Source organism: Rodentibacter haemolyticus, assembly GCF_015356115.1.
GTDB classification, from domain to species: Bacteria; Pseudomonadota; Gammaproteobacteria; order Enterobacterales; family Pasteurellaceae; genus Rodentibacter; species Rodentibacter haemolyticus.
Genome location: NZ_CP063056.1, coordinates 519043 through 980415, shown reverse-complemented (window position 1 = coordinate 980415; position 461373 = coordinate 519043). Strand labels below are relative to the sequence as shown.

Annotated in this window: 409 protein-coding genes, 18 tRNA genes, 6 rRNA genes and 11 pseudogenes (2 of these 444 cut by a window edge); 257 read left to right on the top strand and 187 right to left on the bottom strand. The window is 40.9% G+C overall.

Annotated elements, in window-relative coordinates; genetic code table 11:
• The 3 genes in view from metH to IHV77_RS11845 are tightly spaced (at most 54 nt apart) and all read left to right on the top strand, a layout consistent with a single transcriptional unit that may run on beyond the window.
• Nucleotides 1-1222 carry the end of a methionine synthase gene (metH, locus tag IHV77_RS04705; protein WP_194812954.1) on the top strand. Its footprint begins 2483 nt before the window's first position, so 1222 of the gene's 3705 nt are visible here — the last part of the coding sequence; its start codon lies beyond the left edge, outside the window; it ends in the stop codon at nucleotides 1220-1222.
• Between the two features lie 54 nt (nucleotides 1223-1276).
• The gene (locus IHV77_RS11850) at nucleotides 1277-2233 is read left to right on the top strand and encodes an NERD domain-containing protein (RefSeq protein WP_228550037.1); all 957 of its coding nucleotides are present in this window, start codon (nucleotides 1277-1279) and stop codon (nucleotides 2231-2233) included.
• Nucleotides 2158-3054 carry an ATP-binding domain-containing protein gene (locus tag IHV77_RS11845; protein WP_228550036.1) on the top strand — a complete coding sequence of 299 codons (897 nt, stop codon included), beginning with the start codon at nucleotides 2158-2160 and terminating at the stop codon, nucleotides 3052-3054. The genes IHV77_RS11850 and IHV77_RS11845 overlap by 76 nt, the downstream gene beginning before the upstream one ends.
• 80 nt (nucleotides 3055-3134) lie before the next feature.
• On the opposite strand, the gene IHV77_RS12040 is transcribed toward IHV77_RS11845, so the two are convergent.
• Nucleotides 3135-3329, bottom strand: coding sequence for a restriction endonuclease (locus tag IHV77_RS12040; protein WP_408635292.1), 195 nt, complete (start codon nucleotides 3327-3329; stop codon nucleotides 3135-3137).
• A gap of 219 nt (nucleotides 3330-3548) precedes the next feature.
• Here IHV77_RS12040 and IHV77_RS12035 point away from each other — a divergent pair.
• The 4 genes and pseudogenes from IHV77_RS12035 to IHV77_RS04675 all read left to right on the top strand — a co-directional run bounded on the left by IHV77_RS12035 (nucleotide 3549) and on the right by IHV77_RS04675 (nucleotide 8686).
• Nucleotides 3549-4852 (top strand): annotated as a pseudogene (locus IHV77_RS12035) (type I restriction-modification enzyme R subunit C-terminal domain-containing protein).
• 75 nt (nucleotides 4853-4927) lie between these two features.
• Nucleotides 4928-6397, top strand: coding sequence for a class I SAM-dependent DNA methyltransferase (locus tag IHV77_RS04685; protein ID WP_194812952.1), 1470 nt, complete (start codon nucleotides 4928-4930; stop codon nucleotides 6395-6397).
• A 7-nt stretch (nucleotides 6398-6404) separates the two neighbouring features.
• Nucleotides 6405-6975: pseudogene (gene rhuM / locus IHV77_RS11975) on the top strand (RhuM family protein); the annotation flags it as partial.
• Nucleotides 6976-7168: 193 nt separating this feature from the next.
• Entirely contained in the window at nucleotides 7169-8686 is a 1518-nt protein-coding gene (locus tag IHV77_RS04675; protein ID WP_194812951.1) for a restriction endonuclease subunit S, read from the top strand.
• Between the two features lie 37 nt (nucleotides 8687-8723).
• Here the strand turns inward: IHV77_RS04675 and IHV77_RS04670 are convergent, their stop codons facing one another.
• Nucleotides 8724-9527: a tyrosine-type recombinase/integrase gene (locus IHV77_RS04670; protein WP_194812950.1), complete on the bottom strand. Its 804-nt coding sequence runs from the start codon at nucleotides 9525-9527 to the stop codon at nucleotides 8724-8726.
• A gap of 551 nt (nucleotides 9528-10078) precedes the next feature.
• Between IHV77_RS04670 and IHV77_RS04665 the strand changes: the two genes are divergently transcribed.
• Both IHV77_RS04665 and IHV77_RS04660 read left to right on the top strand, forming a co-directional pair.
• Complete coding sequence (locus IHV77_RS04665) at nucleotides 10079-10921, top strand: DUF72 domain-containing protein (protein ID WP_194812949.1); 843 nt, start codon at nucleotides 10079-10081, stop codon at nucleotides 10919-10921.
• Between the two features lie 21 nt (nucleotides 10922-10942).
• The gene (locus IHV77_RS04660) at nucleotides 10943-11410 is read left to right on the top strand and encodes a hypothetical protein (RefSeq protein WP_194812948.1); all 468 of its coding nucleotides are present in this window, start codon (nucleotides 10943-10945) and stop codon (nucleotides 11408-11410) included.
• Between the two features lie 302 nt (nucleotides 11411-11712).
• Here IHV77_RS04660 and IHV77_RS04655 read toward each other — a convergent pair whose 3' ends face one another.
• From IHV77_RS04655 to IHV77_RS04640, 4 genes are all read right to left on the bottom strand, one after another.
• On the bottom strand, nucleotides 11713-16425 hold the full coding sequence (locus tag IHV77_RS04655) for an Ig-like domain-containing protein (protein WP_194812947.1): 4713 nt from the start codon (nucleotides 16423-16425) through the stop codon (nucleotides 11713-11715).
• Nucleotides 16426-16508: 83 nt separating this feature from the next.
• Nucleotides 16509-17246 carry an ABC transporter ATP-binding protein gene (locus tag IHV77_RS04650; RefSeq protein ID WP_194812946.1) on the bottom strand — a complete coding sequence of 246 codons (738 nt, stop codon included), beginning with the start codon at nucleotides 17244-17246 and terminating at the stop codon, nucleotides 16509-16511.
• Nucleotides 17243-18211: a FecCD family ABC transporter permease gene (locus tag IHV77_RS04645; protein ID WP_194812945.1), complete on the bottom strand. Its 969-nt coding sequence runs from the start codon at nucleotides 18209-18211 to the stop codon at nucleotides 17243-17245. Before IHV77_RS04645 ends, IHV77_RS04650 begins: the two co-directional genes overlap by 4 nt.
• Complete coding sequence (locus tag IHV77_RS04640; protein ID WP_194812944.1) at nucleotides 18208-19005, bottom strand: TroA family protein; 798 nt, start codon at nucleotides 19003-19005, stop codon at nucleotides 18208-18210. Before IHV77_RS04640 ends, IHV77_RS04645 begins: the two co-directional genes overlap by 4 nt.
• Before the next feature lie 161 nt (nucleotides 19006-19166).
• Here IHV77_RS04640 and IHV77_RS04635 point away from each other — a divergent pair, with 161 nt between their 5' ends.
• Nucleotides 19167-19502: a helix-hairpin-helix domain-containing protein gene (locus IHV77_RS04635; protein ID WP_194812943.1), complete on the top strand. Its 336-nt coding sequence runs from the start codon at nucleotides 19167-19169 to the stop codon at nucleotides 19500-19502.
• A gap of 50 nt (nucleotides 19503-19552) precedes the next feature.
• On the opposite strand, the gene IHV77_RS04630 is transcribed toward IHV77_RS04635, so the two are convergent.
• From IHV77_RS04630 to rpsP, 8 genes are all read right to left on the bottom strand, one after another.
• Nucleotides 19553-20020 carry a surface-adhesin E family protein gene (locus IHV77_RS04630; RefSeq protein WP_194812942.1) on the bottom strand — a complete coding sequence of 156 codons (468 nt, stop codon included), beginning with the start codon at nucleotides 20018-20020 and terminating at the stop codon, nucleotides 19553-19555.
• Between the two features lie 33 nt (nucleotides 20021-20053).
• Nucleotides 20054-20794 carry a pyruvate formate lyase 1-activating protein gene (pflA, locus tag IHV77_RS04625; RefSeq protein WP_194812941.1) on the bottom strand — a complete coding sequence of 247 codons (741 nt, stop codon included), beginning with the start codon at nucleotides 20792-20794 and terminating at the stop codon, nucleotides 20054-20056.
• A gap of 125 nt (nucleotides 20795-20919) precedes the next feature.
• A complete protein-coding gene (gene pflB, locus IHV77_RS04620) occupies nucleotides 20920-23232 on the bottom strand; it encodes a formate C-acetyltransferase (RefSeq protein WP_194812940.1) in 2313 nt (770 codons plus the stop codon).
• Nucleotides 23233-23281: 49 nt separating this feature from the next.
• Nucleotides 23282-24133, bottom strand: coding sequence for a formate transporter FocA (gene focA / locus IHV77_RS04615; protein ID WP_194812939.1), 852 nt, complete (start codon nucleotides 24131-24133; stop codon nucleotides 23282-23284).
• 182 nt (nucleotides 24134-24315) lie between these two features.
• The gene (gene rplS, locus IHV77_RS04610) at nucleotides 24316-24666 is read right to left on the bottom strand and encodes a 50S ribosomal protein L19 (protein ID WP_194812938.1); all 351 of its coding nucleotides are present in this window, start codon (nucleotides 24664-24666) and stop codon (nucleotides 24316-24318) included.
• A 23-nt stretch (nucleotides 24667-24689) separates the two neighbouring features.
• A complete protein-coding gene (trmD, locus tag IHV77_RS04605; RefSeq protein WP_194812937.1) occupies nucleotides 24690-25439 on the bottom strand; it encodes a tRNA (guanosine(37)-N1)-methyltransferase TrmD in 750 nt (249 codons plus the stop codon).
• A gap of 55 nt (nucleotides 25440-25494) precedes the next feature.
• Nucleotides 25495-26022, bottom strand: coding sequence for a ribosome maturation factor RimM (gene rimM / locus IHV77_RS04600; RefSeq protein ID WP_194812936.1), 528 nt, complete (start codon nucleotides 26020-26022; stop codon nucleotides 25495-25497).
• A gap of 36 nt (nucleotides 26023-26058) precedes the next feature.
• Nucleotides 26059-26307: a 30S ribosomal protein S16 gene (gene rpsP, locus IHV77_RS04595; protein WP_194812935.1), complete on the bottom strand. Its 249-nt coding sequence runs from the start codon at nucleotides 26305-26307 to the stop codon at nucleotides 26059-26061.
• Between the two features lie 246 nt (nucleotides 26308-26553).
• On the opposite strand from rpsP, the gene IHV77_RS04590 reads away from it, so the two are divergent.
• Genes IHV77_RS04590 through IHV77_RS04580 form a run of 3 tightly spaced genes read left to right on the top strand, consistent with a single transcriptional unit; the run spans nucleotide 26554 to nucleotide 27729 of the window.
• Complete coding sequence (locus IHV77_RS04590; protein ID WP_194812934.1) at nucleotides 26554-26901, top strand: helix-turn-helix domain-containing protein; 348 nt, start codon at nucleotides 26554-26556, stop codon at nucleotides 26899-26901.
• Complete coding sequence (locus tag IHV77_RS04585) at nucleotides 26901-27485, top strand: DDE-type integrase/transposase/recombinase (RefSeq protein WP_194812933.1); 585 nt, start codon at nucleotides 26901-26903, stop codon at nucleotides 27483-27485. The genes IHV77_RS04590 and IHV77_RS04585 overlap by 1 nt, the downstream gene beginning before the upstream one ends.
• Entirely contained in the window at nucleotides 27475-27729 is a 255-nt protein-coding gene (locus tag IHV77_RS04580; RefSeq protein ID WP_194811622.1) for an IS3 family transposase, read from the top strand. The genes IHV77_RS04585 and IHV77_RS04580 overlap by 11 nt, the downstream gene beginning before the upstream one ends.
• 47 nt (nucleotides 27730-27776) lie before the next feature.
• Here IHV77_RS04580 and IHV77_RS04575 read toward each other — a convergent pair whose 3' ends face one another.
• Genes IHV77_RS04575 through rbsK form a run of 3 tightly spaced genes read right to left on the bottom strand, consistent with a single transcriptional unit; the run spans nucleotide 27777 to nucleotide 31025 of the window.
• Nucleotides 27777-28793 (bottom strand): aldose 1-epimerase family protein, encoded by a 1017-nt coding sequence (locus tag IHV77_RS04575; RefSeq protein WP_194812932.1) that lies wholly within the window; start codon nucleotides 28791-28793, stop codon nucleotides 27777-27779.
• 10 nt (nucleotides 28794-28803) lie between these two features.
• On the bottom strand, nucleotides 28804-30093 hold the full coding sequence (gene fucP, locus IHV77_RS04570) for an L-fucose:H+ symporter permease (RefSeq protein ID WP_194812931.1): 1290 nt from the start codon (nucleotides 30091-30093) through the stop codon (nucleotides 28804-28806).
• Between the two features lie 11 nt (nucleotides 30094-30104).
• Nucleotides 30105-31025, bottom strand: coding sequence for a ribokinase (gene rbsK / locus IHV77_RS04565; RefSeq protein ID WP_194812930.1), 921 nt, complete (start codon nucleotides 31023-31025; stop codon nucleotides 30105-30107).
• A gap of 156 nt (nucleotides 31026-31181) precedes the next feature.
• Between rbsK and deoC the strand changes: the two genes are divergently transcribed.
• Nucleotides 31182-31856, top strand: coding sequence for a deoxyribose-phosphate aldolase (gene deoC, locus IHV77_RS04560; protein WP_194812929.1), 675 nt, complete (start codon nucleotides 31182-31184; stop codon nucleotides 31854-31856).
• A 16-nt stretch (nucleotides 31857-31872) separates the two neighbouring features.
• Nucleotides 31873-32610 (top strand): DNA-binding transcriptional repressor DeoR, encoded by a 738-nt coding sequence (deoR, locus tag IHV77_RS04555; protein WP_194812928.1) that lies wholly within the window; start codon nucleotides 31873-31875, stop codon nucleotides 32608-32610.
• 66 nt (nucleotides 32611-32676) lie between these two features.
• Here deoR and IHV77_RS04550 read toward each other — a convergent pair whose 3' ends face one another.
• The 4 genes from IHV77_RS04550 to xylF form a co-directional block, all read right to left on the bottom strand.
• Nucleotides 32677-33840 (bottom strand): XylR family transcriptional regulator, encoded by a 1164-nt coding sequence (locus IHV77_RS04550; protein ID WP_194812927.1) that lies wholly within the window; start codon nucleotides 33838-33840, stop codon nucleotides 32677-32679.
• A gap of 211 nt (nucleotides 33841-34051) precedes the next feature.
• Nucleotides 34052-35179, bottom strand: a complete 1128-nt coding sequence (locus IHV77_RS04545) for a sugar ABC transporter permease (RefSeq protein WP_194812926.1) — start codon at nucleotides 35177-35179, stop codon at nucleotides 34052-34054.
• Between the two features lie 3 nt (nucleotides 35180-35182).
• Nucleotides 35183-36694, bottom strand: coding sequence for a D-xylose ABC transporter ATP-binding protein (xylG, locus tag IHV77_RS04540; RefSeq protein ID WP_194812925.1), 1512 nt, complete (start codon nucleotides 36692-36694; stop codon nucleotides 35183-35185).
• 45 nt (nucleotides 36695-36739) lie between these two features.
• Nucleotides 36740-37738: a D-xylose ABC transporter substrate-binding protein gene (gene xylF, locus IHV77_RS04535; protein WP_194812924.1), complete on the bottom strand. Its 999-nt coding sequence runs from the start codon at nucleotides 37736-37738 to the stop codon at nucleotides 36740-36742.
• Nucleotides 37739-37984: 246 nt separating this feature from the next.
• Here xylF and xylA point away from each other — a divergent pair, with 246 nt between their 5' ends.
• Complete coding sequence (xylA, locus tag IHV77_RS04530) at nucleotides 37985-39304, top strand: xylose isomerase (protein ID WP_194812923.1); 1320 nt, start codon at nucleotides 37985-37987, stop codon at nucleotides 39302-39304.
• Between the two features lie 55 nt (nucleotides 39305-39359).
• Nucleotides 39360-40829, top strand: a complete 1470-nt coding sequence (gene xylB / locus IHV77_RS04525) for a xylulokinase (protein ID WP_194812922.1) — start codon at nucleotides 39360-39362, stop codon at nucleotides 40827-40829.
• A 145-nt stretch (nucleotides 40830-40974) separates the two neighbouring features.
• On the opposite strand, the gene trmL is transcribed toward xylB, so the two are convergent.
• Both trmL and rsmD read right to left on the bottom strand, forming a co-directional pair.
• Nucleotides 40975-41448 (bottom strand): tRNA (uridine(34)/cytosine(34)/5-carboxymethylaminomethyluridine(34)-2'-O)-methyltransferase TrmL, encoded by a 474-nt coding sequence (gene trmL / locus IHV77_RS04520; protein ID WP_194812921.1) that lies wholly within the window; start codon nucleotides 41446-41448, stop codon nucleotides 40975-40977.
• Between the two features lie 8 nt (nucleotides 41449-41456).
• A complete protein-coding gene (rsmD, locus tag IHV77_RS04515) occupies nucleotides 41457-42038 on the bottom strand; it encodes a 16S rRNA (guanine(966)-N(2))-methyltransferase RsmD (protein ID WP_194812920.1) in 582 nt (193 codons plus the stop codon).
• 467 nt (nucleotides 42039-42505) lie between these two features.
• Here rsmD and ftsY point away from each other — a divergent pair.
• The 16 genes and pseudogenes from ftsY to IHV77_RS04435 all read left to right on the top strand — a co-directional run.
• Nucleotides 42506-43474: pseudogene (gene ftsY, locus IHV77_RS04510) on the top strand (signal recognition particle-docking protein FtsY); the annotation flags it as partial.
• Nucleotides 43475-43483: 9 nt separating this feature from the next.
• Complete coding sequence (gene ftsE, locus IHV77_RS04505; protein WP_194812918.1) at nucleotides 43484-44140, top strand: cell division ATP-binding protein FtsE; 657 nt, start codon at nucleotides 43484-43486, stop codon at nucleotides 44138-44140.
• A gap of 9 nt (nucleotides 44141-44149) precedes the next feature.
• Complete coding sequence (gene ftsX / locus IHV77_RS04500) at nucleotides 44150-45076, top strand: permease-like cell division protein FtsX (RefSeq protein ID WP_194812917.1); 927 nt, start codon at nucleotides 44150-44152, stop codon at nucleotides 45074-45076.
• A gap of 325 nt (nucleotides 45077-45401) precedes the next feature.
• Nucleotides 45402-45713 (top strand): 30S ribosomal protein S10, encoded by a 312-nt coding sequence (gene rpsJ, locus IHV77_RS04495; protein WP_001181005.1) that lies wholly within the window; start codon nucleotides 45402-45404, stop codon nucleotides 45711-45713.
• A 16-nt stretch (nucleotides 45714-45729) separates the two neighbouring features.
• Nucleotides 45730-46356 carry a 50S ribosomal protein L3 gene (rplC, locus tag IHV77_RS04490; RefSeq protein ID WP_077421871.1) on the top strand — a complete coding sequence of 209 codons (627 nt, stop codon included), beginning with the start codon at nucleotides 45730-45732 and terminating at the stop codon, nucleotides 46354-46356.
• 15 nt (nucleotides 46357-46371) lie between these two features.
• The gene (gene rplD, locus IHV77_RS04485; protein ID WP_194812916.1) at nucleotides 46372-46974 is read left to right on the top strand and encodes a 50S ribosomal protein L4; all 603 of its coding nucleotides are present in this window, start codon (nucleotides 46372-46374) and stop codon (nucleotides 46972-46974) included.
• Nucleotides 46971-47270: a 50S ribosomal protein L23 gene (gene rplW / locus IHV77_RS04480; RefSeq protein ID WP_077424641.1), complete on the top strand. Its 300-nt coding sequence runs from the start codon at nucleotides 46971-46973 to the stop codon at nucleotides 47268-47270. The genes rplD and rplW overlap by 4 nt, the downstream gene beginning before the upstream one ends.
• Before the next feature lie 17 nt (nucleotides 47271-47287).
• A complete protein-coding gene (gene rplB, locus IHV77_RS04475; RefSeq protein ID WP_194812915.1) occupies nucleotides 47288-48109 on the top strand; it encodes a 50S ribosomal protein L2 in 822 nt (273 codons plus the stop codon).
• A gap of 25 nt (nucleotides 48110-48134) precedes the next feature.
• Complete coding sequence (rpsS, locus tag IHV77_RS04470) at nucleotides 48135-48410, top strand: 30S ribosomal protein S19 (RefSeq protein ID WP_005539416.1); 276 nt, start codon at nucleotides 48135-48137, stop codon at nucleotides 48408-48410.
• Between the two features lie 11 nt (nucleotides 48411-48421).
• On the top strand, nucleotides 48422-48754 hold the full coding sequence (rplV, locus tag IHV77_RS04465) for a 50S ribosomal protein L22 (RefSeq protein WP_050692961.1): 333 nt from the start codon (nucleotides 48422-48424) through the stop codon (nucleotides 48752-48754).
• A 17-nt stretch (nucleotides 48755-48771) separates the two neighbouring features.
• Nucleotides 48772-49479 carry a 30S ribosomal protein S3 gene (rpsC, locus tag IHV77_RS04460; RefSeq protein ID WP_005625894.1) on the top strand — a complete coding sequence of 236 codons (708 nt, stop codon included), beginning with the start codon at nucleotides 48772-48774 and terminating at the stop codon, nucleotides 49477-49479.
• 13 nt (nucleotides 49480-49492) lie between these two features.
• Entirely contained in the window at nucleotides 49493-49903 is a 411-nt protein-coding gene (gene rplP, locus IHV77_RS04455) for a 50S ribosomal protein L16 (RefSeq protein ID WP_005625890.1), read from the top strand.
• The gene (gene rpmC / locus IHV77_RS04450) at nucleotides 49903-50094 is read left to right on the top strand and encodes a 50S ribosomal protein L29 (RefSeq protein WP_005625888.1); all 192 of its coding nucleotides are present in this window, start codon (nucleotides 49903-49905) and stop codon (nucleotides 50092-50094) included. Before rplP ends, rpmC begins: the two co-directional genes overlap by 1 nt.
• Nucleotides 50094-50351, top strand: a complete 258-nt coding sequence (gene rpsQ, locus IHV77_RS04445; RefSeq protein WP_005625886.1) for a 30S ribosomal protein S17 — start codon at nucleotides 50094-50096, stop codon at nucleotides 50349-50351. The genes rpmC and rpsQ overlap by 1 nt, the downstream gene beginning before the upstream one ends.
• Before the next feature lie 285 nt (nucleotides 50352-50636).
• Nucleotides 50637-50897 (top strand): hypothetical protein, encoded by a 261-nt coding sequence (locus tag IHV77_RS04440; protein ID WP_194812914.1) that lies wholly within the window; start codon nucleotides 50637-50639, stop codon nucleotides 50895-50897.
• Nucleotides 50898-50914: 17 nt separating this feature from the next.
• The gene (locus IHV77_RS04435) at nucleotides 50915-51544 is read left to right on the top strand and encodes a hypothetical protein (protein ID WP_194812913.1); all 630 of its coding nucleotides are present in this window, start codon (nucleotides 50915-50917) and stop codon (nucleotides 51542-51544) included.
• Nucleotides 51545-51742: 198 nt separating this feature from the next.
• Here IHV77_RS04435 and pckA read toward each other — a convergent pair whose 3' ends face one another.
• Both pckA and IHV77_RS04425 read right to left on the bottom strand, forming a co-directional pair.
• Nucleotides 51743-53359, bottom strand: a complete 1617-nt coding sequence (pckA, locus tag IHV77_RS04430) for a phosphoenolpyruvate carboxykinase (ATP) (protein ID WP_194812912.1) — start codon at nucleotides 53357-53359, stop codon at nucleotides 51743-51745.
• 240 nt (nucleotides 53360-53599) lie between these two features.
• Nucleotides 53600-55909: a Tex family protein gene (locus tag IHV77_RS04425; protein ID WP_194812911.1), complete on the bottom strand. Its 2310-nt coding sequence runs from the start codon at nucleotides 55907-55909 to the stop codon at nucleotides 53600-53602.
• 179 nt (nucleotides 55910-56088) lie between these two features.
• Here IHV77_RS04425 and greB point away from each other — a divergent pair, with 179 nt between their 5' ends.
• The gene (gene greB / locus IHV77_RS04420; RefSeq protein WP_194812910.1) at nucleotides 56089-56568 is read left to right on the top strand and encodes a transcription elongation factor GreB; all 480 of its coding nucleotides are present in this window, start codon (nucleotides 56089-56091) and stop codon (nucleotides 56566-56568) included.
• A gap of 61 nt (nucleotides 56569-56629) precedes the next feature.
• Here greB and IHV77_RS04415 read toward each other — a convergent pair whose 3' ends face one another.
• Nucleotides 56630-56944 (bottom strand): DUF5389 family protein, encoded by a 315-nt coding sequence (locus tag IHV77_RS04415; RefSeq protein ID WP_194813223.1) that lies wholly within the window; start codon nucleotides 56942-56944, stop codon nucleotides 56630-56632.
• A gap of 135 nt (nucleotides 56945-57079) precedes the next feature.
• On the opposite strand from IHV77_RS04415, the gene IHV77_RS04410 reads away from it, so the two are divergent.
• Nucleotides 57080-59581 (top strand): class I adenylate cyclase, encoded by a 2502-nt coding sequence (locus IHV77_RS04410; RefSeq protein ID WP_194812909.1) that lies wholly within the window; start codon nucleotides 57080-57082, stop codon nucleotides 59579-59581.
• 133 nt (nucleotides 59582-59714) lie between these two features.
• Entirely contained in the window at nucleotides 59715-60344 is a 630-nt protein-coding gene (locus IHV77_RS04405; protein ID WP_194812908.1) for a response regulator, read from the top strand.
• 115 nt (nucleotides 60345-60459) lie between these two features.
• On the opposite strand, the gene IHV77_RS04400 is transcribed toward IHV77_RS04405, so the two are convergent.
• Nucleotides 60460-61302, bottom strand: coding sequence for a divergent polysaccharide deacetylase family protein (locus tag IHV77_RS04400; protein ID WP_194812907.1), 843 nt, complete (start codon nucleotides 61300-61302; stop codon nucleotides 60460-60462).
• Nucleotides 61302-62534 (bottom strand): murein hydrolase activator EnvC, encoded by a 1233-nt coding sequence (envC, locus tag IHV77_RS04395; RefSeq protein ID WP_194812906.1) that lies wholly within the window; start codon nucleotides 62532-62534, stop codon nucleotides 61302-61304. Before envC ends, IHV77_RS04400 begins: the two co-directional genes overlap by 1 nt.
• A 209-nt stretch (nucleotides 62535-62743) precedes the next feature.
• Between envC and IHV77_RS04390 the strand changes: the two genes are divergently transcribed.
• Together IHV77_RS04390 and IHV77_RS04385 are read left to right on the top strand one after the other, a co-directional pair.
• A complete protein-coding gene (locus tag IHV77_RS04390) occupies nucleotides 62744-63427 on the top strand; it encodes a 2,3-diphosphoglycerate-dependent phosphoglycerate mutase (protein ID WP_005625827.1) in 684 nt (227 codons plus the stop codon).
• Between the two features lie 291 nt (nucleotides 63428-63718).
• The gene (locus IHV77_RS04385; protein ID WP_194812905.1) at nucleotides 63719-64420 is read left to right on the top strand and encodes a hypothetical protein; all 702 of its coding nucleotides are present in this window, start codon (nucleotides 63719-63721) and stop codon (nucleotides 64418-64420) included.
• Nucleotides 64421-64560: 140 nt separating this feature from the next.
• On the opposite strand, the gene IHV77_RS04380 is transcribed toward IHV77_RS04385, so the two are convergent.
• The 3 genes from IHV77_RS04380 to rmuC form a co-directional block, all read right to left on the bottom strand.
• Nucleotides 64561-65229 (bottom strand): pseudouridine synthase, encoded by a 669-nt coding sequence (locus tag IHV77_RS04380; RefSeq protein WP_194812904.1) that lies wholly within the window; start codon nucleotides 65227-65229, stop codon nucleotides 64561-64563.
• A complete protein-coding gene (locus IHV77_RS04375; RefSeq protein ID WP_194812903.1) occupies nucleotides 65229-65780 on the bottom strand; it encodes a TIGR00645 family protein in 552 nt (183 codons plus the stop codon). Before IHV77_RS04375 ends, IHV77_RS04380 begins: the two co-directional genes overlap by 1 nt.
• 87 nt (nucleotides 65781-65867) lie before the next feature.
• Nucleotides 65868-67472: a DNA recombination protein RmuC gene (rmuC, locus tag IHV77_RS04370; RefSeq protein ID WP_194812902.1), complete on the bottom strand. Its 1605-nt coding sequence runs from the start codon at nucleotides 67470-67472 to the stop codon at nucleotides 65868-65870.
• Between the two features lie 359 nt (nucleotides 67473-67831).
• Here rmuC and IHV77_RS04365 point away from each other — a divergent pair, with 359 nt between their 5' ends.
• The 3 genes from IHV77_RS04365 (at nucleotide 67832) to IHV77_RS04355 (ending at nucleotide 71438) form a co-directional block, all read left to right on the top strand.
• The gene (locus IHV77_RS04365; RefSeq protein ID WP_194812901.1) at nucleotides 67832-69451 is read left to right on the top strand and encodes a hypothetical protein; all 1620 of its coding nucleotides are present in this window, start codon (nucleotides 67832-67834) and stop codon (nucleotides 69449-69451) included.
• 72 nt (nucleotides 69452-69523) lie between these two features.
• The gene (locus IHV77_RS04360; protein WP_194812900.1) at nucleotides 69524-70006 is read left to right on the top strand and encodes a hypothetical protein; all 483 of its coding nucleotides are present in this window, start codon (nucleotides 69524-69526) and stop codon (nucleotides 70004-70006) included.
• 4 nt (nucleotides 70007-70010) lie between these two features.
• Nucleotides 70011-71438, top strand: coding sequence for a surface lipoprotein assembly modifier (locus IHV77_RS04355; RefSeq protein ID WP_194812899.1), 1428 nt, complete (start codon nucleotides 70011-70013; stop codon nucleotides 71436-71438).
• 358 nt (nucleotides 71439-71796) lie between these two features.
• Here IHV77_RS04355 and fis read toward each other — a convergent pair whose 3' ends face one another.
• From fis to IHV77_RS04300, 13 genes and pseudogenes are all read right to left on the bottom strand, one after another.
• On the bottom strand, nucleotides 71797-72096 hold the full coding sequence (fis, locus tag IHV77_RS04350) for a DNA-binding transcriptional regulator Fis (RefSeq protein ID WP_194812898.1): 300 nt from the start codon (nucleotides 72094-72096) through the stop codon (nucleotides 71797-71799).
• Nucleotides 72090-73070: a tRNA dihydrouridine synthase DusB gene (dusB, locus tag IHV77_RS04345; protein WP_194812897.1), complete on the bottom strand. Its 981-nt coding sequence runs from the start codon at nucleotides 73068-73070 to the stop codon at nucleotides 72090-72092. Before dusB ends, fis begins: the two co-directional genes overlap by 7 nt.
• A 149-nt stretch (nucleotides 73071-73219) precedes the next feature.
• Nucleotides 73220-74107, bottom strand: coding sequence for a 50S ribosomal protein L11 methyltransferase (prmA, locus tag IHV77_RS04340; protein WP_194812896.1), 888 nt, complete (start codon nucleotides 74105-74107; stop codon nucleotides 73220-73222).
• 31 nt (nucleotides 74108-74138) lie between these two features.
• Nucleotides 74139-75011: a DMT family transporter gene (locus IHV77_RS04335; protein WP_194812895.1), complete on the bottom strand. Its 873-nt coding sequence runs from the start codon at nucleotides 75009-75011 to the stop codon at nucleotides 74139-74141.
• 210 nt (nucleotides 75012-75221) lie between these two features.
• On the bottom strand, nucleotides 75222-76688 hold the full coding sequence (panF, locus tag IHV77_RS04330) for a sodium/pantothenate symporter (RefSeq protein ID WP_194812894.1): 1467 nt from the start codon (nucleotides 76686-76688) through the stop codon (nucleotides 75222-75224).
• Nucleotides 76685-76942, bottom strand: coding sequence for a YhdT family protein (locus tag IHV77_RS04325; protein ID WP_194812893.1), 258 nt, complete (start codon nucleotides 76940-76942; stop codon nucleotides 76685-76687). The genes panF and IHV77_RS04325 overlap by 4 nt, the downstream gene beginning before the upstream one ends.
• Nucleotides 76943-76950: 8 nt before the next feature.
• Complete coding sequence (locus tag IHV77_RS04320; protein WP_194813222.1) at nucleotides 76951-78381, bottom strand: surface lipoprotein assembly modifier; 1431 nt, start codon at nucleotides 78379-78381, stop codon at nucleotides 76951-76953.
• A gap of 79 nt (nucleotides 78382-78460) precedes the next feature.
• On the bottom strand, nucleotides 78461-79549 hold the full coding sequence (locus IHV77_RS04315; RefSeq protein ID WP_194812892.1) for a Slam-dependent surface lipoprotein: 1089 nt from the start codon (nucleotides 79547-79549) through the stop codon (nucleotides 78461-78463).
• A 271-nt stretch (nucleotides 79550-79820) separates the two neighbouring features.
• Complete coding sequence (locus tag IHV77_RS04310; protein WP_194812891.1) at nucleotides 79821-80627, bottom strand: Slam-dependent surface lipoprotein; 807 nt, start codon at nucleotides 80625-80627, stop codon at nucleotides 79821-79823.
• A gap of 208 nt (nucleotides 80628-80835) precedes the next feature.
• On the bottom strand, nucleotides 80836-80991 hold the full coding sequence (locus IHV77_RS12030; RefSeq protein ID WP_408635279.1) for a DUF1848 family protein: 156 nt from the start codon (nucleotides 80989-80991) through the stop codon (nucleotides 80836-80838).
• Nucleotides 80992-81028: 37 nt separating this feature from the next.
• Nucleotides 81029-81091 (bottom strand): annotated as a pseudogene (locus IHV77_RS12025) (hypothetical protein); the annotation flags it as partial.
• 100 nt (nucleotides 81092-81191) lie between these two features.
• Nucleotides 81192-81242: pseudogene (locus tag IHV77_RS12020) on the bottom strand (hypothetical protein); the annotation flags it as partial.
• 84 nt (nucleotides 81243-81326) lie between these two features.
• Nucleotides 81327-81734 carry an OsmC family protein gene (locus IHV77_RS04300; RefSeq protein WP_194812890.1) on the bottom strand — a complete coding sequence of 136 codons (408 nt, stop codon included), beginning with the start codon at nucleotides 81732-81734 and terminating at the stop codon, nucleotides 81327-81329.
• A gap of 117 nt (nucleotides 81735-81851) precedes the next feature.
• On the opposite strand from IHV77_RS04300, the gene IHV77_RS04295 reads away from it, so the two are divergent.
• Nucleotides 81852-82721 carry a LysR family transcriptional regulator gene (locus tag IHV77_RS04295; RefSeq protein WP_194812889.1) on the top strand — a complete coding sequence of 290 codons (870 nt, stop codon included), beginning with the start codon at nucleotides 81852-81854 and terminating at the stop codon, nucleotides 82719-82721.
• A gap of 154 nt (nucleotides 82722-82875) precedes the next feature.
• Here IHV77_RS04295 and xerD read toward each other — a convergent pair whose 3' ends face one another.
• The 3 genes from xerD to proC are packed head-to-tail and all read right to left on the bottom strand — an operon-like array spanning nucleotide 82876 to nucleotide 85743.
• Nucleotides 82876-83769 carry a site-specific tyrosine recombinase XerD gene (xerD, locus tag IHV77_RS04290; protein ID WP_194812888.1) on the bottom strand — a complete coding sequence of 298 codons (894 nt, stop codon included), beginning with the start codon at nucleotides 83767-83769 and terminating at the stop codon, nucleotides 82876-82878.
• Nucleotides 83762-84928 (bottom strand): 3-phenylpropionate MFS transporter, encoded by a 1167-nt coding sequence (locus IHV77_RS04285; protein ID WP_194812887.1) that lies wholly within the window; start codon nucleotides 84926-84928, stop codon nucleotides 83762-83764. The genes xerD and IHV77_RS04285 overlap by 8 nt, the downstream gene beginning before the upstream one ends.
• A complete protein-coding gene (proC, locus tag IHV77_RS04280) occupies nucleotides 84928-85743 on the bottom strand; it encodes a pyrroline-5-carboxylate reductase (RefSeq protein WP_194813221.1) in 816 nt (271 codons plus the stop codon). The genes IHV77_RS04285 and proC overlap by 1 nt, the downstream gene beginning before the upstream one ends.
• A gap of 68 nt (nucleotides 85744-85811) precedes the next feature.
• Here proC and rdgC point away from each other — a divergent pair, with 68 nt between their 5' ends.
• On the top strand, nucleotides 85812-86720 hold the full coding sequence (rdgC, locus tag IHV77_RS04275; protein ID WP_194812886.1) for a recombination-associated protein RdgC: 909 nt from the start codon (nucleotides 85812-85814) through the stop codon (nucleotides 86718-86720).
• 21 nt (nucleotides 86721-86741) lie between these two features.
• Here the strand turns inward: rdgC and napF are convergent, their stop codons facing one another.
• From napF to IHV77_RS04235, 8 genes are all read right to left on the bottom strand, one after another.
• Nucleotides 86742-87257, bottom strand: a complete 516-nt coding sequence (gene napF, locus IHV77_RS04270; protein ID WP_194812885.1) for a ferredoxin-type protein NapF — start codon at nucleotides 87255-87257, stop codon at nucleotides 86742-86744.
• Complete coding sequence (dmsD, locus tag IHV77_RS04265) at nucleotides 87257-87868, bottom strand: Tat proofreading chaperone DmsD (protein WP_194812884.1); 612 nt, start codon at nucleotides 87866-87868, stop codon at nucleotides 87257-87259. Before dmsD ends, napF begins: the two co-directional genes overlap by 1 nt.
• 38 nt (nucleotides 87869-87906) lie before the next feature.
• Nucleotides 87907-88746, bottom strand: coding sequence for a dimethyl sulfoxide reductase anchor subunit family protein (locus tag IHV77_RS04260; RefSeq protein WP_194812883.1), 840 nt, complete (start codon nucleotides 88744-88746; stop codon nucleotides 87907-87909).
• 2 nt (nucleotides 88747-88748) lie between these two features.
• Nucleotides 88749-89366, bottom strand: coding sequence for a DMSO/selenate family reductase complex B subunit (locus IHV77_RS04255; RefSeq protein WP_194813220.1), 618 nt, complete (start codon nucleotides 89364-89366; stop codon nucleotides 88749-88751).
• A gap of 10 nt (nucleotides 89367-89376) precedes the next feature.
• Nucleotides 89377-91797 (bottom strand): DMSO/selenate family reductase complex A subunit, encoded by a 2421-nt coding sequence (locus IHV77_RS04250; RefSeq protein WP_194812882.1) that lies wholly within the window; start codon nucleotides 91795-91797, stop codon nucleotides 89377-89379.
• 295 nt (nucleotides 91798-92092) lie between these two features.
• Nucleotides 92093-92920 carry a class II glutamine amidotransferase gene (locus IHV77_RS04245; protein WP_194812881.1) on the bottom strand — a complete coding sequence of 276 codons (828 nt, stop codon included), beginning with the start codon at nucleotides 92918-92920 and terminating at the stop codon, nucleotides 92093-92095.
• Between the two features lie 130 nt (nucleotides 92921-93050).
• Entirely contained in the window at nucleotides 93051-93428 is a 378-nt protein-coding gene (locus tag IHV77_RS04240) for a cytochrome b562 (protein WP_194812880.1), read from the bottom strand.
• Between the two features lie 80 nt (nucleotides 93429-93508).
• Nucleotides 93509-93584, bottom strand: a tRNA-Asn gene (locus tag IHV77_RS04235).
• Nucleotides 93585-94093: 509 nt separating this feature from the next.
• On the opposite strand from IHV77_RS04235, the gene dld reads away from it, so the two are divergent.
• Nucleotides 94094-95791, top strand: a complete 1698-nt coding sequence (gene dld, locus IHV77_RS04230) for a D-lactate dehydrogenase (RefSeq protein WP_194812879.1) — start codon at nucleotides 94094-94096, stop codon at nucleotides 95789-95791.
• A gap of 298 nt (nucleotides 95792-96089) precedes the next feature.
• Here dld and IHV77_RS04225 read toward each other — a convergent pair.
• From IHV77_RS04225 to nrfA, 11 genes and pseudogenes are all read right to left on the bottom strand, one after another.
• Nucleotides 96090-96165, bottom strand: a tRNA-Asn gene (locus IHV77_RS04225).
• Nucleotides 96166-96177: 12 nt separating this feature from the next.
• Nucleotides 96178-96253 (bottom strand) — tRNA-Phe (locus tag IHV77_RS04220).
• Between the two features lie 202 nt (nucleotides 96254-96455).
• Nucleotides 96456-96698 (bottom strand): annotated as a pseudogene (locus IHV77_RS04215) (transposase); the annotation flags it as partial.
• Nucleotides 96699-96946: 248 nt separating this feature from the next.
• Nucleotides 96947-98149 (bottom strand): BaiN/RdsA family NAD(P)/FAD-dependent oxidoreductase, encoded by a 1203-nt coding sequence (locus IHV77_RS04210; protein WP_194812878.1) that lies wholly within the window; start codon nucleotides 98147-98149, stop codon nucleotides 96947-96949.
• Entirely contained in the window at nucleotides 98146-99204 is a 1059-nt protein-coding gene (nrfF, locus tag IHV77_RS04205; RefSeq protein ID WP_194812877.1) for a heme lyase NrfEFG subunit NrfF, read from the bottom strand. Before nrfF ends, IHV77_RS04210 begins: the two co-directional genes overlap by 4 nt.
• A complete protein-coding gene (locus IHV77_RS04200; RefSeq protein WP_194812876.1) occupies nucleotides 99201-99668 on the bottom strand; it encodes a DsbE family thiol:disulfide interchange protein in 468 nt (155 codons plus the stop codon). The genes nrfF and IHV77_RS04200 overlap by 4 nt, the downstream gene beginning before the upstream one ends.
• 58 nt (nucleotides 99669-99726) lie before the next feature.
• Nucleotides 99727-101637 carry a heme lyase NrfEFG subunit NrfE gene (gene nrfE / locus IHV77_RS04195; RefSeq protein ID WP_194812875.1) on the bottom strand — a complete coding sequence of 637 codons (1911 nt, stop codon included), beginning with the start codon at nucleotides 101635-101637 and terminating at the stop codon, nucleotides 99727-99729.
• 285 nt (nucleotides 101638-101922) lie between these two features.
• Nucleotides 101923-102885 (bottom strand): cytochrome c nitrite reductase subunit NrfD, encoded by a 963-nt coding sequence (gene nrfD / locus IHV77_RS04190; RefSeq protein ID WP_194812874.1) that lies wholly within the window; start codon nucleotides 102883-102885, stop codon nucleotides 101923-101925.
• Nucleotides 102882-103559 (bottom strand): cytochrome c nitrite reductase Fe-S protein, encoded by a 678-nt coding sequence (gene nrfC, locus IHV77_RS04185; protein ID WP_194812873.1) that lies wholly within the window; start codon nucleotides 103557-103559, stop codon nucleotides 102882-102884. Before nrfC ends, nrfD begins: the two co-directional genes overlap by 4 nt.
• Nucleotides 103556-104194 (bottom strand): cytochrome c nitrite reductase pentaheme subunit, encoded by a 639-nt coding sequence (nrfB, locus tag IHV77_RS04180; RefSeq protein WP_194812872.1) that lies wholly within the window; start codon nucleotides 104192-104194, stop codon nucleotides 103556-103558. Before nrfB ends, nrfC begins: the two co-directional genes overlap by 4 nt.
• 77 nt (nucleotides 104195-104271) lie before the next feature.
• The gene (nrfA, locus tag IHV77_RS04175) at nucleotides 104272-105795 is read right to left on the bottom strand and encodes an ammonia-forming nitrite reductase cytochrome c552 subunit (RefSeq protein ID WP_194812871.1); all 1524 of its coding nucleotides are present in this window, start codon (nucleotides 105793-105795) and stop codon (nucleotides 104272-104274) included.
• Between the two features lie 573 nt (nucleotides 105796-106368).
• Between nrfA and IHV77_RS04170 the strand changes: the two genes are divergently transcribed.
• From IHV77_RS04170 to IHV77_RS04160, 3 genes are all read left to right on the top strand, one after another.
• Nucleotides 106369-108243: a PTS mannitol transporter subunit IICBA gene (locus tag IHV77_RS04170; RefSeq protein ID WP_194812870.1), complete on the top strand. Its 1875-nt coding sequence runs from the start codon at nucleotides 106369-106371 to the stop codon at nucleotides 108241-108243.
• 64 nt (nucleotides 108244-108307) lie between these two features.
• A complete protein-coding gene (locus IHV77_RS04165; protein ID WP_194812869.1) occupies nucleotides 108308-109462 on the top strand; it encodes a mannitol-1-phosphate 5-dehydrogenase in 1155 nt (384 codons plus the stop codon).
• A gap of 71 nt (nucleotides 109463-109533) precedes the next feature.
• Nucleotides 109534-110046 carry an MltR family transcriptional regulator gene (locus IHV77_RS04160; RefSeq protein WP_194812868.1) on the top strand — a complete coding sequence of 171 codons (513 nt, stop codon included), beginning with the start codon at nucleotides 109534-109536 and terminating at the stop codon, nucleotides 110044-110046.
• Nucleotides 110047-110166: 120 nt separating this feature from the next.
• Here IHV77_RS04160 and mutM read toward each other — a convergent pair whose 3' ends face one another.
• The 4 genes from mutM to radC all read right to left on the bottom strand — a co-directional run bounded on the left by mutM (nucleotide 110167) and on the right by radC (nucleotide 112415).
• Nucleotides 110167-110982 (bottom strand): DNA-formamidopyrimidine glycosylase, encoded by an 816-nt coding sequence (gene mutM, locus IHV77_RS04155; protein WP_194812867.1) that lies wholly within the window; start codon nucleotides 110980-110982, stop codon nucleotides 110167-110169.
• 125 nt (nucleotides 110983-111107) lie between these two features.
• Nucleotides 111108-111278: a 50S ribosomal protein L33 gene (gene rpmG / locus IHV77_RS04150; protein WP_005613503.1), complete on the bottom strand. Its 171-nt coding sequence runs from the start codon at nucleotides 111276-111278 to the stop codon at nucleotides 111108-111110.
• Nucleotides 111279-111289: 11 nt separating this feature from the next.
• On the bottom strand, nucleotides 111290-111526 hold the full coding sequence (gene rpmB, locus IHV77_RS04145; RefSeq protein WP_011608297.1) for a 50S ribosomal protein L28: 237 nt from the start codon (nucleotides 111524-111526) through the stop codon (nucleotides 111290-111292).
• A 226-nt stretch (nucleotides 111527-111752) separates the two neighbouring features.
• Complete coding sequence (gene radC, locus IHV77_RS04140) at nucleotides 111753-112415, bottom strand: RadC family protein (protein WP_194812866.1); 663 nt, start codon at nucleotides 112413-112415, stop codon at nucleotides 111753-111755.
• Between the two features lie 187 nt (nucleotides 112416-112602).
• Here radC and coaBC point away from each other — a divergent pair, with 187 nt between their 5' ends.
• Genes coaBC through crp form a run of 5 tightly spaced genes read left to right on the top strand, consistent with a single transcriptional unit; the run spans nucleotide 112603 to nucleotide 115897 of the window.
• Nucleotides 112603-113805: a bifunctional phosphopantothenoylcysteine decarboxylase/phosphopantothenate--cysteine ligase CoaBC gene (coaBC, locus tag IHV77_RS04135; protein ID WP_194812865.1), complete on the top strand. Its 1203-nt coding sequence runs from the start codon at nucleotides 112603-112605 to the stop codon at nucleotides 113803-113805.
• 48 nt (nucleotides 113806-113853) lie between these two features.
• The gene (gene dut, locus IHV77_RS04130; protein ID WP_194812864.1) at nucleotides 113854-114309 is read left to right on the top strand and encodes a dUTP diphosphatase; all 456 of its coding nucleotides are present in this window, start codon (nucleotides 113854-113856) and stop codon (nucleotides 114307-114309) included.
• A gap of 3 nt (nucleotides 114310-114312) precedes the next feature.
• Nucleotides 114313-114969, top strand: a complete 657-nt coding sequence (gene slmA / locus IHV77_RS04125; RefSeq protein WP_194812863.1) for a nucleoid occlusion factor SlmA — start codon at nucleotides 114313-114315, stop codon at nucleotides 114967-114969.
• 21 nt (nucleotides 114970-114990) lie between these two features.
• Nucleotides 114991-115209 (top strand): YheU family protein, encoded by a 219-nt coding sequence (locus IHV77_RS04120; RefSeq protein WP_194812862.1) that lies wholly within the window; start codon nucleotides 114991-114993, stop codon nucleotides 115207-115209.
• A 19-nt stretch (nucleotides 115210-115228) separates the two neighbouring features.
• Nucleotides 115229-115897: a cAMP-activated global transcriptional regulator CRP gene (gene crp / locus IHV77_RS04115; RefSeq protein WP_194812861.1), complete on the top strand. Its 669-nt coding sequence runs from the start codon at nucleotides 115229-115231 to the stop codon at nucleotides 115895-115897.
• A gap of 259 nt (nucleotides 115898-116156) precedes the next feature.
• Here crp and efp read toward each other — a convergent pair whose 3' ends face one another.
• A complete protein-coding gene (gene efp, locus IHV77_RS04110; RefSeq protein WP_005544066.1) occupies nucleotides 116157-116723 on the bottom strand; it encodes an elongation factor P in 567 nt (188 codons plus the stop codon).
• Nucleotides 116724-116760: 37 nt separating this feature from the next.
• Here efp and epmB point away from each other — a divergent pair, with 37 nt between their 5' ends.
• The 7 genes from epmB (at nucleotide 116761) to IHV77_RS04075 (ending at nucleotide 124383) form a co-directional block, all read left to right on the top strand.
• Nucleotides 116761-117777: an EF-P beta-lysylation protein EpmB gene (gene epmB, locus IHV77_RS04105; protein WP_194812860.1), complete on the top strand. Its 1017-nt coding sequence runs from the start codon at nucleotides 116761-116763 to the stop codon at nucleotides 117775-117777.
• A gap of 102 nt (nucleotides 117778-117879) precedes the next feature.
• Nucleotides 117880-119226: an opacity-associated protein OapA gene (oapA, locus tag IHV77_RS04100; RefSeq protein WP_194812859.1), complete on the top strand. Its 1347-nt coding sequence runs from the start codon at nucleotides 117880-117882 to the stop codon at nucleotides 119224-119226.
• 48 nt (nucleotides 119227-119274) lie between these two features.
• Nucleotides 119275-119673 (top strand): MliC family protein, encoded by a 399-nt coding sequence (locus IHV77_RS04095; RefSeq protein WP_194812858.1) that lies wholly within the window; start codon nucleotides 119275-119277, stop codon nucleotides 119671-119673.
• Between the two features lie 3 nt (nucleotides 119674-119676).
• Complete coding sequence (recO, locus tag IHV77_RS04090) at nucleotides 119677-120387, top strand: DNA repair protein RecO (protein ID WP_194812857.1); 711 nt, start codon at nucleotides 119677-119679, stop codon at nucleotides 120385-120387.
• The gene (gene rlmD / locus IHV77_RS04085; RefSeq protein ID WP_194812856.1) at nucleotides 120387-121703 is read left to right on the top strand and encodes a 23S rRNA (uracil(1939)-C(5))-methyltransferase RlmD; all 1317 of its coding nucleotides are present in this window, start codon (nucleotides 120387-120389) and stop codon (nucleotides 121701-121703) included. Before recO ends, rlmD begins: the two co-directional genes overlap by 1 nt.
• 78 nt (nucleotides 121704-121781) lie before the next feature.
• Complete coding sequence (gene relA / locus IHV77_RS04080; RefSeq protein WP_194812855.1) at nucleotides 121782-124013, top strand: GTP diphosphokinase; 2232 nt, start codon at nucleotides 121782-121784, stop codon at nucleotides 124011-124013.
• Between the two features lie 13 nt (nucleotides 124014-124026).
• Nucleotides 124027-124383: a diacylglycerol kinase gene (locus IHV77_RS04075; RefSeq protein ID WP_194812854.1), complete on the top strand. Its 357-nt coding sequence runs from the start codon at nucleotides 124027-124029 to the stop codon at nucleotides 124381-124383.
• 71 nt (nucleotides 124384-124454) lie between these two features.
• Here the strand turns inward: IHV77_RS04075 and IHV77_RS04070 are convergent, their stop codons facing one another.
• A complete protein-coding gene (locus IHV77_RS04070) occupies nucleotides 124455-125213 on the bottom strand; it encodes a DeoR/GlpR family DNA-binding transcription regulator (protein ID WP_194812853.1) in 759 nt (252 codons plus the stop codon).
• Nucleotides 125214-125393: 180 nt separating this feature from the next.
• On the opposite strand from IHV77_RS04070, the gene ltnD reads away from it, so the two are divergent.
• The 11 genes from ltnD (at nucleotide 125394) to IHV77_RS04015 (ending at nucleotide 137809) form a co-directional block, all read left to right on the top strand.
• On the top strand, nucleotides 125394-126299 hold the full coding sequence (gene ltnD / locus IHV77_RS04065; protein WP_194812852.1) for an L-threonate dehydrogenase: 906 nt from the start codon (nucleotides 125394-125396) through the stop codon (nucleotides 126297-126299).
• Nucleotides 126300-126301: 2 nt separating this feature from the next.
• Entirely contained in the window at nucleotides 126302-127546 is a 1245-nt protein-coding gene (gene otnK / locus IHV77_RS04060; protein ID WP_194813218.1) for a 3-oxo-tetronate kinase, read from the top strand.
• Nucleotides 127543-128175 carry a 3-oxo-tetronate 4-phosphate decarboxylase gene (otnC, locus tag IHV77_RS04055; RefSeq protein ID WP_194812851.1) on the top strand — a complete coding sequence of 211 codons (633 nt, stop codon included), beginning with the start codon at nucleotides 127543-127545 and terminating at the stop codon, nucleotides 128173-128175. The genes otnK and otnC overlap by 4 nt, the downstream gene beginning before the upstream one ends.
• A 2-nt stretch (nucleotides 128176-128177) precedes the next feature.
• Nucleotides 128178-128954 carry a 2-oxo-tetronate isomerase gene (gene otnI / locus IHV77_RS04050; RefSeq protein ID WP_194812850.1) on the top strand — a complete coding sequence of 259 codons (777 nt, stop codon included), beginning with the start codon at nucleotides 128178-128180 and terminating at the stop codon, nucleotides 128952-128954.
• A 105-nt stretch (nucleotides 128955-129059) separates the two neighbouring features.
• On the top strand, nucleotides 129060-130007 hold the full coding sequence (denD, locus tag IHV77_RS04045) for a D-erythronate dehydrogenase (protein WP_194812849.1): 948 nt from the start codon (nucleotides 129060-129062) through the stop codon (nucleotides 130005-130007).
• Nucleotides 130008-130040: 33 nt separating this feature from the next.
• Nucleotides 130041-131507 carry a GntT/GntP/DsdX family permease gene (locus IHV77_RS04040; protein ID WP_194812848.1) on the top strand — a complete coding sequence of 489 codons (1467 nt, stop codon included), beginning with the start codon at nucleotides 130041-130043 and terminating at the stop codon, nucleotides 131505-131507.
• A gap of 55 nt (nucleotides 131508-131562) precedes the next feature.
• Nucleotides 131563-132255, top strand: a complete 693-nt coding sequence (locus IHV77_RS04035) for a cyclase family protein (RefSeq protein WP_194812847.1) — start codon at nucleotides 131563-131565, stop codon at nucleotides 132253-132255.
• A gap of 45 nt (nucleotides 132256-132300) precedes the next feature.
• On the top strand, nucleotides 132301-134097 hold the full coding sequence (locus tag IHV77_RS04030; RefSeq protein WP_194812846.1) for an alpha/beta hydrolase: 1797 nt from the start codon (nucleotides 132301-132303) through the stop codon (nucleotides 134095-134097).
• 61 nt (nucleotides 134098-134158) lie between these two features.
• Nucleotides 134159-135262: a PucR family transcriptional regulator gene (locus tag IHV77_RS04025; RefSeq protein WP_194812845.1), complete on the top strand. Its 1104-nt coding sequence runs from the start codon at nucleotides 134159-134161 to the stop codon at nucleotides 135260-135262.
• Between the two features lie 138 nt (nucleotides 135263-135400).
• Nucleotides 135401-136663: a GntP family permease gene (locus tag IHV77_RS04020; RefSeq protein WP_194812844.1), complete on the top strand. Its 1263-nt coding sequence runs from the start codon at nucleotides 135401-135403 to the stop codon at nucleotides 136661-136663.
• Between the two features lie 15 nt (nucleotides 136664-136678).
• Entirely contained in the window at nucleotides 136679-137809 is a 1131-nt protein-coding gene (locus IHV77_RS04015; protein ID WP_194812843.1) for a glycerate kinase, read from the top strand.
• A gap of 255 nt (nucleotides 137810-138064) precedes the next feature.
• On the opposite strand, the gene IHV77_RS04010 is transcribed toward IHV77_RS04015, so the two are convergent.
• Nucleotides 138065-139915, bottom strand: a complete 1851-nt coding sequence (locus tag IHV77_RS04010; protein ID WP_194812842.1) for a TRAP transporter large permease subunit — start codon at nucleotides 139913-139915, stop codon at nucleotides 138065-138067.
• Nucleotides 139916-139992: 77 nt separating this feature from the next.
• Nucleotides 139993-140982, bottom strand: a complete 990-nt coding sequence (locus tag IHV77_RS04005; RefSeq protein ID WP_194813217.1) for a sialic acid TRAP transporter substrate-binding protein SiaP — start codon at nucleotides 140980-140982, stop codon at nucleotides 139993-139995.
• A 291-nt stretch (nucleotides 140983-141273) separates the two neighbouring features.
• Between IHV77_RS04005 and IHV77_RS04000 the strand changes: the two genes are divergently transcribed.
• The 7 genes from IHV77_RS04000 to IHV77_RS03970 all read left to right on the top strand — a co-directional run bounded on the left by IHV77_RS04000 (nucleotide 141274) and on the right by IHV77_RS03970 (nucleotide 148018).
• On the top strand, nucleotides 141274-141960 hold the full coding sequence (locus IHV77_RS04000) for an N-acetylmannosamine-6-phosphate 2-epimerase (RefSeq protein WP_194812841.1): 687 nt from the start codon (nucleotides 141274-141276) through the stop codon (nucleotides 141958-141960).
• 83 nt (nucleotides 141961-142043) lie between these two features.
• On the top strand, nucleotides 142044-142922 hold the full coding sequence (locus IHV77_RS03995; protein ID WP_194812840.1) for an N-acetylmannosamine kinase: 879 nt from the start codon (nucleotides 142044-142046) through the stop codon (nucleotides 142920-142922).
• Between the two features lie 23 nt (nucleotides 142923-142945).
• Complete coding sequence (locus IHV77_RS03990; RefSeq protein WP_194812839.1) at nucleotides 142946-143812, top strand: MurR/RpiR family transcriptional regulator; 867 nt, start codon at nucleotides 142946-142948, stop codon at nucleotides 143810-143812.
• A 9-nt stretch (nucleotides 143813-143821) separates the two neighbouring features.
• Nucleotides 143822-144700 carry an N-acetylneuraminate lyase gene (gene nanA / locus IHV77_RS03985; protein ID WP_194812838.1) on the top strand — a complete coding sequence of 293 codons (879 nt, stop codon included), beginning with the start codon at nucleotides 143822-143824 and terminating at the stop codon, nucleotides 144698-144700.
• A gap of 201 nt (nucleotides 144701-144901) precedes the next feature.
• A complete protein-coding gene (gene nagB / locus IHV77_RS03980; RefSeq protein WP_194812837.1) occupies nucleotides 144902-145708 on the top strand; it encodes a glucosamine-6-phosphate deaminase in 807 nt (268 codons plus the stop codon).
• Between the two features lie 237 nt (nucleotides 145709-145945).
• A complete protein-coding gene (nagA, locus tag IHV77_RS03975) occupies nucleotides 145946-147091 on the top strand; it encodes an N-acetylglucosamine-6-phosphate deacetylase (RefSeq protein ID WP_194812836.1) in 1146 nt (381 codons plus the stop codon).
• 171 nt (nucleotides 147092-147262) lie between these two features.
• A complete protein-coding gene (locus IHV77_RS03970; protein ID WP_194812835.1) occupies nucleotides 147263-148018 on the top strand; it encodes a class I SAM-dependent methyltransferase in 756 nt (251 codons plus the stop codon).
• Between the two features lie 94 nt (nucleotides 148019-148112).
• On the opposite strand, the gene IHV77_RS03965 is transcribed toward IHV77_RS03970, so the two are convergent.
• Both IHV77_RS03965 and rnhA read right to left on the bottom strand, forming a co-directional pair.
• Entirely contained in the window at nucleotides 148113-149183 is a 1071-nt protein-coding gene (locus tag IHV77_RS03965; protein WP_194812834.1) for a porin, read from the bottom strand.
• 228 nt (nucleotides 149184-149411) lie between these two features.
• Nucleotides 149412-149876: a ribonuclease HI gene (gene rnhA / locus IHV77_RS03960; RefSeq protein WP_194812833.1), complete on the bottom strand. Its 465-nt coding sequence runs from the start codon at nucleotides 149874-149876 to the stop codon at nucleotides 149412-149414.
• A 60-nt stretch (nucleotides 149877-149936) separates the two neighbouring features.
• On the opposite strand from rnhA, the gene dnaQ reads away from it, so the two are divergent.
• From dnaQ to der, 4 genes are all read left to right on the top strand, one after another.
• Nucleotides 149937-150707 (top strand): DNA polymerase III subunit epsilon, encoded by a 771-nt coding sequence (gene dnaQ, locus IHV77_RS03955; protein ID WP_194812832.1) that lies wholly within the window; start codon nucleotides 149937-149939, stop codon nucleotides 150705-150707.
• Nucleotides 150708-150783: 76 nt separating this feature from the next.
• Nucleotides 150784-150860: transfer RNA gene (locus IHV77_RS03950), tRNA-Asp, on the top strand.
• A 62-nt stretch (nucleotides 150861-150922) separates the two neighbouring features.
• Nucleotides 150923-150999 (top strand) — tRNA-Asp (locus IHV77_RS03945).
• Nucleotides 151000-151146: 147 nt separating this feature from the next.
• Nucleotides 151147-152667, top strand: a complete 1521-nt coding sequence (der, locus tag IHV77_RS03940) for a ribosome biogenesis GTPase Der (RefSeq protein ID WP_194812831.1) — start codon at nucleotides 151147-151149, stop codon at nucleotides 152665-152667.
• Between the two features lie 110 nt (nucleotides 152668-152777).
• Here the strand turns inward: der and IHV77_RS11945 are convergent, their stop codons facing one another.
• The 4 genes and pseudogenes from IHV77_RS11945 to upp form a co-directional block, all read right to left on the bottom strand.
• Complete coding sequence (locus IHV77_RS11945; RefSeq protein WP_269902545.1) at nucleotides 152778-152903, bottom strand: hypothetical protein; 126 nt, start codon at nucleotides 152901-152903, stop codon at nucleotides 152778-152780.
• Nucleotides 152900-153595 carry a DnaA inactivator Hda gene (gene hda, locus IHV77_RS03935; protein WP_194812830.1) on the bottom strand — a complete coding sequence of 232 codons (696 nt, stop codon included), beginning with the start codon at nucleotides 153593-153595 and terminating at the stop codon, nucleotides 152900-152902. The genes IHV77_RS11945 and hda overlap by 4 nt, the downstream gene beginning before the upstream one ends.
• 249 nt (nucleotides 153596-153844) lie before the next feature.
• Nucleotides 153845-155052: pseudogene (locus tag IHV77_RS03930) on the bottom strand (nucleobase:cation symporter-2 family protein).
• A 130-nt stretch (nucleotides 155053-155182) separates the two neighbouring features.
• A complete protein-coding gene (upp, locus tag IHV77_RS03925; RefSeq protein ID WP_194812829.1) occupies nucleotides 155183-155809 on the bottom strand; it encodes a uracil phosphoribosyltransferase in 627 nt (208 codons plus the stop codon).
• Between the two features lie 413 nt (nucleotides 155810-156222).
• Between upp and glgB the strand changes: the two genes are divergently transcribed.
• The 5 genes from glgB (at nucleotide 156223) to IHV77_RS03900 (ending at nucleotide 166114) form a co-directional block, all read left to right on the top strand.
• A complete protein-coding gene (gene glgB / locus IHV77_RS03920; RefSeq protein ID WP_194812828.1) occupies nucleotides 156223-158442 on the top strand; it encodes a 1,4-alpha-glucan branching protein GlgB in 2220 nt (739 codons plus the stop codon).
• 42 nt (nucleotides 158443-158484) lie between these two features.
• Nucleotides 158485-160473 (top strand): glycogen debranching protein GlgX, encoded by a 1989-nt coding sequence (glgX, locus tag IHV77_RS03915; RefSeq protein ID WP_194812827.1) that lies wholly within the window; start codon nucleotides 158485-158487, stop codon nucleotides 160471-160473.
• Between the two features lie 22 nt (nucleotides 160474-160495).
• On the top strand, nucleotides 160496-161791 hold the full coding sequence (gene glgC, locus IHV77_RS03910; RefSeq protein WP_194813216.1) for a glucose-1-phosphate adenylyltransferase: 1296 nt from the start codon (nucleotides 160496-160498) through the stop codon (nucleotides 161789-161791).
• A 158-nt stretch (nucleotides 161792-161949) separates the two neighbouring features.
• A complete protein-coding gene (gene glgA, locus IHV77_RS03905) occupies nucleotides 161950-163383 on the top strand; it encodes a glycogen synthase GlgA (RefSeq protein ID WP_194812826.1) in 1434 nt (477 codons plus the stop codon).
• 268 nt (nucleotides 163384-163651) lie between these two features.
• A complete protein-coding gene (locus IHV77_RS03900; RefSeq protein ID WP_194812825.1) occupies nucleotides 163652-166114 on the top strand; it encodes a glycogen/starch/alpha-glucan phosphorylase in 2463 nt (820 codons plus the stop codon).
• Nucleotides 166115-166260: 146 nt separating this feature from the next.
• Here IHV77_RS03900 and IHV77_RS03895 read toward each other — a convergent pair whose 3' ends face one another.
• Both IHV77_RS03895 and gap read right to left on the bottom strand, forming a co-directional pair.
• Nucleotides 166261-168063: an AMP-dependent synthetase/ligase gene (locus IHV77_RS03895; RefSeq protein WP_194812824.1), complete on the bottom strand. Its 1803-nt coding sequence runs from the start codon at nucleotides 168061-168063 to the stop codon at nucleotides 166261-166263.
• Nucleotides 168064-168266: 203 nt separating this feature from the next.
• Nucleotides 168267-169286 carry a type I glyceraldehyde-3-phosphate dehydrogenase gene (gene gap / locus IHV77_RS03890; RefSeq protein WP_194812823.1) on the bottom strand — a complete coding sequence of 340 codons (1020 nt, stop codon included), beginning with the start codon at nucleotides 169284-169286 and terminating at the stop codon, nucleotides 168267-168269.
• A 248-nt stretch (nucleotides 169287-169534) separates the two neighbouring features.
• Between gap and gmk the strand changes: the two genes are divergently transcribed.
• From gmk to IHV77_RS03830, 12 genes are all read left to right on the top strand, one after another.
• A complete protein-coding gene (gene gmk / locus IHV77_RS03885; RefSeq protein WP_194813215.1) occupies nucleotides 169535-170161 on the top strand; it encodes a guanylate kinase in 627 nt (208 codons plus the stop codon).
• 62 nt (nucleotides 170162-170223) lie between these two features.
• Nucleotides 170224-170490 carry a DNA-directed RNA polymerase subunit omega gene (rpoZ, locus tag IHV77_RS03880; RefSeq protein WP_194812822.1) on the top strand — a complete coding sequence of 89 codons (267 nt, stop codon included), beginning with the start codon at nucleotides 170224-170226 and terminating at the stop codon, nucleotides 170488-170490.
• A 79-nt stretch (nucleotides 170491-170569) separates the two neighbouring features.
• Nucleotides 170570-172675, top strand: a complete 2106-nt coding sequence (spoT, locus tag IHV77_RS03875; RefSeq protein WP_194812821.1) for a bifunctional GTP diphosphokinase/guanosine-3',5'-bis pyrophosphate 3'-pyrophosphohydrolase — start codon at nucleotides 170570-170572, stop codon at nucleotides 172673-172675.
• Between the two features lie 10 nt (nucleotides 172676-172685).
• Nucleotides 172686-174767 carry an ATP-dependent DNA helicase RecG gene (gene recG, locus IHV77_RS03870; RefSeq protein ID WP_194813214.1) on the top strand — a complete coding sequence of 694 codons (2082 nt, stop codon included), beginning with the start codon at nucleotides 172686-172688 and terminating at the stop codon, nucleotides 174765-174767.
• Nucleotides 174768-174824: 57 nt separating this feature from the next.
• Nucleotides 174825-175628 (top strand): glutamate racemase, encoded by an 804-nt coding sequence (gene murI, locus IHV77_RS03865; protein WP_194812820.1) that lies wholly within the window; start codon nucleotides 174825-174827, stop codon nucleotides 175626-175628.
• Nucleotides 175629-175680: 52 nt separating this feature from the next.
• A complete protein-coding gene (locus IHV77_RS03860) occupies nucleotides 175681-175830 on the top strand; it encodes a hypothetical protein (protein ID WP_194812819.1) in 150 nt (49 codons plus the stop codon).
• Between the two features lie 268 nt (nucleotides 175831-176098).
• Nucleotides 176099-177632: ribosomal RNA gene (locus IHV77_RS03855) — 16S ribosomal RNA — on the top strand.
• A gap of 83 nt (nucleotides 177633-177715) precedes the next feature.
• Nucleotides 177716-177792 (top strand) — tRNA-Ile (locus IHV77_RS03850).
• An 89-nt stretch (nucleotides 177793-177881) separates the two neighbouring features.
• Nucleotides 177882-177957, top strand: a tRNA-Ala gene (locus tag IHV77_RS03845).
• A gap of 359 nt (nucleotides 177958-178316) precedes the next feature.
• Nucleotides 178317-181325, top strand: a 23S ribosomal RNA gene (locus tag IHV77_RS03840).
• A gap of 186 nt (nucleotides 181326-181511) precedes the next feature.
• Nucleotides 181512-181627 (top strand): 5S ribosomal RNA (gene rrf, locus IHV77_RS03835).
• Together the 16S, 23S and 5S rRNA genes with 2 tRNA genes alongside form the textbook arrangement of a ribosomal RNA operon.
• Before the next feature lie 434 nt (nucleotides 181628-182061).
• Nucleotides 182062-183900, top strand: a complete 1839-nt coding sequence (locus IHV77_RS03830; RefSeq protein WP_194812818.1) for an ATP-binding protein — start codon at nucleotides 182062-182064, stop codon at nucleotides 183898-183900.
• 189 nt (nucleotides 183901-184089) lie between these two features.
• Here IHV77_RS03830 and IHV77_RS03825 read toward each other — a convergent pair whose 3' ends face one another.
• The 4 genes and pseudogenes from IHV77_RS03825 to IHV77_RS03810 form a co-directional block, all read right to left on the bottom strand.
• Nucleotides 184090-184479 carry a hypothetical protein gene (locus IHV77_RS03825; protein WP_194813213.1) on the bottom strand — a complete coding sequence of 130 codons (390 nt, stop codon included), beginning with the start codon at nucleotides 184477-184479 and terminating at the stop codon, nucleotides 184090-184092.
• A 62-nt stretch (nucleotides 184480-184541) separates the two neighbouring features.
• Nucleotides 184542-185375 carry a PTS system mannose/fructose/sorbose family transporter subunit IID gene (locus tag IHV77_RS03820; RefSeq protein WP_194812817.1) on the bottom strand — a complete coding sequence of 278 codons (834 nt, stop codon included), beginning with the start codon at nucleotides 185373-185375 and terminating at the stop codon, nucleotides 184542-184544.
• 10 nt (nucleotides 185376-185385) lie between these two features.
• A complete protein-coding gene (locus IHV77_RS03815) occupies nucleotides 185386-186180 on the bottom strand; it encodes a PTS mannose/fructose/sorbose transporter subunit IIC (protein WP_194812816.1) in 795 nt (264 codons plus the stop codon).
• Between the two features lie 11 nt (nucleotides 186181-186191).
• Nucleotides 186192-187186: pseudogene (locus IHV77_RS03810) on the bottom strand (mannose/fructose/sorbose PTS transporter subunit IIA).
• Nucleotides 187187-187415: 229 nt separating this feature from the next.
• Between IHV77_RS03810 and IHV77_RS03805 the strand changes: the two are divergent.
• The 5 genes from IHV77_RS03805 (at nucleotide 187416) to IHV77_RS03790 (ending at nucleotide 205881) form a co-directional block, all read left to right on the top strand.
• Nucleotides 187416-189269 carry a tRNA(Met) cytidine acetyltransferase TmcA gene (locus tag IHV77_RS03805; RefSeq protein ID WP_194812815.1) on the top strand — a complete coding sequence of 618 codons (1854 nt, stop codon included), beginning with the start codon at nucleotides 187416-187418 and terminating at the stop codon, nucleotides 189267-189269.
• On the top strand, nucleotides 189266-189442 hold the full coding sequence (locus IHV77_RS03800) for a DUF5363 family protein (protein ID WP_194812814.1): 177 nt from the start codon (nucleotides 189266-189268) through the stop codon (nucleotides 189440-189442). The genes IHV77_RS03805 and IHV77_RS03800 overlap by 4 nt, the downstream gene beginning before the upstream one ends.
• Before the next feature lie 228 nt (nucleotides 189443-189670).
• On the top strand, nucleotides 189671-193120 hold the full coding sequence (gene mfd, locus IHV77_RS03795) for a transcription-repair coupling factor (protein ID WP_194812813.1): 3450 nt from the start codon (nucleotides 189671-189673) through the stop codon (nucleotides 193118-193120).
• Nucleotides 193121-193339: 219 nt separating this feature from the next.
• Nucleotides 193340-193465 (top strand): hypothetical protein, encoded by a 126-nt coding sequence (locus tag IHV77_RS11940; RefSeq protein ID WP_269902544.1) that lies wholly within the window; start codon nucleotides 193340-193342, stop codon nucleotides 193463-193465.
• A 218-nt stretch (nucleotides 193466-193683) separates the two neighbouring features.
• Complete coding sequence (locus IHV77_RS03790; protein ID WP_194812812.1) at nucleotides 193684-205881, top strand: YadA-like family protein; 12198 nt, start codon at nucleotides 193684-193686, stop codon at nucleotides 205879-205881.
• Between the two features lie 235 nt (nucleotides 205882-206116).
• On the opposite strand, the gene mnmC is transcribed toward IHV77_RS03790, so the two are convergent.
• Entirely contained in the window at nucleotides 206117-208126 is a 2010-nt protein-coding gene (gene mnmC, locus IHV77_RS03785; protein ID WP_194812811.1) for a bifunctional tRNA (5-methylaminomethyl-2-thiouridine)(34)-methyltransferase MnmD/FAD-dependent 5-carboxymethylaminomethyl-2-thiouridine(34) oxidoreductase MnmC, read from the bottom strand.
• A 291-nt stretch (nucleotides 208127-208417) separates the two neighbouring features.
• Between mnmC and fabB the strand changes: the two genes are divergently transcribed.
• The 14 genes and pseudogenes from fabB (at nucleotide 208418) to IHV77_RS03715 (ending at nucleotide 232081) form a co-directional block, all read left to right on the top strand.
• Nucleotides 208418-209638, top strand: coding sequence for a beta-ketoacyl-ACP synthase I (fabB, locus tag IHV77_RS03780; RefSeq protein WP_194812810.1), 1221 nt, complete (start codon nucleotides 208418-208420; stop codon nucleotides 209636-209638).
• A gap of 132 nt (nucleotides 209639-209770) precedes the next feature.
• Nucleotides 209771-211522, top strand: coding sequence for a ShlB/FhaC/HecB family hemolysin secretion/activation protein (locus IHV77_RS03775; protein WP_194812809.1), 1752 nt, complete (start codon nucleotides 209771-209773; stop codon nucleotides 211520-211522).
• 41 nt (nucleotides 211523-211563) lie between these two features.
• The gene (locus IHV77_RS03770) at nucleotides 211564-220833 is read left to right on the top strand and encodes a two-partner secretion domain-containing protein (protein WP_194812808.1); all 9270 of its coding nucleotides are present in this window, start codon (nucleotides 211564-211566) and stop codon (nucleotides 220831-220833) included.
• Entirely contained in the window at nucleotides 220817-221083 is a 267-nt protein-coding gene (locus IHV77_RS03765; RefSeq protein ID WP_194812807.1) for a hypothetical protein, read from the top strand. Before IHV77_RS03770 ends, IHV77_RS03765 begins: the two co-directional genes overlap by 17 nt.
• A gap of 258 nt (nucleotides 221084-221341) precedes the next feature.
• Nucleotides 221342-225190, top strand: coding sequence for a hemagglutinin repeat-containing protein (locus tag IHV77_RS03760; protein WP_194812806.1), 3849 nt, complete (start codon nucleotides 221342-221344; stop codon nucleotides 225188-225190).
• A gap of 199 nt (nucleotides 225191-225389) precedes the next feature.
• Nucleotides 225390-225563, top strand: a complete 174-nt coding sequence (locus IHV77_RS03755; RefSeq protein WP_228550031.1) for a hypothetical protein — start codon at nucleotides 225390-225392, stop codon at nucleotides 225561-225563.
• Nucleotides 225564-225631: 68 nt separating this feature from the next.
• Nucleotides 225632-227779, top strand: coding sequence for a hemagglutinin repeat-containing protein (locus IHV77_RS03750; protein ID WP_194812804.1), 2148 nt, complete (start codon nucleotides 225632-225634; stop codon nucleotides 227777-227779).
• Between the two features lies 1 nt (nucleotide 227780).
• On the top strand, nucleotides 227781-228167 hold the full coding sequence (locus tag IHV77_RS03745; RefSeq protein WP_194812803.1) for a hypothetical protein: 387 nt from the start codon (nucleotides 227781-227783) through the stop codon (nucleotides 228165-228167).
• A 41-nt stretch (nucleotides 228168-228208) separates the two neighbouring features.
• Complete coding sequence (locus IHV77_RS03740; RefSeq protein WP_194812802.1) at nucleotides 228209-228460, top strand: hypothetical protein; 252 nt, start codon at nucleotides 228209-228211, stop codon at nucleotides 228458-228460.
• The gene (locus IHV77_RS03735; protein WP_194812801.1) at nucleotides 228461-228823 is read left to right on the top strand and encodes a hypothetical protein; all 363 of its coding nucleotides are present in this window, start codon (nucleotides 228461-228463) and stop codon (nucleotides 228821-228823) included. It abuts the gene before it with no gap.
• Nucleotides 228824-228968: 145 nt separating this feature from the next.
• Nucleotides 228969-229286: a hypothetical protein gene (locus tag IHV77_RS03730; protein ID WP_194812800.1), complete on the top strand. Its 318-nt coding sequence runs from the start codon at nucleotides 228969-228971 to the stop codon at nucleotides 229284-229286.
• Complete coding sequence (locus IHV77_RS03725; protein ID WP_194812799.1) at nucleotides 229270-229515, top strand: hypothetical protein; 246 nt, start codon at nucleotides 229270-229272, stop codon at nucleotides 229513-229515. The genes IHV77_RS03730 and IHV77_RS03725 overlap by 17 nt, the downstream gene beginning before the upstream one ends.
• A 54-nt stretch (nucleotides 229516-229569) precedes the next feature.
• Nucleotides 229570-231915: pseudogene (locus tag IHV77_RS03720) on the top strand (hemagglutinin repeat-containing protein); the annotation flags it as partial.
• The gene (locus IHV77_RS03715; RefSeq protein WP_194812798.1) at nucleotides 231905-232081 is read left to right on the top strand and encodes a hypothetical protein; all 177 of its coding nucleotides are present in this window, start codon (nucleotides 231905-231907) and stop codon (nucleotides 232079-232081) included. The pseudogene IHV77_RS03720 and the gene IHV77_RS03715, both read left to right, overlap by 11 nt.
• A gap of 381 nt (nucleotides 232082-232462) precedes the next feature.
• Here the strand turns inward: IHV77_RS03715 and prlC are convergent, their stop codons facing one another.
• Entirely contained in the window at nucleotides 232463-234502 is a 2040-nt protein-coding gene (gene prlC, locus IHV77_RS03710) for an oligopeptidase A (RefSeq protein WP_194812797.1), read from the bottom strand.
• A gap of 115 nt (nucleotides 234503-234617) precedes the next feature.
• Between prlC and IHV77_RS03705 the strand changes: the two genes are divergently transcribed.
• Nucleotides 234618-235019 (top strand): YbaN family protein, encoded by a 402-nt coding sequence (locus tag IHV77_RS03705; RefSeq protein ID WP_194812796.1) that lies wholly within the window; start codon nucleotides 234618-234620, stop codon nucleotides 235017-235019.
• Nucleotides 235012-236571 (top strand): peptide ABC transporter substrate-binding protein, encoded by a 1560-nt coding sequence (locus tag IHV77_RS03700; RefSeq protein ID WP_194812795.1) that lies wholly within the window; start codon nucleotides 235012-235014, stop codon nucleotides 236569-236571. The genes IHV77_RS03705 and IHV77_RS03700 overlap by 8 nt, the downstream gene beginning before the upstream one ends.
• Nucleotides 236572-236618: 47 nt before the next feature.
• Here IHV77_RS03700 and fur read toward each other — a convergent pair whose 3' ends face one another.
• The 3 genes from fur to IHV77_RS03685 form a co-directional block, all read right to left on the bottom strand.
• A complete protein-coding gene (fur, locus tag IHV77_RS03695) occupies nucleotides 236619-237068 on the bottom strand; it encodes a ferric iron uptake transcriptional regulator (protein WP_194812794.1) in 450 nt (149 codons plus the stop codon).
• A 22-nt stretch (nucleotides 237069-237090) separates the two neighbouring features.
• The gene (gene fldA, locus IHV77_RS03690) at nucleotides 237091-237615 is read right to left on the bottom strand and encodes a flavodoxin FldA (RefSeq protein WP_194812793.1); all 525 of its coding nucleotides are present in this window, start codon (nucleotides 237613-237615) and stop codon (nucleotides 237091-237093) included.
• 103 nt (nucleotides 237616-237718) lie between these two features.
• The gene (locus tag IHV77_RS03685) at nucleotides 237719-238504 is read right to left on the bottom strand and encodes an alpha/beta fold hydrolase (protein ID WP_194812792.1); all 786 of its coding nucleotides are present in this window, start codon (nucleotides 238502-238504) and stop codon (nucleotides 237719-237721) included.
• Between the two features lie 8 nt (nucleotides 238505-238512).
• Between IHV77_RS03685 and seqA the strand changes: the two are divergent.
• The 7 genes and pseudogenes from seqA to lpxM all read left to right on the top strand — a co-directional run bounded on the left by seqA (nucleotide 238513) and on the right by lpxM (nucleotide 247744).
• A pseudogene (seqA, locus tag IHV77_RS03680) lies at nucleotides 238513-239224 on the top strand (replication initiation negative regulator SeqA).
• Complete coding sequence (gene menE, locus IHV77_RS03675; RefSeq protein ID WP_194812790.1) at nucleotides 239211-240605, top strand: o-succinylbenzoate--CoA ligase; 1395 nt, start codon at nucleotides 239211-239213, stop codon at nucleotides 240603-240605. Before seqA ends, menE begins: the two are co-directional and overlap by 14 nt.
• Nucleotides 240606-240629: 24 nt before the next feature.
• Nucleotides 240630-243968 carry a mechanosensitive channel MscK gene (gene mscK / locus IHV77_RS03670; RefSeq protein ID WP_194812789.1) on the top strand — a complete coding sequence of 1113 codons (3339 nt, stop codon included), beginning with the start codon at nucleotides 240630-240632 and terminating at the stop codon, nucleotides 243966-243968.
• A 20-nt stretch (nucleotides 243969-243988) separates the two neighbouring features.
• Entirely contained in the window at nucleotides 243989-245062 is a 1074-nt protein-coding gene (aroC, locus tag IHV77_RS03665) for a chorismate synthase (RefSeq protein WP_194812788.1), read from the top strand.
• Nucleotides 245063-245105: 43 nt separating this feature from the next.
• Nucleotides 245106-245966, top strand: a complete 861-nt coding sequence (mepA, locus tag IHV77_RS03660; RefSeq protein WP_194812787.1) for a penicillin-insensitive murein endopeptidase — start codon at nucleotides 245106-245108, stop codon at nucleotides 245964-245966.
• A 24-nt stretch (nucleotides 245967-245990) separates the two neighbouring features.
• The gene (locus IHV77_RS03655) at nucleotides 245991-246758 is read left to right on the top strand and encodes a TSUP family transporter (RefSeq protein ID WP_194812786.1); all 768 of its coding nucleotides are present in this window, start codon (nucleotides 245991-245993) and stop codon (nucleotides 246756-246758) included.
• Nucleotides 246759-246787: 29 nt separating this feature from the next.
• Complete coding sequence (gene lpxM, locus IHV77_RS03650) at nucleotides 246788-247744, top strand: lauroyl-Kdo(2)-lipid IV(A) myristoyltransferase (protein WP_194812785.1); 957 nt, start codon at nucleotides 246788-246790, stop codon at nucleotides 247742-247744.
• An 86-nt stretch (nucleotides 247745-247830) separates the two neighbouring features.
• On the opposite strand, the gene IHV77_RS03645 is transcribed toward lpxM, so the two are convergent.
• Complete coding sequence (locus IHV77_RS03645) at nucleotides 247831-248274, bottom strand: LexA family protein (protein WP_408635291.1); 444 nt, start codon at nucleotides 248272-248274, stop codon at nucleotides 247831-247833.
• A gap of 269 nt (nucleotides 248275-248543) precedes the next feature.
• Between IHV77_RS03645 and sstT the strand changes: the two genes are divergently transcribed.
• The 5 genes from sstT to IHV77_RS03620 all read left to right on the top strand — a co-directional run bounded on the left by sstT (nucleotide 248544) and on the right by IHV77_RS03620 (nucleotide 252701).
• The gene (gene sstT / locus IHV77_RS03640) at nucleotides 248544-249788 is read left to right on the top strand and encodes a serine/threonine transporter SstT (protein WP_194813211.1); all 1245 of its coding nucleotides are present in this window, start codon (nucleotides 248544-248546) and stop codon (nucleotides 249786-249788) included.
• A 127-nt stretch (nucleotides 249789-249915) separates the two neighbouring features.
• The gene (locus IHV77_RS03635) at nucleotides 249916-250830 is read left to right on the top strand and encodes an SPFH domain-containing protein (RefSeq protein WP_194812783.1); all 915 of its coding nucleotides are present in this window, start codon (nucleotides 249916-249918) and stop codon (nucleotides 250828-250830) included.
• A gap of 248 nt (nucleotides 250831-251078) precedes the next feature.
• Nucleotides 251079-251534, top strand: a complete 456-nt coding sequence (locus IHV77_RS03630; protein ID WP_194812782.1) for an NfeD family protein — start codon at nucleotides 251079-251081, stop codon at nucleotides 251532-251534.
• 1 nt (nucleotide 251535) lies between these two features.
• Nucleotides 251536-252147, top strand: a complete 612-nt coding sequence (locus IHV77_RS03625) for an NAD(P)H-dependent oxidoreductase (protein WP_194812781.1) — start codon at nucleotides 251536-251538, stop codon at nucleotides 252145-252147.
• The gene (locus IHV77_RS03620; protein ID WP_194812780.1) at nucleotides 252144-252701 is read left to right on the top strand and encodes a TorD/DmsD family molecular chaperone; all 558 of its coding nucleotides are present in this window, start codon (nucleotides 252144-252146) and stop codon (nucleotides 252699-252701) included. The genes IHV77_RS03625 and IHV77_RS03620 overlap by 4 nt, the downstream gene beginning before the upstream one ends.
• A 39-nt stretch (nucleotides 252702-252740) precedes the next feature.
• Here the strand turns inward: IHV77_RS03620 and IHV77_RS03615 are convergent, their stop codons facing one another.
• Nucleotides 252741-253508, bottom strand: coding sequence for a TOBE domain-containing protein (locus IHV77_RS03615; protein WP_194812779.1), 768 nt, complete (start codon nucleotides 253506-253508; stop codon nucleotides 252741-252743).
• A 112-nt stretch (nucleotides 253509-253620) separates the two neighbouring features.
• Between IHV77_RS03615 and modA the strand changes: the two genes are divergently transcribed.
• From modA to IHV77_RS03590, 5 genes are all read left to right on the top strand, one after another.
• Entirely contained in the window at nucleotides 253621-254397 is a 777-nt protein-coding gene (gene modA / locus IHV77_RS03610; RefSeq protein ID WP_194812778.1) for a molybdate ABC transporter substrate-binding protein, read from the top strand.
• A gap of 82 nt (nucleotides 254398-254479) precedes the next feature.
• Nucleotides 254480-255208 carry a molybdate ABC transporter permease subunit gene (gene modB / locus IHV77_RS03605; protein ID WP_194812777.1) on the top strand — a complete coding sequence of 243 codons (729 nt, stop codon included), beginning with the start codon at nucleotides 254480-254482 and terminating at the stop codon, nucleotides 255206-255208.
• The gene (gene modC / locus IHV77_RS03600) at nucleotides 255195-256250 is read left to right on the top strand and encodes a molybdenum ABC transporter ATP-binding protein ModC (RefSeq protein ID WP_194812776.1); all 1056 of its coding nucleotides are present in this window, start codon (nucleotides 255195-255197) and stop codon (nucleotides 256248-256250) included. The genes modB and modC overlap by 14 nt, the downstream gene beginning before the upstream one ends.
• A 105-nt stretch (nucleotides 256251-256355) precedes the next feature.
• On the top strand, nucleotides 256356-257684 hold the full coding sequence (locus tag IHV77_RS03595) for an L-cystine transporter (RefSeq protein ID WP_194812775.1): 1329 nt from the start codon (nucleotides 256356-256358) through the stop codon (nucleotides 257682-257684).
• Nucleotides 257685-258166: 482 nt separating this feature from the next.
• Nucleotides 258167-259585 carry a sucrose-specific PTS transporter subunit IIBC gene (locus IHV77_RS03590; protein ID WP_194812774.1) on the top strand — a complete coding sequence of 473 codons (1419 nt, stop codon included), beginning with the start codon at nucleotides 258167-258169 and terminating at the stop codon, nucleotides 259583-259585.
• Nucleotides 259586-259634: 49 nt separating this feature from the next.
• Here the strand turns inward: IHV77_RS03590 and mtgA are convergent, their stop codons facing one another.
• From mtgA to IHV77_RS03555, 7 genes are all read right to left on the bottom strand, one after another.
• Nucleotides 259635-260378 carry a monofunctional biosynthetic peptidoglycan transglycosylase gene (mtgA, locus tag IHV77_RS03585; protein WP_194812773.1) on the bottom strand — a complete coding sequence of 248 codons (744 nt, stop codon included), beginning with the start codon at nucleotides 260376-260378 and terminating at the stop codon, nucleotides 259635-259637.
• Nucleotides 260365-260670, bottom strand: a complete 306-nt coding sequence (gene trpR, locus IHV77_RS03580) for a trp operon repressor (protein WP_194812772.1) — start codon at nucleotides 260668-260670, stop codon at nucleotides 260365-260367. The genes mtgA and trpR overlap by 14 nt, the downstream gene beginning before the upstream one ends.
• 32 nt (nucleotides 260671-260702) lie before the next feature.
• Nucleotides 260703-262865: a transglycosylase SLT domain-containing protein gene (locus IHV77_RS03575; RefSeq protein ID WP_194812771.1), complete on the bottom strand. Its 2163-nt coding sequence runs from the start codon at nucleotides 262863-262865 to the stop codon at nucleotides 260703-260705.
• 102 nt (nucleotides 262866-262967) lie between these two features.
• On the bottom strand, nucleotides 262968-263264 hold the full coding sequence (locus IHV77_RS03570; RefSeq protein WP_194812770.1) for a YciI family protein: 297 nt from the start codon (nucleotides 263262-263264) through the stop codon (nucleotides 262968-262970).
• Between the two features lie 109 nt (nucleotides 263265-263373).
• Nucleotides 263374-263865, bottom strand: a complete 492-nt coding sequence (yciA, locus tag IHV77_RS03565) for an acyl-CoA thioester hydrolase YciA (protein ID WP_194813210.1) — start codon at nucleotides 263863-263865, stop codon at nucleotides 263374-263376.
• Nucleotides 263865-264425 (bottom strand): septation protein A, encoded by a 561-nt coding sequence (locus tag IHV77_RS03560; protein WP_194812769.1) that lies wholly within the window; start codon nucleotides 264423-264425, stop codon nucleotides 263865-263867. Before IHV77_RS03560 ends, yciA begins: the two co-directional genes overlap by 1 nt.
• Entirely contained in the window at nucleotides 264426-265175 is a 750-nt protein-coding gene (locus IHV77_RS03555) for a hypothetical protein (protein WP_194812768.1), read from the bottom strand.
• A gap of 277 nt (nucleotides 265176-265452) precedes the next feature.
• Between IHV77_RS03555 and IHV77_RS03550 the strand changes: the two genes are divergently transcribed.
• A complete protein-coding gene (locus IHV77_RS03550; protein ID WP_194812767.1) occupies nucleotides 265453-266136 on the top strand; it encodes an OmpW/AlkL family protein in 684 nt (227 codons plus the stop codon).
• Between the two features lie 67 nt (nucleotides 266137-266203).
• On the opposite strand, the gene purN is transcribed toward IHV77_RS03550, so the two are convergent.
• From purN to IHV77_RS03525, 5 genes are all read right to left on the bottom strand, one after another.
• Nucleotides 266204-266842: a phosphoribosylglycinamide formyltransferase gene (purN, locus tag IHV77_RS03545; protein ID WP_194812766.1), complete on the bottom strand. Its 639-nt coding sequence runs from the start codon at nucleotides 266840-266842 to the stop codon at nucleotides 266204-266206.
• Between the two features lie 59 nt (nucleotides 266843-266901).
• Complete coding sequence (purM, locus tag IHV77_RS03540) at nucleotides 266902-267939, bottom strand: phosphoribosylformylglycinamidine cyclo-ligase (protein ID WP_194812765.1); 1038 nt, start codon at nucleotides 267937-267939, stop codon at nucleotides 266902-266904.
• 121 nt (nucleotides 267940-268060) lie between these two features.
• Entirely contained in the window at nucleotides 268061-269446 is a 1386-nt protein-coding gene (locus IHV77_RS03535) for a DASS family sodium-coupled anion symporter (RefSeq protein WP_194812764.1), read from the bottom strand.
• A 151-nt stretch (nucleotides 269447-269597) separates the two neighbouring features.
• Nucleotides 269598-270098 (bottom strand): ribonuclease E activity regulator RraA, encoded by a 501-nt coding sequence (gene rraA / locus IHV77_RS03530; protein ID WP_194812763.1) that lies wholly within the window; start codon nucleotides 270096-270098, stop codon nucleotides 269598-269600.
• Between the two features lie 45 nt (nucleotides 270099-270143).
• Nucleotides 270144-271055: a 1,4-dihydroxy-2-naphthoate polyprenyltransferase gene (locus IHV77_RS03525; protein WP_194812762.1), complete on the bottom strand. Its 912-nt coding sequence runs from the start codon at nucleotides 271053-271055 to the stop codon at nucleotides 270144-270146.
• A 61-nt stretch (nucleotides 271056-271116) separates the two neighbouring features.
• Between IHV77_RS03525 and tsaA the strand changes: the two genes are divergently transcribed.
• Nucleotides 271117-271842, top strand: coding sequence for a tRNA (N6-threonylcarbamoyladenosine(37)-N6)-methyltransferase TrmO (gene tsaA, locus IHV77_RS03520; RefSeq protein ID WP_194812761.1), 726 nt, complete (start codon nucleotides 271117-271119; stop codon nucleotides 271840-271842).
• A gap of 13 nt (nucleotides 271843-271855) precedes the next feature.
• On the opposite strand, the gene IHV77_RS03515 is transcribed toward tsaA, so the two are convergent.
• A complete protein-coding gene (locus IHV77_RS03515; RefSeq protein WP_194812760.1) occupies nucleotides 271856-272905 on the bottom strand; it encodes an AI-2E family transporter in 1050 nt (349 codons plus the stop codon).
• Nucleotides 272906-272983: 78 nt separating this feature from the next.
• On the opposite strand from IHV77_RS03515, the gene arsC reads away from it, so the two are divergent.
• The 3 genes from arsC (at nucleotide 272984) to IHV77_RS03500 (ending at nucleotide 273974) form a co-directional block, all read left to right on the top strand.
• The gene (gene arsC, locus IHV77_RS03510) at nucleotides 272984-273334 is read left to right on the top strand and encodes an arsenate reductase (glutaredoxin) (protein ID WP_194812759.1); all 351 of its coding nucleotides are present in this window, start codon (nucleotides 272984-272986) and stop codon (nucleotides 273332-273334) included.
• A 74-nt stretch (nucleotides 273335-273408) separates the two neighbouring features.
• On the top strand, nucleotides 273409-273654 hold the full coding sequence (locus IHV77_RS03505) for an alternative ribosome-rescue factor A (protein ID WP_194812758.1): 246 nt from the start codon (nucleotides 273409-273411) through the stop codon (nucleotides 273652-273654).
• 23 nt (nucleotides 273655-273677) lie between these two features.
• Nucleotides 273678-273974 carry a DUF5377 family protein gene (locus IHV77_RS03500; protein WP_194812757.1) on the top strand — a complete coding sequence of 99 codons (297 nt, stop codon included), beginning with the start codon at nucleotides 273678-273680 and terminating at the stop codon, nucleotides 273972-273974.
• Between the two features lie 67 nt (nucleotides 273975-274041).
• Here the strand turns inward: IHV77_RS03500 and bamC are convergent, their stop codons facing one another.
• Entirely contained in the window at nucleotides 274042-275046 is a 1005-nt protein-coding gene (bamC, locus tag IHV77_RS03495; RefSeq protein WP_194812756.1) for an outer membrane protein assembly factor BamC, read from the bottom strand.
• Nucleotides 275047-275142: 96 nt separating this feature from the next.
• Entirely contained in the window at nucleotides 275143-276039 is an 897-nt protein-coding gene (gene dapA / locus IHV77_RS03490) for a 4-hydroxy-tetrahydrodipicolinate synthase (protein WP_194812755.1), read from the bottom strand.
• 105 nt (nucleotides 276040-276144) lie between these two features.
• On the opposite strand from dapA, the gene bcp reads away from it, so the two are divergent.
• From bcp to IHV77_RS03470, 4 genes are all read left to right on the top strand, one after another.
• Entirely contained in the window at nucleotides 276145-276609 is a 465-nt protein-coding gene (gene bcp, locus IHV77_RS03485) for a thioredoxin-dependent thiol peroxidase (RefSeq protein ID WP_194812754.1), read from the top strand.
• A 163-nt stretch (nucleotides 276610-276772) separates the two neighbouring features.
• Complete coding sequence (exbB, locus tag IHV77_RS03480; protein ID WP_194812753.1) at nucleotides 276773-277225, top strand: TonB-system energizer ExbB; 453 nt, start codon at nucleotides 276773-276775, stop codon at nucleotides 277223-277225.
• Nucleotides 277226-277227: 2 nt separating this feature from the next.
• Nucleotides 277228-277650, top strand: a complete 423-nt coding sequence (exbD, locus tag IHV77_RS03475; protein ID WP_194812752.1) for a TonB system transport protein ExbD — start codon at nucleotides 277228-277230, stop codon at nucleotides 277648-277650.
• Nucleotides 277651-277658: 8 nt separating this feature from the next.
• Nucleotides 277659-278423, top strand: coding sequence for a TonB family protein (locus tag IHV77_RS03470; protein WP_194812751.1), 765 nt, complete (start codon nucleotides 277659-277661; stop codon nucleotides 278421-278423).
• 110 nt (nucleotides 278424-278533) lie between these two features.
• Here IHV77_RS03470 and IHV77_RS03465 read toward each other — a convergent pair whose 3' ends face one another.
• The 4 genes from IHV77_RS03465 to IHV77_RS03450 all read right to left on the bottom strand — a co-directional run bounded on the left by IHV77_RS03465 (nucleotide 278534) and on the right by IHV77_RS03450 (nucleotide 283698).
• Nucleotides 278534-279850: an MFS transporter gene (locus IHV77_RS03465; RefSeq protein WP_194812750.1), complete on the bottom strand. Its 1317-nt coding sequence runs from the start codon at nucleotides 279848-279850 to the stop codon at nucleotides 278534-278536.
• A gap of 67 nt (nucleotides 279851-279917) precedes the next feature.
• Nucleotides 279918-280673 carry a 2-succinyl-6-hydroxy-2,4-cyclohexadiene-1-carboxylate synthase gene (gene menH / locus IHV77_RS03460; RefSeq protein ID WP_194812749.1) on the bottom strand — a complete coding sequence of 252 codons (756 nt, stop codon included), beginning with the start codon at nucleotides 280671-280673 and terminating at the stop codon, nucleotides 279918-279920.
• A 35-nt stretch (nucleotides 280674-280708) separates the two neighbouring features.
• Entirely contained in the window at nucleotides 280709-282415 is a 1707-nt protein-coding gene (gene menD / locus IHV77_RS03455; protein WP_194812748.1) for a 2-succinyl-5-enolpyruvyl-6-hydroxy-3-cyclohexene-1-carboxylic-acid synthase, read from the bottom strand.
• Nucleotides 282406-283698 (bottom strand): isochorismate synthase, encoded by a 1293-nt coding sequence (locus IHV77_RS03450; RefSeq protein WP_194812747.1) that lies wholly within the window; start codon nucleotides 283696-283698, stop codon nucleotides 282406-282408. The genes menD and IHV77_RS03450 overlap by 10 nt, the downstream gene beginning before the upstream one ends.
• A gap of 148 nt (nucleotides 283699-283846) precedes the next feature.
• Between IHV77_RS03450 and IHV77_RS03445 the strand changes: the two genes are divergently transcribed.
• The gene (locus IHV77_RS03445; protein ID WP_194812746.1) at nucleotides 283847-285061 is read left to right on the top strand and encodes a pyridoxal phosphate-dependent aminotransferase; all 1215 of its coding nucleotides are present in this window, start codon (nucleotides 283847-283849) and stop codon (nucleotides 285059-285061) included.
• Nucleotides 285062-285213: 152 nt separating this feature from the next.
• Here IHV77_RS03445 and typA read toward each other — a convergent pair whose 3' ends face one another.
• Nucleotides 285214-287064, bottom strand: coding sequence for a translational GTPase TypA (gene typA, locus IHV77_RS03440; protein ID WP_194812745.1), 1851 nt, complete (start codon nucleotides 287062-287064; stop codon nucleotides 285214-285216).
• Between the two features lie 261 nt (nucleotides 287065-287325).
• Between typA and glnA the strand changes: the two genes are divergently transcribed.
• The 19 genes from glnA (at nucleotide 287326) to ndk (ending at nucleotide 304458) form a co-directional block, all read left to right on the top strand.
• Nucleotides 287326-288744: a glutamate--ammonia ligase gene (gene glnA, locus IHV77_RS03435; RefSeq protein WP_269902548.1), complete on the top strand. Its 1419-nt coding sequence runs from the start codon at nucleotides 287326-287328 to the stop codon at nucleotides 288742-288744.
• Nucleotides 288745-288908: 164 nt separating this feature from the next.
• Nucleotides 288909-289976 (top strand): dTDP-glucose 4,6-dehydratase, encoded by a 1068-nt coding sequence (gene rfbB, locus IHV77_RS03430; RefSeq protein ID WP_194812743.1) that lies wholly within the window; start codon nucleotides 288909-288911, stop codon nucleotides 289974-289976.
• A gap of 6 nt (nucleotides 289977-289982) precedes the next feature.
• Nucleotides 289983-290861: a glucose-1-phosphate thymidylyltransferase RfbA gene (gene rfbA / locus IHV77_RS03425; protein ID WP_194812742.1), complete on the top strand. Its 879-nt coding sequence runs from the start codon at nucleotides 289983-289985 to the stop codon at nucleotides 290859-290861.
• Nucleotides 290854-291738, top strand: coding sequence for a dTDP-4-dehydrorhamnose reductase (gene rfbD / locus IHV77_RS03420; protein WP_194812741.1), 885 nt, complete (start codon nucleotides 290854-290856; stop codon nucleotides 291736-291738). Before rfbA ends, rfbD begins: the two co-directional genes overlap by 8 nt.
• 5 nt (nucleotides 291739-291743) lie before the next feature.
• On the top strand, nucleotides 291744-292286 hold the full coding sequence (gene rfbC / locus IHV77_RS03415; RefSeq protein WP_194812740.1) for a dTDP-4-dehydrorhamnose 3,5-epimerase: 543 nt from the start codon (nucleotides 291744-291746) through the stop codon (nucleotides 292284-292286).
• An 11-nt stretch (nucleotides 292287-292297) separates the two neighbouring features.
• On the top strand, nucleotides 292298-293086 hold the full coding sequence (locus IHV77_RS03410; protein ID WP_194812739.1) for an ABC transporter permease: 789 nt from the start codon (nucleotides 292298-292300) through the stop codon (nucleotides 293084-293086).
• A gap of 5 nt (nucleotides 293087-293091) precedes the next feature.
• Nucleotides 293092-293826: an ABC transporter ATP-binding protein gene (locus tag IHV77_RS03405; RefSeq protein WP_194812738.1), complete on the top strand. Its 735-nt coding sequence runs from the start codon at nucleotides 293092-293094 to the stop codon at nucleotides 293824-293826.
• 1 nt (nucleotide 293827) lies between these two features.
• A complete protein-coding gene (locus IHV77_RS03400; protein ID WP_194812737.1) occupies nucleotides 293828-295024 on the top strand; it encodes a rhamnan synthesis F family protein in 1197 nt (398 codons plus the stop codon).
• A gap of 22 nt (nucleotides 295025-295046) precedes the next feature.
• Nucleotides 295047-296369, top strand: coding sequence for a DUF2142 domain-containing protein (locus IHV77_RS03395; RefSeq protein ID WP_194812736.1), 1323 nt, complete (start codon nucleotides 295047-295049; stop codon nucleotides 296367-296369).
• Nucleotides 296362-296754, top strand: a complete 393-nt coding sequence (locus IHV77_RS12015) for a GtrA family protein (protein ID WP_194812735.1) — start codon at nucleotides 296362-296364, stop codon at nucleotides 296752-296754. The genes IHV77_RS03395 and IHV77_RS12015 overlap by 8 nt, the downstream gene beginning before the upstream one ends.
• A gap of 14 nt (nucleotides 296755-296768) precedes the next feature.
• Complete coding sequence (locus IHV77_RS03385; RefSeq protein ID WP_194812734.1) at nucleotides 296769-297473, top strand: glycosyltransferase family 2 protein; 705 nt, start codon at nucleotides 296769-296771, stop codon at nucleotides 297471-297473.
• Between the two features lie 9 nt (nucleotides 297474-297482).
• Entirely contained in the window at nucleotides 297483-297827 is a 345-nt protein-coding gene (locus IHV77_RS03380; RefSeq protein WP_194812733.1) for a DUF2304 family protein, read from the top strand.
• 24 nt (nucleotides 297828-297851) lie between these two features.
• A complete protein-coding gene (locus tag IHV77_RS03375) occupies nucleotides 297852-298721 on the top strand; it encodes a glycosyltransferase (RefSeq protein WP_194812732.1) in 870 nt (289 codons plus the stop codon).
• A gap of 9 nt (nucleotides 298722-298730) precedes the next feature.
• Nucleotides 298731-299645, top strand: coding sequence for a glycosyltransferase family 2 protein (locus IHV77_RS03370; protein ID WP_194812731.1), 915 nt, complete (start codon nucleotides 298731-298733; stop codon nucleotides 299643-299645).
• A 45-nt stretch (nucleotides 299646-299690) separates the two neighbouring features.
• Nucleotides 299691-301106: an undecaprenyl-phosphate galactose phosphotransferase WbaP gene (gene wbaP, locus IHV77_RS03365; RefSeq protein ID WP_194812730.1), complete on the top strand. Its 1416-nt coding sequence runs from the start codon at nucleotides 299691-299693 to the stop codon at nucleotides 301104-301106.
• Nucleotides 301106-302134 (top strand): dTDP-glucose 4,6-dehydratase, encoded by a 1029-nt coding sequence (gene rfbB / locus IHV77_RS03360; protein WP_194812729.1) that lies wholly within the window; start codon nucleotides 301106-301108, stop codon nucleotides 302132-302134. The genes wbaP and rfbB (IHV77_RS03360) overlap by 1 nt, the downstream gene beginning before the upstream one ends.
• The gene (locus tag IHV77_RS03355; protein ID WP_194812728.1) at nucleotides 302124-302684 is read left to right on the top strand and encodes a nucleotidyltransferase family protein; all 561 of its coding nucleotides are present in this window, start codon (nucleotides 302124-302126) and stop codon (nucleotides 302682-302684) included. The genes rfbB (IHV77_RS03360) and IHV77_RS03355 overlap by 11 nt, the downstream gene beginning before the upstream one ends.
• 37 nt (nucleotides 302685-302721) lie before the next feature.
• A complete protein-coding gene (pepB, locus tag IHV77_RS03350) occupies nucleotides 302722-304026 on the top strand; it encodes an aminopeptidase PepB (RefSeq protein WP_194812727.1) in 1305 nt (434 codons plus the stop codon).
• Nucleotides 304027-304035: 9 nt separating this feature from the next.
• Nucleotides 304036-304458, top strand: coding sequence for a nucleoside-diphosphate kinase (gene ndk, locus IHV77_RS03345; RefSeq protein WP_194812726.1), 423 nt, complete (start codon nucleotides 304036-304038; stop codon nucleotides 304456-304458).
• A 115-nt stretch (nucleotides 304459-304573) separates the two neighbouring features.
• Here ndk and frdD read toward each other — a convergent pair whose 3' ends face one another.
• From frdD to frdA, 4 genes are read right to left on the bottom strand one after another with little or no spacing between them, the layout of a single operon-like run.
• A complete protein-coding gene (frdD, locus tag IHV77_RS03340; protein WP_194812725.1) occupies nucleotides 304574-304918 on the bottom strand; it encodes a fumarate reductase subunit FrdD in 345 nt (114 codons plus the stop codon).
• Between the two features lie 11 nt (nucleotides 304919-304929).
• Nucleotides 304930-305340: a fumarate reductase subunit FrdC gene (frdC, locus tag IHV77_RS03335; protein WP_194812724.1), complete on the bottom strand. Its 411-nt coding sequence runs from the start codon at nucleotides 305338-305340 to the stop codon at nucleotides 304930-304932.
• A 10-nt stretch (nucleotides 305341-305350) separates the two neighbouring features.
• Nucleotides 305351-306121 carry a succinate dehydrogenase/fumarate reductase iron-sulfur subunit gene (locus IHV77_RS03330; protein WP_194812723.1) on the bottom strand — a complete coding sequence of 257 codons (771 nt, stop codon included), beginning with the start codon at nucleotides 306119-306121 and terminating at the stop codon, nucleotides 305351-305353.
• On the bottom strand, nucleotides 306114-307913 hold the full coding sequence (gene frdA, locus IHV77_RS03325) for a fumarate reductase (quinol) flavoprotein subunit (protein WP_194812722.1): 1800 nt from the start codon (nucleotides 307911-307913) through the stop codon (nucleotides 306114-306116). Before frdA ends, IHV77_RS03330 begins: the two co-directional genes overlap by 8 nt.
• Before the next feature lie 289 nt (nucleotides 307914-308202).
• On the opposite strand from frdA, the gene epmA reads away from it, so the two are divergent.
• From epmA to arcC, 5 genes are all read left to right on the top strand, one after another.
• A complete protein-coding gene (gene epmA, locus IHV77_RS03320; RefSeq protein ID WP_194812721.1) occupies nucleotides 308203-309186 on the top strand; it encodes an elongation factor P--(R)-beta-lysine ligase in 984 nt (327 codons plus the stop codon).
• A 224-nt stretch (nucleotides 309187-309410) separates the two neighbouring features.
• Nucleotides 309411-310640 (top strand): HAAAP family serine/threonine permease, encoded by a 1230-nt coding sequence (locus IHV77_RS03315; protein WP_194812720.1) that lies wholly within the window; start codon nucleotides 309411-309413, stop codon nucleotides 310638-310640.
• Between the two features lie 38 nt (nucleotides 310641-310678).
• Nucleotides 310679-312046: an L-serine ammonia-lyase gene (locus IHV77_RS03310; RefSeq protein ID WP_194812719.1), complete on the top strand. Its 1368-nt coding sequence runs from the start codon at nucleotides 310679-310681 to the stop codon at nucleotides 312044-312046.
• A gap of 350 nt (nucleotides 312047-312396) precedes the next feature.
• Nucleotides 312397-313401: an ornithine carbamoyltransferase gene (locus IHV77_RS03305; RefSeq protein ID WP_194812718.1), complete on the top strand. Its 1005-nt coding sequence runs from the start codon at nucleotides 312397-312399 to the stop codon at nucleotides 313399-313401.
• Between the two features lie 67 nt (nucleotides 313402-313468).
• Nucleotides 313469-314413, top strand: a complete 945-nt coding sequence (gene arcC / locus IHV77_RS03300; protein ID WP_194812717.1) for a carbamate kinase — start codon at nucleotides 313469-313471, stop codon at nucleotides 314411-314413.
• 55 nt (nucleotides 314414-314468) lie between these two features.
• Here arcC and IHV77_RS11915 read toward each other — a convergent pair whose 3' ends face one another.
• The 3 genes and pseudogenes from IHV77_RS11915 to IHV77_RS03290 all read right to left on the bottom strand — a co-directional run bounded on the left by IHV77_RS11915 (nucleotide 314469) and on the right by IHV77_RS03290 (nucleotide 317098).
• Nucleotides 314469-315236, bottom strand: coding sequence for a phosphoethanolamine transferase (locus tag IHV77_RS11915; RefSeq protein ID WP_232842171.1), 768 nt, complete (start codon nucleotides 315234-315236; stop codon nucleotides 314469-314471).
• A pseudogene (locus tag IHV77_RS11910) lies at nucleotides 315223-315644 on the bottom strand (phosphoethanolamine transferase domain-containing protein). Before IHV77_RS11910 ends, IHV77_RS11915 begins: the two are co-directional and overlap by 14 nt.
• 359 nt (nucleotides 315645-316003) lie before the next feature.
• Nucleotides 316004-317098 (bottom strand): metallophosphoesterase, encoded by a 1095-nt coding sequence (locus IHV77_RS03290; RefSeq protein ID WP_194813209.1) that lies wholly within the window; start codon nucleotides 317096-317098, stop codon nucleotides 316004-316006.
• A gap of 118 nt (nucleotides 317099-317216) precedes the next feature.
• Between IHV77_RS03290 and IHV77_RS03285 the strand changes: the two genes are divergently transcribed.
• The 5 genes from IHV77_RS03285 (at nucleotide 317217) to IHV77_RS03265 (ending at nucleotide 320758) form a co-directional block, all read left to right on the top strand.
• Nucleotides 317217-317546, top strand: coding sequence for a YbaB/EbfC family nucleoid-associated protein (locus IHV77_RS03285; protein ID WP_005629464.1), 330 nt, complete (start codon nucleotides 317217-317219; stop codon nucleotides 317544-317546).
• A gap of 69 nt (nucleotides 317547-317615) precedes the next feature.
• A complete protein-coding gene (gene recR, locus IHV77_RS03280; protein WP_194812716.1) occupies nucleotides 317616-318218 on the top strand; it encodes a recombination mediator RecR in 603 nt (200 codons plus the stop codon).
• Nucleotides 318219-318234: 16 nt separating this feature from the next.
• Nucleotides 318235-320199, top strand: a complete 1965-nt coding sequence (locus tag IHV77_RS03275; RefSeq protein ID WP_194812715.1) for a DNA topoisomerase III — start codon at nucleotides 318235-318237, stop codon at nucleotides 320197-320199.
• Nucleotides 320200-320309: 110 nt separating this feature from the next.
• The gene (gene secG, locus IHV77_RS03270; RefSeq protein WP_194812714.1) at nucleotides 320310-320651 is read left to right on the top strand and encodes a preprotein translocase subunit SecG; all 342 of its coding nucleotides are present in this window, start codon (nucleotides 320310-320312) and stop codon (nucleotides 320649-320651) included.
• 21 nt (nucleotides 320652-320672) lie between these two features.
• Nucleotides 320673-320758 (top strand) — tRNA-Leu (locus IHV77_RS03265).
• 367 nt (nucleotides 320759-321125) lie between these two features.
• Here the strand turns inward: IHV77_RS03265 and dnaJ are convergent.
• From dnaJ to dnaK, 3 genes are all read right to left on the bottom strand, one after another.
• Nucleotides 321126-322277, bottom strand: a complete 1152-nt coding sequence (gene dnaJ / locus IHV77_RS03260) for a molecular chaperone DnaJ (RefSeq protein ID WP_194812713.1) — start codon at nucleotides 322275-322277, stop codon at nucleotides 321126-321128.
• Between the two features lie 2 nt (nucleotides 322278-322279).
• Nucleotides 322280-322531, bottom strand: a complete 252-nt coding sequence (locus IHV77_RS03255) for a DUF2798 domain-containing protein (RefSeq protein ID WP_228550029.1) — start codon at nucleotides 322529-322531, stop codon at nucleotides 322280-322282.
• Between the two features lie 83 nt (nucleotides 322532-322614).
• The gene (gene dnaK, locus IHV77_RS03250; protein WP_194812712.1) at nucleotides 322615-324507 is read right to left on the bottom strand and encodes a molecular chaperone DnaK; all 1893 of its coding nucleotides are present in this window, start codon (nucleotides 324505-324507) and stop codon (nucleotides 322615-322617) included.
• 265 nt (nucleotides 324508-324772) lie between these two features.
• Here dnaK and IHV77_RS03245 point away from each other — a divergent pair, with 265 nt between their 5' ends.
• Nucleotides 324773-326254, top strand: a complete 1482-nt coding sequence (locus tag IHV77_RS03245) for a YdgA family protein (protein ID WP_194812711.1) — start codon at nucleotides 324773-324775, stop codon at nucleotides 326252-326254.
• 87 nt (nucleotides 326255-326341) lie between these two features.
• Here the strand turns inward: IHV77_RS03245 and mgsA are convergent, their stop codons facing one another.
• Entirely contained in the window at nucleotides 326342-326800 is a 459-nt protein-coding gene (mgsA, locus tag IHV77_RS03240) for a methylglyoxal synthase (protein WP_194812710.1), read from the bottom strand.
• Between the two features lie 312 nt (nucleotides 326801-327112).
• On the opposite strand from mgsA, the gene aceE reads away from it, so the two are divergent.
• From aceE to IHV77_RS03155, 17 genes are all read left to right on the top strand, one after another.
• The gene (gene aceE / locus IHV77_RS03235) at nucleotides 327113-329770 is read left to right on the top strand and encodes a pyruvate dehydrogenase (acetyl-transferring), homodimeric type (RefSeq protein WP_194812709.1); all 2658 of its coding nucleotides are present in this window, start codon (nucleotides 327113-327115) and stop codon (nucleotides 329768-329770) included.
• 62 nt (nucleotides 329771-329832) lie between these two features.
• Entirely contained in the window at nucleotides 329833-331725 is a 1893-nt protein-coding gene (aceF, locus tag IHV77_RS03230) for a pyruvate dehydrogenase complex dihydrolipoyllysine-residue acetyltransferase (RefSeq protein WP_194812708.1), read from the top strand.
• A 91-nt stretch (nucleotides 331726-331816) separates the two neighbouring features.
• Complete coding sequence (lpdA, locus tag IHV77_RS03225; protein ID WP_194812707.1) at nucleotides 331817-333241, top strand: dihydrolipoyl dehydrogenase; 1425 nt, start codon at nucleotides 331817-331819, stop codon at nucleotides 333239-333241.
• A 164-nt stretch (nucleotides 333242-333405) separates the two neighbouring features.
• A complete protein-coding gene (locus tag IHV77_RS03220; RefSeq protein WP_194812706.1) occupies nucleotides 333406-333948 on the top strand; it encodes an NlpC/P60 family protein in 543 nt (180 codons plus the stop codon).
• A gap of 120 nt (nucleotides 333949-334068) precedes the next feature.
• Nucleotides 334069-334221 (top strand): hypothetical protein, encoded by a 153-nt coding sequence (locus tag IHV77_RS03215; RefSeq protein ID WP_194812705.1) that lies wholly within the window; start codon nucleotides 334069-334071, stop codon nucleotides 334219-334221.
• 205 nt (nucleotides 334222-334426) lie between these two features.
• Nucleotides 334427-335302, top strand: coding sequence for an OmpA family protein (locus tag IHV77_RS03210; RefSeq protein ID WP_194812572.1), 876 nt, complete (start codon nucleotides 334427-334429; stop codon nucleotides 335300-335302).
• Between the two features lie 18 nt (nucleotides 335303-335320).
• Nucleotides 335321-342841 carry a hypothetical protein gene (locus IHV77_RS03205; RefSeq protein ID WP_194812704.1) on the top strand — a complete coding sequence of 2507 codons (7521 nt, stop codon included), beginning with the start codon at nucleotides 335321-335323 and terminating at the stop codon, nucleotides 342839-342841.
• Between the two features lie 333 nt (nucleotides 342842-343174).
• Nucleotides 343175-343717, top strand: coding sequence for an adenine phosphoribosyltransferase (gene apt, locus IHV77_RS03200; RefSeq protein WP_194812703.1), 543 nt, complete (start codon nucleotides 343175-343177; stop codon nucleotides 343715-343717).
• A gap of 9 nt (nucleotides 343718-343726) precedes the next feature.
• Entirely contained in the window at nucleotides 343727-345799 is a 2073-nt protein-coding gene (gene dnaX / locus IHV77_RS03195; RefSeq protein ID WP_194812702.1) for a DNA polymerase III subunit gamma/tau, read from the top strand.
• Between the two features lie 574 nt (nucleotides 345800-346373).
• Nucleotides 346374-347627 (top strand): glutamate-5-semialdehyde dehydrogenase, encoded by a 1254-nt coding sequence (gene proA, locus IHV77_RS03190; protein ID WP_194812701.1) that lies wholly within the window; start codon nucleotides 346374-346376, stop codon nucleotides 347625-347627.
• A 378-nt stretch (nucleotides 347628-348005) separates the two neighbouring features.
• On the top strand, nucleotides 348006-348659 hold the full coding sequence (locus IHV77_RS03185) for a hypothetical protein (protein ID WP_194812700.1): 654 nt from the start codon (nucleotides 348006-348008) through the stop codon (nucleotides 348657-348659).
• 39 nt (nucleotides 348660-348698) lie between these two features.
• A complete protein-coding gene (araC, locus tag IHV77_RS03180) occupies nucleotides 348699-349544 on the top strand; it encodes an arabinose operon transcriptional regulator AraC (RefSeq protein ID WP_194812699.1) in 846 nt (281 codons plus the stop codon).
• A gap of 166 nt (nucleotides 349545-349710) precedes the next feature.
• Nucleotides 349711-350685, top strand: a complete 975-nt coding sequence (locus IHV77_RS03175) for a substrate-binding domain-containing protein (protein WP_194812698.1) — start codon at nucleotides 349711-349713, stop codon at nucleotides 350683-350685.
• 60 nt (nucleotides 350686-350745) lie between these two features.
• Complete coding sequence (locus tag IHV77_RS03170; protein WP_194812697.1) at nucleotides 350746-352236, top strand: sugar ABC transporter ATP-binding protein; 1491 nt, start codon at nucleotides 350746-350748, stop codon at nucleotides 352234-352236.
• On the top strand, nucleotides 352220-353173 hold the full coding sequence (locus IHV77_RS03165; RefSeq protein ID WP_194812696.1) for an ABC transporter permease: 954 nt from the start codon (nucleotides 352220-352222) through the stop codon (nucleotides 353171-353173). Before IHV77_RS03170 ends, IHV77_RS03165 begins: the two co-directional genes overlap by 17 nt.
• Nucleotides 353174-353182: 9 nt before the next feature.
• On the top strand, nucleotides 353183-354121 hold the full coding sequence (locus tag IHV77_RS03160; protein ID WP_194812695.1) for an ABC transporter permease: 939 nt from the start codon (nucleotides 353183-353185) through the stop codon (nucleotides 354119-354121).
• 11 nt (nucleotides 354122-354132) lie between these two features.
• Nucleotides 354133-355725: a xylulokinase gene (locus IHV77_RS03155; protein WP_194812694.1), complete on the top strand. Its 1593-nt coding sequence runs from the start codon at nucleotides 354133-354135 to the stop codon at nucleotides 355723-355725.
• A 77-nt stretch (nucleotides 355726-355802) separates the two neighbouring features.
• Here the strand turns inward: IHV77_RS03155 and IHV77_RS03150 are convergent, their stop codons facing one another.
• Nucleotides 355803-356465, bottom strand: a complete 663-nt coding sequence (locus tag IHV77_RS03150) for a trimeric intracellular cation channel family protein (RefSeq protein ID WP_194812693.1) — start codon at nucleotides 356463-356465, stop codon at nucleotides 355803-355805.
• 202 nt (nucleotides 356466-356667) lie between these two features.
• Here IHV77_RS03150 and IHV77_RS03145 point away from each other — a divergent pair, with 202 nt between their 5' ends.
• Together IHV77_RS03145 and IHV77_RS03140 are read left to right on the top strand one after the other, a co-directional pair.
• A complete protein-coding gene (locus IHV77_RS03145; RefSeq protein WP_194812692.1) occupies nucleotides 356668-357471 on the top strand; it encodes a hypothetical protein in 804 nt (267 codons plus the stop codon).
• The gene (locus tag IHV77_RS03140) at nucleotides 357453-358337 is read left to right on the top strand and encodes a DMT family transporter (protein ID WP_408635276.1); all 885 of its coding nucleotides are present in this window, start codon (nucleotides 357453-357455) and stop codon (nucleotides 358335-358337) included. Before IHV77_RS03145 ends, IHV77_RS03140 begins: the two co-directional genes overlap by 19 nt.
• A gap of 135 nt (nucleotides 358338-358472) precedes the next feature.
• Here the strand turns inward: IHV77_RS03140 and hemL are convergent, their stop codons facing one another.
• Complete coding sequence (gene hemL / locus IHV77_RS03135; RefSeq protein ID WP_194812691.1) at nucleotides 358473-359756, bottom strand: glutamate-1-semialdehyde 2,1-aminomutase; 1284 nt, start codon at nucleotides 359754-359756, stop codon at nucleotides 358473-358475.
• A 123-nt stretch (nucleotides 359757-359879) separates the two neighbouring features.
• Here hemL and wecA point away from each other — a divergent pair, with 123 nt between their 5' ends.
• The 8 genes from wecA to rrf (IHV77_RS03095) all read left to right on the top strand — a co-directional run bounded on the left by wecA (nucleotide 359880) and on the right by rrf (IHV77_RS03095) (nucleotide 366799).
• Nucleotides 359880-360944 (top strand): UDP-N-acetylglucosamine--undecaprenyl-phosphate N-acetylglucosaminephosphotransferase, encoded by a 1065-nt coding sequence (wecA, locus tag IHV77_RS03130; protein WP_194812690.1) that lies wholly within the window; start codon nucleotides 359880-359882, stop codon nucleotides 360942-360944.
• A 173-nt stretch (nucleotides 360945-361117) separates the two neighbouring features.
• Nucleotides 361118-361194 (top strand) — tRNA-Arg (locus tag IHV77_RS03125).
• A 30-nt stretch (nucleotides 361195-361224) separates the two neighbouring features.
• A tRNA-His gene (locus IHV77_RS03120) sits at nucleotides 361225-361300 on the top strand.
• Between the two features lie 19 nt (nucleotides 361301-361319).
• Nucleotides 361320-361396: transfer RNA gene (locus IHV77_RS03115), tRNA-Pro, on the top strand.
• A gap of 174 nt (nucleotides 361397-361570) precedes the next feature.
• Nucleotides 361571-363104 (top strand): 16S ribosomal RNA (locus tag IHV77_RS03110).
• Between the two features lie 96 nt (nucleotides 363105-363200).
• Nucleotides 363201-363276: transfer RNA gene (locus IHV77_RS03105), tRNA-Glu, on the top strand.
• A 212-nt stretch (nucleotides 363277-363488) separates the two neighbouring features.
• Nucleotides 363489-366497, top strand: a 23S ribosomal RNA gene (locus IHV77_RS03100).
• 186 nt (nucleotides 366498-366683) lie between these two features.
• Nucleotides 366684-366799: ribosomal RNA gene (gene rrf / locus IHV77_RS03095) — 5S ribosomal RNA — on the top strand.
• Nucleotides 366800-366948: 149 nt separating this feature from the next.
• Here rrf (IHV77_RS03095) and glnE read toward each other — a convergent pair.
• From glnE to orn, 8 genes are all read right to left on the bottom strand, one after another.
• Entirely contained in the window at nucleotides 366949-369891 is a 2943-nt protein-coding gene (gene glnE / locus IHV77_RS03090) for a bifunctional [glutamate--ammonia ligase]-adenylyl-L-tyrosine phosphorylase/[glutamate--ammonia-ligase] adenylyltransferase (protein ID WP_194812689.1), read from the bottom strand.
• A 1-nt stretch (nucleotide 369892) separates the two neighbouring features.
• Nucleotides 369893-370831, bottom strand: coding sequence for a tRNA (adenosine(37)-N6)-dimethylallyltransferase MiaA (miaA, locus tag IHV77_RS03085; protein ID WP_194812688.1), 939 nt, complete (start codon nucleotides 370829-370831; stop codon nucleotides 369893-369895).
• Nucleotides 370832-372718: a DNA mismatch repair endonuclease MutL gene (mutL, locus tag IHV77_RS03080; RefSeq protein ID WP_194812687.1), complete on the bottom strand. Its 1887-nt coding sequence runs from the start codon at nucleotides 372716-372718 to the stop codon at nucleotides 370832-370834.
• Nucleotides 372718-373962: an N-acetylmuramoyl-L-alanine amidase gene (locus IHV77_RS03075; protein WP_194812686.1), complete on the bottom strand. Its 1245-nt coding sequence runs from the start codon at nucleotides 373960-373962 to the stop codon at nucleotides 372718-372720. Before IHV77_RS03075 ends, mutL begins: the two co-directional genes overlap by 1 nt.
• 7 nt (nucleotides 373963-373969) lie before the next feature.
• Nucleotides 373970-374446 (bottom strand): tRNA (adenosine(37)-N6)-threonylcarbamoyltransferase complex ATPase subunit type 1 TsaE, encoded by a 477-nt coding sequence (gene tsaE / locus IHV77_RS03070; protein ID WP_194812685.1) that lies wholly within the window; start codon nucleotides 374444-374446, stop codon nucleotides 373970-373972.
• A gap of 143 nt (nucleotides 374447-374589) precedes the next feature.
• Nucleotides 374590-374665 (bottom strand) — tRNA-Gly (locus tag IHV77_RS03065).
• Nucleotides 374666-374680: 15 nt separating this feature from the next.
• Nucleotides 374681-374756, bottom strand: a tRNA-Gly gene (locus tag IHV77_RS03060).
• Between the two features lie 93 nt (nucleotides 374757-374849).
• Nucleotides 374850-375398, bottom strand: a complete 549-nt coding sequence (orn, locus tag IHV77_RS03055) for an oligoribonuclease (RefSeq protein ID WP_194812684.1) — start codon at nucleotides 375396-375398, stop codon at nucleotides 374850-374852.
• A gap of 68 nt (nucleotides 375399-375466) precedes the next feature.
• On the opposite strand from orn, the gene rsgA reads away from it, so the two are divergent.
• The 5 genes from rsgA (at nucleotide 375467) to manA (ending at nucleotide 380594) form a co-directional block, all read left to right on the top strand.
• Nucleotides 375467-376507, top strand: coding sequence for a small ribosomal subunit biogenesis GTPase RsgA (gene rsgA / locus IHV77_RS03050; RefSeq protein WP_194813206.1), 1041 nt, complete (start codon nucleotides 375467-375469; stop codon nucleotides 376505-376507).
• Nucleotides 376508-376687: 180 nt separating this feature from the next.
• Nucleotides 376688-376945 carry a phosphocarrier protein Hpr gene (ptsH, locus tag IHV77_RS03045; protein WP_077414172.1) on the top strand — a complete coding sequence of 86 codons (258 nt, stop codon included), beginning with the start codon at nucleotides 376688-376690 and terminating at the stop codon, nucleotides 376943-376945.
• A gap of 100 nt (nucleotides 376946-377045) precedes the next feature.
• Nucleotides 377046-378773 (top strand): phosphoenolpyruvate-protein phosphotransferase PtsI, encoded by a 1728-nt coding sequence (gene ptsI / locus IHV77_RS03040; RefSeq protein WP_194812683.1) that lies wholly within the window; start codon nucleotides 377046-377048, stop codon nucleotides 378771-378773.
• Nucleotides 378774-378832: 59 nt separating this feature from the next.
• The gene (gene crr, locus IHV77_RS03035) at nucleotides 378833-379333 is read left to right on the top strand and encodes a PTS glucose transporter subunit IIA (RefSeq protein WP_194812682.1); all 501 of its coding nucleotides are present in this window, start codon (nucleotides 378833-378835) and stop codon (nucleotides 379331-379333) included.
• 64 nt (nucleotides 379334-379397) lie between these two features.
• The gene (manA, locus tag IHV77_RS03030) at nucleotides 379398-380594 is read left to right on the top strand and encodes a mannose-6-phosphate isomerase, class I (protein WP_194812681.1); all 1197 of its coding nucleotides are present in this window, start codon (nucleotides 379398-379400) and stop codon (nucleotides 380592-380594) included.
• 336 nt (nucleotides 380595-380930) lie between these two features.
• Here manA and IHV77_RS03025 read toward each other — a convergent pair whose 3' ends face one another.
• From IHV77_RS03025 to IHV77_RS03000, 6 genes are all read right to left on the bottom strand, one after another.
• Complete coding sequence (locus IHV77_RS03025) at nucleotides 380931-382370, bottom strand: anion permease (protein ID WP_194812680.1); 1440 nt, start codon at nucleotides 382368-382370, stop codon at nucleotides 380931-380933.
• The gene (citG, locus tag IHV77_RS03020) at nucleotides 382343-383767 is read right to left on the bottom strand and encodes a triphosphoribosyl-dephospho-CoA synthase CitG (protein WP_194812679.1); all 1425 of its coding nucleotides are present in this window, start codon (nucleotides 383765-383767) and stop codon (nucleotides 382343-382345) included. Before citG ends, IHV77_RS03025 begins: the two co-directional genes overlap by 28 nt.
• A gap of 24 nt (nucleotides 383768-383791) precedes the next feature.
• Nucleotides 383792-385294: a citrate lyase subunit alpha gene (gene citF / locus IHV77_RS03015; RefSeq protein ID WP_194812678.1), complete on the bottom strand. Its 1503-nt coding sequence runs from the start codon at nucleotides 385292-385294 to the stop codon at nucleotides 383792-383794.
• 12 nt (nucleotides 385295-385306) lie between these two features.
• Nucleotides 385307-386182, bottom strand: coding sequence for a citrate (pro-3S)-lyase subunit beta (gene citE / locus IHV77_RS03010; RefSeq protein ID WP_194812677.1), 876 nt, complete (start codon nucleotides 386180-386182; stop codon nucleotides 385307-385309).
• Nucleotides 386179-386466, bottom strand: coding sequence for a citrate lyase acyl carrier protein (gene citD / locus IHV77_RS03005; RefSeq protein ID WP_194812676.1), 288 nt, complete (start codon nucleotides 386464-386466; stop codon nucleotides 386179-386181). The genes citE and citD overlap by 4 nt, the downstream gene beginning before the upstream one ends.
• A gap of 201 nt (nucleotides 386467-386667) precedes the next feature.
• Nucleotides 386668-386931 carry a GrxA family glutaredoxin gene (locus IHV77_RS03000; RefSeq protein ID WP_194812675.1) on the bottom strand — a complete coding sequence of 88 codons (264 nt, stop codon included), beginning with the start codon at nucleotides 386929-386931 and terminating at the stop codon, nucleotides 386668-386670.
• A gap of 236 nt (nucleotides 386932-387167) precedes the next feature.
• Between IHV77_RS03000 and IHV77_RS02995 the strand changes: the two genes are divergently transcribed.
• Nucleotides 387168-388058, top strand: coding sequence for a RimK family alpha-L-glutamate ligase (locus IHV77_RS02995; RefSeq protein ID WP_194812674.1), 891 nt, complete (start codon nucleotides 387168-387170; stop codon nucleotides 388056-388058).
• Nucleotides 388059-388108: 50 nt separating this feature from the next.
• On the opposite strand, the gene IHV77_RS02990 is transcribed toward IHV77_RS02995, so the two are convergent.
• On the bottom strand, nucleotides 388109-388711 hold the full coding sequence (locus IHV77_RS02990) for a hypothetical protein (protein WP_194812673.1): 603 nt from the start codon (nucleotides 388709-388711) through the stop codon (nucleotides 388109-388111).
• 207 nt (nucleotides 388712-388918) lie between these two features.
• Nucleotides 388919-390313, bottom strand: a complete 1395-nt coding sequence (gene fumC / locus IHV77_RS02985) for a class II fumarate hydratase (protein ID WP_194812672.1) — start codon at nucleotides 390311-390313, stop codon at nucleotides 388919-388921.
• 230 nt (nucleotides 390314-390543) lie between these two features.
• Here fumC and IHV77_RS02980 point away from each other — a divergent pair, with 230 nt between their 5' ends.
• The 7 genes from IHV77_RS02980 to IHV77_RS02950 all read left to right on the top strand — a co-directional run bounded on the left by IHV77_RS02980 (nucleotide 390544) and on the right by IHV77_RS02950 (nucleotide 396144).
• Entirely contained in the window at nucleotides 390544-390972 is a 429-nt protein-coding gene (locus IHV77_RS02980; protein WP_194812671.1) for a DNA polymerase III subunit chi, read from the top strand.
• 24 nt (nucleotides 390973-390996) lie between these two features.
• Complete coding sequence (locus IHV77_RS02975; protein ID WP_194812670.1) at nucleotides 390997-391524, top strand: hypothetical protein; 528 nt, start codon at nucleotides 390997-390999, stop codon at nucleotides 391522-391524.
• 24 nt (nucleotides 391525-391548) lie between these two features.
• Complete coding sequence (locus tag IHV77_RS02970; RefSeq protein WP_194812669.1) at nucleotides 391549-391716, top strand: hypothetical protein; 168 nt, start codon at nucleotides 391549-391551, stop codon at nucleotides 391714-391716.
• A complete protein-coding gene (locus tag IHV77_RS02965; RefSeq protein WP_194812668.1) occupies nucleotides 391706-392302 on the top strand; it encodes a zeta toxin family protein in 597 nt (198 codons plus the stop codon). The genes IHV77_RS02970 and IHV77_RS02965 overlap by 11 nt, the downstream gene beginning before the upstream one ends.
• Nucleotides 392303-392370: 68 nt before the next feature.
• Nucleotides 392371-392592 (top strand): hypothetical protein, encoded by a 222-nt coding sequence (locus tag IHV77_RS02960; protein ID WP_194812667.1) that lies wholly within the window; start codon nucleotides 392371-392373, stop codon nucleotides 392590-392592.
• A gap of 3 nt (nucleotides 392593-392595) precedes the next feature.
• Nucleotides 392596-393234: a phospholipase D-like domain-containing protein gene (locus IHV77_RS02955; RefSeq protein ID WP_194812666.1), complete on the top strand. Its 639-nt coding sequence runs from the start codon at nucleotides 392596-392598 to the stop codon at nucleotides 393232-393234.
• Between the two features lie 45 nt (nucleotides 393235-393279).
• Nucleotides 393280-396144 carry a valine--tRNA ligase gene (locus IHV77_RS02950; RefSeq protein WP_194812665.1) on the top strand — a complete coding sequence of 955 codons (2865 nt, stop codon included), beginning with the start codon at nucleotides 393280-393282 and terminating at the stop codon, nucleotides 396142-396144.
• A 55-nt stretch (nucleotides 396145-396199) separates the two neighbouring features.
• Here the strand turns inward: IHV77_RS02950 and IHV77_RS02945 are convergent, their stop codons facing one another.
• Nucleotides 396200-396904, bottom strand: a complete 705-nt coding sequence (locus IHV77_RS02945; protein WP_194812664.1) for a YggS family pyridoxal phosphate-dependent enzyme — start codon at nucleotides 396902-396904, stop codon at nucleotides 396200-396202.
• A gap of 310 nt (nucleotides 396905-397214) precedes the next feature.
• Here IHV77_RS02945 and thrA point away from each other — a divergent pair, with 310 nt between their 5' ends.
• The 9 genes from thrA (at nucleotide 397215) to IHV77_RS02900 (ending at nucleotide 405559) form a co-directional block, all read left to right on the top strand.
• Nucleotides 397215-399662: a bifunctional aspartate kinase/homoserine dehydrogenase I gene (gene thrA, locus IHV77_RS02940; protein ID WP_194812663.1), complete on the top strand. Its 2448-nt coding sequence runs from the start codon at nucleotides 397215-397217 to the stop codon at nucleotides 399660-399662.
• Between the two features lie 13 nt (nucleotides 399663-399675).
• Complete coding sequence (gene thrB / locus IHV77_RS02935) at nucleotides 399676-400626, top strand: homoserine kinase (RefSeq protein ID WP_194812662.1); 951 nt, start codon at nucleotides 399676-399678, stop codon at nucleotides 400624-400626.
• A gap of 159 nt (nucleotides 400627-400785) precedes the next feature.
• On the top strand, nucleotides 400786-402060 hold the full coding sequence (gene thrC / locus IHV77_RS02930; protein WP_194812661.1) for a threonine synthase: 1275 nt from the start codon (nucleotides 400786-400788) through the stop codon (nucleotides 402058-402060).
• Between the two features lie 151 nt (nucleotides 402061-402211).
• The gene (locus tag IHV77_RS02925; protein ID WP_194812660.1) at nucleotides 402212-402919 is read left to right on the top strand and encodes a 4'-phosphopantetheinyl transferase family protein; all 708 of its coding nucleotides are present in this window, start codon (nucleotides 402212-402214) and stop codon (nucleotides 402917-402919) included.
• A gap of 95 nt (nucleotides 402920-403014) precedes the next feature.
• Nucleotides 403015-404229, top strand: a complete 1215-nt coding sequence (hflK, locus tag IHV77_RS02920) for an FtsH protease activity modulator HflK (protein WP_194812659.1) — start codon at nucleotides 403015-403017, stop codon at nucleotides 404227-404229.
• On the top strand, nucleotides 404229-405116 hold the full coding sequence (hflC, locus tag IHV77_RS02915; protein WP_194812658.1) for a protease modulator HflC: 888 nt from the start codon (nucleotides 404229-404231) through the stop codon (nucleotides 405114-405116). Before hflK ends, hflC begins: the two co-directional genes overlap by 1 nt.
• 151 nt (nucleotides 405117-405267) lie before the next feature.
• Nucleotides 405268-405343 (top strand) — tRNA-Gly (locus tag IHV77_RS02910).
• Nucleotides 405344-405347: 4 nt separating this feature from the next.
• Nucleotides 405348-405434: transfer RNA gene (locus IHV77_RS02905), tRNA-Leu, on the top strand.
• A 49-nt stretch (nucleotides 405435-405483) separates the two neighbouring features.
• Nucleotides 405484-405559: transfer RNA gene (locus IHV77_RS02900), tRNA-Lys, on the top strand.
• 890 nt (nucleotides 405560-406449) lie between these two features.
• On the opposite strand, the gene IHV77_RS02895 is transcribed toward IHV77_RS02900, so the two are convergent.
• The 25 genes from IHV77_RS02895 to IHV77_RS02780 form a co-directional block, all read right to left on the bottom strand.
• Complete coding sequence (locus IHV77_RS02895) at nucleotides 406450-406710, bottom strand: DinI-like family protein (protein ID WP_194812657.1); 261 nt, start codon at nucleotides 406708-406710, stop codon at nucleotides 406450-406452.
• 89 nt (nucleotides 406711-406799) lie between these two features.
• Complete coding sequence (locus IHV77_RS02890; RefSeq protein ID WP_194812656.1) at nucleotides 406800-408401, bottom strand: hypothetical protein; 1602 nt, start codon at nucleotides 408399-408401, stop codon at nucleotides 406800-406802.
• Entirely contained in the window at nucleotides 408398-409033 is a 636-nt protein-coding gene (locus IHV77_RS02885) for a baseplate complex protein (RefSeq protein ID WP_194812655.1), read from the bottom strand. Before IHV77_RS02885 ends, IHV77_RS02890 begins: the two co-directional genes overlap by 4 nt.
• Nucleotides 409026-409787 carry a hypothetical protein gene (locus IHV77_RS02880; RefSeq protein WP_194812654.1) on the bottom strand — a complete coding sequence of 254 codons (762 nt, stop codon included), beginning with the start codon at nucleotides 409785-409787 and terminating at the stop codon, nucleotides 409026-409028. Before IHV77_RS02880 ends, IHV77_RS02885 begins: the two co-directional genes overlap by 8 nt.
• A 15-nt stretch (nucleotides 409788-409802) precedes the next feature.
• A complete protein-coding gene (locus tag IHV77_RS02875) occupies nucleotides 409803-410078 on the bottom strand; it encodes a hypothetical protein (RefSeq protein WP_194812653.1) in 276 nt (91 codons plus the stop codon).
• Nucleotides 410063-410656, bottom strand: a complete 594-nt coding sequence (locus IHV77_RS02870) for a phage tail protein (protein WP_194812652.1) — start codon at nucleotides 410654-410656, stop codon at nucleotides 410063-410065. Before IHV77_RS02870 ends, IHV77_RS02875 begins: the two co-directional genes overlap by 16 nt.
• 15 nt (nucleotides 410657-410671) lie before the next feature.
• The gene (locus IHV77_RS11825; protein ID WP_228550028.1) at nucleotides 410672-412921 is read right to left on the bottom strand and encodes a phage tail-collar fiber domain-containing protein; all 2250 of its coding nucleotides are present in this window, start codon (nucleotides 412919-412921) and stop codon (nucleotides 410672-410674) included.
• Between the two features lie 28 nt (nucleotides 412922-412949).
• The gene (locus IHV77_RS02860; RefSeq protein WP_194812651.1) at nucleotides 412950-413474 is read right to left on the bottom strand and encodes a phage tail protein; all 525 of its coding nucleotides are present in this window, start codon (nucleotides 413472-413474) and stop codon (nucleotides 412950-412952) included.
• Between the two features lie 9 nt (nucleotides 413475-413483).
• On the bottom strand, nucleotides 413484-414653 hold the full coding sequence (locus tag IHV77_RS02855) for a baseplate J/gp47 family protein (protein WP_194812650.1): 1170 nt from the start codon (nucleotides 414651-414653) through the stop codon (nucleotides 413484-413486).
• Entirely contained in the window at nucleotides 414646-414981 is a 336-nt protein-coding gene (locus IHV77_RS02850) for a DUF2590 family protein (RefSeq protein WP_194812649.1), read from the bottom strand. The genes IHV77_RS02855 and IHV77_RS02850 overlap by 8 nt, the downstream gene beginning before the upstream one ends.
• A gap of 3 nt (nucleotides 414982-414984) precedes the next feature.
• Nucleotides 414985-417099, bottom strand: a complete 2115-nt coding sequence (locus IHV77_RS02845; RefSeq protein ID WP_194812648.1) for a phage tail tape measure protein — start codon at nucleotides 417097-417099, stop codon at nucleotides 414985-414987.
• Nucleotides 417100-417108: 9 nt separating this feature from the next.
• Entirely contained in the window at nucleotides 417109-417279 is a 171-nt protein-coding gene (locus IHV77_RS02840) for a DUF6890 family protein (protein WP_194813304.1), read from the bottom strand.
• Nucleotides 417280-417287: 8 nt separating this feature from the next.
• The gene (locus IHV77_RS02835; RefSeq protein WP_194812647.1) at nucleotides 417288-417596 is read right to left on the bottom strand and encodes a putative phage tail assembly chaperone; all 309 of its coding nucleotides are present in this window, start codon (nucleotides 417594-417596) and stop codon (nucleotides 417288-417290) included.
• Between the two features lie 2 nt (nucleotides 417597-417598).
• Nucleotides 417599-417826 carry an Rz1-like lysis system protein LysC gene (gene lysC, locus IHV77_RS11820; protein ID WP_228550053.1) on the bottom strand — a complete coding sequence of 76 codons (228 nt, stop codon included), beginning with the start codon at nucleotides 417824-417826 and terminating at the stop codon, nucleotides 417599-417601.
• Nucleotides 417717-418118 carry a hypothetical protein gene (locus IHV77_RS02830; RefSeq protein ID WP_228550062.1) on the bottom strand — a complete coding sequence of 134 codons (402 nt, stop codon included), beginning with the start codon at nucleotides 418116-418118 and terminating at the stop codon, nucleotides 417717-417719. Before IHV77_RS02830 ends, lysC begins: the two co-directional genes overlap by 110 nt.
• Nucleotides 418119-418679, bottom strand: a complete 561-nt coding sequence (locus IHV77_RS02825) for a lysozyme (protein ID WP_194812646.1) — start codon at nucleotides 418677-418679, stop codon at nucleotides 418119-418121. It lies immediately after the preceding gene.
• Complete coding sequence (locus IHV77_RS02820; RefSeq protein WP_194812645.1) at nucleotides 418672-418905, bottom strand: HP1 family phage holin; 234 nt, start codon at nucleotides 418903-418905, stop codon at nucleotides 418672-418674. The genes IHV77_RS02825 and IHV77_RS02820 overlap by 8 nt, the downstream gene beginning before the upstream one ends.
• A gap of 90 nt (nucleotides 418906-418995) precedes the next feature.
• A complete protein-coding gene (locus IHV77_RS02815) occupies nucleotides 418996-419448 on the bottom strand; it encodes a phage protein (RefSeq protein ID WP_194812644.1) in 453 nt (150 codons plus the stop codon).
• A 3-nt stretch (nucleotides 419449-419451) separates the two neighbouring features.
• Complete coding sequence (locus tag IHV77_RS02810; RefSeq protein WP_194812643.1) at nucleotides 419452-420582, bottom strand: DUF2586 domain-containing protein; 1131 nt, start codon at nucleotides 420580-420582, stop codon at nucleotides 419452-419454.
• 251 nt (nucleotides 420583-420833) lie between these two features.
• Nucleotides 420834-421559 (bottom strand): phage virion morphogenesis protein, encoded by a 726-nt coding sequence (locus IHV77_RS02805; protein ID WP_194812642.1) that lies wholly within the window; start codon nucleotides 421557-421559, stop codon nucleotides 420834-420836.
• Nucleotides 421556-422038 carry a phage tail protein gene (locus IHV77_RS02800; RefSeq protein ID WP_194812641.1) on the bottom strand — a complete coding sequence of 161 codons (483 nt, stop codon included), beginning with the start codon at nucleotides 422036-422038 and terminating at the stop codon, nucleotides 421556-421558. The genes IHV77_RS02805 and IHV77_RS02800 overlap by 4 nt, the downstream gene beginning before the upstream one ends.
• Nucleotides 422026-422478, bottom strand: a complete 453-nt coding sequence (locus IHV77_RS02795) for a head completion/stabilization protein (protein ID WP_194812640.1) — start codon at nucleotides 422476-422478, stop codon at nucleotides 422026-422028. The genes IHV77_RS02800 and IHV77_RS02795 overlap by 13 nt, the downstream gene beginning before the upstream one ends.
• Nucleotides 422471-423319, bottom strand: a complete 849-nt coding sequence (locus IHV77_RS02790) for a phage terminase small subunit (RefSeq protein WP_194812639.1) — start codon at nucleotides 423317-423319, stop codon at nucleotides 422471-422473. Before IHV77_RS02790 ends, IHV77_RS02795 begins: the two co-directional genes overlap by 8 nt.
• Nucleotides 423320-423331: 12 nt before the next feature.
• Nucleotides 423332-424348, bottom strand: coding sequence for a phage major capsid protein, P2 family (locus IHV77_RS02785; protein WP_194812638.1), 1017 nt, complete (start codon nucleotides 424346-424348; stop codon nucleotides 423332-423334).
• A 3-nt stretch (nucleotides 424349-424351) separates the two neighbouring features.
• Complete coding sequence (locus tag IHV77_RS02780) at nucleotides 424352-425209, bottom strand: GPO family capsid scaffolding protein (RefSeq protein WP_194812637.1); 858 nt, start codon at nucleotides 425207-425209, stop codon at nucleotides 424352-424354.
• Nucleotides 425210-425411: 202 nt separating this feature from the next.
• Here IHV77_RS02780 and IHV77_RS02775 point away from each other — a divergent pair, with 202 nt between their 5' ends.
• From IHV77_RS02775 to IHV77_RS02765, 3 genes are all read left to right on the top strand, one after another.
• Entirely contained in the window at nucleotides 425412-427232 is a 1821-nt protein-coding gene (locus tag IHV77_RS02775; protein ID WP_194812636.1) for a terminase ATPase subunit family protein, read from the top strand.
• The gene (locus IHV77_RS02770; RefSeq protein WP_194812635.1) at nucleotides 427222-428259 is read left to right on the top strand and encodes a phage portal protein; all 1038 of its coding nucleotides are present in this window, start codon (nucleotides 427222-427224) and stop codon (nucleotides 428257-428259) included. The genes IHV77_RS02775 and IHV77_RS02770 overlap by 11 nt, the downstream gene beginning before the upstream one ends.
• A 79-nt stretch (nucleotides 428260-428338) precedes the next feature.
• Nucleotides 428339-428614, top strand: coding sequence for an ogr/Delta-like zinc finger family protein (locus IHV77_RS02765; protein WP_194812634.1), 276 nt, complete (start codon nucleotides 428339-428341; stop codon nucleotides 428612-428614).
• An 11-nt stretch (nucleotides 428615-428625) separates the two neighbouring features.
• Here the strand turns inward: IHV77_RS02765 and IHV77_RS02760 are convergent, their stop codons facing one another.
• The 10 genes from IHV77_RS02760 to IHV77_RS02715 form a co-directional block, all read right to left on the bottom strand.
• Entirely contained in the window at nucleotides 428626-429027 is a 402-nt protein-coding gene (locus IHV77_RS02760) for a type II toxin-antitoxin system HicB family antitoxin (protein WP_194812633.1), read from the bottom strand.
• Nucleotides 429028-429059: 32 nt separating this feature from the next.
• Nucleotides 429060-429278, bottom strand: a complete 219-nt coding sequence (locus tag IHV77_RS02755; protein WP_194812632.1) for a type II toxin-antitoxin system HicA family toxin — start codon at nucleotides 429276-429278, stop codon at nucleotides 429060-429062.
• Between the two features lie 66 nt (nucleotides 429279-429344).
• Nucleotides 429345-429860 (bottom strand): phage N-6-adenine-methyltransferase, encoded by a 516-nt coding sequence (locus IHV77_RS02750; RefSeq protein WP_194812631.1) that lies wholly within the window; start codon nucleotides 429858-429860, stop codon nucleotides 429345-429347.
• A gap of 9 nt (nucleotides 429861-429869) precedes the next feature.
• Nucleotides 429870-430193, bottom strand: coding sequence for a hypothetical protein (locus IHV77_RS02745; RefSeq protein WP_194812630.1), 324 nt, complete (start codon nucleotides 430191-430193; stop codon nucleotides 429870-429872).
• A gap of 12 nt (nucleotides 430194-430205) precedes the next feature.
• Nucleotides 430206-432530: a replication endonuclease gene (locus IHV77_RS02740; RefSeq protein ID WP_194812629.1), complete on the bottom strand. Its 2325-nt coding sequence runs from the start codon at nucleotides 432528-432530 to the stop codon at nucleotides 430206-430208.
• A 3-nt stretch (nucleotides 432531-432533) separates the two neighbouring features.
• The gene (locus tag IHV77_RS02735) at nucleotides 432534-432797 is read right to left on the bottom strand and encodes a hypothetical protein (RefSeq protein WP_194812628.1); all 264 of its coding nucleotides are present in this window, start codon (nucleotides 432795-432797) and stop codon (nucleotides 432534-432536) included.
• Nucleotides 432798-432848: 51 nt separating this feature from the next.
• A complete protein-coding gene (locus tag IHV77_RS02730; protein WP_194812627.1) occupies nucleotides 432849-433121 on the bottom strand; it encodes a hypothetical protein in 273 nt (90 codons plus the stop codon).
• An 11-nt stretch (nucleotides 433122-433132) separates the two neighbouring features.
• The gene (locus IHV77_RS02725) at nucleotides 433133-433330 is read right to left on the bottom strand and encodes a hypothetical protein (RefSeq protein ID WP_194812626.1); all 198 of its coding nucleotides are present in this window, start codon (nucleotides 433328-433330) and stop codon (nucleotides 433133-433135) included.
• A gap of 10 nt (nucleotides 433331-433340) precedes the next feature.
• Nucleotides 433341-433538: a hypothetical protein gene (locus IHV77_RS02720; RefSeq protein WP_194812625.1), complete on the bottom strand. Its 198-nt coding sequence runs from the start codon at nucleotides 433536-433538 to the stop codon at nucleotides 433341-433343.
• Entirely contained in the window at nucleotides 433535-433906 is a 372-nt protein-coding gene (locus IHV77_RS02715) for a hypothetical protein (RefSeq protein ID WP_194812624.1), read from the bottom strand. The genes IHV77_RS02720 and IHV77_RS02715 overlap by 4 nt, the downstream gene beginning before the upstream one ends.
• An 89-nt stretch (nucleotides 433907-433995) precedes the next feature.
• Here IHV77_RS02715 and IHV77_RS02710 point away from each other — a divergent pair, with 89 nt between their 5' ends.
• Nucleotides 433996-434244, top strand: a complete 249-nt coding sequence (locus IHV77_RS02710) for a hypothetical protein (RefSeq protein ID WP_194812623.1) — start codon at nucleotides 433996-433998, stop codon at nucleotides 434242-434244.
• A gap of 169 nt (nucleotides 434245-434413) precedes the next feature.
• Complete coding sequence (locus tag IHV77_RS02705) at nucleotides 434414-434872, top strand: hypothetical protein (RefSeq protein ID WP_194812622.1); 459 nt, start codon at nucleotides 434414-434416, stop codon at nucleotides 434870-434872.
• A gap of 30 nt (nucleotides 434873-434902) precedes the next feature.
• Here the strand turns inward: IHV77_RS02705 and IHV77_RS02700 are convergent, their stop codons facing one another.
• Together IHV77_RS02700 and IHV77_RS02695 are read right to left on the bottom strand one after the other, a co-directional pair.
• Nucleotides 434903-435196 carry a DNA-binding protein gene (locus IHV77_RS02700; protein WP_194812621.1) on the bottom strand — a complete coding sequence of 98 codons (294 nt, stop codon included), beginning with the start codon at nucleotides 435194-435196 and terminating at the stop codon, nucleotides 434903-434905.
• Nucleotides 435193-435360, bottom strand: coding sequence for a hypothetical protein (locus tag IHV77_RS02695; RefSeq protein WP_194812620.1), 168 nt, complete (start codon nucleotides 435358-435360; stop codon nucleotides 435193-435195). Before IHV77_RS02695 ends, IHV77_RS02700 begins: the two co-directional genes overlap by 4 nt.
• 120 nt (nucleotides 435361-435480) lie before the next feature.
• On the opposite strand from IHV77_RS02695, the gene IHV77_RS02690 reads away from it, so the two are divergent.
• From IHV77_RS02690 to iscX, 19 genes are all read left to right on the top strand, one after another.
• Nucleotides 435481-435882, top strand: coding sequence for a helix-turn-helix domain-containing protein (locus IHV77_RS02690; RefSeq protein WP_194812619.1), 402 nt, complete (start codon nucleotides 435481-435483; stop codon nucleotides 435880-435882).
• A gap of 12 nt (nucleotides 435883-435894) precedes the next feature.
• Nucleotides 435895-436491, top strand: coding sequence for a phage repressor protein CI (locus IHV77_RS02685; protein ID WP_194812618.1), 597 nt, complete (start codon nucleotides 435895-435897; stop codon nucleotides 436489-436491).
• Nucleotides 436491-436673 (top strand): YdcA family protein, encoded by a 183-nt coding sequence (locus IHV77_RS02680; protein WP_194812617.1) that lies wholly within the window; start codon nucleotides 436491-436493, stop codon nucleotides 436671-436673. The genes IHV77_RS02685 and IHV77_RS02680 overlap by 1 nt, the downstream gene beginning before the upstream one ends.
• 6 nt (nucleotides 436674-436679) lie before the next feature.
• Entirely contained in the window at nucleotides 436680-437240 is a 561-nt protein-coding gene (locus IHV77_RS02675) for a hypothetical protein (RefSeq protein WP_194812616.1), read from the top strand.
• A gap of 11 nt (nucleotides 437241-437251) precedes the next feature.
• Nucleotides 437252-437494, top strand: coding sequence for a DUF4177 domain-containing protein (locus IHV77_RS02670; RefSeq protein ID WP_194812615.1), 243 nt, complete (start codon nucleotides 437252-437254; stop codon nucleotides 437492-437494).
• A complete protein-coding gene (gene yidD, locus IHV77_RS02665; RefSeq protein WP_194812614.1) occupies nucleotides 437494-437697 on the top strand; it encodes a membrane protein insertion efficiency factor YidD in 204 nt (67 codons plus the stop codon). Before IHV77_RS02670 ends, yidD (IHV77_RS02665) begins: the two co-directional genes overlap by 1 nt.
• Entirely contained in the window at nucleotides 437698-438393 is a 696-nt protein-coding gene (locus IHV77_RS02660; protein ID WP_194812613.1) for a hypothetical protein, read from the top strand.
• Nucleotides 438380-439393, top strand: a complete 1014-nt coding sequence (locus IHV77_RS02655; protein ID WP_194812612.1) for a site-specific integrase — start codon at nucleotides 438380-438382, stop codon at nucleotides 439391-439393. The genes IHV77_RS02660 and IHV77_RS02655 overlap by 14 nt, the downstream gene beginning before the upstream one ends.
• A 108-nt stretch (nucleotides 439394-439501) precedes the next feature.
• Nucleotides 439502-439577: transfer RNA gene (locus IHV77_RS02650), tRNA-Lys, on the top strand.
• A 351-nt stretch (nucleotides 439578-439928) separates the two neighbouring features.
• On the top strand, nucleotides 439929-440672 hold the full coding sequence (trmJ, locus tag IHV77_RS02645; protein ID WP_194813205.1) for a tRNA (cytosine(32)/uridine(32)-2'-O)-methyltransferase TrmJ: 744 nt from the start codon (nucleotides 439929-439931) through the stop codon (nucleotides 440670-440672).
• A gap of 51 nt (nucleotides 440673-440723) precedes the next feature.
• A complete protein-coding gene (gene iscR / locus IHV77_RS02640; protein WP_194812611.1) occupies nucleotides 440724-441173 on the top strand; it encodes a Fe-S cluster assembly transcriptional regulator IscR in 450 nt (149 codons plus the stop codon).
• Nucleotides 441174-441237: 64 nt separating this feature from the next.
• A complete protein-coding gene (locus IHV77_RS02635; protein ID WP_194812610.1) occupies nucleotides 441238-442452 on the top strand; it encodes an IscS subfamily cysteine desulfurase in 1215 nt (404 codons plus the stop codon).
• Between the two features lie 72 nt (nucleotides 442453-442524).
• The gene (gene iscU / locus IHV77_RS02630; RefSeq protein ID WP_194812609.1) at nucleotides 442525-442908 is read left to right on the top strand and encodes a Fe-S cluster assembly scaffold IscU; all 384 of its coding nucleotides are present in this window, start codon (nucleotides 442525-442527) and stop codon (nucleotides 442906-442908) included.
• Nucleotides 442909-442962: 54 nt separating this feature from the next.
• Entirely contained in the window at nucleotides 442963-443286 is a 324-nt protein-coding gene (gene iscA, locus IHV77_RS02625) for an iron-sulfur cluster assembly protein IscA (RefSeq protein ID WP_194812608.1), read from the top strand.
• An 11-nt stretch (nucleotides 443287-443297) separates the two neighbouring features.
• Complete coding sequence (gene hscB, locus IHV77_RS02620; RefSeq protein ID WP_194812607.1) at nucleotides 443298-443819, top strand: Fe-S protein assembly co-chaperone HscB; 522 nt, start codon at nucleotides 443298-443300, stop codon at nucleotides 443817-443819.
• Between the two features lie 48 nt (nucleotides 443820-443867).
• Nucleotides 443868-444554 carry a DUF2625 domain-containing protein gene (locus tag IHV77_RS02615; protein ID WP_194812606.1) on the top strand — a complete coding sequence of 229 codons (687 nt, stop codon included), beginning with the start codon at nucleotides 443868-443870 and terminating at the stop codon, nucleotides 444552-444554.
• A gap of 27 nt (nucleotides 444555-444581) precedes the next feature.
• The gene (hscA, locus tag IHV77_RS02610; RefSeq protein ID WP_194812605.1) at nucleotides 444582-446456 is read left to right on the top strand and encodes a Fe-S protein assembly chaperone HscA; all 1875 of its coding nucleotides are present in this window, start codon (nucleotides 444582-444584) and stop codon (nucleotides 446454-446456) included.
• 116 nt (nucleotides 446457-446572) lie between these two features.
• Nucleotides 446573-446914, top strand: coding sequence for an ISC system 2Fe-2S type ferredoxin (fdx, locus tag IHV77_RS02605; RefSeq protein ID WP_194812604.1), 342 nt, complete (start codon nucleotides 446573-446575; stop codon nucleotides 446912-446914).
• Nucleotides 446914-447111 (top strand): Fe-S cluster assembly protein IscX, encoded by a 198-nt coding sequence (gene iscX, locus IHV77_RS02600; protein ID WP_194812603.1) that lies wholly within the window; start codon nucleotides 446914-446916, stop codon nucleotides 447109-447111. Before fdx ends, iscX begins: the two co-directional genes overlap by 1 nt.
• Nucleotides 447112-447188: 77 nt before the next feature.
• Here the strand turns inward: iscX and recF are convergent, their stop codons facing one another.
• The 4 genes from recF to IHV77_RS02580 all read right to left on the bottom strand — a co-directional run bounded on the left by recF (nucleotide 447189) and on the right by IHV77_RS02580 (nucleotide 451242).
• Nucleotides 447189-448277 (bottom strand): DNA replication/repair protein RecF, encoded by a 1089-nt coding sequence (gene recF / locus IHV77_RS02595; protein ID WP_194812602.1) that lies wholly within the window; start codon nucleotides 448275-448277, stop codon nucleotides 447189-447191.
• A 1-nt stretch (nucleotide 448278) separates the two neighbouring features.
• Nucleotides 448279-449379 (bottom strand): DNA polymerase III subunit beta, encoded by a 1101-nt coding sequence (gene dnaN, locus IHV77_RS02590; RefSeq protein ID WP_194812601.1) that lies wholly within the window; start codon nucleotides 449377-449379, stop codon nucleotides 448279-448281.
• A 9-nt stretch (nucleotides 449380-449388) separates the two neighbouring features.
• Nucleotides 449389-450753, bottom strand: coding sequence for a chromosomal replication initiator protein DnaA (gene dnaA / locus IHV77_RS02585; protein ID WP_194812600.1), 1365 nt, complete (start codon nucleotides 450751-450753; stop codon nucleotides 449389-449391).
• Between the two features lie 138 nt (nucleotides 450754-450891).
• Nucleotides 450892-451242: a helix-turn-helix domain-containing protein gene (locus IHV77_RS02580; protein ID WP_194812599.1), complete on the bottom strand. Its 351-nt coding sequence runs from the start codon at nucleotides 451240-451242 to the stop codon at nucleotides 450892-450894.
• A 123-nt stretch (nucleotides 451243-451365) separates the two neighbouring features.
• Here IHV77_RS02580 and IHV77_RS02575 point away from each other — a divergent pair, with 123 nt between their 5' ends.
• The 5 genes from IHV77_RS02575 to yidC all read left to right on the top strand — a co-directional run bounded on the left by IHV77_RS02575 (nucleotide 451366) and on the right by yidC (nucleotide 454193).
• Nucleotides 451366-451557 carry a hypothetical protein gene (locus IHV77_RS02575; protein ID WP_194812598.1) on the top strand — a complete coding sequence of 64 codons (192 nt, stop codon included), beginning with the start codon at nucleotides 451366-451368 and terminating at the stop codon, nucleotides 451555-451557.
• Nucleotides 451558-451840: 283 nt separating this feature from the next.
• Nucleotides 451841-451975: a 50S ribosomal protein L34 gene (rpmH, locus tag IHV77_RS02570; RefSeq protein WP_194812597.1), complete on the top strand. Its 135-nt coding sequence runs from the start codon at nucleotides 451841-451843 to the stop codon at nucleotides 451973-451975.
• A 12-nt stretch (nucleotides 451976-451987) separates the two neighbouring features.
• A complete protein-coding gene (gene rnpA / locus IHV77_RS02565; protein WP_194812596.1) occupies nucleotides 451988-452347 on the top strand; it encodes a ribonuclease P protein component in 360 nt (119 codons plus the stop codon).
• Nucleotides 452311-452571: a membrane protein insertion efficiency factor YidD gene (yidD, locus tag IHV77_RS02560; RefSeq protein WP_194812595.1), complete on the top strand. Its 261-nt coding sequence runs from the start codon at nucleotides 452311-452313 to the stop codon at nucleotides 452569-452571. The genes rnpA and yidD (IHV77_RS02560) overlap by 37 nt, the downstream gene beginning before the upstream one ends.
• The gene (gene yidC / locus IHV77_RS02555; RefSeq protein WP_194812594.1) at nucleotides 452571-454193 is read left to right on the top strand and encodes a membrane protein insertase YidC; all 1623 of its coding nucleotides are present in this window, start codon (nucleotides 452571-452573) and stop codon (nucleotides 454191-454193) included. Before yidD (IHV77_RS02560) ends, yidC begins: the two co-directional genes overlap by 1 nt.
• A gap of 312 nt (nucleotides 454194-454505) precedes the next feature.
• Here the strand turns inward: yidC and ffh are convergent, their stop codons facing one another.
• Nucleotides 454506-455894 (bottom strand): signal recognition particle protein, encoded by a 1389-nt coding sequence (ffh, locus tag IHV77_RS02550; protein ID WP_194812593.1) that lies wholly within the window; start codon nucleotides 455892-455894, stop codon nucleotides 454506-454508.
• A gap of 140 nt (nucleotides 455895-456034) precedes the next feature.
• Here ffh and IHV77_RS02545 point away from each other — a divergent pair, with 140 nt between their 5' ends.
• Together IHV77_RS02545 and IHV77_RS02540 are read left to right on the top strand one after the other, a co-directional pair.
• Complete coding sequence (locus IHV77_RS02545) at nucleotides 456035-456820, top strand: cytochrome C assembly family protein (RefSeq protein ID WP_194812592.1); 786 nt, start codon at nucleotides 456035-456037, stop codon at nucleotides 456818-456820.
• A 174-nt stretch (nucleotides 456821-456994) separates the two neighbouring features.
• A complete protein-coding gene (locus IHV77_RS02540) occupies nucleotides 456995-458257 on the top strand; it encodes an HlyC/CorC family transporter (RefSeq protein WP_194813204.1) in 1263 nt (420 codons plus the stop codon).
• A 209-nt stretch (nucleotides 458258-458466) separates the two neighbouring features.
• Here IHV77_RS02540 and cmoB read toward each other — a convergent pair whose 3' ends face one another.
• Both cmoB and putP read right to left on the bottom strand, forming a co-directional pair.
• Nucleotides 458467-459432 carry a tRNA 5-methoxyuridine(34)/uridine 5-oxyacetic acid(34) synthase CmoB gene (cmoB, locus tag IHV77_RS02535; protein ID WP_194812591.1) on the bottom strand — a complete coding sequence of 322 codons (966 nt, stop codon included), beginning with the start codon at nucleotides 459430-459432 and terminating at the stop codon, nucleotides 458467-458469.
• Complete coding sequence (gene putP, locus IHV77_RS02530; protein ID WP_194812590.1) at nucleotides 459429-460943, bottom strand: sodium/proline symporter PutP; 1515 nt, start codon at nucleotides 460941-460943, stop codon at nucleotides 459429-459431. Before putP ends, cmoB begins: the two co-directional genes overlap by 4 nt.
• 105 nt (nucleotides 460944-461048) lie before the next feature.
• On the opposite strand from putP, the gene rng reads away from it, so the two are divergent.
• A protein-coding gene (gene rng, locus IHV77_RS02525) for a ribonuclease G (protein ID WP_194812589.1) crosses the window boundary here: on the top strand, nucleotides 461049-461373 show its beginning. The gene runs 1151 nt beyond the window's last position; 325 of the gene's 1476 nt are visible here — the first part of the coding sequence; its start codon is at nucleotides 461049-461051; its stop codon lies beyond the right edge, outside the window.

Genomic DNA, 461373 nt, shown 5'->3' with positions numbered 1-461373 from the left:
GAAACTCAGTATTCCGGTGATTATCGGCGGGGCGACTACGTCCAAAGAACACACGGCGATCAAACTCTATCCGAAATATAACTATGAGGTGATTTATACCACCAACGCCTCCCGTGCCGTTACCGTCTGTGCAGCGTTAATGAACCCCGATAGCAAGGCGGAATTGTGGGCAAGAATGAAGAAAGAATACGAGCAAATTCAACAGGCTTTCGCCAACAAAAAAGCTCCCCGCAAGCAGTTGCCGATTGAGGAAGCCCGAGCTAACCGCTTTGACGCTTTCAGCGGCGAATGGGCGGATTATCAAGTGCCAGTGCCAAAACAAACAGGGATCGTGGAATATAAAAACGTCCCGATTGCCACTTTACGTCAATTTATTGACTGGTCGCCGTTCTTCAGACTTTGGGGCTTAATGGGCGGCTACCCTGATGCTTTTGATTATCCGGAAGGCGGCGAAGAAGCCCGCAAAGTCTATAATGACGCCCAGCGAGTGTTAGACGAATTGGAACAAAATCACAAACTCAACCCAAGCGGGATTTTAGGCATTTTTCCGGCAAACAGCGTGGGCGATGATATTGAAATCTACGCCAATTCCGACCGCACTTTAGTGGCGGGCAAAGCCTACCATCTCCGTCAACAAGCTGAACGGGGCAAAAACAGCAAAAGCCCGTATAACCTATGTTTAAGCGACTTTATCGCAACGAAAGAAAGCGGTCGCCAAGACTGGTTTGGAATGTTTGCCGTCTGTGCCGGCATTGAAGAACACGATTTAGTGGACGGCTACAAAGCCGCAGGCGACGACTACAACGCCATTCTACTCCAAGCCGTCGGCGACCGCCTCGCTGAAGCAATGGCGGAATACCTACATTTTGAATTACGAACAAAAGTTTGGGGCTATTCGCAAGAAAATTTAGAAAACGACCGCTTGATCCGAGAAGACTACATAGGTATCCGCCCCGCCCCCGGATACCCAAGCTGCCCCGAACATACCGAAAAACAACTGATTTGGGACTTGCTCGAAGTAGAACAACGCATCGGTATGAAACTCACTGAAAGCTACGCAATGTGGCCGGCAGCTTCGGTTTGTGGTTGGTATTTCACCCACCCTGAGAGTAACTATTTCACACTGGGGAGAATTGATGAAGATCAGGCGAGGGATTATGCGGAACGTAAGGGATGGAGTGAAGCGACTATGTTAAAGTGGTTGAGTGTGGCGATGAAATAAAATTCAAATTTTGAAAAGAATATTAGTTAGAATGTAGTTATATAGGAGCCGTATATGGCAATTCTCATTCCTGAACAATCAATTATTGATAAGCAAAAAGTATCCCCTACGCCAGGTGAACAGTATCTAATTAATTTTTTAGTTACTAATTTAAATGATGAGTATGAAATATACTATCAACCATATTTAAATGGTAAAAATCCTGATGTTATTTTAATGAGAAGAGGAGGGGGGATTTTAATAATTGAAGTAAAAGATTGGAGCCTTTCAAATTATTATATTGATGGTGAGGGTGATTGGCGATTATTAAAGAATGATGCGTACATTCAATCTCCATTGGCACAAGTTGAAGGCTATAAAGATAAAATTTATAATTTAAGTTATAGGTTTTTATATGAAAATATGATAAATAGGGATGTATATGGTGTAATTAGAACAGCTGTATATTTTCATAATGAAAACAGAGAGTATATTTCAAAGTTTATAAGCAATGAGAATTATATTAAGTTAATAGGACGCAATAATATGAATGTCCCGTTTTGGCATTCATTACTAAATGAACTCTATCTTAGTAAAAGAAGTAGGCTTTTTAATGATGAGCTATATTTTAGCATAAAAAGGTATTTAAAACCTTCTTTTCATCAATCTGAAATAGGAAAAGAAATACATTATAGCAATGAACAAAAAGTACTTACTATTAGCGAAGTGAAAAAAAGACAGAAAATAAAAGGATGTGCTGGAAGTGGGAAAACTCTAGTTTTAGCCAGAAGAGCTGTTAATGCTCATTTAAGAACAAATGATAAAGTGCTTATACTGACATTTAACTTATCTTTGGTTAATTATATACATGACCAAATAAGCAATGTTAGAGAGAATTTTGCATGGAAAAATTTTTATATTACTAATTACCATACTTTTTTAAAGAACACGCCAGTATGTATGACTTGGAAATTGAAGGATATGAAGATTATGATAATGAGGATTTTTTTAAATCTAAAAGTAATTCTATAAAAAGATATAATGTAATTCTAATTGATGAGATTCAGGATTATAAACAATCTTGGCTTAATTTAGTGGTCAATTATTTTTCACATTCAAATACTGAGATAGTTGTTTTTGGTGATGAAAAGCAAAACATCTATGACAGAGAATTAGATGAGAACAAGGAAATAAAAATAACAGGGATATCAGGAAAATGGAATAAGTCATTAAATAAATCATTTAGATTTAACAATAAAATAGCTGATTTAGCTGTTGGATTTCAAAAGAAGTTCTTAAGTAATAAATATGTTTTAGATAATGTTGTCATACAGCAAGAATTGGATTTTGGTTCTCCAATAATGGATTATTACAAAATAAACTTTGAATCCGAGAAAATAATTGGCTTTATTTTTGATATGTTAAATGGTTATAATATTCATTCTAATGATATTGCAATTCTATCCGATAAAATCTCTCTTTTAAGAGATGTTGAGTATAGCATTAGAGAATTATACAAAGAAGATACAATGATAACTTTTGAAACAATAGAAGAGTATAAAGGGTTAGAAAAAATAAATAAATTAAACAAAGAAAATATAGATAAAATAAGACGAGCTAAAAAAGTTGCCTTTTGGCTGAATTCTGGAACGATGAAATTATCTACAGTTCATAGTTTTAAAGGATGGGAAGCTCACACTGTATTTCTTTTCATTGATGATAAGTCGAATGATGAGTTGATATATACTGGTATAACCCGAGCTAGACAAAATATAGTCATAATTAATTTTGGAAATATGAAATATCATGATTTTTTTATTAAGCATATGAAAGTAATAAGAGATGAATTTTAAGTTTAATATAATTAAAAATAGGGCTGTATTAGATGACCCCTAAATTTTACACCAGAGCCTATACAATAATTTGCGTAGGCTCAAGTCAAGGGAGAATAAATTTTATCCTTATCTCTCTTTTCTACTTCACCAAATTCACTCACTACGCCATAACGCACTTTTGGGTCGGTGGTTTCTTGGTTAAGGGCTTTGAAAAAGCGTTTGGCACTGTCGATTTTATGCCGTTCGGTGGTGCGGAGCTGGTTTTCTTCGCTTGAGCCTTTGGGCTCGGCGATAAAATAGTTATGTCACACTTCATTTGTAAATTTAGATGGAGGTTACCGTTTGACAAAGTACCATTTCAAGGCATTGTTATTTGGCATCCTGTGTAGGTTTTTTATCTCTCTATATTCTTTTTTAGGAAAGTTTGTCAAAAACAATCTTTGAAATATTGCAGGAAATTAAAGCATTACACTATAATCTTCCGATAACAAACACTTATCGGAAGGAAGTTTATGTTTAGCCTAGCAGAAAAACGTGCGATGTCGGAAACGGATATTCGTTCCAAATTTATTACTTCTGCGATTAGAAATGCAGGTTGGAATGATAGGCAGATTCGAGAGGAATACTCGTTTAAAGCGGACAAACAGTTTACCGATGGGCGGATGTTGATTGATCCAAAAGCAAAAAAGCCAGCCGTAAAGAGGGCAAACGGGCGGATTATCTGTTGTATGAATCCGCTAATTGCAAAATTGCCGTGGTGGAGGCAAGGGATAATAAGCATACGGTGAGAGACGGTTTGCAACAGGCGATGGACTATGCACAGTTGCCGGATATTCCGTTTGCGTATAGTTCAAACGGCGATGAATTTGTCAAACACGATTTTCTCACGGGTAAACAACGCACCTTGCCAATGGCGCAATTCCCCACTCCACAAGAATTAGAACATCGCAGGAAACAGCAATACACCGCCTTTCGGATCATTCATCGGCTACGCACAAGCGGGGTAAAACATAAGGCGCTGAACGCAGATATTCTGGCACAAAATCCCAAATATATTCGCCAAATTACAGGCAATCAAACAGGTAAAAATACCGATTTAGAAGAATTTTGCGATGTCCATAATGAGGGAAACAACTACCCTGTGATAGCAGCAACCTCCAAACTAATGACAACAGGTGTAGATAGTAAAACCTGCAAATTGGTTGTGCTGGATGCGAATATTCAATCCATGACAGAATTTAAGCAAACTATCGGACGAGGCACACGACTACGCCCTGATGCCGGCAAATCTTTTTTACAATTATGGATTTTAGGAGGGAACAGATCTATTCGCTGATCCCAATTTTGATGGCGATCCTATCATCATTTTAGATCCTGATGATGACACAACTAAAACCGGAAAAGAAAAAGACACCGCAGGATCGCACAATAATGATGATGAGGTAAGAGAGCCTGAAGCGACTTATAAACCGACGATCGTGATCGAAGCCGGAAAATTATTATTACGCATTCTCGATAAAAAAGTACAATATCTTAATGAACAGGGGGAATTGGTTTCAGAAGATATTGCTCTCTAGCCAAAGTGAAACAAAGCGGTTACGTGGAACAATACAACGCAGAAAATCAGCAAATGCTGGGGTTGATTTTAGAGGAATACACCAAGTCAGGTATAAAAGCCCTCAGCAAACCTGAAATCCTTAAAAATAGCCAATTTAAACCTTTTGGCGGATTGATTTCCATTGTGAAAAAATTTGGCGGTAAAGATCTTTATCAAAAAGCAGTGAAAGGACTAGAAAACCTACTTTATAGCGATTAACCGACCGAAATAACATCGCAATTTCTCCAATTTATTTTAATAACAATAATTAACTCATCATAGGATAAAACAACAATGAGCCTAAACAACCTCGTAAAGCGTCTGCAAGATGTAATGCGAAACGATGCCGGGATCAACGGTGATGCCCAACGTATTGAGCAAATCGTCTGGATTTTATTTCTCAAAATTTACGATGCAAAAGAACAAGAATGGGAACTGATTGACGGCAATTATCGCTCCATTTTGCCTGATTTTTTACGTTGGTCAAACTGGGCAAAAGACAATAAAGACGGCAAGGCTATGACGGGCGATGAATTATTGAATTTCGTCAATAACGAGTTATTCCCTACCTTAAAAAACCTGCTGATTTCAGCAAATACACCAGTGAATCAGCGAATTCTTCAGGCTGCATTTGAAAATAATAATAACTATATGAAAAATGGCGTATTGTTACGCCAAGTCATTAACATTATTGATGAAATTAATTTCGATGAATATCAAGAACGCCACGCTTTCGGTGATATTTATGAAAATATCCTGAAAAGTTTACAGAGTGCAGGCAATGCAGGGGAATTTTATACGCCACGAGCCGTGACCGATTTTATGGTGCAGATGCTCGCCCCAAAACTAGGGGAAAAAATTGCCGATTTTGCCTGTGGCACAGGGGGATTTTTAATATCGGCATTAAAGATACTAGAAAAACAAATCCAGTCCGTTTCTGACCGCACTTTGTTTAATCATTCCGTCTATGGCATTGAGAAAAAAGCCTTACCGCACTTGCTTTGTGTAACAAATTTATTGCTCCACGATATTGATAACCCAAATGTCCATCACGACAATGCGTTAGAAAAAAACATCAAAGATTACACCGAAGAGGAAAAATTTGATGTGATTTTGATGAATCCCCCCTATGGAGGGAGCGAGATTGACCAGATCAAAATGAATTTCCCTACCGCATTACGCAGCAGTGAAACAGCAGATCTGTTTATGTCTGTGATTATGTATCGCTTAAAGAAAAACGGGCGGGGGGCGATTGTACTCCCTGATGGCTTTCTATTCGGTACGGATAACGCCAAAGTGGCGATTAAGCAAAAACTGATGAGCGAAATGAATTTGCACACGGTTATTCGCCTCCCCCATAGCGTTTTTGCCCCTTATACCTCAATCACGACCAATATTCTCTTTTTTGATAACAGCCAACCAACGACAGAAACGTGGTTTTATCGCCTTGATATGCCTGAAGGGTATAAAAATTTCTCGAAAACCAAGCCGATGAAATTAGAACATTTCAACGAAGTCATAAAGTGGTGGCACAACCGACAGCCGATTGAAATTGACGGTTTCGATAAAGCGAAAAGCTACTCTTACCAAGAGATTGCCGACCGCCAATTTAATATCGACTTATGCGGTTTCCCTCATAAAGAAGAGAAAATTTTACCCCCTAATGAGCTAATTGCAAATTATCAACAAAAACGCACCGCTTTAAATGCCGATATTGACCAAATTCTAGCCGAAATTACAGGGATCTTGGGAATTAAATTATAGAGGGAAAATGTCATATTTGATTATTTACAATACCGAAGACGGAAAAAGTAAAGTATCTCTTTTTGTACAGGGCAACGAAGTATGGCTTAACCAAAATCAGCTAGCAGAACTTTTTGACACCTCTGTTCAAAATATCGGCCTGCATATTAAAAACATTATAAAAGACAAGGGCTTAAATGAAATTTCAGCTATAAAAGGATTTCTTTATAACTGTCCCTGATGGCAAAAATTATCAAGTAAAACACTATGCTCTTGAAATGGTTTTAGCGGTGGGTTTTCGTGTGAGTAGCCCTCGTGGCATACAGTTTCGCCGTTGGACAAATACCCATTTAAAAATCTATCTCGAAAAGGGCTTTTTGCTCAATGATGAACGTTTGAAAAATCCTCAAGGACGAGCCGATCACCTTGATGAATTACTAGAACGGATTCGTGATATTCGTGCCAGCGAAATTCGGTTTTATCAAAAAGTACGGGAGCTTTTTAAACTATCCAGCGATTATGATAAAAGCGACAAAGCCACCGAAATGTTCTTCGCTGAAGTACAAAATAAATTGATTTATGCGGTAACAAAACAAACCGGATAGCATTATTGAGGATAACGGCTTTGAGGTTCTTACTACAAAAGGAAATAGAAGCCGTACACAAATGAAAAAGTTTACTTCAGAACAATTGCAATCTTCAGCCAAAAACCCCGAGCACCCTCAAATTAAATACAGAACAAGAAGACTTAGCAATGCTTGAAGCATTAGTAAAACAGGTTAAAAACAAGAAATGAAAGCTCAACAATTAAAAAACGCTATTTTACAACTGGCTATTCAAGGAAAACTGGTATCGCAAGATCCAAATGATGAGCCAGCCTCGGTGCTTTTAGAAAAAATTCACCAAGAGAAAGAAAAACTTATCGCTGAAGGTAAAATAAAAAAAAGCAAAAAATCTACCGATAAACTTCCTTTTCAGAAGGATGAGCAATTCCCCTTTGATCTTCCTGAAAGTTGGATGTGGGTGAGGTTGGAAGATATTTCTTCAAAAATTACAGATGGTTCTCATAATCCACCACCAAATAGTTTATCAGGTATTCCTATTTTAAGTGCTGCAAATATATTTAATGGAAAAATTCAATTTTCATCTGCATCTCGTTGGGTATCTGAAACACAATGGGAAATGGAAAATAAAAGAACAGAAATTCAAATAAATGATATTTTATTAACGATTGTTGGAACGATAGGCAGAACCGCCGTAGTTAAATCAAATAATAAATTTGCTTTACAAAGAAGTGTTGCTGTCATTAAGCCAATACAAATTGTTCCTGAATATATTAGTTATGCTTTACAATCCTCATTTTTATTAGATTTAATGGTGTCTAATAGTAAAGGAACTGCCCAAAAAGGGGTTTATTTAAATGCAATCAAAGAATTAACTATTCCACTCCCTCCACTGACCGAACAGCATCGTATTGTCGATAAAATCGAACAACTGTTTCCCTTTATCGACCAATATGCCAGGAAAGAGCAAGAATTGACCGCTTTAGATCAAGCCTTTCCTGAAAAACTCAAAAAATCCATTTTACAAGCAGCAATTCAAGGCAAATTAACCGAACAAGACCCAAATGATGAACCAGCGATTGCGTTGGTTAAACGTATTCAGCAAGAAAAAGTGCGGTTGGTTTCTGAGAAGAAATTGAAGAAAGCAAAACGGCAATCAGAGATTATTATGCGGGATAACATTCCTTATGAGATTATCGATGGGGTAGAGCGTTGTATTGCCGATGAAGTGCCATTTGAAATCCCTGAAAATTGGTGCTGGGTGAGGTTGGGGGATATTGGTAAAACAAATATCGGATTGACTTATTCTCCTTCAAATATATCTAATTTTGGTACTATTGTTCTTCGATCCGGAAACATAAAAAATGGATTATTAGATCTAAATGAGATTGTAAAAGTAAATTTAGATATACCCGAAACAAAAAAATGCAATAAGGGAGACATTTTAATTTGTGCCAGAAATGGCAGTAAAAAATTAGTTGGAAAATGTGCTATTATCGATCAAGAAGGATTTTCTTTTGGTGCATTTATGGCTATATTTAGAAGTGAATTTAATCAATATATATATCATTTTTTATGTTCTCCTTTATTTAGAAATGATTTTGATGGGATTAATACAACAACTATAAATCAAATCAAACAAGATAATCTAAATAATAGGCTTATTCCGTTACCTCCATTAAATGAACAAAAACGTATTGTAGATAAAATTGAAAAACTATTTTTAGAAATAGATAAATTAAAATAATAATATGGGCGTATTATAACGCCCATATCATAATAAATTACCAATCAATCACTTTATTGACAATCGCTTGTTGTTCTGTACTTGTTCGGCGTAAATAAATTCTAGTGGTTTCGATAGTCTCGTGTCCCATTAAATCAGCTAAAAAAGCCAGATCATTAAATCGTTCTAAAAAACTTTTTGCAAAACGATGTCTAAAAGAATGAGGATAAACTAATTTAGGATCTAGTTGATAACGTTTAGCAAGAATTTTTAATTGACCAGCAATACCACGAGTTGTAATTCTTTTATTATAACGATTTATAAAGATAAATCCGTGTTGTCGGTTAATGTTTTCTAACCATTTTAAACATTCTTTCTGCAATAATTCAGGAATATAAATTCTGCGTAATTTTCCACCTTTTGAATAAAGATCAATATAGCCCAACTTAATATGTTCACATTTGAACTGTATAAGCTCACTCACCCTTGCTCCAGTCGCAGCCATAAAGCGAATGACAAAATACCAATATAGATTATTATCAGCTTTCAAACGTTCTTTAAAATAACGATAATCTGCTTCACTAATTACATTTTCTAAAAATGTTTTTTGTTGTACCTTTACAAAAGTTAATTTCAATCTTTCTTTTTTTATAAACTCTAAATAATAGTTAATAGACCTTATTCTTAAATTAGCAGTTTGCGGTTTATAATGTTCAATTAAGAATGTTTTATATTGTTTAAGATTTGATTTTGTTATTTCCGGGAAGAGGTTTTGGAACTGTTTAATGGCAAATAAATAAACTGAAATTGTATTATTTGCCAGATTTTGATTTGAAAGATAACGTTGAAATGATTTAATCATACTAATTTTCCTTATTTTTAGTTGAAAAGAGGTATGATAATAGATTTAGAGATATAGGTTTTGTGACAAAATATGTTATTCAATAGACATCGTAAGGCGTGATGCTCCACGCCTATCTTTTATTCAATTCAATCTATCTAATGATGAAAAAAGTATCTCTACTTTTCTTCCAATATGTTTTTACTCGGAAAGAGGGGGAATAAGTAACTTACAATTTTCTCCTTAGAAATATTTTGTTGACCACTTCCCTCAGTTCTTTTCTGAAATCCAGACTTTTGAGACATTAAATAATAAAATAAGGGGCTGTATTAGACTAGCATAACTGCTAACCTAATACAGCCTCTAATATTTTTAGGCTCGTGCCTATTTGGAATCACTCCAGCTCCCCATTCACCAATATCCCCCAACCTCACCCACATCCAACTTTCAGAAAGATCAAAGGGGAATTGCTCATCCTTCTGAAAAGGAAGTTTATGCCTTGTTAATAAGTCTTGCCTTTTCCCCAATTCCCCTTAAACTACTCAACCTTTAGCCCCAAAACACACAACCCAATGCAAACTCCCCATATCCACATCGGTACAGGTGGTTATAGTGACACAGACCTACTTGGCACACTTTATCCATACGGTACGAAGAAAGAGGATTTTCTAGCAGTGTATAGCCAACATTATGATAGCGTTGAAATAAACAGCACGTTTCACGCTCCCATTGGGGTGAAAGCGTTGCAAGGGATGGTGGAAAAAGCTCAAGGACGGTTGCAGTTTTCGGTAAAGTTACATCAAGATTTTAGCCATAAACGCACGGCTACCAGAGAACAAGCGGTCGTTTTTTTGCGGGCTTTGCAGCCGTTGGTTGAACAACATTGCCTAGCGAATTTGTTTGTTCAATTTCCTGGCAGCTTTGAGCGAAATCACGCTAATCGCTACTATCTCGCTGAATTGGTTCGCTGGTTTGAAAATTATCCGCTTGCGATCGAATTTCGGCACGGCAGTTGGCATACGCAATCGGTGTTGGATTACTTTCAAGGTAAGCAAAATCTAATTTGGTGTAACGTGGATTATCCACAAAATATCGGACTGCCTGCTTTTCGTTTTTATGCTAATCAACGCACCGCTTATTTACGCCTACACGGTCGCAACCCAAATTGGAGGAAAGCTCAATCTGCCCAAGAACGCCACGATTATCGTTATAATGAGGCGGAATTGCAAAACTTAGCACGATTACTGCACCAAAGAAAAGCCGAATTTGACAGGCTTTATCTCTATTTTCAAAATACGACTAATAGCCATTCATTTTATAATATCACTACATTAAAAAAGTTCTTGAGTGAATATGGCTTTAATATCAAACCTACACCTGAATTTTTACTTGGGCAACAACCTTTATTTGAATAAAAAACAATTTAGGAATGTTTTATGAATAAATTTAAACTCACTCTTTTAATGGCTATATTAAGCACTTTATTAGCTTGTACGCCGACACAAAAAATAACCAAACCCACCACCAAAATAGGTTATTTAAAAGAGAATATTAGCCAAGCGGATTTATCCAACCCTGCCTTGTATAAACGCTACTACTATACTTGCTATAATGCGGAAACGGGGTCGGAAACCTATTTATCGAGCTATTTTCCACTCTCAAAAGAAAGCCGTTTACCCCATAATTTTGGTATTTATGTGCTGGCATACGGCGGCAAAGCAGAACCTTTTGACCATATTGAAAATAGACAACTCAATGCCCGAGGCACTCGTTTTGAAGTAATTTATCGCTCCTACCAGCCTATTCAAGGGACGTATATTGATTTAGTCGCCTCGCAACATAAATCCGTTTACTACAAAAATCGACAGGACGTACGCACTAAGTGGCTAGAGTGTCGTGAATAATAGCTTCAAATAGAGATTTCAATACTGAATAGAAATTTTGACAAAGACAATATAACGGTATTATGTATCAGTTGCACAAAGCGCTTTGATATTTCTTGGGGTAGGGTGGGCAACTAGTTGCCCACCATTGAAATATCGTAATTAGAAAGGTGGGCAAAAATTTGCCCACCTTACAGGAACGATGGTATTTACGATGTTTTGTGCAATTGCTACATAATACTGCAATATAAAACCGAATTTATTTGTATTAGTGTGGAAAAATTAAAGGGCAGATTAACTGCCCTTTTCTTTATTTAACTTGATTACACAATCTCATACTGATTTTGGTTGAGCGTTAAGCCTGTATTGAGGTTGGCAAAATGCACGGCATCTCGTCCACCTTGACCGTCCGCATCGTAGGAAAGTTTGCCACTTGCACTATCGTATTGAATATAGTCGTCAAAGTTTGCCATTGCTGGTTTTAAAGCGGTGAAAATTACGCTGGAAAGGGCAATTTTATCCCCGCCGTCAAAATCGGTAATGGTGTCAATATTGCCGTTCAATTCCGTTTGGAACACAAAGGTATCGTTACCGGCTCCACCTGTGAGGGTGTCATCTCCTAAACCACCGATCAAGCGGTCATTTCCTTCGCCACCATTTAAGGTATTACCGATATTATTCGCCGTTAAGACATTATCCAATGTATTACCCGTCGCCTGTTTCGCAGTAGTGCCGATTAAGGTGAGATTTTCTATATTCTCTGACAAGGTATAATCAACAGAACTGATCACAGTATCTGTGCCTTCATTAGCGTTTTCAATCACGCTATCGCCAACGTTATCCACCACAAAGGTATCATCGCCTGCACCACCGTACATTTGATCATTCCCTTCGCCACCGTTTAGATAATCATTGCCGGCTCCGCCTCGGATAATGTCATTACCTGCTCCCCCTTGAATATTGTTATCTGCATTGTTACCCGTTAGCACATCATCGTATGCCGATCCAATTAGGTTCTCAATTTGCGTTCCAAAACCAATAAATGCTTGATCCTTCACATATTTATGGAAAGTGATACTATCACTTGGTACACCAAACGGACCAAAACTCAACTCAGGGGCAAATTTGCCGTGAATAACGGCTTGAGCATCAAGCCCAAAATATTCGTGTGCAGAGAGAGTCTCACTCCCTTCTGCAAGAAAATATTGTTTCCGCTCTGTGCCACGATAAATCCAAGAACCCGGTGTTAAATCCACATTAACCCCGATATTTTCATTGGACGCATCAAAGGTATCGACACCACCGCCATCCCAAATATATAAAGCACCATCCGTTTCCAAGCCATTGTAATCACGGAAACCGTAAGTATCATTCCCTGCACGGCTATTTGGATTAACGCCATAGCGATAATGTAATGTTGCTAAGTCAAACGGACGCATTGGGCTATAGTCAGACATTCTTAACCCAACTATCGGATTGGCGTTTAGGAATCCATTGTAAGACATTACGCTAAATTCAACGTTGGCTTCATTCTCAAATCCTGCAATAGGGGTAGGCAGTCCCGTTTGAGGATCACTATATTCGGTATGCCCCAAATGGTAGTTATGCCCAATTTCGTGAATATTTGTAAAATCAATCTGATTGTTTAACTTCAACTGTTGGGTATTTACGTCATAGTTTGTTTTATTCCAAAGTAAGCCGACATTTTGGGTATGACCTACCGAACCTGACGCAACCAAGTCCACAGGGGCTTGACCAAGATAATGGCGAGCTTGAGCTTCAGCGGCATTATTCGTTTCAACAAATTGTATATTCAAATATTCTTCATAAACTTTATAAGCCTGTCGAATACGCGCTTTAAGTGCATCATCATAATCAAAATACACACCTGCTTCAAACTTAGGCCCCTCTTGATTAGAATCTTGTTGGATTGGGCTGTTCTTTGCTTCTTCTGCTGTCATAAAGTGATATTTAATCACCAATGGCGTTTTATTTCCTCCCACAGGCAGGCTTGTATTGATCCCCATATCCGGATCAATCAACAACCCATTGATAAAGTAAGGGAAATTATAATCTTCTTTGGTGTGATCGGTTTTTCGATCTGCTTTCGCCACTTCACGTTGGGATACAAATTCAGCAGAAACCACATTCGGCGTAGTATAGTTTTCCACAGCTTGTACCGTGATCATTTTGCCTGCAATATCTTGCGTTTTTAAGACCGCTTGTACACTCTCTTGCTTTGCCAACTGTGCTGGATCAACTTCAACCAAGAAAGTGCGGTCAGTTTTTACCTGCGTTTCAAAAGTTTGATCGCCAATTTTCACTACGACTTGATCACCGGCTTTCGCACTACCGTCCACACGACCTGTAATCTGTGCCTTGTTTGGTTGGATCTCAACTTGGTTATTCGCATTTAATCCGCTGCTTTCTAGGTTGAATGATTTAACCTGAACCTCTACACGCTGCCAAGTGATTCCTTGATTTATTTGATAAGTTCCCCCTAAATTTTTCAGCTGATAACTCCCATCATCTTGTTTTTCAAGGGTATGCACATTTTCAAATAAATTGACCGGATCAGTATCAGAAACAGCCGTGTGCGAAATCTCTTTGCGATTTAAGAAATTGATACTCACCGTCTGACCGTTTAATTGAGCAAGCTCCTCATTTGGAATATCGAGATAAAAGGACTTCGTTTTGCCATCAAAACCTGTGGTATAGGTTTTCTCGCCAATCACGACATTCACCGCACGCAACATTCTTGGGTTTTGCCCTTGGGCATAAACGCCATCAAATTCAACTGTACCACTGATGCGGGTGGTGCCTGATAACTCGGTGGAAAATGCTTCCCCAATTTTAGTAAGCTGAATACCGGCGACTAAATTAGGATCAACCTCATAGGCTTGTGTCTCGGTTTTTTCTGCACGATTGCCCGCATTATCCGTATTTACCGCAGTGGCAGAAATTGCACGATTTGCCAACATTACCTCTTTTGAAATGGTTGTGCTAAATTGCCCATTTTGTACATCCACCTCTTGAGAAAACTCGCCGAGTTTTAACTGCACTTTTGCTCCGTCAGCAATATTTTTCACCGAACCACTCACCACGACATCAGTTTTGCCTTCGTTTACATTGATAAAGTTATCATTCGCCACAGTCAGCGTGATTTCAGGTGTATCAATCTCTAAATCTACCTCATACGCTTTTGTTTGGCTTATCGTGGCTTCGTTGCCTGCATTGTCTGAAATCACTAAGCTCGCCGTTACCGCTGTGCCGTGAGTTAATTTGCTCGCCTCGACTTCAAGGCTAAAATCGCCACTGGTAGATAATGCCACTTTTTCGACCGCTTGATCTCCAACCGTGAGGGTTACCACATCGCCAGCTTTAACTTCCCCGCTGACTTTACCCGAAATCGTGATATTCCCTTTTGATTCGGCAAGATTGATAATGTTATCTGCAGTAATATCATTCAGCGTTAATGCCGCTGACGGTGGGGTAATATCTACTTCATAGTCTTGCTGTTTAGTCTTCTCTGCAATATTTCCTACCGCATTTTGCACGATGGCTTTTACACTAATAGCAGGTTTGATCGCAGAGGTTAAGTCTTGCCCTAAAACAGAGATAGACCATTCATTCCCATTTACTTGAGCAACTCTTGAGTCTTGCCCAATAGTTACCTGCACTTCAAGAATTTGAACTCCGTTTTCTAATTCAATGTTTCCGCTGATCAATATTTCTTTTGCTTGATCAGCTTGATTAAGGATTTTACCTTGGTTAATCGGATCAATCGTGATATTTACCGCTGGGAGTTCGGTATTCACTTCATAGGTTTTTTCCTCAGAAACAGAAATCGGATTCCCTGCATTATCCGTTAGCTGAACAGTTGCTTTAATCTGATTCGTTTTCGCAAGAATGATGCCCGGAATGAAAGCAGAGAAGCGATTATTCTCTACAGAGGTTGCGATCTCGGTATCGCCCACGGTAAGGATGACCGAACTTCCATCAATAATATTGCTCGTTACGCCTGAAATTAAAATATCTGACTGACTTTCGTTAATATTGAGAATATTATCTTCCGCCACCTCATTGAGTTTAATCGTTGGTTGAATCGGTGGGGTTGTTGGTTCTACTGGTGGTGTAATTTCTTCCTGCTTCGGTTGCTCTGCCGGTGGTGTGATTTCCTCCTGCTTCGGTTGTTCTGCCGGTGGAGCGATTTCTTCCTGTTTCGGTTGCTCTGCTGGTGGAGCGATTTCTTCCTGTTTCGGCTGTTCTGCCGGTGGAACGATTTCTTCCTGCTTCGGCTGTTCTGCCGGTGGAGCGATTTCTTCCTGTTTAGGCTGTTCTGCCGGTGGAGCGATTTCTTCCTGCTTCGGTTGTTCTGCCGGTGGCGTGATATCTTCCTGCTTCGGTTGCTCTGCCGGTGGAGCGATTTCTTCCTGCTTCGGTTGTTCTGCCGGTGGAGCAATTTCTTCCTGTTTCGGCTGTTCTGCCGGTGGAACGATTTCTTCCTGCTTCGGTTGTTCTTCCGTTGGAGGAACGATTTCTTCCTGCTTCGGTTGCTCTGCCGATGAAGAACCTCCATTTCCTCTATTTTTTGCGATTAAAAAAGCACCTCCTATCGCTAAAGCACTTAAACCAAAAATAGCAAGATGCTTGAGACTTATTACTTCAGTCGCCTGAACAACCTGAGAGGCTTCAGCCATTTTTTCCACAGCAGCATTTTGCTCTGTTAAATAAATCTGACTTTCTACCGGATAAGCGGTTTTGTAATTTTCTAAAACTAATGTCGTTTGTTCATTTTCTAAAACAATGGTGAGATCATCACCCACAAGCTCTGCCTTAATATTGTCGATTACTTGTCCATTTTCATCAACGAGTTGATACTGTGTATCTGTTTCTGCGTTAAGACGAATCTGTTGCTGTTTAGGAAGGGAAATCTTTTCAAGATGATTTTGTTTAATGATATGAAGCACCGCCATAGCGTAATTCCTTAAATGAAGATATAAAATACGTTGATTACTCAACGAAAAGTTCGCCATTCTACTCCTCTGTTATTTAAAATCCAAACTATCATTCCGGTTTGCTTATTCGATTGAACAACAAACAACAGGCTCAAGCGGATTTATTTAAAAGATTTCGTTACGCGATAAATCTCTTTTCTTTCCATATCAATTTCCGCTTGAATATCAAAGGCTTTTGCCAAATTTTCGTGATTAATGACCACTTGTGTTGCTCCACTTGCGATCACTTTTCCATCAGCAAGCAAAATAATCTCATCACAAAAACGATAAGCGAGCGACAAATGGTGAATCGCCATCACACAGGTTATTTCAGGGCTGAGGGCTTTGAGTTGCTCCATCATATCGATTTGGTAATAGGGATCTAGGGAGGCGATGGGTTCGTCAGCCAATAGTAGAGGGGCATTTTTAATGCAACAACGGGCTAATTGAACACGTGCTTTTTCTCCACCGGAAAGCTGTTGAAAAGGTTTATTAAGCAAGTGAGTAATAGAAAACTGCTCTGAAATCGACCGCACTTTTTCTTGTTCTTTGGTTTCCGATAAAGGCGAAAGTAACCCGAGAGCAATCACGTCTCGCACAGCTAAATCCCAATGAATATCAGTTTGTTGAGCAAAGTAGGCAAGTTGATGACTTTTTTCTTTTGCCGAGATCTGGGCTAAATCGCCATTTTTTAGCAAAATCCGACCGCTTGCAGGCGAAATGATCCCCGCAATGGCTTTAAGCAAGGTGGATTTCCCCGACCCATTCGCCCCCATAATACCAACTAATTTCCCTTGCGGGATATGGCAAGAAATATTGCGAAGTGCATAGGGCAGGGTGAGATTGTCGAGTTTGATCATTGAGCGATTCTCCGCTGTTGGGTAAACAAAATCCAAATCAAGCACGGGGCCCCGATAATCGAAATGAGCGTGCCAATATAGATACGGTTAAAAAACGGTACATAGAGGATCGTCAGATCCGCCGTTAACACCAATAACGCCCCGATGAGACCACTGGTCAAATAGAGTTGTGATGGGCGTTTTTTCAGCAAAATACGAGCAAAATGAGGGGCGATTAAGCCGATAAAACCGATTGTACCGGTTTGTGGAATGACTACGCCAACCAGCAATGCCGCACCAAAAGTCGTGATAAAAAAGCTTCGCTTCGGGTTTACTCCCATTGTACTCGCCGTCTCAGTGCCGAAGGTAAGTACATCGACGTATCGCCGTTGGCGATATAGACAAACGCCACCAAGCAACACGAAGGGTAAAGAAAAAAGCAAGGTGTCAAGCTTTGCCCACATCAGTGAGCCTTGCAGCCAGCGATAAAGCTCTGCCAATGCCCACGGGCTTTGAGCGTTGGAAAGCAGCAAGGCGATACTTGAGCCAAGCAATAAATTGACCGCTAGCCCTGCCAAAATCATCATCGTTGTGCCGTGATTTCTCGCGATAAAATAGACCACCAAAAAACTTGCCAACGCCCCACTAACGCCGCCTAGCAACAGCAGGCTTAGCGGTGCGGAAAAATAGTAGAGCAAAAACACTGTGGTGGCGGCCGCCCCCGAACTGCTGCCGAGCAACCCAGGACTGGCGAGGGGATTTTGAAAAATCCCCTGCATCGCATTGCCTGCCACCGCCAAGCTTGCTCCGGTAAGTAACGCCAAGCCAATGCGTGGCAAGCGAATATCCCACAGCACGAGGGATCGCAAATCGGCCGGCATACCTTCAGCATTTCGCAACAACGCAAAATCCCCCAACTGATAAAATATCGCCAAGCCTGTGGTAAACACTAAAAGTGCGGTAAAAAAAAGATTGAGTTTTTTCATTGTTTCACCTGCCGATAAATCTTTTCCGCACCTTGCCAAATGCCATGATCGAAGCAGTAAGTGTATTTCAAAGGGATAGTTACAAGCGGTCGATTTCGGAAGAAATGTTGCAAAACGGGGTGTGAAAGCCATTCGGCTTGTAAATTGTAGCCCCGGTTATCGGTTTGACGGATTAAAAAATGGGGTTGGGCGAGTAACACTTTTTCGAGTGAGAAATTTTGTAAAGTAAGCGGTGTTTTTAACGGTTGTAACCCAAGTAAATTCAGCAATACCGGATATTGGGGTAAATAGCTTTCTGCAACGCCTGTATCGGATACCATGAGCGTATCTGTAAGCGTTTGATTTAAATTAAAATTTTTCGATTTAAGTTTTAAAACCAATTTTTTGGCGTGTTCTTGGTTTCGGGTGATTTCGCCTAATTGTAGGATAAACTTAAACAATTCATCAGGTGTTTGAGGGCTATCGTTAACCGGAATAATTTTCACTCCTAGCCTTTTTAGACTTTCAACCAGTTGCGGATAAAAATTTTCGTTGAGCAGAATAGTTTTGTCCAAATAGGGTAAAAGTTCGGTTAAATTCGGCTCTACGATAGGTTTGTCCACATTGAGTTTATCCAACATCATCAATGGCTTTTTGGAATAAGGCGACATTGCTGCAATTTGCTCGGGACGGGCGATTTCGATCAGTAATCGGTCGCTACAGAGGGTGAGCGAAACAAATTGTTCGGCGTAAGCTGAAAAAGAAAGAAAAAGTGCGGTGAGAAAAACAGAAATATTGAATTTTGGATATAACATCAACTATCCCTTGCTCATAAACCTAAGTTTTTTATTTTATTTAACATTAATTTCTCGATCAGGATCGCAAAAGTGCGGTCGATTTCTTGTTTGTTTTTGTAAAAAAAGAAAAATGATGCCGTTGATTTTATCAACATTTTAATCACTAACAAGGAAATACTATGAAATTAATTAAAACCTTAATCAGCTCACTTGTTCTGGGAAGCGCATTAGTCAGTTCATCTGTTTTGGCAGAGGAAAAAGCGGTAGAGCCCTTAACAGCACAAACAACAACCGAAAAAGCCCCTTCCGCCGATGTGGGTGATAAGTTAAATATTAACACTGCAACAGCAAGTGAAATCCAAAAATCCTTAACCGGTATTGGTGCCAAAAAAGCAGAGGCGATTGTACAATATCGTGAAAAGCATGGTAATTTTACCTCAGCGGAGCAACTGCTTGAGGTTCAAGGTATCGGTAAAGCGACACTTGAAAAAAATCGTGATCGTTTGGCATTTTAAATAAACAGACACTAAAAAGGTCGCGTATTGCGACCTTTTGTTTTCAAAAGTTATTTACTGTAATTGACACAAATAATCTGTGCCGCATTATAAAGTGTCGTATTTGGTGTTAAACGAATACTATGTTTCCTTTGTTTTTTCGGGGCAGCTCGTAAACCCTCTCCCCAAAATTCGTCATAGAAGTCAGTTCGAACCTGCGTTAAGCGATAATTCTTACAATTCAAAATCTTATATTGTCGAACAGAACGGGCATAACGTTTAGACTCTTTCGGATAAACGTACAATCCTTTATCTAAATTCACCACGGCATCAAAATGTACCTCTTCAGGCTCTTCGTTATCAACCCAGATTGAGTCCGTATCAATGTAATAATTAACATCTTTAACTAATCTGACGAACCCTTTACGATCTTGAGCGGGAGGCATCAACTTAACCTCTTGCGGTTCTCTATTTTGTTGTGTCTGAACAGAACAAGCGGCAAGTAGCATGATGGGGAAAGTTAAAAGTATTTTTTTCATATTTACTCCTTAGCCAGTGCTGCTGACGGTGAATTAAAATTTAACGGTGTGCCCGTAGCCTTCCAAAATAGATTTGATATGTTCTAAAGATTCACGTGTTGGCGGCATAACATCTTCAAGTTCATAATCAAATCCTAGGGTTTTCCATTTATGTGCGCCTAGACGGTGATATGGCAACAGTTCGACTTTTTCGATATTTTCCATCCCCTCGATAAACTGCCCAAGCAAATGCACATCATGATCATTATCCGTATAACCCGGTACGACAACATAGCGAATCCAAGTTCGTTGATGACGTTTTTGCAGATATTTTGCAAATTCAAGCGTACGCTTATTCGGTACGCCAATCAAGTTTTGATGAACCTTATCATTGAGCTCTTTTAGATCAAGTAAAACCAAATCCGTCACATCTAATAATTCATCAATAATGTGATCATAATGACGAACAAAACCGTTTGTATCCAAGCAGGTGTTAATCCCTTCTTTTCTACATGCACGGAACCAATCACGCACAAATTCGGCTTGAAGAACAGCCTCTCCGCCTGATGCAGTAACACCGCCCCCTGTGGCATTCATAAAATGGCGATAACTCACCACTTCTTTCATCAATTCTTCTACACTGATTTCTCTCCCACCATCTAAATCCCAAGTATCCCGGTTATGGCAATATTTACAACGCATTAAACAGCCTTGCATAAATAAAATAAAACGAATACCCGGCCCATCAACGGTACCGCAGGACTCAAATGAATGGATTCTTCCTAAAACAGACATAATAAACTCACAATCAAAAGATATAGCTAAATTTTATCAGAATACACAATAATAAAAAATGAGCCCGACTAAATCAGGCTCATAATGTATGTTCCCGCTAAAGTGCGGTTAGATTTCACAATATTTTACATTGTTTGTGTGAAAGTACGTGTGATAACGTCTTGTTGTTGCTCTTTCGTTAAAGAGTTAAAACGTACGGCATAGCCTGAAACACGAATCGTTAACTGAGGATATTTCTCAGGATGTTCCATTGCGTCCAACAACATTTCACGGTTTAACACGTTCACATTTAAGTGTTGGCCACCTTCAACGGTCGCTTCGTGGTGGAAGTAACCGTCCATTAACCCTGCAAGATTGCGACGTTGTGCTTCAGCATCTTTACCCAAAGCATTCGGTACGATGGAGAAGGTGTAAGAAATACCGTCTTTCGCATAAGCAAACGGAAGTTTAGCCACAGAAGTTAATGACGCTACCGCACCTTTTTGGTCACGACCGTGCATTGGGTTTGCACCCGGTCCGAATGGCGCACCTGCGCGACGACCATCAGGGGTATTACCTGTTTTCTTACCATATACCACGTTAGAAGTGATAGTAAGTACAGATTGGGTAGGCACTGCATTACGATAAGTTTTGAGTTTTTGAATTTTCTTCATAAAGCGTTCAACAAGATCGCAGGCAATATCATCTACACGGTTGTCGTTATTACCGTATTGCGGATATTCCCCTTCAATTTCAAAATCAATCGCTACATTAGATGCAACTACATTGCCTTCTTTATCTTTGATGTCGCCACGAACAGGTTTAACTTTCGCATATTTAATTGCAGAAAGTGAGTCGGCCGCCACAGAAAGACCTGCAATACCACAAGCCATTGTGCGATAAACATCACGATCGTGTAACGCCATTAACGCAGCTTCGTATGAATATTTATCGTGCATATAGTGGATGATGTTTAGTGCGGTCACATACTGTTTCGCTAACCAATCCATAAAGCTATCCATACGTGTCATCACAGTATCAAAGTCTAACACTTCATCTGTAATCGGAGCTGTTTTTGGCCCGACTTGCATACCTAATTTTTCATCGATACCGCCATTGATTGCATACAACAAGGTTTTTGCCAAGTTCGCACGTGCACCGAAGAATTGCATTTGTTTACCAACCACCATTGGTGATACGCAACACGCGATTGCATAATCGTCATTATTGAAATCCGGACGCATTAAGTCATCGTTTTCATACTGAACGGATGAAGTATCAATAGAAACTTTCGCACAGAAACGTTTGAAGTTTTCCGGTAATTGCTCAGACCAAAGAATCGTTAAGTTCGGCTCCGGTGAAGTACCCATATTATAAAGGGTATGTAAAATACGGAAGGTATTTTTGGTAACTAACGTACGACCGTCTAACCCCATACCTGCAATGGTTTCAGTCGCCCACATCGGGTCACCGGAGAATAATTGATCGTATTCAGGTGTACGTAAGAAACGAACCATACGTAATTTCATTACTAAGTGATCCACTAACTCTTGCGCTTCGGTTTCTGTGATTTTACCTGCTTTTAAATCACGTTCGATATAGATATCGATAAAAGTTGCCGTACGACCAAATGACATCGCAGCACCATTTTGTGATTTGATTGCCGCTAAATACGCAAAGTACATCCACTGAATAGCTTCTTGAGCATTCGTTGCCGGATTAGAAATATCAAAACCATAGCTTGCCGCCATTTGTTTCATTTGACTTAATGCGCGGTGTTGCTCTGCAATTTCTTCACGTAAACGAATCGTACCTTCAAGATCAACCCCGTTCTCAAGATTTTCTTGTAATGAAGTAAATTGAGCGTATTTATCTTTCATTAAGAAATCGACACCATAAAGTGCAACACGGCGATAGTCACCGATAATACGGCCACGACCGTATGCATCAGGCAAACCGGTTAACACGCCTGATTTACGGCAGCGTAAAATATCCGGAGTGTAAACGTCAAATACACCCTGGTTATGGGTTTTACGGTATTCAGTAAAGATTTTTTTCACTTCAGGATCGAGTTCCCGACCATAAACTTTACATGATCCTTCCACCATTTTAATACCGCCAAATGGCATAATGGCACGTTTTAAAGGTTCATCTGTTTGAAGACCAACGATTTTTTCTAAATCTTTATTGATATAACCCGGTGCGTGAGAAGTGATCGTTGATGGCGTATGTTCATCAAAATCTAATGGCGCGTGTGTACGGTTTTCAATTTTGATGCCTTCCATTACGGATTCCCAAAGCTTCGTTGTAGCCTCGGTCGGTCCTGCTAAGAAAGAGTCATCACCTTCATACGGGGTATAGTTTTTTTGAATAAAGTCACGTACATTGACATTTTCCTGCCAATCGCCACCGCTAAAACCGGCCCAAGCAACTTTTTGCGCTTCATTAAGTTCTGACATAGTCATTTCCTTTGTTAATTAATAAAAATAAATTGTTTCAATTCGTCAATTAGTGGGATTTTGTTAGGTAACGTTGGAATAAGCCGACACAAACTGCGCCACCCACAATATTTCCCAACGTCACCGGGATTAAATTCTTAATAATAAAATGATAAACGTCTAAATCTGCGTATTTACCCGCTTCAATACCCAATTGTTGCCAAAATTCAGGGGTACTATAATGTGCAGTAATAATTCCCATTGGAATCATAAACATATTTGCCACACAGTGCTCGAAACCGGATGCGACAAATAAACCGATCGGCATAATCATAATGAATGCTTTGTCAATAACGGTTCTCCCCGAATAGGATAACCAAACTGCCAAACACACCATAATGTTACACAAAATACCTAAGTTAAAGGCTTCAACCCAAGTATGGTGAATCTTATGCTGGGCTGTAGTTAAAATAGTCAATCCCCACTGCCCGTTTGCGGTCATCGTTTGCCCACCAAACCAAACAAATGCGACAATAATTAAGCTACCGGCAAAATTGCCGAAATAGACTGCGATCCAATTACGAATCATTTGCCACGTTGTGATTTTTCCTCCAATACGGGCGATAAGTGTAAGAGTTGATGAAGTAAAAAGTTCTGACCCTAACAAAACAACCATAATCACCCCGATAGAGAAAACTAAACCACCGACTAATTTGGTTAAGCCCCAAGGTGCACCTGCTGATGCGGTTTGTGTTGTGGTATAAAAAATGAATGCCAACGCAATGCACGCACCCGCACTAATGCCTGACATAAAAGAAAGAAATGGACGTTTTTTTGCTTTATAGACCGCTGCCTCTTCCGCAAAGTTTGTCGCTTCAAGCGGAGTTAGCGCGACTATAGAAGAAGTTTTTATATCTGACATAAACCTCAATGATGACTCTTTTTTTATTAATTATAATTGGTGCTATTTTACTCTCTTATCTATACATTGCAATAAACGACAAATTTTATTTCAAAAAAATTTGATATTTTGCAAGTTTTGTTAAATTTTAACGATTTCTATAACAAAAAAGGCTTGGAAAACCAAGCCTTTTTATCACGAAACTATTCGCCCAAACGCTCTTTAATACGAGCTGATTTACCTGAACGCTCACGTAAGTAGTAAAGTTTAGCTTTACGTACCGCACCTTTACGTTTCACAGCAATTGACTCAACGACCGGAGAGTGAGTTTGGAATACACGTTCAACACCAACACCGTTTGAAACTTTACGTAAAGTAAATGCAGAGTGCAAGCCGCGGTTACGAATTGCAATAACCACGCCTTCGAACGCTTGCAAACGACGTTTACTACCTTCCACTACCCATACTTTAACTTCTAAAGTATCACCCGGACGAAAGCTCGGTAGGTTTTGTTTTAGTTGTTCTTGTTCAAGTTGTTTAATAATGTTAGACATTTTTTGATCCTTTGATCCTAGATTTAACTGATTATGCCGTTATTTTCCGCTTTCACTTCCTTTAACAGCTTTGATTGTTCGTCAGTCAGAGCTAGGCCTTCTAAGAGCTCAGGGCGGCGGAGCCACGTTCTTTCCAGCGATTTTTTTAATCGCCATTTACGAATTTCTTCGTGATGCCCCGACATCAGCACCGGCGGCACAGTTAAGCCTTCCAATACAACCGGTCTTGTGTAATGCGGGCAATCTAACAGACCATCTGCGAAAGAATCCTCTTCTGCGGAAGCTTGTTTTCCCAATACACCGGGAATAAATCTGGCAACAGCATCAATTAATGTCATTGCCGGTAATTCCCCACCGGTTAGAACGTAATCCCCGATTGACCATTCTTCATCAATTTCAGTTTGAATCAATCTCTCGTCAATTCCCTCGTAACGTCCACAAACTAAAATCAATTTTTGATTTTGAGCCAGTTCCGTCACACCGGATTGTTCAAGTTTACGTCCTTGTGGCGAAAGATAAATTACCTTTACACCTTCTCCTGCTACTGTCTTCGCTGCCTGAATCGCATCCCGCAAAGGTTGTACCATCATCAGCATTCCCGGACCACCGCCATAAGGGCGATCATCCACAGTTTTATGCTTATCAAGCGTGAAATCGCGCGGATTCCAACATTGCACTTGCAGAAGTTTCTGTTTTACTGCTCTGCCTGTTACCCCAAATTCCGTAATTGCTTTAAACATTTCGGGGAATAACGTAATTATTCCAATCCACATGATTTATTCCTACTTTGTTTAAAACGTATTGCATTACGTTCGTGCATACTTGAGATTAGAAACCAGCGTCCCAATCCACTTCAATCGTTTTAGTGGCGAGATCGACTCTTTTAACTACTTGTTCGTACAAAAACGGGATTAACCGTTCTTGTTTTCCGAAAGCATCTTTGGCATTGGACTTAACCACCAGTACGTCATTTGAACCGGTTTCCATCATTTCCGTTACCGTCCCCATCGTATAGCCTTGAAGATTTACTACCGAACAACCTATTAAATCGTGCCAGTAATAATCGCCTTCTTCTAACTCTGGAAATACGGATAAATCCACACCGATTTCAACGTTTGCCAAAACCTGTGCAGCCTCACGATCATCGATGCCTTTTAGCTTCACGATAAGCTCGTGATTATGATGACGCCAATTTTCAATTTCCGTCAGTTGCCATTGCCCCTTGATTTTTAAAAACCAAGGTTGATAGTCAAAAATGCTTTCAGCATATTCGGTTGATGAATAAATACGTAACCACCCACGGATACCGTAAGTTGAGCCTAATTTGCCCACAACTTCAATACGTTGCTGTTCCATATTCTTCACCTATCATCTCTGTTCAAAAAGCAGGAATTAAGCAGCTTTTTGAACTTCTTTTACCAAACTCGCAACACGATCAGATAATGATGCACCTTGACCGACCCAGTGATTTACACGGTCTAAATCAATACGTACACGTTCTGCTTTACCCTGTGCGATCGGATTGAAGAAACCGATACGCTCAATGAAACGACCATCACGTGGTGAACGGCTGTCTGCGACTACGATTTGATAAAATGGGCGTTTTTTAGCTCCGCCACGAGATAAACGAATGGTTACCATAACCTTCCTCTAACTATTTGATTACTAAAAGAATATTTTAAAATTCGAAAGTCATTTAAAATATAGCTTACTTTTTTCTCTGTATATATAGACAAAAAGCCTCGGAATTTTACACTTTTTGAACAAAAAAGCAAGACTCGCATAAAACGAAAACATCATAAAAAATGACCGCACTTTAGGTATCAAAGTGATCTGCTCCCCAAAAGTTGGACATTCAAACCAACAAATTAAGGAGCAGATTCTTTTATGGGCAAACATTATTCAACAGACTTTAAATTAAACATCGTTAAAATGATAGGAAACGACCAATTAGGTATCCGAGAAGCGGCAGAACGCTACCATATCTCAAGCCATGCCTCTATCGTAAATTGGTTGCAACGTTTCCAAAAACAAGGTATGAACGGGCTTATTCGCCAACCTAATAAGGGATATTCACAAAAAATGAAAAAATATGATGGTTCGGAGACGGTCAAAGACCTGACGGATAGAAATGCGCTTTTAAAACGAATAGAATACCTTGAAGCGGAAAATGATGTGCTAAAAAAGTTAAAAGCCTTGCGGGAGCAGAAAGTCAAAAGGAAAAAAGGGTCATAGTGAATGCCTTAAGACATAGGCATCGCTTGCCCCTGTTATTGCAAATTCTGTCCTTATCCCGTTCAACTTATTACTATAAAACGACTGCGCAGGATAATACCCGGATTCGACAGCGAATTTTACAGCTTCATCAAGATAATGAAGGGAGGGACGGCTATCGGATGTTACGGGTGAAGTTACGTAAGGAAGGGCTTTTTCTAAGCGGTAAAACCGTGCTTTCACATATGCAAGCCCTGAATATTCGCTCTTGTGTCAAAGTGAAACGTTGTAGGAAAGGCGGGAAAACAAGCTACGTTGCCCCGAATCTTCTGGCCGGCAATTTTAGTGCGAAGAAACTGAAGCAGAAATTCGTGACGGATGTCACCGAGTTTCGGGTGGGGAAAGAAAAGTTGTATTTATCACCGATGATGGATTTGGCGAATAGAGAAATTATCGCCTATCAAATAGGGAGACGACCTTCCTTTGCCTTGGTGAGCGGTATGCTCAAGAAAACCTTGGCACAATTAAGCCGGGAAGATTTACCGATAATCCATAGTGAAAGGCACGCTTTATGGGCTGAAACGTTGGCGGGAATTGCTTCTTAGAGAAGATGGCACGCCTTATGCGATTCAGAGTATGAGTCGTCGGGGTAATTGCTATGATAATGCGGTAATGGAAAGTTTCTTTAGTTTATTGAAATCAGAAGCTTTTTACCCTAAACAATTTAGTCATATTGATGAGTTGGAGCAGGCGCTTCACCGTTATATTCGTTATTACAATGAGAAACGGATTAAATTAGGTTTAAAAAATTTGAGCCCTGTGGATTACAGGACTCAATATTTAAGTTAAATTATCTGTCCAAATTTTGGGGTGCAGATCACCTCTAGTCATAGAGATTATGACTCAACGCCGGTAACTACTTTGAAGGTTTTTACTTCTTTCGGTTTCATCATAATTAAGCTGCCGGTATTTTTAGCTGCGAGATAGCCTTCCGGGCGACAAGTAGCAGGTAGAACGAAAGCGCCTACCTGTTGATCTTCATTATACAAAATCCAACGTGTTGCATAATTAAAGTCTTTTGAGGAAAATTTTGTTAGATAAGTATGTCCGTCCGGCGAAATCATTCTATATTCTAAATTTTCCTGATATTGCTGTAAATTATCCATAAAGAACACGATTTCAGGATTATACATTTGATCATTGCTTAATGAATCTAACGTGTATTGACCTTGTTTGATTTGTTCGTTAAAAGCAAGCCATTCAGGGGTCGGTTTAACATGTGCCGGAATCGTTTCCCGCAAATGAATGGCTTGCGTAGGAATATTTTGAGTGAAGGTTGCACCGTGTTCATAGCAGTAATTCATATGACACATATATTGCAATGGCATGTCTACATTAGCTAAATTAGTTACTTTCATTTGAATTTCAAATAATGAACTTTGTGCTTTCAAAGTTAATTCCGGTTCTGCAAGATAATGATCGCCAAATCCTTTGATATATTCGACACAACCGCCTATGCCTAATAAGCCTTCACTAACGACTAACCAGACGTTGTCCATTATTGCACAAGGCATTTCACCGTGTAATGGGTGATCATCTTCAGGGCTTGGGCAACCGTTACGGATTAAACCCGAATGGAAAGCAAAGCAACCATAGGTATCAACGATGGTTGTTCCCCATTTAGGTTCGCTAAACATATTTTTCATTTTTAGGTTTTTACCGCAGAATTCGGCATCCCAAATGATTTGCCCGTAAAATGGCAGTACTGTGACAAAACCTTTACTGTTTTCTAATTTAATTGCTTCAATACCTGACGGGTATTTAAACGCAGTCGCTTTGAATTCTGAATTTTCAAATAAAATATATTCTTTTTCAGTAAATAATGCTTTTTTTAAATGAATATAGCTTTTCATTTTTAGCTCCTTATTTATGTGCTTTGTATTTGTCAAAGAAATAATATCCTACATAAGCAAAGCAGAATAGCGGTACAATGAATGCAGTCTGTAATGAACCGATTGTGTCGGACACATAACCGTGGATTGCGGGTACAACTGCAGCCCCGATAATAGACATAACCACAACCGCACCTGCAACTTCACGGTGTTCTTGTTCAACGGTATCTAATACTGATGCGTAAATCGTCGCCCAGCAAGGACCAAATAATACACTGGCGAAAATAGCTGCATAAACGGCAGAGAAATCATGCACGAAAGCAGTATAAGCCAGCGTAAATACACCTAAGATAGCATAAACAAATAATACAAGATCGGATTTAAATTTTGTCATTAAGAAATTAGCAACAAATTTTCCGATAAAAAAACCGATAAAGCTGTACACCATGAAATTAGAGGCATCGCGTTCATTCATTTCACTTAAATTTAATGCTAGACGGATGGTAAATGACCATACGGCAACCTGCATACCTACATATAAGAATTGAGCTACAATTCCTTTTTTGAATGCCGTATTTTTAGCGAGATATTTCAGTGTATCAACAAAATGCACATCTTTATGTTCGGTCGAATCATTAACCGATTTACATTTCGGGAACGGTGTGATTAAGAACAGAAGCGTTACGGCTATTAATACAAAAATCAGATATTTGTAAGGCTGTAATGTATGTTCTAAGGTCGCCAATTTAAAAGCGTGTAGTTGATCCGGCGTCATGGTGGCGATTTGTTCGTGTAAACTCGCACCCTCTTGGAAAATTAAATATTTACCAAGCAATATACCGGCAATAGCCCCCACTGGATAGAATGTTTGACTGATATTTAAACGCAATGTCGCGTAATCTTTATGACCAATCATTGAACTGTAAGTATTTGCCGAGGTTTCAAGAAAACTTAACCCGATCGCAATAGAGAAAATCGCGGCAAGGAACATGGTATAAGTTGCCATATGAGAGGCCGGATAGAACATTGAACATCCGATAATATATAACGTCAAACCAACTAAAATTGCAATTTTATAACTGGTTTTTTTGATGACTAATGAAGCCGGAATTGCGATAAGGAAATACCCGCCATAGAACGCACTTTGTACTAATGCGCTGGCAAAATCACTGAGTGTGAAGACGCTTTTAAATTGTGTAATCAAAATATCATTTAAACTTGCTGCGGCCCCCCATAAAGGAAATAGACAAGATAATAGAATAAATTGAAATATCGGTGTTTTGTTTAAATAGCCGTCCGGCATTTGTTGAATATTTTTCATGCTATTTCTCCTTACATATATTGTTTTTTGAATTCATCAAATTGTGCTTTTGTCGGATAGGATGATTGAGTGCCCTGCCCCGTCACGCTGTAAGCAGAAAATAATGAAGCCATTTTCATTGATTCAACAATATCTTGTGATTTTACGTAGTAATAGGCAAAGCAACCGATAAAGGCATCACCAGCTCCGCTGGTATCAACCGCATTAACTTTATAAGGATCAATATAAGTTACTTCCGAACCGCGTAACCAAACAGAACCTTTTTCACCTAAAGTGACGATAAGATTTTTTAGTCCTTTGGAAAGCAAGGTATTTGCCGCTGTGCGAATTTGTTCCATGTTTTCCACAGGCAAACCGGTTAAAATTTCTAACTCGGTTTCATTCGGCATAAAGAAATCGCATTTACATGCATAATCAATATCCAGATCTTTACTGGCCGGTGCCGGATTGAGGATTACAGGAATGTTATTTTTATTAGCAAAATCAATTGCATAATAGACGGTTTCTAATGGAATCTCTAATTGCAAAATAAATAATTTGCAATTTTTTAACCGCTCTTTTGCATTATCAATATCACTTGGTTTCAGATGAGAGTTGGCCCCCTTAATAATCAGAATACGATTTTGTGATGATTTATCTACAAAAATAGGGGCGACGCCACTAGATACTCCGGGGACTTTTTCTACATACTCCGTATTAACACCATATTGTTGAAAATTACGGATTGTATTATCTGCAAATGCATCATCGCCCACTTTAGTCATCATCATTACATTCGCACCTAATTTTGCTGCTGCAATAGCCTGATTCGCACCTTTACCGCCACAGCCCATTTGGAAGTTAGGTGCTTCGAGTGTTTCTCCCATTTTAGGCATATCATCAATATAAGTGATCAAATCCACCATATTTGATCCAATAACTGCAATTTCCATAACGCCTCCTTATTTCTTGAATGTTAAAATAATAACAATTATTGTGTTATTTATGATATTATAAATAAAATGTTAAAAAAGTGACATTGATCACAAATTTCAATATTTTTTTATGTATAATATAAAAAAGACAAAAACCAATAGGAGAAAATTCAAATGAAAGCAAATGAAATCGCTAAATATATCGATCACACCGCACTAACCCCTGAAAAAACAGAGCAGGATATTCTCACTTTATGTAATGAGGCTATGGAAAATCACTTTTATTCGGTGTGTATTAATCCTTGTCATATTCCTTTTGCGAAAAAAGTCTTGCAGGATTTAAATGTTAATATTTGCACAGTGATAGGTTTTCCTTTAGGTGCTAATACAACGGCTGTTAAAGTGTTTGAAACGGAAAATGCGATTGCTAATGGCGCAACGGAAGTGGATATGGTACTTAATGTCGGATGGGTTAAATCAGGAAAATGGGATGCGGTGCAAGATGACATTAAACAGGTTCTTAATGCCTGTAACGGTACACCGCTGAAAGTGATTTTAGAAAGTTGTCTTTTAACAAAAGCAGAAATCATCAAAGCTTGTGAAATTTGTCGGGATTTAAATGTGGCGTTTGTGAAAACATCTACTGGTTTTAGTAAGGGCGGAGCAACGGTGGAAGATGTGAAATTGATGCGTCAAACCGTGGGAGATAAGATTGGTGTTAAAGCCTCAGGCGGTGTGCGGGATACACAAACTGCCGTAGCCATGATTGAAGCGGGCGCAACGCGTATCGGTGCCAGTGCGGGGATTGCAATTATTAAAGGATTAACGGATACTAACAGCCAATATTGATCCTGGAGATAATGTTGTGGATAGTAAAATTAATACCCGTATTCAAAAATTAGAGTTTCTATTGAAACAAATGGATAAATTGCATCTGCGAGATGCGGCAGAAATCCTGAATGTTTCCGAAATGACGATTAGGAGGGACTTAAACTCTACAACATCTTCGATTGTTTTACTGGGGGGATACATTGTACGAGATCCCCAGCTGCAAACATCAAATCAATATTTAATTACAGAGCAGCGAAATAAGAATATTGCAGAAAAAATGCAGGTGGGAAGGATTGCTTCTGCATTAGTAGAAGATAATGATGTGATCTTTTTTGATTGCGGTTCAACCATTCCTTTTATTGCTTCTCAAATCCCAAATTCTATAAAATTCACCGCACTCTGTTGTTCTATCAACACTTTTATGGTTTTACAAGATAAACCAAACTGCCGTTTAATCCTGTGCGGAGGTGATTATTCAAGAGAAAATTCGTTTCTCACTCCGGTTCAAAATAACACCGAAATAGATATGATTTGCACCACAAAAGCCTTTATTTCTGCGGCTGGTGTTGATGTTAAGCAAGGTGTCACTTGTTTCAAATTGAATGAAACGAAAATTAAACTAAAAGCAATGGCGAAAACACAACGTAGTATTTTAGTTTTTGATGATAGCAAAATTGGAAAAATACGGCAGTCGTATGTCGGTGAGTTGAATCAATTTGATCAAGTTATCTGTAATGTGCCTTTACCGGCAAAGTTTACTATGACAAGTTAATGTTATTTGAAATAATCAACAAAAAAGTGCGGTTAAAATTCAACGTGATTTTTAACCGCACTTTATTTAAGCTTTTTTTCTAAATTCCCGTGGCGTCATTCCAAATTCTTTCTTAAATACAGAGTAAAAATATTGAATGGACGGATAGCCGCAGATTTCGGAAATTTCCTGAATTGAGATGTCTGTTTGTTGTAATAATTGCTTTGCCCGAAAAATTTTCTCTTCGTGAATCACTTGGTGAATGGTTTTATTCAATTCATTTTTGAAACGTTGTTCTAAATTGGAACGTGAAATTCTTAAATGATCGAGAACTTGTTCGGTTTTAATTCCTTTGCAAGCGTTATGACGAATATAATGCATCGCTTGCATAACGAGCGGATCATTGAGTGAACGATAGTCTGTGGAGTTGCGGGCATGGACGGTAACCGGTGAAACTAAAATCGGTGTGTGGGAGACATTTTGACCATTCAATAAACGATGTAATAATTTTGCCGCTTGATAACCGATCTCTCTTGTGCCTTGTTCGACGGAAGATAAAGAAACGCGTGAGAGGTACTGAATCAATTCTTCATTATCAATACCCACTACGCAGAGTTCTTCAGGAACCGCAATTTTACTGTATTCACAAGCTTGTAATAGATGGCGGGCTCTGGCATCGGTGACGGCAACAATGCCTGTGTGAGAGGGTAAGGTTTTTAACCAATTGATTAATTTTTCCTGTTCTGACAGCCAATTTTGAGCGCAAACTTGCTTACCTTCGTAGAGATAAAGTGGATGATGATATTTTTCCATTAAAGCGATAAAGGCATTTTTTCGTTCTTTTGACCAATGTTTCTCACCATCTACTTGCATACCATAAAAGGCGAAATGAGAAAGCCCTTTTTGTTGGAGGTGTGAGAATGCTAATTCAATCAATGCGGTATTATCTGTTGCAACATAAGGGAAGCGCGGGTAAAAATCCTCTTGTTTGTAAGAACTCCCGACAGCGATGGTAGGAATTGAGGTTTGTTTCAGTAGCTCTGCGGTTGTAGGATCATCAAAATCGGCAATAATGCCATCAATGGATAGATGATTTATGGTATCGGTATGGTAAATAAATTCATCTTCTACAAAAATATCCCATGTGCATTGCGATGCCTGAATGTACTGCCCAATACCTTCCACGACTTGTCGATCATAGACTTTATTGGCATTAAATAAGAGTGCGATTTTGTAGTATGCTTCCGCCATCGTTAATTCCTTTAGTTTGAGTATAAGAAATATAGCGGAAAAGGTGTTTTTATAAAAGTGCGGGTAAAAAATCGCCATTTTTTATAGTGAATTAAATAAGGATGGATACAAAGCCGCAAGCCGAAGACTGTGCAAATAACACGGCGAGGCGTAGTAATACAGTAAACATTTTTAAATTTAATTCACTATAATGGTGACTTTTTATCGGAAATTACATTCTTTTCTTACTACTGGTATCAACCCATACGGCAAGCAATAAGATTGCACCTTTTACAATGTATTGCCAGAAAGTGGGGACATCAAGCATGCTCATTCCGTTGTCTAATGAGGCGATAATAAGTGCGCCTATAACAACGCCGAATACACTTCCCACACCACCTGCCAGACTAGCTCCGCCGATCACGCAGGCCGCTATTGCATCAAGTTCGGCATTTTGCCCTGCGGAAGGTGAACCGGCACCCAAACGTGCACTCAAGATTAAGCCGGCTATTGCGACTAATACGCCGTTCATTGCGAAGATAATGAGTTTCGTTTTTTCTACATTGATTCCGGATAATTTTGCCGCCTCAATATTGCCACCAATGGCATAAATGTGGCGACCAAAGGATGTTTTATTCGAAAGGAATAAACCGAATATTGCAAGAATGGCGAGTATTAATACCGGAAATGGAATACCGCGGTAATCATTTAATAAATAAATGGAACCCAGTACGAGGAGTACAAATAAGGCGTATTTTGAGAAATCTTTAGATAGTGCGGGAACTTCCAGTTGAAGTTGTTGGCGATTTTTACGTTGATAGTTACTCCAAAGCACAAAACCAATTACGGCAATTCCTCCTAATATAAACCCCGTTATATCGGAAAGATAACCTTGTCCGATGATTGTCATTGAATTGCTAATCGGAGAGACGGTAGTGCCGTTTGTTAATCCGATTAATATGCCTCGGAATGCGAGATAGCCGGCAAGTGTAACAATAAATGACGGCACTTTACGATAAGCAACCCACCAGCCATTCCAAATACCGAACAGTAAACCTAAAGCAATAGTTGCGATGATAGTAAGCGGTAATGGAAATCCCCACCAAACATCGGCAATGGCTGCAAATCCACCAAGTAATCCCATTAATGAGCCCACCGATAAATCAATTTCGGCAGAAATGATGACAAACACCATGCCAATCGCAAGAATACCGGTGATAGAGGTTTGGCGTAATAAGTTGGAAATATTGCGCGCACTTAAATAAGCCCCGTCGGTTGCAATCGTAAAAAATACCATAATTACCGCAATGGCTATGAGCATAATGTAAACTTGTAGATTCACGGATTTAAACTTAAACATAAATTACTCCTTAAGTGCGGTTTCCATCACTTGTTCCTGAGTGAGATTATTATTAATGAGACTGGCTTTGAGTTTGCCTTGGTGCATAACGAGAACCCGATCACTGATGCCAAGCACTTCCGGCAATTCTGATGAAATGACAATAATGCCGATGCCTTCTTGAGCTAATTGATTGATTAATTTATAAATTTCATATTTTGCGCCGACGTCAATACCACGAGTAGGTTCATCAAGAATCAGTATTTTAGGGTTAAGCAGTAAACATTTTGCCAAAATCGCTTTCTGTTGATTGCCGCCGCTTAATCGCCCTATTGGTAAATCAGGGGAAGCGGTTTTTACTTTTAGTTGTTTAATTGCGGATTCAATGGCTTGTTCTTCTTTCGCTTCATTGATGATCATTTTGCCGAAACAATATTCTTTTAAGGAAGAAAGCGTAATGTTTTTGCCTACCCCCATAATCGAAACAATACCGTGCTTTTTACGATCTTCCGGCACCATAACAATTTTATGAGCGATGGCTTGTTGGCAATTTTTTATGTGAACCTGTTTTTGATTGATAAAAATCTTGCCTTCATATTTGCCTTGATAAGAACCGAATAAACATTGCACCATCTCCGTTCTACCGGAACCCACCAACCCTGCAATACCAAGGATTTCACCTTTATGAAGACTGAAACTGATCTCATTTACCCGTTTAATATGTGTATTGATCGGATGCCAAGCAGAAAGATTTTCTACACGTAAGATTTCGTTTTGAATCTCGTGTGGTTCATGTGGATAAAGTGAGGTGATCTCCCTTCCTACCATCATGGTAATGATGTCATCTTCACTCATTGTATTTGCGTCTTGCGTGCCGATATGTTCACCATCACGAATCACACAAATTTTGTCGGAAATTTCCTTTACCTCGTTTAATTTGTGGGAGATATAGATACAGGCGATATTATGTGCTTTTAAATCTTTAACGAGATTCAATAATATTTCGGTTTCTTTTTCTGTCAGTGAAGCGGTGGGTTCATCAAGAATAAGTAAACGCACCTGTTTATTTAAGGCTTTTGCGATTTCAACTAATTGTTGTTGCCCTAATCCCAGTTCCCCCACACGTGTATTTGGATCAATATTTAATTGAACCTGTTGTAATAATGTTTGGCAGCGCAAATACATTTCATTGTCGGCGGTTAAGCCTTTATGGGTCATTTCATTTCCCAAAAAGATATTTTCCAGCACTGACATATTTTTGACGAGAGTGAGTTCTTGATGAATGATTGAAATGCCTTTTTCCTCAGTATCTTTAATATTTTTCGCTTTTATTTCACTGTCTGAAAAATAAATATTTCCACTGTAATCGCCATAAGAATAAATACCACAAAGCACTTTCATTAGTGTTGATTTTCCTGAGCCGTTTTCACCACATAGCGACAAAATTTCACCTGCTTCAAGCTCAATAGAAATATTATGAAGTGCGGTCACATCACCAAATTTTTTTGTGATGTTTTTCATTTCTAACAATGCCATATTTATACTCTCTATAAAATAGGGGAATAAACTTCCCCTTTGAACTTATTGATAAACACTTGCTTTGGTATGGAAACCATCCTCAATCACGGTTTCATCAATATTTGTTTTATCAATTGCAATAGGATCGAGTAAATAAGCTGGGATATTTTTGAGACCATTGTTTAGTTCGGCATTTGATTTAACTTTTTCATTTTTTGCTAATTCTACGGCAATTTGTGCCGCTTTATCCGCTAATTTGGTAATCGGTTTATAAACCGTCATTGTTTGCGAACCGGCAATAATTCGTTTGATCGCAGCTAAATCGGCATCTTGTCCGGAAATCGCGACTTTGCCGTTTAGCCCTTGTGCGCTTAATGCTTGAATTGCACCACCTGCTGTTGCATCATTTGAAGCGACGACGGCATCAATATTATTTTTATTGGCGGTTAATGCATTTTCCATAATTTGTAGTGCTTTTTCAGCCAGCCAAGAATCGACCCATTGATCACCGATCACTTTAATTTTGCCGGTTTTAATTAAAGGGTCTAAAACTTTCATTTGCCCTTTTCTAAACAGTTTGGCATTGTTATCCACCGGTGAACCGCCCATTAAGAAATAATTACCTTCGGGTTTTACTGCAACAATACTTTTTGCCTGTAACTCCCCGACTTTTTCATTATCAAATGAGACATAAAAATCTAAATCGGCATTATTAATTAAGCGGTCATAAGCCAATACTTTAATGCCTTCTTTTTTTGCTTCGGAAATTACATTGCTTAGTACTTCGCCGTTATGCGGAATAATCACTAAAACATCAATACTTTTATTGATCATATTTTCAATTTGAGAAATTTGTGCGGAATCATCACCATTAGCGGATTGCACAAATACTTTCGCTCCCATAGATTCGGCTTTTTTGACAAAAATATCACGATCTTTTTGCCATCTTTCCAAGCGTAAATCATCAATAGATAACCCGATTTTGAGATCTTTAGAATAAGCAGAACCGCTAAATACCGTTAATACTGCGGCAAGTGTGAGTAAAGCTGATTTGATTTTCATACTGATACCTCAATGGTTAAGTAAATAGAATATAGAGCGATAGCTCTGATGGTTAGTTTTCCCGCTTTAACCACTGCTTTCAATTATAAAATCTTTCACTGCCATTATGTTTTTTCACTTTTGTGATCGTTGCCACAATAACTAATTATCAAAATAGAAAAAACAAATAACGTAATTGAAGCTGTTTTCAATTTTTATCATTATGTTTCCAACTTAAAAATCTATTCAGCCATAGGAGAATTAATTATGTCTAACTATTTCGATAAAATTGAAAAAGTGAAATATGAAGGAGTCGATTCAAACAATCCTTTTGCTTTTAAACATTACAACCCGAATGAAATGATTTTAGGCAAAACGATGGCGGAGCATTTACGTTTGGCGGTGTGTTATTGGCATACTTTTTGTTGGAACGGGAATGATATGTTCGGTGCGGGTTCGTTAAATCGCAGTTGGCAAAAAACAGGTGATTTATTAGAGGGTGCAAAGCAAAAAGCGGAAATCGCCTTTGAATTTTTCCGAAAATTAGGCATTCCTTATTATTGTTTCCATGATGTAGATATTGCACCGGAAGGTCATTCATATCAAGAATATGTACATAACTTCCGTACAATGGTTGATATTCTTGAGAAAAAACAAGCGGAAACCGGCGTTAAACTGTTATGGGGAACGGCGAACTGCTTTACTCATCCGCGTTATATGTCCGGAGCTTCCACCAATCCGAATCCGGAAGTCTTTGCGTGGGCGGCATCACAAGTATTTAATGTGATGAATGCAACCAAACGTTTAGGTGGTGAGAATTATGTGCTATGGGGCGGTCGTGAAGGTTATGAAACCTTGTTAAACACCGATTTAAAGCGTGAACGTGAGCAAATCGGTCGTTTTATGCAAATGGTGGTGGAACATAAACATAAAATCGGCTTTAAAGGTACATTGTTAATCGAACCGAAACCGCAAGAACCGACCAAACACCAATATGACTATGACGTGGCAACCGTTTATGGTTTCTTAAAACAATTCGGTTTAGAAACAGAGATCAAAGTAAATATTGAAGCAAACCACGCAACGCTTGCCGGTCATACATTTCAACACGAAATTGCGACTGCAGTGGCATTAGATATCTTCGGTTCTATTGATGCCAACCGTGGCGATCCGCAATTAGGTTGGGATACCGACCAATTCCCGAACAGTGTGGAAGAAAATACGCTCGTGATGTATGAAATCTTAAAAGCGGGCGGCTTTACTACCGGCGGTTTTAATTTTGATGCGAAAATCCGCCGTCAAAGTACCGATCCGTATGATTTATTCCATGGTCATATTGGTGCGATTGATGTGCTTGCGCTTTCACTGAAGCGGGCGGCAAAAATGATTGAAGACCAAACCTTACAGAGAGTTGTGGATCAACGTTATGCCGGTTGGGACGGGGATTTAGGTCAACAGATCCTTGCAAGTAAAGTCTCACTGGAAGATCTTGCTCGTGTTGTTGAAACGAAAAAACTTGATCCGAAACCGGTTTCAGGGCAGCAGGAATATTTGGAAAATATTGTGAATCAAGTGATTTACAGTTAAATTTCAGCTCAAAAGTGCGGTCGTTTTTACCGCTCTTTTTGTCTTTGGAGGCATTATGTATATCGGTATTGATTGTGGTACGCAGGGTACAAAAGCGATAGTTGTTGATCGCAGGCAAAAGAAAGTGATTGGTATGGGATATGCTTCCCATAAATTGATTGCGCAATCAAATGGCCGGCGCGAACAACATCCCAATTGGTGGATTGATGCCTTTCAATGTGCCTTGAATGAGGCGTTAAAACAGGCAAAAATTTTACCGCACTTAGTGAAAGGTATGGGTATTTCAGGTCAGCAACACGGCTTGGTGGTATTGGATCAAAATGATCAACCTTTGTACAATGCGAAACTCTGGTGTGATACGGAAACAGTCTCTGAAAATATGGAATTGATAGAACGTTTGGGCGGACAAGATTCGGCATTTGCGAAGTTAGGCATGATGTGTCAAACGGGCTATACCGCCTCAAAGCTTTTCTGGTTTCGTCAATATTATCCGGCGCAATTTGCACAAATTCACAAAATTATGCTGCCCCACGATTACCTTAACTATTGGCTGACAGGCCATTTTTGCACGGAATTTGGTGATGCTTCCGGCACAGGATATTTTGATATTGTGAATCGATGTTGGAGTCGCGAAGTCTTTGGCGAAATTGCACCCGAACTTAATATGGATAACGTGCTACCGACTTTACTTTCAGCCGAACAAAAGGTAGGGGTTATCAAGCCCGAAATCGCCAAACTATTTGGCTTTAACCAAGATGTGATAGTTTCCACCGGAAGTGGGGACAATATGATGGGGGCGATTGGTACGGGCAATATAAGAGAGGGAATCGTAACAATGAGTCTTGGCACATCCGGCACGCTGTATGCTTATACAAAACAGCCTTTGTCAAATTTGCCTTCAATGATTGCCAACTTTTGCTCTGCTAATAATGGCTGGTTACCTCTCATTTGTGTGATGAATATGACTTCATCGAACAAGCAATTGATGAATTTATTTAATATTGATATCCCAACCTTTAATCATCTCGCACAACAATCCTCAATTGGTGCAAACGGAATCACTGTTTTACCGTTTTTTAATGGGGAACGCGTGCCACCTCTGCCAAATGAGAAAGCGCGTATCTTAGGGTTGGATTCAAGTAATTTTACCCGTGAAAATCTTTGTCGGGCGATGATGGAAAGTGCCACTTTTACTTTGCGTTATGGATTGGATCTTTTTCGCCGTGCCGGGCTTGCTACTTCGCAAATTCGTTTAATTGGCGGTGGGGCAAAGAGTACGCTTTGGCGGCAGATTATCGCGAATGTTATGAACGCCGAAGTGGTTTGCTTATTGGAAGAGGAAGCGGCTGCTTTAGGGGGGGCAATTCAAGCGATGTGGGCAAACGGAGAAGGGGAGCTGGAATCGCTCTGCGATGAATTTGTTCACTTGGATGAGAGTTTAAACTGCTCTCCTAATAAGGAGGCGGTTGAAGCTTACGAGGCGGTTTATCAGCGTTATCTGGCTCATCTAAATTCAATCATTTAAACAAAAAGGTGGAGTTTCCACCTTTTTAACCGTTTTATAGTTAATTAAATTAATGCCTATAGCATTGTTGCCCTTGCCGTACTCTTGTGTTGTTTGCGGCTTACCGCTTCGTATCCATTTTAATTTAATTCACCATATTTTTCCTTCAAGGTAAATTCACAGCACCTTCATATCCTAATTGTCGCCAGGCCTCGTAAACTGTGACTGCCACGGCATTGGATAAATTCATACTGCGACTGTTGGCGGTCATTGGAAGACGGATTTTTTGTTCCATTGGCATTTTGTCTAAAATCGCCATTGGGATACCGCGGGTTTCGGGGCCGAACATTAAGTAATCACCGGGTTCAAATTTCACTTGACTGTGCGTCGGACTGCCTTTGGTGGTAAGTGCGAAAAGGCGTTTGGGATTTTCACCGGCTAAAAAATCCTCAAAGGTTTTATGGCGTTTTATTTCGGCAAACTCGTGATAATCCAAACCTGAACGGCGCAGGCGTTTGTCGTCCCAAGTGAAGCCGAGCGGTTCGATTAAATGCAAGCGAAATCCGGTGTTGGCGCAAAGACGGATAATATTACCGGTATTTTGTGGAATTTCCGGTTCATATAAAACGATATCTAACATAATTTCTCTCAACATTGATATAAACGATAACTCACCTGACCGGTTATCTTTTCTTTTAGTAATACCCAATTTCCAGGGGGGGCAAGCTGCTTGTCTTTTTCTGTTTCTACGTAAATTAAGGCGTTTGGGCATAACCAGTTGTTTTCCGCAAGTAATGAAATCGCCTGTTCCGCTAACCCAAGATGGAAAGGGGGATCGAGAAACACCACATCAAAGTGCGGTTGATTTTGCGCTTGTTTTAAAAAATCCAAACAGCTTTGGTTAAACACTTGCGCCTGCTCGGCACTGCATTTTAAGGTTTGCAGATTTTTTTTCAGTTGATTGGCAACGGCTTTATCCCGTTCTAAGAAGGTAACTTTCTTTGCCTGACGGGAAAGAGCTTCAAAGCCCAGCGAACCGCTACCGGCAAAGCCGTCTAAACATTCGGCGTCGTGAATGTAAGGCATTAGCCAGTTAAACAGTGTTTCTTTCACGCGGTCCCCGGTGGGACGCAGTCCTTCAGCATTGAGCACCGGGAGTTTTCGCCCACGCCAACGCCCTGCAATAATTCTTACTTCGCCTTTGGCGTTTTGTGTTAGTGGTTTTTTCATAAAAATCGTGGATTTAATTGAAAATAGTGCTTAGTTTAGACGATTTTTTGCTAGAATAAACAGCATTTTTTATCGGGATAACGTGAAGAGAACAATTTATGGCAGAAGAAAAGAAAAAAGGCGGATTTTGGGCATCTTTGTTTGGGCGAAATAAAAACCAAGAAACGCCGACAGTTGAGCCTATTATTGACGAACAAGCCGCAGAAACTTCGCTTGAGCAGGCGAGAGAAGAAACGTCTGCTCAAGCGGTTAGGGAAGAATCTCCGGAAAGTGCGGTTGATTCCGAAGGTGTTTTAGTCGAAGAGGGGTCAGAAGAATCATTTGGTGTCGGAGAAGAAAAAACGGAGGAAATTTTAACCGCACTTAAACCTGATGAAACGGAAGAAATCATTGCACCTGAAAATGTAACGGAAATTGATGTGGTTGAACCAACAGAAATTCCTCCTGAAACCGTGCAAGACGTTAAAGAAGAACTACAACCGACATCAGAAACTCGTGAAAAACCCGGTGAGGGGGGCTTTTTCAGCCGTTTGGTAAAAGGGCTGCTTAAAACAAAACAAAACATTGGTGCGGGTTTTCGTCATTTCTTTTTAGGTAAGAAAATTGATGATGAGTTATTTGAAGAATTGGAGGAACAGCTTTTAATTGCGGATATCGGCGTTCCTACTACCACGAAGATTATCAAAAATCTGACCGAACACGCCAGTCGGAAGCAGTTGCAAGATGCGGAGCTTTTGTATCAACAATTAAAAGTAGAAATGGCAAATATTCTTGAACCGGTGGCGCAGCCGTTGGTGATTGATGGCAGCAAAAAGCCTTATGTGATTTTAATGGTGGGCGTGAACGGTGTAGGTAAAACCACCACGATTGGTAAATTGGCTCGTAAGTTCCAAGCGGAAGGGAAATCCGTGATGTTGGCTGCCGGTGATACTTTCCGCGCGGCGGCAGTCGAGCAGCTGCAGGTGTGGGGGGAACGTAACCATATTCCGGTGGTGGCTCAAAATACGGGAGCGGATTCCGCTTCGGTGATTTTTGATGCGATGCAATCGGCGGCTGCGCGTAATATTGATATTTTGATTGCGGATACCGCCGGTCGTTTACAAAATAAAAATAATTTGATGGACGAGTTGAAAAAAATCGTTCGCGTGATGAAAAAATACGATGAAACCGCACCGCACGAAATTATGCTGACACTGGATGCCGGCACCGGTCAAAACGCGATTAGCCAAGCAAAATTATTTAATGAAGCCGTGGGACTAACCGGTATTTCGTTAACGAAATTAGATGGCACGGCAAAAGGCGGTGTGATTTTCGCTATTGCAGATCAGTTCCGGTTGCCGATTCGTTATATCGGTGTGGGCGAGAAAATCGAAGATTTGCGTGAGTTTAACGCCAAAGAATTTATTGAGGCGTTATTTGTACACCAAGAAGAATAAGGATAGAGCGTGATTAAATTCTCTAACGTATCCAAAGCCTATCACGGCGCAACGCAACCGGCGTTGCAAGGGCTTAACTTCCATTTGCCGGTGGGCAGTATGACTTATCTTGTGGGACATTCCGGGGCGGGTAAAAGCACGTTACTCAAATTAATTATGGGAATGGAAAAAGCCAATGCGGGGCAAATTTGGTTTAACGGACACGATATTACGCGTCTCTCAAAATATGAAATTCCATTTTTGCGCCGTCAAATCGGAATGGTACATCAAGATTATCGTTTGTTGACGGATCGAACCGTAGTGGAAAATGTCGCTTTGCCGCTGATTATTGCGGGAATGCGCCCGAAAGATGCACATTCGCGAGCGATGGCATCGCTTGATCGCGTAGGGCTCCGCAGTAAAGCTCATTACTTGCCGCCGCAAATTTCCGGTGGAGAGCAGCAACGGGTGGATATTGCCCGTGCCATTGTTCACAAACCGCAACTCTTATTGGCTGATGAGCCGACCGGTAATTTAGATAATGAACTTTCGTTAGGTATTTTCAGTTTATTTGAAGAGTTTAATCGTTTGGGAATGACGGTGTTAATCGCTACTCACGATATTAATTTGATTCAACAGAAACCAAAACCTTGTCTTGTACTTGAGCAAGGCTACTTACGTTATTAAGGAAAAACCATGAGCCGACCGACTGATGCTTCTGTCTTCGTGCAAACGGCTTACACGTTGCGCGCAGTGTGGAGGGATTTGTGGCAACGCAAATTCGGCACGTTATTAACGATTTTAGTGATTGCCGTTTCTCTCACCATTCCGACCGTCAGCTATTTAATGTGGAAAAATCTTCATTTAGCCACGACACAATTTTATCCTGAAAGTGAGCTTACGATTTATCTTCACAAAAATTTAAGTGAGGATGATGCCAACCTTGTGGTAGAAAAAATTCGCCAGCAAGAAGGTGTGGAATCCTTGAATTATGTATCCCGCCAAGAAAGTTTGAAAGAGTTTAAAAGTTGGTCAGGCTTCGGAGAAGAGCTTGATATTTTAGATGATAATCCATTGCCTGCGGTGGTGATGGTAAAACCGAATAAAGACTTTAACGCTTCGGAAAAACGTGAGGAGCTGCGCACGAATCTCGATAAAATCAAAGGCGTGCAAGAAGTGCGTTTGGATAATGATTGGCTGGAAAAACTGACCGCACTTTCGTGGTTGGTGGCTCACGTGGCAATTTTCTGCACAATCTTAATGGCGATAGCGGTCTTTTTAGTCATAGGTAACAGCATTCGTTCTGATGTTTATAGCAGCCGTGCCGATATTGAAGTGATGAAATTGCTTGGTGCAACGGATCAGTTTATTCTACGTCCTTATCTTTATACCGGTATGATTTATGCTTTTTTAGGCGGATTTGTCGCCGCGATTTTCAGTAGTTTTATTGTGGGTTATTTCACTTCCGCAGTGAAATATGTGACGGATATTTTTGCCGTACAGTTCGCTTTAAACGGTTTAGGCATCGGTGAATTGATTTTCTTATTGGTCAGTTGCTTGATAATGGGGTACATCGGCGCGTGGATTGCCGCTAAAAGACATATCGCGTTACTTGATAATTGATATTAAACCTTAATTTTATAGAGTGCGGTCGTTTTCCGTTTTGTTTTATTTGAAAATAGGATGGAAAACAACCGCACTTTTCTATGATTTGAATAAATTTCTTGCAATCAGCTTTACTTTTGTGTAGTATTCGCAGGCTTTCAGATATTGAAGGTCGTTTAATGTAATCATTTATTAAACGAGTGTAACGATATGTTACGCTAACAATGTTTCCGATTGGGAGACTATATAACAGGTAACTTGCACCTCCTTTTCTATTTTGATGTTAGAACTGCGATTGGTGTTAGTTTTTTTATTAGCTAAATTTTATTGGAGCTCTGGTCTAATGCAGAACCAAAGAATCCGTATCCGCTTAAAAGCATTTGATCACCGTTTGATCGATCAATCTACTGCGGAGATCGTAGAGACAGCTAAACGTACCGGTGCACAAGTTCGTGGTCCGATTCCTTTACCAACCCGTAAAGAGCGTTTCACCGTGTTGATTTCTCCACACGTGAACAAAGACGCGCGTGACCAATACGAAATTCGTACTCACAAACGTTTAGTAGATATCGTAGAGCCAACAGAAAAAACTGTTGATGCATTAATGCGTTTAGATTTGGCTGCCGGCGTTGACGTGCAGATCAGCCTAGGTTAATTAAGAGGTTATTACAATGATTGGTTTAATCGGTCGTAAAGTCGGTATGACCCGTATCTTCAATGAAGACGGTGTTTCAGTACCGGTTACCGTTATCGAAATCGAAGCCAACCGCGTAACTCAAGTTAAAACTCTTGAAAACGATGGCTATACTGCAGTTCAAGTTACTACTGGTTCTAAAAAAGCAAACCGTGTAACTAAACCGGAAGCAGGTCATTTCGTGAAAGCAGGTGTTGAAGCTGGTCGCGGTTTATGGGAATTTCGTACTGAAGGTGAAGAATTCACTTTAGGTCAAGAAATCAATGTTGACATCTTCGCAGATGTTAAAAAAGTCGATGTTACCGGTACTTCTAAAGGTAAAGGTTTCCAAGGTGGTGTTAAACGTTGGAACTTCCGTACCCAAGATGCTACCCATGGTAATTCTTTATCACATCGTGTTCTCGGTTCTATTGGTCAAAACCAAACTCCGGGTCGTGTGTTTAAAGGTAAAAAAATGGCAGGACATTTAGGTGCTGAACGTGTAACCGTTCAATCACTTGAAGTCGTTCGTGTAGATGCTGAGCGTAAATTGCTATTAGTGAAAGGTTCTGTGCCTGGCGCTATCAATGGCGATGTTATCGTTAAGCCGGCAGTTAAAGCATAGGTCTAGGAGATAGAGATGGAATTACAAGTTGTAGGTGCAAACGCACTCACTGTTTCTGAAACTACCTTCGGACGTGAGTTTAATGAAGCATTGATCCACCAAGTTGTTGTTGCTTATGCAGCCGGTGCGCGTCAAGGTACTCGTGCTCAAAAAACTCGTGCTGAAGTGTCTGGTTCAGGTAAAAAACCTTGGCGTCAAAAAGGTACAGGTCGCGCTCGCGCCGGTGATATTAAATCACCGATTTGGCGTTCAGGCGGTACAACCTTCGCGGCTAAACCACAAGATCACAGCCAAAAAGTGAACAAAAAAATGTACCGTGGTGCTATCAAAAGCATTCTTTCCGAATTAGTTCGTCAAGATCGCTTAGTGGTTGTTGAAAAATTTGAAATCGAAGCACCAAAAACTAAAGTTTTAGTACAAAAATTAAAAGATTTGGCAGTTGAAGATGCGTTAATTATCACAGCAAGTTTAGATGAAAATCTATTCTTGGCGGCACGTAACTTATATAAAGTTGACGTACGTGATGTACAAGGTATCGATCCGGTAAGTTTAATCGCTTTCGATAAAGTGATTGTTACCGTTGATGCTGTGAAACAAATTGAGGAGATCTTAGCATGAGTCAAGAACGTTTGCTGAGCGTGCTTCGTGCACCGCATATCTCTGAAAAAGCAACTAACAATGCTGAAAAATCTAACACTGTTGTACTTAAAGTTGCTTTAGATGCGAACAAAGCTGAAATTGCTGCTGCTGTTGCTCAATTATTTGAAGTAAAAGTAGATTCAGTACGTACTGTGGTTGTTAAAGGTAAAACTAAACGCCGTGGTGCTAAAATGGGTCGTCGCAGCGACTGGAAAAAAGCTTATGTAACTTTAGCCGAAGGCCAAAACTTGGACTTCGTGGACAGTGCAGAGTAATCGGAGGAAAATAGAGAATGGCTATCGTTAAATGTAAGCCGACCTCCGCTGGTCGTCGTCACGTTGTTAAAATCGTGAACCCTGAATTATACAAGGGTAAACCTTACGCTCCGCTTTTAGATAGCAAATCTAAAACCGGTGGTCGTAACAATTATGGTCGTATTACTACTCGTCATATTGGTGGCGGTCACAAACAACACTATCGTTTAATTGATTTCAAACGTAACAAGTTAGATATCCCGGCGGTTGTTGAGCGTTTAGAATATGATCCGAATCGTTCTGCTAATATCGCTTTAGTGCTTTATAAAGATGGTGAACGTCGTTACATCTTAGCACCTAAAGGTTTATCGGTAGGCGATCAAATCCAAGCCGGTGCAAACTCACCTATTAAAGTGGGTAATGCGTTACCGATGCGTAATATTCCGGTCGGTTCAACTGTGCATAATGTTGAATTAAAACCGGGCAAAGGCGGTCAAATCGCCCGTTCTGCAGGTAGCTACGTACAAATCATCGCTCGTGAAGGTAACTATGTTACTTTACGTTTACGTTCCGGTGAAATGCGTAAAGTATTAGCGGAATGTATTGCGACAATCGGTGAAGTCGGAAACTCAGAACATATGCTTCGCGTATTGGGTAAAGCCGGTGCTAACCGCTGGAGAGGTATCCGCCCTACAGTTCGTGGTACTGCAATGAACCCGGTAGATCACCCGCACGGTGGTGGTGAAGGTCGTAACTTTGGTAAACATCCGGTCACTCCTTGGGGTGTCCAAACCAAAGGTAAGAAAACTCGTCACAACAAACGTACTGATAAATATATCGTACGTCGTCGTGGCAAATAATAAATTAAATTAAAGAGGATTAGCCATGCCACGTTCTCTCAAGAAAGGTCCTTTCCTTGACCTACACTTGTTGAAGAAGGTAGAGAAGGCGGTGGAAAGCGGGGATAAAAAACCAATCAAAACTTGGTCCCGTCGTTCAATGATCATTCCATCAATGATCGGGTTGACCATCGCAGTCCATAATGGTCGTCAGCACGTTCCGGTTTATGTTTCCGACGAAATGATCGGTCATAAATTAGGTGAATTTGCACCGACTCGTACATACCGCGGTCACGCGGCAGATAAGAAAGCTAAGAAATAAGAGGTAAAGAGATGGAAACTATCGCAAAACATCGTTACGCTCGCACTTCTGCCCAAAAAGCTCGCTTAGTTGCCGATTTAATTCGTGGTAAAAAAGTTGCGCAAGCATTAGAAATCTTAACTTACACTAACAAAAAAGCTGCGGCTTTAGTGAAAAAAGTTTTAGAGTCTGCTATTGCAAACGCAGAGCACAATGACGGTGCAGATATCGATGATCTTAAAGTTGCTAAAATCTTCGTAGATGAAGGTCCTAGCATGAAACGTGTTATGCCACGTGCTAAAGGTCGTGCAGATCGTATTTTAAAACGTACTAGCCACATTACTGTGGTTGTGTCGGATCGTTAATCAGTAGGAGAATAGCAATGGGTCAAAAAGTACATCCACATGGTATTCGCCTAGGTATTGTAAAACCTTGGAGCTCTACTTGGTTCGCGAATACACAAGACTTCGCCGATAATCTTGAAGGCGATTTCAAAGTACGCAAATTCTTAAATAAAGAATTAGCAAATGCTTCGGTTTCACGTATTACTATTGAGCGTCCGGCTAAAAGTATTCGTGTAACTATTCACACAGCTCGTCCGGGTATCGTAATCGGTAAAAAAGGCGAAGATGTTGAAAAATTGCGTAACGCAGTATCTAAAATTGCTGGCGTTCCGGCTCAAATCAACATCGCTGAAGTGAAAAAACCTGAATTAGATGCGAAATTAGTTGCAGACAGCATCGCTTCTCAATTAGAACGCCGTGTAATGTTCCGCCGTGCAATGAAACGTGCGGTACAAAGCGCAATGCGTTTAGGCGCTAAAGGTATCAAAGTTGAGGTTAGCGGTCGTTTAGGTGGTGCAGAAATCGCACGTTCAGAATGGTATCGTGAAGGTCGCGTACCTCTACATACTCTTCGTGCGGACATCGATTATAACACTGCAGAAGCCCATACAACTTACGGCGTAATCGGCGTGAAAGTATGGATCTTCAAAGGTGAGATTCTCGGTGGAATGGCTGCCGTTGCGCAATCAGAACAACAACCTGCCGACAAGCCTAAAAAGGCTCCGCGCGGTAAAGGTCGTAAGTAAGGAGAAACGCTAAATGTTGCAACCAAAACGTACAAAATTCCGTAAAGTTCACAAAGGCCGCAACCGTGGTATCGCTGGCGGTACTGAAGTAAGTTTCGGTACTTACGGTTTAAAAGCAGTTGGTCGTTGTCGTTTAACCGCTCGTCAAATCGAAGCGGCACGTCGTGCAATGTCACGTGCAGTGAAACGTCAAGGTAAAATCTGGATTCGTGTATTCCCGGATAAACCGATCACTGAAAAACCATTAGAAGTCCGTATGGGTAAAGGTAAAGGTAACGTTGAGTACTGGGTAGCCTTAATCCAACCGGGTAAAGTGCTTTATGAAATGGATGGTGTGTCCGAAGAAGTGGCAAGAAACGCATTTGCGTTAGCAGCTGCTAAATTGCCTGTTAAGACCACTTTCGTAACTAAGACGGTGATGTAATGAAAGCTCAAGATTTACGTACAAAAAGTGTTGAAGAGCTGAATGCTGAATTAGTGAACCTTTTAGGTGAACAATTCAAGTTGCGTATGCAGACAGCCACCGGTCAGCTTCAACAAACCCATCAGGCTAAACAAGTGCGTCGTGATATTGCACGTGTAAAAACTGTATTAACCGAAAAGGCGGGTGAGTAATGACTGATAAAATTCGTAGCGTACAAGGTAAAGTTGTTAGCGACAAAATGGAAAAATCTTTCGTTGTTGCTATTGAACGTAAGGTAAAACACCCGTTATACGGTAAATTTATCCGTCGTACAACGAAATTACACGTACACGATGAGAACAACGAAGCCAAAGTTGGTGATACCGTAGAGATCCGCGAATGTCGCCCTCTATCAAAAACCAAATCTTGGACGTTAGTTCGTGTTGTTGAAAAAGCGGTTATCGCTTAATTCACAAAATTAAATCTGAAATGCCCTCCTTGTGAGGGCTTTTTTCTTTTTCCAATTCATAAATTCTTCCCTAAATTTATACGCAATCGTTTTAAAGGATTGCTATATCTAACGACACCGTTGACAAAGCCAAGGTTCAAAATTTAACGATTTTGTAACCGCACTTTTGATACTTATTCTCAAAAAGGTAACTGAGTATACTCAGTTTTTATTTGTTATTGCATAACAAATAAAACAACCCTGAAAACTTTTCTGAAATTTATTTAATTTGAAAAGGACATTTATATGAAAGTTCATGTACTTGTTGATATTTACATTAACTATTTCCCTAGGGGGGATAATAAGTATATTTATAATAATGTAAGAGCGGTAGATCAAAAAAATAATGAAATTGTTGCTGATTGCATTGAAGATATGCTCAGAAATAAATCAGTGTTTCTTTTTGATCCTGAACTGATAATTGTTAATGATATTAGTCCTATTGAGAAGGATAGAAGTTGTATCCTTGATACGGAATTACAGTTATTTGAATTTTTTACTAAATAATATTTGAGGAGGATTAGATGAGTTTAAAGAAAATAGTATTTTTTATTTTATTCATATTATTTATAGGATTCTTTGCTTTGACAAGCTGGAAGGAAAAACCAATAAATAGGGAACCAATAGAGTATTATAGAACTAAACTTATTGAAGCTGAAAAGAGAGGGGATTTTTTTAAAGCTTCGGAAATTGCTCAAGAAGTTATAAAAAAATATTCGAATGAACCAGAAGGGATCAAGGCAAAAGGCTATTTATATAATTTATATCAGGGGCGTTGTGCTCTCTTTCGAATTGCTAACGGCTTTATGGGGGCTAAAGTAACTAAGGAAAATCAAGATCAATGTTTAGCAATTCTAAATCCTAAGAAATCTTTGGTACTATTAGAAGAACTTGTGGAAGATCTTGAAAATCTTGTTGATAGTGGAAGTATCACAGAATCTTTAAAAATTTGGGGATATAAGCAGTTACTTTATGCAACCAGCATACTTGAGTGGATATATACAGAAGGTGTTGATAAGGATGGAATCAAAATAGATAGGGATTCTTCTAAAGCAAAAAAATATAAAAAAATTAAAGAAAAATATGAGAAAATTTATGAGAAGATTGCAGAAAAATATCGGGAATCAGAGATCAATAGAGAGAGATTCTTTTAAGAAATAAAAAGTAACTAACTAATGATATTGGTCAAATAACTACCGCATTTTATTGATTAAAGTGCGGTTTATTTTTTCAGAATTTGTATCCTTGTGAAATATCTGAGCATAACAACATTAATGACACATAAAAAGGACACCAAATTTGGTGTCCTTACTCATCATATTATTTGGGCTCTATATAGTGCCTAATTTGTATTAGACTTTAGGGCCTGCTACGATAAGTGATTTACCTTCTTCATTTATCGCATATTTCTCGAAGTTTTTCACGAAACGACCGGCTAAGTCTTCTGCTTTGGTTTGCCATTGTGCTTTATCAGCGTAAGTATCACGCGGATCTAAAATCGCAGGATCAACGCCCGGTAAGGCTTTCGGAATTGCCAGATTGAAGATTGGTAATTCGCCCATTTCCGCTTTTTCGATTGAGCCGTCTAAAATCGCATCAATAATACCACGGGTATCTTTGATGGAAATACGCTTACCTGTGCCGTTCCAACCGGTATTCACTAAGTAAGCTTCCGCACCGGCCGCTTGCATACGTTTTACCAACACTTCCGCATATTTTGTCGGGTGAAGTGTTAAGAATGCCGCACCGAAACAAGCGGAGAAAGTTGGGGTCGGCTCGGTAATACCACGTTCCGTACCGGCTAATTTTGCAGTGAAACCGGAGAGGAAGTAGTATTTGGTTTGTTCCGGTGTTAATTTAGAAACCGGTGGTAATACACCAAAGGCATCTGCGGTTAAGAAAATCACTTTGGTTGCGTGGCCTGCGCGGGATACCGGTTTAACGATATTATCGATATGGTAAATCGGGTAAGACACACGGGTATTTTCGGTTTTTGAGCCGTCATCAAAATCAACGGAGCCGTCAGCACGCACAACTACGTTTTCTAATAAGGCATCACGGCGGATTGCACGATAAATATCCGGTTCGTTTTCTTCTGAAAGATGAATAGTTTTCGCATAGCAACCGCCTTCAAAGTTGAAGACACCCACATCGTCCCAGCCGTGTTCATCATCACCGATTAATTGACGTTTCGGATCGGTCGAAAGGGTAGTTTTGCCGGTGCCTGATAAACCGAAGAAGACGGCGACATCGCCAGCAGCCCCCACGTTTGCGGAACAGTGCATTGCACCTACGCCTTTAAGCGGAAGGAAGTAGTTCATCATTGAGAACATACCTTTTTTCATTTCGCCGCCGTACCAAGTTCCGCCGATTAATTGAATGCGTTCGGTTAAGTTGAAAGCAACAAAGTTTTCAGAATTTAAGCCTTGTTCTTTCCAGTTCGGGTTGGTCACTTTAGAACCGTTCATCACTACAAAATCAGGCTCGAACGTTTTGAGTTGCTCTTCCGTTGGGCGAATAAACATATTTTTCACAAAATGCGCTTGCCAAGCCACTTCCGTTACAATACGCACGGCAATGCGGTCATGTTCGCTTGCGCCGCAAAATCCATCAATCACAAATAAGCGTTTACGGGAAAGTTGGTTTGTGACTAAATCCTTCAAACTTTGCCAAGTGGCTTGGTTCATCGGTTTGTTGTCATTTTTCGCCGCTTCGGATGTCCACCATACGGTATCTTTGGTGGTTTCATCCAGCACGATATATTTGTCTTTTGGCGAACGTCCGGTGAATATACCGGTATCGACTGCGACTGCGCCGGTTGTTGTCAGTTTGCCTTTCTCAAAGCCTTCTAAACCAGGTTTGGTTTCTTCTTCGAATAATTGTTCATAACTTGGATTATAGACAACTTCTTTTACGTCATAGATACCAAGAGCTTCAAGTTCTTTAATTACTTTGTTTAAGTCCGTCATAAGTCACCTCTATATAAAGATTAAAATTCAATTGTGGTCATTCTAAATAAAACCTAGTAAGAAAAATGTTAACTAGATCTCATTTTTGAAAATTGCCTTAATTCCTACCTCTTTTTAGGTGAATTTTATGACAGAGATCACAAAAGTGCGGTGATATTTAGGCGTGTTTTTTGGGGAAAAATTAAAGTGGCAGAAAAAATCCGCAATTAAGGGGGAATTTTCATCCCCCTAATCTTAATACTATTTTTTCCAATTTTTCAATGCATCGGCAAAAGCATTGCCCATTACATTATTTCCTTTGGGATTACGATTTTGTGGTGATGCATTGCCACGGGGTTTGGCGGATAAAGTGCGGTCGGATTTCGCCTCATTTTTTACCGCACTTTCATCTAAACGCATTGTGAGCGCAATTCGTTTGCGTGGCACATCCACTTCCAATACTTTTACTTTCACGATATCGCCCGTTTTCACGACTTGGTGCGGATCTTCCACGAATTTATCACTCAAAGATGAAATATGCACCAAGCCGTCTTGATGTACGCCAATATCCACGAATGCACCGAAGTTGGTCACATTCGTGATCGTCCCTTCCAAAATCATACCGGATTTTAAATCGGTAATCTCTTCCACGCCGTCGGCAAAGGTCGCTGTTTTAAATTCGCCACGTGGGTCGCGTCCCGGTTTTTCCAATTCTTTGAAAATATCTTGTACGGTAGGCAAGCCGAAACGGTCATCGGTGAATTGTTTGGCATCCAGTTGACGAGTGGTATTGCTCTCCATTAATTCTTGAATGGATTTTTGGGTCGCTTGCAGAATTTTTTCCACCAATGCGTAGGCTTCAGGGTGAACGCCGGAAGCATCCAGTGGATTTTTTCCTTCTGCAATACGCATAAATCCGGCACATTGTTCAAAGGCTTTTGGTCCTAGACGAGGCACTTTTTTCAATTGTTCACGGCTGTCAAAGCGACCGTTTTCATTTCGGTAATCCACAATATTTTGCGCTAAGGTTTTACTCATTCCCGCCACCCGAGCAAGCAATGGCACGGAAGCCGTATTTAAATCTACGCCAACGGCATTTACACAATCCTCCACCACGGCATCTAATTTACGCGCCAGTTGGGACTGATTGACATCGTGCTGATATTGCCCTACACCAATTGCTTTCGGTTCAATTTTAACCAGTTCGGCAAGGGGATCTTGTAAGCGGCGGGCAATAGATACCGCACCACGTAAGGAGACGTCTAAATTCGGGAACTCATTGGCGGCAAATTCGGAAGCGGAATAAACCGATGCGCCCGCTTCCGAAACTACCACGATTTGCGGTTTATTCTCTTTGATTTCTTTCATCACCTCTTTGGCGAAACGTTCGGTTTCACGAGAGGCTGTGCCGTTACCGATGGCGATTAATTCCACATTATGTTTGAGCACTAAACCGAATAACACCATTTGCGCTTCCGATTCGCGACCGGTGTGAGGGTAAATCGTGGCGGTATCTAATAATTTGCCCGTGTTATCCACTACGGCAACTTTCACCCCTGTGCGTAAACCGGGGTCTAGCCCTATTGTGGTTTTTGAGCCTGCCGGTGCAGCCATTAAAAGTGCGGTCAAATTTCGGGCAAAAACATCAATGGCTTCTTCTTCCGCTTTTTCACGTAATGTGCCCATCAGCTCGGTTTCGAGGTGAAGGGATACTTTGATTTTCCATGTCCAAGCGATAACCTGTTCACGCCATTTATCCGCCGGTTGTCCGCTGAAATGAACGCCCAAATGATCACGAATGATTTCTTCACAATAGCTTTGACGCACGACTTCATCGACATCAGGATCAGCATTTAAAGTCAATTGCAAAATGCCTTCATTACGTCCGCGAAACATTGCTAAGGCTCGATGAGATGGCACATTTTTCAGCAATTCTTTGTGATCAAAATAATCTTGGAATTTTGCGCCTTCTTGTTCTTTACCTTCGATCAACCTTGCTTCAATTTGCGCATTTTGTTGCAAATATTGACGCACTTTTGCCAATAATTGCGCATCTTCGGCGAAACGTTCCATTAAAATATAACGAGCGCCGTCTAATGCGGTTTTGGTATCCGCCACGCCTTTTTCGGTATCAATAAAAGAAAGTGCGGTCGTTTCCGGATCGTTTTTTGGGTCAGTCCATAATGTATCGGCTAATGGTGCTAAACCGGCTTCAATAGCAATCTGCCCTTTAGTACGGCGTTTAGGTTTGAAGGGCAAATATAAATCTTCTAATTCCGTTTTACTTTGTACGGCTTCGATTTGTGAACGCAATTCCTCCGTGAGTTTGCCTTGTTCATCAATGGATTTCAAAATGCTCTGACGGCGATCTTCAAGCTCACGCAAATAACCTAGACGGGTTTCAAAATGGCGTAGTTGGGTGTCGTCTAATCCGCCGGTCACTTCTTTACGATAACGTGCGATAAAAGGAATGGTATTACCGTCATCTACAAGCTGAATGGCGGCGAGAATTTGATGAGAGGCAACGCTAAGCTCTGAGGCGATAATTTGACTGATTTGTTGATTTAACATATTAAAACGTCTTTGTTAAAAATAAAGATTAATGAAAATTGGGCATAGCATACTGGTTTTAATACCTTGACTCAAATATATCGTGCATTAAATTTAAAAATGTCTTCGGCTTGCGGCTTTGTATACATTTTAATTTAATTCACTATAATTCAATAAATTTTCTGACTTCGGTAAAACAAATGGCAAAATCAAATTACATTACACGCCAGGGCTGGAATGCTTTAGATCAAGAACTGAAATTTTTATGGAGAGAGGAACGTCCAAAAGTCACGCAAGCGGTTTCGGATGCCGCCGCTTTGGGGGATCGCAGTGAAAATGCCGAATATATTTACGGCAAACGTCGTTTACGTGAAATTGATCGCCGCGTGCGTTTTCTTACCAAACGTTTAGACGTTTTACAAATTGTGGACTACAGCCCGAAGCAAGAAGGGAAGGTATTTTTTGGTGCGTGGGTAGAACTGGAAGATGAAGACGGTGAATTGAAACAATACCGTTTGGTCGGCTGCGATGAATTTGACCCTGCCAAAAATTGGATTTCCATTGATTCTCCGGTCGCCCGTGCTTTGATAGGGAAAGGCATTGATGACGAGGTTCGTGTTGAAACCCCATCAGGACGGGTTACGCTTTATGTGAATCGGATTTGGTATGAAAAAGACTAAATTCATCACTGTATTTAGGAAGTAATACTTCAATTCATTCTTTTAGTTATATAGCCGCTTTTTATGCGGCACTTGCCACGCAGATATAAATTAAAACACCATAAAAAATGACCGCACTTATACCGAGTAATGTTGCCGCAAGAGTAGGCGCGCGGTGGTGCAGTTTATAAAGTATTCGGGCGATGATGGCGAGGATAAAAGGATAAATCCAACATAATGTGGAAAAGAGATTAATTTGCCCTTCGTTCAATACGGTGCTTTTGGAAAAGCCGGTAGAAATGAGCAATGCTAAAGGCCAAAGCAAAACAGGAACGCAAAAAGCGGCAATCGCCCAAGTAAATTGCTGAATTTTGTCGGCATAGAGGTTGGTTTGGATAAATGGGACATAATTGAAATCGAATGAGGAATCATAGGGTTGCGAATATAGCAAATGTCAGGTTAGGTCGCAATTTTTTGCCTTAATAGATTTGAAATGGTACATTACGCACAGTGATTTTTAGTAGGGTGATACGTGAAATACGATCTTAATCAAGCAAAGAAATATGTTGAAATTTTAGACCAACGTCGCTTGGAACGCGCACAGTTAGGTTTGAATAGCGGATTTCAGCACGTGTTATCTTTACTCCCTCTTTTGTTTCACTTTAACTATCCCGGTTTACCCGGCTATGTTTCGCCTTCTCCATATGCTGTTTTCGGTATCGCAAATTTCACTTTATCGGAATATCAACAGAATTTTCTTTCCGATGAATTTCCTCTTCACAATGCTGAGTTAAAGCGTCAGGTTTATATGGAAAACCCGCCGATTTTAGGGATGTATGTGATGGGGAGCTTCGGTTCTATTAGCCAGACTTCAAGTTCCGATGTGGATACATGGATTTGCCATCGGGAAGATTTAACGGAAGAAGAACGTGATTTACTCACACAAAAAGCACGTAAGATTGAAGAGTGGGCGTTGCAGTTTGATGTTGAAATTCATTTTTACTTAGTCGATCAACAACGTTTCCGCAGCGAGCGTTACGCAGATCCCGTTACCAATGAAAATAGCGGCTCGGCACAATATATGTTGTTATTGGAGGAGTTTTATCGTTCGGCGGTTCGCCTTGCCGGCAAACCGCTGCTATGGTGGCATTTATGGGTTGAGAAGGAAGCCGATTACGAAAAAGAAGTACAAAAACGAATAGAGGACGGTTCGCTTAATCCGCAGGATTGGGTGGATTTCGGCGGATTAGGACGCTTTTCCGCTAAAGAATATTTCGGTGCAAGTTTGTGGTTACTTTATAAGGGCGTAGATTCCCCTTATAAATCCGTATTAAAAATTTCACTGTTGGAGGCATATTCTGAGGAATACCCCAATGCGCGCCTTATTGCCAGACAATTTAAAGAAGATCTCTTTTCCGGCAATACAACGCCGGAACATCACTTTGATCCTTATATTGCGATTTTGACAAAAGTAACAAATTATTTGACCGCACTTTCCGAATTTAAACGCCTTTATTTTGTGCGCCGCTGTTTCTATATCAAGGTGATGGAGGACTTGTCGCTATATCAACGTAATAACTGGCGAACCAACTATATGCGCATTCTTGCCCAAGAGTGGGGCTGGAATACCGAGATAATTGGCGAGTTGAACCGGCGTCCGTTTTGGAAGATTAAACAGGTGAAAAAAAGCCATCAAAACTTGGTGAAATTTCTCATGTTAAGCTACCGTAATTTAGTCAATTTTGCGCGAAAACATAAAATTCATTCCAGTGTGATTCCACAGGATATTAATATTCTGACACGTAAGCTTTATACGGCATTTGAAGAGTTACCGGGAAAAGTGAATTTGCTAAATACGCAAAATTTCCGTGATTTATCTGAACCGCATATTTCTTTTTTAGAAGTGCGTGGCAATAAGCACTTTAAAGACGGTTGGTATCTGATTAATAGACCGCCAAATGCTATGATGTTTTCCGACGGTCGGGTGACTGAATACAGTGAGAGTTTAAATAAACTGGTTGCATGGGCATATTTTAATCGCTTACTCACGGCGGAAACGGAGCTTTATCTCTTTAGTAAAAGCGTTAATATTGAAACCTTGCGAAATTTTGTTGCAGATCTTCGTCTTTCTTTTTCACGCAACGCAACGACTGTCGGTAGTGATGCCTTTGCAAATTCCTGTGAGATTCGTCAGATTTTAATTGCCGTTAATTTAACCGTGGATCCGTCGGCACCTTTAAGCGAATTTAGAGACAATCTTTCTGCCAGTGATTTGTTTAGCGTTGGACCTTTTGAACAGAATTTCGTCGGCAGTATTGATTTTACTTATCGTAATATATGGAATGAAATCCGCACTTTTCATTTTGAAGGCGCTAATGCGATTTTGTTGGCATTAAAAGTGCTGTCCAACAAAATCTATCGCGGCGTGAATAGCCCTCGTTCGGTGCAGGTATGTTGCTATAGCAAACATTATCGCCGCACGTTACGCCACTTAGTGAATGCATTAGTGAATCGTTGTATCAGCATTCAACTTGGCGATAGCCCACCGCCCCACACGCCGAGATTGCGTGTCGCCGGGAAAAACTGGCAATTCTTTTTTGAAGAACGTGGCATTAGTTTGCAAGAAGTGGAAAATGATGCGCAAAGTGCGGTCGATTTTGATGGTATTTTAAGAACCTCGGTAGAAGAAAAAGAAGATGTTTCACTCGGTAACCGTCAATATCCGGCGGGCATTGATCTTTTCGCCAGAGAAGGTTTTTTACAATTTTTCTTTGAGGATAATAAAGATGAAACATTCAATGTGTATTTATTGGACGAATTGAATCATTTAGAAATCTATCGCCATTGCGATGGATTGAAAGATGATAAAGTCCGTGAAATTAATCGACTTTATCAAGCTTCAAGCCTTGGCGGTGAAAATCCTTATCATATTGAATCCCGTGATTTTAATTATCCTCAATTTTATCAATTACAGCGTTGCCCACAGGGAAGCGTACAAATTTTACCTTTCAAATATCAACGAAACCTTCATTAGCTCTACCTCAAAAGAGGGATTGTAATGAGATAGATCAACTTCTCTTATTTTTACAATTGGAAGGTATTTTAAATCCCGCTAAAATGACAGAATTTTGGTGTAGGATTCTATCAATTATTACCAAGGGGGAAATGTGCAAGAAAAATTAAAAGTATTATTAATCGATGATCACCCATTAATGCGCCGTGGTATTAAGCAACTTATTGAATTAAATGATAACTTTGAAGTGATTGCGGATGTTGGTAGCGGGGCGGAAGGGATTTCCGTTGCCTTACAAAGGTTACCGGATCTGATTATTTTGGATCTGAATATGAAAGGGCTTTCAGGGTTGGATACGCTTAAAGGATTACGGGCAGAGGGCGTGGATGCGCGTATTGTGATCTTAACCGTATCTGATGCGAAAAATGATATTTTTGCGTTGGTTGATGCCGGTGCCGATGGCTATTTATTAAAAGATACTGAGCCGGATACCTTGCTTGACCAGATTACACGTATTGCGCAAGGTGAAGTGATTTTAAGCGATTCAATTAAAAATTTGCTTATTGAACGGGAGCACCGCCAAGATCCGATGGAGTCCTTGACGGAACGCGAGATGGACGTGCTGAGTTTAATTGCCACCGGTTTATCTAACAAACAAATTGCAGGTCAATTATTTATCTCGGAAGAAACCGTGAAAGTACATATCCGAAATTTATTACGCAAATTAAACGTCCATTCACGTGTTGCGGCAACCGTATTGTATTTTGAATATCACAGGCGTTAATTGATTGGCGATTTTACCGTTTTTCGCCCCGTTAAGTTTTCTTCCTAAAGCAGGCTTTATTCGCTATTTCGCTATAATTAGATGATATCAGTGGAATAAACACCTGCTACACTTTTTATCTTGGTACACCACGCAGTAACGGTATCGGCTCATAAGGTGCTTCGGACGTCGGTGCCGGTGTGTCATTAAATAACAAAATAAACGGTTTTGGCGGAATGACGCGCTCGTTACGCCATAAACTACCCATTCCGACAAGTTGAATATCCGAAGGTAAATTGCGTAAGCCTTGCTGTAACACCGCCACTGTATTTTTTCGAGGGTGTCCAATAGCAATTGCCGTGCCGTGTTTTCGGGCATATTGGAGTGCGGCTTGAAATTGGCGTTGAACATCGGCAAATTCATTACTGTCATCTAGGAAAATATGGCGATCTAACGAGCGTACGCCTTGCTCTTTTGCAATTTTACCTGCAACGGATTTTCCAATGGTTCGGCTATCTAAAAAGAACAAATGCTGTGAATGTAGCGCTTGCATTAAATGTTTCATTAAGAGGCTATCCGCTGTCGCCGCACTCCCCATATGATTATTCATTCCAATGGCATAACTTACCGTCTCTTTTGCTCTTTGAACACGCTTGGCAACTTGTTCTGCCGACATTCCTAAAGATAAACCGCCTTCTTCTATTTTAATTTGGCTTACCGGTTGCATCGGCATATGAATAAGCACATCACGTCCCTGAGTTTTCGCCTCTTGATTACGTGCTTTGGCATAAGGTGCTGAGGGAATAATCGCTACGGAAATTTCCCTCGGCATCGCGAAAATCGCCGCATCTTCTTTCGGGTGATAGCCGATATCATCAATCACAATGGCAAGTTTGCTTTGTGCGCTAACAAAAGAGGAGAAAAGTGCGGTCGAAAAAAGGATGAAATTTTTAACCGCACTTTTTAATATGTTGTGCATTATTTTATCCATCCCGCAGGGTTTACCGGTACGCCTTTTCGGCTAATACCAAAATACAAGGCCGATCGGGAAAGTTCTCCGGTATTCCCCACTTGAGCGATAGTTTGACCGGCTGAAACCAGTTGGTTTGCTTTCACAAATACCGCTTGGTTAAAACCGTACAAACTCAAATCACTATCGCCGTGCTTAATAATAACCATATAGCCGTAACCATTTAGCTGTCCGGCAAGGATCACTCGACCGCTTGCAATGGCACGCACCGCAGTACCGTTAGGGGCGGCAATCACCATTCCTTTCCAGCGGGCTTCTCCGGCTTGTGTCGAACCGAACGCGTATAATGTCGAACCGTTTACCGGCTTATTGTATTGACGTTTAGCCGCTCCTAGACCACTGGTGCTGTTAATCAATTGACGCTCTTGTGCCGTTGGTTTATAAGGTTTGGCTGTGCGTTTTTCTTCCGATTGTTTCCGCTGTGCCAAGGCTTCCCGCTCGCGCTGCTCTTGTTGGCGTGCGACTTGTTCCGCTCGTTGAATTTCTTGGCGCAAGGCGGTTTCATTTGCACGTAAACTTTCTAATTTATTCTGATCTTTATTAATATTTTTATTGATTTCGTTCAAAGTGGATTGACGTTCACGTTGAATTTTTTCTAATTCTTGTTGTTGCTTTTTCTGTATGGAAAGCTGATCCCTATGGCTTTGCTGCTGCCCTAAAATCGCCTCTTTTTGTTTAACAATTTGTATTTGTGTGGTTTGAAGATGATTAATCATTTCAATACGGGCTTGGTTTAGATGCTCGTAATACACTTTCATCCGTGCCGCTTTTTTCGCATCTTCAGAGAGCATTCTCTCCAACACGGAAGGGTTTAACCCCGAGCGATAAATAGCATCCATCTGCTTTGCCAGTTTGTTTTTTTGTTCACGTTCTTTTTTCTCTAATTGTTTGATTTGCTTGTCCGATTCTGCGATTTGTTTACGGATTTCTTTCAAACTGAGTTCCGTTTCACGTAGTTCGCCGGCAACGGAATTGATTTTGCTTTCTTGATTTTTTAAGGTGGATTGAAGCTGAGCCTGCTTACGTTTTTGCTCGGCAAGTTTTGATTCTTGTTGTTTGATTTGTTGTTGAATTTGATTGAGATTATTGCCATAGCCAAATGGTGAAAAGGCAATGAGCCCACAGGCTAAAAGTGCGGTCATTTTTGAAAATGTTTTTGCGCTCGGTTTCCAATACTGCATACATCAAATTCTAGAGATAAAAATAAAGGTGAGTAAAGATTATTCGCTTATAGGGCGTAAATAGTAGCATTATTTTAAGATTGCTAAAACGCCCCCCTCCGATTTTTTGCGAAAGATCAGGAAAACGAGCCTTTTCGCTTTTAAACCGAATGATTTTTTGCTATAAAAGTGCTCGTTTATTTTTACTAACAGACCTTTAGGAGATCCTTATGGAATTAGTCTTTATTCGTCACGGTTTCAGTGAATGGAATGCGAAAAACTTATTCACCGGCTGGCGCGATGTAAACCTCACCGAACGTGGTGTGGAAGAAGCCAAAGCGGCAGGTAAGAAATTATTGGATGCCGGTTATGAATTTGATATTGCCTTTACTTCCGTATTAACGCGAGCAATTAAAACTTGTAACATCGTGCTGGAAGAATCTCACCAATTATGGATTCCTCAAGTGAAAAACTGGCGTTTAAATGAACGTCATTACGGTGCATTGCAAGGCTTAGACAAAAAAGCGACGGCAGAACAATACGGTGATGAACAAGTTCATATTTGGCGTCGTTCTTATGATATTTCTCCGCCGGATTTAGATCCGCAGGATCCAAATTCAGCACACAACGACCGCCGTTATGCGAACATTCCGTCAGATGTCGTGCCGAATGCGGAAAACTTAAAGATTACTTTAGAACGTGCATTGCCGTTCTGGGAAGATCAAATTGCACCGGCAATGCTTTCCGGCAAACGTGTTTTAGTGGTGGCTCACGGTAACTCGCTTCGTGCATTGGCAAAACACATCATCGGTATTTCCGATGCGGAGATTATGGATTTTGAAATTCCGACCGGTCAGCCGTTAGTGTTAAAACTTGATGATAAATTAAATTACGTAGAACATTATTATCTTTAATTTTAAATTTTATCGTGAATTAGATTTAAAAATGTCTACGGTTTGCAGCTTTGTATCCGTTTTTATTTAATTCACGAGAGAATGAAGTGCGGTTAGTTTAGCCGCACTTTTTGTTTAAGACGGTATTATGTATCAGTCGCACAATGTACAAAGTAGGGGGGGGGAATTTTTGCCCACCGTTGAAATTCTCTCTTTGAACCGGTGGGCAAAAATTTGCCCACCGGTTCTACACAATCGTTGTTTAACAATATTTGTGCAACTGCTACATCATACCTGTTTAAGGAGAACATTATGAAAAAATTCGTTAAGGTGTTATTGGCATTGTTGCCTTTTATCACGGTTACGGCAATTGCCGCAACGCCACAAAAAAATACAGAAAAACAAAGTATTAAGCAGACGAAAAAAACACAAGTCAAAAAGCCAACTGAGAAAAAACTTACAACGAAAAAAGCGGATGTAAAAAAGTCGGTAGAGAAAAAAACAAAAATCAAAGCAGGGAATAAAAAAACAGCACAGAAGAAATCGGTGAAGTCTGATAAAAAAATGACTAAAAAACAAGTGAGTAAGGATAAGAAATCAGCTAAATCGCAGGTAAAAACCACTTCTCACAAATCGTCAAAAAAAGCACATAAAGCAAAATCGGTTCGACAAAAACAGATTGATAAAAAAGTGGAAAAAGTCGAAAGCAATGCAGCGGAAGCCCAACCGCTTAGTCAGGCAAAAAAAGCCGTGCTTGTGCCGAAATGTCAAGATAGCGAAGTGATTAAAGTGCTATCCGATGCATTCAAACAACAAGGTAAAGCAACGGGTGTACCTATGACGGTAAGAAAACTTAGCCAAACCCGTGAAACGCAACATTATCCACAGCAGGGCATTCGCAGTTGCCATACATTAGTGGAGACAAACGGTAAAAAATATCAAACGGATTACAGTGTGATTTTGAATGGAAATGGCTTTTTCGTTCAGGTAGAAAATGCGCAAGTGATGTTTTAAATAATGCAGGATTAGTCGCACACTCAAATCACCAATCACCGTAGGGTGGGCAAATTTTTTGCCCACCGTTTAACCATAATATTTTCGGTGGGCAACTAGTTGCCCACCCTACGACCGGATTATCGAGTGTAAATTGCACCTTATTTTCCTTTTAAGGAAAGGAATAATCTCTCAATTTCTTTTTCAGACAATTCTCGATATTCACCATTTGCCAATCCTTCAATGGATAATACTCCCATTTGATAGCGCACTAAACGCAATGTCGGAAAGCCGATATGGGCTGTCATACGGCGTACTTGACGGTTGCGCCCCTCCGTGATTTTAATTTCCAACCAAGATGTCGGAATGGATTTCCGCTCACGGATAGGCGGATGACGTTGCCATAAATCCGGTGTTGAAATCAACCGCACTTTTGCCGGTTTTGTCATTCCGTCTTTGAGTTCCACGCCTTGGCGTAAAGGCATCAAATCCTGCTCGCTCGGCTCACCTTCCACTTGCACCCAGTAGGTTTTCTCCGTTTTGAATTCGGGAGCGGCAAGGTGGTGTTGTAATTCCCCGTTATTGGTAAGAATAAGTAACCCCTCACTGTCGCGATCAAGCCGCCCTGCGGCATAAATATGAGGGATAGGAATAAAATCTTTAAGCGTAGCCCGTCCGTTTTCATCGGTGAATTGAGTTAAGACATCAAAAGGCTTATTAAAAATAATGACCCGTGTTTTTACGGGGGGCTTTGCTTTTTGTTTGCTCGTTTTAAAAGAAACGCCGACGGGCTTTTGGTTGGCGTTTGAACGAGAAAAAATCTTTCGCATTAGTGGCTTTTGTGGCTGGTGCTGTAAAGAATCTTATCGGTATAAGCCAATGCAATCGCAGAGACTAAGAAACCGAGATGCAAGAAAAGCTGCCACATCATGGTTTTTTCCGGAAGATTACTTACATTAACAAAAGTTTGTAACATATGAATCGATGAAATCGTGATAATCGACATCGAGAGTTTCACTTTTAACACCGTTGCATTAACGTGGCTCATCCATTCCGGTTGATCCGGGTGGTTTCGGGTTTTTAGTTTAGAGACGAAAATCTCATAACCGCCAATCGTCACCATCACAAGTAAATTGGCAATCATTACCACATCAATAAGATTCAGCACGGCAAGCATAATGGTATTGGAATCCATTTCATTGATATTTGTAATCAGATGCCAAAGGGATTTCATAAATTTATAGGCGTAAATGCCCTGTACGACAACAAGACCGAGATAAATCGGTAATTGTAACCAACGGCTGGCAAAAACAATTTTGCTTATGGCATTAGATTGTCGATTATATTTTGCATAGGGATCGGGTGATTTTTGCTGTTCCATTCATTCTTCCTAAATTAGAGTGAGTTAAATAAAAAAACCGCCAAAAAATAGCAGTTTTTTTGAAAATAGCAATAGTTAATGCGGGGATTATTTTTCTTCTTGTGTTATTAATGATAAACGGCTTAAATCCACCTCGTTATGTAACAGTTCTATATTCGGCATCACTTTATTCGCTTTGGCGGATAAATCTTTGAAACGTTCTACTTTACCCACTAAGCCTTGCTGACCGACTAAGGCGGTAACCGTGCTGTTATATTGATTGCTGACGGTAGAAAGCGTATTGCCCAGTTTATTTAATCGCTCGGCAACCAAGCAAATTTGATTATAAATTTCACCGGCTTTTTCGGCGATTTCTTTCGCCTCCGCATTGCCACGTTCAATACGCCATAAATTGGCGACTGTGCGTAGAATCGGCATTAATGTGGTGTGCGACACCATAATGACGTTTTTCTCATAACCATAATTGAAAAGGCTCGGATCTAATTTTAAGGCTTCAATATAGGCGGGTTCGACAGCGATAAACATCAACACAAAATTCGGGCTACGCATACCGATTAGGTTGCTGTAATCTTTTTTGTGAAGATCATCAATGTGATTTTTCAGGGCTTTTATATGCTCTTTCATCAAGCGTTCCTGCTCAAAATCTTCCTCGGAATTGACCGCACTTTCATAAGCGACTAAGGACATTTTACTATCGATGATGATGTTTTTATTATCCGGTAAATTCAAGACGAAATCGGGATAATTGCGCCCGCCTTGTTCATCTTTAAAATGAGATTGTACACTGTAATGAACATCTTCAATTAACCCCGCAAGTTGAAGCGCACGTTCCAGCTGTACTTCTCCCCAATTGCCAAGGGTTTTCTTTTCACCCTTGAGGGCAGAAGTCAGATTATTGGCTTCTTGCGACATATTTAATCCGATTTCCAATACTTTTTTAATTTCCGCTTCCAAGCCCGCATTGCCTTTCACCGATTCCGAGTGAATTTCATTCACACGTTTTTGAAAACCCTCAATTTGTTCACGGAAAGGTTTTAACAAGTTTTCCAAGGCGGAGACATTAGTTTGATTAAAAGAACGGGCTTTTTCTTCCAAAATACGATTGGCAAGATTTTGAAATTCAACGCTGAGTTGCTGCTTGGACTGCTCAATATTTTGCTGTTGCTCGGTAAAGTGTTTTTCTTTTGCGGCAAGGGTGGTTTTTAAGCCGGTGAGTTCTTGCGAAAGTGCGGTCAGTTTTTCCGTTAAATTTTGCACTTCCTGTTCTTTGCGGGATAAATGAGTTTGGCTTTGTTGTAATTGGTTCTCTAAGCTTTCCGCTTGTGCCGAAGCAATGCCGAAACGCTCTTTTAATGCAGTGATTTGTGAACCGATTTGCTCGTTCCGATTTTGTTCTTCATCCAGTTCTTTGCTGAGATAGCTGATTTTTTCGTCCCGTTCGTTCAAACGAATTTGTAACCCCTCACTTTCCGTTTGAGCTTTGACGGTTTGTTGCTCCAATCGACTTTTTTGTTGGCTTAGCACATCGAAACGTTCGGCAAGTTGGTTGAAATCCAAATTGGCTTTACTTAAATCCTGCTGCAATTCCTGCACATCACGTGTTCGGCGTGCCAATAGAAAACCAAAAATAATCAAAATAAAAAGTGAAATACTAAGTAAGGTGAGAAAGGGCGGGGTAATCCAAGTTGTCATAATTTTCCTCAAATTTTTGGCAAATTTTAACACAATCAGTAGGGGGGGCAACTTGTTGTCCACCGATTCAGAGAGGGTATTTCAATGGTGGGCAACAAGTTGCCACCCTACGCTCGAAAATATTGTGGTTGAAACGGTGGGCAAAAAATTTGCCCACCCTACGAGCTGAGAGCACTTTCCCTCAATTTCCAAAATCCCACATAAAAATGCGACGTATATCAAAAAAATGCAAAATTGTTTAAATTTTGATTTACTTTTGTTTTTTTTTTGTACGATATTCGGGTTTTTATTCGCCTTTTAAGGCAAAAAATAAAGACAGTTATTAATCGTTTAATCATTCTTTACTTAAGGATTTTATTATGAATTCAACCTTGAAAAAAACCGCACTCGCCACCCTTGTGGCATTAAGCATTACCGCTTGTAGCTCCGGTTCGCACAATAATCATCGTAATGAATCGAATGCCATTGAGCGTGTATCGGCGATTGATTACAGCAAACAAAATCTACAACAATTGGAAAAAAGCGTGACCGCAGCGAAAAACACGGTAGCTAACAGCAAAACCAAAGTCACCAACATTGAAAAAGAAATCACTAATATCAATGTACGCATCAAAAAAATCAATGAAGAAATTGCCGCATTAGAGAAAAGCGAAAAGAAAGATGCCAAAGCCTTGCAAGACAAACGCAATGAGCTAAACAACGCTACTAAAGCCTTACAACAACAAAACCAATTATTGGTGATTGCCAATCAAAACCTCACCCAAGCCAATATCAATTTAACCAATGTGGAAAAATTGGTGGTGGAGAAAAAAGCAGCACAGGCAAAACAACCGGAACAATCCAATAACCAAAGCAAACCGGAGCAACCAAAACAACCGGAACAATCCAATAACCAAAGCAAACCGGAGCAACCAAAACAGGAACAGTCTAATAACCAAACAAAACCGACTGAGCCAAGTAAGTCAGAAAATTCAACATCCCCAGAACTTGTGCCAACAGGATGGAGAAAACTGGGGCATGAATTTACTGGAAGTACTCGGAACCTTGATTTTTTTGAAAATATAGAGCTGCGTTCTTCTGCTGAATTTCCTGATAATTATCCAATTGGATTACCTAAAGGAGATGTTCTTTTACGTAATGGGGTAAATAAGGGAATTTTAAACGATTTAGATTTTGAGAAACTGGCTAAGGAAGATAAACAAAATCCAAATTTATTAGGGTGGCATCAGGGTACTATTGAGAATGAAAATCTTGATGGTGTATTAATCAAAAAAACAGATGGATGGGATAAGATATTAGAAGCAGAATATATAGATAAATTTAATTATCTTTTTAAAAATACACCTTACACAACTTATGGAGCTTTTTTTACTAATCAGTATGATCAAAGATTATTCTTAATAAAAAATGGAGATGAAATATCAACACTCACAGAATATAGTGATGAACTTGGCAATAAGATTGGTCAATTTCGTTTAAATGAAAAAGGGGAACTTACATCACGTATTGATTTTATTGATGAAGTAAAAGGCTCTGCAACTTATAAAGGTGAGATATTGGCTAGCCATAGTGATAGAGTTCTTAATCAACCAGGTGATGGTTATTCTACTTATGGTGGAGAACATATGGAATACTCACTTCCTTATAAAGATGGAGAAATTACGATTAATGCTCATTTTGGAGATAGAGATGTAAACTCATTCACATCTGTATATTTAAATAGCAAGACTATAGGGGAACATTATTTAGATAAATCGCCGATGATTTTTTATAAAGGAGCAGAGGATATTCGATTTGAAAATCGTATATCTGATGATGGATTTATTAGTACTAAGCCTACAGTCTCTGTATCTGGGGTATTTTTAGGACCGAAAGCTAATGAAGCTGCTGGAACTATTAGGGCATATGTACCTGATGGACTTTCTACTGGTAGATCATATGATGGCGTATTTAGTGCCGAAAAACAACCTAAAAAATAATTTAACCCTTTAATATTAATCAACCAACGCCACTTCAATTGTGGAGTGGCTTTTTTTTGTGGAGAAAATGTAATGATAGAACAAAACAAATCTAGCCCTGAACAACAAAAAACTACGGGGGAAAATAAAAATGAAGCTATAAAAAGAAATAAAAAAGGAGGTGGAATCCTTATCGCTATTGGCTTTATATTTTTAATAATTGCATTTATGTTTCTTAAATTTAGTGCATATAAAGTGAATGATCTTGCTTTGTTTATACTATCTGTCTGTACTATTATTGTTGGGATTTTACTTTGTTTTATAAATGATGTTGCTATTCTTGACAAGCGAGTTCGCTGTATTATTGACTGTTTAATTATACCGGTTTTATTTATACCTACCAATTATATTCATCAATGTATATTAAATTTCTTTAGTGCTACTCCCTCCAAGATAGAGCAAAACTTTTTGTCTGATGTTTTGACTTATATTTTACTCGTTATATCGGCACTAATTACTTCATTATTATATACATACATTTTTAAAGATAAAAACAAACCACAAAAGAGTAATTAAAATAATGAAAAATTTAAATTATCTATTTCCCCTACTTTTAATATCCCCCCTCACCACCCACTCCGCCCCCCTTACCGAAGTACAACAACAAATAAAAGTTGCCGAGCCGGAAAAGCGTGAGGCGGTGGTGAGCCTGTTAGGGCAGAATGAACAGCCCATTCATTTTTCCGAAGCGGATTTACGCAGCAACCCGAAATTAACCCAACAATTATTAGGGCAAGCCATTTATAGCCGTGAGCCGGCAATGATTGAGAAATTATTGGCGATTTACAAAACCTTCCCCGAAAACGACCGCACTTTGGTGCAATTTGCCGAAGGGAAATTTGCGGCGTTAACCGGGGATTACGGCACGGCGGTTTCCGTTTATCGTGAAATTCTTGCGGAACGGACAGAACTCAACCCAGTGCGAATTGAACTGGCGATTGCCCTATTCCACGATAAGCAAAATACCGCCGCCGAAGCCCAATTCCAAAAAGCCCTTAGTGAACCGAACGTCCCTGCACAGGTTCGCCAACTGATTAACGCCTATTTAGAGGCATTACAAAGCCGTGATGAATGGAATATTTCCCTTTTCGCCCATTATGTGCGAGACACCAATGTGAATAACACCTCAAGCAACCGCAATATTGAAGACACCGGCTATGTAAAAAATAACGATATGATGCCGGAAACCGCTCACGGTATTGCTTACCGCTTTAACCTCAGCAAAGATTTCAATTTATGGGGACGTTATTATTTAGCCTTAGAAAACGACCTTTATGGAAAAAGTTATTGGGATAATCACGAATATGACGACTTTTTAAACCGCACTTCTTTGGGGTTACGCTATAAAACCGCCAAATCCACCTTTAGCCTGCTTCCTTTTTATGAAAAACGCTTATATGGCAACGAAAGCTATCAATGGTCGAACGGGGCAAGATTGGAATATAGCCGTTGGTTAAACCCGAACTGGCAACTTTCCACTGCAGCCGAATATGCCAAAAACCGCTATTTCGACAGTCGCAGCCAAAACGGCAACACAAGATTACTTTCCGCCACTTTAGTGTGGGCAAGAACACCACAACAGTTTTTCTATTTGGGTGGTGATTTCAACCGTGAAAAAACATGGGTTAAACAATACAGCTCCGACACCAAATCCCTCCGCCTCGGTTGGGGGCAAGAATGGGGCAAGGGCATTTCCAGCCGTCTCGGTTTTGGCATTTCCCAACGCCAATATAAAGATTACGCTGTGCTAGGTGGACTTATTCCCCTCGGTAAAATCCGTAAAGACAAGATTTACAGTGCTCATTTAACCTTATGGAAACGGGATTGGCATTTATTCGGCATCACCCCGAAATTGCAATTATCCTACCGCAAACAAGACAGTAATTTGCCGTCAATGTATTCCTACGACCGCAAAAACGTCAATTTAGTGTTTGAAAAGGATTTTTAGCATATTAAACCTTGGGAAAACGAAAAATAATAGGGACACCAAATGCGGTGTCCCTCTTTTTTGCTTCATTATGACATTATATTCAACATTTATTGGGTAGGGTGGGCAACTTGTTGCCTACCGGTTCAGAGAGGGTATTTCAATGGTGGGCAACAAGTTGCCCACCCTACGCTCGAAAATATTGTGGTTGAAACGGTGGGCAAAAAATTTGCCTTCTACGCTGATTTGTGTCACAGATACATAGATTTGTGTCACAGATACATAGATTTGTGTCACAGATACATAATACCGTTATTTTTCGGGCGATCTGAAAACAAAAAAGACGAACATTTGTTCGTCTTTTTGATGGTGTTGAGTATTAACCCATACCGTATTTTTTTAATTTTTTGCGTAATGTGCCGCGGTTGATGCCGAGCATATTTGCCGCACGAGTTTGGTTACCGCGAGTATATTGCATAACCATATCTAACATCGGGTGTTCAACTTCCGCTAGTACTAATTCGTAAAGATCGTTCACATCTTGACCATCTAATTGTGATAAGTAATTGCGTAATGCTTGTTTTACTGAATCGCGTAATGGTTTATTTGTTACTTGTGATTGAGCATTTAAAACTGAAACGGTTAACGCTTCGGACGGATTACGTTGTTGTTCTAACATTTTTCTTTATCCAAAATTAAATTTAAAAAATCTTCCAACACAATGAGTTGTTCTTTCGGATCACTGATTGCGTTAAAAGTCTGTCTAAAAACGGAATCGGGTTGAATCCCCTGTAAATACCAAGCCACGTGTTTACGTGCTATTCGGTAGCCTTTTTGTTCACCATAGAATTGATGTAATTCTTGAATATGGCGTAAAATTTGACCGCACTTTTCACTCAAACTTGGCGTTTGAATTATCGAATCTTGCTCAATTAAGCTTTCCACCGATTGAAATAACCAAGGATTACCTAATGCCGCACGACCGATCATTATTGCATCGGCACCTGTGTAATCAAGCACCGCTTTTGCTTTCGCGGCAGAATCAATATCACCATTTGCAATTACCGGAATTGCAATCGCTTGTTTGACTGCGCGAATGTTATCGTATTCCGCTTCTCCTTCAAAAAGACATTCTCTCGTTCGTCCATGAATGGTTAAAGCTTGAATACCGGATTGTTCGGCAATTTTACCGATTTGTACACAATTTCGATTGGATTTATCCCAGCCGGTGCGAATTTTTAAGGTTACCGGCACATCAACGGCATTCACCACTTCTTGTAGAATTTTTTCTACCAGTTCGGGGAATTGTAGTAAGGCAGAACCTGCCAATTTACGATTCACCTTTTTAGCGGGACAACCCATGTTGATGTCGATGATCTCTGCACCGTATTCTACATTTACCGCCGCAGCTTGCGCCATTTCCAATGGATCAGAACCGGCAATTTGCACTGCATTAATGCCGAGATCTTCACTATGCGCTAAGCGCAGTTTGGATTTCTCCGTGTGCCAAACTTGAGGATTGGTTGACATCATTTCAGAAAACGTCAAACCTGCACCGTAATGCGCACAAAGACGGCGAAAGGGCTTATCGGTAATGCCTGCCATCGGTGCAAGTAAAATACGATTTTTTAATTGGTATGAACCGATCCGCATTTTACTTTAACCACCTTCAAACAAGCCTAAATCCAATTATTGTCGAATAGGGCGACAATCGACAAGGCGTGCTATGATACGCACTTCGGCTTAGTTTGAAAAGTGAAATTTGTTCAAAAAATACACTTTTTTTGATTGACAAAAAGAAATTAAGTTGTTCTTCGTTTGCCGGTAATGCGGCACCATTCTTCACGCACTGCAACCGGTGCGAGGTCAAAAGTTTGCGCATAGGTTTCACATACGGAGTTTGACTGCGTTTCTAAAATTCCGGATAGTCCTAAATCTCCCCCCTCTGCGACAAGTCGGCTGATTATCGGATAAAGTTCCTTCAATGGGCCGGCAAGAATATTGGCAACGACCACATCTGCTTTGAGTTCGGCAGGTTTTTCATCGGAGAGGAATAATTGTAAGCGATCGGCAACGCCGTTTTGTTCGGCATTGTTACGGCTTGCAAGAATAGCCTGCGGATCAATATCAATACCGATAGCTTTTTTTGCACCTAATTTTAGGGCGGCGATGGCTAAGATGCCAGAACCGCAGCCGAAATCAATGACTGTTTTATCGCTCAAATCTAAGCTATCCAACCACTCTAAGCAAAGTGCCGTTGTAGGGTGCGTACCTGTGCCAAAAGCCAGACCGGGATCAAGCATTACATTTACGGCGTTCTCATCGGGTACTTCACGCCAGCTCGGACAAATCCATAAACGTTTACCGAATTGCATCGGATGGAAGTTATCCATCCATTCACGCTCCCAATCTTTGTCTTCAATCTGTTCGATTTTGTACGCCGTATTTTCATCTAAATGTCCGGTTTGTTTGAGTAAATTGACGATTTCCACCATATCTGTTTCCGCATCAAACAAAGCGATAACATCCGTATTCCCCCATAGACGGGTTTCCCCCGGTAGCGGTTCGAAAATCGGAGTATCTTGGCTATCCATAAAGGTAACGGAGACCGAACCGATTTCTTCTAAAAAATCACTGATTTTTTCTGCTTTTTCATTGGTGCTGTTTAGGCGAATTTGAATCCAAGCCATAATTTTTCCTTAATTTAAAAAATGTCGTGCATTATACCGATTTTTTCAGAAATTTAGGCAGTAATGTGGAGCCTAGTGTCGCAAGCATAATGAGCGTGATGCCAAATATTGTGGAAAATGAAAGGCTTTCGCCAAGTAATACCACGGCAAATAAAATACCAAATAAAGGTTCAAGGGAAACCAAAATGCCGGAAAGATTCGCATTAACGCTATTTAAACCTTTATTCCACAACCAATAAGCCAGCCAACTACACCCAATGGCAAGATAAAAGAGACCTGCAATGCCGTAACCGGTCAGATTGATTTCCCAGCTTTCGGTAAGAAGTAATGTGAAGGGAAGTGTGGTGATAGTACCCAATACAATGGTTACGGAGGTGTAGGCTTGGGCTGATACTTTGGCTATCACGGATTGTGTCCAACGCAGCACACAGGCAAAAACAACACCGGCACTCAGTATCAACAAGCAACCAAGCAGGCTGATTTCATTAATGCCTTCGTTATGTTGACCGCCATTAATCATCACGGCGACCCCGATAAATGCCAATGCACCGAATAGCCAGTGAAACCATTCGGCGCTATCTTTAAAAAAGAAATGGCCGACAAACACCACAAGTAAGGGTTCAAGCCCAATCATCGTTACGGCACTAGAGGCCGAGGTATATTTCAAACCGATAAATTGCAATAAAAATACCGCCGTGTAGTTAAAGAAAGCAAGCCACCAAAGTTGTTTACGCAGAGGCTTATCAATTTTTTTCCAACGGCGTAAAAATAGCGGTATGACGAGAAACATTGCAATGATTAACCGCGTTTGCACAACCAAGACGGGATCCATCATCGAATAGGTAAATTTTGCAGCGATTAATGAACTGCTCCAAAGGAGGAGGGCGATAATTTGGTAGATCATAGTGAGAATCTCCGATGAATCCTAGGGTAATCAATTATTCTAGGCTACTAAAGTGCGGTCATTTTTTCGTCATTATATAGCGATGTAGGGTGGGCAACTTGTTGCCCAGCTAAAATATCCTGATTAAAACGGTGGGCAAAAAAATTTGCCCACCCTACGTTCTATAAATTTCATTAAGGTGCGTTACGCAAAGCTAACGCACCCTACGCCCTACAATGAACTTTGTAATTTACCGATTTTTTTCTCTGCTTTTAGCATTCGCTTTTCACCCCATTTATTGCCTATCAAGAAAGCGATTAAACCTAAGGTTAATGCCGGTACGATCTGGTGGAAACCGAGTAATTTTACACCAAGCTGAGTGAGCAAAATATAACTGCTTAAGCCCGCAATCATAGAACTTAATGCGCCGTAAGCATTGGCTTTATCCCAGTAAATACCAAGCACAATCACCCAAAGGAACGTGGCTTCTAATCCGCCGAAGGCAAATAAGTTTAACCAAATAATCATATCCGGCGGATTAAGGGCGGCGATGATTAAAAGTGCGGTTAAAATCAAGGTAATAACGGAAGAAATATAACTGATTTTTTTCTCATTTTTTGCCGCTTCAGGTTTAGCGGAAAGGTACAAATCTTTTACAAAAATAGAGGAAGATTGAATCAGTTGTGCATCAATGGTGGACATAATCGCGGACATTGGGGCCGCTAAGAAAATCCCTGCAACAATCGGTGGAAGCACTTGTAACATTAAGGTTGGAATAACCTGATCGGCAATGGTTAAATCAGGAATAATCGCACGTCCTAACGCACCGGATAGGTGCATCCCAAACATAATCAGGGAAAGTACGATTGTACCGATTAACATACCGCGGTGGAGTGCTTTACTGTCTTTAAATGCCATACAACGCACCGCTGTATGCGGTAAGCCTACCACCCCGAAACACACTAATACCCAAAATGATGCCATAAATTGAAAACCGAGCATATCGTTCGGACCATAAGGGCTCACTAATGCCGGATTAATTTCAGTTAATTTATTGACCGCACTTTCCACGCCCCCAAGCGCGTAAATTGTGCCGCCAAGTAAAATTAATGTACCGACAATCATCACCGTCCCTTGAATGGTATCCGTCAGAACCACTGCGCGGAAGCCGCCGATAAAGGTATAAATACCTACGGTTAAAGCAAAAAGCAGCAGGGCTTGGGTATAAGAGATGCCAATTGTGGTTTCCAATAAACGTGCTCCGCCGATAAATTGTACGGTCATTGCGGCAAAAAAAGCGAGCAACAAAGCAAGGCTGGCAAGCCAAACCAAGTATTTGTTTTTGTATCGATAAAGGAAGAGATCGTTGATGGTAAGCGCGTTGGTTTCACGGGACAATAAGGCAAATTTTTTACCGAGCGCACCTAAGGCAAGCCATACCGCCGGTACTTGAATCATTGCTAACAACACCCAGCCCAGTCCATATTTATAAGCCGCCCCCGGCCCCCCTACAAAAGAACTGGCACTGGCATAAGTTGAGGCGGTTGTCATCGCCAGCACAAACCCTGTCATTGAGCGATTGCCCACATAGTATTCGGTTAAAAAATCGCCCTTATTACGTTTAACATAAGCATAAATCGCAGCGCCAAAGATAAAGGTGAGGTAGATGATTAAAGGAAGAATAATGCCAAGGTTCATTGTTTATTCTCCTTGTTTTCCACTTCAAGGGAAATATCTTGATAAACGATTTTAATTATCCAGTAACCGATGACGATAAATAAAATCGGAAGATAAATGCAGGAAAGTTCAAACCAAAGGGGGAAACCGAGAGGGCCGAGCGAGCCTTTGGGTAAGTAAGCGCATAAACACCAGCCGATGACATACAAAACAGTCAAACCCAATGCCCAGCGCGCTTCTTTAGCAGCTTGTTTGTAGCGTTGTGTTAAAGTCATAATAGTTCCTAAAATGCTTTGCTCATTTCTAGATAAATACGGTTTTTATCATAGCGATAAAAAGGGTGATTGCTTTTTATTTTTTGATAAGACCAGGTTAGTTTCGGCGTAATTCCCCAAAAATAAACATCACGATGCCATAATGTTAGTGCGGTAAAATATTCATTATTTTTCTGACGAATACTAAACAAATCAATATCTTTGTAAGTTCGTCTGGCATAGGCGAGGTTTAAACGGGTTGAAATTCCGAACGCCCATTCTTGCCCCCAGCCCAAACGGATATTTTTACGTTGATAAGCGTTATCGCGATCACGTGTATTTTCTCGATGATAATCTACACCGACAAACCAGTATTGTCCGCTCTTTGGCACATAAAGCAAGGTATTTGATAAAAGATAGTTATTTCCATTGAGATGTTTGCGCCAATTATAGCGTTGTTCGGTATATTCAAGTGCGTTCGAAATTTGCCATTTTTCGTTTAGCCAGTAATTCAGTTCAGCCCGAAGTCCGGCATTTTTAGAGTATTGTTTTAATGAATCGCTGCCTGATGAACCGCCGCCATACCAACGTTTTTCCGTAAAAGGCGTAATCGAACTTTCAAAGCGGGCGGTTTGATAACCTAAGCCGACACCAACACGGAGGTTAAATTCATTATATTTTTTGTTATTCCAAAAATATTTACCTTGTCCTTCAAGCTGTAATTTGGTGAACAAATTATTCGCCCAAGACCATTTTTTCTCTGAATTTAAATAATAAGAAAAGCCTTGCGCACTTTCTTTTTCCCAAGCTTTCCAATTCCCAATTTGAGTTCCGGCTTTCGGGGCATTGTTAATATTTGATTCGTTTAAATAGCTTAATCCGCCATTGATTTTCCATTGTTCACGTTGATTTAAAGCTGAAAGGTATTGATCTATTAGCTGCGTTGTTTGTGGTAAACGATTTTCTGCGCGCAACTTTTGAAATTGATCCTTTGCCGCCTCATTATCATTATTTAGGAATAACGCCTGTGCCAATTGATAACGCAAAGCGATGATGTCGGAATGTTCGCTAAATAACGCACGATAACGTTTTACCGCTTCGGAAAAATGCCCCTGTTGACGAGTCATTATCGCTTCAGCCCAAGAGACTAAGGTGGGATCTTGATTAGGTAAATTTTTATAAAGCGGCAGTAAAATTTCTACGGCTTGAGCATTATTTTGTAAAACCGCAGGAACTAATCCGCGAATAATTAAATCGGGATGTTGTTGCAGTTCGGCACGACTCATAGAAATACTTTCTTGCTTTGGTGTAGAAATCGTGGCTTCCGGTTGAGGAAGTATCGGTTTGGCGACATTAATGCGTTCATCTCGTTCATCATTTTTAGGTTGAGCCATTTCCGCCGTGGCATTTAGTGCAAGCAGCGAACAAAAGATTGATAGGAAAATATTGCTGAATTTCATTGATTTGAGTTCTCTTAGATATGAATAAAGCAAGCGCAAGGCTTGCTTCATAATACTAAACCATAAATCCGGTTTTATGTTATTGTTTTTGTGCACCGAAAGCAGCGCTCCAAGACTTATTGTCGCCTTGTGCTAACCCTGCCATCTCTTTGGCATTATCGCCATAGAATTTACCTTCTACTTTGCCGGATGATGGAAGAGATGCTGAATTTGCCGTTCCTGTAAATGAATTACCTGAAATACTAGCATCAATCACCACCGGTTGAAGCTTGTAAGCATCAATACCAAGTGAACCTTTCAATGTTTTGTTTCCAAAATCTGCAGTAAATTTCGATGAACCGGTGGAAAAATCTCTATCTTTATGCCATAACTCCTGTACATTCGGCGCATAAACAATAAATTGCCCTGAATAAGCTGCCGTACCGGCTGCCGGCATCTCTTTCGTTGGGTTTCCGTTATAGAACATATAGGTATCGTTATTTGAAGAAGTCGCTACGCCAAAACGGGTGTCTGAATAGTTACGACAACATACCTGTAGACCTGCTTCATCAAGTGTTAACCAATCTTCGAGATGGTGAGGGGGGAAACCAATAGGTATATCGATTCCGTCTATTCTTATGTTAGTATTGGATGGCTCGTAATAATTCAGTGTTACGATCGATTCACCAACAGATGGAAATATTTTAATTGCAGCACCTGTTCCGCTTTGTTCTTGTTTTGGTTGATTGTCCTGTTTTGGTTGATTGTCCTGTTTTGGTTGATTGTCCTGTTTTGGTTGATTGTCCTGTTTTGGTTGATTGTCCTGTTTTGGTTGATTGTCCTGTTTTGGTTGATTGTCCTGTTTTGGTTGATTGTCCTGTTTTGGTTGATTGTCCTGTTTTGGTTGATTGTCCTGTTTTGGTTGATTGTCCTGTTTTGGTTGATTGTCCTGTTTTGGTTGATTGTCCTGTTTTGGTTGACTGTCCTGTTTTGGTTGACTGTCCTGTTTTGGTTGACTGTCCTGTTTTGGTTGACTGTCCTGTTTTGGTTGACTGTCTTGTTTTGGTTGACTGTCTTGTTTTGGTTGATTATCACTATTACCGCCTCCGCTACTTCCGCAAGCGGAAATAATTAATGCCGTTAGTGCAGTAAAACCAAATTTTATTAATGAGTTTTTTGTTAGTTCCATAGGGACTCCGCGTAACTAAAATAAATTAGTGTTAAAATGGGGGAAGAGTTTACCAAAAGAAAAACTCTTTGTTAAGTGGATTGCAGAATGATTTTTATAGGATTAAAAAGCAAAAGAGTGGTCAAAAATCTCACAAATTTTTGACCGCTCTTAATGTGCCAAGGGTTGAAAGGAGAATATTACTGAATTTCATTAGTTTGGGTTCCTTAGATATAAATAAAGCAAGCTAGCGGCTTGCTTTATAATACTAAATAACAAACAGAATTTTATATTATTGTTTTTGTGCGCCGAAAGCTGCACTCCAAGATTTACTGTCAGTTGCCAAGCCAGCCATTTCTTTGGCATTATTGCCATAGAATTTACCTTCCACTTTACCTGCTGATGGAATAGAGCTTGAATTTGCCGTTCCTGCAAATGAGTTGCCTGAAATTTTGGCATCAATGTTCACCGGCTGAATCTTTTCAATCTCAAGCGAGCCTTTTAATGTTTTGTTGCCGAAATCTACATTAAACTTTGATGAGCCGGTGTAAAAATCTTCATCGTCCAAAAGTGGTATATTCGCAGTGATAATGGATTGCCCTGAATAAGTTGCCGTACCGGCTATCGGCATATCATTCGTTGGGTTACCATTATAGAACATATAGCCCTTGCCATTTTCGTCTAAGGAATCCGACACACCAAAACGGGTATCTGAATATTTACCGCAGCATACTTCTAGATATCTTCCCTTGGAAGTCATCTTTGTCCACATTCCGGAAGAAACACCAGAATAGCCGATATCGATGAGGCTTCCATCGACATTGATTGTTGTAGTATTGTAAGTATCTAACGTTGCTATTCGGGTAGAAACATTGGCATCAGTTCCTGATAAGGCAATCGCTGCACCTGTTTTGTTGTCAGCTTGTTGCTGAGATTGATTATTGGCTGACTGATTTGGTTGTGTGTTATTTGAAGCGCTATTTTGTTGTGGGCGATTATCACTATTACCGCCACCGCCGCTACTTCCGCAAGCCGAAATCATTAATGCAGCTAGTACGGTAAAACCAAATTTTGTTAATGAAGCTTTTGTTAGTTCCATAGAGACCTCGCATAATTAGGATAAGTGAGTGTTAAAATCCAAGGGGGAGTTTAACAAAACTGATACCCTTTGTTAAGTAGATAACAGAATGATTTTTATGGGATTAAAAAGCAAAAGAGCGGTTAAAAATTTCGGCATTGCGTATCAGTTGCAAAAAAGCTGTTTTTAATTCAAATGTAGGGGGCTTTCGCTAGTCGCTCAAAGGTAGTTAAATGCACGTCAATAGTATATTTTCGGTAATCAATACGGGGTCATATCGCCACGCCACACGCTGTTTGCCTACTTGTGCGGAAAGTTGTTTTAAGGTTTCGATACTTTTTTCGAATTTCGAAGCTTGGTACACCGGATTCGATATCTTTACCATAGGCAGTAATACTGTAATGAAAATAGGTGTTGAAACGGTCGGTAATTTGGTGCAAATGTTTCAAAATTGGGCGATAGTTTTTTTGAACAAAATACGACATAGTCCACTTTTTCGGGTGTAAGCTCGTAACGTGTAACTTTATTTGGAAATAGCGGATTACGTGATAAAACGTAGCCTTCTTCAAAGCGTTTTAGCAGCCATTTACTATAATAATGTACGGTGTCGGTTCTTGCTCCCGTGTTAATGATCATTTTGCTTTCCTTTAAAAATAAAAAACGCTCTCCAAGTCATTAATTCAAAATGCAATAAAGGCCAGCACCTAGGCCGGCTTTGGGTTATTCATAAATAAATTCTAATTTTTTATTCATATCCGCATTCAGGCTGCGTCCTACAATGCAAGTATCCACCGCTACTTTTTCTAATGCTTGACGAAGTTCGGCAGGAAACGCCGCTTTTAAATGGAAGGTGATATGCACTTCACTAATACGAAATTCTTCCATTGAAACCACTTTACCGCTTTCGGCATAGCAACCGTTAAAATTCGCTCCGGCTTGTTCTGCAGTAAGTGCCATAATTGTCATCGCGCAGCTGGTGTAAGCGGCAATGAGCAAATCGGTTGGTGCGGATACTTCGCCTTTGCCTCCTGCTACACTTGGGCCGTCAGTCAGATATATTTGACCACTGGCTAAGTGAGTAACTTTTTGTTGAAGAGAGCCTTGATATTCCACTTTAATTGCGTTCATTGTCTTTTCCTTTTGAATTGTGAATTAACGCTGTGTATTATAACAATGTGTTTTTATTTATTAATCCACCTTTTTCTGAATACAATGTTAAGGAATTCTTAATAATCCGTATTAAAAATGAACGAAATTAAATCCATACTTATTTTAGGTAAAGTGATTGAAACCGGCAATATGACTATTGCGGGACGAGAACTCGGTATTAGCAATGTTGCAGTTAGTCAGCACATCAAACAGCTGGAACAGCATTATGGCGTACAGCTTATTCACCGCACCACACGCCAAATTACGCCCACTTCCGCAGGCAAAATATTATGGCAAACAGCCCGAGATATTCAGCACGCCTTAACAAAAACACAACAAAATTTGACCGCTCTTCGCACTGAATTTAGCGGCGAAGTCGCTATCAGTTTGCCCAGCGCATCAATTGATAGCCGAGCAATACGCCGTTTTTTGCAAAAAATGGCAAAAGATTATCCTAGCATTGACGTCCATCTGTTGCCTAACGACAGTGTGGTGAACCTATTCCAAGAAAATATCGACATTGCTCTGCGGGCAACTGAACCCGACAACACCCTCATAGCCCGTTTTCTAACCCAATGGCGACTGTGTATTTGTGCGTCCCCCGACTATCTGGCTACTCACCCTATTCATCGTTCTAATGAACTTTTCCGCCACTGCTGGATTCATTTTCACGACAATATCTTTGATCACGCCTTCGCTACACTTGGACTAGGCAAATTTTCCGCGGACAAAACCATTCATTGCCCTATCATCTCATCTGCTAAAAGTCTTGCCTTAGAAGGCTTCGGGTTAACCTTACAACTTTATGGTGATATTGAACATCATCTTGAACAAGGCAAACTCGCCCTTGTTTTACCCAATGCTCCTTTACCCATTTATAATCTCTATGCTGTAACCCTCCACCGTACTCAATCTGCCAAAATTAATGCCGTACTTGAAGTAATGAAATCCGCCTTTATGGAATAGCCCAAAACCTTTTCCATAGTAGGGAAGGAAAGATTGAATATTGAGGTGGGGGAGAGGTAGAGAGTGCCGGCTATTCCGGGCATGAAAAAGTAACGACTAACTGATCAGACCGCACTTTTTCATATATGGATTACACCAAGAATTAAATGCTTTCTTATCCTCTTGGATGAAATCTTTCGTGTAAGCGTTTTAAGCGTTCTTTGGCAACGTGGGTATAAATCTGGGTGGTAGATAAATCGCTGTGTCCAAGCAGCATTTGTACCACACGTAAGTCCGCACCGTGATTAACGAGATGGGTAGCGAAGGCATGGCGCAGCACGTGAGGGGAAAGGGCGCTGGTGTCAATTTCCGCCAAAATCGCATAATGTTTAACCCGATGCCAAAAGGTTTGGCGGGTCATTTGTTGGGCGCGTTGGCTTGGGAACACAATATCGCTGCTTTGCCCGTTTAATAATACGGGGCGAGCATACAATACAAACTGACGAATCCAATAGGCGGCTTCTTCTCCCATTGGTACGATACGTTCTTTATTGCCTTTACCAATTACACGCACAACGCCTTGTTGTACATTCATATTTTCAATGGTTAGCGATACCAGTTCCGTTACACGCAGCCCTGTGGCGTAAAGCAGTTCCAGCATCGCTTTATCGCGTAATTCAAGGGGGATTTCCACATTCGGTGTGTTAAGTAAATCACTGACTTGCTGTTCGCTTAAATATTTTGGCAAACGGTCGGGCAATTTCGGGGAGCTGAGTATTGCACAGGGATCATCCGTGCGGTATTTTTCACGGTATAAATATTGGAACAATTTGCGCATTGCACTTAGCATTCGCGCGGTGCTGGTGGCTTTGTAGCCTTGTTCTAAACGTTCACCGAGAAAACCTTGCAAATCTACCGCATCTAAGCTTTCAAGAGAGAGATTTTTTTTGTCTAACCAGTCGCAAAGTGCAGTCAAATCCAGCCGATAAGATTGTACAGTATTTTCAGAAAGTCCTTTTTCGATCCAGTATTCGTTAAGGAATAAATCGACCAATGCTAAATTATTCATTTCGTTTTACCAAAAATGCATCCAATTTTCGTGGAATAACAAGGAAAGCCATTGCGGCAACGGCACTCATCGACAGGAATGTCATTGAGGGTGAAATTGGGTAAATAACACCGGAAAGTGCGGTGAATAGTGCAATCAATACACCGTTAGAAAGCCCGTTATATAAGCCTTGCAGCTTGGCAATATGGTTTTGCGGTTGGGTGGTAATATAACGTACGATAGCATAGTGGCAAGCCGCATAAGTAATGCCGTGAGCCAGTTGCTGGGGTAATATTTCCCAGAAGTGGTTTGCATAGGTCAAACCAAGCCAGCGTAAAAGACAGACCAAAGCGGAAAGATAAAAAATCGTACTGACCGCCCGATTCTGAAATAATCGGCGGGAAAAGAAAAAGAGCAAAATTTCAGCAACGACACCGACCGCCCAAAGCAAACTTGTTTGTGAAACGGGAATGCCAAGGCTTGTCCAATAAATGGTGCTATAAACATAATAAGCCGCGTGCGAGCCTTGAATCAGCCCGACAGCAATCATTACACGTAACGTGGTGGAATTTTTCAATAATGCCAAAAAGCCGATTCGGTTTTGAGTATCATTTTGTGGCGTTTCATCTTTTGGAGGAATGGTAGGATTGAGGAACTGAATTAGCGTGTAGAACAATAAAAGTGCGGTTAAAATCCACACAATATTTTGCTCCCCTAACCAATCAATCATTCCGCCGAATACGACTACACCGAGAATGAATGCAATCGATCCGATCAACCGCACTTTGCCGTAATCCAATCCGATTTGACGTTGCCAAGTGGAAGCCAAAGAATCACCGATAGGCATTCCGGCGGAGTTTACCATAGCAAATAATCCGATAGCGGAAAAAAGAAGCCAGAAATTCTCCGTGATAAAGCTCATTGCCGCCATAATGACGGTTGAAGCCAAAGCGAGTAAACGCAAAGAATTAATAATATGATCCGCTTTTTTAATCAATGCCGAAAAAAACATTCCGCCGATAAAACGGAAAAGATAAGCGCTGCCAATCACAAGACCAATCATTTCTTCACCGTATTGTTGAGATTTTAACCACACGGGAAAGAACGGCAAAAATACGCCGTAAGCGCAGTAATAACCGAGAAAACTCAAGGCTAACCAATAAAAAGGATGAATTTGCATTAGAATAATTTTTCCATTTCTTGTGAACGTTCGGCACAGGCTTGTATCGCTTCTGTTACGATTTGATTAAATTGTCTTTGGTTGAAGACATTTAATGCCGCTGCGGTTGTTCCGCCTTTGGAGGTTACATTTTCGCGTAATGTTGAAAGCGTGATTTGTGGATTTTCCTGTGCCATTTTCGCTGCACCGAACATCGACTGTTGTACCAGTTCTCGCGCCGTTTCCGAATCAATATTCATTTTAATTAACGCCTGTTGCATTGCTTCTAACATTAAAAAAAAGTAAGCCGGGCTACTGCCTGATGCAGCGGTAACAGCGTGCATCTGACTTTCATCTTCCACCCATCGGGTTTTCCCCACGGCACCAAGTAGATTTTGCACAAAAGTGCGGTCGGTTTCTGTCGTGTTTTTGAGTGCGAACAAACCCGCCATTCCTTCCCCCACTAATGACGGCGTATTTGGCATTACCCGAACGAGCGATTTAGCCGTTGGAATCAGTGCTTGCAAACGGGTTGTTGAAATCCCCGCCGCAATGGAAATTAATAATTTATTGGAAAAATCAACCGCACTTAGCGGTGCACACACCTCTGCCATCATTTGAGGTTTCACGGCAAGCAAAACCGCCTCTGCACGGGTGACACTCTCCACATTATTGGCTGAGGTGCGTGTACCAAGATGAGCGAAGAAGGCGCGTTTTTCTTCGTTAGGATCATTTACGATGATTTGCGTGGCGGGATAACCTTGTTTCAACAAGCCAAGCACAATTGCCTGTGCCATATTACCACCGCCGATAAAGGCGATTAATTTCTGCTGCATCATTTTTTCCTATGAGTTTATGGGCTACAATGCGCCATATTTTACCCGATTATTAAGGAAGTTTTACGATGTGGTTTAAAAATTTAATGACTTATAGGCTCACTAAATCCTTGGAATGGGATTTAACGGTTCTCCAAACTCAACTTGAAGATTGCCGTTTTCACCCTTGTGGTGCGCAAGATCAAAGTAAATTCGGTTGGTCTTCACCATTGTGGGGAGCGGAAACATTGTATTTTGCAGTGGGAAAACAGATCTTATTGGTGGCAAAAAAAGAAGAAAAAATACTCCCTGCGAATGTGGTAAAACGTGAATTGGATGAACGCATCGAAATGCTTGAACAAAAAGAAAACCGCAAGCTGAAAAAAGTGGAAAAACAAACCTTAAAAGATGATGTAGTAATGAATTTATTGCCACGAGCATTCAGTAAAAATCAACATACGGCATTATGGATTGATACGGAAAATAATCTTATTCATATAGATGCCGCATCAAGTAAACGTGCGGAAGATGCTTTGGCGTTGTTACGTAAAACCTTAGGTTCTTTACCTGTTATACCGCTTGCTTTTGCCAATGAACCAAGCACGATTTTAACGAATTGGATTACTCAAGAAAGTTTACCCCATTGGTTAATTGCGTTAGAAGAAGCGGAATTACGGGGAAGCCAAGAAGACAGTATTATTCGTTGCAAAAAACAACCCCTTGAAAATGAAGAAATTCTTGCATTATTACAAGAGGGTAAAAAAGTAGTGAGTAAATTAGCCTTAGAGTGGCAAGATACGCTGAGTTTTGTATTCAATGAAGATTGTACGCTCAAACGTTTGAAATTTGCCGATGCGGTGCGTGAAAAAAATGACGATATTCTAAAAGAGGATTTCGCCCAACGTTTCGATGCCGATTTTGTGTTAATGACAGGGATTCTTGCTAAATTGACCGAAAATCTACTGGATGAATTCGGTGGCGAAAAGGTGAGATTGTAATGTGGAAAGTGCGGTAGAAAATTACTTGGTTTTTATTTTCAAGGTAATCGCATTCGCAAAACACGCTATTTTACATTCTCCGCATCCATTACAAGATTCGTTATTTACCGTTAAATTCGCAGAAATGGCTTGTTGTGGGCAGATGGTTTGGCAATCGGTGCAGGAAAGTTGCTGTTTGATTAAACAATCGGAAGAAAATTGAGGGCGGAGAAATGTATCTGTTTTGAAGCTGGGATGTAGGGCGTGAGTCCGGCAGGCTTCTGCACATTTACCGCATAAATCGCAAGGTGCGTAGTCTATTTCAAGCGTGGCTCGATTTTGTTTTAACCGAATTAAGCCGTTGGGGCAGATGGAAACACATTCACCACAGCCATTACAGGCAGCAGAAAATAAATCCTCTCGTGCGGCAAAAGGCGGACGGGGAAGCGGATTTTTATCCGTAATGGGTTCGCCGGTTGAAAATAAACTGCGTAATAAACCACGGCGAGAGATTTGGTTATGGCTCAAATAAGCCTGATAATAGGCTTCGGTTTTCATTATCGATAAAACCTTACTTTAGGTACATCAATATGCAAGTCCATTTTCCATTGTTGCAATGTGTGTTCGGCGATTGTTGCAAGCCCTTGATAGAAGGGCGCGTTTTCTGCTTGATTGAGTTGTGCTAGAAAATGTAACGCCCAAGTTAAAAAATGGTTGCGTAGAAATTCTATGACTAAGTGCGGTCGATTTTCCGCAAGATAAGCTGCCAGCATAAACATTAAACCGATGTGATCTTCGGGTTCATCTTGTTGTGCTTGGAATGTAATTTGATGTCGGCGTAGAAAATCACGTAAAGCGAGCAACGAATTACCGAAAATAACGCACTCAGGATCAAGATAGACGGAGCCCCAAGGCGGAGCCGGGAGCTCGTTCGGCCCGATAAATAAGTCTTGATATTGCTCACTGAGATCTTGGCTTAATCCTTGTGTGATAAGTGCGGTCGCTTTTTCACGCGTTTTTGCATCAAGCTCAATTTCCCAATCTTGCGCCCAATTCGGTTGGCGGAAGAAATTCAAAATACCGATAAGACGCACATCGCTCGGTTCATAATAAAAAGCGGCACCGAGTAAGCGTCCGTAAAGGGAAATTTGTTCAAAGGTGTTTTGCATAAATTCTCCGTAAAATTAGACCGCACTTTTCGCTTGATTTAAGCACCGATAGCCATTCCTGATGTCATATGTAAGCCGTAAAACAATACGCGTCCAATGCCTTCGGCAAGCAATGTCAATATCACGGCGAAACCAAGTAACCCCGTATTTTTCGTACGAAATAAAATGAATGCCGCAGTAGCTAATAAACATAAACGAATCGCTGTCATCACGGCATAATCCGGTACAAGTTCAGCAGCGTTTTGGATAGCGCTATGAATACTTTGTAAGCTAAAGCCCTGATACACAGCGATCACAGCGGCAAATAATAACGCAAGCACAAATAAATTCGGGACGAGCTTGAGCCGATATTCACGTTGCTGATTTGGCGTTAACAAGGCATACGCCAGAACAAGTCCGCCCAGTGCGATGGTGAGATAGAATGACCAAGAAGTTAATGAAGTATTCCAAGTCGGTACGCTGGCAATATGATAAACCTGATTCATCACATACATAAATACAATTCCTATCAGAGCGGTCAAAATTCGCCATAAATTGCCAAGGGCTATCGGCATTTTCCCCGAGAGGGCAAGTAACCAATAGAAACCGGCAAGGGCAAAGAAAATCGCACCCGCGGCAATTTCGTTACTTATCATTGATTCGCCTATGCGGTTAAGGGCATTGAATGCACGTATCGGTGAGCCCAGGTGTATCATCGATGCGATAAATCCTAATCCCAAGAAAAGCAAAATAACAAACATGGCTTTATGAATGTAAGCGTGGCTTTTTTCACTTTTTATACCGGATAATACAACGGAAAAAACAAGCCACGCACCGACCGCACTTTGTGCCAGTACGGTGAAAAAAACTAATGGGAGTTCATGTAATCCTGCGTTCATTTTTACACCTCTCTCGGGTTGCCTAAGAACCCGCTTGTATCGCCGCTTGAACGGGCATTTTTGTTGGGTTTTACCACTAAATTCGGATGTGTAATATCAGCCGGAGGTAATGGTGCGATAGCGGCTTGCTCTCCATATTTTGTACGAAGTTCATCAATCGGCGCAAAATCTAATGCACGCAGTGGGCAGGCATCGACACAAATCGGTTTCTGCCCTGTTTTTACGCGCGAATAACAACCGTCACATTTTGTCATATTGCCCTTTTTCGCATCATATTGCGGTGCATCATAAGGGCAAGCCATATGGCAATAACGACACCCGATACAAATCGCTTCATTGACGATGACAAAGCCATCTTCATTTTTGTGCATTGCACCGGTAGGGCAAACCTTGGTGCAAGCCGGATCGGCACAGTGATTGCACGAAATAGACATATAATAGGCAAACACGTCTTGATTCCAACAACCATTGGGTTGTAAGCTCCAGTTACCACCGGTATATTCATAAATGCGGCGGAAATTTACATCCGTGCCTAAATCTTTGTAATCTTTACAGGCTAATTCACAAGTTTTACAGCCTGTGCAGCGTTCAGAATCAAAATAAAAACCATATTGTTTCATCATTCACTCCCTACAAGCGTTCCACTTGAACTAAATTAGAATGTTGCGGATTACCCTTTGCCAGCGGTGACGGGCGTTGGGTGGTTAAGACATTAATACAGCCTGAGTGATCGATACGATCTTTATCCGGCGCATACCAAGCCCCTTCGCTTAATGCCACGACACCCGGAATAATACGTGGCGTTACTTTTGCGTGAATACGTACTTCACCACGATCATTAAAAATACGAATCATATCTCCGTTTTTAATACCGCGAGGCTCTGCATCAATTGGATTCATCCACATTTCTTGCGGATTTGCTGCCTTTAAGACATCCACGTTGCCGTAGGTAGAATGGGTTCTGGCTTTATAGTGGAAACCGCTCAGTTGTAACGGGTATTTTTCCATCAGCGGATCACCGTAATGTTCAAAACTTTGTACATGAATCGGCAATGGGTGAATCACCTCATCTTCAGCCAACTTCCAGGTTTTTGCGATTTCCGCTAAACGCGAAGAGTAAATTTCAATTTTTCCTGATGGAGTTTGAAGCGGATTTCTTTCCGGATCTTCTCGGAAATCTTTATATGCCACATAGAAACCGTTCGGATCAACTTTTTTGAAAATACCCTGTTGTCTAAATTCTTCAAAACTAGGCAATTCAGGAAGTTGTTGGCGGGATTGGGCATAAATATGACGTAGCCATTCTTCTTGCGTGCGTCCTTCGGTGAATTTTTCTTTCACCCCCATTTTTTCTGCCAAGTCGCTTAACATATCGTAAATATTGCGGCATTCGAAAGCGGGTTTAATCACCTGGTCGGCAAAAATCACATAGTTCATATTTGCCACATAAGCATCTAATGCAAAGTCCATTTGTTCGGATGCGGTGCAATCCGGTAGTAAAATATCGCTATATTTCGCAGTAGAAGTCATATGATTATCAATGGTGATGATCATTTCGCATTGGCTTTCATCTTGCAAAATATCGTGAGTGCGATTGATTTGTGAGTGTTGATTAATCAAACAATTACTTGCGTAATTCCAAATCACTTTGATTGGTGAGGGGAGTCTATCTACACCGCGGATACCGTCACTAAGTGCGGTCATTTCTGTGCCGCGAATAATCGCATCCGTCCACATAAACATAGGAATGCTGGCTTTTACCGGATTTTCTAAGGTCGGCATACGCACAAACGGAATGCTGTATGCGCTTTCACGTGCCCCGGTATTACCACCGTGAATGCCTACGTTGCCGGTTAAAATAGGTAACATAGCAATAGCACGAGAGATGAGTTCACCGTTGCTACGGCGTTGCGGCCCCCAACCTTGAGCGATAAAGGCAGGTTTTGTGCTGCCGATTTCACGAGCAAGTTTAATGATTCGATCGGCAGGGATACCGGTTATTTTTGATGCCCATTCCGGTGTTTTGGCAAAACCGTCATCACCCTCACCCAAAATATAGGCTTTGTAATGGCCATTTTCAGGTGCATCTTTCGGCAAGGTTTTTTCATCATAGCCGACACAATATTTATCAAGGAAAGGCTGGTCAACGAGATTTTCGGTTATCATCACGTAAGCTAATGCCGATACAAGTGCGGCATCTGTTCCCGGGCGAATAGGAATCCATTCATCTTCACGACCGGCAGCCGTATCGTTATAGCGAGGGTCGATAATAATCATTTTGGCATTAGAACGCGCTTTGGCTTGTTCAATACAATATGTTAAGCCGCCTCCGCTCATACGGGTTTCGGCAGGATTATTACCAAACAACACGATAAGTTTGGTATTTTCAATATCAGCCATACCGTTACCAAGCGCCCAACCGCCACCATAGGTATAATCTAAACCTACGGCAATTTGTGCCGTGCTGTAATCACCGTAATGGTTTAAATAACCGCCGATACAGTTCATAAAACGAGCTACCATTGTGGCGGAGGGTGGCCATGATTTTGTCATTGTGCCGCCGAGCGTACCTGTACCGTAGTTTAAATAAATGGATTCGTTGCCGTATTTTTCGATATTTCGTTTTAACGCTTCGGCGATTTCAGTTAAAGCTTCATCCCAGCTAATTCGTTTAAATTTTCCCTCACCGCGTTTTCCCACGCGTTTCATCGGATATTTTAAACGATCAGGATTATATACGCGGCGGCGCATAGAACGTCCGCGTAAACAAGCACGCACTTGATGATCTAAATTATAAGTTTCCGTGCCGGTGTTATCCGTTTCTACATAGGTAATTCGATTATCTTTCACGTGCATACGCAATGGGCAACGACTACCGCAGTTTACCGTGCAGGCACTCCATACAATTTTTTCTTCACTTGTTTCGGGTCTTGTCGGCGTTTCTGCCGCTAGCGCATTAAACGGCAAGGTAAGATCGGAAACGGCAAGTATCGCACCTGCCGATGATGCCTTAATAAAATTTCGGCGGTTAATTTGATCAATATTACTCATATATATCATCTCCCCACAGTCAGATTGAGCAATGACAAAAGAGGCCCAATTACATCAGCTTTCAAGAAGAGAAAGTTTGAGGCAGATCATATAAACAAAAAGAGGTATCTGAAAACAGCAAAAAAGATGACTAAAATCAAGGTGATATAATGAGAATTATTATTGAATATAAGGCGATAATGAAACTGAATGACTTGAAGTTATAAAAGTGCGGTCAAAAAATATCGTGAATTTGATTCAAAAACGGCCGGGAAATCAACCGCACTTTTTATCTCCTTATTTCTAGAGGGGGGAATTAAGCCGCTTTATGTAAACCAAGCGTGCCGTCATCTTCCATTTGTTTGGCGACACCTACGATTTCCGCTACTTTATCTCCCTCCTTAAAGAATACAAAGCCACCGTTTTCCATCTTTGTCCAAGGTTCATCTTTGGTGAGGGGGAAAGTCGTTACAATTGTTACTTTATCCCCCTCTTTGGCGTAATCATTAAAGTCGATGACACCGTCATCATCAATGCGATGTGCTTTGCCAAAAGGCGCTTTACGTGTGAGATAGTGCAAATTGGTAGAGCAATGGGCAATCATCCATTCGCCATTGGAAAGAATAAAATTAAACGTACCGTGTGTGGAAAGTTTTTTTGTTATTTCTTGAATCGCCTCAAAAATCTGCATTTCCGTCGGTTTTTTACGGAAACGATTTTTTAAGTATTCAGCCATATAGCAGAATGCCGCTTCAGAATCGGTCGAGCCGATAGGTTGACAAAAATTTTCCGACATATCCGGTAAATCTTTTAAATTTCCATTATGTGCAAAAACCCAGTTCTCTCCCCAAATTTCACGGATAAAGGGATGAGTGTTCTCAATATTGACTTCACCTTGCGTTGCTTTACGAATATGAGCGATAACGTTGAGCGATTTGATTTTGTATTGTTTTACACAATCTGCGATAGGAGAAAGCGAAGCGGCACGATTATCACGAAAAATACGCACGCCTCGACCTTCAAAAAAAGCAATACCAAAACCATCGGAATGGCAATCCGTTAATCCTGCACGGCGGCGAAATCCTTCAAAAGAGAACACAATATCTGTCGGCGTATTACAGTTCATACCGAGTAATTGACACATAAAATCCTTTTAAATACTCATTAATTAATAACCCTACAATGAGTGCAGATTTAACACCATTACAGGGCAGATTTCAAGAGATGTATGATGAGATTTTTTAGATAAAAACGTTGTCAAAAATAGCGTCAAGTTATTTATACAACTTATGATACATTTTTCTTAATTCCGGCATTGCATTAAGCTTTTCTTTTGCCTCATTCAATTTATTTTGAATGGCTAGGTTATCAGCTTCTTTAGCAATATCAATGACTTTTTGTAACCCTTGTTGATAACCGGGAAATTGTGAGGTATCCCCTTCCCATTTCGGTGGGAGCGTTTCTTTTGATTTCTCGGCGGCATTGATAAATATTTCTATGTTATTCCGAAAGTCTTCAGTCGTTGTTGATTTATTGGCAAAAACCAGACGTTGTGCCATCACCATCATTTCATCACGGAGATTTACTTCAGCATGAGAAATAGGGGAATAGCCGATAAAAATAAGTGAGCAGAGTAAAAGCAGCTTTTTCATCTTTCTTCCTAATATAAAATTGTTGTTAAAACCGTAGATAGCAAAAAGCCGCTAAATTCTTTTAGCGGCTTTTTAGAATTTGGCTCCTCCTGCGGGACTCGAACCTGCGACATATGGATTAACAGTCCACCGTTCTACCGACTGAACTAAGGAGGAATTATTAAAGTATGGGATTAACCCCGCCGATATTAAGCTGTGAATAACACCGGCAACGGGCGTGTATTCTACATTTTTTGCTTCGGTTGTAAAGCCTTTATTTGAATTCGGATATGAATCTTAATGTATTTTTCCGGTATTATGTATCAGTTGCACAAAGAGCTTTGATATTTCTTGGGGTAGGGTGGGCAACTAGTTGCCCACCATTGAAATATCGTAATTAGAAAGGTGGGCAAAAATTTGCCCACCTTACAGGAACGATGGTATTTACGATGTTTTGTGCAATTGCTACATAATACCGTATTTTTCAACCATTCATCATAACTTCTTAAGTGTTGCTGATTTTTTAGACAATATATTCATCGCACGTTTTCAGCGTATTTACGCTGATGATTAAATCAACGAATAATACGAGATTCTGTGAGTCTTCTCACATTTTAAAAAAATATTAAATGATTGTTAAATTCGCTGTGGTTTAATGAATGAAATTCTTGGTATAGGGTTAAGATATGACTAATCAAACATTAATTAATCGTTTAACTGATATTGTCGGTGGACAATATATTATTACCGATCCGAGTAAAACCGAGCATTACCGAAGCGGCTATCGTTTTGGCAGCGGCAAAGCTTTGGCGGTGGTTCGCCCCGGCACATTGTGGGAACAATGGCAGGTGTTGCAAGCTTGCGTAGATGCTGATGTCATTGTCATTTCGCAGGCGGCGAATACGGGCTTAACGGGCGGTTCAACTCCAAGCGGCAATGATTATGATCGTGAAATTGTAATTATCAATACAATGAGAATGGATCAAATTCAGTTGATTAACAACGCTGACCAAGTGGTGTGTTTCCCGGGCTCAACGCTTAATCAATTGGAATTATTACTCAAACCTCATAACAGAGAACCTCATTCTGTGATTGGTTCGTCCTGTATCGGTGCATCCGTGATTGGCGGCATTTGTAATAATTCAGGCGGAGCTTTAGTGCAAAGTGGTCCTGCTTATACGGAAATGGCGCTGTTTGCTCAAATTAACGCAGAAGGTAAATTAGAACTAGTTAACCATTTGGGTATCAATTTGGGCGATACGCCGGAAGAAATTTTAACCAATCTGCAAGGGCATCATTATCAACGTAAAGATATTCGGCAAGATAGTAATAAAAAAGCCCACGATCACCAATATTGCCGACATGTTCGTCAAATTGATGAAGCAAGCCCTGCTCGTTTTAATGCAGATCCGATGCGTCATTATGAAACCTCCGGCTGTGCGGGTAAACTTGCGGTGTTTGCCGTTCGCTTAGACACCTTTCCTTTAGAGAGAGAAACCGCAGTGTTCTACATTGGAACCAATCAAACTCAAGTTTTGACAGAACTTCGCCGTACTATACTTGGTCGGTTTGAAAATTTACCTATCTCGGGTGAATATATTCATCGTGACGCTTTTGATATTGCCGCTGAATATGGGAAAGACACCTTTTGGGTGATTAAAAAAGCAGGGACGCACCGTCTACCGAAATTGTTTTCTCTCAAAGCTAAAACCGATCGTTTTGCCAAAAAGTTCAGTTTTTTGCCTTCGCATTTAAGTGACAAATTACTACAGTTTATTTCTAAACTCTTACCACAGCATTTGCCGCTGTCTTTACGCCGGTATCGTGATCAATATGAACACCATCTTATTTTGAAAATGGGAGGTAAAGGAGTACAAGAAGCCAGAAATTATCTTCAAAATTACTTCGCTGATTCAGCTAGGGGAGGGTATTTTGAGTGCAATGCGGAAGAAACCCAAGCCGCTATGTTGCACCGTTTTGCGGTGGCTTCCGCCGCGATTCGTTATCGTGCTATTCACGACAAGGAAGTGGAAGATATCGTCGCTTTAGATATCGCTCTTCGCCGCAATGATCAAGATTGGTATGAAAAGCTGCCTGAAGATATGGATAACAAAATTATTCATAAACTTTATTACGGACATTTTATGTGCCACGTTTTTCATCAGGATTATATCGTCAAGAAAGGCAATGATTGTGAACAACTTGAACACGAAATGTTGGCGTTACTGGATCAGCGCGGGGCACAATATCCGGCGGAACATAATGTCGGGCATTTATACCAAGCTAATGTGGATTTACGCAAGTTTTACCAAAAACTCGATCCTACTAATAGCTTTAACGTAGGGATCGGTAAAACCTCCAAGAAAAAATATTGGGCGGAGTAGTGAAAGTTTAAGGAATGAGTTCTTAGATAAACCGACTTAGGTTATAGAACTTGCTAAAATTGAACCGCACTTTACCTCTTATAACAAAGTGCGGTTATTTTTTTGCTTATTTTATGGAACACGTATTGTCCTGTCTGTAATCTACAATCGATATTTTTCATCAAATAGTTGGATTACACATTTAGAGAAATTTTTAAAATTATTTAACGGGTTAAGAAATAAAAACACTATGCACTACGAATACAATAGATAATGGAAAAATAAATTTAGGCGAATACGGATTAAGATGAGATTTGATTGGCTCCTCCTGCTGGACTTGAACCAGCGACATATGGATTAACAGTCCACCGTTCTACCGACTGAACTAAGGAGGAGTAGATTTTGAATGGTGCCTCGAGGCGGAATCGAACCACCGACACGGGGATTTTCAATCCCCTGCTCTACCGACTGAGCTATCGAGGCGTTATCGTTATTGGCTACTGCCTGACAACGGGGCGTATTAAACTATTTTTTCGATTATCGGTCAACAACTAAATTTAAAAAAAGTGAAAAAATCGGTGTGTTTGAACGGTTAATAATCAAAGTGATGATAAAAAGAGCGAATTTTCTAAAGGTCATTAAAAATGACCGCACTTTTTTTTAAAAATCCCCAAAGAAATGATCTTTGCCAACCTTGGTCCGAATGCAGTATCGGTTCGGCATTTTTCGGTAACTTTTCAATCGCTTGTTGTAACATTGTCTCCACTTGTTTCCAATTCGGACTTCGACTGATGGCGACGCTGATTATCTCTGAGTTGAAACAGTCTAATATCGGTGAAACATAACACTTACTGCCGTCTTTGGCTTTGATTTCCGTGATGTCGGTAAGCCATTTTTCGTTCGGTCGGGAGGCACTGAAATCCCTTTTTTAACGGCAAGGATGACTTGTTGTTTGAATGTTTGATTGTATTTGGTCATAAAAATCTGTCTTTGACTGAGTTGGTTTATTGAGTCCAACTTTTCGGGGGCAGATCAAAACTCAACACACCCAACTCAAATTAAATATCGGATATAAAATTCTCTGTGAGACTGATACATAATAATGCAATTTTCCGAGGAATTTTAATTCACTATATGATGCTAGATTTATGGAGGGCAATTATTGTGCCCCGTAAATTATTCTGCAATGCCTACGGCACAGGCATAGGCGGAGCTCCAAGCCCATTGGAAATTATAACCGCCGAGCCAGCCGGTAACATCCAATACTTCACCAATAAAATAGAGTCCTTTCACGCGGTTGCTTTCCATGGTTTTAGAGGATATTTGTTTGGTATCTACACCTCCCATCGTTACTTCTGCGGTACGGTATCCCTCCGTACCATTAGGGGTAAATTGCCAATGATGAATTAAATTCACCAGATTTTTTAACCGCACTTTACTTAGATTTGCAATGATTTCATCTTGAATAATGCCTTGCTCAAGCCAAAGTTCGACTAATTTCTTTGGCAATAAACGGGTAAGTATGGTTTTTAGCATAAGTTTAGGGGATTGTTGTTTTGCTTGATTGATTTCATCTTCTAAATTGTAATTTGGCAGTAGATTGATTTTCACACTCTCATTCGCTTGCCAATAATTAGAGATTTGCAAAACAGCAGGACCGGAAATACCTCGATGAGTAAATAACAATTGATTACGGAAGGATTTTCCACTATTTGCCGTAATGATAACGGGCAGGCTCGTGCCTGAAAGTGCGGTCAAAAATTTATCGGTTTCACGATAGGTAAAAGGCACAAGGCTTGCCCGTGGTGCTATGATTGAAATATTGAATTGCTCGGCGAGTTGATAGCCGAAAGGTGTTGCCCCAAGCCCCGGCATAGAAAGCCCCCCTGTGGCGACCACAAGATTTTTACATTGCCATTGGGTGGCATTTACGTGCAAAATGAACCGCACTTTTTCATCATTTTCAATCGCTTCGACTTGTGAAACCTCACTACGCAAATGAATTTTTACGTTGTACTTTTCACATTCATTCGCAAGCATAGCAACGATCTTCTCCGCCCCTTCATCACAGAAAAGCTGGCCTAATTCTTTCTCGTGATAAGCGATACCATATTCCGCGATTAAGCTAATAAAATCCCAGTTGGTATAACGGGCAAGGGCTGATTTTACAAAATGAGGATTTTGTGAAAGGTAATGGGACGGAGTAACGTCAAGATTGGTGAAATTACAAAAGCCGCCGCCCGACATTAAAATTTTACGCCCGATTTTTTTGCCGTTATCCAGCACTGCGACCTGTTTACCTAATTTTCCTAATTGCGCGGCACAGAATAATCCGGCAGCGCCTGCGCCGATAATCAGGGTTTCGGAATAGTTGCTCAAGGTGTTTGTCCTCGCTCTAGAAATTCCAACATTTTCATCCGTTGAATCACCATACGGCGATCAACCGCAGCATTGCCGGAATCTAATAGTTGTTGTAAATAATCTTTTGCCGATGCATAGTTTCGTTTTTCAACTTCAACGGTAGCAAGTAAAGAAAGGCTTGAGATCTCTTTTTTATCCAGTGTTAGCGCTTGTTTTAAAAGTTGTTGTACTTCAGAAGTCATTTGTTGACCGGCTTGGTAATAAAGTGCGGTCGCTTTTAAACCTAAAATATTCGGCTTACTACCGATAAGTTTTTCGGCGTTACTATAGGCAATCAACGCATAGTCAAATTCATTATTTTGTACGTAGGCTTCTCCAAGTTGGAGCCAGGCTTCCCAATCATTTGGGTTAGCACGTAATTTATCTTGAATCTTGCCGATAAAATCTTCTTTTTTGTGGAAATTCGTTATTTCAATTTGTTTGTTATGTTGTGAAATCATCGCTTGTTTGCCTTCCTGTACACGAGTGAAGCGATCAAGCGAAAAATAATAGGTTAAGGGGATCGCAATGACGAAGGCAAAAATGGTGATGCTTAGGCGATAATCATGCTTTGTATGAGAAGAAAAATTCTGATTAGACTTAGAGGGAATGTTGCTCAAGTCTTGCTGAGAAAGTATTTGGGGAGATTGTGCCGCTTTTTTATGTGAACGCCAAATTAAGCCGAAAGCGAAAATCAATAACAAGACAGGTAATAGCCACAACAATGCCGTATTCCATTGAAACGGCGGCTTATAATTTACAAAATCACCGAAACGTTCGGTCATCGTGTCGATAATTTGCCGATTGGTTTTACCTTCATCTACCATATTATAAACTTCAAGACGTAGATCATAAGCAATGGGGGAATTGGATTCCACCAAATTTTGATTTTGGCATTGCGGGCAGCGTAAGGATTTTGCCAATTCCACGGCACGTATGCGATCCGCTTGATTTTTAAATTGGTAGGTATCCACCATTTCAGCTTGTGAAAAGAGGGAAAACGATAGAAAAAGTGCGGTTAAAAATGTTCTCATTTTTTCATTAATTCTTGAATTTTCGGCACCAATACTTGTTGCCACGTGTTGCGATCCAAAAGCCCTGAATGACGATAACGAATCACGCCGTGAGCATCTACTAAATAGGTTTCGGGAGCGCCATCTACACCGAGTTTTAATGCCAGTTCACCATGGTTGTCATTGATTGTTAAAACAAACGGATTTCCCATACGCTTAAGCATTTCAATGCCGTTTTGCGGATTATCGCGATAATCAATGCCGACAATTGGTGTAGTTTGAGCGATTTCCATTAAAAGCGGATGTTCTTCTTTGCAATAACCGCACCAGCTTCCCCACACATTAAGCAAAAAGGGCTTTTTAGGGAAATCTTTCGGACTTACTGTCTGTGAGGGCTCAAATAAATCGGCTTGATAAAACTCCGGTATCGGTTTATCAATGAGAGCCGAGGCAATTTTTTTCGGATCTTGGTTTAACCCTGCCATCAATAGCACAATAACACTGAGTAACAAAAAGAGCGGTATAAAAAAATCAGTTTTGTTTTCATACTTTTTTCCTTTTGGGGCGCAAGCTCAAGGCACTGCAAAGTGCGCCCAATGCCATTAAAATACCACCGACCCAAAGCCAGCGAATTAGGGGTTTGTAATGTAGGCGGAAAGTAAATTCCCCTTTGCCGAGGGAATCGCCCATCACAATATATAAATCTCCCCAAAAGCCTCCGCTTAAACCTACCTCACTCATTGTCATTGTGCGGACGTCATAATAACGGCGTTCCGGAATGATTTCTGCGTAAGGTTTGCCCTTTTCGGTAACATCGAAAAATGCTACTTCGGAGGTGAAATTCGGACCGATTTCATTAGAAAATCGACGATAGTGGAAATCAAATTGACCGAGCGATTGATTTTGTTGCGGCGCAAGACGAACCCCGATTTCGCTGCCAAAATAACTGCTCATTACCGCACCCATGGTGGCGATGGCGACACCACAGTGTGCGAGAATCATTCCAAGTTGTACCAAACGGATTTTCCGCCAATTTTGCCACAAGGTGGCCAAGAAAAGCCAGATGGCAAGTGTTACTAAAAGATAGGCAAACCAATGAAAATTAAGCGCTTCGTTGTTGTGAAGTTGTTGCCAAATCATTAATGCCGCAAGTATGGTTGAAGGTAAGATAAGGAATAAACGGCGCATAAAAACAGCAGGTTCAAATTTCACTCGGTGGAATGCGAGAGAAACAACCATTATCGATAACATCAGCGTTAAGATCGGTAAGAAAATGCTATTAAAGTAAGGTGTTCCCACTGAAATCGAGCCCCAATTCATTGCCTGAAAAAACATAGGGTAGAAAGTGCCTAAGAATGTAGAAACTGTTGCCACCGTGAGTAAAATATTCAGCAATAAAATGCCGCCGGCTTTAGAAACAAGCTGAAATTTGACCGCACTTTCAACGTTATTTCCCGCACGTAATGCAAACAATCCGAAAGCAAAGACGGTTAATAAAAAGAAGATTAATAACAGTACATAACCGCGGGTGTTATCTAGGGCAAAGGCGTGTACTGAAGTCAGTGCGCCGGAACGCACAATGAAAGTGCCTAATATACTGAATGCAAAAGTAAGGAGCGAAAAGAGAATCGTCCAATAATTGAATACACCTTGTTTTTCGGTAATGGTTAAACTATGTAGCAATGCCAGCCCTAATAACCATGGCATAAGCGAAGCGTTTTCAACCGGATCCCAAAACCACCAGCCACCCCAGCCGAGTTCGTAATATGCCCACCATGCGCCAAGCACGATACCGAGTGTTAAAAATAACCATGAAAATAATACCCAGCGACGCATTGAACGGGCAATTTGTTGTGCGGATTTATTATAAATCAGCGCAGCCAAGCTCATAGCAAAGTTGACGGCAAAGCCTACATAGCCGATATAAAGTAACGGCGGGTGAAAAATTAATCCGATGTCTTGCAGCATAGGATTGAGATCCCGCCCTTCCATTGGTGCAGGAAAAATTCGTCCGAACGGGTTGGAATAAAACAGAATAAATATCGCGAAGCCAAAACAAATAAAACCGAGTAACGACAAGGTTTGGGCGGAAAAAGTACGGTCGTTTTTTCGGTTAAAAAATGCAAAAGCGATAAGCCATAGGCTTAGTGAAAACAACCAAAAGAGCATTGAACCTTCATGCCCTCCCCAAGTCGCAGCGATCTTGAAAAATGTAGGCAGCTGAGAGTTTGAATGGGCGGCAACATATTCGAGAGTGAAATCATCTATCGAAAAAGAATAGGCGAGAATACCGAGAGAAATTAAAGTAGAAATCGTGAATAGGTAACTTAACCACCACGCGGAATTTATTAACGTTGGGCTTTTTTTGAGTAAACCGAGCTGTGGTAGTAGTGCGAGGAATAACGCGCTGATGGTGGCGATGAGAAGGCTGATAAAACCGAGTTCAGGTAACATAATGGTTCTGTGGTATCTTTTCTAAAATAAATGGGATTATGTAGTCGTTGCACAAAGTGAAAAGTAAAGTGGTGCAACTTGTTGCCCACCCTACAAAATCGTTATGTCACAACATTTGTGCAACTGGTACATAATACAGAATAAAAAGAAAGGCGCATTATTATACGCCTTCCCCAAAAACACAATGTATAGTGAATTAAATTTATGATCATTGCTGCGCTTCGCTGTGCTATTTGCACTGCCTTTGGCTTTGTATCCAACTTTAATTGAATTCACAATCATTTATTAGGCTACGGTCAACTGACCGGCATACAAAATAAAATACCGTAAACACAATACGCCGATTAAATCAAAGATTGAGACGAGAATGATAAAGTTACGGTTATATTTTAGATTGCCTGCGAATAGGTTTCCGATTAACGGAATTAAAATCCCGATAAAGAAGACACCAATCCAAAATACTGCGCCCCAGAATCCGGAGAGTGCATTATGTAGTGCAACAGTTTTTTGTCCGCCACCAAAATGTAAACCTACAAAGAAGCATACTAGCAAACCAAGTTCAGTAACCATAATCGGCACTTCAAATTTGTGGATGAAGTGGGATTCGTGGGAATCTCCCTTTAACTTACCCGCAATTAAGATAATCAGAAATGTTGCGGCGATGCCGGATGAAGTACCGGAAGCCAAGAATAACGCCGGTAATACAGGGTTATTCAACATTGGATAACTAATCAATGCGGAGAGTAAGAAACCGGTGTAAGCGCCTAATACCGCAGCTAATATGAATAAAATCACCTCAACAGGGCTAACCAGGCGTTCTGCAAAACCAATCAGTTTTATAACGAATTTTAACTTTGGCATAAAGCGGTTAATTAGCGCTTCGATGTCATTTTTAAAGATTGCGATTCCCCATAATACTAAAAACAGCATATAAATTTGGAAAAGCATAACTCCCATCGACATCACTGAATTGAATTGGTAGTTAAACATTAACTTCCAAAACGTCCACGGGCGTGCCAGATGGAAAATAAGGAGCGTTAACCCGATTAGAGTTGGTACCGAGCCCAAAATTATACCGGAACGAATAATCCAATTTTGGCTAGGGTTTTCGAGATTGTTACTCCGTTTGTAAGCAATGGCTAATTGCACCGCACCGGATGAGATCCCAAGTAAAAACAAGTAGATCGCAATGGTGGAATCCCACACTAAATTAGGTGTGTGGAACGGAACTGGATAATCTAACGTCATCTTCTTGGCTCCCCATGTTGGAATGGAATATGGTAAAGATTCGGCTGTGTACCTAATTCCACTTTCGTGCGATAAACCGGTTTTTCTTTCACTTTGCGCGCTACCGCACTGGTTGGATCATTCATATCGCCAAAGGTTAACGCTTTGGTCGGACAGGCTTCCACACAGGCGGGTAGTTTGCCATTAGCTAGGTTGGTATCGCGACAGAAGTTGCATTTATCTGCGGTTTTATGCACAGGATGAATGAAACGTACACGATACGGGCAAACAGCAATGCAATATTGGCAACCTACACACAAATCTTTATGTACATCTACAATACCGGTGTCTTTATCAATAAAAGAGGCTCCTGTCGGGCAAACCGCCACACAAGGGGCGTTACTACAATGTTGGCAAGATTGACGGAAAAACTCATATTCCTGATTCGGAAATTCACCGTAAGGTTCACTACGCAGAATTTCTAAACGAGAAACGCCTTGAGGCACTTGGTTAACATCACGGCAGGCATCCATACAAGCTGTACAGCCAATACAAGCCGTTTCATCGTGCACCATTGCGTAACGTTTGGTTTTATCCGCCTTATTTTCTTTTGCCAGAGAAGTTAAAGATGTTCCCGTTATAAGGATTACAGCCCCCATACCGGAAACAAAGTTTCGGCGTGAGCAAGTGGTCATTGTTTATCCTTTTGTTCGGTTGATGTTTCTTGTTCGGCTTTGCGTTTTTGTTGTTCGCCATGGCAGTCAACACAAAGTTTCACTCGTTCTTTCGGTTTGATGCCTTTCATCGGTTCATCTTTCGGGTGAAGAGTGTGACAGCTTGCGCAAGGCAACTTCATTGCGTGAACGTCATGAGCCCAAAGTTTTTCGCGTAATTTATCCGGTTGATGGCAAGCAAAGCAAACTTGATTTTGTTCCTGTACTGAATACATTGGCTTTTTCTCACCAAAGATATCGCCTTCAAAGCGCATCACATCTTTTACACCACGGCGGTGATCTTCAGAAATGTTACCGTGACAGCTCACACAAGTAATAGGTTTACCATTGTTTGGATTTTTTTGATTTAAGTGTGCGCCATGGAATTTACCAAAGTGTAATTCTCCCCCTGATTGATCCAAGGTTTGGTTTTTATCCACTTTGTCAAATTTATGGCATTTTGCACAATATTGATTGGGATCACGCTGATTTTCTAATTGCGGTTCATAACTTTGTACTGAATCGGTTTGTGCTTGAGCAATCATTGGCACCATTGAGGCAAATACAAAGAGCACCGCCGCTTTTGCCATATTGCGAAATAAAGAAGTTAAATTCATTTGGGTTACCTCAAATTTATCGTTGAAAACGACCGCACTTTTTAAGTTAAGGAAACACAAAAGTGCGGTAATTTTTCTTATTGTTTTGTTGTGGTATCTTCTGCTAATTTGCCATTAGCTTTCGCTTCTTTTTCCCATTGAGGTACGACGGTTTTTAAGAATTCTTCTTTTGCTTTACGTTCTTTTTCAATATCGATACCCATTACTTTCCAAGCTTTTTCTGCAGTAGAAATATCAGGTATTTCAACCGGAGTTTTCACGCCGCGTTTTGTTAAGATAACGGCAAGTTTAGTGCGTGCCTCAGCAGCTTTATCTATACCTGAACCCAATACGCGAAGCATCACATCCGGTGCGTGCATATGGCCACCATGACTTGCCGCAGCATAGTCCCAACGCCATTGTGCGTGACGGATATCCATTAATGCCGCTTCCATTTCTTCTTTTGTTGCGCCTGCATCCCAAGCCGCTTTGGCTTCAAAATGTGCTTTCACAACTTGATCTTCTAAACGCCCCATTACGTCTTTCACTTCTTTTTTACGTGAAGCAACGATATCTTGAAGTTTTTCTTTGCTTTGATCGTGGCAGTTTGCACAAGTGCTGTTGAAAGCATCAAATGGATTTTGGATTTGGTGATCGGTATAAACTTTGCCCTCGGCATCTTGGACTTTCGGCATATGGCAGTCAACGCAGGTCACACCGTTTTTACCATGCATACCTAAAGACCAAATTTCAAAATCAGGGTGTTGCGCTTTTAACATCGGAGCTTTAGAAAGAGAGTGAGTCCAGTCACTGAAACCGATATCGTCATAGTATTTTTCGATATCATCCACGGTTTGGCCGTTATTCCAAGGGAACGTAACTTGCTTGATATCACCGGCGAAGTAATATTCAACGTGACAGTTTGCACAGATCTCCGCGCGTTTTTCCGTACGTGCAGCAGTGTTGAAACTTAAATCAGCTTGTTCTTTACCTTCAGCTTTCGCTTTGGCTTGTAATGCATTATTTAAGTTATCCAATGCACGTAGCACGTGTGGACGTGCGATACGTAACGCCGGTTTTCCTTCAGCAAAGTCTTTTGAAGTAGTATCATGACAATCGGCACAACCGATAGCGTTCACGACTTCAGCGCCGCCTTTTGCCCATTTTGCATTAAAGTAGCCTTCTTCTCCCCATTCTGCTATTAAACGTGGAACATCCGGTCCCTTACAGGTCCAACACGCCATCGGTTGTGGACCGTCATTAGCGGTTTTGGGCGCACCGGTACGTAAAATATCACGTACGTCTTTAACCGCATAAATGTGACCACGCGGCGCATTGTATTCTTTTGCGAAAGCATAGCCTCCCCAAAGTACGATTAAACGCGGATCTTGTTCATCGGCATAAATAATCTTGTCGCCTTTTTCTGTAGCTTTCCAAGATTGAAATTGTAGAGGATATTTTTCAGCGAATTTTTCATTCACCGCTTCAATTTTTAAATTAGGATTTGGTGCTTCAACCGGTTGTTCAAGTGGCTTATAAACCATTTCCGCCGAAACGGAATTGTAAGCACCTAAGGCAGCGAAAGAAGCCGCCAGAATAAGGCTTTTTCTTAATGCGTTCACGATAATCACTCCATAACTAGGGTAGGAAAAGTAAAATGAATTTAAATGCGAACCATTCTTGATAAGATATTGAAATTACTTAAAAAAAGAGGGTTCGGTTCGAGGATAACGATATCAAAAGTGCGGTTATTTTCTAGAGAGATTTGCCAAAAGATTGAGTTAGATCAAAACAAGATATATGAAATACATCTAAAGAGGTAGATGGTAGTCTTATTATGGCCAGACAAAGTCTGGCTATAAAAACCATACGCATAGCGTATGGTTTTTTTTCGAAATAAATCGGTAGTTTTTATGCCGGATTAGTAATATTTTTAAATTCGACATCAAAGCCATTTTCTTTATGTTTTAATATTGTGACATTTTGTTGAGTGATGATTTGTCATAAAGATGTGATCTTAATCACAAAAAATATTAATAAAAATAAATAATGTGATCTTTATCACATTTATTAAAATTATCTCTGTGAAAATTTTGTGATCAAGTTCACAAATTTAAATGAAATAATTTTTTCCTGAAAAATTCTTATGATATGTTGAGCGCACTTTATACAACTCTCTTATTTGTGAGGTTTTTATGTTATCAGCAAGCGCGAAAGTGAAAATTCAAAGTTTTGGACGTTTTCTTTCCAATATGGTGATGCCGAATATCGGTGCGTTTATTGCGTGGGGTTTTATTACCGCACTTTTTATCCCGACAGGTTGGTTGCCAAATGAAACTTTGGCAAAATTGGTCGGGCCAATGATTACCTATTTACTTCCGCTATTAATCGGTTATACCGGTGGTAAATTAGTCGGCGGAGATCGTGGGGCGGTGGTCGGTGCTATCACTACCGCAGGGGTGATTATCGGTACGGATATTCCAATGTTTCTTGGTGCGATGATTGCAGGTCCGACAGGCGGCTGGGCGATTAAGCGCTTTGATAAATGGGCGGACGGTAAAATCAAGAGTGGTTTTGAGATGTTGGTAAACAACTTCTCATCAGGCATCATCGGTATGATTTTAGCGATTTTATTTTTCTGGGTTGTCGGTCCGGTAGTGAAGTCGTTAACCGAATTATTAGCCGCCGGCGTGAAAGTGTTAGTAGATAATAATTTGCTTCCGTTAACCTCTATTTTCGTTGAACCTGCAAAAATTCTTTTCCTAAATAATGCGATTAACCACGGTATTTTCTCACCGCTTGGTATTCAACAATCGCAAGAATTCGGTCAATCTATTTTCTTTTTAATCGAGGCAAATCCCGGCCCGGGACTAGGTATTTTGCTCGCTTATATTTTCTTTGGAAAAGGTTCGGCAAAACAAACCGCAGGCGGTGCGGCGGTGATTCATTTCTTCGGTGGAATTCACGAAATTTATTTCCCTTATGTGTTAATGAACCCTCGTTTACTCATTGCTGTGATTGCTGGTGGAATGGCAGGAGTGTTTACCTTAACGCTATTTAGTGCGGGCTTGGTTGCACCGGCGTCTCCGGGATCAATTATTGCGGTATTGATGATGACTCCGAAAACCTCTGTTGTCGGAGTGGTGGCTTCAGTCGTTGTTGCCTGTGCGGTCTCATTTGTATTGGCGTCTTTCTTCTTAAAAATTCAAAAAGAAGAATCAAACAATCTTGAGGAAATGCAAGCTGCATCAAAAGCAATGAAAACAGGCAATTTGAATCAACTCCAAGCAACCGATTATAAAGGGCTAAGCAAAATTTATGTCTCTTGTGATGCAGGTATGGGCTCGAGTGCGATGGGCGCAAGTATGTTGCGTAAAAAAGTGAATGATGCCGGTTTAGCGTTAGAAGTGACGAATGTGGCGATTAATGACTTACCTGATGATGCGCGTCTTGTTATTACCCATCAAGATTTAACTTTACGTGCGAAAAAACAAGCACCTAATGCGATGCATTTATCTTTAACTAATTTTTTGGATAATAAATTTTACGATAGCCTTGTTCAAGATTTGAAAGCACAGCTTAATGTACAAGCGGTAGTTGCGAAACCGGAAGAAGATGTGGTGGAAGTAAACGGTGCAAAATTTACCTTAAAACCGGAACAAATCTTCTTGGGGTTAAGTGCCGATAACAAAGATGAGGCGATTCGTTTTGCCGGTGAGCAATTGGTGAAAGCCGGTTTTGTTGAGCCTAGTTATGTAGATGCGATGTTCGAGCGTGAAAAATTGGTTTCAACTTATCTTGGTGAAGGGGTTGCTGTGCCGCATGGTACGGTAGAAGCGAAAGACTCAGTATTAAAAACCGGTATTGTTGTGTGTCAGTATCCGTCCGGCGTACGCTTTAATGATGAGGAAGACGGCATCGCAAAACTGGTTGTGGGTATTGCAGCGAAAAATAATGAACATATTCAGGTGGTTTCTGCGATTACTAATGCGCTGGATAGTGAAGAAGCCATTGAAGTCTTAACGTCAACAAATGACGTAGAAAAAGTACTCGCATTACTTAAAGCATAAAGTGCGGTAAATTTCAGCGGCGTTTTTACGCCGCTATCCTTTTAAATCAACTTGGGGTAATAATATGAAAGCATTACATTTTGGTGCGGGAAATATCGGGCGCGGTTTTATTGGTAAGTTATTGGCTGATAGCAATATCCACGTAACTTTTGCCGATGTGAATGAACACATCATTAATTTGTTGAAACAGAATCAAGCCTATAACGTAAAAATCGTTGGTGAAAATTTAAACACCATTGAACGGGTAACGAATGTGAGCGGTGTAGATTCAAAAGATGAAGCGGCGATCATCGGATTATTTAATGAGGTTGAGCTCATTACCACTGCGGTCGGACCGAATGTCTTAAAAATTATTGCAAGTACTATCGCAAAAGGTTTGGAAACTCGGTTGAGTGCGGGCAATGAGAAACCGTTAAATATTATTGCTTGTGAAAATATGGTGCGCGGTACAACTTTCTTGAAAGAGCAGGTATTTGCCCATTTAAGCCCGGAAATGCAAGCAAAAGTAGAAAAGGTAGTCGGCTTCGTTGATTCTGCGGTGGATCGTATTGTACCGCCGGTGCAAGCGGATGAATCGGATCCATTACTTGTTACGGTTGAAGAGTTTAGTGAATGGATTGTAGATGAAACGCAATTTAAGGGGGAAATTCCACCGATTGGCGGTATGGAAAGAACCGATAACTTAATGGCATTCGTTGAGCGTAAATTATTCACGTTAAACACGGGCCACGCCGCAACTTCATATCTCGGAAAATTAAAAGGTTATCGCTTTGTAAAAGAAAGTATTGAAGATGCGGAAATTAAAGCGGAAGTTAAAGCAACGATGGAAGAAAGCGGTGCGGTATTGATTAAGCGTTATGGTTTTGAGCCGCAAGCTCATCGTGCGTATATTGAAAAAATATTGAAGCGTTTTGCGAATCCGTTCTTGGTTGACGATGTTGATCGTGTTGGGCGTGAACCGCTGCGTAAATTAAGTTTTAATGATCGGCTGATTAAACCGTTACGCGGCACGTTAGAATATCAACTTGATAACACGCACTTGGTTCATACCGTTGCAGCAGCCTTGTCTTATCGTAATGAACAAGATCCGCAGGCTTTGGAGTTAGCACGAACTCTTAATGAAAAAGGCGTGTACGAAACCATTCGTCAGTACACCGAATTACAAGATGAAACGGTAATCGAGCGTATTGCACAGGCTTACGAAAGCATTCCTCATTAGTGGTGATGGGCGAATTAATTTTCTCCCTTTTTCATTACAAAAGTGCGGTCAAAAATTAAAGGGATTTAGTCGTGCCATCAGAACATATTTATGAAAAACTTAACGAAGCAAGCTCCGTTCGAGGTTTTATTATTGCCTCCGTAACAATTTTCGATGAAGTGGTGGACGGTTTAATTAACCGCGTTTTTCGTAAAACGGATTTTGTAGTTAAATCCGTGGTTGATTCTTTATTTGAAACCAGCGGGCCGCTTTCAGATCTTTCTATTCGGTTAAAAGTGTTATTTGGTCTAGGCTTGTTTGAGCGTTCTATTTTTGAGGATATTCTCCATTTTATTGATTTAAAAGAGCGGTTAAATAATGATGAAAAAGAATACGGCTTTTCTGATGAATTGATGATAGATTTTGCGCAAAGATTAAATTTTGCGGAAGAAAAATATCTATTGGACTTTCCTCTTGATACAGCTTCACCGGATTCACTGCTTTTTCAAATGAAACAACAACGCAAAGAAAAATTACTGCGTTCTTGTTTAACTCTTAGCGTCATCGAGATTTGTGACAAACTGCAAATTGAAAGCCCGCTTTAATTAAGTTCCTGTATTATGCAAGTAGCATAAAGCTGAAATAACATGAGCGGTAAGGCGTAGATGCCTTGTGCCATGATAAATCTCTTATTGGCAGGCATAATTTAAAATAAAGGGAAGTCTTTATTTTTTCTTTTGGCAATGGGGGCAAAGATAACTGTTACGTTGACCAATCACTAAACTTTCGATTTTTGTACCGCACTTTGGACAAGGTTTATCTTTGTTACCATACACTAACAGTTCTTGTGCAAAATAACCGGGACGGCCATCAGGCTGTAAAAAGTCTTTAAGAGTTGTTCCACCTTGCTCAATCGCTTTAGCCAGTACCGTTTTAATTGTATCAACGATTAACCCGCATTGTTTTCGGGTAAGATTACCCGCCGATTTGAGTGGGTGCAAACCACATAAAAATAGGCTTTCATTGGCGTAAATATTCCCAACACCGACAACAACGGCATTATCCATCAGGAAGGTTTTAAGTGCGGTTGTTTTTTTGCGAGATTTTTTAAACAGATACTCTGCATTAAATTCGTCAGAAAGAGGTTCAGGGCCGAGTTTTAAGAATAAGTGAAATTCATCAAGATCTTCCGTCCATAGCCAAGCACCGAAACGGCGGGGATCGTTATAACGTAATAGTTTTCCATTATTTATGACGATATCAAGATGATCGTGCTTATCAATCGGGCTATCATGCGGCACGATCCGTACAGAACCGGACATTCCTAAATGACCGATAATATAGCCTTTTTCCGTGTGAATTATGAGGTATTTCGCTCGGCGGCTGAGGGTTAAAATTTTTACATTTTTTAGTTCTACCAATTCAGGTGAAACCACCCAACGTAATTTAGGTTGGCGTACGGTAATTTTTTCAATGGTAAACCCCTTTAGATAAGGGCTTACACCGCGCAGGGCGGTCTCGACTTCAGGAAGTTCAGGCATTTAGATACTCTTGGTTTTATTTCGAGAGGAATTTCGTTCTCTGTAAAAATGATGGCTTTAGGGGAAATTTCCTCATCTTAAGATAGAAAAAAACCCGAACAATGTCGGGTTTTCTACCTGCAAAATTATTTGATTTTTGCTTCTTTGTAGATAACGTGTTTACGCACTACAGGATCAAATTTTTTGATTTCCATTTTTTCAGGCATATTACGTTTGTTTTTATCGGTTGTGTAGAAATGACCGGTCTCTGCAGTAGAAACTAAACGGATTTTCTCACGAGCGCCTTTAGCTGCCATATTTTAGCTCCTTAGATTTTTTCGCCACGAGCACGGATTTCAGCTAACACTGCATCAATGCCTTTTTTATCGATAATACGCATACCTTTCGCAGTTAAACGTAAGGTTACAAAACGTTTTTCACTTTCAACCCAAAAACGATGAGTGTGAAGGTTTGGAAGAAAACGACGACGTGTCGCATTCATTGCGTGTGAGCGATTGTTACCCACCGCAGGACGCTTGCCCGTTACTTGACAAACTCTAGACATAATAATCTCCAATAACTAAATATAAGCTCGAGCTTACGGTTCGGATTGTTTAAACCTGCTTAAAACAGGTTTGCTCCCTCGTCAGGTCGCGCTAATCCGACCCGCTTACTATATTAAAGGTCGCAGATTATACTGACTTTATTTTCATTTCTCAAGTATAAATGCGATTTTCCAACAACTTAGCGGTGAAAAATAGTCGGCACTGATAAAGTTAAAGAAAGTAAAGTTAAAGTAAGCGATTTTCCGCAAAGGAATAGCAATCGCCTTTACCCACGATAAAATGATCAAGAATCCGAATCTCCATCAATTCGGCCGAATCACAAATTTTTTGCGTAATGATTTGATCGGCATAACTGGGTTCGGCAATGCCTGATGGATGATTATGCACCAAAATAAGTGCCGCTGCATTGCAATAAAGGGCTGCTTTGATGATTTCGCGGGGATATACGCTGGAAACGTTAATTGTGCCTAAAAATAGTCGTTCTTTTTTAATAAGACGATGTTGGCTATCTAAAAAAAGCACCATAAAAATTTCACGTTCTTCGTGCTGCAATTCCGTACGTAGGTAGAGTTTAACAATTTCGGGGTCATTGAAAATTTGAGCGTTAAATATCTCTTGCTTAAGATAACGTTTGGTCATTTCAGTGGTCGCTTGCAGTTGAATAAATTGTGTAATGCCCAGCCCTTTTACCGCACAAAATGCTTTTTGATCAGCGGAAAGCAATACTCGGAGCGAACCGAAATGTTCAAGCACCCGCTTGGAAAGTTGCATAACGGGGCAACCTTTTATACCCGTGCGTAAAAAAATCGCTAAGAGTTCGTGATCCGAAAGTGTATTAACGCCATATTTTAATAATTTTTCACGTGGCATAAGCTCGCCTGATTCCATTGATTTTCCTTTCGTGAGACAAAATATCTTAAATTCTGACCGCACTTTTCCGATAGCGCTAAGCCCGCATATAAAATCTGGGAAGCGGATCGTAAAAATAAAATTTTTTATTCTGATAAATTGAAGTAAAATGCAACGAATTGTGGTTAAGCACTAACAAACTTAAATGTTTTTGAACGGAGAGGAAATGGAATTAACCGGAAAATGTGTAGTGGTCGGGATAACAGGTGGCATTGCAGCTTATAAAACCATTGAATTTATTCGCTTATTACGTAAAGCGGGGGCGGAGGTTCGTGTCGTGTTAACCTCTGCGGCGGCAGAATTTGTTACTCCGCTGACTTTACAAGCCATTTCCGGCAATGCCGTAGCGCAGTCTTTGCTTGATCCGCAAGCAGAGCTCGCTATGGGGCATATCGAGTTGGCGAAATGGGCTGATGTCATTGTTATTGCGCCGGCAAGTGCCGATTTTATCGCCCGTTTTACGGTGGGAATGGCGAATGATTTGCTTTCGACCATTTGTTTGGCAACAAATGCGCCGATTTTTCTTGCCCCGGCAATGAACCAACAAATGTTTCGCCAGCCCATAACGCAGCAAAATTTAACCGCACTTGAAATGCGTGGCATGCAACTTATCGGGCCAAATAGCGGCTTTCAGGCTTGTGGTGATGTGGGTGCCGGGCGAATGTCCGAACCGATGGAAATGTTGACCGCGCTTTCCGATTTCTTTGCCCAAAGCCAAGATTTACGAGATTTAAATGTCGTCATTACTGCCGGCCCGACGCGTGAGTCGCTTGATCCGGTGCGTTATATTTCTAATCACAGTTCCGGAAAAATGGGCTTTGCCATTGCTGAAGCCTTTGCTAAACGAGGCGCAAAGGTGACTTTGATTAGTGGACCGGTCAATTTAACGACACCGAAAAACGTCAATCGCATTGATGTGATTTCTGCGCAAGAAATGTGGCAGGTTGCTCTTGAAAGTGCGGTCAAAAATCAGATTTTTATTGGCTGTGCGGCGGTAGCCGATTATCGTGTCGCAGAAGTTGCGACACAAAAGATTAAAAAATCAGGTGATGAAATGACGATAAAGCTCATTAAGAACCCGGATATTATTGCGGACGTGGGACATTTGTCCGAATCTCGCCCATTCACCGTAGGTTTTGCCGCCGAAACACAAAATGTGGCGGGTTATGCGAAAGATAAATTGCAACGGAAAAAATTGGATATGATTTGTGCAAACGATGTATCCGGAGGGCAAGTATTTAATGCGGATGAAAATGCCTTACAACTTTTTTGGCAAGGTGGCGGTAAAGTTCTCTCGTTAAAATCGAAAGCTGATTTAGCCACTGATTTGGTGAATGAAATCGTTCTGCAATATCAAAAAAACTTATAATTTTTGACCGCACTTTGAGATAAACGTATTTCTAATGAGAGGAAGTAAATGAAGAAAATTGATGTAAAAATTTTAGACCAACGTATCGGCAAGAAATTTCCTTTGCCGACTTATGCGACGGAAGGATCGGCAGGACTTGATTTACGGGCATTGATTGACGAAAGCCTGGAAATTAAACCGGGTGAAACAAAATTGATTCCGACCGGGTTATCTATTTATATTGCCGATCCTAATTTGGCGGCGGTGATTTTACCTCGTTCGGGGTTAGGACATAAACACGGCATCGTGTTAGGTAACTTAGTGGGATTGATTGACTCTGATTATCAAGGCCCTTTAATGGTATCTGTTTGGAATCGCGGTTCTGAACCGTTCAAGGTGGAAATCGGTGATCGTATTGCGCAACTTGTATTTGTACCGATTGTACAGGCAGAGTTCAATATTGTTAGCGAATTTACGGAAACTGAACGTGGTGAAGGTGGTTTTGGGCATTCGGGTAAGAAGTAATTTATGGTAGAAGAACAATTATCATTGGACGGCGTAGATGAAATTAAGCCGGAAGTAAAAGCACCAAAAATTGAAAAGCGTACGGTAAAAGAACGCCGCCAGCAGGTGCTGACTGTGTTAACACATATGTTGCATTCTGAACGGGGAATGGAACGGATGACGACTGCGCGTTTAGCGCAAGAAGTCGGCGTGTCGGAAGCGGCGCTTTATCGTTACTTTCCAAGTAAAACAAAAATGTTTGAAGCCTTGATTGAAAATATTGAGGGTAATTTACTAAGCCGAATTAATACCTCTATTCGGAACGAAACCAATACAATGCATCGTGTGCATGATATCTTACAGATGATCTTGGATTTTGCCCGTAAAAATCCGGGATTGACACGAATTTTAACCGGCCATGCGTTAATGTTTGAAGCACCACAATTACAAGTGCGTGTTGCCCAATTCTTCGATCGCCTTGAAATGCAATTCGTCAATATTCTACAAATGAGAAAATTGCGTGAGGGAAAAGGTTTTTCTGTTGATGTGCGCATTATTGCCTCTCATTTGGTTACCTTATGTGAAGGGCAATTTATGCGCTATGTTCGTACGAATTTTCGCGCGACCTCAAACCAGTCTTTTGAACAGCAATGGCGGTTTATTGAGCCGTTATTCGCTTGATTGACTTTCCGGGGGAAATATATGATTATTCCGTGGCAGGATTTAGATCCCACAACGCTTGATAATATTATTGAAAGTATCATATTGCGTGAAGGAACAGACTATGGTGTTGAAGAGATTCCTCTCGTACAAAAAAAAGAGCAGTTGTTAGCACGCGTTTGTAATGGAGATGCGGTGATTGTTTGGTCAGAGTTGCATGAATCCATTGATATAAAAGATAAAATGGAATTTTTAAAGTAAGAATTGATAAGGAGTCGATATGTCAGATTATGTCGATATTGATATGGAGCAGCATCAGGAAGAAAAAGCTCCTGCAAGAGATCCGGCGCTGGATTGGTTTTTAACACACTGCCATATTCATAAATATCCGGCAAAATCAACCTTAATTCATGCAGGCGAAGATGCGACAACACTTTATTATGTGATTAAAGGTAGTGTGATGGTGTCGGCAAAAGATGATGAAGGCAAAGAGATGATTTTAACTTATCTCGGTGCCGGAGAATTTTTTGGTGAGGCAGGATTGTTTGATGAAGGTTCAAAACGCTCGGCTTGGGTAAAAACCAAAACACCTTGTGAAATTGCTGAAATCTCTTATAAAAAATATCGTCAGCTTATCCAACTTAACCCTGAAATTTTAATGTTTCTTACCGCACAATTGGCGCGCCGTGTACAAAATACATCACGTCAAGTAAGTAATCTGGCATTTTTGGATGTAGCGGGACGAATTGCACAAACCTTGATAAATTTGGCAAAACAACCGGAAGCAATGACTCACCCCGATGGTATGCAGATTAAAATTACACGCCAAGAAATCGGGCAAATGGTAGGGTGTTCCCGTGAGACGGTGGGGCGCATTATTAAAATGTTAGAAGATCAAAATTTGATTCATGCCCACGGAAAAACCATTGTCGTTTACGGGATAAGATAATTGATGAATAAAAAACCACCGAAAGGTGGTTTTTTTATTCTATATCTCTACAAATTTACAACATTAATAAACTTCATCTAAGCAAAGGTTGTTGTTTGCTATTCATAAAATAGCATGAGTAAATATAGAATGATGTTTTCTTTTTTCTAAAGACAAGGGCGGTATTATGTATCAGTTGCTACTCTTTTGTGTAACTGCTGCATAATACCGAAAAATTTATAAGATTTTTGACCGCTCTTTATCGGTGTTATGGAAATGATTATTTCACACGAGAGACATATTCGCCGGAACGGGTATCTACTCGGATAACTTCACCGATTTGAACGAATAATGGCACTTTCACCACAGCACCGGTACTTAACGTTGCCGGTTTGCCGCCGGTACCCGCGGTATCACCTTTTAAGCCGGGGTCAGTATCTACAATTTCTAATTCGACAAAATTCGGAGGGGTAACGGTGATTGGCGCACCGTTCCATAACGTCACGATACAATCGGCTTGGTCTAATAACCATTTTTCGGCATCGCCCACGGCTTTTGCATCTGCCGAGTATTGCTCGAATGTTTCCGGATGCATAAAATACCAGAACGCATCGTCTTTGTATGAATAGGTTAAATTCAGATCCATCACGTCAGCGGCTTCAACCGAAGTACCGGATTTGAAGTTTACGTCCAATACTTTGCCTGAAATTAATTTACGAATACGGGTGCGTGTGAATGCCTGTCCTTTACCCGGTTTTACGAATTCGTTTTCAACGATCACGCAAGGCTCTCCGTCTTGCATAAATTTTAGACCCGGTTTGAAATCACTGGTAGTATATGTAGCCATATTTTAAATATCCTAAAAAATAGAGATGGTTTGAAAAGTGCGTATTTTAACTCAAGAACCCGCCATTAGAGAAGAACAAAATTGGCTCGCTATTCTAAAAAATGCAATTTCTGATCCGAAATTGTTGCTAAAAACGTTGAATTTACCGGAAAAAGATTTTAAGCAATCAGTAACCGCACGCAAACTTTTCTCTCTTCGAGTGCCACGACCGTTTGTGGATAGAATGGAAAAAGGCAACCCTAATGATCCGCTTTTTTTGCAAGTGATGTGTTCGGCGTTGGAGTTCTTACAAGCGGAGGGATTTTCTACCGATCCTTTGGAAGAACAAAATGCCAATGCCGTTCCTAATATTTTGCATAAATATCAAAATCGTTTGTTGTTTATGGTGAAAGGCGGTTGTGCGGTAAATTGCCGTTATTGTTTCCGTCGCCATTTTCCTTACGATGAAAACCCCGGCAGTAAAAAGAGTTGGCAAGGTGCACTGGATTACATTGCGGCACATTCCGAAATTGAAGAAGTGATTTTTTCCGGCGGTGATCCCTTAATGGCGAAAGACGATGAATTGGAATGGTTGATAAAACGCCTTGAAAATTTACCGCACTTACAACGTTTACGTATTCACACCCGCCTGCCGGTCGTGATTCCGCAACGTATCACCGATAAACTTTGCCTGCTTCTGGCGGAAAGCCGTCTGCAAATGGTGATGGTAACGCACATTAATCATCCGAATGAAATTGACGAACGGTTGTCATACAAAATGCAAAAACTTAAAGGGGCAAATGTGACATTGCTTAATCAGTCCGTCTTACTGAAAGGGATTAATGACGAAGCGATAATTTTGAAAAACTTAAGCGATAAGTTATTTCAAATCGGCATTTTGCCTTATTACCTACATTTGCTTGACAAGGTGCAGGGAGCGAGCCATTTTTTTATTGATGATAAACAAGCCGCTAGACTGTATAAGGAATTGCAAGCGCTCACCTCCGGCTACTTAGTGCCCAAATTGGCGCGGGAGATTGCCGGTGAGCCAAATAAGACTTTATACACCGCATAAGATCCGATAAAATATGCGCGATTTTTTTCACCGCACTTTCGTGCTTGGCGATAAGAACAAAAACTGCCGATAATGATTAATTGAGGTAACTCTGTGAATGCTATGAATAACAATCCATCAAACGAAAATAAATCACAAAACGAACTTGATCTCGGTCTTAACCAAACCGATTCGGTTATTCCGAGAAAACCGGTTCAACATAACGAATCTTTACTTGATAAAGCAAAAGGGTTGACCGGTTTATTTGCCCGTAAAGAACAAATCGAACCCCAATTTAATGTACGTAAAGAGCCGACTTTCGGAGAAAGTGTTGAGCCGCAGTCGATTCAGCAACCAAATTTTACGGCAGAACCTAAAACAGCGGAAGAAGAAATCGTTCAGCAAGTGGAATCAACCGTTGAATCTGTCATTGAAAGTGCTGAAGATAAAGCGGAACAAGCGATTGAAGCGGCTTCCTCCGTTTCAGAACAAGCAAAAGAGACTTTAGCCGCCGGCACAACCGCAGCGACAGCCGCATTAAAACGTCCTGAAAAATGGAAAATATTACAAGTTTTACCGGAAAAACATCGCCGTTTATTTATCGCGATTTTAGCCTTGGTATTGCTATTAATCGTTTTCTTTGCGTTAAAGCCGAATTCCGACACGGTGGAATCTTTTGAGCTGCAAAACAGCAATGAAATTCCGGTGCAATTTCAATCTTTAGATCAGTCTCAACCGGTTGAAACTACTGTGTTAGATAATGTTCCGACGCAAAGCGCACCAATTGTCGAGCAACAAGCCCAAAGCGAATCGGCATCTTCAGAGCCGAGTAAAATGGAATATATGGGCGACGCACGAAAAGACAGTGTAAAAGTACCTGAGATGCCTGCCGCACAGGCACAATCTGTACAGCAAGAGATTACCGCCCAAGCGATGCCGGTTGCTCCTGTTCGTCAAGAAACAGCTAAATCGGTGACTACTCAACAAGAAGTCAAATCAGCACCGAGAACGGTTGAAGTTTCTCATGATAATGTTAAAACCGTAAAAGAACCGAAAGTTGTAAAAAAAGCACCAACTCCGGTGAAAGCAACAAAAGTTGAACAGACACCAAAAGTTTCAGCTCAAGAGGCGAAAGTAACGGTGAAAAATGATCGTAAAGTTCAAATTGTGGATGCTAAACCTAGCGGTAGTGCAGCAAAATCATTAACGTCATCTACAGCGGCAAGTAAAACCTTAACCGTTCCTCAAGGTGTCTCCTTAATGCAGGTTTTCCGTGATAATCAACTCAATATCTCTGATGTAAATGCGATGACTAAAGCGAGCGGCGCAGGGAATGTGTTAAGTAGTTTCAAGCCGGGGGATAAAGTTCAGGTTTCACTGAATGCCCAAGGGCGGGTAAGCGAATTGCGTTTATCAAACGGCGCGAAATTCGTACGCCAAGCTGACGGTTCGTATCAATTTAGAAAATAGTTTTAAGGGCGATTGTTCGCCCTTTTTGTTTAATTTCGGCAGGTGTTTATGCTAAAAAAAACATTGCTAATTTCAACCGCACTTTTTATTGGCGGTTGTGCGCAAAATCCGCTATTAAACGAGCCTCAACCGCAAAAAATGATGGTGGAGAAAGTGGATAAAGCTTCGCAAAAAGGTTCGGCGAGGCTGTATCTTTGTAAAGATAACAAAGAAGTTCGTGTGGTACATAGCACGCAAAAGAAAAACAAGAAAACCCTTAAACGAGTTTCGGTTACCTTTAATGAAGTGACGGAAAGATTAACCATGGTGATTTCCGAACGGGGCAATAATTATAGCAATATTCGCTGGACATGGCTGGAACGCGATGATTTTAGCTCGTTGAAAACCAGTGTGGGCGTGATTTTAGCCGAACAATGCGTGCTGAAAAACGCAGTATTGAGAAAATAAGGCGTGCAAACCGAACTTCAACGCGGCTTTGTACTTCATCGCCGCCCGTATAGCGAAACCAGTTTATTGGTGGATTTATTTACCGAAGAAAGCGGTCGTTTGACGGTTCTCGCAAAAGGGGCGAGAGCAAAACGTTCCGCATGGAAGTCGGTGTTACAGCCCTTCACCCCCTTATTACTACGTTGGAGCGGCAAAAGTAGCTTAAAAATTCTCACCAAAGCCGAACCTGCCGCTATCGCCTTACCCTTACAACAAACGGCACTTTACAGCGGTTTTTATGTGAATGAACTGCTCACCCGAGTGATTGAGACTGAAACGGCAAATCCTCAACTTTTTCAACACTATCTCAAATGCTTAACCGGCTTGGCGACCGAATCCAACGTTGAACCCAGCTTGCGTTTATTTGAATTTAATTTACTTCAAATATTAGGGTATGGTGTGGATTTCTTACATTGCGCAGGTTCGGGGGCGCCGGTGGAGGCGACAATGACTTATCGTTATCGGGAAGAAAAAGGGTTTATCGCTTCATTAGTGAAAGATAACCTCACTTTTTATGGACGTGAACTCATTGCTTTTGAAGCCCTTGATTTTTCCGATGAGAATGTTCGTCAAGCGGCAAAGCGTTTCACACGTATCGCATTAAAACCTTATCTCGGCGATAAACCGCTGAAAAGTCGAGAATTATTTACTCAAAATATTTTATTTTTTAAATAATGGCACTTCTTTATACCCAACAGAAAAAAACAAAAAATACGCAAAATATCGTTGCCGAAATCCGTGAATTGGATTATCAAGGCTTAGGCGTGGCGAAAATCAACGGCAAAACTTGGTTTATCGAAAATGCGTTACCACAAGAAAAGGCGGAATGTACCGTCATAGAAGATAAACGCCAATACGGGCGAGCGGTTGCTAAAAAATGGTTCAGCAAAAGTGAGCAACGCGTTGAGCCGCGCTGTGTCTATTACGGCCGCTGCGGTGGTTGCCAAGGACAACACATTCCGATACAAATGCAACGGGAAGCAAAACAAACCGCTTTGTTTAAACGTTTAAGCAAACTTCAAACGGAACCGATCGCATTTAGTCCGATGATTTTCGGGGAATCTTGGGGCTATCGCCGCCGTGTGCGTTTGAGTTTAGGATTTAACCCGAAAACCAAAGGTATTGAACTGGGCTTTCGTAAGAAAAATACTCAAGATCTTATTTCTATACAATCTTGCGAAGTGATTGAGCCGCGTATTAATAATTTGTTGCCAAAATTGACCGCACTTTTGCACGACTATTCCATTCCAAAACAGCTTGGGCATATTGAATTGGTTGCTGCGGATAATGGTGTGGCAATGTTATTGCGTTACAAAGGAAATCTTGCTGAAACCGACCGCACTTTGTTGCTTGATTTTGCCAAGCGGGAGCATTTAATGCTCTTTTTTCAAAGTGATATAGGGATTGAACGGGTTTATGGTGACGTGCCTTATTATCAATTTGTCGATGGCACAAAATTGTATTTTGATATTCGCGATTTTATTCAAGTTAACCGCACTCTTAACGAAAAAATGGTGGAAACCGCATTAGCTTGGTTGAATTTACAACCTACGGATCGCGTGCTGGATTTGTTCTGCGGTATGGGGAATTTCACATTACCGCTCGCTAAGCGGGTAAAAAGTGCGGTCGGAATTGAAGGTGTTTTTGATATGGTGCGAAAAGCCGAGCAAAATGCCGAACGAAATCGGCTCAATAATATTGAATTTTTCCAAACAGATCTTGACCAACCCTTTGTCGATCAAATTTGGGCAAAGCAATCTTTCAACAAAATTTTGCTCGATCCACCGCGTAGTGGTGCGGCTTTTGCTCTGAATGCGTTGTGTGAACTGAAGGCGGAAAAAATTTTGTATGTTTCTTGTAATCCGGCAACATTAGTACGGGATGCGGAAATTTTACGCCGTTTCGGATACCACATTGAAAAAAGTACGGTGATCGATATGTTTCCTCATACGGGACATTTGGAGTCGATGACGCTATTTTCTACAAAATAACTCGGTTATTCTGTTACAATAGCGCGACTAAAATGGAGTGACAGGATGTTGCTCCTATCTTCATCAACAGGGGGTATTATGGTTGCTGTTCGTGGTTCTCATTTGTTAAATCCGCAAGATTTTGTGATAGAACAATGGTGTGCAGGATTAAAGCTGACGGAGCAGACGGAAAAAACGCTGATTGATGCTTGGTATTATGCACGCAAACATATTAATGCCCATCCTGAAGTGATGGAAAATGCCACTCTGACACTCCAATCCGGTGTAGAAATGGTGGAAATTCTGCACGAACTGAATATGGATGCGGAAAGCTTGATTACTGCAATGCTGTTCCCGATTGTGGCGAATCATTTGGTCGATTGGGAAACCCTAAAAGAAGAATTTGGTACGAAAATCACCAAATTGCTCAAAGGGGTGGAAGAAATGGACAACATTCGCCAGCTTAATGCCAGCCATTCAGCCAATGCACTACAAGTAGATAACGTACGCCGTATGTTGCTCGCAATGGTCGATGATTTCCGTTGTGTGATCATTAAACTTGCCGAACGCATTACCTTCCTTCGTGATGCGGAAAATCGTTGTTCTGAAGAAGATAAAGTTCTTGCGGCCAAAGAATGTTCCAATATTTATGCACCGCTTGCCAACCGTTTAGGGATTGGTCAGCTCAAGTGGGAATTGGAAGATTACTGTTTCCGTTATTTGCACCCCGAACAATACCGCTCGATTGCGAAGCTTTTACAGGAACGCCGCCTTGATCGCGAACATTATATCGCGGATTTTGTGGCGGAATTGAGCGGCTATCTGCGTGAAAATATTGAACACGTAGAAGTTTACGGTCGCCCAAAACATATTTACAGCATTTGGCGGAAAATGCAGAAAAAACATTTGGAATTTAGCGGCTTATATGACGTAAGAGCGGTCAGAATTATCGTACAAAAATTACAAGATTGTTATACTGCACTTGGTATCGTTCACACCCACTTCAAACATTTACCAAAAGAATTTGATGATTATGTCGCCAACCCGAAACCGAACGGTTACCAATCTATTCACACCGTTGTGTTAGGAAAAGGGGGAAAACCGATTGAAGTGCAGATCCGTACCCAACAAATGCATGACGATGCGGAATTAGGTGTTGCCGCTCATTGGAAATACAAAGAAGGTAACACGGGAAGTCTTTCCGCTTATGAAGAAAAGATTGCGTGGTTGCGTAAATTACTGGCGTGGCAGGATGATATTACGGATTCCGGCGAGGTGATGGCGGAATTACGCAGTCAAGTGTTTGATGATCGCGTGTATGTGTTTACCCCGAAAGGGGAGGTGGTGGATTTACCGACAGGTTCGACACCGCTTGATTTTGCCTATGCGATTCATAGTGAAATCGGTCATCGCTGCATTGGGGCGAAAGTGGCGGGGCGTATTGTGCCGTTCACTTATCAATTACAAATGGGTGATCAAATTGAGATTATTACCCAAAAGAATCCAAACCCAAGCCGTGACTGGCTCAACCCAAATTTAGGCTTTACCCACACCGCAAAATCCCGAGCCAAAATTCAGGCATGGTTCAAAAAACAAGATCGCGACAAAAATGTGCCGGCAGGTAAGGAATTATTGGAGAATGAATTAGCCCGCTTGAATCTTAGCTTAAAACAGGTTGAGCAGCATGCCCTGCCGCGCTACAACTTAAAAAATATAGAAGATCTTTATGCGGGGATTGGGAGTGGGGATATTCGTCTTAATCAGCTTATTAATTTCCTACAAAATAAACTGATTAAAGTGACGGCGGAGGAAGCCGATCAGGAGATCTTACGCCATGTTGCAACGAAAAGTGTGAACAATGCACAGCAAAAAATAGCCGCGAAGAACGGCTATGTAATTGTTGAAGGGGTGGGCAATTTAATGCATCATATGGCGCGTTGTTGTCAGCCGATTCCGGGCGATGCCATTGTGGGGTATATCACAATAGGACGTGGCATTTCCATTCATCGCAGTGATTGTGAGCAGTTTTTAGATCTGCAAACCGCCCATCCGGAACGCGTAGTGGAATCCATTTGGGGAGAAAATTATGCCAACGGTTTTCGTATTAATATCCGCGTGGTCGCAAGTGATCGCAACGGTTTATTGCGTGATATTACAACGGTTCTGGCGAATGAAAAAATCAGCGTATTGGGTGTTGCAAGTCGCACCGATATGAAAAAACAACTGGCAACCATTGATATGGAAATTGAACTCCATAATGTGGAAAGTTTAAGTAAAATCTTGGCGAGACTTGCAAAATTAAATGACGTAATTGAAGCCAAGCGTTTATAAAATAGGAAGCGGTATGTATAAAACCACGGGACTAACCCATTTAATCAATTCAACGAAATATTCTGTCCAAGGCTTAAAGAGCGCATTCAAAAACGAAGCGGCATTTCGTCACGAGTGTTTCTTAGCCTGTATTTTAATTCCATTGGCTTTTTGGCTTGGTGACACCAAATTCGAAATCATCTTGATGATTTCTTCTGTTTTACTTGTTATGGTTGTGGAACTGTTAAATAGTGCCGTTGAGGCTGTTGTCGATCGTATCGGTGCTGAACGCCACGAGCTTTCCGGACGGGCGAAAGATCAAGGCTCTGCTGCGGTTTTTGTTGCACTTTGCATTGTTGCTATTGTGTGGGCAGGCTCTTTATTCTTTTAAAGTGCGGTCAATTTTTAGAAAGATTTTCGGCTTATGTTGTTGGCATAAGCCGTTTTTTTTATTGCGGATATTTATGCGGTGATGAGATTAATATTCAGCTCTTTAATCGCATTTTGCGCGGATTCAACGAGGTTTTTATCGCAAATGATGCGCTCGAAGCGTGTCAACGGGCAAATATGGAATGTCGCAACTTTGCCGTATTTTGAGGAATCGGAGACTAAAATACGTTGATTGCTTGAATCCAAAAGCGCTTTTTTTACCGGTAATTTGGTTTCGTCAGGCGTGGTTAAGCCTTTTAGTGTCCATGATGAAGTGGAAACAAAGGCAATATCAATAGAAAGTTGACGTAAAAATTGTCCGGCAAGTTCCCCGACGGAAGAGTGATTTAATTTATTTACCGTTCCGCCGATATGAATTAATTCGCACTGCCCGTTTGTCATTAAAAAATGTGCGATGGAAAAATCGTTCGTTATCACTAATAAATCATCACGTTCAATTAAACGGTAAGCGATTTCCAATGTGGTTGTTCCCGCATCAAGATAGATCGTTGTATTGGTTGGAATTAATTGGGCTGCAACTTCACCGATTTGCTCTTTTTGCGTGTGAAAAAGTAAGGATTTATCTTGGTGGGTCGGCTCAAAAGAAAGGTGTTCCTGCATTGTAACGCCACCGGATACTGAAATCACTTTTCCCTTTTCTTCCAATTTTTGAATATCTCGGCGAACCGTCATATGAGAAACATTTAGCGAATCAACTAATTGTGCAATGCTCACAATCCCTTTCTGGTTAATTAAATTAAGTAGCAGTTTTTGTCGTTCGGCAGGAATCATAATTTCTCCCTAAAAATTTATTTCATTATAGCTTTTTTTCTTTCCTCTATCTATTTTTCACAGTGAATAACAAAAAATAACATCAATGTTAAAGTTTGTGATCTTGCTCACGTTTTTTTATTTTGGTCTATGGCAGAATGCGTTTTATCAGAACAGTCAACTTATTATTTGGAGGATGTTATGACGAATAAAGCATATTCTGTCGCTGTAATCGGTTTAGGTGCAATGGGAATGGGGGCGGCACAATCTTGTGTAAACGCCGGCTTAACCACTTATGGCGTGGATCTTAATACCAAAGCTCTTGAAAAATTAAAAGCGGATGGTGCTTATGCCGTTGGGCAAAGTGCGGTCGATTTTGCCGATAAATTAGATGCGGTGGTATTGCTTGTCGTTAATGCCGCACAGGTTAATTCAGTACTGTTTGGTGAAAACGGTTTGGCGGAAAAGTTAAATAAAGGCACTGCCGTAATGGTTTCTTCTACCATTTCGGCACAAGATGCAAAATCGATTTCACAAAAATTAACAGCTTTAGGGTTGCTTATGTTAGATGCGCCGGTATCCGGTGGGGCGGCAAAAGCGACACTTGGCGAGATGACGGTAATGGCATCCGGTTCCATTCAGGCATTTGAAAAATTACAACCGGTTCTGAATGCCGTTGCCGGTAAGGTTTATAACATTGGTGAGGAAATCGGTTTAGGTGCAACGGTAAAAATTATTCATCAATTACTTGCGGGCGTGCATATCGCAGCCGGTGCGGAGGCAATGGCGCTCGCCGCAAAAGCCGGTATTCCGCTTGATTTAATGTATGACGTGGTGACAAACGCCTCCGGTAATTCTTGGATGTTTGAAAATCGTATGAAACACGTGGTGGAAGGAGATTACTCACCTCTCTCAATGGTGGATATTTTCGTAAAAGATTTAGGACTTGTGAATGATACGGCGAAATCTTTGCATTTCCCGCTTCATCTTGCCAGTACCGCCTATTCGATGTTCACTGAAGCGAGCAACGCGGGTTATGGAAAAGAAGATGACAGTGCAGTGATTAAAATCTTCAGCGGTGTCGAATTACCGAAAAAAGGAGCGTAATGATGTTGGGTGTAATTGCAGATGATTTTACCGGTGCAAGCGATATTGCGAGCTTTTTAGTCGAAAACGGTTTGCATACGGTGCAAATGAACGGTGTTCCGAATGTACCGTTAACAGAAAAAGTCGATGCCATTGTGATTAGTTTGAAGTCTCGTTCTAATCCGGTAGATCAAGCCGTTGAGCAATCATTGAATGCCCTTAAATGGCTACAAAAGAGCGGTTGTTCTCAGTTCTATTTTAAATATTGTTCAACCTTTGACAGCACCTCAAGAGGCAATATCGGGCCGGTAACGGATGCCTTATTAGATGCCCTCAACGATGATTTTACCGTGATCACACCGGCATTACCGGTTAATGGTAGAACCATCTTCAACGGTTATTTATTTGTAGGCGATGTTCTGCTTAATGAATCAGGAATGCGTGATCACCCTATTACGCCGATGAAAGATGCAAATCTTATGCGTTTAATGGATGCGCAAGCCAAAGGCAAAACGGGGTTGGTAAGTTATGCCGATGTGATTTTAGGGGCGGAACACGTTAGAGCTTGTTTTGCTAAATTGAAGCAAGACGGTTTCCGTTATGTGGTAGTCGATGCGGTAGATAACAGCCAACTTGCCGTACTTGCCGAAGCCGTACGTGATTTGAAATTAGTGACGGGCGGATCCGGTTTAGGCGCGTATATGGCGGCGAGATTAAGTGGCGGCAAAAAAGCAACGGATGTTTTTGTACCGAAAAAAGGCAGAAGCGTGATTCTTTCCGGTTCCTGTTCGGTGATGACAAATAAACAGGTTGAGTTTTACAAAGAGAAAGCGACTGCGATTTATTTGAATGTGGAACGTGCGATAGCAGATCCGAATTATGCGGAAACGTTGCTTAATCAAGTTTTGCCGCATCTTGATGAAGCTTTTGCACCTATGGTTTATGCCACCGTGCCACCTGATGAGCTTAAACAAATTCAAAGTAAATTTGGGGGAGATAAAGCAAGCCTCGCAATTGAACAAACCTTTGCAAAATTGGCGCAGTTGTTAAAAAGTAATGCCGGTGTAGAAAACTTTATTACTGCAGGTGGTGAAACTTCCAGCATTGTTGTTCAACAACTTGGTTTTAGCGGTTTTCAAATCGGTAAGCAAATCGCACCGGGAGTGCCTTGGTTAAAAGTATTAGGAGAATCGACCGCACTTGCCTTGAAATCGGGCAACTTCGGCAAAGAAAGTTTCTTCACTGATGCACAAGGAATGATGGTATGACAGAGACAGAATTAAAAACACTAATGGTAAAGCTTGGACGTTCTTTTTATGAGCGTGGTTACACTGTCGGTGGCGCAGGAAATCTTTCCGTACGGCTGGATGAAAATCGGGTTTTAGTTACCCCCACGGGCAGTTCGCTTGGAAGATTGCAAGCAGAGCGTCTTTCTGTGTTAGATATGGAAGGCAATGTTTTGGAGGGAGATAAACCCTCAAAAGAATTTGTGTTTCATTTGGCAATGTATCGCAAAAATCCGGAATGTCGGGCAATCGTACATCTTCATTCCACTTATTTAACGGCGCTTTCTTGTTTGGAAAATCTTGATCCGCAAAACGCCATTAAAGCCTTTACCCCTTATTACGTGATGCGGGTCGGTGCTTTACAGGTTATCCCTTATTACCGACCGGGTTCACCAAGTATTGCAGAGGAGTTGGAGGCTCGTGCTTTGTCCGGTAAGGCTTTCTTGCTTGCCAATCACGGCGTTGTTGTGACCGGCAAAGATTTACTTGATGCGGCGGATAACGCAGAAGAATTGGAAGAAACGGCAAAATTGTTCTTCCTATTACAAGGAAAACCGATTCGTTATTTGACGGATGATGAAGTAAATGACTTAAAAAACAGGGGGAAATAATCATGCCGAAATTTGCAGCGAATTTAACCATGATGTTTAACGAAATTCCATTTATTGAGCGTTTTGAAGCGGCGGCAAAAGCCGGCTTTAAATATGTTGAGTTTCTCTGGCCTTATGATTACGCCGTAGAAACCATTAAACAAGAATTGGATAAACACGGGTTACAAGTGGTGTTATTTAATACACCGGCGGGAGAGGTTTCTCAAGGCGAATGGGGCGTTTCGGCGATTCCAGGACGTGAAGCTCAAAGTCACCAACATATTGATATGGCATTGGAATATGCGATCGGATTAGGCTGCCCGAATGTACATATTATGGCGGCGGTGGTTCCGGAAGGGGAGGATAAAGCAGCGTATCAACAAACCTTTATCAATAATATTCGTTACGCTTCAGAAAAATTTAAACCTCATGGTATTCATATTTTATTGGAAGCATTAAGTCCGGAAGTGAAACCGAATTACTTATTAAAAAGCCAGTACGACACCTTAGCTATCGTAGAGTGTGCGGCTTGCGATAATGTATTTGTTCAGCTGGATTATTTCCACGCTCAGAATGTAGATGGAAACTTATCCCGTTTAACCGATAAATTAAAAGGTAAATTTGCCCATGTACAAATCGCCTCCGTGCCGGAACGCCATGAACCGGATGAAGGCGAAATAAACTACGAATACATTTTCAATAAGCTTGATGAAATAGGTTATCAAGGGTTTGTCGGTTGTGAATACAAACCGAGAGGAGAAACCACAAGCGGTTTGGCGTGGTTTGAACGCTATAAATAAGTGATGAAGTGCGGTTGTTTTTTGAGAAGTTTTAAAACGTCATAAAAAATGACCGCTCTTTTTATACCATAGATTTATCTTTTTTAAAGATTAAAGGAGTATTTTATGAGAATTGTAATTACCGGTGGACAAGGTTTTCTGGGGCAACGTCTTGCCAAAACATTACTTAATCAAAAACAAATCTCTATTGATGAGCTAACGTTAATTGATGTTGTGAAACCGATAGCACCGAATAATGATCCTCGTGTGAGATGTTTTGAAATGGATCTACGCTATCCTCAGGGGCTGGAAGAAATTATCACGTCCGAAACAGATGCTATTTTTCACCTTGCAGCGATCGTGAGCAGTCATGCAGAGCAAGATCCTGATCTTGGATATGAAATTAACTTTTTAGCGACAAAAAATTTGCTTGAAATTTGTCGTCAACATAATCCTAAAGTACGTTTTGTTTTTTCTAGTTCGCTTGCAGTATTTGGGGGGGATTTACCGTTAGTTATTCAAAATGATACCGCTGTGACACCTCAATCTACTTATGGAACCCAAAAGGCAATGAGTGAATTACTTATCAATGATTACACAAGAAAAGGTTTTGTTGATGGTATGTGTGTTCGTTTACCGACGATTTGTATTCGTCCCGGAAAACCAAATAAAGCGGTCTCCTCTTTTGTAAGCAGCATTATTCGCGAACCATTGAATGGCGAAGAAGCAATTTGTCCGGTTTCGGAAGATTTACTACTTTGGTTATCCAGTCCAAATACGATTATTGAAAATTTTATCCATACATTAAATTTACCGGCTTTACCATTACGTAGTTGGCATGTCATTAATCTCCCTGGATTTACAGTTAGTGTGAAGCAAATGCTTTCTGATTTAGCCGAGGTTAAAGGAGAACAAATTTTGCAAAATGTGAAATTTGAATTTGATGAAGGGATTAATAACATCGTAGCAAGTTGGCCGGCTGAAATAAATTGTTCACAAGCCTTAGAACTTGGTTTTAGAGCGGATAACAACTTCAAAGACGTAATTCATCAATTTATTCAATTCGATATGTAAGTAATAACAATTCTCACAGTATAAGGAGTACCTATGCTTGGACTACCTACGCCAATTATTGGCTTAATTATTGCTGTATTTGTTCTTATAGTTTTAGTTTTAAGAACTCGTGTGCATGCGTTTATTGCGATGCTTATTGCTTCGTCGGTAGCCGGTTTAGTCGGAGGGATGAGTGTTAATGATACGCTAGGTGCAATCACAAAAGGCTTTGGGGGTACATTAGGCGGAATCGGTATTGTTATCGGTTTAGGTGTAATGATGGGAAGCGTTTTAGAGGTTTCTGGCGCAGCAGAGAAAATGGCATTTAGTTTCATCAAATTTCTCGGTAAGAAAAAAGAGGAATGGGCGTTAGCTATTACCGGTTATGTTGTTAGTATCCCTATTTTTGTAGACTCAGCTTTTGTAATTTTGTATCCGGTTGCAAAAGCACTAGCGAAAAACGGTAAACGTTCATTACTTACTCTGGGTGTCGCACTTGCTGGTGGTTTGGTTGTAACACATCATACTGTACCTCCAACGCCGGGGCCATTAGGTGTAGCGGGATTGTTTGGTGTTGATATCGGGGCGATGTTGCTTGTTGGAATGTCGTTTGCGGTATTTCCTGTTGTAGGTATAGTTCTCTATGCAAAATGGCTAGATAAAAAATATCCAACATTTAATCAAGAGACATTTTCTAACGATGAACTAAAACAAAAATATGATGATTATATTGAAAAACATGAGAAGAAAAATCTTCCAAGTTTAGGATTATCTTTGCTTCCAATTGCATTGCCGATCTTACTTATCTTTATTAAAGCAGTTTTTGACTTAGCTATTAAAGGTAGCCCTGCAATTGCAGAGATGAAAATCTATCATTTATTTGCTTTTATCGGACATCCTATGATTGCACTCGCATTGAGTGTAGTAATTTCTGTTTACACGCTTTTACCAAAAACAGATAAAAATTCGACCGCACTTCATTTAGAGGAAGGAGTAAAGACAGCGGGGATCATTCTTCTTGTGACTGGTGCCGGTGGTGCTTTGGGGGCGGTATTGAGAGATAGTGGTGCCGGTACGGCGTTGGCAGAGCAGGTAGCAAGACTTCCTATTTCTCCAATTTTAGTTCCGTTTATTATCGCTACTTTGGTTCGATTTATTCAAGGTTCCGGTACGGTCGCGATGATTACTGCCGCTTCAATTTCTGCACCGATTCTTACTCAAATGCCGGGGGTAAATATGTTGTTGGCAGCACAGGCTGCAACCATGGGATCGCTATTTTTCGGATATTTTAATGATAGCTTATTTTGGGTAGTAAATCGAATGATGGGGATTAATGATGTAAAAAAACAGATGATAGTCTGGTCTGTGCCTACAACAATTGCGTGGGCTGTTGGTGGAAGTCTGGTAATTATCGCTAATTTAATTTGGGGTAATGATGGGGCTCTAATAGATTTAATTTTCCCACTAGGAATTTTAGTTCTAATCCTGGGCTATGTTCAAGTTCAGAATAAGCGGTTATGAGATTTAATCACTTTCAAATAATTTTTTGTATGTGATTAATTTAAGGAGAACGATTATGTTTATGTATCTATCACATCCTCTTGATCCCAAAGATTTAGTATGGCCGGGAGAACCGGCCGTAAAAGTTACCCGTTGTACGGATGTCATCAGTGATGATGAACCGTTCAGCAGTTTTATGACGGAATTGCCTAATCATTGCGGCACTCATATGGATGCTCCTCGCCATTTTGTGAAAGACGGCTTAAGCATTAATGAATTACCCATTGAATACTTTTGCCACAAGAAAGTCGCTTTATTGGAAATACCAAAGAGTGATGCAGAAGGAATCACGCAGAAAGATTTAGAACCTTATTCCGATATTTTAAAAAATGTGTCCTTTGCCTTTTTGAGAACAGGATTTGAAAAGTATAGAACAGAAGATCCCGTTCGTTATCAAAATGAAGGCCCTTACATATCAACAAGTGCGGGCAAATACTTATCTGAAAATTTTCCTAATTTAAAAGGGGTAGGTATCGACTTCTTGGCGTTAGGTTCACCTTCATCACAAATACCTGAAAGTGAAAATCCTAGAGATTGCCATCGTGCTATTTTGGGTTATCACACAGGAAAATTCACTACGGTTATTGAAGATATGCATTTATCCGAGTTACCCCCAAATGTGAATATTCAACAATTCTTTAACGCACCATTAAGAATTGTAGGGCTGGATTCCAGTCAAGTAACCTGTATTGTTGAGTTTTCCGAATAAAAGTATTGGAAATTTATCCTGTATCTAAGTGAAAGGGGAAATAATATGATGAGAAAGAATTTTATTTGGAGTGGTTTGTTTTTAATTCTCACGCTTATCTGTGCTTACTTTGCATCTTTGGTTGAGCGGGATTTCGGTCGGATTGAGGTTTCCACTATTACTTTTATGACGGAAGAAAAGCAACCGATGGTCGCAAAATTATATCGTCCGCATTCTGCGACAGATAAAAGCCCTAAGCCCGGATTATTAGCATTACATGGTTATCAAAGCGATAAGGAGGCAACGAATACGTTCGGGGCATTGGAATTAGCGAAACGCGGATTTGTTGTGCTCGCTATTGATCATTTCGGGCACGGTTATTCAACTGCATTACCGGCTTCAAATAAAAATATGAGCGGTGCAAATAATGGCTATCAATATTTAAAATCTCTCCCTTTTGTCGATAATCAGCGATTAGGTATTTTTGGTCATTCTACAGGTGCGCTAAATGCGCTCCGAGTGGCAAAATTGAATCCGGATCATAAGGCGGTAAACGGTCAAAGTGGTAATGGCGGCGAGCCTAGTTTGCATAATTATTTACTTACTCAAGGATTGTATGAAGAAATAGGCGGTTATCGTGAGAAATCTTTTCCCGTTAAAGATTTAACGAAAAACTACAGTCGTTTAAAGGCGTTTTCATTAGAAGAAAACGGTAGTTTGCAATGGGATCATACCTATGGAAATTTTACCGATGGTTCGGCAAGACGTGCCGCTTTAGTTGATGGAACGCATTTGGGTGTAATGATTTCATCACATACCAATAAAGAAGCGGTTTTATGGTTTAATCAGGCTTTACAACAAGGGCAAAAAGATGCGGATTGGGTTGAACCGGATCAACAAACCTATTGGTATAAAGAGTTTGCGGGATTATTTGCCTTATCTTTTGCGCTGGTTTCTTCATTATTTTTAGCTGCCGGATTATTGAATCATTCTTATTTTTCGGCAGTAACACAACCTCCCTCAACAAAAATTGAATTATCTTCAAACAAATGGTTTTATTTCGCCATAGGCAATATCATGATGACAATCGTATTGTATCCATTGTTTACACAATGGGGTGGTGCGAATGAACCTATTGCCGCAGTGGTTCCTTTTATGCCGTTAGAAATGGGAAACGGCATCATATTATGGTTAATTGTTAGTGCGATAGTTAATTATATATTGTTCTTTATATGGTCTCGTAAGAAGCTTATTTCTTGGCAGGAGTTCGGTGTTTTCTCTAATACATCGAATATAACAACTGTTCAATTAATATTACGCTACTTTATTTTAGCGATAATATTAGTCGGTTATCTTTATAGTATTGCTTACCTTGTTCATTCTATCTGGCAAGTTGAATTACGCTTTTTATGGCCGATCTTTAAACCTCTTACAGCGGAACGCTTTATTTTATTTCCGATTTACTGGTTATTTATTTTCTTCTTTTTCTATTCATTTAATGGATTGATTATTAATGTACAAATGCGTATGAAACATAGGAAATGTTTCACGATGACCTTGATAAATTGGACAATAAAAACAAGTTTATTCGCAGTCGGTGGATTAATAATTTTATGGTTATTTCATTTTATACCGAATTTTATGCAACTAGGACCGGGGTTCGATTTAATAGGACTCCCGCAATTCGGTGGTCGTTGGATGATGATGTTATCGGTTATTATTCCGCAATTTGTCATTTTCATTTTAATTAGTCATTGGTGCTATCTCAAAACAGGCTATGTGTATCTCAGCGTCTTTTTTACTTCAATGTTAATGGCATGGATTCTGGTTGGAGGGCAAGTTATCGGACGCTTCCTTGCTTAAGGAAAAACGAATAAGTATAGTTAGGTTTTCACGTAATATTTAAATAATCAGGTTATTTCTAATGCAACTCGATACTATTCTTGCGAAGAAAATCGTTCAGCGGACGATGAAAATTATCCATTGTTCAGTGAATGTGATGGATCACGATGGGGTGATTATTGCCTCCGGTAATGCGAAACGTTTAGGGCAGCGACATACGGGGGCGGTTATCGCATTACGGGAAAATAAAGTGGTGGAAGTGGATGAGGTGTTGGCGGAAAAATGGAATTTTGAAGCGCAGCCGGGGATTAATTTACCGATTCAGTATCTTGGCAAAAATCTTGGTGTCGTGGGCATTTCCGGCGAACCTTTGTTAGTGAAACAGTATGCGGAATTAGTGAGAATGACCGCCGAATTGATTGTGGAACAGCACGCATTACTGGAACGTGAAAGTTGGCATCGCCGCTATAAAGAGGAATTTATTTTACAGCTATTGCGTGGCAATCTGAACTGGAAGGATATGGAGCAGCAAGCTCAATTTTTCTCTTTTGATCTCAATAAATCCCGAGTGGTGATTTTGATTAAGCTTTTACAGCCGAATCCGGATAGTGTACAGCATTTAATCAATTATTTAGAACAGCCCGAATTTGAGCAAGAAGTGGCGATGCTATCCTTAAATCAAGTGGTGGTGCTAAAATCTTTTCAAATTTCGACCGCACTTTTACAAATGAAAACCTTATTGCCGCCTGATTACGTTAAGCAAGATTATAAAATCGCAGTCGGTGCGGCTTTAAATGCCCCCTTGTCTGAGCAATTACCCCTTTCTTTTGAGAGCGCACAAAGTACCTTGGCTTACGGATTAAAACATCACCCGCGGAAAAACGTCTATTTTTTTGATGAATATCGTTTGCCCGTGCTGTTGACGGGGCTATCCGGTTCTTGGCAAGGGGGTGAATTACTGAAACCGATTGCGCCCTTGTTTGCGGAAGAAAATATCAGTCTATATAAAACACTACAACAATATTTTTTATCAAATTGTGATCTACATCTCGCTGCTGAAAAATTGTTTATCCACCCTAATACGTTACGTTATCGTCTTTCTAAAATTGAGCAATTAACGGGCTTATCTTTCAATAAGATAGATCATACATTGAGCTTGTATCTCGGAACATTGCTTGAACATTGATTTGTATTATTCAACAAAGTGCGGTCATTTTTGAATGCATTTTTTGTTTATCCGAATAAAGCTATTTTTTAATTATCACGGAATAATCTCTTCAGTTTTTTTATAGTGAATTTAATTCACTTATTAGAGGAGAGAAAAATGACGACTGTATCTGCTTTAGGAGCATTGGTGGCGTTAATTGTTGCCATCTTCCTTATTCTGAAAAAAGTTTCCCCCGCTTATGGAATGTTGGCTGGGGCGTTGGTTGGCGGATTGATTGGCGGTGCGGATTTATCACAAACGGTCAGTTTGATGATTGGTGGCGCACAAGGTATTACCACCGCAGTAATGCGTATTTTGGCAGCCGGTGTGTTGGCGGGCGTATTGATTGAATCCGGTGCGGCAAATTCTATTGCCGAGACGATCACGAACAAACTTGGTGAAACTCGAGCATTGCTTGCTTTAGCATTGTCGACAATGATTTTAACCGCTGTGGGGGTATTTGTGGATGTTGCGGTGATCACCGTATCGCCAATCGCTCTTGCTTTGGCACGCCGTACGGATTTATCTAAACCGGCAATTTTATTGGCGATGATAGGTGGTGGTAAAGCGGGCAACATTATGTCGCCGAACCCGAATGCGATTGCTGCCGCCGATACTTTTCATTTACCGCTTACCTCAGTGATGATGGCAGGTGTCATTCCGGCGATTTTCGGCTTGATTTTGACCTATGTTTTAGCGAAACGCTTGATCAATAAAGGCACTAAAGTAACAGACAAAGAAGTCGTTGCCGTAGAAAGTCAAAATTTACCGGCATTTTCAACCGCACTTGTTGCTCCGCTCGTGGCAATTTTACTCCTTGCCCTTCGTCCGTTATTCGATATTAAAGTCGATCCGCTGATTGCTCTACCGCTAGGCGGCTTAATCGGTGCGCTTTGCATGGGGAAATTACGTCAAGCGAACAGCTATGCGATGAGCGGCTTGGGTAAAATGGCGCCGGTGGCGATTATGTTGCTCGGTACAGGGGCATTAGCGGGTATTATTGCCAATTCAGGCTTAAAAGATGTATTGATTCAAGGTTTGGAACATTCCGGCTTACCGTCTTACATTCTCGCACCGATTTCAGGGGCGTTAATGTCTTTAGCTACGGCTTCTACCACTGCCGGTACGGCGGTTGCCTCCAATGTGTTCAGCGGCACATTGCTTGAACTCGGTGTGAGTGCTTTAGCCGGTGCGGCAATGATTCACGCGGGTGCCACGGTATTCGATCATATGCCGCACGGTTCGTTCTTCCACGCAACGGGGGGAAGCGTGAATATGGAAATGAAAGAACGTTTAAAACTCATTCCTTATGAAAGTGCGGTCGGTTTGATAATGACCGTCATATCCACCTTAATTTTCGGCGTATTTAACCTATTCTAACGACAGGAGAGCAAAATGAAAATTGTAATTGCACCCGATTCCTTTAAAGAAAGTTTGACTGCACTTGAAGTGGCAACGGCGATTGAAACCGGCTTTAAACGCGTTTTTCCTGAAGCGGAATATGTAAAATTACCGATGGCGGACGGTGGTGAGGGGACGGTTCAGTCTTTAGTGGATGCCACTCAAGGTAAACTTATTGAATGTGAAGTTACCGCACCTTTAGGCAATAAAGTGAAAAGTTTTTTCGGTTTATCCGGTGACGGTAAGACGGCGATTATTGAAATGGCGGCGGCTTCCGGCTTGCACTTGGTTTCACCTGAAAAACGTAATCCTTTACTCACAACCAGTTATGGTACGGGTGAATTGATTAAACAAGCCCTCGATCTCGGTGTAGAAAGATTCATTCTCGGTATCGGTGGTAGTGCGACCAATGATGGCGGCGTGGGAATGTTACAAGCCCTTGGGTTACAGTGCTTGGATGCAGAAGGTAAGCAAATCGGCTTTGGTGGGGCAGAGCTTATCAATATTGATAAAATTGATCTTCGACAGTTGGATCCGCGCCTGCATAATGTTCATATTGACGTTGCCTGTGATGTCAATAATCCGCTTTGCGGAGAACGTGGCGCTTCCGCTATTTTCGGGCCACAGAAAGGGGCAACGCCTGAAATGGTAAAACAACTTGATAGGGCGCTCGCACATTTTGCCGAAATCGCCGAACGTGATTGCGGTAAACAAATTAAAGAACAAGCGGGTGCAGGTGCAGCAGGTGGAATGGGGGGCGGATTGTTATTGTTACCAAACGTACAACTTAAAGCCGGTGTGCAAATCGTGCTGGATACGTTACGTCTCGCAGATTATGTGAAAGATGCGGATTATGTGATTACCGGAGAAGGCCGAATGGATGCCCAAAGTATTATGGGAAAAACCCCAATCGGGGTCGCACGCACGGCAAAACAGTTCAATAAACCGGTGATCGCTATTGTCGGCTGTTTGCGTGAGGATTATGATGTGGTTTTCGCTCACGGTATTGATGCCGTCTTCCCTATCATCCGTCAATTAGGCGATTTATCCGATATTCTAAAACAAGGCGAACAAAATCTTATTTCCGCTGCGCAGAATGTTGCGAGAGTATTGGCGTTGAAGTGAGCTTTTAGATAAAAAGTGCGGTCAAAATTGAGTAAATTTTTTTCCTATGTAGCACTTGCACAAATAATCATCGTAGAGTGCGGTTAGGCGAAGCCGTAACGCACTAGTAGAGAGTTTAATGATGAAACGGTGCGTTACGCAAAGCTTAATATATCTTACCCCCGATAAATATTGGAAATAAAATTCTCTTTGTGCAACTGCTACATAATAATGGAGAAAGGACAAAGTGCGGTCAAAAATGACCGCACTTTTATGTTATGGAATCAATAGATTCGGTATAAACGTAATAATTTGTGGGAAGATCGTGATGATTATCAAGGTAGCGAAAATCGGAATAAGGAATGGCAATACCCCTTTTGTTACCGTAGAAACGGACATATTCCCCACTCGAGCCACAACAAAGAGTGCCATACCCATCGGTGGTGTTAGAATACCGATCATCATATTTAACGTTGTCATTACGCCGAAGAATATGAGGTCAATATTAAATTGCATTGCAATAGGAATAAGCATCGGAAGTACTAAGAATTGCAATGCCAATGCGTCAATAAACATACCGAGGAAGAGTAAGAGTGCGTTAATCATCACTAATACCATCAAAGGCGAATCCGCCACGGCAACGAATACATCGGCAATGCGCATCGCCACTTGTTCGCGAGCGATCATATCGCCGAAGAAAGTTACCGTCATAATCATCAATGCAACGACACCGGTAATCGCCATGGCTTCTACACAGCTATTAAAAAGCATTTTCAAGGTTAATTCTTTATAGACGAATTTACCGATAATCACGGAATAAGTAGCGGCGACGACTGCGGATTCAGTCGGGCTGAATAAGCCGGAGAAAATACCGCCGATAATTAACAACGGTGTTAAAATCGCCCAAAATGCTTTTTTGAATGCAGAGCAAAGTTGCGCGCGGGAGGCCTTAGGTGTTCTAGGGTAGCCACGTTTTTTCGAAATGTAATAATTCATTGCCATTAATGCAATAGTAACCAACACTCCGGGTACGAATCCCGCAATAAAGAGTTTTGCGATGGATTCATTGGCAATGACACCGTAAATAATCATTGCGATACTTGGCGGAACTAATGGACCGATAATACAAGAGGCTGCCGTAATACCGCCGCAAATGTCATCATCATAACCTGCATCCCGCATTGCTTTGATTTCAAGTTGGCCTAAACCGCCGGCATCTGCAAGTGCAGAACCTGACATTCCTGAGAATAGTAAACTTGCACCGATATTCACGTGTCCCATACCGCCGGTATAGTGTCCTAATAGGGCTTTGGCAAAACTAAAGATCCGTTCGGTAATACCGCCGGTGTTCATTAAAATACCGGTTAAAATATAGAAAGGTACGGCGAGAAGTGGGAAACTATCAAGACTATAGACTAATTTTTCTGTTGCAGCATTAACAACGTTCCAGCGAGTCATAGCGAAATAGAGTAAGGTCGTGATGAACAGTGACCAGCCCACCGGCACACCAAGAAACATAATAACAAGCCATACAAGCAATGCGACATAAACCGCACTTGAGCCTAATTTCACATAGTTTGTTATGCGTAATACTTTAAACCAATCTGGCGCAAAAAATAAAACTACCAATAAAATGACCGCACTTACTATAAAAAAAGTCGCGGGCAAATAGCTTTTGTTCTCTTTAAAATTTTGCGCTTGTGCTTGGAAGAAGCGAATCATCATTAAAACGGAAATAATCGGCAGAGAGGCAAAAATCCATTTTTCTGAAATACCGCCTAAGGCATCAATTGGAAAGTTTGCGCCCATAAAGGTGCGAATACCAAAATGAATAAAGAAGAAAATACCGGCAAAAATGACAAGTTGTACAAAGGTATTGGCAACTTTTCTAATTTTATCGGGCATTAAATTTGTTAAGAAATCTATGTAAACATGTTCTTGTTTACGAATCGCAACACTAATGCCAAGCATACCTACATAAACAAAGAGCAGTTTTGCTAGTTCCTCACTCCAAATTAAAGGAGATTGGAGTACTTGGCGGAATAAAATTTGTGCGACAAGAATACCGAAGATGGCGAGAAACAGGATGCCACCAATCCATTCTTCAAGTTTATTAAAGATTTTCATACTTCACTCCATAAATAAGGGAGACGACACGAAGGAAAAGGTTGAGTGTGCCAAGTCATCGGCACACTCAGGGTTAATTATTTGTTGATTGCTTCAATTTCTTTTAAAGCCGCTTCGCCTTTCTCTCCCGTTTGTTTCACAAATTCCGCATAGAACGGTTTCATCGCTTCTTTGAATGGAGCAAGGTCAGGACGAGTGATGGTTACACCTTGTTTTTCAAAGAAAGCCACTAATTCTTTTTCCCCTTCTACGAATAATTTAGTGTGGTAGGCTGCCGCTTTTTCTGCCGCATCTTTCACTACTTTTTGTAAATCTTCCGGTAAATCGTTATAGGTTTCATTGCTTACCAAATAAAGGTTATCGTTTAGGATATGGTTCGTCATGGCTAAGAATTTTTGCACTTCATAGAATTTTTGTGCTTGCACTGTGGCTAACGGATTTTCTTGACCATCAACAGAGTTGGTTTGAAGAGCAAGATAGACTTCGGAGAACGCCATTGGCGTTGGCGCTGCGCCTACATATTTTGCATAAGCCAAGTTGGTTGCCGCATTTGGCACGCGAAGTTTTAATCCTTTCATATCGCCAATGTTGTTAATGGCTCGATTTGATGTGGTTTGGCGAGTACCGTTATAGGATTGGGAGAGTAGTGTTACGCCTAAATCTTTATTCATTTTTTGAATCAAATCTTTACCGAACGAGGTTTCGTATAAAGCTTTTTGCGCTACATTATAATCGCTGATCACATAAGGAAGAGCGAATACGGCTGCTTCAGGGTAGAACAGCTGAAAACGTGCGGATTCTGCAAAAGTGAAATCCAGCGCACCGTCTTTTAATTGTTTTAACATCGCACGGTCATCACCTAATTGTGAACTAGGGTAGAGAGACACTTCAATTTTGCCGCCTGATTTTTCTTTTACTTCTTTAGCGAACATTTCTGCCGCTTTATATTCGTTAGATGACGTTCCGGCATTCATTCCGAATTTTAAATCATAATCCGCAGCCAAAACGGCGGAAGACATACCAAAAGTCATTGCAGTCGTAAGAAAAAGTTTTGTGAATTTCATAATGTTGCTCCTATTGAAATCTATCAAATTGATAGTGCTATCGTGAGAATGATTTTTGGCAATATTTCAACCAAAATGATTTATTCGCTTTGCATTCTAAGAGTAAAAAAAGTTTTTTTAAATAGACTTTGGAGTTTTATTTCAAAAATGAGATGTAGATCACATTTACAAAAATATACTTCAAAAAATATTTTAGTTTGGAGTGATTTTTCTATATAATGTCGGTCGTATAACAAGGGAGACTTTAGCAATTTGGCTAAAGGCATATGTCTAAATGAAAAATGAGGCAGTTATATGCTTAAACTTACACATGAACAGATTTTTCAACATATTCAAAACGGCTTAATTGCTTCTTGCCAACCTGTCGATGACGGTCCAATGGATAAGCCGGAAATTGTTGCTGCGATGGCGCAGGCTTCGGTTATCGGCGGTGCTGTCGGTATTCGTATTGAAGGTGTCGATAATTTAAAAGCGACACGTCCAATGGTGAATGTACCTATTATCAGTATCGTGAAGCGGGATTTGCCGGATAGTCCGATTCGTATTACGCCTTTTCTATCTGATATTGAAGATCTTGCTAAAGCAGGGGCGGATATTATTGCTGTTGATGGGACGAATCGCCCGCGCCCGGTTGATTTAGAAAGTGCGGTCAAAAAAATCCATGAATTAGGTTGCTTGGCAATGGCGGATTGTGCCGACTTAGAAGAAGGTTTGCATTGCCAAAAATTAGGGTTTGATATTATCGGTAGCACGATGTCAGGCTATACGGGTGATGTCGTGCCGGAAGAACCCGACTATCAATTAGTGAAAGATCTTAAAGCCGCAGGTTGCCGTGTAATGGCAGAGGGGCGTTACAACACGCCGGAACTGGCTAAAATCGCTATCGAAATCGGTGCGGATTTTGTTACGGTAGGATCTGCGCTAACCCGTCTTGAACATATTGTGGGCTGGTTTGCGAACGCGGTGAAATCTGCGAAATAAACGATTGAATAATATCGGTATATTTTGTCGGTTTATTTTACAGAGGGTTTATTTGAAGCGAACCTCAATAGTAAGGATTTATTATGCGCTGTTTAGCTCTGGATATCGGTGGTACTAAAATTGCGGCGGCAATCGTTAAAAATGGTGAGATAACTTCACGTCAACAAATTGCGACACCGCAAGATAATGCCGCAAAAGCATTACATCAAGCCATTGAACGATTATTAATGGATTATGCCGGTCGATTTGATTATGTCGCCGTTGCCTCAACGGGAATTATTAATCAAGGCATTTTGACCGCACTTAATCCGAAAAACCTCGGCGGTTTAGCCGAATTTCCACTAAAAGAAAGTATCGCACGCCACACGGATAAACCTATCGGTTTACTCAATGATGTACAGGCGGCAGCCTATGCCGAATATCAGTTACAAGATCAACCCCGACTTGCTAATTTCGCTTTTATTACCGTTTCGACCGGTGTCGGCGGCGGATTAATTTTGGATCATCAATTACTCACCGAACCTAATGGTATTGCAGGTCATATCGGGCATACGATAGCGGATCCAAACGGACCTTTATGTGGTTGCGGTCGTCGTGGTTGTGTTGAAGCGATTGCGGCAGGACGGGCGATTGAAGCGGCTGCTTCAAACTGGGAAAGCCCTTGCACTCCAAAAGAAGTATTTGAACTTTTCAGAAAAAATGATGAAAAAGCGACCGCACTTGTAAAACATTCCGCCTATGCCATTGCGAATTTGGTGGCGGATTTGAAAATCGGTTTGGATATGCAAAAAGTGGTCATCGGTGGCAGCGTGGGACTGGCAGAAGGTTATTTACCTTTGGTTAAACATTTTCTCAATGAAATGCCGCAAGTTTATCACTGTGAATTAACCGCCGCCCGATTGGGGCCGGATGCCGGATTGGTTGGCGCAGCCTATTGGGTTAATGATGTTTTACTTAAATAATTCGGTTTTAGGGGGGGGGGATTATGGTTAAGAGTGGCAATATTTTAAATACGATTAGCTCACTATATGAGAGTTTAACGAAAACCGAGAAAAAAATAGCGGATACGATTTTAATGTCGCCGGATCTTGTCGTGCAATGCCCGCTTTCTGAAATTGCCGCTCACTTGAATGTGGGCGAAGCGACCTTTGTACGTTTTTGTCGTTCTATTGGTTTTAAAGGGTTCAGTGATTTCAAATTAGAACTCTCAATTGAGTTGGCAACGAAAGACAATCTTGATAACCCGTTATTGGAAACGGATATTGATAAGGCGGATAGTTCATATCATATTGCACAAAAATTACAAAATGCGATTTCCAATGTCGTAAGCGAGAGTATTAATCTATTAGATTTTAAGCAACTGGAAGAAAGTGTAAAAGCGATACGCCAGGCAAATCGAATCTTTTTGTTTGGGGTGGGATCGTCAGGTATTACGGCGGAAGAAGCAAAAAATAAATTAATGCGGATCGGCTTCCAAGTGGATGCCACCGGTAATAATCATTTTATGTATATGCAAGCGGCATTATTACAACCTAATGATGTTGCGATTGGAATTAGTCATTCGGGTTATTCGCAAGAAACAGCCCACGCTTTAAAAATCGCCAAGCAAAACGGCGCAACCACGGTGGCGATCACTCACAGCTTACGTTCACCTATTACGGAATCTGCCGATTTTGTCTTAGTGAATGGTAATAAACAAGGTAAATTGCAGGGGGATTCTATCGGTACTAAAATCGCCCAGCTTTTTGTATTAGATCTGATTTATGCTTTGTTAGTGCAAAGCGAACAGGATAGAGCGGTGCAGACTAAGCAGAAAACGCTCAATGTAATTCTAGAGCAACGTATAAAATAGGAGAAAATTATGCGTGATTTAAAAGGTATTTTCAGTGCGTTATTAGTGTCATTTAACGAAGATGGCTCGATTAATGAAAAAGGTTTACGCCAGATTATTCGCCACAATATCGATAAAATGAAAGTCGATGGGTTATATGTGGGCGGTTCTACCGGCGAAAATTTTATGCTTTCGACTGAAGAGAAAAAACAAATTTTCCGTATTGCGAAAGATGAAGCGAAAGATCAGGTTGCGCTTATCGCACAAGTGGGAAGTGTGAACCTACACGAAGCGGTTGAGTTGGGCAAATATGCTACCGAATTAGGCTATGACAGCTTATCTGCCGTTACTCCATTCTACTATAAATTCAGTTTCCCTGAGATTAAACATTATTATGAGACCATTATTGCCGAAACCGGAAATAATATGATCGTCTATTCCATTCCGTTTTTAACCGGTGTGAATATGGGGATTGAACAATTCGGCGAACTTTATAAAAATCCAAAAGTGCTTGGTGTGAAATTTACTGCCGGAGACTTTTATTTATTAGAACGTTTGAAAAAAGCCTATCCAGAACACCTAATCTGGGCAGGTTTTGATGAAATGATGTTACCGGCGGCCTCTTTAGGTGTAGATGGCGCAATTGGTTCAACCTTTAATGTAAACGGTGTGCGCGCCCGTCAAATCTTTGAATTGGCAAAAGCCGGAAAAATAAAAGAAGCGTTGGAAATTCAACACGTTACTAATGATTTAATTGAAGGCATTTTAGCAAACGGCTTATATTTAACCATCAAAGAATTACTCAAATTAGAAGGCGTGGAGGCAGGCTACTGCCGTGAACCGATGACAGCAAAAGCAACACCGGAGCAGCTTGCCGAAGCCAAAGCACTAAAAGCGAAATATTTATAACAATACGGTATGGCGATTGCACAAATGATTGGAAGGGCGTATTACTACGCACTGGTAATACTTGGACGAAATAGGATATACAATACTCTTTCTACATCACTAAATTCTTTTTGTGCAAGTGCGACATAATATCGAAATTAAATGGAAAAATAACCGCACTTTCGTTCTCTAAAAGTGAGGTCAAAATAAAGGAAATTTACTATGCGTCTTATTCCCTTACAAAACGATCAGCAAGTGAGCCGTTGGGCTGCACGCCATATTGTGGATCGGATTAATCATTTTAAACCGACGGCGGAACGTCCGTTTGTTCTTGGATTACCAACAGGCAGTACACCGTTAAAAACTTATCAAGAATTAATCGCACTTTATCGAGCCGGCGAGGTGAGTTTTAAAAATGTGGTGACATTTAATATGGATGAGTATGTGGGCTTGCCGAAAGAACATCCGGAAAGTTATCACAGCTTTATGTATAACAATTTCTTTAATCACGTTGATATTCAACCGGAAAATATCAATATCCTGAACGGAAACACCGATAACCACGATGAAGAATGCCGCCGCTATGAAGAAAAAATAAAATCTTACGGAAAAATAAATCTCTTTATGGGCGGAGTGGGAAATGACGGACATATCGCTTTCAACGAACCCGCTTCTTCATTAAATTCACGCACCCGCATTAAAACCCTAACACAAGATACATTGCTCGCCAATTCTCGTTTTTTTGACAATGATATAAATAAAGTGCCGAAATATGCATTAACTATCGGAGTCGCTACACTGCTTGATGCGGAAGAAGTGATGATTCTTGCAACCGGGCATCAAAAAGCCCTTGCCGTGCAAGCGGCGGTAGAAGGTGCGGTGAATCATATGTGGACAGTGAGCGCATTACAACTTCACCGCCATTTTATTTTGGTTTGTGATGAATCGGCGCAACAAGAGTTGAAAGTCAAAACCGTGAAATACTTCACAGAATTGGAACAACGCGCGATTCACAGCGTGTTATCATAAATCGTCAACGCCGCATGAAAGTGCGGTCGTTTTTTTCATTATTATGTATCAGTCGCACAAAGAGAATTTTATCTCTGATATTTTATTTAGGTAGGGGGCGTTGAGCTTCACGTAACGCACCGTTTCATCATAAATCCCTGTTAATTGGTGCGTTACCGTTACGGCTTCGCCTAATACAAGGATTTGTGCAACAGCAGCATAATGCCGGTTTTTTGGGATTATTTTTAGGAAGAGAAGATGAGATACGCATTAACAAATTGTGTTATTTACACAAAATACGAAGTATTACGGGATTTTGCCGTTGTTATCAACGGCGAAATTATTGAAGCGGTCATACCGCAAAATGAATTGGAGAAAGATCTAAAAGTCATTGATTTACAGGGTAATAATCTTACTGCCGGCTTTATAGATCTACAACTTAACGGCTGTGGTGGCGTGATGTTTAACGATCAAACCAGCGTAGAAACGTTAGAAATTATGCAAGCCACCAACTTAAAATCCGGTTGCACCAGTTTCTTACCGACTTTTATCACCGCACCGGATGAAGGCATTAAAAGTGCGGTCAAAATTATGCGTGAATATTTAGCCAAACATAAAAATCAAGCACTCGGTTTACATATTGAAGGGCCTTATATCAGTGTAGAGAAAAAAGGCGTACACCGTCCGGAATATATTCGTGAAATCTCATCCGAAATGAAAGACTTTCTCTGTGAAAACGGCGATGTTATCACCAAACTAACTATCGCAGCGGAAAACCCAACCGCACAATATATCCCTGATTTTGTAAAAAGTGGCATTATCGTGTCTATCGGCCATTCCAATGCAACTTATGATGTAGCAAAAACCGCCTTTCGCAAAGGTGCGACTTTTGCAACGCATTTACACAATGCAATGTCGCCAATTAGCTCGGGGCGTGCAATGGGTGTGGTTGGTGCAGTGCTGGATTCTGATGTTTACACGGGAATTATCGTAGATGGCGTACATATTGATTACGGCAACGTTCGAATTGATAAGAAAATTAAAGGCGATAAATTATGTATCGTAACGGATTCTATTGCTGCGGCAGGGGCGGGGCCAGAGCTAGAAACATTCACTTTTGTAGGCAAAACGATTTATGTGAAGGAAGGGCGTTGTTACGATGCGAACGGTACAATCGCCGGTGCTTCTATCACGATGATGGAGTCAATTAAAAATGCAGTCGAATTTGTTGAAATTCCACTTGCAGAAACTATTCGTATGAGTAATCTTTACCCTGCTCGTGCCATTGGTGTTGATGATCGTTTGGGCTCGGTAGAAAAAGGGAAAATCGCTAATTTAGCGGTGTTTACACCGGATTATCAAGTAATTGGTACGGTAGTAAATGGGGAGTGGAAACTGAATTGAGATATTGTTCTATTTGAAGGATTGATTTTATAGAAGCTCCCTCTTTTAATAATCATTAATTCTGTTCTAAAAAAGCTTGTGCAGTAAATAACTGTACAGGCTTTTTTATCATTTTAATAAAAATAGTTTTCATCTATAATATAAAACCTAGTAATAAAGTAGGAGATTAAGATGGCAAAGGAAGAAGTCGGACATAATTTTTTAGCACGTTTAGGTAAAACCCGCTTGCGTCCCGGTGGCAAGAAAGCAACGGATTGGTTGATTGCAAGTGGTGATTTCAACAAAGATAAAAAAGTGCTGGAAGTTGCGTGCAATATGGGAACGACAGCAATTGGTTTAGCGAAGCGGTTTGGTTGCCATATTGAAGGAGTGGATCTTGATGAAGAAGCATTGGAAAAAGCACGAGTAAACATTGAAGCAAATGGTATGCGGGATAAGATTCATATTCAACGTGCAAATGCGATGAAACTCCCTTTTAAAGATTGTGCTTTTGATATTGTTATTAACGAAGCAATGCTCACAATGTTGCCTATAGAAGCAAAGAAAAAAGCAATTACGGAATATTTACGTGTATTAAAACCGGGCGGTTTTTTACTTACCCATGATGTGATGTTGGTGGGGAAAGATCATCAAACGATTCTTGACGATATGCGTAAAGCGATTAATGTAACAGTGACGCCATTAACTAAAGATGGTTGGAAGGGAATTTTTCAAGAATGTGGTTTCCGCAATATAGAAACTTTTTCAGGGGAAATGACACTCCTTTCACCACGTGGAATGATTTATGATGAAGGTGTATTTGGCACGTTGAAAATTATTAAAAATGCGATGAAACCGGAAAATCGCAAACAGTTTAAACGTATGTTTAAAACCTTTAATGATCCGAAACGTAAATTGCATTTTATTGCGGTATGTAGTCAAAAATAATTGAAAAAATGACCGCTCTTTTATAGAACAAATATTTAAAAACGAATAAAGGCGAATCTCAAGATCCGCCTTTTTGCTTTTTCTAATTTAACAATTAGAAGTAAACACGCATACCTACACCGATAGCTTTGTCATCTTCTTTGCCATCATAGATGTAGCCACCGTTAGTATTGTCTTTGTAATTCTTAGTACGTACATATTTACCTTCTAAGAATACAACAACTTGTTTATGAAGTTTGTAGTCAGCACCAAGTAAGAAACCATGAGTTTTAAATTTTTTATCTTCGTTACCGTCAGTTTTCACACGTTCGTATAGGTAGTTACCGTATACTGAAGATGTTGGAAGAATTTGGTATTCAAAGCCTGGAGATACGTAGAATTTATTGGTTTTTCCACCATTCTCTTTTTCATAAGCGTAACCGAAATCACCGATTAATTTGAAATCACCAAATGCATAGCTTAATGAAGCGAGGTAACCATCTTTACGGTGAGTTGCAGCTGAACCGGTTTCATAATTAGTATGACCATATGCAACACGTAGGTCATAGTTATCAGCGGCATAGATAGCGCCTATACCAAATGCATTCTTGATACCAGCAGACTTAAGTTCTTTTCCTTTATCATTATGACGTTGACCAAAGTTATAGTTTGCACTTACTTGTAAACCTTCAACACCACGGTAGTCATAACGAATTACACCTGTACCAGAGGTTGGGATATAACCACCTTTTGGAATAAGACCATATTCATAGTCGTTAGTTTGGCTTAAGTCATCAGCAATCGTTACTTGACGACCGAAAGTGATATCACCAGTCGCTTTACTACCTAAACCTACATAAGCTCGTTTCGCATAAAGGCTACCAAATTCATCACGAGATTCTGTATCGTCAAAACGGAATTCTAAGCGACCTAACGCATAGAAGTCATTATCTAAATTATGTTTTACTGTTACACCAAAACGCGAACCGGCGTTGCGTAATGCTGAATTTGATGTTTTTGTTGAATTGCCTGCTGCATCAGTTTTTTTACTGTTAGCTTTTTCCAGAATCAGACGAAGAGAACCGTTTAATTCAACTTTAGTTCCTTCATTTTTATAAACTACTGCTGCGTTTGCTGCTGAAGCGGCAAATGCGCCTACGATTAATGCTGCTAGTGTTTTTTTCATAATTGTTATTCCTTATTGGTGTGGTTTACGACCAAGACTGAACTTTTCATTATTGAAAATGTCAATCGCCTAAAATAAGCACGCGAATCATTGCAAAAAGCGATTTTTCTGTCAATGGAAAACGATTAGTAATTTCCAAATATAAGATCAAGATCACATTTTTTAATTAAATTGGTATAAATTTTAAACAATTCTTTGTTCATAAAATCAGGAAAAAATCAACCGCACTTAATCAGGTTGGTAACCGTTATCTTCAAAAGTCGGATTTTCAGCACCTTTCTTCGCTAATTCATCACAAATCTCATTCTCGCGATGTCCGGCATGCCCTTTTACCCATTTCCACTCGATTTTGTGAGGTTGAATCGCCTTATCTAAGGCGCTCCATAAATCTTGATTTTTCACCGGTTTGCCGGTGCTGGATTTCCAATTGTTTTTCTTCCAATTAAAAATCCATTTTGTAATGCCGTTTTTCATATATTGGCTGTCGCTGGAAAGGATGATGGTGCAGGGTTCTTTTAGGTTTTCAAGCGCTTCAATTACGGCGCGGAGTTCCATTCGATTATTTGTTGTGTTGAAATAACCCTTGGAAATTTGTTTTTCATGTTGTTTGTAACGTAGCAAAATGCCAATGCCTCCCGCGCCCGGGTTGCCGAGGCAAGAGCCATCCGTGAAAATTTCAATCTGTTTTTGCATAATAAAAGCGTTGTTGTGTAAAATACTCGGCATTTTAATGGAAAGAGACAGGCTGAACAAATGATTAATCCGAATCGTCAAATCGTGCTGGATACCGAAACGACAGGTATGAACCAGCTTGGTGCTCATTATGAAGGGCATGGCATTATTGAAATCGGTGCGGTGGAATTAGTGAACCGCCGCTACACGGGAAATAATTTCCACATTTATATTAATCCGAATCGACCGGTAGATCCTGAGGCGATTAAAGTCCATGGAATTACGGATGAAATGTTAGCGGATAAACCGGAATTTAAGGCAATAGCGCAAGAATTTATTGATTATATTAAAGGTGCAGAGCTTTTAATTCATAATGCGCCCTTCGATGTGGGATTTATGGATTATGAGTTTCGTAAACTCGGATTGAATGTTAAGACGGCGGATGTTTGTGTCGTAACGGATACCTTGCAAATGGCTCGTCAAATGTATCCCGGTAAGCGTAATAGTTTGGATGCCCTTTGTGATCGTTTAGGCATTGATAACAGTAAGCGAACTTTGCACGGTGCGTTACTGGATGCGGAGATTTTGGCAGACGTTTATCTTTCGATGACGGGCGGGCAAACCAGTCTATTCGGTGAGGAAGAAGAGGAAAATCACCTTTCCATGATGGCAACACAGGAAAATTCTTCCGAATTTGAACAAAGTGCGGTGCTTTTCTCCAATAATTTAAATGTCATTCAGCCCAGTGAGGAAGAAACGCAAGCGCATTTAGAATTATTGAAAATGATCAATAAAAAAAGCGATGGGAAATGCCTGTGGGATTTACGCATAAATGATGAAACCGCACATTAAATAAACAGCCGTTTAAGAAATCGAAAAAAAAGATTGACGAGATAACGGCTGATCATTATGATACGCACCACTTAGCGGAGTGGTAGTTCAGCTGGTTAGAATACCTGCCTGTCACGCAGGGGGTCGCGGGTTCGAGTCCCGTCCATTCCGCCAATTTTAAATTGATTCCTCCTTGTTGGTGTTTTTGCGAAAGCAATAACCACAATATAAGCTGCGGAGTGGTAGTTCAGCTGGTTAGAATACCTGCCTGTCACGCAGGGGGTCGCGGGTTCGAGTCCCGTCCATTCCGCCAATTCTTTCGAGAATAAAAATAGCACCTAAAAGGTGCTTTTTTTATGTTTATAATTCCCTTTTTGTTTACCTATTCTTAAATCGCTTTTTACCAAAAGAGCAACTTCCGCTATAATGACGCCCATTTTGACAAGATAAGAGATTTTTTATGGCAATTCCTGTTGTAGCCCTCGTGGGGCGTCCGAATGTGGGAAAATCCACATTATTCAATCGGTTAACTCGAACACGCGATGCTTTAGTGGCGGATTTTCCGGGGTTAACGCGCGATCGCAAATATGGTCATGCACACATTGTAGGACATGAATTTATCGTCATTGATACCGGTGGTATTGATGGCACGGAAGAAGGCGTGGAAGAAAAAATGGCGGAGCAATCTTTGCTTGCCATTGAAGAGGCCGATATTGTGCTTTTCCTCGTGGATGCTCGTGCGGGGTTAACCTCGGCGGATATTGGCATTGCAAATTATTTACGTCAACGTCAGAACAAAACTACCGTTTTGGTGGCGAATAAGACAGACGGTATTGATGCGGATTCTCACTGTGCCGAATTTTATCAATTGGGTTTAGGGGAGATAGCACAAATCGCCGCTTCACAAGGCAGAGGCGTAACTCAATTAATGGAATATGTACTGGCACCATTTGCAGAACAACTAGAAAAGAAAAACACTGAAGAAACCGACCGCACTTTTGATGAAGAACAAGACGAATGGGAACAAGAATTTGATTTTGATTCGGAAGAAGATACGGCATTGCTTGATGAAGCGCTTGAAGAGGAAAACCAAGAAGAGCAAGGTAAAAATATCAAAATTGCCATTGTCGGTCGTCCGAATGTAGGAAAATCAACATTAACAAATCGTATTTTAGGTGAAGATCGTGTGGTGGTTTACGATATGCCGGGAACGACACGTGATAGTATTTATATTCCGATGGAGCGTGATGACCAGCATTATACCTTGATTGACACAGCCGGTGTGCGTAAGCGTGGAAAAGTTCACCTTGCGGTGGAAAAATTTTCGGTGATCAAAACCTTACAAGCGATTCAAGATGCCAATGTGGTATTGCTCACCATTGATGCGAGAGAAAATATTTCAGATCAAGATTTATCTTTACTCGGCTTTATTTTGAATGCGGGACGTTCTCTTGTTATTGTGGTGAATAAGTGGGATGGTCTTGATCAAGACGTGAGAGATCGTGTGAAATCTGAGCTTGATCGCCGTTTAGATTTTATTGATTTTGCACGTGTGCATTTTATTTCCGCTTTACACGGCAGCGGTGTGGGGAATTTATTTGATTCCATTAAAGAAGCCTATGCCTGCGCTACGCAAAAAATGACAACTTCTATACTCACACGTATCTTGCAAATGGCAACGGATGAACATCAACCGCCGATGATAGGTGGTCGCCGTATTAAATTAAAATACGCCCATCCGGGTGGTTACAATCCGCCGATTATTGTGGTGCACGGTAACCAAATGGAAAAATTGCCGGATTCATATAAACGTTATTTATCCAATTATTATCGTAAGAGTTTAAAAATTATCGGATCACCGATTCGTTTGATTTTCCAAGAGGGATCAAACCCATTTGCCGGACGTAAAAATAAACTCACACCAAACCAGTTGCGTAAGCGTAAACGTTTGATGAAGTTTATTAAGAAAGCGAAACGATAAATCTTGAAAGATAAAAGTGCAGTATTATGTAGCATTTGCACAAATCATCGTAGGGTGCATTAGGTTGAGCCGCAATGCACCAATAGAGGGATTAATGATGAAATGGCACGTTACGCAAAGCTTAACGCTCCCTGCCCCGATAAATATTGGATATAAACCTCTCTTTGTGCGACTGCTACACAATATCGTAATACCGTAAAAGTGCGGTTAAATTTGACCGCACTTTTTGTTTTCATAGCCCCAATGTTTCTTTCACAAAAGGAATAGTGAGATTACGTTGTGCTTGTAGTGAAGCTTTATCAAGTTTTTCAAGGGTTTGTAATAAGGTGTGGGTGTCGCGATCCAAACGCTTTAGTAAGAATTGTGCTGTTTCACCGGGTAATTCAATGCCGCGTTGGCGGGCATTTTTTTGGAGTACCTCTAATTTTTGCACATCGGTTAAAGGGGCGAGTTGATAAATTTCTCCCCATTTTAGACGGGATGCCAAATCGGGTAGTTGTACTCTGAGGGCGGAAGGTGAAATATCCGCACTGATTAAGAGTAACGTTTTTCCTTCGGACTTGATTCGATTGAATAAATCGAAAACCGCCATTTCCCATTCGGGATCACCCATTACGGTATGGAGATCGTCCAAACAGACAAGTTCTTGCTGTTCCAGATTTTCTAGCACGGCAGGGGAAAAATAGCGGGATTTTGTCAATGGAACATAAATAGCGGCACGTTGTTCGGTTAAATATTGATTGTTGAAAGCGCGCAGTAAATGGCTTTTGCCACATCCTTTTCCTCCCCAAATATAGAAGAACGGTTGCAGAATCTGTTGCGTATTTTTGCGTAGCGAATCCAGCAACAACAAATTGTTGTCGGCATAAAAATTCTCAAATGTGTGTTCATCAATTTGATGAATAGGCAAAGGTAACTGCTGGTTCAAAGTGATATAACGCTAATTAATTTAAGGAAGAAAAGGGCTATTTTTAGTTCTTAAAGCGATATTATGTATCAGTTGAACAAAGAGAATAATGTTATATCCGATATTGGTTTGGGTAGGGTGCGTTGAGCTTTGCGTAACGCACCGTTTCATTATTAGACCTTGTTAATTGGTGCGTTACGGCTTCGCCTAACGACACCTTACAAATGATTATTTGTGCAAGTGCTACATAATACTGTCTTAAAGCTGCGATCATTCTACTTCATTTTTGGCTTTTGGCAAAATTAGGTTCAATACGATTGCCACGATGGCGCAAAGGCTAATGCCTTTTAATGATACGGCATCACCGACATTTACAAACATATTGCCGATACCAAAGGTCATCACTACTGAAATAATACAGAGATTACGTGGTTCGGTTACATCTACTCCAGCATCATAATGCCACCCATTACGATAGTCGGAATGGTGGAAAGGAATGCGCCGACTTTTCCGCAAAAAGAGATCGCAATTGCCCAGATTGCCGCCCAAGTCATAATATTCGGATTAAAGTTACGTGTCAGCATAACCGCACCGGTTACTTCCGCATAAGTGGTGTTTGGTGGGCCGCCGACTAATGATGCGGCGGCAGTTGCAACGCCATCGCCTAATAAGGTACGGTGTAAACCCGGTTTTTTTAGAAAGTCTTTTCCGGTTACGGAGCTAATCGCCATAATGCCGCCTACATGTTCTACGGCAGGCGCAATGGCGATCGGTAGCATATAAAGAATGGCTTCAAGGTTAAATTCCGGTTTTGTTAGTTTTGGCAGTTCAAACCAAGGAGCGTCAATGACGGGTTGGAAATTGATAAGACCAAGGAATAAGCAAAGGACGTAACCTGCCGTGATACCGAACATAATCGGGATTAATTTCATTAAACCTTTGGCAAATACGGCGATAGCCAGTGTAACGGCAAGGGTTACCATAGAGACAAGTACGGCATCATTGTAGGCATAGGCGCTGTCTTTACCCAATGCCATATTAACGGCGACCGGCGCAAGTCCCATACCGATAATGATGATTACAGGCCCTACGACAACCGGAGGAAAAATACGTTCAAGCGCTTGGCTACCACGGAGTTTAACCAAGGCGGAAAGGGCGAAGTAAACCAAACCGGCACAGGCAAGTCCTCCCATTGTGGTTGGAATCCCCCAAGTTTGTACGCCGTATTGGATCGGAGCAATAAAGGCGAAGGAGGAAGCGAGGAAAATAGGGACTTGTTTACCGGTACATAGTTGGAATAACAGGGTGCCGATACCGGCTGTAAGAAGCGCGGTGTTTGAATCTAATCCTGTGATAAGCGGTACCAGTACAAGTGCGCCGAAGGCAACGAATAACATTTGCAAGCCGACGAAAGATTGTTTGGCAATACTTTGCATTTTTTCCGGTTGAGCGGATGCGGTTTGATTTTGATGGGTCATTTAGTTTCAACTCTCTGTTTGAATTAACTTTAAAGTGCGGTCGATTTTACAAGGATTTTGTAAATCTATAGTGAATAAAACCTTCCGCCGAAAAAAGACGGCTTAAAGCCGCCTTTATATTTTTTTAATCTTATTTCGTTCCGAAAATTTTATCGCCGGCATCGCCTAAACCCGGGATAATGTAGCCCTGTTCATTTAAGTGATCATCGATTGAGGCGCAATAAAGTTCAATATCAGGATGAGCGGCTTCTAATGCTTTGATGCCTTCCGGTGCAGCCACTAACACCAACACTTTAATATGATTGCAGCCTTTTGCTTTTAATAAATCAAGGGTTGCGATCATCGACCCGCCGGTTGCCAACATCGGGTCAACCACAATAGCAAGACGCTCGTCTAAATCACTGGCTAATTTTTGGAAATAAGGAACCGGCTCAAGGGTTTCTTCATTACGATAGATGCCGACAACACTGATGCGTGCGCTTGGAACGTGTTCTAATACACCGTCCATCATACCTAGACCGGCACGTAAAATCGGCACTACGGTGATTTTTTTACCTTTAATGCGATCCACTTCAACCGGACCGTTCCAACCATCAATAATGACTTTCTCTGTTTCTAGACCGGCAGTTGCTTCATAAGTTAGTAAGCTACCGATTTCCGTCGCCAGTTCACGGAATTTTTTAGTGTCGATTTCTGCTTCGCGCATTACGCCTAATTTGTGCTTAACGAGCGGGTGTTTTACTTCAACAAGTTTCATGATGTGTCCCCTTAGACGGCTTGTGAAAATTAATATGGGTGGTAAAAACAAAATTGCGGAATTTTAAATCAGAAAAATTGAAAACTCTAGAGGCATATATAAAAAAAGAGATAAATTTTGATTTTTTACACCTAAAAAGTATTAAAAAACAATGAAATTGAGAACAAAACGGGTGAAAGTCTCTCATTCAAGAAATTAAATTTTGACGGAGATCACTAATTTAAATAAAAGTCATTGTTTTTATTGTGAGCAGGGCTAGAATGAATTTAACCTCTTTTGAACTGTTTTACGAAAATAGCATTTCTATTGAGAAAATATAAGCAAAGTATGGCAATGTGAATTTATTTAGGCCATACGCGCTACAACACTTCTTTTCGATGATTAATGAGCCCGCAAAGCGTAAGGATTAACTTATGACAACCGTACTTACACAATCAATCATTGATAGCTTCTTTAATGCAGAAAATGCGGATCCTTTTGCAACATTGGGAATGCATGAAACCGAAAAAGGTATTGAAGTTCGTGCCCTGCTACCCGATGCCGACCGTGTTTTTGTCATTGATAAAGAATCCGCCGATTCCCTTGTAGAGCTTGAGCGTTTAGACGACCGAGGTTTCTTCGCCGGCATTATCCCGAACTGCCGCCAATTTTTTGCTTACCAGTTACAAGTATGTTGGGGCAATGAAGCTCAGATTATTGAAGATCCATATCGTTTTCACCTGATGATTAATGAGTTGGACCAATGGTTTCTCTCGGAGGGAACAATGCTCCGCCCTTATGAAGTCTTGGGGGCGCATTTTATGGAATGCGACGGCGTGAGCGGAGTAAATTTTCGTCTGTGGGCGCCGAATGCAAGGCGGGTTTCCGTTGTGGGAGATTTCAACTATTGGGACGGTCGCCGTCACCCGATGCGATTTCATCCGCAAACGGGTGTATGGGAATTGTTCCTACCGAAAGCACGTCTTGGACAGCTTTATAAGTTTGAATTGATTGATTATTACGGCAATTTACGTCTGAAAGCCGATCCTTATGCCTTTAGTTCTCAACTTCGCCCTGATACCGCCTCAGAAATCAGTGCGTTACCTAATGTGGTGGAAATGACGGAAGCCCGCCGCAAAGCGAATCAATCTAATCAACCGATTTCTATTTATGAAGTGCATTTAGGTTCTTGGCGGTGTAATTTGGAAAATAATTACTGGCTTAATTATGATCAAATTGCCGATGAATTGCTCCCTTATGTGAAAGAAATGGGCTTTACGCATATTGAATTTTTGCCGATTTCCGAATTTCCTTATGATGGTTCGTGGGGCTATCAAACCTTGGGACTTTATTCTCCTACCAGCCGTTTCGGTTCGCCGGAAAGTTTTCGCAGATTGGTGAAACGGGCTCACGAAGCAGGGATAAATGTGATTTTAGACTGGGTTCCGGGGCATTTCCCAAGTGATACCCACGGGCTTTCCGCCTTTGACGGCACCGCATTGTATGAATATGCCGATCCGCGCGAAGGGTATCATCAAGACTGGAATACGCTAATTTACAACTATGGTCGCCACGAAGTGCGCAATTTCCTTTCCAGTAGCGCGCTTTATTGGCTTGAACGTTTTGGTGTCGATGGAGTTCGGGTTGATGCGGTGGCGTCAATGCTCTATCGGGATTACAGCCGTGCCGAAGGCGAATGGATCCCGAATCAATATGGCGGACGTGAAAACCTTGAAGCCATTGAATTTTTAAAACATACCAATCGGAAAATTCAAGATGAAATGCCGGGGGCGATTTCTATTGCGGAAGAATCCACTTCCTTTGCCGGCGTAACACATCCTACGGAAAAAGGCGGTTTAGGCTTTAATTTCAAATGGAATATGGGCTGGATGAACGATACTCTCGATTATATGAGACTTGATCCGATTTACCGCCAATATCATCACAACAAAATGACTTTCGGAATGATGTATCAATACAGCGAAAACTTCGTTTTACCGCTTTCCCACGATGAAGTAGTACACGGAAAGGGCTCGCTTCTCGACAAAATGCCGGGAGATACATGGCAAAAATTTGCCAATTTGCGCGCTTATTACGGTTATATGTGGGGGTATCCGGGCAAAAAATTACTCTTTATGGGCAATGAATTTGCTCAAGGCAGAGAATGGAATTATAAAGAAAGCCTTGATTGGTTTTTGCTTGACGAAAATATCGGTGGTAGTTGGCACAAAGGCGTGTTGAAATTAGTAAAAGACCTTAACCGGATTTATCGCCAAAATCGACCGCTCTTTGAACTTGACAATGCGCCGGAAGGCTTTGATTGGCTGGTTGTCGATGATGCGGCAAACTCTGTTTTTGCATTTGAACGTAGAAGTAACCCGGATGAAAAGGGTGGTTGTGAACGTATTATCGTGATTAGTAATTTCACCCCGGTGCCTCGCCACGATTATCGTATCGGAGTGAATGCGGCGGGTGAATACGAAGAAATTTTGAATACCGATTCGATGTATTATCAAGGGGCTAACATTGGTAATTTTGGCGGAGTACGAAGTGAAGCTATTGAAAGCCGAGGAAAAGAGAACTCAATTTTAGTTTCCATTCCTCCGTTGGCAACCGTTTATTTGAAATTGAAATCGGAATCATCCACTGGTTAGCCCTTTTTTTAAGTCGGAAAGGAAGCAAGCAAAGAGACAATTATGTTTAGGATCCACAACCAAGGTATGCCAACGCCTTATGGCTATTCACAACAAATTGAAAACGGTGAGCAAATTACCAATTTCGCCTTATTTTCTGAAGCGGCAAATAACGTTGAGCTTTGTTTGTTTGATCAGGGAATTGAAACCCGTTTTCCTATGGTTTGCTCGGAAAATATATGGCATTTGGCGGTAACCGGTGTGCAGGTCGGCACAGAGTATGGTTTTCGCATTCACGGGGAATTTGCTAATCCGCAAAAATTAATGCTTGATCCTTACGCGAAGGCGATCAGCGGCAAACCGGATTTAAGCAGCAAAGAAAATAGGGCATGGTTTTTGCTGAGTGATGATCGTGATAACGCCCATCTTGCCCCAAGAGCGGTCATTATTGCGGAAGATTTTGATTGGCACGGCGATGTTACTTTAAATACGCCTTGGGCGCAAACGATTGTTTATGAGTTGCATGTTAAGGGATTTAGCCGACTGAACGAAAAAATCCCCGCGGCATTACGTGGTACTTATGCAGGGTTGGCACATCCTGTCAATCTTGCCTATTTAAAAGAATTGGGTGTCACGGCGGTGGAATTATTACCGGTGAATCTTTTTCTCGATGAACCGCATTTGCAAGAACGGAATTTGCAGAACTATTGGGGATATAATCCGCTGGCGATGTTTGCTATTGAGCCCAAATATGCTGCCACAGCCAATCCGCTTACCGAATTTAAAGCAATGGTGAAAGCGCTTCATCAGGCAGGCATTGAAGTGATTTTGGATGTGGTATTTAACCATTCGGCGGAATCGGAGCAACATTTCCCAACTTTTTGTCAGCGTGGCATTGATGATAAAACCTATTATTGGCGCAATGATAACTCTCATTACATCAACGGCACCGGCTGCGGCAATATGTTGAATCTTTCCTCTGAAGTGGGGCGAAAATGGGTGGTGGATTGCTTACGTTATTGGGTAGAACAATGCCACGTCGATGGTTTCCGTTTCGATTTGGCAACGGTGCTTGGGCGTGATAAACCGGATTTTAACAGACAGGCTCAACTCTTTGCGGATATTGCCAATGAGCCAAGTTTGCAATCGGTGAAGTTGATTGTCGAGCCTTGGGATATCGGATATTACGGCTATCAAGTGGGAAATTTCCCAAGTTATTTTACTGAATGGAATGATCGTTTCCGTGATGACCTCTGCCGTTTTTGGTTGTGGAAAAGCGGAGAGTTGGGCACATTTGCAGAACGCTTTGCCGGGTCAAGCGATTTATTTAAAAAGAATAACCGCTTGCCACATTGCTCGCTCAATTTTATTACCGCCCACGATGGTTTTACGCTCAAGGATTTAGTGAGCTATAACGAAAAACATAACAAAGCGAACGGAGAGCAAAATCGAGACGGGCGTAACGAAAATTACAGTTATAACCACGGTATCGAGGGATCAACGGGAACTCTGCCCGAACCGCAAAAAAGTGCGGTTGAAAATGACCGCACTTTTGCACAAAGCGGCTTACTGATGAGTTTATTACTTGCCAACGGTACGCCGATGTTATTGGCAGGCGATGAATTCGGGAATACTCAATATGGTAATAATAATGCCTATTGCCAAGACAACGAAATAAGTTGGTTGAAATGGGCTGATTTTAATCAAGCATTATTTGAGCTGACCAAACAAACAATTCAGGCTCGTAAACACATTCAAAGTTTGCAAAAAGATGTTTGGTGGTCTAATGAAAATGTCGCTTGGTTGAATACACAAGGGAAAAAGATGCGGCAAGAGGATTGGCATAATTTTGAAGTCAGGGCATTGCAAATTTTATTAGATGAAAAATGGCTTCTGCTAATTAATGCGAAAAAAGAATCTCAGACTTTCATATTGCCTAGTGATGTTGTCAGACGATGGAAAGCCTTTATAGGAACAGCAAACTTAAGGTTCATTCAGCCACAGGAAGTATTCGTAAGCGGTATGGCATTTTGTTTGTTGTATGGTGGATGACTCAATACAAACGGAGTTTATGATGAAAAGCCCTAACAAATATGCTCTTTTGAAAGATACTTTGGTTCTTATTTTAGCGGGAGGACGTGGCTCACGGCTTCACGAGTTAACAGATAAACGCGCCAAACCTGCACTTTATTTTGGGGGAAACCGCCGTATTATTGATTTTGCGCTTTCTAATTGTATCAATTCAGGCTTAAATCGTATCGGTGTCGTTACTCAATATGCGGCTCATTCTTTATTACGTCATTTGCAAACCGGTTGGTCATTCTTACCGCAAGAGCGAGGGGAATTTGTGGATATGTTACCAGCTCGTCAACAAATTGACGATTCCACTTGGTATCGCGGCACAGCGGATGCGGTGTATCAGAATATGGCGATTATTCGAGATCACTATTGCCCGAAATATATTTTAATTTTGGCAGGGGATCATATTTACAAACAAGATTACAGCATAATGTTGATGGATCACGTCGCCAGTGGCGCAAAATGTACGGTAGGCTGTATTGAAGTGCCTCGTAGCGAAGCGCACGAATTCGGCGTGATGGCGGTGAATGAAAACTTAAAAGTGAAAGCCTTCGTGGAAAAACCGAAAGATCCGCCGGCGATGGTCGGTAAACCTGATGTATCCCTCGCTTCAATGGGAATTTACGTGTTTAATGCGGATTATCTTTATAGTATGCTCGAGCGTGAAGTAAATACCCCTCAAACCAGTCATGATTTCGGTAAAGATGTGTTACCGAAATGCTTAGAAGAAGAAACCCTTTATGCACATCCGTTCAGTCGTTCTTGTATGGGGCGCAATACGGAAGGGGAAATCTATTGGCGTGATGTCGGAACCCTTGATAGTTTTTGGCAATCCAATATTGATTTGGTTTCTGAAGAACCGCAGCTTGATATTTACGATCAAAATTGGCCGATTCGCGGTAATCCGATTCAAGCTTACCCGTCCAAATTCTTCTATAAACATTCCAATATTCACCCGGTAGATAACTCGCTTATCGGTGGCGGATGTGTGATTACGGATGCTTCGATTAGTAATTCCGTCTTGTTCGACCGTATTAAAATTGATGCGTTTTCTAAAGTGGATCACTGTGTGGTATTACCGGAAGTGGTGATTGGTAAAGATTGTGTGTTAAGAAACTGTATTATTGATCGCCGTTGTGTTATTCCTGACGGAATGCAGATCGGTGTGAATATTGAAGAAGATAGAAAACGCTTCCGTATTAGCTCAACAGGCAAAGTTATTCTTGTTACGCCAAAAATGTTGAAAAAATTGGATGGGGAAGAAATCAAATTTGAAGAACATTTGGATTAATAAGGTTTAAAAACGTTTATTCACGCACGCAAAGTGCGGTTGAATTTTCAAAAATTTTTTCAACCGAAAAAATATTGGCGTGCGTGGATTTTTATCCATTTTGGCTTCATTCACTATGAGTTCGAGTTTTCTGCAGATAAATGAAGGAATTATAAAAAATGAAAGTATTACACGTTTGTTCGGAACTTTATCCGCTGCTAAAAACAGGCGGGCTTGCCGATGTGATTGGTGCATTGCCTTTTGCTCAAAAAGCGATTGGAATGGATACCCGTATTCTGTTGCCGGCTTATCCTGCGATTTCCAGCGGAATTAATGACACCCACATTGTCGCAGAATTTGATAATTTCGCCGGACACATCGTATTACGTTACGGTGAATATAAGGGGGTGGGCATTTATTTGATTGATGCGCCGCATTTATACGCACGTGAGGGGAATCCTTATCACGATGAGAATTATCAGGATTATGCCGATAACTATAAGCGTTTTGCCTTATTAGGTTGGGTGGGGGCAGAACTCTCAACAGGGCTTGATACTTGGTGGCGCGCTGAAATTATTCACGCCCATGATTGGCATGCAGGGCTTGCTTGCGCTTATTTATTTAACAAAGGTAAACCGGCAAAATCCGTCTTCACCATTCATAATTTGGCTTATCAGGGGCAATTTAATCATTGGCATTTGTCTGAAATTTGCTTGCCGGAAGGAATGTTTAATGTTAACGGATTGGAATTGTTCGGACAAATTTCCTATCTCAAAGCCGGATTGTATTATTCCGATGTCGTAACGGCGGTAAGCCCGACTTATGCACAAGAAATTACCACGGAAGTGTTTGCTTACGGCCTTCAAGGATTACTCTACGGATTGCGTGAACAAGGAAAACTGGTCGGCATTCTAAATGGTGTTGACGAAAAGATCTGGCACCCAAGTTGTGACGGTTATATTAAGCATCATTACAAACAAAAATCGATGGCGGGTAAAAAGAAAAACAAAGCGGAACTACAAGCCTATTTCAATTTGCCGCAAGAAGAGGGCGCTTTAACTTTTGTGATGATAACCCGTCTTACCGAACAAAAAGGGGTGGATTTATTAATTGAAAGTGCTGATGAAATTGTAGAACAAGGCGGGCAGCTAATGATTCTCGGTGCGGGAGCTCCGCATTTGGAAGAGGGGATTCGTCAGCTTGCGGAAAGTTATCCGCAAAATGTTGCGGTGAAGATCGGTTATGACGAAGCCCTTTCGCATTTAATGATCGCAGGCGGTGATGTGATTTTGGTTCCGAGTCGTTTTGAACCTTGCGGTTTAACCCAACTCTACGGACTACAATACGGTACGTTACCACTCGTGCGTAAAACCGGTGGTTTGGCGGATACTGTCGTTGATAGCACCGCTGAAACCCTAAAAGAGCGGTCGGCAACGGGCTTTGTTTTTCAACGGGCGGAAGCTCAAGATTTACGCCTAGCGATTCAACGGGCTTTCTCTTTATGGCAAAAGCCAAAAGTTTGGTCAACGGTACGCATAAACGCAATGAATCAAGATTTTACTTGGCGTAATGTCGCAGAACGCTATTTAGCCTTGTATCGGAATTTACTATGATGTTTGTTCTACACCGCTTTGAAAATATTTTTTAAAGCGGTGTAATTTTAATTGTTTTTTGTTTAATTAAGATTAAAATTCACGCGTTTTTTGTGGGATAGTCTTCATCGTCAATCAACAAGAATGTTTGAAAAATAAACATAACTTGTTCTCTGATAATTTGTGTTTTACACATTGCTTGAATTTCATGGTTAAATGGAATTTAAGATCACCTGATTATCCCTCCGACTTCTCATTATTTTTCCTTTTAAAACCGAGGGTTATCACCATGATAATGGATAATTTTGATTCTCCTTTTCTTTATAATCGTCCCGAGTTAGATGTTCAGGCATTAAAGAAATCAATTGTCTATAAACTGATTTTTTCTATCGGGCGTTCGCCCCGTGAAGCAAGCCAACGGGATTGGCTGAATGCCACATTATATGCGGTACGGGATCTTGTGACGGAGGGATGGATTACTACCGCCCGTCAAGCGAGAGCTGATGATGTTCGCCGTGTTTATTATCTCTCGATGGAATTTTTGATTGGGCGAACACTGTCTAATGCACTGATTGCCGAAGATGTATATAGCCTAACGAAAGAGGCTTTAAATGAACTGAATGTCGATTTAGAAGAGATTCTTGCCAAAGAAGTTGACCCGGGGTTAGGTAATGGTGGTTTAGGTCGTTTGGCTGCCTGCTTTATGGATTCGATCGCAACATTGCGTTTACCCGGTGTGGGATACGGTATTCGTTATGAGTACGGAATGTTTCGTCAGAAAATTGAAAATGGTCAGCAAGTGGAACACCCCGATGACTGGCTTGATAAAGGTGCGCCTTGGGAGTTTATTCGTCCCTCTAAACGTTTTAAAATTTTCTTTGGCGGAACGATACATTTTGAAGGTAAGAAATTTGTTTGGAATCCTGAAGAGAAAGTGACCGCACTTGCTTATGATCAGATGATCCCGGGTTATAAAAATAATTCTGCGGCAACTTTACGTTTATGGGCGGCACATGCGGAGGAAACCTTCAATTTGGCGGATTTTAACCGAGGTGAACATTTAGCCGCTTTGCAAAATCGTTCTTCCGGCAAAAATTTATCTCGTGTACTCTACCCTGATGATTCCACTTGGAACGGACGAGAGTTGCGTTTGCGTCAAGAGTATTTTTTGGTTTCGGCTTCACTTCAAGATATTATCCGCCATCATAAACGCACTCATAATAGTCTTGAGAATCTTGCCGATAAAGTCGCAATCCACTTAAATGACACCCATCCGGCGTTGGCGATTCCCGAATTAATGCGAATTTTGGTTGATGAGGAAGGATTTGAATGGAAAAAAGCATGGGATATGACTTGCCGCATTTTCTCTTATACTTGTCATACGTTGATGTCGGAAGCCTTAGAAACTTGGCCTGTGGAAATGATGGCGAAAGTGTTGCCGCGCCACTTACAGATGATTTTCGACATTAACGATCATTTCTTGGAATATGTGCGTACCTATATCACGACAGATAATGATTTCATTCGCCGGGTTTCTTTGATTGAAGAAGGCTATCAACGCAAAGTGCGTATGGGATGGCTATCCGTGATTGGTTCTCATAAAATCAATGGCGTGGCGGCAATTCATTCCGATTTGATGGTAACTTCCACCTTTGCTGATTTTGCACGTATTTATCCTGAGCGTTTCACAAATGTGACAAACGGTATTACGCCTCGCCGTTGGTTGGCGGTGGCAAACCCTGAATTAGCCGCACTTTTTGATACCTATATCGGCAATGAATGGCGTTATGATTTAAGCCGAATCAAAAAATTAGAAAGCGTAGCGAATGATAAAACATTCAAAGAGGCGATTGCTGATATTAAGTATTCAAATAAAGTAAAACTTGCCGATTATGTGAAACGTGAGCTTGGCATTGAGCTTGATCCGAACGCCTTGTTTGATGTGCAGGTAAAACGCATTCACGAGTACAAACGGCAAATATTGAACGTGTTGCATATTATCGCACGCTACAATGCGATGCTTGCCGAGCCTGAAAAAGATTGGCAAGCACGAGTCTTTATTTTGGCGGGAAAAGCGGCTTCCGCTTACTATGCTGCGAAACAAACAATTCATCTTATCAACGATGTAGCGCATATCATCAACAATGATGAACGTTTGAAAGGGCGTTTGAAAGTGGTATTTATCCCGAATTATAGTGTGAGTTTGGCTCAATTGATTATTCCGGCGGCAGATATTTCAGAACAAATCTCCCTTGCCGGCACAGAAGCCTCCGGTACCAGTAATATGAAATTCGCCCTTAACGGCGCATTAACATTGGGAACTTTGGACGGTGCGAATGTAGAAATTTTGGAAAATGTGGGGGAAGATCATATTTTCATTTTTGGTAATACGGTAGAACAAGTGGAACAACTCCGCCGTGAAGGGTATCACCCATTTGATTATTACCAAAACGATGCCGAACTACGCACTGTGGTTGATCAAATTACATCAGGGGTTTTCTCTCCGGAAGAACCGCAACGTTATTTATCTTTGTTACAAGGATTGCAATATCACGATTACTATCAAGCTTTTGCCGATTTTCGCAGTTATGTGGAAGCACAAAAAACGGTGGATGAGAAATACAAACAGCGTGATCAATGGATTGAAAGCACAATTCAAAATATCATCAATATGGGATTTTTCTCATCGGATAGAACGATTTTGGAATATGCGAAGAATATTTGGAAAGTAGAGCCGATCAAAATCGATTAACGTAAAAAATCCCCGAAAGGGGATTTTTTTATGGCTTGATGAGGTAAAAGTGCGGTCATAAAATCCTTAGATTTTGAACGTTGGCTTGCCGACGGTGCCGTTAGGCATAACAATCGCTCAAAGCGATTGTGTATAATTTTACATCATTAGCCTTCATTATTTTGCTTATACATTGCTTCGATCTGATGGCGATAACGCTCCATAATGACTTTACGTTTTAGTTTTAAGGTTGGAGTGATTTCCCCAAGTTTGATACTAAAGGCTTGAGAGAGCAACGTGAATTTTTTCACTTGTTCAAAATGAGCCAATTCTTTTTGTACTACATTAATGCGTTGTTCAAACATTTTCAAAATCTCAGAATTTTTGATTAATTCCATACGATCATGATACTTGATGTTGAGTTGTTTGGCGTATTCTTCAAGGCTGTCAAAACATGGAACGATCAACGCTGAAACATATTTTTTCGCATCGGCGATAATGGCGATTTGTTCAATGAATTTGTCTTTACCGATTTTACTTTCAATATATTGCGGCGCAATATATTTACCATTGGAGGTTTTCATTAATTCTTTAATGCGATCGGTAATAAATAAATTGCCTTTTGCATCAAATTCACCGGCATCACCTGTTTTTAAGAATCCGTCTTTAGTGAAGGCTTTTTCTGTTTCCTCAGGCTTTTTGTAATAACCTTTCATCACCATGCCGCCACGCACTAAAATTTCATTATTTTCACCGATTTTCACCTCTGCTTTCGGCATTAGTGTCCCGATAGAATGAGGATTAAACGGATAATCGTGCCAGCATGAAACCGTGGCGGTGGTTTCCGTCATACCATAACCGAGTTTAATGTTAATGCCGATATAATGAAAAAATAACCCGATTGCCGGTTCTAATTTTGCACCTCCGCAAGGCATCATTTTAATTTTGCCACCGAGTAATTGACGAAGTTTAGCGAGGACGAGTTTGTCCGCAAGACGGTATTGCTGCTTTAACAGAAGTGGGATCGGTTTGTTTTGCGTTGTTAAATCAAAATGCTTTTGCCCTACGGCAATTGCCCAATGGAAAAGTATTTGACGCAGTTTTGGTGCTTTTTGTACTTTATCCAGCACTGCGGCATAAATTTTTTCATAAAAACGTGGCACTGCACACATAAAAGTCGGGCGAATTTCACTTAAAACCGACCGCACTTGATTGGTATCTTCCAAATAACAAAGCACGGCGCCACGATGAAGCACGTAAGCTGCCCAAGCCCGTTCAAAAATATGAGAAAAAGGGAGGAAAGATAAGGAGATATCCTGATCTGTCACATTGAGTGCAAGATCATGGGCTTCCAGTTGATGGGCGAGATTTGAATAATCAAGCATTACACCTTTTGGTTCACCGGTTGTACCGGATGTGTAGATAATGGTGAATAAATCATCCATTTGTTTGTTCTGTAAACGTTGGTGCAGCTCGGTTTGTTGTTCTGTTGAGCCGAGTTCAATGAATTGTTCCCATGAACAAGAAAGTCGGTCTTTTTGCAGTCGAATCGTTGGTTTCATCGCCACAATTTTTTGTAATTGAGGGCAAAGATGTGCAATTGCTAAGGCGTGATCATATTGTTCCTGATCCCCGACAAAGAGAATTTTCACATCGGCGTGATTTAATACGAATTCTGCTTGCTGTGCCGTATTTGTTGCATAAATCGGCACGGTCACTGCACGAATTTGTAATGCACCGATATCGGCGATTGTCCAACGCGGCATATTGTGGGCAAAAATCGCAATTTTATCTTGCACCTGAATATCACAGGCAAGCAATGCACGCGAAAGTTGATTTAATTGATGTTGAAAAGCCGTCCAGCTTATGTCTTTCCAAATGCCGTTTTCTTTGTGGCGAAGTGCGGTCGTATTTCCACGTGTTTTTGCTTGCTGCCGGATACGACGAATAAAATGAAGATCGAAATTCATAGTAACCTTTTTTAAATTTAGTGTTAGTTGAGCTAACAGGTGTGCGCTAATATAAGATTAAATCACGAGAAAAGCCAGATAAATATTTAATATTTTTGATGATTTTTGGTGAACTCTTGTTTTGGATTATAAATATGAACATAAAATAGAGAGCAATAAAAAAACCGCTCCGAAGAGCGGTTGATTTTTTAGAAGTTTTTTGATTAAGCTTTGTAGTTGTGAACGTGTGCTACTAAGTCTAATACTTTGTTTGAATAACCGGTTTCGTTGTCGTACCAAGATACCAATTTAACGAAAGTGTCGGTTAATGCAATACCCGCATCCGCATCAAACACAGAAGTTTCAACAGCACCGTTGAAGTCTGTTGATACCACTGCGTCTTCGGTATAGCCTAACACGCCTTTTAATTCGCCATTGAAGGTTTTACCTTCGGCAGCATCTTTAATCGCTTGTTTGATTTCTTCGTAAGTTGCTGCTTTTTCAAGGTTTACGGTTAAATCAACAACAGATACGTTTGGTGTCGGAACACGGAAAGCCATACCGGTTAATTTACCGTTTAATGCAGGTAATACTTTACCTACTGCTTTCGCAGCGCCTGTTGATGAAGGAATGATGTTTTGTGCCGCACCGCGACCGCCACGCCAGTCTTTTGCAGAAGGACCGTCAACGGTTTTTTGAGTTGCGGTTGTCGCATGAACAGTGGTCATTAAACCGTCTTTGATACCGAAAGTTTCGTGGATAACACGGGCTAAAGGCGCTAAACAGTTGGTTGTGCAAGAGGCGTTAGACACGATGTCTTGACCTGCGTAGTCATGGAAGTTTACGCCACGAACGAACATTGGGGTCGCATCTTTAGAAGGACCGGTTAATACGACTTTTTTCGCACCGGCGGTGATGTGTTTACGAGCTGTTTCATCAGTTAAGAATAAACCGGTTGCTTCAACCGCGATATCTACACCGATTGCACCCCAGTTTAGGTTTGCAGGATCACGTTCTGATGTTACACGGATTGCTTTACCGTTTACCACTAAGTTACCGTCTTTTACTTCAACGGAACCATCGAAACGACCGTGAGTTGAATCATATTTCAACATATAAGCCATATATTCAACATCAATTAAGTCGTTGATACCGACTACTTCAATGTCGTCACGTTGCTGTGCAGCGCGGAATACAATACGACCGATACGACCGAAACCATTGATACCAATTTTAATAGCCATAAGATTTTCACCTTTTTAGTCAAGTTAAACAAATTGTTATGTTTCAGGAACTCGAACCGTCCCCAAAAACATCGGTGCGGATTATAGCATGAGCATTCAGATAAAACTAGAAATGCGGTTTGTTTTTGTGATCTACATCAAAATCGGTTTTTTCGTTAAAAAAACCGGAAAAATGACCGCACTTTAATGATTTTTTTTTAAAGAATCGGCATAATGGACTGAAATTTTTAGAAAAGGTTCAAACGATGATATCACAAGGTAATTTATATATTCTTTCTGCGCCAAGCGGTGCGGGTAAATCCTCATTGATTTCCGCATTATTAGAACGCGATTCTACGACGCCGAAAATGGTGTCGATTTCCCATACGACACGTGCGCCACGCCCGGGGGAAAGCCACGGCGTACATTATTATTTTGTGTCGAAAGCGGAGTTTGAAGGGTTAATTGAACAGGATTTATTTTTAGAATATGCCAAGGTATTCGGAGGTAATTATTACGGCACATCCTTACCGGCAATTGAGGAAAATCTTGCCAAAGGTATTGATGTTTTTTTAGATATTGATTGGCAGGGGGCACAGCAAATTCGCAAAAAAGTGCCAAATGTAAAAAGCATTTTTATTCTTCCTCCCTCGTTGCAGGAATTGGAACGCCGTTTGATTGGTCGCGGGCAGGATAATGAATCCGTCATCGCCGAACGGATGGCGAAAGCCAAGAATGAGATTTCTCATTATGACGAATATGATTATGTAGTGGTGAATGATAATTTTGAACAGGCATTAGCGGATTTGCAGAGTATTTTGCGTGCAGAACGTTTGACGAAAAGCTATCAACAAAAGGAAAATGCCGGATTAATTCATCAGCTACTGGATAACTAGCACAAGATTTAGTATGATAGCTCCCCTTATATCCCTTATTTTTATATGAATTGGAGTAGAATATGGCACGCGTTACAGTGCAAGATGCAGTAGAAAAAATTGGTAACCGTTTTGATTTAATTTTAACCGCCGCGCGTCGTGCAAGACAATTACAGTTACACCAACGTGAACCTTTAGTGCCGGAAGATAATGATAAACCGACCGTTATTGCATTGCGTGAAATTGAAAAAGGCTTAATTTCTAACGATATTATGGATGCGCAAGAGCATCAAGAAATGACTGCGATTCAACATGCGGAAGAAGCGGCGGTAGCATTAATCACTGAATAATCATCGTTAAAAGTGCGGTTGATTTCAGCCGCAATTTCATTTCAACCTATTCATTTAACCCGAAAAAGTCAGGTGTCCTTTGGAACTGTTTGCAGATTTAGCCCGAATCATTCAAGGGTATTTGCCCGCGGATAAAATTGAATTAGTCAAACGTGCGTTTGTGATTGCAAGAGACGCTCATGAGGGACAGTTTCGCTCAAGCGGCGAACCTTATATCACCCACCCTGTGGCGGTTGCTGCCATTATTGCCAAAATGCATCTTGATCACGAAGCGGTGAGCGCAGCGTTATTGCATGATGTCATTGAAGATACTTCGTACACCGAAGAACAACTTAAAGATGAATTTGGCGTAAGTGTTGCCGAGATCGTAGATGGCGTATCAAAACTTGATAAATTGAAGTTTCGTACCCGCCAAGAAGCGCAAGTAGAGAATTTCCGTAAGATGATTTTGGCGATGACCCGTGATATTCGCGTGGTATTGATCAAACTTGCCGATCGTACTCACAATATGCGAACACTCGGTTCGCTACGTCCCGACAAACGTCGCCGTATTGCAAAAGAGACACTGGAAATTTATTGTCCTCTCGCTCGCCGTTTGGGAATTGAGCATATTAAAAATGAATTGGAAGATTTGTCTTTTGAAGCGATGTATCCGCACCGTTATGAGGTATTGGCAAAATTCGTGGAGGTTGCGCGCAATAGTCGCCAAGATCTCATTACTCGTATTTCTAATGAAATCAAAGAGCGGTTAGAAAATGCCGGGATTTTTGCTCGCGTTTGGGGACGTGAAAAACATCTCTACGAGATTTATCAAAAAATGCGTGAGAAAGATCAAGAATTTCATTCCATTATGGATGTTTACGCTTTCCGCATTATTGTAAAAAATGTTGATGATTGCTATCGCGTATTAGGTCAAATGCACAACCTTTACAAACCTCGCCCGGGGCGTGTGAAGGATTATATTGCCGTGCCGAAAGCAAACGGCTATCAATCGTTGCAAACCTCAATGATTGGTCCTCGTGGTGTGCCGGTGGAAGTACATATCCACACGGAAGAAATGGAACAAGTGGCGGAAATGGGCGTAACGGCGCATTGGGCGTATAAAGAAAGCGGTAAAAATGATACGACAACCGCCCAAATTCGTGCGCAACGTTGGCTACAAAATCTGATTGAAATTCAACAAAGTGTAGGTAATTCTTTTGAATTTATTGAAAACGTAAAATCGGAATTTTTCCCGAAAGAGATTTTTGTTTTCACGCCGAAAGGTCGTATCGTTGAATTGCCAAAAGGTGCGACAGCCGTCGATTTTGCTTATGCAGTGCATTCTGATGTAGGTAATAACTGTGTAGGCGTGCTTGTTGAACATAAACCTTATCCTTTATCGAAAGCATTGGAATCCGGGCAAACGGTAAGAGTTATCATAGATCCTAATTCACATCCTGAAGCTTCATGGTTGAACTTTGTCGTGACGGCGCGTGCAAAAACCCGTATTCGTCATTATCTTAAACAGCGTTGTGAAGATGACGCAGTGAGAATAGGCGAAATGGAATTAAATACTGCACTACAACCGCATCGTTTAGCCGAGCTTTCTTCATTACAAATTCAAGCAGTTTTAGATAATTTAAAATTATCTTCCCTTAACGAACTATTGCGCGAAATCGGTTTGGGGAATCAACTCGCTGCGGTGATTGCGCATCAATTAATTGGTGAAGCGATTGAAATTGATGTGGACGGTAATGTTGAAAATCATACTTTAACCATTGCACCGATGTTGGTTGCAAACACGCAATTTGCAGAATGTTGTCACCCTATTCCGGGTGATCCGATTGTCGGATGTAGCACGCCGAACAAAGGATTGGTTATTCATCATCAACAATGTGAAAATCTCAAAAATGCACGTCAATTAACGCAAGCTAAGTGGGAAAACGTACAAAGTGCGGTCAATTTTGAGGCTGAATTACAAATTGAAATGTTGAATGAACAAAACGCCTTGCCAAGTTTAATGACAGCAATTACTGCCGGTGAAAGCGGTATCCAAAACATTTGGACGGAAGAGGCGAAAAATAATTTATTGCTGGTGGTTTTGCAGGTGAATGTAAAAGATAGTAAGCATCTGGCTAACGTTCTACATCGAATTAAAGGTATTACCGGCGTAGTGAGTGTAAAACGCAATATTAATGCCTAATAACAAAATGATGAGCTTTCCACTTCTTGATGCCGTACCCCTCACCGCACTTTCCGGTGTGGGGGCGGTAGTCTCCAGTAAGCTGAGTAAAATCGGTATCAATAATCTGCAAGATCTTCTTTTCCACTTGCCGATTCGCTATGAGGATCGTACTCGAATTACGCCGATAGCTCATCTCCGACCTGAGCAATATTTCACCATAGAAGGAATTGTACAAACTTGTGAAGTAGCCTTTGGTCGCCGTCCGATTTTATCGGTGAGTTTATCTGACGGCACATCGAAAGTGATGCTGCGTTTTTTTAATTTTAATGCGGGAATGCGTAATAGTTTTCAAATCGGTGTTCGCGTGAAGGCTTTTGGTGAAGCTAAACGTGGACGTCATATGGCGGAAATTCATCATCCTGAATATCAAATTCTCCGTGATAATACGCCGATTGTGTTGGAAGAAACCCTTACCCCGATTTATTCGACAACAGAAGGTTTAAAACAAAATTCATTACGAAAGTTGACGGAGCAGGCACTTGCTTTATTGGATAAAGTGCAGATTGCGGAAATTTTGCCTAATGAATTTAATCCTCATCGAGTCAGTTTGAAGGAAGCCCTTCAGTTATTACATCGCCCGCCGCCGGATGTTTCCTTGGAAATGTTGGAACAGGGAAAACATCCTGCCCAACAGCGTTTAATTTTTGAAGAATTACTTGCACATAATCTCGCAATGCAAAAAGTGCGGTTAGGAACGCAACAGTTTTCCGCTTTACCTTTGCAATACCGAACGGATTTAAAACAACGTTTCCTCGCGTCATTACCTTTTCAGCCGACAAATGCACAAAATCGTGTTGTAAATGATATTGAGCAGGATTTCGCGAAAAATTATCCGATGATGCGATTAGTGCAAGGTGATGTGGGGTCCGGTAAAACGCTGGTTGCGGCATTGGCAGCCCTAACCGCAATTGATAACGGCAAACAAGTAGCACTAATGGCTCCGACAGAAATTCTTGCCGAACAGCACGCGAATAATTTCCACCGTTGGTTTAAACCTTTGGGGATTGATGTAGGCTGGCTTGCCGGCAAGGTGAAAGGCAAAGCACGTCAAACGGAGTTGGAAAAAATTAAAACCGGTGCGGTACAAATGGTGGTGGGGACGCACGCTTTATTTCAAGAAGAAGTGGTGTTTTCCGATCTTGCCCTTGTCATTATTGATGAACAACATAGATTCGGTGTGCATCAACGCTTAATGTTACGTGAAAAGGGCGAAAAAGCCGGTTTTTATCCTCATCAGTTAATTATGACGGCGACACCGATTCCGAGAACATTAGCCATGACGGTGTATGCCGATTTAGATACTTCTATTATTGACGAATTACCACCGGGAAGAACACCAATTACTACCGTGGTGATTTCAGAAGAACGACGAGATGAAATCGTTGCCCGTGTCAAACAAGCCTGTGTGAATGAAAAACGTCAGGCGTATTGGGTGTGTACATTAATTGATGAATCTGAAGTATTGGAAGCGCAAGCGGCAGAAGCTATTTGGGAAGATTTAACAAAAGCGTTGCCAATGTTGAAGATCGGATTAGTGCATGGACGAATGAAACCGCAAGAAAAGCAAGATGTCATGATGCAATTCAAAAATGCAGAATTAGATTTACTTGTGGCGACAACGGTTATTGAAGTGGGTGTAGATGTACCGAATGCCAGTTTGATGATTATTGAAAATGCCGAGCGTTTGGGGCTATCGCAACTTCACCAATTGCGTGGACGTGTAGGACGGGGGAGTACCGCTTCTTTTTGTGTGTTGATGTACAAACCGCCGCTGGGTAAAATTTCACGCAAACGCTTAGAAGTCTTGCGAGAAAGTCAAGACGGCTTTGTTATTTCTGAAAAAGATCTTGAAATTAGAGGGCCAGGCGAAGTATTGGGCACCAAACAAACAGGGATTGCAGAATTTAAAGTGGCAAATTTAATGCGTGATCGTAAAATGATCCCAACAGTGCAACATTATGCAAAACGTCTAATTGCAGAACAACCGGAAGTCGCGGAAGGCTTGATCCGCCGTTGGTTAAACCATCGAGAAATTTACAGTAACGCCTAAAGCAACGTTTCGTAAAAAAGTGCGGTAGATTTTCCCGCTGTTTTTTTAGGAGTAAAAATGAGTAATAACCAACCGACAATTTTATTTTTTGACTCCGGCGTCGGCGGTTTCAGTGTTTATAGCGAAGTAAAAAAATTACTCCCAACTCATCATTATCTTTATTGTTTCGATAATGCCGGTTTTCCTTACTCGGAAAAATCAGAACAAGAAATTATCGAACGAACCCTTCGCATTTGCCAACGTATTGATCGGGATTATCCCTTGGATTTAATCGTGATTGCCTGCAACACGGCAAGCACCGTCGTATTACCGATTTTACGCCGACATTTTACTTGTCCGATTGTCGGCACTGTACCTGCAATTAAACCGGCGGCAGAAATTTCCCAAACCAAACATATCGGTTTATTAGCAACCAAAGGTACGGTAAAACGCCCCTATGTAGATGACTTGATCGCAAATTATGCCGCCCATTGTCAAGTGGAAAAGTTAGGTTCGACCCGTTTGGCAGAAATAGCGGAACAAAAATTACATGGTGATGCCGTTGATCTTGTTGCTCTTAATAACGAATTAAAACCTTGGCAGAAAATGGCTGATTTGGATACGCTGATTTTAGGCTGCACCCATTTCCCTTTAATCCGACAGGAAATCCAAGATTGCCTACCGCAAGTAAAATATTTTATGGATCCTGGTAAAGCCATCGCCCAACGGGTACAACATTTATTAGCCGATATCGAAGTAAGGTCAAAAATTCACAAGAAAAACTACATTTTTTGTACTCGCAAAGGTGTATCAGAACAACATTTTCAATCTGCATTGCAATTATGGGGTTTTGATGAATTAAGTGAGTTGAGGTTTGAATAAAAGCACAAATAAAATCTTCCAAATTTATACACAATTGTTCAGGGTGATTGTTATGCCTTATGAGATTGTTGACGGAGCAAACGTTCAAAACTTAAAGATTTTTGACCGCACTTTGAATATCTTGGTTAATAAAGAAGCAGTTAATAAATTTTTTCAAAAAAATGACAAAAATCCCTTGCAAGACAAAAATTTTTGCCTATAATGCGCACCACACAACGACGCACTGTTGTGAAGGATTTAAAATTGCAGTGCGTCGTTTTATTTTCGCCTTATTTTGAGCGTGTTGTTTTGAATTGGCGAATGGCTCTTTAACAATGTATCAGACAATCTGTGTGGGCACTTGTTGATTGACTTGTTTAAAATAATTTTTAATTTTGAAGTCTTAATAGGTGCTTAACTTGAGATTCATTTTTACCTTATTTTTCAAGGTGAATAATTTTTTAGTCAGTATTTATTGAGCGATTGAACTTGAATTGAAGAGTTTGATCATGGCTCAGATTGAACGCTGGCGGCAGGCTTAACACATGCAAGTCGAACGGTAGCGGGAAGGAGCTTGCTTCTTTTCGTGAGAGTGGCGGACGGGTGAGTAATGCTTGGGAATCTGGCTTATGGAGGGGGATAACTACTGGAAACGGTAGCTAATACCGCGTAATGTCTATGGACTAAAGGGGGCGTTTGCTCTTGCCATAAGATGAGCCCAAGTGGGATTAGGTAGTTGGTGGGGTAATGGCCTACCAAGCCTGCGATCTCTAGCTGGTCTGAGAGGATGGCCAGCCACACCGGGACTGAGACACGGCCCGGACTCCTACGGGAGGCAGCAGTGGGGAATATTGCGCAATGGGGGGAACCCTGACGCAGCCATGCCGCGTGAATGAAGAAGGCCTTCGGGTTGTAAAGTTCTTTCGGTGATGAGGAAGGGATTGTGGTTAATACCCACAGTCATTGACGTTAATTACAGAAGAAGCACCGGCTAACTCCGTGCCAGCAGCCGCGGTAATACGGAGGGTGCGAGCGTTAATCGGAATAACTGGGCGTAAAGGGCACGCAGGCGGCTATTTAAGTGAGGTGTGAAATCCCCGGGCTTAACCTGGGAATTGCATTTCATACTGGGTAGCTAGAGTACTTTAGGGAGGGGTAGAATTCCACGTGTAGCGGTGAAATGCGTAGAGATGTGGAGGAATACCGAAGGCGAAGGCAGCCCCTTGGGAATGTACTGACGCTCATGTGCGAAAGCGTGGGGAGCAAACAGGATTAGATACCCTGGTAGTCCACGCTGTAAACGCTGTCGATTTGGGGATTGGGCTTTAAGCTTGGTGCCCGTAGCTAACGTGATAAATCGACCGCCTGGGGAGTACGGCCGCAAGGTTAAAACTCAAATGAATTGACGGGGGCCCGCACAAGCGGTGGAGCATGTGGTTTAATTCGATGCAACGCGAAGAACCTTACCTACTCTTGACATCCTCAGAATCCGATAGAGATATTGGAGTGCCTTTGGGAACTGAGAGACAGGTGCTGCATGGCTGTCGTCAGCTCGTGTTGTGAAATGTTGGGTTAAGTCCCGCAACGAGCGCAACCCTTATCCTTTGTTGCCAGCGACTTGGTCGGGAACTCAAAGGAGACTGCCGGTGATAAACCGGAGGAAGGTGGGGATGACGTCAAGTCATCATGGCCCTTACGAGTAGGGCTACACACGTGCTACAATGGCGTATACAGAGGGAAGCGAGGCAGCGATGCGGAGCGAATCTCACAAAGTACGTCTAAGTCCGGATTGGAGTCTGCAACTCGACTCCATGAAGTCGGAATCGCTAGTAATCGCGAATCAGAATGTCGCGGTGAATACGTTCCCGGGCCTTGTACACACCGCCCGTCACACCATGGGAGTGGGTTGTACCAGAAGTAGATAGCTTAACCGTAAGGGGGGCGTTTACCACGGTATGATTCATGACTGGGGTGAAGTCGTAACAAGGTAACCGTAGGGGAACCTGCGGTTGGATCACCTCCTTACCTATAGCGAGCGATAGCAAGTGTTCACACAGATTGGCTGATGGATTGTAGACAAGAGAGAGCAGAAAAATCGCATTACCCTTGGGTCTGTAGCTCAGGTGGTTAGAGCGCACCCCTGATAAGGGTGAGGTCGGTGGTTCAAGTCCACTCAGACCCACCACTCTGAGAGTGAGTGAAAAGGCGTAATGGAAAGGTTCGTAACAAGGTGTAGTGTTATCTAGACTGTTTTTATGAACAAAATGATGAAAAGGGGATATAGCTCAGCTGGGAGAGCGCCTGCCTTGCACGCAGGAGGTCAGCGGTTCGATCCCGCTTATCTCCACCACTTATCATCGTTAAGTAAATTGTTTTGATAGAAATACGAAGGGAAAGAGAGTTAAGGACAAAGAAAAAATAAGTAGGCAATACTGATTTTTAGCTAAACTTATCTTGTCCTGCCCTATATTTTTTATCTTCTCCTTGAGTTTATTTAACGATGATAACTGAAAAAAGATTATCTCACTGTTCTTTAACAAATTGGAAACAAGCTGAAAAACTGAAGAGACTTCTGTCGGGGCGAAAGCCCTGAGACAAGCAAGTCTGAGTAGTAAAAATCTTGATTGAACAAAAGCAATCAAGTGTTTAGTTAGATTAAGTAACGGCTTAAGTGTTAAACGGAAATTGTAAAAACACTTGAGGTTGTATAGTTAAGTGACTAAGCGTACAAGGTGGATGCCTTGGCAATCAGAGGCGAAGAAGGACGTGCTAATCTGCGAAAAGCTCGGATGAGTCGATAAGAGGCGTATAATCCGAGATATCCGAATGGGGAAACCCAGTAGATGAAGAATCTACTATCTTATTATGAATCCATAGTAATAAGAGGCAAACCGGGAGAACTGAAACATCTAAGTACCCCGAGGAAAAGAAATCAACCGAGATTCCGTAAGTAGCGGCGAGCGAAAGCGGAGGAGCCGTCAGTGATAGCAGTGTATTAAGAAGAATCAACTGGGAAGTTGAACGAAACAGGGTGATAGTCCCGTATTCGAATAGTGCATTGTGGTACTAGGCTGACAACAAGTAGGGCGGGACACGTGATATCCTGTCTGAATATGGGGGGACCATCCTCCAAGGCTAAATACTCCTGATTGACCGATAGTGAACCAGTACTGTGAAGGAAAGGCGAAAAGAACCCCGGCGAGGGGAGTGAAATAGAACCTGAAACCTTGTACGTACAAGCAGTGGGAGCCCCATCACTCAATCGTATTGAGTGGTAGCAATTCCAAAGGAAATAACCGCACTTTAATGGTTAATTTTTGCGAAGCAAAAATTCAACCATCCCCAATAAGCAGTGGGATTGAGTGATGGGGTGACTGCGTACCTTTTGTATAATGGGTCAGCGACTTATATTTTGTAGCGAGGTTAACCGCATAGGGGAGCCGAAGGGAAACCGAGTCTTAACTGGGCGATATAGTTGCAAGGTATAGACCCGAAACCCGGTGATCTAGCCATGGGCAGGTTGAAGGTTGGGTAACACTAACTGGAGGACCGAACCGACTAATGTTGAAAAATTAGCGGATGACTTGTGGCTGGGGGTGAAAGGCCAATCAAACCGGGAGATAGCTGGTTCTCCCCGAAATCTATTTAGGTAGAGCCTTGAGCGGACACCTTCGGGGGTAGAGCACTGTTTCGGCTAGGGGGCCATCCCGGCTTACCAACCCGATGCAAACTGCGAATACCGAAGAGTGATACTCAGGAGACACACGGCGGGTGCTAACGTCCGTCGTGGAGAGGGAAACAACCCAGACCGCCAGCTAAGGTCCCAAAGTTTATATTAAGTGGGAAACGAAGTGGGAAGGCTTAGACAGCTAGGATGTTGGCTTAGAAGCAGCCACCATTTAAAGAAAGCGTAATAGCTCACTAGTCGAGTCGGCCTGCGCGGAAGATGTAACGGGGCTCAAATATAGCACCGAAGCTGCGGCATCAGGATTTATCCTGTTGGGTAGGGGAGCGTTGTGTAAGCGGAAGAAGGTGAATCGAGAGGTTTGCTGGACGTATCACAAGTGCGAATGCTGACATAAGTAACGATAAAACGGGTGAAAAACCCGTTCGCCGGAAGACCAAGGTTTCCTGTCCAACGTTAATCGGGGCAGGGTGAGTCGGCCCCTAAGGCGAGGCTGAAAAGCGTAGTCGATGGGAAACGGGTTAATATTCCCGTACTTGGTAAAGCTGCGATGTGGGGACGGAGCAGGTTAGGCAAGCAAGGTGTTGGAAATCCTTGTTTAAGGTCGTAGGTGGGAAGTTTAGGCAAATCCGGACATCCTTAACACCGAGAGCTGATGACGATTGTCTACGGACAAGAAGTTGCCGATACCACACTTCCAGGAAAAGCCACTAAGCTTCAGGCTTTACTAAACCGTACTGAAAACCGACACAGGTGGTCAGGTAGAGAATACTCAGGCGCTTGAGAGAACTCGGGTGAAGGAACTAGGCAAAATAGCACCGTAACTTCGGGAGAAGGTGCGCCGGCGTAGATTGTAGTGATTTACTCACGAAGGTTGAACCGGTCGAAGTGACCCGCTGGCTGCAACTGTTTATTAAAAACACAGCACTCTGCAAACACGAAAGTGGACGTATAGGGTGTGATGCCTGCCCGGTGCTGGAAGGTTAATTGATGGTGTAATCGCAAGAGAAGCACCTGATCGAAGCCCCAGTAAACGGCGGCCGTAACTATAACGGTCCTAAGGTAGCGAAATTCCTTGTCGGGTAAGTTCCGACCTGCACGAATGGCATAATGATGGCCAGGCTGTCTCCACCCGAGACTCAGTGAAATTGAAATCGCCGTGAAGATGCGGTGTACCCGCGGCTAGACGGAAAGACCCCGTGAACCTTTACTATAGCTTGACACTGAACCTTGAATTTTGATGTGTAGGATAGGTGGGAGACGTTGAAGCGGTAACGCCAGTTATCGTGGAGTCGGCCTTGAAATACCACCCTTTAACGTTTGATGTTCTAACGAAGAATCCGAAACGGGTTCTCGGACAGTGTCTGGTGGGTAGTTTGACTGGGGCGGTCTCCTCCCAAAGCGTAACGGAGGAGCACGAAGGTTTGCTAATGACGGTCGGACATCGTCAGGTTAGTGCAATGGTATAAGCAAGCTTAACTGCGAGACGGACAAGTCGAGCAGGTACGAAAGTAGGTCATAGTGATCCGGTGGTTCTGCATGGAAGGGCCATCGCTCAACGGATAAAAGGTACTCCGGGGATAACAGGCTGATACCGCCCAAGAGTTCATATCGACGGCGGTGTTTGGCACCTCGATGTCGGCTCATCACATCCTGGGGCTGAAGTAGGTCCCAAGGGTATGGCTGTTCGCCATTTAAAGTGGTACGCGAGCTGGGTTTAGAACGTCGTGAGACAGTTCGGTCCCTATCTGCCGTGGGCGTTGGAGAATTGAGAGGGGCTGCTCCTAGTACGAGAGGACCGGAGTGGACGCACCACTGGTGTACGGGTTGTGTCGCCAGACGCATTGCCCGGTAGCTAAGTGCGGAAGAGATAAGTGCTGAAAGCATCTAAGCACGAAACTTGCCTTGAGATGAGTTCTCCCAGTCTTTAAGACTGTAAGGGTTGTTTGAGACTAAGACGTAGATAGGCACCATGTGTAAGTGTTGCGAGACATTGAGCTAAGGTGTACTAATTGCCCGAGAGGCTTAACTATACAACGCTCAAGTGTTTTTGGAGCGGAGTAACTAAATAAGAAAGCTTAAGAGCGTTCAGGAAAGATTTTTCAGCTTGTGGACAATTTAATAAAACGGATGAAGTCAAATAAGACGGAAGACGAAGAAAAGGAAATGAAGAACGGATAGGTAGAGAAGAGAGAGAATTAAGGTTATCGAAGAATTATCCCGGCGGCGATAGTGCGGTGGTCCCACCTGACCCCATACCGAACTCAGAAGTGAAATGCCGTAATGCCGATGGTAGTGTGGGGTCTCCCCATGTGAGAGTAGGGCACCGCCGGGTTCAAATAAAACAGCAAGCCCCTTGGACTGATAAAGTTCGAGGGGTTTTTGTTTCTGGGCTCATTGCTTACTTAGATTCACTTACTTTTTACCCCTTCTTTTACTTACCGAGAGTGAAAATGCGCGTTGAATACTCCCCCCTGATGTCTCTGCCCTATTTAGTTTTAATCAATCTCTTTCTAACTTTTCACAGCACATACACATACAAAAGTGCGGTCACAAAATCTTTAGATTTTAAACGTTAGCTCCGCCAACGATGCCGTAAGGCATAACAATCGCTTTGAGCAATTGTGTATAATTTTTTGTGCTTTTTTACTGTTGCTTCGCTAATGCCTGCTAAGACATTTTATTGAATTTCACAGTAGAATTATCGTCCTCATCAACGTATTTTCAATGTTAGAATAACGCTATGATTTTATTCCCATCTATACACTTATGAAGAACCTCAAATATTTTACTCAACGCTATGTTGACTGGGTCATTAAACTCGGGCGGATTCGTTTTTCTTTACTCGGATTGTTTATTCTTGCTGTTTTTGCCCTTAGTGCTCAAATTTTATTGAGTTTATTTATTACAAATAGAATTGACTGGATAGATTTACTTCGCTCAATTATCTTTGGGCTTTTTACCGCACCTTTCGCTATTTATTTCTTTACGGTTTTAGTTGAGCAGCTTGAACGCTCAAGATTGGATCTATCTAAGACCGTTTTCCGTTTGAAAAATGAAGTTTCCGATAGAATTCAGGCAGAAAAAGAACTTTCTATCGCACTTGATAAATTGGAAAAAAATAGCCGTGATAAAAGTACACTGCTTGCTACCATTAGTCATGAACTGCGCACGCCGCTGAATGGAATTATAGGATTAAGTCGGATTTTATTGGATGATCAACTTTCGGTTCAACAACGTAATTATTTGAAAACTATCAATGTAAGTGCGGTCAGTTTAGGCTATATTTTTAGCGACATTATTGATTTGGATAAACTTGATGCCAAACGATTGGAGTTAAATTTACAGCCAACGGACATTAACACTTTGCTTGATGATATCCGAAACTTTGCAATGCTTATGGCTGAACCTAAAAAACTGGCTTTCTCTTTAAATATTACAACGCCTTTACCTGATTTATTATATTTGGATCGTACTCGGTTGAGTCAAATTCTTTGGAATCTCATTAGTAATGCGGTTAAATTTACCGAACAAGGGAAAATTACGCTTTTAGTCGATTTTAATGATAGAAAGGAAGAACTGCATTTTTCCTTAAGCGATACCGGAAACGGAATTGCACATGGTGAACTGAACAATATTTTTAAAATGTATTATCAGGTTAAAGAAAATAGTAATCGATCTGCCGGTAGCGGTATTGGTTTGGCTATATCAAAAAGTCTTGCGAAATTAATGAATGGGGATTTAAGGGTAGAAAGTCAAATTGGGAAAGGATCGACTTTTCATTTGAATATCCTCGCCAAAAAAGCTGTATCAATGATAAAAAATGAGTCAATTAATTCGCTGAATTTATCAGTTCTATTAGTTGAAGATATTGAATTAAATATTATTGTGGCAAAAAGTGTTTTAGAAAAATTAGGGCATAACGTTGATGTGGCAATGAACGGGCAAGAAGCAATTCGACTATTTGAACGTAATGTTTATGATATCGTATTGCTCGATATTAAGCTGCCTGATATGTCGGGCTTTGATATTGCCGAACATCTACGTCAAAAATATGAAGACGGCGTCTATGATTTTCTCCCTCCTCTTATCGCATTCACGGCTAACGTTATGCAAAGCGAAAAAGAATATCTGACGAAAGGAATGGATGGGGTACTTCGTAAGCCTTTAGTGATTGAAGAATTAAATCAATGTTTAAATCATTTTTTTGCAACGGGTGATATGAAAAACTTTATTAATAGAGAATATGAATCCAAGTTTTCTCATCAATCCCTTGATTTTTCATTAATTAATTTATTAGGTGATGATCAGATTAAGACGAATATTGAACTATTTAATCGGATAATGCCAACTTATATGGCAGAGCTTCATGAGGCTTATAAGCAATATATCAGCGATGATTCTTTATCCTTATCTGTTGCGGATATTGCACATAAAATTAAAGGTGCGGCAGGTTCGGTCGGACTGGTTCGTGTACAAAAATTAGCTGAAAAAATTCAACACAATGAGGAAGAAAATTGGTCTATGAATGTCGCGCAGTGGATTGAACAGCTCACTCAATCTTGGCAAGAAAACGTGAAAGAGTTGGAAGATTATCTAAAACATTAAGGAAATCGACCGCACTTGATGAAAAAGTGCGGTCGATTTTTTAGATATAGTGAGCGTTATGTAGCAGTTGCACAAATTATCGTAGGGGGCGGTTAGGCGAAGCCGAACGCACCGCACCGAATAGTAAGATCTAATAATGAATGACATGGCGTGTTACGCAAAGCTCAACAGCTCCTCCCTAAATAAAATTTAATCCATGATATTTTCATCGGTAAGTTGTTCTTCGGAAAATTCTCTAAGCTGTTTTATTTCATATTTTGCTTTATCGGAAAGTACTTTATTATCTTTCAACATTTGTTCGGAACGAGCCAAAATAAAACGTAAATAATCAACATTTTGAGTTTGTTCAAATAATCGTTTCGCTTGATACATATCGGCAAAATCTTTATTGGCTTGACTGAGCAACATTTTTTGTCCGAATAAAACGATTAATGCCAAAGCCAAGCTGATAACCGTACCGTATCCGTTTGTCGGATAATAAAGCAAGCCGCCAATCACAAATAAGCCGGAGACTAAACGGGAGCTGTTTTTAATATAAGTTTCACTTGGTGGGGGGTTAATTAATTCTGTTAATTTCATCATAATCTATCCTAAAAAATAAGGGCGCTATCGTACGCCCTTACCCCTAATTTTAACAAGTATTACGCAAGAATACCCGCCCAGTAACCTAAAATACCTACGCCGAATAAACCGAAGATAATCACCATTGCATTGACTTTTTTACGTAGTAAATACATACAGAAGAAGGTTAACAATAGTGCGAGCAAGCCGGGAAGCAGATCATTCAATACACCTTGTAGGGTAACGATGACTTCTTCGCCCACTTGGTTTTTATAGCGAGTGAGTTCTAACGGCACGTTGATTGTCGTCCATTTTGACACCAGCGAGCCCATGACAAAGAGACCGAGAATTGAGGCTCCTTGAGTAATTTTTTGCAAACGTCCCCCGCTCATATCGGAGACGATTTCAGTACCTTTTTCATAACCGTATTTGAATCCGTACCAACGGGTTAATGCACGAATCACGTTGATTAAGATAAAAAACAACAACGGACCTAAAAGGTTACCTGTTAATGCAATACCTGCACCAAGAGCGGCTAAAACCGGACGTAATGTCCCCCAGAAAATAGGGTCACCCACGCCGGCAAGCGGCCCCATAAGACCGACTTTTACGCCGCTGATTGCGGCATCGTCAACATCTTTTGCGCCGTTTGCACGCTCTTGTTCCATTGCGGCGGTTACCCCCATAATGGCAGAACCAACCCAAGGTTGCGTATTAAAAAATTCAAGATGACGTTTTAATGCCGCCGCTTGATCTTCTTTTTGGCTATATAGGCGTTTAATGGTCGGGATCATAGAAACACAAAATCCCATTGATTGCATACGTTCAAAGTTGAATGAACCCAAAAGGAACGTTGAACGGAAGTAAGTGCTTAAAATATCTCTCTTTGTGAGAGTAACTTTTTGTTCAGACATAATGGGCTCCTTATAAACCTTCTAATTCGTTATCTGCTAATTTTCTTTTACTTGCTACGGGCATTGTCGCTTGGTTAAAGCGTGGATTTAATTGAATGTAAAGCATTGCCAAACAAGTACCTAAAATCCCCAAGCCCACCAAATTGTAATTAGTGAAAGAGGCAATCACGAAACCAAGGAAGAAGAACGGCATTAAAGCACCGGCGCGCATCATATTGATCACCATGGCATAACCGACAACTACAATAAAACCGCCGGCAACTTGTAAACCACGTGTAATCACTTCAGGAATCGCATTTAATGCGCTGGTTACCGTATCCGTACCGGCAACTAAACCCACTGCTAGTGCAGGAATAGCAACACGCAATGCCTGCAAAGAAAGACCGGTAAAGTGGCAAAATTCAATGCCGCGGAAATTCGCTTGTTCGGCAAACTTATCCGCTTTGTGCTGTAGGAAGATCGTTAAAGTCCGCACAAAAATCGTGAGAACTTGACCGGCTGCCGCAACAGGTACGGCGATTGCAATAGCGGTTCCTACCGATTGTCCGCCTTTGATAACCAAAATAGCGGAAATCACACTTGCAAGTGCCGCATCCGGTGCCATTGCCGCACCCACGTTCATCCAACCGAGCGCGATCATCTCTAACGTCCCACCGAGAATAATACCGGTTTCAATGTCGCCTAATACCAAACCGATCATCGTACAAGCGAAAAGCGGACGGTGGGTTTGGCGTTCATCTAACACACTCCCCATACCGCAAATTGCTGCAACCAGGACGACTAAAATGAGTTCCATTGTTGACATAAAAGGTTCTCCTAAAATTTAATTGAATCTAATTTTTCACGGGTAAGCCCAACCGGCTTGTTTGCCGCTACTTTTTGAAGTGAGAGTTTCACTCCCATATCGAGCAATTTTTTGAATGCCTCCACATTGGACGGATTCACCGTAACGGCATCGGAAAGTTGTTTATTGCCTTCCTTATGCGTCATTCCTCCCACATTGATGGAATCAATGCGTAATCCGCCTTCTATTAAGCGCACGGCATCTTCAGGTTTGGTCACTAACATTAAAATATTGCGGCTGGCATATTTGGGATTGTTATATACCTTAATGGCTTTATCCACTGAAATGACATAAGCCTTTAGGTGTGGTGGGGCGATTTGGAGCAATAATTCTTTACGAAGTTCATCATTTGCTACCTCATCGCTAATGGCGAAAATGGCTTCACATTTTACTGCTTTCGCCCAAGAGGTTGCGACTTGCCCATGAATTAAACGATCATCAATTCGTAATAAGTTCACACTCATACGACCATTCGGATCATATTGTGTGAGATCCTCTTCATTCTGTTGCGTTTCTTCTGCGGTTTCAGTTTCCGCTTCTTCCGGTTGCGCAAAAGATGCGATTTCGTCCGGTTTACGATAGCTTTTCACTGCCATCACTCCCACTTCTTTGGCGATAGCCGCCAATTCTTCGGTGGATTTTGCCTCATCCTTGGCATCCAGTACTTCTAACAGCATAGGTAAATTTACACCGGTGACAATATCGTCTTGCGGACGTTTCGCCGCCACACGTGCCGCCGCATTGTATGGGCTACCGCCGAATAAATCGACTAAAAATAACACGCCATCTGAGGGGGGGGGGAACATTCCGCGATAATCGCTTCATACTTCTCCACCAACGTGTCTTGTCCTTCTCCCGGAACAAATGTGACGCCGTGGAGTCCTTCCACTTCGCCAAACACCATTTCAGAAGAATTTACCAGCTCTGCGGCAAGCTTGCCGTGAGCGGCAACGATTACTTGAATCATTGGGTACTCCTAAAGTTTAAAAAAGTGGCGCAAGCATAATGTAAACGTTTGCCTAAGGCAATATTGAGGAGTGCAAACTCATGAGCCAGATCAAATTTTTTTTACATAAAAATGAAAAATTTATGTCATAAAGTCGGAGTGTTTGAAAGGAAAAAGGCGATCATAAAAAGCCTTTTTTTACCTATTGCATTTCCGCTACAATGCACTGAAATCATAACAAGGATTCATTATGCAAAGCCGACAATGCCAAGTGCTTATTTCTGATACATTACCTAAAAACTTACCACCGCAAGTCCTGATTGTCGGGGAAGAAGGCGTACCTTTTTCTAAAGTGATGAATTTGCCGGGTAGAGAATTTGAACACATTGTATTTGACGGGCGAAACGGCATACATTTAGAGGCCCTTGCCATTGCAGCCGGCACGTTGAAAATGGGGGGAACGTTTTGTCTTTTATTATCTGATTGGGAAAATTTAGAACAATGCCCGGATCAGGATAGCCTTCGTTGGAATGGTATGGAGACAGCGATTTGTACACCGAATTTTATTCATCATTTTAAACAATGTCTCGAGGCTTATCATTTTCCTGTTTTGACGCGACAAAGTGCGGTCGATTTTCCACAAGTTTTTCATCCGTTGGAAACCAATAAACAAGCAACCCAAGCACAGCGGCAAATTATCGAACGAATCTTGCAACGACAGTCTGATCTTTATTTCCTGACGGCAAAGCGGGGAAGAGGAAAATCGGCTTTGCTTGGACTCCTGATGAATCAAATTGAAACCCCGATTTACCTCACTGCCCCGAATAAAAGTGCGGTCAATATTTTGTGTAATTTTGCCGAACGGCAGTTTGAATTTCTTGCACCGGATGAATTGAATGCACGTTTACAACAAGATTCGACATTCAGCGAAAATGCGTGGCTTTTAGTGGATGAAGCAGCGATGATCCCTTTGCCCCTGTTACAGCGGTTCGCGCAACATTTTAAGCATATCGTTTTCAGCACTACCATTCACAGTTATGAAGGTACAGGTCGGGGTTTTGCCTTGAAATTTAAGCAAAAAATCGACCGCACTTTTCAGCATATTGAATTACAACAGCCTTTGCGTTGGCAAGAAAACGATCCGCTGGAGAATTTTATTGAAGATCTTTTGCTGCTTAACGTAGAAGATAAATTTAAGCCAATCAACTATAACGCACAGATGGCTATTCGGATTAATGAAATCGCCCAGTCACAATTCATCCCTTCCATTAAAACGTTTTACGGTTTAATGACACTAGCACATTATCGCACCTCGCCTATTGATTTACGCCGCTTGTTCGATGCAAAAGGGCAGCGTTTTTATTTTGCCGAATCACAGCCGTATCTTCTTGGTGCGATTTGGGCATTAGAAGAGGGGAGAACGGCGGATGAAAAACTCATTGAACAAATTCAACAGGGAAAACGCCGTCCAAAAGGAAACCTCGTACCGCAAGCCCTTTGTTTCCACGCCAATCTTCCACAAGCCTGTCGATTATCTTCTTTACGTATTTCACGTATTGCCGTTCAGCCGAATTGGCAACAACGGGGAATCGGGCAAAATTTGATTAAGGCTTGCACTGCTGCGGAGGTGGATTTTCTTTCCGTGAGTTTTGGCTATACGGAAGAACTTGCGTGTTTTTGGCAAAAATGCGGTTTTGTTTTGGTGCATCTGGGGGAACATCAAGAAGCAAGCAGCGGTTGTTATTCAGCCATTGCTTTGCGAGGTATTTCTGAACAAGGGCTGGAATTGGTGCAGATCGCCCATCAACAATTTCAGCGAAATATCGGTCTCTCTTCTCATCCTTTGGCAACAAAAATAACGACTGAAGATATAGATTGGTTATTGAGGGAGGAGGATTGGCAAAGCCTAAAAAACTTTGCCGATTTCCACCGCACTTTGTTTTCAACCATACCGGCAATTCGCCGTTTATTGAAAAATAAAGGGGAAGAAAATTTTCCGCATATTTTGGCGTATTTAACAAAAAAACAGTTTCCCTATGATAAGAAAAAAAGCGTAGAATGCTTTCGTTTAGAAATTAAACGATATTTAAAGGAACTTTTATGACGACAACAGAAAAAAACGAAAAACCAAAAGGCTGGTTTAAACGTGCTTTAGAAAAATACGACAATTTCTTAAAAACCTATGATCTTGACTCACCAAGCTGTTGCGGTGTGCCGAAAATGCGTGAAGATGAGAACGGAAACTTACATAAAGAAGATTCTCTCTTTAAAAAGTAACCTGTTTTTTTATACAGACATCAGCTTGAATCCCCTTTTTTAATCCAGTAAACTATGCGTTAATTTTTCTGGTATTATGCATCACTTGCACAAAAGGCTGTTTTTAATTCAAATGTAGGGTGCGTTAGGCTTGCCGTAACGCACCCTACCCCAAGAAATATCAGAGATAAAATTTTCTTTGTTAAATTGATACATAATACCGAATTTTTCCAACGGATTGACGCATTAATGAACACCACTTTTTTCCAACTCGATATTCCCACCGAATCCAACGATCACAAAATTCTAGGCAATGTATTACAGGGCGCAGATGCCCTTGCCATAAGCGAAATTGCCGAGCAAAACCAAGGTTTAACCGTTGTTGTGACGCCTGATACCCGAAGTGCGGTGCGTTTATCGCGTGTTTTATCGGAATTAAGCAAACAAGATGTTCGCGTATTTCCCGATTGGGAAACCTTGCCTTACGATACTTTCTCACCGCATCAGGAAATCATTTCTTCACGTTTGAGCGCACTTTTTCACTTACAAAATACTAAAAAAGGCATTTTTCTTTTACCGATTGCCACATTAATGCAACGCCTTTGTCCGCCGCAGTATTTGCAACATAACGTACTGTTAATCAAAAAAGGCGATCGTTTGGTGATCGATAAAATGCGTTTACAGTTGGAAGCAGCCGGTTATCGTTCGGTTGAACAGGTGTTGGAACACGGCGAATATGCGGTGCGAGGTTCATTGCTGGATCTGTTTCCGATGGGAAGTGCGGTGCCTTTTCGGTTAGATTTTTTTGATGATGAAATCGATTCCATTCGTACCTTTGATGTAGATACCCAGCGCAGCCTTGATGAAATTCAATCTATTAATCTTTTACCGGCGCACGAATTTCCGACAGATGATAAAGGCATCGAATTTTTTCGCACGCAGTTTCGAGAAACCTTTGGTGAAATACGCCGAGATCCGGAACACATTTATCAACAAATCAGCAAAGGGACATTGATTTCCGGTATTGAATATTGGCAGCCGCTTTTCTTTGCGGAAATGGCAACATTGTTTGATTACCTACCAAAGCAAAGTTTATTTGTGGATATGCAAGGCAATCAAGCGCAGGCTGAGCGTTTTTTCCAAGATGCGAAACAGCGCTATGAACAACGCAAAGTTGATCCGATGCGCCCTTTGCTGCCACCGGAAAAACTTTGGTTAAATATTGATGAAGTGAATCACCGCTTAAAAACTTACCCGAGAATTACGCTTCAGGAAGAAAAAGTGCGCTCATCCGTACGCCGGAAAAATTTACCGGTTTCCCCATTGCCTGAATTGACTATTCAATCGCAACAAAAAGAACCGCTTGGGCAACTTCGTCAATTTATAGAACATTTCACAGGCAATATCTTGTTTTCGGTAGAAACGGAAGGGCGGCGCGAAACTCTGTTGGATTTACTTCAACCGCTCAAACTTAAACCAAGACAAACTCAATCTCTTGAACAGGCGGCGCAAGAAAAATTCAGCTTATTGGTGGGTTCTCTTGAGCAAGGTTTTATTATTGAACAAACGCCACCATTGGCAATTATCGGTGAAACAGATTTATTGGGTGAGCGTGTACAACAACGCCAACGTGATAAACGCAAAACCATCAACCCCGATACCTTGGTGCGTAATTTGGCAGAATTAAAAATCGGGCAACCCGTTGTTCATCTTGATCACGGGGTGGGGCGTTACGGTGGTTTGGTGACATTGGATACCGGTGGCATTAAAGCGGAATATTTATTGCTGAATTATGCCAACGAATCCAAACTTTATGTGCCGGTAACCTCGTTGCATTTAATTAGTCGTTACGTAGGCGGTTCGGATGAAAGTGCGCCGTTGCATAAATTAGGCAATGAAGCTTGGGTGAAATCCCGCCAAAAAGCGGCGGAAAAAATTCGTGATGTTGCCGCCGAATTACTTGATGTCTATGCGCAGCGGGAAGCAAAAAAAGGTTTTGCGTTTAAATATGATCGTGAAGAATTTCAACAATTCGCCGCCACATTCCCCTTTGAAGAAACGCACGATCAGGAAATGGCAATTAATGCGGTGATTTCGGATATGTGCCTGCCGAAAGCGATGGATCGTTTGGTTTGTGGTGATGTGGGCTTTGGGAAAACCGAGGTGGCAATGCGTGCGGCATTTTTAGCCGTAATGAATCATAAACAAGTAGCAGTCCTGGTGCCGACCACGTTATTGGCGCAGCAACATTTTGAAAACTTTAAAGATCGCTTTGCCAATTTACCGGTGAATGTGGAAGTGTTATCCCGTTTTAAAACGGCAAAAGAGCAAAAACAAATTTTACAAAATCTTGCCGATGGTAAGGTGGATATTTTAATTGGCACGCATAAACTTCTCCAATCTGATGTGAGATTTAGTGATCTCGGTTTGTTAATTATTGATGAAGAGCATCGCTTTGGTGTTGGGCAAAAAGAGAAAATTAAACAGCTTAGAGCCAATATTGATATCCTTACTCTCACGGCAACACCGATTCCACGAACGCTCAATATGGCGATGAACGGTATTCGGGATCTTTCCATTATTTCCACCCCGCCTGCACGCCGTTTAAGCATTAAAACTTTCGTTCGTCAGAAAGATGATCTTGTGGTGCGAGAGGCGATTCTGCGTGAGATTTTGCGCGGGGGGCAAGTGTATTATTTACACAATGATGTGGCGAGTATTGAAAATACGGCAGAAAAATTGACCGCACTTGTACCTGAAGCCCGTGTAATTGTTGGGCACGGGCAAATGCGGGAACGTGAGTTAGAACGTGTAATGAGTGATTTTTATCACCAACGTTATAACGTATTGGTATGCTCAACCATTATCGAAACCGGTATTGATGTTCCGACAGCGAATACCATTATTATTGAACGCGCGGATCACTTTGGGGTGGCACAATTACACCAATTGCGTGGGCGTGTCGGACGTTCACATCATCAAGCCTATGCGTATTTGCTTACACCACCGCCAAAAATGATGACGAAAGATGCAAAACGCCGCTTGGACGCGTTGGAAAATCTGGATAATCTTGGGGCAGGTTTTATTCTTGCCACGCATGATTTGGAAATTCGTGGTGCGGGCGAATTACTTGGCAATGAACAAAGCGGGCAAATCGAAAGTATCGGTTTCTCACTTTATATGGAATTGCTGGATGCTGCGGTGAAGGCGCTAAAAGAGGGGCGGGAACCCTCTTTGGAAGAATTAACACAGCAGCAGGCGGAAATTGAATTGCGCATACCTGCATTATTACCTGATGAGTATCTCGGCGATGTCAATATGCGTTTGTCTTTCTATAAACGCATTGCCGCTGCGAAAAGTAAACAAACGTTAGATGAGCTAAAAGTTGAACTCATCGATCGTTTCGGCTTGCTACCTGAGGCTGCAAAAAACTTACTCCAAATTGCAGAACTTCGTTTATTGGTCGAACCTTTTAAAGTGTTGCGTATTGATGCCGGCACACAGGGCGGCTTTATCGAATTTTCCCCAACGGCAAAAGTTGATCCTGAGAAATTTATTCAACTTATACAAAAAGAGCCGATTACCTACCGTTTTGACGGCCCGTTGAAATTCAAGTTTATGAAGGATCTAACAGAGAATAAAGTGCGGTTGGAATTTGTTGTAGAATTGGTGCGCTTTTTGGTTGGGCAGGAGCTGTGAGTAATATTGCGGATAAAATTAACAAATATCTATGGTATAGCTATATTGTACTGTTTGTTAAATTTTTATTTACATTTTACTTACAAAAAAGTGCTATTTTTAAACGAAAAATATTGTAGAATATGCGACCATTTTTATGGCTAACAGCTTTATAAGCTAAAATGTAAATTAACCCCCTTATTTTAAGGTATAACGAAAATTTTTCTTTTCTTTTATAGTATGAAACATATACTGATAAGCACAGCACAGCACAGCACAGCACAGCACAGCACAGCACAGCACAGCACAGCACAGCACAGCACAGCACAGCACAGCACAGCACAGCACAGCACAGCACAGCGTTAACCTGGCTTTTATCTGATTTGCAAAACCCAAGTCTGAGTATTTTTTATTTATAAAAATACTCAGACTTGGGTTTTCTTGTTTTTTATTAAGCCCAAGTTATTGAAATTTATCCTATTTTTTCTTTATACGAATATTTCTTGAAATTTGGCAATGCTGTACAAATAACGAAGGAATAAGCATTGTATTAAGAAATAAAACACAATTGAGGTTTATCTTTAATGAATAAAATATTTAAAGTCGTGTTTAATCACGCTTTAGGCGTTTGGGTTGCGGTATCCGAACTGGCTAAGGGTTATGTGAAGTCTAGCCGCAATTCGGTTAATGACAATACGGGCGATACTAAGCTAAACGTATTTTCTAAAGAAAGCGGTTATTTCAAACTGTCTATGCTTTCTTTAGCGCTGTTCGTTACGGCGGGGCTTATTGCAGAGCCTGCTAATGCTGTTGCAAATTTGGCTGGTAATACCGCGGATTCAGGACACACCGGAACCATTGTGATTGGTGCTTACGGAGAGTATAAAAAGGAAGGAGCTTCAACTTATGGTAACAGGGCTGATACATATCAGCAGAATCCTAGCAGCGGTCCACAGTATGGTAGTATTGCGATTGGGGGCTATGCAGCGGTTAGCGGTGTTAAAAAAGCGATTGCATACGGGCATAGCGCGAAAGTAACGGGGGGACCGGAAGGCGGGATTGCATTAGGTGCGAATTCTCAAGTATCTGCTGCGGCTTCTACTGAGGCTAGCACTAAATCTCTCACCATTAATGGGACTACCTATACTTATGCTGGACAACCAACATCGTCAACAGCACAACTTTCTATTGGTAACGGTAACTTAAAACGTCAAATTACGAATGTGGCTGCCGGACGCGTGAGCGAAAGTTCCACCGATGCTATTAATGGTTCGCAACTTTATGCCGTAGTAAAAGCCATCAATGGGTTAAATGCCACTTCAGGCGGTTTATCAAACTTTATTGTCGGCGCGGACAAAAATCACAATGCGACAGGGATTAATGTTACCAAAGATGCTAATCGTTTTGATGTGATCAGTGCGGATGAAAAGTATCTCACTACCAAAGTTAACGGCACGAGTGTTGAAATTGATCTCAACGCTTCTGCTAAAAATGCCATTAATCAAGTGGCGAATAATACGCAAAATATCACCAAGAATGCGCAGAATATTTCAAATAACGCACAAAACATCACCAAAAATGTGCAGAATATTTCAAATAACACACAAAATATCACTAAAAATGCGCAAGATATTGCCAAAGGTTTCGGCTTAAAAGCAGCGGATGGGCAAAATGTTACGCATAAGTTAGGTAATCCTATTGAAGTAGTGGGTGGCAATTCAAATATCAATACCACGGTTGACGGCGGTAAGGTAAAAATTAATTTAAATAACACCCTTGATTTATCTAAAACAGGCAGCGTTAAAACCGGTGATACGACATTAAATAATACAGGTTTAACCATCTCTGGCGGACCAAGTGTAACCAAAAACGGCATTAATGCGGGTAATCAAAAAATTACCAATGTTTCAAACGGTACAAACCCGAATGACGCAGTTAATTTCTCACAATTAAATGCCACCAATAATAATGTCACCAACTTAAATAACTCGGTAAATAACATTAATGCCACGGTGAATAAAGGTTGGAATATTAATACTAGCAAATCCGGCACGGGTAATGTTAGCGGTAATAAACAGCACAATATCAAAATGGGCGATACCGTTACCATTGATGCGGGCGATAACATTAATATCACTCAAGCATCAGGTCAAATCAGTATTGCGACCTCTAAAACCCCGAATTTCACTTCTGTTGATACCGGAAGTTTAACCGTTCGTCCTAATGGTAATGTAAATTTTGGTGGTAATGTCTTACAAAATGTTGGTAAACCAACAAATAATACTGATGCGGCAAATAAAAAATATGTAGATGACGGGCGTACTATTGTTACTTCAAAAGATAAAAGTGTAACGATTAATGTTTCCGGTACTGATCAAAAAACTTATGATTTATCCGTTAATGTAACGAGTACTACACCTGATTTTAAATATAAAGGTGATAACAATACCTCTGGTTCAAATAAATTAAGTGAAGCGATTACTTTCCAAGGTTCTGATCACGTTAAAACGACCGCTTCAAACGGAACGGTTACATTTGATCTAACTGATACTGCAAAAACACAGTTAAAGAAAGAAGAAAGTGTAAATTCAACTTCTTCTAATGTGATTGTGACAGAAAATGGTAAAAATAGTACCGGCGGTAAAAATTATTCCGTAAGCTTGAATAACACATTAGATTTAACAGATGCAGGTAGCGTTAAAGCCGGTAATACCTTGTTAAATAATACGGGATTAACCATTTCGGGCGGACCGAGTGTAACCCAAGGCGGAATTAATGCCGGTAGTAAAAAAATCACCAATGTTTCAAATGGTACGGATCCAAATGATGCGGTGAATTTCTCACAATTAAATGCTACCAATAATAACGTTACCAATTTAAATAATACGGTAAATAACGTTAATGCAACCGTAAATAAAGGTTGGAATATCAGTACCACAGCAAGTGCGGGCGGTAATGTTTCCGGCAATAAAAACCATAACGTCAAAATGGGCGATACTGTCACTATTGATGCGGGTAAAAATATCAATATTACTCAAAGCAATGGCAAAATCAGTATTGCCACCTCAGATACACCGAATTTTACCGGTGTTAGCACGCAAAACTTAACCGTTCGTCCGAATGGTAACATTGACTTTGGCAATAATGTATTGCACAACGTGGCAGCACCAACAGCGGACACGGGCGCTGCAAATAAAAAATATGTAGATGACGGACGTACAACAGTAAATTCCACCGATAAAAGCGTTAACGTAACGGCAAACAGTGCAAATCCGAAAAATTATGATTTGTCTGTGAATATGTCGAAAGTGGCGAATGATGTCACCTTGAAATATAGCGCGGACAGTGGCAATGGTACTAACAAATTAGCCGAAGAAGTGAAATTCAAAGGTTCGGATTACGTTAAAACTACGGCAAAAAACGGTGAAGTGGCGTTTGATCTCAGTGATAATGCGAAGAACAAAATCAATAACGCAATACAGAACTTCACGGTAGGTGCGGATAAAGCGAACACGGCTGCAGGATTAAATATCACTAACGGCGGACGTTTTGATATTGTCGGTGCTGAAAATAACTATATTGAAACTGCGGTAAGCGGCAACAACATCACCGTAGGGTTAAATTCAACGGCGGTTGACTCAATCAAAAAAGCACAGAAAGGCTTCGGTTTAAAAGCGCAAGACGGTGCGAATGTGACTCATCAGTTAGGTGAGGCGATTGAAGTGGTTGGTGGCAACAGCAATATCAATACCACGATTGCAGACGGTAAAGTCAAAGTTAATCTGAATAATACTTTAGATTTAACCAAAGACGGTAAGATCACTATCGGCAACAGCACGTTAAATGATAACGGTTTAACCATTACCAATGGTCCGAGTGTAACTAAAGAAGGCATTAACGCCGGTAATAAAAATATCACTAACGTTGCGAATGGTACGAATGCGACTGACGCAGTTAATTTATCTCAATTAAATGCCTCGAAAACCGAAGTTAAACAAGGTAAAAATGTTGTTGTAAGCAATGAAACGGCGGCTGATGGTCACACTATTTATACGGTTAATGCGAATGCCTCTTCTGTAAGCAAAGGTTCTGACAACGTTACCGTTACCGGCGAATACAACGCAACAACCGGTATAACAGATTACAAAGTTGATCTTTCTGAACAAGCTAAAAAAGATCTTGCAAAAGAAGAAAGCGTTAGTACGGATAGTTCCAATTTAAATGTGACTGTCAATGCAACCCAAAATGCTAAGGGTGGAAAAGACTATATCGTTCGCTTAAACAACACGTTAAATCTGACCAAAGACGGTAGCGTAACTATTGGCGATACCAAGTTAGACAATAGCGGTTTAACGATCAACGGCGGACCGAGTGTAACTAAAGAGGGCATTAACGCCGGTAATAAAAATATCACTAACGTTGCGAATGGTACGAATGCGACTGACGCAGTTAATTTATCTCAATTAAATGCCTCAACGGCGGCAGCGAAAACCGAAGTTAAACAAGGCAACAATGTTATTGTAAATAGCACGAAGGATGCTGACGGACATACGATTTATACCGTTCACGCTAATACCTCAAGTGTGAGTAATGGCTCAGATAAAGTTACTGTAACCGGTAATTACAACGCCACAACCGGTATTACGGATTACAGCGTTGATCTATCAAAAGCAGCGAAAGATCAACTTGCCAAAGAAGAAAGCGTTAGCACGGATAGTGCCAACTTAAACGTGAGTGTCAATGCAACGAAAAACACAACCGGTGGAAATGATTACATTGTTCGCTTAAACAACACGTTAAATCTGACCGAAAACGGTAGCGTAACTATTGGCGATACTAAGTTAGACAATAACGGTTTAACGATCAACGGCGGACCAAATGTCACTAAAGACGGTATTAATGCAGGCGATAAGAAAATCACTAATGTAACCAATGGTACGCTAAGTGCGGACAGCAAAGATGCGGTGAATGGAAGCCAGTTATACGCAACCAATCAGAATATCACCAACGTAACCAATGAGGTTGCGAAAGGTTGGAACATCACGACCAGCGGTAATGCCGTAAACAGCACAGTTCACAATGTGAAAATGGGTGAAACGGTAACTATTGATGCCGGTAGTAACATTAATATTACCCAGAACAATGGCAATATCAGTATTTCGACTTCAGATACGCCGACTTTCTCCAATATTACGGTGAAAGATGGCAAAGACGGTCAAAACGGTGCATCAGTTGTGATCAACGGTAAAGACGGTTCAATCGGCTTAACCGGACCGAAAGGCGCAGACGGTGCAAATGGCACATCTGCCACGATTAAAGTCGTGAATGGCACGAAAGGGCTAGACGGCAATGACGGCGTAAATGGCGAAAGCAAAACCCGTATTGAATACGTTAAACCGGACGGCACAAAAGAGGAAATTGCAACCTTAAAAGACGGCTTGAAGTTTAAAGGTGATAACGCTCAAGTTATTAACCGCACTTTAAATAGCCAATTAGATATTGTCGGTGGTGCGAAGGAAGCAAATCTAACCGCGAACAATATCGGTGTCGTTGGACACGCTAACGGCACAATGGAAGTGAAGTTAAACAAAGACTTGAACTTAACTGATAAAGGTAGCATTAGCATTGGTAACACAACCTTAAATAATGACGGTTTAACCATTAACGGCGGGCCGAATATTACACAAGGCGGTATTGATGCGGGTAATAAGAAAATTACCAATGTTGCCGACGGCAATGTCACCAAAGATAGCAAAGATGCGGTAAACGGCGGACAATTATATTCTGTGATTGCGGAAACGGGCTTTAATCTTGCGAGCAAAGTGGTAGAAAATACTACCGGTGCGGTTAGTGAAGCTACTGGGTTAGATGCAGCAGGTAAACGCATTCTGACTAATGAAACCTTTAATTTAGATGCAGGCAATAACATCGTTATCAAACAAATTAAAGACGGTTATGAAGTTGCTACTGCAGAAAATGTGACCTTCACCAATATTACGGTCGGAAAAGACGGTAAAGACGGCACGATCGGCGTGAACGGTAAAGACGGCACAGGCGTCGTGTTAAATGGTAAAGACGGTGTAATCGGCATCAATGGTAAAGACGGTGTGTCAGCCAATATTACCGTTGCTAACGGTACAGGTACGCTAGATGCGGATGATAAAGGCGGTAAAGGTATCACCCGTATCGTTTACAACACCACTAATGCAGATGGTTCGACAACCACTCGTGAAGTGGCGACCAAAGATGACGGTCTCGTATTTAAAGGCGATAACGGCGATGCCATTAAGAAAAAATTAGGCGAAACCTTAAACATCACCGGTGGAGTAACGGAAGAAAACAAATTAACGGATAATAATATCGGCGTGGTTAATAAAGACGGCAATTTAACCGTTAAATTGAATAAAGATCTGAACTTAACTGATAACGGTAGCGTAACGATTGGCGGTACGACCTTAAATAAAGAAGGTTTAACCATTAACGACGGACCGAGCATTCATAAAGATGGTATCAATGCGGGTGATAAGAAAATCACTAATGTAACCAATGGTACGCTAAGTGCGGACAGCAAAGATGCGGTAAACGGAAGCCAGTTATACGCAACCAACCAAAATGTCACTAATGTCACTAACGAAGTGGGTAAAGGCTGGAACATTACCACGAGCAAATCAGGTTCGGGCAATGTGGCAAACAGTACCCTTCACAATGTGAAAATGGGCGAAACGGTAACCCTTGATGCGGGTAATAATATTAATATCACGCAAACCAACGGTACGATCAGCATTTCAACCTCAGATACGCCGACATTCTCCAATATTACGGTGAAAGATGGTAAAGACGGTAAAGATGGTGCGTCAGTTGTCATCAATGGTAAAGACGGCTCAATCGGCTTAACCGGACCGAAAGGTGCAAATGGCAAAAACGGTGCTTCTGCGAATATTAGCGTAGCGGAAGGTCAAACGACAGTTAATCCGAAAGACAACGGTCAAAATATCACCCGCATTGTGTATAACACCACAGATGCAAGCGGTAATACGGTAACGCGTGAAGTGGCGACGATGGACGACGGCTTGAAGTTCAAAGGTGATAACGACACCATAATTAACCGCACTTTAGGCAGCCAGTTAAACATCACAGGTGGCGTAACGGATACGGCAAACTTAACGGATAACAATATCGGCGTAGTGGGTAATGCTAATGGCGATTTAGTCTTGAAGTTAAATAAAAATCTGAATCTCACCAAAGACGGCAGTCTAGCGATTGGTAACAGCACCTTAAATGACGGTGGTTTAACTATCAACGGTGGACCAAGCATTAAGACTGATGGTATCAATGCCGGTGATAAGAAAATTACCAATGTAGCTGCAGGTGATATCAATAAAGACAGCAAAGACGCAGTAAATGGCGGACAGCTCTACTCCGTGATTGCTAACACTGGTTTCAACCTTGCGAGCAAACAGGTTGCAGGAACCAATGGCGCAAGCAGTGAAGCGGAAAACTTAGCTGAAGGTGATAAACGCATTGTTACCAACGAAACCTTTAATTTAGATGCCGGCAATAACATCGTCATTAAACAAATCAAAGACGGTTATGAAGTCGCCACCGCAGAAAATGTGACCTTCACCAATATTACGGTCGGAAAAGACGGAAAAGACGGTACGATCGGAGTGAATGGCGCAAACGGAACAGGCGTTGTATTAAACGGTAAAGACGGCTCTATCGGCATTAAGGGTAAAGACGGCGCGTCAGCCAATATTACGGTGGCTAACGGTACCGGTACTCTTGATGAAAACGGTAAAGGCGGCGATGGTATTACGCGTATTGTTTACAACACCACTAACTCAGACGGCAGCGTAACAACTCGTGAAGTAGCGACCAAAGATGACGGCTTGGTATTCAAAGGTGATAACGGTGAAGCCATTAAGAAAAAATTAGGCGAAACCTTAAATATCACCGGTGGCGTAACGGAAGCGGATAAGTTAACGGACAACAATATCGGCGTGGTTAACAAAGACGGCAATTTAACCGTTAAGTTAAGCAAAGATTTGAATTTAACCGATAAAGGCAGCATTACGATTGGCGATGCCAACTTAAGCAATGGCGGTTTAACCATTAACGGCGGACCGAGCATTAACAAAGACGGTATCAATGCGGGTGATAAGAAAATCACCAATGTCGCAGATGGTAATGTCTCTAATGGTAGCAAGGAAGCGATTAATGGCGGTCAGTTATACGCGGCGATCACTAATAGCGGCTTTAGTTTAACCACGAAAGCGGTTGCGAACAGTAATGGTGAAGCAAGTGCGGAAGCTAACTTGAGTGCTGACGACAAACGTATTGCTAATAACGAAACCTTTACCTTAGATGCGGGTAATAACCTTGTTATCAAACAAATTGCAAACGGTTACCAAATTGCGACTTCAAGCAATATGACTATCGGTAAAGACGGCAAAGATGGTGTTGACGGTCGAATCGGTGTGAACGGTAAAGACGGTGCATCGGTAGTCATCAACGGTAAAGACGGTTCAATCGGCTTAACCGGACCGAAAGGTGAAAACGGAAAAGACGGTGCGTCAGCCAATATCACCGTTGCGAACGGTACAGGTACGCTAGATGAAACCGGAAAAGGTGGTGAAGGCATAACCCGTATTGTTTACAACACGACTAATGCGGACGGTACGACAACCACACGTGAAATTGCAACCAAAGATGACGGCTTGGTATTCAAAGGTGATAACGGTGAAGCCATTAAGAAAAAATTAGGCGAAACCTTAAATATCACCGGTGGCGTAACAGACGACAGCAAATTAACGGATAACAATATCGGCGTGGTTAACAAAAACGGCAATTTAACCGTTAAATTGAACAAAGATCTGAACTTAACCGATAAAGGTAGCGTCACGATTGGCGATGTTAACTTAAGCAATGGCGGTTTAAGCATCAATGGCGGACCGAGCATTAGTAAAGACGGCATCAATGCGGGTGATAAGAAAATCACTAATGTAACTAACGGTACATTAAGCGCAGATAGTAAAGAAGCGGTGAATGGTAGCCAGTTATACGCAACCAACCAAAACGTCACTAATATCACTAACGAAGTAGGCAAAGGTTGGAACATTACCACGAGCAAATCAGGTTCGGGCAATGTGGCAAACAGTACTCTTCACAATGTGAAAATGGGCGATACGGTAACTCTTGATGCGGGTAATAATATCAACATCACGCAAACTAACGGCACGATCAGTATCTCCACTTCCGATACGCCGAACTTTGCAAACGTAACCGTAGGTAAAGACGGTAAAGATGGCGTTGACGGCACGATCGGCGTAAACGGTAAAGACGGAGCGTCAGTGGTCATCAACGGTAAAGACGGTTCAATCGGCTTAACCGGACCGAAAGGTGCAGACGGCAAAGCCGGTGCATCAGCGAATATCACGGTGAAAGACGGTTCCGGTACGTTGGATGAGGCTAACAAAGGTGGTGACGGTATTACCCGCCTTGTTTACAACACCACTAATGCGGACGGTTCGACAACCACACGTGAAATTGCAACCAAAGATGACGGTCTTGTATTCAAAGGTGATAACGGTGAAGCCATTAAGAAAAAATTAGGCGAAACCTTAAATATTACCGGTGGCGTAACAGACGACAGCAAATTAACGGATAACAATATCGGCGTGGTTAACAAAGACGGCAATTTAACCGTTAAGTTAAGCAAAGATTTGAACTTAACCGATAAAGGTAGCGTTACGATTGGTAATGTGAGCATTAGTAGCGGCGGTATCGATTTAGGTAATACCACCATTACGAATTTGAGCGGTAACTTAGATAAAGTGAATAACACCACTACTTCTAATCCTGATCAAAATGGTAATAAATATGAAAATATTACCAATAATGCGGCAACCGTTGGTGACGTGTTGAATGCAGGTTGGAACTTGCAGGCAAATGGTAAGGCCGTTGATTTTGTGACTCACGGGAATACGGTGAACTTCAACAATGGCACAGGTGTTGCGGTGAATGCGGTTTATAACGCAACGACCGGTGCGACAAATATCACCTTTAACACAACCAACAGCTACGTCGATGAAAACGGTGCGTTAACCAATACACCAAGCAATAAAGTGAGATTCATTGGTGCGAATAATTCTGCTCCGGTGTTAATTACCAATGTTGATAGCGGTGTGTTGCCTCAAGGGACTTCATTGCCGGCGAATGTTACCTTCAATGAATACTTGAATAACTTGACAGGTCCGGCATTAAATAATGTGGTGAATGCGGGAGATTTGAAAAATGCAACCCAAAACATCACAAAAGATACGCTAAGTGCGGTCGGATTTAACCTTAAATCTGCGGTAGTTGCCGGTTCTAATGGTGCAGCGTCCGAACAAGACGGCTTAACTGAGGCGGATAAACGCTTAACCAACAATGAAACCTTCAATTTGAATGCGGGCAATAACATTGTGATCAAACAGATTGCGAACGGTTATGAAGTGGCGACAAGCAACAATATTACGGTTGGTGCTGCAGGCAAAAACGGTAAGGATGGCATTGACGGTACAATCGGTGTGAACGGCAAAGACGGTTCGGCAGTCGTTATCAATGGCAAGGACGGTTCAATCGGCTTGAATGGTAAAGACGGTGCAAACGGTTTAACCATTAAAGGCGGACAAGGTCCTGCCGGTGTAAACGGTAAAGACGGTGAAACCACAACGCGTATCCAATATGTTGTCAACGGTACAACCGAAAATGTTGCAAACCTCAATGACGGCTTGAAATTCAAAGGCGATAACGATCAAGTTATTAACCGTACTTTAAATAGCCAGTTGAATATTGTCGGCGGTGCGCAAGAAGCGAATTTAACGGCGAACAATATCGGCGTTATCGGACACGCTAACGGCACAATGGAAGTGAAGTTAAATAAAGACTTGAACTTAACCAAAGACGGTAGCGTCACCCTCGGTAATACGACGTTGAAAGACGGCAACTTCACAATGGGTAACGTGACGATGAACAATGACGGCTTAACCATTAAAGATGGCCCGTCAATCACCAATAAAGGCATTGATGGAGGGAATAAAACCATTACCAATATCGCCAATGGTACTAACGCAACGGATGCGGTTAATTTACAACAATTAAATGCTTCAATGGCGGCGGCGAAAACCGAACTTGTTGAAGGTAAAAATGTGAATATCACCTCTTCTGTCGGTGCCGATAAACAAACGATTTATACGGTCAATGCAGAGAAATCCGTTGTTACCGGCTCTAATGCGGTTAATGTAGCCACAACCGTTGATAAAGCGAACTTTACCACTTCTTACAATATCGATCTTTCTGAGGAGATGAAAAAACAAATCGCGAAAGAAGAATCGGTTACGGCAGGAGATAGCAACATTAAAGTTGTGGCTAACGGAACGAATGCGTCCGGCGGTAAAAACTTTGACGTAAGTTTGAACAAAGACTTAAACTTAAGCAAAGACGGTAGCGTAACTATTGGCGGTACAAGCCTGAAAGACGGCAATGTCACGATTGGTAATACCACATTGAATAATGACGGACTGACGATTAAGAACGGACCGTCTATTACAAGTGAAGGGATTAATGCCGGTAATAAGAAAGTCACCAACGTGGCTGACGGTGATATTAGCCCGAATAGTAAAGAGGCGATCAACGGTGGTCAGCTCTATACGTCCATTGCCAATAGCGGCTTTAACCTTGCAACCAATGGCGAAGTTGCAGGCACGGATAAACGTATCAATAACAATGAAACCTTTACCTTGAATCAAGGCAAAAATATCATTGTGAAACAAATTGATAACGGTTACGAAGTGTCAACTACCAACAACTTTGTTATCGGCGAAAAAGGCGAGCCGGGTAAAGATGGGGTTGACGGTACGATTGGTGTCAACGGTAAAGACGGCTCCTCTGTCGTGATTAACGGTAAAGACGGTTCAATCGGCTTAACCGGACCAAAAGGGGCTGATGGTAAGAATGCCTCCGCAACAGTTCGCGTTATTGACGGTCAAAAAGGCTTAGACGGTAATGATGGAAAAGACGGTGAAAGCAAAACCCGTATTGAGTACACGAAGCAGGATGGCAGCAAAGAACAGGTTGCAACCTTAAATGACGGTTTAGAGTTTATGGGCGATTCCGGTACGGTCTCTAAACAAAAACTCAACTCGCGTGTGAATGTTGTCGGCGGTCAGGCTGATGAATCTAAACTTTCTTCGGCGGCGAATATTGGTGTCGTTTCTGATGGTAAGGGTAAACTAACCGTGAAATTGGCGAAAGATATTGATCTTGGTAAAGACGGTAGCGTGGCTATCGGTAATACCACCGTCAATAATAACGGAGTAGTGATTAAGGGTTCCGATCCTAAAGGTAGGGATACCGTCAGTGTTACCGATAAAGGCATCAGCGCGGGCAATAAAGTGATTAGCAATGTTGCACCGGGTGTGAAACCGACCGATGCGGTTAACAAAGGGCAGCTCGACCAAGTACGTGGAGATATCCATAATGTCAATAATCGTGTTGATAACTTAGATAAACGTGTACGCGGTATCGGTGCGAACGCCGCAGCGGCTTCTTCTTTACCGCAGGTTTATATGCCGGGTAAATCGATGGTTGCGGCGGCCGCCGGCGGATATAGCGGCGCATCCGCTATCGCAGTCGGTTACTCAAGATCCAGCGATAATGGTAAGGTTATTCTGAAATTAACCGGTACGGCTAACTCTGCAGGACATTACTCCGGTGGTGTGGGCGTAGGTTATCAGTGGTAATCTTTAAGTAAATGAAAAATGCAACCCTCAGCGGTTGCATTTTTTTTTGATGTAATGAACAAAATGGTTGCAGAGGGGGGGCAAAGCACCGGTATTATTGCAGCAGTTGCGCAAAAGGCTGTTTTTTTATTCAAATGTAGGGTGCGCTAGGCTTGCCATAACGCACCAAACTTGGCTTTAACGGTGCGTTACGCCTTTGGCTTTTGTGCAACCGATACATAATGCTGATTAAATTTCACTTCACTTCTGCGCCTTTCAACCATTTTCTTACCCAAGATCGGTTCGCCGATAAATTTTGCATAATATCTTCCCCTATAGGCAAAGGTTCGCCGTAAATGAGCGAAGCTAATGTCTCACCCAATAATGGAGCCGAGGTTAATCCGCGTGATCCTAATGCGGCACAGAGAAAAAGATTCGGAAAATTGACCGCACTTTCAATCGGTTGTTTTCGGCGGCGAAGGTTAAAAAGATTGCGATAATCCTCGTATTGTCTGTCAAAGTTCGGCACATTGCCGATCATTGGGGCGAGATCACGCACCGAGCAGCGAATACCTATTCGAGCAAGATTGCCGGAAGTATCCACATCTTGTGTCCAAGGTCGGGCGATATTTTGTTGGAGTTTTTGTTGATTTTCGTATTGTTCTTTTTCACTGAAAGTACGATCCGTATTATCACGCAGGTGGCTTGCGCCGATACAATGGGTGGTTTTGGTGTAATCGGTTGGGGTGAGATAACCGTCATAACAAAGTACGGATCGCAGTTTCAGTAAGTTTTCTGATGTCGGAATTTGGCTCACTTGTCCGCGAATAGGGTAGAGCGGCAACTTTTCGGTTTGGCTAAAATCAGTGATTTTATAACCGTTGGCAAGTACAACAACCTCGTGTTGTATGACTTCATTTTTGGAATTAAGGAGCTGCCAGCCTGATTCGGTTTGTGAAAGTGCGGTGATTTTTTGTGAGGTTTTGATTGTTACGCCGCATTTTTTCAATAGTGCAAAAGCATTTTGTACAAATTGACGTGGGGCAAGCCAGCCGCCTTGAGAAATAAATCCACCGCCGCAAGAAAGCGGCAACCCGACTTTTTCACTTAGCTGTGCGGCATTGAGTTTTTCAAATAATTCATTCGGTAAACCTAAACGAGAAATGTTGTCTAATTTAACCGCACTTTTCTCATTGTAAGCACATAATGAGACACCACAAAATTGATGTTCGAACTCAATCTGTTGTTCTTCTGCCCAATCCAGTAATTGTTTACCGTAAGCGAATGCGTGAATGTAAAAACGTATGGTGAGTTCGTTGTAATCACTCAGCTGCGGATAAAATGCACCTTGTTTGTTACCGGAAGCATTGAGTGCCGGTTGCTCATCTTCACAATAAAGGGTGATATTTGCCCCTCGTTTAAGTAAAGAAATTGCCGTACAAAGCGAAGCGATACCGCCACCGACAATGGCGATGTCTTGTTTTTTCATATTGGCGGATTTCGGTAAATACCAAGGTGCAGAAAGTGCGGTCGGTTTTGGCTGCGTTTTTTGTCCGCTCAAACATTCCCGCTTTTTGCCGAATCCTTTTCGTTTTTCCACGCTAAAACCTGCGGAAATCAAGCCTTTTCTTACCGCACTTGCCGCCGTGAAGGTGGCAAATGTGCCTTGGGGGTTGGTGAGGCGTTGCATTTGGCTGTATAGGTTTTCGTTCCACATATCCGGATTTTTACTTGGGGCGAAGCCATCTAAAAACCAGGCATCGATAGATTCATTCATATAATCGCCGAGCTGAGGTAAATTTTCGGCTATATCGCCAAGCCATAAATCAAGCGTGGTTTCATCAAAATGAATGCGATAGCAACCTTGAATAGGCGATTGCCAATAACGTTGTAAATGTCGGCTTAATTCGACAAACTGCGGATAAGTACGATGGGCTTGCTGAAGTGCGGTCAATGGCAGCGGATATTTTTCAAAAGAAATAAAATAAAGACGTTTTAATGGCATATTTGGGTGCTGCTGACGAAATTCACGAAATAATTGGGTGGCGGCAAAGAAATTTAACCCCGTACCAAACCCGGTTTCTGCAATGACAAAATGCTCGCACCGATGGGTAAGCCAACGTTCCCATAATTGATTTCCCTGTAAGAATACATAGTCCGTTTCCGCCAATCCGTCTTGGTTGGAAAAATAAACATCATCAAATTGATCGGAGACTGGTGTATTTTCTTCATTAAAATGAATTTTTGCGGGGTGAATTAGCTGCATTTTTATTCCTTTCTTGCATGGTTGAATTGACTTATAATAACCGAGTTTCTCATTATTATGTCGCAGTGGCACAAATGTAGGGTGCGTTACGCAAAGCTAACGCACCCTACCCAAATAAATGTTGGATGTAAAATTATCTTTGTACAACTGAACCATAATACTGAACTTCTTGGCTTATTGAATTTGTTGGCGGTGGCAACTGGTCAAACAAATGAATTATTGCTTGAAATATTTTTATTTCGTAGTAAGTTTGAGTCGCTATTTTTACATACAAAACAAAAGGAAGAAACAATGAAAAGAGCTGTGATTACAGGCTTTGGTATTATTTCAAGTATCGGTAACAATAAAGAGGAAGTGCTTGCTTCGCTAAAAGCGGGTAAATCCGGCATTGAAGTTGTGCCTGAATTTGTGGAAATGAAAATGCGTAGCCATGTAGCGGGCACCATTAAATTGGATCCAAGCGAACATATTGATCGTAAAGTCTATCGTTTTATGGGTGATGCAGCAGCTTATGCTTATCTTTCTATGCGTGAAGCGATTGAAGATGCCGGTTTAACCGAAGATCAAGTTTCCAACGACCGTACCGGGTTGGTTATTGGTGCCGGCACGGGCTCGGCTCATAACCAATTAGTTGCCTGCGATGCGGTGCGAGGCCCGCGCGGTGTGAAGGCGATTGGGCCTTATGCCGTAACTAAAACGATGGCATCCAGCGTATCCGCTTGTTTGGCGACACCTTATAAAATTCGTGGCGTGAGTTATTCTATTAGCTCCGCTTGCGCTACTTCCGCGCATTGTATCGGTCATGCGCTTGAGTTGATTCAATTAGGCAAACAAGATGTGGTTTTTGCCGGCGGTGCGGAAGAATTATCTTGGGAATGTGCAACCGAATTTGATGCAATGGGTGCGGTTTCAACGAAATATAATGAAACGCCGGAGAAGGCTTCCCGTGCTTATGACGCAAACCGTGACGGTTTCGTGATTGCAGGTGGTGGTGCAGTGGTGGTGGTTGAAGAATTAGAACACGCACTAGCCCGTGGCGCAAAAATCTATGCGGAGATTGTCGGCTATGGAGCGACTTCCGATGGTTACGATATGGTTGCACCAAGCGGTGAAGGCGCAGAGCGTTGTATGAAACAAGCGATGGCAACAGTAGATAGCCCTATTGATTACATCAATGTTCACGGCACTTCAACACCGGTCGGGGATGTAAAAGAACTAGGCGCAATCAAAAACGTATTCGGTTCGAACGTACCGGCGATTTCCTCCACGAAATCAATGACCGGCCACTCATTAGGCGCAGCCGGTGCGCATGAAGCCATCTATACTTTATTAATGCTTCACAATGATTTTATTGCGCCAAGTATCAATATCGAAACCTTAGATGAAGCGGCGGAAGGCTGTAATATCGTAACGCAAACCAAAGAAAATGCAGGTCTGCAAACCGTTATGTCAAACAGCTTCGGCTTTGGCGGCACAAACGCAACTTTAGTGTTTAAACGCTACAATGGTTAATTTGTTATTTGGGGAAGTGCGGTCGATTTTTTCAGAGTTTGAGCGTTTACTCCGTAGTATCTGAAATTTTAACAACTCCTGTACTTCCTCAAAGTATAGGAGTTTATTTTTATTATTGATTGGATTGTTTATATGAGAAAATCAATTTTCTTTATTATTCTTTTTAGTGGTATTTCATCAACGTTATATGCAGAGGAAATTCCACGCCGTGATTTAATTCGTATTGACGCTGCTCAACAACAACGGCAAACGGAACAAATTCAGCAGCAGGCGGAACAATTTCGTCCCGATGCCGATGTCCGAATGGATATTTCACCGATAAAATCGACCGCACTTCCTGATAACGAATCTCCTTGTTACCCTATTTACCAAATTGTCCTTTCCGATTATTCCACTGACACCTCATCAAAACAAAGCCGATTTTCTTGGGCATTAAATCAAGCGGTTAGACAACTGAACGTAAAGTTTCCGCACTGTTTTGGTAGTGAGGGGCTGGGCTTGTTGATGAAACAAGTGCAAAATAATATTATTGAAAAAGGTTATATCACCACTCGAGTGGTTGCAGGAGAGCAGGATTTAACCAAGGGGATTTTTTCTCTCACCGTTATTCCGGGGAGGGTAAGGCATACCATCGTAGCTGATGCGAGTTACATTCCTTGGTTTAGTAAATTAACGGCAAAGACTGCGACGACTTTTGGACAAGGTGATTTACTTAATGTACGGGATATAGAGCAGTCTTTAGAAAATCTCAAGCGAGTACCTACCGCTGATGCCAATATCGAAATATTGCCTGCCGGAAATAGCAATGTCCAAGTAGGTGACAGTGATGTCAAAATTACCTATCAACAACGTTTCCCTTTTCGATTAAATTTAAGTCTTGATGACTCCGGTTCAAAGTCCACCGGAAAATGGCAAGGTTCCGGTGTGCTTTCTTGGGATAATCCTTTTTCCGCCAATGATTTGTTTTACGCTCACTTCACCCACAGTCTAAAACGTCATACGGATGATAAAGGCGGACGAGCCAGTAAAAATTACGGTTTTTATTATGCCGTACCCTTTGGTTATTGGACTCTTTCCGCCTCATTCAATAAAAGCCAATATCATCAAGAAATCTTCGGGGCTTTTAATAACAGTTATATTTATTCCGGTCGGAGTGAATACACTAATATTCATCTTGCTTATTTACTCTATCGTAATGCGGTACGCAAAACGACAGTTTCCGGCGGTTTTTGGTCTCGTCATTCACAAAACTATATTAATAATGCTGAGATCGATGTACAACGTCGGCGTATGGCGGGCTGGCAAGTGAATCTTAATCATATCGAATACATTGATACGGCAACATTAAAATTTTCCGGTGGTTTTAAATGGGGAACCGGAGTTCGTCGTTCGATGGAGGCTCCGGAAGAATATTGGGGGGAGGGGACTTCTCGACCACAAATTATCACGGCATCCGTTGAATTAAATTACCCTTTTCATATCGGTCAGCAGCCTTGGGCGCTAAATACGGCTTGGTCGGCACAATGGAATAAAACCCCATTAATCCAACAGGATCGGTTTAGTATCGGAGGTCGTCATACGGTACGTGGTTTTGACGGCGAACTTACCCTTTCCGGTGATCGTGGTTGGTTATGGCGTAATGAATTGAGTTGGAATATAGCAAACAAAGGGCAATGGGTATATTTGGCACTAGACGGAGGTCGTGTTACGGGGCGTGATGAAGAAATGCGATTAGGACATCATTTAATAGGAGCTGCTCTCGGTATTCGTGGCGGTTGGCGGCATTTTTACTATGATTTTTTTATCAGTCGCCCGCTTAGTAAACCATCGGGGTTTCGTACTTCTAATGCTGTAACCGGTTTTAATATAGGAATTACCTTTTAAGTCATCTAAATTTTGTAGCCTATTCTTTTTAGGGGGTTAATATGAATAAAAAATGCTTTTGTGTCATCTTCAGTAATACATTACAACGTTTAGTGGTGACATCCGAGTTGGCAAAATCAGCGGATAAGTCAAGCTCAGGCGAAAAACACCAAAGTGCGGTTAGTTTTGAAGCTATTTGGGCAACGCTAAAACCGTTATCGTTTAGTTTATTTTGTGCGTTGGGTTTTGTTGTGTTTTCCTCGCAAGCCGTTGCCGATACCTTAATTATTAAAGCCGACCCGAATGCACCGAAAAATCAACAACCGATAGTGCTACAAACTGCAAACGGTTTACCGCAAGTCAATATTCAAACCCCGAATGACAAAGGGCTTTCTCATAATAAATATCAAGATTTCAATGTGGATACCAAAGGGGCGATTTTAAATAACAGTCGTAAAACGACCCTCACACAGCAAGCTGGAATGGTACAAGGCAACCCTTATTTAGTCAGAGGAGAGGCAAAAGTTATCCTAAATGAAGTGACTTCAAATAACCCAAGCCAGTTGAAAGGTTATTTGGAAGTGGCAGGTAAAAAAGCGGAAGTGATTATTGCCAATCCGAACGGTTTGTATTGTGACGGTTGCGGTACGATTAATGCCGCCCGTAGCACAATGACCACGGGTAAACCGCAGATTAAAGACGGTCAAATAGAGAGCTTTAAGATTGAAAGAGGAAAAGTAAAAGTTAATGGAAAGGGATTGGATAACAGCCGTGTGGATTATACGAATATTCTCGCCCGTGAAGCGGAAATTAATGCAGGCTTATGGGCGGGTAAAAAACTCAATGTAGTCACCGGGCAAAATGAGATTAAACAAGCTAGCCTTGAAAATGCCGATAACGATTTACAAATCACCCGAATTTCAAGCGAAAAACTCGCCGAAAATCAACCGCACTTTGCATTAGATGTGAGTGAACTTGGCGGAATGTATGCGGGTAAAATTCATTTAGTTGGCACGGAACAAGGATTAGGTGTACGCAATGCAGGGCATATCGGAGCAAGTGCCGAAACTTTGACTGTTGACTCGCAAGGTAAAATTGTCAATAGCGGTATACTCAATGCTCAACGTCAGATTACGTTAAAGACACCAAAAGAGATTGAAAATAACGGTCGGATTGAAGCTAAAACGCAACATATCGAATTACAATCTAACGCTAATATCAAACAAAACGGTAATGTTATTGCTCAAGCCGGCGGTATTAGTGCTAGTGCCAAAAACACCATTAGCCAACGGGGTGAAACTGTTGCAAAAGGTAAAATCAGTTATAAAGCTAATGATATTAGTGCGGCACAATCCGCATTGATTGCAGCCGGTGTAACGACCACTCAAACGGCGAATGGTGAAACACGCCAATTAGATAGCCAATCAGCACAAGGTGCAAATATTGATATTCAAGCGGAGAATAAAGCGCAACTTGCCAGTCGTCATATGGCAAGCGGTAAACTTAATATCAATGCACAATCGGTTAATTTAGATAATAGCCAAAACCATGCTTATGATATTGTAGTCATTGCCAAATCCGGTGATGTGCAAGCCGATAATAGCCGATTAAGTGCGGTTGAAAATTTAAGGATTTCTACACCAAAAACGCTTTCAACCCAAAACAGTCAGCTTGCTGCAAATCGTATTCAAACATCGCAACAAAATTTACATACCCAAAATGCATTATGGCAACAATTCGGTACGGGCGATTTTAGCTTGAACGCCCGCCATATTCAGAACCAGGGCGGTACCTTTAGCACAGGTGGTGATTTTAATGTAAATGCCGATGATATTGATAACACCTCAGGACGGTTAATTGCCGGTCAAAATCTTACAATAAAGATTTCCGATAAACTCAATTCGGCACAAGGTATGTTGTTTGCGAACAACAATCTTAGTTTACAAGCTAATCAATTAATGAATACCAATGGGCTTATTAAAAGCCTTGGTAATATGTCTCTCAATATCCGAGATATTTCCAATCGGCAAACTAATATAAGTGACAATATACAAAAAGGCATAATTGCCTTAGGTCATCTCGCTGTAAACAGTGCAACAGTGGATAATACGCTCGGTTTTATCGGGAGCAATCGGAATTTGGCGATAAATGCGGACAAGCTATTCAATGATTCAGGCAAAGTGTATGCCGCTCAACAAGCAGAATTACGTTTGAATAATGGATATTATAGTCGTGGTGGTCAATTACAAGCCAGCTCATTATCTATTACAACGCCAATTATTGAACAGCAGCAAGGGAATATTACCGTAAATCATCAGCTCAACATAATAGGCGATAGCTTAGTATCAGCAAATCGTTCTACCATTTCAGCCAATGAAATCAATATGAAGCTGGCAAAATCCTTGACTCAATCCGAGAGTGCTATTTTAGGTAATCACTCGGTTGTTATTGATGTGAAAGGCGGATTGGATAACACCAATTCAACGGTTGCGAGTCGTCATAATGATTTGGTGATTAATACCGATAATGCCACCTTAAACAATGCCAAGGGTACGCTATTTGCTAAGGAAAATCTTCGTCTTAATAGTGGAAATCTGAATAATGATGAGGGAATTGTACAGAGTAAATCAAATGCCACCTTGCGTGTAAACGAGATTAGTAATAAAGATGGCGTAATAATGGCAAATAGTGCTGAGGTTATCAGCGCCGGAATTAATAATGAGAAGGGGATGGTATTTACCCATACCGCACTGAATATCGTCTCAAATGTGTTAAATAATGCCAAAGGTTCAATTATCAGCCTAGGTGAGCTAAATATTAATACGCAAGGAGAGGCATTAAATAATCTTCAAGGACAAATTTTTGCCAATGCGGTTAAATTAAATAGCGGAGCAATTAATAATCAACAAGGTTTGTTGCGAGGAGACAAAACTCTCGTAATCGATACCAACAATCAACAACTTAATAATCAGCAAACGCAAGAAGAACGCCAAGGTATTGTAGGGCTAGGTTCGGTTGTATTAAATAACATTAGTCAGCTTAATAATACCCAAGGCAGAATTGCAACGGCTGAAAACTTGGCAATTAATACCCGAACGCTCACCAATACAAAAGGTATTGTTAATGCACAAGCTCAAACCACAATCCACGCAGATCAAATTGATAACCAAAAAGGATCGATTTGGGGAGCAAATACGCACTTAAATGCTGCAACGATTAATAATCGGAAAGAGGGGCAAAATGGTTCATTGATTGGTGCTAATGATACATTAAATATCACAGCAATACAGCTTAATAACCAACAAACCGTTGCAACAGGCGACAAACCAAACCAAGGGTTACAAGCTAAAAACATTCAACTCAATACTGCTGAGTTAAATAATCGACAAGGTGGTATTTATGCTACGAATACCCTATCTGCCATCATTGAGAATCAGTTTAATAATCAAGCAGGAGAATTTTTAGCAGGACAAACAGCGAAAATTTATTCGCAAGCGAATCAATTAGTTGTCGATAACCTTGCGGGAACGATTGAAGCCGGTCAACAGCTGAATTTAAAAGCCAAAACTTTGCAAAATGAAGGGACGATTAAGACCCAAGGAAATGCTGAAATTGTTCTTACTGACAACTTTACCTTAAATCAGGCTTTCCAAGTGGGAAATAATTTAACTTTCAGTACGCTTGGTGATTTTGTGAATAATGTGAAACAAATTGTTGGCAATCAGGCATCGTTCAGTGCTGCAAATTTAATTAATCATCAAAATGCTGAAATTTCCGCAAATCGGACATTAATTAATACTGGTACTATTACTAATTACGGGTTATTAGACGGCACGGAAAATATTATTAAAACCGGCACGTTAAATAACCTTGGTAGCGGTCGGATTTACGGCGATCATTTAGCTATTCAAGCAGAGAAACTGAATAATCTCAATCAAGGTGAAAAATCGGCAACCATCGCTGCACGCGAACGTTTAGATTTGGGTGTAGGTACATTAATCAATCGTGATCACAGTTTGATTTTCAGTATTGGAGATATTGCTATCGGCGGTCAATTAAATGATCAAAATCAAGCTATCGGTTACGCTAAATTTGTGGATAACGGCAGTGCGACCATTGAAGCCTTGGGGAATGGTGAGGTTAAAACAGAACGGTTATTAAACCACGATCTTCATTTAAAACTGGGAGAACATCATACTGATGAGCATATTATTGAATATGCTCCTTCAAAAAATTCAAAACGTTATGCGTTACTCAATAAAGATGGCGGTGAGGGGCGTTTTGAGCTAAAAAATAATGACAAACATGATTCCAACTCTTATTTTATTTTAAAAGACGGGACGAGAATCGCTTCCCGTTATTGGACAACCTGGGATTACAATCGCCATACGAAAACCAGTACGATTGAACATCGTGATCCGGCTAAAATTCTCATCGGTGGCACGTTATCGCTTTCCGGTTCGGATTTAGAAAATAATGCTTCAACATTATCTGTCGGTAAAGCGTTGTTATTAGGCGATAGTATTTTTACGAAAAACGAAAACAACGGTAATTTAACGGCAGGAGGCATTACCTTAAAAAATATTGATATTCTCGGGGATATTGATGTGACGGATACGGGAAAATGGAATAGCTTTGGAAAAGAACGCAAGCGTTATGGGGTAAGAGGTAAAAAACGTTGGGCGGTTTATGGCAAAGGAAGAGGCGATTTCAGTGAAATACACCCGACAGCGCATTTCACCTTTAATAAAGTGTTAAATGAAATCGGCAATGACGTTATCGGCACAAATACGGAAATTGATAGCAAATCAAATTCAACGAAGGTTGAATTAAAAACCATTGCAACATCAAGCTTATCGGCATCTATTGAGAAAGGAAACATTGTGACTCCGGCAAGTGCGGTCATTTCCGGACAAGTTTCTGCGAGCTACCCTGAAAAATTGGGGGATAATCGTCTGCCGGTGATCAAAACCCATTTGGCAGAAATCACCTTACCGAAAGCCGGTTTGTATCAAATTAATCCTGATGCACCAAATGGCTATTTGGTGGAAACGGACAGCAAATTCACCGATCGCAAAAAATGGCTCAGTTCCGATTATATGTTCAATGCCTTGCGTTATGATCACAACAACGTACAAAAACGCCTTGGTGACGGTTTCTATGAGCAACGTTTAATCAACGAACAAATTAACCGATTAACCGGTCGCCGTTTCTTAGATAATTACAGCTCAGACTTTGAACAGTATAAGGCGTTAATGAATAACGGGGTTTATTATGCCAATAAATTTAATTTAACGCCGGGAGTGGGCTTAACGGCTGCACAAATGGCGGAGTTGACTTCCGATATGGTATGGCTGGTAAATAAAGAAATCACCTTACCGAGCGGTAAAACCTTAACCGTCCTCACACCGCAAGTTTATTTGGTTTCCCGCAATCTTGACGTTACCACGCAAGGTGCTTTAATTTCGGCACGGGAAATCAGTGGGAATATCAAGGGTAACATTACAAACAGCGGTACCATTGCAGGTCGAAATCTGACCGCACTTTCAGCAGAACATTTGAACAATCAGGGGATTGTGCTGGGTAGTAGTGTCAATTTACTTGCCAAACAGAAGTTGGTGAATCTTGGAGGTAAAATTCAAGCCTTGGATTCTGCCGTACTGATGGGAAATCAAGGTGTAGAAATTGCAAGCCAAACCAGCAGTTCAGCCAATTATGATGGCTTTGGCAATCAATTTGCCCATACCAATCTGAATCGCCAAGCGGAAATTGATGTGAAGGGGCAGTTGCAAATTATCAGCCCGAAAGATGTCACACTCAAAGCAGCGAATCTCAATGCAGATGTTATTCACATTCAAGGGGATAAGGTAGATATTGGCACGGTATCGACAAGCAATAAACAGCATTATAACGCCAATTTGGATAACTATTCTCGCTTAGACCAACAGCAAGAAATCGGCTCAAAACTAAATGCCGCTAATCATATTTCCATTTTAAGCCAAAATGCGACCAGGGTTCGCCAAGCCGCTTTACACAGTAATAACGGCACCCTCGCCATCACATCAATTAATGGTGATATACAAATTCAAGAAGGACGTAATAAAGAACAACTTGCGTTTGGCGCCAAAAGTACACACAGCGGCACATTGCAAAAAACAACCGTCACCACAAAACACGACCACAGCTACGATATGGCGGAAGGTTCTGCGATTGATGGAAATCGTATCTTATTGCGTGCCGATAAGGGCAATGTCACTGTACAGGGTTCCTCAGTTGTGGGGGAAAAGGGCTTTACCGCAATAGCACAGAATATCGCTATCCAAGAAGCGGAAAATCGAATGTTTGAACAAGACTTTGAAAAAACGAGCAAATCGGGACTAATGGGCAGCGGAGGCTTTGGTTTTAGTGTTGGAATGCGTAAAGAAAGCGTGGAGAACGACCAAACCAAATACTACGCCCAAAAAAGCCAAGTAGGGAGTTTGAACGGTGATACAACGCTGATAGCAGATAAGCACTACAGCCAAAGTGCCAGCCACGTGACTTCGGTGAAAGGGAATGTCTCTATTCAAGCCGAACAAGTGGATATCGCCGCAGCAAGTGATAAATACGAAACCAACTACAAACGCACGTTTGAGCAGAAAGGGTTGACGATAGCGATTAACACGCCAATCCAAGCAGCGATAAATGCAGTGAAACAAGTAGCGGACTCGGTACAAACCGTAGGTGAAAGCAAAGATAACCGCATTAATGCCATGGCGGCAGCCAATGCAGGTTGGACGGCTTACCGAGCAGGGCAAACCCTTGGGCAGGTAGGGAAATCCCTGGGTGAATTAATGCAAAACGGCACCGTACCGACAGAAGCGGTGAGTGTTTCTATTACTTACAGTGAACAAAAAAGTGAAGAAACCCGCCGTACCGAAGGCAGCACGGCAAATAATAGCCAGGTGAATGCAGGCGGTAAAGTGATGATTCAAGCAAGCGGAGGCGGCAAACAATCGAATATCAATATCATCGGTTCAGATGTGGGTGGTAAACAAGGCACAGCCCTGATTGCCGATAATGACGTGAATCTCACAGCCCAACAGCAAACCCACCAAGAGCGTAGCCGAAATAAATCCAGCGGTTTTAATGCAGGGGTTGCTATTGCAGTGGGCAATGGCGTGTCTTTCGGCATAACCGCAGGGGGGAATTATGGCAGAGGCTATGGCAATGGAGATGACGAAACCTATCGAAACAGCCATATTGGCGACAGTTCAAGTCAAACCCTGATTCAAGCAGGCAATAACGCGACCCTAAAAGGGGCACAAGTACAGGGCAAAGGCGTAAGCTTGAATGCCGAGAACCTTCATATCGAAAGTTTACAGGACAAGATGAAATATCAAGGTAAACAAATGAACGTGAGCGGACAAGTCACTGTCGGTTACGGGTTCTCTGCTTCAGGCAGTTATAACCAATCAAAAATCAACTCGGATTATGCAAGTGTAGTGGAACAATCGGGGATTTATGCCGGAGATGAGGGGTATCAAATTAATGTGGGTAACCACACCAGTCTTAAAGGCGGTTTAATCACCTCAAGCCAACAGGCTGAAGACCAAGGCAAAAACCGCTTCAGTACGGGAACTCTTACCGCCCAAAACATTGAAAACCATGCGAATTATAAAGGCACTGCCTTTGGTGTTTCGGGTTCTGCCAGTATGGGTGGAGGAGAAAGTGCAAAAGAAGTGGGAGGGGCTAAGTTGATGACGTTTGGAAACAATACCCAAGAACAAAGGATTGATACGCAGACAGGTGATGTTACAACCAAAGCGGAAGGACAATTTTCTGTGAGTAAATCGATTGGTTTTGGTTATGACACAGGGAGTCAATCCAGTGTCACTAAGAGTGGTATTAATACTGCCAATATCGAAATCCGTAATGCAAATGCCCAATTAAGTAAAAGCGGTAAAACTGTTGCAGAGACGTTGTCTGCCATTAGGACGGATGTCACCAGTGAAAGTGCGGTCAAAAATTCGGGTGTTTTAGCGAATAATTTTGATAAAGACAGGGTTCAAAAAGAGCTGAATACACAGCTTGCCGTTACTCAAGAGTTTGATAAAAATCGACAGGATATTAAGGATGAATTATATGCTATTGTTGATAGTAAACGGGCTGAAGCAACTAACATTCGAAAACAAAATGGTGGTTATGATACTGGACATTCAATGAAGTTGGATGAGGAAGCTAAGAGCTTAGATGAAAAAGTGCGTTGGTTAGATATGGGATTGGGATTAGCACTTGGCAGTGTTGGGAACTCTAATACGCTTTGGGGAATGTATGCTACAACACAAGCGGACAGAGTTTATCGTTCTGTTACTGCACCGAAAGAAATCTGGTTCCAAAAATGTAATTCTTCTAATGGGGAATGTAACAGGAGAGAAAATAGCCGACAAATCTGGTCGTTGAACGACTTAACAGCGGAAGAACGACAAATATTGAGAGAAAATGGAAATCTCTTAACAATTTCTAATCCGGGGATTTTTAATGACAGAGAGGATGCGTTGAAAAATGCACAGAAGCAAAATACATCAGAAACCAATCAAAAGGGTATTATTACCATAATGAATCCACCCACAGGGGATTATAAAGGTTGGGGGGAATGGAAAATACTGACTTCATTGCCATCCGAATTGATGTATGCGGCTTATGACAAATTGAATGATAAATTTTTATGGGGAGGATTACCGCTGAGTAATTCCCAAAAAGCCAATCAAGATTTATATCTTCAAGCGATGAATCAAGGTTATAAAATAGATACCAGTAACCATAGTCGAGGAGGATTAACTGCAAGCATTTCCTTGCAAGATATGAATATTTGGAAAGGTGTGAAAAATGTTCCAATACGGAAATCTCGTTTTTATGGTACAGCAACAAATGTCCAGGCTTACGCAGAGCAATTACAAAGAAATGGATACAGCTATACAGGAGAAAACAGAAAAATCTATCAAAGTGGTGCTTATTCGGCTGTGCATCAAGCAGATTTTGTCGGCAATAAATGGGGATTGGGTTTACTTGGTAGTAACGAAGCAACAGGTGGAGCTTGCTGGCTTTGTTATTCACATAGCAGTTATTATGTTGAAGTGCCCGAGGCATACTTAAAAAATAAACAAGGGCAATATATTGATTACTCAGGGGATATGGTAAGTAAGGAAAATTCTGTTGGTAATCCTCAATATAAAGAATTTGAAAAAATTTGGGGGAAACCGAAACATAACGGTGACAATTCATCTATACCACAGTTAATAAAACCAGCTAATAATAGTGATAAGGATTTTTATAATGAGAAACCATTTTAACGTTATTTATTTTATTGCTTCTATTTCTTTATTATCAGGATGTTATCCATGTGGTTTTTTAAATTGGAATTGTGATCAGATTTCTAAAACTTTGTGGTATAAAAACTCTGAAAAATGTAGAGCTAGACAGCAAGAAATTGCTAGAAATAAAATAAAGTATACTGAAGAAATAGATATGGATATTTACCATAAATGCTTAAATGATCCTGACTATAAATTTGAGTTAGATACTAACTATTCAAGTAATTAGTTACAAATTTAGGTAAAATTTATGTTACAAAAGAAAATGGAGGTATTATGCTGAAAATGAGTATTGTAGCAATGATATCAATATTATTAACAGGCTGTTTTTTAATTAATCAGGTATATGACAAGCTATATGAAGATTGTTATGTGTCATCGGACTATATTAAAGGACTATCTAATGAGGAATATAAAATGCTAGCTAAAAAATGTGGGTGGAAAATGGAATGAAGTGATTAATAGTATTTTACTGATAATGTAAGTAATGGATAAACTTATTCTTGATATGGTATGGCTGGTGAATAAAGAAATCACCTTACCGAGCGGTAAAACCTTAACCGTCCTCACACCGCAAGTTTATTTGGTTTCCCGCAATCTTGACGTTACCACGCAAGGTGCTTTAATTTCGGCACGGGAAATCAGTGGGAATATCAAGGGTAACATTACAAACAGCGGTACCATTGCAGGTCGAAATCTGACCGCACTTTCAGCAGAACATTTGAACAATCAGGGGATTGTGCTGGGTAGTAGTGTCAATTTACTTGCCAAACAGAAGTTGGTGAATCTTGGAGGTAAAATTCAAGCCTTGGATTCTGCCGTACTGATGGGAAATCAAGGTGTAGAAATTGCAAGCCAAACCAGCAGTTCAGCCAATTATGATGGCTTTGGCAATCAATTTGCCCATACCAATCTGAATCGCCAAGCGGAAATTGATGTGAAGGGGCAGTTGCAAATTATCAGCCCGAAAGATGTCACACTCAAAGCAGCGAATCTCAATGCAGATGTTATTCACATTCAAGGGGATAAGGTAGATATTGGCACGGTATCGACAAGCAATAAACAGCATTATAACGCCAATTTGGATAACTATTCTCGCTTAGACCAACAGCAAGAAATCGGCTCAAAACTAAATGCCGCTAATCATATTTCCATTTTAAGCCAAAATGCGACCAGGGTTCGCCAAGCCGCTTTACACAGTAATAACGGCACCCTCGCCATCACATCAATTAATGGTGATATACAAATTCAAGAAGGACGTAATAAAGAACAACTTGCGTTTGGCGCCAAAAGTACACACAGCGGCACATTGCAAAAAACAACCGTCACCACAAAACACGACCACAGCTACGATATGGCGGAAGGTTCTGCGATTGATGGAAATCGTATCTTATTGCGTGCCGATAAGGGCAATGTCACTGTACAGGGTTCCTCAGTTGTGGGGGAAAAGGGCTTTACCGCAATAGCACAGAATATCGCTATCCAAGAAGCGGAAAATCGAATGTTTGAACAAGACTTTGAAAAAACGAGCAAATCGGGACTAATGGGCAGCGGAGGCTTTGGTTTTAGTGTTGGAATGCGTAAAGAAAGCGTGGAGAACGACCAAACCAAATACTACGCCCAAAAAAGCCAAGTAGGGAGTTTGAACGGTGATACAACGCTGATAGCAGATAAGCACTACAGCCAAAGTGCCAGCCACGTGACTTCGGTGAAAGGGAATGTCTCTATTCAAGCCGAACAAGTGGATATCGCCGCAGCAAGTGATAAATACGAAACCAACTACAAACGCACGTTTGAGCAGAAAGGGTTGACGATAGCGATTAACACGCCAATCCAAGCAGCGATAAATGCAGTGAAACAAGTAGCGGACTCGGTACAAACCGTAGGTGAAAGCAAAGATAACCGCATTAATGCCATGGCGGCAGCCAATGCAGGTTGGACGGCTTACCGAGCAGGGCAAACCCTTGGGCAGGTAGGGAAATCCCTGGGTGAATTAATGCAAAACGGCACCGTACCGACAGAAGCGGTGAGTGTTTCTATTACTTACAGTGAACAAAAAAGTGAAGAAACCCGCCGTACCGAAGGCAGCACGGCAAATAATAGCCAGGTGAATGCAGGCGGTAAAGTGATGATTCAAGCAAGCGGAGGCGGCAAACAATCGAATATCAATATCATCGGTTCAGATGTGGGTGGTAAACAAGGCACAGCCCTGATTGCCGATAATGACGTGAATCTCACAGCCCAACAGCAAACCCACCAAGAGCGTAGCCGAAATAAATCCAGCGGTTTTAATGCAGGGGTTGCTATTGCAGTGGGCAATGGCGTGTCTTTCGGCATAACCGCAGGGGGGAATTATGGCAGAGGCTATGGCAATGGAGATGACGAAACCTATCGAAACAGCCATATTGGCGACAGTTCAAGTCAAACCCTGATTCAAGCAGGCAATAACGCGACCCTAAAAGGGGCACAAGTACAGGGCAAAGGCGTAAGCTTGAATGCCGAGAACCTTCATATCGAAAGTTTACAGGACAAGATGAAATATCAAGGTAAACAAATGAACGTGAGCGGACAAGTCACTGTCGGTTACGGCTTCTCTGCTTCAGGCAGTTATAACCAATCAAAAATCAACTCGGATTATGCAAGTGTAGCGGAACAATCGGGGATTTATGCCGGAGATGAGGGTTATCAAATCAATGTTGAGAATCAAATTAATCTGATTGGAGGTGCAATTCTTTCTAATGCTGAGGCGTCAAAAAATAAACTCTCAGCCAAAATGTTTAGTTTTAAAGAAATCGAAAATCACGCCAATACTAAAGCAAGTGCGGTAGGATTAACGGCAGGATTTTCGATTGGGCGGGATCAAACCTCTGAGGAAGATAAGGAAAATAATCGTATTTATCGTACCCAAAGGGAGAAAAACGGAGAAACTTTTGAACAAGCGAACCCAAATAAAACGAATCGTAGCCCGATTGGATTTGGCTTAGGTGAAAATGATGTACACAGTGCCGATTTTTACGCATTAGCTAAAATTGGATTAACTAATTTATTGGGGAATAGTAAAAAAGCTGAAAATGCGTCAAGTACCACGTTATCGGTTATTAGTGAGGGGCAATTTGATATTAAAGACTCTCAGGGACAAGAAAATATCAAACAAATTACGAAAGGAACAAACGCACAAACCAACAGTTTACAAAAACAAAATTATCAAGATTTACAAAAAGAAGTTGAAACGGATTTGGCGATTAAGAAATCGTTTTACTCAAATGTGGCAGGCTTAACGGATGAAGCTTATCGCACCATGTTTATTGCTGAGCATCGGATGATGGCAGTGGAAACAGATGAAAAAGGTAATCCTGTAAAAGATCATAATCTTGAAAAAGACCTTGATGATGAGGCTCGTAAGGTGGTAGATAAAAAGCTACGGCAAGGTGAAATTACTCAAGCTGAGTATCAACAAGAGTTAGAGAATTATAAATATGATCAATTAGGTAAAGGTCGCAATATTTATCGGCTGAGAGAAGTCTCCGATCAAGAACGACAAAACTTGAAGCAAGTAACGTACACCGATCCTGTAACAGGAAAATCAGAAACGAGAACGGTAGTGGCGTTTAATGGAATTTTTAATGATGAAAATGCCGCGGCAAAATTTGCTTCCCAAAATTATGTGGCTAAGAAAGGAGAAAGCGGAAATATAGACACAAGAATCTATAAAGATATGTATTTTGTCCATCATCCTAAAGCTTCTAATCCTATTTCCGAATTACTGGTTGCCGGTTATGAAAAAATGTTTGAAACCTCTTTTGGTAATTTGTTAGGTATGGATAACTCCAGCTTACAGGTGAAGGGATTGATGGAAAATTATGGCAAAAATAATCTTTTTATCGGTGCGCATAGTCGAGGCACCTTGACGGTTGCTAACGCATTAAATGCCTTAGATACCAAAGAAAATCAGGAAAAGAAAATACTTTCCGGCACATTAGTCAAAATGGTGGGACCCGCTGCAGATGTAACGCGTTCTGATAATAGATTAAGCCGATTACAAACCGGAGAATCAAGAAATGAATCCAATAAGGAAGGTTCTATTCGTATTGAAAATCATGAATCAGATCCGGTGGGAAGTATGCCTTTATTGCTTGGCGGAAATCCGGCAACGATGAAGGATAACGAACATAATCATTGGCTAGGTAAAAAGCTCCTAGATATGTTTGGTGATGATTCATCGGTACACAATTGTCATGGATTAGGGCAAAAGCAATGTGTAACAGATGGTTATCGTAAAGAAGGGGATTTAATAATGAATAAAGAACAACGTATTTATGAGTTAAATAAAAAATAGGAGAATTAAAAATGATAAAAAAATGTTGCTTAACACTTTCTACAGTATTGCTATTAGGGTGCTCTTTTGGCGGCTTTAAGCCCCCCCCCCTTATTATAAGTGGAGACTTCATAATTCGATAGAATTATATCCACCGCTAAAAGAGGGGAGTTTTTTTGAATTATTAACTCGCCGTGAAAATGATATGCGAGCTTGCGGTATGGATCCTGTCGTGGGGGAAAGTGATTACCCAGAAGTGAATTTGTGCTTAGAGAAAAAAGGTTGGTATTTAGAAAGTGGTCCTGTTTGTGAAGAAAGAACAATGTGGAACAGACCTTTATGTATTGAGTGGCGAGCCAAGCATAGCAAACCGGATGCTAAGCCTTGGGGGTAAATGTAGTAAAACAAGTAACAGATTCTACCCAAAAGGTGGCGGGAGGCAAGGACAACCGCATTAATGCTATGGCAGCAGCCAATGCAGGTTGGACGGCTTACCGAGCAGGGCAAACCCTTGGGCAGGTAGGGAAATCCCTGGGTGAATTAATGCAAAACGGCACCGTACCGACAGAAGCGGTGAGTGTTTCTATTACTTACAGTGAACAAAAAAGTGAAGAAACCCGCCGTACCGAAGGCAGCACGGCAAATAATAGCCAAGTGAATGCAGGCGGTAAAGTGATGATTCAAGCAAGCGGAGGCGGCAAACAATCGAATATCAATATCATCGGTTCAGATGTGGGTGGTAAACAAGGCACAGCCCTGATTGCCGATAATGACGTGAATTTGACCGCCCAACAGCAAACCCACAAAGAGCGTAGCCGAAATAAATCCAGTGGTTTTAATGCAGGGGTTGCTATTGCAGTGGGCAATGGCGTGTCTTTCGGCATAACCGCAGGGGGGAATTATGGCAGAGGCTATGGCAATGGAGATGACGAAACCTATCGAAACAGCCATATTGGCGACAGTTCAAGTCAAACCCTGATTCAAGCAGGCAATAACGCGACCCTAAAAGGGGCACAAGTGCAGGGCAAAGGTGTGGTCTTAAATGCCGAAAACCTTCATATCGAAAGTTTACAGGACAAGATGAAATATCAAGGTAAACAAATGAACGTGAGCGGACAAGTCACCGTAGGTTATGGTTTCTCCGCTTCAGGCAGCTACAGCCAATCCAATATTAAATCGGATTATGCAAGCGTAGTGGAACAATCGGGGATTTATGCCGGTGATGAGGGTTATCAAATCAATGTTGGGAATCACACCAGTCTCAAAGGCGGTTTAATCACCTCAAGCCAACAGGCTGAAGACCAAGGCAAAAACCGCTTCAGTACGGGAACTCTTACCGCTCAAAACGTTGAAAACCATGCGAATTATAAAGGTACTTCCTTTGGTGTTTCGGGTTCGACAAGTATGGGAGGCGGTGAAGCTGCAAAAGAAGTCGGCGGGGCTAAGTTGATGGCGTTTGGTTCAAATACTCTTGAAACCGGCAAAGATGAAAATGGCAACCCGACCAAAATATTAAAAGGCGATTTTAATGGCAGACTTTCAGCCGGTATGGGTTATGACAAAGCGTCTCAATCGAGTATCACGCACAGCGGAATTAATACGAAAAACATCGAAATTAGGGATAAAACAGCTCAACTTGAAAAGACGGGTAAAACCGTAGATGAAACTTTGTCTGAAATAAAAACGGCGGTAACGACCGAAACCGCTCAGGCGAATTCAGGCAAGTTGGACAATCAATTTGATAAAGACAAGGTATTAAAAGAGCTAAACGTTCAAGTGAAAGTGACGAAAGACTTTAGAGAAAATGCTTTCAGCACAATCAATGCCTATGTAGAACCAAAACAAGCGGAATTACGAGCCAAAATTAAAGAAGCCAAAACGGAGGAAGAAAAGACCGCACTTTATGATGAAATTTATAAACGGCAATATCAAAAACGATTGCTTGAAACGGTAGTTGGAATGGCGAGCGGAACACCTGAAATCGCCATCACCCAAGGCACGTTACAACTTGCTGCTACCAAAATGCGAGAGGAAACGCTGAAAAATTCACGGCTATTTAAGGGAATTAAAGATGCGAAAACAGGACAACAAGTGTTACGCAATGATTCCTATGATAGTGGGTATTTTGATGGTGTGAAACTGGGTGGTGTGAGGATTGATGTGAAGGCGATTTGTGATTCTTCCGTTGGTCGTTGTGTAGATAATGCCGATGGATCAAAGACATTTTATGGAAATAAAAATTACACATTATTTGATGCGATTGACCCGACTATAAATAAAAATGAAGGAGTTAATAAATTATATGGACCAACAGGTGGTTTCCAATCTATTGAAGGAGGATGGTATTTAGGGGACATCGTGATTCCTTATAAACCAGGTGATTTATCTGATAAAGTGATTGAATCTTTTGCAGGAAATCATGATTTTAAAGGAGGGCAAATATGGGGATTTTATGACAAGGATGGAAATACTGCAGAAAAAGACCCTATCACACAAGTTCGTGCGGATATTACAACTGTTGTGGCAATTCCTGTATCAGCTCCATTTGCCTTATCTGATTTAATGTCATCCGACATGGTAGAAGTTCTGATGAAAATAGGGGGGCAATAATATGAAAAATTGGTATGTTCTCGTTATTTCATTTTATTTAACAGGATGTTATTTTCATAATGGGTGTTGGTATAGTCCACAAAATGTAAGTTGTGTTGATAAAGGAGGGGCATATCCATATATCGCATTTTTCCAAAAAACTGAAACTATAGGGCATACGGATACTGCTCAACGGTGGGTTGATGTCAAGCTATGTGGAGGGGTTAATATATCTAAGAAAGAAAATTCTTTTAATATAAAAGGAGATAGAGATAACAATATGGTTATTATTCCAGAAGTTGTAGAGCGATTTGAAAAATGTATGGGAAGTAAAGGATATATCCGGCTTAAAGGATATGATTGTGGAAATCAAAACCCTAAATGGAGTACGGGAAAATGTAATTTATGATATACCAATCTATTGACGGAGGGTGGTATTTAGGGGATATAGTGATTCCTTATAAACCGGGAGATTTGTCTGATAAAGTGGTTGAATCTTTTGCAGGAACTCATGATTTAATTGGAGGGCAGGTTTGGAGATTTTATGACAAAGATGGAAATACTGCAGAAAAAGATCCGATAGCGCAAGTTCGTGCGGATATTACAACTGTTGTGGCGATTACTGTAGCAGCCCCATTTGCCTTATCTGATGTAATGTCATCTGATATGGTAGAAGTTCTTATGAAAATAGGAGGGCAATAAATGAAAAAGGGTATTTTTATAATGTTATTAATTTTACTAAATGGATGTTTATATTATGATTTTGAGGGAGAATGCTTTAGACCTATTATTCAAACAGTCTCTAGTAGTAATTGTTATCGGAACAGGGGAAAACCTTACCCTGTTATAGCTGGTTACCAAAAACAGAATAGTATTGGAAATACAAATCCTCAACAAAGATTAAATGATATTAGATCCTGTGGTTCAAATGAAAGTTTATATGATTTTAAGGTAGGGTACGAGAAGTTTCGTGCTTGTATGTCTTCTAAAGGATATATTTATTTTCACCCGGCAGAATGTGGCACACAAAATCCTAAATGGAGTACGGGAAAATGTAATTTGTGATATTTAACACTGTTGGAAAGGGGGGCGTTTTGTCGGTGCAGCAGCAAATTCAGAATATTACGATGGCGTATCGACTACATTTGGTCAGGCTTCTCACAATCAGGATTTTGTCGCCTTGCCTCCGGTGATTTTAGGTGGTAATACGGTGACAGGTGGCGCTTGCGGAGAACTTTGTTATTCACATAGTGGATATTATGGAAAAGTGCCAGATGAATTTTTGAAGGGAGATAATAATCAACCGCTATTAGATCAAAATGGTAAGGAAATTGAAAACCAAGAATATAAGGATTATGTAAGATTATGGGGAAAACCTCAAAAAGATCAGAATGGAAATCTTATTAATACTTCCGCACCAAATATTTTAATTCGAGACAAAGATGGGAAATTTCATTTAAGAAATAGCTCATCAGGTAACGGGATTTTTGAATATGGAGGAAGAAAGTATTATGAAAATATTTATTAAGTTGTTTTTACTTTTTATAAGCTTATTGGGAATAGTCTCTTGTACTCCCCGTATGATGGAGAGGTTATGGAACGGATATTATTCACAGCAGAAAGCCGTGGAAGAGTATGATAAAAAACGAGATGCCTTTTATGCGAAGGAAACTATTGAACAAAAGGAACTGAGAAAAAAAATAGGCAAATTTGCTTTAATATTTCTGGAGCATATTCAGGAAATTGGGATCAAATAAAATATGTAGATTGTATGTAAGAAAGAGGTTCACCAATTTATAGAGGTGGAAATTAATCTGACTACTCAAGCAAGTAGTAGCGGCAAACAAGGCACAGTCCTGATTGCCGATAATGACGTGAATCTGACAGCCCAACAACAAACCCACAAAGAGCGTAGCCGAAATAAATCCAGTGGTTTTAATGCAGGGGTTGCTATTGCAGTGGGTAATGGCGTGTCTTTCGGCATAACCGCAGGAGGCAATTACGGCAGAGGCTATGGCAACGGCGATGATGAAACCTATCGAAACAGCCATATTGGCGATAGTTCAAGTCAAACCCTGATTCAAGCAGGCAATAACGCCACCCTCAAAGGGGCACAAGTGCAGGGCAAAGGCGTAACCTTGAATGCCGAGAACCTTCATATCGAAAGTTTACAGGACAAGATGAAATATCAAGGTAAACAAATGAATGTCAGCGGACAGGTGACGGCAGGTTATGGTTTCTCCGCCTCAGGCAGTTACAGCCAATCTAACATCAACTCGGATTATGCAAGTGTAGTGGAACAATCGGGGATTTATGCCGGAGATGAGGGTTATCAAATTAATGTGGGTAACCACACCAGTCTCAAAGGCGGTTTAATCATCTCAAGCCAACAAGCGGAAAATGAGGGCAAAAACCGCTTTAGCACAGGCACGCTCACAGCCCAAAACATTGAAAACCATTCAAATTATAAAGGCACTGCCTTTGGTGTTTCAGGTTCGACAAGTATGGGAGGCGGTGAAGCTGCAAAAGAAGTCGGCGGAGCTAAGTTGATGACGTTTGGAAACAATACCCAAGAACAAAGGATTGATACGCGGGCAGGTGATGTTACAACCAAAACAGAAGGGCAGCTTTCTTTGAGTAAATCGATTGGTTTTGGTTATGACACAGGGAGCCAATCCAGTGTCACTAAGAGTGGTATTAATACTGCCAATATCGAAATCCGTAATGCAAATGCCCAATTAAGTAAAAGCGGTAAAACTGTTGCAGAGACTTTGTCTGCAATTAGGACGGATGTCACCACAGAAAGAGCGGTCAAAAATTCGGGTGTTTTGGTGAATAATTTTGATAAAGACAGGGTTCAAAAAGAACTCAATACACAGCTTGCCGTTACTCAAGCATTTGATAAAAATCGTATAGAGGCGAAACAAGAACTTTATGATATTGCCGATAAAAAACGAGCTGAAGCAGTAAGCATCAGAAGAGGTACTTACATTGATGGAAAAAGTGGTTATAACACTGATAAATCATTAGAGTTGGATAATTTTGCAGATAAAGTAGAAAAAGTAGCGTTCTATTTAGATGTGGCACTAGGTTCTCTTTACTCTTTTGGTAGTCCAACTGCAACAGCATATATGGCAACGGCAGTTAGCACGGATCCTATTGTGCGTGCTGCTTTATCTCCGGAACAAATTTGGATGACCACCTGTAAACAAGATTCTCTTTATTGTGCAGATAATAACTTAGACGGAACTAAGCGTCCGACAGAGAATGGTAAAGCACAAATTGGCGATAAACGCCAAATTTTTGACATTTCAGAGCTAAAACCATCAGAAGGTAATTATACAATTACAGTTTCCAATAATGGCATCCTAAATCCACTTGACGATGCTCTTAAAAATGCAATCAAACAAAATTCTTGGGAAACCAATAAAGATGGTGTTGCTGTTATATATAATCGACCAACAGGCAATCCTATATCAGAATTACTTTATGCGGCTTATGATAAAACCAATGATTTATTGGGTGGAAGGCTACCACTTACTACGGCAGAAAAAGCGAATGTGAAACTTTATCAGTATGCGAAACAAAATGGGTATCAACTTGATTTAAGTAATCACAGTCGTGGTGGTTTAACCGCAAGTGTGGCTTTACAAAACGCAAATAGAAATGGTCTCAAAAATATTCCAATTCGTGAATCACGGTTCTTTGGTACAGCAACGAATGTTCAGGACTATACTAATCAATTAGCTTCAAATGGTACATATATCTATAAAACAAGCGATGGTAGTATCAAAACTTCTGATAGCTATGGAATTACAAAATCGGCAGTCCACTATTCTGATTTCGTTGGGCGTTCACCATTAATCACACTTCGCAGTAAATTTATTGTAGGTGGTAATCAACCAACTGGTGGTGTAGATGATGCTTGGTTTATGTATTCACATAGTAGTTATTTTGCGGAGGTGCCTGATCCCTATCTTAAAAATGAGCAAGGGCAATATATTGATAAGAAGGGAAGTGTAGTTGATGAGAATAACAGAGTAGCAAATGATTATTTTGATGAATTTAAAGAAAAATGGAAACCTAAAAATAAATGGGATAATCCATCATTACCTATAATTATTTATTCACAAGGAGTAAAGAAGAATGAAAAATAAAATATTACTTGTTATTTCCATATTGTTATTTGGATGTTCTACATATCAAGGTGATTTTATTGTTAGATGGTGGGGTGGAGATTATTCAGTAAAAAGCTCTGCAGAAGTTTTTAAAAAAAAAGAAAAAGAATTTTATGAGAATGAGTCTATAGGAAAAAAATATTAAGAAAGAAAAATGAGAGCAGATGTTCTATTTTATCTAAACATATTTTAAATAAAAAAAGGCAAATATATAAAGGTAAGGATTTAACTTTTGAAAATATATATACTCAATGCATGGGTGCTAATGGTACATTTATTTACCCTTATGTAAATAATGCGAAACTTGATTGGTTAAAAGATGAAGAACTTAGATTTAAAAATTAAATAAGGCAAAATTACTACTACTTAGATCGAAGTGCCGAAGTTGATACAGTGAGCGTAGCCGAAATAAATCTAGCGGTTTTAATGTCGGCATTGCCTACGGTGGTTTTATAGTAGATGTACCTAGAGCATCAATCTCTCCAAATATAAAACCCTGCCATTGCAGGGCTTTATCTATTAATAATTAGTTTGTGATACCTTTGTGTCTCAATAAGGCGTCTAATTGTGGCTCTCGTCCACGGAAGCGTTTAAATAATTCCATTGGTTCTTCGGAGCCACCGCGGGTTAAGATTTCATCTAGGAAAGATTTACCGGTAATCGGGTTAAAGATTCCCTCTTCTTCAAAGCGTGAGAAAGCATCAGCCGAGAGAACTTCCGCCCATAAATAGCTATAGTAACCCGCTGCATAGCCACCTGCGAAAATGTGGCTGAAACTGTGTGGGGTTCTTGCCCAATCTACGCCTTTCATCACGGCAACTTGAGATTTGACCGCTTTTAACGTATCCAAAATTTGATTGGTTTTTTCAGGGGCAAAGGTGTGGTGTAAACGGAAATCGAAAATGCCAAATTCAAGTTGACGTAAGATAAACATCGCTGCTTGGAAGTTTTTGGCTTTCAATAATTGGGTGAGTTTTTCTTTTGGCAAGGGTTCACCGGTTTCATAATGACCGGAAATAAACGCAAGTGCCTCTTCTTCCCAGCACCAGTTTTCCATAAACTGACTTGGCAATTCTACCGCATCCCAAGGTACGCCATTGATACCGGCTACATCCGATACTTCAATTTGCGTGAGCATATGGTGAATACCATGACCGAATTCGTGGAATAGCGTTGTTACTTCATCGTGTGTAAACAATGCCGGTTTATCGCCGATGGGTGCGTTAAAGTTGCAGGTTAAATAAGCGACCGGTGTTTGGATTGAACCGTCAATTTTACGTTTTTTGCCGATACAATCATCCATCCACGCGCCACCGCGTTTGTTTTCGCGGGCGTAAAGATCAAGATAAAAACTTCCGCGGATTTGATCTTTTTCATCAATTAAATCAAAGAAACGAACGTTTTTATGCCAAGTATCCACATCAAAACGTTCTATCGCTCGGATATTGAAAATACGTTTGACCAACTCAAATAGACCTGAAATCACGCGATCTTCAGGAAAATACGGGCGAAGTTCTTCATCGTTAATAGCATATAAATGTTGTTTTTGTTTTTCGCTGTAAAAGCCGATATCCCAAGGAGCAAGCTCTGTTACACTAAAATTCTTTTCACAATAGTCTTTCAGTTCTTGTAATTCTTTTTCCCCCTGTGGTTTTGCCCGTTCTGCCAAGCTATCCAGGAAATCTAAAACCTGCTGTGGGTTTTCTGCCATTTTTGTGGCAAGGGAAAGCTCGGTATAAGTGCCAAAGCCGAGTAATTTTGCCAACTCTACACGCAAAGTTAGGATTTCTTCCATAACCAGACTGTTGTCCCATTTGCCTGTATTCGGGCCTTGCTCTGAGGCTCGTGTAGTGTAGGCGCGATACATTTCTTCACGTAACGCACGGTTTTCGCAATAGGTCATCACCGGTAAATAGCTAGGGATTTCAAGGGTAAAACGATAGCCTTTTAAACTTTTGCTTTCGGCAGATTGTTTTGCCGCCAGTAGGGCGGATTCGGGTAAGCCGGAGAGCTCTGCTTCATCTTCAATGATTTTTTCCCAGCCCATGGTGGCATCGAGTACATTATTGCTGAATTGTGAATTGAGTTCTGATAAGCGTGCTGAAATTTCACCGTAGCGTTTTTGTTTTTCTTCCGACAGGCCGATTCCGGAAAGATCAAAATCACGTAGTGAATTTTCAATCGCTTTTTTTTGCGCTACGGAATAAGTGGCAAATTCAGGGCTGTTTTTAAGTGCTAAATAAGCGTTATAAAGTCCTTTATGCTGTCCCACCCAAGTGCTATATTCAGAAAGTAACGGAAGGCAGGCTTGATAGGTTTGTCTTAATTCGGGGCTATTTTTTACGGAGTTTAAGTGAGAAACCGGAGACCAAGCACGGCTTAGGCGATCACTGGCTTCCGTTAAAGGTAAAATAAAGTTTTCCCAGGTAAAGTGCGGTTGATTTAGCACCTGTTCTATCGTATCGCGGCAATCTTGAATAAGTTTTTCAATTGCAGGTTGAATATGTTCCGGAGTGATTTGTGAGAAAGGCGGTAAGCCTTGAAGATTAAGTAATGGATTTGACATAACTGTTCCTTTTTTTTAAACCGTTCTTTATGTGACGGCAAATTCTATAATATCAAGGTTGAAAAATCTAAAAAATCAGCAATAATTGCTTGTATTCTACGATTCTAGGAACATTATGAAGTACGTTTATATTTTATTGGGTTTTCTTTCTCTCGGGCTCGGTATTATTGGTATTTTTCTCCCGATTTTACCGACAACGCCATTTCTTTTACTCACTTTATTTTTCTTTGCCAAAGGTTCAAAACGTTTGGAGGCTTGGTTTCTTCGTACCTCCGTTTATCAGAAGCATTTAAAATCCTTTAATGAACGTCGTGCAATGACAAAGAAAACGAAGATTTCGATTTTGTTTTTTTCTACTACGATGTTGTTGAGCGGTTTTTATTTCACACCGAGTGTTGTCGGTAGAAGTATTATTGCGGTGTTGATCGCCGTAAAATATTGGTTTTTCTTATTCTGGATAAAAACCGAAGAAATAGAAAACGAACCGATTCGGGAAAATGAGGCTGAAAATGAATAACTTTTCCTTATTCGGTTTAAAAAGTGCGGTCATTTTTTCCATTCTTTTTATTCTGAGTGGTTGTGATAAATTAAACAGTCCGAAGTCGGAAAATCAACCTGAATCAACGATTTCATCGGAACAGTCGGCTCAAATTTTGGAATCCTATCGTGAGAATTTAATTCGTGGTATGAGGTTTGAGCCTGTTTTAGAACCTTGGCAAGTAAAAGAGGAAGAACAACTCTCGCTTATTCGTGATTTATTTGAAGGTTTGACGGCTTATGACGCCCAAGGAAATATTGTGCCGGCCGCAGCCGAAAGTTGGCAAACGCAAGATAATAAAATATGGCGGTTTGTTTTGCGTGAAGGTTTAATGTGGTCAAATGGCGAACCTTTAACGGCGCAAGATTTTGTGTTTTCTTGGCAGGCGCTTTCCCAATCGCAAACACCGCTGAAATCTTATTTATTATATTTGAATTTGAAAAACGCAAAGGCGGTTTTGGATAAAAAACAGCCGCTTAAAGATCTTGGAATCTCAGTGGAAAATGACCGCACTTTGTTGATTTCTTTAGATAAACCCACGCCTTATTTGCCGGAAATGCTGGCTCATATCGCATTGCTGCCACAATATAGGGATTCAAGCCTGCAGGTATCAAATGGCGCTTATATGTTTTCATCACGTGATGGAAAGGGTATCCATTTAGTGAAAAATCCATATTATTGGAAGAAAGAGAGTGTGTCGTTCAAACGGGTGGATTATATACCTTACGATGGAGAAGCATCTCTTTCCGGATTGGATGTCGTGTGGGATATTGGAGATACAACAAATAACGTTCAGTATTTTCCAAAACTATGTAGTTATTTTTATGAGTTTAATTTGCGTGATCCCAAATTAACCGATCCTTTAGTGAGAAAAGCGATAGCCTCGCTGGTTTCTGTTGTCAACATTACTCATAATGAAATGCCAACCGGCATTCCAAGTTCTTATTTTTTACCGAAAGCGATGCTGCAAGGAGTAGATTCAAAGTGGGAACCTGTGGTCGCGGAGCAGTTACTGGCGCAAGCTAAAATTACTGAAAAGCAGCCGTTAATTTTGCAGCTTAGTTATGATGACACTCCACTACAGCGTAATATTGCCAATCGACTGGCACGACAATTATCGGAATCGGATTTATTACGTGTGGAAACACAACCGATGAGTTGGCAACAGTTGCAAAAGAAACGAACAAAAGGGGAATTTCAATTGATTCGCTCCGGTTGGTGCGGGGATTTTAATCATCCTATGGCGTTTTTAGGTCTATTTTATTCAAAAAGTCCGGATAATAAGAGCGGTTACGCTAATTCAAAATACGATAAACTTTTTGAGCAGGCGTTAAAAAGCACATCAGAAAAAGAGCGGTCGGAAATTTACTTAAAATTAAGTGAGATCATTGAACAAGAAAATGTCGTTCTTCCACTGTTTCAATATACTATACCGGTTTATATTGCATCTTCGGTAATGGGAGCGAAACAAAACCCGATCGGATCGATTTCCAGCAAAGATCTGTGGCGAAAAGTAGAAACCCCCGAATAACCAATAATAAAAATGCCCCGTCAGGAAACGAACGAGGCATTTATTGGTTAATTGTCTTTATCTTTTTTAATTTCTTCGCATTTCTCAATATCGCTACATTTGCCGTAAAGGTACAAACTATGAGCTTTTAATTGAATGCCGTATTGTTCGCTGATTTCTTTTTGGCGTTGTTCGATAAGATTATCAGAAAACTCAAATACTTTACCACAATCTTCACAGATGATGTGGTCATGATGTTCTGTCGGGGCGAGTTCAAAAACCGATTTATTTCCTTCAAAATTGTGGCGAATTAAAATATGTGCTTCGTCAAATTGGTTTAATACGCGATAAACCGTTGCCAGACCGATATCGCTCCCTTGTTCTAACAAAATTTTGTACACATCTTCTGCCGAAAAATGCTCATTTTTGTGATTTTGCATTAACGCTAAAATAGTTAAGCGAGGTTCGGTAATTTTTAAACCTGCTTTTTTTAGCAATTTAATATTTTCTTCAGACATAAAGTTTCCTTTTTTCAGAATGTTAGGCGAGCTCAGCTAAACACATTTCTTCATAAATTTGTTTACACCATTTTTCTACGCGTTCCGCCGTCAGCTCCGGTTGGCGATCTTCATCAATACATAAACCGATGAAGGTGCCGTCGTCTAATAGTGCTTTTGAGGCTTCAAAAGTGTAACCATCCGTTGGCCAATTACCAACAACGATTGCGCCACGCGGTTCAACAATATCGCGTACTGTGCCGATAGCATCACAGAAATAATCCGCATAGTCTTCTTGATCGCCGCAACCGAAAATTGCTACTAATTTGTCGGTAAAGTCAATTTCTTCTAGTGTTGGGAAAAAATCATCCCAATCGGCTTGGGCTTCACCATAATACCAAGTAGGGATACCAAAAAGTAAAAAATCATAGGCTTCAATATCTTCTTTTGAGGTTTTTGCAATATCGCGAATATCCACTAATTCATTGCCTAATTGTTTTTGAATCATTTTGGCGATATTTTCGGTATTGCCCGTATCGCTACCATAAAATAGACCCACTACTGCCATCTTTCTTTCCTTCGAATAAATGTTTAAAAGCTATAAAAATTAAGGGGAATGCCCCCTGTTAATCGCACGAACTATAGCATAAATCAATTCTCATTTGAACCAATTAATTCTTATTTAAAAACCGATTGATTGCCCGAATGACAAACTCGGGTTTTTCTGCATGAACCCAATGTCCACAACCGTTTACCGTAAATGAAGTCGCATTCGGAAATTGTTCTAAAATACGGGCGGTATCTTCCACTTTAATGTAAGATGAATCCCCCCCTTTGATAAATAATGTCGGGGTGTCAACCTGAACGGATTGCCAATCCATCAAATGTGGGTAATTATTGAAAAGTGCGGTCAGATTGAAACGAAAAAATTCAGGTGAACCGGGTTCAAAAGATTTCAGCATAAATTGTACCACCGCGGGATCTTGGATTTCCCGTTCTAAAATCGGTTTGGCTGCTTGACGGCTTCGTGGCGTAGCGTTCTTGACAGAAAACAGCCCTTTAAATACATCTTGATGTCTTTCGTTCCCATAAACAATAGGCGCTATATCAATGACAATTAATTTTTCAACGATTTCAGGATGAAGTGCGGTCAATTTCATTGAAGTTTTTCCACCCATAGAATGTCCGATCAAAATCACTTTTTCTAATTTGAGGTGCTGAATGAGAGCGAATACATCTTCTGCCATTAGATCGTAATTCATTGATTCCGAATGAAAACTTTGTCCATGGTTACGTAAATCAACCCGCAAGATAGAATAATTATCACTAAAGGCACGTGCGATAACGCCAAGATTATTCATATCGCCGAATAAACCGTGAATAAAAACCAGCGTAGGTTGATTAATTGCTTGTTTTGTTTGGTGAAATTGATAGTTCAATAATTGAGAATTAGGCATATTTTCGCGTGAGAATTTGTGAGGAAATCGTTATAATGAGCGAAAATTTTAGCAAATGGAGAGACAAAAATGAAGATAATTGAAGTGGATGAAGAATTGTATCAATACATTGCAAAGCAGACTCAATCTATTGGTGAAAGTGCCTCGGATATTCTTCGCCGTTTGCTTAATTTGCCGGCCAATTCGAGCAGCACCTTAGATTTCGTTTCTTTTGATGATTCAATGAAGAAAAGTGCGGTCAAATCTAATGCCGTTTCGACAAAAGCAACTAATTCGAATAACACATTTCAATCACAGGCTAAAGATGTTGTAGAGCCAGTCGCACCTAAAGTGGTGAAAAAACAATCGAACGAAGCCATTAATCAGATTTCGGATAAAGTTCGTGCTTTATTGGGATCTGTCGAATTTAGAGAAGAGAGCAAAGCCGTAGTGCGTTTTTTGGCGATTTTACGTGTGCTTTATCGTACGAATCCGGAAAGTTTTGCTCAAGCCACCGAGTCTTTACAAGGACGCACCCGTGTTTACTTCGCCCGTGATGAAGCGACATTATTGATGGCAGGTAATCATACCAAGCCAAAACAAATTCCGGATACGCCTTACTGGGTGATCACCAACACAAATAGCGGACGTAAAATGCTGATGTTGGAAGGTGCAATGCAATCTATGAATTTGCCGGAGAGTTTGATTGACGAAGTGCGAGCGTATTTTGTCAGTAACTAAATTATTCCCTTGGCAGGTTTTTGCCAATGATCCTCTGTATTGTGAAAAAGTCGCATTGCGTTCATCGCAAGGTGAACTTTTTACTTGGATCGATGTTGCCTATAAAATCAATCAGATGGCGGCATTTTTGCAAATGCGCGGCATAACGGAGGGGATTACATCTAAAAGTGCGGTCGCTTTTTGTGGTAAAAATTCAGAAAGCATCCTTTTCCTCTATTTGGCGGCGATTCAATGCGGTGTCAAGATTCTCGGTTTAAACCCGGCATTTCCTGATGAAAGAGTGAATGCGTTATGTCGGGAATATGGCGTTGATTTATGTTTGCGCGATGAAGATCTCACGCAGGCTTACTCCGTTTCTGCACCGTGTGTTTTTACTACGGCGGATTTTTCTCAACCTGCAACGATGACGCTAACATCAGGTTCAAGCGGTATACCGAAAGCAGTGGTGCATAATGTTCAATCTCATTTGGACAATGCTGTCGGCGTGTGTCGATTAATGAATTTTGATTGCACGCAATCTTGGTTATTTTCCCTGCCGTTGTATCACGTTTCAGGACAAGGGATTGTGTGGCGTTGGCTGGCTTGTGGCGCAGCGTTGCATTTTCCACAAGCGGATTTTTACGCTTCCTTATTGCAATCTACCCACGCTTCATTAGTGCCGACCCAATTGCAGCGTTTACTTGATTATTTGGCACAACACCCTCAAGTTGACTTCAGTACGCGTCATATTTTATTGGGTGGCGCACATATTCCGGTCGAGCTCACACAAAGGGTTTGCCAATATGGTATTGCCTCGTATAGCGGTTATGGTATGACGGAAATGGCATCAACGGTTTTTGCGAAAAAGTCCGATGATTTTTCTGGCGTGGGACAGCCGCTTTTCGGACGAGAGTTTCGGTTGGTGAATGATGAAATCTGGCTTAAAGGTGCAGGGCTTGCTTTAGGATATTGGAAAAATAATGAAATTAAACCGCTGACAAATGAGGAAGGTTGGTTACAGACCAAAGACAAAGGCATTTGGCAAAATAATGAATTGGTGATTGTCGGGCGTTTAGATAATATGTTTATTTCCGGTGGAGAAAATATTCAGCCGGAGGAAATTGAAAAGCAACTTTTACAATCAGGTCTCGTGAAACAAGCCTTTGTATTACCGAAGGAAGATGCAGAATTTGGTGCGAGGCCGGTAGCGATTCTCGAGTTTCACGAACGGTTCACGGAAAGTGCGGTCGAAAAGTTACGCATTTTTTTACAAGAACGTTTAGCCCGTTTTAAGCTGCCCGTTGCTTATTATATGTTGCCCTCAAATTTACAGCAGGGCGCAATTAAAATTTCACGTAAGGTGTTGACGCAATGGTTAGCGCAGCAAAAATATGACAAATAGAAAATATAACAACATAGGAAGAATATGAAATTATCCCGTTTTTTAACCGCACTTTCCGCAAGCCTTATTATGGGCTTCGCGTTATCTTATCCGGCTGTGGCGGAGCAGGCGAAATTTTTACCGACCGAGCAAAGCTTGAAGACTGATTTGGCGGCTGCGCAGGAAATGGCTGATGGAGAGTTGAAAAAAGCGAAAATAGAACAGTTGCAAGCTTCGCTTAATTTGTTGCAACGCATTCAAACCCAGCAAAAAAATAATGACGAACTAGATGATGCCCTGAACAGCGCGGATGCGGAGATCCAAAAAAATAACGCGGAGTTACAGGGGCTGAAGAAATCATTGGAGCAGGTAAAATCTGATGATTATAAGGAGAGCTCATTAGATAATTTACAAGAGACCCTTGATAAACTAAATGCTCAGCAGCAGGAAACGCAAATTGAATTGACAGCGGCTAATACTTTGGTTGCCGGACAGAGTTCCGTCTCAGAACGTGCACAAACCGCATTGGCGGATAATTTAAAACGTAGCCAAGAATTGAATCAACAACTTTCCGATAGCTCGTTAAGTAGCGAATTGCAACAACAATATCAGTTGGAGTTGCAGCTTATTGATCTTAAAAATAAGGCCAATCAAACGTTATTGAAAAACAGTGATCAGCTTTCTTTGCTTTACCAAAGTCGCTATGACTTGTTGAATATGAAACAGCAGCTTCAGCAACAACAAATAGCGGCAATTCAAGAAGTAATTAACCAAAAAAATCTAGAACAAAGCCAAAATAAGGTTGAACAGGCACAGCAACGCCAGCAAAGTGCGGTTAAAAATGACTACATTCAAAAAACCTTGGATTTTAATGCTCAGTTAAGTCAGTTGTTGCTACAGCAAACGGAAAAAACAAACACATTAACGCAAGATGAGCTCAGAATGCGTAATGTATTGGATAACTTAACTCAAACGCAACGTACCCTTGATGAACAAATTAGTGCTTTACAAGGAACGTTGGTGCTTTCACGCATTATTCAACAACAAAAACAAAAATTACCGACAAACTTAAATATTCAAGGGCTATCAAAGGAAATTGCCGATTTACGGGTGCAAATTTTTGATATTACCCAACGCCGTAATGAGCTATACGATCTTGACGCCTATATTCAAAAAATTGAAACGGACGAAAATCAAACCTTTACAGTGGCAGAAAAGACACAGTTAATAAGTTTGTTTACGGAACGCCGTAAAATGGGGTCTGATCTTATTAAATCATTAAATAATCAGTTAAATTTGGCGATTTCTTTAGAACTCACCCAACAGCAAATTACGCAGATTAGTGATCAAATTCAGTCAAAGTTGGAACAACAAAGTTTTTGGGTGAAAAGTAATAATCCGATAAATTTGGATTGGTTGAAAATGTTACCAATGTCATTAAATGAACAATTTAATGGTATCGTGAAACATCTAGGATTGCCGACTAATTATGACAATTTGCCGTCATTACTCACTTATGCCTTTATCCTACTACTGGTCGGCGGGGCGATTTTAAAATTCAAACCAAGAATTAAACAACGTTTGGCAATGATCAACGGTGAAATAAATACATTGCGAGCGGATACCCAATGGCACACACCGATGGCATTGATATTAACCGGTTTATTAAATTTATCCGGCACGCTTTGGTTTTTAGCGGTTTGTCAATTAATCGGCTTTTTCTTCTTCCGTAATCCGCAGGAATTTTGGGATTGGTCGTTCCGAATGGCGGGATACTGGTGGTTCTTTAACGTGTGGTTTGCGATTTATCGTCCAAACGGCATTTTTGTGCAACATTTTGGCTTTGCTCAAGCGGATGCGGAAAGATTTCGTGGCGTAGTAAAACGTATCATTATTGCGGTTGTGCTGTTATTAAATACTTCGGTATTTAGCCACGTGATGGATAATGGTTTGGCAAATGATGTATTGGGTGAACTGATTACCATTGCCTCGCTTGTTTTCTGTCTTGTGATTATTGCACCGCGTTTTAATCGTGCATTGCGTGCTTATGAAGAACATCAATCACAGCGTAATAATATCATCGTAAAAGTGATTCAGATTCTACTGCAACTCACACCAATCGGGTTTATCATCTTAGTAGTGTTGGGATATTACTACACTGTGTTGAATCTTATCCAACATATTATCAATTCTTATATTGCTTGGTGTATTTGGTTTATTCTACGTAACGTCATTTATCGTGGTATTACGGTATCCTCACGCCGTTTGGCTCATCGCCGTTTAATGGAAAAACGTCGTCAAAAAGCGGAAGAATTTAACGATGGTTCGCCTTCGGACGATGTGGTTGTAATGAATGATCAAGAGGAAGGATTAGCGTTAAATGAAGTGAGAAATCAATTGTTACGTTTTGCCGATCTCTTTATCTGGACGGCATTATTCGCCATTTTCTACTTTGTTTGGTCGGATCTCGTCACGGTTGCCAGCTATTTACGGGATATTACGTTATGGCAACAGATTTCTGTTGTAGATGGTGCGAATGTAACGGAAAGTATCACGCTCTTTAATTTATTGGTCGCTTTGGTTATCGTGGTGATCACATATGTATTGGTACGGAATATTTCAGGTATTTTAGAAGTGATGCTTTTCTCACGTCTGAAATTATCACAAGGAACGCCTTACACTATCACGACATTATTAACCTATATTATCGTTGCCGTTGGTGGGGCATGGGCGTTCGCAACGTTGGGAATGTCTTGGTCGAAATTACAATGGTTATTTGCCGCACTTTCTGTTGGTCTTGGTTTCGGTATGCAAGAAATCTTCGCAAACTTTGTTTCCGGTATTATCTTGCTTTTTGAACGTCCGATTCGTGTGGGAGATACGGTAACAATTAACGGCGTAAGCGGTACGGTTGCGAAGATTCGGATTCGTGCGATTACATTAATTGATTTTGATCGTAAAGAGGTGATTGTACCGAATAAATCCTTTGTTACGGGACAGGTGATCAACTGGGCGCTTTCAAATACAATGACACGTTTAGTGGTGAGTGTAGGTGTCGCTTATGGCTCCGATTTAGAATTGGTGAAAAAATTATTGCTTCAGGCAGCTAATGAGCAGCCGGCGGTTTTAAAAGAGCCTGAGCCGAGAGCATTTTTCCTCACCTTTGGTGCAAGCACATTGGATCACGAATTGCGTGTTTATGTCGGACAGCTTTCTGAGCGCACAAATACCATTGATGCACTCAATCGCCGAATTAACGAACTCTTTGCTGAAAATAATATTGATATTGCATTTAATCAACTTGATGTTTTTATTAAAAATAATGATACGGGTGAAGAAATATCTTTCGTAGAGGCGAATAGCACAAAATTAGCCGTAAAATAAGAGAAAACAAGAGGTAAAGTATGGCTGGCAACACAATTGGACAATTTTTCCGCGTAACAACCTTTGGTGAATCGCACGGCATTGCACTGGGTTGTATTGTAGATGGCGTTCCACCGAATATGGCATTGTCCGAAGCGGATATCCAACCTGATTTAGACCGTCGTAAACCGGGGATATCCCGTTACACGACGCCACGCCGTGAAGCGGATGAAGTGCAAATTTTGTCCGGCGTTTTTGAAGGTAAAACCACCGGTACCAGCATTGGTATGATCATTAAAAACAGCGATCAACGTTCTCAAGATTATGGCGAAATTAAAGATCGCTTCCGACCGGGACACGCTGATTTTACCTATCAACAGAAATACGGGATTCGCGATTATCGTGGCGGCGGGCGTTCTTCTGCGCGTGAAACCGCAATGCGTGTAGCGGCAGGTGCTATCGCCAAAAAATATTTGCGGGAACAATTCGGCATAGAAGTACGTGGTTTTTTAAGTCAAATCGGTGAAGTAAAAATTGCACCGCAAATCGTCGGAAAGATTGATTGGGAAAAAGTAAACGGCAATCCGTTTTTCTGTCCTGATGAAAGTGCGGTCGAAAAATTTGATGAATTAATTCGCGAGTTGAAAAAGGAAGGCGATTCGATTGGTGCGAAACTTACGGTGATTGCCGAAAACGTCCCCGTAGGGCTAGGCGAGCCTGTATTCGATCGTTTGGATGCGGATCTTGCGCACGCATTGATGGGTATTAATGCCGTGAAAGGGGTAGAAATCGGCGATGGTTTTGACGTAGTGAAACAGCGGGGAAGCCAACACCGTGATGAAATGACCCCGACGGGTTTTGAAAGCAATCACGCCGGTGGCATTCTGGGCGGTATTAGTTCAGGTCAACCGATTATTGCAACAATCGCTTTGAAACCGACTTCCAGTATCACCATTCCGGGCCGTTCTATCAATTTAACGGGTGAACCGGTAGAGGTTGTTACGAAAGGCCGTCACGATCCTTGCGTAGGGATTCGCGCCGTACCTATTGCAGAAGCCATGGTGGCGATTGTGTTATTGGATCACCTATTACGCTTTAAAGCTCAGTGCAAATAATATATCGTGTAACTGTGGTATAACCGATAAAATGAGTTCCAAAATGGAAAAATTTTTACTAAAAACTGCGGTCATTTTTACCGCACTTTTTTCTTTAAATTTACAAGCCTTACCAAAAGATTGGCAACAAATTAAACGTCCTATTCCAAGTGGTGACGGTAAAGCTAACCCCATCGGTAGTTATTCAAACGGCTGTATTATCGGCGCACAAGCTTTACCTGCAAAGGGAGAAGGTTATCAAGTGATTCGTATGAACCGCAATCGTTATTACGGACATCCGGATATGATTCAATATCTTAAACGTTTAGGGGAAAGAGCCAAAGCCGCAGGTTTACCGACAATGCTTGTGGGCGATATCGCGATGCCGGGGGGCGGGCGTTTTTTAACGGGGCACGCAAGTCATCAAATGGGCTTGGATGCGGATATTTGGTTGCGTATGGGGGCGATGTCGGATAAGGATGCCCTTAATTCTGATGGAAAAGGATTACTGGTTGTTAATCGCCAAGCACAACGGGTTGATGAACGGGTATGGAATAACCACCACGCAACGCTTATTAAGTTGGCGGCAGCAGATCCGAATGTTACCCGTATTTTTGTAAATCCGGCGATTAAGTTAAAACTTTGTCAAACAGCCAGCAATGATCGAGGGTGGTTACATAAAATCCGTCCTTGGTTTGGTCATGATTCGCACTTTCACGTACGTTTAAAATGTCCTGCTGATGCCGCATATTGCGAAGATCAAGCTCCGATTCCTGCCGGGGACGGTTGCGGTAATGAACTTTACTCATGGTTTGAACCGAAAAAACCAAGTACCGAGACAAGCAAACCTAAAGTTATTCCGCCTGAACCCTTTTTATGTCAACAAGTGCTAAATTCACCGAATCGACACGAATGGTTAGAATAAAGGCTAAGAGATCGAGAAAATAATATGGAACTAGGCATTGATGTTTTAGCGATACTTTTCGTTGTGGCGTTTGTTGCCGCATTTATTGATGCGATTGCAGGTGGGGGTGGGTTAATTACCATTCCTGCCTTGCTGATGACAGGTATCCCCCCGGCTGCCGCTTTAGGCACAAATAAATTACAAGCAATGGGCGGCGCATTTTCAGCCAGTATGTACTTTCTACGTAAAAGAGCGGTCAACTTGCGGGAATTTTGGTTTATTCTCATCTGTGTTTTTCTTGGTTCTGCCACAGGCACGATTTTAATTCAGTTAATGGAAGTATCGGTTTTCAAAAAATTGCTACCATGGTTGATTCTCGCTATCGGACTGTATTTTTTATTTACCCCAAGATTGGGGGAAAGTGATCGTAAACAGCGTTTAAATTATGTTGTATTCGGCTTAATAGTTAGCCCTTTTTTAGGTTTTTATGATGGTTTTTTTGGACCGGGAACCGGCTCCATTATGAGTTTGACTTGTGTAGTGCTATTGGGATTTAATTTGGCGAAAGCAACCGCACATGCCAAAGTGATGAACTTTACCTCAAACCTTGCTTCTTTTTTATTTTTCTTAGCCGGCGGACAAATCTTATGGACAGTTGGGATTGTGATGCTGCTGGGCAGCATTCTAGGGGCAAATTGGGGTGCAAAAATGGTGATGACAAGAGGCAAGGCGCTTATTCGCCCGATGGTTGTCATTATGTCGTTCATTATGACCGCAAAAATGGCGTATGATCAAGGTTGGTTTAATTTTTAAAGTGCGGTCGATTTCGCAATAATTTTATTATGATGGATTCTCAAAAAAATATACGCTTAACGGCTCGAGTTGGTTATGAACCTCATTTTTCGTGGTCGTATTTAAAACCTCAATATTGGGGAATATGGGTTGGCATTCTCTTTTTATTGTTGTTGGCGATGATTCCTTTTCGACTGCGCGATAAGATTGGCGGAAAGCTGGGTAAATGGATTGGACGTAAAGCGTTAAAGCAACGTAAGCGGGCACAAACCAATTTGCAATTATGTTTTCCGAATTGGACGGAACAACAACGTGAACAAGTGATTGATAAAATGTTTGCCGTTGTCGGGCAGGTGATGTTCGGTATCGGCGAGATTGCCGTTCGTTCCAAAAAGCATTTACAAAAACGCAGCGAGTTTATTGGCATTGAGTATATTCAAAAAGCGAAAGCGGAAGGATATAACATTATTTTGATGGTACCGCACGGCTGGGCGATTGATGCCTCCGGTATTATTTTACACACTCATGGTATGCCGATGACCTCAATGTATAATCCTCATCGGAATCCTTTGGTCGATTGGCTTTGGACGATTACTCGCCAGCGTTTTGGAGGAAAGATGCACGCACGCCAAAACGGCATTAAGCCCTTTTTAAATTATGTGCGTAAAGGCGAGATGGGTTATTACTTGCCCGATGAAGATTTTGGTGCAGAGCAGAGCGTATTTGTTGATTTCTTCGCGACTTATAAAGCAACCTTACCGGGATTAAACAAAATGGCGAAACTTGCTAAAGCGGTCGTTATCCCGATGTTCCCGCGTTACAATGCCGAAAGTGGAAAATATGAAATGGAAATTCACCCCGCTATGGAACTTAGTGATGATCCCGAACAATCCGCCCGTGCGATGAATGAAGAAATCGAGTCTTTTGTCACGCCGACACCGGAGCAATATGTTTGGATCTTACAATTATTGCGAACCCGTAAAGAAGGCGAAGATCTTTATGATTAAGGTTCTGCATAATTTAAAGTGCTGTCATTAAATTGGGTATTATGTATCAGCCGCATAAAGAGAATTTTATGACCGCACTTTTTACATTAAGCGGCAAATTTCAGAGTATTACGTTTCGGCTGAATTTGATGGATCGTATTTGTTACCGTGCCGACAATTGGTAAATCTGCCCAATTTTTAGTTTTAATATTTTTCATTTGAGAATCAAGTGCCATAAACATAAACTCATTGTTATGTGCGATAAACTCATAAACGTGAAATTCATTTTCAACTTCAAGCACCACAAGATCCCCTTCCGAAAGCATTTCGTTTTTTTCAACGACTAACATATCGCCCCGTTCAATCCCCCATGCAAGCATATTCGGATTCGTTACGCGAATAAAACAGGTTTGTTGTGGACGTTTAATGCAGTAGAGATTTAGATCCAACTTTTTACTGAATGTGGATCCTTTTTCAATATCGTTGAAAAATGGCATCGGATGATAAGAAAACGTTATGTCATTTTGAGCGGAGGTATTTGCGTAATTCATCATCTGGTTTTCCTTTGGTTAAAAAATAATTGGTTATTTATACAGGTGATAATATACTGGTGTTCTATACAGTCTGTCAACATAGGATAGAAAAAATTTTTTTATTTGGTAAAATTTTAGAAAAAATCTAGTAAACGTCGTAAAACTCTTAACCGCTTAAAAAAAGAGAAGAAAATGTTTTCTTTTAAATAAAATTTAAGCTATCTTTGCCTAGCTTGGGGGGATCAGCAATGATCCGAAGTTTAATCTTACTTTTATTTAATATTATTATGAATATTTCACGTTTATTACATTTTCTTTTTCAAGGCAATTTGGTAAAGCGAATTGCTATTGGTCTTATCCTTGGAATCCTCGTTGCGTGGGCAAATAAATACCTACAACAATCTTTAGGCTTTGATCTTGCCGCAACGGTGGGTGTGCTTGGTCAAATTTTTGTAAAAGCCTTACGTGCAGTTGCGCCTATCTTAATTTTCTTCCTTGTTATGGCGGCGTTGGCAAATAAAAAAGTCGGCTCAAAAAACAATATGAAAGAAATAGTCGTGCTTTATCTGTTAGGTACGTTTTTAGCGGCGGTTGCGGCTGTTGTGGCAAGTATGCTTTTTCCTTCCGAAGTGGCACTATCGGTGAAAGAAGATGCAAGTTCTGCACCTCAATCCGTGAGCCAAGTTTTATTAACATTGGTGCTTAATGTGGTGGATAATCCGTTAAATGCCATTTTTAAAGCGAACTTTATCGGCGTGTTGGCGTGGTCTATCGGTTTGGGGATTGCGTTGCGTTATGCTTCCGAATCCACTAAACAGGTCGTGGCGGATTTTGCTGAAGCGATTTCAAAAATTGTGCATGTGATTATTTCATTTGCTCCTTTGGGGGTATTCGGTTTAGTTGCCGAAACCTTATCTGATAAAGGGCTTGAAGCGTTAGGTGGTTATGTACATTTGTTGTCGGTGTTGATCGGCACAATGTTATTCACCGCATTTGTTTTAAATCCTATTTTGGTTTATTGGAAAATTCGTAAAAATCCATATCCGTTGGTATGGACTTGTGTACGCGAAAGTGGCGTTACTGCATTCTTCACACGCAGTTCAGCGGCAAATATTCCGGTCAATATCGGTTTGGCAAAACGTTTGAATCTTGATGAAGAAACCTATTCCGTGGCAATTCCGCTTGGCGCAAATATTAATATGGCGGGGGCTGCAATCACGATTACCATATTGACGTTAGCGGCCGTTCATACCTTAGGTATTGAAGTCTCTTTTGTGAGTGCCGTGTTATTGAGTATCGTTGCCGCGCTTTGTGCCTGTGGCGCATCGGGCGTTGCCGGTGGCTCATTATTATTGATTCCGTTGGCTTGTAGTTTATTCGGCGTGTCTGATGATGTCGCCGCACAGATGATTGGAGTAGGCTTTATTATCGGGATCTTACAAGATTCCACCGAAACCGCACTGAATTCATCGACTGACGTGTTATTTACCGCCGCAGTATGTATGGAAGAAGAACGTAAAAACAAGGCATAATTCAGTTTTAAAAAGGTGGACGAAAGTTCGCCTTTTTATTTTTTGAGAGGGAACATTCTTATATACAAAGTGCGGTCTAATTTGTTAGACTTTTTGTTGCTTACTTAACTCAAAAGAGGGAATAAAAATGGATGGATTAACCATTGCTACATTAGTTTTTCTTGTGCTTGTTGCGGTGATTTTATTTTCAACGGTTAAAACCGTGCCGCAAGGTTATAACTGGACGATCGAACGCTTCGGGCGTTATACCCGCACTTTAATGCCGGGATTGAATTTGGTTGTGCCGTTTGTAGATCGTGTCGGGCGTAAAATCAATATGATGGAACAAGTGTTGGATATTCCCTCACAAGAAGTGATCTCTAAAGATAATGCTAACGTATCCATTGATGCGGTATGTTTCGTACAAGTGATTGACGCCCGCCGTGCCGCCTATGAAGTTAATCACCTTGAGCAAGCTATCATCAATTTGACGATGACAAATATTCGTACCGTGCTTGGTTCGATGGAATTGGACGAAATGCTTTCACAACGCGATTCGATTAATGGTCGCTTGCTTGCGATTGTAGATGAGGCAACCAACCCTTGGGGGATTAAAGTAACCCGAATTGAAATTCGTGATGTGCGTCCACCTCGTGAATTAATTGATTCAATGAACGCACAAATGAAAGCAGAACGTAATAAACGTGCGGAAGTGTTGGAAGCAGAAGGGGTTCGTCAAGCCGAAATTTTGCGTGCCGAAGGGGAAAAACAAGCACGTATTTTGAAAGCGGAAGGGGAGCGTCAAGAAGCCTTTTTACAAGCGGAAGCACGTGAGCGTGCGGCCGAAGCGGAGGCGAAAGCAACGCAAATGGTATCTGAAGCCATTGCAACCGGTGATATGAAAGCAATCAATTACTTCATTGCACAAAAATATACGGAAGCCCTCAAAGAAATTGGCGGTGCGCAAAATAGTAAAGTCGTACTTATGCCGTTAGAGGCTGGGAATTTGATCGGTTCTGTGGCTGGAATTGCGGAATTATTGAAAGGCGATAAAAAAGCCTAATCGTTATTTTGTTTTTAAGTGCGGTTGAAATTTATATGATTATGCAGCAGTTACATAAAGAGAATTTTATATCCAATATTTATTAGGGTAGGGTGTGTTGAGCTTTGCTTAACGCACCATTTCATCTATTGGTGCGTTACGGCTTTGCCTAACAGCACCCTACAGTGACTTGTGAAAGTGCTGCATAATATCGTAAATTTATTGGATTTTATGACCGCACTTTTCTATATAAGGATAAGGGAGACTATATGGCTGAATGGTTGACTACTTGGACATTATGGCACTGGCTGGTGTTGGGATTTGTCTTGCTTATTGCTGAAATAATCGTACCGGGCGTATTTTTGCTATGGTGGGGACTTGCAGCATTAGTTACCGCACTACTTCAATTTATTTTCCCGACTTTCCCGTTTGCAGGGCTTGTCATTTTTTATGCCGTCTTAGCCGGTGTGCTATCGGTGGTTTGGTGGAAGTATCAGCATACTAAAGATCATAGGGATCAATCCTATAGCACATTAAATCAGCGTGATCATGCTATGCTTGATAAACAAGGCACTGTGCAAGAAATTGCAGCAAATGGTATCGGGCGTGGTGCTTTTGGTGACACGACTTGGCGTATTCAAGGAGAGCATCTTGCAGTGAATGATCTTGTCAAAGTTGTTCGGGTGGACGGTATAACGCTTATTGTGAAAAAGGTAACAAAATAAAATGAATCATCTTATTATTTTTGCCCACCCTAATTCTAAAGGAAGTTTTGGGCGAGCTATTGCGGATCGTGTAGCAAAAACCGGTCAAGAACTTGGCGTAAATACATGGTTTCGTGATCTTTACAATCTGGATTTTAATCCGATTATTTCCTTTGAAGAACTGCAGGCCGCAAACCAAGGCATTATTCCCGAAGAAATAAAATATGAGCATAAACTTATTAGCCAAGCGGATTTGATTACTTTGGTTTATCCGCTTTGGTGGATGGGGTTTCCTGCGATTTTAAAGGGGTATTTGGATCGCGTGTTAAGCCATGGATTTGCTTATAAAACGGAAAATGGAGAATCCGTAGGCTTGCTTCAAGGCAAACAAATGCAACAATTTATCACCATTGGTAGCAATGTGGATAAATACAAAGAATTTGGTGTAGATAAGTCGCTGGATCATTGCTTAATAAACGGCTTATTTAACTATTGCGGCATTTTAAACGTGGAATATGAATTATTCGGCGATATTCATTTGATTGATGATGCGGCACGCCTTGCGATGATTGAGACGGCTGAACAAAAAACACAGGAAAAATTGACCGCACTTTTAAAAGGAAATCGTCAATGAGCACTGAAAACCAACTGAATCATTTTTCCTTAATCAGCCGTTTATTCGGTAATTTATTTTATCGTGCACCGACAGATCCGATTCTTGCCGGAGCATTTGATTGGCTTCAACAAAAAGGCTTAAACCAAGTTTGGGTACTGGAAGCCGATAAAGAAAGCGAAGCGGCGTTAGATAATCTTCAACTAAAAATTGATTTATCCTTACTCGATCAAGAATATCAAAAACTCTTTGGCCCCGAGGGCAAAGTGGCTACATCAATTTCTGCTTATGTGATTGATGTTGCAGATTTCATCGCTTTTCGTCACGAATGTGGTATGCCTGAAATAGACAATGCGGATCACTTTTCATTACTTTTACTCACCGCTTCTTGGCTCGAAGACAATGTAGATTCCGTTTCCGCTCAAAAAACTTTGTTTGAAGCGTTTTTGTTGCCTTGCGCGGCAAAATTTTTAACTCAAGTGGAAACTTACGCTACCTTGCCGTTTTATCGTTCTTTGGCATACTTAACGCGTGAGATCTTGGCTGCAATGGCGGATGAATTGGAGGAAAACTAATAGAAGGGCTTGTTTTAAACAAGCCTATTTTTTGTTCAATTATCCTAATGTTGCCAAGATAATCTGTTCCTGATTAATATGAACCCAAACTTGTTGTGCGATTTGGTAGTTATTCGTCTGGTTTATCGTGGCGCAAAATTCAATTTCAGTATTATCGAATTGTAAAATCGCTTCTTCCTCATCAAGTGATTTTATCGTAACCGGAAATTGGTTTGCCTGATTTTCTAAGGGCTGTTCGATGATTTTTACCCAAGGTGCTTTAAACATCAACATCACTTCTTTTTCTGTCATCAGCTTTAAGCGTGCGGCACTTTTTGTGGTAATCGAAACTTGCATTGGTTTCGGTAAATGAGCGATTTCCACATCCACCACGCAACGAGAATCAATAATACGTTGACGTACCACTTTGCCGAAGAATTGATTGCGTGCACTACTTTGCAGAGAAAAGCGGGCGGTTGCCGTGAGTAAGCTGTCAAGCGGTACGGTTTCATCTTGCAAAACCCGGAAAGCATTGTCTTGTGTTTTCTCCAATAAGTCATAAAGTTGAAGTAAACGTTCTGCATAAGTGGTTAATGCTGTGCCTCCACCGTTTTTCCCACCGGTATTGCGTTCCAGTAACGGGCTGGGGCTGATTTTATTCATTGCCTCAAGGTGATCCCAGGCACTTTTATAGCTGACTTTGGCATTTTTAGCCGCTTGATTGATTGAGCCGCATTGCTGAATTTCTTTAAGCAAACGGATGCGTTTGGGATCAATAAAGATCGCTTGTTGAAGTTTAATTGTTAATAAAATTTCAGTGTTTTTCATATCCACCTCTAAATGCTGATATGACATTCTACTCGAAAATACAAATTTTTGTATGAGTATCCTTTATTTCGCTATATAATAAAGTAAATAATGATTGATGTGGAGACAATTTATGAAAAAAACAACCGCTATTTCAACCGCACTTTCCTCTTTATTTATCATCGCAGGATTAGGATTTTCCACAAACACTTTCGCTAAAGTGACGGTATTTGCCGCGGCCTCTATGACTGATGCATTGCAACAAGTTGCCGCAGATTATGCAAAACAAAATCCTAAAAATGATGTAGTGTTTTCTTTTGCTTCTTCTTCAACGTTGGCAAAACAGGTGGAAGAGGGCGCACCGGCCGATATTTTTGTTTCGGCAAGTAATAAATGGATGAAATATCTTTCTGAAAAAAACTTAACGCAGAAAGAAACCGAAAAAGTATTGGCAGGCAATGCGTTGGTATTAATTGCACCGGTAAAAAGTGCGGTCGATTTTGTTGAGGTTTCTAAGGGGGAATGGATTGAAGCGTTAAAAGACAGTTATTTATCCGTAGGTGATCCGGCACACGTACCGGCAGGACAATATGCGGAAGAATCATTAACCAAATTAAATCTGTGGGATAAGGTGAAAAATCGTTTAGCTCGAGCAAAAGATGTGCGAGGCGCTCTAGCATTGGTTGAGCGTGCGGAGGCACCTTATGGCATCGTGTATAGCACTGATGCAAAAGTGAGTAAAAATGTGAAAATCGTAGGGGTATTTCCGACAGGTAGCCATAAATCGGTAGAATATCCGGTCGCGATTTTAAAAGATCATGATAATGCGGATTCACGTGATTTCTTGAAATATCTTGAATCGGATGAGGCGAAAAAAGTGCTTGTGAGCTATGGTTTCTCTGTGAAATAATTGGGGTAATTTTATGAGGAGGGCTGGAAACAGCCCTTTTTCGTATTATTGGATAATTTATTCCTCTCATTAAGGATTTCATTTGTTCACTCAACTTCTTTCTTTTTTCAATCTAAGCCCATTAGAAATTGATGCCATTCGCTTGAGTTTAAGTGTGGCGTTCAGCGCAATGCTTTGGAGTTTACCTTTTGCGATTTTGATTGCGTGGTTATTGGCACGCAAAAATTTTTACGGTAAATCATTTATCACAGGCATTATTCATTTGCCTTTGGTGCTTCCGCCGGTGGTAATCGGTTATTTATTATTGGTTGCGATGGGGCGAAATGGCGTTATCGGTAAATATTTGTATCAATGGTTCGGCGTGTCTTTCGGATTTAGCTGGAAAGGGGCGGTTCTGGCTTCTGCGGTTGTAGCCTTTCCTTTAGTTGTTCGGGCAATTCGCCTTTCTTTGGAAAGTATCGATATTAAGTTGGAACAAGCCGCTCAAACCTTAGGCGCATCGGCTTGGCGCGTATTCTTCACCATTACTTTACCCCTTTCATTGCCGGGCGTGTTAGCAGGCTTAGTGCTTGGTTTTGCCCGCTCCTTAGGGGAATTTGGTGCAACCATCACCTTTGTTTCTAATATTGCCGGTGAAACACAGACGATTCCCCTTGCGATGTATTCTTTTATTCAAACACCGGGGGCAGAAGGGCAAACGATGCGATTATGTCTCTTTGCGATCATTCTTTCATTGATTTCTTTACTTGCTTCCGAATGGCTTGGCAAACGAATGCAGAAAAAACTGGGACAGACTAATGTTGCAAATTAATGTGAAAAAACAGTTAGCGCAATTTGCTTTACGAACGAATTTGCAAATTCCGACTCAAGGCGTTACGGCGATTTTCGGTTTATCGGGTTCAGGCAAAACCTCATTAATTAATTTAGTAAGCGGTTTAATGCTACCGGATGAAGGATTTATTCGTTTGAATGACCGCACTTTGGTCGACGTTGATAACCAAGAAAATATTCCCATTCATCAGCGAAGAATCGGCTATGTATTTCAAGATGCGCGCCTGTTTCCTCATTATACGGTGAGGGGGAATATACGTTATGGTGCGAGGAATATTGCAAAATCGGATTTTGATTATATTGTGGAATTACTGGGTATTCAGCACTTGTTGAAACGTTATCCGCTTACGCTATCGGGCGGGGAAAAGCAACGTGTTGCTATTGGGCGGGCTTTGCTTACCGATCCGGATATTTTGCTTATGGATGAACCGCTTTCCGCATTAGATATGCCGCGTAAACGGGAATTAATGGAGTATCTCGAACATCTTTCTAAAGAAATTAATATTCCTATTTTATATGTTACTCACAGTTTAGATGAACTTCTTAGCTTGGCTGATCATATCGTGTTAATGGAAGATGGTGCGGTTAAAGCCTATGATACGGTGGAAAAAATTTGGAATAGCGCTATTTTTACGCCGTGGAAAGGAGAAAATGAACAGAGTAGTGTGCTGGCGTTACCCGTTTATTTACATAATCCGCCTTATAAAATGACCGCACTTTCTTTGGGTAATCAAACGCTATGGATTAATCAAGTTCAGGGGGAAGTGGGGAGACGAGTACGTGTGTGCATTTATAGTTCGGACGTATCCATTGCCTTACAAAAGCCGGAACAAACCAGTATTCGCAATATTTTATGCGGACAAATCGTGCAAATTGAGGTACGTGATAAACAGGTGGATGTCGCCGTATTGGTGGAAGGGCATAAAATTTGGGCGAGTATCAGTAAATGGGCGCAAAATGAACTGCGTTTTGCTGTGGGAAGGGATGTTTATGTACAAATTAAAGCCGTGTCGGTAGTTTAAGTTTATATACTCCTAGATTATAAGCTATAACAAAAAATAATTAGATTTTTGATTCGGAAGCCTATCTAATATCACTATCTGATTGTTTTATGAAGGGAAATAAATATGCTATTTCTTGTACTTGCCATTTTTGCACTTATTCTGGCGTTGCTTGGTTATCTTTATAAAAAGACACAAAAATTAGGTCAAACGGTATTTATCGGCTTAGTGTTTGGCTTGGGTGCTGGCGTATTGTTACAAAATATTGGCAACAAGGAGACCATAAAAACCGCATTAGATTGGATTAATCTCGTAGGTGGTGGTTATGTCCGTTTATTACAAATGATTGTGATGCCTCTGGTTTTTGTCTCCATTTTATCGGCGATTACTCGTTTAAATGAGGCGCGTTCTTTAGGAAAAATTAGCTTTAGCGTGCTTTCGGTATTGCTTGTTACCACCGCAATTGCAGCATTTATCGGCGTTATTATGGTGCAAGTATTCGGCTTAACGGCTGAGGGGGTAGTCGCTGGAGAACGTGAGTTGGCGGCACAATCAAGAGTATTAGGTCGTGCGGATCAGATCAACGGATTAAGTGTACCTGCAATGTTGCTTTCTTTCATTCCGAAAAATCCTTTTGCCGAATTGACGGGAGCGAATCCTACTTCGATTATTAGTGTTGTTATTTTCTCTGCGTTCTTAGGTGTGGCGACATTGAGTTTACGCAAAGAAAATCAAGAATTGGGTGATCGTATTGCACAAGGCGTGGAAACCTTAAATAAATTAGTCGCACGTTTGGTTCGTTTTGTTATTCGTTTAACACCTTATGGCGTATTCGCATTAATGATTAAAGTCGGCGCAACATCCAAATGGGCTGATATTTTGAATTTAGGTAGCTTTATTATTGCTTCCTATATCGCGATTTTCCTTATGTTTGTTGTACATGGCGTGTTGCTTTTTTTATCCGGTATCAACCCGATTCAATACTTCAAAAAAGTTATGCCGACCTTGGCATTTGCATTCAGTTCCCGTTCAAGTGCGGCCACTATTCCGCTTAATATCGAGACACAAACGAATAAACTCGGTAATAATTCGGCGATTGCAAATTTCTCCGCAACATTCGGTGCGACAATCGGGCAAAATGGTTGCGCAGGGATTTACCCGGCAATGTTAGCCGTCATGGTTGCGCCAACCGTGGGAATTGATCCTTTCAGCGTAAGTTATATTGCCACGCTTGTTTTAGTGGTGGCGATTTCTTCCTTTGGTATTGCCGGTGTGGGTGGTGGTGCGACATTTGCCGCAATTGTTGTGCTTTCGACTTTAGGTTTGCCTTTGGAATTGGTGGGCTTATTGATTTCTATCGAACCCCTAATAGATATGGGACGTACCGCATTAAATGTAAACGGTGCAATGACAGCCGGTACATTGAGCAGCAAGTGGTTAAAATTGAAAGAGTGAGAACCGGTTTTACAGTATTACGAGCGCAGCACAAAACATTGTAAGGTGAGTTACGGCTTCGCCTAACGACATCCTACCCTAAGAAATCTGGGAGATAAAATTCTCTTTGTGCAACTGATACATAACACTGCAGTTTTATTCTATAAAGATGATTAATCTTTAAACATAAATAGAAATTTTCGGCGTAATAGACAAATTTTCTAAGAAATCTGCCCTTAACGATTGAATGAATATCAACGGAAAGGGCAGATTTTTTTATAATTAAAATAGAGTCAGACGGTTGGGCGCGAAGTTATCAATTTTTGGACAAATGTCATTTCTCTAATGAGCCGTAATAAATAAAACGGTTTTTGCGGGTTTGGGGACTTATGAAGTTTATTCGTTATTTTTTACTCCAACTTTGTGATAGGAACTGGTTATTATTCATCAATTTAGTTACAATCCACCGGTTTTATTTTTTAACTCATTTTTAGGAGAATATTATGAACTTTCCCAAAATCGCTGAGCAAGTGATAGAAAAACTGGGCGGCAAAAGTAATATTGCCACCGCAGCACATTGCGCAACACGTTTACGCATCGTTTTGAATGATGAAAGTAAAGTTGATAAAGAAGGTATTGATAATATTGACGGCGTGAAAGGGCAATTTTCCGTTGCAGGTCAATATCAAATTATTTTTGGTTCAGGCACTGTGAATAAAGTTCATGAGGAACTGACTAAACAACTCGGCATTGGTGATGTAAGTAAAGCGGAAGTTGCCGAAGCGGCAGCCGGTAACCAAGGGTTATTACAACGTTTGGTGAAAGGACTCGCGGATATTTTCGTTCCTATCATTCCGGCGATTGTGGCGGGCGGTTTATTGATGGGTATCCATTCCATGTTAACTTCCATCGGCTTCTTCTGGGAAGGTCATTCTGTGGTGACGAAATACCCTGAAGTTTCTGATTTAGTGGACTTCATTAATACGATTGCGAATGCACCGTTTGTGTTTTTGCCGGTATTACTTGGTTTTTCCGCTACCCGTAAATTTGGCGGTAACCCGTTCTTAGGTGCGGCATTAGGGATGCTTTTGGTTCACCCTGCATTGGCAGATGGTTGGAACTATGCGAAAACGCTAATGGAAGGCAACATCAAATATTGGAATATCTTTGGTTTTGAAATCGAGAAAGTCGGCTATCAAGGCACTGTGATCCCAACAATTATCTCTGCTTGGGTGCTTGCGACATTGGAAAAAACATTCCGTAAATTCGTGCCGTCTTATTTGGATAACCTGGTTACGCCGTTATTTTCATTGTTTATTGCCGGTTGCTTGGCGTTTACCGTGATTGGTCCGTTCGGTCGTGAAGCAGGTTCTTTAATTTCAACAGGCTTAACTTGGTTATATGACAGTCTTGGTTTTGTCGGTGGTGCGATTTTCGGTACTTTCTATGCGCCAATCGTAATTACCGGTATGCACCAAACCTTTATTGCGGTAGAAACACAATTATTAGCGGATGTGGCGCACACCGGCGGTACTTTTATTTTCCCTATCGCCGCAATGTCTAATATTGCGCAAGGGGCAGCCTGTTTAGGTGTGGCGCTTGCATTGAAAGATCCGAAAGTTCGCGGTTTAGCCGTACCTTCCGGTATTTCCGCACTATTAGGTATTACAGAACCTGCAATGTTTGGTGTGAATTTACGTTATCGTCAGGCTTTCTTTGCGGCGATGATCGGTGCCGGTTTGGCAAGTGCTTTTATCGCTTTATTTAATGTAAAAGCGATTGCATTGGGCGCAGCAGGTTTCCTTGGTGTACCGTCAATCAAACCGGATAGTTTGGCAATGTATAGCGTGGGAATGGCAATTTCTTTCATCATTGCATTTAGTTTATCTTTTGTGATGGTAAAACGTGCGAATGCAAAATAATTTTTAGTTAAAACAAAAAGTGCGGTGGTTTTCACCGCACTTTTTCTATCTAGTCTAATCTTTTTAAATAACCCGTTCCCAATAGATTCATCTGGCGCACAATCCATTGCTGTTTTTTACGAATTAACGCGCTCGGTTTATTTACTTTGTAGATAATCGGATTGGGCAAAACGGCGGCTAATAATGCGGCTTCCGTTTGGGTTAAGTGCTTTGCCGATTTTTTAAAATAATAACGGCTTGCTGCTTCCACGCCAAAAATTCCGTCACCAAATTCCGCAATATTTAAGTACACTTCTAAAATTCGTTTTTTTGACCAACCAAGTTCCAAGAATATGGTTGCAGGTACTTCTAATCCCTTACGTAGCCAGCTTTGTCCATGCCAAAGCATTAAATTTTTGGAGGTTTGCTGGGAGATAGTCGAAGCCCCCCGAATTTGGCGTTTTGATTTTTCGTTATATTTAAAGGCTTTTTGAATTGCTTTTAAATCAAATCCGTAATGCTGAGAAAATTTCTGATCTTCGGCAGCAATGACGGCAAGCTGCATATAGGGTGAAATATTTTCAATTCCACGCCAACTTGATTTTGCGTGATAACGGAAATCACCTTCTAACCAGTGGCTAATTTGCTGTTGTACCATATAGGCGGAAAAGGGAATGGGAACAAAGCGAAAAATCAACACAAAAGCAAAAATGGCGAAGAAAAATCGAATTGCTACGCGTTGCCAATTTTTCTTCCACCATTTGGGACTGAGTAATTGCAAAAGTGCGGTCAATATTCGCTTAGTTTTTTTCAATATTATCAAGATGCTGTTTCATCCATTGCATAAAATCGGGATCCATCGTTTTAATCATATTAGAACCGCGTGTGATGGTTGCCGCACTGGTGTTTAAATTTTGTTGGATTTCACGTTGGGATAAATTTTTGTCTAACAATTGTGAGACAATTTGTAAACGTAGCCCCACGGCATCGCGTTCGTCAGGCGTGAGGAGTAAGGTTAAAAGTTCTTGGGCCTTTCCTTGGTTGAAAGCGGTTTGTAACATGGTAAGAAAAGCGTTCCACTGATCTAAATTGCGGCTGATATACATAATTAGCATCCTATACTATTAAACTAGTGTGGTTAGTATAACCGATCAAATTCTTCTTGACTAAAGGTTTGTGGGTTTTCTTGATGTTGCAAAATTTGATAATAAAAGTCGTATGCCAGTACATTTTGCACATAGCCACGTGTTTCAAAAAATGGAATGGAGGCGATAAATTCATCCATTGTCAGTTTACCGTTGGCGCGTGATAACCATTTTTCTACACGGCTTGCCCCGGCATTATAAGCGGCGGCAATAAGAATACGATTATTGGGATATTTAATGTTTAACTCTGTTAAATGCGTTGTTCCAAGCAAAATGTTGTTCAATGGTTTAAATAAATCATTTTCACTTTGGTATGGAAGTTGGTTGTTATTTGCCGTTAATTGTGCGGTGCTTGGTAAAAGCTGCATTAAACCGCGTGCATTGGCGGAGGATTGTGCCATCGGGTTCCACGCACTTTCTTGACGTGCAATCGCCATGGCAAAGGTTTTGCTGATGCGAGAGCCTTTTTTCAGTGCGGCGTTTTGATGATGTCGTTCCCTGTTTAAGGCAATATCAAAATAATCTTGATAGGCATTGGGTAAACGTAAACTAAGGTTATCCCAAGCCTTTGCAATAATTGAACCGGCTACCCCTAAATCAAACCAACCTTGTTGATTGGCATAATCGCTCAAGGCGATTTGTTTGGCTTGTTTTGATTCGCCCGAAAGATTTTCTAACAAGAAATACCAGCGTTGTTTTGCCGCACCTAAGCGATTTAATTGACGCAGTTCCTCAATTTCGGCTAAAGCATCTTGGTGTTTTGCCAACTCATCTTTCATTTTTCTCATTGGTTGTTTTTGCTCAAAGCGATAATTTGCACCACGATTTTTGGGGTTTAACATTGCTTTTGCCAACATCGGATAGAAACCGCGTTCTTTAGAAAGTGCGGTCAATATTTCTTGTGTTTTCCGTTTGTCGGTTTTAGCTAGCCAGTAGCGCCATTCTTGTTTTTCTTTTCCTTCATTGGAAAGCGCATTTAACCAAGGCATAAGATCGGTTTTCTGCCAAATTGCCATACGCAAACGGCGTTCGGTCAGATTATCTGCTTTTAATTTCAGCATCTCTTCATCACGCCATTGTTGAAAATTCGGGTTTTCGTTATCAAAAAAACGGCTGATAAAGGCGATTTTCCAATCGCGCAGTTGAGTTTCGTTGAGTTGCCAATTTTTCGCCCATTGTTCATAAGATGAAAAACTTGGATCGTTGATATTTTCAGGAATCGTGCGTAAATAGCGAGAGAAAGTTTGTACAAGGGCAAATTGATTACGAATGTTGCCGTTTTCAACAATCGGCGCTTTCTCGGCAAGCATTTTTAAATTGGCAGGCTTTTTTAGTAAATTAATATCATTTTGTAAATCGGCTACGACCGCATTTTCTTTTTCGCTATCTAATTCTTTTGTGAGTAACTCTAAGCCTTTTATATCATTTTTTAGAAATAGCTTTTCCGCCTTTTGATAAATTTTATCCGTGGTTCTGCCGCCATTTGCAAGCCATAGCGCCCAAAGCGGAGTATCATTGGTCAATTCACCGTTATTCAGCCAAAGGGTTTCAAAACGCGACAAAATATCGGCATTGGCATTATTTGATTCGGCAGATTTATCTTTCTGATATTCCATATTTAACGCCGCGACCTGTATTGCCAAGGTTTGCGGTTTGATTTTTTTCGCATAGTTTATCAGTTCAGGCGAATTATTGTTATTGAGCAAATTAAGTATGTTTTGCTCTAAACGTGAGTGCAGAAAGTGCTGAGGATATTGGCGAAGATAACTTTCAATTTCATCTTTTAATGCAATGACCTCTTCAGGGGAAGAGTTTGGTGTAATCAATTTGATTTGGCTATCAAAATAAGCGATTTGTGCCTCTTTTTGTAATGGATAACCTTCTAGCGATTGAATCAGTTGTTGGAAAAGTGTTTTATTTTCAAAAACTCGATGATTTTTAACCGCACTTTTTAATAAATTTTCCAACTGTAAAAAAGTCGCACGTTGTTCCAAGCGTTTTAATGCAACAGATTGTTGGTTTTGTCGCCATTTGGTTTGTTCTTCGGCAAGGTTGATTGTCTGTGTACTTTCTTTTTTGGTTTTATGTGTGTTCGCCATAATGGATTGAGAAAGTGCGGTTAACGTCACAAGAAAAATGAGTGAGTGTTTTTTCATATATTTCTATTTGGTAGATTTCAGTATATAAGTGATTAAAGTCATCAAAGATTATTAGCAAAAAAGCGAATCCTTAGATTCGCTTTTTAATATATTGTTTCGTTAAAATACTTTTTTAAACGGTTTTACAATCACTTCACCGTACACACCGGCTTCGACATAAGGGTCTTGGGCTGCCCAATCTTTTGCGGCAAGTAGATTATCAAATTTTGCGATAACGGTAGAGCCGCTAAATCCTGCCTCACCGGGGTTTTCATCATCAATAGCAGGATTTGGCCCTGCGGTGAGCAGACGCTCTTCCGCTTGTAACTGTTTTAGGCGTGCGAGATGTTGTTCACGTACGGCAAGACGTTTTTCAAGTGTGCCGGGAATATCTTGAGCAAAGATTACATAATACATCGTTTTCTCCTTCGTTATGGTGAATTAAATTTAAAAATGTTGGCGATCATTACTGCGCGTCGCCGTATTTGCACTGTCTTCGGCTTGCGGCTTTGTATCCATTTTAATTTTATTCACTGTCGTTGTTTTTGGTTTGTTGAACTTGGTGTTCTTCAATGGAAGCCAAGGCTTTTTCTAATTCGTGATTGCCGTCTCGAGGGATTGCACGTGATTTGCCGTTACTATCTACCGCAACAAAGGTGAATACGGCATCAGTTACGCAATAACGTTCACCGATAGGTTCACTGGAGACTTTTTTCACCCATACTTCCACTTTAATTTGAATGGAAGAACGACCGACTTTTAAGCATTGTCCGTAACAGCATACCACATCGCCGACAGAGATGGGTTTGATGAAATTCATACTATCTACGGCAACGGTAACCACACGACCGTGTGCAATTTCTTTGGCTAAAATCGCGCCGCCCATATCCATTTGCGACATAATCCAACCACCAAAAATATCGCCGTTCGCATTGGTGTCGGAGGGCATCGCAAGGGTACGTAGTAATAATGTGCCTTTTGATTGGCGACCGTCTTTATCAATAAAATTTGAGGACATCATTGTTCTCCGTCTTTGTGATTATTTTGTTCATCTTTTGGTAAAAATTTGTAAATGTAAGCACCGGAAAGAATGGTTGCGACAATAGTCATACCGATCAAACCGAAGGATTTGAAATCTACCCAAGCTTCCTCCGACATATTGCGACTGATATAAATGTTCACCAACATACAAATAATGAAGAAAATCGCCCAGCCGAGATTGAGGGTATTCCAAGCTTTTTCGGGTAATGTTATCTCTTTGCCGAGTAATTTTTTTACAAGCGGTGTTTTAAATTGAAATTGTGCAACGAGTAACACAATGGCAAAGAGTGCATTAACAATCGTTACTTTCCATTGCAGATAACGCAGTTCGTTGAAATATGCGGTTAAAAGTCCAAAGAAAACGACCGCACCTGCCATTATTTTTTGTTGTTTTTCAATAGTGCCGTATTTCCATTTTAAGATCACCATTTGCACGATTGTGGCAACCACTAAAACGATAGCGGCGTCACGTACCCCTCCCAGTTTATAAGTGATAAAAAAAAGAATCAGTGGAATAAATTCAAGTAATTGTTTCATTTATTGCTCCTGCATAAATAAACTGTAAAACCGATAGGTGACGATCAGCACGAAAATATTTATCAAAGCCGCAAGGATACTTGCTGTAACGGCAAAGATAATGTTGTTAGAAATAGAGACAATTTGAAATATCAAAATAGGAACAACAACATATATGAGTAACGCATAGATAAATAACGCCCCTTTTTTGTTCATTCCTTGTAACCAAACTGTTTTGAGGCTTTGCCCGATTCCCGTTTGTGCCGTTAAATAATGTGTTGCCGATAAATTTAAACGAACGAAAAAATAAATCCCGAAAATAATGGCAAAGAGAGAAATAATCGATGGTGAGGCTTGCGTAACTGCGGCAGCGGTTATTTCAACTAAGCCAAGCAATAATGGAATGATAACAACCACTTCTAAAATCACCACACCGATAAAACGCGGCAATGTCGCGTTAAAACTTTGTCCTAAAGTGCGGTAATTTTGTCGGCTGATTTGGTGAATGGTTGTTATTCCCCATGCGCCGATAAAAGTTGTCGCTAACTGCGTGATAGAAAATGACAGTAAGAAACCCGTTACATCAAGTTTTGTTAAATCGGGTAAAGTACTGCCGGTAGTCAGTTCTTCTTGAGAAATGAGAGGAGGGCTTAATAAGACACTTGCTACTTGCACCATAAATAAAATCGACACAAATCGAAGCATTGTTTTTTGCTGGTTACGGAAAAAATTCCAACTATCTTGTAAAACCTGTGTAAAGTTAATATTCATTCCATTTTCTCTTTATTAAAAACAGTGTGATTATACCTTGTTTATGTTGCCACGGCATTTATCTTAGCTAAAAATCCTGTTTTTTGATATGGCGCAAAATTTTTAATTTTCATTTTTTCAATAAAAGTGCGGTTATTTTAGATAATAAATTTTATTAATTTGCAAAAATTTGAAGTAGATCACAGAATGACTACTCAAAATGAAGTATATTGCACGGCGTAGATAGCCATATATTTTTTATGGTTATCCAATCAAAATAATACTTAAGGAGTTCAATATGAAAAAAACAACACTTGCATTAGGTTTAACTGCCGCATTATTTAGTGGCGTAGCAAGCGCACATCAAGCGGGTGATTTTATTTTACGTGCCGGTGGTGTGTTTGTGTCAGCAAATTCGGAATCTACAACTAAAACTGCAGTACCGGTTAATTTAGAAGTGAGTGATAATGCACAGCTAGGTTTGACCGGTACTTATATGTTTACCGACAATATTGGTTTAGAGTTATTAGGCGCAACGCCATTCTCACACAAGGTGAAAGCGAATGTGCCGGGATTAAGTACTTTAACGAGAGGAGCTGTTGGTGATAATTTAGGTGATGTGGTGAAACTAAAACAATTACCTCCGAGCCTATATGTACAGTATTATTTCTTAGATAAAGATGCAGGCTCTCGCCCATATCTTGGTGTGGGTTTAAACTATACGCGTTTCTTTAATGCAAAATCAACCAATGCGTTAATTACTGATGTTAACGTGAAGAAACATTCTTTCGCTCCTGTTGTAAATGCTGGTATTGATATTAAATTAACCGATAATTTATATTTGAATACGGCAATGTGGTACACCCGCATTAAAACAACTGCTAAATTTAAAGTTCCAGCGGTCACTGCCGGTTATGAGCATGAAGTGAAACTTAAACTTGATCCATTTGTATTCTTCACCGGTTTAGCTTATCGTTTCTAATAAAATAATTTGTCCTCTATATTATAAAAAGCGATGAATGATTTCATCGCTTTTCTTTTGTGCTTTATTATTCGTTGGCATAGCCTTGCTTTGGTAGCGGTTTTCCGTCTAAATAGGCTATGCCGTCTTTTAGGTGTAGGCGTTCTTCAATAAACCATTTAATTACCATCGGATAAATGGCATATTCTTGTTCTCTTGTTCGTAATTCAATATCTTCCACATTGTCGTCAGGAAAAATCGGTACTTTGGCTTGTAATATGATTGCACCGCCATCGACCTCCTCATTCACAAAATGCACGGTTGTTCCATGTTCTGTATCTCCGGCATCTAATGCTCGTTGATAAGTATGTAAGCCTGCATATTTAGGCAGTAGGGAAGGGTGAATATTCAGTATTTTTCCGGGGAAACGTTGGGTAAAGGCCGGGGTTAAAATTTTCATATAACCGGCAAGTACAATTAAATCCACTTTCATTGTTTGTAAATAATCACCGATGGCATTATCCATTTCCGTATTATTTATGAAGTGTTGGCGCAAAAAAACTTGTGTGGGAATGACCGCACTTTTTGCCCGTTCTAACCCAAATGCTTCGGTTTTGTTACTGACAACACAAGCGATTTGAGCAGGAATAAAACTTTTTTCACAAGCATCAATAATGGCTTGAAGATTCGTTCCTTGCCCCGAAATTAAAACAGCAATTTTTTTCATAACAACCCTAAGAGAGAAAAAAGAAAAGGCGAATTTTCATTCGCCTCAGATTGAAGAGATTATTGAATAACGACTTGTTCTTCGCTATCCGCTGCAGACTCAATGTGTCCGATAAGCCACGCATTTTCACCTGCTTGTTTTAAAATCGCCAGTGCGGTTTCCACTTGATCTTGTGGCAATGCAATCACCATACCTACGCCACAGTTGAAAGTGCGGTACATTTCATAAGTGGAAATATTTCCTTGTTCTTGTAACCATTTAAAAATCGGTTGCCATTCCCAGCTTTTCTCATCAATGACAGCTTTGGTGTTTTTCGGTAATACTCGTGGAATATTTTCCCAAAAGCCGCCTCCGGTGAGATGTGCGATGGCGTGAACACCGGTTTGTTTGATGAGAGATAAAACAGATTTTACATAAATTTTAGTAGGGGCAAGGACTTGCTCACTTAATGGCTTACCGGCTAATTGTTCCGTTGCCGGATTTACACCGGAAACTTCAATCACTTTACGAATTAAAGAATAGCCGTTTGAGTGCGGACCGCTTGAGCCTAACGCAATTAACGCGTCGCCGTTACGCACTTGGCTGCCATCAATAATTTCAGATTTTTCAACCACACCGACACAGAAACCGGCTAAATCGTAATCGCCTTCGTGGTACATACCCGGCATTTCAGCCGTTTCACCGCCTACAAGCGCACATCCTGATTGTACACAGCCTTCCGCAATGCCTTTGACCACATCAGAGGCAACATCTACTTCCAATTTTCCGGTAGCGTAATAATCTAAGAAAAACAGCGGCTCGGCACCTTGTACCACTAAATCATTCACACACATTGCAACTAAATCTATACCAATGGTATCGTGTTTTTTCAAATCAATCGCCAAGCGTAATTTTGTCCCTACGCCATCGGTGCCGGAAACTAAGATCGGTTCTTTATATTTGCTTGGAATCGCGCACAATGCCCCGAATCCCCCTAATCCACCAATGACTTCCGGACGGGTGGTGCGTTTTACATGCGGTTTGATTCGTTCGACAAGTTCGTTGCCGGCATTGATATCTACACCGGCATCTTTATAACTTAATGATTGTTTGCTCACAATGAATCCCTGTGTCAGTTAAATAAAATCAGCGCGGATTGTATCAGTTTGAGCAAACGTTTGCGATAAAATTTTGAGCTGTAAATCAAAGTGCGGTCGTTTTTTAAATATTTTGCTCCGTTTAGCTTAGCCAGAATAGGTATCCGAATGTGGCGATGACGAACACACAAACAATATTTAAGACAAACCCTGCTTTCACCATTTCGCTTTGTTTTATCTCTCCGCTACCAAATACGATGGCATTCGGTGGTGTTGCTACCGGTAGCATAAATGCGCAAGAGGCACCTAATCCGATTATCAAGGCAAGACCGATTTCCGGAATGCCCAAAGACTGTGCGATAGAGATGAAAATCGGCACAAGTAATGCTGCACTGGCGGTATTGGAGGTAAATTCGGTTAAGAAAATAATAAAAGTAGCGACTAATAATCCGATGAGATAGTAGTGTTGGCCTTGTACGAGGAACACGATACCGTCTGCAAGAATTTTACTTGCGCCGGAATCTTTCAATACCGCACTTAGCGTCAATCCGCCGCCAAATAGCATTAATACGCCCCAATCGGTGTTTTCTTGAATTTGTTTCCAGGTTGCGACTCCTGTTGCACAAATGATGATTGCGGCAAATAAGGCGACAACGCTGTCGAAACTGGCGATATTTTTTTGCAGTCCCAATAGTCCGCTAAAAAACGGATTGATTTTTGAGCTAAATACCCAACAAAATGCGATAAAAATGAAAATGACAAGTGTGAGAATCCGTTGGGAATTCATTTCGATTTTTTCAAAGGATTGTTCAAAATGGACATTGAGTTTCGGTTTGAAAACAATCCAGAGCGTGCCGATCATTAAAGGTAATAAAATGATCATAATCGGTAAACCATACCATAACCAATCGGAGAAACTGAGGTGTAGGTTACTGGCTACGATAGCATTCGGCGGACTGCCGACTAGGGTTCCCATGCCGCCTATGCTGGCACTATAGGCAATGCCTAATAATACGAACACATAAGTATTGTGTTCTTTCTCGCGATCCATTTGGCTTAAAATCCCCATGGCGAGCGGCAACATCATTGCGGCAGTTGCGGTGTTACTCATCCACATAGAAAGGAAGGCGGTAATTAAAAAAAGATAGATGACGGCGATTAAAAGGTTTCCTTTGGCAAGTGCCATAATTTTATTGGCGATCATTTTATCGAGCTTTTGCATATGCAATGCCGTCGCTAAGGCAAAGCCGCCAAAGAAGAGGAAAATCGTTGGGTCGGAAAACGCAGCAAGTGCTTGCTTGGTGGTGACTAAATCTAATGAAATAGCCAATAATGGCACAAGTAACGCCGTAATCGTAACGTGTAATGCCTCGCTTAACCAAAGTACAGCGATAAAGCCTAATAATGCAAGACCTGCATTTTCTTTGGATGCAAAAGGCAAGAATTTTAACAAAACAAAAAATAGCACGATATCGGCAAGGAATATGATGCTGTTTTTATGGCTTTTACCTGAAGATGTTGTGTTCATAAAGTCCCCCTACATTTTTATAATCAAATAAACGAATCAATGTTAAAGGAATGTTACAAACTTGCAATGAGCAAAATTAAAAAGTGTGATCAAGTGCAAAAAATTTAACAAAAAAAGTGCGGTTATTTTTAACCGCACTTTGGTGTTTTGCTTATTCTTCTTCAAATCCTTCTAAATCAAGGGCTTCTTGCGAGAGGAGGATGCCTGTGAGATCGGCATAAATGTAGTCTTCCGGGAAGAATGTTACGCCGCCAAAATTAACCGGAATATCGCTTTCTCCGGTATTATTTTCATCTGCACTGACAGGAATCGGAGCTAATGCTTGAATGCCGATATCAATATTTTCGAGTTGCTGAATTTGGCGAACCGCTCCATAAACGATAATGCCTTCCCAGTCGTTATCTGCCGCGAGTTGAGCAAGTTCCGCATCGATTAGACCGCGGCGAACCGCACCGCCACCATCAATAACCAACACACGCCCTGCACCGTTTTCTTCTAATACTTCAGCGATTAAGCCATTATTTTCAAAGCATTTCACGGTTGTAACTCTTCCATAGAAATTGCTTATGCCGCCAAAACTTGAAAAAATCGGTTCGACCACATCCACTTGATCTGCATAAAGATCGCAAAGTTCTGAAGTATCAATAAACATAAATTCCCCTATCAAAATTTGAGATAAGCCTAAGTATATTCCGATTTAGCCGATAAGCAAGCCTAAACTAAATAACAGATTGATGAATAACGAAATCATTGACATCTGCGCAAGCATCGGGCGTAAGGTCTCAGGTCTCGTACTACGGTAAACAAAGGAGGCGTGTTTGACAAGTAACGGATAGGCAATCAAAAACAAATAATTTGCCCACGAAGTTGCGGTGAGTAGCGCAAAAACTAGGTAACACAAGGCGGCTAAACCCAATAAAATACAGTGATAAATACGCCCTTTATGTGCGCCTAAACGCACGGCAAGGGTGTTTTTGCTTGCTTTAGCATCTTGTTCAATATCACGTAAGTTATTGATATTTAACACTGCACTTGCTAATAATCCTGAGCTTATCGCCGGTAAGATTATTGCACTATCGATATTATGTGTTTGTAAGTAATAAGTGCCGCCTACACCTATCAAACCGAAAAATACTAGCACGGAAATATCGCCTAATCCCATATAACCATAGGGTTTTGCTCCTACCGTGTAAGTGATGGCGGCAATAATAGCTAAAATACCAAGACCGGTAAAAAACAATAAATCGGATAAGCTCTTATAAGCAATGCCAATGAGAAAGCTGCCGGAAACGAAGCTTGCCAAGATCATCAATATCAAGCCCCATTTTAGTTCTTGTGCTGAAATTGCGCCTTTTTGAATGCCACGTAATGGACCGATACGTTCTGTCGTGTCGGAACCTTTTTGATGATCGCCGTAGTCATTGGCGAAGTTGGAAAGTACTTGTAATAAAATGGTTGTCAGCAAACAAAGCACCATTACCGATATATTAAATCCCTCGGGATTTGCTCGATAGCCAAGTGCCGAGCCGGTGAAGATCGAGGCTAATGCTAAAGGTAAGGTTTTTGGTCTGGCTGTTTCCCACCACATTTTCAATTTTTTATTTGTCATTTTTTTTGACCGCACTTTTAATTACAATAAGGCGCGTATTCTACACTGAAATAATGCACTTATGAATGACTTAACATTGATGCCTATTGCGATTATCCACACACCTTATAAAGAAAAATTTTCTGTGCCACGCCAACCGAATTTGGTTCAAGATGGCGTTGGGATTGTGGAGTTACTTCCACCTTATAATTCGCCGGAAACGGTGAAAGGGCTGGAACAATTCAGTCATCTTTGGTTGATTTTTCAGTTTGATAAAATTCAGCAGGGAAAATGGCAACCTAGGGTGCGTCCTCCCCGTTTAGGAGGAAATCAACGGGTAGGCGTATTTGCCTCTCGTGCAACGCATCGCCCTAATCCATTGGGATTATCCAAAGTTGAATTACGCAAAGTAGAATGTATTCAGGGCAAAGTGTTTTTGCATCTTGGCGCAGTGGATTTGGTGGATGGTACGCCGATTTTTGACATTAAGCCCTATATTGCTTACGCCGATAGTGAACCTAATGCCCGCTCCGGCTTTGCACAAGAAAAACCGCAGGCGAAACTGAAAATAGAATTTACCGAACAGGCGCAAAGTGCGGTTAAAAAACTTGAAGAAAAACGACCGCACTTAGCACGTTTTATTCGTGAAGTGATTGAGCAAGATCCCCGTCCGGCTTATCAACAAGGCAAGCCTAGCGAGCGAATTTACGGCATAAGTTTGTATGATTTTAACGTGAAATGGCGGATCAAACCTGAAACACTGGATGTGGTTGAAGTGCTGAGTATAGAAAAAGAAAAGTCGGGGTAATCCGACTTTCTATTTAATTTTCTGGCAAGGCATTTACCACCGCTTTTACTAAAGTGGCGAGAGGAATGGCAAAAAATACGCCCCAGAACCCCCATAAACCACCAAAAATAAGCACGGAGACGATGATGATTAATGGATGTAAATTTACCGCTTCAGAGAATAAATAAGGTACGAGTAAGTTTCCGTCTAATAATTGGCTCACTGCAAAAGCGATAATGATATACCAAAATGTCGGGCTGATACCAAATTGGAAAAGCGCAACAAGTGCCACCGGAATCGTAACTAATACCGCACCGATATAAGGCACTAATACGGAAAGCCCCACGGCAAATGCCAATAATAGCGGATAATTCAAGCCGAAGATTAAGAAAATCACGTAAGTTACCAGTGTTACGATCAGAATTTCCAATAATTTACCGTGAATGTAATTCGCAATTTGTTGCTGCATTTCCGTCCAAACTTTGAAGGCTAAATGGCGATTGCGTGGTAAAAATCGGCTTACGCCTTGTAAAAGTTCACTTTTGTCTTTTAGCATAAAAAACATCATTAAAGGCACTAAAAAGGCGTAAATGCCCAGTGATACCAAATTCATAATTGAGGCGAGAGAAAGTTTCACTGCCGACTCACCGAAGCCGAGAATTTTTTCACGTACAGAATTGAAAATGGCATCCACCATAGAATAGTCGATTAATTCCGGGTAATGTTCAGGCAAAGCGAGCAACCATTCATTGAGCTTGTTGAACATAGCGGGTAAATCGCTTAATAATGAGACGGTTTGGTTCCATAACATTGGTACAAGCACAAGAAAGAACACGATTGCAACGCCAATAAATCCGCCGAAAATGATAATGGTTGCCAACACTCGTGGAAATTTTAGATTATTGGTGAGAAAATGAATGGGCATTTCCAATAAATATGCTAATACGATGGCAATTAGTAACGGTGCAATTAAATCGCCGAAAAAATAAATTGCGATAAAGCCAAAAAGTAAAATTGCCAGTAATCCCATTGCTTGCGGGTCACTCAAACGGCGAGCATACCAACTTTTTAACATTTCTAACATAATGAGCATCCAATCAAGTATTTTGCGCCATTATAAGTTAAAATTCCCCCTAGTTATAGCCAAGCGGAGAGAAATTCTATGTCGATTATTATTTATCACAACCCAGGTTGTTCAAAAAGCCGGGAAACCCTAGCACTGCTTGAAGCGCAAGGCATTCAGCCGACCATTGAGCTTTATTTACAAAAACAATATTCGGTTTCCGAGTTGCAACAAATTGCCGATAGATTAGGGATTCTTGATATACGTCAAATGATGCGTGTGAAAGACGAGTTGTATAAATCCTTAGGTTTAGATAATCCGGCGTTAACCAAGACGGATTTATTACAAGCGATGAGCAAACATTCCGAACTTATGGAGCGTCCGATAGTAGTGAATGGCGAGAAAGCAAAAATCGGACGACCGCCGGAAAGCGTATTGGCGATTTTGTAATTTTAACGTTTATGCGTATAATACGGTAGCCGTGAAAATCACTTCGCGGCTTTTTTAAGTTTAAGGAAAAATTGATGGCAAAAAAACAGAAAAGTGCGGTTGAAAATCAAGCCGTTTATCAACACACCCGTGGTGTTGTGAAAGATAATGCAATTATGGCATTATTACGGGATAAATTATTCCGTCAGCGTATTGAGAAAAAACGCAAAGGGAAAGGAAGCTACCAGCGAAAAGCAAAACACGCAGGGAAATTTTTTGAAAAGCCCGATTATAAATTTTTTGATTTCAGAAATTTTATAATCGGGTTTTTCTTAAAGTAAAAATAGAAATGTGAGGTAACAATATGTCAAATAAAACAGAAACATTATTTAACACGACTTGGAACGTACGTATTAGTGATCCGGGTGAAGAAGGCGCTCGTAGCCATTTTTTTGAAACGGTTTATTTAACGCTCACCGCACATTTTGAAGAAAAGGGGATCCGTTATGAATTTGTGCGTAGAGTTGAAGAACAAATTAAAGTGCAACGTTCGTTTACCGAATTAAATGAATTATTTAAGTTTCTTGGTGATTATTTAGATGCGGTTTCCCTCGGTATGCTTGGAGTGAAAATTGGTAATTTAGGCGTAAAAGCGGAATAGTTTTTATACTCGGAAAGTAAAAAGCGGTTGAAATTCACTTAAAAAATCAACCGCTCTTTTTTGTTTTTTATTTCAAGAGTAAAGTGCTTAAGGCACTATAAACCGATTTCGCCGTTTCATCGCTTAATGCTTTACCATTTTCATCGGTAATAACAACCGCACTTCGTTTACCCATTGCAGAGATTTGCATAAAGTAAGCGCCTTTTTCAAGCTCGGGTTCGTTTACACCTAAACGCAGCCAATCTTCTTTATCTAACGGTGAATATTTTAATTCTCGTTGTCCCCGCCCTGCTATTTCGGATTTAGTATAAAATCCGATTTTTGGCAATGCAGAACCTAGCTTTTCCCAAGCTTGAGTAAAGGTTGCCTCCATTCCCAATGCCGTTCTTCCGTTTATGTCAGTGATTAAACCGGATTGGAAAGTCCCGACAGTGGCATTGCTTAAATCTTGTTGCTGTTTGTTATAACTATGGGTGAGCGTTGCCACAAAACGATTTAAGCGATCAGCGGTGTAACGTTGCTTTTCCACTACGCTTGGTGTGAAAATAATACCATCACGGCGCATTTGAAGAACAGAAACCGTGAGGGCGCTCGCATCACGGGCGGAAACTTGCTCTACTTGATAACGAATTTCGGTGTTGGTTTTGTCATCCGCACGACCGGAATGATGCCAATCGGTGGTGAGTATCGCGCCGTTGATAGTGGAATTAATTCCTTCTTCTTTCAATAAACGTTGGATTTGTTGTAAGTTATACAATGAAACCTGTTCTTCAGGATACACGATTAATGCACGCTCTCCATCAAATTGAGTTATTGAGTTTTTGATGATCGCTAAAGGTGTTGACGGCGGGCGAATGTCCACGTTTTCCCCTTTTTTGATGGTGAGGTTAGGCAGCTCATAGGCGGCATCTTGTTTTGGTAGATTTATCCCTCCGCTTGCTAATGGCGAAAAGGTTGGAATAGATGAGTCTGATTTTTGATAGGTGTCGTTCGCACTTTGCAATTTTTCAGGATCGGTGGAGCAGGCCGATAATAGACCGATTGTGACTAACCCTAAGAGAAATTTTTTCATTACTAAATCCTTAAAAATAAATAAAAGAAAAAGTGACCGCACTTCGACCGTTAAATGATAAAAAAGTTTGGGACTGAAAATCAGCCCCAAGACTTATTAAATTAACCCTGCCGTTTTTAATGCGGTTTCTACTTTTGGTTTTGAGGTTTCGCTGAGTTCCGTTAATGGCAGGCGAAGGAACGGTGATTTAATCAAGCCTAAACGATAAGCCGCCCACTTCACAGGAATCGGGTTAGATTCTACGAATAAATTTTGGTGTAATGCCATTAAACGTGTATTAATTTCTTCTGCTTTAGTAAATTCTCCCATACGTGCCAAACGACACATTTCAGCCATATCTTTCGCCGCTAGGTTATTGGTTACAGAGATAACGCCTTCCGCACCTAGTTTCATTGCTTCTAAACCGGTTGCATCATCGCCACTTAACACAATGAAATCTTTACCTGCTAATTGCTTAATTGCGGTGACACGGCTTACATCTCCGGTTGCCTCTTTAATGCCTACAATATTGTTAATTTGAGCTAAACGAGCCACAGTTTCCGGTTTAATATCACTACCGGTGCGTCCCGGTACGTTGTAAAGAATTTGTGGTAAATCAGTGCATTCCGCAATGGCTTTAAAATGCTGATACATTCCTTCCTGAGTCGGTTTATTGTAGTAAGGTACAACGGAAAGACAGCCTGCAACACCGCTATCGCGTAATAATTTGGTCATCACAATTGCTTCACTGGTCGCGTTCGCTCCTGTGCCGGCAATGATAGGAATACGACCTTTTGCCAGTTCTACGGTCTTTTCAATTACCTTCACATTTTCTTCAATACTTAATGTTGCGGATTCACCTGTTGTTCCCACCGAAACGATGGCATCAGTACCGGCGTCGATATGAAATTCGATAAGTTTTTCCAAAGTGCTAAAATCAATGCTACCGTGGTTATCCATCGGGCTAACTAAAGCAACAATACTGCCGAAAAATAAAGGGTTTTGCGTAGACATAGAACCTCCGTTTATAAATAATGAGCAAATATTTGAAAACTGCCTGCTAGGATCGCTAAAATGGTCAAAATTTGCAAATCATTTTTTCATTTTGAGGAATTTTCTATGAAAACGTTACAAGTGGGAGATGTCCCACAATTTACATTATGTGATCAAAATAATCGTTCGGTTTCACTTTCTGATTTCAAAGGAAAGAAAGTGCTTGTTTATTTTTATCCTAAGGCGCTTACACCGGGTTGTACAACTCAGGCTTGCGGACTTCGTGATACGAAAAAGGAATTAGAGGATTTAGGTGTGGTGATTTTGGGAATTAGTCCTGATTCACCGAAGAAGTTGGCTCAATTTGCAGAGAAAAAAGCACTCAATTTCACCTTGCTTTCAGATGAAGATCATCAAGTTGCTGAGCAGTTTGGCGTGTGGGGCGAGAAAAAATTTATGGGACGAACCTATGATGGCATTCATCGCATCAGCTTTTTGATTGACGAACAAGGTAAAATTCAGCATATTTTTGATAAATTCAAAACCGGTGAGCATCATCAGGTTGTGTTAGATTATTTGCAGTCTTTATAATTCTCCTAAAAAATCGACCGCACTTTAGTATTCTGTGTGTAAAGTGCGGTCAGAAATCTTTCCGTTTTCGATAATTCATATTTACGCTGTATCTTTCTTTTGCTAAAATTTCTGTCTAATTGAAACTAATTCTCAATTGCTTTCTATGATTTAAGGATAAGAAATGCCTCAACTTTTCGAATTTTTACAACAATACAGCGATTACATCATTATCGGACTTTTACTTTTGATGAGTGTTATTATGCTCGCAATGGTAATTGAGCGTTTTATTTTTCTTACTCGGGTTAATGTCGGCAGATATTCGAATATTCATGCGTTAGATATCGATCTCCATCGTAATATGACAATTATTTCTACGGTGGGAGCAAATGCGCCTTACGTGGGTTTATTAGGTACGGTAATCGGTATTTTGTTAACTTTCTATCAAATCGGTCAAGGCGGTGGTGATGTGGATGCAGGTGAAATTATGTTACACCTTTCTTTAGCTTTGAAAGCAACCGCACTTGGTATTCTTGTAGCAATTCCCTCTATGGTTTTCTATAACGGTTTAAACCGCAAAATTGAAGTAAATCGCCTAAAATGGAAAGTATTAAATTCACAAAAAGATAAGGAATAATCGTGAAGAAATTTGATGAAATCAACATTATTCCTTTTATTGATATTATGTTGGTATTGTTAGCGATTGTATTGATCACCGCTTCATTTATTTCGCAAGGTAAAATTCAGGTGAATGTGCCTAAAGCGAGTACGGCGGTGGCTTTTAAATCCGACGAACTTGCAAAATTATTAACGGTTAGCGCAAAAGGTGAGCTTTATTTCAATGATAAGCCGATTTCTCAAGAAGCATTGGAAGCTGAAATTAATCAATGGAATAAAGAACAAAAAGTGACATTAAAAATTGATGCTCAGGCCAGTTTTCAAGATTTCGTAACAATCACGGATTTACTTGCAAAAAATGAAATTAAAAACGTCGCCATCGTCTCAATGAAAGATAAAGGCAGTAGTGCTAAGCCTGCAACTGCATCATCGGCAACCGAGTAGGGAAAGTTATGCAACAAGCTAAACGTTCATTCTTAGGTTTGTTTACGTCTATTCTTGTTCACGGTGTCATTATCGGTGCTTTATTGTGGAATTGGAATAAATCGGATGATAGCGTCAATAGTCATAGCGGGGAATTAGCGACAGCGATCTCAATGGAAATGCTGCAAGGAATGCGCATTGAGGAACCCGTATCGGAATCGGAAAAAATAGAACCGGAGTCGGAAAAGAAAGAGATTGTAGCGGATCCGACAAAGAAAGCGGAACTGAAGAAAAAAGAGCCGGATAAAAAAACGGAAAAACCAAAAGACAAACCTAAACCACCTAAAGAAAAAACCAAAAAAGAGGTAAAACCGGCTGAAAAAACGCCTTTACCGAAGAATTTACAGATAGGCGAACGTAATGTGAATGCTTCAGCTAATGTTAATTCAAAAGCGACTACAACAGCGCCGGTTAATACCAATGCGAATACGGTAGGGGGAGGTTCAAATATAAATGAAATAGCTGCTTATAAAGCCGCACTATATCGTGAGATTGAACGCCGTAAAGAATATCCGACACGTGCCAAAATGATGCGTAAACAAGGTATCGTGCATATTTCGTTTAATGTAAGCAATGACGGTGTATTAAGTGGCGGAAGTATTGTCAAATCATCGGGTGATGAAAGCCTTGATAATGCAGCATTGAAAGCGGTTAGAAATGCAAAACCGGTGGGGCCGAAACCGCAAGGATTTTCAAGTAGTGTTTCTGTTCCGATTCGATTCAGTTTGCAATAATAAAAAAAGCAGGGTTTAAACTCTGCTTTTTTGTTGCTTATGAAAGTGAAATTATAAATAAAATGTGAAAATACCAAGGCAAGCAGCTTGGTATCTTCTATTTTATTGAATTAGATTTTGGTTAAATCTACGTTCTTTGTTTCTTTTGAGGCGAATAACGCGAGTAATGTCATTAATGCGTTAATGGCTAAATAAATCCCTACACCTATAATGCCGAATGAGGCATTGATTTTTAAGGAAATCATTGCCGCAACGGTTGCTCCGATAATGGACGCTAAGTTATAAGCAAGCGATGCGCCGGAGTAACGTACTTCGGTTGGAAACAATTCCGGCAGCAATGCCGCCATAGGGCCAAACGTCATTCCCATAATTGCCATACCCACTACGAGGAATGCAAAGACGCTGCTTGGCGTGCCGTTTTCTAAAAATATTGGCATTGTTAAACCTAATACGCCAATGGCAATCGTTACCCAAATTAACCATTTGCGGCGACCGATCTTATCGGCATAAATACCGGAAATGCTGATGAAAATACCGAATACAATCGCACTTATTAATAGCAAACCGGTGAACGTGTTTGCCGGAATGCCTAAACCAAGCGGGTAGCCTGATTCTGAATGCGTTGGTGCCGTGCGTGAATAGGCTTGTGCGAAAGCGGTCATAATGTAGAAAAGGGAATAGGTCGCAACCATAATAAATGTGCCGATAATCATAGGCTTAAAATGCTTGGTGAATACGACACTGACAGGTGCATTTAATTTTTTACCTTTCTGCTCCGCTTCAACGAAAACATGGCTTTCGTGTAGGGTTAAACGGACGTACAAACCGACAAAAACCAATAACACCGAAGAGACAAAAGGGATACGCCACGCCCATTCTACTAAGGCTTCATGCCCCCAGAAATAACTTACTAGGAAGAAGGTACCGTTTGCCACAAATAAACCGATAGGCGCACCTAACTGAGGAAAAGTGCCATACCAAGCCCGTTTGCCTTCCGGTGCATTTTCGGTTGCAACCAAGGCCGCCCCGCCCCATTCGCCACCAAGTCCGATACCTTGTCCTACCCGACAAATACAAAGCAAAATAGGCGCCCAAATGCCGATTTGTGAATAGTTAGGCAATAAACCGATAATGACGGTTGAGCCTCCCATTAATAAGAGAGACGCCACGAGTGTTTTTTTACGTCCGATTTTGTCGCCAAAATGACCGAATAATGCGGATCCTATCGGGCGTGCAAAGAAGGCGAGCGCCAAAGTGGAAAGAGAAAGAAGATCATTTGAAAGTGGGTCATCGCTGCTAAAAAACTGTGTGTTGAACACTAACACGGCTGCTGCCGCATAGATATAATAATCGAAAAATTCGATTGCAGTTCCAACCATAGAGGCAAGTGCCACTTTCATCGGATTATTACGAAGTTGTGTTGTCATATTGCTTTCCTTAGGAAATGTGAATAAGAATTTTATAAATGGAAAGGGCTAAATCCTAGCATTTCCCTTAGTCTTGAGCAATTTTTAAAATGAGATTTCTTAGTTTTTTAGCGAAAAATATCGGATTTTCCGAGTGGGCGTTGTGGCCGGCATTTGGAATGGTGGTTAAAGAAAGTTGTTCTTCATGTGCAAGGTTTTGGAATTTTTGATCCCGCTCACCGCAAAAATAGAAAAACGGCAAGGAATTTGACCGCACTTTTGGGCGAAAATCAGCTTGTTTGGCAAGGCTGGTGGCAAGCAACATTTTGCCGATATCAGCATCACAATTTGCTTTTCGTTTTTGGATTAATTGCCGTCGTTGTGCTGAAGTTAAATGAGCAAATACCGGTTGTTGATACCAGTCTTTCAGTACGCTTTCAGGTGATTCGTTAATAAACCGTTTTGCCCAATAGATATCATTTTGCCAACGGGCTTGTTTTTCTTCCTCAGTTTTTAAACCTAAATTTGCGCCTTCCAAAATCACCGCTTGCAGTTGTGATTTTTTCACATTGGACTGTAATACATGGTTTAGGGCATAGTGTAAGGCAATGCGCCCTCCGAGTGAATATCCGACAAGAAAATAAGGTTCATTTTTGACCGCACTTTGGATTTGTTCGGCAAGATATTGCGTTGTGTCTTCAAAATCAACAACTTTAATTTCTTTTGCTTTTCCGTGAAAAGGTAAATCAAGTGCGATACAGCGAAAGTGCGGTAAATTTTCGATAACTTTTTGCCAGTCGGCAGCGGTGCCGAGGAGACCGTGAAGGAAAATAATATTCATCATAATAAAATAAAGGGCGTTGTTACACGCCCCAATCCCTATGCACCGATAACGGCATAACTGATTTGTTCAATTAAACGTTTATAGATGTTGCTGCCGTCATTCGGGTTGGTCTTAATTTCAATAAGTGTAGTTTTACGGCGTGTGTAGGCTTGTTTTAAGACGCTGCTTAAATCCGCCCAAGTGTAAGGATGAGCGTATTTTATATCAAACATTGCGGCGATTTGTGAAAAATCACCATTGTGAGGCAAGCGGTAGAAACGCTCTTTCACCGTTTCATCCACCGGTAGCATATCAAAAATTGCTCCTCCGTTATTGTTAATCACGAAAATGATAGTCGGTTGCGTAACATTTTTAAATAAGGCGAGCGAATTGAGATCATAGAGTGTTGAGGTATCGCCAATCATTGCGACAACCGGTTGATTAGAACCTACACCGATGCCGGCTGCTGTTGCCAGTAAGCCGTCAATGCCGCTTGCTCCGCGGTTAGTGTAAATCGGGTAGCCTTCCGGCAATTTCGTGAGCGCATCAACAAGACGCACAAACAGACTGTTGCCAAGGAACAAAATGCCGTTATAAGGCAGTACGCGTTCGATATGATGGGCGAGAGAGGCTTCATTTAAATTACCGCCCACTTGTTGTTCAATAAAACCGGCACAGAATTTTGATAAAGCAAGGGGTTCTAATAACCATGGTTTTTGACGAAATGGAGGGTGCGCGCGAAGCCAATGATGCACTTTCGCATTAAAGCGCGTATGTGTGTGATGATAAGGATCAACCGCTTTTTGCGTTTGTTCGATAATCCAAAATTCACCATTGAAGGCTTGTAAAAATTGGTTAATACGTTTGCTGATAAAACGGGAACCGAATTGAATCACAATATCCGCTTCTAAGAGTTTTTCCCGCACCGTTTGGTTGGCAAGCCAAATATCGGCATAAGGTGTCATGGGTTCGACACCGGATTGAATATCGGTTAATAATACCCAACCCATAGTAGTCGCCCAAGTATTGATGCCCATAGCTTGTTCCGCAGGCAGTTGTCCGACTACAATCACACCACGTTTGGTACGCCAGTGATCCCAGTTTTCGTGCGGAATCACTTCTTGTTGCAATGTTTCATATTTGATCCAAGGTTTTACCTGTGAAAGCCAACGCTGTAACGGTTGTAACCAAGGGTGGTTATCCACGGCGCTATCATTGGCTTCGTAAAGCGGTTCGGCAAAGGGGACGTTAATATGCACGACACCATGTTGTCGGTTCTGTTGAAATGTTGCCTGTTCTAATAGAGACACAAGCCATTGTGCAGCATAATCCGTATTGGGCTTGGGCAGATTCACATTGGCAATCGGGTAATCGCCGAACATATTTTGTTGCAATATTGCTTGATTTGCGCCGCATTCCCATAATTCGGGCGGGCGATCTGCCGTTAATATGATGAGATCAACGCCCGTTTGACGTGCTTCAATAATTGCCGGATAAAGATTGGCAGCCGCCGTACCGGAGGTAACAATGATGGCAACCGGAGATTGTGTGGATTTTGCGATACCAAGCGCAAAAAAGCCTAAGCCTCGTTCGTCAAAATGACTATGGCAAACGGCACGTTCGGCATTTTGCAAACGCACCGCTTCAAGCGTTAAAGGGGTAGAACGTGAGCCGGGTGCAATGCAGAAGTGAGTAACGCCTTGGCGTACCAAGGTTTCCAAAATCACTTTTGACCAACAACGATTAAACACGTTTACAGACATTCTTTTTCTCCGTTATGATTTTCTGCAAACAGGGAAATGAGTCCTGCTGCCTTACGTTCGATTTCTTTCCATTCAATTAAGGGTTGCGAGCCTTCAACAATGCCCGCACCGGCAAATACGCGGATTCGATTGCTTTCAATAAAGGCGGAACGAATTGCCACACAAAATTCAGAATATGCCTCGCTCATAATGCCTAATGTACCGGCATACCAACCCCGCTCAAAAGTTTCGATTTCCGATAAAATCATTCTGGCCTGTTGCTGTGGTAAGCCTGAAACCGCCGCAGTAGGGTGAATCGCTTTAAGTAATGCGGAATCTCGATAATGTGCGGTCAGATTTGCACGAATTTTTCGTAACAAATGTTGTACTTTGCGTAAAGGTTTGAGTTCCACTTCACCTACATCAAAGGATTCCACCATTGAGCGAATATTTTGAGAAATATCTTGCACCACCAGCCAGTTCTCGTTCAGATTCTTTTCATCTTTTAACAACCAATCGGCTTGTTGCAGGTTTTCTTGAAGGTTTTCCGTAATAGGTGCGGTGCCTGCGAGCGCTTCGGTTAAAAAAAGATTGTATTCGCGTGCGTATAAACGTTCAGGTGTCGAGCCCACGAAAGCAGAATGAGGATTTTCCGCCCACAAAAAGTGATAGCAACCTTGATTTTGTTTTTCACTTTCGGCAAGAAAATCATAGGGATTAATACGCTGTTTTAAGTGGAAAATCGTTTCATTTGCCAACACGATCTTAGTTAATTCGCCTTGTTTGATTTCAAAAAGCGCCTGATTTACCCAGTCATTCCAAGTTCGCTCATCAGCACGCCGTTCGATCAGCAAAGGAACTTGTTTGGGTAAGTCGCAAAGTGCGGTTGTTTTCGGTAATGTTTTAATAAGAGCTAAAGCGGATTGTGCGGAAGTTTCACCTTCGACAAAAACGCTTACCGTAGTAGCGCATTCCTTTTGCTCTAACAGCATTTGCGGCAAAATGAACTGTTCGTAACCTTGAAATTGTAAACCGCCGATTAATGGTAAACAGTATTGTTCAATAAACTCTTGCGCTAAATTTAACGCTGAAAATGACCGCACTTCACCGAGCGCAGCAAATCTTTGTTCTTCATCACGAAAGTGTAAGTAGAACTGTGGATAAACCCTTTGTGCTTTTAGCCACGCCAATAAATCGACATTGGCGATTTCTACTTGAAAACGCACGATATCCGTTTGTTTTTGTCGCAAATAATCTTCAATTTGCCGGCTTATTCGGCTTGCCGCTTGTTCTAAAATATCCATTAAAAAGTTGTTCAAAATACACAGAAAATTAGCCCGTATTCTACCGCAGTTTATTTGTTACAAAAAATTTTTTTATAAAATCTTTGCAAGATTGAAAATTAAGCCGTAAATTAACCGCACTTTTCTTAAAAAATAAGAGGATTTCACTATGCGATTATTCCCAAAATCCGATAAATTGGAACACGTTTGTTATGACATTCGAGGGCCGGTGCACAAGGAAGCCCTGCGCTTGGAAGAAGAAGGCAATAAAATTTTAAAGCTTAATATCGGTAATCCCGCACCTTTTGGTTTTGAAGCACCGGATGAGATTTTGGTGGATGTGTTGCGCAATTTGCCTTCAGCGCAAGGCTATTGTGATTCCAAGGGACTATATTCCGCACGTAAAGCTATTGTTCAATATTATCAATCCAAAGGTATTCAAGGTGCGACAGTAAACGATGTGTATATCGGTAACGGAGTGTCGGAACTCATCACAATGGCAATGCAAGCCCTGTTAAATGACGGTGATGAAGTGCTTGTGCCGATGCCCGATTATCCGTTATGGACGGCGGCGGTAACGCTTTCCGGCGGCAAAGCCGTGCATTATTTATGTGATGAAGACGCGAATTGGTTTCCGGCGATTGATGATATTAAAGCCAAAGTGAACGCAAAAACGAAAGCGATTGTGATCATTAACCCGAATAATCCGACCGGTTCAGTATATAGCAAAGCGTTATTGGAAGAAGTTGTCGAAATAGCGCGTCAAAATAATTTGATTATTTTTGCAGATGAAATCTATGACAAGATTTTATACGATGGCGCGGTTCATCATCATATCGCTTCACTTGCACCGGATTTATTAACGGTTACCTTCAACGGTTTATCTAAAGCCTACCGTGTTGCGGGCTTTCGTCAAGGTTGGATGATTTTAAATGGCCCGAAACATCAGGCGAAAGGTTATATTGAAGGTTTGGATATGCTGGCCTCAATGCGTTTGTGTGCGAATGTGCCAATGCAACACGCTATTCAAACGGCATTAGGAGGTTATCAAAGTATCAATGAATTTATTTTACCGGGCGGACGCTTATTAGAGCAACGCAATAGATCCTACGAATTAATAACTCAAATTCCGGGGATTACTTGCGTAAAACCGATGGGGGCGATGTATATGTTCCCTAAAATGGATATTAAAAAATTCAACATTCACAGTGATGAAAAAATGGTGCTTGATTTACTTCGTCAAGAAAAAGTATTGCTTGTGCACGGCAAAGGCTTTAATTGGCATTCACCGGATCATTTCCGTATTGTCACCTTGCCTTATGTGAACCAATTGGAAGAAGCGATCACCAAACTCGGGCGTTTCTTAGAAAATTATCGCCAATAAACGCTAGGGCGTATGCAATACGCCCAATTTCATAGAAAAGTAGGGTGGGCAACTTGTTTGCCCACCGTTCCAAACACGATATTTTCGACGGGCAAACAAGTTGCACACCCTACTGAGATAAAAAACGGGATCATTGCTGATCCCATTTTTTATTAGTGAGTACTTGTACTGGTTGTCGTGCGGTTTGCACGTTTACGATCGTTTTCCGTTAAAAGTTTTTTGCGGATGCGGATCGATTCAGGTGTGACTTCCACGAGTTCATCATCATCAATAAACTCGATCGCTTGTTCAAGGGAGAATTTCACCGGTGTGGTTAACACGATGGCGTCATCTTTGCCTGAAGCACGCATATTGGTGAGTTTTTTACCTTGTAAGCAGTTCACCGTGAGATCGTTTGAGCGGCTGTGAATACCGATGATTTGACCTTCATACACATCTACGTTGGCATCAATCATTAATTTGCCACGTTCTTGTAAACCGAATAGTGCATAAGCCAATGCTTTGCCGGTGGCGTTAGAAATTAACACGCCGTTCTTACGTTGACCGATTTCGCCGCCTTTGATTTCATCATAGTGACTGAAACTGGAGTAAAGTAAGCCTGTGCCGGAAGTCATAGTCATAAATTCACCGCGGAAACCGATTAATCCACGGCTCGGAATGATGTATTCTAAACGTACACGCCCTTTTCCGTCAGGCAACATATCACGCACTTCACCTTTGCGGATACCTAAGGCTTCCATCACGGAACCTTGATGTTGTTCTTCCACGTCAATAGTGACTTGTTCGTAGGGTTCTTGTTTTTTGCCGTCAATTTCACGATAAATAACTTTCGGACGGGATACGGCTAATTCATAGCCTTCACGGCGCATATTTTCAATTAAGACGGAAAGATGTAATTCACCGCGACCGGATACGCGGAACTCATCAGGATTAGGGGTTTCTTCTACACGCAATGCCACGTTGTGAACGAGTTCTTTATTTAAACGTTCAAGAATTTGGCGTGAAGTCACGTATTTCCCTTCTTGGCCGGCAAAAGGCGAAGTGTTTACACAGAAGAACATTGTAACTGTCGGTTCATCAACAGTGAGTGAAGGCAATGCCTCAACGGCATTGATATCACAAATGGTGTCGGAAATGTTGAGTTCGCCTAAGCCGGTAATAGCAACGATGTCTCCGGCGTAAGCCACATCTTCTTCATAACGTTGTAAACCAAGATGTCCAAGCACTTGACCTATACGACCTTGGCGGGTTTTCCCTTCGCTATTGATAACGGTAACCGGTTGATTCGGTTTGATTGAGCCGCGCTTAATACGTCCGATTCCAATAACCCCAACATAATTGTTGTAGTCTAATTGGGAGATTTGCATTTGGAACGGAGCATCTAATTCCACTTTCGGCGGTTCAACGTGTTTGACGATTGCTTCAAATAACGGGGTCATATCTTTCGCTAATTCTTCATGTTCAAGACCGGCCACACCGTTTAGGGCTGAAGCGTAAATAATCGGGAAGTCTAATTGTTCATCCGTTGCGCCAAGGTTTACGAATAAATCGAACACTTGATCCACAACCCAGTCAGGGCGCGCACCGGGACGATCCACTTTGTTGATGACTACGATTGGTTTTAAACCGTGAGCAAAAGCTTTTTGGGTGACGAAACGGGTTTGCGGCATCGGGCCGTCAAACGCATCAACGACTAAAAGTACGGAATCTACCATTGAAAGTACGCGTTCTACTTCACCGCCGAAGTCTGCGTGCCCCGGGGTATCTACGATGTTGATTCGGTAATCGTTCCAGTTAATCGCCGTGTTTTTGGCAAGAATGGTAATGCCGCGTTCTTTTTCAAGATCATTAGAGTCCATCACGCGTTCGTCTGCATCACCACGTATTGCATCAAAAGTACCTGATTGTTGAAGGAGTTTATCTACAAGGGTTGTTTTACCGTGGTCAACGTGCGCGATAATAGCAATATTGCGCAATTTGTTAATATCGATTTTGTTTTTCATTGTTTATATTGAATTGATTATGTAGGGCGTGAGACAAAGTCTCACGTTCGTGTATAAAAAGTTTATTATTTCGTGTGGGAATCGTAGGTAATTTACATACTATGCACTAAATTACGCTTATCTTGGCACGAAAGGGCAAAAATTATACACGACTTTTACGTTACCCGCTATGACAATTGGAAAAATAAATCTAGTGAAAAAAATGGGCGATTAAGCTACAATGCGCGCTTATTTTATTGAGACCATATCGCAAAATAGAGGATTCCTATGTCAAATGCAATCGCCAACGTGTTTAAACTCATTGAAGAAAACGAGATAAAATTTGTTCTTCTCCGATTCACTGATATTAAAGGCAAGGAACACGGTGTATCTATTCCGGTTAGCCTTGTTGATGAAGAAATGTTTGAAGACGGTAAAATGTTTGATGGCTCATCGGTAGAAGGTTGGAAAACGATTAATAAAGCGGATATGCTTTTAATGCCGATGGCGGAAACCGCAGTAGTCGATCCCTTTGCACAGATCCCGACACTTTCTTTACGTTGTAGCGTTTATGAGCCGGCAACAATGCAAAGCTATGATCGTGATCCTCGTTCTATTGCAATTCGTGCCGAAAATTATATGCGTTCAACCGGTATTGCCGATCAGGCGTTTTTCGGGCCGGAACCTGAATTTTTCCTCTTTGATGACGTGCGTTTCGATGTTTCTATGAATCGTGCTTCATTTTCCATTGATGATGTAGAAGCAGCTTGGAATACCAACAAAAAATACGAAGGCGGGAATAATGCTTATCGTCCGTTGAAAAAGGGAGGATACTGCGCTGTAGCGCCTATTGACACCGCTCATGATATTCGTTCCGAAATGTGTCTGCTTTTAGAAGAAATGGGATTGGTGATTGAAGCTCATCATCACGAAGTTGCCACTGCGGGTCAAAACGAGATTGCAACAAAATTCAACACCTTAACCTTAAAAGCGGATGAAACCCAAATCTATAAATATGTTGTACAAAATGTTGCCCTTGAACACGGCAAAACCGCTTGTTTTATGCCGAAGCCGATTACAGGCGATAACGGCTCGGGTATGCACTGTAATATGTCACTAAGCAAAGACGGCAAAAATATTTTCCAAGGTGATAAATATGCCGGTCTTTCCGAAACCGCACTTTACTATATCGGCGGTATTATCAAACACGCAAAAGCCTTAAATGCGTTCACCAACCCGACTACCAACTCATATAAACGTTTAGTGCCGGGTTATGAAGCACCAGTATTACTCGCTTATTCAGCAAGTAACCGTTCCGCCTCGATTCGTATTCCTGCGGTAACCAGCCCTAAGGCGATCCGTGTTGAAGCCCGTTTCCCTGATCCGATGGCAAACCCATATTTAGCTTTTGCCGCCTTATTGATGGCAGGGTTAGATGGTGTGGTGAATAAAATTCATCCGGGTGAGGCAATGGATAAAAATCTTTACGATTTACCTCCGGAAGAATTAAAGGATATTCCTGCCGTAGCCGGCTCACTTGAAGAGGCTCTAGATTCGTTAGAAAAAGATTACGAATTTTTAACTCAGGGTAACGTGTTCAGTAAAGAGTTTGTAGAAGCTTTTATCGCCATTAAACGCAAAGAAGTCGAACGTTTAAATATGACGCCGCATCCGGTGGAATTTGAGATGTATTACGTATAGTTTGTTTGTAATAGAAAATATATATAACGAACTAGACTAAATAATTGCAGTAATAGTGGAGATTAGGTTAGAGCAGAAGTGATTAAGGTGCTATTATATTATGTGGTACAATCTGTTTCACATCATCATCTAAAATTTGTCATTTAGGAAAATTAGGAAAAAAAATGAAAAAAATTCTCGTAACTGGTGGGGCAGGGTTTATTGGCTCTGCAGTAGTTCGCCATATTATTAATGACACGCAAGATAGCGTGATTAACGTAGATAAATTGACTTATGCTGGCAATTTGGAATCCCTTGAAAGCGTGGTAAATTCGCCTCGCTATTACTTTGAGCAAGTGGATATTTGTGATGAAAAAGAAATTGCCCGAGTATTTGAACAGTACCAACCTGATGCAATCATGCATTTGGCGGCAGAAAGCCATGTGGACCGCTCTATTGATAGTGCAGCAACCTTTATTCACACCAATATTTTAGGCACATTTACCCTACTTGAAGCCGCTCGCCATTATTGGTGTAATTTAGAGGGTGAGAAAAAGGCAAACTTTCGTTTTCATCATATTTCCACTGATGAGGTGTATGGTGATTTGGAAGGGACGGACGATCTGTTTACTGAGACTACATCTTATGCTCCAAGCAGCCCTTATTCTGCTTCAAAAGCCTCTAGTGATCATCTTGTACGTGCGTGGCTGCGGACTTATGGTTTACCAACTATTGTCACTAATTGCTCAAACAATTATGGTCCTTTCCACTTCCCTGAAAAATTGATTCCTCTTATGATTCTAAATGCTTTGGAAGGTAAGCCTTTACCTGTCTATGGTAACGGTCAGCAAATTCGGGATTGGTTGTTTGTAGAAGATCACGCTCGGGCGTTATATAAAGTTGTAACAGAAGGCAAAATTGGTGAAACCTATAATATCGGTGGCCATAATGAAAAAACTAATATTGATGTAGTGCGGACGATTTGTGAGTTACTAGAGGAACTTGTGCCAAATAAATCAAACGGAATTTCCTACTATATGGATTTAATTACTTTTGTGAAAGATCGTCCGGGACATGATGTGCGTTATGCGATTGATGCTAGCAAAATTGGACAAGAACTTGGATGGACACCAAAAGAGACCTTTGAGTCGGGTATTCGTAAGACCGTAGAGTGGTATCTTGCCAATCAAAAATGGTGGGAACGTGTGCTAGACGGCTCTTATAATCGGGAACGTTTGGGACAACAAGGATAATAGACAATGAAAGGGATTATTTTAGCAGGAGGATCGGGTACTCGCCTGTATCCGATTACTCGTGGTGTTTCTAAGCAGCTATTACCTGTTTACGATAAACCAATGATTTACTACCCCTTGTCTGTGTTGATGCTAGCAGGCATTCGGGAAATTTTAGTGATTACCACGCCTGAAGATAACGAAAGTTTTAAACGTTTACTAGGCGATGGATCAGATTTTGGTATTCAAATTTCTTACGCTGTTCAGCCAAGCCCAGATGGTTTAGCTCAAGCCTTCTTAATTGGCGAAGAGTTCATTAACGGTGATCGTTGCTGTTTAGTGTTAGGCGATAATATTTTTTATGGTCAGTATTTTTCCCAAATGTTGCAACAAGCGGTGGCACAAGAAGCAGGTGCAACGGTATTTGGCTATTTAGTGAAAGATCCCGAACGTTTTGGCGTGGTGGAATTTGATGAACAGTTTAGGGCGGTTTCAATTGAAGAAAAGCCGGTGAAGCCGAAATCTAATTATGCGGTTACGGGACTATATTTTTACGATCATCGAGTGGTGGAATTTGCTAAACAAGTGAAGCCTTTTGCTCGGGGCGAGTTGGAAATTACCACGCTTAATGAAATGTATTTGAAAGATGGCTCGCTCAATGTACAACTCCTTGGACGTGGATTTGCGTGGCTTGATACTGGAACCCACGAGAGCTTGCACGAGGCTGCCTCATTTATCCGAACCATTGAAAATGTTCAAGGTTTACAAGTAGCGTGCTTAGAAGAGATTGCGTGGCGAAACGGCTGGCTTTCTCAAGAACAAGTGGAGAAACTTGCCCAACCAATGGCGAAAAATGCCTATGGACAATACTTGTTGCGTATTATCAAGGAGCAAAATAATGGCTAAATTTTTAATTACGGGTGCAAAAGGGCAAGTGGGGCATTGCTTGGCACAACAATTGCGGGGCAAGCACGAAGTTTTAGCAGTGGATCGTGACCAATTGGATATTACCAATGCTGAAGCCGTATTTGGGTGCGTGGAGCAATTTCAGCCTGATGTTATTATTAATGCAGCAGCCCATACGGCAGTGGATAAAGCAGAAACTGAAATAGAACTTTCTACGGCAATTAATGTGGAGGGTACCCTAAATCTTGCTCAAGCCAGCCATAAAGTTGGTAGCCTTTTCTTGCATATTTCCACTGATTACGTGTTTGACGGGCAAGCTGAACAAGGTTATCGCTACTTTGAAAGCGACCCGACCAATCCACAGGGCGTTTATGGCAAAACCAAATTACAGGGGGAGCAAGTGGCTTTAGCGGAAAATGCAAAAACCATTGTGCTTCGCACCGCTTGGGTATTTGGCGAACACGGCAATAATTTTGTCAAAACAATGCTTCGTCTAGCTAAAACGAGAGACAGCTTAGGCGTAGTGGCTGATCAATTTGGAGCACCCACTTACGCTGGCGATATTGCTTTTGTTTTGATAACTATCGCTGAAAAATGGCTTGCTAACGAAACAACAGAATACGGAATTTACCACTTCACAGGGCAACCTTATGTCAGCTGGTATGATTTTGCTAATGCTATTTTTACCGAAGCTGTGTTGCAAAAAGTCATTGAAAAAGCACCGCTTGTAACCCCAATAGACACAGCAGATTACCCAACGCCTGCTAAACGCCCAGCTAATTCCTGCCTAAGTGTGGATAAAATCCAGCGTAATTTTGGTATTTCTGCAGGTAATTGGCAGCAAGCCTTAAAAAATATTAGAGCATATAGTGAGTGAATAAAATGAAAATTATAGAAACACAAATTCCTGATGTAAAATTGCTAGAACCTCAAATTTTCGGTGATGAACGAGGTTTTTTTATGGAAACCTTTCGTGATGAATGGTTTAAACACAATGTTGTTGACCGCACTTTTGTACAGGAAAACCACTCAAAATCTGTAAAAGGCGTATTGCGTGGGTTACATTATCAAACAGAAAACACACAAGGAAAATTAGTACGAGTAGTGCAAGGAGCGGTGTTTGATGTTGCGGTGGATCTACGTGAAAGCTCCCCAACTTTCGGGCAATGGGTAGGCGAAATTTTGTCTTCTGAAAACAAACGCCAACTTTGGGTACCTGAAGGTTTTGCTCATGGGTTTTATGTGCTGACGGACACTGCGGAATTTGTCTATAAATGTACCGATTATTACAATCCTAAAGCTGAACACTCCTTGGTTTGGAATGATCCAACTGTTGGTATTGAGTGGAATTTAGAAGGTGAGCCAAGTTTATCTGCTAAGGATTTGGCAGGAAAAATGTTAGAACAAGCGGTTAAATTTAAGTAAAATTTTGCAAGATGAAAGAGACTAAAAAATATTTTTCAGAGTTTTTTCAATATCAAGAACTTTTAAAACAGCTTGTCCTAAAAGATATTAAACTAAAGTATCGTCGTAGCTATTTGGGTTATATTTGGAGTATTCTTAATCCATTATTGATGATGACAGTATTAGTAATTGTCTTTTCTAATTTATTTAGATTTGATATTCCTAATTTTGCAGTATATCTACTAACAGGACAGCTTATATTTGGTTTTGTATCAGAAGCAACGTCAATGTCAGTAACATCGATAATCGATAATGCTCCACTATTAAAAAAAACCTATGTACCTAAGTATATTTTTGTTATCTCTAAAGTAACAAGTTCTTTAGTTAATATGCTTTTTGCGATGTTTGCACTGGTATTTGTGATGTTTACTACACAAGTTGAAATTACTTGGAATGTAGTATGGATACCTATTATTTTTCTAGAAATTTATATTTTTAGTTTAGGTTTAGGTTTCTTTTTATCTGCAATTTCAGTTTTTTTTAGAGATGTCCAATATTTATGGAGTGTATTTATATCTATTTGGATGTATTTAAGTCCTATTATTTATCCCATTTCTATTATTCCACAAGATTATATTTGGTGGTATAAAAATTTAAATCCAATGGTGGGTTATGTCCAACAATTCAGAGAGGTAGCATTAAATGGAAACACATTGCCGACAGAATTATTGACTCAAGGTTGTGTTATTGCCATTCTTAGTTTAGTCATAGGTTTTTGGATATTTAATCGTAAACAAAATGAATTTATCTTATATATTTAATTATTATGAATAAAGATGTTATTATTGATGTTAAAAATGCAACTGTGCGTTTTAATAAAGCATCAGGGAATATTGCAGGTCTAAAAGAATATATAATTAAAATGCTAAAAGGTGAATTAATGTTCGAAGAGTTTTTAGCATTGAAAAATATTAATCTACAAATTAAAAAAGGTGAATCTTGGGCGCTAATTGGTAGGAATGGCTCAGGAAAATCTACTTTATTAAAATTAATTAGTGGCATTCTTCAACCCTATGAAGGAAGTGTTACTGTGAAGGGTTCTATCTCTCCTTTAATTGAGCTGGGGGCTGGATTCGATCCTGAATTAACTGCTCGTGAAAATATTTTTCTAAATGGTGCATTACTAGGTCACGGACGTAAATTTATAGAAGAAAATTTTGCTAGCATTGTTGACTTTGCTGAGCTACATGATTTTCTTGATACTCCGATCAAAAACTTTTCTTCGGGAATGGCTGCACGACTTGGATTTTCTATTGCAACAATTACCAAGCCAGATATTTTAATTGTAGACGAAATTCTTGCTGTGGGTGATTTTGTTTTTCAAAAAAAATGTAGAGTTCGAATGGAAGAACTATTAAGTGGAGGGACAACTTTGGTTTTTGTTTCTCATAGTATAGATCAAGTTAAAGAACTTTGTGAGTATGCAGTATGGCTTGAAAAAGGTGAAATGAAAGCCTTTGGAAAAGTTAATAGTATTTCTAATATGTATATGGGGAATTGAAGTGAGACGTTTATTACAAGCTTTAAAAATTAAACTAAAATTGCATTTAACGCTATTTTTATTATCTTGGGTTCGCTTTAAAATGTATTTTGAAGCAAAAAAATATGCTAAGAAATATAAAAATGGTACAATCAAATTTATAGATGAATATTCAGAATTTGATTTGAATACACTTACAGATAAAAAATTAATTTTATTTGTTGTTTATCAACCAAAGTCAGAATTAATGTATGAAAGATATTTTGATTTTTTATCTAAACTAGGTAGATATATTATAGTTGTTTCGAATGGTTGTTTAAGTAGAGATTTCATTGAACATCATAAGGACCGAGCTATTCTGTTTGGTGAGAGATATAATATTGGGCGTGATTTTGGTGTTTATAAAGAATTTATTCAGTTATTAAGAGCTAAAAGTATTCAACCTAAAGATTTAATTATCTGCAATGACTCAATATTTGCAAATTTAAAACAAAATGATACTCGGTTTATAGAGTTTATGCAGAAAACAGAACAAGATGATTTTGTTGGTGCAGCAGAATTTTTTGGAGAACCTAATTATCATGTTCAGTCATATTTTCTCAAGTTTTCTAGTAAGGTTTTAAATGGTAAAAATTTTATTAAATTTTGGGAAAACTTTTTTATTACTGATAATAGAAGAGCTAATATTCACAATGGTGAAATTAAATTATCACAAGCTATAATAAAAGATGGATTTAAGCCACGTGTATTTTTGGGAACGGATAATGTCATTAATAAAATTGTAGATAATAAGCAAAATTTATTTCGTTTTCTTTCAGAATTTTCAGCTAATCATCATTTAGATGGGGGGGCTATTGATTGGGCTGGGCATTTTAATCATAGATGGTTTGCTATGAATGCAAATGATAAAAATAAACCATTATCTCCAGAAAATTATGCTTTGCAAATTGAGCTATTAAAAATTGATATTGCAAAACTAATTAATAGATCTGGGATTATCTCAATTTCTCCATTTTTCATTGTAGATGAATTTGGTTTTCCTTTTTTAAAAAGAGATTTGGTATACCATGAAATTATTGATTGGATGTTAATTAGACAGCACTCTAAGAATTTTGATCAAGATTTACTGGAAGAATATATTGATGATCAAAGACTAAGAAAACGTCCTTGGTTTTTATCATTAAAAGAATGGATTATGTTTAAGAGTGGTATGATTTAAATTAACTAGGATTATCAAGAGTATGCGAAAATTATATAAAAAATACTATATTATTCTGCTTAGTATATGTATTCTATTAATATCGTTCATCATACCGCCACTTCAATCTCCAGATGAAATGGCACACATGAAAAGGAGTTATAGTTTAGCTCATGGAGATATTGTTATTCCATCTACGGGTAATTCATTTATCAATGACGGGGTACAAGAATTTAAGATATTATATGATCATTTCCCATTTAAATATGAAAGTAAGTATTCTAGAAATTTAATAGATCAGGCAAAAAGTATAAAGTTTTCTGGGTCCTCTTCAGAGGAAAGCCTAGTTAATACGGCTATATATTTCCCTTTTATTTATATACCTCAAGCGATAGCTTTTAAAATTGGAGAATTATTTGATCTATCAATATATAATACGTATATGCTTGCAAGGCTAGTAAATTTATTAGCTTGTATTCTGTTATTACTATTTGCAAATAGAATATACTCAATACCCTTTTTAGGACTGGTATTTCTGTCAATGCCTATGTCCTTATTTCAACTTTCTTCTATTAACCCAGATGCCATGTCTTTTTGCATAGCGGCTATTATAGGAGCAGTAACGATAAAGTTAAATCAGCTAACTATTCCTGACAAAAGGTTATTTTTAGCTTTAAATATAAGCCTATTCTTATTATTAACTGTAAAAGTAAATCTATTACCACTAATGTTAATATCATTTTATATCGCTTATAAGTATAAAAATATTCGTTATTTTTATGTATCTTTAGCTACATTTGTATTAGTTATTAGTTGGAGTATATTTTCATTTAAGTTTTATGTTAGTACAGATGGACATTTTTCTTATGGAGGAGATTCGTTAAGTAAAGTTATATTTTATTTTAATAACCCTAATGAATTATTACTTATATTTTATAAAACTTTATCCAATGTAGATTTTATGTTTAACTACTGTAAACAGTTTATCGGTGTATTAGGGTGGCTAGATACACAATTAAATATGAAAGGTTATTATATAATTTTGATGTTTATAGCACTATTTATTGTAATAAATTTCAATAAAAACATACTAATTATCTCTTTATTATTTAGTATTGTATTTTTATTTACGTTACTAATATTACTAATAACTTGGACGAATATAGGACAAGATTATATTGTAGGAGTTCAAGGGAGGTATTTTATTCCATTATGTGTGGTTTTATCGTTCATATATGATAAATCAAAGTCTAGCTATATTGTCAATAATATATCATATATTCAGAAATATATGTTATTTATATTTTTGATGGTTTCTTGTTTTTTTACAGTAACAGCATTATTAGATAGGTATTACATTGGTTAGTTTGAAACATATTATATTAGATAAACAAGTACTAATATTTTTATTTGTAGGATCGACATCTGCTATTTTAGATGTATTGGGGCTTTTTATCTTATCTAAAGTATTGTTAGTTGATAATTACTTATCCGTTATTATAGCCTATTTGTTAGGGTTGGCTTATAATTATGTATGCCATACATATCTAACATTTAATAATAAAATGAACTTTAATAATATCTTAAAGTTTTTATCTTTGGTTATTTTTAACTACTTACTAACGGTTTTGCTTATTTATATTATTCATGATTTATTAGGAGTAGATCTTATTATAGCCAAGATACTTACTCTTCCTGCTATTGCTATAAGCACGTTTAGTATTTCTAAGTATTGGGTATATCGTTATTAAATTTAGAGGAACTTATGAAAGTGTTATTAATAATTCCAGCCTATAATGAAGAAGAAAGTATTGCTAATCTATTAGAGGAATTAAAAGACTATCCTGAATATGATTATGTAGTAGTAAATGATTGTTCTAAAGATAATACATTGGATATTATTAAATCATATTCTTCAAAAGTATTAAATTTACCAATAAATCTAGGTTTAAGTGGTGCTATTCAGACTGGTATGCTATACGCAGTTAAACATAATTATGATATTTGTATTCAAATTGATGGGGATGGTCAGCATCCACCGTCTGAAATATCAAAGTTATTAAAGCTTATCGAAGAAGAAAACGCCGATATTGCTGTTGGTTCTCGCTTTTTATTAAATCATTCGGAGGAAAAATATAAACAGACATTTTTACGTTCATTAGGAGCAAAGCATATCAGTTTTTGTATAAACTTATTTTCTGGATTAAAATTAACTGATCCTACGAGTGGAATGAGGGCCTATACAAAAAAAGTATTTACTGAAATGGCAAATGCGACTAATGAGAGACCAGAGCCAGATACTTTGCTTTTTTTTGCTAGACGGGGTTTTAAAATTCAAGAGGCACAAGTTTCAATGCGTGAAAGAGAAGCAGGAGAATCGTACTTGACACCACTAAAAGCGATAAAATATATGATTGATAATACTATTTCTTTTTTATTTGTTGTTGCTCGAACAAAAAGGATTAAATAAGAGGTTAATATGACGCTAATGCTACAAATTACTTTGATTATTTTTAGTTTTCTTTTGCTTTTTTTTGTGATAAGGCAAGTGAATAGATCTAGGGTAATATTCTCAGATTTTAACTATTGGTTAGTCTTTATTTTATTTTTGCTTTTACTTTCATTATCTGAAAAGAGTGCTAGTGTTTTAGCTTCAATTTTGTCAATACAAACACCTGTGGTTGCTGTATTTTTAGTTGTGATCGCATTATTAATTTTATTAGTTTTAGGATTGGCATTTAAGGTGTCCATATTAAATAGAAAGTTCATTCAATTAACCCAAAATATAGCGTTAATAAATGAATCTCTCTCTAAAAAAGATTAAATTTTTTGTTAATCTAGTAAATGTATGAATGAATTTAGCTATGATGTGGTTCTATGTACTTATAATGGCAGAGGATGTATCACTAAACAATTAGAGAGTATATTAAATAATCATTATTTACCGTCAGAAATAATTATTTCTGATGATAAATCCGATGATGATACATTAGAGATAGTAAAACATATTTTCTTAGGTTACTCCTTTACTAATTTCAAAATTTTACAAGGTAATGGAAAAGGAACAAAGTATAATTTTTTATCAGCACTAAAATATAGCCGAGCAGATTATACTTTTTTTTCTGATCAAGACGATATTTGGCTACCAAATAAAATAGAAGAGTTTTCTAAGTACTTCTTTATTTCAGAAATACCTAATCTAATTTTTAGTGATTGTCAAGTTATTGATGAGAAAGAAAATATAATTTCTCACAGTTTCTTTGAATATCAGGGATTAACAGAAAAATGTTTTGATGATGATTCAATTATTTTTAAAAATTGTGTACAGGGAGCATCAAGCTGTATTAATAAGCCAATGCGTGAACTCATTTTACGTTCGTTAGAAAAAGTAGATATAGCAAATCTTTATATGCACGATTCGTGGATAGCTCTTTTAGCTAAATATTATGGTAAAGCTATTTTTATTCCTAAACCATTATTAGCTTATCGGCAACATAATAATCAAGTTGGTGCATTTAATAAAAAAGAAAAAATATTTATTTATCTCAAAAATTTTAAAAGATTTTTATATAATTTTAAACTAGCTATTTCTCAACGTGCAGAATTAGAAAAATGGGTTGGTTTTGAGCCTAGTCCAAGATTAAGCTCTAGAAAAAAGAGGGTTTATCAGTATGTCCCTAAATTAAAAAGATTGTTGATATTTTTATTCTCTTTATAAACTACAGATATGAAGTTACAACTTATTATCCCAACCTATAATGCTGAGAGATATTGGGATAAACTTTATTTAAGCATTAAAGAACAAACTATTAAATTTTGTGTCATTGTGATTGATTCTTCCTCTACAGATGGCACTGTAAAACTTGCCAAACAAGCAGGTTTTACAGTTCATTCCATTGAGAAATCCTCTTTTGATCACGGAGGGGCTCGCAATCAAGCAACTAAATGGGTTGATGAAGATTGTGAGTTTATTGTGTTTATGACGCAAGATGCTATCTTAGCTTCATCAACAGCGATTGAAACGCTGCTTAGTCCTTTCGCTGATCCAGCGGTTGTAGCTGTATGTGGGAGACAGTTACCACACCAAAATGCTGCACCGTTTGCAACGCATGCCCGTCTATTTAATTATCCAAATCACTCAATCACAAAATCTCAAGCGGATATTCCTATACTTGGGATTAAATGTGCTTTTATGTCTAATTCTTTTGCTGCTTATCGAAAATCGGTGTTTGATAAATTAGGAGGATTTCCCGAAAAAACGATCCTTGCCGAGGATATGCATTTAGCAGCGAGAATGATTTTATTGGGTTATAAAGTGGCATATTGTGCCGAGGCGTGTGTTTATCATTCCCATAATTATTCCATTAAACAAGAGTTCCAGCGTTATTTTGATACAGGAGTTTTCCAACAACATGAATCTTGGATTCAAGAGAAATTTGGAAAGGCGAGCAATGAAGGGAAAAAATTTGTCTTATCGGAATGGAGATATTTAGCGAAGCATGCGCCATTACTTTTGCCAAAAGCATTTATTGCCACTTTTGCAAAATGGCTTGGTTTTAAGCTAGGATATCACTGGCAACGTTTACCTATGGCTTTGTGTATTGCATTCAGTATGCATAAAGATTATTGGAAAACCAAATAGTTTTGATCGTATCACCGGAAATTTCTAGCTTGTTTAGGGTACATAATGAACAACTACACTAAAAATGTATTATTAAACAAATTCACTTTAATATTGGGTGATTTTTTCTCCTATATTTTTGCTATTTCTGTTGGCTATTTCATTTCACCATTAAATGATTTTTCTCAAGATTTGTTAGAAATAAAAGGCTCGTTGTATAGAGCAGGAGCATTTATACTTTCAACGATTGCAACTATTGGGGTTATTTGGATTATTTATCGACATTACACTTATCGTAAGCCGTTTTGGGAAGAGCTAAAAGATATTTATTTCACGCTGTTTGTGGTAGCATTTGTCAATTTAGCGTTATTGGTATTTGCCAAAGTGCCTGAACCAGTGGAAACGTGGGTAAGCGTATATAGCGTATTGTTTATTTGCTTTCCTATTTTTCGTTTTTTATGCAAAAAATGGTTACAACTACAAGGCATTTGGGTGGTGCCGAGTGTGATTATAGGAAATGGTAAAAATGCGTTGCGAGCTTATAAAGCGATTAAAGCCGAAAAAAATTTAGGCTATCAAGTGCAAACTTTTGTTACTCATAAACCGATTGGTATTTGCCTAAAGGAAGTTGATTTTATTAGCGAAAGCCAATTTTTCCAAAAAATCGACCGCTTTCAAAAAATTTTTATTGCTTTTGAATACGATGAAAATGAGCAATTGGAATATTGGGTTAAAAAGCTCTCAAAAGCTAATTTTAGAAATATCTCTATTATTCCTGCTTTGCAAGGTGTCCCACTATATGGTGCGGAAATCTCGCATTTTTTCAGCTCTGAAACTATTATGTTGAGGATTCCCAATAATTTGGCTAAACGCTCAACACGTTTCATTAAGCGAAGTTTTGATATTGTTATTTCAAGCCTTTTACTTCTTTTGTTATCACCTGTTTTTGCAGGCTTATTTTTACTTATTTGTCAAGATGGTGGAAAGGTTGTGTATAGCCAAAATCGCATTGGGCGGAATAAAAAGGTGTTTAAATGTTACAAATTTCGCACAATGGTTACCCACTCCCAGCAAGTGTTGCGTGAATTATTGGAGCGTGATCCTGAGGCTAAACGCCAATGGCAAAAAGAATTTAAACTCAGAAATGATCCCAGAATTACCAAGATTGGCAAATATTTACGCAAAACCAGTCTTGATGAATTGCCCCAATTATGGAATGTATTGAAAGGCGAAATGAGCCTCGTAGGGCCTCGTCCTGTTACACGCCAAGAGCTGAAATATTACGGTGATGATTTGACTTACTATACAATGGTTTGCCCTGGGTTATCGGGTCTCTGGCAAGTCAGTGGGCGGAATGATGTGGATTATTCCACCCGAGTGTATCTTGATACATGGTATGTGAAAAACTGGAGTCTATGGAATGATATTGTGATTTTGATTAAAACAGTCAATACCGTTTTAAAACGTGATGGGGCTTATTAATGAAAATACTCATCACCGGCGGCGCCGGTTTTATCGGTTCAGCATTAGTACGATATATTATTTCCAATACAAAAGATAATGTTATTAATGTAGATAAACTAACTTATGCCGCTAATTTGAATGCGTTGAAATGTGTGCAAAATAATGCCCGCTATATTTTTGAACAAGTTGATATTTGTAATCAAACTGCTTTAGAGCGTATTTTTGAGCTTTATCAACCTGATATGGTAATGCATTTAGCGGCTGAAACTCATGTTGATCGTTCTATTGATTGTGCGGATAAATTTATTGAGACGAATATTGTTGGCACATGTTCTTTATTAAAGATTGCTTGCCAATATTGGAATGAATTGAATAGCGAACGAAAATCTACTTTTCGATTTCTTCATATTTCTACTGATGAAGTTTACGGCGATTTAGGTAATGTTGAAGAGCCGTTCACTGAAAAGTCTTCTTATAATCCAAGCAACCCTTATTCCGCTTCAAAAGCGTCTAGTGATCATTTAGTTCGTGCTTGGGGGCGTACTTATGGTTTACCTATTATTGTGACGAATTGCTCAAATAATTATGGTCCGTTTCAGTATCCTGAAAAATTGATTCCCCTAATGATCTTAAATGCATTGGTGGGGAAACCTCTTCCTATTTATGGTAATGGTCTGCAAATTCGTGATTGGTTATTCGTAGATGATCATGCTCGTGCCTTATATAAAGTACTGATAGGAGGTAAAATTGGTGAAACTTATAATATAGCTGGGAATAATGAACGAACTAATATTGATGTGGTTCGTGCTATTTGTACATTGCTGGAAGAACTTGCGCCGGATAAACCGAAAGGTGTGGATAAATATGAGAATCTAATTACTTATGTGAAAGATCGCCCCGGCCACGATGTTCGTTATGCGATTAATACCAATAAGATAAACCAAGAATTAAATTGGCAGCCACAAGAAACTTTTGAATCCGGATTGAAAAAAACAGTGGAATGGTACTTAAAGGAATACCAATTAGGAAGATATTATGATCGATAAAATCGAACGATTAATTGATGAAATCAATAAAGTGCATTTAGCCTTTTCACAAGATTATTTTGAGACGGGAAAAGTACAGAAAGTTAATTTGAAGCATACTTTATTGAAGGTTCCTATTGAACATATTTTATCCTATCGTTTAAATCTTCATGAATCAATAAATGATTATCTATATCGTGCGGATCTTTATGATGTTCCTTATTTTTATCGAGTAAAAACCTCTGAGTCTATTCTTGATAAGATTGAGAGATTTAAACAACGAAGTGAAGGTTATCCTGTAAATAGCATTCTAAATGATATTTTTGGTGCGAGAATTATAGTTTCTTCTAATGATATTACGGAAGTAATGAATAAGTTGGATGACTGGAAAGAAAATTATGGTTTAAAAAATTGGTATTTAAGAGATAGAGATGAATATGTGGGTGTTCATGTTTATTTTAAAAATACAAACAATGCTTATTATCCTTGGGAATTACAGATTTGGGATAAAAAGGATGCGGAAAGTAATATTTTAAGTCATCAAAAATATAAACGTAACTTTGTGAAGTAAATAAAAAGCTAATACAGCTTATCATGGAGAATAAAAAATGGAGATTATTCTTTCAACTCGCCCGGCATCAGATAGCTGGGGCAGTAGTGCGATTTTAAGTTTTAATGGCGATGAAGCGGTTATTCACTTAAAAAATAGTGAAAAAATCGACCGCACTTTGGTGCAACGTGCCGCACGTAAATTACGTGGGCAAGGCATTAAAGACGCTGAGCTTGTAGGGGAAGAATGGGATTTGAATTTTTGCTGGGCGTTCTATCAAGGGTTTTATACGGCAAAGCAAGATTATGCGATTGAGTTTCCTCATTTAGATGATGAAGCGCAACACGAGTTGCTGGCGCGTATTGAGTGTGGTGATTTTGTGCGGGGTGTGATTAATGAGCCCGCACAAAGTTTAACACCAATTAAACTGGCAGAGCGTGCAGCAGAATTTATTATAGCGCAAGCTGAGAAGTATGCGGAAAAAAGTGCGGTCAGTTTTCAGATTATTTCCGGTGAAGCATTAGAACAGAAAGGCTATCAGGGTATTTGGACGGTAGGAAGAGGTTCTGCTAATCTACCTGCGATGTTACAGTTAGATTTTAATCCGAGCGGAGATTCAAATGCACCGGTGCTGTCTTGCTTAGTCGGTAAAGGGATTACTTTTGATAGCGGTGGCTATAGTATTAAGCCGAGCGAAGGAATGAGTACCATGCGTACGGATATGGGCGGAGCAGCTTTATTAACCGGCGCATTAGGTTTGGCAATTGCCTGTGGATTAAATAGACGTGTGAAACTCTATTTATGTTGTGCGGAAAATTTAGTGAGCAGTAATGCGTTTAAATTAGGGGATATAATAACCTATAAAAACGGTGTGACGGCAGAAGTGCTAAATACTGATGCGGAAGGGCGTTTGGTATTGGCAGACGGATTGATTGAAGCGGATAATCAATATCCCGAATTTATTATTGATTGTGCAACTTTGACCGGTGCGGCGAAAGTGGCGGTGGGAAATGACTACCATTCGGTTTTATCTATGGATAATGAATTGACGGCAGAACTTTTCCAATCAGCAGAAGACGAAAATGAACCATTTTGGCGTTTACCTTTCGAGGAATTTCATCGTTCACAAATCGGTTCTTCTTTTGCGGATATTGCTAATATCGGTACTGTTCCTATGGGAGCCGGTGCGAGTACGGCAACCGCATTCTTATCCTATTTTGTGAAAAATTATCAACAAAACTGGCTGCATATTGATTGTTCGGCAACTTATCGTAAATCGGCAAGCGATTTATGGGCGGTTGGTGCGACAGGTATTGGCGTACAAACGCTTGCAAATTTATTGATGTCAAAGTCAGCAAAGTGAGGAGAGAATATGATGGAAAAAACACTTTCAATTATTAAACCGGATGCGGTAAAACGTGACTTGATTGGGGAAATTTTGGCAAGATTTGAAAAAGAGGGTTTTAAAATTATTGCGACTAAAATGGTGCGTTTAACACAGGCGCAAGCAGAGGGATTTTATGCTGAGCATCAAGGTAAGCCATTTTTTGAACCGTTGGTAAATTATATGATGTCTGCACCTATTGTGGTTTCTGTGCTTGAAAAAGAAAATGCCGTGAAAGATTACCGCACTTTAATTGGTGCAACAAATCCGGAAAATGCTGCGGATGGGACGATTCGTAAAGATTTTGCATTAAGTCAGCGTGAAAATTCGGTACATGGTTCCGATAGCGTAGAAAGTGCCAATCGTGAAATCGCTTATTTCTTTGCTGATTCGGAAATTTGTGAACGTTAATAGAATAGAAAGGTGTCTTGGGAATTTATGATAAAAGAGATAGTTTAATATTGAAAATTTTGAACCATATACGTAAAAAATAGCGAGTAAAACTCGCTATTTTTGTTTGATTTTTTTATAAATTAATCACTGCAAATAATACCCATATGGTATAAATCGTGGCTAAACCGTAGAAGATAAAGCCGCCTGCTGGTACGTGGATTTTAAGATCGTGCATACCATGATGAATACGGTGTAAACCGCACCACATTGGGAAAATCGTTAGCACGAGAATGACGAGTTTACCGATCCAAGAATAGGCAAAAGTGACTAAATTTGATGGGTCGATTAAGCCGAATGGTAAGAGTAAACCTAAGATTAAAATGACCACGGGGAAGAAAATTGCACTTACTGTACCGCCGGCACCGAACATCAGCCATACAGGTGGTTCGCCGGAGCGTTTTGGATTTTTATCAATCATTTTTCACCCTCTTAAATATAAACTAAAACTAATGCAACTACGCTGATAAGTGCGGTTACTGCCCAAAGTGAATTTCTTACCAATGTGTGTGGTAAGCGTTCATTTTTCACAATGATGTTCATCACTTTTGGTGTCATTAAGAAATAGGTTGCAGTGTGATAAAGTGTTGCTATGAGCGTTATGATGTTAAGCACAACTACAATTGGATTTCTTAAAAATTCAATAAAACTCAAAATGCCTAAGCCCGGTACGGGGTTACTTGCAAGGCAAAGTACACCGTAAAGTAATACGATACAGAACCATACTGCAAAAATTGAAGTGGCCTCACGAAGCATATAAGCCTTGTAGAAGTCCAATTTTTGCCACCAAGTAGCCGTCATCGGGCGAACATATTTTTTACGTTTACTAACAGTTAATGACATTCTTTCCCCCTTAGCTTTTTGGTTTTAGCATAGAGATAACATAATCTTTGGCACTTTCCACTTTACCTTGGTTAATTGCCGCTGCAGGATCTACATGTTTTGGACAAACTTCGGAACAATAACCCACAAAAGTACAGCTCCATACACCATTTTTTCCGTTTAATAATGGCATACGTTGTGCCTTACCATGGTCTCGGTTATCAAGGTTATAACGGTGAGCCATAGTGATAGCGGCTGGGCCTAAGAACTCAGGATTTAAACCGAATTGCGGGCAAGCGGCATAACATAAGCCGCAGTTAATACACATTGAGAAAGTACGATATTTCTCAAGTTGTGCCGGTGTTTGTTTGGTACGGCTTTTCGCAAGCTCTGCTGAAGGATGCGGTTTACCATCTAATGCAGGCGCTTCATTACCGATGATATAAGGTTTAATCGCTTCTAAACTTTCGATGAAATGGCTTAAGTCAACCACTAAGTCACGTTCAATCGGGAAATTTGCCAACGGTTCAATTCGCATATGTCCGCTATAATCACGTAAGAATGTTTTACAAGCCAACTTAGGTTTGTTATTTACCATCATTCCACAAGAACCACAGATCGCCATACGGCAGGACCAACGGTAAGAAAGAGAGGGTTCAAGTTTATCTTTAATATAACCTAACGCATCAAGTAAGGACGTTTGGTTGTCATAAGGCACTTGGTAAGTGCTTAAATGCGGTTCTTGATCGCTTTCAGGGTTGTAGCGTAATACTTCCACATTCATTACTGGTGAATTAGCCATTTGCTTGCTCCTTAGCTTTTGCAGCTGCCTCTTGAGCTTCTGCTTCCGCACCGTAAACACGTTTTGCAGGTTGAGATTTAGTGATTTTCACCGGACTATATTCAATGCGCGGTGCGCCGTTCTCATTGTAGAAAGCAAGGGTGTGTTTTAAGTAATTTACATCATCACGTTCAGTGTAGTCTAAGCGCTGGTGCGCACCGCGAGATTCTTTACGTTCGATTGCAGAGTTTGCAATAGATTGTGCAACATCAAGAATATAACCCAATTCTACGGTGTAAAGTACGTCAGTATTGAAAACACTTGAGTTATCCACCACACGAATGCGTTTGTAACGTTCTTTTAATTCCGCAATTTTGTCAACGGCTTTTTGCATACTTGCTTGGTCGCGGTAAATACCACAACCCTCTTCCATCACCGTGCCCATTTCATCACGGATTTCAGACCAAGATTCATTACCTTCTTGTTTGTGAAGGGCTTCTAAACGGGCGACGATATCTTTCGCCTGCGCATCAACAGCCGTTTGGTTAGCAGGTTGTGCTTCAACTGCGCGTTGTGCGGCATATTCACCCGCTACACGACCAAGCACAACAAGCTCAGCCAAAGAGTTAGAACCTAAGCGGTTTGCACCGTGTAAACCGGAAGAGGCACATTCACCTACAGCGAATAAACCTTTAATACGTGTTTCGCTATTGAAGTCCACCTCAATACCCCCCATCGTGTAGTGAACGACAGGACGTACAGGGATCGGCTCATTTACCGGGTTTACACCTTCATAAGCACTTGCTAATTCGCAAATAAACGGAAGACGCTCGTGTAAATATTTTTCACCCAAATGACGTAAATCAAGATGAACCACATCAACGCCTTTTGCAGTTTTTAAGGTATTGCCTTTTTTCCACTCTTGCCAGAATGCTTGAGAAACTTTATCACGCGGACCAAGTTCCATATATTTATTTTCCGGTTTGCCGATTGGTGTTTCCGGTCCTAGTCCGTAGTCTTGAAGATAGCGATAGCCGTCTTTATTGACTAAGATACCGCCTTCACCACGACAACCTTCCGTCATCAAGATACCGGTATTTGGTAAGCCGGTAGGGTGATATTGAACAAATTCCATATCACGCAACGGCACGCCGTGGCGATACGCCATTGATAAACCGTCACCGGTTACGATACCACCGTTGGTATTAAACTTAAACGCACGACAACCGCCACCTGTTGCAATAACAACGGCATTCGCATTAATTTGAACAAGCGTTCCTTCCATCATATTCATTGCAATCATACCGCGCGCATGGCCGTCATCGACTAAAATGTCCAGTACAAAATGCTCATCAAAGCGTTGGATCTGAGGGTATTGGATTGAAGTTTGGAAAAGAGTATGTAATAAATGGAAACCGGTTTTATCCGCAGCGAACCAGGTACGTTCGATTTTCATACCGCCGAAACGGCGCACATTCACATCGCCATCGGCTTTACGGCTCCAAGGACAGCCCCAGCGTTCAAGTTGGGTCATTTCTACAGGGGAATGTTGAACAAAATATTCCACCACATCTTGTTCACATAGCCAGTCACCGCCGGCAACAGTGTCTTGGAAGTGTTTATCATAAGAGTCTTCCTCTTTGATAACGGCTGCCGCCCCGCCTTCCGCCGCCACAGTGTGGCTGCGCATCGGGTACACTTTTGAAACTAATGCAATTTTTAAGTTAGGATTTGCTTCTGCTGCGGCAATCGCTGCACGTAAACCGCCACCGCCGGCACCAACAATTGCAATATCGACATTAACTGTTTGCACGATATCCTCCGATTAATAGAAAGTAAAAGAATAACCCCTGAAGGGGTTGGTGGTGGCATTGTGCCATTTTTTTTACAAATTAATAACCTTTTTTGAGGGGAATTTAGGAGAAATTCTCAATTTTGTGATCTACCTCAAAAAAGTTAATTTATTCAAGGAAATCAAATGAGATAAGTTATTATTTAGCGCAAATGTTCGGCTATTATTTATCGGGAAGTTGAGTTGAAAGATCGGCTCGTTTACAATGAGACTATTGAGAATAATTTACCACGAAAAAACAAGAGAAAAAATGACCGCACTGAATTCTGAAATACCTACTTGGCAGCCCTCCGCTTCTATTGAAAACTTGCTGACTAGGGCAAAAATTATTGCTGAAATTCGCCGTTTTTTTACGGATCGTGGTTTGCTTGAAGTTGAAACACCGGTTTTAAGTGAATTTAGCGTGACGGATCTTCATCTTTCAACCTTTAATACGGAATTTACGGCACCTTTTAATGAACTATCAAAAACCTTATGGCTTTCAACCAGCCCTGAATACCATATGAAACGGCTATTAGCTGCGGGGAGTGGACCAATTTTCCAAATTAGCAAAGTCTTTCGTAACGAGGAAGCCGGTAATCGGCATAATCCGGAATTTACGATGTTGGAATGGTATCGACCGCACTTTGATATGTATCGCTTGATTAACGAAGTCGATGATTTATTGCAACAGGTATTAGATTGTAAACCGGCGGAAAGTATGAGTTATCAATTTGCTTTTCAAGAATATGTCGGGCTTGATCCGCTTTCTGCGGAGCGTAAAGAATTGGTGGAAGCGGCTCACCGACATCATTTTATGGCAAAAGAAGATGAAGATCGCGACACCTTGCTGCAATTTTTATTTAGTGAAGTGGTAGAACCGCAAATCGGGCAAGATACGCCTGTTGCGATTTATCATTTTCCTTCTTCCCAAGCGGCCCTTGCGCAATTAAGCCCGGAAGATCAACGCGTGGCGGAACGCTTTGAGTTTTATTACAAAGGGTTAGAGCTTGCCAATGGTTTTCACGAACTCAAGGACGCGGGTGAACAAGAACGACGTTTTGAACAAGATAACCGCCAACGTGAAAGAGCCGGTTTGCCGATTCGAGAGATTGATAAACGCTTCCTCGGGGCATTACAAGCGGGCATTCCAAATACCTCCGGTGTGGCGTTAGGTGTGGATCGTTTGATTATGATAGCCTTGAATGCCTCAAGTATTAAAGACGTTATTTCCTTTTCTATTGAAAATGCTTAATCATCTAAAAGTGCGGTCGGAAAATGAGATATTTTTTGATCGTACGTTGAGCACGACAAATATTTGTACAACTAAATAGTATAAAATGTTATATAGATCACATTTCTAAAAATACCTCTTTGAAATTACGTCTCTTGAAGCATATTATTCGTGCCAAATTTATCAGGTAATTTCCTGACTGATTGATATTTAATCTATAGCTTGTTTTTTTAAGGTCTTTCATTATGAAAAATACAAAATTAAATAAATTTGATGCCGTATGGATGCTTAATTTATTTGGTACGGCAGTTGGAGCGGGGGTATTATTTTTACCTATTAATGCTGGGATGGGCGGTTTTTGGCCGTTAGTGATCATGGCGATTCTTGTAGGCCCTATGACTTATTTTGCTCACCGTGGTTTAGCGTATTTCGTGCTTTCCTCTAAAAATCCGGGTAGTGATATTACCGAAGTTGTGGAGGAACATTTCGGTAAAACGGCGGGTAAATTAATTACATTGCTCTATTTTTTCGCTATTTTCCCGATTTTATTAATTTATGGAAACGGCATCACCAATACGGTCGATTCTTTCATTGTGAATCAGCTTGGTATGGCATCACCAAACCGCGTATTACTTTCTTTCGTTCTTATTGCGGTATTAATTTCCGTTATGCTTTTCAATGAAAAAGTGATGTTAAAAATTACCGAATGGCTTGTGTATCCTTTGGTCTTTATTTTGTTTGCAATGTCGATTTATCTCATTCCGGAATGGAACGGTTCAATGCTAAATGAATTTCCGACCGTAGGTGGTTTTATCACCACATTATGGGTAACGATTCCAGTCTTGGTTTTTTCCTTTAACCATTCTCCTGCTATTTCATCTTTTACCTGCTCACAATATCGTGAATACAAAGAATTTGACCTAACCGAACGTCATATCGGACAAACTGAAAAAGGCACATCTGCCATTTTACTTTTCTTTGTCATGTTCTTTGTGTTCAGCTGCGTATTGACATTAACACCGGAAGAATTACTTGCCGCAAAAGAACAAAATATCAGTATTTTGTCATTCTTAGCGAATAAATTTGATAATCCTTACATCTCCTACTTTGGGCCTTTAGTGGCTTTCTTGGCGATTACGAGTTCTTTCTTCGGTCATTACATGGGGGCGCGTGAAGGATTGGAAGGGCTTTATGTGAAAATGAAAGGGAAAGCCGTTGATCGTAAAAAATTAAACTATGGCACGGCATTATTCTTTTTATTAACTTTGTGGGGTGTCGCAATTATTAACCCGAGTATTCTTGGTTTAATCGAATCCTTAGGCGGCCCGATTATTGCGATGATTTTATTTATTATGCCGATGTATGCTATCCGTAAAATACCGGCTATGAAACGTTATCAAGGTCGCTTTAGTAATGTTTTTGTTACGGTTATGGGATTAATAGCTATCTCTGCGGTTATATATGGATTATTATAGGCGGCTTTGGAGTTTAGTAGCCTATATGAGAGAAATTTATGATTAGCGTATTTGATATGTTTAAAGTGGGAATTGGGCCTTCCAGTTCCCATACTGTTGGGCCGATGAAAGCTGGCAAACAATTTGTGGATGATCTGATCGAACGGGGTCAGTTTGAACAGGTTGCCGAAATTCACGTGGATGTATATGGTTCGCTTTCTATGACAGGGCGAGGGCATAATACGGATATCGCCATTATTATGGGATTGGCGGGGTATTTGCCGCATGATGTGGATATTGATTTGATTCCGGGTTTCATTGAAAAAGTGAAAGAGACCGCAGAATTGTCGATTGCTCAAGGTCAAAAAACAGTGAAATTCGATTTTGAAAACAATCTTATTTTTCACCGCACTTTTTTGAAATTGCATGAAAATGGTATGACCATCACCGCATTAGATGCAAGCCGCACAGAGCTTTATCGCCAAACTTATTATTCTATCGGTGGCGGATTTATTGTTGATGAAGCACATTTTGGAGAAGAGGAAAAGCTTAATATTGAAGTGCCTTATCCTTATAAAAATGCGGAAGATATTTTGCTCCATTGCAGTGAAAACGGGCTAATGCTTTCCACAGTAATGCTTGAAAATGAGATTGCTCTGCATGGTAAAGAGGCAGTTAAGGCACATTTAGCGAACGTATGGAAAACAATGCAAGATTGTATCGATCACGGTTTGCACACAGAAGGAATTTTACCGGGGCCTTTGCGTGTATCACGTCGTGCCGCTTCGCTATATAGAATGTTGCAAGCCAATACGAATTTGTCAAATGATCCGATGAAAGTGATTGATTGGGTGAATATGTACGCACTTGCCGTCAATGAAGAAAATGCAGCCGGCGGACGTGTTGTTACTGCACCGACTAACGGGGCTTGCGGTATTATTCCTGCTGTTCTTTCTTATTATGATAAATTCATTTCTCCTTTAACGCAGGAAATCGTTGAACGCTATTTGTTGGCAGCTGGTATGATCGGCTCGCTTTATAAAATGAATGCCTCGATTTCCGGTGCGGAAGTGGGCTGTCAAGGGGAGGTCGGTGTGGCTTGTTCAATGGCGGCTGCCGGTTTAGCGGAAATTCTCGGCGGCAATCCAATGCAGGTATGTATCGCCGCTGAAATTGCGATGGAACACAATCTCGGTTTAACTTGTGATCCGGTGGGCGGACAAGTACAAGTACCTTGTATTGAACGTAATGCCATTGCTTCGGTAAAAGCCATTAATGCTTCCCGTATGGCGTTGCGCCGAACGACTAATCCTCGAGTTACACTCGATAAAGTCATTGAAACCATGTATGAAACCGGCAAAGATATGAATGCAAAATATCGTGAAACCTCGCAAGGCGGTTTAGCGGTGAAAGTGGTTTGTTCCTAATAATAAGTAGGATGCCAAACTTGGTGTCCGAAATCCCCTTTAAAAATTTGGGGCTGAAGTAATTAGCCCTAAATCCTGTGTTATTCTCGCAATGTTTTAAACTGTTCTTCTGTATCCCAAGGCTAAATCGAAGTTTCTATTCTTGCTGGTTTACTTCAACCCAAAAGTTTTAATTGAGAACAGTGTGTATTCATACGAACAGGTTTTTATTGCCGTACATAATAGTGAAATTCTCTGAATTTTTTGACCGCACTTTTTCTTATCAAAATTTCTTTTTTCGTTTCATTGAACATTATTGAATGCTTTGCTAGAATAATTGCATATTTATGCAACACAATGAGGAGTAACCAATGGCGTTTAATCTTAAAAATAGACATTTACTTAGTTTAGTAAACCATACCGAACGTGAAATTCGTTTTTTATTGGATCTTGCGAAAGATTTAAAAAGAGCGAAGTACGCAGGAACAGAACAACCTCGTTTAACAGGTAAAAACATCGCCCTTATTTTTGAGAAAACGTCAACCCGTACCCGATGTGCTTTTGAAGTTGCCGCTTACGATCAAGGCGCACATGTTACTTATATTGACCCGGTTTCTTCCCAAATCGGGCATAAAGAATCGATGAAAGATACCGCGCGTGTTCTCGGCAGAATGTATGATGCTATTGAATACCGCGGTTTTAAACAATCTATCGTCAATGAACTTGCACAATATTCTGGCGTGCCGGTATTTAACGGTTTAACGGATGAATTTCACCCGACCCAGATGCTCGCCGATGTGCTCACAATGATTGAAAATTGTGAAAAACCATTAAGCCGAATCAGCTATGTGTATATAGGTGATGCGCGTAACAATATGGGAAATTCATTATTGTTAATCGGAGCAAAATTGGGAATGGATGTGCGTATTTGCGCACCGAAAACGCTGTTACCGGAAGAATCATTAGTGAAAATGTGTCAAGAGTTTGCGCAACAATCCGGCGCACGCATTACAGTGACGGAAGATATTGATACGGCGATAAAAGGTGTTGATTTCGTACACACGGATGTATGGGTATCAATGGGTGAGCCGTTAGACACTTGGGCGGATCGTATTGAGTTATTAATGCCTTATCGAGTAACGGAAGAATTAATGAAACGTACCGGCAATCCGAAAGTGAAGTTTATGCACTGTTTACCGGCATTTCACAACGCGGAGACGAAAGTCGGTAAAGAAATTGCCGAAAAATATCCTCAGCTCGCCAATGGTATTGAGGTGACGGAGGAAGTGTTTGAATCATCTGCTAACGTTGCATTTGAACAAGCAGAAAATAGAATGCATACGATTAAGGCTGTGATGGTAGCAAGTCTTGCATAGGTAATTAAAGATAGCATCGCCAATATTGCGGTGCTATTTTTTTGTCGGAAATATAGGAGGGAAGAAAATGAGAATTGTTGTAGCACTCGGCGGAAATGCTTTGTTAAAAAGAGGGGAGCCAATGACGGCACAAAACCAGTCTGCGAATATTCGTATTGCGGCAGAACAGTTGGCAAAGATTAAGCAGGAAAATGAATTAGTCGTTTCACACGGAAACGGACCGCAAGTGGGGTTATTGGCATTACAACACGCGGCTTATTATGCACAAGATCCGAAAATCGAACCTTATCCTTTAGATGTATTGGTTTCACAAACAGTCGGAATGATTGGCTATATGTTGCAACAAGAACTTACCAATCTAGCACCGAAAACGCCGGCCATCACTGTATTAAACCAAGTGATTGTTGATCCTAATGATCCTGCATTTGAAAAACCAAGCAAACCGATTGGGCAAGTTTATTCTAAAGCGGAAGCTGAAAAACTGGCTGCCGAAAAAGGTTGGACGGTTATGCAAGATGGGCAATATTATCGCCGAGCCGTACCAAGCCCATTACCAAAAGATGTAACTGGGATTGATTCGGTAAAAGCTTTATTAGCGAACGGCAATATTGTGATTTGTGGTGGCGGTGGCGGTATTCCTGGCTACTACAATGCTCAAGGTGAATTACAAGGGGTTGAGGCTGTGGTGGATAAAGATTTATGTACGGCAGTGATTTCTCAAGAATTAGAGGCGGATTTATTCATTATCGCAACAGATGTATCGGCAGCCTGTGTAAACTTTAATAAACCGGATCAACAACAAATTGCCAAAGCGAATCCGGCGGCTTTAGAAGCCCTGGCCTGTGAATTTGCCCCAGGTTCAATGGCACCAAAAGTGAAAGCGGTTATCAATTTTGTAAATGCCACCGGAAAAGATGCCGTTATCGGTTCATTAAGCGATATTGAACGCATTGTAAAAGGCGAAGCCGGTACACGAGTTACCCGATCTATTGAAGGTGTTGAATTTTATTAGATGATAAGATGGGGATAACGTATCCCCATTTTGTTGATAATATTGATATGCTTCCTCATTTTTGTTTCTTACAGGTTGCTAGAATATCTTTTTCAGGGCGATAGGTATCGCTAACCAGAGACATATCCATTACTCCGAATACCGTGCTATAAAAGTTATCATGAGAATATTTCTGTTGTTTGGCATTGCGGCGTAGGCAGTCAAAATCAATGCCTTCATCTTGACGGAATGCGGATGAAAACCACATAATCATTGGAACTTGGGTTTGTTCTTTTGGGGCGATGGCATAAGGTGCAGAGTGTAAATAGACACCGTTTTCACTTAAGGATTCACCGTGATCGGAAACATATAATTCTGCACTTTCCACATTGTTGCGTTGTTCTAGTTTTGTAATCACTTTGTCAATAAATTGAGCGATGTACAAAATACCGTTATCGTAGGTGTTGACTAATTCCTGATTGCTGCATTTATTAATTTCATTGGTATCGCAAGTCGGTGTAAAACGGCGATATTCCGCCGGATAACGTTCGTGATAAGTAGGTTCATGACTACCGATAGTGTGTAGCACGACAACAATATCTTTATCCATAGTTGAAAACATACAAGGTACGGAATATGCGGTAGAAGTTCCACAACTGGAAACCGAACGAAAATTAATGATTTGCTCCCCCCGATTTGCCAAGAGGGGCGTAGTTTGTCGTTTGTAACCATTTAATCCCCAATTTTGCGCTCGCGTAGTTTCACCTACGATCAGTACGGTTATATGTCGATAAGGATCGGGTTTATCTTGAGTGACTAGCAAATCTTGTTCAATGTAGGGCATTTTTTTGTTTAAATTTCTCTTGGACTTTACTAATTGATGCTCCAATAAAATTAGAAGGTAGTAATAAATGAGTGATGCTTTTATTATTACGGAAAAATGAAGCATAATCTTGATAAAATCCTTTACCAATACCGGCAATAATTATTGTTGAAAATAAGACTACTACTATTCTTACTCCAATTTCCTTATACCAAGTTTTATATTTTATTTTTATTATTAAATAAGTAATTGCAGGAATAATACCGAAAAAATAACCCATAAAATATAATTTAATGTCATTAATCTTGAGCTTTTCGACCAAGTTGTTGGCAGGGTGTTATTTAACATATCAACATTAAAGTAAATATCATAGAATATTGAGTGATAAGATATTGCAGCACTTATTACTAGTAATATTGGAATGAACACTTTATGAAGAATCGGAAAGGCTAAAATTTGAAATGCGGCATTTAATATAAAAAAACATTACGATTGGCATCGTATAGATAAAAAGATCTTCAGAACTCCCGGTTAACGGATGTAATGTTAATACTTTATTATAGAAAGCATAATTTAAAACTAAGGTAAAATATAATGAAAGAATAGAGATTAGTAAGGTTGATGATAATCTCAAATTAAGTTTGGGCATAGATAATAAGACTCTAATAAAATATTCCAATAAAAAACGAGTGATGAGATATAAAAAGAGAAAAAATTCACTCGTTTTTTGAAAAATTTTACTGGAGGGACACAAATAAAAATGCCCTTATTTTTAACCGCACTTTACTTTATTGATTTCCCTTCATATCAATAATTACCACCTCAGACTGCGAGCCTAAGCGCATTGGAATCCCCCAGAATCCATAGCCGGAAGTTACCATAAAATACGGCTTTCCGATCTTTTCCAAACCATAATCGATTCGATAAGTTAAGGCGGTAATAATATTCGCAGGGAAAATTTGTCCTTTATGGGTATGTCCCGAGACCTGCAAATCAAAAGGCAAGGTTGAATGCACTTCTACTTCTGAAGGGCGGTGATCCAATACGATAATCGGTAAATTCAAATCAGCTTGTTTTAGTAATTCTTCGGTGGTTGGACGGGATTTATCCAGATCATCATTCCGACCGATTAGAACCAGTTCGTTATTGATGGTAGTAATTTGATCTTTAAGAACAAAAATCCCGGCTCTTTGGATTTCTTCTGTGATTTCATTTTGATAGCCAAAGAAATCGTGATTTCCCAAGGTGGCATAAACCCCCATTGGGGCTCGCAGTTTTTCTAAATGAGGACGCATATTTTCCGCTAAATAAGCGTTGACGTTATCATCCATAATATCGCCCGGGAGCAAAATCAGATCAACTTTTTGTTCGTCCATAATTTGCGCAAGCTTATCCAGTTCTTTGCCACCAAAGAATTTACCTAAATGCAGATCACTTGCCACGCCGATGCGTAGAGATTTCATTGGTTTATCAAGCGTAATCTCGTAATGCGTTACTTTCGGTGTGTAGGCGTTGTAAACGCTTAAGCCAATCAGCCCCGCGAATAAAAAAGGATAGGTGAGGCGTAAAGTGCGGTCAATTTGGGCAATGAATTTTGTCTTTCTAAAGAGGCAATGAATGAGCACAATAGCAAAGCTTATAAAAGCGGAAAATAGCAATAAAGCTAAAATGAAAGCAATCGTACGTGCCGTAGATACAAGTTGTAATGCTTGGTCAATCCAAAGTAGGTTGGGAATACCAAAGGTGATTAACGCCAAGTATTTTTTGCCGCGTGCAGATAATTTCTCCGCCGATAACCAATGTAAAGTGCGGTTAAAAATAAAGATGAATAATTGCAAGCCGAGAATCACGGCAGCGAAGATGATATAGTAGCGTGTTTCCATAAAATGAGCTGTTTTGCCGTTTTGTTCAAAAGGGCGAATAATAAATTTCTCTGTTTCCAAAGGCAAATTTTTTCGCTAGAATGCACCCGATTTTTTGACTCGATAAAGGATGACATTTATGTTTGGAAAAGGCGGTTTGGGCGGCTTGATGAAGCAAGCGCAACAGATGCAAGAAAAAATGCAGAAAATGCAAGAAGAAATCGCACAACTTGAAGTAACCGGTGAATCAGGTGCCGGGTTGGTAAAAATTACGATCAATGGGGCACACAACTGTCGCCGTATTGATATTGATCCTTCCTTAATGGAGGATGATAAAGAAATGCTGGAAGACTTAATCGCAGCGGCATTTAATGATGCGGTACGCCGTGCCGAAGAATTGCAAAAAGAAAAAATGGCTTCTGTCACCGCCGGAATGCCGTTGCCACCGGGAATGAAGTTTCCGTTTTAATTTATTAGGATGTGTGAGTGGCGGCATTCACACACTATATCATTTCATATTTTCCCCATCGTTTTCATTATGCAAAGCAGTCCACTTTTAGAACATCTTATTGAAAGTCTCCGTTGTTTACCGGGGGTAGGACCGAAATCGGCGCAGCGTATGGCGTATCATCTTCTACAACGTAATCGGAGCGGCGGAATGAATTTGGCATGTGCGCTTACGGAAGCGATGTCTAAAATCGGGCATTGCTCACAATGTCGAGATTTCACTGAAGAAGAGATTTGTAATATTTGCAATAATCCTCGCCGTCAAAATTCAAGCTTACTTTGTGTGGTGGAAATGCCGGCGGATATTCAAGCCATTGAACAAACAGGGCAATTTTCCGGTCGCTATTTTGTACTGATGGGGCATTTATCTCCGCTTGATGGCATTGGACCTCGTGAAATCGGTCTTGATTTATTGCAGAAACGTTTGGTTGAAGAATCTTTCCACGAGGTCATTCTTGCCACCAATCCCACTGTGGAAGGCGATGCAACGGCAAATTATATTGCGGAAATTTGTCGCCTGCATAATATTAAAGTCAGTCGTATTGCACACGGTATTCCGGTTGGCGGTGAACTTGAAACGGTGGACGGAACGACATTGACGCATTCTTTCCTTGGGCGTCGTCAGCTCGACTAATTTTTCTTTTATTTTTATGCGCTTATTTATCGCAGAAAAACCAAGCTTGGCTCGTGCCATTGCCGATGTATTGCCAAAACCCCATCAGCGTGGTGAGGGATTTATCAAATGCGGCGATAAAGATATCGTCACTTGGTGCGTGGGGCATCTGCTCGAACAAGCCGAACCGGATGTTTACGATCCTAAATTTAAACAATGGCGCTTGGAACATTTGCCTATAATCCCTGAGAAATGGCAGCTTTTGCCACGAAAAGAAGTAAAAAAACAACTTTCCGTGGTGGAAAAACTGATTCATCAAGCCGATGAATTGGTGAATGCAGGTGATCCGGATCGCGAAGGGCAATTGCTGGTAGATGAAGTGTTTAGCTATGCGAATTTGAGTGCGGAAAAACGGGATCAAATTCAACGTTGTCTCATTAGTGATCTCAACCCGAGTGCGGTCGAAAAGGCGGTTAAAAAATTACAACCGAATCGTCATTTTATTCCCCTTGCCACTTCTGCGCTGGCACGTGCGCGTGCCGATTGGCTTTATGGCATCAATATGACCAGAGCCTATACCATTCGAGGGCGACAAGCAGGCTATGATGGCGTACTTTCCGTCGGACGGGTACAAACGCCGGTGTTGGGACTCATTGTACGCCGTGATTTGGATATTGAACATTTTCAACCAAAAGATTTTTTTGAAGTCTTGGCGTGGATTAATCCTGAGAATCAACCCGAAAAAACAAATGAAAAATCGACCGCACTTTTTAGTGCATTATGGCAACCAAGTAAGGCTTGTGAAGATTATCAAGACGATGACGGGAGAATCCTTTCCAAAGGTTTGGCAGAAAATGTCGTAAAACGTATTACGGGGCAGCCGGCTGAAGTGAAGGATTACAAAGACATTCGTGAAAAAGAGATTGCACCTTTGCCCTATTCATTATCCGCTTTGCAAATTGATGCGGCGAAGCGTTTTGGTATGTCGGCACAAGCCGTACTGGATACTTGCCAGCGTTTATACGAAACGCACCGCTTGATCACTTATCCTCGCTCGGATTGTCGCTATTTGCCGGAAGAACATTTTGCCGAACGTCATCATGTATTAAACGCCATCTCGGTACATTGTGAGGTTTATCAAACCTTACCGAATGCGGTGAATGTCAATCAGCGTAATCGCAGTTGGAATGATAAAAAAGTCGAGGCGCATCATGCAATTATTCCGACAGCGAAAAGTAGAGCTGTGAATTTAACGAATGATGAGCGTAATATTTATAGCTTAATCGCACGTCAATATTTAATGCAGTTTTGTCCGGAGGCGGAATATCGTAAAAGTAAAATCACACTAAATATCGCCGGTGGAACCTTTATCGCACAAGCACGAAATTTGCAAACGGCTGGTTGGAAGGAGCTACTGGGGAAAGAAGATGAAACGGAAAACCAAGAGCCGCTTTTGCCGATTGTAAAAAAGGGGCAAATTCTCCACTGTGAACGAGGGGAAGTTGTGAGTAAAAAAACACAGCCGCCAAAGCCTTTTACCGATGCGACATTACTTTCGGCAATGACGGGAATCGCCCGTTTTGTGCAAGATAAAGAACTGAAAAAAATTCTGCGTGAAACTGATGGGCTCGGGACGGAAGCCACCCGCGCCGGTATTATTGAACTGCTTTTTAAACGTGGCTTTCTCACTAAAAAAGGGCGTAATATTCACAGCACGGAAACGGGAAAAATTTTGATTCAAGCATTACCTGAAATTGCAACTCAGCCGGATATGACCGCACATTGGGAGGCTCAGCTCACGGACATTAGTCAAAAAAAAGCAACTTACCAACAGTTTATGTACGGGGTGAATCAAATGCTACCGGATTTAGTACGCTTTGTTGATTTCAATGCATTACGTCAATTAAGCCAAGTGAAACGAGCCATAAAAACAACAACGAAACCACGTAAAAGTGCGGTCAAAAAAACACAAGAATTTTCGCCTGAAAGCAAAGTTGATTAAAGTTGATACAATCGAATAATAAACAAGAAAAAAAACTTGCGGAAGCGGCAAAAAACTTATAATATCCGTCCCCAGTTTTCTTGCGTGATTCGCAATTTAGAGTAGAAAAAATGTATCAAGTTCTTTTATTTATTTACGTTGTTGTTGCGATAGCTTTGATTGGCTTTATCCTCGTTCAACAAGGTAAAGGTGCGAATGCCGGTGCATCTTTTGGCGGCGGCGCATCAGGCACAATGTTCGGTTCAGCCGGTGCAGGTAACTTTTTAACCCGCACAAGTGCAATTTTAGCAACAATTTTCTTCATTATCGCACTGGTATTAGGTAATCTAAATTCTCATCGTAACAATGTTGAGAAAGGTGCGTTTGATGATTTATCTCAAGCAGCGGAACAAATCCAACAGCAACAAGTTGCACCTGCAGTAGATAACAAAAATAGCGATATCCCGCAATAATAGGGTAATAAACAAATTAACGCTCTGGTGGTGGAATTGGTAGACACGCTATCTTGAGGGGGTAGTGACCATAGGTCGTGCGAGTTCAAGTCTCGCCCAGAGCACCAAAACACTTTTCAAAGCCTTTCGTAACTTCTCGAAAGGCTTTTTTAATGCCGGTAAGCACAAGGCTTTATCGCTAGTTTACCTTTCTTAGCTTAACGCCGTTATTCGTCTTTAACCGCAGTTTTTAGTAACACGGATAGTTACACAGTTTGAAATTTTATTACTATAAAAAAGGCGTTAAATTAAAATACATTGCTTTTTTCTAAAATGGAAAGGAGAATATTTTTAAGGGGAAGTGGGAGCAAGCATTTATCAATGATATAGATTTCCATAATATAGAATAGATAAAAGGACTGTTCCCGGTATGATACTGAAAACAATCCCTTTAATTTTTATAGGAGGATTAAAGTTTTAGATTTCTTTCTATATTTATTTATCGGATTTACCTAAATTATCAAAGAATTTCTTCACCCCGTCTAAAAAGCCGGAAGATTTCGGGCTATGTTTACTTAACCCTTTTCCTTGTAGGCTTTCTTCAAGTTTTTTCAGTAATTCTTTTTGCTCACTATTTAAGTTCACCGGAGTTTCTACCACAATGCGGCAAATTAAATCACCGGCATAACCGCTACGTGCGGAATGAACGCCTTTGCCTCGCATACGGAATAATTTTCCGGTTTGCGTTTCGGCTGGGATTTTGAGTTTTACTCTGCCGTCTAAGGTCGGTACTTCGATTTCGCCACCTAACGCAGCAGTTGCAAAGCTAATCGGCACTTCACAGTAAAGATTATTGCCGTCACGTTCAAAAATATGGTGATCTTTTACGTGAATAACCACATATAAATCACCTGCCGGTGCGCCATTTTCACCTGCTGCACCTTTACCGGCCAAACGAAGCTGATTGCCGGTATCTACGCCGGCGGGAATTTTGACAGAAAGGCTTTCTTTCTTGTGAACCCGTCCTTCGCCATGGCAGCTATGGCAAGGTTTTTCAATTTTCTTGCCGGAGCCGTGACAGGTCGGACACACTGTTTCAGAAACAAAGAAACCTTGTTGACGGCGAACTCTACCGGCGCCATGACAAGTCGGGCAGGTTTCCACTTTAGAACCCTTTTCCGCACCTGTGCCATCACAGCTATCACAATGGGCAAGGGTGTTGATTTGGATATCTTTAGTCGTGCCTTTTACCGCTTCTTCCAAACTGATTTCAATGTCATAGCGTAAATCTTCACCGCGAACGACACGCTGGCGTGAACGACCACCGCCCCCGAAGATATCACCGAAGATATCGCCGAACATATCACCGAAATCCGCACCGCCGAATCCGCCACCGAATCCACCGCCGCCAAAACCACCTTGTTCAAAGGCAGCATGACCATATTGATCATAAGCGCTGCGTTTTTCCTTATCGCTTAGGACTTCATAGGCTTCTTGAATTTCTTTAAATTTTTCTTCTTTCTCTTTATCACCTTGGGTGCGATCCGGGTGATATTTCATCGCAAGTTTTTTATAAGCCCGCTTGATTTCTTTTTCATCCGCACCTTTTGAGATGCCGAGAAGTTCGTAGTAATCTTGTTTTGCCATAACTAATTCTTATCATCTACAAATTTTATTTTAAATACCTTTACTGCAAGTTTTATTGCATATTTCGGAATGATAAATGCAGACGGTAGAGCGACAAGAAAAGCGGTTGCCCAATTATGCAACCAAGTTTCTATAAAACCGTCAAAAAAGCCTTTCATTATCCACATCATCGTAAAAGACATAAAACCTGACATAGATAAAACGGCAAAAGGGGTAAGAACATACCTTTCCCACTTTTTATTGATTAAAATCATCATTTTTCCTTATATACGCTAAAAGGGCGTTGCCGCCCTTTAGCTGAAAGTGCGGCTAAAAATGACCGCACTTTTTAGAAAGATTATTTATCTTTCACTTCTTCAAACTCTGCATCAACAACATCATCATTCGGTTTACTGTTGCTTTGAGTTTGTTCGCCTTGTGGCTGTGCTGTTTGAGCGAGTTTTTGAGCGGCTTCCGCAAGGGCTTGGATTTTCGTTTCGATGACCGCTTTATCTTCGCCTTTTGCAGCTGCTTCTAAATCGCTTAATGCACTTTCGATAACACTGCGATCCGCTGCAGAAACTTTATCACCGGCATCTTCTAATTGTTTACGCGTGCTGTGTACCAAGTGATCCGCTTGGTTACGTGCTTGGACTAATTCTTCAAATTTGCGATCAGCTTCGGCATTGGCTTCCGCATCACGTACCATTTGTTGAATTTCATCATCGCTTAAACCGGAAGAGGCTTTGATGGTGATTTGTTGTTCTTTACCTGTGCCTTTATCTTTCGCTGATACGTGGATAATGCCGTCCGCATCAATATCAAAGGTAACTTCAATTTGCGGCATACCGCGTGGAGCAGGGTTAATGCCTTCAAGGTTGAATTGACCTAAAGATTTATTGGCAGAGGCTTGTTTACGTTCACCTTGTAACACGTGGATAGTTACCGCACTTTGGTTGTCTTCCGCTGTTGAGAACACTTGCGATTTTTTGGTCGGAATCGTGGTGTTTTTCTCAATTAAGGTGGTCATTACACCGCCCATAGTTTCAATACCAAGTGACAATGGTGTTACATCCAACAATAATACGTCTTTCACATCACCGGCTAATACACCACCTTGTACCGCAGCACCGATAGCCACCGCTTCATCAGGGTTTACATCTTTGCGCGGTGCTTTGCCGAAGAATTTTTCCACTTCTTGTTGAACAAGCGGCATACGGGTTTGACCACCCACTAAGATCACATCATCAATTTCAGAAGCACTTAACCCTGCATCTTTTAATGCAATGCGAACCGGCTCAAGGGATTTCGCTACTAAATCTTCAACTAAGGATTCTAATTTTGCACGGGTTAATTTAATGTTTAAGTGTTTAGGTCCTGTTGCATCCGCTGTGATGTAAGGAAGATTCACATCGGTTTGTTGTGAAGAAGAAAGTTCGATTTTCGCTTTTTCCGCCGCTTCTTTTAAACGTTGCATTGCTAACGGATCATTACGTAAATCTACGCCTTGCTCTTTTTTGAACTCATCTACTAAATAGTTGATTACACGGGTGTCAAAGTCTTCACCACCTAAGTGGGTATCACCGTTGGTTGCTAATACTTCAAAGGTTTTTTCACCGCCCACTTCATCAATTTCGATAATGGATAAGTCGAAAGTACCGCCCCCTAAGTCATACACGGCGATAGTTTTATTACCTTGACCTTTATCCAAACCGTAAGCCAATGCAGCAGCAGTCGGTTCGTTGATGATACGTTTTACTTCTAAACCTGCGATGCGACCCGCATCTTTCGTCGCTTGACGTTGCGCATCGTTGAAGTATGCCGGTACGGTGATTACCGCTTCGGTAACAGGTTCACCTAAGAAATCTTCTGCGGTTTTCTTCATTTTTTTCAATACTTCGGCAGAGATTTGCGGTGGAGCCAGTTTATCGCCTTTTACGTTTACCCACGCATCGCCATTATCGGCACGTGCGATTTCAAACGGCATAATGTCAATATCGCGTTTTACTTCTTCATCTTCAAAACGACGACCGATTAAACGTTTGATGGCAAATAATGTATTTTTCGGGTTGGTTACCGCTTGGCGTTTTGCCGGTTGACCCACTAAAGTTTCGTTATCGTTTGTATAAGCAATAATTGACGGGGTTGTACGATCACCTTCCGCATTTTCAATAACGCGAGGTTTATCACCGTCCATTACCGCCACACAAGAGTTGGTTGTACCTAAGTCAATACCAATAATTTTTCCCATTTTGTACTCCTAAGTAAAATTTTAAAATTCAGTGTAATTTGCTACGAACTGTAAGATGTGGATATTCTTTTGTATTTCAAGAGAAAGTTTTAAAAAATTTTACTTTCTTCTTTAAAGTGCGGTCATTTCCGTTCTTGTTTTGCAAAATAAGAACGAACCGCTAAACTTCAAGAGGGAGAGTTGTAAAAATTTTGATAAAAGATGGTGAAATCTGAAAAGTGCGGTAGAATTGTGAGTAATTTTTAATGAGTCAAAAGGATAATTTATGAAAAAATCAAAAGTAGCGGTTAGCGTGGTTGCGTTGCTTGGCGTAGCTTGGATTGGTGGGGCGTGGTTTACCGGTAAAACGGCAGAAAGCGAATATAAGCGCCAAATTGAACTGACAAATCAACGCTTCCAAGCATTGAATGTGTCGGACTCTTTCAATGTTGTATTGAAAAATAAACAATTTGAACGCAGCCTGTTTAGTTCTCAAGTGGAAGATGAAATCGTGATTTCACTTCCGCAAGAACAAAAACAATGGACGATTCCCTTTTCAACCAAAATATATCATGGTCCATTGCCTCTTAACCAATTGGCCAAATTTAATTTAGTGCCGGCAATGTATGCGGCAGAAGGATTTATCGGACAGAATGAAACGACACAGCCATTGTTTGATGCAACGAAATCCGATAAGCCGATTCAATATCAGGCCTCTACCGGTTATGGTTTAGCCACGAAAGGCGGTTTGGTATTGGCTGCGGGTGAATTGTTAGATCAAAAATCAAACAATAAACTGACTTGGTCAAAAATGAATATGGATTTTGATGTGAATAAAGATCTTTCCGGTTCTTATCATTTTGCTGCCGATGAAATCGCTGCCGATTTATCTGATAATACCGAAAGCCGCGCTCATCAAAACAATTTAAAATCTTTGCGGGTGCAGTGGAAAGGGATGCAATATGATACGACTTTTGAGCCGACGAAATGGGCGTACCTCTACGCTGGGAAAGGTTCATCTTCGATTGAAAGTATGGTGATGACGAGTTTGGATAAAAATGGCAAGCCCTTTTCTTTTGCTGAGAAAGGTGTAAAAGGTATATCTGAAGTCAGCCTTGATGGTGAATTTGTCGATATAAAGGGTACGAGTTCAACGGACTCAATGATGATTGATGATAAAGCGTTGGGTAAAGTGATTTATAATTTTGAGCTTAATCATATTGAAGGCAATGCTGTAAATGCGCTTATGGAAGCATTTGTGAATATTTTGAGAACAGCGAAAGACGATAATGCAAATGTAGTCGTTAATCAAATTTTAGAAACTTGGTTTACTCAGTATGGTAAGGCAATTTTTGATAATCAGCCGCAGGTGAAGCTCAACCCGATTTCAATTTCCGATGAGCAGGGCAAATTATCCTTAGATTTAAATATTGCGCTTGCCCAAAATCCAACCTTTGATTTAATGCGTGGCAATCTTTACAAACAATTTAAAGATTTTGCGGTAGAGGTTTGGTTGGATAAAGCATCTGCTGAAAGCTTTCTTGCGAAGTTTGTACCGGAACAAGAAAGAGCAAATCTTAACACCCGGATAGAAGAATTAGCGATACAAGGTGCGGAAAACGGCGTTGTGGTGAATAGTGAGAAATCAGTGAGTATGAAACTTGCGCTTGAAAACGGTGAACTGAAATTAAATGGTAATGTTGTACCGGAAGAACAGGTTCAAGGTATTATCTTTATGTTGTTAATGAGTGCCTCAATATCACGTTAATTCACTATAGCGAAGGGGAGATAAAGTGATTTATCTCCTTTTTGATTTTTAAGTGCGGTTAAAAAACAACAAATTTTTATTCAAATTTTAGCCTAAACGTTCTTTTAAATACCCTTCATAATCGGGAATTTCAATTTCAACGTTTTGTGCAAACAAAGCGGAGGTAAGTAAGAAATCCGCAGATGTTTGGTTTATCGCAACGGGAATATTCCACACGGTTGCAATACGCATTAATGCTTTTACATCGGGATCGTGCGGAGCGGCGTTCATCGGATCCCAGAAGAAAATCATCATATCGATTTTCTTTTCTGCAATGAGACCGCCAAGTTGTTGATCACCTCCCATCGGTCCGCTTAATAACGGCTGAATGGTGAGGTTTGTTTTACGAGCCAGTAAATGTCCGGTAGTCCCTGTTGCATAAAGTTGATGCGCGGCGAGGGCGGTTTCGTGTTTTTGCACCCATTGAATCAGACTTTGTTTGCAATTATCGTGGGCGACAAGTGCAATGCGTTTATGTTGAGAAAGGGTTCGAAAAGTGGAGTTCATTTATTTATCCTTTTATTAAAAGAAACAATGAGCAGACTTTAGAGTAATCCTTATATGAATGCAATCTTTTACTGATTGCTCTGATTATCCGATGAAAACTTTTTGAAAAACGACCGCACTTTTCTGTAAATTGCACAAAGAGAACGCAGAGAAAAAATGACTTTGATGAAAATTCACTATCTTTATTTAAAAAAATCTTCTAAAATTTACAAGATTTGTTAAATGTTTGTAAAATTAAGGCAAGCATTTTTAATATTCGTGTTTGGCTTTCGGCTAAACTAACTTTCACTTGATAACAGATAAGGAAAACCTATGTCTGAGATTTTAAAAAATGACGTGGATCCAATCGAAACTCAAGATTGGTTACAATCATTGGATTCTTTGATTCGTGAAGAAGGCGTTGAACGTGCGCAATACATTATTGAACAGGTAATCGGTCAAGCACGTACTAATGGTGTTTCGTTACCGACAGGCGTAACCACAGATTATGTGAATACTATTCCTGTTTCCGAACAGCCGGCTTACCCGGGCGATCATGCAGTTGAACGCCGTATTCGTTCTGCCGTTCGTTGGAATGCGATTGCGATGGTCTTACGTAGTCAGAAGAAAGATCTTGACTTAGGCGGTCATATTTCTACTTTCCAATCTGCTGCAACGATGTATGAAGTGTGTTACAACCATTTCTTCAAAGCGGCAACCGAGAAAAACGGTGGCGACTTAATTTTCTTCCAAGGCCACGCTGCACCGGGTATGTATGCACGTGCATTTTTAGAAGGTCGTTTAACAGAAGAACAATTAGATAACTTCCGTCAAGAAGCGTTTGCGGATGGTTTATCTTCATACCCACATCCGAAATTAATGCCTGAATTTTGGCAATTCTCAACGGTTTCAATGGGTTTAGGCCCGGTCAATGCGATCTATCAAGCGCGTTTCTTAAAGTATTTAGATAATCGTGGTTTAAAAGATACAAAAGATCAAAAAGTTTATGCTTTCCTTGGTGACGGTGAAATGGATGAAATCGAATCCAAAGGCGCATTAACATTTGCGGCACGTGAAGGATTGGATAATTTAATCTTTACGGTAAGCTGTAATCTTCAACGTTTAGACGGCCCGGTAAACGGTAACGGCAAAATCGTTCAAGAATTAGAAGGTTTATTTACCGGTGCAGGCTGGGAAGTGATCAAAGTATTATGGGGTGGCAACTGGGATAAACTATTCGCCAAAGATACGTCCGGTAAATTGGCTCAATTAATGATGGAAGTGGTTGATGGTGACTACTTAACCTTCAGATCTAAAAACGGCGCTTATATTCGTGAACATTTCTTCGGTCGTTATCCTGAAACGGCGGCATTAGTTGCCGATATGACAGATGATGAAATTTGGGCATTACGCCGTGGTGCACATGATTCTGAAAAACTTTATGCCGCATACGCAAAAGCACAGAAAGCAACGAAACCAGTTGTTATTTTAGCGCAACAGGTTAAGGGTTATAAAATCCCTGAGGCGGAAAGTAAAAACACCGCTCACCAATCTAAAAAAATGTCTTATGAGAGCCTTAAAGGTTTCCGTGATTACTTCCAATTGCCATTAACCGATGAGCAAGTTGAAAATCTTGAATATATTAAATTCCCGGAAGGTTCCGAAGAGCACAATTACTTGCACGGACATCGCCAAGCATTGAACGGTTATGTTCCTGCCCGTCAAGCTAAATTTGACGTGGAGTACAAAGTCCCTGCATTAGAAGAATTTAACGCCTTACTTGAAGAGCAACCGCGTGGTATTTCAACGACGATGGCATTTACCCGTGCATTAAATATCTTATTAAAAAATAAAGATATCGGTAAAACGATTGTACCAATCATTGCGGATGAAGCCCGTACTTTCGGTATGGAAGGGTTATTCCGTCAAATCGGTATTTATAACCCGCATGGTCAAAACTATGTACCTTCGGATCGTGATTTAGTGGCTTACTATCGTGAAGCAAAAGACGGTCAAGTATTACAGGAAGGTATCAATGAGTTGGGGGCAACCGCTTCTTGGTTGGCTGCAGCTAATTCCTATTCTGTGAATAATCAACCGATGATCCCGTTCTTTATTTATTACTCGATGTTTGGTTTCCAACGTGTAGGCGATATGATGTGGGCGGCCGGTGACCAGCTGGCACGCGGCTTTATGATCGGTGGTACTTCGGGTCGTACGACGTTAAACGGTGAAGGCTTACAACACGAGGACGGCCACAGCCATATTCAAGCAGGTGTGATTCCTAACTGTGTCACTTACGATCCGGCATTCGCATTTGAAGTCGCAGTGATTATGCAAGACGGTATCAGCCGTATGTACGGCGAAAAACAAGAAGATGTGTTCTACTATATGACCACATTGAACGAAGTAATGGATCAGCCGGCAATGCCGGCCGGTGCGGAAGAAGGCATCCGTAAAGGTCTATACAAATTTGAAACGGTTGAAGGAAAAGGCAAAGGTCACGTTCAATTGTTAAGTTCAGGGGCGATTATGCGCCACGTTCGTGAAGCGGCACAAATCCTTGCAAATGACTACGGTGTTACTTCCGATGTATTCTCCGCACCGTCATTCAATGAATTGGCGCGTGAAGGACATGATGTTGCGCGTTGGAACTTATTACATCCAACGGCAGAACAACGTGTCCCTTATGTTGCACAGGTGTTAGACGATTTACCGACAGTTGCCGCAACCGACTATATTAAATCTTATGCGGATCAAATCCGTGCGTTTGTACCGACCAAACACTACCACGTGCTTGGTACGGATGGTTTCGGTCGTTCTGACAGCCGTGCAAACTTACGTGAACATTTTGAAGTGGATGCCCGTTATGTTGTGGTTGCCGCACTTTCTCAATTAGCGAAAGAAGGTACGGTAACAAATCAGGTTGTGGCGGATGCCATTGCAAAATTCGGTTTGAATGTCGATCGTATCAATCCGCTTTATGCGTAATTGATGGAAACTGCGGTCAAAAATACCTGTAAATTTGACCGCACTTTATTAAGGAACAAAAAATGTCAAAACAAATTCAAATTCCTGATATCGGTAGTGATGAAGTTACCGTCACAGAAGTAATGGTAAAAGTGGGTGATACCGTTTCGGTGGATCAAAGCATTATCAATGTAGAAGGTGATAAGGCTTCTATGGAAGTTCCTGCACCGGAAGCAGGTGTCGTAAAAGAAGTATTAGTTAAAGTGGGTGATAAAGTGACTACCGGCACACCAATGCTCGTTTTAGATTCTGCAGTAGAAGCGCCAGCTCAGCCTGTACCTACAACTGAATCGACAGCTGCACCAACGGCCGCAAGTGTTGAAGTCAATGTACCGGATATCGGTTCTGATGAAGTCAACGTAACGGAAATTATGGTGAAAGTCGGTGATTCTGTTGATGTTGATCAATCCATCATCAATGTTGAAGGTGACAAAGCCTCTATGGAAGTTCCGGCGCCAATCGCAGGTGTGGTGAAAGAAATTTTAATTAATGTCGGTGATAAAGTAACCACCGGCAAATTAATTATGAAATTTGAAGTTGCAGGCGCTGCAGCTACAGTTTCAGCGCCTGTTCAAGAAGCAACAGCAGCACCGGCTGCTACGGTTGCAGCTATTAAAGATGTGAATGTACCGGATATCGGGGGAGACGAGGTTAACGTAACCGATATTATGGTTTCGGTGGGGGATAAGGTTTCTGAAGAACAATCTTTAATCACCGTGGAAGGTGATAAAGCTTCAATGGAAGTACCTGCACCCTTTGCCGGCGTGGTAAAAGAAATCTTAGTGAAATCAGGTGATAAAGTATCAACCGGTTCATTAATTATGCGCTTTGAAGTTGCAGGTTCGGCACCTGCAACTCCTGTTGCACAAGCTGCTGCAGCGAGTGCACAACCGGAGCCTACTCCGGCAGCACAACCGACACAAAGCGGTAATGTTTCAGGTTTAAGTCAAGAACAGGTTGTCGCAAGTGCTGGTTATGCGCATGCAACACCGGTGATTCGCCGCTTAGCTCGTGAATTTGGCGTAAATTTAGACAGAGTAAAAGGTACGGGGCGCAAAGGTCGTATCGTTAAAGAAGATCTTGAGGCTTACGTTAAAACAGCGGTGAAAGCCTACGAAAGCAGTACGGCGGCAGTTGCTGCTGCAGGTAACGGTGTGGCAAATGGCGCAGGCTTAGGCTTATTACCATGGCCGAAAGTCGACTTCAGTAAATTCGGTGAAATTGAAGAAGTTGAATTAAGCCGTATCAATAAAATTTCAGGTGCGAATTTACATCGTAACTGGGTGATGATTCCGCACGTAACGCATTTTGATAAAGCCGACATCACGGATTTAGAAGTATTCCGTAAAGAACAAAACGCATTAGCCGAAAAACAAAAACTTGGCGTGAAAATCACACCGGTTGTGTTTATTATGAAAGCAGTAGCCAAAGCATTAGAAGCGTATCCACGTTTCAACAGTTCTATTACAGAAGACGCACAACGTTTAATTTTGAAAAAATACATTAATATCGGTGTGGCGGTGGATACTCCAAACGGCTTAGTCGTACCGGTTTTCAAAAATGTGAATAAAAAAGGGATTATTGAGCTGTCTCGCGAATTAATGGAAGTATCGAAAAAAGCGCGTGAAGGTAAGCTGACGGCATCCGATATGCAAGGTGGTTGTTTCACTATTTCCAGCCTTGGCGGTATTGGTACAACTCATTTTGCACCAATCGTAAATGCGCCTGAAGTCGCTATTTTAGGTGTGTCTAAATCTGCGATGGAACCGGTGTGGAACGGTAAAGAGTTTACGCCTCGCTTAATTCTCCCGATGTCATTATCTTTCGACCACCGAGTCATTGATGGGGCGGATGGTGCACGTTTCATTAGCTATATCGGTTCTGTATTGGCTGATTTACGTCGTTTAATTATGTAGTCGTAACGCCTCTCGATTGAGGGGCGTTTTTCACTTTTTCCTGATCGCTCAAAAGAGCGGTCAATAATTTCAACGTTTTTACGAGGTAAAAATGAGCAAAGAAATTAAAACCCAAGTTGTAGTACTTGGTGCAGGCCCGGCAGGCTATTCAGCGGCATTCCGTTGTGCGGATTTAGGATTGGAAACGGTTCTTGTTGAACGTTATGCAACGCTTGGCGGTGTGTGTTTGAATGTAGGCTGTATTCCGTCTAAAGCATTATTACACGTTGCAAAGGTGATCGAAGAAGCAAAACACGCCGAGAAAAACGGGGTTTATTTTAGTGAACCTAAAATTGATTTAGACCAAGTGCGAGCAGGTAAAGATGCGGTTGTAGCAAAATTAACCGGTGGTCTTGCCGGCATGGCGAAACAACGTAAAGTAACGGTAGTTGAAGGTTTGGCGACATTTGCTGATCCAAACACATTGGTTGCACGTGATCGTGATGGCAATCCGACCACCATCAAATTTGATAATGCAATTATTGCAGCGGGTTCCCGCCCGATTGAATTACCCTTTATTCCGCACGAAGATCCGAGAATTTGGAATTCGACCGATGCGCTTAAACTAAAAGAAATTCCGAAGAAACTTCTTATTATGGGCGGTGGTATCATCGGGTTAGAGATGGGGACGGTTTACCACGCATTAGGTTCGGAGATTGAAGTTGTCGAAATGTTTGACCAAGTTATTCCGGCAGCGGATAAAGATATGGTTGCAATCTACACCAAACAAATCGAGAAAAAATTCAAACTTATGCTTGAAACGAAAGTAACCGCCGTTGAAGCGAAAGATGACGGTATTTATGTTTCAATGGAAGGTAAAGCCTGTAACGATACCAAACGTTATGATGCGGTATTAGTGGCGATCGGTCGTGTGCCAAACGGAAAATTAATTGATGCAGGCAAAGCCGGTGTAGAAGTGGACGAACGCGGTTTCATTCACGTTGATAAACAAATGCGTACTAACGTACCGCATATTTTCGCTATCGGTGATATTGTCGGCCAACCTATGTTAGCGCATAAAGGGGTTCACGAAGGCCATGTTGCGGCAGAAGTGATTGCAGGACAAAAACACTATTTTGATCCGAAAGTTATCCCATCAATCGCTTATACCGAGCCGGAAGTAGCATGGGTGGGTAAAACCGAGAAAGAATGTAAGCAAGAAGGATTGAACTATGAGGTTGCCAAATTCCCATGGGCGGCTTCCGGTCGTGCGATTGCTTCCGAATGTTCGGAAGGGATGACCAAATTAATCTTCGATAAAGATACTCATCGTATTCTCGGTGGCGCAATTGTAGGTACGAACGGTGGTGAATTGTTAGGTGAAATCGGTCTTGCTATCGAAATGGGTTGTGATGCGGAAGATATCGCACTAACCATTCACGCACATCCTACTTTGCACGAATCTGTCGGTTTAGCGGCGGAAGTCTTTGAAGGTTCGGTGACAGATCTTCCGAATGCGAAAGCAAAGAAAAAATAATAAAGTTCTCATGATTATTAAAAAGGCAACGCATTATGGGTTGCCTTCTTTTTTGAGGGATTTATCACAGATTCACATAAAAGTTCGATTTTTAATTGGCTATTTTTCTTATATTTGATAACATCAAAGCCGTTTAATTGATACTTTGTTTATTTTTTTTCAATATGTTAAAGCGAATTTTAATGGTTGTCGGGTTGGTTATGTTTGCAACGGCTTGTTCAACGTCTGTTAATCAGGCTCAAAATGGGCGTATTTCAGAAAGTGGTGATGCGGAACTCACCGGCAAATTAGAAAAAGGGGAATCTAATCTCCATCATAAACTCAGGACAAATCGCCCTCGAACCGGTTTAATCGGTGATAAAGCTCTTGCCGGCGTTTACAATGAATGGGTCGGTACGCGTTATCGAATGGGGGGAACAAATAAACGTGGTATTGATTGCTCGGCATTTATGCAAACTGCATTTTGGTCTGCTTACGGCATTGAATTACCTCGCTCTACTGCCGAACAACGACATCTAGGGCGTAAAATCAGCAAACAAGAATTACAGAAAGGGGATTTAGTGTTCTTCCGTGGTAATAATCACGTTGGTGTTTATATTGGCAACAATCAATTTATGCACGTCAGTTCAAGTCAAGGGGTGACAATAAGTTCTCTAAGCGAAAACTATTGGGCAAGAACCTATACTCAATCTCGTCGTATTATGTAAAGTGCGGTCATTTTTATGAACGTTTTAATATAGAAAAAAGTCGGAAATATGATTTCGGATTTATCAAAGAAAGTATTTTTTATTTAGTAACACTATTAAAAACACTTTTATTTTAACAATATGAGACATACACTGATAATCACAGCACAGCACAGCACAGCACAGCACAGCACAGCACAGCACAGCACAGCACAGCACAGCACAGCACAGCACAGCACAGCACAGCACAGCACAGCACAGCACAGCACAGCACAGCATACTGTCATAGCGTAAATTTTTCTTCCTATCGGCAAAACCCAAGGCTGACGGTTTTTATTTATTAAAAACCGTCAGCCTTGGGTTTTTTGTTTTTTTATTAAACTCAAGTTACTGAAATTTATCAGCGCCTTGTACGAACCTTCCGTGCGATTTGGCGATATCGGTCGCCATTTGGCAAAAGGAAGTGAGTATCAAATTAAATCATAAAAAAGGACTACGTATGAAAAAAACATTGTTAGGAGTCGGGGTTGTGCTTGCGTTAAGCGGTTGTGCCCGTGATGCGAATCAACCTTTAGAACTATGGCATAATTTTAGCCAAACGAAATTAGAAACCCAACTCGGTGAAAATCAAGCCTTAGCGGTTTTTTATCGTCAAGATGATGCCCAAGGTGGCGCAACCAATATCTATGTTGATGGCGATTATCAAGCTTCACTGCTTCCGAATGCATACAGTGCCGTCGCTGTTTGTGCGGATAAACATTTATTCAGTACCTCCCTTAGCTCAAATCAACAATTCGGAAATCGAACCCAAGGGGCAAGCTACACCTTACCGGTGGGCGACATTGCTTATGTGAAAGTGTCTCAAGGTGCGAACGGCCAACCTTATTTAGCGCGAGTAGAGCCGTCAGTTGCCGAGCAAGAAATCGCCAACTTACCGAAAGAAAACCAAACCTTATCACGTGTTCCGAGTGCAAACAACTGCCAACCTCCGGTCGTGATTGCAGCGATAGCGGTAGATAGCAACGCATTATTTGCTTTCAACAAATTCGGTTACAAAGACATTCTTCCGGCGGGCAGAGAAAAATTAGAAAACTTTATGGCGCAGGTAAAAACCTTAAAAGTTTCTCACATTGTGGTGGGCGGTCACACCGATAATCTCGGTTCGGACAGCTACAACCAAACCCTATCTGAAAAACGCGCAAATAGCGTAAAACAACAGTTACAACAAGCGGGGATTACCGCACCGGTCAAAGCTATCGGTTTCGGTAAGAAAGAGCCGGTGGTCACGAATTGTTCCGCCTTAACCGGTGCGGCAAAAAATCAATGTAATTTACCTAACCGCCGTGTAGAAATTACCGTTTACGGTGAAAAATAATTGAAGAGAGGATAACTTATGTCAACTACATTAAAAGTATTAAGTGCAAAAAAAGTGATTGCCAGCCACGAAATTAACCGAGGTGAAGCACTGATTATCGAAGCGAGAGAGAAATCAAATTACCAATTAATTAACGATCAAACAGGGTTAGCCCCACAAAATATCATCGCCAAACGTGAAGGAAAAGATCTAAAACTTTTCTTAGAAGACGGCGATATGAGCGAAGATATCATCATCAAAAATTATTATGGAGATGAAAACAGCGAAGAAACCTCAAACTTAGTTGTCGGCCAACACGAAAACGGAGGTATCTATGCTTATGTACCGGAATCGGGTTTAAAATCCGATGCGGTGAGTATGTTGGCGGAACAAGTTGCCGCCCCACAAGCCTTGGGTGGTGAAGACTTAGGCAGCGCATTTTGGGCGTTTAACCCATGGTGGTTATTAGCATTAGTACCACTTGCAGCAGGCATTGCGATTGCAGCACATGATAGTGGCGGAAGTGGTAGCAATAACAACAATAATAATGTGAATACGGACACCGCAGCGGATAGTCCGAAATTAACACCGGAAAATAACGGCTCGGTAAAAGTAAAACCGGGTGCGGATAATACGAAAGTTGAGATTAAATATACTGACGAAGACGGTAACGAAAAAACGGCGACAGTCACGAAAGACAGCAAGGGTAATTGGACATCGGATGATCCGAATGTAATTGTTAATGACGACACTTTTACGATTCCGGCAGATAAAGTGAAAGACGGTTCAACAGTTATTGCAGAAGGGACGGACGATGCCGGAAATAAAGCTAAAGTCAGTGATAAGGCTAAATCAGATCCAAGTATTGAGCCACAACCACAACCTCAGCCACAACCGCAGGATACCAGTGCGGATAAGCCGGTATTAACACCGGAAAATAACGGCTCGGTAAAAGTAAAACCGGGTGCGGACAACACCAAAGTTGAGATTAAATATACTGACGAAGACGGTAACGAGAAAACGGCGACAGTCACGAAAGACAACAACGGTAATTGGACATCGGCTGATCCAAATGTGGTGATTAACAATGATGACACCTTCACAATTCCTGCGGATAAAGTGAAAGACGGCGAACCGGTGAATGCGAAAGGTACCAATGAAGCAGGCTGCACGGCGGATGCGGATGCGGTGAATGCAGGCACGAATAATGATCCGGCGGATAAACCAACCATCACTTCACCGGATAACGATGGCAAAGTGACCGTTGAGCCGGGTGCGGACAACAACAAAGTGGAAGTGACGTTTAAAGACGAAGACGGAAACGACAAAACCGTTGTTGCAGAAAAACAAGCGGACGGTAGCTGGAAAGTCACTAACGATGATGGTACGGGAGCAACCGTTGAAGACGGTAAAGTCGTTATCCCTGCGGATAAAGTGAAAGACGGCGAACCGGTGAATGCGAAAGGTACCAATGAAGCAGGCAGCACGGCGGATGCGGATGCGGTGAATGCAGGCACGAATAATGATCCGGCGGATAAACCAACCATCACTTCACCGGATAACGATGGCAAAGTGACGGTAGAACCGGGTGCGGACAACAACAAAGTGGAAGTGACGTTTAAAGACGAAGACGGAAACGACAAAACCGTTGTTGCAGAAAAACAAGCGGACGGTAGCTGGAAAGTCACTAACGATGATGGTACGGGAGCAACCGTTGAAGACGGTAAAGTCGTTATCCCTGCGGATAAAGTGAAAGACGGCGAACCGGTGAATGCAAAAGGTACCAATGAAGCAGGCAGCACGGCGGATGCGGATGCGGTGAATGCAGGCACGAATAATGATCCGGCGGATAAACCAACCATCACTTCACCGGATAACGATGGCAAAGTGACGGTAGAACCGGGTGCGGACAACAACAAAGTGGAAGTGACGTTTAAAGACGAAGACGGAAACGACAAAACCGTTGTTGCAGAAAAACAAGCGGACGGTAGCTGGAAAGTCACTAACGATGATGGTACGGGAGCAACCGTTGAAGACGGTAAAGTCGTTATCCCTGCGGATAAAGTGAAAGACGGCGAACCGGTGAATGCAAAAGGTACCAATGAAGCAGGCAGCACGGCGGATGCGGATGCGGTGAATGCAGGCACGAATAATGATCCGGCGGATAAACCAACCATCACTTCACCGGATAACGATGGCAAAGTGACGGTAGAACCGGGTGCGGACAACAACAAAGTGGAAGTGACGTTTAAAGACGAAGACGGAAACGACAAAACCGTTGTTGCAGAAAAACAAGCGGACGGTAGCTGGAAAGTCACTAACGATGATGGTACGGGAGCAACCGTTGAAGACGGTAAAGTCGTTATCCCTGCGGATAAAGTGAAAGACGGCGAACCGGTGAATGCAAAAGGTACCAATGAAGCAGGCAGCACGGCGGATGCGGATGCGGTGAATGCAGGCACGAATAATGATCCGGCGGATAAACCAACCATCACTTCACCGGATAACGATGGCAAAGTGACGGTAGAACCGGGTGCGGACAACAACAAAGTGGAAGTGACGTTTAAAGACGAAGACGGAAACGACAAAACCGTTGTTGCAGAAAAACAAGCGGACGGTAGCTGGAAAGTCACTAACGATGATGGCACGGGAGCAACCGTTGAAGACGGTAAAGTCGTTATCCCTGCGGATAAAGTGAAAGACGGCGAACCGGTGAATGCAAAAGGTACCAATGAAGCAGGCAGCACGGCGGATGCGGATGCGGTGAATGCAGGCACGAATAATGATCCGGCGGATAAACCAACCATCACTTCACCGGATAACGATGGCAAAGTGACCGTTGAGCCGGGTGCGGACAACAACAAAGTGGAAGTGACGTTTAAAGACGAAGACGGAAACGACAAAACCGTTGTTGCAGAAAAACAAGCGGACGGTAGCTGGAAAGTCACTAACGATGATGGTACGGGAGCAACCGTTGAAGACGGTAAAGTCGTTATCCCTGCGGATAAAGTGAAAGACGGCGAACCGGTGAATGCAAAAGGTACCAATGAAGCAGGCAGCACGGCGGATGCGGATGCGGTGAATGCAGGCACGAATAATGATCCGGCGGATAAACCAACCATCACTTCACCGGATAACGATGGCAAAGTGACGGTAGAACCGGGTGCGGACAACAACAAAGTGGAAGTGACGTTTAAAGACGAAGACGGAAACGACAAAACCGTTGTTGCAGAAAAACAAGCGGACGGTAGCTGGAAAGTCACTAACGATGATGGTACGGGAGCAACCGTTGAAGACGGTAAAGTCGTTATCCCTGCGGATAAAGTGAAAGACGGCGAACCGGTGAATGCAAAAGGTACCAATGAAGCAGGCAGCACGGCGGATGCGGATGCGGTGAATGCAGGCACGAATAATGATCCGGCGGATAAACCAACCATCACTTCACCGGATAACGATGGCAAAGTGACGGTAGAACCGGGTGCGGACAACAACAAAGTGGAAGTGACGTTTAAAGACGAAGACGGAAACGACAAAACCGTTGTTGCAGAAAAACAAGCGGACGGTAGCTGGAAAGTCACTAACGATGATGGCACGGGAGCAACCGTTGAAGACGGTAAAGTCGTTATCCCTGCGGATAAAGTGAAAGACGGCGAACCGGTGAATGCAAAAGGTACCAATGAAGCAGGCAGCACGGCGGATGCGGATGCGGTGAATGCAGGCACGAATAATGATCCGGCGGATAAACCAACCATCACTTCACCGGATAACGATGGCAAAGTGACCGTTGAGCCGGGTGCGGACAACAACAAAGTGGAAGTGACGTTTAAAGACGAAGACGGAAACGACAAAACCGTTGTTGCAGAAAAACAAGCGGACGGTAGCTGGAAAGTCACTAACGATGATGGTACGGGAGCAACCGTTGAAGACGGTAAAGTCGTTATCCCTGCGGATAAAGTGAAAGACGGCGAACCGGTGAATGCAAAAGGTACCAATGAAGCAGGCAGCACGGCGGATGCGGATGCGGTGAATGCAGGCACGAATAATGATCCGGCGGATAAACCAACCATCACTTCACCGGATAACGATGGCAAAGTGACGGTAGAACCGGGTGCGGACAACAACAAAGTGGAAGTGACGTTTAAAGACGAAGACGGAAACGACAAAACCGTTGTTGCAGAAAAACAAGCGGACGGTAGCTGGAAAGTCACTAACGATGATGGCACGGGAGCAACCGTTGAAGACGGTAAAGTCGTTATCCCTGCGGATAAAGTGAAAGACGGCGAACCGGTGAATGCGAAAGGTACCAATGAAGCAGGCAGCACGGCGGATGCGGATGCGGTGAATGCAGGCACGAATAATGATCCGGCGGATAAACCAACCATCACTTCACCGGATAACGATGGCAAAGTGACGGTAGAACCGGGTGCGGACAACAACAAAGTGGAAGTGACGTTTAAAGACGAAGACGGAAACGACAAAACCGTTGTTGCAGAAAAACAAGCGGACGGTAGCTGGAAAGTCACTAACGATGATGGCACGGGAGCAACCGTTGAAGACGGTAAAGTCGTTATCCCTGCGGATAAAGTGAAAGACGGCGAACCGGTGAATGCAAAAGGTACCAATGAAGCAGGCAGCACGGCGGATGCGGATGCGGTGAATGCAGGCACGAATAATGATCCGGCGGATAAACCAACCATCACTTCACCGGATAACGATGGCAAAGTGACCGTTGAGCCGGGTGCGGACAACAACAAAGTGGAAGTGACGTTTAAAGACGAAGACGGAAACGACAAAACCGTTGTTGCAGAAAAACAAGCGGACGGTAGCTGGAAAGTCACTAACGATGATGGTACGGGAGCAACCGTTGAAGACGGTAAAGTCGTTATCCCTGCGGATAAAGTGAAAGACGGCGAACCGGTGAATGCGAAAGGTACCAATGAAGCAGGCAGCACGGCGGATGCGGATGCGGTCAACGCGGGAACAGATTTAGAGTATAAATATACTGCACCAGATGTTGTTGCAAATGATGATGGTTCAGTAACAATTACTCCTAAAGAAAGTGATGCTACATCAATGACAATTACTTATATCGCACAAGATGGTAGTGGAGAGAAAACAGTTACAGTAACCAAGCAAACTGACTTAACGGATCCAGCGAATCCGGTAGAATATTGGACTATAAATGATCCTTTGGTTTCTATTAATGCATCAACAGGTGAAGTCATTATTCCAGCAAATGTTGTGCAGGATAATTCAGATGTAAAAGCAACTGAAACTAATGGTACGGATACTAGTGAGGAAGCAAAAGCTACGGCATTGCCTGATCCGATTCCACCGACAATTTCAACCGAGGTAAAAGATAATTTGGCTGATGATACTACTGATGCTGCATCGATTTTACAATCTTTAGATAGTAATGATCCTGCATTGCCAAGTTATATTGGTACAGTAGGTTCAAATGGCTTGAAAATTGATGTGAGTACGACAGAAAAATTACAAGCGATTAAATCCTTAGCAGATGGTTTAACGAATGATAATACGCCAGATGTAACCTTCACTTTAGATACCGCGTTAAATTCTACACATACGATTAAATTCTATCGTGTTCAAGTGGAACAACAAATGGTTGATCAACTAGATGATAACGGTAATGTTATTTCGGGTTCTGATAAAGTATTACAAGAAACCGTTTTCAATCGTGTGGAAATGACTGCAACGCCATCATCTGATGGTTTAAACTATAAATTGAATACAGACAATCTCCCTGAAACTTACGGTACACAATATCGTTATATTGCAGAAGTAACAGATAGAGATGGAAATGTCGTTCAAACAACGAGCCAAGATATTTACTTAGATACCTTAGTCGATTCAATGGAAGTGACTTCTACAACGGCAGGTCCACAATCCGGTTCTATTTCTGCAATGACCTTTAGTGTAAGTAAGCGTTCAGAAGTTGGTGCAACGATTCGTATTAAATATAATGATATGGCTGGCACACCACAAACTGTAACTGCGACAGATAATGGCGATGGAACTTATACGGTTGATTTCAGCCAATCAGGGTTATTTAATCGCTATGATACGACAGGAATGCAAGTTGAAGTGATTGATGCTGCGGGTAATATTAGTACAACGAAAACGATGATGCTTCGTAACTTGTTCTCCAATATGGATGAAACAACTGGGCCGGATCCAGCAACGCCAAATCGTTTTAATGTTGACACAATAGCAAATGTCGCTATTCGTCAGCAGACAAATGCCAATGGTTTCAAATTTACTGAGGGTAATGATCATTTGATCGTAGGTCTTGGTGAATATGAAGGTAGAACAGTAAATGGTAATATGGCTTCAATGGTTGGCGGTGGTCAGTTAAACGTAAATACTGGCGCTGGTGACGATCATATTCAATTACGTGGTAACCTACAAACTTGGCGTGGTGGTAAGTTAAATATGGGTGAAGGAAATGATAAGCTCACATTTAATACAGCTGAAATTGCGACAGGTGGTCAATACAATATTGATATGGGTGAAGGAAATAACCAAATTCTTATCAATGGTGCAGTAAATAACGGGGCTACTATTGTTGCCACATTTGGTAGTGGTAACGATATTGTATCTGCCAAATCAAACTTGGATGGTAGTGGTTCATCAAACTATAACTTTGGTGATGGAGATAACCGTTTAGAAGTGGGTGGTTATATTACGAGAGCACAAACTTTTGCCTTTGGCTCCGGTAATGATGTGGTTCAGGTAAATGGTAATGTTGATGCTGCAACCATTACATTGGGAGCAGGAAATAATCTTGTTCAAGTCGGAGGGCGTGTACAAGCAGGGGCAACTATTACTGCCGAAGATGGTAACGATGTCGTGGTACTTGGTCAGCTTCGTGGCACAGGTTCTACCACAGTAAATTTAGGTGGTGGAGATGACAGTTTAACCGTTGATGTATTAGCAGCTGGTTTTGGTAAAGCGGAACTTGGAGATGGTAACGATTTTGCTAAAATTCGACTTGCTGACGGCGGTACACTTGATATGGGCGCTGGTGATGATACTGTTGAGATTGTTACCCTTTCCCGTACTGGTGTCGAGCTTGGGGATGGTGATGACAAGATCACAATTTCCGGCGATATTAGTGGAGCATCTTATATTGATGGTGGTGCAGGTACTGATACATTGTATCTATCCAAAGCTGGCGGTGATTATTCAATGAGCTATATTCGTAATGTGGAAACCATTGATTTAACCGCAACAGGTCGTCAAAACCTTGATGTGAACTTGAATTATCTGAAAGATAGTAAAGATACGATTGATAAAATCTATATTAAAGGGACATCAGAAGATACCGTTGATTTGGGTGCGAATAATGGTATCAATGATCTCACCCCTAACTTGAGAGATACTTCAAATGGTATTGCTGGCGGTAATGTGGGCGATTGGGCTAAAGCGAAAACCGAAGTGGTGGATGGCGTAGCCTACGATGTTTACACTTATTCAAGTCAAAACCAAGGTGTGTCAGATCAACTTGTGTATGTACAACAAGGTGTTCAAGTTATCTAATAATATTTATTAGAAGCTTTTAACTAAATCCTCCAAATATTCTTGTTTGGAGGATTTTGTGTAAAAGTAAGGTCAATCCCCGACAATTCATTTTATTTCAGTATTATTCTCTTCTCCATATCGTGTTGTTTTATTTGGGATTTATATTATTACCGAGCATAGGAGCATCATACTGACTGTTCCTTTGACATAATATAAGAAGAAATTCAGTAAAATCAAAAGCTTAAACAGGCATTCCAATATCCTATATGAATCTTCCATTTTTCTTTCTATTTTGTGATAGAATGCCAGCCTAAAAAAACTTGATTTTGTCTCTTGCAATTGAGCTAATTTATGAACACACAACTTGAACTCATTAAATCTTCCATTAAATCCATTCCTAATTACCCGAAAGAGGGAATTATTTTTCGTGATATCACCACCTTATTAGAAGTGCCGGCGGCGTTTAAATCGGCGGTTGATTTGATTGTGGAACAGTATCGTGACAAAAATATTACTAAAGTAATCGGTACTGAGTCTCGCGGTTTTATTTTTGGCGCACCGGTTGCCCTTGCTTTAGGCTTGCCTTTTGAATTAGTGCGTAAACCGAAAAAATTGCCGCGCGAAACCATTTCTCAATCTTATCAATTAGAATATGGTGAAGACACTTTAGAAATGCATACGGATGCCGTTTCTGCCGGTGATAACGTTTTAATTATTGACGATCTATTGGCAACCGGTGGCACGGTTGAGGCAACCGTAAAATTGGTTGAACGTTTAGGCGGAAAAGTGAATCATGCCGCATTTGTCATCAATTTACCGGAACTCGGCGGAGAAAAACGTTTAACCGATCTCGGCGTGAATTGTTATACTTTAGTTAATTTTGAAGGTCATTAATAACAGCAAATGAGCTACCAAGTCTTAGCCCGAAAATGGCGACCTCAAACCTTTGAAAATGTGGTGGGACAAGGACATATTCTCGCCGCACTTTCTAATGGTTTGAAAACACAGCGTTTGCACCATGCTTACCTTTTTTCCGGTACTCGTGGTGTGGGGAAAACTTCCATCGCACGCCTGTTTGCCAAAGGTTTAAATTGTATTAAAAACGGCATTACGGATCATCCTTGCGGCGAATGTGAAAATTGTAAAGCCATTGAGCAAGGCTCGTTTATCGATCTTATTGAAATTGATGCCGCTTCACGCACAAAAGTTGAAGATACGCGCGAGTTATTGGATAACGTACAGTACAAACCGGTGGTCGGGCGTTTTAAAGTGTACTTAATCGATGAAGTGCATATGCTATCGCGCCATTCTTTTAATGCGTTACTGAAAACCTTGGAAGAGCCGCCCGAATACGTCAAATTTCTGCTTGCCACAACCGATCCGCAAAAATTGCCGGTCACGATTTTATCCCGTTGTATGCAATTTCATCTTAAAGCCTTAGATGAAGCGCAAATTTCACAACATCTTGCCCATATTCTCACCCAAGAACACATTGATTTTGAGCCCTTGGCGTTAGATAAATTAGCCAAAGCGGCACAAGGGAGCATTCGTGATAGTTTAAGTTTAACGGATCAAGCCATTGCGATGGGAGATCGTCAAGTAACGGTGGATGTTGTTAATGCAATGCTAGGTTTACTGGACGATACCCAAGCCATAGAGATCATTTATGCGCTACATCAAGGCAATGGCGAACGCTTGATGAAAACCCTTCAAAACGTGTCTGAAAAAGCAGGTGATTGGGACGAGTTATTGTCAGAAGTTGCGGAAAAACTCCATCAAATCGCTTTAATGCAGTTATTACCGAAAAATATCGGCAATGAGAATGAACACCTTTCATTTCTTGCAAAACATATCGCACCGGAAGATGTGCAATTTTTCTATCAAGTGATTGTTGCCGGCAGAAAAGAATTGAGTGCCGCACCGAATTATCGTACAGGCGCAGAAATGACTTTATTGAGGGCATTGGCATTTCACCCAAAGTTCCTTACGGCAGCACCAAAGGCGAATCAGCCTGAAGATCATCCGCATATTGAAAAAAGTGCGGTCGAAAATCAAGGCGGTTATATTGATGTGCCGGTGTTGTCGCAAAACATCAAATCCACTTACGGGGCGAGATCCTCTCACTCGGTTTCTTCTACAAATCAAGATCTAAATCTTGCCGGATTCGCCGCTTTAGATGCCTTAAAACAGCTTAATCAAATTGAAGCGAACGAACGCCAAGTTCATCAACAAGGCATACAGAATGCCGTGGCGGAAGCCTTGCATCGAGTACAGCAATTAGACGAACAAAAAACGCAGCGAAAAATGACCGCACTTCCCGTGCGTGAAATGACACCACCGAAGAAAACCGCTTTAACCGCACCGCAAATGGCACCGATAGAACCGCAAAATATCCAAACTCTTGAGAATACAATGGAGGATAATGCGGATCGGGAACAAGAAGATCCGGAAATTTTAGATGCGGAAACTTATCGCTGGGAATGGCGTAACCCGGAACTTGCCAAAGTGGAAAACGCCGTCCGCCCTTCCGATATTAAGCAGGCAATCTTAAATGAGATGACCCCGGAATTACAGTCTCGAATTACTGCGATCACAAGGGAACTTGATGAATGGACGGATATGATCGAAGGTTCCGGCATTAGCGGTTTTTCTAAAGAAATTGCCATGAACTGTTTCTTACTTGATAAAACGGAAAATAAAATCACCCTAGGATTGCATTCTGAAAAAGCACATTTACACCAAACCCGCAACATAAAAGAACTAGCAGAATCCTTTGAGCGTCTTTATGAGACTCCGATTAACATTGAAATTCAATTGGATGATCGGAATATCGTCACGCCAATAGATATTCGCAAGCAGGTTTACCAAGAATTACGCGAACAAGCACGCAACGCTTTACAACAAGATAAAAAATTGCAGCGTTTACAAAAAGAATTTGATGCGAAATTGGATGTGGATAGCATTTGTCCGGTGTAAAAGTTTTTATCCTTAGATAATATTGTTCTTCGTAAGAAAACACTGAGAAAACTTCGGTATTATGTATCAGTTGCACAAAGCGCTTTGATATTTCTTGGGGTAGGGGGGGCAACTAGTTGCCCACCATTGAAATATCGTAATTAGAAAGGTGGGCAAAAATTTGCCCACCTTACAGGAACGATGGTATTTACGATGTTTTGTGCAATTGCTACATAATACCGGAAAACTTAGTGAAAACAGCGCATTGATCTGAAATCTTATAAAATACCTAGCATTATGTAGATTTTGTACAAATCATTTTAGGGGCTGTATTGCATACGCTCTGATAAATCTTCTTATGAAATTAGGCGTATACAATACGCCTCTACCAATATAATGAAATTCTTTTGTACAACTGATACATAATACCGAAGATGCCCTCAATTTTGACCGCACTTTTGCTTATTACGGCAAATAACCACATTCCATTTTAAAAGGATTTTCTAAATCCTTGATCTTAACCATTCCACCTTCCCCATTTTTGCGATAAGCTACATGGCATTTCTTTTTTACAAATAAAGGCGGATAAAAGGGTATGTTAGAACAAATAGGGAAACAGGCCAAAGCAGCGGCATTTATTTTGGCACAATTAAATACGGCGCAAAAAAACCGTGCTTTGGGCATTATTGCGGATCAGTTAGAACAACAAGCAGAGCGTATTTTGCAGGAAAATGCTAAAGACATTGCACTTGCAAAGCAAAGCGGTTTGTCTGAGGCATTGATTGATCGCCTTTTGCTTACGCCTGAACGTTTACAAGGGATTGCTGATGATGTTCGTCATGTGGTTTCGCTTGCTGATCCTGTGGGTAAGATTGTGGATGGCGGCACATTGGATAGTGGGTTAAAAATTGAGCGCGTACGTACACCGATTGGGGTGATCGGCACGATTTATGAAGCGCGTCCTAATGTGACTATTGATGTGGCGAGCCTTTGCCTAAAAACCGGTAATGCGGTGATTTTACGCGGCGGCAAAGAAACTCGGTTTTCTAATAAAATTTTAGTGGATGTGGTGCAAAATGCTTTAGAGTTGGCAGGATTACCGAAATTTGCCGTACAAGCCATTACCGATCCGAATCGGGATCTTGTTATGCAATTATTAAAACTGGATCGCTATGTGGATATGATTATTCCTCGTGGCGGTGCTGGTTTACACGAGCTTTGTAAACAGCATTCCACCATTCCTGTGATTATCGGCGGAGTGGGCGTTTGCCATACTTTTGTTGAAGAAAGTGCGGATCAAAATCAGGCGCTTTTAGTGATTGATAATGCGAAAACACAACGCCCAAGCACTTGCAACACATTGGAAACCTTATTAGTACAGCATTCTATTGCAGAAATATTTCTGCCGAAATTGGTCGCACACCTTGCGCCGAAAAACGTGAAATATCACGCAAAATCAACCGCATTTGATATTTTAAAACAAACAGGTGCGACAGTGAGTGAAGTAACCGAGCAGCAATTACACGAAGAATGGGGATCGCTTGATTTGAATGTACTGGTTGTAGAAGATATTCACACAGCGATTGCACACATTCGTGAATACGGCACTCAGCATTCCGAAAGTATTTTAACCGCTTCACAAACCTTAGCCCGCCAATTTGTGAATCAAGTGGATGCGGCAGCGATTTATGTAAACGCCAGTACGCGTTTTACCGATGGCGGGCAATTCGGTTTAGGGGCGGAAGTGGCGGTGAGTACGCAAAAACTTCATGCACGCGGCCCTATGGGATTGGAAGCGCTTACCACCTATAAATGGGTGTGTGAGGGCGATTATACCGTAAGAAAATAACGATATTATTATGTAGCATCTGCACAAATCATTGTGAGGTACTGTTCGGCGAAGCCGTAACGCACCATTGTTAGCTTTAATGATGAAATGGTGCCTTACGCAGAGCTCAACGCCCTATCCAAAAATTATCTTTGTGAGACTGATAATATAATAGCGAAAATTTTAACCGCTCTTTGAGGTGTTTATTAATAAGTCACCATTATGTAGCTGTTGCACAAGATGAAAAGTAGGAGGGGGCAACTTGTTGCCTAGCATTGAAACGCCTTTTTGAATCAGTGGGCAAAAATTTACCCGCTCTACAAAATTGTTATTTAACAATATTTGTGCAACTGATACATAATAATGGTAATAAAGTGCGGTAACTTTGAGGAGAATTTTATGAAAAAACTTATTTCTTTATTTGTTCTTATTGGGGGATTAGTGGGGATTGCTTTTGTGCAGCCTTCTGCAACTTCTGATAATGCTGATGATGGCAAACGTAATCTTGTGGTGGAGATAGTGGCAAAGTATTTTCCTTTTGAAGCGGAAAAATTACTGGCTTGGTATGACAAAAATATTGTGTATGCGGATAATCCGACTGAGCAGATGATCACCTTCAAACTAGATGGTAAAGAAATTACCCTTGCAGCCCATCAAACGCAGAAAGTAATACTAGAACTGGGTAAACACAAATTACAACTTGCAGATGGCAAGACAATTGAATTGGAACAAAGAGAAGGCACGAATCGCTCGATTTTAAATCCGACCGGTTCGCCTTATTTCTTTTGGAAAACCGTTTATGGTTCGGTGAGCTTACCGATAGAGTACAAAATCATCAATATTGACGGCAAAACCTACGAAGGGCCTTTTGAAGTCAGTAATGAGTATTTTATCACCCGTATCGGTAACCACCCGTGGCGTTTTGGCTTGGATGAGCCCATTCCGGAAACCATTTCGGTAAATAATGATCGCAGCAATTACACGTTAATTTTCAACAAAGCCTATCGCCTACCTGATTTCATCAAGGCTTATCCAATGTTATCGGCACAATAACGCTTTTGATATATAAGCCAATATGTAGAAGGTCGGAGCATGAAAATCAATGAGATTGATTTAGCGGATTTAGGCGTGTTGTCGGGTATTACCCAAATTGAAAAAGGAAATTATTTGGACTTTGCCGTTGAATTTCCGGAAGGAATGAAGGGCTATATGCTTCAATTAACAACTTTTGGTAAAGGCTGTGTGTTTGATGGTAAGCATTTTTTCTCTGTGCAACGAGGACAAGTATTACTTTTTCAGCCTAATACTCTACACCATTATTATCGACAGCCGGAATCACAATATTGGCATTTTAAATGGATTTATTTTCATCCTAAACCTGCTTGGTTGAAATGGCTTAATTGGGCAAATAAGCGTGAAAATATTGGCAGCCTCTTTATTGATGAAATGAGATATTTTCAAGAAATCAGCCAGCTTTTTACTAAAGTTGCCTATGAGCTGGAATTTAATGACATATTAAAACAAGAAATCGCTTCCGGATTGTTGGAATATTTGTTGATGAAATGTGTCTCAATGGAGAATCTGAAAGAGGCATCGCCTGTTGATAGCAGAATATTAATGGTTTGTGACTTAATATTAGAAAATTTATCTCAAAATTGGAGTGTAGATTTTTTGGCTCAAAAAGTATTTTTATCCGAATCTCGTCTTTCACATTTATTTAAATATTCTTTGGGTGTCGGTTTAATTCAATGGCGGGAACAACAGCGTATCAGCGAAGCGAAAAAACTCCTTTATTTTTCTAATTTACCGATACATAAAATCGCCAAATCCTTAGGTTATGAGGATTCCCTCTACTTTTCAAAAATTTTCAAAAAACATACCGCTCTTTCTCCCTCTCAATTCAGAGCAAGTGAACAAAATCGTAAATCAGAAATGTGATCAGGATCTCATTTCATTTTTTATAGCGGATTTTTCCATATCCTTAACGGAAAGTTACCTATTTTTTTATAAGGAAAGCGTTAAGATTTCTTCAGCCTTAATTGTGGTGATTATGTGAATTAAATTAAGGTAAGAACCATCATTTATTTTTTATGAGGATAATCTTATGAAAACGCAAAACGTTAAAGGTTTTTTACTTTCCGGTCTTTTTAGTCTGATTTTCTGCGGTTCGGCACTCGCCGGAGATATTGTCAACATTTCTAAGATTGACGGTATGCCTTGGTTTAATCGTATGGCGGAAGGTGTTATTCAGGCAGGTAAAGATAATAATATCAATGCCTATCAGGTTGGACCGTCTAATACGGATGCTCCGCAGCAGGTGAAATTAATTGAGGATTTGATCGCCAAAAAAGTGAGCGCCATTTCGATTGTACCTAATGATGCGAGTGCTTTGGAACCCGTATTAAAAAAAGCCAAACAAAACGGCATTGTTGTTTTAACCAATGAGTCGGTAGGGCAACCTAGCGCAGATTGGGATATTGAAATTATTGATAATGCTCAGTTTGCTGCGGATTATGTGGAAGAAGTGGCAAAATCCTTAGGAGGAAAAGGCGGTTATGTGATTTATGTCGGGAGTTTGACGGTTCCGCAACATAATTTATGGGCGGATCTTTTCGTGAAATACCAAAAAGAACATTATCCGGATATGTTTGAAGTGACCAGTCGAATGCCGGTTGCAGAAAATATTAATGATGCCCGCAGAACGACGATTGATTTGGTTAAAGCCCATTCTGATTTGAAAGCCGTGGTGTCTTTTGGCTCTCAAGGCCCTATTGGTGCCGGTTTGGCGGTTAAGGAAAAACGTTTAAAAGGTAAATTGAACGTATTCGGAATGATGATTCCTTCACAGGCAGCTTCTTTAATTAAAAGCGGTAATATTACAATGGGTATTACCTATGATCCTGCCAATGCAGGTTATGCTTTGGCTACCGTTGCTGCAAAAGTGTTAAATGGTGAGAAAATTGAAGAGGGTTTAGCGATTCCTAATATCGGTAAAGCAAAAGTCGATACGGATAAAAAATTACTACAGTTCCACAACGTGCTTAAAGTCACTAAGGAAAACATTGATAGCCTATATTAATACTCACCAATATGGGTTCATATAGAACCCATATTCCAATATTCTATTTTCGGAGGTGCTATGCCTTTTATTTCAATGCGAAATATCAATAAAACCTTCAATGGTATCAAGGCCTTAAATCAGGTGGAGCTTTCTCTTAATTATGGCGAAGCGCTTTGTATTGCCGGTCAGAACGGCTGTGGTAAATCCACCTTGATTAAAATTTTATCCGGTGTTTACCAACCTGATAGCGGGGCGGAAATTATTATTGGTGCGACTCCTTATCAAAAATTAACTCCCGAAGAATCCGTTGCTAAAGGTATTCAAGTCATTTATCAGGATCTATCGTTATTTCCAAATTTAACCGTTGCCGAAAATATAGCGATGGGTGCTTATCGCCGCTTTGGTTGGGTGGATCAAAAAAAGATTCGTTTGATTGCAAAACAAGCGATTGACAGCATCAATGCGGATCTAAATTTAGATGATATCGTAGAAAATTTATCAGTTGCTAAACAACAATTAGTGGCGATTTGTCGGGCATTGGCTCAAAACGCAAAGTTATTAATTATGGATGAACCCACGGCATCTTTGACGGCAAAGGAGGTAAATCATCTATTAAATATTGTCGTTCATTTAAAAAGTAAGGGAATTAGTATTATTTTTGTGAGCCATCGTCTTAAAGAAGTGATGGAAGTTTCCGATACGGTATTGGTGCTTAAAGACGGCAATATGATCGGGAAATATCCTATTAAAGGAATGACTGAAAAACGCTTAGCCTTTCTAATGACGGGAATAGAAATTCATAAAGTGCGGTTAAATTTTCCGGACTTTTCACAAATTCCGACCGTACTTGAAGTTAAAGATCTTAGCTTGAATCATCAATATCAACACATCAATTTTACCCTTAGAAAAGGTGAAATTCTCTCATTGGTCGGTTTATTGGGCGCAGGGCGAACAGAATTATGTTTAAGTTTATTCGGCATTACTCAACCGACAAGGGGTGAAATTTATTTAAACGGGGAGAAAATCACGTTGCATTCAAATCGGGAAGCAATAAGTAAGGGGATCGCCTATGTTTCTGAAGATCGAATGAATATCGGGCTTATTATGCAGGAATCCATTCATCACAATATGATTTCAACGGTATTTAAAAATATTGCCAATTCTGTCGGTGTTATATCTAGGAAAAAGTCCCGGCAGTTAAGCTCTACATTGATCGAGGCCTTAAAAATAAAAGCACCGAATATTGATTTACCTGTTAATACATTATCAGGCGGTAATGCACAACGGGTTTCAATTGCTAAATGGTTAGCCGGTGATCCGCAAATTATGATTTTGGATGCGCCTACTATTGGTGTTGATATTGCGAATAAAGAAGGAATTTTCCAAATAGTTCATGCTCTTGCCAAGAAAGGTATTTCCGTCATTTTTGTAACCGATGAAATTGAAGAAGCCTATTATTATAGTCATCGAATATTAGTGATGAAGAAAGGTAATATTGCCGCTGAGTTTATACCTTCAAGTTGTACCGAACAGGAAATTGAGGATCTTGTGTATGAAAAATCAGAATAACCGAATACTCCTTATGACTCTCATTATTTTAGGAGTATTTTTAAGTATATTCACACAACATTTTTTATCTATCGAAAATATTTATGATGTACTCAATAACTATTCCATATTAATGATCTTAGCTTGTGGTTTATTTGTAGTATTAATTTCCGGAGGGATTGATATTTCCTTTCCGGCAATGACGATTATTGCACAATATGTCATGATTTCTCTTATTCAACAATATGATGTGGGGTTAATTGGCGTATTCACCATTTCAATTATTGTTGGCGTATTATTAGGAATGATTAATGCTGTGATTGTTTATAAACTTAATGTTCCGTCTATTATTATCACGATTTCAACATTAAATATTTTCTATGGCGGATTGTTATATATTACAAAAGGAACTTGGCTATATGATTTCCCTGACTGGTTTCAACAAGAAATAATTGTTTTTAAACAGGTTAGTTCTGATGGAATCGAATACGGTTTGTCTTTTCAGGTAATGGTTGCATTAGCGGCAGTGTTATTAACGGCAATAATTACGAATAAGCTCACTATCGGAAGAAAAATTTATGCCTTGGGAGGAAATAAAGAAGCTGCATCAAGAATCGGATTTAATTTATTTCGTTTACACCTTTTTGTATACGGATATATGGGATTAATGTCGGGACTTGCCGGTGTCGTGCAATCTTATACGGTACAATCGGTTGCGCCGGATTCTTTATTAGGCTATGAATTAACGGTTTTAGCTGCAGTGGTATTGGGCGGAACTAACTTATCCGGCGGAAAAGGAACGTTATCAGGCACAATTATGGGCGTAATATTATTAGCGTTAATTCAGAATGGACTTAATTTATTGAATATATCTTCTTATTGGCAAATGGTAGTTACCGGCTGTATTATCATTTGGAGTATCAGTACTACCGCATTTTTTCAGTATCGGAATAAATAGGGGGAATAGATGAAACAACATTCTAATAATACAATAAAATATCTCTGCTTATTATTTTTATTGGCTATTTCAATATTTAGCATCTTAATTCCAGATGTTTTTTGGTCGGTCGATAATTTTCAGTCCATGGCATCACAAATTGCTATCTTAGGTATTTTAACATTAGCTATGGCAATAACAATGCTAACCGGGGGGATTAATTTATCCATTATTGCAACAATGAATGCCTGCGCTTTAATTATCGCTTATTTTATTAAACAAGATAGCCTGAGTTATTGGGTAATAGGTATTGGGTTAAGCATCTTATGTGCAGTTTTTATCGGATTGGTTAATGGTGGGTTGATTTCGGTAATTCGTGTTTCGCCGATACTTGCGACATTGGGGACAATGACGTTAATTAACGGTTTAAATATTTTATTAACGGATGGATCTACTATTGCTAATTTTCCTATCGGCTTTCTTGATATTAGTTCTGGCGATTTATTTTTTGTACCGATCCCATTAATTATCTTTTTGATATTAGCATTATTCATTTGGTTTATATTAGAAAAAACAACCTTAGGTAAAGCGGTTTACTTTATTGGAAATAATGAAAAAGCGACATTTTATTCTGGTATCAATACCTCAAAAGTGATTGTGAGCGTTTATATTATTTCTTCATTATTATGTATTTTTGCCGCTGTTTTAATGATGTCGAAACTCAATTCGGCAAAAGCCTCTTATGGCGACTCTTATTTACTTATTTCTATTTTGGCAGCGGTGCTGGGAGGAGTCGATCCGGATGGAGGTAAAGGTAAATTAGTCGGTATATTAATCGCATTGATATTATTGCAGGTTATTGAAAGCGGTTTAAATATGTTGGGTATCAGTAGTTATATGACAATGATACTATGGGGTGGTTTATTGATTTTATTTATCTTTTTACAGAAATATCCTTTATTTAAATAGGAAATCAGAAAATGCAGAATGAAAAAAATTTAATTGAATCGGGAAATATTATCATCGGTATTGAATTGGGTTCTACACGGGTAAAAGCCGTGTTGATTGATCAAGAGGGGGCAATTTTAGCGACAGGCGGGGCAGATTGGGAAAATCGGCTGATCAATAATATTTGGACTTACCATCAGCAAGAAATTTGGTCAACGCTTCAAGCCGCTTTTTATGATCTGCAAATGACGGTAAAAGAAAAGTATCGCACGCTAATCAAGCAGGCCCAAGCTATCGGGATTAGCGGAATGATGCATGGCTATTTAAGCTTTGATTCGGAAGGAAATCAACTGGTTCCGTTTAGAACTTGGCGTAATAATATTACTTCCGTAGCTTCAGAAAGATTAACAGCACTTTTTCAATACCCGATTCCGCAACGTTGGAGTATCGCTCATTTGTATCAGGCAGTATTAAATCAAGAGCCTCACTTGGAAAAGCTGGATTATTTAACGACTTTGGCGGGTTATGTTCATTGGAAATTAACGGGAGAAAAAGTTTTAGGGATTGGCGATGCCTCAGGAATGTTTCCGATTAATGTAGAAGAAGCCCGCTATGATCAGGAAATGATAAATCGGTTTAATCAATTGATTCGACATAAAAGCTATGCTTGGGAAATACAAGATATTTTGCCTCAAGTTAAAATTGCAGGAAAAACGGCAGGAAAATTGACCGCACTTGGGGCATCATTACTTGATCCTACCGGCAATTTACAATCCGGAATTGTATTTTGTCCGCCTGAGGGGGATGCCGGAACCGGAATGGTGGCGACAAATTGTCTAAGAGAGAAAACCGGTAATATTTCCGCCGGTACCTCAGCTTTTGCGATGATCGTGTTAGAAAAAGCCTTATCAAAGGTTTATCCTGAATTGGATATTGTTACGACACCTTCAGGCAAATTGGTCGCAATGGCTCACGCACAAAACTGCACGTCCGATATAAATGCTTGGGTGAGCCTTTTCGGAGAATGTTTGCAGACGTTTGGTGTAAGAATTTGCACCGAAGAACTTTATGAAACGCTTTTCTTGCAAGCGTTACAAGGAGATTCTGAATGCGGCGGTTTACTTTCTTACGGTTTTTATTCCGGTGAACATAACGTGGGATTATCCGAAGGTTGTCCGATATTTTTACACCCGACCAATGCTAAATTTAATTTGGCAAATTTTATGCGAGTTCACCTTTACACTGCATTTGGTGCAATGAAATTAGGCATGGATATTTTATTACAGCAGGAAAAAGTGAGCATTACACGCATTTTAGGACATGGCGGTATCTTTAAAACGGAAAATATTGCTCAACAAATTTTGTCTTCTGCCCTGAATATTCCCCTGGCAACGATGAATACGGCATCAAACGGCGGGGCGTGGGGGATTGCGTTATTAGCCAGTTTTTTGATGAAAACCGATCATTATTCTTTAGAAGAATATTTAGATAAATGTATTTTTAACCAAGTTGAAATGAAGTTGGTTTACCCTGAAAAAGCAATAACGGAAGGCTATCAGCAGTTTATTGAACGCTACAAACAGGGGATTCCGGTTGTTCAATCCGCTATTGAGCGGTTAGCCTGATAGCAAGTAAAGGTGATGTTGGGAGATCCTTTCCCAAAAATACGTTTTTAACCTTTGCATTACGATTCATCGTCTTTTTATTTCGTTTTCTTCGGTAATTTATCTTGTTGATCAGGGCTGAGTTCTTGGTAGTTAAACACGGGTAAGCCCCATTCAAAGCGGATTGCGAGCAATCGTAGGGTGAAGCTGCTGATTAAGGTGATTAACACGGAAAGCGTGTGCTCTATTTGCAGTGTGGTTAAGCCTAAATAGGTGAGCGTGGCGAATAGGGAAACACTGGCATAAAGTTCTTTTTGAAAGACGAGCGGAATGCGATTGCAAAGCATATCGCGTAATACGCCGCCGAACGCACCGGTGATACAACCTGCAATGCAAATGATGGTGATACCGTGTCCCATATCCAAGGCGATTTGTGCACCGATAATGGAAAAAACCACTAAGCCCATTGCATCCAATACTAAGAAAATCGTGCGGAAGTAGCGCATAAAGTGATTAATGAAAGGGGCAACGTAAACGGTGATGATGGCGGCACTAGCGACAATTAGAAAATATTCAGGGTGTTTTACCCAGCCCAAGGGATAATGCCCCAATAATACATCACGTACAGAACCGCCCCCGATAGCCGTGACGGAAGCGATGATTATCACACCGAAAATATCCATTTTTTCCCTACCGGCGGCCAGTGCGCCGGTCATCCCTTCGGCAGTAATACCTATAATGTATAAGATGCTGAGTAACATTGATGTTCCTTACTTATAAAGTGCAGTTGAAATTATAACGTGAGTTAAATTTAAAAATCTCAATAAGCATTGTTGCGCCTTGGTACACTTATGTGTCCAATTTTCGGCTTACGCCTTTAATTCACTATGTATTCATTCTACTTTAAAAACAGGTGGATTTTTAGCATAATGGCGCATTATTTTTTCACCTATTTTCATCATTATGTCAGAACAATCTTCAAAATCTCTTGCGCTACTGCTTTCGCTGTTTTCAGTAGGAATGGTACTTGCAATCGATCTTTTTATGTTTTCTTTATCATCGCAATCTAAAGCGATTTCTCATTTAAGTTTTGGCGTATTAACGGCACAGTTGATTGCCTTACTCGTGTTTTATAAAGGCGAGATTTGTCCGGGGCAGCGTGGACGGTTGATAAAGGTAAATTTAGCCTTTGCCTTATACTGGGTGGCTTGGCTCATTATCAGTCTTTTGCCGAATTATAAGGGTACGCTTGCGACGGTGATGGCAGTGTGCGGTTTATCTGTGGTCTATTTTATTTGGAAACAGCCGAAAACAGAAAAAATTCGCAATAGCTTTTTATTAATGGCAACTTTGATAGCGGGCTTAGGAATGTTGAGTTATTTCATTTCATTAAGTTTGTTGCCGTTTTCTTTATTTGCCGAATATAACCCTGTCGCTCCTATTTTAGCCGGTGTGCTTCTTGCTAATTTTATGCTTGTTATTGCACGAAGTCGCTTGCAAGGTTTTATCGCATTATTACCTTTGGCAATGATTGTATTGCTTGCCTTAAATGCCTTGGCGATCTTTGTTTTCTTACTCATAAAGGGCTTAGAAAGTGCGGTCAATTTTGAAAGTCTTTTGGCTTATGGGATCTATTTTATTTGCCATTTTATTATTGCCGGAATTTTAGTGCTGCACAGCATAAAAAAATGGACGTTAAACGCCAATAGCTTATTTATTTTGTTGTTTATTGCGGCGTGTTTACCTTTATGGATGGAGTTTATTTAATGGAACGACAGTCTTACGCAGCCCCCATTTTAGTTATCGGCTGCATTTTATTCGGTTTAGGGAGCTTGATTGTTAAATTCGTACCGGTTGGCGGTTATGCAATTGCTTTTTGGCGGTTATTTATTGCAACAGGTATTTTCTGGTTTTTGATGAAATTAAAACATCAACATTTTCCGAAAAATAAAAAGGCGATTTTTTATGCCGCTCTTTCCGGTATTTTTCTCGCTTTTGATCTCGCCTTTTGGCATGAAAGTATTTATACCGTGGGACCGGGAATTTCAACATTACTTAATAGCTTACAAATTTTTTGTTTAGCCGCTATAGGATTTGTGTTTTTTTCAGAAAGACAAAGTAAATTACAGTTATTAAGCTTGCTTCTTGCCGTGGCGGGAGTCGGCTTAATTGCCGGCGAGGAATTGCAACACAACATTGATGGTATTTACGGCATTGTGATTGGTTTTGCCTCAGCTGTGATGTTGGCGGCGTCAATGGTAATGATAAAAAACGTTCACCAGGAAGAACCCACCGATTTATTTCCTTTAATGTTAATTATTAGCTTGAGCGGCGCGGTGGTGTTGATTGTTCCTTCGTTAATCTTTAACCCGATGAATCTTTACCCGACCACTTGGGCTGATTGGGGATTGATTGTAATTTATGGTGCGGTGATGCAATGTGTCGCTTGGGGAATGATAGCTTATACTATTCCATTACTTTCTTTAGGATTAACGGGATTATTGCTGTTAAGTGAGCCTGTGGCGGCATTGCTGATTGATTATTTTTATTTACACAAAGTTATTAACGCTTGGCAATGGTTAGGAGCTGCTTTAACTCTATTTGCGATTTATTTAGGTTCCGTTAAACGATAAAAAGTGCGGTCAATTTTGGGGGAATTATGTCTAATGAGAGGAGGGAAACCATAATTGGTATTCATTGATAAAAATTACAACAATTTTAATGAGATAAAATTATAGGACGCCAGCATAGCGTCCTTACACATCATGTTATTTCATTTCCCCGAACACCATATCCGCTACCGCTAAAGTGCGGTCAATATCTTCATCGGAATGAGCAAGGGACATAAATCCGGCTTCAAAGGCACTTGGTGCAAGATACACGCCGTTTTCCAGCATTTTATGGAAGAACAGATTGAACGCTTGTACATCGCATTTCATCACATCTTGGTAGGTTTCCACTTTTTCTTGTTTGGTGAAGAAAATACCGAACATTCCGCCCACATATTGTACACACAACGGAATGCCGTGTTTATCTGCAAGGGCTTTAAAGCCTTCGGCAAGTTTGGCGGTTTTGGTCGATAGTTGTTGCTCGTTGCCAGCTTGTTTGAGTTCGGTTAAACAGGCGATACCGGCAGCCATTGCGATAGGATTACCTGAAAGCGTTCCGGCTTGGTAAACAGGGCCTGTCGGTGCAAGATATTCCATCACGGCTTTTTTTCCGCCCACCGCTCCCACAGGCATACCGCCTCCGATAACTTTGCCAAGGGTTGTCAGATCCGGCGTAACGCCATAATAAGACTGTGCACCTGCAAGAGCGACACGGAAACCTGTCATTACCTCATCAATAATAAAAAGTGCACCGTATTGATCGCAAAGTTCACGTAATCCTTGCAAAAAGCCTTCTTTAGGTGGAATACAGTTCATATTACCGGCAACGGGTTCAATGATCACGCAGGCGATGTCGTTCGGAAATTGTTCAAACAAGGCTTTGACGGAATCTAAATTATTGTATTCTGCGGTAAGCGTGTGTTTGGCAAAGTCTTCCGGTACGCCCGGGGAGCTGGGTTGTCCAAGAGTTAATGCTCCGGAACCGGCTTTTACTAAAAGTGAATCCGAATGTCCGTGGTAACAGCCTTCAAATTTGAGGACTTTATCTCGTTGGGTATAGCCCCTTGCCAAACGAATTGCGGTCATTGTCGCTTCCGTGCCGGAACTTACCATTCGTACCATTTCAATGGAGGGGACAAGTTCGCATACGAGTTCTGCGAGCTCAATTTCTAAAGGAGTAGGCGCGCCGAAACTTAAACCGTTTTCTGCGGTTTTAAGTACGGCGTTCAGAATAGCAGGGTGATTGTGTCCTAGAATCATCGGTCCCCAAGAGCCGACATAATCAATGTATTTTTTGTTATCGGTATCATAGATGTAAGCACCTTGTGCTTTTTGTATGAAAACAGGTGTGCCGCCTACACCTTTGAAAGCGCGAACCGGAGAGTTTACACCTCCGGGGATAATTTCTTGGGCACGGGAAAAAAGTGCGGTTGAATTTGTCATAGTTTTTCCTTAAATGTAAAAATGTAATTATTGTACTGAAAAATGCCGACTTTGTTAAAAATATCTTTCTTGCTAAATTTTCCTTGTGCTATGCTTTGCAAAAAAGCTGAAGGTCAACTTCTTATGTTAAGTCTTATTGTTACTTTTTTAGGGGCGTTTCTCACACTGATTGTTATGCGTCCTATTGCAAACCGAATCGGTTTGGTGGATAAACCGAATTATCGTAAACGTCATTCAGGGGCGATTCCTCTTATTGGCGGCGTGTCGCTTTTTATGGGAAATCTTTGCTATTACCTTATGGAATGGGAGCAACTTCGTCTTCCTTATTTGTATTTATTTAGTATTTTCGTGTTGCTTGCTATCGGTATTTTAGATGATCGTTTTGATATCAGCCCGTTTTTGCGCGCAGGAATTCAAGCGGTATTAGCGATTTTGATGATTGATTTGGGGAATGTTTATCTTGATCATTTAGGGCAAATCTTAGGTCCGTTCCAATTAACATTGGGATCAATCGGCTTGATCATCACCGTATTTGCGACTATTGCGATTATTAACGCCTTCAATATGATTGATGGAATTGATGGATTGTTAGGAGGGTTATCCTGTGTTTCTTTTGCCGCCATTGGTTTTTTGATGCTCCGTGACGGACAAATGGATATGGCGTATTGGAGTTTCGCATTGATCGCTGCAATTTTGCCTTATTTAATGCTGAATTTAGGGATTCCGTTTGGTGTGAAATATAAAGTATTTATGGGAGATGCCGGTAGTACGTTGATTGGATTTACTATTATCTGGATTTTATTACTTAGTACACAAGGAAAAGGGCATCCTATGAATCCTGTAACCGCACTTTGGATTATTGCAATTCCTTTGATTGATATGGTGGCGATTATTTATCGCCGTTTACGTAAAGGCAAAAGTCCGTTTCGTCCCGACCGTTTACATGTTCATCATCTAATGGTACGTGCGGGGTTGAGTTCTCGTCAAGCATTTGTTTTGATTACTTTTGTTTCTGCCGTTTGTGCGATGATAGGTATTCTCGGCGAGATTTATTATGTAAATGAATGGGCGATGTTTGTTGGTTTCTTCATTCTTTTCTTTCTTTATGTTTATTCTATTACAAGAGCGTGGCGAATTACTCGTTGGGTGAGACGAGTAAGAAGAAGATCAAAACGCACGAAGCGATAAAGAGCAGCAAAAAGGAGGAGGTAATATTCTCCTTTTTCTTTTTATCAAATACAGAATATTTATAAAATCTATACAAATTGAGCAAAAAATTATCTCTTAAAAAAAAATTACAAAAAAGTGCTAGACAAGGTATTTTGAAATCATTAATATACGCCCCGCAACGACGCAGCAACGCGTTCGTAGCTCAGTTGGATAGAGCGTTGGCCTCCGGAGCCAAAGGTCGCAAGTTCGAATCTTGTCGAGCGCGCCAGGTCAGTGCAAAATGAAAACGAAGTCTGTGGTGGCTATAGCTCAGTTGGTAGAGCCCTGGATTGTGATTCCAGTTGTCGTGGGTTCGAATCCCATTAGCCACCCCATCTTTATATAAGATGATGTCGGCGAGTAGCGCAGCTTGGTAGCGCAACTGGTTTGGGACCAGTGGGTCGTAGGTTCAAATCCTATCTCGCCGACCAGTTTTTTGCTCTTTAACAATGTATCAGACAATCTGTGTGGGCACTTGTTGATTGACTTGTTTAAAATAATTTTTAATTTTGAAGTCTTAATAGGTGCTTAACTTGAGATTCATTTTTACCTTATTTTTCAAGGTGAATAATTTTTTAGTCAGTATTTATTGAGCGATTGAACTTGAATTGAAGAGTTTGATCATGGCTCAGATTGAACGCTGGCGGCAGGCTTAACACATGCAAGTCGAACGGTAGCGGGAAGGAGCTTGCTTCTTTTCGTGAGAGTGGCGGACGGGTGAGTAATGCTTGGGAATCTGGCTTATGGAGGGGGATAACTACTGGAAACGGTAGCTAATACCGCGTAATGTCTATGGACTAAAGGGGGCGTTTGCTCTTGCCATAAGATGAGCCCAAGTGGGATTAGGTAGTTGGTGGGGTAATGGCCTACCAAGCCTGCGATCTCTAGCTGGTCTGAGAGGATGGCCAGCCACACCGGGACTGAGACACGGCCCGGACTCCTACGGGAGGCAGCAGTGGGGAATATTGCGCAATGGGGGGAACCCTGACGCAGCCATGCCGCGTGAATGAAGAAGGCCTTCGGGTTGTAAAGTTCTTTCGGTGATGAGGAAGGGATTGTGGTTAATACCCACAGTCATTGACGTTAATTACAGAAGAAGCACCGGCTAACTCCGTGCCAGCAGCCGCGGTAATACGGAGGGTGCGAGCGTTAATCGGAATAACTGGGCGTAAAGGGCACGCAGGCGGCTATTTAAGTGAGGTGTGAAATCCCCGGGCTTAACCTGGGAATTGCATTTCATACTGGGTAGCTAGAGTACTTTAGGGAGGGGTAGAATTCCACGTGTAGCGGTGAAATGCGTAGAGATGTGGAGGAATACCGAAGGCGAAGGCAGCCCCTTGGGAATGTACTGACGCTCATGTGCGAAAGCGTGGGGAGCAAACAGGATTAGATACCCTGGTAGTCCACGCTGTAAACGCTGTCGATTTGGGGATTGGGCTTTAAGCTTGGTGCCCGTAGCTAACGTGATAAATCGACCGCCTGGGGAGTACGGCCGCAAGGTTAAAACTCAAATGAATTGACGGGGGCCCGCACAAGCGGTGGAGCATGTGGTTTAATTCGATGCAACGCGAAGAACCTTACCTACTCTTGACATCCTCAGAATCCGATAGAGATATTGGAGTGCCTTTGGGAACTGAGAGACAGGTGCTGCATGGCTGTCGTCAGCTCGTGTTGTGAAATGTTGGGTTAAGTCCCGCAACGAGCGCAACCCTTATCCTTTGTTGCCAGCGACTTGGTCGGGAACTCAAAGGAGACTGCCGGTGATAAACCGGAGGAAGGTGGGGATGACGTCAAGTCATCATGGCCCTTACGAGTAGGGCTACACACGTGCTACAATGGCGTATACAGAGGGAAGCGAGGCAGCGATGCGGAGCGAATCTCACAAAGTACGTCTAAGTCCGGATTGGAGTCTGCAACTCGACTCCATGAAGTCGGAATCGCTAGTAATCGCGAATCAGAATGTCGCGGTGAATACGTTCCCGGGCCTTGTACACACCGCCCGTCACACCATGGGAGTGGGTTGTACCAGAAGTAGATAGCTTAACCGTAAGGGGGGCGTTTACCACGGTATGATTCATGACTGGGGTGAAGTCGTAACAAGGTAACCGTAGGGGAACCTGCGGTTGGATCACCTCCTTACCTATAGCGAGCGATAGCAAGTGTTCACACAGATTGGCTGATGGATTGTAGACAAAAGAGAGCAGAAAAGATTAAGTAAGAGTATCTTTAATTGATGTCCCCATCGTCTAGAGGCCTAGGACATCGCCCTTTCACGGCGGTAACCGGGGTTCGAATCCCCGTGGGGACGCCAATTAAAGATAACTTTAACGGGAAATCTTATTGTTCTTTAACAAATTGGAAACAAGCTGAAAAACTGAAGAGACTTCTGTCGGGGCGAAAGCCCTGAGACAAGCAAGTCTGAGTAGTAAAAATCTTGATTGAACAAAAGCAATCAAGTGTTTAGTTAGATTAAGTAACGGCTTAAGTGTTAAACGGAAATTGTAAAAACACTTGAGGTTGTATAGTTAAGTGACTAAGCGTACAAGGTGGATGCCTTGGCAATCAGAGGCGAAGAAGGACGTGCTAATCTGCGAAAAGCTCGGATGAGTCGATAAGAGGCGTATAATCCGAGATATCCGAATGGGGAAACCCAGTAGATGAAGAATCTACTATCTTATTATGAATCCATAGTAATAAGAGGCAAACCGGGAGAACTGAAACATCTAAGTACCCCGAGGAAAAGAAATCAACCGAGATTCCGTAAGTAGCGGCGAGCGAAAGCGGAGGAGCCGTCAGTGATAGCAGTGTATTAAGAAGAATCAACTGGGAAGTTGAACGAAACAGGGTGATAGTCCCGTATTCGAATAGTGCATTGTGGTACTAGGCTGACAACAAGTAGGGCGGGACACGTGATATCCTGTCTGAATATGGGGGGACCATCCTCCAAGGCTAAATACTCCTGATTGACCGATAGTGAACCAGTACTGTGAAGGAAAGGCGAAAAGAACCCCGGCGAGGGGAGTGAAATAGAACCTGAAACCTTGTACGTACAAGCAGTGGGAGCCCCATCACTCAATCGTATTGAGTGGTAGCAATTCCAAAGGAAATAACCGCACTTTAATGGTTAATTTTTGCGAAGCAAAAATTCAACCATCCCCAATAAGCAGTGGGATTGAGTGATGGGGTGACTGCGTACCTTTTGTATAATGGGTCAGCGACTTATATTTTGTAGCGAGGTTAACCGCATAGGGGAGCCGAAGGGAAACCGAGTCTTAACTGGGCGATATAGTTGCAAGGTATAGACCCGAAACCCGGTGATCTAGCCATGGGCAGGTTGAAGGTTGGGTAACACTAACTGGAGGACCGAACCGACTAATGTTGAAAAATTAGCGGATGACTTGTGGCTGGGGGTGAAAGGCCAATCAAACCGGGAGATAGCTGGTTCTCCCCGAAATCTATTTAGGTAGAGCCTTGAGCGGACACCTTCGGGGGTAGAGCACTGTTTCGGCTAGGGGGCCATCCCGGCTTACCAACCCGATGCAAACTGCGAATACCGAAGAGTGATACTCAGGAGACACACGGCGGGTGCTAACGTCCGTCGTGGAGAGGGAAACAACCCAGACCGCCAGCTAAGGTCCCAAAGTTTATATTAAGTGGGAAACGAAGTGGGAAGGCTTAGACAGCTAGGATGTTGGCTTAGAAGCAGCCACCATTTAAAGAAAGCGTAATAGCTCACTAGTCGAGTCGGCCTGCGCGGAAGATGTAACGGGGCTCAAATATAGCACCGAAGCTGCGGCATCAGGATTTATCCTGTTGGGTAGGGGAGCGTTGTGTAAGCGGAAGAAGGTGAATCGAGAGGTTTGCTGGACGTATCACAAGTGCGAATGCTGACATAAGTAACGATAAAACGGGTGAAAAACCCGTTCGCCGGAAGACCAAGGTTTCCTGTCCAACGTTAATCGGGGCAGGGTGAGTCGGCCCCTAAGGCGAGGCTGAAAAGCGTAGTCGATGGGAAACGGGTTAATATTCCCGTACTTGGTAAAGCTGCGATGTGGGGACGGAGCAGGTTAGGCAAGCAAGGTGTTGGAAATCCTTGTTTAAGGTCGTAGGTGGGAAGTTTAGGCAAATCCGGACATCCTTAACACCGAGAGCTGATGACGATTGTCTACGGACAAGAAGTTGCCGATACCACACTTCCAGGAAAAGCCACTAAGCTTCAGGCTTTACTAAACCGTACTGAAAACCGACACAGGTGGTCAGGTAGAGAATACTCAGGCGCTTGAGAGAACTCGGGTGAAGGAACTAGGCAAAATAGCACCGTAACTTCGGGAGAAGGTGCGCCGGCGTAGATTGTAGTGATTTACTCACGAAGGTTGAACCGGTCGAAGTGACCCGCTGGCTGCAACTGTTTATTAAAAACACAGCACTCTGCAAACACGAAAGTGGACGTATAGGGTGTGATGCCTGCCCGGTGCTGGAAGGTTAATTGATGGTGTAATCGCAAGAGAAGCACCTGATCGAAGCCCCAGTAAACGGCGGCCGTAACTATAACGGTCCTAAGGTAGCGAAATTCCTTGTCGGGTAAGTTCCGACCTGCACGAATGGCATAATGATGGCCAGGCTGTCTCCACCCGAGACTCAGTGAAATTGAAATCGCCGTGAAGATGCGGTGTACCCGCGGCTAGACGGAAAGACCCCGTGAACCTTTACTATAGCTTGACACTGAACCTTGAATTTTGATGTGTAGGATAGGTGGGAGACGTTGAAGCGGTAACGCCAGTTATCGTGGAGTCGGCCTTGAAATACCACCCTTTAACGTTTGATGTTCTAACGAAGAATCCGAAACGGGTTCTCGGACAGTGTCTGGTGGGTAGTTTGACTGGGGCGGTCTCCTCCCAAAGCGTAACGGAGGAGCACGAAGGTTTGCTAATGACGGTCGGACATCGTCAGGTTAGTGCAATGGTATAAGCAAGCTTAACTGCGAGACGGACAAGTCGAGCAGGTACGAAAGTAGGTCATAGTGATCCGGTGGTTCTGCATGGAAGGGCCATCGCTCAACGGATAAAAGGTACTCCGGGGATAACAGGCTGATACCGCCCAAGAGTTCATATCGACGGCGGTGTTTGGCACCTCGATGTCGGCTCATCACATCCTGGGGCTGAAGTAGGTCCCAAGGGTATGGCTGTTCGCCATTTAAAGTGGTACGCGAGCTGGGTTTAGAACGTCGTGAGACAGTTCGGTCCCTATCTGCCGTGGGCGTTGGAGAATTGAGAGGGGCTGCTCCTAGTACGAGAGGACCGGAGTGGACGCACCACTGGTGTACGGGTTGTGTCGCCAGACGCATTGCCCGGTAGCTAAGTGCGGAAGAGATAAGTGCTGAAAGCATCTAAGCACGAAACTTGCCTTGAGATGAGTTCTCCCAGTCTTTAAGACTGTAAGGGTTGTTTAAGACTAAGACGTAGATAGGCACCATGTGTAAGTGTTGCGAGACATTGAGCTAAGGTGTACTAATTGCCCGAGAGGCTTAACTATACAACGCTCAAGTGTTTTTGGAGCGGATTAACTAAATAAGAAAGCTTAAGAGCGTTCAGGAAAGATTTTTCAGCTTGTGGACAATTTAATAAAACGGATGAAGTCAAATAAGACGGAAGACGAAGAAAAGGAAATGAAGAACGGATAGGTAGAGAAGAGAGAGAATTAAGGTTATCGAAGAATTATCCCGGCGGCGATAGTGCGGTGGTCCCACCTGACCCCATACCGAACTCAGAAGTGAAATGCCGTAATGCCGATGGTAGTGTGGGGTCTCCCCATGTGAGAGTAGGGCACCGCCGGGTTCAAATAAAACAGCAAGCCCCTTGGACTGATAAAGTTCGAGGGGTTTTATATTTTGGGGATTGGGTCGAAAAGTGCGGTCGATTTTGACCACACTTTTAGTCGTGTTCCTGCTATGAAATATTCAAAAGAGATATCTTTCATTCCTTAATTAGCCAAATAACTTTCTCCATAGCCCTTTTATAAATTCTCTTTCTTCCAAAAACTCGTTATCTGAAACTATGGAAGGATTTCCCAATAAATTTAAATGATGTATTTTATTACGCAGTTTAATATAGCATTGTTTTAACTTTTCACTGTCGCATCGGCTAATAATATTAAGTTCAGCCATAGAATCAAAAATCCTGACGTTGTCTGACCATCTTGTAAGCGTTATATTTTGTGGTGCATTAGCAAGCATAAGATATTGGGCGATAAATTCAATGTCCGTTATGCTCCCGCGATCTGTTTTTAGATTAAATTTTGTATCTTGAGAAGTTGAGGAATGCGTAAGCATTTTTTCTCGCATTTCTACGACTTCCATTTTTAGTTTATTCGTATCGCGAGGGGTGGAGAGGACGCGTTGGCGAATGTCTTCAAATTTTTGGCGTAATGTTTGTTCTCCAAAAACGGAGCGGCTTCTTACCAATGCTTGTTTTTCCCATGTCCAGGCTTCGTTAAGTTGATAATTTTCAAATGAGGAAAATGAACACCCCAGCAAACCGGCATCGCCTGATGGACGTAAACGCATATCTATATCATAAAGTACGCCGGCACTGGTATTGAGGCTAAAAATACTGATGATTTTCTGTGACAGTCGAAGATAAAATTGATTGCTGTCAATCGCTTTTTTACCACCGATAGTTTCACCTTCTACCGCATTATAAAGAAACACGAGATCGAGATCAGATTTATAGCCTAATTCAATTCCTCCCAGCTTGCCGTAACCAACGACTAAAAATCCTTTTTCATTATTTTGCAAATGTTGTGGGATACCAAAACGTGCCGAAACTTGTTTCCAAGCCAAATTAACGACGGCATCAATGATTGTTTCAGCCAAATAAGTTAAATGATCACTGACTTTCATTGTTGGCAGAGCGCCTAAAATATCTGCCGCAGCTATGCGCAATAAAGTCGCTTTCTTAAATTGGCGCAATGCATCAATGAACTGTTCTTCATCATTTTGGGGTAAACGCAACAAATATTGTTGAAGTTCATCGGGATATTGGGTAAATGGTAAAGGATGGCGTAAACTTTCTATATTCAATAATTCATCAAGTAAAATAGGGTGTTTCGCCAGTTGCTCGGCTATAAGCTGAGATTGCGCACAAAGTTCGATCAGTTGCTGTAGTGATTGCGGGTTTTCCAGTAATAATTCTAGATAAGTTGTTCGGCTGGAAATTTTCTCAATAAGGTGCAAAATTCGAGGCAGTAAAGTGCAGTGATTTTTTTGTTTAAAAATTAAAGAAAAAACAGAAGGCATTAACCGACCTAGCACTTCTCGCCCACGATGGCCGATAATCCGACGGTTTAAACTTTCTTTGAATTGCTCTAATCTATTTAATATTTCATCAATATGAGCCGGTTGAATTTCTGTCTCTTGTAATATTTGTTCAATCTCGTCAAAGTCCGCTTCAAGAAAATCCAGCCAGCGGCTTTCTTTTTCTGCGCTTTCTTCGTTTACATCACCGATAAGCTGAGTGAAAATTAACCGAACATTTTCTTGATGTTGCTGCAAAGTGCGGTAAAAATCTTGCCAATTTTCAATTGAATAAGTTATGTTTACCATCTTATTTTGCTCATTTAGGCAAGTGAAATGACGACAAGCTTCAATTAAACGTCGGCGGTCAGTGTCCCTTTCAGGTAAAGTTTGGGTCTGTTGATCGTTTATCGCCTGTAGTACATTTTCGACTCTTCGTAAAAAAATATAGCTTTCATGTAATGACTGACATTGTTTCCGTGGAATCAGCCCAAGTCTTGTTATTTCAGGTAATAGTTTGAGTAAACTATGTTGTTGTAAGCTAATTTCTCGCCCACCGCGAATGAGTTGGAACACTTGCACGATAAATTCGATTTCACGGATTCCGCCTGCACCGAGTTTTATATTATCTTTAAGTCCGCGGCGACGAACTTCGCGTTCAATTTTGCTTTTCATTTCGCGCAGTGATTGGATTGCGCTGAAGTCAATATAACGGCGATAAACAAAAGGGCGAAGCATTTTTTGCAAGTGTGTGATATGAGGATCGTTATCTTGTATGCCTAAGATACGCCCTTTAATCATCGCGTATCGTTCCCAATCACGCCCTTGGTCTTGATAATATTGCTCCATTGCCGCAAAACTGAGCACCAAGGCTCCACTTTCTCCGAATGGTCGTAAACGCATATCGGTACGATATACGAAACCATCGGAAGTAAAATCATTTAAGGCATTGATTAAGCGCTGCCCTAATCGGGTAAAAAATTTTGTGTTATCTATACTTCTTCGTGCATTTGTGCCGCGAATATCGGTTTCGCCTTGAGCAGGATAGGTAAAAATGAGATCAATATCAGAAGAAAAATTGAGTTCAAATCCGCCCAATTTTCCCATTCCAAGAATATAAAGCTGCTGTGGCTTGCCTTGCTCATCAATAGGTGTACCCATTTCCGTACAGGCTTGGCGGTAAAGCCAATCGCGCGCACCGATAATAAGGCTTTCCGCCAGTTGTGAAAGACGAATAAAAATTTGTTCTACGCCGGCAAGATTAAGGCTTTGGCAAAAGCTTAACTTTGTCATTTCGATGTTACGAAAAATACGTAGTGTTCTATAAAATGCTGTTTCGTCAGAAACAATCTCTAATTGTGTATTTAAACGTTCCGTGTATTGATTACAATCCGAAAATTCAGGACTTTTTTCCCACCATTGTGCGAGCAAGTGCGGTTGTTTTTGTAAGACTTTTTCCACAAAATCAGACATCCCCACGGCATAGCCTAATCGCCCGATTGGATGGTTTTTATCTTTGTAATGTTGTTGGATTGTTTGAGTTAGCCGATTAGGATCGATTTCCGGAAAGGATTGGCATAAGGTTGTGCCAAGAGTATTAAGTTTTTGTTCGATCAAGGGAAAAAGTGCGGTCATTTTACTTGTCTTTTTTTATTGGATCTAATAAGCGTAATATCGTCTCTTTGGCTTGCTCAGGCTGCAAACTGTCTAGCCATTGAAGCGGTGTTTTCCAACCGCGCAGCCAAGTTATTTGGCGTTTGGCAAGTTGGCGTGTGGCGCAAATGCCACGGAAAATCATTTCATCGTGATCATAATCACCTTGTAAATATTCCCACATTTGACGATAGCCTACACAGCGAATGGAGGGTAAGTTGATATTTAGATCTTCTCTTGCATACAGTTTTTCAACTTCTTCTTGGAAACCGAGTTGGATCATTTTATGAAAACGTTGCTCAATACGATGATGTAATACGTGGCGATTTTCCGGGGCGATTGCAAATTGCAACACATTGTAAGGTAGGGCGTCCCCTTTTTGCTCGGTGAGTTCAGTGAGCGTTTTTCCCGTAATATAAAACACTTCTAAAGCACGATTAATGCGTTGGGAATCATTAGGGTTAATACGTTGCGCTGAAGTCTGATCAATTTTTGCCAGCTCTTGATGCAATGTAGCCCAACCTTGTCGTACGGCTTTTTGTTCAATGTCGGCTCGAATAGATTCATTTGCGGAGGGCAAAGGGGAAAGCCCTTCAATTAACGCTTTGTAATAAAGCATTGTGCCGCCGACCAATAATGGAATTTTCCCTTGTGCCGTAATATCTGTCATTTCACGCAAGGCATCGTCACGAAAATTCATTGCGGAATAACTTTCTGACGGATCTAAAATATCAATCAATCTATGCGGGGCTAAAGCTAGCTCTTCTTTTGATGGCTTTGCCGTACCGATATCCATACCTTTGTAAATTAGCGCAGAATCAACACTAATTACTTCCACCGGCAACTGTTGGCGAAGCTGAATGGCTAAATCGGTTTTTCCGGAAGCGGTAGGCCCCATTAAAAAAATCGCGGTCGGTTTCATCTATAATTCGTCCAATAAAGGTTGCCAGTTGATTGGTTTAAGTAATCGGTTAAATTCATCTCTGTTTGTATTGTTAAGAAGCTGTTCCGTATCACTCAAAAATTTAACGGCATCAGCAAATACGCTAAATATTTTGGCTTCTAATTGTCCGCAAAGTGCGGTTAAAAACGGTGTTGAATTTTCTTGTCGGCTTAACATTGCCATAACGCATTTCTGTAAGTTTTGCGTGCGTAACAGGCTTGGTACGCGATTTAATGTTAGTCTGAGTTGAGCTTTGTTTGCAATAAATTCAAAACCGGCTTGTGCGAAATCTTCGGTTTGTGTTTCCCATTGATTAAATTGGTTTTCCGTTAAACGAAAAACAATCGGAATTAATAGCGGTTGTTGGGCTATCTGTGCTTGTTGTAATGTCAGTTTCCATTGCAAATATTGTAATTTTTCTAATGAAAGCAAGAAATAGCTTTGATTTTGTTGTAATAAAAGCGCACGGTTCTCAATTAGTGATAAAGCACGTAGGTGAGACGGATTTTCATTTATTTCGATTGGCGTATCGGTTTGTCTTACCCGAGTGTCATTATTTAACGGCGTACGCAATAATTCGCCATAGAGTTTTTGCTCGGTTTTAGTCGGTTGTTCCGAATGATAATTTTCCCGATAATTACGATAGCCTTGATGAGATGTGAGGGAAGATGTCCCGTTAGCCGAAAAGTGCGGTCGATTTTGTGGTGGTTTTTTTACGAAATCATCAGACGCAAAGGTATTTTGACCAGCTGCCGCTCGATTCGGTTTATTATTCCAAGAGGCGGCATAGGTTGGTAATGGCTCCCGTATTTCATTTTCTTGCGTATTTTCAACCGCACTTTCCCGAACGGTTGGGGCTTGGATAGCCAAGTGGCTATTTAACGCATTACTCACCCCTTCATAAATAAAATCATGAATAAGACGTTGCTGATGAAAACGAACTTCGTGTTTTGTCGGGTGAACATTTACATCGACTTCGTGTGGATTGAGATCGATAAATAATACAAATGCAGGGTAGTTTTCATTCGTTAAATGTGCGGCATAAGCCTGACGAATGGCGTGAGTAATCACTTTATCACGAACCATTCGCCCGTTGATATAACAATAACTCAAATCGTTTTGTGTACGAGTGAAATTCGGTGTAGCCACCCAACCGGAAAGGTGTAAATCGTTATGTTTCCAATCAATACGCAAGGCATTTTTGACAAAATCATCACCGCAAATTGTAGCAACCCGTTTGAGTTGCTGCATCAGATCTACAGCCGGACGATACTGACGAATAAGTTTTCCGTTGTGTGTGAGAGTGAAAGCAATATTGAATTTGGCTAGTGCAATTCGGCGAATCACTTCATCAATATGCGCAAATTCGGTTTTATCCGTGCGTAGGAATTTACGTCTGGCAGGGGTATTGAAGAATAAATTAGCGACTTCCACCGTTGTGCCGATAGGGTGGGAAGCAGGTTTAATGGTGGTTTCCATTTCCCGCCCTTGCGCATACACTTGCCAAGCTTCAGATTGTTCTGCGGTACGTGAAGTTAGCGTTAAACGTGAAACGGAGCTGATACTTGCCAAGGCTTCGCCACGAAAACCAAGGCTTAAAATTGATTCAAGATCGTCTAAATCAGCGATTTTACTGGTAGCATGGCGAGCCAGAGCCAAACTTAATTCCTCTTTTGCAATACCGCTGCCGTTGTCCCGAATACGGATGAGACCGGCGCCACCGTTTTCAATATCCACCTGAATTTTATTTGCACCGGCATCAAGGCTGTTTTCCACCAATTCTTTCACCACGGAGGCTGGGCGTTCGACCACTTCGCCGGCGGCAATTTGGTTAGCAAGTTGTGGAGAAAGAATTTTAATCGCCATTATTTTTCTCTTAATTTTATTTTCTGTCCGGTAAATACTTTACCGTCTTTTAATTTCGGATTGAGTTTTAAAATTTGGTTCACCGGAATGTTGTATTCTCGAGAAACCGCATAAATGGTTTGGTCTTTTTTGATGGTATGATAAAGCGGAATTTCAGCTTTTTTAGTTTCGCTTTTCTTCGCTTTCTCTTTGTTTTTTTCGGCTGATTTTGCTTTTTCGGAAACCGATTTTTCGGCTTTTTTCGCTTCTACGACTTTTTGTTTACCATTGTCAGGAATTTTCACCGTTTCGCCAATCCACAACGCTTTGCGCTTGAGTTTATTGAAGGAAATAATATCTGCGACTTTTACGTCATATTTATTGGCGAGACTGCCAATGCTTTCACCTTTTTTCACTTTGTGGCGAATACCGCTGTCTTTAATTTCCGAAGTGCGGTCATTTTTGCTCGTGTTTTCCTTGCTGTCGCTTTCAAACGCAACAATCGATTTTAAGTTACCGTTACGGTATGCCACCAATCCCTCGTAAATCATATAAGCAATACGGCGGCGATAGCGCGGAGAATTGAGTTTTTGTTCTTCTTCAGCATTGGAAAGAAAACCGGTTTCTACCAAAACGGAAGGAATATCCGGTGAGCGTAACACACCAAGGCTTGCGTGTTGAGGTGTGCTGCGGCTTAATGTCGTCACTTTGGAGAAACGTTTTAAAATGCTTTTGCCGATTTCATAACCTGTACGTTGGCTATGACCAAATTGGAGATCCAGCACGGTTTGATCTAAATATTTATCGTGATTATGAGAAAGCATTTTGCCCGCGCCGCCTAATAATTCGGAACGTTTTTCATCGTCTTCCAACCATTGCCCCATTTCATCATTGGCACGACGATTTGAAAGTATCCAGACGGAAGCACCCCGTTGATTTGGATTTAATGAGGAATCCGCGTGAATAGAAACTAAATAATTGGCTTTGAATTTACGGGCGATTTCCGAACGTTCCGGCACGGAGATATAGTAATCGCCATTGCGGGTTAATACGCCGCGAAAATTCGGATCTTTATCAAGTAAAATTTTGAGTTCGCGTGCGATTGAAAGGGTTACATTTTTTTCATAAATGCCAAGATTACGCCCGATAGCACCGGGATCTTTGCCGCCGTGACCGGGATCGATAGCGATTGTCCATTGTGCAGCGAAAACCGTTGAACAAAAAAGAGATAATATACCTAAAAGAAACGAAAATTTGGTTTTCATAATTAAATTATAGTTGCTGAATAATCTGTTCACCCAAAGTATTTTGAGCCGTTAAGGTAATATTTCGTGCATCATCGTAGTAATCAATATTCACCAATAAATCAGCCGGTGGAAGAATGCCTTCGCCTTTTTCAGCCCATTCAATCAGGCAAATTGAATTTTTGCCGAAATAATCACGAATCCCCATAAATTCCAGTTCTTCAGGATCGGCAAGGCGATACAAATCAAAATGATAGATCATTTTGCCTGCAATGTTGTATTCTTCCACTAACGTATAAGTCGGGCTTTTCACATTGCCTTTATGTCCCAAACCTTGCACCATACCACGGGTAAGCGTAGTTTTTCCTGCGCCTAAATCACCATTGAAATATAAAATAACGGCGCGTTCGGCTTGGTATTGTACGATGGTTTCCGCTAATTTTTTACCAAAGCGGAGCATTGTCGCTTCATCAGGAATATATCGGGTTAACTCGGTTGTGTTCATTATGATTTATTGAGGTCAAAATAATGCGAAATTCTACCGCACTTTTCTTCTTTCTTTAAGGACATTTTGAAAGTGAGGGCGTATTCATTGAAAATTATTTGATATATAAAAAATCCGCTGCTTTTTCGCAACGGATTAGAATTTGGAGCGGGAAACGAGGCTCGAACTCGCGACCCCAACCTTGGCAAGGTTGTGCTCTACCAACTGAGCTATTCCCGCAGAGAATGTGAAAATTGGAGCGGGAAACGAGGCTCGAACTCGCGACCCCGACCTTGGCAAGGTCGTGCTCTACCAACTGAGCTATTCCCGCAATTCACATCGGTGAATGGGGTGGCATTATACAAATATTTTTAGGTGTTGCAAGCGTAAATTAGGTGAAAATCATTGCTTGGCTAAGTTTTCATCAATCTAATTTGATGAAATGGTCGCGATAATAAGCCAATTCTTTAATTGATTCGCGAATATCATCCAATGCCAAATGTGTATTGGCTTTTTGGAAACCCTCTAAAATTTCGGGTTTCCAACGGCTTGCCAGTTCTTTTAGGGTGCTGACATCTAAATGACGGTAGTGAAAATAATCCGCTAAGTCCGGCATATATCTGTATAGAAAGCGTTTATCTTGTGCGATGCTATTTCCACAAATGGGAGAAGCGCCTTTAGGTACCCAGCGTTTTAAGAAATCCAGCGTTTGTAATTCTGCCGCCCGTTCGGTTAATTTGCTTGCTTTTACACGCTCGACCAAACCGTTTGCCGTATGGGTTTTTATGCACCAATCCGACATTTTTTCCAATAATTCATTGTCTTGATGTATTGCAAGCACCGGGCCCTCTGCAAGAATATTGAGATTTTTATCCGTAACGATGGTGGCGATTTCAATAATGCGTTCTTTTTCGGGATCTAACCCCGTCATTTCTAAATCAATCCAAATCAGATTTTGTTTATCTAATTGCATAATATAAGGTATCCTATGTGAAATTTTTTCCATTCTATCAAAATTACGACAAAAACGACCGCACTTTTATGGCTAAACGTAAACTCACTCAAAATCAAGCCCGTCGCATTGAATCGAATAATGCCCGTGCACTTTATCGCCACAAGAAAAAAGAAATCGAATGGCAGGATGAAATGTTGGGAGAATCACAAGATGGCGTGGTGGTTACGCGCTATTCCGTACATGCGGATGTGGAGGACGATCAAGGTGAGATTTATCGTTGTAATTTGCGCCGTACGCTTTCAAGTTTGGTGGTTGGCGATAACGTTATTTGGCGAAAAGGGAATGAGCAATTACAAGGTGTGAGCGGCGTAATAGAAGCCATTCATCCGCGTGTAAATGAAATTGCACGTCCTGATTATTATGATGGTTTGAAGCCGATTGCCGCCAATATTGATCGGATTATTATCGTCTCGGCCGTATTGCCGGAACTTTCCTTAAATATTATTGATCGTTATCTCGTGGTGTGTGAAACCGCCGAAATTGAGCCGATTATTGTGGTTAATAAAGGCGATCTGCTCTCTGAAGAACAAGAAAAAGAAGTTGAAGCTCAGTTGCAAATTTACCGTAATATCGGTTATCAAACGCTCATAATTTCTGCGCAAAGCGGGAAAAATATGACGAAACTGACCGCACTTTTAAGTGAAGGAACCTCTATTTTTGTCGGGCAGTCCGGTGTCGGAAAATCCAGCTTAATTAACCATATTTTGCCAACGGTGAATGCACAAGTCGGAGCAGTGAGCGAAACCTCTGGGTTAGGTCAGCACACGACAACCTCGTCAAGGCTCTATCATTTACCACAAGGCGGAAATCTTATTGACTCCCCCGGGATTCGAGAATTTGGTTTATGGCACTTAGATGCAGATCAAATCACTAAGGGATATCGTGAATTTCAATATGTGCTGGGAACCTGTAAATTTCGAGATTGCAAACATTTAAACGATCCCGGTTGCGCTCTGCGTGAGGCGGTCGAAGCAGGACGAATTTCACCGATACGTTACGATAATTATCATAAGCTTATTGCAAGCCTGTCGGAAACTAAATCACAGCGGCATTTTTCAATAGTTTAGCGTCAGAAAAACTAAGGATAATATTTAATCGAATATAGGAAAAATTCGTGTTTTTTTATGACTTATCTCAAGTTTTTTTAGCTTTATTCTTGATTCTTTAGGCTTTAACAAGGATACTATGGCGGATTTTTTGAATCTAACTGTTTTTAAGTTAAACAATGACTAAATAGAGGTAACATTATGTTCTCAAAAGATGTAGAAATCACAGCGCCTAACGGCTTGCACACTCGTCCGGCTGCGCAATTCGTAAAAGAAGCGAAAGCTTTTGCTTCAGATATCACTGTGACATCCGCAGGGAAAAGCGCAAGTGCAAAAAGTTTGTTCAAATTACAAACCTTAGGTTTAACACAAGGAACGGTCATTACCATTTCTGCAGAAGGTGAAGACGAGCAACAAGCTGTTGAACATTTAGTAGCGTTAATTCCTACTTTAGAATAATTTTGAGCATAGCCATGAAATCCGTTTTTAATCTACTCCGGTAAATGCGGTATTTTATGGCTATTGTTTTATTTGACCCCTATTAATTTGGAAGGTGAATATGATTTCAGGTATTCCGGCGTCCCCAGGCATTGTTTTTGGTAAGGCGTTAGTTCTTAAAGAAGAAAAAATTGTTCTTGATACGACGAAAATTACAGATGAACAAATTGAAGCGGAAGTTGCACGTTTTTACGAAGGGCGCAACGCCGCTGTTGAGCAGCTTAATTCAATTAGAGATCGCGCATTGGCTTCATTAGGTGAAGAAAAGGCAGCGATTTTTGAAGGTCATTTAATGATTCTTGAAGATGAAGAATTAGAAGAAGAAATTCTTGATTATTTGCGCTCAAATAAAGTCAATGCCGGTGTCGCGGCAAGCAAAATTATTGATCAACAAGTCGCGATGTTATCAGAAATTGATGATGAATATTTAAAAGAGCGTGCCGGTGATATTCGTGATATCGGTAATCGGTTAATCAAAAATATCCTAGGAATGCACATTGTCGATCTTGGCGATATTAATGAAGAATCTATTCTTGTGGCTTACGATTTGACGCCTTCTGAAACGGCACAGTTAAATCTTGAAAAAGTTCTTGGATTTATTACCGATATTGGCGGTCGCACCTCACACACTTCGATTATGGCGCGTTCATTGGAGTTACCGGCAATTGTTGGTACGAACAATGTAACCGAACAAGTAAATACCGGTGATTTTTTAATTCTTGATGCGGTGAATAACAAGGTTTATATCAATCCGACTCAAGCTCAAATTGATGAATCGAAAGCGCTGTCAGCAAAACTAGCGGAAGAGAAAGCGGAATTAGCGAAATTAAAAGATCTTCCAGCGATCACTTTGGATGGTCATAGAGTTGAAGTGGTTGCCAATATCGGTACGATTCGTGATTGTGAAGGAGCAAACCGTAATGGTGCCGAAGGTGTAGGTTTGTACCGTACCGAATTTCTCTTTATGGATCGCGATCAACTTCCAACGGAAGAAGAACAATTTATTGCCTACAAAGAAGTTGTGGAAGCAATGGAAGGGCGTTTGGTTGTGCTTCGTACGATGGATATCGGCGGCGACAAAGATTTACCGTACTTAGATTTACCAAAAGAAATGAACCCGTTCTTGGGTTGGCGTGCGGTGCGTATTGCGCTTGATCGTCGAGAAATTCTTCATGCGCAATTGCGTGCAGTGTTGCGTGCCTCTGCATTTGGTAAACTTGCCGTTATGTTCCCGATGATTATTTCAGTGGAAGAAATCCGTGAATTAAAATCCGTGATTGAAACCTTAAAGGCAGAATTACGTGCAGAAGGCAAGGCTTTCGATGAGAATATTCAAATCGGTGTAATGGTGGAAACTCCATCTGCCGCAGTAAATGCGAGATTCTTAGCGAAAGAAGTTGATTTCTTCAGTATCGGTACGAATGACTTAACTCAATATACTTTAGCGGTTGATCGTGGCAATGAACTTATTTCTCATCTTTACAACCCAATGCAGCCTTCAGTATTAGGTTTAATTAAACAAGTGATTGATGCATCTCATGCGGAAGGTAAATGGACAGGAATGTGCGGTGAGTTAGCAGGTGATGAACGTGCGACCTTGTTACTATTAGGTATGGGCTTAGATGAGTTTAGTATGAGTGCGATTTCCGTGCCTCGTATTAAAAAATTAATTCGTAATGTCAATTTCCAAGATGCGAAAATCCTTGCAGAAAAAGCCTTACAGAAACCGACAGCGGTAGAAATTGAAGGATTAATTGAAGAATTTTTGGCAGAAAAAGCACTAAATTAGATACAAAATTAACATTTTGGGCTAGAATATCAGCCGCATTAAATGGATAGGAGATTAAAATGGGCTTATTTGACAAACTGTTCGGCTCTAAAGAAAATAAATCGGTAGAAGTCGAAATTTATGCGCCGCTTTCCGGTGAGATTGTAAATATCGAAGATGTACCGGATGTCGTGTTTTCTGAGAAAATTGTTGGTGACGGTATCGCTATTCGTCCGACCGGTAACAAGATTGTTGCTCCGGTTGACGGTGTAGTCGGTAAGATTTTTGAAACCAACCACGCATTTTCAATGGAATCAAAAGAAGGTGTTGAATTATTCGTTCACTTTGGTATTGATACGGTTGAATTAAAAGGTGAAGGTTTTACACGTGTCGCTCAAGAAGGACAATCTGTAAAACGTGGTGAAACCGTGATTGAGTTTGATCTTGAATTGCTTGAATCAAAAGCCAAGTCAGTATTAACTCCGGTCGTGATTTCTAATATGGATGAAATCTCAAGCATTGACAAAAAAGCAGGTGAAGTTGTCGCCGGCGAATCAGTCGTGTTAACCCTTAAAAAATAATTTTGTATGAAGTTTAAAAATCCGCCGTTGTGCGGATTTTTTATTTCGATTGAGAGGAAAACTAATGATTTATAAACTTAACGGCACACTCCAACACTATGTTTGGGGTGGTCATAATTACATTCCACAATTATTAAATATTCCAAAAGAAAATGAATATTATGCCGAGTGGTGGCTTGGTGCACACACTTCCTCGCCTTCAATGATAGAGCTTGGCGGAAAAATATTACCGCTTAATGAATTTTTACAACAAAATCCGACCGCACTTGGTGAAAAAAACCGAGAAAATTTTGGTGATGAATTGCCGTATTTATTGAAAATTCTTGATGTGGAAAAACCGCTCTCCATTCAGCTTCATCCAACCAAACAACAAGCTGAAATCGGTTTTGCAGAGGAAAATGCAAAAGGTGTTGAGCTAAAGGATCCCGAACGCATTTACAAAGATAACAACCACAAACCTGAAATGATGATTGCCTTATCTGATTTTTGGTTGCTACACGGATTTAAAACAAAAGCGAAAATTTTAACGACATTGAAAAGTCGACCATCCCTTGCACCTTTAGCCGAAAAATTAAACACGCAGGATTTGCATACGTTTTATGCCGATATTATGCAAGCGGAACAAGCGCAATTACATCAATGGCTTGCACCGATTATTGAAGAAAAACAGGTCGCTTATAAGACCAACGAATTAGCGTTAAGTAATCCGGACTACTGGCTATTATATACATTGGAGGCGATGGAGATTTCCTTAGATAAATTAGATCCCGGTTTGGTGTGTTTTTATTTGTTCAACATAGTTCATATCAAAAAAGGTGAAGGGATTTATCAAGATGCCGGTATTCCCCATGCCTATTTGCGAGGACAAAATATTGAGTTGATGGCGTGTTCCGATAATGTGATTCGCGGTGGTTTAACACCAAAATATGTGAATATTCCCGAATTGCTAAAAGTGGTGGATTGCAGAGAGATTGAACCTCAAATTATCCCGCCTGCACCAAATGACACGCGTGTATTTACCTATTCGACACCTGCAAAGGATTTTTCTTTACAAAATATCCAATATGAATGTGGTGAGAATCATCAATTAAAAAATCAAAGTGCCGGTATTTTTATGGTGATGAAAGGGACTGTCAATTTGCGTTCAGAAACGACCGCACTTTTTCTTAAACAAGGTGAATCGGCTTTTATTACGGCAAATAGTTTTTATGAAGTTGAGGGCTTAGAAGAGGGCTATTCGGTACTGGCGAAACTCCCTTAGCTTTTGGAAGAAAAAGCCGATTCTTTTTTCTCTTCGCAAGATATCATGGCTGTTTTTCTTTTTATCAATTAGGAAGAAATGTATTGCTTAGAGCTAACCTATGAGTTTGAAATTTGTATCTTGTGAAGGGGGTAAATGCAGTATTATATAATTGTTGAACAAAAGAATTTCATTATGTTGGTAGAGGCGTATTGCATACGCCCTGATAATCTCGCTTACTAAATTGGGCGTATGCGATACGCCCCTCCAGTCCATTTTATGCGAGTGCCGCATAATATCAATTAAATGCAAAAGTGCGATTGAAATTAACCGCACTTTTGGTTTTTAGGTAAGAATCTATAACCAGCCTAAACTTATTAATAGTTCCCACCAAGCCATACCGATAGTCAAGTGAATGACGAGGCTACCGAAGGCAATAATCGCACCGGCAGTCCACCAAGATTTAATATCGTTATAGCCGGCACCAAAGGTGATTGGGCCGGGACCGCCCCCGTAATGAGTAACAGAACCGCCGTATGAGTTGGCAAATAAAAGCCCGAATGCTAATAATTCGGCAGGTGCGCCTGCAACGTGTCCAATCGTTGCGAATACCGGCACCATTGCCGCAACATAGGCGCCGCCTGAAGCAAAGAGGTAACGCACTGCAACACTTAATGTGAGAATTACGATCAATGCGATAATGCCTTGACCTTCGAACTGTAATACTTCACTTAATGTTGCGGCCAACCATTTGAAGAAACCTGCTTTTTCAAGTAAACCTGACATACCGATGATACCACCGTACCATACTAATGTATTCCACGCACCTTTGCTCTTTAAGATGTCGTCCCAACTCACGATATTTAAAACGATACAAAGCACCATGACGATTATCGCAACAATGGTGGCGTTCACGTTAAGTGCGCTCGAGAAGATCCAACCGAACAAGGCAACGACAAATAACGCAATTAATGCTTTTTCGCGGAAAGACATTGGACCTAGTTCTTCTAAACCTTTGCGGGCAATTTCTTTGTTATTTACCTGTTTTAACTCAGGTTTGGAAACAAAATAGCATATTGCAGGGATTAGGAATAAACAGAGTAAACCCGGTACGGAGGCTGCTAAAAACCATTTTATCCACGTGGTTTCAAAGCCAAGAATCGGTGCCATTAAAGAAATAGCGAGCGCATTTGGAGCCATCGCAGTTAAGAAAATGTACGAGGTTGTTTTTACCACCATATACACGTTCATCATTAAGTAACGACCTGCTTTTTTAGGGCTTTTTTCCGGATCAGAGCCTAATGCAATAGCGACACTGTTAATAATCGGGAAGATGATCCCACCCGCACGAGCGGTGTTGGACGGTGTTGCCGGAGATAGGAGAAGATCCAAAAACATCGTAACGTACCCCAATCGTAGGGTAGTGCTACCGATTGCTCCGATCATATGGTAAGCGATACGTTTTCCAAGCCCGGTGATGACGAATGCGGAACTGAGCGTGAACGCAGTGAAAATAAGCCATGTTGTACCGGATTTATAGCCGTCCAACATATTACCGACTTTCACAAATTCACTTGCACCTTCGGTGTTACCGATGATTGCGCCGGAAACCGCAACCGCCGCCAATAAAATGACAGGTTCGCCGTAAGGTTTGATCACCAAGCCTACGATAGTTGCGATATACACACCGAGTAAACGCCAAGCAATGAGAGAAAGCCCCTCAGGTGCCGGACAGAAAAAAGTGACCAGCGGAATAGCAGCTAGAATCACTAACTTTGCATTTTTGGATAATGCCATTTTGGGTTACCTCTAAATGATAAAAAGAAAATCATTAGTGCTAATAGATCAGCACTTCCGCCTGCACTCAAATTCCTGGCAATGCAGTCGGAATCAAATTTCAATAAAGCCTGTGTGAGCTCCGCTTTATTGAATATAACCTGTTGATTTTTAAGTAAATCAACTGCGCTTTGTTGCACGAATCGCAAGCCTTCCAATCCGCCTCGATTAACCACGTTGGTATCAGGGTTTTTTGCCATTAAATGCAGCAAAGCAATTAACAAACGATGTTCCCAGTCTTGTTGATGATACTCATCAAGCATCGGCAACAACGATTGAATTTGTTGAAAGCCGCTTTCCGCCTCACCCCGTGCACCGGTTAAACCGTGTTCACGGAATAAATGCACACCGGCGGTGATCGGCAAGTGCTTCGGATAATGTTCAAGCTCTTTTGTTATTCCCGCCGCAAATTTTGCTGAGAGGGCACAAATTGAGTCGATGTCGAATGTTATTTCGCTAGATTCGGGCTGTACCGCGGCTAATCGCCCGATTGCGGTACACACCAGTCCAAAAGAAAAAATGGCACCCTTATGTGTGTTGATATTATTGGTCGCACGAAACATCGCTTGTTCCGCCTGAATACCAAGAGGGCGAATTTGGCCTAACACTTGGTTTTCCGGCAACACTGCCGTTGCCATTCCCTTAAGCAGAAATTCTACAAAAAACGGCTTTAGAGCAACCGCACTTTGTTTAAAAGTGTGCAGATTCATATCCTGATGTGCGCCATTGTTTATGGCATCAACCAAGCCCGGCTTAGGCGATAAATGTGCCTCTTGCAATAACGCTTGATAAGCAAGATCTGCGATTTGTTCTGCAAAATTATGCGCTTGCGTACGGAATTGCATTTCCGCAATGATTTCATCCGTTTGATGATGACGGCTACGCGCACAATATTTGGCATTATCACCACAAACCAAGCAAGCACGAGGAGAAAAACCAAATTCGGCACGGCTTAGCAGCGTGCCGTCCGTATTCATTACATCTAAATCCCAAAGGCGTGCGAGGGGAGTGCTATCCTCTAATTCAATCATCGCACGTTTTAATTCACAGGCTTTGATTGGCAGAACGAAAAAAGCTTCATGCCCGGTTTCTAAGGGGCGGACAACTTTTTCAATAGGAATCCATTCCCGCTGTGAAAAAAGTGCGGTCAGTTTTTCGAGTGCTTTTTCAAACACATAATCCAATAATGGATTTTTCTTCACTTCCCCCACCGCCGTTAAAGTGACGGAAAGCAGGGAGGAGCGATATTTCGCCAAAAGCTGTTTCTGCAACAATGCCCGTTCTTCACGTGCATTCAGCAACGTGTCAAGGGAAATCGGTTTGCCCTGAGTCGAAAATGTTTGAAAAAAACGCTGCAAAATTTGACCGCTCTTTTTGTCATCTTATTCTTTAATTTGATACACCGTATCAATTACCGAACCGTCACGATAACGCACCACCGCAACCGGTTTATCGGTAAACTCAATTTCTTTTGGTTTACCCGTTAAGCTGTAAGCCCGTTCACAAAGTTGTTCAATGGTGAATAATGGAATACCTGCTTGACTGAGTGATTCAATTAAATCGGTGCGTTTAGGGTTTACCGCGACACCGTGATCCGTGACGAGAATATCAATATTTTCACCCGGAGTAACACAAGTGATAACATTTTCAACCACAGTCGGAATACGACCACGAACCAACGGCGCAACAATAATCGCAACTTGTGCGGAAGCTGCGGTATCACAGTGGCCGCCGGAAGCACCGCGAATGACACCGTCAGAACCGGTTAATACGTTTACATTGAATTTTGTGTCGATTTCTAATGCGGAAAGAATCACCACATCTAAACGCTCAACGGATGCGCCTTTTGAACTGTAATTTGCATATTGATTTGCGGAAACTTCAATATGATTCGGATTGCGTGCGAGAGATTCCGCCGCCACTGCATCGAAACTTTGCACATCCAATAATTTTTTGATAAGCCCCTCTTCGTGGAGTGCGACCATACTGGCGGTAATACCGCCGAGTGCAAAACCTGCGGTGATATTTTCACGGCGCATTTTTTCTTCTAGGAAACGGGTAACGGCTAATGCGGCACCACCGGAACCGGTTTGCAAAGAGAAACCGTCTTTAAAATAGCCTGAACCGAAAATTACTTCGGCACATTTGCGGGCGATTAGTAATTCGCGTGGGTTAGTTGTCATACGGGTTGCACCGCCCCCGATTTTTTTCGGATCACCCACCGCTTCGACTTGTACAATGAAATCAACTTGGTCTTGACCGATACTAATAGGGTGATGTGGGTATTCGGCAAATTCTTCCGTTAATAACACGACTTTATCGGCATATTCCGCATCCACACGGGCATAGCCTAAGGAACCGCATTTACTTTTGCCGGTAAAACCGTTGGCATTACCGAATTTATCACAGCAAGGTACGCCTAAAAATGCAACATCAATTTTGAGTTCACCGGATTTGACTAAATGCACACGACCGCCGTGCGAATGAATATTGACCGGTTCATTTAATAGTCCACGAGAGATTTGTTCGGCTAATTCGCCACGTAATCCGGAGGAATAGATTTTTGTGACTACACCGTTTTTAATGTGTTCAATGATCGGTGAGTGGCTATCGATGAGTGAGCTTGAAGCGAGAGTTAAATTTTTGAATCCCATTTCGGCGATTTTATCCATCACCATATTCACGACAAAATCACCGCCGCGGAAAGCGTGATGGAAGGAAACTGTCATTCCATCTTGAAGTCCCGAACGCTTAATCGCTTCTTCAAGATTTTCACAAAGTTTGCGATCTTTAGCGGTGCGGGCAAGGGATTCTGCTTTCGGCACAGCTTGATACACTGTGTAACCGGCATTAAATTTTTCAACGCGTTGTTCTCTGGTTGTCATTTTTTCTCTCCCTTATTCTTCACGAATGCCTGATTTGGCACGTTCTAATACTAATTTGGCGCGATCAATAATCGGAGCATCAATCATTTTGCCGTTTAATGACACCACACCGCTACCTTGGCGTTCAGCTTCTTCAGCCGCTTCAATAATACGTTTTGCCTGTTCCACATCTTTTTGAGTCGGCGCAAACAAATTATGTAGCAATTCGATTTGTCGTGGGTTAATTAAGGATTTACCGTCAAAGCCGAGTTGTTTAATCAATGCCGCTTCTTTTAAGAAGCCTTCCTCATTGTTGGCATTGGAATAAACCGTATCAAAAGCCTGAATGCCGGCGGCACGGGCAGCTTGAAGAATAGAGCAACGGGCAAATAATAATTCAATGCCTTCCGGGGAACGTTCGGTTTTTAGGTTGCGAACATAATCTTCCGCCCCTAAAGCGATCCCGATTAAACGTTTGGATGCCGTAGCGATTTGATTTGCTTGAGTAATCCCCAAAGGAGACTCGATTGCCGCTAGCATTTTGGTTGAGCCGATTTCACGCCCGCAAGCTTTTTCGATTTCAGTGATTTCGCGATCCATATCAATCACATCTTGTGCGGTTTCGGTTTTCGGCATACGTACCACGTCCACACCGGCACGAACCACCGCATTTAAGTCTAATAAACCGAATTCGGAATCTAACGGATTGACACGCACCACCGTTTCAATTTCTTGATAAAGCGGGTGCTGCAAAGCGTGAGCAACAAGAAGGCGCGCCGTATCTTTTTCTTTTAATGCCACCGCATCTTCCAAATCGAACATAATGGAATCGGGGTTGTAGATAAAGCTATTACTGAGCATCGCCGCATTAGAGCCCGGCACAAACAGCATACTTCTTCTTAATTTCATAGCAACGCCTCCCAATTAATCGCTTCATCTGTCGCACGCATTGCAGCGGCTTTTACACGGGCTTGTAGCACACAATCCAGTGCGCCTTTGTCTTCAACGGTAACAAGGGCTTCGGTAATACCTAATTTTGTTAATGTAGCACGAACGGTTTGCTCAATGGTTTCACCAAATTGCTTTCCTACGGAACTGTTAATTTCAACCGTCAATGAATTTGCGGGTTCGATACGAACTAAAGCATCACTGGATTCCAGTGTGCCCGCTACCGCAGATTTATTAATCTTCATAGTTAATTCCCTTTATTTATCAATATAAAAAACCACCCCTTATTCTACTGACTTTCCGCTCAAGTAGCTAACTCTAAAGAGGTGTTTTTGTGACGTAGATCAAAAAATAATTTTTAATAAAAAAGTGCGGTCAATTTTTCAGAAATTTTCAAATTTCTCTCAAAATTGACCGCACTTTTCGTGAACAATTAAATTTTTAACTTAAGCGACGATACCGAATTGCGTTTTCATTAAGGCTTCAAAATCGGTACATCCGCCGATTGGTTTTTCATCAATGAATATTTGTGGAACTGTTTCAACAGGTTTACCGACAGATTTTGATAAATCTTCTTTAGTGATGCCTTCAGCATGAATATCGACATAACGATAATCGAAATCAGCGATTTCACCTTTTAATTTTTCAGCAAGATTTTTTGCGCGTACGCAATATGGACAACCCGGACGGCCAAAAATAACAACAAACATAATATTTCCTTTCTTGTTAATGTAAAATACCGCCGATTCTACTCTTTTTTCGCTTACTCATAAACAGTTTTTCAGGATTGCTGTGATTGGTATAGTAAATTAAATTTAATTTAAAAACACCTACTGTATTGTTGCGCCTCACCGTACTCTTTATACGGTCTTCGGTTTGCAGCTTTGTATCCATTTTCATTGAATTCACGATATAATGCACCGCTATTTTTACTTTGGAATTTTTTATGAAATTGTTAATGCTTTGCCGTGAGCCGCGTTTGTATAGTTGTCGGCGTTTAAAAGACGCGGCGGAACAATGCGGACACGAAATGGACATTTTAGATCCGAATCGTTGCATCTTAAAACTCAACAAAAATTCACCGCACTTTGATATTTACTATCAACCTTTGGAAGGCGAACCTTACCTTTTACCTCATTACAATGCCGTTTTGCCTCGTTTCGGTACGACAAGTACTCAAATGGGCTGTGCAGTGTTGCGTCATTTGCAGGCGAAAGGGGCTTATTGTTTGAATAACGAAAACGCATTTTTATTGGCTCGTGATAAATGGAAAAGTCTGCAGGTTTTACTGGAACAAGGTATTCCTGTGCCGCCTAGCCGATTATCAGGTATTGAGGTGGATTCTAAATTTTCCGTTCAGCAAACAGATTCACCGCTAATTATTAAAACTTTGAGCGGTTCGCAAGGTGTTGGTGTGATGTTGGCGGAAAAAGTGCAAAGTGCGGTCAGTATTTTAGATACTTTGAAGCAAGCCAATGTGCCTGTGTTATTGCAAGATTTTATTGAAGAAACGAAAGGGACGGACATCCGTTGTTTTGTTATTGGTGAACAGGTTATCGCCGGTATGCAGCGCATAGGGCAAGCAGGGGAATTTCGTGCTAATTTTCATCAAGGCGGTTCTGCACAAAAAGTCGATTTGACGAATGAAGAAAAACAAATTGCCGTAAAAGCAACAAAAGCCTTAGGGTTGGATGTCGCTGGCGTTGATTTAATCCGTTCAAAATCAGGGCTGTTGGTATTGGAAGTTAATGCAAGCCCAGGGTTAGAAATGATAGAGAAAACCAGCGGCGTTAATATTGCGTTACAGATGATTTTGTATTTGGAAAAGCGGATTTAAAAGGCGAACTTTGTGTTCGCCTTTTTGCGCTTTGATCACTGTGTGGGAAATTATCCTCTCAAATCTTTTTTTAACTCATAATTGGGTGGAAGTTCCGGCATCGGATTTTCTTCATCGAAAGGCTCACTTGCTGGTCGGTATTGAAATTCTTTCCTATCTTGACCGCTCTTTTCCTTGCCGAGTAATTGCGGTTGTAATTTTAAAAAACTGCTTTTCGGAGAAAGCCAAATATTTACAAAGGCTTCGGTAAATTTCGCATCAAATTCGTGATTGAGTATCGTGTCATTGGCAATAAAATAGCCTTTATTGTCTAAGGCGACAAAATTTAAAATATCATTGGGTGAAAAATCAGGAAAAATTTCCTGCATCTTTTTTAACCACGCGTTAGTATCATCTGTGCTTGCTTGTTGCGCTTCCATTTCTTTAATCAGACTAATCGCGAAACTTTTGCCTTCAATCGGTTTTCCGTATTTGATGGAAAACATTAACGGACGTTGATTTTCCTGATATGAACCGGTTTCAGATGAAAGCGCTACGCTATAAACATGGAATGGTCCCCAAGTATATTCCGCATTGCCGACGTGTTGCCAATGGGCAGAAAGTGCGGTTGAAAAAAACATAAAAATTGCAGCAAAAAGATATTTTATTTTCATATTGTTATTTCACAGTTCAATGTTGGGCGAATTATAGCAAAAGCCTCTTAAAAAACCTCAAATGGAGAGAATTAAATTTAATATATCTACAGCATTGCCGCACCTCGCCATGCTATTTGTACTTTTGCAACTTGCAGATTTTAAATTTAACTCACCATAAAAAAGGCGGACTGATGCCCGCCTTTGACCGTTATTTCGGAAGGAAGTTTATTTTAAGCTGCCTACCATATCTTCAGGGCGAACCCATTTGTCGAAATCTTCTGCTGAGACTAAGCCGAGATTAATGGCTTCTTCACGTAATGTCGTGCCGTTTTTGTGCGCGGTTTTCGCAATTTTTGCCGCATTCTCATAACCGATATGCGTATTAAGTGCGGTCACTAACATTAACGAATTTTCAAGCTGTTGTTTAATGCGCGGATAATTCGGCTCAATGCCTACGGCACAGTGTTCATCAAAAGAGACGCACGCATCACCCAGTAATTGGGCGGATTGTAAGAAGTTTGCAATCATCACAGGATTGAATACGTTCAATTGGAAATGCCCTTGCGACCCCACAAAAGCGATGGTGGTATCGTTACCGAATACTTGTGCGCAGACCATTGTCATCGCCTCACATTGTGTCGGATTAACTTTACCCGGCATAATGGAAGAGCCCGGTTCATTTTCCGGAATTAAGATTTCACCGATGCCGGAGCGAGGTCCGGAAGCTAATAAACGGATGTCGTTTGCGATTTTGAATAAACTCATCGCTAATTGACGTAACGCACCGTGCGTTTCAACAATGGCATCATGTGCAGCCAAGGCTTCAAATTTGTTGTCGGCGGTTACAAACGGAAGACCAGTGAATTTCGCAATGTAATCCGCCACTTTCACGTCATAGCCTTTCGGTGTATTCAAACCGGTACCTACCGCGGTTCCACCTAACGCTAACTGACTTAAATGAGGAAGGGTATTTTTTAATGCTCGTAAGCCGAATTCTAGTTGGGCTGCATAAGCGGAAAATTCTTGACCGAGTGTCAATGGTGTCGCATCCATTAAGTGAGTACGACCGATTTTTACCACGTCTTTAAAGGCTTCGGATTTTGCTGCGAAAGTTTTTTGTAAACGCGCCACACAAGGAATGGTATGCTCCACTACTTTTTTGTATGCGGCAATATGCATTGCTGTTGGGAAGGTATCGTTTGAAGATTGTGATTTATTCACGTCATCATTCGGGTGAATGATTGATTTTTCACCGAGTTTACCGCCGTTTAAAACGTGCGCACGATTTGCCACTACTTCATTCACATTCATATTGGATTGCGTGCCGGAGCCGGTTTGCCAAATAACGAGCGGAAATTGATCATCTAATTTATTGGCGAGAATTTCATCACAGGCTTGTGCTATTAAATCACGTTTTTCAGCAGGTAATACACCTAAATCATGGTTTGCAAATGCGGCTGCTTTTTTCAAATAACCAAAAGCTTCAATAACTTCATGCGGCATAGAGGCTTCAGGACCGATTTTGAAATTATTGCGTGAACGTTCGGTTTGTGCCGCCCAATATTTATCGGCAGGAACTTGAACTTCACCCATCGTGTCTTTTTCAATACGAAATGCCATTGCGATACTCCTATTAATAGAACAAAAATTGGCATAATTCTAACACTTCAGAGTTATGAATGGAACGCAACGAAAATGCCAAAAATCAGTTTTGTGATATAGATCATAAAAGTGCGGTCGATTTTATAGGTGTTTTTCTTTGCCGGCTCAACTCACGATTAAACCGTTTATTTTTTTCCTCTTTTTCGATACAATCGTCAAATTTGTAGCTTGGTAAAATTGAGACAAAAATGGCAAAAAATGCGCAGTTTTACATTTTGACAGAACAAAGCCTTACCGTTGAACAACTCGCATGCAATTTAGCAGCCTCGGCGTGGCGTTTGGGAAAACGGATTTTGATCGCTTGTGAAACGGAGCGGCAAGCACTTGATATTGATGAAGCACTTTGGCAACGTAATCCCGATGAATTTGTACCGCATAATTTATCGGGTGAAGCGACACAGTACCCGACGCCTATCGAAATTTCATGGCGCGGAAAACGTAATGCTCAACGCCGTGATTTATTGATTAATTTACAACAAGAAATCCCTGAATTTACTCATAGTTTTACTCAAGTGATCGATTTTGTTCCCGCAGATGAAATTCAAAAGGAACAAGCACGAGAACGTTATAAACAATTACGTATGCAAGGCTGGCAACTTTCCACGGAAAATGCGTAATATTTTTAATTAATGGGATTTACTATGAAATCTTCAATGAAATTTGCTTTATCTCTATTACTTGGCTCAAGTGTTTTAGTTTTAACGGCTTGCGACAATCAAGAAACGAAAACTACGGAAAAATCAACCGCACTTTCTGCAAATGCACAGGATCAACATTCAAAAACGGTAGAAGCTGAGAAAGCCGCAAAGTCCACAACTGCTGACAATACCGATAAATCGAAAGCAAATACTTCGGTAGCGGAAAATGATATGACTGAAAAGACGGATATAGAATCCAAAGCGGTATCTGATGTTGCAAAAACAGAAAAATCAGTCGTTATTGAAAATGAAACGAAGAAAAAAATAAAAAAAGCAATAAAAGTCAGTCGTGAAAATACTTATTTAGGCGAGCAGAAAGCCTTACTCAAAGTCCTTGAATCACAATATGCACAGGTGCGTTGCTCACCGGAAGCGGCAAAATTAGGTGATTATAGTTTCTGCCGCCAAGAAGAACGCCGTTTATCTGAAGAAATCAAACGAGTGATAGATGAGATTCGGTTGAATCAGTAAATAAAATAGTAGGATAGCTACCAAATGACGAAAGAAGAAATTTTAGCCCAACAAAAACAGCTTAAAATTCTTTTTACCGCTTGGATGAATGAAAAGAAAAAGCATGAAGTTCTGACTTTCCAACGTCCAAATGGAGATATTGTTCGTCACTATCCGGATGGACATGAAGAAGTGATTGAGCATGCAAAATAACCTTGCCATTTTTTACTGTGGCACAAATGGGGCTGGAAAAACGACTTTACGAGGATTTAATCAAGACACCGTACAAATTGTGATTGATTCTGATCATATTGCAATGCAAATTAACCCTGAAAATCCCCGTTCAGTTGATAGCCAAGCCGGTAGGAAAGCGATTGAGCTATTTAAATTCGCAGTTAGTCAACAAATCTCATTTTCAATGGAATCAACCTTGTCTGGTAATTCTATTTTGCAACGAATGAAAACGGCGAAAGAAAGTGGCTTTTTTGTACGTTTAAATTATGTAGGTGTCAGTAGAGTTTCAATTAATATCGACAGAGTAAAAGCAAGAGTAGCAAATGGTGGGCATTTTATTGATGAGGCAATAATTAGAAACCGTTACGACATCAGTTTGCAAAACTTAGTAAAAATTTTACCACTCTGTGATGAAGTTTTTATTTATGATAATTCAGGTGAAACTCCAAATTTAATTTTTCATTTTAGTGAAAATGAATTAACACAGTGGGTTGATAAGCTGCCGAGGTGGTGTGAAAGATTAGAGGATCTAATTAGTTGTAATACCAAAAGAGCAGACTTCTAATAGTGTGATATATTTGAGACTAATTTGCTACAACCTATTCTATTAAATTTAATCAAAGGTTATATAAGATGAAAAGTAATTTAAGTCTTTCTGAATCAATGTATTTATGGGAAGTTTATTGTGATTTTACCAATTCAAATAAATCGAAATTTTCTCGTAGCCTTCCTCCTCCCAAAAATAAGAAAAGAAACGTAATATATGGTTATGATATTGATTATTTAGATTTTGAAGTAATGCAAACTATATCTCAGTTAGAAATGGTCGGAAGTAAACAACTGGGAGATTATTAATCTATGTATAAGCTTGCTATTTTTTTAAGAAAAGATGCTAAGCCAAATTTCTTTAGAAATGTTATTTTATCTAGTTTAGGCAATAGTGATTTTGATAAATATATCTTATGTAGCGCATTTTTCCAAGAAAATAAATTTAGTACAAGTTCAGAGATAATAAATACGGTTAATTTGAAAAGAAAGTTAGAAATAGATATATATGGTTTATATCGAGGAAGTTGGAATAAACAATTTAATCAATTTTGTCTTCAAGTAAAAAATCATTATAAAAATTCATTTTGTAAAACTAACTTTTATAGATTTATACCTAATTCCCATGCTAAGGTTTTTATAGCAAAAAAACAGGGGGAACCTCTAATTTCAATAATTGGTAGTAGTAATTTGAGTGCGGGAGCATTCGCGGATAGGGACTCTAAAGATAGATGGAATCAAGAATGTGATGTAGTTATTTGGAATAATAGTAATTCTTTAAGTAAAAATATTATGAAAACTACATTTGCTAATATATCTGATTCATTAAAGCCTTTTATTTATGTATCTGATTACAATCAAGATTATATATCATCTGATATAAACTGTTTAGATAAAATAAATGAATTGGAAAGTTTAATGAAAAATAACGCAGATACATATACGGTATAGCTAATACATAAAACGTATTAAATTTAGAAAATAAAGAGAGTAACAATGATTAAAACCTTTGAAATGGCAGACCGTTTTAATCCGTCTGCAGTAGAACAAGCACTTTATAAACACTGGGAAGAACAGGGGTATTTTAAGCCTTCTGAGAATCCGGACGTTCCAAGTTATTGTATTGCCATTCCGCCGCCGAATGTAACGGGCAGTTTGCATATGGGACACGCTTTCCAACAAACTTTGATGGATACCTTAATCCGTTTTAATCGTATGGAAGGCAATAACACCCTTTGGCAAACCGGTACGGATCACGCTGGGATCGCTACTCAAATGGTGGTGGAACGCAAAATCGCTGCCGAAGAAGGTAAAATCCGCCACGATTATGGACGTGATGCCTTTATCGATAAGATCTGGGAATGGAAAGCCTATTCAGGCGGTACGATCGGGCAACAAATGCGCCGTTTGGGCAACTCCATTGACTGGGAACGTGAGCGTTTCACAATGGACGAAGGCTTATCCAATGCGGTGAAAGAAGTGTTTGTTCGTTTGCACGAAGAAGGTCTAATTTATCGTGGTAAACGCTTGGTAAACTGGGATCCTAAGTTACATACAGCTATTTCTGATCTTGAGGTGGAAAATAAAGAGAGCAAAGGATCGCTTTGGCATTTCCGCTATCCGCTTGCAAATGGTGAGAAAACCGCGGAAGGGAAAGATTACTTAGTGGTGGCTACCACCCGACCTGAAACGATGTTAGGGGATACCGCCGTAGCCGTTCATCCGGAGGACGAACGTTATCAATCTTTGATCGGAAAAAGCGTAATTCTACCGCTTGCCAATCGTGAAATCCCAATTGTGGCAGATGATTATGTAGATCGGGAATTTGGAACAGGTTGTGTAAAAATTACACCGGCACATGACTTTAACGACTATGAAGTGGGCAAACGTCATCAGTTGCCTTTGGTAAATATTTTTACGTTTAATGCGGATATTCGCCAAGAAGCGGAAGTGATAGGTTTTGATGGAAAAACTTTGCCAAATTACACCGCACTTATTCCGGAAGATTATCAAGGTTTAGAGCGTTTTACCGCACGTAAAAGAATCGTGGAAGATTTTGAGCGCTTGGGGTTATTGGAAGAAATTAAACCGCACGATCTTAAAGTACCTTATGGTGATCGTGGTGGCGTACCGATTGAACCAATGTTGACCGACCAATGGTATGTCAGCGTTAAACCGCTTGCCGAAGTGGCGACTAAAGCGGTGGAAGACGGTGAAATCCAATTTGTACCGAAACAATACGAAAACCTGTACTTCTCTTGGATGCGTGATATTCAAGATTGGTGTATTTCTCGCCAGTTATGGTGGGGGCATCGCATTCCGGCGTGGTATGACGAAGCAGGCAACGTTTACGTGGCTCGTGATGAAGCAGAAGTGCGGTCAAAATATAATCTTTCTGCAGATTTACCATTAAAACAAGATGAAGACGTGTTGGATACTTGGTTTTCATCAGGCTTGTGGACTTTCTCGACTCTTGGTTGGCCGGAGCAAACCAAAGAACTGAAAATGTTCCACCCGACTGATGTTTTAATCACGGGCTTTGATATCATTTTCTTCTGGGTCGCCCGAATGATTATGTTCACCATGCACTTCATCAAAGATGAAAACGGTAAACCGCAAGTGCCGTTTAAAACCGTTTATGTAACGGGGTTAATTCGCGATGAACAAGGGCAGAAAATGTCAAAATCCAAAGGTAACGTGCTTGACCCGATTGATATGATTGACGGTATCAGCCTTGAGGATCTGCTTGAAAAACGTACCGGTAATATGATGCAACCACAGCTTGCAGAAAAGATTGCGAAATCGACCGCTAAACAATTCCCGGAAGGCATTGCCGCACACGGCACGGACGCATTGCGTTTCACCCTTGCCGCCCTTGCCAGCAACGGTCGCGATATCAACTGGGATATGAAACGCTTGGAGGGCTACCGCAATTTCTGCAATAAATTATGGAATGCCAGTCGCTTTGTTCTCACCAACGATAAACTGGATTTAAGCGAAGGTGAAATCGAATTTTCAGTGGCGGATCGTTGGATTGAATCGGCATTTAATCGCACCGTGGAAACCTTCCGTAGCGGATTAAGCCAATATCGTTTTGACTTGTGTGCTAATGTTATCTACGAATTTACGTGGAACCAATTCTGCGATTGGTACTTAGAATTGACCAAGCCGGTATTTGCTAACGGTAGTTCTGCACAAATTCGTGCAGCAAGCCAAACATTAGTGCGTGTATTGGAGCAATTATTGCGTTTGGCACATCCATTGATTCCATTTATCACTGAAGAAATTTGGCAAAAAGTGAAAGGTTTTGTGGGCATTGAGGCGGATAGCATTATGTTGCAACCTTTCCCGAGAGTGAATGAAGCCGCATTCGACATTAATGCAGAACACGAGATCAACTGGTTAAAAGAGGTGATTATTGCAGTACGTAATATTCGTGCGGAATGTAACATCGCACCAAGTAAAGGCTTAGATTTGATTTTCCGCAATATCAATGTCGATGAACAAAAAATCCTTGAAAAACAGACCGCACTTTTATGTGCAATGGCGAAACTTGATGATGTAAAAGTGCTCAACGAAGGTGAAGTTGCACCACTTGCCGTGGCAAAATTAGTGGGCAATACGGAACTTCTTGTGCCTATGGCGGGTTTCATTAATAAGGAAACCGAACTCGCACGTTTAACTAAAGAGATTGAGAAATATCAAAATGAAGTTAAACGTATCGAGGGCAAGCTCAGCAATGAGGCTTTCGTAGCAAAAGCACCGGAAGCAGTAATAGCAAAAGAACGTGAAAAAATGGCGGAATACCAATCCGGATTGGAAAAAATCCGTGAGCAGTATAAGGCGATTGAGGCACTTTAATAAATAAAAAAACGCTGGCTTTTATGGTCAGCGTTTTTTATTGTCGGCAAGCTCATTATTTAGGCGAATAATTTCTTGCTCCGAAAATCGCCGTGCCGATACGCACCATTGTTGAGCCGCACTTTATTGCGCTTGGCATATCGTCCGTCATACCCATAGAAAGGGTGTCGATTTGTTGATTTGGCAAGGCTTGTTTGAGCTGTTCAAATAAGTCCGCCATTTTTTTGAACGTATTTTCCTGTTCTTCAATATTTTCTGTTGGTGCGGGAATTGTCATTAAGCCGCGTAAACGCAAGTGCGGTAGATTTTCGATGTGTTTTGCTAACTCAAGCATTTCTTTGGGCTGAATACCTGATTTGCTCGCTTCATCACTAATATTAATTTGAATCAGTACATTTAGCGGCGCTTTATTGGGAGGGCGTTGTTCGTTTAAACGATTGGCGATTTTGGCGCGATCAAGGGTTTGCATCCAATCAAAATATTCCGCCACCAAACGGCTTTTATTTGATTGTAGGGGGCCGATAAAATGCCACTCTAGATCAATCCCTTGTTCGGCAAAATACTGAATTTTTTCTACGCCCTCTTGCACATAGTTTTCACCGAATGCGGTTTGCCCTGCTTGGTAAGCGGCTAAAATATCGGAAACCGGTTTTGTTTTAGATACAGCAAGCAGTTTCACTGCATTGGATGCCCGTTGAACTTGTTCACAAGTGCTATGAATGCGTTGATGAATTTGTTGCAAATTGTGTTGAATATCCACTGAATTCTCCTTATTTAAAGTGCGGTTAGTTTACACGAAATTTATCGCATTGAGAAAAATTCGGGTAAATTATGATTTTCTGTTTGACAAGCTAGGTAAATTTCGGTATTTCTTAGCGCATTCTTTTTTGAAAGATAAAAAACACAATGAAAAATAACCGCACTTTCAGCACGATCATTATTATGCTCACCATTACGATGTTTAATGGCGCGGGTTAGTGCATAAAATACAGGATACATAAAACCCGCAATCTGATCGAATGCGGGTTTTTTATAGATTAAAAAAATACAACTTTCTAGGAGAATCAATTATGCGCGTACTTAAATTTGGCGGCACTTCGCTTGCTAACCCCGAACGTTTTTCCCAAGCGGCGAAACTTATCGAGCAAGCCCATTTGGAAGAGCAGGCCGCCGGTGTGTTATCCGCCCCTGCGAAAATCACCAATCACCTCGTAGCCCTTTCTGAAAAAGCCGCCTTAAATCAACCGACCGATACGCATTTCAACGAAGCAATTGAAATTTTCTACAACATTATCAATGGATTATATGCTGAAAATAATCAATTTGATTTAGCGGGAACGCAAGCGCTTATTGATGCGGAATTTGCTCAAATTAAAGATCTGTTGGAAGAAATTCGTCAAGCGGGAAAAGTGGAAGACGCCGTTAAAGCGACCATTGATTGCCGCGGTGAAAAACTTTCTATCGCAATGATGAAAGCTTGGTTTGAAGCGCGTGGTTATGCAGTGCATATTGTTGACCCTGTAAAACAATTATTGGCAAAAGGCGGTTATTTGGAATCTTCCGTAGAGATTGTGGAATCGACTAAACGTGTTGATGCACCAAGCATTGCGAAAGACAAGGTTGTGCTTATGGCAGGTTTTACGGCGGGTAATGAGAAAGGGGAATTGGTGCTTTTAGGTCGTAATGGCTCCGATTATTCCGCTGCTTGCTTAGCGGCTTGTTTAGGTGCAAGCGTGTGTGAGATTTGGACAGATGTGGATGGCGTTTATACTTGCGATCCGCGTTTAGTGCCGGACGCACGTTTACTTCCAACCCTTTCTTATCGTGAAGCGATGGAGCTTTCTTATTTCGGTGCAAAAGTTATCCACCCACGCACCATTGGCCCTTTATTACCGCAAAACATTCCTTGCGTGATTAAAAATACCGGTAATCCGTCTGCGGCAGGTTCCATTATTGATGGCAATGTGAAATCTGAAGGTTTACAGGTAAAAGGTATCACCAATTTAGATAATTTAGCGATGTTTAATGTGTCAGGCCCGGGAATGCAAGGTATGGTGGGAATGGCATCACGCGTATTTTCGGTGATGTCAAAAGCAGGGATTTCCGTCATTTTAATCACGCAATCTTCTTCTGAATATAGCATTAGTTTCTGTGTACCGGTTAAATCGGCGGAAGCCGCTAAAGCGGCGCTTGAAGCGGAATTTGCGAATGAATTGAACGCAAACCAATTGGAACCGATCGAGGTGATTAAAGATATGTCGATCATCTCCGTTGTGGGTGATGGAATGAAAGAAGCGAAGGGCATTGCGGCGCGTTTCTTCTCTGCATTAGCGCAAGCGAATATTAGTATTGTTGCTATCGCACAAGGTTCGAGCGAACGTTCAATTTCCGCCGTTGTGCCGCAAAATAAAGCGATTGAGGCGGTGAAAGCCACTCACCAAGCGCTTTTCAATAATAAGAAAGTGGTAGATATATTTCTTGTCGGTGTCGGTGGAGTAGGTGGGGAGCTGATTGAGCAGGTAAAGCGCCAAAAGGAGTATCTGGCGAAGAAGGATATTGAGATTCGCGTCTGCGCAATTGCAAATTCCAATCGTATGTTGCTTGATGAAAACGGTCTAAATTTAGATGATTGGAAAAACGATCTTGAAAATGCAACCCAGCCTTCCGATTTTGATGTGCTGCTTTCTTTCATTAAATTGCACCATGTGGTCAATCCTGTATTTGTTGATTGTACTTCTGCGGAATCGGTTGCAGGGCTTTATGCAAGAGCTTTAAAGGAAGGCTTCCACGTCGTCACGCCAAATAAAAAAGCCAATACACGTGAGTTGGCGTACTATCACGAATTACGTAAAAATGCTCAAGCAGGACAGCACAAATTCTTATATGAAACCAATGTCGGTGCGGGATTACCGGTGATTGAAAACCTGCAAAATCTTCTTGCCGCCGGTGACGAGTTAGAGCGTTTTGAGGGGATTTTATCCGGCTCGCTTTCCTTTATTTTCGGTAAATTAGAAGAGGGATTTTCGCTTTCTGAAGTGACCGCGCTTGCGCGTGAAAAAGGCTTTACCGAACCGGATCCCCGTGATGATTTATCTGGTCAAGATGTAGCGCGTAAACTTTTAATTTTAGCGCGTGAAGCCGGTTTAGAACTGGAATTATCCGATGTTGAAGTGGAAGGTGTGCTGCCGAAAGGATTTTCCGAGGGGAAATCCACCGAGGAATTTATGACAATGCTGCCACAGTTGGATACCGATTTTAAAGCCTGTGTTGATGCCGCCAAAGCAGAGAATAAGGTTCTCCGCTATGTAGGACAAATCAGTAATGGTAAATGTAAAGTTTCTATTGTTGCGGTTGAGCAAAACAACCCGCTTTACAAAGTAAAAGACGGTGAAAATGCGTTAGCGTTCTACACGCGCTATTATCAACCGATCCCGTTATTATTGCGTGGTTACGGTGCAGGTAATGCAGTAACGGCTGCGGGGATCTTTGCGGATATTTTAAGAACATTACAACATTAATAAGGAATGCCCAATGTTACGAATTTATGCACCGGCTTCCAGCGCAAATATTAGCGTAGGTTTTGATACTTTAGGCGCCGCAATTTCTCCGATTGATGGCTCATTATTAGGTGATGTGGTTCAAATTGAATCTATCGCAAGCGGTTTTGAATTGGAAAGTGCGGGTTATTTTGTCCGTAAATTACCTAAAGAGCCGCAAAAAAACATTGTATATCAAGCCTATGTGCTGTTTAGTGAACGGTTAAAATTACGCGGTGGTAATGTGAAGCCATTGCGTTTAACCCTTGAAAAAAATATGCCGATTGGATCGGGGCTCGGCTCCAGTGCTTGCTCCATTGTGGCGGCATTGGTGGCACTGAACCGATTTCATCATGAGCCTTTTTCTAAAATGGAATTGCTTGAGATGATGGGCGAATTAGAGGGGCGTATTTCGGGCTCGATTCATTATGACAACGTTGCCCCTTGTTATCTTGGCGGTGTGCAATTTATGGTACAATCTCTTGGTAATATTTGCCAAAAATTGCCGTTTTTTGATAATTGGTATTGGGTGCTGGCTTATCCGGGAATTGAAGTTTCCACAGCCGAAGCCCGTGCAATTTTACCAAAAAGTTATACCCGTCAAGATGTTATTGCTCATGGTCGCCATTTAGGGGGCTTTGTTCACGCCTGCCATACTCACCAAGAGAATTTGGCGGCGATTATGATGAAAGATGTGATAGCAGAGCCTTATCGCGAGTCATTGCTGCCAAACTTCGCAGAAGTAAAACAAGCGACACGTGATCTAGGCGCATTAGCAACCGGTATTTCCGGCTCAGGCCCTACGATTTTTTCTATCGCACCGAATTTACAAACGGCAACAAAACTTGCGACTTATCTGGAAAGTCATTATTTACAAAATAATGAGGGTTTTGTACATATATGTAAGGTGGATAATGAGGGAACACGAGAGATTTTAGTGAATTAAATTTAAAAATACTGTATTGCTACAGCCTTGCTGTACTCATTTTAATTCACTACAAATAATGATCTCTAACATCATCGTTAGGTAAAACAATCATTTATCGGTAAAATTTCATGCCGAATTACATTCTATTTGAAGAGAAACAAATAAATTGGATTAATTATGAATTTATACAATATCAAACACCCGGAACAACAAGTCAATTTCGCACAGGCGGTTCGCCAAGGGTTGGGGAAAGATCAGGGGCTATTCTTTCCGGAAACGATTCCGCAACTTTCCAATATTGATGAATTACTCGATCTTCCGCTTGTTGAACGCAGCCAGAAAATACTCTCTACGATTATCGGCGATGAAATCCCAACAGAAACGTTAAATGCAATAGTTAAAAATGCGTTTACTTTTCCGGCTCCTTTAGAAAAAGTGGAAGACAATATTTATGCCCTTGAGCTTTTCCACGGCCCAACATTGGCTTTTAAGGACTTTGGCGGTCGCTTTATGGCACAAGCCTTAGCTGCTGTGAGAGGGAACGGTAAAATTACCATTTTAACCGCCACTTCCGGTGATACCGGTGCGGCGGTGGCACACGCATTTTATGGTTTGGAAAACATTAATGTCGTCATTTTATATCCGAAAGGTAAGATTAGCCCATTGCAAGAGAAATTATTCTGCACCCTTGGCGGCAATATTCGGACTGTGGCGATTAACGGTGATTTTGATGCGTGCCAAGCATTGGTGAAACAAGCCTTTGATGACGCCGAATTACGTGAAGCTATCGGTTTAAATTCGGCAAATTCCATTAATATCAGCCGTTTACTTGCACAAATTTGTTACTATTTTGAAGCGGTTGCACAATTACCGAAAGCGAAACGTGACAATGTGGTGGTTTCCGTACCAAGCGGTAATTTTGGAAACTTGACGGCAGGATTGATTGCAAAAACCTTAGGCTTACCGATCTCACGTTTTATTGCTTCAACCAATGCTAATGACACCGTGCCGCGTTATTTGCAATCCGGCGACTGGGAGCCAAAATCGACAGTTGCAACCCTTTCTAACGCAATGGACGTAAGCCGACCGAATAACTGGCCGAGAGTTGAGGAATTATTTAAACGCAACGGTTGGGGTTTATCGAATTTGGGCGCAGGTATGCTTACCGATGAACAAACGGAAGAAACCTTAAAAGCAATGCATGCCAAAGGCTATATTTGCGAACCTCACGGTGCGATAGCATACCAAGTGTTGAAAGATCAACTTAATGCAAACGAAACCGGTATTTTCCTTTGCACTGCGCACCCGGCGAAATTTAAAGAATCCGTTGAGCGTATTTTGAATCTTGAATTGCCACTTCCGGAAGCCTTGGATAAACACAACAAATTGCCATTACTTTCTGATGAAATGGATAATGATTTTGCGCAGTTACGCACATATTTATTGAAATAACGATAAAGTGCGGTTATATTGAATTAAATTTTAAAATGTTTACAGCTTATTACGCCTCGCCGTACTCATTGTACTGCTTTCGCCTTGTGGTTTTGTATCCATTTTAATTTATTCTAATTTTGACCGCACTTTTTCTTTTCTATTTATTTTTATGTCAACCTTTATCGCTTACGCCAATATTCAGCAGTTTTTTCCTTTTGATGAAATCCCTCCGGCGCTTGTTCCTGAAAATTTACTAATGTCATCTAATGAAAGCACTCGGGTAAAACAACGTCATCAATGTCGTCGATTAGCCCATTTCTTATTATGGAAATTGTTAAAAATAGCAGGAAAATCAACCGCACTTTTAGGACAAATTCAACGTACGGAAAGTGAACGACCTTATTTTTCCAATGAAAAGATAGATTTTAATATTAGCCATTCCGATGATTGGGTCTCGGTAATATTAGATATTCAAGAAGAAAAACAAAGTGCGGTCGGTATTGATATTGAATTTCCTAAAAAACGGAATTTCCTTGCATTAATGGAACATTTTGCTCCCGAGGATGAAATTCATTGGTTTACACGGCAAGTGAATTCGGAAAATGCTTTTTATCGTTGTTGGTGCTTGCGTGAAGCCGTATTGAAATCACAGGGCGTTGGCATTGTGAAGTTGTCGGAAGTATGCCATTTACCTGATGAACAGAAAATTTTTTCAGAACATTGCCCGCAAGGTGAGCTATTGTTTACCGATGAACTTCCGTTTTATTTTGCGATGTTTGTTAATCAACGACAAAATCAACCGCACTTTTTTCAATGGAATGGTGAAAAATTGATACAAAAAACGCTCAAGCATTTTATTTATTATGATGTTAATTAAGCGTGAAAATCCCTCCTTATCACCTTGTATTTTTATAGACGAGTCCCCATTATTCCGATAAACTCGTCACAATTTTTTTACAAACGGAGAACGACATGTCGCAGAACGATTCAGGACAGGATCCTTGGGGCAAGCCGGGGCAGAGCAATGAGCAAAAGCCCGACAACTCATCAAATAACGGATGGGATTCAAATCAACATCGCGGTAAGCAAGAGCAATCACCACCGGATATTGAGGAAATCTTTAGTAATTTATTGAAAAAAATCGGTGGTGGTAAAAAGAGCGGTCAAAACAATGGCGGTTCTAACACGCCTTCTACGCCATTCAATTTTGGTAAAGCTTTACCAATAGCGGTTGCATTAGGCGCGATCATTTGGGGCGCAAGCGGCTTCTATACGATAAAAGAAGCGGAACGCGGCGTGGTATTACGTTTCGGCGAATTACATTCCATTGTTCAACCCGGATTAAACTGGAAGCCGACTTTTGTAGATAAAGTCTTACCGGTAAATGTCGAGCAAGTAAAAGAGCTGAAAACACAAGGCGCGATGTTAACGCAGGATGAAAATATGGTGAAAGTTGAAATGACCGTTCAGTACCGTGTACAAGATCCGGCTAAATATCGTTTCAGCGTAACAAATGCGGATGATAGCTTGAATCAAGCGACGGATAGTGCGCTACGCTATGTAATAGGTCATATGACAATGGATGATATTCTTACCACCGGTCGTGCAGTGGTACGTGAAAACACATGGAAAGCATTGAATGAAATTATCAAACCTTATGATATGGGAATTGAGGTCATTGATGTGAACTTCCAATCTGCACGCCCACCGGAAGAAGTGAAGGATGCCTTTGATGATGCGATTAAAGCGCAAGAAGATGAACAGCGTTTTATTCGTGAAGCGGAAGCTTATGCCCGTGAGAAAGAGCCGATCGCACGTGGTGATGCGCAACGTATTATAGAGGAAGCTACGGCTTATAAAGATCGTATCGTATTGGATGCAAAAGGTGAAGTGGAGCGTTTACAACGTTTATTGCCGGAATTTAAAGCCTCACCGGATTTATTGCGTGAGCGTTTGTATATCCAGACGATGGAAAAAGTGATGGCAAATACACCAAAAGTGATGCTTGATGGCAACAATGGAAATAACCTGACGGTATTACCGCTTGAGCAAATTATGGGGAAAAAAGCAGCAAATAAAACGCAAAGCGCGGTAGATTATTCGCCTGTTTTATCACAGACGGAGTCCCCGCAACCTCAAACTCAACCGACAACAGTAGAATCAATTCGCCAAGGGAGATTTAACTAATGCGTAAATTTTTATTACCGGTTATTTTTGTTCTTGCGGCGGTGATTTATTCCAGTATTGTTGTGGTCACTGAAGGGACGCGCGGCATTATGTTGCGTTTTAACAAAGTGCAACGTGATACCGATAATAAAGTGGTGGTTTACGAACCGGGGCTACATTTCAAAGTACCGCTGATTGATACCATTAAAGTGTTGGATGCCCGCATTCGTACCTTAGACGGTTCAGCCACCCGTTTTGTTACCGTAGAGAAAAAAGACCTATTAGTTGATTCCTATGTAAAATGGAAAATTAGTGATTTTGGTCGTTTCTACACTTCAACCGGTGGTGGTGATTACAATCAAGCGGCAAGTTTATTGAGCCGTAAAGTAAATGATCGTCTGCGTTCTGAAATCGGTACACGTACTATCAAAGACATTGTTTCAGGTACGCGTGGTGAATTGATGGAAGGGGCTAAAAAGGCATTAAACTCCGGACAGGACAGTACGGCGGAATTGGGTATTGAAGTAGTTGACGTACGCGTGAAACAAATCAATTTACCGGATGAGGTTTCTTCTTCCATTTATCAACGTATGCGCGCCGAACGTGATGCAGTAGCACGTGAGCATCGTTCACAAGGTAAAGAGAAGGCTGCATTTATTCAGGCTGATGTTGATCGTAAAGTGACGCTAATTCTTGCGAATGCAAATAAAACAGCGCAGGAATTACGTGGTTCCGGTGATGCAACGGCGGCAAAACTTTATTCTGATGCGTTTTCTCAAAATCCTCAATTCTTCAGCTTTGTGCGCAGTTTAAAAGCCTACGAGGCAAGTTTTGCAAATTCGGATAATATGATGATTTTAAAACCGGATAGCGATTTCTTCCGCTTTATGCAAGCGCCGAAAAAGTAGCTTTAAAATCGTAAGGTAAAAGTGCGGTCAAATTGATCGCATTTTTTCTTTTTGGGTTATTTTTGAGCAGTCAAAACAATTTTATTATTTTTTATTTGACAGTCTTTCATAAATCCGTAGAATACGTCGCGTTGTCTGGCAACAGACAGATGCGGGAATAGCTCAGTTGGTAGAGCACGACCTTGCCAAGGTCGGGGTCGCGAGTTCGAGCCTCGTTTCCCGCTCCAATTTGCCCGAGTGGTGGAATCGGTAGACACAAGGGATTTAAAATCCCTCGCCTTTCGAGGCGTGCCAGTTCAAGTCTGGCTTCGGGCACCATTTTATAAAATTCCATTTTTATAAAAAACTCCTTTAAAATCCTATACTTGGGTCGTTAGCTCAGTCGGTAGAGCAGCGGACTTTTAATCCGTTGGTCGAAGGTTCGAATCCTTCACGACCCACCACTTAGACCAAAGTGGCGGTAGAGTGGCGGTAAGATTTCGTAAGCATTCCAAATCTTCTTTCTAAACAGTTTTTCTAGTGGCGGTTATCGCCAGTCAGTCCTTTAAACTGAAATTAATTTTTCTGAAAATTTCCACGTAAAATCACTGAAGTTTTTATAAATCATAGGCTTATGTCATTCCGTTCGTTTTCTATGATCTCTTTTAAGTGTAAAACACTGTAAAAGGTTGTAATTTTTACAGTTAAGATCACTATTCTTTCGATTAAATGATCTCTTTTACTTCAAATAGTTAGATTTCTTTAAGCCTTGAAATTTAACTGAAAAAATGCAAATTTTTAACGCAAATTCGGCGGGGGAGGAAGTGGATTTTACGTGGCGTGGGGTTTTACGTGAAAAAATTCCGTGGCTAGTGGTCAATTTTTCTTTTTAAATAAATTTACTTAAGAAACAATTAGTTAAATTTTCCGTGGTGTGCTTTTAGAAATGAAAATGGTATGTTGCTATATCACAAAATTATTATGACAAGTTGGCATTTGCCAAAAAATAGGGGCTGTTGCCAAAATAAAAATATAACCCATTGATTTTTAAAGCGTGAAATATGTAGTAAGAGAGAAGTTGGCATTTGCCAAAAAATCAGGGCTGTTGCCAAAATAAAAATATAACCTATTGATTTTTAAAGCGTGAAATATGTAGTAAGAAAGAAGTTGGCATTTGCCAAAAAATCAGGGCTGTTGCCAAAATAAAAATATAACTCATTGATTTTTAAAGTGTGAAATGTGTAGTAAGAGAGAAGTTGGCATTTGCCAAAAAATCAGGGGTGTTACCAAAATAAAAAACGCCTGCCGGCATATACTAGCAGTGCGTTTTCTTCGTTAATCTATTTGGTTGCTTTTATTCATCTATTCCATCAAGCAATGAATCATCATTCCAAATTTCTTCAAGGTATTCTAAAAATTTTGTCTTGTCATCTTTATCAAACCCCGAAACATCAAATCCTTGTGAGCTTGATGTTCTGATTCTGACTTCAACATCACTAAATTTTTCAGCAATACGTTTTGGCAATATTTCTTCTAGCCTTTCAATAGCTTTTTGCTGCATAGCTATTTTTTTGCTATCACGTTCTTTTGTAAAACGAATGTCTATTTTTTTCATGGCTTCCCCCTTTTTTACTGTTTTTATGAACAGTATTTTAGAGAATAAAAAATCACTGTCAAGATATACAGTGATTTATGTTTGATTTATTATTCGATAATCGGTGTGAGCTTTGATTTTATTTGTTGGGCTTTTGCTGACTGTGCCGTAAAGGTACTCGCCTGACTTGGCGGCGGTGAACCGCTGTGTGTATGTGTTGCCACTTCTTTTGCTACTTCGCCGAGTAGTTGGATTGTATCTTCTAGAAGTCTAAAAATATTTTGCCCTTCCGATCCTACATAACTTAGTGGGGCGACAAATTTATTTTTTTCATCAGAAACACGTTGTGCTAATCCCACGATTTTTTCTTGTAGTGTTCCGCCTGTTCCTATTGTTCGGTTGCTCGCTGTGGTGTCATCAATACTGCCTAAAACACTGGTGCTTTTATTTCCGCCGATAGTTTGCGTGCTGTCGGCATCTACTGTTTTTGTTGATGTACCGATTTGTTTTACTTCGCTGTCTGTTTCGATATGGCGTTCGTAAGACTTATCCGTAATTTTTTGATCGGTTTCCCGAATCTTATTACCTGCGGCATCTGTGCGTTCATAAACTTCAGGGCGTTGCTGTTTTAGTTGCTCACCCGGTGCAACACTCGGCACAGTTTTACCTTGCGCTAACATTGTACGTACAAAAGGTTGATCGCTACGCCCATAAGCAAAACCGATCTCAACCATTGTTCCCACTTCGGGAAAGGCAAAATCGCCACCCTGTGAACCCGTACTTGTTACCGGCAAAGGCACGGCAGGATAAACCGGTACACTTTTATCTTCATTGCCGTTTTCATCTAATAGCTGCAACTCAACCGCATATTTCGGTCGGAACGGATCGGAAATATCGCCACCGCTAGAGGGATCGGCAATGCCGACCACTTTGGCATATTTAGGCAAGTGATAACCGCCAGCCAGTTCGGGGAAAGTCTTTTCCATTTGGCGGCGTTCCGGGCTTTTTTGTTCCGGCTTGCCGTCTTTATCTAAGTTATCCCAAGAAAGCACATAATCATCGCCACGTAATTCTACTTTCTGAATTTTATTCCCATTGATCATTGCACCCGGTCGAATAGCGGCAGTGATAGGAATCGTCATATCATTACTGCCGCTTGTTAATGTCATACTTTCATCAAATTCAATGTTCTTGCCCGCCCATCGTGAATCTTTATGTGAACCGACAAATAATGAACCATCAGGCGATTGTTGCCACATATAATCGGGGATTTGGTATTGTCGCCCGATATTGCTTAAAAGCTGATAGCCGCTGCCATTATGGGTGAATAATGAAATGGGCGTATCGGCATAATCTGCTTGCGGTACTTTGACCGGTATTTGTGTTTGGCTTGTAATCCAAGCACATAGATCACGTAGCGTAATGTGGCGATGGGAACAATTTAACGGCTTTTCAAATACTGCCACTTTTTCACGAATGAATAATTTTTTATAGCCGTTTTCCGCACTTTGTTCACGTTCTACAACGCCGTCAAACCATTTGTAATAGTGATCGTATTCACCCATTTCAAATACGGCGGTTTTGCCAACGCAATCTTTATCCGTTAATACGGTGACAAAGCCACGTCCGGTATTATTCAATTCTAAAATAATTTGCTCATCGGCAAGTTCTAATTCTTCGCCGTCAATGAGGCAGGTTTTAATTATTTTCATCCGTCAATGCCCCCAAAGAAATCATCAATGTCTTTCGCAATACCTTTTCTTTCATCTTTTGGTTGTTCAGATTTACCCGAATTTTCAACCGCACTTTTATTTGTGGCTTGTGCGGTTGGTGCTTTTTCACCTTGTGCTTTCGCTTTTGGTTTTTTCTTGCGTTGGTCTTTCTTCTCGGCAACGGAATTGACTTCACGCAACGTGAAAGCAACCGCCCAACCTAATTGCCCGTTTTGTTCGGTTGCGCTGACTTCATCACTAAATTGTACTTCACGCATATTCACGGCTTCAGCGGCAGTGCAGGAAACACGATATTTTGACTGCTCGCCTTTTTTATCTTCCGATTCGGCAAAATTAAATAATTGGGTAAGCCATTCTTTGCGTGAATAGGGGATAAAACCGGTAACACGTAATTCTTTGGCTTTTATGCCTTTGTCAGATTTTTTCGTACTTGATTTTTGACCGCTCATATCTTTTTCTTCACGTTTGACCGATACTGTCATCAAGATATTGTGCAAATAAATTGGCGTGCCGTTTAATGCCAGTTGCACGCTTGGATTGCGTTTAGGTACGTTTGCAGAAGGTGCGGTTTGTGGTGATTGACGTTGTGCAACCAGTGATAAACTAGGCATTTTGTAACATTCCTCTAATATTGGTTAAATCCGAACCGATAAACATCACGCAAGCGGTAAACACATTGCCCGATGATGGCACGTTAATTTTTATTTTACTTTCGGCGATTTCAAGATAATCAGAAGTTGCAAAGGCATATACATTCGCCACGGTATTTAGCATTTTTTCTACTTTTTCGTTATTTTGTTGATCACGGGCTTTTTTTGCTGCTTTTAATGCCTCAATCGCTGTCATTGGGTCTTTGGTTTGTGCGGCAACGGCTGCGGCAGTCGCATTGCGTAAAATGCTTTGCATTGTACGGGCAGAACCCGGCGTAATATCCGCACCATTTGAAAAGGCAGGATTTGACATTGTCGGGGTTTTTATCATTTTAGTTGTTTGTAAATCCTTGCTTGATTTAGCGTAATCCAAAGCTTGTTTAAATGTTGGCTCGGGCAAGAGTTCACGTACCTTTTCTAAATCTGCAATAAACTGATCGATATTGCTGTTTGTCACCATAATGACAACAACATCTTGCACGCCTCTTGGACGATTAGGATCGCTATAATCAACCAATTTTGCCGCCAATGCTTTTACGGCGTTTTCCGGTGATAAGTAGTGATTTGATTTTTCTTTGATGCCGTGCGACCAATTATGCACCCCCAACTTTGTGCCACTTACCGATAACGAAAAAGGGGAGATGATCCCCTTTTGTGCGTTCTGTAATGTTGTTTTAGCCTGTGGGGATAGCTTTAATTTTTGTTGTTGCCACATGGTAAAACCACCTTTTTAATTCGTTTCAAAATCAGCCGGATATTGTTTACGGTTTAACTCGCTGTGATATGCCGTTTCACAATGATTAGGATCACGGAACAATCCATTGATTACACGATAAAGCACCCGCCAACGTTTTTTCGGTTTGGGATTTAGCACGGCACGGCGATAGGTACGGCTTGAAAGTGTTTCATCTGCGCCACCGCCTGTGAACGCATTAAATAGCTGATCGATAGCAATCGCCACGTTATAGCCCCAATTTTTTAATTTTTGTTTTATAGTTTTTGCCATTGTTCAATCTCCTTGTTAATTTTTTCTAAATCATCTAAATTTTGAGCCTGCTCGATATGTGCCTCAAAATTTTGTTTAATTGCAAAAATTTTCCCCATAATAATGGCGAATAAATCCGCTTTTTCGATCACCTTGCTTTTCAGTTGTTCAATGTTTTCAAGGTCATCACGCCCTTCAAATAATTCAGTGAGCAACATCAACGGCAATTCGCCCCGTGCCTCACGTTCTTGGCGGTAAAAACTGTCGATTTCCGCTTGAGAATAGCCTTGGAGATAGCTCGCCTTGAATTGGTCGGTTTTGTCTGCGATGTGTTGTAATAATGCCTTTTTACGTTCCGCCAAAAGTGAGGTCAATTTCTCTGGTGGAATTTTCCATGTTTTACCATCCCATTCATGCGCTTCCGATGGTCGGGGCGTTGTGGTTTTCACTTTGCCTTTTTCTACGTAAAGTACACAACCTGAACTGCGTTTGGTAATTAAATCCTCATACTCATCATCTGATACGGATATTGCGCCTTCCGGTATAAGATGGATGCCATCAACTAAAAAGGCATTGATGTTTTCGTCAAAAAAATACATAAATCATATCTCCTGTTATCGACCGATAGCAATCCAGTGTGAGTTATTGGCATCACTCGTGTATTTACCTTGATGATAAAACTTAGTGTTGGATATATCTTTGATGACATAGGGTTCGTAGTTACCATAGACACCCGGCGTGCCGGTAACCGAAAAGCACGCATTTGGAAATGCAATCGGAAAATTGACCCAACCACCGTTTGATTTGCCCCATTGCAAGATTAAGCCGTTCGGCAATTTACACCAGCCGTTAGTGCCGCTAAAACTTTGCGTGAAATCTTCCAACAACGCTACCTTGCCGTTTTTTTCGGGCATTGAAATCACATAATAATTACTGCCGTTCTGTGTGTTGCGGCGAATGAAATGAAAGTGATTATTTTCGCTTTCTATTAGCATCCTGTCATTGCGGCTTGGGCGTTCTATTATTAAACCGCCCCAATTTTCGGTGGTTGTTTGTACATAACTTTGATTTATTTGATGGGTGTTATTGAGCGATTTACCACTTGCTGTTTTTACATCATTGGGAGATATAAAATCCCCGACGTGGGTAAATTGCCATAATCTTTCATAACCGTTATCCTCAATAAGATGGATAACACCGGTTCCAAATTGATTTCGCGTTCCTGGGGTTACATAACCTAAAGAAAAGGCAGTTCCCCAACCATCGCCATTTGTTACTCGCCCTTTAACGTATGGATAATAATTATTGCGACCATTGGCATTACCAACATGGGTGAAGAAAGGGGCGTGGACACCATATTGGGCGGAAAACGCACCGGCACCAGTTGCGTGTTCTACAACAAGTCCGCCGGTCATCGTATCGCCTGATTTGGATACTGTATCATTTAAAGATTTCCCCAGACCTGTCCTTACGTCACCCCGCACATATAATTGTTCTTTATTTAGTTGAGCATTAAATTCTTCATTTTCTCGCCCCCCTAAGTGCAATGACCCATTATTATTAAATGCAATCACACAAACTTCGTTCCCGATGACGGCATCTCCGTTAAAATTGATTGGCTTACTCCATGCGTGATTATTCACACGGTAACTTCTGGTAGACCCCGAAAATCCTAACGTCCCCGTCATCGTATCGCCGGATTTTGATACGCGACTATTGGCGTTATCATTAGCGGTTTTAACCGCTTGCGATGTGGCAATCGTATCACTTGATGCGGACGTAGTACTGTTTGATTTTTTACTATTAGGAATATAATTACCAAGACTTCGGGTTAAGCTATCAATCAGTGATTTGATGGCTTTAATCACCCGTGCAGTTGGGGCTTTCTCTCGGCTGTCTGATTCCCAGGTGTCATCAAGTTGTACTATCCCCGCCTTGGTTGTACTGGCTTTTGCCAATTTATGAGAATGTCCGGTTTTATCTGCGTGATTTCCGGTTGTTTCGTCTAAATCTTTTGGCGTAATCCCTAAAAACGGAGAGAGCAAACGGCGATCGGTGACATTGCCTCGGCTATCAATATCCGCAAGAATTTGTACATAATGTTGGCGATTTGCCGTATCAACATAATCAGCTTTTGATTGCGTGAGAAATTGTATTTCCGTTTCATACGCCCCCGTTACGGTGCAATGATGTACCACATCGGCGTAAATAGAGCAGGGGAGCTTATTTACCGTGATATTATGCGGTGCGGATAAATTCATTCGCACACCTTCAACATAGGCGATACCCGGTTGAATGGTGAATTGATTGCCCGTTTTGCGTGTTAATAAAAATCCATCATCAAAGAAAACCGCACGGCCATAAAGATCACGATTGGTTAAACGGATTTTTTCATCAAGTCCATGTAAGCGCACAGTAAAATCAATTTGCCACGTATCCGCAGATACATTAATCCCGGTTAGGGCTTTTGCACCGCTAAATTCTAAAAGAATGTTGCGTGTAATACTGTTACCTTGCTGCGTGTTTTTATTACGTGTTTTCTTCACCGGTTCGGTTTGCACGGCAACTGCTAACAGATTTTTGCTTTTATTGATTAAACCGATAAAATTGAAATCAAAATCACCAACTTCGGTGCCAATAGTGACAGAATAGACCACCGCATTTTCATTAATGACACCGCTTTGTGAAACGGCTTGGCGATGTACGATTTGCGCTGCGGTCGGCATTGTTAAATGCTGTGCAAGATTGTTTTCATTTAAGCCCGGAATATTGGCAAAAATAAATTCATCAAACACGACACTGCCTTGTGCAATCGTCTGTTCGGCAATGTAATGCTCGAATTGCGGCGTAATTAAACTTGCCATAAATTAAACCTCTTATTATTGTTATTGGTTAATTCACTTTCACATAAAAACTTTGGTGATCGTGGTGAAATTCGCCGTGGTAAATAGTAACGGTTTCTTTGGTGATCACTTCAAAGGTATAGCGGCGACAAGTGCGGCCATATTTGCGAATAATCAAGTTCAGTAACTCGGTTTTTTTCGCTAGTTGTGAATCACTTAAACGGATTTTGATCACATCCCAGTTTTCTACGTCAAAACGTTCTTCAATTTCTACATAGCCAATGCCTAGCCGTTCAAAAATACGGATAAAACCCGCTTTACTGCCTGCATCTTTGGCGTTAAGAAAGGCATATTTCACCCGTTTACGAAAGAGTTCTAACGGCTCACCTTCAAAACGTTCAATATCTCGCTGATAGGCGATTAGATTAAGAATGCGTTCACTGCAATGTTCTTCATCTAAAATATTGAACGGAAATTTGACCGCACTTAGTACGTAATCCCACCATTTGCCAAAGAGTACGGCGATTTTGTTTAGCTCGCCTTTATCCATCCAAAAGGGCAGTTTTATTTTCATCTCAACCCCTTATTTTTGCGCACTCACGGTTAATTGCCGAATGCGTGGAATGGAAAGATCGCTTTTTATGTCGGTTTGTCCCCATACGATCGAGGCAATTTCGTTGATATGTTCGTGGATTTCCTCACCCAATTTCGACCAACTAAAGCGGCTGAAAGGGTAGGTTTTTGTCACTTTGTAATTGTTATTCTCACGAAATGCACAACGGATCATATTTTCAACCTGTTGTAGAATTTCTTGTTTTCTAACCTCACCGACAAAAATTGACGGGTGAAAATAAATGGCGCAAGTTAAATTGTGCTTTGTTTCCGGCATTGCAAAACACAGTAAATCATCGCCGTGGCCGTGATTGTGTTCGTCTCGCACATAGTGATTGACTTTATCAATAAACGGCTGACTGGTTACGCCTGTGTCTAATAACAAATAGGCGTTTGCCGAACCCGGGCCACGTGGTGCATCGTGTTTGAAATAAATTCTATCCACCGATAAGGCGGCAACTTTGGCGATCATGCCTTTGTAAACACTGTCAATGTGGTGTTGTCCCACGCTTGAAAATTGGGTACGGTAACGTTCACGTAATTCATCATTGGTTTCACGATCCGCTCCCGGTGATGTCAGCCAATTTTCTAAATTTTCGACCGCACTTACACCGGAAACTGCTTCAGGCAAAATACGGTAATAACCGGCGGCGAGGTTATAATTCGCACCGGCATTTTCAGCAATAACAGGAACAGGGCCACGCAATGTGCCTTTCGGGATCACGGTGTCTTGTGTTACCACAAGGCGGAAAATCACATCATTAATGCGTTCTGTTTGAACAATGGTGCCGGCTTTGATGGTGAGTTCCGTTACTTCGCTTTCTTTGGTGAAATGGATCACACCTTCGGCTTTGGTTGCCGCTTTAAAATCTAAGCCTACCGCCCATGCTTGAATTTGTAACCAACCGTCTTTGGCGGTTTTCACAAATAAATTCGGCAGAATTTCCGCAATTAAATGATCGGTCAACCACTTCACAGGTTTCACCGCAATCGCCGTGATTAAACGCCAAAAAGGGGACATTCTTGAAGTATTTGTTATCAAGCTCTCTTGTGCCGTTAAACGTTCAAATTCTTGACGGATTTCTGTTTCTTCCGTTGGTAAGCCGCTTTCGGCTAACATTTGTTTAAAATCTTCACTCATTGAGGCGTAACTCCAATTCGTCTAATTTTCCAAATTCATAGGTATCAGCGGTGATGAATAGTTGACCTAACTTTTCTTCAATAATGGAGACCGTGCCGGGGATCAAACGCACATCTTCTTCCACTAAAAGCACCATTTGTAAAATAATGTCTCGGCGTAAAATGCGTGAGCGTTCTGCGATTAATTGTGTGGCAAGCCCACTTTCTAAAATTGCGTGCTTAATATCCTGTGCGATAGAGGCACGGTTATCGCAAATCATCGGCTGATAGCCGCTATCCAACGTGATGTCTTCGCCGATAATCAGGAGATCAAGATAGTGTTTTTCCATTTATCACCCCGCTGCAAGTTGCTCACGGTTGCGTAATTCCTGCCAAACTTTTTCACCGTTATTTGTATTAATGGTTACACCGCCGTAATTAATATTTTTGGTGGTTTGTTGATTTTGTGTCAGTGTTTTCGTCACTGAACCACTCGGCATTTTTGTAAGCCGTGGTTTGACTTGTTCGCCCAATTCAAATTTAGGCTTACCCGTATTTAATGCACCTATCTGATTTTGCATTTGCAAGGCTTGAGATCCGATAGATGCACCTAATGCAGAAACATTTCCTTGTGGTAACGCCGAATCTTCCCATTTTGGGATCAACGGAATATTAATACTCGGTAAGGTATTGGCTTTTTGAATGATGAAATTGAGTAAATCAACAAATGAGTTAACAATCCCACGAAAGGCATTTTTGAAAATATTGCCTAATGCCTTCGCAATATTTAAGAAACTTTCGATCGGTTTATCGCTATCCCAAAGTGTTGTGATAGCCGTCCAACCTTCAATCAACGCATTTGTGGTAATGGCAAATATATCTGCCATAAAATTAAAGCCGTGAGCGATCAATTCAATGGCGCCAAGCATGATGTTAAATACCATTCCCAGTGCATACCCCACATCTATTCCAAATTGTTGAAAGGTGTAGGCTGAATCGGAAGCTCCGCTAAATAATCCCATGATGCGCCAAATTGTTGCGCCGATTTTTTGTAATGCCCCCCAAACAAGCGAGAAAGCAGAAAATAAAGGTTCAAAGGATACGCCAGCCAATTTGAAACCGGTAATAAATCCGCCGATAAATTCCATAAAGCGGTCGTAGTTTTTATAGATAATGACGCCTAATGCAATCACCGCTGCGATCACTAACATCACAGGGCTTACTAAAAAGGAAAATGCGACTCCGATAGCTGAAATAACACCACTCATTAAAGTGAGTGCGGCAGTTAACCCTGTGAAACCAATTAATGCGCCAACGGCATAACCAATCCAACGGGCGATATTTTTGTAGGTTGATAACCATTTTTGGAAAGATTGCCCTAAGTCGGCGATTTTTTGCATAAATGGTTCAACCTTTTTCAACACCTGCCCACCGATCGCAATTTTGATGTTCTGCAAAATATTTGAAAGGCGCATCCAAGAATCGGTAGTGATTTTGGATACGGCATAGGCTTCATCTAAGTTTTTGATTTTGCCGATTTTGTCAATTTGTTCGGTGATTTGCTCCGTTTTGTCTAATAGCAAACTGGCGATAGAACTACCTACACCAAATGCAGAGGCTAATTTATCTTGCAATTCGGCTTGACCTAAATTGCCGAATTTCTTTTTAATTTTTCCGATAATCTCGGTGATGGGTAATAGCAAACCTTTTTGATCGACAAAGGTCATTCCTAATTTTTTCTGCATTTTGGTGCTGTTAATAGCATTTTCTATTAAGGCTCGATACGCCGTACCGGATTTTGCACCGTCCATAATACCCTGCGTATTTCCCAAAATAGCAAATTGCTCCGCCATTGAAACACCCGCATTTTTAGCGGCTGAACCAAGGTTACTAAAGGCTGCAGATAAACTTTCACCGGAAGATTTAAACATATTGGCGGTTAAGGTGGCTTGCCCCGCCATTTGTTTTACCCAATCGGATTTACCTAGGCGATTCATTTCATCTTGGAAGATGTTTGACATCGTGGCAATATAAGAACCCATTTGTGCCGTATTTGATCCGGTTGCTTTGGCTAAAATATTTGCACTTTCGGAAAATGCGATCATTTCCTTATCGGTTAAGCCGTCAATCGCACGGGCAATTTCATTGACTGATGAAACAACCTCATTTGAGGCAATGCCAAAGGTAGAGGAAAAATCAAGGGCAAATTTCTCTACTTCTGCTAATCCTTCCGCCCCCATACCTGTAGCTTTTACTTCATTCATTGCACGGCTAAATTCAATGGCAGGATCAAGTGCATGCTTTAATGATGCACCCGTGGCAATGATACCCGCCGCACCGATTCCGATACGTTTCATCGCATCTTCACCACGTTTACCTAATTGATCAATAGTTTTCATCACCCCTTTGAGTGGTGCTGATAATTGATCGGTTAAGCTGATGATGTATTCAAGCCCCTGAATTGCCATTGTTAAACCTTAAAATACTTTGGCAATGCCGCTTGCCACGGCGTTTGCCTGTTGTTCAAAATATTGTTTATGTAGCCATATTGCCCGTGCGAGGTTATAGTCGCTGTTGTCGGCGTGTGGTAAATAGTGCATACGTAAGGCAATGGCTTGTGATAAGCCATTGCGATCGATGCTTTCCACACGCAAGGTTAGTTTTTTACGTTAACTTCAATTTGCGGCACAAAGACCTCATTGACTTTGGCTGCAACCTGCATTGCAAGTCCCGGTACGTTGATGATTTCTAATAAATCTTCTTTTTGCTCACGTGCAACAATCGCCAACAAATAATCTTTGAATGGGGTGACTTTGTTGTTTGATTCCATATCATTAATCATTTGATCAAAGGCACTGTTATCACGAATAAAGGTGAAATCCACACCGGCAATGTTCACAACAACAGAATCTTTAAGATTGCCGGTGAGTTTTTCAAGTAGGGTTTGTGCTTGTGTTTTTTCCATTTTTATTTTCCTTCTGGTTGGTTTTGGTTGTTAAAATCGGTGATGCACTTATTTACGGCAGTGTAAGCCGTGGTGCAAATATCCAGGCGATCTAATGCCTGATTTAAACTTTCCGCTAAATCACCGTTGGTGCGGATGTTGACTTGTAACGCCCGGCATTCGGTGGTTTGCGGGCAAATTAGCGGCGGATTGTTTACCGTTGGTGCGGTGGTTGAACACGCCAGCAACATCGGAAGGCACACGCCCATCAGTCCAAATTTTATTTTCTGCATTGTTTAACACGTCCTTAAGTTGTTGCCGGCGATGTTCTGCTTGTTTATTGGCTCGGTTTAATTGTTTGGTGAGTTCGGTATTTTGCTTTTCATACCGTTGCAACATTGCCTTATTTTGCCTAATGCTTTCTTCACTTTGTTTGAGTAAAAGTGCGGTCGTTTCCGCTTGTTTTTTGTAGTGCAGGGTAGAACCGAGACAGCCTACAAACACAATGAAAAAAGAACCGATTAAAAGTGTTTTAAAATTCATTTATTGCCCCAAACACATTGCTTTTTCTTTTGCTCGGCGAAGTTGCAAGCCTTTCAACACTTTGCCGCCTGCTTTGTTGAAATCGGGAATGCGGTTGCACATTAATTCCCAATTTTCGGCTTTGGCGGCTCGGTAGATGGTTGTCGGTACGGTTGCGCCTTGCTTTTTGTTGTAATAACGTTTGATACCGTTACAACCTAAATTAAAAGCTAACGACACCATGGCATCATATTGTCCTTGGTTCATTTTCTTACCGTTGAAATCGGCATTAATGCAATTTTCGGCTTGCTTTACGTTGTGCCGTAAATCTGCGGCGATTTCGTCAATGGTTAAAATCTTGGTTTTATCCACGTTGTGGGTATTGCCGACACCGTTTGTCCATACATCTGCCGGGCATTTGTAGGGATTACGCACGCAGCCTTCAAGATTGATCAACTCATTGAGCATTTGGGGGCTGATACGGTTTTTTTGTTGTTCCGGTAAGTTATTTTGTTGGGCGAAAAATGCTGCCGCTACGGCCAGTGCCGAACAAACAATCATTGCGCCAAATTTTTTACTCATCTTTAACCCCTAATCTTTTTGCTTCAATTCTTGCCACTAACATTTTGTAAGCCAGTTCTTCTTTGCGAATGGCAACATCTTCTTTGTATTTTCGGTAAGCGATCCATACGGAAATCGCCCCGAATAAAATCCCGAATAATGCGCCCCATTCGTGTAATGTAAATCCCGAAATAAGGGCAACAAGCGAACCAAGAAAAGGGGTTGCGCCATCCAATTTACTGTTCATAAAAAATCCTTTAAAACATTTAGGAAACCGACCGCACTTGCTTGGATTTATTATTGTTATACGTCAGCACGGTCAGTCGCCTAAATCGGGTTAACCGATAAGATCACGTGTATCTTCTTCGGATAAATACGGCACGCCGTTAATGCGTACAAAATCGGGGCTAGTCACGAAATATTTGATTTTCTTAGTGGTTTTCGCTCCGCCTTTCGGATCAATGTTTAAAATATCGGTTAAGATTAATTTATTGCCGAAAGTTTCCACTTTGGAACGCACACCGCCCCGCATGGCAAAGAAAGTGAAATCCGTTTCCGGAATACTGCGATAACTACCGGATGCGGCCGCCGCCGTGGCAATTTTGTTGAAGTTTTTTTCGTCAAGCTCAATTTCACCTTCTGCCGATACATCACCGCTTACCCAACCGTCCGGAATGCCACGTGTTAATGCAACGGCACTGTTATCCGAGATAGAAAGGCTGATTGATTCGGCGTGAATCGGGAAACCGAATAAATAGAAATCAAAACTCATTCCGCTAATTCGTTCCATTTTTTAATCTCCTAAGGTTTCTAAATCTAAGAAAATGTTTGCCGTGATTTCTTTCGGGCAATCGTAAGGGCGCACTTTAATGTAAAGCGTTACCTTGGTTTTACTGTGCCAAACAATGGTGATGGCATCGTCTTTCGGCGGCATACATTCGCCCGGAAAATCTTTACCGTTGATGGTTGCGGATTTGCTCATATCACGTAGCGGTTTGGCAAAATAGCTTTTGTGATATTCCGTACTTGAGGTTGTGGAATTAAAGGAACGATCCGCTATTTTGGCAATCGCCAACAAGCGTACTTTACGTGCCACTTTGTCAACCACCCGTACATTCTCAATCACTTGATAATCACCGCCCTCTACGTCCAGTGTGCGACCGTCCGCCCAGTAATAGCCGTCATAGTCGGGATACCACATCGGCACGGAATAGCGTGCGCTTTCTAAGGATTTAAGATGCGCAATGGTTAATTCATTGCCGTCTTTGTCTAATGGTTTTTCTGCACTGCCTAGGCTGATTAATGCGCCCGTTTGTACACGTGCAGGGCTATCTGCCACGGTTACCGCACGATTGGCTAAACGCCCGGCTAATACGCCTGCCTCATTGCCGAAAAGCAACGGAGTTAAACATACGTGATCGGCTACGATTGTTTGTTGCAAAGTGGTGAGTTTTTGCACATATTGATCCCAGCTTTCACCGTCCGATTCATCTCGGTTAATGCCTTGCACCGCTTGAATAAAGAAAGTACGGCGACCGAATTTAGCCAACAATTCCGCATAACATTCTTGTAATTTATTTACGGCGGTTTTATCCACACCTAAATAATGCGTATTGACACAATATTCAAAAGAGGCGGATTGATTGGCTTTTTTCACACACTCCACAAAGTCATAACCTTCTTCTTGTGCGATATAAACATGGGCAAACCAATTTTGACCGGCATTAAGCATTGCCGCACGCACTTGTTTTTTTAAGTCGGTTTCGGTTTCTCCGAATACTTTGTCGAAATCAGAATCGGGGGTAACTGCCAACAATTTGCCGGCATTGACTCCGCCCACGCCCACAAAAAGTGCGTGGCGTTCAATTTCTTTTGATTCGCCGCTTAATTGATTAAGGGCGTTAATTTGTACGGATGGGAACATTTTTTTGTCCTCTTATTGTTGTGTTAATAAAGAAACAAGGTTCGCTATTGCGTTTATCGTTTCCGGAAGTCGGCACATGATGGCAAGCATTCCAATTCCAAATATTGTTTTAAATAAGCCGTATTGCATCATGGTTTCCTTGATTAATTTTAGTAGTTGGATATAATGATCCACATTAAATACTCCTTGCTTGTTAACGCTGTTAAGGGGTTTACAACCTCGAATGATTGCAGTCATTCGGGGTTATTTTTTTATGGTTGTAAGTGGTAACCCATTTTCTGAAAGCCTTTTAATAATTCATCTGTAATAATGTCGGCATTTCGTTTGCTATCTTCGTCTAAGAATGGGCGTTTGGCCATTTTGTAAGAAGTTAAGCCACGTCTAATATTTATGCCTTGTTTTTTTTCCATCATCCGAATTATTAAGCCTGCTTGTCCTCGGGACATACCTTGTTTGATATCTTTAATTCGAGCCTTTTTATATTTTTTTCTTCCGCTTTTTGTTGTGCCGTTACTGGTTTTATAACCGAGTTCTCTTAATCGTCTTGCTTGTTGTGGAGTAGCCGGCTTATCATTTTGAGCAAGTAATTTTGCTAAGGCTTTTTTATCCTTTTTTGTTTGTTCAACCGGCACTTCTAAACCGTATTGATGGATAGCTCCAATTTCTCCACCTTTTTTATCCGTGTAATTAAGCAACCCACGTTCGCCTTGTTGTTCTATTTTTGAATTCAGGGTTCTAGCACGCTTTTTGAGCATCTTATTTACACGCACACCACCTTTTAATTTTTTCTTCCTTGGTTCCCAAGGTTTACCGGTTGGTGATTGTTGACGGCTAACATTTTTTTCTGAATTATCTTTTAGTCGCCATAACACTTTCTGCATCACTTGATTACGCATTTGGGGAGTAAGGCGTAAATACAATAAAGTGTGTTTTAATTTCTCAACGGTTTTGGGTTTTAACCCCATTAAGATTTTCATTGTTCAATTTCTGCCACAATATCAATGTATTCTGCGGTGAACACTTCAATGTCATCCAATCGGTAATTCATACCATCAATTTTTAATGTACCGTTTTCATCTTGTATTGCGGTGAGCGGTTCACGAAAAGCAATGGTAAAAATTAAATCTGCGGTGTTGTCGTCCACTATGTCTAGGTCAAAAGGGATTTCATTTTCACCTAATAGATCACGCATTTGATCGTTTTCGTTTACCCATACTTGAATAAATGCCATCAAGTAAGCCGGGGAAATTTCATTAAAGGGTAATGCCTCAAAATGAAATACACCGTTGTAAGATAAATGACACACCTCTATGCCGTTGTCGGTAATTTGTCGCCCTTCGTTAATTAATTTGCCTTCTTCAATCCAACTATAAAAATTGCTGTGATAGCGTTTCGGCAATTTAGTGAGCAAAAAATCCGTCAATTGCTGATAGCGCATTTTCTTTACAGTAGCCATACTGATCCCCGTCTTTTGCCTTTTAATGTGCGGATGGCGTGGGTTGCCTCTGCCAATAGGCTTTTTTGCTCTGTCACGTATTCACGGTTTTGATGAATTTCGCGCCCTGAAAGGGTGTTAAATTCGGGTAACAATTCTGCTTTCGCACGAGCGAATACCGCTTTTTTGTAAAGGGTTTCGGCGTAGTTTTCACCGTTAATGATTTGGCTTGAAATTTCTTGTGCGGAATTGACCGCACTTTTGCGATAGTTTTCTTCCACTTCTGCCAAATCTAAATTTACGCCTTGCATTGCCGCAATTAATGCGGTTTTCACCATCTCTACGGGAATTTGTAGGGGAATGGCACGTTGTTTTTGAAATTCTTCAATGGATACATCGCACCAAAAACCGCTATTGGTGATGACGGTGTCGTCATAATCTTGCGTTCTGCCGTTAAACATGGTTTTCCCCGTTGTTGTTTTCGAGTGGTCGGGCAAGGAGTTTTTCGACAACAAGATCAAAATCAATTGGTTGTTGTTCCAAACTCAAGCCCGACACTTGGGGAAGTCTTTGCGGATCATATTCACCCGCTTTTGCCAATGCGTTTAAACGCATTGTGCAACGTTCAATCATATTTTTTACACCGGCTTTCGGGTTTAATTGGAAAGCTCGGTTGCATAGTTGAATCGCAAGTAACAGGGTTTCGGCATCATCAATGCCGCTTGCCTGTACGTTGCCTTGTGGATTACGTAAGAGTAATGCCGCTGCCAGTTTTAGCCATTTTGCCGTGACGATTTCGTGCAGTTGCCACCGGGTCGCCACGTTTTTAAAAGTTTGTGTAAAATATGGCTCCACGGATTGACCGGCTGCGGCGGTTTTGTCTGTCCAGTTGTAGATTTGGTCGGCGACAAAGTTCGGTAAGGTGCTTTGCCAACCTTCCGGCATTGCCTGATTCTGTAAAATTGCTTTTTCAGCCAATGACAAGGCTCGGTCAAAATCAGCAATGTCAAACAAATACACAATGCAATAAACCAAATAATCATTTTGATAGATTGATCCTTGTTCAAAATATTGTTCAACAAAAGGTAACCACTTCGGCAAAAAGCGATCACGCTTGTAGTCGTTTTTTTCGGCACGTGTCGGGAATGCGCGAATTGCGTTTACGTCATTTTTGCAGGCAATTTCTAGCACTGCGTAATCATTGCCATGTGCGACAACTGTACTTTGTTGTGTATTGTTTTCGTTGGCTTGGTTAATTTCTGCCAATGCCCGCATTTGGCGTTGAAAGTCTCGCATTCCCATTTTGGATTTTCCTTATTCTTCGTTTTCCAATTTCACGTTTTTAAATTCGACTGCGGCAAATTTACCTAAATCTTCTACGGCGTAAGCCTGATTACGGTAATAGGTGTCTTTAATGCCTTTTGCCTCTTGGTCTTCACGGAAACTACGGCGAATAGACCCTTTTTGTGTGTAGATGGATAGGTTATCCAAGCTTGTCACAATCGCTGCACGTCCCGGCATATTCGGCACGATCATCGCCGGCATACCGCCAAAGGTTTTCATTAAATCGTGGGTGTTTAATGCCGCTTTTTCTGTTGCGATTAAACTATTGCCACGATAGACAAGGCTTGCCTCTTTTGCGACTAAATCCGCACCGACAAGGAACACAAGATCGCCTGCGTCACGGTGGCGTTCGTGTAAGCCTTGTTTGAGGTCGTAGGCAAGTTCATCTAAATTTTTGTAGTCGGCGCTTTCACCAAAAATGCGGATAATGTTTTCTGCTTTACCACGGGTTAAAATTTGCTCCGGCTTATTTTCACGGGCAAATTGAATCCAACCTTTGTTTACATCTTTACCTTCCGCATCTTTCGTGTTTTCGGCGACACTTTCACCGTAGAAACCGATTTTTAATTCGTCTAATGCGATTTGGCGTTGTACGAAATCAGCCCAACGTTGTGCGAATTGCGGTGCAAGGCTGCCCCATTGATCTAAGCGTGGCCACGGGATTAAAACACCTGAATCGGTATCCACGCATTCGTAGCTATATCCGCTAGGATCAACTTTTCCGTAAAAACGACCTTCTTTTTTACGTCCGGTGATCATGCCTTCGGTTGCACCAAAGATTAATTGACCTTTTACTTCATCAACGTGCATATAGTTGATTTTTTGTAAAAAGTCGGCTTGTTTTTGAATGTTGTCCAATAAGTGAATTTCTTTGTTCGGCTCAATGGAAAATTCTTTCCCTTGTTCAATACGATCCGCATCTACGCCGTAGTAATGCCCGACTTGTGAGAAAAATTGTTTTAATACTTTTTGAGTTTCTAATTTCATAGGTTATACCGCCACGTTAAAAGTTTGAGTTTCTTCCGGCACACCGCTTGGCACAGTGGTTTGTTCTTGACTTAATTCGTTGAATTTTTTATCAAGATTTTGCACCGTGGTTAAAAGCTGATTGAACTGTTCCGCAGTAATACTTTGCGTTTGTTCCGGCTTCTGTTCTTCCGCTTTCGGTTCGGGCGATGGTTTGGTTTCTTGTTCTGCCGAAAAATGGTTATCCATTTTTTGGCTTAAACCATTTACCGCATCAAGTAATTGAGCGAACTGTTTTTCGTCCATTGATTTTTCCTCTTTTTTATTGTTGTTATTGGGATTTGTGGGTTCTTCCGTGGTTTGGGCGGAAGATGAAAAGAATTTGGCGAGTGCATTGAAAAAGCCACGAGCCATTTTTTCTTCTTCGTTTTTTGGCTCTGCAAAGTTAATGTTAATAAATTCGCCACATTGCACATTCTCTTGATTAAAAAAATCAAGTTTGGTCGTGCCGACCGATGCCGGGCTATCCGTTACGCCTAATCCGGATAGATAGGCTTTACCGGAATTACGGAAATTTTGTGCAATTTCAACACTTGTAAATAACTTTTGACCGGCAAGATTAAAATCAAGCAATTGCTGATTGGGGGTAATAATGGCAAATAATTTCACTTCACCATTATCTTGTTCTTCGGCTTTCACTTCTAAAACTTCACCGCAATTAAAATAACGGCGATGTTCCGGCCAAAGATTGGCAGTGTAGTATTCAGGATCATAGGTTTCTGCCATTTCGTGCAATTCTTTGGCGGTAATTTGGCGACCGTCCACGGTGTAGCCCGATGTAGCAATGCAAATAAAATCGGTTTTGAGTTTGCTTTTATTCATTTTTTGCAACCTTGGGAAAAGGTATGTTTTTCAAGTGCGGTCATTTTTTCCGATCTTTTTCACAAAATCACGCAGCAAAATTCGGATATGTTCGGATATGGGCGGTTTTTCCCTTATATCCGAACATATCCGAATTTTGGTATTCAATTTTTATTGTTTTTGTTGCCACAATACGCCCGACACAACAAAAACAAGATAAAAAATGACGGAATCAAAGCTAAGAATAAGAAAAACGAAACGCTATGATGACGAAGTGATTTATGCGGCGAAATTTCTTTATTTGAAGAAATACACGCCGAAAGAAATTGCAGCGGAATTAAAATTAAACAGTACACGCCCGATTTATTATTGGGCGGAGAAATACAACTGGCGAAACTTAATCAGCGAAAGCGGTATTGAGGAATTGATCGCATTACGCATTATCACGTTGACGGAACGTGAGAATAAAAGTGATCAGGAAATCAAGGAGCTTGAAGCCCTGATTGATAAAGATATTCAGTATAAAAAGCAACGTGCGGCACAATTTGCGAAAGTGTCGGCAAAAAGTGCGGTCAATTCTGATGATGTTTCCGATAAACGCACTTTTGCCAATAGTGGTGATGGTGATGAGCGCAAGAAGAAAAAACGGGTAAAAAATGATATTTCCGAGGTTACGCCCGAAATGTGTCAGCCGTTTATTGATTCCTTATTTGACTATCAAAAACATCTTCGTGCCAACAAGCACCACGATGTGCGTAATATTTTGAAATCACGCCAAATCGGGGCGACCTATTATTTTAGTTTTGAGGCGTTGGAAGATGCGATTTTTAGCGGTGATAATCAAATTTTCCTATCTGCCAGTAAGCGGCAAGCGGAAATCTTTAAAAACTATATTGTGAAAATGGCGAGGGAATACTTCGGCGTAGAATTGACCGGTAATCCGATCATTTTAAGCAATGGGGCGGAGTTGCATTTCCTTTCGACCAATAAAAATACCTCTCAAGGTAATAGCGGCCACGTTTACGGCGATGAATATGCGTGGATCCGTGATTTTCAACGTTTTAATGATGTGGCTTCCGCCATGGCAACGCACGCCAAATGGCGGGAAACCTATTTCAGCACACCCTCTTCAAAATTCCACGAATCCTACGCTTTTTGGAGCGGTGATAATTGGCGTGATGGTGATCCTAAACGTAAAAATGTGCTATTTCCGACTTTTGCGGAATTGCGTGACGGTGGGCGGTTATGCCCTGATGGGCAATGGCGTTATGTAATCACTATCGAAGATGCCCTAAAAGGCGGTGCGGATATCTTATTCAACATTGAAAAATTGAAACAACGTTATAGCAAATACGCTTTCAACCAGCTTTATATGTGCGTGTGGATTGATGATGCGGATTCGATTTTCAATATTAAGCAGCTTTTAAAATGTGGCGTAGATACGGCGAAATGGACGGATTTTGACCCGAAAGCGGATCGCCCTTTCGGTGATCGTGAAGTGTGGGGCGGTTTTGACCCGGCACATAGTGGTGATGGTGCAAGTTTTGTGATCGTTGCGCCGCCTGCCATTGCCGGCGAAAAATACCGCATTTTAGCCCGTTACCAGTGGAACGGGTTGTCTTATGTGTATCAAGCCAATCAAATTCGGCAACTTTATGAAAAATACAATATGACCTACATAGGTATTGATGCTACGGGCGTTGGCTATGGGGTGTATGAACTGGTGAAAGAATTTGCACGCCGTGCGGCAACCGCCATTATTTACAATCCTGAAAGCAAAACGGGAATGGTGCTAAAAGTGCATGATTTGGTTGAACACGGGCAAATTGAGTGGAGCGAGAAAGAAATTGATATTGTGCCTAGCTTTTTAATGATTAAGCACCAATCGACAAAATCAGGCAACACAATGACGTTTACGGCGGAACGAACGGTAAAAACACAACACGCCGATGTGTTTTTTGCGATTTGTAATGCCATCAACAAAAAATCCTTAAGTGATAAACCACGCAAACGCCGTGGATGGAGTGTATTAAGTGAAAAATAAGGCAAAAAAAGAAAATAAAAATGGAATTGTAATTGCGCCGATAAACGACCGCACTTTTTCATTGAATGAGATCACCGCCTCGCCTGCATTGGATTATGTGGGCGTTGGGTTTGATGAAAATTATAGGTGCTATTTGCCCCCGGTGAATCGCCACGTTTTAGCCAAATTGCCGCACCAAAACGCACAGCACGGCGGAATTTTACATAGCCGTGCAAATATGGTGAGTGCAACCTATGAGGGCGGAAAAGCCCTCTCTAAAATGGAAATGCGTGCGCTTTGTTTGAATTTGATTCAGTTTGGCGATGTGGGCTTGCTAAAAGTGCGTAATGGTTTTGGGCAAGTGGTGCGGCTTGTGCCGTTATCCGGTTTGTATTTACGTGTGCGTAAAGATGGAGGCTATTCTTATTTGATGAAAAAATCCCTCTATGATACGGCGCAAGAAGTTTATCGTTATGAGGCACGGGATATTATTTTTATTAAACTTTATGACCCTATGCAACAAGTTTACGGATCGCCCGATTATGTCGGCGGTTTGCAATCGGCTTTGTTAAATTCCGATGCCACCGTATTTCGCCGCCGTTATTTTAGCAATGGGGCGCACATGGGTTTTATTTTGTATTCGACCGACCCTGACCTAACAGAAGATATGGAAGAAGAGATTGCGAAAAAGATCGGTGAATCAAAAGGGGTGGGGAACTTCCGATCAATGTTTGTGAATATTGCCAATGGTCACCCGGACGGCTTGAAAGTGATTCCGATTGGCGATACCGGCACAAAAGATGAATTTGCGAATATCAAAAACATATCGGCGCAAGATGTGCTGACCGCCCACCGATTCCCGGCGGGCTTAAGTGGGATTATTCCGACCAATACGGCAGGGCTTGGTGATCCGTTGAAATATCGTGAGGTTTATCACTATGATGAAGTGCTACCGTTACAAGAGATTATTGCGGAATCTATAAATCGTGATCCTGAAATCAAAAACTTATTAAAAATCAAGTTCCGTGAGCCAAATTTTACAAAATAAATTTCCGATCAAATACTATACAAAACACCAGTGATCTATATAATGAGAAACACTGATTAATTTTGTGGTTTTGGGGAAAATGGCAAGAACAACAGATATTTATTGCACGGTTTGCAATACAAAATCGGTGATTGAAAGGGCTGAACGCATACACAGTAAATTCACCCGTTATTATTGCTCCTGCAAAAATCCCCAATGTGGTCACCGCTTTGTGATGAATATGGAATTTAGCCACACCACACGCAGTAGCAACCTCACAAAAGATAAACTATTGGAATTAATTTTAGGCAAATTATCGGAAGATGATAAAGCCAATTTGAGGAAGATATTAGATGATGAAAAAAGCCGCGAATAGCGGCTTTTTTCTTAGGCGGTGAGCAACTTATTTGTGGCTAATTGTGCCAAAAAGTTACTTCTGTTTTTATATTCCGGATGGGTTGCGACAAATTGATCGATACGGTGAAGTAATAATGACGGGAGCGTAATATTAATTTTTTCCGCTTTCCCCATTAAATGAGCGAGATCGACATCAACAACCGTCACAATAAATCCGTGATATTCCGGATCATTAATATATTGCTCGGCGGGCTTTGATTTTGGCAATTCTTCACCGTCTTCTAACATTCCTTCAATGTGAAAGGCAATCGCTTCTTTTGTATTTAGGATTGCTTCTTCCATATTATCACCGGCAGAAAAACAACCGGGTACATCAGGAACGGAAACAACATAACCATCGCTGACTTTTTCCATACAAATTGGATATAACATTATTTCGTTCTCCTATTCTCTTTAAAGGGGGCTTATAGCCCCGCTTGCTTTTTAATACTTTTTTCTAAATGCCCTAGGTCTTTTCTAGGGTGGGGAATTGTTACTGTCCCCGATTTGGTCGGATGTTTGTATTGATGATGACTACCTTTCACTCTATCTAAATACCAACCGTCCGCCTCTATCATTTTTATTGCCGTTTTACTGTCCACCTTTTCTCCGTCCTGTCTTTCAATAGTGGGTATTATACCCACTTTATAATCTTAGTCAATTATTTTGTGTGTATAATACCCACTTTTTTTATTTAAAGCTGATTTAGTTTATTTTATGCCTTTTTCTTTCATTTCGTGCAACGACACATAAGACGATTTCAAACTGCCGTAAGGGGCTTTGGGTTCAAATAACACCAACATTTGCGGTTTGTTGTTTTGATCGGTTTCTTCGCCTGTTTCGTTGTTGATAAACGGAATGCGTGAATTAGTGATATAAACAATTTCTTTGGCATTACGCACGCACATATCAAACCATTTTGTGGAACCATCCACATTAAGCAACATTACCACCGTTTTATTGTGTAGCACGCTTTGATGAATAGCACGCAGTACAAAGGGGAGTGGGTTTGAATAGGGCGGATTCATCCAAACGTAACGCCCTTGCCACGTTGCGGTGAGGGTGTTTTGTTCCGGTGTGATGAAATTTTTGACTTTTGTGTTGTGTTCCATTGCGCAGGCATCAAGATCAAATTTAATGCCAAAATAATGTTCCGCATAATAAAACACCCACCAAGGTGTCGCCCATAAGTCTTTATCTGATTTTTTTGTGTTGGATTTGTTCATATTTTCCCCTTAAATCAAACACAAAATCCACGTTACCATCGCAATGGCACCACCAATCATTCCGCCTATGATGGCGAGCAAAACATCACCGATACGATCAGTTGTGATCCGGTTTTCAAGATTGGCAATTTCTTTTACGAAAAAGCGGTTACATAGCCGCAATGTTTCGCCTTGGCTTTTGAGACGATTGGCGGTTTCTTGCGACTGGACGGCAAGATCCCAAACGTTGGCCCGTAACTTTTTCATTTCAATTTGAAGGGAATTTTGACCGCACTTTTCTGTGCGTTTTGCCGCCAATAATCGGCGCATTTGTTTTTGTTTACGTTTGTTCATGAGGTTTTTCTCCTATTGGGTTCGTTGATTTTTATGTAATGCTTTCAGTTTTTGGATATTTCTTGGCACAGGACTAAGCGACACAATCATATTTTGATTGCGTTTGACTAACTGCACGTCATCATCTTTCAATTCTAGGGCGGTGTATTTATCAATAATTAGCCGCTTGTAGCGGAATAAATAGTCTAATTTTTGTTCATTTAATGGCGCGCAAATCGGGATCAATAACTGTTTTATTTTTTGTTCGATTTTTGAGCGGTTACAGTTATTGACACAAGTCCAAGGCGGGCAAAGCCCGCTGTTTGCGGTTTCGCTGCGCTCAACCTGGGTTGCGGAAAAATCTTTCGGGCGTTTTTTAATTGCCCATCGCTTAGTGCGAGAAATCACCGTTTTAAGGCTGAAACGGTTTGCTAATCCAATAATAGATTTGCGCTGTTCGCCGTATTTATTGGCGGATTTGGTTTCGTAGTTGAGTTTAATCGGTTGATCGGCACGTTTCGCCAACGCACCGCCTTGAATTTCCATATACGCCGCATAATCACCGGCAACGCCTGCCGCCGCTTGTGCTTTGTCTATGATTTCATCATCGGCTTGACCACTGACTAAACGGCGTAATTCACGCCAAACAGAAATAGAAGAGCCACCATAGAATTGGAACTGACGAATTCCCCAACGGCTCGCCCAGGCACGAACCCGTAGGGCATTGTCGTGTAGGCTAAGGGTTGGATCTTCATCGGACATTTCACCGGCAAGGGCAAAACCATCAATATTCTTGGCAATATATTTGGCGATGTAGGCGGTGGCACTGCCTTTGGTTTTATCGCATTCTTCCACTTTGCAACGGTGTTCTGCTGCGCCTTTTTCATTGCCGTCCAGTTCAAGGGCTTTCATTTTAAAGAGTCGGATCACTTCTGCTTTATGTTCTGCCGGCACATAGGATAAGGCGTGCCAGTGGGGTGTTGCATCTTTGTGGGGTTCTGCCACTCGCATACCGCACATTTTGATATTGCGTTTGGCGAGTAACGCCCGGAACTGTTGCCACACTTTATTTAAGTAGCGTTGTGTCTCTTGTGGGTTTGCGCCCGACCACTTTTTATTATTACTTCCGCTTTTACTGTTGGAAGCGTGAAAAGATGAAGGTGCGGTAAGGGTTAAAAATATGGCTTCATTGTTGTTTTCTTCCGCCCATTCTTCCATACCACGCAAACGCACCATCATCTCGTTTCTACGCAACGCAGGATTTGCCGAAGATTTAAGGAAAATATCGAATAATTCTGCTTGTTCGGCAGGATCATCAATGTTTTCAATAATCATTGCACGTAAATAGTCGTGGTTCTTACGTTGTTGTAGCTGCCATTCTTGAAAACCTTGGTTAGAAATATAGGTTGCCGCATTCGCACGCACCTCACCGCACGCAATGGCGATATGTTCAATCATTTTGCGCTGTGTGCTGCGCATTTGTCTGAACCACCATTTTTCGCAGGTAAGACGAAGTAAGGTGCTTTCAATGTTTTCCGGTTTAATTGGTTTACTGTGTTCTAACTTTTCCCAATGGGGAATTTTAAAACCGGCGGAAAGTGCGATTTCACCGCACCATTGATAAAGCTGTCGGAAATAACCTTGAATATCGGCTTCATTGTCGGTTTCAATACCGTCTTTTAAAAAATGGGAGCAATCAAACTGAAATTTTGTAAATGAGTCGGCGATTTGGTACGCCATCTTTTTTAACTTGCTTTCAGTGAGCAAATAGAAAGGTAGGTGCTTTTGTTTTTGAGCGACACCATACACTTTTAAATGAAAGCCGGAGTAGTGCAATTCATTGTAATGCTTTGAGAGTTCTGCACTTGGCGTGACCGTGGAAAATTGCACGGCTTGTTGAATTTCATCTTTTACCGATAAAACCCACTGTGGCGTATTGATGAAAGTTTGCAAAAAATCCACATTCACATTGTATTGTGAAAAGACCTTTTGCAAACGCACATCTAACACTTCACGCAAATAGTTATTGGCATAATTACGTTGTTTGTTACCTAAAGCAAAAGCAATCGAACCATCATCTTTGATGGAACGATAGGCTTTAATGTAGAGTTTACGGAAATATTCACGCTGACGTTGGCGTGGCAGGATTTCAAGTTTCTTTTCAATAAACTCAAAATCAACCGGGTTTGTGGCAAATAATTCAAGTTGATGTGGCGTATAAACGGCATCATCAAAGGGCAAAAAACGAGGGAAATTCGCCCCATTTTGTGCCGCTTGATGACGTTCAGCCAACACCACCGCCATGTGTGATTCACGGGCGGCGATGTTGCTGTCTCGTTGTTGTTGCCACGTTTGCATGGTTTATTCTTCCCACATACCCACGATGTTGAAAAGATGAGCCCATTCATTTTTGTTTAATTCGCCTTTTTTCGACCAACGCAGATCCATAAATGAAACACGAGAGTGTTCATCGTTAAGGTTCACTTCATAGGCGTAACCGCCGATAAGCGGAAAATAATCATTTGGCGCAAGGTTGCTGATATCTGTAAAAATATAGGCTTCAGCTCCGCAAGCAAGACGAACTGGTTTGCCTTGTAATGCTTGTTCTAAATTAAATGTTTTCATAAATGTATATCAATTGTTGAATTTAATTAATGATTGCAGGTAAAAAAAGGATTAGGCATAAGCCTGTTGAATTTCAGCAATACGTTTTATTTCTGCCTGTATTGCCTCTAATCGTTTGATGACCTCGGTGATATTTGTCACCTCTTCTTGATTTAGTTCGCAATAAGTAACGCTATTGAATGCGGAAAATAAATCGTTACATACTTTTCCGCCTGTGCGTTCATAGGTGCCGTTATCCTTGAGGTCGATTTCGTAAAGCACATATTTCCCGTTACTTAATTTAAGGCAATAGCGGTTTGTTAAATCAATGATATGTTCTTGCATAATGTTTTCCTTTATTCTTGAGGTTGCGGAATATCTTCAATTTGTTCCCAACCTTTTTTGTTTAAGCCTGAAATGTATATGTCTCGGTACCACAATGTGCCGTCATTACATAGTGCAAGAATCGAATTTGAACGTTCTGTTTCGTTTATTGTGGAGTCGTATACCATTGATTCAGAGGTAGCGATTTGTATAATTTTTCGTGTTTTCATCGTGTTTTCCTTAATGTGCCAATTCTTCGGCTTTTTTATGGAGATGGCTTGCGCACTCTAATGCCGTCACCATTTTTTGATAAACCCTATCAGCTGCATTTTCTTCATTTTTACGTTTCAATCGCAGCCAGTTTTCGCGATATTTATCGAATTTACGCAGCCATTTTCTTTTGGCTGCCAAACAGGTTTCCGGTGTTGGTGTTATCATTCTTTTCCCCTTGTGTATGGGTCTAACTGATAGAAATCGGCTCGGCGTAAGGCTCTTGGAAAGGCGGTGCGAATACCCGTCATTTCTTTTAAGCCTTTTACTAACTTATCTATGCCTTTATCGTTGTAGTGCCACAGTTTGTCGCCGGTTAAATCTGGGCGGATGTAATCTTCATCGGGTTCAATATCGGCAACGGCTTTGAGTATGCCACTTTGTTTATGGGTTAAGCCGTTGAACGCCCGTTCTACTTCATATTTGCTTAACGCCATTTGGTACAACACGTCTTCCCCGTTTTTGGCGGTGGGGCGGGGTATGCCTTGTTCTTCATACCATTGCTCCACCGGACTTTTGCTTTCTTGAACGTACATTGCCACGCCCTCGCTTTGTTATTTGCCGCTTTTGTTGTATGCTTGCCCCAATTTAAATAAACGGTTACTTAATTTAAGGAGTTCATAAGATGAGCGATCAGAAAGAAAATAAGCCTTTATCAATTCAAGCACAGCTCGATCAAATTCAGATTCAGCTTGCTTATCAAGAACAAGCGCTTGCGATAATTCTTGAAGTAATTGGCTCACAGCCGGATTTGGCTGGGACTTATGAGCGTGCCTGCTTTCACAGACTTGACGCCATTGGGAAAAAATCTCCCGAAGTTGCTCGTGAGCTTGAGCAGTATCTCGGACGGGTTTTACGTCACATTGTAGAATAGCGATTTTGTGTTGAATTTCTTGGTGCGTTAAATTGTGTTCTTCACAATATTCTTGTGCAAAGAATGTGAATGATGATTTGCTTTTAGTCATTGTCTTCCCCTTATCACTAAAATTTATGTTTGAAACTGACCGCACTTTGTGCGGTGTTGGCTTTAGGAGTTCTTCCCTATGAAATTTGATGAACTTAACATTGCACAGTCTCTTGAGCTGATGGCGCAACGGCTTGATCGTCTTGAGCGGGTGCTTGGGCTTTCGGCTGATATGCCGGTTCAAGCTGATATTCCTGCTCAAGTTTTGCCAACCGAGGGGCGATTGCTTGAAGATAATCTGCGGGAGTTAATCCGTATACTTGATAGTGCTTTCGGAGTATTGCCTGCTCAAACTCGTCAAGCATTGATTGAAAATTTGAATATGCAGCTTTCGCGTCATTACAAATCAGGTCGAATTGAGCGAGCGGATAAATTAATTGACGTATTTCATTCATTTTTGCCTTCAGTCCATCTACAAATAGCAGATGAACTAAATACCATTCGTAAATCAGCTCTTCGTGAGCGTTTAGCACGTTTACGTGAGGTTTCAAAAACTCATAACGCTGTTGAGCAGACATTGATAACAGACGATAAATAGCTTGTTTGTTTGGATGATTAAATTCTTCTGTCATTGCTTTCCCCCATGACTTAATGAATGTGAAAACCAGCCGCACTTTGTGCGGTTTTGTTGTCGTTTAATGCTTTTCATTGCCGTTGCAACCAGGTCAATTAATACGGTTGTGTTCTGTCCGGTTTCATACCTGTTTTTCTCTTTATTCCACTTCTTTAGCTTTACGCTTACAAGCACACCTTGATCGATCATATTGCTTACCGTTGCTAGTGATACATCTAAACGCTTTGCATATTCCTTACGTGTAATAAAAGGTTCATCGCACTGTAATTTAATGTTTATAGTGCTCATTGATTTTTCTCCTTGCTGTTAAGTGCTTGGTTAATCAATATGCGTCCCATTGATGAAATTGTCCGATCTTCCGTTTTCGCCAGTGCTTTCACTTTTTGAAGTAGCTCCGGTTCTAATACGATTTGTAATCGCCCTTCTTTGGTTTGTGTGTGGATTTTAGGCATAGTCAAATTTCCTCTGTTGTGATAATCTAGTAATTCTTAATAACTCTGAATTACAATAATTAGCTTTTGGGATATTCTAATTTCCCTTTAGGTAATTTTCAATACTAAAATTGTTAATTTATGAAAGAAAGACTTGATTTAAATTCATATGAAATCATTGAGCGTATGAAAAAAATTTGTGATGTGCATACGGACAAGGAATTAGCGAGCATTATTGGAATTCAACCTCCTAGCGTAAATAAGTGGAAAACAAGGAATTTAGTACCGTTAGAACCTCTCTTGTTAGTTTCAAACAGATTTAATGTAAGTATTGATTGGTTATTGCATGGTCAGCAGGTTAACGAATTAACTACACACGAAAAACTTGCCTTGATTGCTTTCAATGATCTTGATGACCGAAAGAAACTGGAAGCTATTGCCTTTATGACCGGATTAAAAAACTCACCTGTTTCTATTTCTCAAACTATCAACGGTTCTGAAAATAATGTAGTCGGAAATGGGGATATTCATATAAATAAATAAAGGAAATACGCAATGGAAATTCAGTTAAATCAATCTTTGAATTTTTCGGGCGGACGCGCTGCTATTAGTCGACTAATGAAAGCCTATGGCGTAACTAAAAGAAAAGAACTGGGCGTGCGTCTTGATGTTCCCGTGGGTACATTTAGCACTTGGTGCAAGCGTGATTTTTTTCCGGCTGATTTAATTATCCGTTGCGCTATCGAAACCGGTGCACGATTAAATTATTTAGTGTGTGGACAAGAACCAATTTGGGACAAAAGTTCAGATTTAAAATATTTTAATGCGATACGGGTGGAAAACGGGCAAGCGTTCATTATTGATAATAAGCCCCTTTTCCTACCGTATTTACCGAATTTAGATAGCCGTGAAAGCTATGACAAAGTATTTTGCGTTGTGGAAGACAACAAAACGTATTTTGCCACAAGCGATTATGGCAACTTGGTTGATGGCGATTATTTCGTCATTGTGGAAAACTCTCACCTTATCCGTTACATCACCGTGTTGCCGGCAGGGAAAATCCGTGTTGACGGCGGCAAATTCAGTTTTGAATGTGAGCTTTCGGATATTGATGTGGTGGGGAAGGTGATTTTGAAGATGGAGAAATTGTAATGAAAAAATTGATCTCAAGCGTTTTAGTTGCAAGTGCATTTTTTATGGTTGCAAATATGGCAGATGCACGTGGGCGTGAACCTTGTTCCGGTAAGAAAGGGGGCGTTTCTCATTGTTCCGGTGGTAAGTTTATTTGTAATGATGGTTCTGTTTCTCGTTCTAAGAAAGTTTGTAGAAGATAGTAAATTGTGATTAAGCAAAAACTTTTAGATATTGAATTAAAAATCAATAACTTCTTTAGTGTTTCAATGATATTGGCTAAATATGCTTTTGGTCTTTATTTTCTACTTGTTTTTCTATTTTATATTGTTATTTCTTCATTTGTTGAAATGGAAGGGACAATAATTGGTAACTGGATATTAGGTATTAATATTTTTGTTACTATTTTGTTGACGGTTGTTTTTAGAAAACCAATTCTTAATTTTGAAAAAGATTTTAGAAAGAAAAAAGAGTTACAAAATCAAAATAAGAGGTTACAAGAAATAGAAGCAGAGAATAAGCCTGTTTCAAAAGGAGATTTAGTTAAATTTGAATATGAAACATCAACAGGTAGTAAATTTTATTCTGTAAAGTTAATTGATATTGAGTTTGATGCTAATGCGGAATGGGGTACTTTTGGGGTTTTGATCGCTGAAACATCAAAAGATAAAACAAGAAAATTTTTTGATTATTCCCTTATGAGTGAAATTATTTATAAGGGGAAAAAATACGATAGCTTTGAAGAATTACATGACGCTTTAAACCGATAGGAGCAAATATTATGACTTACACTTACAAAATGGTTCAAATTCCACCGAATATTGAGGTGAATAAGAAAGACAAACATAATGCAGCAGCACACTATTTACAAGATATTGTGAATCAATATGCTGAAAATGGTTGGGAATTTTTGCGTGTTGATGAAATTGGCGTACAAGAGAAGCCGGGGTGTTTAGGGGCTTTATTTGGGCAGAAATCTTTCCCCGTCAATTATTATGTCATTACGTTTAGAAAACCTGTTTAATGGTTTGGCTTAGTATTCAATTCATTTTATGTTATCAACGGCTTGCACCACAAAAAATTCGTGGTGCTTGTCGCTTTGAACCCAGTTGTTCAAACTACGCTATTTTAGCCTTACAAAAATACGGTTTTTTGAAAGGGTGGAAGATGGCATTAAACCGTTTACGCCGTTGTAAATATCCTAATGGTGGGGAAGATTATCCATAAATGACAATTTATAAAAGAATGATAGTGTTAGATATATTGAAAAAATTTCTTAATGATGAATCAATTTTAGATTCACTTCGGTGGTTTTTTGCCCCATTCTTAATTTCATTTTCCATAGCGATAGTTGCTTTTGCATTTTCATTTAGTACTTTTCAAGGAATAAAAGCTACTGACTGGATTATGGCACTATGTACAATTGGTGTATTGATTGGTACTTGGAAAGCCGCTAACTATGCTAAAAAGGCGGCACATCAGGCACAAATACAGAATAATAATGCAATCATAAGTAAAATTGATGATTTATATGGCGAGTTAGGAAGAGATTTGAGGTATATAAGAAATTGTTTAATAAACACATGTTACCTGTGCGAAGAAATATTAAATAAAAGATTAGATTTTAACCTAGATAACGTTGAAAGGATAAATAAATACATTAATGAAGTTTTAGATACTGATAGAATAAATAATATATTTAGACATAGTCTTTTTGTAAGTAATGTAATTGGTTTTAGTGATCTTAATAGGATTAATGATTTTATTTTTTCTATCCGTGAGAGTACTAATTGTTTTCCATATATTGATGAATCAACACTAGAGAAATTAAAAAATAGTAGTGATAACTATTGGGCTTTAATAAATGAGCTATTGCAACAAATAGAGAAAAAATATCAAGAATTATTAAATGGCAGTTCGTAAAGACACAAAAAACGGAAAATGGCTTGCGGAAGTTTATGTAAACGGTAAGCGTTCACGTAAGTGGTTTTTAACCAAAGGGGATGCGCTCTGTTTTTATAATCAAGCCAAAGCAGAAACAGAAAGTGCGGTTGATTCTGTGCAAGTTTTGGCAGCTGATGATTTGCCGGCATTAAGTTTTTATGTGCAAGAATGGTTTGATGTTCACGGTAAAACCCTTTCGGACGGTGAAGCTCGGCTTGCAAAACTGAAAAATCTTTGTACGCATTTGGGCGATCCGCCTGCCAATGAATTTAACGCAGAGGTGTTTGCCGACTATCGAAAACGTCGCCTTGATGGGGAATTTTCCGCCAATAAAAATCGACCACCGAAAGAGGCAACGATAAACCGTGAACACGCTTATTTGCGTGCGGTGTTTAATGAGCTGAAATCATTGCGTAAATGGAAAGGTGAAAACCCGCTTGAGGGTGTTCGGCTGTTTAAAGAACGTGACACTGAACTGGCGTTTTTATATGAGCGGGATATTTATCGCTTGCTTATTGAATGCGACAATTCACGCAACCCTGATTTGGGCTTGATTGTGCGTGTTTGTTTGGCAACCGGCGCACGTTGGAGTGAGGCGGAAACGCTGACCCAATCACAAGTTATGCCATATAAAATCACCTTCACGAACACAAAATCAAAGAAAAACCGCACTGTGCCGATTAGCCAAGAATTGTTTGAAATGTTGCCGAAAAAGCGTGGGCGGTTGTTTAAAGATGCGTATGAATCTTTTGAAAATGCGGTAATTCGTGCCGAAATTGAATTGCCGAAAGGACAGCTAACCCACGTTTTACGCCATACTTTCGCCAGTCACTTTATGATGAACGGTGGGAATATTTTGGTGTTGAAAGAAATTCTAGGGCATTCGACTATTGAAATGACAATGCGTTATGCACATTTCGCCCCTTCACATTTGGAAAGTGCGGTCAAATTCAATCCGCTTTCTAACCCTGCACAGTAGGGGATTGAAAGTCCCTCGCCTTTCGAGGCGTGCCAGTTCAAGTCTGGCTTCGGGCACCATTTTATAAAATTCCGTTTTTATAAAAAACTCCTTTAAAATCCTATACTTGGGTCGTTAGCTCAGTCGGTAGAGCAGCGGACTTTTAATCCGTTGGTCGAAGGTTCGAATCCTTCACGACCCACCACTTAGACCAAACTGGCGGTAGAGTGGCGGTAAGATTTCGTAAGCATTCCAAATCTTCTTTCTAAACAGTTTTTCTAGTGGCGGTTATCGACGCACTTCCAACATGCGATTCAGTTATTAAAGTCCGGTAGTTCTTAGTATTTATTTCAAAATATCTGTTTTGAACTTAGTTTATTCGGTCAATAGATGTATGCTGAATACGTAATCGTCTGAAATTCAAATATTTCATTTCTTTCTATCGCCGTCCGATTATCAATAAATAATCTTTATTTTTAAAATAAGAAAATTCTTGACCGTAAATTAAGGCTATTATGATAGAATGCCCGCAATTTTAGGTCAGATAATGAAACTTATGTTCGAGAATATCCGAGTTGTTCTTGTGGAAACTTCACACAGCGGGAATATTGGTTCTGCTGCGCGTGCGATGAAGACTATGGGGTTTTCCCAACTCTATTTAGTTTCACCAAAATTGATAGACGAGCAATCTATCGCACTTTCTGCCGGCGCAGAAGATATTGTGAGAGCCGCGCACATCGTTTCTAGTTTTGATGAAGCAATCGCCGATTGTTCATTAGTGATTGGTACGAGTGCACGTTTGCGTCATCTGCAAAATACTTTGATTGAACCACGAGAATGCAGCGAAAAAGTCGCTGCTCATAACGGAAATGTTGCAATTGTTTTCGGACGCGAACGTGTAGGGTTACATAATGACGAATTGCTCAAATGTCATTATCACCTTACGATTCCGGCAAACCCTGATTATTCATCATTAAATTTGGCGATGGCAGTCCAGTTAATTTGTTATGAATTAAGAATGGAATTATTAACGAAAGAAAATAATGTAATACCGTTTTCTTTGATTGGTGAAATTAATAATACCGACCATCATTATGCGACATCACAAGAAATGGAATATTTTTTCGCACATACGGATCGGGTTTATAAATCTCTTGGATTCATTAAAAATCAAGGCGTTATGCAGAAATTAAGACGTTTATATTTGCGTTCGAATGTTGAAAAAAACGAACTGAATATTTTACGCGGAATGCTAAGTTCGGTTGAAAAACAACTTAATTTGCCCAATATGGATAGTTGACTATTTTAGTCTGATATGTAAACATTGGCGCAACTTTTTTAAGGAAACTTTATGAAACTTACCTCAAAAGGGCGTTATGCAGTAACCGCGATTTTAGATATCGCATTAAATGCGATTAATGGGCCGGTGAGTCTTGCAGATATTTCTGAGCGCCAAAATATTTCACTATCTTATTTAGAACAACTTTTTGCTAAATTACGCCGATGTGGTTTAGTAACAAGTGTTCGTGGTCCGGGTGGCGGTTATAAACTCGGTTTATCTTGTGATCAGATTTCTATCGGAATGGTTATTTCGGCAGTAAATGAAAATATTCACGTTACTAAGTGTTTAGGGCGTGGTAATTGCCAGAATGGCACGGAGTGCTTAACTCATGCGCTTTGGGAAGAATTAAGCAACCGTATTGAAAGTTTTTTAAATGAGATTACGTTAGCAGAGTTGGTTAATAAACGTAATATCAGGCTTGAATCTCATAGTGATTTTGAAAATTTATTGAATCAATAAAGGAAAGTAGCTGTACGAATAACAAAAGTGCGGTTAAATTTTTAATGGTTTATTAGGAGTGAAAATGAAATTACCTATTTATTTGGATTATGCGGCAACTTGCCCGGTGGACGAACGTGTTGCGAAAAAAATGATGGAATTTTTAACCATTGACGGCACCTTCGGTAATCCGGCATCCCGTTCCCATAAATTCGGTTGGCAAGCAGAGGAAGCCGTGGATATTGCACGTAATCAAATTGCCGATTTAATTGGTGCGGATTCTCGAGAAATTGTGTTCACATCAGGTGCAACGGAATCCGATAACTTGGCGATTAAAGGCGCAGCGCATTTTTATCAAACTAAAGGTAAGCATATCATCACTTGTAAAACCGAACATAAAGCGGTACTTGATACTTGTCGTCAGTTAGAACGAGAAGGTTTTGAAGTAACTTATTTAGAACCGGAGTCCGACGGTTTAATCGATTTAGAAAAATTCAAAGCGGCACTTCGTCCGGATACTATCGTGGCATCGATTATGCACGCTAATAATGAAATCGGCGTGGTACAAGACATTAAAGCCATCGGTGAACTTTGTCGTGCAAATAAAACGATTTTTCACGTTGATGCAACACAGGCGGTGGGCAAAGTAGCCATTAATTTAGCGGAATTACCGGTAGATTTACTTTCTATGTCCAGCCATAAACTTTATGGGCCAAAAGGTATAGGTGCGTTATATGTTCGCCGTAAACCGCGCGTGCGTTTGGAAGCGATCATCCATGGCGGTGGCCATGAGCGTGGTATGCGTTCCGGCACATTGCCTGTGCATCAAATTGTAGGAATGGGTGAAGCGTACCGCATTGCAAAAGAAGAAATGGCAACCGAAATGCCACGTTTAAAGGCACTTCGTGATCGTTTATACAACGGCTTAAAAGACATTGAAGAAACCTATGTTAACGGTTCGATGGAACATCGTTTAGATAACAATCTCAACATCAGCTTTAACTATGTAGAAGGTGAATCCTTGATGATGGCACTGCGTGATATCGCCGTTTCTTCAGGTTCGGCTTGTACATCAGCAAGTCTTGAACCTTCTTATGTATTGCGTGCTTTAGGCTTAAATGATGAATTGGCACACAGTTCGATTCGTTTCACCCTCGGTCGTTATACTACTGAAGAAGAAATTGATTACACCATCAACTTAATGAAAGGTGCGGTAGAAAAATTACGTGCGTTGTCTCCGTTATGGGATATGTTTAAAGAAGGTGTAGATCTCAGCACCATTGAATGGTCTGCGCACTAGGAATTTCATTGCTGCCGATTTGCCGAGTATTATCGGCAGCATTTTTCAATCATTTAAGTAAGGAAAGTTAAAATGGCTTATAGTGAAAAAGTAATTGATCATTATGAAAATCCGCGCAATGTCGGAGCGTTGGATAAAAAAGATAGTTCTGTCGGTACCGGAATGGTGGGTGCGCCGGCCTGTGGTGACGTAATGCAGTTACAAATCAAAGTAAACGATAGCGGCATTATCGAAGATGCGAAGTTCAAGACTTACGGTTGCGGATCCGCTATCGCTTCAAGTTCGTTGATTACCGAATGGGTAAAAGGTAAATCCTTAGAAGAAGCGGGAGCAATCAAAAATAGCCAAATTGCCGAAGAATTAGAATTACCGCCGGTAAAAGTGCATTGCTCCATTTTAGCGGAAGATGCAATCAAAGCGGCAATTGCGGATTACAAAGCGAAACAAGGCGAATAATACAATAAAAAGTGCGGTAAAAATGACCGCACTTTTACTGATCGTAGGGGAAGTATGAGCATTACATTAACAGAAAAAGCCGCACAGCGTGTAAAAGCTTTTTTGGATAATCGCGGTAAAGGTATTGGCTTACGTCTGGGGGTGAAAACTTCAGGCTGTTCGGGCTTAGCATACGTCTTGGAATTTGTTGATGTGCTGAATGATGAGGATCAAGTGTTTGAACAACATGGTGTAAAGATCATCGTCGATCCCAAAAGCTTGGTTTATCTTAATGGCATTGAGTTGGATTATGTAAAAGAAGGGTTAAATGAAGGCTTTAAATATAATAATCCGAACGTTAAAGAATCTTGCGGTTGCGGTGAAAGTTTTCACGTTTAAGGTGACATATCATGTTCAATCCTTTTGAAATTTTTGATTTACCCGTTGATTTTCAACTCGATATGCAAGCCTTAAATGCACGTTATCTGGAACTGCAAAAGACGTTGCACCCTGATAATTTTGCCTCTGCAAGTGCGGTAGAACAACGTATTGCAATGCAGAAATCGACTGAAGTGAATGATGCCTTAAAAACGTTAAAAGATCCGATTTTGCGTGCTGAAGCGATAATTGCGCTGAATACCGGAAATCAGCAAGATCTTGAGCAAAAAAGCACGCAAGATGTGGCGTTTTTAATGCAACAGTTACAATGGCGGGAACAATTAGAAGAATTTGAAATGCAAAAAAATGAGCGGGCGTTAGCTGCTTTTGCAAAAGAAATCAAATTAGAAACGCAGAAATTATTAACCGCACTTTCTGAAAATCTCCAAATGCAACAATGGCAATTGGCGGCGCAAATATGTGATAAATTACGCTTTATACGTAAACTAACAGAAGAAATCGAACGCATAGAAGAGCGTTTTTTTGAGCTTTAAAGTGCGGTTAAAATTTCCCGTATTTTTTAACGATATAGTCTATAAATTATGCAAACTCTCGAACAACTAACCGATTCTGAACGTTCCGCATGGCCAACACTTTCCCAATGGATTGAGTTGGCGCGGAATGATTGTCTGGTCATCAAAAAAGATCAATCCAGTGCCGGGCGTGAGCTTTTCACTATGCAAATGCCGACTTCATCGCCAATGGGGGCGGTGATTTATGAAACCGGTGGCATTTTGATTCATTATGGATGGTTGCGAATTTTAGGTTCCGGTAGTTTTAAATTGCCTCGCGGCTTAATGGATTGGAATTTTAGTAAGTCTTTCACTGAATCAGGCGAAAAACCAAAATATTTATTGGTTGCAGACGATGTCATCGGTGGCTATTTTGCATTAAATGGCGGTTCATTAGGTGAACATCTTGGAAAAATTTACTATTTTTCACCGAAAGATTTAAGTTGGCATAACTTAAATTTCACCTATACGGAATTTTTGTCTTGGGTATTAAACGGTGATCTTGAGGCTTTCTATCAAGGACTATTTTGGCAAGGTTGGCAAGAGGATGTGAAACAATTAGATGGTAATCAGATTTTTGTGTTTATGCCTGATTTAGCGGAAGATAAAAATACGCTAATTGACCAACGACAAAAACGTGAAGTGAATATCGAAACCCATTATAAAGCCGCCTTTGCAGAGAAAGAAAAATTTGAGATGGCGTATTCTGTCGCATAATTAATGAAGAAATAGAAAAGAAATATTATGGCATTATTACAAATTGCAGAACCGGGGCAAACTGCTGCACCGCATCAACATCGTTTGGCGGTCGGGATCGATTTAGGGACAACAAATTCTTTGGTAGCGGCAGTGCGCAGCGGTCAAGCGACAATCTTAAATGATGAGCGGGAGCGAAGCCTTACGCCTTCAGTCGTGTATTACGGTAAAACGGCGAACGGCGAAAATGAAAAACAGGTTGGGGTAGATGCCTTCAAGCATGCTTCTTCCGATCCTCAGAATACGATTATTTCGGTAAAACGTTTAATCGGTCGTAGTCTTGCCGATGTACGAACCCGTTATCCATCGCTCCCTTATGAATTTAAAGCAAGTGAAAACGGCTTACCCTTAATAGTGACGGCTCAGGGGCAAAAAAGCCCAATAGAAGTCTCTGCCGATATTCTTGCGCGTTTAAATCATATTGCCGAGCAGCGTTTAGGGGGGGAACTTTCCGGTGTGGTGATCACCGTACCGGCGTATTTCGATGATGCACAGCGTCAAAGCACCAAAGACGCCGCACGTTTAGCCGGTTTAAATGTATTACGCTTATTGAATGAACCCACGGCAGCCGCTGTCGCTTATGGTTTAGATAGCGGACAAGAAGGGGTAATTGCCGTATATGATTTAGGTGGCGGCACGTTTGATATTTCTATTTTGCGTCTATCCAAAGGCGTATTTGAAGTTTTGGCAACTGCCGGTGATACCGCATTAGGCGGTGATGATTTCGATCATTTAATTGCGGGTTGGGTGTCGCAGCAAACTCAATGTCAAGCACAAAATGCGAATCAACAGCGTGAGCTTCTAACCCTTGCAAATCAAGCTAAAATTGCTCTGAGTAATGCGCAAAGTGCGGTCATTTCTTGGCTGGATTTTTCAGTTGAGATTACGCGTGACCAATTTAATGAATTAATTTACGGGCTTGTTAAACGCTCATTACTGACTTGTCGCCGTGCTTTAAAAGATGCCAATGTGGAAGCTGATGAAGTGCAGGAAGTCGTAATGGTCGGCGGTTCAACACGTGTACCTTATGTTCGTGAACAGGTAGGCGAGTTTTTTGGTAAAACACCATTGACTTCTATTGACCCGGATAAAGTGGTTGCGCTTGGGGCGGCGATTCAGGCGGATATTTTGGTGGGCAATAAAACGGAAGCAGATATGTTATTGCTTGATGTCGTGCCACTGTCTTTAGGCATTGAAACGATGGGCGGATTAGTGGAAAAAATTATTCCGCGTAATACCACAATTCCCGTTGCCCGAGCGCAAGAATTCACCACTTTCAAAGACGGGCAAACCGCGATGACCGTTCATGTAGTGCAAGGTGAACGGGAGCTTGTTGAGGACTGTCGTTCTTTAGGTCGTTTTACTTTACGTGGCATTCCGCCGATGGCAGCCGGCGCGGCACATATCCGTGTGACTTATCAAGTGGATGCTGACGGCTTGCTAAGTGTTACGGCAATGGAAAAATCGACCAAAGTGCAGGCTTCTATTCAAATTAAACCTTCTTACGGTTTGACGGATGAAGAAGTGACGGCAATGATTAAATCTTCTTTTGATAATGCTCAAGAAGATTTACAAGCGCGTGAACTCGCAGAACAGCGTGTAGAAGCCGAAAGAGTGATTGAAAGTGTTATTGCCGCCTTGCAAGCCGATGGTGCGGAATTGCTTAGCACGGAAGAATTTCATCAGATCGAGGCCATATTAAAGCAGCTCATTGATGTAAAACAAGGTGCGGATCGTGATGCGATTGCACAAGGGATTAAAGCATTGGACGTGGCGACACAGGAATTTGCGGCACGCAGAATGAATGCGTCAATTAATAAAGCCCTTAGCGGTAAGAATGTCGCAGAAATTGAGAAACCGTAAAGTGCGGTCACAAAATCGTTAGATTTTGAACGTTGGCTTTGCCAACAGTGTCGTTAGACATAGCAATCGTTTAAAACGATTGCGTATAAATTTTAAATTATTTTGAGGAAAGTATTATGCCAAAAGTTATTTTTTTACCGAATGATGAATTTTGTCCGGAAGGTATGGTGGTGGATGCCGCCGCCGGCGATAACCTACTTGAAGTGGCACACAATGCCGGAGTAGAAATTCATCACGCTTGTGACGGCTCTTGCGCCTGTACGACTTGCCACGTCATTATCCGCGAAGGTTTTGACTCCTTAAATGAAACCAGTGATCAAGAAGAAGATATGCTGGATAAGGCTTGGGGCTTAGAAATGGACAGTCGCCTTTCTTGTCAATGTGTTGTCGGAGATGAAGATCTGGTCGTGGAAATTCCAAAATATAATCTTAATCATGCAAATGAGGCGGCACATTAATGAAGTGGACTGATGCCCAACTAATCGCAGAAGAATTATACGATCGTAATCCGGAACTTGATCCGAAAACGGTTCGTTTTACGGATTTACATCAATGGATTTGCGAATTAGACGATTTTGATGATGATCCGCAGAAATCTAATGAAGCAATTCTTGAAGCCATTTTGCTAAAATGGTTGGAAGAATATGAAGATTAGTGTTTAAAATTATTGAAATAAAACCGCCTTGAATTTTCTAGGCGGTTTTGTTGTAGAAAGTGCGGTCAATTTTTCGATTATTTTAATTTCGCTAATGGCGTAATTACACCCTCTTTCACCTCAAACAATCCCGATGTTTTCACTTGCATTTCTTTTAGTTGTCTTTGGGTAATGGCTGTTACAAACACTTGTGAATTACTTTGCTGTAAGCGTTCTGCAAGCAGGGCGCGTTTGAATTGATCCAACTCGGAAGCGAAATCATCAATTAAGAAAATGCAGGAACGCTGTTTTTCTTTCATTAAATGCTCCCCTTGAGCAAGGCGTAAGGCGCACATTAGCAATTTTAATTGACCGCGTGAAAGCACATCTTCTACCGGTAATCCATTGGCTTTAAAACGAAAATCGGCCTTTTGAGGACCGGAAAAGGTATAACCTAAGGATTTATCACGCTCAAAATTTTGGAGAAGCAAATCGCCATATTCGGTATTTTTATCCCAACCTTGATGAAAATTTACGTTAATTTCTAACTCCGGTAAAAATAATCGACAGGTTTGTTCTATTTCAGGGCGTAATGCTTCGGCATATTCGGCTCGCCAATCACTGACTTGATGTGCGAGTTTTGCCAATTCAATATCCCACACTTTTATCGCTTCATAAGGTTGAAACTGATTCAGGGCTGCATTTCGTTGTTTTAACAAACGATTGAGGTTGCCCCAAGCGGAATGGAAGTGGAGATGATGGTGAAATAGTCCCCAATCTAGAAAAGCTCGGCGATAACTTGGGCCGCCGTTTAATAGCGTTAAACCTTCCGGAGTGATAAGTTGCATAGGGAGCAAGTGAGCAAGATCAGCGATTTTATTGCCGTCTTCACCATTGATTTTTACGAGGGTATTTCCTTGTCGTGGCTTCTGTAATCCGACTGACCATTGGTGTTGCCCTTCTTGTATTTGTCCGAAAAGCGTAAAGTGAGGTTCATCATAAGAAATAATACGATTTGTGACCGCACTTTTAAAAGAACGTCCGTGACCTAAATAAAAAATCGCTTCAAGTAAGCTGGTTTTTCCGCTACCGTTGTTTCCCACCAAAAAGTTAAAGCCGTGATCCAATTCCAGATCCACGGCATTTAGATTTCTAAATTTTTCAACAGATAAGCGGGTAATGGCCATCTTACAGACGCATTGGCATTATGACATATTCGCTGCTGCTATCTTCACAATTTTCAATTAAGCAGCTTGATGAGGCATCCGTTAAGCGAATACGTACTAGTTGGCATTTTAGTGCGTTTAATACATCCAAAATATAAGTGACGTTGAAACCCACTTCTAATTCCTCACCGGAGTAGGCGACATCGACAATCTCTTCCGCAACTTCGTGTTCCGGGTTAGAGGCGGTTATTTTGAGTTGGTTTTCACTTAAATTTAAGCGAACGCTACGTACCCGTTCATTAGAAAGAATTGAAGCACGAACAAAAGCTTGCTTTAAAGATTCCCAATTACCTTCCACGATTTTTGTCGCATTACGTGGTAGCACGCGGCGATAATCAGGGAAGCGACCATCGATGAGCTTTGATGTAAAAACAATGTGATTAAGGTGAATACGGAGGTTATTTGTGCCAATTTGCAAACGTGCAGGTTCGTCACTACTTTCCAACAGGCGGTTTAGCTCTAAGACCCCTTTACGTGGCAAGATGACGGCGTGATTTTGTAATTCTTGCTCTAACGGGATCGTGCAAACGGCAAGGCGATGCCCATCGGTCGCCACGGTGCGAAGTAAGTTGCCTTCCGTTTCAAATTTCATACCGTTTAAGAAATAACGTGCATCTTGGTTAGCCATAGAAAATTGGGTGGCTTCTATCAAACGGCGTAATGTATTTTGCGGTAAGGCAAAATCCACTTCCGATTGCCAATCGGTTAAATTAGGATATTCCTCTGCGGGTAGGGTTGTGAGGTTAAATTTGCTTCTTCCGGATTGTATAATTGCCCTATCTTCTTCAAAGGTAACGGTAATTTCAAATTCGTCCGATAAAGTGCGGCAAATATCAAGGAATTTTTTTGCCGGAATAGTGAAAGTACCATTATCGGAGGACGAAGAAAGCTGTGTTTGACTGGAAAGTTCTACTTCTAAATCCGTACCGGTGATCGTTAATCGATTATCTTCAATATGGAGTAATACGTTGTTTAACACAGGAATATTCGGGCGGCCGCTTAATACGCCACAAACTTGCTGTAAAGGTTTTAATAGATTTTCTCTTGAAATACTAAATTGCATGATAGCTCCTTATGCAGATAAGGTTCGAATTAAATTCGCCCAATCTTCTTGAATACTGTTATCTTTTTCACGGAATTTGGGAACTTCACGGCAAGCGTTGAGAACGGTGGTGTGATCCCGATCAAATGCCCGTCCGATTTCCGGCAAACTGCGGTTTGTCAGTTCTTTGGCGAGTGCCATTGCGATTTGGCGTGGACGTGTAACAGAACGTTGGCGACTTTTGGATTTTAAATCCGATACTTTGATTCGATAGTATTCCGCCACGGTTTTTTGAATGTTGTCAATGGTAACCAAACGTTCTTGCAAAGCGAGAATGTCTTTTAAGGTTTCACGCACAAAATCAATATTGATTTCACCGCCTCTAAAGTCTTGCATTGCTTTTACACGATTGAGCGCACCTTCAAGTTCACGTACATTGGTGCGTAAGCGCTGTGCAATGAAAAATGCCACTTCTTCCGGTAAATACATTTGATGTTCTTCGGCTTTTTTCAACAAAATAGCAACACGTGTTTCTAAATCAGGCGGCTCAATGGCAGTGGTTAAGCCCCAACCGAAACGTGATTTTAGACGTTCTTCAATTTTTTCAATTTCTTTGGGATAGCGATCAGAGGTTAAAATAATTTGTCGACCGGTTTCAAATAAGTTATTGAAAATATGGAAAAACTCTTCTTGGGTTTTTTCTTTTTCAGCAAAGAATTGAATGTCGTCCACAAGTAATGCATCTAAGGAACGGTAGAACTTTTTAAATTGTTCCATATTGTTATCGCGCATCGCCTTTACCATATGCTGCATAAAATTGTTCGCGTGAATATAAAGAACGCGCGCATTGGGTTTATTCGCTAAAATACCATTACCGATGGCATGCAATAAGTGAGTTTTACCTAATCCTGTTCCTCCATACAGAAAGAACGGGTTTGCGGCGGCTTCACCCGGTGCTTGTGCCAGTTTCTGCCCTACGGCACGCGCAAGTTGGTTTGATTTACCTTCGACAAAGTTTTCAAATAAATGCTTGGTGTTGAGATGGGATTCAAATTTCACCGCTTTTTCAATTTTAGGCTCAAAACTGACCGCACTTTCCGATAACTGAGGCATTGTTGGGGAAATCGGTGCCGATTTAGGCGTAGGTTTCACCCCTTCTTTTAAGATAATCTGTAAATTGGGGTTTTGCGCAAGCGCTTGGCAAATTTGATGAATTTGCGCTAAATAATGGGTTTCAACCCATCCTTTTACAAACATATTGGACGCATAAAGGATAATTTGATCGTTAGAGATAATATCTGCCTGTAAAGGGCGTAGCCAAGTACTTAAATCGGTGGCGGAAACTTGATCTTGTAATTGAGAAAGGCAATCTTGCCAAAGATTGGAAAGGCTCACGATAAATTATCCTTAGTTATTTTTGCTTGTAATATGCTTCTATCCGTTATCTGAAGCATGTCAAAGTGCGGTACAAAATTGGGTACAATTTTACAATAAATACGAAAGAAAATCTAAAAAAATAGGGTTGACAGGGGATTATTTGAACTCCGTAATCACAGATATAAGAAGCTTTTTTTGTTTTTTAGATAAGCCTTTTATGAGGTTCGATAGTATTTCATCGACATCGTATTCTTGTTCTTCGAGTCCATATCTTAACCATTCGGGGCTAATGTTTAACCAATTTGCTAAGGTTTGTAATTTATCTTTAGAGGGAATAGCCAATCCATTCAGCCATTTATGAACGGCTTGCTGTGTAACCGGTTCATTGGGGTGCTGAAGATTAAATTTTATTGCTATTTGGCTTGTTTTATAGCCTTTTGGATAAGCCGAATTTAGTGCAAGTCTCAAACGTTCACTAAATTGTTCGCGTTCTGTTTTGATTTCCATGCTTGAAATTATGATTCAATCAAAAAAATCATTGAAAACTATTTTGGTTTATTTTAAACTGAATTGGTTTAAATTTGATTTAAACAATATCTTTTCTTATTTCATTAGTAATTAGAGGTTTATATGAAACGAAAAAATCTTTTTTATGGAGTACTTTTTGTATCTATGTGTATATTGGGTGGCTGTGCTGAGTTAAAATCAATGGCAGGTGATGTAGCTACTTCAGCAAAAGATAGTGCTGTGATGAGAGCTAAAGCAGAAGCCAGCGTAAGAGCATCGGAAGCAACCGGTAAGATATTAGGTTCAAAATATTAGGTCAAAGAATGAAGAAAAATTAAGGATGGTAATGTTTAACCATCCTTTTTTTTAGCATAATGAAATAGATACTGAGAAAGTATAGCTTATAGATTTTTAAACTTGAGATTTTGTCTGAAATCCGTATAATCGCCCCGATTTTTAAAGGAATGGAAATTCGTTTTACGAAAATCCATTTCTTTGTTTGACGTAAGCCCGATTTATAAGTAAAATCGCGCTCTATTTTTATAACTCTTGTTTTGGATTCAAAACACTAAAACATTTCTGACTTAGGTAGATTACAATGAAACGTACATTTCAACCTTCTGTATTAAAACGTAGCCGTACTCACGGTTTCCGCGCTCGTATGGCAACAAAAAACGGCCGTCAAGTTTTAGCTCGTCGTCGTGCTAAAGGTCGTAAAAGTTTATCTGTATAATCGCTGTAGTTAGTGGTTAAGCTAAACTTTTCTAGGGAGTTACGTTTGTTAGCTCCCTCCCAATTCAAATATGTCTTCGAACAGCCGTTTCGAGCCAGCACTCCTGAAATCACTATTCTAGCCCGAAGAAATAATCTTGAGCATCCCCGCTTGGGTCTGACCGTTGCCAAAAAACATTTAAAACGTGCACATGATCGCAATAGAATAAAGCGTTTGGTGCGGGAAAGTTTTCGTTTATCGCAACATCGTCTTCCTGCTTACGATTTTGTTTTTGTGGCAAAGGGGGGAATTGGCAAGCTTGATAATGCAACGTTTTATCAGACACTGGAAAAATTATGGATGCGACACGTTCGTTTGGCGCAAAAATCTTAATTGGCTTAATTCGTGTTTATCAGGTTACCATTAGTCCTCTAATCGGTCCCCGTTGTCGATTTGTACCAAGTTGTTCGTGTTATGGCATTGAGGCATTAAAAACGCACGGTGCGTTAAAAGGTGGTTGGCTTACATTAAAACGTGTATTAAAATGTCACCCTTTGAACGCCGGTGGATTCGATCCCGTTCCGCCGAAGATTAATAATAACGATGAGAAAAAATAATGGACTCAAGACGTAGCCTATTAGTGTTAGCACTAATTTTTATTTCTTTCCTTGTTTATCAGCAATGGCAAATGGATAAAAATCCTCCCCCGCCGGTAGCTGAACAAACGGTTTCAATGACTTCAGATGTCCCTGCAAGTTCTTCTTCATCCGGTCAAATTGCGACGGATTCACAAATTAAAGGCCGCCTTATTACTTTAGAAAATGATGTTTTCCGCTTGAAAGTGGATACATTGGGTGGTGATGTGGTGAGTTCCGAATTATTAAAATATGATGCGGAATTAGATTCTAAGACGCCTTTTGTGCTGTTAAAAGATTCTCCGGAACACGTATATATTGCACAAAGCGGTTTGATTGGTAAAAACGGTATTGATACAAAATCAGCTCGTGCGCAATATCAAATTGAAGGCGATAGTTTTAAACTGGCGGAAGGTCAGGATTCGCTTTCTGTGCCGTTAGTTTTTGAAAAAGACGGTGTAAGCTATCAAAAAGTATTTGTTTTAAAACGTGGCAGCTATGATGTGGGCGTGGATTACAAAATCAATAACCAAAGTGGCGAAGCGATTGAAGTTGAGCCTTATGGTCAGTTAAAACATACGCTTGTAGAAAGCTCCGGTAACGTAGCTATGCCGACTTATACCGGCGGAGCCTATTCTTCCTCCGAAACCAATTACAAAAAATACAGTTTCTCCGATATGAAAGATGCAAATCTTTCAATTAATACCAAGGCTGGTTGGGTAGCTGTGTTACAGCACTATTTTGTGTCTGCATGGATTCCGAATCAAGATGTCGATAATCAATTTTATACCATTACCGATAGCAAAAATAATGTTGCTTCCATCGGTTATCGTGGTTCAATCGTGACAATTCCGTCCGGCGCACAAGAAACCATTTCCAGCACTTTATGGACAGGACCGAAACTTCAGAACGAAATGGCAAAAGTGGCAAATCACTTGGACTTAACCGTTGATTATGGCTGGGCTTGGTTTATTGCGAAGCCATTATTCTGGCTATTGACCTTTATTCAAAGTATCGTGTCTAACTGGGGCTTGGCGATTATCTGTGTGACTATTGTGGTGAAGGCTATTTTATATCCATTGACTAAAGCACAATATACTTCTATGGCGAAAATGCGTATGTTGCAACCGAAAATGCAGGAAATGCGTGAACGTTTCGGTGATGATCGTCAACGTATGAGCCAAGAAATGATGAAACTTTATAAAGAAGAAAAAGTAAATCCGTTAGGCGGTTGTCTGCCTATTCTTCTTCAAATGCCAATTTTCATCGCATTATATTGGACGTTTATGGAAGCGGTGGAACTTCGTCACGCCCCGTTCTTTGGTTGGATTCAAGATTTATCCGCACAAGATCCGTATTATATTCTGCCAATCTTAATGGGGATTTCTATGTACTTGTTGCAAAAAATGTCGCCGACACCGGTGGCTGATCCGATGCAACAAAAAGTGATGAATTTTATGCCGTTGATCTTTATGTTTTTCTTCCTTTGGTTCCCGGCAGGGCTAGTGCTTTATTGGTTAGTATCTAACTTAATCACTATCGTACAACAGCAATTAATCTACCGTGGATTAGAGAAAAAAGGATTACACTCCAGTAAGAAATAAGAATCAAAAAAGCACCTAATAGGTGCTTTTTTATTGCCAACTAAAGCCGTCTTTATGAAAGAAAGCTTTACTATAGCTTTTGTCTGGCTATAGTAAAAAGTGCGGTTAAAAAACTCATTATTATGTAGCAGTTGCACAAAGAGAATTTTATTTCCAATCTTTATCGGGAGTAGGGTTCGTTAGCCGTAGGAGTAATATACCATTTCATCTGTCGGTGAGTTGCAGCTTCGCCTAACGCCCCCTACAATGGTTTGTGCAACTGCTACATAATGCCGAAAAAACTTTAATTTTTCCAACCGCACTTTATTGTTTTTAGCGTTTAAACATTCCCCCTAGCTTGCCGAGACCGCCCATACCGCCGCCCATTAGACCTTGCATTCCACGCATCATTTTTGACATACCGCCTTTGCGCATTTTTTTCATCATTCTTTGCATTTCATCAAATTGTTTGAGTAATTTGTTTACATCTTGCACTTGTGTGCCGGAACCTAATGCAATGCGGCGGCGGCGAGAGCCTTTAATGATGTCAGGATTGGCACGCTCTTTTAGCGTCATAGAATTTATGATGGCTTCCATTTTTATGAACATTTTGTCATCTACTTGATTTTTTACGTGATCCGGTAAATTTTTTGCGCCGGGTAGTTTTTCCAACATAGACATCATTCCGCCCATTTTTTTCATTTCGACAAGCTGTTCGCGGAAATCATCTAAGGTGAAAGTGTCCCCTTTTTTGAATTTTTGCGCGATTTTTTCCGCTTTTTCGCGATCAACGGAACGCTCAAGATCTTCGATAAGCGACAGCACATCACCCATACCAAGAATACGGGAAGCTACACGATCCGGATGGAATGGTTCTAGGGCTTCGGTTTTTTCGCCAACCCCTAAAAATTTGATCGGCTTACCGGTAATTTGACGAATCGATAACGCCGCTCCGCCACGTGCATCACCATCTACTTTGGTTAGAATAACTCCGGTTAATGGCAAGGCTTCATTGAAGGCTTTGGCGGTGTTTGCCGCATCTTGACCTGTCATAGCATCCACGGTGAATAGTGTTTCAATCGGGTTCAATGCCGTATGGATTTGTTTAATTTCCTCCATCATTTCGCTATCAACGTGTAAGCGACCGGCAGTATCCACAATGAGTACATCGTAGAATTTAAGTTTTGCATCGGCAAGGGCTGCTTTGGCAATATCTACCGGATTTTGTTTTACATCAGACGGGAAAAAATCGACGCCTACGGACTGTGCCAAGGTTTCAAGTTGTTTGATAGCAGCAGGGCGATATACGTCAGCCGATACGACCAATACTTTCTTTTTATGACGTTCGCGTAAGAATTTGGCGAGCTTTCCAACGCTGGTCGTTTTACCTGCCCCTTGTAAACCTGCCATTAGGATTACCGCCGGCGGTTGGGTGGCAAGATTTAAACTTTCGTTGGATTCTCCCATGGCTTTTTCAAGCTCACGCTGAACAATTTTTAAGAACTCTTGTCCCGGCGTTAAACTTTTATTGACTTCTTCACCAAGCGCACTTTCTTTCACTTTAGCGATAAATTCACGAACCACCGGCAATGCCACATCCGCTTCCAATAATGCCATACGCACTTCACGCAGTGTCTCTTTAATGTTTTCTTCAGTCAGGCGCCCTTTGCCTGTAATATTGCGTAGTGTTTTTGAGAGGCGATCGGAGAGATTCCCAAACATAATATATCCTGTTTTTTATCCAAAAAATTGCTGTGATTATACCGAATTTTGGGCGTTTTTCATCATTTCAAATAAATTTATAGCGAATCCTCGATGAGAACGGTAAAATACGAATTATTCCTAATAAGCGAGAGTAAATTATGTGGTTTGCTGTTTTTTCGATACTTTTTTATTTAGCGAGCGTTTTAATGATTCTGCCGTTGCTTAATTCCGCAGATAAAGCGCAATACCGTCCGAGAAAAATGCCGTTTTTTTTGACCGCACTTACGGGCATTATTTTTCACGCGGCAAGTCTTTATCCTTCGTTGCGGGAACTGGCGCAATTACACACCTTTACCCTTGTAGAAATCAGTTCATTGATGAGTGTGAGCATTGCGGCGTTGGCGGTATTGGCAATGTTGGTCGTTAATTCGATTTGGTTTTTATTGCCGATTGTATTTTCTTTCTCCGTTCTTAATCTCATTTTGGCGACATTTATGCCAAGCCATCTTATCCGCTTGTTAAATCAAGATTCGGCGATGTTATTTCACATTGGTTTGTCGATTTTTACGTATTCCGTTTGTGTCATCGCAACCCTTTATGCGATTCAGATAGCTTGGATTGATCGCAGTCTCAAAGCCAAAAAAACCGCCTTTTCGGCTGTGATGCCTTCATTAATGACAGTGGAACGTCATTTTGCCCATTTATTTGCAACAGGGGAGTTGCTGCTGACTTTAACATTAATTTCAGGCGTTTATTATTCTATGAATGCGTTAACCGTGGAAAATATTCACAAAGGCGTCTTTTCGTTTTTAGCCTGGCTTGTGTTTGGAATAGCGCTTTTGGGGCATTGGAAATTCGGCTGGCGCGGAAAAAGGATGATTATTTACGCTATTTCAGGTATTATCTTACTCACGATTGCTTATTTCGGCAGTCGATTAATTTAAAATAAGGGCGAACCGATATGTTCGCCTTTATCGTCAGATGATTTTATATTGTAGCGGAGATGCCGTTATCAATTGCTGACACTCAATGTTCCGTAGAGTGATTGAAACAAGGTTTCAGGCACAAATATTAAAAGTGTCCTACGGGTTATGATTAATCAACAAAAGGATTTCCCCTTGGATAGTATCCCCCTTAGTAGTTTATTTATTACTCTCATCATTTGTTTAGTTCTCTCTGCCTATTTTTCCGGTTCAGAAACAGGGTTGCTTTCTCTTAATAAATATCGCTTACGTTTTCTTTCCGAACAAGGTAATAAAGGTGCGAAAAAAGCCGAAAAATTGCTTGAAAACCCCGATACCTTGCTAAGTTTTATCCTTATTTTTAATAACCTTGTGAATATTAGTGCTTCCGCCATTGCAACCATGATCGGTATGCGCTTATATGGTGATGTCGGTGTAGCGATCGCAACAGGGCTACTTACCTTTATTATGTTAGTATTTTCCGAAATCTTTCCGAAAACCGTTGCGGCAATGCATCCGGAAAAAGTGAGTTTGTTTTCAAGCCATATTTTGACGATTTTGTTAAAAGTTTTTTATCCGATCGTGTGGCTAATGAATATTTTTACCAAATTACTTATGCGCCTTGTCGGTTTAAAGCCGGATATGCAAAAACAAGTGATTAGCCGTGAAGAATTAAGAAGCATTGTGACAGAAGCCGGAGAAGCCACACCGGATGAACAGCACCCGCAAATGTTGCTTTCCATTCTTGATATGGAGACGGTGACGGTAGATGATATTATGGTTCCACGCAATGAAATCGGCGGTATTGATATTGATGATGATTGGAAAGCAATTATGCGCCAGCTTAATCACGCCGCTCACAACCGAGTGGTGCTTTATAAAGGCAGCCTTGATGAACAAGTACTCGGTATCTTGCGTGTGCGTGAAGCATTCCGTTTATTATTGGAAAAAAATGAATTTACTAAGGAAACATTAATTCGAGCTGCGGATGAAGTGTATTTTATTCCGGAAGGTACACCGTTAAAAACTCAGCTTGCGAATTTCCGAGCCAATAAAGAACGTATCGGCTTAGTGGTGGATGAATACGGTGACATCAAAGGTTTGGTGACGTTAGAAGACATTTTGGAAGAAATTGTGGGTGAGTTTACGACTTCCACCGCGCCAACCATTGATGAAGAAGTTACGCAACAATCTGACGGTTCAATGATTATTGATGGCTCGGCAAATCTACGTGATCTCAACAAGATGTTCGGTTGGGAACTAGACACGGAAGATGCCCGAACTTTTAACGGTTTGATTCTTGAACATTTAGAAGAGATTCCCGATGAAGGCACGGTTTGCGAAATCGAAGGTTTGCAAATTACGATTTTAGAAGTCGCAGATAATATGATTAAGCAAGCGAAAGTCGTGAAACTTTAATCTAAAAAAACACGAAAAAATTTAACCGCACTTTGGTCTGCACCCCAAAAGTTGGGCAATCGACCCGACAGATTAAGGTGCGGATTTTTATGGGGAAAATTCAACGGCACTTAAATTAAACATCGTCAAAACGAGACTTAACGACCAATTGGGTATTCGAGAAACGGCTGAACGCTACATATCCAAGCCCTGAATATTTGCCTTAAATGTTATTTATTCGCTAAGATTACCGCTCTTGTCGGAGCTTGATAGCCCTCAATGGTTTTACTGTGATCATTCGGATCTAAGAAATCAATTAGGCTTTCATTTTCTAACCAATCGGTTTTGCGTTGTTCTTCAAGTGTCGTGGCAGCCACGTCAACACAGCGCACGTTGCTAAAACCGACTTTTTCTAGCCAGTTTATTAATGCCGGCACAGATGGAATAAAATAGACGTTTTTCATTTTTGCGTAGCGATCTGTCGGAACAAGAACCGTATTTGTATCGCCATTCACCACGAGGGTTTCCAGCACTAATTCCCCGCCTTTTTTCAGCTGATTTTTTAATTGTGTCAAATGATCCAAGGGGGATTTTCGATGGTAAAGCACTCCCATAGAGAACACCGTATCAAAGGCGGCGAGCGGTTGCATTTGTTCGATACCTAAAGGAATGAGATTTGCCCGGCGATCATGATTAAGTAGCTTACGAACCGCCTCAAATTGGCAAAGGAAAAGTTCTGTCGGATCGATTCCTACCACCGTTTTTGCACCTTCACCGACCATACGCCACATATGATAGCCGCTGCCGCAACCGACATCTAAAATAACACGATCTTTTAACGGCGCGAGATGGGGAAGAACGCGATCCCATTTAAAATCAGAACGCCATTCACAATCCAGATGAATATCAAATAAATGATAAGGACCTTTTCGCCATGGCATAAGTTGTTTCAAATGATGAATAATTCGCTGTTTTTCACCTTCGGAAAGAGGCAAAGTGCGGTCGGATTTTACCGCGTTTTTTAAATCGATCCTGTCAGCCTGTAAATCAGGCAGAAAATCCACAACTTTTGACCATTTGGCATAATCGCCGTGCGTTTGTTTTTCCCATTCTTTTAATTGAAGAGGGAGCGTTTCCAACCAATGGGAAAGCGGACCTATGGCAATTTTTTGATAAAAAGGGCGAAAATCAATCATTTGGCTTCCTTATAAGCTTTTTCCGCTTTATTGAAGGTTTCAATCACAGCTTGTGGCGGTTCGGTGGAAACGAGTGAAACGATAAGAATGGATAAGCTGCTAAATAAAAATCCCGGGATCATTTCATAGATTTTAAACCAGTCGCTTTCCACCGGAATAATGGCTTTCCATGAGAAAACGGTGATTGCGCCGACCAGCATTCCCGCCATTGCGCCTGAAGCGGTCATACGTTTCCAAAAGAGCGAAAAGAGGACAACCGGCCCGAATGCACTGCCGAACCCCGCCCAAGCAAACTCAACGAGTTTTAATACTTTGCTGTTTTCATCTTGGGCTATCCAAATCGCAATGAGGGCAATTACCAACACCATTAATCGCCCTAACCAAACGAGTTCTTTTTCCGAGGCTTTAGGTCGAATAAAACCTTTATAAAAATCTTCCGTTACAGAGCTGGAGGAAATTAATAATTGCGCGCTTAGCGTACTCATTACCGCAGCTAAAATCGCAGAAAGTAAAATACCGGCAATCCACGGATTAAATAATAATTTTGCCAATTCGATAAATACTTGCTCGGATTCGTGATTCACCGTGCCGGCAACGCTTGGATTGGCGAAGAAATAAGGAATGGCGAAGAACCCGATACCAATTGCCCCACCAAGGCAAAGTATCATCCAAGTTATACCGATACGACGTGCTTTTATAAGGGATTTTACCGAATAAGCCGCCATAAAACGTGCGAGTATGTGCGGTTGACCGAAATAACCTAACCCCCACGCAGCAAGACTTAATAAACCTAGCGGGGTTGTTGAGGTAAATAGATCGGTAAAATCCTTATTTGCCGCCATTTCCGCTTGGTCTAATATTGCCGAAAATTGTGTCGTATCCCCGATACTGATTAGAACGAAAACAGGGGTGAGGATCAACGCGAAGATCATCAATGTGGCTTGAATGGTATCCGTCCAACTTACCGCCAAGAAACCTCCGATAAATGTGTAAGCAATGGTTGCCGCTGCGCCAAACCAAAGTGTGGTTGAATATTCCACCGAAAAAAGATTTTGGAAAAGTTTTGCTCCGGCAACGACACCCGAGGCACAGTAAATGGTGAAGAAAACTAAAATAATTGTCGCAGACAGCATTTTCAGCAATTGATGCGAAGCCCCGAAGCGGTGATGAAAATATTCCGGCAATGTTAGCGCATTATGATTAAATTCGGTATAAACACGTAATCTGCCTGAAACAAGAAGCCAGTTAAAATAAGCACCGAGTATTAATCCGATGGCAATCCAGCCTTCTACTAAACCGGATAAATACACGGCACCGGGTAAGCCCATTAGTAACCAGCCCGACATATCGGATGCACCGGCTGACATTGCCGTGACAAAACTGCCTAAACGGCGACCGCCTAAAATGTAATCGGATAAATTATTTGTGTAATGATAAGCAAGCACACCGATAAGCAACATCCCGATAATATAAATCGTGAATGTGATCAGTGTCGGGTCAAAAACAAACATCAATATAACCCCAAAAAAAGTATCGAAAATTTGAGAAAGCTCGCATTTTATCTTATTTAAGTCTATTATTCTATTCCTTAAAAAAGGAGATACAGAGACAACAAAATGGATGCGGTAGAATTATTAATGAACGTTACACCGAATGAAACCCGAATAGCATTGGTGGAAATGGGTGTATTAAAAGAAGTACATATTGAACGCCGAGCCAAATGCGGCATTGTGGGAAATATTTATAAAGGTAGGGTGACACGTGTATTACCCGGTATGCAATCTGCATTTGTGGATATCGGCTTGGAAAAAGCTGCGTTTTTGCATGCATCCGACATTGTGTCTCATACGGAATGTGTGGACGAAAACGAACAAAAACAATTCAAAGTAAAAAGTATTTCTGAGCTGGTTCGTGAAGGACAAGATATCGTGGTACAAGTAG

Bases quoted from the DNA above. Each gene is read 5' to 3' on its own strand.
- IHV77_RS02735 (WP_194812628.1), bottom strand. From the start codon at position 432,797: ATGAAAACATTTAATTTAGAACAAGCATTACAAGGCAAACCAGTTCGT.
- IHV77_RS04360 (WP_194812900.1), top strand. From the start codon at position 69,524: ATGATAGAACAAAACAAATCTAGCCCTGAACAACAAAAAACTACGGGG.
- rpoZ (WP_194812822.1), top strand. From the start codon at position 170,224: ATGGCACGCGTTACAGTGCAAGATGCAGTAGAAAAAATTGGTAACCGT.
- hflC (WP_194812658.1), top strand. From the start codon at position 404,229: ATGCGTAAATTTTTATTACCGGTTATTTTTGTTCTTGCGGCGGTGATT.
- rlmD (WP_194812856.1), top strand. From the start codon at position 120,387: ATGGCACTTCTTTATACCCAACAGAAAAAAACAAAAAATACGCAAAAT.
- IHV77_RS02885 (WP_194812655.1), bottom strand. From the start codon at position 409,033: ATGCCTAGTTTATCACTGGTTGCACAACGTCAATCACCACAAACCGCA.
- IHV77_RS02765 (WP_194812634.1), top strand. From the start codon at position 428,339: ATGGCAAGAACAACAGATATTTATTGCACGGTTTGCAATACAAAATCG.
- der (WP_194812831.1), top strand. From the start codon at position 151,147: ATGGCAATTCCTGTTGTAGCCCTCGTGGGGCGTCCGAATGTGGGAAAA.
- rnhA (WP_194812833.1), bottom strand. From the start codon at position 149,876: ATGCAAAAACAGATTGAAATTTTCACGGATGGCTCTTGCCTCGGCAAC.
- IHV77_RS03145 (WP_194812692.1), top strand. From the start codon at position 356,668: ATGTCAGAACAATCTTCAAAATCTCTTGCGCTACTGCTTTCGCTGTTT.
- IHV77_RS12030 (WP_408635279.1), bottom strand. From the start codon at position 80,991: ATGGTAAAGATATCGAATCCGGTGTACCAAGCTTCGAAATTCGAAAAA.
- IHV77_RS03655 (WP_194812786.1), top strand. From the start codon at position 245,991: ATGGAACTAGGCATTGATGTTTTAGCGATACTTTTCGTTGTGGCGTTT.
- mgsA (WP_194812710.1), bottom strand. From the start codon at position 326,800: ATGAACTCCACTTTTCGAACCCTTTCTCAACATAAACGCATTGCACTT.
- nrfB (WP_194812872.1), bottom strand. From the start codon at position 104,194: ATGAATTTAACTTCTTTATTTCGCAATATGGCAAAAGCGGCGGTGCTC.
- IHV77_RS03900 (WP_194812825.1), top strand. From the start codon at position 163,652: ATGATAATGGATAATTTTGATTCTCCTTTTCTTTATAATCGTCCCGAG.
- IHV77_RS04675 (WP_194812951.1), top strand. From the start codon at position 7,169: ATGAAAGCTCAACAATTAAAAAACGCTATTTTACAACTGGCTATTCAA.
- efp (WP_005544066.1), bottom strand. From the start codon at position 116,723: ATGGCTACATATACTACCAGTGATTTCAAACCGGGTCTAAAATTTATG.
- xerD (WP_194812888.1), bottom strand. From the start codon at position 83,769: ATGAATAATTTAGCATTGGTCGATTTATTCCTTAACGAATACTGGATC.
- IHV77_RS03700 (WP_194812795.1), top strand. From the start codon at position 235,012: ATGAATAACTTTTCCTTATTCGGTTTAAAAAGTGCGGTCATTTTTTCC.
- IHV77_RS02980 (WP_194812671.1), top strand. From the start codon at position 390,544: ATGGCAAAAAATGCGCAGTTTTACATTTTGACAGAACAAAGCCTTACC.
- IHV77_RS03410 (WP_194812739.1), top strand. From the start codon at position 292,298: ATGAAAGAGACTAAAAAATATTTTTCAGAGTTTTTTCAATATCAAGAA.
- IHV77_RS03620 (WP_194812780.1), top strand. From the start codon at position 252,144: ATGAGCACTGAAAACCAACTGAATCATTTTTCCTTAATCAGCCGTTTA.
- rfbB (WP_194812743.1), top strand. From the start codon at position 288,909: ATGAAAAAAATTCTCGTAACTGGTGGGGCAGGGTTTATTGGCTCTGCA.
- thrC (WP_194812661.1), top strand. From the start codon at position 400,786: ATGAATTTATACAATATCAAACACCCGGAACAACAAGTCAATTTCGCA.
- pepB (WP_194812727.1), top strand. From the start codon at position 302,722: ATGGAGATTATTCTTTCAACTCGCCCGGCATCAGATAGCTGGGGCAGT.
- IHV77_RS03615 (WP_194812779.1), bottom strand. From the start codon at position 253,508: ATGAAAAACACTGAAATTTTATTAACAATTAAACTTCAACAAGCGATC.
- dnaX (WP_194812702.1), top strand. From the start codon at position 343,727: ATGAGCTACCAAGTCTTAGCCCGAAAATGGCGACCTCAAACCTTTGAA.
- rsgA (WP_194813206.1), top strand. From the start codon at position 375,467: ATGGCTAAACGTAAACTCACTCAAAATCAAGCCCGTCGCATTGAATCG.
- fucP (WP_194812931.1), bottom strand. From the start codon at position 30,093: ATGAAAAATATTCAACAAATGCCGGACGGCTATTTAAACAAAACACCG.
- xylA (WP_194812923.1), top strand. From the start codon at position 37,985: ATGTCTAACTATTTCGATAAAATTGAAAAAGTGAAATATGAAGGAGTC.
- fdx (WP_194812604.1), top strand. From the start codon at position 446,573: ATGCCAAAAGTTATTTTTTTACCGAATGATGAATTTTGTCCGGAAGGT.
- crr (WP_194812682.1), top strand. From the start codon at position 378,833: ATGGGCTTATTTGACAAACTGTTCGGCTCTAAAGAAAATAAATCGGTA.
- IHV77_RS02965 (WP_194812668.1), top strand. From the start codon at position 391,706: ATGCAAAATAACCTTGCCATTTTTTACTGTGGCACAAATGGGGCTGGA.
- IHV77_RS02800 (WP_194812641.1), bottom strand. From the start codon at position 422,038: ATGGCTACTGTAAAGAAAATGCGCTATCAGCAATTGACGGATTTTTTG.
- trmJ (WP_194813205.1), top strand. From the start codon at position 439,929: ATGTTCGAGAATATCCGAGTTGTTCTTGTGGAAACTTCACACAGCGGG.
- dnaJ (WP_194812713.1), bottom strand. From the start codon at position 322,277: ATGGCAAAACAAGATTACTACGAACTTCTCGGCATCTCAAAAGGTGCG.
- IHV77_RS04310 (WP_194812891.1), bottom strand. From the start codon at position 80,627: ATGGAACTAACAAAAGCTTCATTAACAAAATTTGGTTTTACCGTACTA.
- rpmB (WP_011608297.1), bottom strand. From the start codon at position 111,526: ATGTCTAGAGTTTGTCAAGTAACGGGCAAGCGTCCTGCGGTGGGTAAC.
- glgX (WP_194812827.1), top strand. From the start codon at position 158,485: ATGTTTAGGATCCACAACCAAGGTATGCCAACGCCTTATGGCTATTCA.
- otnK (WP_194813218.1), top strand. From the start codon at position 126,302: ATGTTGGGTGTAATTGCAGATGATTTTACCGGTGCAAGCGATATTGCG.
- IHV77_RS04075 (WP_194812854.1), top strand. From the start codon at position 124,027: ATGTATAAAACCACGGGACTAACCCATTTAATCAATTCAACGAAATAT.
- IHV77_RS03330 (WP_194812723.1), bottom strand. From the start codon at position 306,121: ATGGCTAATTCACCAGTAATGAATGTGGAAGTATTACGCTACAACCCT.
- frdD (WP_194812725.1), bottom strand. From the start codon at position 304,918: ATGATTGATAAAAATCCAAAACGCTCCGGCGAACCACCTGTATGGCTG.
- IHV77_RS03370 (WP_194812731.1), top strand. From the start codon at position 298,731: ATGAAGTTACAACTTATTATCCCAACCTATAATGCTGAGAGATATTGG.
- rbsK (WP_194812930.1), bottom strand. From the start codon at position 31,025: ATGGAAATTGCAGTTATTGGATCAAATATGGTGGATTTGATCACTTAT.
- IHV77_RS04670 (WP_194812950.1), bottom strand. From the start codon at position 9,527: ATGATTAAATCATTTCAACGTTATCTTTCAAATCAAAATCTGGCAAAT.
- rplP (WP_005625890.1), top strand. From the start codon at position 49,493: ATGTTGCAACCAAAACGTACAAAATTCCGTAAAGTTCACAAAGGCCGC.
- wbaP (WP_194812730.1), top strand. From the start codon at position 299,691: ATGAACAACTACACTAAAAATGTATTATTAAACAAATTCACTTTAATA.
- IHV77_RS02700 (WP_194812621.1), bottom strand. From the start codon at position 435,196: ATGAGCACTATAAACATTAAATTACAGTGCGATGAACCTTTTATTACA.
- IHV77_RS02705 (WP_194812622.1), top strand. From the start codon at position 434,414: ATGAAATTTGATGAACTTAACATTGCACAGTCTCTTGAGCTGATGGCG.
- IHV77_RS02660 (WP_194812613.1), top strand. From the start codon at position 437,698: ATGACAATTTATAAAAGAATGATAGTGTTAGATATATTGAAAAAATTT.
- IHV77_RS03575 (WP_194812771.1), bottom strand. From the start codon at position 262,865: ATGAAAAAACACTCACTCATTTTTCTTGTGACGTTAACCGCACTTTCT.
- otnC (WP_194812851.1), top strand. From the start codon at position 127,543: ATGACAGAGACAGAATTAAAAACACTAATGGTAAAGCTTGGACGTTCT.
- IHV77_RS02750 (WP_194812631.1), bottom strand. From the start codon at position 429,860: ATGAACAAATCCAACACAAAAAAATCAGATAAAGACTTATGGGCGACA.
- IHV77_RS02825 (WP_194812646.1), bottom strand. From the start codon at position 418,679: ATGAGTAAAAAATTTGGCGCAATGATTGTTTGTTCGGCACTGGCCGTA.
- otnI (WP_194812850.1), top strand. From the start codon at position 128,178: ATGCCGAAATTTGCAGCGAATTTAACCATGATGTTTAACGAAATTCCA.
- IHV77_RS02710 (WP_194812623.1), top strand. From the start codon at position 433,996: ATGAGCGATCAGAAAGAAAATAAGCCTTTATCAATTCAAGCACAGCTC.
- dut (WP_194812864.1), top strand. From the start codon at position 113,854: ATGAAGAAAATTGATGTAAAAATTTTAGACCAACGTATCGGCAAGAAA.
- IHV77_RS02850 (WP_194812649.1), bottom strand. From the start codon at position 414,981: ATGGAAAAACACTATCTTGATCTCCTGATTATCGGCGAAGACATCACG.
- IHV77_RS02775 (WP_194812636.1), top strand. From the start codon at position 425,412: ATGACGGAATCAAAGCTAAGAATAAGAAAAACGAAACGCTATGATGAC.
- IHV77_RS03025 (WP_194812680.1), bottom strand. From the start codon at position 382,370: ATGGCATTATCCAAAAATGCAAAGTTAGTGATTCTAGCTGCTATTCCG.
- IHV77_RS04425 (WP_194812911.1), bottom strand. From the start codon at position 55,909: ATGTTAAATCAACAAATCAGTCAAATTATCGCCTCAGAGCTTAGCGTT.
- IHV77_RS03000 (WP_194812675.1), bottom strand. From the start codon at position 386,931: ATGTTTGTTGTTATTTTTGGCCGTCCGGGTTGTCCATATTGCGTACGC.
- IHV77_RS03380 (WP_194812733.1), top strand. From the start codon at position 297,483: ATGACGCTAATGCTACAAATTACTTTGATTATTTTTAGTTTTCTTTTG.
- IHV77_RS03310 (WP_194812719.1), top strand. From the start codon at position 310,679: ATGATTAGCGTATTTGATATGTTTAAAGTGGGAATTGGGCCTTCCAGT.
- focA (WP_194812939.1), bottom strand. From the start codon at position 24,133: ATGTCAGATATAAAAACTTCTTCTATAGTCGCGCTAACTCCGCTTGAA.
- aceE (WP_194812709.1), top strand. From the start codon at position 327,113: ATGTCTGAGATTTTAAAAAATGACGTGGATCCAATCGAAACTCAAGAT.
- IHV77_RS03765 (WP_194812807.1), top strand. From the start codon at position 220,817: ATGAGAAACCATTTTAACGTTATTTATTTTATTGCTTCTATTTCTTTA.
- IHV77_RS04545 (WP_194812926.1), bottom strand. From the start codon at position 35,179: ATGTTTAAGTTTAAATCCGTGAATCTACAAGTTTACATTATGCTCATA.
- citE (WP_194812677.1), bottom strand. From the start codon at position 386,182: ATGAAATTAAGAAGAAGTATGCTGTTTGTGCCGGGCTCTAATGCGGCG.
- IHV77_RS02805 (WP_194812642.1), bottom strand. From the start codon at position 421,559: ATGAAAATCTTAATGGGGTTAAAACCCAAAACCGTTGAGAAATTAAAA.
- IHV77_RS04200 (WP_194812876.1), bottom strand. From the start codon at position 99,668: ATGGCAGGGTTAAACCAAGATCCGAAAAAAATTGCCTCGGCTCTCATT.
- IHV77_RS03760 (WP_194812806.1), top strand. From the start codon at position 221,342: ATGGATAAACTTATTCTTGATATGGTATGGCTGGTGAATAAAGAAATC.
- IHV77_RS04375 (WP_194812903.1), bottom strand. From the start codon at position 65,780: ATGGAACAGCAAAAATCACCCGATCCCTATGCAAAATATAATCGACAA.
- IHV77_RS02995 (WP_194812674.1), top strand. From the start codon at position 387,168: ATGAAATTGTTAATGCTTTGCCGTGAGCCGCGTTTGTATAGTTGTCGG.
- IHV77_RS04010 (WP_194812842.1), bottom strand. From the start codon at position 139,915: ATGAAAATCTTTAATAAACTTGAAGAATGGATTGGTGGCATCCTGTTT.
- oapA (WP_194812859.1), top strand. From the start codon at position 117,880: ATGAATAACAATCCATCAAACGAAAATAAATCACAAAACGAACTTGAT.
- prmA (WP_194812896.1), bottom strand. From the start codon at position 74,107: ATGGCTTGGATTCAAATTCGCCTAAACAGCACCAATGAAAAAGCAGAA.
- IHV77_RS03175 (WP_194812698.1), top strand. From the start codon at position 349,711: ATGAAAACGCAAAACGTTAAAGGTTTTTTACTTTCCGGTCTTTTTAGT.
- IHV77_RS03255 (WP_228550029.1), bottom strand. From the start codon at position 322,531: ATGATTTTAATCAATAAAAAGTGGGAAAGGTATGTTCTTACCCCTTTT.
- menD (WP_194812748.1), bottom strand. From the start codon at position 282,415: ATGTCTGTAAACGTGTTTAATCGTTGTTGGTCAAAAGTGATTTTGGAA.
- modC (WP_194812776.1), top strand. From the start codon at position 255,195: ATGTTGCAAATTAATGTGAAAAAACAGTTAGCGCAATTTGCTTTACGA.
- IHV77_RS03505 (WP_194812758.1), top strand. From the start codon at position 273,409: ATGGCAAAAAAACAGAAAAGTGCGGTTGAAAATCAAGCCGTTTATCAA.
- dnaQ (WP_194812832.1), top strand. From the start codon at position 149,937: ATGATTAATCCGAATCGTCAAATCGTGCTGGATACCGAAACGACAGGT.
- napF (WP_194812885.1), bottom strand. From the start codon at position 87,257: ATGAAAACCGAAGCCTATTATCAGGCTTATTTGAGCCATAACCAAATC.
- ptsH (WP_077414172.1), top strand. From the start codon at position 376,688: ATGTTCTCAAAAGATGTAGAAATCACAGCGCCTAACGGCTTGCACACT.
- IHV77_RS04315 (WP_194812892.1), bottom strand. From the start codon at position 79,549: ATGGAACTAACAAAAAACTCATTAATAAAATTTGGTTTTACTGCACTA.
- IHV77_RS03275 (WP_194812715.1), top strand. From the start codon at position 318,235: ATGCGCTTATTTATCGCAGAAAAACCAAGCTTGGCTCGTGCCATTGCC.
- IHV77_RS03725 (WP_194812799.1), top strand. From the start codon at position 229,270: ATGAAAATATTTATTAAGTTGTTTTTACTTTTTATAAGCTTATTGGGA.
- IHV77_RS04400 (WP_194812907.1), bottom strand. From the start codon at position 61,302: ATGCACAACATATTAAAAAGTGCGGTTAAAAATTTCATCCTTTTTTCG.
- IHV77_RS03715 (WP_194812798.1), top strand. From the start codon at position 231,905: ATGAAAAATAAAATATTACTTGTTATTTCCATATTGTTATTTGGATGT.
- IHV77_RS03245 (WP_194812711.1), top strand. From the start codon at position 324,773: ATGAAAAAATCAAAAGTAGCGGTTAGCGTGGTTGCGTTGCTTGGCGTA.
- gap (WP_194812823.1), bottom strand. From the start codon at position 169,286: ATGGCTATTAAAATTGGTATCAATGGTTTCGGTCGTATCGGTCGTATT.
- rpsJ (WP_001181005.1), top strand. From the start codon at position 45,402: ATGCAGAACCAAAGAATCCGTATCCGCTTAAAAGCATTTGATCACCGT.
- IHV77_RS03140 (WP_408635276.1), top strand. From the start codon at position 357,453: ATGGATGGAGTTTATTTAATGGAACGACAGTCTTACGCAGCCCCCATT.
- dmsD (WP_194812884.1), bottom strand. From the start codon at position 87,868: ATGCAAAACACCTTTGAACAAATTTCCCTTTACGGACGCTTACTCGGT.
- menH (WP_194812749.1), bottom strand. From the start codon at position 280,673: ATGATGAATATTATTTTCCTTCACGGTCTCCTCGGCACCGCTGCCGAC.
- bamC (WP_194812756.1), bottom strand. From the start codon at position 275,046: ATGAAAAAATTTCTCTTAGGGTTAGTCACAATCGGTCTATTATCGGCC.
- xylF (WP_194812924.1), bottom strand. From the start codon at position 37,738: ATGAAAATCAAATCAGCTTTACTCACACTTGCCGCAGTATTAACGGTA.
- IHV77_RS02545 (WP_194812592.1), top strand. From the start codon at position 456,035: ATGTGGTTTGCTGTTTTTTCGATACTTTTTTATTTAGCGAGCGTTTTA.
- IHV77_RS03450 (WP_194812747.1), bottom strand. From the start codon at position 283,698: ATGGATATTTTAGAACAAGCGGCAAGCCGAATAAGCCGGCAAATTGAA.
- IHV77_RS04035 (WP_194812847.1), top strand. From the start codon at position 131,563: ATGTTTATGTATCTATCACATCCTCTTGATCCCAAAGATTTAGTATGG.
- rpmC (WP_005625888.1), top strand. From the start codon at position 49,903: ATGAAAGCTCAAGATTTACGTACAAAAAGTGTTGAAGAGCTGAATGCT.
- rpsS (WP_005539416.1), top strand. From the start codon at position 48,135: ATGCCACGTTCTCTCAAGAAAGGTCCTTTCCTTGACCTACACTTGTTG.
- rplV (WP_050692961.1), top strand. From the start codon at position 48,422: ATGGAAACTATCGCAAAACATCGTTACGCTCGCACTTCTGCCCAAAAA.
- mfd (WP_194812813.1), top strand. From the start codon at position 189,671: ATGAACACCACTTTTTTCCAACTCGATATTCCCACCGAATCCAACGAT.
- IHV77_RS02895 (WP_194812657.1), bottom strand. From the start codon at position 406,710: ATGAAAAAAATAGACATTCGTTTTACAAAAGAACGTGATAGCAAAAAA.
- IHV77_RS02690 (WP_194812619.1), top strand. From the start codon at position 435,481: ATGAAAGAAAGACTTGATTTAAATTCATATGAAATCATTGAGCGTATG.
- IHV77_RS04165 (WP_194812869.1), top strand. From the start codon at position 108,308: ATGAAAGCATTACATTTTGGTGCGGGAAATATCGGGCGCGGTTTTATT.
- IHV77_RS03775 (WP_194812809.1), top strand. From the start codon at position 209,771: ATGAGAAAATCAATTTTCTTTATTATTCTTTTTAGTGGTATTTCATCA.
- IHV77_RS02875 (WP_194812653.1), bottom strand. From the start codon at position 410,078: ATGGCAAAAACTATAAAACAAAAATTAAAAAATTGGGGCTATAACGTG.
- IHV77_RS04665 (WP_194812949.1), top strand. From the start codon at position 10,079: ATGCAAACTCCCCATATCCACATCGGTACAGGTGGTTATAGTGACACA.
- IHV77_RS03075 (WP_194812686.1), bottom strand. From the start codon at position 373,962: ATGAAAACCAAATTTTCGTTTCTTTTAGGTATATTATCTCTTTTTTGT.
- IHV77_RS02975 (WP_194812670.1), top strand. From the start codon at position 390,997: ATGAAATCTTCAATGAAATTTGCTTTATCTCTATTACTTGGCTCAAGT.
- IHV77_RS04440 (WP_194812914.1), top strand. From the start codon at position 50,637: ATGAAAGTTCATGTACTTGTTGATATTTACATTAACTATTTCCCTAGG.
- fabB (WP_194812810.1), top strand. From the start codon at position 208,418: ATGAAAAGAGCTGTGATTACAGGCTTTGGTATTATTTCAAGTATCGGT.
- purN (WP_194812766.1), bottom strand. From the start codon at position 266,842: ATGAAAAAAATTGCTGTTTTAATTTCGGGGCAAGGAACGAATCTTCAA.
- IHV77_RS03210 (WP_194812572.1), top strand. From the start codon at position 334,427: ATGAAAAAAACATTGTTAGGAGTCGGGGTTGTGCTTGCGTTAAGCGGT.
- IHV77_RS04365 (WP_194812901.1), top strand. From the start codon at position 67,832: ATGAATTCAACCTTGAAAAAAACCGCACTCGCCACCCTTGTGGCATTA.
- IHV77_RS04385 (WP_194812905.1), top strand. From the start codon at position 63,719: ATGAAAAAATTCGTTAAGGTGTTATTGGCATTGTTGCCTTTTATCACG.
- fis (WP_194812898.1), bottom strand. From the start codon at position 72,096: ATGTTAGAACAACAACGTAATCCGTCCGAAGCGTTAACCGTTTCAGTT.
- IHV77_RS04245 (WP_194812881.1), bottom strand. From the start codon at position 92,920: ATGTGTCAATTACTCGGTATGAACTGTAATACGCCGACAGATATTGTG.
- IHV77_RS03395 (WP_194812736.1), top strand. From the start codon at position 295,047: ATGCGAAAATTATATAAAAAATACTATATTATTCTGCTTAGTATATGT.
- relA (WP_194812855.1), top strand. From the start codon at position 121,782: ATGGTTGCTGTTCGTGGTTCTCATTTGTTAAATCCGCAAGATTTTGTG.
- xylB (WP_194812922.1), top strand. From the start codon at position 39,360: ATGTATATCGGTATTGATTGTGGTACGCAGGGTACAAAAGCGATAGTT.
- rpsQ (WP_005625886.1), top strand. From the start codon at position 50,094: ATGACTGATAAAATTCGTAGCGTACAAGGTAAAGTTGTTAGCGACAAA.
- IHV77_RS02695 (WP_194812620.1), bottom strand. From the start codon at position 435,360: ATGCCTAAAATCCACACACAAACCAAAGAAGGGCGATTACAAATCGTA.
- IHV77_RS04630 (WP_194812942.1), bottom strand. From the start codon at position 20,020: ATGAAAAAAATACTTTTAACTTTCCCCATCATGCTACTTGCCGCTTGT.
- dapA (WP_194812755.1), bottom strand. From the start codon at position 276,039: ATGTCTACGCAAAACCCTTTATTTTTCGGCAGTATTGTTGCTTTAGTT.
- IHV77_RS03790 (WP_194812812.1), top strand. From the start codon at position 193,684: ATGAATAAAATATTTAAAGTCGTGTTTAATCACGCTTTAGGCGTTTGG.
- hscB (WP_194812607.1), top strand. From the start codon at position 443,298: ATGTTCAATCCTTTTGAAATTTTTGATTTACCCGTTGATTTTCAACTC.
- typA (WP_194812745.1), bottom strand. From the start codon at position 287,064: ATGAAAAACAAAATCGATATTAACAAATTGCGCAATATTGCTATTATC.
- putP (WP_194812590.1), bottom strand. From the start codon at position 460,943: ATGTTTGTTTTTGACCCGACACTGATCACATTCACGATTTATATTATC.
- bcp (WP_194812754.1), top strand. From the start codon at position 276,145: ATGAAAACGTTACAAGTGGGAGATGTCCCACAATTTACATTATGTGAT.
- IHV77_RS04295 (WP_194812889.1), top strand. From the start codon at position 81,852: ATGAACGAAATTAAATCCATACTTATTTTAGGTAAAGTGATTGAAACC.
- IHV77_RS02810 (WP_194812643.1), bottom strand. From the start codon at position 420,582: ATGTTCCCATCCGTACAAATTAACGCCCTTAATCAATTAAGCGGCGAA.
- recF (WP_194812602.1), bottom strand. From the start codon at position 448,277: ATGGCCATTACCCGCTTATCTGTTGAAAAATTTAGAAATCTAAATGCC.
- glnE (WP_194812689.1), bottom strand. From the start codon at position 369,891: ATGACCGCACTTTTTCCCTTGATCGAACAAAAACTTAATACTCTTGGC.
- IHV77_RS04660 (WP_194812948.1), top strand. From the start codon at position 10,943: ATGAATAAATTTAAACTCACTCTTTTAATGGCTATATTAAGCACTTTA.
- nagA (WP_194812836.1), top strand. From the start codon at position 145,946: ATGAGATACGCATTAACAAATTGTGTTATTTACACAAAATACGAAGTA.
- IHV77_RS02740 (WP_194812629.1), bottom strand. From the start codon at position 432,530: ATGCAAACGTGGCAACAACAACGAGACAGCAACATCGCCGCCCGTGAA.
- rfbD (WP_194812741.1), top strand. From the start codon at position 290,854: ATGGCTAAATTTTTAATTACGGGTGCAAAAGGGCAAGTGGGGCATTGC.
- ndk (WP_194812726.1), top strand. From the start codon at position 304,036: ATGATGGAAAAAACACTTTCAATTATTAAACCGGATGCGGTAAAACGT.
- IHV77_RS11825 (WP_228550028.1), bottom strand. From the start codon at position 412,921: ATGGCAAGTTTAATTACGCCGCAATTCGAGCATTACATTGCCGAACAG.
- IHV77_RS02815 (WP_194812644.1), bottom strand. From the start codon at position 419,448: ATGGAACGAATTAGCGGAATGAGTTTTGATTTCTATTTATTCGGTTTC.
- IHV77_RS03355 (WP_194812728.1), top strand. From the start codon at position 302,124: ATGATCGATAAAATCGAACGATTAATTGATGAAATCAATAAAGTGCAT.
- yidD (WP_194812614.1), top strand. From the start codon at position 437,494: ATGGTTTGGCTTAGTATTCAATTCATTTTATGTTATCAACGGCTTGCA.
- IHV77_RS03970 (WP_194812835.1), top strand. From the start codon at position 147,263: ATGGCAAAGGAAGAAGTCGGACATAATTTTTTAGCACGTTTAGGTAAA.
- fldA (WP_194812793.1), bottom strand. From the start codon at position 237,615: ATGGCAGTAGTGGGTCTATTTTATGGTAGCGATACGGGCAATACCGAA.
- IHV77_RS02860 (WP_194812651.1), bottom strand. From the start codon at position 413,474: ATGAAAATAAAACTGCCCTTTTGGATGGATAAAGGCGAGCTAAACAAA.
- secG (WP_194812714.1), top strand. From the start codon at position 320,310: ATGTATCAAGTTCTTTTATTTATTTACGTTGTTGTTGCGATAGCTTTG.
- IHV77_RS03755 (WP_228550031.1), top strand. From the start codon at position 225,390: ATGGATCCTGTCGTGGGGGAAAGTGATTACCCAGAAGTGAATTTGTGC.
- IHV77_RS02970 (WP_194812669.1), top strand. From the start codon at position 391,549: ATGACGAAAGAAGAAATTTTAGCCCAACAAAAACAGCTTAAAATTCTT.
- IHV77_RS04040 (WP_194812848.1), top strand. From the start codon at position 130,041: ATGCTTGGACTACCTACGCCAATTATTGGCTTAATTATTGCTGTATTT.
- glgA (WP_194812826.1), top strand. From the start codon at position 161,950: ATGAAAGTATTACACGTTTGTTCGGAACTTTATCCGCTGCTAAAAACA.
- wecA (WP_194812690.1), top strand. From the start codon at position 359,880: ATGTTAAGTCTTATTGTTACTTTTTTAGGGGCGTTTCTCACACTGATT.
- iscR (WP_194812611.1), top strand. From the start codon at position 440,724: ATGAAACTTACCTCAAAAGGGCGTTATGCAGTAACCGCGATTTTAGAT.
- denD (WP_194812849.1), top strand. From the start codon at position 129,060: ATGAGAATTGTAATTACCGGTGGACAAGGTTTTCTGGGGCAACGTCTT.
- nrfF (WP_194812877.1), bottom strand. From the start codon at position 99,204: ATGAGAACATTTTTAACCGCACTTTTTCTATCGTTTTCCCTCTTTTCA.
- IHV77_RS03770 (WP_194812808.1), top strand. From the start codon at position 211,564: ATGAATAAAAAATGCTTTTGTGTCATCTTCAGTAATACATTACAACGT.
- IHV77_RS04320 (WP_194813222.1), bottom strand. From the start codon at position 78,381: ATGAAATTCAGCAATATTTTCCTATCAATCTTTTGTTCGCTGCTTGCA.
- rpmH (WP_194812597.1), top strand. From the start codon at position 451,841: ATGAAACGTACATTTCAACCTTCTGTATTAAAACGTAGCCGTACTCAC.
- dusB (WP_194812897.1), bottom strand. From the start codon at position 73,070: ATGCGGATCGGTTCATACCAATTAAAAAATCGTATTTTACTTGCACCG.
- epmA (WP_194812721.1), top strand. From the start codon at position 308,203: ATGACCGCACTGAATTCTGAAATACCTACTTGGCAGCCCTCCGCTTCT.
- IHV77_RS04070 (WP_194812853.1), bottom strand. From the start codon at position 125,213: ATGATTCCTGCCGAACGACAAAAACTGCTACTTAATTTAATTAACCAG.
- hscA (WP_194812605.1), top strand. From the start codon at position 444,582: ATGGCATTATTACAAATTGCAGAACCGGGGCAAACTGCTGCACCGCAT.
- panF (WP_194812894.1), bottom strand. From the start codon at position 76,688: ATGAACCTTGGCATTATTCTTCCTTTAATCATCTACCTCACCTTTATC.
- yidD (WP_194812595.1), top strand. From the start codon at position 452,311: ATGGATGCGACACGTTCGTTTGGCGCAAAAATCTTAATTGGCTTAATT.
- IHV77_RS02655 (WP_194812612.1), top strand. From the start codon at position 438,380: ATGGCAGTTCGTAAAGACACAAAAAACGGAAAATGGCTTGCGGAAGTT.
- IHV77_RS03205 (WP_194812704.1), top strand. From the start codon at position 335,321: ATGTCAACTACATTAAAAGTATTAAGTGCAAAAAAAGTGATTGCCAGC.
- recG (WP_194813214.1), top strand. From the start codon at position 172,686: ATGAGCTTTCCACTTCTTGATGCCGTACCCCTCACCGCACTTTCCGGT.
- rimM (WP_194812936.1), bottom strand. From the start codon at position 26,022: ATGGAACAGCAACGTATTGAAGTTGTGGGCAAATTAGGCTCAACTTAC.
- IHV77_RS03170 (WP_194812697.1), top strand. From the start codon at position 350,746: ATGCCTTTTATTTCAATGCGAAATATCAATAAAACCTTCAATGGTATC.
- IHV77_RS02715 (WP_194812624.1), bottom strand. From the start codon at position 433,906: ATGTACGTTCAAGAAAGCAAAAGTCCGGTGGAGCAATGGTATGAAGAA.
- IHV77_RS04435 (WP_194812913.1), top strand. From the start codon at position 50,915: ATGAGTTTAAAGAAAATAGTATTTTTTATTTTATTCATATTATTTATA.
- IHV77_RS02720 (WP_194812625.1), bottom strand. From the start codon at position 433,538: ATGATAACACCAACACCGGAAACCTGTTTGGCAGCCAAAAGAAAATGG.
- IHV77_RS02615 (WP_194812606.1), top strand. From the start codon at position 443,868: ATGCAAACTCTCGAACAACTAACCGATTCTGAACGTTCCGCATGGCCA.
- IHV77_RS03800 (WP_194812814.1), top strand. From the start codon at position 189,266: ATGACGACAACAGAAAAAAACGAAAAACCAAAAGGCTGGTTTAAACGT.
- IHV77_RS02890 (WP_194812656.1), bottom strand. From the start codon at position 408,401: ATGAAAATAATTAAAACCTGCCTCATTGACGGCGAAGAATTAGAACTT.
- IHV77_RS02575 (WP_194812598.1), top strand. From the start codon at position 451,366: ATGAAACGAAAAAATCTTTTTTATGGAGTACTTTTTGTATCTATGTGT.
- xylG (WP_194812925.1), bottom strand. From the start codon at position 36,694: ATGGCATTGTTAGAAATGAAAAACATCACAAAAAAATTTGGTGATGTG.
- IHV77_RS03185 (WP_194812700.1), top strand. From the start codon at position 348,006: ATGAAAAAACTTATTTCTTTATTTGTTCTTATTGGGGGATTAGTGGGG.
- IHV77_RS11945 (WP_269902545.1), bottom strand. From the start codon at position 152,903: ATGAAAACAAAAAGTGCGGTCAAATTTAACCGCACTTTTACGGTATTA.
- fumC (WP_194812672.1), bottom strand. From the start codon at position 390,313: ATGGCATTTCGTATTGAAAAAGACACGATGGGTGAAGTTCAAGTTCCT.
- yidC (WP_194812594.1), top strand. From the start codon at position 452,571: ATGGACTCAAGACGTAGCCTATTAGTGTTAGCACTAATTTTTATTTCT.
- cmoB (WP_194812591.1), bottom strand. From the start codon at position 459,432: ATGATTGATTTTCGCCCTTTTTATCAAAAAATTGCCATAGGTCCGCTT.
- ffh (WP_194812593.1), bottom strand. From the start codon at position 455,894: ATGTTTGGGAATCTCTCCGATCGCCTCTCAAAAACACTACGCAATATT.
- IHV77_RS02730 (WP_194812627.1), bottom strand. From the start codon at position 433,121: ATGCAAGAACATATCATTGATTTAACAAACCGCTATTGCCTTAAATTA.
- rpsC (WP_005625894.1), top strand. From the start codon at position 48,772: ATGGGTCAAAAAGTACATCCACATGGTATTCGCCTAGGTATTGTAAAA.
- nrfE (WP_194812875.1), bottom strand. From the start codon at position 101,637: ATGTTACCTGAACTCGGTTTTATCAGCCTTCTCATCGCCACCATCAGC.
- IHV77_RS04020 (WP_194812844.1), top strand. From the start codon at position 135,401: ATGACGACTGTATCTGCTTTAGGAGCATTGGTGGCGTTAATTGTTGCC.
- rraA (WP_194812763.1), bottom strand. From the start codon at position 270,098: ATGTTTATTGATACTTCAGAACTTTGCGATCTTTATGCAGATCAAGTG.
- arsC (WP_194812759.1), top strand. From the start codon at position 272,984: ATGTCGATTATTATTTATCACAACCCAGGTTGTTCAAAAAGCCGGGAA.
- rfbA (WP_194812742.1), top strand. From the start codon at position 289,983: ATGAAAGGGATTATTTTAGCAGGAGGATCGGGTACTCGCCTGTATCCG.
- IHV77_RS04000 (WP_194812841.1), top strand. From the start codon at position 141,274: ATGCTTAAACTTACACATGAACAGATTTTTCAACATATTCAAAACGGC.
- IHV77_RS03570 (WP_194812770.1), bottom strand. From the start codon at position 263,264: ATGTATTATGTAATCTTTGCTCAAGATATTCCCGGCACACTTGAAAAA.
- orn (WP_194812684.1), bottom strand. From the start codon at position 375,398: ATGCAATTAGATAAACAAAATCTGATTTGGATTGATTTAGAAATGACG.
- rplW (WP_077424641.1), top strand. From the start codon at position 46,971: ATGAGTCAAGAACGTTTGCTGAGCGTGCTTCGTGCACCGCATATCTCT.
- IHV77_RS02635 (WP_194812610.1), top strand. From the start codon at position 441,238: ATGAAATTACCTATTTATTTGGATTATGCGGCAACTTGCCCGGTGGAC.
- lpxM (WP_194812785.1), top strand. From the start codon at position 246,788: ATGATGGATTCTCAAAAAAATATACGCTTAACGGCTCGAGTTGGTTAT.
- IHV77_RS04655 (WP_194812947.1), bottom strand. From the start codon at position 16,425: ATGGCGAACTTTTCGTTGAGTAATCAACGTATTTTATATCTTCATTTA.
- IHV77_RS04390 (WP_005625827.1), top strand. From the start codon at position 62,744: ATGGAATTAGTCTTTATTCGTCACGGTTTCAGTGAATGGAATGCGAAA.
- mepA (WP_194812787.1), top strand. From the start codon at position 245,106: ATGGAAAAATTTTTACTAAAAACTGCGGTCATTTTTACCGCACTTTTT.
- coaBC (WP_194812865.1), top strand. From the start codon at position 112,603: ATGGAATTAACCGGAAAATGTGTAGTGGTCGGGATAACAGGTGGCATT.
- IHV77_RS04015 (WP_194812843.1), top strand. From the start codon at position 136,679: ATGAAAATTGTAATTGCACCCGATTCCTTTAAAGAAAGTTTGACTGCA.
- apt (WP_194812703.1), top strand. From the start codon at position 343,175: ATGAACACACAACTTGAACTCATTAAATCTTCCATTAAATCCATTCCT.
- rfbB (WP_194812729.1), top strand. From the start codon at position 301,106: ATGAAAATACTCATCACCGGCGGCGCCGGTTTTATCGGTTCAGCATTA.
- dld (WP_194812879.1), top strand. From the start codon at position 94,094: ATGACTAATCAAACATTAATTAATCGTTTAACTGATATTGTCGGTGGA.
- trmD (WP_194812937.1), bottom strand. From the start codon at position 25,439: ATGTGGATTGGAATAATTACGTTATTCCCCGAAATGTTTAAAGCAATT.
- IHV77_RS02960 (WP_194812667.1), top strand. From the start codon at position 392,371: ATGAAAAGTAATTTAAGTCTTTCTGAATCAATGTATTTATGGGAAGTT.
- trmL (WP_194812921.1), bottom strand. From the start codon at position 41,448: ATGTTAGATATCGTTTTATATGAACCGGAAATTCCACAAAATACCGGT.
- IHV77_RS02780 (WP_194812637.1), bottom strand. From the start codon at position 425,209: ATGAATAAAAGCAAACTCAAAACCGATTTTATTTGCATTGCTACATCG.
- IHV77_RS03735 (WP_194812801.1), top strand. From the start codon at position 228,461: ATGAAAAAGGGTATTTTTATAATGTTATTAATTTTACTAAATGGATGT.
- IHV77_RS03705 (WP_194812796.1), top strand. From the start codon at position 234,618: ATGAAGTACGTTTATATTTTATTGGGTTTTCTTTCTCTCGGGCTCGGT.
- IHV77_RS02680 (WP_194812617.1), top strand. From the start codon at position 436,491: ATGAAAAAATTGATCTCAAGCGTTTTAGTTGCAAGTGCATTTTTTATG.
- IHV77_RS04095 (WP_194812858.1), top strand. From the start codon at position 119,275: ATGCTAAAAAAAACATTGCTAATTTCAACCGCACTTTTTATTGGCGGT.
- IHV77_RS04575 (WP_194812932.1), bottom strand. From the start codon at position 28,793: ATGAAAAGCTATATTCATTTAAAAAAAGCATTATTTACTGAAAAAGAA.
- IHV77_RS03470 (WP_194812751.1), top strand. From the start codon at position 277,659: ATGCAACAAGCTAAACGTTCATTCTTAGGTTTGTTTACGTCTATTCTT.
- rmuC (WP_194812902.1), bottom strand. From the start codon at position 67,472: ATGACAACTTGGATTACCCCGCCCTTTCTCACCTTACTTAGTATTTCA.
- rplC (WP_077421871.1), top strand. From the start codon at position 45,730: ATGATTGGTTTAATCGGTCGTAAAGTCGGTATGACCCGTATCTTCAAT.
- IHV77_RS03995 (WP_194812840.1), top strand. From the start codon at position 142,044: ATGCGCTGTTTAGCTCTGGATATCGGTGGTACTAAAATTGCGGCGGCA.
- aceF (WP_194812708.1), top strand. From the start codon at position 329,833: ATGTCAAAACAAATTCAAATTCCTGATATCGGTAGTGATGAAGTTACC.
- lpdA (WP_194812707.1), top strand. From the start codon at position 331,817: ATGAGCAAAGAAATTAAAACCCAAGTTGTAGTACTTGGTGCAGGCCCG.
- IHV77_RS03965 (WP_194812834.1), bottom strand. From the start codon at position 149,183: ATGAAAAAAACACTAGCAGCATTAATCGTAGGCGCATTTGCCGCTTCA.
- IHV77_RS03550 (WP_194812767.1), top strand. From the start codon at position 265,453: ATGAAAAAAACAACACTTGCATTAGGTTTAACTGCCGCATTATTTAGT.
- pflA (WP_194812941.1), bottom strand. From the start codon at position 20,794: ATGTCTGTTTTAGGAAGAATCCATTCATTTGAGTCCTGCGGTACCGTT.
- pckA (WP_194812912.1), bottom strand. From the start codon at position 53,359: ATGACGGACTTAAACAAAGTAATTAAAGAACTTGAAGCTCTTGGTATC.
- IHV77_RS04255 (WP_194813220.1), bottom strand. From the start codon at position 89,366: ATGAAACAATATGGTTTTTATTTTGATTCTGAACGCTGCACAGGCTGT.
- glgB (WP_194812828.1), top strand. From the start codon at position 156,223: ATGACAACCGTACTTACACAATCAATCATTGATAGCTTCTTTAATGCA.
- IHV77_RS03595 (WP_194812775.1), top strand. From the start codon at position 256,356: ATGCTATTTCTTGTACTTGCCATTTTTGCACTTATTCTGGCGTTGCTT.
- dnaK (WP_194812712.1), bottom strand. From the start codon at position 324,507: ATGGGAAAAATTATTGGTATTGACTTAGGTACAACCAACTCTTGTGTG.
- IHV77_RS03895 (WP_194812824.1), bottom strand. From the start codon at position 168,063: ATGAATTTCGATCTTCATTTTATTCGTCGTATCCGGCAGCAAGCAAAA.
- rpsP (WP_194812935.1), bottom strand. From the start codon at position 26,307: ATGGTAACCATTCGTTTATCTCGTGGCGGAGCTAAAAAACGCCCATTT.
- rdgC (WP_194812886.1), top strand. From the start codon at position 85,812: ATGTGGTTTAAAAATTTAATGACTTATAGGCTCACTAAATCCTTGGAA.
- IHV77_RS03385 (WP_194812734.1), top strand. From the start codon at position 296,769: ATGAAAGTGTTATTAATAATTCCAGCCTATAATGAAGAAGAAAGTATT.
- IHV77_RS04120 (WP_194812862.1), top strand. From the start codon at position 114,991: ATGATTATTCCGTGGCAGGATTTAGATCCCACAACGCTTGATAATATT.
- IHV77_RS03685 (WP_194812792.1), bottom strand. From the start codon at position 238,504: ATGCCTAATTCTCAATTATTGAACTATCAATTTCACCAAACAAAACAA.
- IHV77_RS03860 (WP_194812819.1), top strand. From the start codon at position 175,681: ATGCCTTATGAGATTGTTGACGGAGCAAACGTTCAAAACTTAAAGATT.
- IHV77_RS04355 (WP_194812899.1), top strand. From the start codon at position 70,011: ATGAAAAATTTAAATTATCTATTTCCCCTACTTTTAATATCCCCCCTC.
- ptsI (WP_194812683.1), top strand. From the start codon at position 377,046: ATGATTTCAGGTATTCCGGCGTCCCCAGGCATTGTTTTTGGTAAGGCG.
- crp (WP_194812861.1), top strand. From the start codon at position 115,229: ATGTCAGATTATGTCGATATTGATATGGAGCAGCATCAGGAAGAAAAA.
- IHV77_RS03805 (WP_194812815.1), top strand. From the start codon at position 187,416: ATGCAAAGCCGACAATGCCAAGTGCTTATTTCTGATACATTACCTAAA.
- recR (WP_194812716.1), top strand. From the start codon at position 317,616: ATGCAAAGCAGTCCACTTTTAGAACATCTTATTGAAAGTCTCCGTTGT.
- rplS (WP_194812938.1), bottom strand. From the start codon at position 24,666: ATGTCTAACATTATTAAACAACTTGAACAAGAACAACTAAAACAAAAC.
- miaA (WP_194812688.1), bottom strand. From the start codon at position 370,831: ATGAAACCGACCGCGATTTTTTTAATGGGGCCTACCGCTTCCGGAAAA.
- IHV77_RS02670 (WP_194812615.1), top strand. From the start codon at position 437,252: ATGACTTACACTTACAAAATGGTTCAAATTCCACCGAATATTGAGGTG.
- IHV77_RS03825 (WP_194813213.1), bottom strand. From the start codon at position 184,479: ATGAAATTAACAGAATTAATTAACCCCCCACCAAGTGAAACTTATATT.
- IHV77_RS04685 (WP_194812952.1), top strand. From the start codon at position 4,928: ATGAGCCTAAACAACCTCGTAAAGCGTCTGCAAGATGTAATGCGAAAC.
- IHV77_RS03590 (WP_194812774.1), top strand. From the start codon at position 258,167: ATGAACTTTCCCAAAATCGCTGAGCAAGTGATAGAAAAACTGGGCGGC.
- iscU (WP_194812609.1), top strand. From the start codon at position 442,525: ATGGCTTATAGTGAAAAAGTAATTGATCATTATGAAAATCCGCGCAAT.
- rfbC (WP_194812740.1), top strand. From the start codon at position 291,744: ATGAAAATTATAGAAACACAAATTCCTGATGTAAAATTGCTAGAACCT.
- IHV77_RS02925 (WP_194812660.1), top strand. From the start codon at position 402,212: ATGTCAACCTTTATCGCTTACGCCAATATTCAGCAGTTTTTTCCTTTT.
- tsaA (WP_194812761.1), top strand. From the start codon at position 271,117: ATGAATGACTTAACATTGATGCCTATTGCGATTATCCACACACCTTAT.
- citF (WP_194812678.1), bottom strand. From the start codon at position 385,294: ATGACAACCAGAGAACAACGCGTTGAAAAATTTAATGCCGGTTACACA.
- IHV77_RS03315 (WP_194812720.1), top strand. From the start codon at position 309,411: ATGAAAAATACAAAATTAAATAAATTTGATGCCGTATGGATGCTTAAT.
- IHV77_RS02845 (WP_194812648.1), bottom strand. From the start codon at position 417,099: ATGGCAATTCAGGGGCTTGAATACATCATCAGCTTAACCGATCAATTA.
- IHV77_RS03750 (WP_194812804.1), top strand. From the start codon at position 225,632: ATGGCAGCAGCCAATGCAGGTTGGACGGCTTACCGAGCAGGGCAAACC.
- IHV77_RS11850 (WP_228550037.1), top strand. From the start codon at position 1,277: ATGGCAATTCTCATTCCTGAACAATCAATTATTGATAAGCAAAAAGTA.
- IHV77_RS03555 (WP_194812768.1), bottom strand. From the start codon at position 265,175: ATGAATATTAACTTTACACAGGTTTTACAAGATAGTTGGAATTTTTTC.
- IHV77_RS03625 (WP_194812781.1), top strand. From the start codon at position 251,536: ATGAATCATCTTATTATTTTTGCCCACCCTAATTCTAAAGGAAGTTTT.
- IHV77_RS11940 (WP_269902544.1), top strand. From the start codon at position 193,340: ATGAAACATATACTGATAAGCACAGCACAGCACAGCACAGCACAGCAC.
- IHV77_RS03645 (WP_408635291.1), bottom strand. From the start codon at position 248,274: ATGAATTACGCAAATACCTCCGCTCAAAATGACATAACGTTTTCTTAT.
- iscX (WP_194812603.1), top strand. From the start codon at position 446,914: ATGAAGTGGACTGATGCCCAACTAATCGCAGAAGAATTATACGATCGT.
- IHV77_RS04285 (WP_194812887.1), bottom strand. From the start codon at position 84,928: ATGCAAATTCATCCTTTTTATTGGTTAGCCTTGAGTTTTCTCGGTTAT.
- IHV77_RS03820 (WP_194812817.1), bottom strand. From the start codon at position 185,375: ATGTCTGAACAAAAAGTTACTCTCACAAAGAGAGATATTTTAAGCACT.
- IHV77_RS04640 (WP_194812944.1), bottom strand. From the start codon at position 19,005: ATGTTATATCCAAAATTCAATATTTCTGTTTTTCTCACCGCACTTTTT.
- IHV77_RS02795 (WP_194812640.1), bottom strand. From the start codon at position 422,478: ATGTTTAACGGCAGAACGCAAGATTATGACGACACCGTCATCACCAAT.
- IHV77_RS04030 (WP_194812846.1), top strand. From the start codon at position 132,301: ATGATGAGAAAGAATTTTATTTGGAGTGGTTTGTTTTTAATTCTCACG.
- IHV77_RS03630 (WP_194812782.1), top strand. From the start codon at position 251,079: ATGGCTGAATGGTTGACTACTTGGACATTATGGCACTGGCTGGTGTTG.
- IHV77_RS03150 (WP_194812693.1), bottom strand. From the start codon at position 356,465: ATGTTACTCAGCATCTTATACATTATAGGTATTACTGCCGAAGGGATG.
- nrfD (WP_194812874.1), bottom strand. From the start codon at position 102,885: ATGACGTTAGATTATCCAGTTCCGTTCCACACACCTAATTTAGTGTGG.
- mscK (WP_194812789.1), top strand. From the start codon at position 240,630: ATGAAATTATCCCGTTTTTTAACCGCACTTTCCGCAAGCCTTATTATG.
- IHV77_RS04325 (WP_194812893.1), bottom strand. From the start codon at position 76,942: ATGACTTTAACACAACGCTACAAACAAGCTGCTAAAGAAGCGCGCTGG.
- trpR (WP_194812772.1), bottom strand. From the start codon at position 260,670: ATGTATATCAGCCGCAATTTAGATCAGTGGAACGCTTTTCTTACCATG.
- rplD (WP_194812916.1), top strand. From the start codon at position 46,372: ATGGAATTACAAGTTGTAGGTGCAAACGCACTCACTGTTTCTGAAACT.
- IHV77_RS03445 (WP_194812746.1), top strand. From the start codon at position 283,847: ATGCGATTATTCCCAAAATCCGATAAATTGGAACACGTTTGTTATGAC.
- glgC (WP_194813216.1), top strand. From the start codon at position 160,496: ATGAAAAGCCCTAACAAATATGCTCTTTTGAAAGATACTTTGGTTCTT.
- nrfC (WP_194812873.1), bottom strand. From the start codon at position 103,559: ATGACCACTTGCTCACGCCGAAACTTTGTTTCCGGTATGGGGGCTGTA.
- IHV77_RS02760 (WP_194812633.1), bottom strand. From the start codon at position 429,027: ATGTTATATCCAATTTGTATGGAAAAAGTCAGCGATGGTTATGTTGTT.
- IHV77_RS03560 (WP_194812769.1), bottom strand. From the start codon at position 264,425: ATGAAACAATTACTTGAATTTATTCCACTGATTCTTTTTTTTATCACT.
- IHV77_RS03525 (WP_194812762.1), bottom strand. From the start codon at position 271,055: ATGACAAATAAAAAATTGAAAATGTGGTGGGAAACAGCCAGACCAAAA.
- thrA (WP_194812663.1), top strand. From the start codon at position 397,215: ATGCGCGTACTTAAATTTGGCGGCACTTCGCTTGCTAACCCCGAACGT.
- envC (WP_194812906.1), bottom strand. From the start codon at position 62,534: ATGCAGTATTGGAAACCGAGCGCAAAAACATTTTCAAAAATGACCGCA.
- thrB (WP_194812662.1), top strand. From the start codon at position 399,676: ATGTTACGAATTTATGCACCGGCTTCCAGCGCAAATATTAGCGTAGGT.
- IHV77_RS04025 (WP_194812845.1), top strand. From the start codon at position 134,159: ATGCAACTCGATACTATTCTTGCGAAGAAAATCGTTCAGCGGACGATG.
- IHV77_RS02835 (WP_194812647.1), bottom strand. From the start codon at position 417,596: ATGGAAAAAACACAAGCACAAACCCTACTTGAAAAACTCACCGGCAAT.
- IHV77_RS03990 (WP_194812839.1), top strand. From the start codon at position 142,946: ATGGTTAAGAGTGGCAATATTTTAAATACGATTAGCTCACTATATGAG.
- IHV77_RS03165 (WP_194812696.1), top strand. From the start codon at position 352,220: ATGAAAAATCAGAATAACCGAATACTCCTTATGACTCTCATTATTTTA.
- IHV77_RS02685 (WP_194812618.1), top strand. From the start codon at position 435,895: ATGGAAATTCAGTTAAATCAATCTTTGAATTTTTCGGGCGGACGCGCT.
- IHV77_RS04300 (WP_194812890.1), bottom strand. From the start codon at position 81,734: ATGAACGCAATTAAAGTGGAATATCAAGGCTCTCTTCAACAAAAAGTT.
- upp (WP_194812829.1), bottom strand. From the start codon at position 155,809: ATGAAACTTGTTGAAGTAAAACACCCGCTCGTTAAGCACAAATTAGGC.
- greB (WP_194812910.1), top strand. From the start codon at position 56,089: ATGGCAAAATCAAATTACATTACACGCCAGGGCTGGAATGCTTTAGAT.
- murI (WP_194812820.1), top strand. From the start codon at position 174,825: ATGAGTAATAACCAACCGACAATTTTATTTTTTGACTCCGGCGTCGGC.
- IHV77_RS04635 (WP_194812943.1), top strand. From the start codon at position 19,167: ATGAAATTAATTAAAACCTTAATCAGCTCACTTGTTCTGGGAAGCGCA.
- tsaE (WP_194812685.1), bottom strand. From the start codon at position 374,446: ATGAACACAACCGAGTTAACCCGATATATTCCTGATGAAGCGACAATG.
- IHV77_RS04240 (WP_194812880.1), bottom strand. From the start codon at position 93,428: ATGAAAAAGCTGCTTTTACTCTGCTCACTTATTTTTATCGGCTATTCC.
- frdC (WP_194812724.1), bottom strand. From the start codon at position 305,340: ATGTCATTAACTGTTAGTAAACGTAAAAAATATGTTCGCCCGATGACG.
- IHV77_RS03830 (WP_194812818.1), top strand. From the start codon at position 182,062: ATGAAGAACCTCAAATATTTTACTCAACGCTATGTTGACTGGGTCATT.
- pflB (WP_194812940.1), bottom strand. From the start codon at position 23,232: ATGTCAGAACTTAATGAAGCGCAAAAAGTTGCTTGGGCCGGTTTTAGC.
- IHV77_RS03500 (WP_194812757.1), top strand. From the start codon at position 273,678: ATGTCAAATAAAACAGAAACATTATTTAACACGACTTGGAACGTACGT.
- mutL (WP_194812687.1), bottom strand. From the start codon at position 372,718: ATGGCGATTAAAATTCTTTCTCCACAACTTGCTAACCAAATTGCCGCC.
- IHV77_RS03405 (WP_194812738.1), top strand. From the start codon at position 293,092: ATGAATAAAGATGTTATTATTGATGTTAAAAATGCAACTGTGCGTTTT.
- IHV77_RS03815 (WP_194812816.1), bottom strand. From the start codon at position 186,180: ATGTCAACAATGGAACTCATTTTAGTCGTCCTGGTTGCAGCAATTTGC.
- IHV77_RS03285 (WP_005629464.1), top strand. From the start codon at position 317,217: ATGTTTGGAAAAGGCGGTTTGGGCGGCTTGATGAAGCAAGCGCAACAG.
- hflK (WP_194812659.1), top strand. From the start codon at position 403,015: ATGTCGCAGAACGATTCAGGACAGGATCCTTGGGGCAAGCCGGGGCAG.
- ftsX (WP_194812917.1), top strand. From the start codon at position 44,150: ATGAGCCGACCGACTGATGCTTCTGTCTTCGTGCAAACGGCTTACACG.
- IHV77_RS02580 (WP_194812599.1), bottom strand. From the start codon at position 451,242: ATGGAAATCAAAACAGAACGCGAACAATTTAGTGAACGTTTGAGACTT.
- fur (WP_194812794.1), bottom strand. From the start codon at position 237,068: ATGTCTGAAGAAAATATTAAATTGCTAAAAAAAGCAGGTTTAAAAATT.
- ltnD (WP_194812852.1), top strand. From the start codon at position 125,394: ATGACGAATAAAGCATATTCTGTCGCTGTAATCGGTTTAGGTGCAATG.
- IHV77_RS11915 (WP_232842171.1), bottom strand. From the start codon at position 315,236: ATGCCCTACATTGAACAAGATTTGCTAGTCACTCAAGATAAACCCGAT.
- IHV77_RS02725 (WP_194812626.1), bottom strand. From the start codon at position 433,330: ATGAAAACACGAAAAATTATACAAATCGCTACCTCTGAATCAATGGTA.
- IHV77_RS11845 (WP_228550036.1), top strand. From the start codon at position 2,158: ATGTATGACTTGGAAATTGAAGGATATGAAGATTATGATAATGAGGAT.
- IHV77_RS02820 (WP_194812645.1), bottom strand. From the start codon at position 418,905: ATGAACAGTAAATTGGATGGCGCAACCCCTTTTCTTGGTTCGCTTGTT.
- nanA (WP_194812838.1), top strand. From the start codon at position 143,822: ATGCGTGATTTAAAAGGTATTTTCAGTGCGTTATTAGTGTCATTTAAC.
- IHV77_RS03290 (WP_194813209.1), bottom strand. From the start codon at position 317,098: ATGGAAACACGCTACTATATCATCTTCGCTGCCGTGATTCTCGGCTTG.
- IHV77_RS04645 (WP_194812945.1), bottom strand. From the start codon at position 18,211: ATGAAAAAACTCAATCTTTTTTTTACCGCACTTTTAGTGTTTACCACA.
- IHV77_RS03515 (WP_194812760.1), bottom strand. From the start codon at position 272,905: ATGTTAGAAATGTTAAAAAGTTGGTATGCTCGCCGTTTGAGTGACCCG.
- prlC (WP_194812797.1), bottom strand. From the start codon at position 234,502: ATGTCAAATCCATTACTTAATCTTCAAGGCTTACCGCCTTTCTCACAA.
- radC (WP_194812866.1), bottom strand. From the start codon at position 112,415: ATGGAATCAGGCGAGCTTATGCCACGTGAAAAATTATTAAAATATGGC.
- yciA (WP_194813210.1), bottom strand. From the start codon at position 263,865: ATGTCCTCAAATTTTATTGATAAAGACGGTCGCCAATCAAAAGGCACA.
- manA (WP_194812681.1), top strand. From the start codon at position 379,398: ATGATTTATAAACTTAACGGCACACTCCAACACTATGTTTGGGGTGGT.
- IHV77_RS04260 (WP_194812883.1), bottom strand. From the start codon at position 88,746: ATGAACGCAGGATTACATGAACTCCCATTAGTTTTTTTCACCGTACTG.
- IHV77_RS03375 (WP_194812732.1), top strand. From the start codon at position 297,852: ATGAATGAATTTAGCTATGATGTGGTTCTATGTACTTATAATGGCAGA.
- IHV77_RS03535 (WP_194812764.1), bottom strand. From the start codon at position 269,446: ATGAACACAACATCTTCAGGTAAAAGCCATAAAAACAGCATCATATTC.
- IHV77_RS03160 (WP_194812695.1), top strand. From the start codon at position 353,183: ATGAAACAACATTCTAATAATACAATAAAATATCTCTGCTTATTATTT.
- IHV77_RS03635 (WP_194812783.1), top strand. From the start codon at position 249,916: ATGGATGGATTAACCATTGCTACATTAGTTTTTCTTGTGCTTGTTGCG.
- IHV77_RS02950 (WP_194812665.1), top strand. From the start codon at position 393,280: ATGATTAAAACCTTTGAAATGGCAGACCGTTTTAATCCGTCTGCAGTA.
- araC (WP_194812699.1), top strand. From the start codon at position 348,699: ATGAAAATCAATGAGATTGATTTAGCGGATTTAGGCGTGTTGTCGGGT.
- rpmG (WP_005613503.1), bottom strand. From the start codon at position 111,278: ATGGCAGCTAAAGGCGCTCGTGAGAAAATCCGTTTAGTTTCTACTGCA.
- IHV77_RS04170 (WP_194812870.1), top strand. From the start codon at position 106,369: ATGTTATCAGCAAGCGCGAAAGTGAAAATTCAAAGTTTTGGACGTTTT.
- IHV77_RS04250 (WP_194812882.1), bottom strand. From the start codon at position 91,797: ATGAGTAATATTGATCAAATTAACCGCCGAAATTTTATTAAGGCATCA.
- mutM (WP_194812867.1), bottom strand. From the start codon at position 110,982: ATGCCTGAACTTCCTGAAGTCGAGACCGCCCTGCGCGGTGTAAGCCCT.
- rsmD (WP_194812920.1), bottom strand. From the start codon at position 42,038: ATGAAAAAACCACTAACACAAAACGCCAAAGGCGAAGTAAGAATTATT.
- proA (WP_194812701.1), top strand. From the start codon at position 346,374: ATGTTAGAACAAATAGGGAAACAGGCCAAAGCAGCGGCATTTATTTTG.
- IHV77_RS04335 (WP_194812895.1), bottom strand. From the start codon at position 75,011: ATGATCTACCAAATTATCGCCCTCCTCCTTTGGAGCAGTTCATTAATC.
- IHV77_RS02745 (WP_194812630.1), bottom strand. From the start codon at position 430,193: ATGAACAAACGTAAACAAAAACAAATGCGCCGATTATTGGCGGCAAAA.
- IHV77_RS02785 (WP_194812638.1), bottom strand. From the start codon at position 424,348: ATGAAATTAGAAACTCAAAAAGTATTAAAACAATTTTTCTCACAAGTC.
- nagB (WP_194812837.1), top strand. From the start codon at position 144,902: ATGCGTCTTATTCCCTTACAAAACGATCAGCAAGTGAGCCGTTGGGCT.
- lysC (WP_228550053.1), bottom strand. From the start codon at position 417,826: ATGTTGCTGGCGTGTTCAACCACCGCACCAACGGTAAACAATCCGCCG.
- IHV77_RS04380 (WP_194812904.1), bottom strand. From the start codon at position 65,229: ATGCGAAAGATTTTTTCTCGTTCAAACGCCAACCAAAAGCCCGTCGGC.
- proC (WP_194813221.1), bottom strand. From the start codon at position 85,743: ATGCAGCAGAAATTAATCGCCTTTATCGGCGGTGGTAATATGGCACAG.
- IHV77_RS02880 (WP_194812654.1), bottom strand. From the start codon at position 409,787: ATGTGGCAACAACAAAAATTAAAGCTATCCCCACAGGCTAAAACAACA.
- slmA (WP_194812863.1), top strand. From the start codon at position 114,313: ATGGTAGAAGAACAATTATCATTGGACGGCGTAGATGAAATTAAGCCG.
- mnmC (WP_194812811.1), bottom strand. From the start codon at position 208,126: ATGCAGCTAATTCACCCCGCAAAAATTCATTTTAATGAAGAAAATACA.
- hemL (WP_194812691.1), bottom strand. From the start codon at position 359,756: ATGACAAATTCAACCGCACTTTTTTCCCGTGCCCAAGAAATTATCCCC.
- IHV77_RS03215 (WP_194812705.1), top strand. From the start codon at position 334,069: ATGAGACATACACTGATAATCACAGCACAGCACAGCACAGCACAGCAC.
- IHV77_RS02870 (WP_194812652.1), bottom strand. From the start codon at position 410,656: ATGTATTTTTTTGACGAAAACATCAATGCCTTTTTAGTTGATGGCATC.
- deoC (WP_194812929.1), top strand. From the start codon at position 31,182: ATGAAAGCAAATGAAATCGCTAAATATATCGATCACACCGCACTAACC.
- rplB (WP_194812915.1), top strand. From the start codon at position 47,288: ATGGCTATCGTTAAATGTAAGCCGACCTCCGCTGGTCGTCGTCACGTT.
- sstT (WP_194813211.1), top strand. From the start codon at position 248,544: ATGAATATTTCACGTTTATTACATTTTCTTTTTCAAGGCAATTTGGTA.
- IHV77_RS03220 (WP_194812706.1), top strand. From the start codon at position 333,406: ATGTTAAAGCGAATTTTAATGGTTGTCGGGTTGGTTATGTTTGCAACG.
- exbB (WP_194812753.1), top strand. From the start codon at position 276,773: ATGCCTCAACTTTTCGAATTTTTACAACAATACAGCGATTACATCATT.
- iscA (WP_194812608.1), top strand. From the start codon at position 442,963: ATGAGCATTACATTAACAGAAAAAGCCGCACAGCGTGTAAAAGCTTTT.
- IHV77_RS02990 (WP_194812673.1), bottom strand. From the start codon at position 388,711: ATGAAAATAAAATATCTTTTTGCTGCAATTTTTATGTTTTTTTCAACC.
- aroC (WP_194812788.1), top strand. From the start codon at position 243,989: ATGGCTGGCAACACAATTGGACAATTTTTCCGCGTAACAACCTTTGGT.
- IHV77_RS03155 (WP_194812694.1), top strand. From the start codon at position 354,133: ATGCAGAATGAAAAAAATTTAATTGAATCGGGAAATATTATCATCGGT.
- citD (WP_194812676.1), bottom strand. From the start codon at position 386,466: ATGAAGATTAATAAATCTGCGGTAGCGGGCACACTGGAATCCAGTGAT.
- IHV77_RS02790 (WP_194812639.1), bottom strand. From the start codon at position 423,319: ATGGGAATGCGAGACTTTCAACGCCAAATGCGGGCATTGGCAGAAATT.
- IHV77_RS04550 (WP_194812927.1), bottom strand. From the start codon at position 33,840: ATGGCGGAAGCATACTACAAAATCGCACTCTTATTTAATGCCAATAAA.
- IHV77_RS03745 (WP_194812803.1), top strand. From the start codon at position 227,781: ATGAAAAATTGGTATGTTCTCGTTATTTCATTTTATTTAACAGGATGT.
- IHV77_RS03465 (WP_194812750.1), bottom strand. From the start codon at position 279,850: ATGACAACACAACTTCGTAATAATCCGATGAAAGTGGCACTTGCCTCT.
- IHV77_RS04650 (WP_194812946.1), bottom strand. From the start codon at position 17,246: ATGATCAAACTCGACAATCTCACCCTGCCCTATGCACTTCGCAATATT.
- IHV77_RS03305 (WP_194812718.1), top strand. From the start codon at position 312,397: ATGGCGTTTAATCTTAAAAATAGACATTTACTTAGTTTAGTAAACCAT.
- IHV77_RS02855 (WP_194812650.1), bottom strand. From the start codon at position 414,653: ATGAGTGAAGATTTTAAACAAATGTTAGCCGAAAGCGGCTTACCAACG.
- IHV77_RS04590 (WP_194812934.1), top strand. From the start codon at position 26,554: ATGGGCAAACATTATTCAACAGACTTTAAATTAAACATCGTTAAAATG.
- modA (WP_194812778.1), top strand. From the start codon at position 253,621: ATGAAAAAAACAACCGCTATTTCAACCGCACTTTCCTCTTTATTTATC.
- IHV77_RS02830 (WP_228550062.1), bottom strand. From the start codon at position 418,118: ATGAATTTTAAAACACTTTTAATCGGTTCTTTTTTCATTGTGTTTGTA.
- dnaN (WP_194812601.1), bottom strand. From the start codon at position 449,379: ATGCAATTTAGTATTTCAAGAGAAAATCTATTAAAACCTTTACAGCAA.
- IHV77_RS02955 (WP_194812666.1), top strand. From the start codon at position 392,596: ATGTATAAGCTTGCTATTTTTTTAAGAAAAGATGCTAAGCCAAATTTC.
- arcC (WP_194812717.1), top strand. From the start codon at position 313,469: ATGAGAATTGTTGTAGCACTCGGCGGAAATGCTTTGTTAAAAAGAGGG.